The sequence below is a fragment of the Streptomyces sp. NPDC048481 genome, from assembly GCF_043200075.1.
GTDB lineage: Bacteria > Actinomycetota > Actinomycetes > Streptomycetales > Streptomycetaceae > Streptomyces.
This window is the reverse complement of record NZ_JBICXC010000003.1, coordinates 195,122-651,753: the sequence shown is the minus strand read 5'-3', so window position 1 is coordinate 651,753 and position 456,632 is coordinate 195,122. Positions and strand designations below refer to the sequence as shown.

Sequence of the window (456,632 nt, the reverse complement as noted above, 5' to 3'; positions counted from 1 at the left end):
CATGCGGAGGGGCGGTGGCTGTCCGCCACCGCCCCTCCGGGCCGCTCCGTGAGAAATCAGCCGCTCGTCGTCGTCTTCTGCGTCAGGTCGTAGAAGGTGGCCGAACCGACCGTCACCTCGGTGAAGTTGGCCTCGACCCAGGCGGTGATCTGCGAGGACGTCCCGCTGCCGCCGCCGGCCGTGCCGCCGCCGATGAAGTAGTGGATCCTGCCGTCGGCCACGTACCGGCGGAACTGCGCCAGGGTCGGGGACGGGTCGGTCCCGTTGAAGCCGCCGATCGCCATCACGGCCTCACCGGTGGCGAGTTGGTAGCTCGCGGCGTTCTGGGCGCCGATCGCGGCAGCCGCCCAGGTGTACTTCCCCGAACCGGCCTCCAGCAGCTTCCTGGCCCGGTCGGTGACCGACGCGCCGTTCAGCAGACCGCCGGCGCCGCCACCACCTCCCATCCCACCGCCGTCGCCGACCCCCGCACCCGGTATCCCGTTCTGCTGGTTCCGGCTGCCCTGGCCCGGCAGACCCCCGCCGGGGAGGCCGCCCGGGCCGCCACCCTGACCCTGGTTCTGCCCGCCCTGGCCCTGGTTCTGGGCGCCGGGGCCGCCGGTGAAGCCGCCTCGGCCACCGCCGCCCCCGCCACCCGGGCCACCGCCGCCCCTCATGCTCGCGCCCGCCGGACCCGCCGTCACGATGGAACCGGTGTGGCCCTCCTGCACCGTGCTGACGGTGTACGCCGTCGGTCCCGCCAGCGCGGCCGCCAGGCCCACGCAGGCCGCGGCGAGGGCGAGCCGGCGGTCGACGCGGCCCGCGAAGATCAGGCCGAGCGCCGCGGCCAGGCCGCCGGTCAGCACCAGCCACTTCAGCCAGGGCAGGTAGTCGGGCGTGCGGTTGAGCAGTACGTACGACCAGGAGGCCGCCGCCACGAGGGAGGCCGCGAGGGTGACCGAGGCCCAGGTCTCGGCCCGCCTCTCCCACAGGGTCGCGGCGCCCATGCCGATCACCGCGGCCATGTAGGGGGCGAGCGCCACCGTGTAGTACTGGTGGAAGATGCCCGCCATGTAGCTGAAGACGACCGCGGTGATCAGCAGTGAGCCGCCCCAGACCAGGAACAGGCCCCGCGTCGCCGACGTCCGCCGCAGTTTGCGGGTCGCCACCAGTCCGGCGGCCAGCAGGACCAGCGCGGCCGGCAGCAGCCAGGAGATCTGGCCGCCGATCTCGGAGTCGAACATCCGGTCCCAGCCGGTCTCGCCCCACTGGCCGGTGCCGCCGCCACCGCCGCCGCCGACGCTGCCGGTCTCCTCGCCGTTGAGGCGGCCGAGACCGTTGTAGCCGAAGGTCAGCTCCAGGAAGGAGTTGTTCTGCGAACCGCCGATGTACGGGCGGGAGGAGGCGGGCCACAGCTCGACGATCGCGACCCACCAGCCGCCGGACACGATCAGCGCGCCCGTGGCGGCGGCCAGCTGGCCGAGCCGCCTGCGCACCGGCACCGGCGCGCAGAAGGCGTGGACCAGCGCGAGCGGCGGCAGGATCAGGAACGCCTGCAAGGTCTTGGCGAGGAACGCGAAGCCGATCGCGACCCCGGCCCACACCAGCCACCTCGTCCGGCCGTCCTCCACCGCGCGAGCCGTGAAGTAGCAGGCCACGGCCATCAGCAGGGCCAGCATCGCGTCCGGGTTGTCGAACCGGAACATCAGCGCGGCGACGGGCGTCAGCGCGAGCACCGCGCCCGCGATCAGACCGGCGGCGGGGCTGAAGCGGCGGCGCACGGAGGCGTACACCACGGCGACCGTGCCGACGCCCATCAGCACCTCGGGCGCGAGGATCGCCCAGGAGCTGAGGCCGAAGACCCGCACCGACAGCGCCATCGGCCACAGCGCGGCCGGGGGCTTGTCGACGGTGATGGCGTTGCCCGCGTCCAGCGAGCCGAAGAAGAACGCCTTCCAGGACCGGCTGCCGGCCTGGACCGCCGCGGAGTAGAAGGAGTTCGCGTACCCCGAGGCGCTCAGGTCGTAGAGGTAGAGCAGGAGCGTGGCCGTCAGCAGGCCGAGGAAGGCCGGGCGGGCCCAGCGGGGATCCTCGGGCCGGCCGCGCCAGAGCCGGTGCGGCAGGGGCCGCCGGGGCAGGCCCGCGCCGGGGGCGGGGGCGGGGGCCGGAAGGGGGACGGCCGGTTCGTGCGGGGCGGTGGCGGTGGGCGGGCCCCAGGCCGTCGGCTGGTCGAGACGGGAGGTCATCGGGCGTCCCCCCGGTCGATGTTCTCGGGGCGCACCGGCTGACGTCGCGTGGTGGCGTCGAGGGCCGTGGCGTCGGAGGCCGTGGCCCCCACGGGCTCGGCGCCGACGGCGGTTGCGGGCGTCGTCACCGCGTCGTCGTCACCGTCGCGCCGGTCGGAGAAGACCCACACGCGGAAGAGCAGAAAGCGCAGCACCGTGGCGGCGAGGTTGGCGGCGACGAGCACCGCCAGCTCGGTGGTGTGCGCGGGCTCGGCGGCCGCCGCGTTCAGCGCCACGAGCGAGCCGCTGGTCAGCGCGAGGCCGATGCCGAAGACGACGAGGCCCTGCGCCTGGTGCCGGACGGCCCCGCCGCGGCCCCGCACCCCGAAGGTGAGCCGCCGGTTGGCGGCGGTGTTGGCGACCGCGGAGACCAGCAGGGCGAGCGCGTTGGCGATCTGCGAGCCGCCGAACTGGCGGAAGCCGCTGTAGAGCAGGAGGTAGAAGAGGGTGGACAGACCGCCGACGACGCAGAACCCGACCAGCTGACGGGCCAGGCCCTTGGGCACGTCCTGGATGTCGCGGTCGCGCGGGTCGTCGCCGAAGGGGCGGCGGAGCCGGTGGAGGGACAGCGAACCGGTGGCCAGGGCCTTGCCCACGCGCCACACCCCTTTCAGGTCGTCGGTCGCCGTCCTCACGATGTGCACCGTGGAGTCCGGGTCGTCGACCCAGTCGACCGGCACCTCGTGGATACGGAGACCGGCGCGTTCGGCGAGCACCAGCATCTCAGTGTCGAAGAACCAGCCGGTGTCCTCCACCAGGGGGAGCAGAATCCGGGCGACGTCGCGCCTGATCGCCTTGAATCCGCATTGCGCGTCGGAGAAGCGGGCCTGGAGCGAGCCGCGCAGGATCAGGTTGTAGGCGCGGCTGATGAACTCGCGCTTCGGGCCGCGCACCACCCGCGAGTCGCGGGCCAGCCGCGAGCCGATCGCCAGGTCGGAATGACCGGAGATCAGCGGCGCGACCAGCGGCAGCAGCGCGTTGAGGTCGGTGGACAGGTCCACGTCCATGTAGGCGAGGACCGGGGCGTCCGAGGCCGACCAGACGGTCCGCAGCGCACGGCCGCGGCCCTTCTGCTCCAGCCGGACGTTCCTCACCTGGGGGATACGCGCCTCCAGCCGGCGCGCCACCGAGGGCGTGGCGTCGGTCGAGGCGTTGTCCGCGATGGTGATGCGGAAGGAGTAGGGGAACGTGCGCGTCAGATGGTCGTGCAGTCTCCGGACGCAGGGCTGGAGGTCCTTCTCCTCGTTGAAGACGGGGATCACTACGTCCAGGACAGGCGTTCCGGCGGTGGCGGCCGGGAGGTGCTCCCGCGCCGGCAGGGTGCCGGGAGAAGAGTCGGTTCGCATGCCGTCGACTCTCGTCAGGCGCCCTGTCGCACCCATGTGGTGGCACTGTGCCCGGCCTGTGAGTGCCCGGACTGTGAGTGCCCGGACGGCGAATGCCCGGCCTGCGCGTGTCCGGTCCGCGGGTGGGATCGCCGGTCAGTCACGGCGGCGGGCCGCGGCTCGGGCGGGCCGAGCGCGGGCAGGCGCACGGTGAACGCGGTGTGCCCGGGCGCGCTGTCGACGGTCACCGCTCCGCCGTGCGCGGTAGCCACGGCCTGCACGATGGCGAGGCCCAGGCCGGTCGAGCCGGAGGCGCGGGAGCGCGAGGAGTCGCCACGTGCGAACCGTTCGAAGACGTGCGGGAGCAGCTCCGGCGGGATGCCCTGCCCGTCGTCCTGGACGTCCACGCACACCCACGGTCCGCGACGCCGGACGCGGGCGGTGATCGTGGTGCCTGGCGGTGTGTGTGTGCGCGCGTTGGCCAGCAGGTTCACGAGCACCTGCTGAAGCCGGGCCGAGTCGGCCGACACCAGGGCGGGCTCGTCGGGGAGGTCGAGACGCCAGACGTGTTCGCGTCCGGCGGCGCGGGCGTCGCTGACGGTGTCGACGACCAGCGGGACGAGGTCGGTCTGCTCGAACCGCAGCGGGCGGCCCGCGTCGAGGCGGGCCAGCAACAGGAGGTCCTCGACGAGGAGGGTCATACGGCCGGCCTCGGACTCGATGCGGCCGAGGGCGTGCCGGGTGTCGGGGCCCACCTCCTCGCGCCCGCGCCGGGTCAGCTCGGCGTAGCCGCGGATGGAGGCCAGGGGGGTGCGCAGTTCGTGACTGGCGTCCGCGACGAACCGTCTGACCCGCGTCTCGCTCTCCTGACGGGCGTGCAGCGCGCCGTGGACGTGGTTCAGCATCCGGTTCAGCGCCGCGCCGACCTGCCCGACCTCGGTGTGCGGGTCGGTCTCCGCCTCCGGCACCCGCTCGCTGAGGTTGACCTCGCCGCTGTGCAGGGGGAGTTCGGAGACGCGGGTGGCGGTGGCCGCCACCTTGCGCAGGGGGCGGGTGGCGACGCCGACCATCACGGTTCCCGCGAGGGTGGCGGCGACGAGCCCGGCGAACGTGAGGCTGACCTCGACGAGGATCAGGGTGCTGATGGTGCCGTCGACGTCGGACGTGGGGATGCCCACGTAGAAGTCGCCGTTGTTGCCGTGGATGTACTGGACCCGGTAGGCGCCGAGGCCGGGGATCTCCACGGTGTGCCGCCGGCCGTCCCGCGCGACCGTGCCGAGCTTCGTCGTCTGGGCGTCGGTGAGGTCCTCGGGCTGCATCCGCGGGATGTCGTTGTCGTCGGTGCGCTTGTCGCCGACCTTGCCGCTCGTGATCGATCCGCCGACGACCGTGGCGGCGAGGGCCTTCTGCGGTCCCGGCCCCTGGCTGACGAACGCGCCGATGTCGGTCGCCCGCTGCTGCGGCACGCCGCTGCCGTCGCCGTTCTTTGCGGTGCCCTTGCCGCCGGGCCCGCCGACGGGACCGCCGGAGACGCGCATCGCGGCTTCGCGCAGGCTGTCGTCCAGCTGGTCGTAGAGGTGATCGCGCAGCACCAGGGTGGTCACGGTGCCGATCAGCGCGCAGACCACGGCGATCAGGGTCACGGACACGACGACGAGTCGCGTCCGAAGGCTGCGCGGTGTACCCGCTCGACGCTTGCGCGGACGCGGTCGCCGCCGTCCGCTCATGACACGGCGGGCTTGATCAGGTACCCGGCTCCGCGGCGTGTGTGGATCATCGGCTCGCGGCCGGCGTCTATCTTGCGCCGCAGGTAGGAGATGTACAGCTCGACGACGTTGGCCTGGCCGCCGAAGTCGTAGGACCACACCCGGTCCAGGATCTGCGCCTTGGACAGCACGCGCCGCGGGTTGCGCATCAGGAAGCGCAGCAGCTCGAACTCGGTGGCCGTCAGATGGATGTCGTCGCCGGCCCGCGAGACCTCGTGGCTGTCCTCGTCGAGGGTCAGGTCCCCGACGACGAGCACGGAGTCGGAGCGCCGGTCGGCGGCGCCGGAGCGGCGGATGAGCCCGCGCAGCCGGGCCACGACCTCCTCCAGGCTGAACGGCTTGGTGACGTAGTCGTCGCCCCCGGCGGTGAGACCGGCGATGCGGTCCTCGACCGCGTCCTTGGCCGTCAGGAACAGCACCGGGACGTCCGGCAGCTCACGCCGCAGCCGCCCCAGGACCGTCAGCCCGTCCATGTCCGGCAGCATCATGTCGAGGACGACGGCGTCGGGCCGGAACTCGCGGGCCGTCTGGAGGGCGCCCGTGCCGTCCCCGGCGCTGCGGATCTGCCATCCCTCGTAGCGCAGGGCCATGGAGAGCAGTTCGGTGATCGACATCTCGTCGTCCACCACAAGCACTCGGACGGGGCTCCCGTCCGGCCTCAGCAGTTCGGTGCGCCCCTGGGGCGAGGTCGTGGTCATGATGAACACCCTGTCGGGGGCCCCTGAGAGCACCCTTTCACGCGTCTGTGATTTGCCTGAGAAACGCACAGGCGCCTCTCAGGGAACACCTGGGGACCTCCCGCCCCCACCCCGTCCGGGCCGCCCCGGTGATCCCGGTCGTAAGGGCGCCGGGGCGCCGGTCGGCGAGGCTCAGAACAGCCCGTCCTGCCGGTGGTCCGCGGGCACCTCGAAGTGCCGTACGGGGAAGGCGACTTCACCGCCCGCCGCCGGGACCAGCTCCCACCCCCGCATCAGCCGGGTGTCGAGGACGACCACCCCGTCGGAGCCGGCCAGATGCAGATCGGGTCCGGCCGCCGCCACCAGTTCCCCGCCCAGCGACCCCCCGGCCACGAGTTCGCGCACCTCCCCGGACGCGGCGGGCGCGTCCGCCAGCCCGAACGCCCGCACATGGTCCACCGCGAGGAACGGTTCCGGGGCCAACGACTCGGGCCAGCCGCCCAGTCGGACGGCCTTCCCGTACACCTCCCTGATCTCGTCCGCCCGTTCCTCCCGCGTGTCCGGCAACGCGGACCGCACCGCCCGCTTCACGGCGTACGGGATCCGGTCCGGGACCCGCAGTGCGGCACGCAGCAGTTCCTCGGTACGCCGGGCGGCCATCAGCGGGCCGGCGCCGAGCCAGGTGAAACACACCGCGCCCTGCTCCAGCAGCCGCGCCGGCCCGCGTTCGACCGCCGTGATCCCGACCTTGACCAGTCCGGGACCGAACCACGCCAGGTACACGTGGTACGGCCGGGGATCGTCGGCGATCCCGTCCGCCGCGACGGAGTGCGCCCGGTCCAGCCGCGCGCACTCCTCGCACCTGGCCCCGGTGCCCCTCCCGGAGAGCGCCGCCTGCAGCGGGCACGGATGCCCCCGCGCTCCCACGCACCGCCGCACACCCCCGGCCGCCACCCCGAAGGCGACCCGCTTCCCCCAGGACAACGGGCTACGACGCCCCCCGTCCCACGTCAGCACGGGGCCCTGCGCCGACCATCGCAGCCCCGAGCACTTCCACTCCTGTGCCATCACCCGCAACGGTAGGCGCAGCCACTGACAACGCGGCCGGGGCCCGGCGCCCGCGCCCCGCGAGCCGGCATCCGAGGCATCCGGGGTGACCGCCCCGGGCCCCCGCGTCGCGCACCCGCATCCCCCACTCCGCCGCGGGCCGCACGCCCGGCGGCTTCCCCCACCCGGTGAGGTGCAGAGCCCAGGTGACCAGCGCGCTCATCACGACGACGGCCCCTCCGGCGAGCAGCATCGGCACGGAGACGGCGCAGACCCCGACGCCCAGGAGGGACGTCCCGGCCGTCGCGACGGCGACCCCGGTCCAGCCCGCGATCGTGTGCCCCTCGTCGTACTCGTCGATCAGACGCCCGGCCATCGATCCCTCACCACCTAAGAAGTTACGAATAGAAACCTCTTAGAATGTAAGACAAACCCGGCCGGACAGCAAGGCCGACCGCCACCGAGGAAGGAGACGGGGCCGCCAAGGGGGAGGATGGGCCACACGCTCGGGCCGGAGGCCGGGGCGTGCAGGCAGGCAGCGTGCAGGAGAGGAACCGGACCCCCGCGATGACACCCGAGCCACCGCCGTCCCCCCGCCCCGCCGCGACCCCCGAGCAGGCGCTCGCGGCGATGGACGACCTCATCGCGGCGAGCATGGTCGGCCAGCAGGAGATGGCCCAGCGCCTGGGCCTCAACGTCACCGACCTGACCTGTCTCGGCTACGTCATCCAGGCCGGCGACGACCTCCTCAGCGCCGGCGACCTCGCGAACCGCGTCCACGTCACGACCGGCGCGGTGACCGGCATCCTCAACCGCCTGGAACGCGCCGGGTACGTCAGCCGCCGCCCCGACCCCCGGGACCGGCGGCGGGTCCGGGTGGCCGCCGTGCCGTCGGCCGTGGCCAGGGTCTACGCCCTGTACGAGCCGCACTACGCCCGCCTGAACAGCCTCTTCGCCGACTACTCCCCCGAGGAGACCGCCGTCCTGACGGACTGGTTCACCCGCGCGACCGGGCTGGTGAACGCCTACCGCGAGGAACTCCGCGACCGCCAGGACCCCCGCCAGGACCTCTGAGCCACGGCCCACCGAGCCGTCTCCCGGCATCCCCGTCGGGTCGCACACGCCACTCCGTAGAGTTCGCGACGACGCGGAGACGTCCGCCGGGGAGGGAGCTGTCGTGAGCGAATCGGAGCTGGTCGCGGAGGCGCGCAAGGCGTTCTTCGTGATGTTCGGGCTGCTGGCCCTCGTATGGCTGGTGCAGGCCGCCAACTACGCCGACGACTACGCCCTGTCCCGGGAGTTCGGCGTGGTCTCCGGTGACGTCGGCGCCCTGCCGCACGTGCTCACCGCGCCCCTGCTCCACTGGAACTGGGCGCACATCGAGAGCAACTCGGGGCCGCTGTTCGTCTTCGGTTTCCTCGCCGCGTACCGAGGGGTCGCGCGCTTCATGGGGCTGACGCTGCTCGTCGCCCTCTCCAGCGGCCTCACCGTCTGGTTCTTCGAACGGGGCGGGGCGGACACGGTCGGGGCGAGCGGTCTGGTCTTCGGGTACTTCGGCTACGTCGTGGTCCGCGGCCTCTTCGACCGCCACCTGATCGACACGCTGATCGGCCTCGTCATGGCCGCGTCCTTCGCCTATCTGCTCACGGTGGCCGTGCCCGGGACGCCCGGGGTGAGCTGGCTCGGCCACCTCGGCGGCCTGGCCGGCGGTCTGCTCGGAGCCTGGCTGTTCCGCGACCGCGGCCCCCGCCGCCGCCCCCGCGGCAAGGCGCCCGCCCTCGACGACTCCCCCCGCGCGGCCCTGCACAAGGAACTGGACGACCTGGGTCTGCTCTAGCGGATGGGGCCGGTGCCGGCGTGGCGCGTGTGGCGCAGAAAATCGAACACATGATTGAATTTAGTCATGCGACGGTTCCCCGACGACCTCGTCCAAGCGCAGCGGGAGTGGAGCGCCACCTACCGGCAGCTCGCCGCCCGGCCCGGTCGCACCGAGCTGCGGCGGCGCCTGCACCGGCTGTCCACCCAGGTGTTCTTCCACCCCTACTGGCAGCGACGGCGTCCGGACCCCTCGGCGTGGTGGGATCTGCGGCACCCGGCGGGCCCGGTGCCGGACGAGCGCGAACGGCTCACCGGATGACCGGCCGGAATGCGGGACCGCGGACCCCGGACGACGCTGGAGACATGTCCGGACCGAACCGCGTGACCGTGCTTCCGCCCACCCCCGCGGGCGGCCGGCGGGTGCGCGTGGACGGCGAGATGCTGGGGCTCGCCCACAACGCGGCCGACGTGGCGGAATTCCTCCGCCGCGCCGGGCTGGAGATCGACCCGGCGGAGATAGCGAGCGCCCCGTGGATCGACTGGCGCGGCACCGGCCCGGACCACTGGAACCCGGAGTCGGACGCCTGACGCGAGCGGACGCGAGACGGCCCCTCGACCACGTCACCGAACACCGCGGAAAATCCCGGCCGGATGCACGAGACAAGCCTTATCGGCAGCGAATCCTATTTACGCCGCACCGAACCCAGGAGAAACATTTCGGCTCAGGAAGTGCTAAGTGAGTCAGGTATTACTTGATCAAGCACAGTTCACTCGTTCCGGGGTCTCGGTCACTCATCCGCTCGCGCACCCGGCGGATGTGGACTGGCGTTAGCGGGATATGACACACGCATCTTCCCCCGGCCTGCCGCAGCGCAACGCAAGGCCGGTCCATACGGCTGCGGACCATGATCCGTCCATGCGGAGAAGCGCCTGGCCATCTGGCGCGGCCCACTCGCCGATCAGGCCACGGGAGATCATCGACGGGGACGGCACGGGGGTCGAACACCGGACCACCGAGACGCTGCTGCGTGAATTCCTCACCTTGCTGGAGGAAATCCAGCGAGAAATGACCTCCCGGTGGAACGGCCAGGATGCATCCGACCGTCACGCGACCTGTGCGTAACGGAAACAAACGCCATGAACCACAACTACGTGAATCCGTCGTCCGGGCCGCACGAGTGGTACTCCGACGGGTATTCCTACGGGACGCCGACCGGCTGGATCGGGGGGCCTGACGACGGCGCCCACCCGGGGGTCCCCCTGGCCGCGCCCGAAACGGGAGGCTGGGACCCGGTCGAGGAAATGGCCCATCTCCTCCAGGAAGCCGTCCCGGTGGAGCAGCCTGCCAGGGTGCCGCCCTTTCGCAGGGAGTCCCCGCCAGGCGCCGACTTCGGCGACCCGCTGGAGACCCTGGCCGTCCAGTTGCCGCGTCCCCGACGCCCCTCCAGCGGGCATCGCAAGCTGGAAGTGCGCAAAGCCCGGCTCAGGTGGTTGCAGACCGGCAGCTTCGCCCTCGTCGCCCTCGTCTCCGTGATCGTCGCGATGGTCAGCGTCTTCGGCGGCATGGTCGCCTACCGGCCCCTGCAGAACATCACGTCCGGATCGGAGGCCGGCATCGTCCCGTCCTGGCCCCTCCTCGTGTACGGCCCGTGGATGGTGGCCTCACTGTCCATCCTGCGCACCGCCCTGCATCAACGCAGGGCCGTGCATTCCTGGTTCATCGTTCTGCTCTTCTCCTCCGTCGCGATGATGCTGTGCGTGGCACAGGCGGACAAGACCTTCACCGGAATCGCGGGCGCCGTCCTCCCGGCCCTCGCATCCCTCGCCTGCTTCCAGCAACTCGTCCGCCAGATCACCCTGACCCTGCCGCCCAGACAACCGACCCGCCGCCACCGGCAATAGACCGACCCACCCCACGAGCCGCGCCCACCCGCGCCCGCTCCGTGCACCCGCACGACGAAGGCCCCGGAGTGATCCGGGGCCTTCGTTTTGTGTGCACTCGGCAGGATTCGAACCTGCAACCTTCTGATCCGTAGTCAGATGCTCTATCCGTTAAGCTACGAGTGCTTGTTATTCGGTTTTTCTGTCTTCGTTCCTGGCCCTTTCGAGCCGCTCGCGGCGACAGGAAGAACATTACATGACTGCCGCCGTCATGTGAAATCCGTTAGCCATACCCCTTGTGACCTGCGGAAATGCCCTCGGAGCGGCCTCCGGACGGTCGGGGGCCGGGCTGGGCGACGGGCCGGGGAACGACGAAACCCCGGTCGGTGGGACCGGGGCTTCGGTGTTCGAGCGGAGGCGGAGGGATTTGAACCCTCGATGGGGCGTAAACCCCAAACCGCATTAGCAGTGCGGCGCCATAGACCGGACTAGGCGACGCCTCCAGCACAACCGCTCGCGTGTGTGCGAGTGGTGCGTGCAGATGATGACACAGTCGAGCGCGGTGTCACCAATCGGCGTCCACGGTACTAGGGACCCCCGGCGCAGGGCAAAGGCGTTGTCCGGGCGCAACGTCGGCGGCGGCGGGCCGTTAGTACGGTCATGCCCCAGGTCACCCCGCTCCGACGGTTCGCCGTCACCGTCTCCGCCGCCTGCGCCGCCGTGATCGCCGCCTCCGGCGCGGGCCCCGCAACCGCGTACGCCGGGACGGCCGGCGCGCTCACCGCCGTCGCACCGCCGGCCGGCGCCGCCCGCCCCCTCGCGCCTCCGCCCGTACGGGACGAGGACCAGGTGTCCGGCGACCACCTCACCGTCACCGTCCGGCACACGGGTGCGCGGGCGGACGGGCCCGCCGACGGGACCTTCGAGGTGTACTGCCACCCGGCCGGCGGCAGTCATCCGGACCCGGCGGGCGCGTGCGACGTCCTGGACCGGGACGCCCGGTGGGGGCGGGACGTCTTCGCGCCCGTGCCCGAGGGCGAGGTCTGCACGATGCGGTACGGCGGCCCGGCCACCGCGCACGTCACCGGACGCTGGGCCGGGCGGCCGGTCGACGCCGTGTACGACCGCAGCAACGGCTGTGAGATCGAGCGGTGGGACCGGCTCGTGCCGCTGCTGCCCGATCTGCGTCCGGCCGGCCGCTGACCCGGCCCAGCGGCCGGGGTCGGCGGCCGGCCCCGGTCGTCGGAGTGGCCGTCCGGGCCTACGCGGGTTCGGACGGGCGGGGCGGAAGAACCTGTTCCGTAAAGGTCGGGCGAAGGTCCCGCGAAGTCGCGCGGGCGGGCCGGAGCATGCGGGACAGGGGCCGGACGGGCTTCGTGGCAGGCCGACGGGCGGAAGGGCCGGCGGGGAGGGGTACGGACACACGTTCTGTGGCGCTTCGTCGTGCGAGCTGCCTCTCATCCGGCGTCGCCGGAGGGACCCCAGCCCTTAGACTCCCTCGCGTGACACGCTGCGGACCGGTTGGCAAGATGGCCCGAGCGGTCGGCAAAGTGCGGTAACAGGGAGGAAGCGACTCGTGAGCAGCAGGCCATCCCGAGGCGCTGCTCGCCTCGCAGCCATACTCGACGCGCTTCCCGACGCGTTGTTGCTGGTCAACGCCAACGGGACGGTCGTCAACGCGAACACCATCGCGCTGGAGGCGTTCGAGACGCCGGGCACGGCCCTGGTGGGGCGCGGGCTGCTCGATCTGCTTCCGGAGTTCGACTCCAAGCTGATCCCCGGCTCCATGCGGCGCCCCGACCACATGGACCCGCGCGGCCAGACCAAGCCGACCCGGATGACCGCCCGCCGTACCGACGGCACCGAGTTCCCCGTCGAGGTCACCAGCGCCAACCTCGAGAACGGCCAGCAGGCCTACGACGGCTACGGCTACACGTCCGCCTCCGACGAACTGCTGATGCTCGTCGTGCGCGATCTCTCCGGCACCGTCGACACCGAGGCCGAGCTGGCGCGTTCGCAGCGGCAGACCGAGATGATCCTGCGGGCCGCGTCGGAGGGCGTCGTCGGGACCGACACCGACGGGCGGATCGTCCTCGTCAATCCGGCCGCCGCCCAGATACTGGGCTACCGGGCCAGCGATCTCGGCGGCAAGGAACTGCACGACCTCGTGCTGCACTCGCGCGCCGACGGCTCCCCCTTCGCGTACGACGAGTCGCCGCTCGCCGACACCCTGCGCTCCGGGCGCAAGCACCGGGTGCGCGGACAGGTGCTGTGGTCCAAGAGCGGGGACAGGGTCGCGGTCGACCTGACGACCGCCCCCGTGCGGGACGGCGACCAGCTCGTCGGCGCGGTCATGACCTTCACCGACCGGCGGCCCTTCGACGCGCTCGCCGAGGAGAAGGACACCGTCGAGAAGCGGCACGCGGCGGAGCTGGAGAAGCTCTCCGAGGAGCACGCCTCCGACCTCACCGCGCTGCGCCAGCAGCACGTCGCCGAGCTGGAGGAGCTGCGCGAGCGGCACGAGGAGGAGCTCGCGGCGGGCGAGGAGCGCTACGCCGCGCTGGGCGAGCGGGAGAAGGACCGCTACGAGGCGCTCGCCGGTCGGTACGAACAGCTGCTCACCCTGCTCGGGGGTTCCCTGCGCGGACCGCTGGACGAGCTGCGCCGCGAGCTGGCCGCGCTCGCCGCCGACGACGCCGGCCAGCTGTGGCCCGAGGCCAACCAGGTGCTGCACCACCTGTCGGCCGGCTACTCCCGCATCACCACGCTCATCGACAACGTCCTCGGGTACCAGCGGCTCGACACGGGCGCGGAGACCGTCGTCCGCACGAAGGTCATGCTGGACGCCGTCGTCGCGGCCGGCGTCGACGGGGCGGTCGACCTCATCGGGCCCGGAAGGGTCCAGTTCGCCGTGCACGCGCCGCCCATCGAGGCCGAGGTCGACGCGCGGCTGCTCGCGACCGCGCTCGCGCACCTCGTCGCCGACGTCGCGGGCGTGGACGCCACCGGCAACGCGCCCGTCTCGGCGGGCGGTTACATGGACAACACGGTCGTGGTGGCGGCCGCTCAGCGCGGCGAGGTCGTGCGCATCGAGGTGCGCGGGCCGTACGCCGGCGGCGACCCCGTGCACGAGCCGATCGTGCGGGGCATCGTGCGGGCGCACGGCGGGGTGCTCCAGACGCACGAGGTGCCGGGCATGAGCGGCAGCGCCTACGTGCTGGAGGTGCCGCTGGGCGGTGGGGCGGGCGCGGTCGCGGCCACGCCCGCACTGGCGCTGCCCGCCCTCGCCTCCGGTCCCGACGCGTCCGCGGGCGTGGACGGGAGCGCTCCGGGCGCCCCCGCGGAGCATGGCGCCGGAGGACGCCGTCGGGCCCGGCGGTCGTCCGTGGACGCGTTCCTGGAGGGCGAGGCCGCGCCTCCCGGCGCGGGCGGCGGCACGGACGCGGACGCGTCGGCTCCCACGGGACGCCGGCGCAGGCGTGGCCCGGCCGCCCAGGAACTGCCGGGCGAACTTCCGCCCGCGGTGGGGGAGACCGACGGCGCGGACGGCACGGAGGGTTCCGGCGGCACCGGACGGCGGCGCGGACGGTCGGCCGAGGTCGCCGTCGTGGGGGACGCGGGAGCCGACGCCGGTGTCAGCGAGGGCGCCGTCATGACCGCGGCCGAGCACGCGGCGGGAACCGCCGCCTCGGGGACCGGACTCGGCGGCACCGTCCCGCCGCAGGGCGTTCCGTCCCAGGGTGTCGCGCCGCAGAGCGTTCCGCCGCAGGGCGTCCAGGCTCCGGGCGGACGCCGGGCCCGGCACGCTCCCGACGGGCGGCAACAGCAGCAGCCGAACCCGCAGAACGCCCTGCCGTCCGGCCTGCCCGCGCTCGCGCCGGCGCCCTCCCAGGGCGTCTCCGACCCGGCCGCCGGTTCGGAGACGGAGGAGGAGAACGGGCAGCCCACGGGCCGTCGCCGGCGCGCGCTGGCCGCCGCGAACGAGCGTGCCGCCGCCCAGGAGGCGGCCCCCCGCTCGGTCTTCGCCCTGCCGCCCGCGGCGGCGGACCGGACACCGGACGGCCCTGAAGGCCTCGATGGTCTCGTCGGCTCCGACGCCGCCGGCGGGACCGGCGCGGCACACCCGGCGCCGGCCGTGGGGCCGGTGCCCCCCGCCGGCACGGCTCCCCTTCCCGCCCCGGGCGCGGGAGCGATGCCGGGAGCGGGAGGGTTCTCCGGGGCCGGAGCGGTCCACGTACCGGCGCAGTCCCCCATTCCGGCGCAGTCGCCGATTCCGGCCCAGGCTCCCCTTCCGCCGCCGGCCCCGGGCTCCGGACCCGTGCCTGTTCCTGTTCCCGTTCCCCCGCAGGCTCCGATTCCCGCGCAGGCGCAGGGGCCTGGTCAGGCCGCCGTCCAGGCAGCGGTTCAGACGTCGGGCCAGGGTGTCGCGGACGACTCCGGCGCGGACCGTGGTCGCCATGACGCCGTCACCCACGACCAGTCCGGCGACCACACCCCGCCCCAGCCGCATCCGACGAGCGCGCCCACGGGCCGTCGTCGGCGTGCCGTCGGCCAGCCGCCCGCCGAGGCCGCCGCCGCGTCCGGGCAGGCGGGGCAGGCCGGGCCCATGGTGGCTCAGGCGGCCGTTCCGGGACAGGCCCCGGCGCCCGTGCAGGCCCAGATCCAGGCCCAGCCGCAGCCCCGGACGTCGCCCCAGGCGCAGGCGTCCGGGCCGGGGCAGCCGCTCCCGGCCGAGGCGGCGCCGGGCGCCCCGGTCGCGCCGAACGGCACGGCGGCCCCCGCGCAGCCCGCACCGGCCGCCCCCCTCACGCCGACCCCGGGCGGTGGCACCCCGCTGCCTCCCGAGGCCGCCGTCGGACGCCCGCGGGCCGCGCAGCCACTGCCCGCCGAGGCCGCGGTCCCGCCGCCGGCCATGGACCCCAACTCCACTCAGGGGCGCGCGATCAGCGTGCGGACCCTGGGCCAGGGCGTGCCGTTCACCCGGCAGGCCGCGCAGGTGCAGCAGGCGCCCCAGGCGCAGCCGTCCTCGTCGGCCACCCCCGCCCCCCACGCGCCGGGCGGTTCCGGACGTCGCCGCAAGCTGGGGACCCCGCCCGATCCGGCGACCCGCCCGGAGCAGACGGCTCGCCCGCACCCGTCGGCCGAGCAGCCCCTGCCGCCCCAGGCAGGACAGCCGGGACAGCCGGGCCCGGTCGGTCAGGCCGTCAGGGTTCCGACCGCCCCGCCTGCGGCGCAGCCGGCGGTGCCGGGCGCCCCCGTCCCCCCGCCCGCGCCGCAGGCGCACCCCTCGCTCGCGGGGCAGTCGCGGCTCGCTCCCGGCGGCACCGACGGCGCCGGACGCTCGTACGCCATAGGAGCGCCGGACGAGAACGCCGCCGAGGGGCCGGAGCCGCTGGACGGTCCCGGCGGGGCCGTCGAGGTGGCGGATCCGCCGCGGCCGCAGCCGATGGACGACGAGCTGCCGCCGGAGCCGCTGGACAATCCGCGCCGGCTGCTGGTGTGGCCCGCGCCCGACGTCCACACCCAGCAGGCGCTCAGCGACCGCGGCTACCGCCCGGTGATCGTGCACTCGCGCGAGGAGGTCGACGCGCAGATCGCCGCGTTCCCGGCGGCCCTGTTCGTGGATCCGCTGACCGGGCCGATCACCCGCACCGCGCTCCAGTCGCTGCGCGCGGCCGCCGTCGCGGCCGAGGTGCCGGTGCTGGTCACGGCCGGGCTCGGGCAGGCGACGCGCGAGGCGGCCTACGGCGCCGACCCCGCCGTCCTGCTGAAGGCGCTCGCCCCGCGTGACAGCGAGCAGCATCCGCCGCGGGTGCTCCTGATCGAGGAGCACGCCGAGATCGCCCTCGCGCTGACCTCGACGCTGGAGCGGCGCGGGATGCAGGTGGCGCGGGCGGCCAGCGACGCGGACGCGGTGACGCTCGCCGGGCAGCTGCGGCCGAACCTGGTGGTGATGGACCTGATGCAGGTGCACCGGCGGCAGTCCGGGATCCTGGACTGGCTGCGGGCGAACGGACAGCTCAACCGCACCCCGCTGGTCGTCTACACGGCGGCCGTGGGCCAGGCGGACCTGCCGCGGCTCGCGTCGGGGGAGACGGTCCTCTTCCTCGCCGAGCGGTCGACCAGCCCCGAGGTGCAGGGCAGGATCGTGGACCTGCTGGCCCGGATCGGCACCAACTGAACCACGGATGGACGGACGGACCGACCCGGCGACCGGCTGACCGACGGGTCGGCCGGGCGTCAGTTCGCGATGATCCTGCGGGCCGCCTCCTTGATGGAGGAGCGCAGCCGGTCGCGGTCGGTGTCCTCGCCGCCCGCCAGGATGCGGCTCATCTGGGGGACGACGGTGGTCCAGTTGGCGATCGCGATCAGCAGGAAGAGCAGGTCGCGGGCCGGGATCGCGTCGGTGATCACGCCCCGGTCCTGGCCGTCCTGCATCGCGCCGACCTTGAGCGCGTAGTGCTCCCGGCGTTCCGCCTCGTCGGGCAGCTCGGCGGTGCCGTACTCGATGCCCTCCCAGTAGAGGAGACGCAGCAGTTCGGGGTGGGCGGCGTGGTAGTCCATCAGCCGGTCGAGCCAGCCCTCGATGTCGTCCGGGTCGACGGGGACGGCCGCGGCGAGATGGACCATGCTGCGCCCCAGGACCAGGGAGAACAGCTGGGCCTTGTTGCCGAAGTAGGCGTAGATCAGCTGCTTGTTGGCCTTCGCCTCGGCGGCGATCCGGTCGATGCGCGCGCCCGCGATGCCGTGGCGGGCGAACTCCGCGACGGCGGCGTCGAAGATCCGGGCTCGGGTGGCCTCGGGATCCCTGGTGGTTGCCATGGGGACATCGTAGGCGAGGCACGTAACCAACTAGTTGGTTGACAGGGAATCGGCGGCCGCCCCAGACTGTTGCACCTGCCGTTCCAACCAACTGGTTGGTTGTCGAGTCGTCTCGAAGGAGCGCCTCCCCATGTCGTCCGCAGGCACCAGCACCCCGGCCGCCACCGCCACGCACCGGCAAACCCCGGACCCGAAATCGAACCGGGGCCCGGTCACCGGCCGGAGCCGGAACCTCCTCCTGGTCCTCATCGCCCTGTGCACCGCCGTCACGGCCGCCAACATCTACGTCGCGGCTCCGCTGCTCCCCCTCATCGCGCACGACTTCGGCACGACGTCCTCGGCGGTGGCCTGGATCGCCTCGGTCGCCCAGTTCGGCTACGCGGCCGGCCTGCTGTTCTTCGCCCCGCTCGGCGACCGGGTGAACCGGCGGCGGCTGGTCGCCGCGCTCTCCCTGGTCACGGCGCTCGCGCTGATCGCCGGCGCGGCGGCGGGGAGCGCCGCGGCCCTCGCGGCGGCCGTGCTCGTCGCCTCCGCCGCCACGGTCGTCCCGCAGCTCCTCGTCCCGCTGGTCGCCGCCCGGGCCCCGGCCGACCGGCGCGCCCGGCACGTGGCGGCCGTCATCGCCGGACTGTTCACCGGAATCGTCGCGGCCCGCGTGCTCGGCGGGCTCGCCGGACAGGCCTTCGGCTGGCGGACGGTGTTCGTCGGCGCGGCCGTCCTCACCACCGTCCTGGGGCTGCTGACCGCGGCCGCGCTCCCCGCCGAGGAACGGTCCGCCCGGGACGGCCATCTCTTCGCCGGTCTCACCGCGATGCCGGGACTGGTGCGGCGCTCGCCCGACCTGTGGCGGGCCTGCGTGCGGCAGGCCGGCATGTACGGCGCCTGGAGCGCCCTGTGGACGTCGCTGGCGCTGCTGCTGACCGACGGTTCGTACGGCATGTCGACCGCGACCGCCGGCCTGTTCGGCCTCTTCGGGCTCTCCGCGAGCGTCGTCGCGCCGCTGGCCGGCGGTCTGGTCGACCGCTTCGGCGCGGCGCGGACGGTCCGCGGCGCGTACCTGCTCGCCGCCGTCTCGGTCCCGCTGTTCTGGCTGGGCGGGCACGTGCTCGCGGCGCTGTTCGTGGCCGCCGTCGTGATCCACGCCGCGCTCGTCGCGTCCCACGTCGCCAACCAGACCCTCGCCCTGACGACCACCTCCGCGCCCGCGACCGCCAACAGCGCCTATGTCGTCGCGGGCTTCGCGGGCGGCGCCACCGCCTCGGCCCTGGCCGGGCTCGCCTACGCCGGTCTCGGCTGGGGCGGCGTCGTCGCGGTGGCGGGCGCGTGGCTGGTCCTGGGCTGGACCACGACCGGCACACGCCGCCGGGCCACCGCCCGGTAGGGGGCGGGGGCGGGACGCACCAGACGCAGCGGACCGGACGCGGCCGGGCGGTCCCGGCGGCCCGACGGATCAGGTGGCGAGGCGGTTCAGGCGACCAGGCGGCTCAGGTGGCCCGGGGGACGGCCGGGCACCGGCCCGCCGGGCGGGCACGGGCGCTCCCGGCCCACCAGGCGCCGGGACCCCCGGCCGGGGCCGGGCGGGCCGCCGGGGCGATCAGAGCTGGGTGACGTCCAGCTCGCCCTCCGCGTACCGCCTGCGCAGCACCTTCTTGTCGAACTTGCCCACGCTCGTCTTCGGGACTGCCTCGACGATCGTCCAGCGCTCGGGGAGCTGCCACCTCGCGATCGCGCCCTCGGAGGCGAGGAAGGCGCGCAGCGACGCGAAGTCGGCGGTGGAGCCCTCCTTGAGGACGACCGTGGCCAGCGGACGCTCGCCCCACTTCTCGTCCGGGACGGCGACGACGGCGGCCTCCATGACGTCCGGGTGGGCCATCAGCGCGTTCTCCAGCTCGACCGACGAGATCCACTCGCCGCCGGACTTGATGACGTCCTTCGCGCGGTCGGTGAGCGTGAGGTAGCCGTCGGGGGAGATGGTGCCGACGTCACCCGTCCGCAGCCAGCCGTCCTCGCTGAACTTGTCGGCGGGGCGCAGGGGTTCGGCGTCGGGGCCGTTGTAGTAGGCGCCCGCGATCCACATGCCGCGCACCTCCAGCTCGCCGGCTGACTCCCCGTCCCAGGGCAGGCGTTCGCCGTCGCGGCCGGTGAGCCGGGCCTCGACGGCGGCCGGGAAGCGGCCCTGGGTGATGCGGTACGCGAACTCCTGGTCGGTGCCCACCGCGTGGGCCGGCGGGCGGGCGACGGTCCCGAGCGGGGACGTCTCCGTCATGCCCCACGCGTGGCAGACGCGCATGCCCAGCTCGTCGAAGGCGGCCATCAGGGAGGGCGGGCAGGCCGCGCCGCCGATGGTGACCTGGGTGAGGGTGGAGACGTCCCGCGGCTTGGCGGTGAGTTCCGTGAGCAGGCCCTGCCAGATGGTGGGGACGGCCGCCGCGTGGGTCGGACGTTCCCGCTCGATCATCTCGGCGAGCGGCGCGGGCTGGAGGAAGCGGTCCGGCATCAGCATGTTGACGCCGGTCATGAAGGTGGCGTGGGGCAGGCCCCAGGCGTTGACGTGGAACTGCGGGACGACGACGAGCGACGTGTCCTGGTCGGTGAGGCCCATCGACTGGGTCATGTTCACCTGCATCGAGTGCAGGTAGATCGACCGGTGGCTGTAGACCACGCCCTTGGGGTCGCCCGTGGTGCCCGAGGTGTAGCACATGGCGGCCGCCGAGCGTTCGTCCAGCTCGGGCCAGTCGTACGTCGTCGGACGGTCCGCGAGCAGCTCCTCGTACTCGTGCACGCGCGCGTGGGCGCCGTCGAGGACGGAGCGGTCGCCGGGGCCGGACACCACGACGTGCTCGACCGTCGGCAGGTGCGGGAGCAGCGGCGCGAGGAGGGGCAGCAGGGATCCGTCGACCAGGACGACCTTGTCGGCGGCGTGGCCGATGATCCACGCGAGCTGCTCCGGGGGCAGGCGCAGGTTGAGGGTGTGCAGCACGGCGCCCATGGACGGGACCGCGAAGTAGGCCTCGACGTGTTCGGCGTTGTTCCACATGAGCGTGGCGACCCGTTCGTCGCCGGTCACTCCGAGATCGTCGCGCAGGGCGTGCGCCAGCTGGGCGGCACGGTCGCCGATCTCGGCGAAGGAGCGGCGTCGCGGCTCGTCCTCACCGGTCCAGGTGGTCACCTGCGACGTTCCGTGGATCTTCGTCCCGTGGGTCAGGATCCTGGAGATGAGCAGCGGTACGTCCTGCATGGTGCTCAGCACGGCGTCCTCCCAGGGCGGCGACATCGCCTACGCGGTGGTCATTGTTGCGCTGATTCTGCGCACATACCACGCGGTATGTCACTAGCTGACGATGATCGATCACGTCACGACAAAGCCCAGGTCAGCACACCAGGTGGGCGCACAGCGGCGCACTACCGGACAAGTACCAGCTCAGGGTCCTCACGCAGCTTGCCCAGGGCCCGCGACACCGCCGACTTCACCGTGCCCACGGAGACGCCGAGCACGTCGGCCGTCTGGGCTTCGCTGAGATCCTCGTAATACCTGAGGACGACCATCGCCCGCTGCCGCGCGGGCAGCTTCGTGATCGCCCGCCACATGGCGTCGTGCAGCGCCTGCCGCTCGGCGGGGTCGTCGCCGCCGACCGGATCCGGCTCCGGCAGCTCCTCGCACATGAACTCGTCGACCTTGCGCTTGCGCCACTGCGACGTGCGGGTGTTCAGCAGGGCGCGGCGCACATAGCCGTCCAGCGCCCGGTGGTCCTCGATCCGGTCCCACGCGACGTACGTCTTCGCGAGCGCGGACTGCAACAGGTCCTCGGCGTCGCACGGGTTCGCGGTCAGCGACCTGGCGGTGCGCAGCAGCACCGGCTGCCGGGCCCTGACGTACGACGCGAACGACGGGTACGGTGAAGGCCGCGTCATGCCGTTCGAAGCGCTGGTGCACACGGTTGTGGTCATGGCTCCACGCTAGGTTCGCCCCCGGGCCGCGCGGATCGCCCGCAGGTCCCGAAGCCGCGTCCGTCTCAGGTTGTAGAGGTGGTGCGGGCCCCACCTCCCAGAGGTGGACGAGACCTTCCCCACCCCTGCGGGATGTCCCTGGTACCGGGGTATGACGCCCCACCCGCCCCCGAGGGCCGCCGGAAGCCGCCCGCGCATCCGCCGACCTGGGACGAAGCCGTCCACGACGCCGTGAAGCGAAGCCCCACGCGCGCCGGACGCCCACCCCTCCAGGTTGCGCCGGACCTCACCTGTCCGAGGTGAGGACCAGGCCCGACGTCGGTACGCCCGTCCCCGCCGTCACCAGGACGCGGGCCGCCCCGGGCAGCTGGTTCACGGCGGTGCCGCGCACCTGCCGTACGGCCTCCGCGATGCCGTTCATCCCGTGGAGGTACGCCTCCCCGAGCTGGCCGCCGTGGGTGTTGAGCGGCAACCGGTCCTCCGCCACGAAGGCGGCGGCCTCACCGCGGGCGCAGAAGCCGAACTCCTCCAGCTGCATCAGCACGAACGGCGTGAAGTGGTCGTACAGGATGCCGACGTCGATGTCGCCCGGCGTCAGCCCGGAGCCCTCCCACAGCCGCCGGGCGACCACGGACGACTCCGGCAGCCCGGTCAGGCCGTCCCGGTAATAGCTGGTCATCTGCTCCTGGGCCCGGCCCGCGCCCTGCGCCGCCGCCGCGATCACGGCGGGCGGCCGGGGCAGGTCGCGGGCCCGCTCCAGGGAGGTGACGACCAGCGCCTGGCCGCCGTCCGTCTCCTGGCAGCAGTCCAGCAGCCTCAGCGGCTCGGCGATCCAGCGCGAGGACGCGTGGTCGGCGAGCGTGATCGGACGGCCGTGGAAGTACGCCGCCGGGTTGGCCGCCGCGTGCCGTCGCGCGGTGACGGCGACGGGCCCGAAGGCCTCCTCCGCGCTCAGCCCGTAGGCGTACAGGTAGCGCTGCGCCGCCATCGCCACCCAGGAGGCCGGCGTGAGCAGCCCGAACGGCAGCGACCAGCCCAGCGCCGCCCCCTCCGCCGACGGCTCCCGCTGCCGCACGCCCGACCCGAAACGGCGCCCGGAGCGCTCGTTGAACGCGCGATAGCAGACGACGACCTCGGCCGCGCCCGTCGCCACGGCGAGCGCCGCCTGCTGCACGGTCGCGCAGGCCGCGCCGCCGCCGTAGTGGACGCGGGAGAAGAAGGACAGCTCGCCCATGCCGCAGGCCTGCGCCACGGTGATCTCCGGGCTGGTGTCCATCGTGAAGGTCACCATGCCGTCCACGTCGGCGGGCGTGAGGCCCGCGTCGGCCAGGGCCGCGCGCACCGACTCCGCGGCCAGTCGCAGCTCACTGCGCCCCGAGTCCTTGGAGAACTCCGTGGCCCCGATCCCGGCGATCGCGGCCCGGCCGCCCAGCCGGTCCCGCACGCGCGCGTTCACGACCCGGCCTCCTTCGCGAGGAGGAGCGTGACCGTCCCCGTGACGTGCCGGCCCACGCCGTTGTCCCCGGTGACCCGCACCACGGCCGTGTCGCCGTCGACCTCCTCGACGCGGCCCCTCAACACCATGGTGTCGCCCGGGTGGTTGGGCGCGCCCAGCCGGATGGCCACCTTGCGGAGCACCGCCGTGGGGCCGAGGCAGTCGGTGAGGTAGCGGCCGACCAGGCCATTGGTGGTGAGGATGTTCATGAAGATGTCGGGGGACCCCTTGGCCCGGGCCAGCTCGTGGTCGTGGTGGACGTCCTGGTAGTCGCGCGAGGCGATGGCGCCGGCGACGATCAGGGTCCGGGTGACCGCGATCTCCAGCGGCGGCAGCTCGTCACCGGCCTTCACGCGGCACCCTCCCGCGCGCGGAACACGGGCAACGTCAGCTCGTCGTCGAAGACCTGGAACTCCAGCTCCACCGGCATTCCGATGCGCACCTTGTCGTAGGGCACGCCGACGACGCCGCTGATCACGCGGACGCCCTCCGCCAGTTCGACCAGCCCCACCGCGTAGGGCGGGGAGAACGCCGGGAACGGCGGATGGTGCATCACGACGTACGAGAACACCGTGCCCCGGCCGCCCGCCTCGACCGTGTCCCACTCGGCCGAACCGCAGGCGTTGCAGCCGGGCAGCCAGGGAAAGCGAAGGGTGGCACAGGCGACGCACCGCTGGATGAGAAACCGCCGCTCGCCCACGCCCGCCCAGAATCCGGCGTTGTCCCGGTTGACGACAGGCCGCGGCCGAAGCCCGTCCGCCCGCGCGGGCTCGGGCCGATGCGCCTCCGCCGCCGCGGCGACAGGGGCGGCCGTGGCCGCGTCAGGGGCCGGCGCGTACTTGAGGATGCGGAAGCGATGGGTGCCCACAAGCGCCCCGCCCACCCGGACCTCGGTCCGCGTCGTCACGAAGTAGCCGGTGCCCAGCCTGGTCGTCTTGCGCGACGAGACCGACTCGATCACGGTGTCGAAGGCGACCTCGTCCCCGGGCCGCAGCGGACGCAGGTACTCCTGCTCGCAGTCCGTGGCGACGACCGCGGTGCAGCCCGCCCCGTCGAGCAGGGACAGCAGTTCCTCATAGGCCCGCGCCCGCCCCTCGTGCACGCTCCCCGGGCCGCCCAGGCCGCCCATGATCCACGCCTGGAGCATGGTGGGCGGGGCGATCGCGTCGGGGCCGGCGTAGGCGGGGTTGGCGTCGCCCATCGCCTCGCACCAGTGCCTGATCATGGGCGCGTTGACGGGATCCCGGCCCACGCCGGCGACCGCGGCGGGGCGCCCCTCGTAGGCCTTGAGCCGCAGGTGGAGATGGTCGTCGTCCACAACCGCACTCCTTCCGGACGATTTCTGACTGTCCGTCAGACGCGGCCGCCTGTCAAGGTCGTCGCACCACCCGAAACGCCTGTGCGGCGACGCCGAAGCACCGCCGCACAGCCGCACCGCCCCCTCTCTCCCCTCCGAAGCCGCGCCCCGAGCCCCCTCGGCGCTCCCCTCTCTTCCCCCTCTCCCCCTCTCCCCCTCTCCCCTCCTCTCCCTCCTTTCTCCCTCCCCTCCCCAAGCGGGGGCGCAAGTCCGTGTCCCGCCAGGGCGGTCCGCCGACCGCCCCGCCCCTGCGACGACGTCGCGAGATCAGAGTTGCCCACCAAATCCCTGACGAACCACCCCACATGCCCTGATTACCACGCAAGCGTGAGGGACGGCCGATAAACCTCCTTGACGCCCCTTCACCGGACGTCGCGCAGCGACTCGCACCGCACCGCACCCGAACAACGCCCTCTTCCATTTATCGAACATGCGTACGACACTGAATGCATGGCCACCACCGACCGGTACCCACGGCAGGCCGCCACCCTGGCCCTCGCCCACGCCCTGTCGGCCGCAGAACGCGGCCTGGCCGTCATCCCCCTGTCCCGCACGAAGCTCCCGGCCCTTCGCTCCCCCCACCGCGACGCCACCGCACCGGCCGGGCCGCCTTGTCACGGCGAGTGCGGCCGCTTCGGACACGGCGTCCACGACGCCTCCACCGACCCGGCCCGCATCCGCGAACTGTTCGCCGCCGCACCCTGGGCCACCGGCTACGGCATCGCCTGCGGCCTGCCCCCGCACCACCTCGTCGGCGTCGACCTGGACGTCAAGTCGGACACGGACTCCGCAGCGGCCCTGCGCGCCCTCGCCCAGCGCCATCGGTTCACGATCCCGCCGACGATCATCGTCCTCACCCCGTCCGGCGGACGGCACCTGTGGCTCACCGGGCCGCCGGAGGTGGTCGTCCCCAACTCGGCCGGCCGTCTCGCCCCCGGCATCGACATCCGGGGCGCCGGCGGCTACCTGGTCGGCCCCGGCTCCCGCACCGCCCACGGCGCCTACACGACGGCTCCCGGCACCGCACACCTCGCCCCGGCGCCCTGCCCCCGTCCGCTGCTGCGTCTGCTGCTGCCGCGGCCGCGCACGCCCCGGCCCGGCCGCGCCGGCCCCACGGCGGGCGGCGCGCACGGCCGCGGCCTGGTCCAGTTCGTCCTGGCCGCCCACGAGGGGCAGCGCAACACCCGCCTGTTCTGGGCGGCCTGCCGGGCCTACGAGGACGGCATCGGCACGGAACTGACCGCGGACCTGATCGCCGCCGCGGAACGCACGGGGCTGACGCCGCAAGAGGCCCGCAGCACCATCGCCTCAGCGGCCCGCATGACCACCCACCGCACACCTCACCCGCCCCCGAGCCAGCCGGACATCCCGGGCACCCAGGGCTGAAGCGCGCCGCCCGAGAACACGAACCCCGGCACACGGCACACGGCACACGGCGGAATCAGAACCCGTCCTATCCACGGCATCCAGCGAGAAGGCTCCGGGTCGGATACGGCAGGAGGGCGAAACCGGCCGGATTCGAACCGGCGTCCTCACGATTCTGGAGACCGCGCGCGACGACCCCTGCGCTAGCTCCGCCCCGCCGGCCATCGTAGGAACTCCCCCCGCCGCCCGAAAGGCACCCGTGCCCCGGCATGCCCGTGCGAGCGAGGCCGACGCGAAGGCCCGGCCGCCGACGGCCGGCGCACACCAGAACGGCCCCCGACCGAGTCACCCGGTCGGGGGCCGTTCACCTGCGGTGGGTGTGGGATTTGAACCCACGGTGACATCGCTGCCACGACGGTTTTCAAGACCGTTCCCTTAGGCCGCTCGGGCAACCCACCCGCGCCCCTGCCCACCTGGGGCGGAGCGGGTACAGACTACCGGGCGCGGGCTCGAAGCGGGGAGCATGGTCCACGGGGAGTCCACAGGCCCTCGTCTCAGGTGCCGGCCCTCTCCGTGAGCACGAGCGCACCGCGCTCCGGTACTTCAGGTGACGTCGAGTCGGTCGTGTCACGGGACCGTCACGGCGTCGTCCTGGATCGAGGACCGAGGCATCCGCTCGGATCCGGGGCCTCTCATAATGATCAAGCACGTGCCGAGGGACGACGCCCGCACCTCAGCACCAACCAGTAGATCACGCAGGGGAACTGACACATGATCCGCAACCGCCGCAAGGCCTTCCTCGTCTCCGCCGCGCTCCTGGGCGGCACCCTGCTGATGACGGCGTGCGGCCAGAGCGACGACGCCGACAGCTCCTCCGGCAAGCCCGACGCGTCTGCGGCGGCGAGCAAGTCCGGTGCCACCGGCGTCAGCGGCGCCCCCGCGTCCCCCTCCGGTTCCGGCGGCAGCACGTCCGGTTCCGGGAACACGTCCGGCGGCAGCACGACCGGTGCCGGGAACACGTCCGGTACCGGCAGCAAGTCCGGCGGCAGCGCTTCCGGTTCCGGGGGCACGTCCGGCTCCGGCGAGACCGTCGTGGAGGGCCTCGACAAGGGCAAGGGCGTCAGCGGCACCTGGTACGGCATCGTGCGGTACGTGGCGCCCGGCAAGTACCTGGTCGACGGTCCTGCGGCCCAGGGCTCCGGCGGTGAGCAGCAGGCTTTCTTCCTCGCCGAGGACACCGTGATCCTGGGCGGGGGCCGGATCTGCGGCACCGCCGGCTCGAAGGTGGACGCCCCCTGCGAGGAGGCCGACCTGGAGAAGGCCGCCAAGAAGGGCGTGGAGGCCGAGGTCGTGGTCAAGAACGGCACAGCCACTCAGATCACCGACGGTGCGCTCCGCTGATCCGACAGTTCGCGACGAGCAGAGGCGGTCCGCCGGAAGCCACACTTCCGGCGGACCGCCTCACTCATTGCCGCTCCCGTGCGGCACGCGCGCGTCGGGTCAGCTGTCGCCCTTGCGCGAGCCGAGGGTGAGGTCGACGGTGTGGGTCTTGCCGCTGCGTTCGTAGGTGATCGTGACCTTGTCGCCGGGCTGGTGGGTCCAGATCTCGCCGATGAGGGTGGGGCCGCTGTCGATCACCATGTCGTCGAGCTTGGTGATGACGTCGCCGGGCTTGAGCCCGGCCCGGTCGGCGGGACCGCCGGACTCGACCGCCGAGGAGCCGCCCTCGGCGGTGTCGGTGATCTTCGCGCCGCCCGAGCCCTCCTGGAGGGAGACCGACGCGCCGATCTTGGCGTATACGGGCTGGCCGGTCCTGATCAGCTGCTGGGCGACGTTCTTGGCCTGGTTGATCGGGATGGCGAAGCCGAGGCCGATCGAGCCGGACTGGGCGGTGCCGCCGAGCCCGCCGCCGCCGGTCGACTGGATCGCGGAGTTGATGCCGATGACGTTGCCGGAGGCGTCCAGCAGCGGGCCGCCGGAGTTGCCCGGGTTGATCGAGGCGTCCGTCTGGAGGGCGCTCATGTAGGAGGCGGAGCTGCCGGAGCCGTCGCTGGAGGCCACCGGGCGGTTCTTCGCGCTGATGATGCCCGTGGTGACCGTGTTGGACAGGCCGAAGGGGGCGCCGATCGCGATCGTCGAGTCGCCGACCGCCACCTTGTCGGAGTTGCCGAGGGTGAGCGGCTTGAGGTCCGATGGGGCGTTCTTCAGCTTGATGACGGCGACGTCGTAGCCCTTGGCGTGTCCGACGACCTCGGCGTTGTACTTCTTGCCGTCGGGGAAGGTCGCCGTCAGCTTGCCGCCGTCGACCGCGTCCGCCACCACGTGGTTGTTGGTGACGATGTGGCCCTGGGTGTCGAAGACGAACCCGGTGCCGGTGCCGCCCTCGCCGCTGCTGGACTCGGCCTCGATGGTGACCGTGCTGGGCAGGGCCCTGGCTGCCACCCCCGCGACCGTGCCGGGATCGCGCTTCACCGCGCCGCCCTCGGTGGAGGCGGAGACGGTGGTGGAGCCGCTGTCGTCGTCGTTCCTGGCCAGGGTGTAGCCGAGGCCGCCGCCCAGACCGCCGGCGACCAGCGCGGCGATCAGGACCGCGGCGACGAGCCCGCCGCGGCCACGGCCCGACTTCGGCGCGGGCTGCTGGTAGGAGGCTCCCCAGACGGTTCCGCTGCCGCCGCCCGTGCCGCCCGCGCCGGAGCCGTCGGCGCCGTACGCGTGCGTGCCCGCACCGGCGTCGGCGTACAGGGGGGTGGCCGGGGGCGGGTTCTGCCAGTCGTTCCCGGGCGCGGCCGGGGGGCCCTGGGGCGCGGCGGACTCGTGTGCCGGTGAGGCGTGGGGGACGGTCGGCGGCGGCCAGTCGCCGTCGACCGGGGCGGGCGCGGGCGCCGCCGGGGGCGTACTGGGCGGCGGCCAGGCGCCCTCGGGCGCGCCGGTCGCCCCCGCGGGGACGTGCTCGGGCGCCTGCGGGGGCGCCGCCGGGAGCGGGGTGGTGGGCGCGCCGGCGTCCGGCGCGGACGCCTGCGAGGCGGCCGAGGGAGACTCCACCGGCACGGGAGGTGCGGACGGGGCCGGGGGTACCTGAGTGCCCTCGCTCTTGCCCTCGTTCTCGGTGCTCACAGCTCTTCTCCTCGATCCACGGCTGTTTTCGGCGGTCGCACTGGGCGGCACGGGGTCGTGCCCGTCGGCGCTCGACGCGCTTCGTCGCACGCTTCGTCCACTACCCGGCGCGCTGAAGCTGTTGCCTGTCCTTTTGTATGTCTCAGCTTTTCCCACGGGCCGTCAGAGCACCATAAGCGGTGCCTGTGGGTCCACGGTCTTTCTTTATAAGGGTCAATACGCACAATAAGCGCGCATCTTCAAAAGATCTCAGAGGGTTCTCAGACGACGGTCCGACGGTGGCACGATGACGCGGTGACTCACGCACGGCAGCACCACATTCAAGTCGTCGCCCACCGGGGCGCCTCCGAGGAGGCCCCCGAGCACACCCTGGCCGCGTACAAGAAGGCGATCGAGGAAGGTGCGGACGCCCTCGAATGCGATGTACGGCTCACCGCGGACGGTCATCTCGTGTGTGTGCACGACCGCCGCGTCAACCGTACGTCCAACGGACGCGGCGCGGTCTCCGCCCTGGAACTCGCCGACCTGGCGGCGCTGGACTTCGGCTCCTGGAAGACCAAGGAGGCGCACGAGGCCTGGCACGCGCGCGAGGAGGACCCCGACTGGGAGGTCCGGCCCGAGGACCGCGAGGAGACCTCCGTCCTGACCCTGGAACGGCTGCTGGAGCTCGTCTCCGACGCGGGACGGCGGGTCGAGCTGGCCATCGAGACGAAGCATCCGACCCGCTGGGCCGGACAGGTGGAGGAGCGGCTGCTGGCGCTGCTCAAGCGGTTCGGCCTGGACGCGCCCGCCTCCGCGGCCGAGTCACCGGTGCGGATCATGAGCTTCTCGGCGCGCTCGCTGCACCGGGTGCACGCCGCCGCGCCCACGATCCCGGCCGTCTACCTGATGCAGTTCGTCTCGCCCCGGCTGCGCGACGGACGGCTGCCCGCGGGAGTCGGGATCGCCGGCCCCTCGATCCGTATCGTGCGCAGTCATCCGGCGTACGTCGAGCGGCTGAAGCGGGCGGGCCACCAGGTGCACGTGTGGACCGTGAACGAACCGCAGGACGTCGACCTCTGCGTGGGGCTGGGCGTCGACGCCATCATCACCAACCGTCCGCGCGCGACCCTGCGACGCCTGGGCCGCTGAACCGGCCCCCTCCGGACAGGGCGGAATCGAGCCGTCGTACGGCTCCTCCGGAAGCCCTCCGGGAGCCCTCGTTGCCCCCCGGAGGTCACACACGTCCCAGAAGCCCCATCCATACCTCTTGACCCGCAGCGCCACCTACAGCATTCTCCGTTCTCAGCCATACCGCCCAGATTCAGCCACTCACTGACCAGCCCCTCACAGGGAGTGCTCCGGCGCGTTCGTTCCGTGTTCGGCCGTGCCGAATGCGTCCCCGGACCTGCGCCGGCCGGTTTCCGGTACAGGCCAATGGGGCATCCACACCGTGGCGTGGGCGAAGGAGGTCTCGGGGGTGGCGTTGGTGGTGGCACAGGAGGTGCCCGCGTCGTCGAGCATGGCCGTACCTCATGGCCCGGCGGGCGTGGGGAACGCGAGACACCGCATGCGCGATCAGTTGCGCAGGGGCGGGGTGTCGGAATCGGTCATCGACGACGCCGTACTGATCCTTTCCGAACTCTTGAGCAACGCCTGCAAGCACGGCAGACCACTGGGCGACGCCCTGGCCGGGGACGGGGACGTCCGGGCCGCCTGGCGCGTCGATCCGGGCGGCCGGCTGGTGGTCGAGGTGACCGACGGCGGCGGCCCGACCCGCCCCGCCCCGGCGACCCCGTCCGTCACGGCCCACGGCGGCCGCGGGCTCAACATCATCACGGCGCTCGCCGACGACTGGGGCGTCCGCGACGACGCGCGCGGCGAGGTCACGGTGTGGGTGGTCGTCCACGCGGACGTGTACGACCCCGACGCGGGCTGCCGGCGCGACGACTTCGCGTCCCGGGTCGCGGCCCCCTCGGTCGCGTCCATGGCCGGCCTGGACTTCGCGGACGTCTTCGACGACATGGACTAGCCGGGTTCGACGGCATGGACCGGCCAGGGCATGTCGTCCGGATCACCCCGCGGCCGTGTCCGCTCCCGTCACCCTCCTTCCGCCCCCGTGCCGTCCGCCGCCTGCGAGCCGGGCGTCGTCCACAGGTTCCGGTGACGGGGCGTGCGAACGGCTAGGCTCCCGGCGTATCAGACGAGCCGTACCCGGGAGACACCCAGTGGCCAAGAAGCGACCCCAGACGAAGGCCAAGCGGCCGCAGCTCACCGACGGGGACATCCCGGTCGTCGGCGCGCGGGAGCCCTGCCCCTGCGGCAGTGGCCGCCGCTACAAGGCCTGTCACGGCCGGGCCGCCGCGCATGCCGCGACCGAACTGGTGCAGCGCCCCTTCGAGGGGCTGCCGGGCGAGGGCGACTGGGTGGCGCTGCGCGAGCTGGTGCCGGCCGCCACGGTGGAGCTGACGCTCAGGGACGGCCTGCCCGAGGGCGTCCCGTCGGTCACGCTCGCCACGGTGCTGCCGATGGCGTGGCCCGCCCTGCGCCGGGACGACGGTTCGGTGCTGCTCGGCCTGCAGAACGACACGCCGTCCGGGGACATCAGCCGCGACCTGGCCGACACCCTGCGGCGCGCCCTGGAAGCCGATCCGGGTACCCCGGTCCAGGCGCGCCGCGCCCCGGCCGACGGTCCGCGGATGCAGGACCTGCTCGACCCGGAGGGCACGTTCGCGCCAGTTGTGCACAGCGGCTTCGAGTTCTGGGTGCCGGACCCCGAGAACGCCGCGCCGGAGGTGGCCGCCTCCCTGGAGCGGGCGAACGCCGCGGCCGTCCCCACCGTCAAGCTGACCGGCGTGGACGCCGCGTACTGGTGCGAGACGCCGGAGAAGAACCATCTGCGCTGGGTCATGCCGCACCCGGAGGAGCAGCTTCTGGACGCTCTCGCGCGGCTGCACGCCGCGGGCGCGGCCGGTCTCGGGGAGGGCACGCGGCTGGTGGGCTCCTTCCGGGCGCACGGTCTGACGGTGCCGGTGTGGGACCTGCCTAGCGCGGTCACCGCGGACGACGTGGAGAAGCCGGCGGCGGAGTTCGCCGAGCGGCTCACCGTCGCCCTGGCCTCGGACGCGCCGCTCACGGCGGACGAGCGTCGCGCGCGGGGCGGCCTCACCAACCGACAGGTGACGCTCAGCTGACGCACAGGGTTCCAACAGGCCTTCGTGAGAAGGCCGTTCGGTCCCACAGCGCGGGCGGCCGGGGTGAGTCCGCTCACAACTGCCGTCCGCACAAGGCGAGTCGACGCCACAAGCGCCGATTCGCCCGTGTCCGGAAAGCCGATGAAAACAAGAGATCGAATTTGCGCAGGGCCGATCTCTTGTTACCGTTCGAGTAGCCCGGTTGCTGGTGCATCCCCCGTCGCCAGCAACCGGGTTTTTCCGTGCGCGAATCCGCTCACGCGCAGACAGCTCACGTCAACTCCCCGTGTCCGTCGGCGAGTTGCTGCCGGAGCGCAACAGCAGCGGCCCGTCCTCGGATGCTCGTGCGAACTCCGCGACCGCCGTGTAGGCGGCCAGGTTGCCGCGGCTGCGTTCGTGGGGCGTCTCGCAGGACAGCGGTTCGTCCTCGGTGCTCACCGCGCAGTTCGTCTGCACCGTGCGCCCCGCGGGACCCATGAGGCTCAGGAAGGCGCCCAGGGCGCGCCCGGTGGCGTTGCGGTAGTACGTGCGCGCCCAGGTGTCCTCGCCCTGGGACAGCACGCAGGTCTGCGCCTCCATGCCGTCGGGGGAGGTCAGCTCGGGGCCGCAGCGGGCGGCGGTGGCCAGACCCAGGCCGAGCGGCAGCGGAGACCGGGAGGGCGCGGCGGGGGGCGCCTTAGGGTCGCCTCGCTCCCCGGCGCGCGCGTCGCTCAGGTCGAGGGCGCGGGTGACGGTCGCGTCGGCCGTGCGTCCCTCGTCGCCGACCGGCCCCGCGGACGCCATGGCCAGAGGCAGTGTGATCGCGCCGGCCACGGCGCCCCCGAGGGCGAGGAGACGAAGGTTCATGCACCGGAAGATAGAGGGCGAACCCGGGCTTGCCGCCCGGTGCGCGCCCGACACCCCTACAACTCGGGGGCGCTCACACCCGTACGAGTGAGGGCGTCGACGACGGCGTCCACGAGGGCCTCGACGTCGGGCACCCACGGTGAGGCCGAGCCGGGCAGCGGCGCGCGTTCCCAGCGGATGCCGCCGCGGCCGGTCTCCGACGGCGGCAGGGCGATGTATCCGCCGTCGCCGTGGAAGCGCAGCGAGCCGGGGACGAAGTCCTTGGCGTAGAGCAGCTCACCGAGCTGCTCCATCGAGTACGGCCGCACCAGGAAGAACCAGCGGGTGGGGGAGGCCACCACCGGGCCGAGGCGCATGCCCTGCACGTCGAGCGCCACGAGCGCGCGCGAGGCGGCGAGGGCCGGGAGGCTGACCGCGCAGGGGGCGGCGCCCCCGGTGGCCAGGATGATCGGCGACGCCGGCCGGTTGCCCCACCACCAGCGCACCATGCGGGCGTCGGTGGTGGCCGCGAGGAGGCCGGGATCGAAGGGATGGGCGCCGGGGACCGTGCACTCCGGGTCGGGGCAGGTGCAGCGGGACGTGCTCCGCTGGTCCGCCGTCGCCCCTGGGAGGACGGGCCACTGCCATCGCGTCGCGAACGTCAGGGCCGCGTCGAGCAACTCGGGCCCTCCGTCGCCGCGCCGGGACAGCAGCCTGCGTCGCTTTCCGAGGATCTCGCGCATGAGCGCTCGTTCCTTTCCGTTGCACCGCTGGCAACACCGTGGGTCTCATCACACCATGTGTCGATCACTTCACTGTGCGTACCTTGTGGCGCATCACACCCCTGTCCTGGACAAGGGGGACCCCTCGGGGTCGAGGTGGCGGCCGCTTCCGCGACCGCTCCGTCCGACTTGCGTCCATCTCGTGCCTGGGTGTGGCGTGGGGTGGCGAAGTCTGGCGTTTGGCGTCGCGCGTATTTCTCTCCGCCTCCACCACGGGAGGATGGGGCACGGTCGTCGATGACTATGACGCCCGGTCCGGTCACCAGGTTCCGGGAGGCTCCCTACGAGCCCCCGACGACCCCGGCCCTTACCGAGTACGTACCCACCGCGTCCGCTGTGACGCTCCGTCGAGCAAACCCAGTCGACCGCAATCACCCCTTACCCGAGGCAGTTTTAAGCCAACTTCGCATTTTCGCAAGGGAGCCGGAAGAACCATGCGTGATTCTCCCAAAGACCCAGCGGACACCAGTAATCCCAGCAGGACAATGCTGGACATCCCCTCACGAGTGCGTGTACATGTGGAGACACCGCTAGCGGCGCAGAATGACATGGGGGTTTGCGATGCTTTTGAGCAATACGCTCCGGTCCGAGAGCCGGACGCCATGAACGCCCCTCACCCTCCGAAAGTGGCCGGAATCGATTCAGCGGTTCCCTCGCCCGCACACACTGTCCCGCCCGCGCCCGCCGCCCCGGACCACGCGCCCCTCCCCGCGCCTCCCCCGGGCCCCCCGCTCGCCGCCGGTCCCGGAGCCGTGCTGACGGACCGGCTCGCCGGCTGGGTCTCGGACCTCACCACCCTGCACGAACTCACCGAACGCCTGGCGCGCACCGACGTGCTGGCGGACGCCCTGACGGAGCTGCTGCACGCCGGAGCCGCCCTCGTCGGCGCCCGCCGCGGCCTCGTGGTCCTGGAGCCCGCCGACCGGCTCGGCCCCGACACCACGATCGGCCTGGGCCTCGGCCGGGCCGACCTCGGCCACATCGAGACCGTGCCCCGCAGCGCCCTGGCCTACGGCCGCATCCTCGACGGACTGCCCGGCGGCGAGGGGGAGATCGCCGAGCCCGACCTGCTCGCCGGGGACGGCCTGGACCCCCGCCACCGCGAGGTGGCCGCCCGCCTCGGCTACGCCGCGAGCTACGCCCTGCCGCTGCGGGCGGACGGCGCGCCGGGCCGGCTCGGCGCCGCCGTCTGGCTCTACGACGAGCCCGCCGAACCGGGCGAACGCCAGCGCCACCTGGCCGGCCTGTACGTCCGGTACGCCGCCGAGCACCTCGCCCGGCTCGTGGAACTCGAGCGCACACGCGCGTGCATGCGGACGATGGCCGAGGAACTCCTGCCGTCCCGGTTGCCGCGGGTGCCCGGCGTCCAGCTCGCCGCCCGGCACCGCACCGGCCCGCGCGGCGGCGGCGACTGGTACGACGCGCTGCCGCTGCCGGACGCCGCGCTGGGGCTCGCCGTGGGCTCCGTCACCGGGTCCGGGCCGAGCGCCGTCGCCGCGATGGGCCGGCTGCGCGCCTCCCTGCGGGCGTACGCCGTGATGGAGGGCGAGGACCCCGTCGCCGTCCTGTCCGATCTGGAGCTGCTGCTGCGGCTCACCGAGCCCGCACGGTCCGCCACCGCGCTGTTCGCCTACTGCGAGCCCGCCCTGCGCAAGATCACCCTGGCCGGCGCGGGACACTGCCCGCCGCTGCTGGTCGGCGAGCGGCGCACGGAGTTCGTGGAGACCTCCGTCTCCGCGCCGCTGGGCATGCTCGCCTGCTGGGAGGCGCCCGGCGTCGAACTGGAGGCGGAGCCCGGCGAGACGGTCCTGCTCTACACCGACGGCCTGCTGCACCGCACCGGCGAGCCCGTCGACCGCGCCTTCGCCCGCCTGCACGCCGCCGCCGCGGGCGTGCCCAGACCGCTGCGCGGCGACCCTGGCGCGATCGCCGACCACGTGCTGCGCACGCTCCTGCCCGACGCACCGGGCGGACCGGGCGGAGCCGACGGACGGGGCGGGCCGGACGGGCAGGACAGCGACGAGGACGTCGTGCTGCTGGCGGCCCGCTTCGAGTAGGACGGCGACGACAGTCCGTGACCGGCCCGGCGACAGGTCCTTCTCCTCTGGGCCCCCTTACGTACGACCGTACGATGGAGGGGGTCCAGTGCCGTATCTAGGAGGATGACCGTGGCCGACGAGCTCACCCCGGAGACCCCGGAAGAGTCGGAAGAGCCCATCAAGCAGCGGAAGAACGGCCTGTACCCGGGCGTGTCCGACGAGCTGGCCGAGAACATGAAGTCGGGTTGGGCCGACACGGAGCTGCACGGCCTGGAGGCGATCGCGCAGGCCGCACAGACCGCCGCCCGCCGCGCCGCGCTCTCCGCGCGCTTCCCGGGCGAGCGTCTGGTGATCCCCGCGGGCAACCTGAAGACGCGCTCCAACGACACGGAGTACGCCTTCCGCGCGTCCGTCGAGTACGCCTACCTGACCGGCAACCAGACGGAGGACGGCGTCCTCGTCCTGGAGCCCGTCGCCGACGGCCACCAGGCCACGATCTACCTCCTGCCCCGCTCCGACCGGGAGAACGGCGAGTTCTGGCTGTCCGGCCAGGGCGAGCTGTGGGTGGGCCGCCGGCACTCGCTCGGCGAGGCCGAGCAGCTGTACGGCATCCCCGCCTCCGACGTGCGCGAGCTGGCCGGCCGGCTGCGCGAGGCCACCGGGCCCGTGCGGGTCGTGCGCGGCCACGACGCGGGCATCGAGGCGGCCCTGACCGACAAGGTCACCGCCGAGCGCGACGCGGAGCTGCGCGTCTTCCTCTCCGAGGCCCGTCTGGTCAAGGACGATTTCGAGATCGGCGAGCTGCAGAAGGCCGTGGACTCGACGGTGCGCGGCTTCGAGGACGTGGTGAAGGTCCTCGACCGGGCCGAGGCCACGAGCGAGCGCTACATCGAGGGCACGTTCTTCCTCCGCGCGCGTGTGGAGGGCAACGACGTGGGCTACGGCACCATCGCCGCCTCGGGCCCGCACGCCTGCACGCTGCACTGGGTGCGCAACGACGGACCGGTGCGCAAGGGCGACCTGCTCCTGCTCGACGCGGGCGTCGAGACCCACACGTACTACACCGCCGACGTCACGCGCACGCTGCCGGTCGACGGCCGCTACACGGAGATCCAGAAGAAGATCTACGACGCGGTGTACGACGCCCAGGAGGCCGGCATCGCCGCGGTGAGGCCGGGCGCCAAGTACCGCGACTTCCACGACGCGGCACAGCGCGTGCTGACCGAGCGGCTCGTCGAATGGGGCCTGGTCGAGGGGCCCGTCGAGCGGGTCCTGGAACTCGGTCTCCAGCGCCGCTGGACGCTGCACGGCACCGGGCACATGCTCGGCATGGACGTCCACGACTGCGCCGCCGCGCGCGTGGAGTCCTACGTCGACGGCACCCTGGAGCCCGGCATGGTGCTGACCGTCGAGCCCGGCCTGTACTTCCAGGCCGACGACCTCACCGTGCCCGAGGAGTACCGGGGCATCGGCGTCCGCATCGAGGACGACATCCTCGTCACCGAGGACGGCAACCGGAACCTCAGCGCCGCGCTGCCCCGGACGTCGGACGAGGTCGAGCGCTGGATGGCGTCGCTGACCGGCTGACGCGGGTCACCCACGACGAGGCCGGGCGCTCGGCGGGCGGACGTCCGACGGGCGGCCGGCCGTCGTGCGACAGGGGCCCGTGAGCCCTGCTGGGTCGCGGGGACCGACGGGCGGGGGAGACGCGGGGCAGAGGCGGGGCGTGCGGGGCGCTCGCGCGGGCGCACCGCACGCCCCCGAAGGGGTGGTCGTGGACCTGCATGTGGAGGCGGACTCCGCCGAGGGGCGCCGTGCCGGGCTCGAACGCGCCCTGCGGGACGCCGTGCGCGACGGACGGCTCCCGCCCGGCACCCTGCTGCCCGCCACGCGGCGGCTCGCGGCCGAGCTCGGAATGTCGCGCAACACCGTCAAGGCGGCCTACGACCAGCTCGTCGCCGAGGGCTACCTCACCGCCCGGCAGGGATCCGGCACCCAGGTCGCACCCCTGCCCCCCGCCGCCGCCGAACCGCCCGAGGCCGCCGCACGCGCGCGTGCGCCGCGCTTCGACCTGCGGCCCGGCAGCCCCGACGTGGGGGCGTTCCCGGCCGCGGCCTGGCTGCGCGCGATGCGCCGCGCCCTCGCGGCGGCGCCCTCCCCCGCGTACGACTACGGCGACCCGCGCGGCCGCATCGAACTGCGCACCGCCCTGTCCGGGTACCTGGGACGGGCCCGGGGCGTCCTCGCGCCGCCCGAGCGGATCGTCGTCACCGCCGGGTACGTGCAGGGTCTCGCCCTCCTCACGCGCGTCCTGGGCGACGCCCCGATCGCGATGGAGGACCCCGGTCTGCCCTTCCACCGCGAGGTCGTACGGCACAACGGCGGGACCGTGACCGCGGCCCCGGTCGACGACGACGGGGTGCGCGTCGCGGAACTCGGCGACGCGGGCGCGGTCGTCGTGACTGCGGCCCACCAGTACCCGACCGGCGGGACGCTGCACCCCGGGCGGCGGCGGGCGCTGACCGAGTGGGCACGCGCGCGCGTGGGCGTCATCGTCGAGGACGACTACGACGGGGAGTTCCGCTACGACCGCCAGCCCGTCGGCGCGTTGCAGGGCATGGCGCCGGGACAGGTCGTCTACCTGGGCACCGCCTCCAAGACGCTCGGGCCGGCGCTGCGGCTCGGCTGGATGGTGCTGCCGCCGCAGCTGGTGGACGCCGTGGTCGACGCCAAGCTGCACAGCGACCACCACACCGAGTCCCTAGGGCAGCTCGCGCTCACCGAAATGATCACCGCCCACGCCTACGACCGTCACGTGCGCGCGTGCCGTCTGCGCTACCGGCGCCGCCGCGACCTGCTGCTCGACCGGTTGGGCGCGGACCGGCGCGTGCGCGGGATCGCGGCCGGGCTGCACGCGCTGGTGGACGTGGCCGACGAGGAGGAGGCACTGGCGCGGGCGGCCGCGGAGGGCCTCGCGGTGGGCCGCCTCGGCGACCACTGGCACGACACCGCGCGGGGCGGGGCGGGGCGACGGCCGCAGGGGCTGGTCGTCGGCTACGGCACGCCCGGGGAGGGCGCCTACCCCGAGGCGCTGGAAACGCTCGCGCGGGTGCTCGAAGGGATGTGACGGCCGTCTGCTGTCCGGCCGTCTGCTCGTCGGCCGTGTGCTCGCCGGCCGTTCTCTCGTCGGGCGTGATTGGGCCAAGGAACCTGCTCCCCATTGGTTCTGCCCATCGGTCCAACGCGCCTCTAGCGTCGTTCCCATGACGACGAAGACTCCCGCCCGGCGGGCGGCGGCGCGGCGGGCGGGCCCGCAACGGCTGCTCGCGCTCGCGCAGTTGAGCAACTCGGTCGGGGACGGCGCCTTTTACACGACGTCGGCCCTGTACTTCACCCAGGTGATCGGTCTCGCTCCCGCGCGCGTGGGGCTGGGGCTGACCCTCGGGTGGGCGGTGGGCTCGCTGGCGGGGGTGCCGCTGGGGCGGCTGGCCGACCGGCGCGGAGCGCGCGGCACGGCGGTGCTGCTGGCGCTGGCGACCGGGTTCACCGTGGCGTCCTTCGCCCTGGTGCGCGGCTTCGTGCCGTTCGTCCTCGTGGCGTGCGCGTACGCGGCCGCTCAGTCGGGGCTCGCGGCGGCCCGCCAGGCGCTGCTGGCCGGCCTCGCGCCCGCCGGGGAGCGGACGGGGCTGCTGGCGCGGCTCCAGGCGACGCTGAACGCCGGTCTGGCGGTCGGCGCGGGCCTCGGCGGACTCGCGCTGCACGCCGGGACGCGGGAGGCGTACCTCGCCGTGTTCGCGGTCGACGCGGTGAGCTTCCTGGTGTGCGCGCTGCTGCTGGCCGCGCTGCCGCGGGTGGCCCCGCGAGCGGTCCGGCCGGGCGGAAGCGCCCTGGGCGTGCTGAGGGACCGGCCGTACGCGGTCGTGGCGCTCCTGAACACCGTGCTGCTGCTGAGGATGCCGTTGCTCAGCCTCGTCCTGCCGCTGTGGATCACCCGGCGGACGGACGCGCCCGCCTGGCTGGTGTCGGCGCTGTTCGTGCTCAACACCGCCGCGGTGACCGTGTTCCAGGTGCGGATGGCGCGGGGCGTGCGGGGGCCCGCGAGCGCAACGCGCGCGGTGCGTCGTGCGGGCTGGGTGATGTGCGGTGCGTGCGCGGTGTTCGCGCTGTCCGCCGGGGCCTCACCGTGGGTGGTGGCGGGTGTGCTGGTGCTGGGGGCGGCGTTGCAGGCGGCGGCCGAGATGGGGCAGTCGGCGGGTTCCTGGCAGCTGTCCTTCGACCTGGCGCCGGCCGACCGCGTGGGCGAGTACCAGGGTCTGTTCGGGACCGGGGTGACGGTGGCCCGCACGCTCGGCCCCCTGGTCCTGACCTGGCTGCTGGTCGAGTGGGGCACACCCGGCTGGCTGCTGCTGGGCGCGGCGACGGTGGCGGCGTCGTACGCGATGGGCCCGGCGGCGCGCCGGGCCGCCGCCGTCCGGGCGACGACCCCTTCGTCGCCGTCGCCGTCGCCGTCGTCGCCGTCGTCATCGCGGCGGCCGGCCGCAGCGGCGGCGTGACGTCGGCGGCCCTCGCCGTCGAGGTGTCGGCGAGGGCCGAGCGGCGGTCACGCCGGGAGGGACCCGTGAGCGCGCTTGGATCGCGAAGTCCCTTGCGCAGCATGCGGCTTGACGGGCGGTCGCATGGTCCGGGGAGTCGGAAGAGAAGGGTCAGACAGCGATCAGCGGGGCGTCCTTGCGCCACTTGAGGATCTTGTCGAAGCTCACCACGGCCCCGGCGCGCCCCGGCTTGTTGCCGATGTGGACGTGGTCGGCGAGCTCCTGGATGAGGAAGAGGCCCCGGCCGTGTTCGGCGTCGGCGTTCGTGCGCGTCGGCGTGGGAGCGGGGCGTTCGGCGGTGAATCCGGGGCCCGAGTCGGCGACCTCGATCCGGCACGTCTCGCCGTCGAGGTAGGCGGTGACGCGGTACGCCTCCGAACAGCCGCCGTACGCGCTCTCGCCGCCGTGTTCGACGGCGTTGGCGCAGGCCTCGCTCAGGGCCACGGAGAGGTCGTAGCTGACGTCGGGATCGACGCCCGCCGTCTCCATGGTGCCGAGCAGCAGGCGGCGGGCGAGCGGCACGCTCGCGGCTTCGCGCCGCAGATGCAGTGACCACCAGATGCTCATGCTCCAGCCTCCTGGCTGCGGCTCGACATACCGATACGTATTGCCGCACAGGGCCGTATGTAAGCGTGATTTCCTCGTGATGCCGCCCATATGGGGGATGCACGCAGGCCTGAAATCGGTGTATGCGGGCCCCATCGGCACCAGGAGCACCCGCCCTGCCGGAGAGTGATCTTCCGCTTTCGGCCGGTCTCCGGGGATCTTTGCGACCTTGTGGACCTGCCGTACGGCGGTCGTGGGGCCAGTGCGATGATGAGCCCGCCATGACTGCCCCCCACAGCGCGCCCTCCGGTCGCGATCTACGGCTGCTGCGGGCCGCGGTGTTCGCCGCGGTCTGCGTCGTGCTGGCCGCTGCCGGGCACTCCATGGCGTCCTGCGCCGTCGTCCCGCTGTGGACGCTGGGCGCGGGATTCCTGGGCGTCCTCGCGGTCGTGGCGCCGCTCGCCGGGCGCGAGCGCTCGCTGCCGGGCATCGCGGCCCTGCTCGCCGTCGGGCAGAGCGCGCTGCACACCCTCTTCGGCCTCGGCCAGCACACCGTCGCCGCGGCCGCTCCGCTCTCCGCCGACGCGTCCGCCCCGCTGTCCGGGACGGACGCCGCGCTCGTCGCCCGGGCGGCCCGGCTGGTGTGCGGGTCCACGGCGGCCGCGATCAGCCCGGCCGAGGCGCAGAAGATCCTGGTGAACGCCCGGCTCTACCCCGGCGCCACGGGCGGCGGCGGCAGTGCGACGGCCGTGGACGGCATGAGCGGGATGGGGTCGATGCGCCATTCCGCGGACGTCCTGTCCACGTCCGGCTCGCCGATCCCCCTGCTGCCGTCCCTGCCGATGCTGCTGGGCCACGTCCTGGCGGCCGTCGCCGCCGGCTGGTTGCTGCGGCGCGGCGACAAGGCCCTGCTGCGGCTGCTCGCCCTGTCGGCCCACGGAGTCGCCGAGGGGGCGCTCGTACGGTCCCTGCGCGGGGCGCTCGCGCTGGTGCGCGCCCTGATCGCGGGTCTGCCGGCCGCGCCCGGAGCGGGACCGCGCGTCCCGTGCGCCGGACTGCCCGCTCCGGCCGTTCCCCGCATCACCGCGCTCCAGCACTCGGTCATCCGGCGAGGCCCCCCGCACCCGGCCGCCCTCGCCCTCGCTGCCTGACACGACACGACCAGCACTCCACCACGACCGGGGAGAGCGGCCGCCGTCGTGCGGCACGCGCGCGTGCGCACGTCCGTGCCCACGCCTCCTCAGCCACAGACTCACTCAGAGTGGAGTGCTCCCTGCCATGAAGGCCTCTCGTATCGCCACCCGTGTCGCCGCCGCCGCTGCCGTCGCCGGGGCCGGCGTCCTGGCCCTGTCCTCGCCCGCCCTCGCCCACGTGAGCGTCGCCGCCGAGGGCGCCGCGGCCAAGGGCGGCTACGCGGTCGTCGACTTCAAGGTCCCCAACGAGCGCGACGACGCCTCGACCGCCAAGCTCGAGGTCGCCTTCCCGGCCGACCACCCGCTGGCCTCCGCGATGCCGGAGCCGATCCAGGGCTGGAAGATCGTCGTCACCAAGGCGAAGCTCGCCAAGCCCCTCGAGGTCCACGGCAAGCAGATCTCCGAAGCCGTCTCCAAGATCACCTGGACCGCCACCGGCGGCGGCGTCCAGCCCGGCTTCTTCCAGAAGTTCCCGGTGTCGGTCGGCGCGCTGCCCGAGGACGCCGACGAACTGGTCTTCAAGGCGATCCAGACGTACTCCGACAAGGAGGTCGTGCGCTGGATCGAGGTCCATGAGGACGGCGCCGAGGAGCCGGAGAACCCGGCCCCCGTGCTCACCCTGACCGCGCCCGCCAAGGACGGCCACCACGGCGCCGCCGCCGAGGACGCCTCCGACAAGTCCGACGACGCCAAGGCGACCGCCACCACGACCGCCGCCGGCTCCGACGGCAGCGACACCACCGCCCGGGTCCTCGGCGTGGTCGGCATCGTGGTCGGCGCCGCCGGCGTCGCCTACGGCGTGCTCGCCGGACGCCGCCGCACCCCCGCCACCGAGGCCTGATCCCCCGCCGCGTCCGACGGCCGCCGCCGTCCGACGCCGGCTCCCCGCGGTGCGCACCGGGACGCACCGGGGTGCGGAAGCCGCCGTACTCCTTTCCGTACGGCAGGCCGTGCACCCCGCCGAGCACCCGGTGCGCGCCGGATTCCATACATCTGGGACATTTCTCTATGCGCAAGAAGACCTTCGCCGCAGCCGCGCTGATCGCGGCCGCCACCCTCACCCTCTCCGCCTGCGGCAGCGACGACGACAGCGGCAGTTCCGTGGCCGCCGTCTCCCAGGAGACCGCCCAGCGGCCCGTGACCGTGCTCGACCAGCCCTTCACCAAGCCCGCCCTGGTGCTCACCGACACCCAGGGCAAGCCGTACGACCTCCGCAAGGAGACCGCCGGCCACCCCACGCTGATCTACTTCGGCTACACCAACTGCCCCGACGTCTGCCCGCTGACGATGAACAACATCGCCGTCGCCAAGAAGCAGCTGCCCAAGGCCCAGCAGGACGCTCTGCGCGTCGTGTTCGTCACCACCGACCCGGACCGCGACACCCCGGCCGCACTCGGCAAGTGGCTCAAGGGCATCGACCCCCAGGTCGTCGGCCTGAGCGGAAAGTTCGCCACGGTCGAGGCCGCGGCCCGCAGCCTCGGCATCACCGTCGAGCCCCCGCACAAGGACAAGAACGGCAAGATCGTCTCCACCCACGGAACCCAGGTCGTCGCCTTCTCCCCGAAGACGGACGCGGGCTACCTCCTGTACGGCGAGAGCGCCACCGTCGACGACTACACCAAGGACCTCCCCAAGATCGTCAAGGGAGAGAACCCGTGAGGCCGACGCGGTCCGCACGGCTGCTCGCCGTACCCGCCACGGTGGTCACGGGCGCACTCCTGCTGGCGGGCTGCGGATCGGACGGTGACGGCACCGCCGACCTGTCCGTCCAGGCCGCCTACATCCCGCAGCCCGTCTCCGACACCATGGCCGCCGGCTTCCTCACCATCGTCAACAAGGGCGACGCCCAGGACGAGCTGACCTCCGTCACCAGCCCGGCCGCGGGCCAGGTGACCCTCCACAGGACCGCCGGATCGTCGATGGAGCAGGTCGGCTCCTTCGACGTGCCCGCCCACGGTCAACTCGTGTTCAAGAGCGGCGGCAACCACCTGATGTTCGAGATGCTGAAGACGAAGCCGGTGCAGGGCGAGACCGTGACCGTCCGGCTCCACTTCGCCTCCTCCGACCCCCTCACGGTCGAGATGCCGGTGAAGTCCGCCACGTACACCCCCAACACCGGCCACTGAGGGAGGGACCACCTTGACGCAGACCATCGCCCCCCGCGTCCGGATGCTCGTGCTGCTGTTCCTGGCGGTCGCCGGCGCACTCCTGGCCGGCGCCGGACCCGCCTCCGCGCACGCCGCGCTGACCGGCAGCGACCCCGCGCAGGGGGTGGTGGTCGACAAGGCGCCCACGCAGGTGTCGCTCACCTTCTCCGAGACCGTCTCGATGAACGACGACTCCGTGCGCGTCCTGGACCCCAAAGGCACCCGCGTCGACACCGGCAAACCGTCCGAGGTCGGCGGCGCAACCTACGCCGTCCAGCTGCACACCGGGCTGCCCGACGGCACCTACACCGTGACCTACCAGGTCGTCTCCGCCGACAGCCACCCCGTCGCCGGCGCCTACACCTTCTCCATCGGCTCCCCCTCCAAGACCACCGTGTCGGTGTCCGACCAGGTGGCCGGCGGCGGAGTCGTCGGCTGGCTCTACGGCCTCGGACGGTACGCCTCGTACGCCGGATTCATCGTGATGGCCGGCGGGGCCGCCTTCGTGCTCGCCTGCTGGCCGCGCGGCACCGGAGTGCGGGCCATGCAGCGGCTCGTCCTCTCCGGCTGGCTCGCCATGACCGCCGCCACCCTCTTCCTGCTGCTCCTGCGCGGCTCCTACGCCGGATCCGGGAAACTCGGGGACGTCTTCGACCTCGACCTCCTCGGGCAGGTCCTCCAGACCAAGACCGGCGCCGCCCTCGTCTCCCGGCTGCTGCTGCTCGCCGCCGCCGCGCTGTTCATCGCCGTCCTCTTCGGCGCCTACGACAAGCGCGAGGACGAGGAGAAACGGGACCTGACCTTCGGGCTCGCGATCGGCGGAACCGTCGTGTCCGCCGGACTCGCGGCGAGCTGGGCCATGGCCGAACACGCCTCCACCGGGTTGCAGCCGGGCATCGCGATGCCCGTCGACGTGCTGCACCTGCTGGCCGTCGCGACCTGGCTCGGCGGACTCACCGCCCTCCTCGTCGCCCTCTACCGGGCGCCCGCCGACCGGCCCGTCGAGGCAACCGCCGTCCGCCGCTTCTCCCAGGTCGCCTTCGGCAGCGTCGTCACCCTCGTCGCCACCGGCGTCTACCAGTCCTGGCGCCAGCTCGGCTCCTGGTCCGCCTTCACCGACACCCGCTACGGCCAGCTGCTCCTCGTCAAGATCGGCCTCGTCGCACTGCTCGTGGGCATCGCCTGGATCTCCCGCCGGTGGACCTCCCGCCTCACGGACACGACTGCCGCCGCGCACACCACCAAAACGGCGACCGTCGCGGAAACGGCCAAGGCTCACCAGCCCGTGGTCACGGCGGGCCGGCGATCGGCAGACACGGCCGGCGCGACCGCCGGCCCCGCCGCGGGCAAGGCCGGCTCCAAGGGCGGGAAGGGCGCGAAGGGCGCCGAGACCGCTCCGGGAAGCGACGAACGCGCCGCGCAGCTCGCCCGGCAACAGGCCGCCGTCGACGCCACCCGCGAGAAGAGACTGCGGGACTCCGACGCCGACCGCTTCGGCCTGCGACGCTCGGTGTTCGCCGAGGCCGGCGTCGCCGTCGTGCTGCTCGCCGTCACCACCGTCCTCACCTCGACCGAGCCCGGCCGCACGGAGCAGGAGGCCGCCGCGGCCACCGGCGCCGCGTCGTCCGCCCCAGCCTCCTCGGACTCCGCCTCCGGCGCGCTCACGCTGGACATGTCCTTCGACACCGGCGGCACCGACGGCAAGGGCGTGGTCAGCGTCGACCTCGACCCCGCACGCGCCGGCGCCAACGAGATGCACGTCTACGTCACCCGCCCCAACGGCCGCGCCTTCGACGTGCCCGAGGTCAAGGTCGCCTTCACCCTCGAAGCCAAGGACATCGGACCGCTGCCCGTCGCCCCCGACCACATCACCACCGGCCACTGGGCGGCGAGCGCCGTGCAGATCCCCATGGCGGGCGAATGGAAGGTCGCCGTCACCGTGCGCACCTCCGACATCGACCAGGTGACCGTGTCCAAGAACGCTCAGATCGGCTGACCGCACCATGCCCGACTCGTCCCTCCCCGACGCCCGCACCCCCGACTCCCCCGGCCCCGGCAGGAACGGAACGGGCAAACGCGGAACAGACAAGAACGCGACGGCCAGGAGCGCCACGCCCATGGCCACGACGGACGCGACCCGTACGCCCAAAGCCGGCGGAGCGAAGGCCGCCCCGGCGAAGGGCGGCACGGCGAAGGACACGGCGAAGGGCGGCGCAACCCGGGTAGGCGCCGCCTCCCCGGCTCCTCCCCCCGCCGCCTCCTCGGGCCAGGGGCTCACCCGGCGCAAGCTGCTCGGCACCGCCGGAGCGACCGGACTCGTCCTCGGCGCTGCGGGCGCGGCCGCCGGATATGCCGCGGCCCCCGCCGAGGCGACCCCGCTCTCCTCCATCGGGTCCGGGCAGGCGATGTTCCACGTGAAACATCAGCCCGGAATCACCCAGGGCCTCCAGGCACGCGGTCATCTCGTCGCGTTCGACCTCGCCGCGGGAGCCGGCCGCAAGGAGGCCGCCGCCCTGCTGCGCCGCTGGTCGGAGACGGCCCGGCGGCTGATGGCCGGTGAGGCCGCCCCCCACGGCGACACCGATGTGGCCCGCGACGCCGGCCCCTCGTCCCTGACGATCACCTTCGGCTTCGGCAACAGCTTCTTCACCCGCACCGGCCTGGAGAAGCAGCGGCCGGTCGCCCTCGACCCGCTCCCGGACTTCTCCTCCGACCACCTCGACAAGGCCCGCAGCAACGGCGACCTGTGGGTGCAGATCGGCGCGGACGACGCCCTGGTCGCCTTTCACGCCCTGCGCGCCGTCCAGAAGGACGCGGGCAGCGCCGCGAAGGTCCGCTGGCAGATGAACGGCTTCAACCGGACGCCGGGCGCCACCGCCCACCCCATGACGGCCCGCAACCTGATGGGCCAGCTGGACGGGACCCGCAACCCCCGGACGACCGACTCCGACTTCGACGAGCGCATCTTCGTCCCGGCCTCCGGCGCCAAGGACCCGGCGTGGATGGCCAACGGCTCCTACGCCGTCGTCCGCCGCATCCGCATGCTCCTCGACGACTGGGAGAAACTGTCGCTCGCCGCGCAGGAGCAGGTCATCGGCCGACGCAAGGCGGACGGGGCGGCCCTGTCCGGAGGGACCGAGACCACCGAGATGGACCTGGAGAAGACCGACGCCAACGGCGATCTGGTCGTCCCGATCAACGCGCACGCACGCATCACGCGTCCCGACCAGAACGGCGGCGCCGCCATGCTGCGGCGCCCCTTCTCGTACCACGACGGCATCGACCCGGACGGCACCCCCGACGCGGGCCTGCTCTTCGTCTGCTGGCAGGCGGACCCGCTGCGCGGCTTCGTCACCGTGCAGCGCAAGCTGGACCGGGGCGACGCGCTCTCCCGGTACATCCGCCACGAGTCCAGCGGCCTGTTCGCGGTGCCCGGCGGGGCCGCGGAGGGGGAGTACGTGGGCCAGCGCCTCCTGGAGGCCTGACGGGGCGCGCCCAGCGGATCCCGCGAGGTCACGCCCCGCTGCGCGGATTCATTCCTGCGAGGGCACCTCGTGAGACGCCTGCACCCCGCCGCGCGAGGGCCATTAGGGTGAGGTCATGCCAGCGAGCTATGCGTATCTCGGCCCCGAGGGCACCTTCACGGAGGTCGCCCTGCGCACGCTTCCGGAGGCCGCCACCCGGCAGCTCATGCCGTACGTGTCGGTGCAGTCCGCGCTCGACGCGGTCCGCTCCGGCGAGGCCGAGGCGGCGTTCGTCCCCATCGAGAACTCGGTCGAGGGCGGTATCACCACGACGCTGGACGAGCTGGTCGCGGGCGCCCCGCTGATGATCTACCGCGAGGTCCTGCTGTCCATCACGTTCGCCCTGCTGGTGCGGCCCGGCACCGAGCTGGCGGACATCAAGACGGTCTCGGCCCATCCGGCCGCGCAGCCCCAGGTGCGCAACTGGCTGAAGGCGAACCTCCCGGACGCCGCCTGGGAGTCGGCCGCCTCCAACGCGGACGCCGCCCGGCTGGTCCAGGAGGGCCGCTATGACGCCGCCTTCGCCGGCGAGTTCGCCGCCGCCCGCTACGGACTGACCGCCCTGGAAACCGAGATCCATGACGCCGAGAACGCGCAGACCAGGTTCGTCCTGGTGGGGCGGCCCGCGCGGCCGGCGGCGCCGACCGGCGCGGACAAGACGTCCGTCGTGCTGTGGCAGCGCGACGACCATCCCGGCGGCCTGCGCGACCTTCTGGGCGAGTTCGCCACCCGGGGCGTCAACCTCATGCTGCTTCAGTCCCGCCCGACGGGCGCGGGCATCGGCAATTACTGCTTCTGCATCGACGCCGAAGGGCACATCTCCGATCGCCGGATGGCCGAGGCGCTCATGGGGCTGAAAAGGATCTGCCGCGAGGTGCGCTTTCTCGGCTCGTATCCGCGTGCGGAGGTCGACGCGGCGGATGTCGAGACCCCGCTGACCGGAACCTCCGACGGGGAGTTCATGGCAGCCGCGGACTGGGTGGCGCGCTGCCAGGACGGCCGTTTCTGACCCGTCCGCGGGTCACCCGGGGCGGGCCCTGCACCGGCCCGGTGCCGGCCGGACAGGCGTCCGGCAGCCGCTCGGGGTGAGTCCGAGACTGGTCCTACCTGCATATCTTCGTTATCCACAGAAGTTATCCACAGGGCCGCTTCTCGACCTGAGGACAAGTCGACAACGAAGCATCATTCAGTCGACAAATCGGTCTTCATCCCCTCAGGGCGACTGGCAACCCGCATGTCACCCCTCGTCCACCTGTTTCCTTCGATCAACCCTTCAGGGCGACCCATTTCCACCCGAAAGTGGGCTGGGGCCGGGTTTGGGAAGGGAATTCTCCCGGGCGGGAGGAGGTCGCGGAATGATCAATTCCGATGTCCACAGATCTTTCGCACACCCTGTGGATAACTCGCACGGGGTGTGGATTCCTGTGGACAACTCCGCCCTCAAATCCCGTGCGACACAAGGAAGTCGAGTCAATGCGACGCCCGTCACATGCTCCGTCCCAGGGAGTGAGACGCGCTTTATTGACACGTTCGGCAATTAGCCCATAACGCACCGTAAGGAGCAATTCCGAACACTCTGCGGACACTCCGCCAGGGCGCCGGAACACGCGGCGGGCGACGCGGGAATCCGAGTCGTGAGCCGCAACCCCGCACGGGTAGCCTTGGCCGCGTGATTGACCTTCGCCTGCTCCGTGAGGACCCCGACCGTGCGCGCGCCTCCCAGCGTGCCCGTGGAGAGGACGTCGCGCTCGTCGACTCCCTCCTGTCCGCCGACGAGCGACGCAGGTCGTCCGGCGTCCGCTTCGACGAGCTGCGCGCCGAGCAGCGATCGCTCGGCAAGCTCATCCCCAAGGCGTCCGCGGACGAGAAGGCCGAGCTGCTGAAGAAGGCGAGCCAGCTCGCCGCCGACGTCAAGGCCGCCGACGCCGAGCGCGACGCGGCCGTCGCCGAGACCCAGGAGCTGCTCCAGCGGCTCGGCAACCTCGTGCACCCCGACGTGCCCGTGGGCGGCGAGGAGGACTTCGTCACCCTCGAGACGCACGGCACCATCCGCGACTTCGGCGCCGAGGGCTTCGAGCCCAAGGACCACCTGGAGCTCGGCCAGATCCTCGGCGCGATCGACGTGGAGCGCGGCGCGAAGGTCTCCGGCTCGCGCTTCTACTTCCTCACCGGCGTCGGCGCCCTGCTCGAGCTGGCCCTGGTCAACGCGGCGATCGCCCAGGCCACGGCCGCCGGCTTCACGCCGATGCTCACCCCGGCGCTGGTCCGTCCGCAGTCCATGGCGGGCACCGGCTTCCTCGGCCAGGCGGCCCAGGACGTCTACCACCTCGACAAGGACGACCTCTACCTGGTCGGCACGTCCGAGGTGCCGCTCGCCGCGTACCACATGGACGAGATCATCGACGCGGACAAGCTGCCGCTGCGCTACGCGGGCTTCTCGCCCTGCTTCCGCCGTGAGGCCGGTTCGCACGGCAAGGACACCAAGGGCATCTTCCGGGTCCACCAGTTCGACAAGGTCGAGATGTTCTCGTACGTCAAGCCCGAGGACTCGCAGGCCGAGCACCAGCGGCTGCTCGCATGGGAGAAGCAGTGGCTGTCCGCCCTGGAGCTGCCGTTCCGGGTCATCGACGTCGCCTCCGGTGACCTCGGCTCCTCGGCCGCCCGCAAGTTCGACTGCGAGGCCTGGATCCCGACCCAGGGCAAGTACCGCGAGCTGACCTCGACTTCGGACTGCACCGAGTTCCAGTCCCGCCGTCTGTCGATCCGCGTCCGCGAGGGCAAGCAGGTCCGCCCGCTGGCCACGCTGAACGGCACGCTGTGCGCCGTCCCGCGCACCATCGTCGCCATCCTGGAGAACCACCAGCAGGCCGACGGTTCCGTGTACGTCCCCGAGGTGCTGCGCCCCTACCTCGGCGGCCGGGAGGTCCTGGAGCCGGTCGCCAGGTGAGCGCCGTGTCCGCCCCCGGGGAGTGCGGGGAGTCCGAGGAGTCCCGGGGCTTCCCGTACCGCCTGATCGCGACCGACCTGGACGGAACGCTGCTGCGCTCCGACGAGTCGGTCTCGCGGCGCACGCGTGACGCCCTGGCCGCGGCCACCGCGGCGGGCGCCGCGCACCTCGTCGTGACGGGCCGCGGGGTCCCGTGGACCCGGCACATCCTGGACGACCTCGGCTACGACGGTCTCGCGGTCTGCGGCCAGGGCGCCCAGGTCTACGACGCCGGCTCGCACCGCCTGCTGACCTCGGTCACCCTCGACCGCCGGCTCGCGGGCGTGGCCCTGGCCAAGATCGAGGCGGCGGTCGGCCCGCTGCACCTGGCGGCCAGCCGCGACGGGCTGGACGGTGACGTGCTGGTGGGGCCCGGTTACGCGGTCACCGGCAGCCTCCCGGCGACGCCGTTCACCGACGCCTCCGACCTGTGGTCGGCGCCGCTGAACAAGATCTACATACAGCATCCCGATCTGTCGGACGACGAGCTGGCCGAGGCCGCCCGGCAGGCCGCCGGCGGCTTCGTCACGGTCGCGATGGCCGGCGCGGGCATCGTGGAACTGCTCCCGCTGGGCCTGTCCAAGGCCACGGGCCTCTCGCTGGCCGCCCGCCGCCTGGGCATGAAGAAGACCGAGACCATCGCCTTCGGCGACATGCCCAACGACATCCCCATGTTCGCCTGGGCCGCCCACGGCGTGGCCATGGCCAACGCCCACCAGGAACTGCGCGCGGTCGCCGACGAGGTGACGTCCTCCAACGAGGACGACGGCATCGCGGAAGTCCTGGAACGCTTCCTGAAGTAGCCGCACGGTCCCGCCGGTGGTCCGCCCCCGGTCCTGCACGGACCCCGGCGCCCCGGCGGGCCCCTCACGCCCCTCTCTTGCGGGCAGGCCGCCGGGGGGACCGCCCACAGACCCACGCGACGCACGCGGAGGCGATCAGGGGCGCGGGGACCGGTCATCCGGCGCGGGCAGGGGATTGCGGCCGGGACGCGACCGGGACCGCGGGTTGCGGCCGAGGTCGCCCGAAGGCGCCCCGGTCCGCACCCGGTCCGGTCTCCGCGACCCGATGACGCCGTCCCGCTCGGCGAGGTGCGGGGGGCGAGGCGCGGGACGACGCCTGTCGCTCGGTAATTCTCCGGGAGGGCGGCCCACGCGAGAGCGACATCGCGTGCTCGAAGCGGCCGCCCCGGGCAGTTCGCCTGTGAGAGGTGGGTTCGACGGAGCCGTAACTACTCCGGAACCCGCCACAGGCTGCCCTGAAGGGAGTTCGACGGGCCGCCGTGCATGGGCATCCCCGAACTCCTCACCCAGTCCGTGTCGCCGGATGTCATCCGGCCGGCCCGCGCCGTGCGGGCAGGACCACTGTGCCCGTCGGACGAGCGGGACGCCACCGAATAAAACACCCGTGCGAAAGCCGCGGGCCGGGCGGCGACTACCGGCGGCGCCACCTGCGTCGACGCGCCTTGCTGAAGAACCAGCCCGCCGGCGGCTCGTCGGAGCGCCAGGGCTGCGGCTCGGGCGACTCCCCCCGCCACCGCGCGGCGAGCATCCGGGCGCGGGCCGACGGTTCGGACGTCTCGGCGGCCCGTATGAAGTCGTCGTCCAGGACGAGGTCGTCCCACACGGCGTCCTCGGACCGCTTCCGGCCGCCGTCCATCGTGCCGTCGTCCGCCATCCCCGTCCTCCCCTTCCTCCGGTTCCGGGTGCCGCGTGCGGCAAGCCGCAAGCCGCGCTCAGTCTGCCGGGACGCGGGTGAAGCCGCCCTCAAGGCCGGCCGTCCCGCGTCCCGGCAGGGCCGCTCACTCCTCGCCGGCGAGCGTCAGCGACCGCAGCTTCTGTCCGGCGTACCAGGTGGCCAGCACGGTCACGACGACCAGCAGCACCGTCGCCGTGGTCAGTCCGACGTCCGAGGTCACGAGGTCCCCGCCCGCGACCTTGTGGGCGACCGCCAGCGACCACTGCTGGACGCTGAGCGTGCGCGCGCCCGGCACGAGGGAGCCGAACAGGGCCTCCCAGACGAGGGCGTAGACGAGGCCGAACACCACCGCGTGCCGCGAGACCGTGCCGAGGAGCAGGAAGACGGCGGCGTAGGCAATGGAGGAGACGAGCGCGGCCACGGTGTAGGCGACGGCGATCTGCTGGCCGTTGCCGTTGAGGATGAACCCGGCGATCAACGTCGGCAGGGCCGAGAAGACCATCGTCACCGCGATCGCCACGATCAGCTTGGTGAAGATGATCGTCGGCCGCTTCAGCGGCTTGGACAGCAGGTACACCACCGAGCCGTCGTCGATCTCGGGGCCGATGGCGCCGGTGCCCGCGATGACGCCGATGATCGGGACCATCGTGGCCAGTGCGAGGCCGCCGAGCAGGTCGGACGCCGTCTGGTCGTCCGCCCCGGCGAGGCCGCGCACGACCACGGAGATCGCGATCAGCAGCAGGGGCAGCGCGCTCAAGATGAGGGCCCGGCGACGGCCGAGCAGGGCCCGGTAGGTGAGCCGGGCGACTGTGGGGTCGTACATCTTGGGCCTCCTACGCCGCGACGAGATACGAGAAGACGGACTCGAGGGACTCGTCGGACGGCGAGACCGTGAGCAGCCGGATGCCGTGGTCCTTGGCGACCCTCGGCAACAGGGCCGTGAAGCGGCCGAAGTCGACGGCCTGGACGCGCAGCGCGCCCTCGGCGAGGTCGACCTCGATGCCCGCGGTCGACGGGTCGGCGATCAGCGCGGCCGCGAGGGCGCGGTCGTCGCTGGAGCGCACCAGATAGCGGTGCGGACGGTCCGTCATCAGACGGCGGATCTTGCGGAAGTCGCCGCTGGCCGCGTGCCGGCCGGCGACGACGACCTCGATGTGCCAGGCGAGTTGCTCGACCTCTTCGAGGATGTGCGACGAGAACAGCACGGTGCGGCCCTCGTCGCCCATGCGCCGCAGCAGGTCCATGAGCTGCATGCGCTGGCGCGGGTCCATGCCGTTGAAGGGCTCGTCGAGCAGCAGCAGTGAGGGGTCGTGGACGAGCGCGCTGGCCATCTTGACCCGCTGGCGCATGCCCTTGGAGTACGTCTGGATCTTGCGGTCCTGCGCGTACTCCATCTCGACGGTGGCCAGCGCCTTCTGGGCGGCCTTGGCGCTCAGGCCGTGCAGTTCGGCGTTGGCGACGACGAATTCGCGGCCGGTGAGGAAGTCGTACATGGCCTCGCGCTCGGGGACGATGCCGATCTGCCGGTAGATCGTCTCGTTGCGCCAGACCGGCTGTCCGTCGAGGGTGACCGTGCCCGTGGAGGGGGCCAGGAAGCCGCCCATCATGTTGATGAGGGTGGACTTCCCGGCGCCGTTGGGGCCGAGCAGACCGGTGACGCCGGGGCCGATGGTCATGGTGATGTCGTTGACGGCGACCACGTTGCCGAACCAGCGGGAGACGTGGTCGATGCTGAGCTTGGTCACAGGCCCACCTTCCGGTAGCGGCGGATCAGGAGGCCGTAGCCGGCGGCGATCAGGCCGAGGACGACGAGGACGTAGACGACGCCCTGTCCGTCGGAGGGGCCGACCCCGCCGGGGAAGGCGGAGGTGGCGCCCAGGAACGCCGACTGCACGCCGTCGATCAGCGTGACGGGGGAGAACAGGCCGATCCAGGGGATGGAACCGGTGCTGTTCTGCGCCTCGGCGATGGCCTGGAGCGTGGAGACCGCGCCGTAGGAGATCGTCAGCACGGCGATGACGGCGGCGATGCCGAAGCCACGGCGCGGGGTCACCGAGGCGATGACCAGGCCGATGCCGGCGAAGAGCAGCGAGAGCAGTGCCACGGAGACGAGCCCCTGACCGAATCCCTTGGTCTGGTCGGCGAAGTCGAGCTTGGCCAGCAGCGCGCCCACGTACAGCACCAGCAGCGGGGCCGCGGTGAGCACGAAGAGCGCGGAGGCCAGCGCGGCGAACTTGGCGCGTACGTAGTCCGCGGTCTCGATGGGCCGCGAGAAGTACAGCGGCACGGTCTTGAAGCGCAGGTCGCGCGAGACGGACTGGGGCGCCTGGGAAGCGACGTACAGGCTGATGACGGCCTGCATGATGATCGCGTAGCGGGTGTAGTCGACGGGCAGTTCCTTGGCCTTGGTGGCGACCGCGACGGCGACCATGATGGCCGCGGGCACGCACATCACCACGAAGAGCAGCATCGGCAGCACCTTGGACTTCACCGAGCGGCCGAGGCCGTAGGCGCCGCGCAGGGACTGCGAGTAGAGGGAGCGGCGGGCGTAGGCGCGGCCCAGCCGGGGGCCGTCGTAGCTGCGGTAGCCGATGTTGTGGATGCGGGTCTGGTCTCCCGCGGGGGCGGTGACCGGGTGCTCAACTGCCATGGCCGACGGCCTCCTTCCGCTGCTGGTCGTTCTCGGCGTCGCGGTCGGTGAAGACCTCGGAGATGTGGTGTCTGCGCTGTTCCATGCGGACCAGGCCGAGGCCCAGTTCGGCCACCGCGTCGCGGACGACGTCGTACGTCTCCTCGCCCTGCGCGGTCAGCAGCAGGACGTGGCCGGCGCCGGGCAGGGCGCTGTTCGCGTCGAGGACCTCGACGCCGCGCGCGCGGAGCGCCTCGCGCACCGCGCGGGTGCCGTCGGGGTGCTCGTCGGTGTCGGTGACCTCGATCGCGAGGGTGGTCGTGGTCTGGGTGAAGTCGGTGGTGGAGCTGGAGCGCAGGAGTTTGCCGCCGTCGACGACCACGACGTGGTCGCAGGTGCGTTCCAGCTCGCCCAGCAGGTGGGAGGTGACCAGGACCGAGATGCCGAAGTCGGTGTGGATGCGGCGGATCAGGCCGAGCATCTCGTCGCGGCCGACCGGGTCGAGGCCGTTGGTCGGCTCGTCGAGGAAGACCAGCTGGGGGTCGTGGACGAGGGCCTGGGCGAGCTTCACGCGCTGCTTCATGCCGGTCGAGTAGCCGCCGATGGGACGGTAGCGCTCCTCGTACAGGCCGACGTGGCGCAGGGTGTCCGCGGTGCGTTCGCGTGCGGCGGTCGGGGGCAGGCCGGACATCCGGGCCATGTGCACGACGAACTCGGTGGCGGAGACGTCGGGCGGCAGGCAGTCGTGCTCCGGCATGTAGCCGACGCGTTCGCGGATGGCGGCGCCCTTGCTCGCGACGTCGAGGCCGAGCACCTCGGCTCGGCCCTCGGAGGCGGGCGACAGACCCAGCAGGATCTTGATCAGTGTGGACTTGCCGGCTCCGTTGGCTCCGACGAGCCCGGTCACACCGGGTCCGACGTCCACGGAGAGCCGGTCAAGAGCGGTCACCCGGGGGAACCGCTTGCTCAGGCTTTCGGTCGCGATCACAGTCACGTCCTCAAAAGTAGTGACGCACGCCACGGAATTCATCAGACCTCAGAGCCGTCTTGTCCTCAGACCTCAGGTGTACGGGCACGTAGGGGATGCCATGCCTGAGAGCTACGGGGTCCCGAGGGCCGCGGCGGGGGCTCCGCACAGGCCGGATCCCGCCTATTGACGCAGCCTCTAACGACTGTCACATTCGGTGATGTCAGGTTACGGACGGTTCGAGGGCGGGTCTGGGGGCCGAGGCGATGCCGAAGCGCGAGGCCGAGCACGAGGGGGAGGGCGAGTGACGTTGCCGCAGGGCGCTCGTGAGCGCCGGGTGCGAACCGGCGGGATCGATCTGTGCGTGGCCGAGCTGGGCGACCCGAGCCGGCCGACGGTCGTCCTGGTGCACGGCTACCCGGACAGCAAGGAGGTGTGGTCCGAGGTCGCCACGCGGCTGGCGGTCCGCTTCGGGCTGCACGTGGTGCTGTACGACGTCCGGGGCCACGGCCGCTCCGGCACGCCGAAGCCGCTGCGGGGCGGGTTCACCCTGGAGAAGCTCACGGACGACTTCCTGGCGGTGGCGGACGCGGTCAGCCCGGACCGGCCGGTGCACCTGGTGGGGCACGACTGGGGCAGCGTGCAGGCGTGGGAGTTCGTGACCGTGCGCCGCACCGAGGGCAGGATCGCGTCCTTCACGTCCATGTCCGGCCCGTCCCTCGACCACTTCGGCCACTGGATCGGCAAGCGGGTCAAGCGGCCGACCCCGCGCCGGGTAGGACAGCTCCTCGGCCAGGGCGCGAAATCCTGGTACGTGTACCTGCTGCACACGCCCGCGCTGCCCGAACTCGCCTGGCGGGGCCCGCTCGGCAAGGCCTGGCCCGGCATCCTGCGGCGGGTCGAGAAGGTCCCCACGGGCGCGTACCCGACGCCGTCGCTGCCGTCGGACGCCGCCCACGGCGCGTGGCTGTACCGGGACAACGTGCGCGTCCGGCTGCGGCGTCCGCGGTCCGACGCGTACGCGCACGCGCCCGTGCAGCTGATCACGCCCCTGGAGGACAGGTTCCTCTCGGAGCGGCTGTACGACGAGCTGGAGGAGTGGGCGCCGAGGCTGACCCGGCGCACCGTCGCGGCAGGGCACTGGATCCCGCGCACGCGCCCCGACCAGGTCGCCTCCTGGATCGACGACTTCGTCACCGCGGTGGAGCGGGAACGGGACGGGGACGAGGAGGGGGAAGGCGAAGGGGCGAGTGAGGCCGTCGGGCAGGGCCGGGCGCAGGCCCGGCGGGAGCGGAGGAACGCCGGCCGGGCGCGGGCGAAGGGCGCCGGGCCGGTGCGCACGGCCGACGCCGTCCGCTGCGCCGAGCGCTTCGGCGGCCGGCTGGTGCTGGTCACGGGCGCGGGCAGCGGCATCGGGCGGGCCACGGCGGTCGCGTTCGCCGAGGCGGGCGCGCGGGTGATCGCCGTCGACCGGGACGGGGAGGCCGCCGCCCGGACGGCCGAGATGTCCCGCCTGATCGGCGCTGCCGGAGCCTGGGCGGAGACGGTCGACGTCTCCGACGAGCAGGCGATGGAGAAGCTCGCGGCGAGGGTCCACGCCGAACACGGCGTTCTGGACGTGCTGGTGAACAACGCGGGCATCGGCATGTCGGGGTCCTTCTTCGACACCACGTCCGACGACTGGCGCAAGGTCCTCGACGTCAACCTGTGGGGCGTCATCCACGGTTGCCGTCTGTTCGGCCGGCGGATGGCCGAGCGGGGACAGGGCGGCCACATCGTCAACACGGCGTCGGCGGCCGCCTATCAGCCCTCCAAGGCGCTGCCCGCCTACAGCACGTCCAAGGCGGCCGTTCTGATGCTGAGCGAGTGCCTGCGCGCCGAACTGGCAGGCCGGGGCATCGGCGTCTCGGCGGTCTGCCCCGGTCTGGTGAAGACGAACATCACCGGCACGGCGACGTTCGTGGGGGTGGACGCGGAGGAGGAGCGACGCCGTCAGCAGCGCTCCACGCGCGCGTACGGCCTGCGCAACTACCCGCCGGAGAAGGTCGCGGACGCGATCCTGCGGGCGGTGCTGCTGGACGAGGCGGTGGTCCGGGTCACTCCGGAGGCGAAGGTGTCCTACGCCCTGTCCCGGTTCCTGCCGCGGGCGTTGAGGGCGCTGGCCCGGGTCGGACCGTCACTGTGAGCCGCCGGACGCCGCCGGGAGAATGCGCGGGTGGGGCGACGAGGGCCTGGGCGGGGGCGAGTTGACCGCCTCCCCGCCGCCCCGGCCGCCGTACCGCATCGAGACCCTCGCCCATCTCTCGGGCGCGACCGTCCGCACCATCCGCGCCTACCAGGACCGCGGCCTCCTGCCCCGTCCGGAGCGCAAGGGGCGTGCCAACCACTACTCGGACGCCCATCTCGCCCGGCTCCACCAGATCGCCGGCCTCCTCGACCGCGGCTACACACTGGTCTCCATCAGGGAACTTCTCGACGCCCATGACACCGGCCGCGGTCTGGAGGGGGTCCTCGGCCTGGTCGCGGAGGTGGACGGCCCATGGACGGATGAGGAGCCCGCGCGGGTGTCCCGCGCCGAGCTGACGGGCCGCTTCGGCGGCGTTCCGGACGACCGGGCGATCACGGACGCGGTGGCCCTCGGGGTGCTGGAGCCCGTCCCCGGGGACGACGACGCCTTCCTCGTGCCCAGCCCCCAAGAACTGGCAGTCGCAGTGGAGTTGCATGCCGCCGGAGTCCCCCTCGCCGCGATCACCGCGCAGCTGCGGGAGTTGAGGGGCCAGGTTGAGCACATCGCCTCCCGGTTCCTGGAGTTCACCGCCGAGCACGTCTTCGCCCGGTACCTCGACGGCGAGCACCGGCCCACCGACGCCGAGACGGCCGAGGCGGCCTCGCTCGTGCGACGGCTGCGCCCGCTCGCCCGGCAGACCGTGGACGCCGAACTGGCCCGCGCCATGCGTCTGTTCGCCACCGAACACTTGCGCCGGCGCCTCGGCGCGGGTGATCCCGAGGTCGCCCCGTCAGAGACGCGTTCCGTGGTGGTTCCCGAGGACACAATGCGCGCTGTGGAGAAGCTGGTCGGCGCGGAGCAAGCCGCCGAGTTCCTCACGCTGGCCGCCGAACGCGAGCTACGGGCCCGTCGGTTGGACCACATGGCCTCAAGCCATGACGGGCCGAGGGAGGTTGACGAACACGCCTGACAGGCACCGTGGTTGTCCACAGAATCGCCAATTGGGCTGTGGATAAACAGAGTTGCTTGTGGATCAAACATCGGTCGCAAAACAAAATGCGTGATCCGCGTCTCTCCCGCCATGCTGAGCGGATGAACGAGAAGGACAATGCCGGGAGACGCACCGTGAAGGTGTCGAAGTACCTCTCCAAGCACCTGCGCCACCAGCCCGAACGCATCGGCCTCACGCTCGACGAGGCCGGCTGGGTCGAGATCGACGACCTGATCGCGGCGTGCGCCGCTCACGGTTTCCGCTTCACCCGCGACGAGCTGGACCACGTCGTCGCCGCAAACGACAAGAAGCGCTTCGCGATCGAGGGCACGCGGATCCGTGCCAGCCAGGGCCACAGCGTCGAGGTCGACCTCGGACTGCCCCCGGCTACCCCGCCGCCGTACCTCTACCACGGGACCGTCGGCCGCTCGCTGGACGCGATCCGCGTGGAGGGGCTGCGCCCCATGAACCGCCACGACGTGCACCTTTCCGCCGACCGGGAGACCGCGACCCGCGTCGGCGCACGCCGGGGCCGTCCCGTGGTGCTCTCCGTGGACGCGGCAGCCATGCACCGTGACGGCCATGTCTTCCACGTGAGCGCCAACGGGGTGTGGCTGACGAAGTCCGTGCCGCCGCGGTACCTGCGCTTCCCCGAACGGCACTGAGGCAGGGCTCGCCATCGACGGTCGCCCCTCATTCGAGATGATCACGGACATGACTCACCTTCCCTCGACCGAGGCAGCGGTCACCGCCCTTCGCGCCATCGCCGCCGAGTACGGGCGCGAGATCGAGGTGACCCACGACATCGGAGCCGACCAGACCTCCCGGCGCACCACCGCGGGCGTGGGCGTCACCGCCGACCCGGACGGGTCACTGCCGCACGAGGCCCATGTCGAGCTGGGTGGGCGACCGCACGTGAGGGTGCGGCTCTACCCCGACGACGACGCCCTGATCACCGTCGACGGCGTCGAGTGCCCGGACGTCGACCGCGACGACGTGCCCGCCTTCCTGCGCTCCCTCTACGACGGCCACGCCTGGGTGAAGGCGCGCCGCTTTCCTCCCGGTCACTTCCTGATGGTGCCGCTGCCCAGCGACCGCGTGCACAAGGAGTACATCCTGGTCGGGCTCAGCCCGTGGCTCGCCCGACGCACCCGGTGACCGTTTCACGTGAAACCGGGCATCCGCATACGCTCGACGGCATGAGTCTGCGCCTGAGCACCGTGATCCTCCCCCATCGCCGCTGGCACGAGGGCGGCCGTTCCGCCTGGACGCGGGCCGAGCAGCTAGGCTTCCACGCCGCGTACACCTACGACCACCTGTCCTGGCGAAGCTTCCGGGACGGTCCCTGGTTCGGCGCCATCCCCACGCTGACCGCCGCCGCGGGCGCCACCGAGCGACTGCGCCTGGGGACGCTGGTGACCTCGCCGAACTTCCGGCACCCGGTGACCCTCGCCAAGGAACTGATCTCCCTGGACGACATCTCCGGCGGGCGGGTGACCCTGGGCATCGGCGCCGGCGGCACCGGCTTCGACGCGACCGCCCTCGGCCAGGAACCGTGGACCCCGCGGGAGCGGGCCGACCGGCTCGGCGAGTTCGTGCCCCTGCTCGACCGGCTGCTCACCGAGGACTCGGTGTCCTACGAGGGCGACCACTACTCGGCGCACGAGGCACGCAACATCCCCGGCTGCGTTCAGCGGCCCCGGCTCCCCTTTGCGATCGCCGCGACCGGCCCGCGTGGGCTGCGGCTCGCCGCCCGGTACGGCCAGGCGTGGGTGACCACCGGTGACCCCAAGCTGTACGAGAACGGCACGCCCGAGCAGTCGGTGCGAGCCCTGCGTGATCAGACCGAGAAGCTCGCCGACGCCTGCGCCGCCCGCGGCCGCGAGGTGACCGACCTGGACAAGATCCTGCTCACCGGATTCACCCCGGACCGTGCCCGGCCGCTGGCTTCGCTGGACGCCTTCGTCGAGTTCGCGGGCCGGCACCAGGAACTCGGCTTCACGGAGATCGTGGTCCACTGGCCGATCCCGGACTCCGACTTCGCCACCGACGAGAAGGTCTTCGAGCGGATCGCCATGGAGGCCCCGGCGCAGCTGCGCTGACCCGTCGGCGTTCGGCCCGCGCCGGGCCCTGTTCCCGCCGGCACCTGCCGCGGCCGTGCCGCCGCCCCGCTCTGCCGTGAGCGGGCTCTCGCACGGCCGTGCGGGCCGATGCGGGAGAATGGCCCGGTGACCTCAGCGACTCGACAGCCCGTGACCCCGGCCGCAGCCCTCCCGCCGCGGCTGATCGCCACCGATCTCGACGGCACCCTGCTGCGCGACGACAAGTCGGTGTCCGACCGCACGGTCGCCGCGCTCGCCGCCGCCGAGGAGGCGGGCATCGAGGTCTTCTTCGTCACCGGCCGCCCGGCGCGCTGGATGGACGTCGTCAGCGACCATGTCCACGGGCACGGCCTGGCGATCTGCGGCAACGGCGCCGCCGTGGTCGACCTGCACGGCGGCCCGGGCGCGCACCGGTTCGTGAAGGTGCGCGAGCTGGCGCGCGACAACGCGCTCGACGCCGTCCGGCTGCTGCGGGAGGCCGCGCCGGGGACCATGTACGCCATCGAGCAGACCTACGGCTTCTACCAGGAGCCGGAGTACCCGAAGATGCACATGGAGGTCCCCGACCACCTCGCGCCGGCCGAGGACCTGCTGGCGCCGGACGCCCCCGGGGCCGACGAGCCGGTGCTGAAGATCCTCGCGTTCCATCCCACGCTCGACCCGGACGCCTTCCTCACGCTGGCCCGGCTGGCCATCGGCGACCGCGCCAACGTCACCCGCTCCAGCCCCAGCGCCCTGCTGGAGATCAGCGGCCCCGAGGTGTCCAAGGCCAGCACGCTCGCTCTGTGCTGTGCGGAGCGCGGCATCTCCCACGAGGAGGTCGTCGCGTTCGGGGACATGCCGAACGACGTCGAGATGCTCACCTGGGCCGGACGGTCGTACGCGATGGGCAACGCCCACCCGGACGTCCTCGCGGCGGCATCCGGCCGGACGGCCGCCAACAACGAGGACGGGGTCGCCCTCGTCATCGAGCGGCTGCTCACCGAGCGGGCGTGACGCTCGTGTGACGATGTGCGCGCCGTGAGCCGTCGTGAGCGGGTGCCGGGCCGCTGATCAGCTCCGCGGCCTCCTCCCGTTCGGCCATCCGCCGCAACGGGCCGTCCACGGCGGTCAGTTCCGCGTACGACCCTCGCTGCACCACCCGGCCCTCACCGAGCACGACCACCTCGTCGACGGCGTCGAGTCCCGCCAGGCGGTGGGTGATCAGCAGCGTGGTGCGGCCCTCGGTCGCGGCCAGCAGGTCCCGGGTCAGCGCGTCCGCGGTCGGCAGGTCCAGGTGCTCGGCGGGCTCGTCGAGCACCAGGACGGGAAAGTCGGCGAGCAGCGCCCGGGCCAGGGCGAGCCGCTGTCGCTGGCCGCCGGACAGCTTCGCCCCGTGCTCGCCGACGAGGGTGTCGAGGCCCTCGGGCAGACCGTCGGCCCACTCCAGCAGCCGGGCCCGCGCCATAGCGTCCCGCAGGTCGTCCTCACTCGCCCCCTTCCTCGCGAGCAGCAGGTTCTCGCGCACCGAGCTGTCGAAGAGGTGCGCGTCCTGTGCGCACAGCCCGACCAGCGCGCGTACGTCGTCGCCGTCCAGGGCCCGGGCGTCGACCCCGGCCAGCGTGTACGAGCCCGCCTCCGCGTCGAGGAACCGCAGCAGCACCTGCGCGAGCGTGGTCTTGCCCGACCCTGAGGGTCCCACCACCGCGATGCGGCGGCCCCGGGTCAGGGTCAGGGCCACGCCGGTGAGCGCGTCCCGGTCCTGCCCCGGGTAGCGGGCCGACAGCTCCTCGACGACGAGCGGGAAGGGCGACGCGGGCGCCTGGCGGGGCCGCTCCGGCTCCCGTACGGGCTCGGGGGAGTCCAGCACCTCGAAGACCCGGTCCGCGCTCCTGCGCACCCGCTGGCGGTACTGCACGGCGAGCGGCAGGCCCATGACGGCCTCGAAGGCGGCCAGCGGGGTCAGGACGACCACCGCCATGATCACGCCGTACAGCCGCCCGTCGGCCACCGCCCGGGCGCCCACGAGGGCCGCCGCCGTGACCGTCAGGCCGGAGACGAGGGCGGTCAGTCCGTCACCGAGCGCGGTGGCGGTCGCCGCACGCGAGGCGATCCGGGTGAGCACGCCGTCGGCCGCGCGCACCCCGGCGGCACGGGCGGGCAGGGCGCCCGCCACCGTGAGTTCGGCGGTGCCGGTGAGCAGGTCGGCCGTGCGGGTGGCGAGCACGCCCCGGGCGGGGGCGAGCCGGTGCTCCGCCCGCCGCGCGACCGCGCCGGTGACCAGCGGGACCCCTACTCCCGCCACCAGCAGGCCGAGGGCGAGCACGGCTCCGGCCTCGGGCAGCAGCCACGCCGTGAAGGCGACCGACCCGGCCGAGACCAGGACGGCCGAGCCGGCGGGCAGCAGCCAGCGCAGCCAGTAGTCCTGAAGGGCGTCCACGTCGGCGACCAGCCGGGTCAGCAGATCGCCCCGCCGCGTCGCACGCAGGCCGGCCGGCGCCAGCCGCTCCAGCCGCCGGTAGACGGCGACCCTGGTGTCGGCCAGCATCCGCAGCACGGCGTCGTGGGAAACCAGGCGCTCCGCGTACCGGAACACCGCGCGTCCGATGCCGAAGGCACGGGTCGCGGTCACGGCCACCATCAGATACAGGACCGGCGGCTGCTGCGCGGCGCGCGAGATCAGCCACCCGGAGGTGGCCATGAGGCCCACGGCGCTGCCGAGGGCCAGACTGCCCAGCAGCAGGGCGAGGCCGAGCCGGCCCCGCCGGGCCCCCGCCATGGCGCGGACCCGGGCGAGGACACCGCTCTCCGGTGCCGCGTCGAGGATCTCGGCGTCCCGTCCGGCGGGCGTCGCCGCCATCGGCTCCGCCGGGTGGGCGGGGGCGTCCCCGAGGGTGGCCGGCAGCGGCTCGCGGGACTCGGTCCCGGCCAGCCGCACGACGCGGTCGGCCACCGCCAGGAGCGCCGGCCGGTGCACCACGAGCACCACGGTGCGCCCGGCCGCGAGCCGCCGTACGGCCGCCACGACCTCCGCCTCGGTCTGTCCGTCGAGCGCGGCGGTCGGCTCGTCCAGCAGCAGGACGGGACGGTCGGCGAGAAACGCCCGGGCGAGCGCGAGGCGCTGGCGCTGGCCGGCGGACAGTCCCGTTCCGTCCTCGCCGAGCACGGTGTCGGCCCCTTCGGGCAGGGCGTCGACGAACTCCAGCGCGCCCGCGTCCGCCAGCGCCCTGCGCAGCGCAGGGCCGTCGGCGTCGGGGCGTGCCAGGCGTACGTTCTCGGCGACCGTCCCCGCGAACAGGTGCGGCCGCTGTGGCACCCACGCGATCCGCGACCGCCACTGCTCCAGGTCGGCCGCCGCGAGGTCGACTCCCCCGGCCAGCACCCGGCCCTCGACCGGTTCCACGAAGCCCAGCAGGGCGTGCAGCAACGTCGACTTGCCCGCGCCGCTGGGGCCGACCAGGGCGACCGTCTCACCGGGTTCGACGGTGAAGCTCACGTCCGTGACGGCGTCGCCGGAGCGGCCCGGGTAGCGGACGGTCACCCCCTCGAAGGCCACCCCGCCCTCGGTCACCGCGAGTGTCCCCGGCGTCGGCAGCGGGGTCTCCAGCACCTGGAAGATCTCCTCCGCGGCCGCCAGTCCCTCGGCCGCCGCGTGGTACTGCGCGCCGACCTGCCGCAGCGGGAGGTACGCCTCGGGGGCGAGCACGAGGATCACCAGCCCGACGTACAGATCCATCTCCCCGTGGACGAGCCGCATGCCGATCGCGACGGCGACCAGGGCCACCGAGAGCGTCGACAGCAGTTCCAGCGCGAACGACGAGATGAACGCGATGCGCAGCGTTCGCATGGTCGCGCGGCGGTATTCGCCGGTGATGCGGCGGATGGACTCGGCCTGCGCTTTGGCCCGTCCGAACACCTTCAGCGTGGGCAGCCCGGCGACGACGTCCAGGAAGTGGCCGGACAGGCGGGACAGCAGCCGCCACTGGCGGTCCATCCGGGACTGGGTGGCCCAGCCGATCAGCATCATGAAGACGGGGATCAGCGGCAGGGTACCGACGATGATCGCGGCGGACACCCAGTCCTCGGTCACGATCCTCGCGAGCACCGCCACCGGCACGACCACGGCCAGACCGAGCTGGGGCAGGTAGCGCGAGAAGTAGTCGTCGAGGGCGTCCACGCCGCGCGTGGCGAGGGCCACCAGCGAACCGGTGCGCTGCCCGCCGAGCCAGCCGGGTCCCAGGGCCGCGGCCCGCTCCAGCAGCCGCCCCCGCAGCTCGGACTTCACGGCCGCGCTCGCGCGATGTGCGGCGAGTTCGGTGCACCAGGCCACCAGCGCCCGACCGCCCGCGACGGCCGCCAACAGCAGCAGGGGAGTGCGCAGTTCGGCGACCGACATGCCGTGCTGGAACGCACCGACCACCACCTCGGCGATGAGCATGGCCTGGGCGATGACCAGCGCGGCCCCGACAGCGCCCAGACCGACGACCGCCGCCAGGAAGACGCGGGTGGCACCGGCGTACCGCAGCAGACGCGGGTCGATCGGTTTCACGTGAAACACCTCTCAAAGAGCATGTTCCACGTGAAACACGCTCTTTCCTCATGAGGGGTGTTTCACGTGAAACACCCCTCAGCAGGGACTCAGTGAACGGACTCGGCGATGTGCTGCGTACCGATCCGCTTGCGGAAAACCCAGTAGGTCCACCCCTGGTAGAGCATCACCAGCGGTGTGGCGATCCCCGCGCACCAGGTCATGATCTTCAGGGTGTACGGACTGGACGAGGCGTTGGTCACCGTCAGGCTCCAGTCCGCGTTCAGCGTGGACGGCATGACGTTCGGGAAGAGCGTCAGGAAGAGCATCGCCACGGCGGCCACGATGGTGACCCCGGAGAAGGCGAACGACCAGCCTTCCCGCCCGGCCTGGTTCGCCACCAGCGCGGCGACCAGTGCGGCCACCGCCACGACGGCCGCGACCAGGCTCTTGGCGTCACCGCTGTCGATCTGCGTCCAGAGCAGGAAGACCAGCGCGAGCACAGCGGTCACGACGCCCACCTTCAGCGCCAGTTTCCGGGCCCGCTCACGTATGTCGCCGACGGTCTTGAGCGCCGTGAACACCGCGCCGTGGAAGGTGAACAGGGTCAGCGTCACCAGGCCGCCGAGCAGCGCGTACGGGTTGAGGAGATCCCAGACATCGCCCACGTAGTCGAAGTTCCGGTCGATCTTCACGCCCCTCACGATGTTGCCGAAGGCGACACCCCACAGGAACGCGGGCAGCAGAGAGGTCCAGAAGATCGTGGTCTCCCAGTTGCGCTGCCAGTTCTCCTCGGGCCGCTTGGCCCGGTACTCGAAGGCGACGCCGCGCAGGATCAGACAGACCAGGATGAGCAGCAGGGGCAGGTAGAAGCCGGAGAAGAGCGTGGCGTACCACTCGGGGAAGGCGGCGAAGGTCGCGCCGCCCGCGGTGAGCAGCCACACCTCGTTGCCGTCCCAGACCGGTCCGATGGTGTTGATCAGCACCCGCCGCTCGGGCCGGTCACGGGCGAGCAGCCGGGTGAGGATGCCGACCCCGAAGTCGAAGCCTTCCAGGAAGAAGTAGCCGGTCCACAGGACGGCGATGAGGACGAACCAGACGTCGTGAAGTTCCATGACTGTGCAGCTCCCTCGGCCTAGTAGGAGAAGGCCATCGGCTTGTCGGCGTCACGGGAGTCGCCGCCGATCTTCGTGGGCGGGGTGAGGTCGGCCTCGGTGAGTTCGGGCGGGCCGGCCTTCACGTACTTGACCAGCAGCTTGACCTCCACGACGGCGAGAACCGCGTACAGGGCCGTGAACACGATCATCGAGGTGAGCACCTCGCCCTGGGAGACACCGGGGGAGACCGCGTCACGGGTCTGCAGGACGCCGTAGACGACCCAGGGCTGGCGGCCCATCTCGGTGAAGATCCAGCCCCAGGAGTTGGCGATCAGCGGGAATCCCAGGGTCCAGATCGCCGCGAGCCAGTAGAGCCTGGTGAGCTGCGGGCCCAGCGCCTTGTTCCGGAAGAGCACCACATGCGGCACCTCGTCCTCGCCGACCCGCAGGTGCTGCGGGAGCAGGAACTTCTTCCGGGTGAGCCACAGTCCGGCCAGGCCGACGGCGAAGGACGTCATGCCGAAGCCGATCATCCAGCGGAAGCCCCAGTAGGCCACCGGGATGTTGGGCCGGTAGTCGCCGGGACCGAACTTCTCCTGTTCGGCCTTGTTCACGTCGTTGATGCCGGGGACGTACGAGCTGAAGTCGTCGTTGGCGAGGAAGGAGAGCAGACCCGGGATCTCGATGGCGACCTTGTTGTGCCCCTCTTCGACGTCGCCGTAGGCGAAGACCGAGAAGGGCGCGGGCGCCTCGCCGTCCCACAGTGCCTCGGCCGCGGCCATCTTCATCGGCTGCTGCTTGAACATGACCTTGCCGAGCACGTCTCCGCTGACGGCGGTGAGCAGGCCGGCGACGACCACGGTCACCAGGCCCAGCCGCAGCGAGGTCTTCATCACGGGGATGTGCTTACCGCGGTACAGGTGGAAGGCGGCGATGCCGACCATGAAGGCGCCGCCGGTGAGGAAGGCCGCGGACATGGTGTGGAAGACCTGGCTGAGCGCCGTGTTCTGGCTCAGCACGGCCCAGAAGTCGGTGAGCTCGGCCCGGCCCTTCTCCTTGTTGATCCGGTAGCCGACCGGGTGCTGCATCCACGAGTTGGCCGCGAGGATGAAGTAGGCCGACAGGATCGTGCCGATCGAGACCATCCATATGCAGGCCAGGTGGATCTTCTTCGGCAGCTTGTCCCAGCCGAAGATCCACAGGCCGATGAAGGTGGACTCGAAGAAGAAGGCGATCAGGGCCTCGAAGGCCAGCGGCGCGCCGAACACGTCGCCGACGAAGCGCGAGTAGTCGGACCAGTTCATGCCGAACTGGAACTCTTGCACGATGCCGGTGACGACCCCCATCGCGATGTTGATCAGGAAGAGCTTGCCCCAGAACTTCGTCGCCCTCAGGTACTTCTCGTTCTCCGTCCGCACCCAGGCGGTCTGCAACCCGGCGGTGAGCGCCGCGAGGGAGATCGTCAGGGGAACGAAGAGGAAGTGGTAGACGGTGGTGATGCCGAACTGCCAGCGCGCCAGTGTCTCCGGCGCCAGAGCCAGGTCCACGTCGTCACTCCTAACCTCACGCTCGTGGATCACGCTTGTGAAAGCGTTCACATTCACAAGCTAGTATGCCGCACGGATTTTCGACATGCCAAAGGGGGTCCCCTTACCCGCGGGAACCCCCTTGGCCACACAGCCGTGCACCACTCCGACCAGCACAAAGCCGGATGCGCGCGCCCTACAGGTCCTTGCGGAACCCCTCGGCCGCCTTCAGGAAGATGTCGTTCGCCTCGTTCTCGCCGATCGTCACCCGCACGCCCTCGCCCGGGAACGGCCGCACCACGACGCCGGCCTGCTCACACGCCCCCGCGAAGGGAACCGTGTGCTCGCCCAGGCGCAGCCACACGAAGTTGGCCTGCGTGTCGGGCACCGTCCAGCCTTGCGCGCGCAGGGCCTCGACCACCCGCAGCCGCTCGCAGACCAGGGAGCCGACGCGGCCGAGCAGCGCGTCCTCGGCGCGCAGCGACGCGATCGCGGCCTCCTGCGCCAGCTGGCTGACACCGAACGGCACCGCCGTCTTGCGCAGCGCCTCCGCCACCGGCTCGTGGGCGATGGCGAAGCCGACGCGCAGGCCCGCGAGCCCGTACGCCTTGGAGAAGGTCCGCAGGACGCACACATTGGGCCGGCCCCGGTACAGCTCGACGCCGTCGGGCACCTCGGGGTCGCGGATGAACTCCCGGTAGGCCTCGTCGAGCACGACCAGCACATCGCCCGGCACGCGGTCGAGGAACCGTTCCAGCTCGGCCCTCCGCACGACGGTGCCGGTGGGGTTGTTGGGGTTGCAGACGAAGATCAACCGGGTGCGGTCGGTGATCGCGTCGGCCATCGCGTCCAGATCGTGCACGTCACCCGGCGTCAGCGGTACCTGCACGGCCCTCGCGCCACTGATCTGCGTGATGATCGGGTACGCCTCGAAGGACCGCCAGGCGTACATCACCTCGTCGCCGGGGCCCGCGGTCGCCTGCACGAGCTGCTGGGCGACCCCGACGGAGCCGGTGCCCGTGGCCAGGTGGGACGCCGGGACCCCGAAACGCTCGGACAGCTCGCTCACCAGGCCCGTGCAGGCGAGGTCCGGGTAGCGGTTGAAGGAGGCGGCCGCGGCCGTCACCGACTCCATCACGCCCGGCAGCGGCGGGTAGGGGTTCTCGTTGGAGGACAGCTTGTAGGCCACGGGACCACCGACCATCGCCGGCCTGCCCGGCTTGTAGGTGGGGACCCCCTCCAGCTCGGCGCGCAGCTTCGGGCTCGTCTCGCTCACCGCAGTCCTCCTCATGACCACCACCGGCTTCAATACTGCTCACCTTATGAGGATTCGGCCCGCGTGCGTACAGGTCGTCGGCCACAGACCGGCTCCCGGAGCGGAGGGACCTCTACGACTTCTGAGGACGAAGACACACGAAGGCGTACGCGTCGGGGGGCGCGCTGTACATATATCTACGCGCCGGTGGCTCACTCCGTGGCGCGCATCCCTCGTGCAGGTGAGTTGAGACCTCTTCGAAACATCCGCGCCTTGGCAGGCTCACCCGTGCAGACAGGTCACGTCCTGGCATGGAAGCAGCCAATCGGCTTTGTTTCCAAGGCACTTGGCCCCGATGAGCCTTGCAGAAACGTGCCTGTCAACGCGTGCATATGCGTCCGCCCTACCCCACCCAATGAGCCCTACTATCGGCTCGCCATGACAGCAGCAGGGAAGCACCAGGTGAGCCGCGCGGAAACCTCACGCCGAGGCAACCGGCCGGGCCGGGCGGGCATCAGGGACGTGGCCGCCGCCGCCGGAGTCTCCATCACGACCGTAAGCGACGCCCTCAACGGCAAGGGCAGGCTCCCGGACGCCACCCGCCGCCATGTCCGCGAGGTCGCCGACCGACTGGGCTACCGCCCCTCCGCGGCCGCCCGGACCCTTCGTACCGGCAAGTCAGGACTCATCGGCCTGACCGTGACCACGTACGGGGATGAACCTTTCACCTTCACCGAATTCGCGTACTTCGCGGAGATGGCACGCGCCGCCACCTCGGCAGCGCTCGCCCGCGGCTACGCCCTCGTCATCCTCCCGGCGACCTCACGCCACGACGTGTGGTCGAACGTCGCCCTGGACGGCACGGTCGTCATCGACCCCTCCGACCAGGATCCCGTGGTCAGCGAGCTGGTCCGGCAGGGGTTACCGGTCGTCTCCGACGGCCGCCCGGCCGGCGCGCTCCCGGTCACCGCCTGGGTGGACAACGACCACGAGACCGCCGTCCTCGACATCCTCGACCATCTGGCCGACGCCGGCGCACGCCGCATCGGCCTGCTCACCGGCACCACGACCGACACATACACACACCTGTCGACCAGCGCGTATCTGCGGTGGTGCGAGCGGGTGGGCCAGGAACCCGTCTACGAGGCCTACCCCGCGCACGACCCCTGCGCCGGTGCCGTCGCCGCCGACCGGCTGCTGGCCCGGCCCGACCGCCCCGACGCCGTCTACGGCCTGTTCGACCCCAACGGCACGGACCTGCTCGCTGCCGCCCGCCGCTACGGGCTGCGGGTGCCGGAGGAACTGCTGATCGTCTGCTGCAGCGAGTCCACGGTCTACGCCAACACCGAACCGCCCGTGACGACCCTCTCGCTGAAGCCCCGCCGCATCGGCACCGCGGTCGTCCAGCTCCTCATCGACGCGATCGAAGGCGTACAGGCGGAGGAAACAGTCGAGCAGGTCATACCGACCGAACTGATCGTGCGGACCTCCTCCCAGCGACGCCCTCCCCGCACGACGGTCAGCCCACCGAGGGGCCCCGAGGGCAAGTAGCCCGCCGCCCCGACCGAGCCGCACGACCGAGCCCCATACCCGAACCCACTGACCGCCCCGCATGTCCGAACCGCCGCCGCGCCACGCTCGCCCCTTCCGGGGGGGGCGGGAGGGCGACGGCGGCTCGGTTGTGCCGGGTCGCCGGGTTCGCCGGTCCGCCGGGTTCATCGAGCTTCCGTCCGCGGCTCGGCACGTGTGCGTAGGTGCGGAGGCTCGCCCGGCTGGTCGGTCCACGTCGGCCCTGTCGGTCGACGTCAGTCCACGTCGGTCCGTGGCATTCCGTGGCAGTGCTGTCCGCGGTCGTCAACGCGGTTGAGCGAGGGGCACGTACGGGCGATTTCCGCGAGACCCCTGTGGTCGCCGCCGACCGCGTGGCGCGCCTACCAGGAGCGGCGGCGAACGGCTCGCCGCCCCCGCTGCTCCCCGGATGCGACGACCCCGGACGTCCGCCCGCGAAAGCCGCGAAACGTGCTCCGCAACCCGCCGAAGAAGGCTTGCGACCCGCTGGGTAGCGCCTCTGGGACGTCGCCGGAGCCCTCCGTCCCGGACGGAGCGGACCGCCGCGCCGACCGGCGGAGCCGATCTCGGGGACCGTGCGCGCGTGCCCGCACCATGCCCGTCGGATGAGTTCCGGCTGCCGAAGCCCGGCCCAATCGGGGCGAAAGCCGCGATGAACTGGAGCCTTGCTCCGATTCAGCACCCCTGGGACATCACACGGCACGATCCGCATTCCTATGATGGGCGAACGGCACCGCGGGCCGCTGCGACCAAGCAGCCCGCAGGGTGCAGATGCGGCGCGATGGTGGAGGGGTCTGATGACTCAGGGGGCCGGTCAGGGACCCGAGGTGGAGCGGACGGCGACGTTGCGTGACTTCCGGGTGCCCGCGTACGTCAACGAGACCGGTCCGTACGCCCACGGCACACAGCCCGGCGACGCGGCGCCGCCCCTCGAGGAACCCCTTGAGCACCCCGACGGCTACACGCCCACCCAGCGCGACCTGCCCGTCATCAACCGCCGCGGCGACACCCTCCAGGTCGTGGTGGACCCGGCGCCCGCGCAGGCTCCGCTGCCCGCGGCCGGCCCGGGCCCGCTCTTCGTCGTCGGCGACGTGCACGGCTACCTCGACGAACTGGTGGCCGCACTGCAGGAGAAGGGCCTGATCGACGACGCCGGAAACTGGTGCGCGGGCACCGCCCGGCTGTGGTTCCTCGGAGATTTCACCGACCGCGGGCCCGACGGCATCGGCGTCATCGACCTCGTCATGCGGCTGTCCGCGGAAGCCGCCGCGGCCGGCGGATACTGCAAGGCGCTCATGGGCAACCACGAACTCCTGCTCCTCGGCGCCAAGCGCTTCGGCGACACACCGGTCAACTCCGGCGCCGGCACCGCCACCTTCCAGGCGGCCTGGCTGCTCAACGGCGGCCAGAAGCACGACATGGACCGTCTCCAGGATCACCACCTGCAGTGGATGGCCCGGCTCGACGCCGTCGAGGAGGTCGACGGCCACCTGCTCGTCCACTCCGACACCACCGCCTACCTCGACTACGGCGACTCGATCGAGGCCGTCAACGACACCGTCCGCGAGACCATCACGCGCAACGACGCGGACGAGGTGTGGGATCTGTTCCGCAAGTTCACCAAGCGCTTCTCCTTCCGCGACGAGGGCGGCGCGGACGCCGTCCGCTCCCTGCTCGATACGTACGGCGGTACCCGGATCGTTCACGGCCACAGCCCGATTCCCTACCTGCTCGGCGAAGTCGGCTCCGAGGAGGACGAGGACAACGGCGGCCCGCACGTCGCCGGCCCGCACGTCTACGCCGACGGGCTGGCCATCGCGATGGACGGTGGCGTGACGATGGCCGGAAAGCTGCTGGTCCAGCAACTCCCCCTCCAGATCTGAACGTTCGGGGGCCTGCCGGAGTCGTCCCGAAGGGCTTCCGAAGGCCCTCCGAAGCATCCGTGGGGTCGCCCGGAGTGTCACCGGAGCCTCGGGAACTTTTCCTTCCCGGCGCTTCCCGGCGCTTCGCGCGCCTTCCCGTGGCACCCGGACGCCTCCCACCGGGGGCGGGGCGCCCCCGCCCCGTGCGGTGCCCGCGAGACCGCAGGCCGGGGGCCAATTTCGGCAAACCCCCTGTCACCGCATGCCGTCGCCGCTCTACCATCGGCTTATCCGTAGCAGGCTCCCCTCCGTTTCTGCCCGACGGCTCGTTGGCATGCGAGCCCCAAGCCCTACGGAGCATCGGGGGATGCAGATGAACAGCGTTCCGCAGCACCTGCACAGCGAGGACCGCCAGGAGTACGAGCGGATCCTCGACGAGGCGCTGCGCTCCGCCCCACACCACCCGGACCTCGCCGCTGTCGGACAGCGGCTCAACTCCGAGCAACTGCGCACCATGGCCCTCAACGCCTCCGCGCTCATCACGGTGGCAGCGGCGGCCGAGTACCAGCACTACGTGAAGGTCCGCGAGGAGCTGCGCCACCCCGCGCCGTCCACCGCGGCCACCGTGCCCGAATCAGGCTCCGCCGACACCGGCGTCGCCACGATGGACCTGGCCAACACCATGGGCGAGGCGACCCATGCCGCCGGAGCGGGCGCCGTGGCCGCCGTCCTCACCCCCGTACTCGCCGGGACCGCCGCGGTGATCTTCCTGCTCGTCGGTTACCTGCTCAGAGCAGTCGCCCCGGAACAGGCGTTCGCCCGGACCATGGTCGCGGCGGGCTGGGCGTTCGGAGCCGTGGCTGCCGCGGCGATCCTCGTCGCCACCGTCGCTCTGCTGCTCACCGCACTGCGCAACCGGCCGTCTCTGGAGGCCGCTTCGTACGGCGAACAGAACGAGGAGGTCACGCAGGCCAGGGAAGCCTGGCGTGAAGCCCTGCTGGAACGCGGCATTCTGCCGTTTCTCCGCGAGGCGCTCGCCAACCCCGGGGTGGCGACCGCCCCCCACACCGAACCCTCCCCTCCCGCTCCCACCGGCCGCCTCCCGAAGATCGGCTACGGTCGCCCGGGCTTCAGCAGCCCCGACGACGGACGCTCGACCGGGCCCCGGCCGAGTTTCAGCAGCCCTGACTACACCAGCCCCGAATTCGGCGGCCCGGAACACCACCCCGAATAGCCGTCCCTGCGCCACTTCGACGCAGGCAGGACTCAGGCAGGACTGAGGCGGGACTCGGGCTGAACTCAGGCAGGGCGGGGTTCGGGGCATCGGTGCACCGGATCAGGGAGGCATCCGGGGGACCGAGGCTCAGGAAGCGCTCCCTTCAGGAAGGGACCGGGCAGAAAGGTACCGGGCAGGGAGGTACCGGGCAGGGCGAATCAGGAGCCGGGCCCTGGGCTGCGCCCACGCCCTGGCCCCGGGTCGGCGTTCGGGCGGGGCGAGGCGGGCCGCGTCGAGTCCCGCCTGGCCCGGTCTGCCCCGTGGGCAACCGGCCCTGAACGAACGGCCGACGCACGGCTGCGTCGTGGAGGTGCCTCCGCCTCCCGTTCCGGCGAGCTGCCCTGCCCGGTGTCTTCGACCCGGCTCGACACCAGCCGGTTGCCCACCGCCTTACGGCCAGGACGGAAGGCCTGACTCCAAAGCCCGACCGGAGCCCTCAGAGGATGCCCGCCTGGCTCGCCGCCTTGATCCAGTCGGGGAACTCCGACAGCAACCGGTCGTATAGCTCCTGATCAGGGACGGTGCTGATGTCGTCCACCGCGAAGAACCCCACGTTGTCGACGCGCCGCCCGGGAAGCGTGTCGAACCGCTCCAGCACCCCGTAGTTGGACCGCCCGAGCCCCACGAACTGCCAGAAGATGGGTTCCTCGACCGCCGCTCTCAGCTCCCGCTCGATCGCCGCGTCGCGGTACACCCCGCCGTCGGAGAAGAACAGCACCAGGGTCGGAGCATCCGCCGGATTCGCCCGGACGAAGTCTCTGACCTGCGCAATCGCCTTCTGCTCCTCATTCTGGATACCGACCGTACGCATGTCGACCTGCCCCGGTTCCATGCCCTTGCGAGGCTTCTTGGACCGACGGAACAGACTCATCTCACCCACTCGCACATGCAGCCGCAGCCATTCGGGAAGTTCGCCGATCCGCAGGTCGGGGAGTCGGGCCGTCTCACTGGCGAACGTCCAGGCCTGCATCTCCCCGTCGTCGTCGAGTTGCGCCGCCACCGCTGCCATCCGCTCCACGACGTCCGCCACCACGCCCTTGGAATACAGGAACGACATGGACCCCGAGGCGTCGAGAACGAGCAGGATGCGCGCGCTGATGCCGGCCGCTCCGCGTTTGCTCAGACTGACGGCGACCTGCTCCTTGCGCAACGACAGCCGTTTGCGCATGTCGACGGGGAGCCGCTCCTCGCCCTTGGTCAGACGAGGTCCCGAAGCCGAGCCGGGAGCCTGGCCCGGCCGGCCCGGTGGAGGTGCCGCAGGGAGTCCGGCCGGAGACGCATGGCCCGGACCGCCATGTGGCGGTAGGCCCCCAGGAGCGGAACCCGGCTGCCCAGGCCACGCCGACGCAGCGGACGCGGCAGGGGCGACGGGCGGCTTCGGCGGGACGGGTGGGATCGGCGAGGCCGCCGCCACAGTCGTCTCCCCCGGCTCCTCGTCGACGGTGATGCCGAAGTCGGTGGCCAGCCCGGCCAGTCCGGAGGCGTAGCCCTGACCGACCGCCCGGAACTTCCAGCGTCCCTCGCGCAGGTACAACTCGCCGCCGATGAAGGCCGTCTCCGTGTCGGCCTGCATCTCGAAGCGCGCCATCTCGGACTCGGACCGGCCGTCGGCACCGAACACTCGCAGCGTCAGGCCGGTCACCTGCCCGAAGGCGCCACCGTCGGCGGACGCGCACAGCACCACCCGGGTGATCGCGCTCTCCAGCGAGCGGAAGTCGACCTGGACGGCGTCCGTCACGACTCCGGCGTCGCGGCGCTTGCCGAGGTGCCTCACGGCGCCGGACGCGTGGAGCGGCTGGTTGTAGAAGACGAAGTCCCCGTCGTTCCGGACCCGCCCGGCGTCGGTCAGCAGCAGCGCCGAGACGTCGATGTCCGGCCCACCGGCTCCCTCGGCCCAACTGAGTTCGACCCGGACATCCGGTGAGTCGATCGGCAGATTGGCGCCCTTGCTCATGGATCGCGCTGTCATGGGGGCAAGTGTGCCGAGTCGCCGTCCGACTTCAACCGACGGGACGACCCCAATCGAACGGAAGACATCAACCGGCGCGAGGGCTCCAACCGGCTGGACTACTTCAGCCGAACGGACACGACACCCTCCTCCCGGATCGCCGCCTGCCCTGACGGCGCTCGCGGCGGCGCTTCTCCCCCTCCTCTCGCCGACCGTCCCGACGATCTCGGCGAACTCATCGACCTCGGCAGCCTCGGCGAACTCGGCGCATCGGAGTCGCGGATCCGCCGGTACTGACTGCCGGACCCCGCGGCGCCCCTGCGGCCGACCGCCCTTCCACCGGCCCCCACCGGTTCCTCCATCGGTTCCCCCGTCCCCGTCTCCGTCACGTTCCGTCGATACTTGTGAGTTCCGCCAGTCCCCACGGGCGCCGCCCGGACGGTCAACCCGACAGGCAGCGCCGACGGGGGACGGGTTTTCAGTCGGCCAGCGGCAGGTACACCCGATTCCCGCTCGCGGCGAACTCCTTCGACTTCTGCAGCATCCCCTCGGCGATGTCGTCCGCCGAGGCGCCTTCCGTCGCTCCACCGCCGAAGCGCTCGTTGATGCTCTGGCTGATCTTCATCGAGCAGAACTTCGGCCCGCACATCGAGCAGAAATGCGCCGTCTTCGCGGGCTCTGCCGGCAACGTCTCATCGTGGAACTCCCTTGCCGTGTCCGGGTCGAGAGCGAGATTGAACTGGTCTTCCCAGCGGAATTCGAAACGCGCGTCGGACAGCGCGTCGTCCCATTCCTGCGCACCGGGATGACCTTTCGCAAGGTCGGCCGCGTGGGCGGCGATCTTGTAGGTGATGACACCGGTCTTGACGTCGTCCCGGTTGGGCAGCCCCAGGTGTTCCTTGGGGGTCACGTAGCAGAGCATGGCCGTGCCCCACCACGCGATCATCGCGGCGCCGATGCCTGAGGTGATGTGGTCGTACGCGGGCGCGACGTCCGTCGTCAGCGGGCCGAGCGTATAGAACGGAGCTTCATCACAGATCTCCTGCTGAAGGTCGATGTTCTCCTTGATCTTGTGCATCGGGACGTGGCCCGGGCCTTCGATCATCGTCTGTACATGGAAACGCTTGGCGATCGTGTTGAGTTCCCCGAGCGTCCTCAATTCCGCGAACTGGGCTTCGTCGTTGGCATCAGCGATCGAGCCAGGCCGCAGCCCGTCGCCGAGCGAGTAGGTGACGTCATAGGCGGCGAGGATTTCGCAGAGTTCCTCGAAGTTCTCGTACAGGAAAGACTCTTTGTGGTGCGCCAGGCACCAGGCCGCCATGATCGAGCCGCCGCGCGACACGATGCCGGTCTTGCGGTTGGCGGTGAGCGGAACATACGCAAGACGCACGCCTGCGTGGACGGTCATGTAGTCGACGCCCTGTTCGGCCTGCTCCACGACCGTGTCCTTGTAGATCTCCCAGGTCAGCTCCTCGGCGCGCCCGTCGACCTTCTCCAGCGCCTGGTACAGCGGCACGGTGCCGATGGGAACGGGGGAGTTGCGCAGCACCCACTCGCGGGTGGTGTGGATATTGCGTCCCGTGGACAGGTCCATGACCGTGTCGGCACCCCACCGGGTGGCCCAGGTCATCTTCTCGACCTCCTCCTCGATGGAGGACGTCACGGCCGAGTTTCCGATGTTGGCGTTGACCTTGACCAGGAACCTCTTGCCGATGATCATCGGCTCGATCTCCGGGTGATTGACGTTGGCCGGCAGCACGGCACGGCCGGCGGCGATCTCCTCACGGACCGCCTCGGGAGAAACGTTCTCTCGGATGGCAACGAACTCCATCTCGGGGGTGATCTCCCCCCGCCGCGCATACGCGAGCTGGGTGACGGCCTTGCCGTCCCGGCTGCGGCGCGGGAGCCGGGGCCGGCCGGGGAAGACGGCGTCGAGGTTACGCAGACCGCCACGCGGCGAGGTGTGCTTGATGCCGTCGTCCTCGGGGCGGATCGGACGCCCCGCGTACTCCTCGGTGTCTCCACGGGCGATGATCCAGCTCTCACGCAACGGCGAAAGGCCCCTGCGGACGTCGGTCTCGACGAGTGGATCGGTGTACGGGCCTGAGGTGTCGTAGAGCGTGACCGACTTCCCGTTGGTCAGATGCACCTGACGGACCGGTACCCGGAGGTCGGCGCGAGCGCCGTCGACATACCCCTTGTGCCAGCCGATGGACTTCCTGGCCTCCGCGTCGCTCCCGTCGACGGCAGTCGCACCAACCGCATGCGCGTCGAGCGGGCTTTCGGTGGGTGCGTCCGCGTTGAGCGGGCTCTCGTCCGCCGCGTTCTCGCTGGTCGCGTTCTGCACGGAGGCAGGCGTGCGTGCGTCCTTCTTGGTCATGAGACCTACTCCCTACGCCGGCATTACCCGGTAACAGGTTCGGCGGTCGACGCAGCGGCTACCGTCCACCGACGTTTCATGTGAAACATCCCTCGACGTGAGGGACGTTCCACGTGAAACATCGCGAAGACGGAGGTCAGCGCCCTCTCAGCCCGGTGCTCCGAGCTCCCGCGTGTGCAAAAGTGCCTCCACGCTAGCGTCAATCCGGGCGCGGTGAACAGAGGGCCCCCGTCGTTCTTGCGATGATCGGTCGGTGACCACTCCACCCCCTCCCCCGTTCCCGTCCGAGCCGCACGGTCGTCCAGGCGCCGGAAACGGCCCAGCCGACAGCCCTGGCGGTGTCTCCGGGGACGGTCAGAAAAGTCCTCAGGACGTCAACCGCGGTGGCAGTGGCACTGGTGACGGCTTTGGGCAGCCTCACCACCCCGGGCGTGCTCAGGGGCAGGGGCCCGGCCAGGAGCCGGGGTACGCGGGAGGGCTGGGCGGCCTGAGGCGCGCCCGGACGCCGGGCGGTCAGGGGCCTGACGCCGGCCCTGGCAGGAACCCGGGCACGGCGCAGGACCGCAGGGGTGGCTACGAGGGCGGTTACGCGTACGGGTACGGGAGCGATGCGGGCGGCAACGGCCTCCATGAGGGCCGGCCCCGGCACGACGGGGAAGATGAGCAAGGCCATGGTCCCGGACGCGGAACCGGCTCCCACCCCGTTCCAGGTCCTGGCGCCGGCTTCGGCTCGGCCCCGGGCCGGGGCCATGGCCTCGGCCTCGGCCTCGACCCGCAGAGCGGGCACGGGGTGGGGGTCGGCGTCCGTGGACCGGTGTCGGGAGACACGCCGGGGACCGGATCCGCCGACGAACCTGCACCCGCCCGACACGGTGAGCACCAGCTCGGGCAGGGGCACGGGCACGGGCATTCTCATGGTCACAGCCACAGCCACGGTCCGGCCGCTCCCGTCTCCCGGCATCTGCGGAAGGTCATCGCGGCCACCCTCATCCCGTTCGGCGTCGCCGTCCTGGCCGGGCTCGTGGTGCTGTGGCCCGGCGGCGCGCCGGCACACGAACGCACCGGGGTCGGATTCGACCGGCAGACCCAGCAGGCCACGGTCACCGAGGTCGTGAGCGTGAGCTGCGCCTCGGTGAACGCCTCGGGCGCCGCTCCGACGGGTGACACGTCGACGGCCGAGGGCTCTTCGGCGCAGCAGCAGGCGAAGGGCACCTGCAAGAAGGCGACGATCCGGGTGGACACGGGCGACGACAAGGGCCGTACGTTCACGGAGATCGTCCAGCCGGACCAGACCCGGCAGTTGGAGCAGGGCGAGAAGGTCGTGGTCGCCTACGAGCCCTCCGCACCGAAGGACCTGCAGTACTCGGTCACCGACGTGAACCGCCGCATTCCGATGTCCGTGCTGGCCGGCATCTTCGCGATCGCGGTCGTGGTCGTCGGGCGGCTCCGGGGCGTGATGGCTCTGGTCGCGCTGGCCATCAGCTTCCTGGTGCTGAACTTCTTCGTGCTGCCGGCGATCCTGCAGGGCTCGAACCCGTTGGTCGTGGCGGTGGTGGGATCGAGCGCGATCATGTTGATCGCCCTGTACCTGTGTCACGGGCTGTCGGCCCGCACCTCTGTCGCCGTACTCGGCACCCTGGTCTCCCTGCTGCTCATCGGCGTTCTCGGTTCGCTGTTCATCGACTGGGCTGCGCTGACCGGCAACACGGACGACAACACGGGCCTGATCCACGGCCTGTACCCGTCGATCGACATGAGCGGCCTGCTGCTCGCCGGCATCATCATCGGCTCGCTCGGCGTCCTCGACGACGTGACGGTCACCCAGACGTCGGCGGTCTGGGAACTGCACGAGGCCAACCCCTCGATGGGCCGACGAGGGCTCTACCGGGCGGGCATCCGTATCGGCCGCGACCACATCGCTTCGGTCGTCAACACCCTGGTCCTCGCCTACGCCGGCGCCGCCCTGCCGCTGTTGCTGCTGTTCTCGATCGCGCAGAGCAGTGTGGGCGGCGTCGCCAACAGCGAGTTGGTGGCGGAGGAGATCGTCCGGACGCTGGTGGGCTCGATCGGCCTGGTCGCCTCCGTACCGGTCACGACACTGCTGGCCGCCCTCGTGGTCTCCGCCGACCGTCCGGGGACCGACTCGGTGGCCGTGACGGCACCGGCAGCGGCTCGCGCGGGTTCGACGGCTTCTACCGGCCCGGCTGCTCCGTCTGCTCCGTCGGGTCAGGCTGGTGCGACTGCTCAGGCGAGAGCGGCGTCCGGCCTCCTCGCGGGCCGGGGCGGCCGCGGCAGGCGCCGTAAACGCTGACCCGCGCTCCCAACGCCCGACCTCGGCACCCGACCCGTGTGCGTGAGGGTGAGCGGGCGCGCGCCCGTCCGGCCCTCCAGGAAACCGGAGGGCCGGACGGGCCGTCATGCCGGCGGCCGGACGAATGGACGGGCCACTGGGTGGAAGGGCTGCTGAACCGATGGAGAAGCGTTCCTGCGCATGCCCGCCTTGTGACGAAGCGTTACGCCACAGCTGGTCACCGGCCGTCAACCCGCGCTCTGCTCCTCCGCGAGGATGCGGTCCAGCGCCTCGTCCAGATGTGCGTCGAAGTCGGCGAGCGCGCCTTCCTGCCCCAGAGGCACGAGCTTGTCGGTGCGATCGAGGAACGCCACCAAGGGGGCGGCCGAAGAACGGAACACAGCCTGGTCTCCGCAGACCTGAAGCCGGATCAGCACTTCCCCGAGCACATCCGGATCGACGGGCGAGACGCGGACGTCGCCCTCACCGCACGGCCTGCCCACCCCGTCGATGAGCAGCTCCCGACCGAAGGTCCAGGTCACCGGGGCATCACCGGGCAAGTGGAAGGTGAGCCGCACCGCGTAGGGATCGCACGACTCGTAACCCAGCTCGACCGGGATGCGGAACGAGAGCTCCTCGGAGACGAGAAAACTCATCATGACCTCTGCCTGTACTGCCTGCACGGACTCGCGCATCGCCTAACCCCGTCATTTGCCGTCGATTGGCCGGGAATGAACCTTCTGACACTGCAGGCATCTTGCTGAACGTACACAACAGATCACAAGGAGTGAGTTTTCAGATACTGATAGAGATCGCGAGAGACCCCAGCAGCCGTCCGACCTCGTTCTGCAGTTGCCGGGCCGCGGCGTGCAGCCGGTCGGCGTGATGCACGGGGAGTGACATCGCCATCGTCGCGGCCGTGGTGCCCACGGTGATCGGGATGGCGGCGCACACGGTGCCGAGCGCGTACTCCTGTCGTTCGACGACCGGTTCCATACGCGGCATGCGCTCCAGGCGTCGCAGCAGCGTGTGGTTGTCACGCACCGTGTACGGGGTGATCGACTGAGCCGGATAGCGGCCCAGGTGGTCGCGCCGGGCCTCCTCGTCCAGTTGGGAGAGCAGGCACTGGCCGATGGCGTGCGCGTGGCCCGTCTCGCGAAAGTCGGCCCATTCCTCCACCGCCGGGTTGCCCGGGGTGTCGGAGACGCACATGATCTCGATCTCCCCGTCCCGGTACCGCGCGTAGTACACGGGGACACCGATCGAATCGCGCCACTGGGCGAGAGTGTCGGCGACGGTGCTGCGACGTTTCTGCGCGGCCCCGCTGCTGCCGAGCCGTTCAGCGGCCTCGCCGAGGAAGAAGAGCCCCTTGTCCCGGCGCAGATAGCCCTCGTGCACGAGGGTGCGCAGGAGGTGGTAGGCCGTGGGCAGGGCGAGGCCCGTCTCGCGGGCGAGTTGCTTCGCCGGGGCTCCGAACTCGTGCTCGGCGACGGTTTCCAGCAGCCTCATGGCGCGCTGTACGGAACCGATCAGGGTGGCCGCCGGGTGCGGTTGCTCGGGGACCGCCGGGTCGGGCGGCCGCTGGAGCGGAGGTGCGAGGGAACGCGGCGGGGTGGGGGACGCGTACGTGGTGGCGGTTGCGGTGTCGACCGAGGACAAGGGGGGCACTCCCGGAGCGCGAGGGGGCGGTCCGTGCGGGGGAACACGGGAGGGGGCGTACCGCTCGCGGGGCGTCGTCCCCGCGTCGAATTCCGGACTTTAACCGTCTGCCACCGCTTGCAGACGGGCTGTGGGAAAACTTCCCCCGGCCGAGGGAACCGGCGATTCCTGTTACCGTCCCCGGCCTCCGGCGCCGCTCACCGGCCCCCGCGCCTCACCAGTCGCTGCGCGACGAGGAACTCGACATGAACTTCCGCACGACGTAGACCAGTCCGCCGACCAGCGCCACGAAGACCAGCAGCTTGAAGAGCAGGCCGATCACGAAGCCGACGACACTGGCTATCAGTCCGCCGAACACGACCAGCGCGATGACCGGCACCGCGACCCACTTCACCCACCACGGCAGTCCCGAGAAGATCTCTTGCATGGCCCTGGTCCTCATCCTCTTCGATCGACTTCCGGTGCTCTGTCGCACCGGATCATTCGATGTCCTGCGTCGATGCTAGGTCCGACGAAGGGCCGACGGGGGCCTCGGATCCCTTGTCCTCCCCTGATCGAACCCTTAGGGAACCCCGAGGCCGCGGGTCGGCGGCAAGGCGGAGGAGGTCAGCTCTCGGGCGGCGAGAACACCACCAGGACCCGCAGATCCTCGCTGATGTGATGGAACTTGTGGGCGACGCCCGCCGGGACGTACACCACGCTCCCGCGGGCCACCTGTGTGGTCTCCAGGCCGACGGTGATCGAGGCGCGGCCGCTCACCACGAAGTACACCTCGTCCTGGGCGTGCGGATTCTGTGGATCATGAGTGCCGGCCTCGAGCGCGTACAGGCCGACCGACATGTTCCGTTCGCGCAGAAACTGCAGGTAGGCGCCGTCGTTGGCGGCTCGTTCCGCCTCCAGTTCATCCAACCGGAATGCCTTCATCAGCCTTGTCCGCTCTCGTCCGGTGCTCATTGGCGATCTCTCTGCCACGATCAGACACATGAAGAATTTCCTAGTCAAGACGATCGCCAACGCAGGTGCTCTGGCGGTCGCCGTCTGGCTGCTCGACAAGATCACCCTGACCGGTGACAGCACGGGCAAAAAAATCGGCACCCTCCTCGTCGTCGCCCTCCTCTTCGGTCTGGTGAACTTCCTGGTCAAGCCGATCGTCAAGGTACTGACCTTCCCCTTGTTCATCCTTACGCTCGGTCTGATCACCCTGGTGGTCAACGCCCTGATGCTGCTGCTCACTTCGTGGCTTGCCGACAAGCTCGACCTGAGTTTTCACGTGGAAGGCTTCTGGACCGCCGTTCTCGGCGGCCTGATCATCTCCGTCGTCTCCTGGGCGCTCAACGTCGTGCTGCCCGACGAGGACTGACCGGCGATGGCGTACCGCGTCTGTTTCGTCTGCACGGGCAACATCTGTCGCTCGCCGATCGCCGAGTCGGTCTTCCGCGCGCGGGTGGAGGAGGCCGGGCTCGACGGCCTGGTCGAGGTCGACAGCGCCGGCACGGGCGACTGGCACGAGGGCGAGAAGGCCGACCCGCGTGCTCAGTCCGTCCTCGAGGAGCACGGTTACGCACTCGACCACACGGCCCGGCGTTTCGAGGCGTCCTGGTTCGCCCGCCTCGACCTGGTCGTCGCCCTGGACCTCGGGCACCTCAAGGCGCTGCGCAGCCTCGCCCCCTCGGCGCAGGATGCGGCGAAGGTGCGCCTGATGCGTGCGTACGACCCCGCGGCGGGCGACGACCTGGACGTCCCCGACCCCTATTACGGGGGCCGTGAGGGCTTCGAGGAATGCCTTGAGATGGTGGAGGCGGCGAGCACCGGTCTGCTCGCCACCGTGCGTGAGGACGTGGAAGGACAGGTGGCATGAACGGTTCCGCTACGAACGAGGGGGTTCCTCCGGGCTCCGGCGACGGCACGCGCGCGGTGCGCGCCGGGCTGCCCGAGCCCGTGAAGTACGAGCCCACCCTTCCCGGGCCGGTGTTCGCGGCGCACTTCCACCTGCCGGGAGAGCCCACGGGCCCCTACACCTACGGCCGTGACGAGAACCCGACCTGGACCCATCTGGAGCACGCCATCGGCGAGCTGGAGGCGCCGGGCCGGGACGGCGTCGAGACGCTCGTCTTCGCCTCCGGCATGGCCGCGATCTCGTCGGTGCTCTTCTCGCAGCTGCGCGCCGGCGATGCCGTCGTGCTGCCGGGCGACGGCTACCAGGCGCTGCCGCTGGCCCGCGCCCAGCTGGAGGCGTACGGCATCGAGGTGCGCACCGCTCCGACCGGCGCGGATGCCCAGATCGAGGTGCTCGACGGCGCGAAGCTGCTGTTGATCGAGACCCCCTCGAACCCGGGCCTCGACGTGTGCGACATCCGCAGGCTCGCCGACGCGGCGCACGCGCAGGGCGCACTGGTGGCCGTGGACAACACGCTCGCCACCCCACTCGGACAACGCCCGCTGGAACTGGGCGCCGACTTCTCGGTGGCCAGCGGCACCAAGCAGCTCACCGGTCACGGCGACATCCTCCTCGGATACGTCTCCGGGCGCGCCGGCGAGCCGATGACCGCCGTCCGGCGCTGGCGCAAGATCGTCGGAGCGATCCCGGGACCTATGGAGGCCTGGCTCGCCCACCGCTCGATCGCCACCCTGCAGATGCGGGTCGACCGGCAGAACACGACCGCTCTGGCCGTGGCCGAGGCACTGCGGGACAGGCCCGAGGTGAGTGGCCTGCGATACCCGGGACTGCCCGACGATCCCTCCCACAAGGTGGCCTCGCAGCAGATGCGGCGCTACGGGTGCGTGGTCTCCTTCACGCTGGCCACCCGCGCCCATGCCGAGCGGTTCCTGGACGCGCTGCGGCTCGTCGACGAGGCGACGAGCTTCGGGGGAGTGCGCTCCACCGCGGAACGTCGCGGACGCTGGGGCGGGGACGCCGTGCCCGAGGGGTTCATCCGGCTGTCCGTGGGTGCCGAGGATCCCGAGGATCTCGTGGCGGATGTGCTGCGCGCCCTGGAGGCATCGGGTCGATGACCGGCTTACGGACGCCTCACCGGTGCCCCTCCCCGGGCGCAGAGCGGTCCGAGCCTCCCCCCTCGTGGCTCGGACCGCCCTCGGTTCTGCGCGCGAAGAACCGCGTCCACAAGGCTAGTTGACTCTCTGTCAGTGTCCAATCACGGTAGCGGCAGTGGCCTATCGACTTATTTATAGTTGGATCCTGTCCGAGAGCCCGGCGAAAGGCGGGAAGGGGGAGGACGCCCGATGGATCTGGCCCTGCTGCGCACCTTCGTGACCGTGCACCGAGCCGGCTCCTTCACACGCGCCGCCGCGTTGCTGGGCCTGTCCCAGCCCGCCGTCACCTCTCAGATCCGCACGCTGGAGCGGCAGGTGGGACGCCCCCTGTTCCTGCGGCAGCCCCGCGGTGTGACGCCGACGAGCATCGGGAACGAACTCGCCCACAAGGCTGCTCCTCACCTCGACGCTCTGGTGGGCATCGCCGAGACCGGTCTCGACGAGGAGTCCGCCGCGCGGACGCTGCATCTCGCCGGTCCGCCCGAGTTCACCGCCGAACGGGCTCTTCCGGCCCTGGCCGAACTGTCCGGCGACGACGGCCAGAGGTTCGCTCTGCGCGCCTCTTTCGGCACCGCCGAGGAGGTCCTGGAAGGCCTGGCCGCAGGCCACCACGACCTGGCCATCAGCACGGCCAGGCCCCGCGGGGCGTTGCTCACGGCGACCCCGTTGTGCGACGAGGAGCACGTGCTGGTCGCTGGTTCTCGGTGGGCCGGACGGATCGACTCCGACAGGCTGCACCGCAAGGACGCGTCCGCGCTGGCGCAGCTCCCCGTCATCGAGGTACACGAGTCGCTGCCCCTGGTCACCCGCTACTGGGCGTCCGTCTTCGACGCCCGCCCCACCGCTTCGGGCACCGTCATCGTGCCCGATCTACGGGCGGTCCTCACCTGTGCGGTCGCGGGAGCCGGTCTGGCGGTCCTTCCGCGGTATCTGTGTGCGTCCGCGCTCGCCCGCGGGGACGTCGTCGCGGTGTACGAGCCGGTTGTGCCGCCGCTGCGGACCTATGTTCTGGCGGTGCGTACCGGGACGCTCGCGATGCCGCATGTCGCACGAGCGCACGACCTGCTGCTGGGCGCGGCCGCCGCTTGGTGCTGAGCCCTGGGACGGCTACGTGACGAGACGCGCCCGACCAGTGACCTCTCGGGATGTTTCACGTGGAACCAGCGGGGCCACATTTCTCCCATGACCGTACGCCCCGTGGTCAAGCGCACCGCACGAGCTGTTCTTCTCGACGGCGACAACCTGATCCTGATCAAGCGCACCAAGCCCGGTGTCGATCCTTACTGGGTGACGCCCGGTGGCGGGGTCGAGCCGGACGACGCGACGGTCGTGGATGCCCTGCATCGCGAGGTGTACGAGGAACTCGGCGCCAAGATCACGGATGTGGTGCCCTGCTTCGTCGACACTGTCGAGCACATCGGCGCGGACGCCGCCACGACAGGCGTGAAGGTGCAGCACTTCTTCGTCTGCCGTCTGGAGTCCATGGACCCGGCGCTGCGGCACGGGCCCGAGGTGGAGGAACCGGCCGGCGAGTACGAGATCGTCCGGGTGCCGTTCACCCGGGTCGGCATCGCCTCCGTCCACCTCGTCCCGCTGTCCCTGCGGCACTATCTGGACGGCAATATCGAGGGCGTCCGGGCCATGCACGCCCCCGACCTCGGCTGAGGTCCGGCCGACCGCCGTCCGCTCGCGCCGGAACGACCAGGACCGGCCCGGGGCGCTGCTTGGGCCCCTCGTCACCCGCCGGGGACGACGAGTTCCTCGACCGCGTCATGGCGTATGCGCTTCCGGGAGACACCGGCATCTCGCAGGGCCTCCACCGCACTGCGGATCAGGCCCGGCGGGCCGGCGACACAGGCGTCGTGATCGGTCCAGGGACCGAAGGTGCGTAAGGCGTCGGGCAACTGCGTCAGCCCGTTCCTGTCGATCACGGGACGAACCTCCAGCCAGGAGTGCGCCCGCTGCAGACCGCGCATCGTCTCGATGTCATACAGGTCGTGAACACTGCGGGCGCCGTAGAACACCTCGACCGGGCGCCGTCTGCCATGCTCCGCTGCCTCCTCGACCAGCGCTTTGACGGGGGCGATGCCCGTACCGCCGCACAGGCAGAGCAGTCCGCTGCCTCGGTTGTGGTCCACGGTCATCGAACCGGTCGCCGGCCCGAGCCGGAGGACGTCGCCCGGCCGGACGCGATGGACCAGTGCGGTGGAAACCCAGCCTGCCGGCACGGCCTTCACGTGGAACGTCAGCAGACCGTCGGAGCGGGGCGCGGAGGCGAAGGAATAGTGCCGCCAGATTCGCGGCCACCAGGGCGTCTCGAGTCCGGCGTACTGTCCGGCGCGAAAGGCGTAGGGCTGGTCGGGACGGACGGTCAGGATCGCGACGTCCGGTGTCCTCGGCTCGTGCGAGACGACCTCCGCGTGCCACGAGGCCGGTGCACGCAGTTCGTCGGCGGCCGCCGCGTCGATCATGACCTGGGAGAGCCTGGTGTAGGTCCGCACCCAGGCCGCTTCGGCCCGGCCGTCCCACACGGCGCCGGCGTACCTGCTCAGCGCGCCGAGGAGGCACTCGCCGACGGCTGGATAGTGCTCGGCCCGCGTGCCGTACTTGCGGTGACCGCGGCCCAGGTTCTGCAGGTACTCGATCAGGAACGGTGCGTCGTCGATGTGCTCGGCGGCGGTCAGCAGGGCCTTCAGGAACCGGTCCCGCTGGACTTTCATGGCGGGAGGGAAGAGAGAGCGCAGGTCGGGGTGGCGGACGAAGAGTGCCGCGTAGAAGTACGAGGTGAACTCGTCTGCGACCGGAGTCACCTCGGCCATAGTGCGGCGGACGAGCACGGCGTCCGGGGACGCCCCTCCGGGGGGTGCGGACCGCTGGACCGGGCCAAGGTGACCACCGGGCACGACGGCCGGCCGCGGCTCGCCCTCCGTGGCCGCGTTCGGCTGCTCCAGCTGCTTCGGTAAGGCGAACCAACCGCCTTCGCCACCGGGCGGGCCGTCGTCAGCCGACCTGGTGACCGGACCGTCCATGATGTGCCTCGCCTCGAAGGTCTGCTCTGCCGGTCGGCGCACTGCCGGAAAGACGACGTCTCGCGTCTCGCGCGCCTCGCCCCGGAAGCCACCGGATTCGACCCTACCGGCCGCCGTCAGCCGTACGAGTACCCCTCGGGCACACCCGGGTACGAGGAAGGTGTATCGGCGGTTCCGCCCGATCGCCCTATGGGGCAGGGGAATTCGAGACGGATGCGATCGTGCCTCTCCGGGTCGTCGGTGAGCACGCGGCTACGCCACGGCGCTTAGAGCTTCCGCGAACGCCGCACGTTTCACGTGAAACGTGCGCCGCGCTTCGGCAGAGGGCGGCCCGCACGCTCCTCTGTTTCACGTGAAACGCTGCCCGTCTACCGACATGGTGTGCTGTGTGGGCCATGGCATGGCCAAAAGGACGCTCGTCCAGAGGAATCGGGTGGACGGGGACCACCCGATTCGGACAGCCTGACCTGCGTGCCGACTCCTTCTCCCACCGCTTGGCCCATCCGCCGTCTGACCCGCCGCGATCTCACCGCCTGTGCCGACTTGTCCGAGGATCGGGGGTGGCCTCGCGAGGAGCACAAGTGGGGCTTCCTCCTTTCCGCGGGACAGGGCTACGGCATCGACGACCCGGCCGGAGGCCTCGTCGCCGCGTGCGTCGTCACCGAGTACGGTCCGCACGGGCGTCCTCGTCTTGGCGCCATCGGCATGGTGCTGGTCGCCGAACGGCACGCCCGTCAAGGCGTCGGCAGGCGTTTGATGCGCCATGTCGTGTCGTTGATGGACGCCACGCCTCTCACTCTGCATGCCACCCCGAACGGCCGTCCGCTCTATGAGGAGCTGGGCTTCAAGTCCACGAGCCGGGCGGAGATGGTGCGTGGGCGCTTCGCCACGCAGGAGCCGGCCTCAGGGGTGGCCACCCGTTCGGCCACGGCGGAGGACCTGACCTCGATCCTGCGACTCGACGAAGAGGTATTCGGCGCCGACCGCACACAGGTGATCACCCGCCTGCCCGCGTTCGCCGATCAGTTGCGCGTCGCTGAGGACGAGGGCCGGATCATCGGGTACGCGGCCGCATGGCCCAACATGGAGACTCACGTCGTGGGCCCGCTGATCGCCCGGGACACGGAGACCGCGAAGGCCCTTCTGGCCTCGCTCGCTTCAGGCACGGACCGGCCGCTGCGCACCGACATCGACGTACGGCACGAGGAGCTTCTGGACTGGGTCAAGGCGCGGGGCCTGGAAACCGTGGCGTTCAACTCCGTCATGACCTATGGGATCGCGGAACTCCCGGGCGACTGGCGTCGCCGCTTCGCTCCCCTGACGGTGGCGGCCGGCTGACAGCACACGACTGTTCCGTGAAGAGCGCCGTTTGCCTGGTCAGGCAAACGGCGCTCTTCGTGGGACGGGGTCCGTGTCAGACGAGTGCGTTCACCGCGGCCGTGGCGAAGCCGTGATCCTGTTCGGGGGCTCCGCCGCCCACTCCGAGCGCCCCGATCAGACGCCCGTCGCGGTGGATGGGCACTCCGCCCGCGATGAACAGCAGCGGCCGGTCGAGCGCGGTGGGCAGGGTGTGGAAGGGGCCGCCGGGCTGAACGGCGTCCACGAGGTCGGCCGTGGCGGCATTCAGCTGAAGAGCGGTGTACGCCTTGCGGGTGCTCGTCTCTCCGGAGATCAGCACCGCTCGGTCGTCCCTCCGGAAGGCCAGCAGATGACCGCCCGCGTCGAGCACCGTGACGCTGACGGTCACCCCGGCGGCCTCGGCGGCGGTGTGCGCCGCCGCCACGAGGGTCTCGGCGTCGTGGATCGTCAAAGGCACGGCGGTGATGGTGTTCATGCGGAAGTACTCCTCGAAACGGGGGGATGCGGTCGCAGACGTACGGAAGGGTTCGGGCCGGGTGACCGCGCCGCGGGCGCGGCCTCGCCGGGTGAATCGGGCGGACTCAGTGCTGGACGGCCGTCTCACGCTCGGCGGAGGGGCTGCCGGAGACGACGTGCCCGGAGTGGGCGCGTGCGCTGTCACGGCGCTCCAGCGCGGCCGAGGCGACGGCGAGCAGCAGGGCGCCCGCTGCCAGGGCGGCGCCGACCCAGTTGGGCGCGGTGTAGCCCAGTCCGGCCGCGATCACGAGACCGCCGAGCCAGGCGGACAGCGCGTTGCCGAGGTTGAAGGCGCCGATGTTCACGGCGGAGGCCAGCGTGGGGGCGCCGTGCGCCTGGTCCAGGACGCGCTTCTGCAGCGGAGGGACAGTCGCGAACCCCAGGGCGCCGATCAGGGCGATCGTGATGGCCGCCAGGACCTTGTGATGGGCGGTGACGGTGAAGAGCGCCAGGACGACGGCCAGGGCCCCCAGAGAGACGTAGAGCATGGGCATCAGCGCCCGGTCGGCGTACCTGCCGCCGATCAGGTTCCCGCCGACCATGCCGAGACCGAAGAGGACCAGCAGCCAGGTCACGGAACCGTCGGCGAAGCCGGCCACGTGCGTCATCATCGGCGCGATGTAGGTGATGGCCGCGAAAACGCCGCCGAAGCCGAGAACGGTCATCGCCATGGCGAGCAGGACCTGGGCGTTCTTCAGAGCGGCCAGCTCGTGCCGCAGACGCACGCCTTCCACGCGCGGCATCTCTGGCACCAGCCTGGCGATGCCGATGAGGCCGACGACACCGAGCGCGGCGACGACGGCGAAGGTGGCCCGCCATCCGACGTTCTGTCCGACGAGGGTGCCCAGGGGCACGCCGACCACGTTCGCGACAGTGAGGCCGGTGAACATCATCGCGATGGCGCCGGCCTTCTTGTCCGGTGCGACCAGGTCGGCAGCGACGACCGATCCGATGCCGAAGAACGCGCCGTGGGCGAGGGACGCGACCACGCGGCCGATCAGCATCACGGCGAAGACCGGGGCGACCGCGGAGAGCAGGTTGCCGGCGATGAACAGGCCCATCAGCAGCATCAGCATCGTCTTGCGGGAGATCTTGGTGCCGAGGACCGTCATGAGGGGGGCGCCGAACAGGACGCCGAGCGCGTAGCCCGTCACGAGGAATCCGGCCGTGGGGATCGACACGGCGAAGTCGTCCGCGATCTCGGGCAGCAAACCCATGATCACGAATTCGGTCGTCCCGATTCCGAAGGCCCCGATCGCGAGGGCCAGAAGCGCGAGAGGCATAGGGTGACACCTTCCCAGATGATTGCAGGAGCGCTTTGCGTGCTTCGACAATAGTTGCAGACGCGGGCTAATGGCAAACGCTGGCAATTGCAGATGTGCTCTACCCTGGATGGCAGCCGTTCCGGGACGGAGGAGAACCGCCATGACTGCCACGGACCCCGCGCTCACCGCCCTAGCCCAGGGCTGGTGCGCCCTCTCGCTCCTGCACGGGAGGATCGAGGCCCATATCGAACGGGCACTGCAGGCACACCACGACCTGAGCGTGCGCGAGTACTCCCTGCTCGACGTCCTCAGCCGGCAGCACGACGGCGACGGCGGGCATCTGCAGATGAAGCAGGTGGCCGACGCGGTCGTCCTCAGCCAGAGCGCGACCACCCGGCTGGTGACCCGGCTGGAGGACCGCGGTCTGCTCGAGCGCTACCTGTGCCCTACCGACCGCCGCGGCATCTACACCAACGTCACCGCAGCCGGCCTGGCACTGCTCGGCGAAGCCCGTCCGACCAACGACTCCGCCCTGCGCGAGGCTCTCGACGAAGCTGCCAGGAACCCGGAGCTGACCCCTCTCGTCAGGGTCGTGGAATCGCTCAAGGAGCCTGTGACCCTGCCTGCGTAGAGTGGCGGCCATGGGAGATCTTGAGATACGCGCTGCCGTCGCCGAGGACGTTCCCGCGATCGTCGCGATGCTCGCGGACGACGCTCTGGGCGCACAGCGTGAGTCACCGGACGACCTCGGGCCGTACTTTGCTGCGCTGGAACGGCTCACCGCCGACCCGAACCAGCGCCTGGTCGTCGCCGTTCGTGAGGGACGGGTGGTCGGCACCCTCCAGCTGACGATCGTTCCGGGCCTGTCCCGGCGGGGCTCGACCAGATCCATCGTCGAGGGTGTCCGTGTGCACGCCGACGAGCGCGGCAGCGGCCTGGGCACACGGTTCATCGAGTGGGCGATCGAGGAGTCCCGGCGGGCGAACTGCCAACTGGTTCAGCTGACCTCCGACAACACCCGCACGGACGCCCACCGCTTCTACGAACGGCTCGGTTTCGTCGCCTCCCACGTGGGTTTCAAGCTGCAGCTCTGAAAACGGCTCCGAAACCTCTTCCCGGAGAAGCACATCGCTCGTGGTGGGGAGTCCTGTTTCACGTGAAACAGGACTCCCCACCACGAGCAAGAGCGTCTAGCCGATCCCTCGCCACCCGGCCGGGTCGACACCGCCTGGCACCGCAGTGCCCTCCTCATAAGGCCGGCGTGTGAAGACGAACGACCCCAGGTCCAGGTGATCCACGCTCCCGTCCGGACGCCGTACCGCCCGCAGGATCTCTCCGGCGTAGTAGCCGTCCAGCCCGGTCCAGGTGCCGTCACCGTTCGGCCGGAACCGGGAGCGCCGGCCACCACCGGACAGGGGCCCCAGAGAGAGGAATCCGTCAGCGGACACCCGCAGCGCGACCGGACCGGTTCCCCAATACCACTGACCCGCCAGCTCCAGGACCGACTCCTCGATCGCCGGCAACGGACGCCACGGCTCGGGAATCCGTGGCTCGGACTCGGCGACGATCCGCACGAGATCGGCCGCGACCTGGGAGGTCAGCAGCCCCGACGTGCAATTCGCGAGCACGACCGCGGCCACGTCGTCCTCGACGCCGACCACGAGCGTGGCCAGAAAGCCGGGAACCGATCCGGAATGGCCCACGAGCAGCCGTCCGCCCCGGTGCTGGATCTGCAGTCCCAGTCCGTAGGACGCACCGTCCGCCAGGTCCGCCGGTCCGGCCGGAGCAGCGGGGGTTCCCATCTCGCGTAGTGTTTCCACACTCAGCACCCGGTCGTCGCCCCGCGCGAGAAAGACGGCGAACCGCGCCAGATCGCCTGTGGTGGACCAGAGCTGCCCCGCCGGCGCCATCCGCCCGAAGTCCTCGGCGGGCTCCGGCAGCATGACGTCGGCCCAGGGATGCACTGCCCAGCCGCCCGCGGCCGGAGCCTCGGGATGAGTGCTCGTGCGGCGGAGTCGCAGGGGTTCGAGGACTTCGCACCGCAGCACCTCTTCCCAAGGCGCGCCGCGCAGCCGCTCGACCAGGGCTCCGAGAACGGTGTAGCCGGGGTTGGAGTAGTGGAACCACCGACCGGCCTGATGCGGAGCCGGTCGGTCGCCGAGGACGTCACCGAGTTCGGGCCGCAGTGAGCCCGGGGTCCTTTCCCACCACGGACCAGGCGTCTCGGCCGCCAGACCGCCGGTGTGCGCCAGCAGTTCGGCGATCGTGACCTCGCCCACGCCGGTCCCGGGCAGGTGCTTCTCCAACGGGTCACCGAGGTCGAGCGCCCCCTCGTCCCGTAGCCGCAGCACGAGGACGGCGGTGAAGGTCTTGGTGATGGAGCCGATCCGGTACTGCACGTTCTCGTCCGGGCCGTGCCCGTCGACCGAGGTCCGCGCCCCGTGCCACACGGCACGCCCGCCCCTCACGACGGCGGCGACCAGCGACGGAGCACGCCCCTCGTTCTGGGCCACGGCGATCCGGTGGAGCAGCGCACGCCGGGTACCGGGCAGCAGCTCTTCCTGAGGTGTCGTCATGGGGCCAGTCCACCCGGCCCGGCGACCGGCGTCGAGTCCATTTCGCCCTGGTCGCCCAGGATGTGTCCGCTCGCGCGCGACGCGCCGCCTCCACACGCGGGCGCCGTCCGAACGGCACAACCCGGTCCGAACCCTGGCGAAGCGCAGGCGATCCGCTTCCCTGCCGCCTATCGAGGGGTCAACACACAGAACTCGTGACCGTCGGGGTCGGCCATCACCACCCGGTCGACGTCCTCCTGGCCTCTGTCGATGCGCGTTGCTCCGAGGGAGACGAGCCGTTCGACCTCCGACTGCTGGTCACCCCCGGCCGGTGGAGCGAGGTCGAAGTGCAGCCGCTCCTTCCCCGTCTTCGGCATCAAGGGGGGACCACCCCACGTGATCTTCGGGCCACCGTGCGGTGAACGGATCGCGGTCTCCTGGTCCTGGTCCCAGACCAATGGCCAGCCCAGCGCCCGACTCCAGAAGTACCCGGTCTCCTGCGACCCGTCGCCCGCCAGCGCTCCGATGAATCCGCACCCGGCGAGAAAGCTGTTGCCCGGCTCGATGACACAGAACTCATTGCCTTCGGGGTCGGCGAGCACCACATGCCCCTCTTCCGGGCGTTGCCCGATGTCGATGTGCCGGGCGCCGAGTCGGAGGGCCCTCTCCACCACCTGTCTCTGGTCGTCGAGGGACGTGCTGGTCAGATCGAAGTGCATGTGGTTCTGGCCGCTCTTCGGCGTCTGGGACGGAAGGAAACGGAGTCGGAAGCCGGTCTCGTCGCTGGGCAGCAGTGTGGTGCCGTCGGAGCAGTCCTCGGCTCTCTCCCAGGAGAGGAAATCCGCCCAGAAGCGCGCAAGACGAATCGGGTCCTGCGCATCGATACAGAGCGCGTGCAGGCGAGAAGTCATCCATGGGCTCCCGGTCGAGGCAGACGGCTCGCGCTGGAGCCTGCCCACCAGGCGCCACCCGGTCAACTGATTAACGCCGACACATCGAGCGGGGCGGCGCCCGGTCCGGTACGCGGGCGTCACACGACCGCGCGTCAGGTCTGCGCCATGTCGACGAAGCGCGAGTAGTGGCCCTGGAAGGCGACGGTGATCGTGGCCGTGGGGCCGTTACGGTGCTTGCCCACGATGATGTCCGCCTCGCCCGCGCGCGGGGACTCCTTCTCGTAGGCGTCCTCGCGGTGCAGCAGGATGACCATGTCCGCGTCCTGCTCGATGGAGCCGGACTCACGCAGGTCGGACACCATCGGCTTCTTGTCCGTGCGCTGTTCGGGACCACGGTTCAGCTGCGAGAGAGCGATCACCGGCACCTCGAGCTCCTTGGCCAGCAGCTTGAGGTTACGGGACATGTCCGAGACCTCCTGCTGACGGCTCTCGGAGCGCTTGGAGCCGCCGGCCTGCATCAGCTGGAGGTAGTCGATGATCACGAGCTTGATGTCGTTGCGCTGTTTCAGGCGGCGGCACTTCGCGCGGATCTCCATCATCGACAGGTTCGGGGAGTCGTCGATGTAGAGCGGCGCGGAGGACACCTCGGGCATCCGGCGCGCCAGACGCGTCCAGTCCTCGTCCGTCATCGTTCCCGAGCGCATGTGGTGCAGGGCGACCCGGGCCTCCGCGGACAGCAGACGCATCGCGATCTCGTTGCGCCCCATTTCCAGGGAGAAGATGACGCTCGGCAGGTTGTGCTTGATCGACGCCGCGCGCGCGAAGTCCAGCGCCAGGGTGGACTTGCCCATGGCGGGACGGGCCGCGATGACGATCATCTGCCCCGGATGCAGTCCGTTGGTGAGCGAGTCGAGGTCGGTGAAGCCGGTGGGCACGCCCGTCATCTCGCCGCTGCGCGAGCCGATCGCCTCGATCTCGTCGAGGGCGCCCTCCATGATGTCGCCGAGCGGAAGGTAGTCCTCGCTGGTGCGCTGTTCGGTGACCGCGTAGATCTCGGCCTGGGCCCGGTTGACGATCTCGTCGACGTCGTCGTCGCCGGCATATCCCATCTGCGTGATGCGGGTGCCGGCCTCCACCAGGCGACGCAGGACGGCCCGCTCATGGACGATCTCGGCGTAGTACTCGGCGTTGGCGGCGGTGGGCACCGTCTGCACGAGGGTGTGCAGATAGGAGGCGCCACCGACCTTGTTGATCTCGCCGCGCTTGGTGAGCTCTGCGGCGATCGTGATCGGGTCGGCCGGCTCGCCCTTGGCATAGACGTCGAGAATCGCCTGATAGATCGTCTCGTGCGCGGGTTTGTAGAAGTCGTGGCCCTTGAGCACCTCGACCACGTCGGCGATGGCGTCCTTGGACAGGAGCATGCCGCCCAGAACCGACTGTTCGGCGTCGAGGTCCTGCGGTGGCACCCGTTCGAAGGTGGTTCCGCCGCCCTCCCACTCACCGCTGTCGCGACCACGGTCATGCTGATCGTCCCGGCCGCGGCCGACGTCACCACGTCGGCGGGAAGCAGGGAGACGATCACTGGGGCCGCTGTCGGCCCACGGATCGTCCAAGGGCTCGGAAATGCTCAACCGAGCCACCTCCTCCCGTCCGCCGAGCGGACCTCGCCGTGCCTCTTTTCTACGGCACGACACTGACAATTGAGAGGCCCAACTCCGTTTGTGGCGCGTCGTATTTGTGCGGGTTTCTTCGGCCGACGGACGGAGCGGGCGCCGGACCACGGTAGGCCCGCGGGCACCTTCAGCCAATCTGGTTATCCACAGGGCATGTGGACGACGGCCCCGATGCTGTGGACAACTCGGCGAAACCTGTGCACGAGCCGGTGGACAGTGCTGTGAACAAGCCCTCTACTTTTCTTGCCGAACAGCTCTGACCTGCGGTTTCCTCATCCACCGGCTGTGCAGAAGAAAAAGTTGCCCTATCGGGCCAAGATCTCTTCGAACGAAGCGCGAGCGTGTGCGCCGACCACACATCAGTAAGGGTCACAGGGCAATTGCATCTCTTACCTGTGGACGATTAGATTGGTGCTCATGACACAGGCTCCCGCGCCCCCCAGGGCCGCCCGGCGACAGCACGATCGAGAGATCGTCGCACTGGCCGTCCCGGCCTTCGGCGCACTCGTCGCCGAGCCGCTGTTCGTCATGGCCGACAGCGCCATCGTGGGGCACCTCGGAACCGCCCAACTGGCCGGCCTCGGCGTCGCCGCCGCTCTCCTCACGACAGCCGTCAGCGTCTTCGTCTTCCTCGCCTACGCAACCACCGCAGCGGTCGCACGCCGGGTAGGGGCCGGTGACCTCCCTGCGGCGATTCGGCAGGGCATGGACGGCATCTGGCTGGCGCTCCTGCTCGGCGCCGTGGTCATCGCAGCCGTACTGCCCACCGCGTCGGCACTGGTGCACCTTTTCGGCGCGTCCGACACGGCGGCGCCCTACGCGAGCACCTATCTGCGCATCTCGGCACTCGGCATTCCGGCCATGCTCGTCGTGCTGGCCGCGACCGGTGTGCTGCGCGGTCTCCAGGACACGAGGACGCCGCTCTTCGTCGCCGTCGCGGGGTTCATCGCCAACGCCGGCTTGAACGCCGCCCTCGTCTACGGCGCAGGCCTGGGCATCGCCGGTTCCGCCTGGGGCACCGTCATCGCTCAGTGGGGCATGGCCCTGGTCTATCTCGTAGTCGTCGTACGAGGAGCTCGCCGTCATGGCGCGTCGCTGCGCCCCGACGCCGCGGGCATCAAGGGCTCCGCCCAGGCAGGTGCGCCCCTGCTGGTGCGCACGCTCTCTCTGCGGGCAATCCTGCTGATCGCCACCGCGGTGGCCGCCCGCCTGGGGGACGACGACATCGCGGCCCATCAGATCGCTCTGGGCCTGTGGAGTCTGCTCGCATTCGCGCTGGACGCCATCGCCATCGCGGGCCAGGCCATCATCGGCCGTTACCTCGGTGCCGACGACGCCCAGGGCGCCCGCAACGTCTGCCGCCGGATGGTCGAGTGGGGGATCGCCGTAGGGGTTCTCCTCGGCCTCCTGGTGGTGATCGCCCGGCCGCTGTTCCTGCCGTTGTTCACCGGTGACCCCGCCGTGAAGCATGCGGCGCTGCCGGCACTTCTCGTCGTGGCTCTCTCGCAGCCCGTGTGCGGCGTCGTCTTCGTCCTGGACGGTGTCCTGATGGGAGCGGGCGACGGACCGTATCTGGCCTGGGCGATGGTCTTCACCCTGGCTGTCTTCGCTCCGGCGGCGCTGTTGGTACCAGTCCTGGGCGGCGGTCTCACTGCGGTATGGGGGGCGATGACACTGATGATGGTCGTGCGGATGCTGACGCTCTGGCTGCGTGTCCGTTCCGGCCGGTGGATTGTCACCGGCGCGGCACGCTGACCGTTTCACGTGAAACGGACGACACCTCAGGTCCGGCGTTTCACGTGAAACACGGCAAGCGGAAGGGGCCGCACCCGGTGGGTGCGGCCCCTTCTCGGCTCGTCGAGCCGAACGCGGCGATCAGGCCGCGACAACCTCGATGCTGACCTTGGCGGCCACCTCGGGGTGCAGACGCACGGACGTCTCGTGGGCGCCCAGGGTCTTGATCGGCGAGCCGAGCTCGATGCGGCGCTTGTCGACCTCGGGGCCACCGGAAGCCTTGATCGCCGAAGCGACGTCGGCCGGGGTGACGGAACCGAAGAGACGACCGGCGTCGCCGGAGCGAACGGCCAGGCGGACCTTGACGCCCTCGAGCTGGGCCTTCACAGCGTTGGCCTGCTCGATGGTCTGGATCTCGTGGATCTTGCGAGCGCGACGAATCTGCTCGACGTCCTTCTCGCCGCCCTTGGTCCAGCGGATCGCGAAGTTCCGCGGGATCAGGTAGTTGCGAGCGTAGCCGTCCTTGACGTCGACGACGTCGCCCGCGGCACCGAGGCCGGAGACCTCGTGGGTGAGGATGATCTTCATTTGTCGGTCACCCTTCCCTTATCGCGCCTGGGCGGTGTAGGGCAGCAGCGCCATCTCACGGCTGTTCTTCACGGCCGTGGCGACGTCACGCTGGTGCTGCGTGCAGTTGCCGGTCACGCGGCGGGCACGGATCTTGCCGCGGTCGGAAATGAACTTCCGCAGCATGTTCGTGTCCTTGTAGTCCACGTACGTGACCTTGTCCTTGCAGAATGCGCAGACCTTCTTCTTAGGCTTGCGCACAGGCGGCTTCGCCATGGTGTTTCTCCTGTGTGATCAAGAAGTTGGGATACGACCCGCCTTCGACCCGACCAGGCCCGGACAGCCGGACCCCTGGGCCTAGAAGGGGGGTTCGTCCGAGTAGCCGCCGCCGCTGCCGCTGCTGCTGCCGCCGGAGTTTCCACCCCAGCCACCGCCACCGCCGCCGCCCTGGTTGCCACCGGCGGGAGCGCCGGTCGCCCACGGGTCGTCGGCGGGAGCGCCGCCGCCCTGCTGGCCGCCGCCGGAGTTCCCACCCCAGCCGCCGCCGGCCTGGCCGCCGCCACCGCCGCCGAAACCACCCTGGCCGCCCTGGCCACCGCGGCCGGAGGCCTTGGTGACCTTGGCCGTGGCACTGCGAAGGCTGGCGCCGACTTCCTCGACGTCCAGCTCGTAGACCGTGCGCTTGACGCCCTCACGGTCCTCGTAGGACCGCTGCTTCAGCCGGCCCTGCACGATGACGCGCATGCCTCGCTGGAGCGACTCCGCGACGTTCTCCGCCGCCTGACGCCAGACCGAGCAGGTCAGGAACAGGCTCTCGCCGTCCTTCCACTCGTTCGTCTGGCGGTCGAAGGTGCGGGGAGTGGACGCGACACGGAACTTCGCGACCGCCGCACCGGAGGGGGTGAAGCGCAGCTCGGGGTCGTCGACAAGATTGCCGACGACCGTGATGACGGTCTCGCCTGCCATGGGGGAACCTCTCGGCGGGTTTGCTGCTGGCTGCTAGTGCTGCTACTCAGAATCCCGAGATCGGCTGAGCTCGTGAGCTCAGTGAGTCTCGGGACGGAGGACCTTGGTCCGGAGGACCGACTCGTTCAGGTTCATCTGGCGGTCGAGCTCCTTGACGACCGCAGGCTCGGCCTGCAGGTCGATGACCGAGTAGATGCCCTCGGGCTTCTTCTTGATCTCGTACGAGAGACGACGACGGCCCCAGGTGTCGACCTTCTCCACCTTCCCGTTGCCCTCACGGACGACGGAGAGGAAGTTCTCGATCAGCGGAGAGACAGCGCGCTCTTCGAGATCGGGGTCGAGGATGACCATCACTTCGTAGTGACGCATGTGGAACCCACCTCCTTTGGACTCAGCGGCCACGGTCGATCCGTGGCAGGAGGGTTGTGATGCGTACGCAACGGTATCGGCCGCCACTGACAATGGGGGTCGACAGGCGACTTCCCCGGTCTGAGCTGGGTGGACTCCCTGGCTCTGGCTGGGCAGACACCGGTGCAGAGGGTACAGACTACCTGCACACGCGCTTCCGGTTGAAATCCGGCGTGGTTGGCCCTCAATCTGTACACGTCGGGTGTGTATGGCGCTACGATGCGCCGCTTCCGCAGGAGGTGCCCCATGGCACAGACATTGCGACCGAACACCGCCGGTTCCCTCTTCGCCACCGACGGCAAGCCCCATCCCCTCCAGGACACCCTGCTCGCGGTGACGCTGGTACTGGGTGTGACGGCCCTGATCACGTCGTTCTTCCACAGCCTGCATCTGCTCAGCTCCTGGGCCGGGCTCGTGGGGATCCTGACCGGCGCCTACGGGCAGTGGGTCTCCGAGACCACACGCGAGCGTTTCGGCCTCATCCTCGGTCTCGGCGCCGCGGGCGTCGGTTTCTTCCTCGGCATGGCGCACGGCGGTCTCTTCGGCGGAGTCTGGTGACCTCACCGGCGCCGGACCCGGCACGGGCGGACGCGTCCTCGCCGAAGGACGCGTAGGACCCCCGTGGACCCACACGCAACGCCCCGGCCGCACGAGGGCCGGGGCGCAGGTGGCGTACGCCCAGTGAGGCCGCTCGCACGGCGCAGTAGGCTTCGGCGCGAGAGCCGGAGCCCCTACCCATGGGGACACCCCAGCCCGAGGAGCGCCCCGAATGAGCCTGACCCTGAGGACGATCAGCCGCGAGCAGCATCTGGCATACATCCAGAGCCTGCCGTCGGCGAGCCACATGCAGGTTCCGGCCTGGGCCGACGTCAAGGCCGAGTGGCGTTCGGAGAACCTCGGCTGGTTCGACGAACGAACCGGTGAACTGGTCGGCGCGGGTCTGGTCCTCTACCGCCAACTGCCCAAGATCAAGCGCTACCTGGCCTATCTGCCCGAGGGCCCGGTCATCAACTGGTACGCGCCGAACCTGACCGAGTGGCTGGAACCGATGCTGGCGCACCTGAAGCAGCAGGGCGCCTTCTCGGTGAAGATGGGCCCGCCGGTGATCATCCGCCGCTGGGAGGCCACGTCCATCAAGGCGGGCATCCAGAACCCCGATGTGAAGCGACTGCGCGACATCGAGGCCGACTTCATCGAGCCGCGCGCCTTCGAGGTGGCCGACAAGCTGCGCCGCATGGGCTGGCAGCAGGGTGAGGACGGCGGCGCCGGCTTCGGGGACGTCCAGCCGCGCTACGTCTACCAGGTGCCGCTGGCGAACCGCTCGCTGGAAGAGGTCCACAAGAACTTCAACCAGTTGTGGCGACGCAACATCAAGAAGGCCGAGAAGGCCGGCGTCGAGGTGGTCCAGGGCGGCTACCACGACCTCGAGGAATGGCAGCGGTTGTACGAGATCACGGCTGTACGCGACCACTTCCGGCCGCGGCCCCTGTCGTACTTCCAGCGGATGTGGACGGCCCTCAACACCGAGGACCCCAACCGGATGCGGCTGTACTTCGCCCGCCACAACGGCGTGAACCTGTCGGCGGCCACCATGCTGATCGTGGGCGGCCACGTCTGGTACTCGTACGGCGCGTCCGACAACATCGGCCGCGAGTTCCGTCCCTCGAACGCGATGCAGTGGCGCATGCTGCGCGACGCCTACGCCCTGGGCGCCACCGTCTACGACCTGCGCGGCATCTCCGACTCGCTGGACGAGACCGACCACCTCTTCGGCCTGATCCAGTTCAAGGTCGGCACGGGCGGTCAGGCCGCGGAGTACCTCGGCGAGTGGGACTTCCCGCTGAACAAGCTGCTCCACAAGGCGCTCGACATCTACATGTCGCGCCGCTGACGTCACGTGCACTGATTCCACAACCTCCGACGCACCTCCCCCACACGGCAGCCACGAGAAAGGTCCCGGGTCCGGCCATGGCGCTCACGCTCTACGTCGACACCGCGCGCTGGCGGGCGCACCACAAGCACGTGCAGGAGCAGTTCCCGGGGCTGGTCCCGGTCTGCAAGGGCAACGGCTACGGCTTCGGACACGACCGGCTGGCGGAGGAGGCCACCCGGCTGGGCTCGGACGTCCTCGCCGTCGGCACGACGTACGAGGCCGCGCGCATCAAGGACTTCTTCGGCGGCGACCTGCTCGTGCTGACGCCCTACCGGCGCGGCGAGGAGCCCGTCCCGCTGCCCGACCGGGTCGTGCGCTCGGTGTCGTCGGTGGACGGCGTGTACGGCCTCGTGGGCGCGCGGGTGGTCATCGAGGTGATGTCGTCGATGAAGCGGCACGGGATCAGCGAGCAGGATCTGCCGCAGCTGCACTCCGCCATCGAGAACGTGCGGCTGGAGGGATTCGCCATCCACCTGCCGCTGGACCGCACCGACGGCTCCGACGCCGTCGAGGAGGTCATCGGCTGGATGGACCGGCTGCGCGCGGCCCGGCTGCCGCTGCACACGATGTTCGTCAGCCACCTCAAGGCCGACGAACTCGCGCGGCTGCAACAGCAGTTCCCGCAGACGCGCTTCCGCGCCCGCATCGGCACGCGGCTGTGGCTGGGGGACCACGAGGCCACGGAGTACCGCGGCGCGGTCCTGGACGTCACCAAGGTCACCAAGGGCGACCGGTTCGGCTACCGCCAGCAGAAGGCCGCCTCGGACGGCTTCCTGGTGGTCGTGGCGGGCGGTACGTCGCACGGGGTGGGCCTGGAGGCTCCGAAGGCCCTGCACGGGGTCATGCCCCGCGCCAAGGGCGTCGCCCGGGCCGGGCTCGCCACCGTGAACCGGAACCTGTCGCCGTTCGTGTGGGGCGGCAAGCAGCGCTGGTTCGCCGAGCCGCCGCACATGCAGGTGTCGATCCTGTTCGTGCCCTCGGACGCACCCGAGCCGCACGTCGGTGACGAGCTGGTGGCCCATCTGCGGCACACCACCACGCAGTTCGACCGGATCGTGGATCGCTGAGCGTCCCGGGGCGCAGCGAGGACGCAGCGAAGAGGCCGTACGCGGATCACGCGTACGGCCTCCTGCGTGTCCGTCGCCGGACGAGCCGACCGAAGGGACTGTTCGCTCACGGCGAACTGTCGATGGCGTCCTGTTTGCCCCACTCCACCTGGGGCCCGTCGAAGTGGGAGGCGTGGCGGGGCGGGTGCGCCGCGGCGCCGAGCACGAAGACGTCCTCCGCCCCGTCGAGCACACCGCCCGAGGGGTCGTCCTCGCCGGCTCGCCGTACGACGTCCCGTTCCGGCATGAGGATGTCGCGGACGACGACCCCGCACAGGTAGAGCGTCCCCAGCAGGTGCACGCCGATGACCCAGTGGTAGCCGTCGGTCGGCAGTCCCTTGTGGGCGTCTCCGCTCATCGTGTACGCGAGGTACATCCAGATGCCGAGGAAGTAGGCGACCTCGCAGGCCTGCCAGATCAGGAAGTCCCGCCACTTGGGCCGGGCCAGCACCGCCAGCGGCACCAGCCACAGGACGTACTGCGGCGAGTAGACCTTGTTGGTGACGATGAAGGCCGCCACGATCAGGAAGGCCAGCTGGGCGAAGCGGGGGCGGCGGGGGGCGGTGAGCGCCAGGGCCGCGATACCGACGGCGCACAGGGCCACGAGGAGCATGGCGAGCGTGTTGACGCTGTGGGTGGTGAGCGGGTCGCTGGAGTTCTGGGCCAGGATCAGCCAGAAGGAGCCGAAGTCGACGCCTCGCTCCTTGCTGAACCGATAGAACTTCAACCAGCCCTCAGGGGCGAAGTACATGACCGGCACGTTCACCACCAGCCAGGAAACGACCGCGCCGCCCAGCGCCTTGCCGAAGTCCCGCCACTTGCCCGCGCGCCAGCACAGCACGAGCAGGGGGCCGAGGAGGAAGACGGGATAGAGCTTGGCGGCCGTCGCCAGCCCAAGCAGGACTCCGAAGGCCAGGGACCGACCCCGGGACCACATGAGCATCGCGGCGGCCGTGAGGGCGACCGCCAGGAGGTCCCAGTTGATGGTGGCGGTGAGCGCGAAGGCAGGGGCCAGGGCGACCAGCAGACCGTCCCAGGGGCGCCGGGCGTGCGTCCGGGTCACGCAGACGGCGATGACGGCCGCGCAGGCCATCAGCATCCCCGCGTTGACGATCCAGTACCACTGCTCCTGGTCCTGGATGCTCCCCCCGCCCGGCGTCAGCCAGCTGGCCACCTCCATGAACACACCGGTGAGCACCGGGTACTCCAGGTAGTCCATGTCACCGGGGAGCTTGTCGAAGTACGGCACGAGCCCGTCGGCGAAACCACGCCCCTGGTAGAGGTGCGGAATGTCCGAATAGCAGGCGTGGGTGTACTGGGAGGTGGCGCCGAAGAACCAGCCTCCGTTGTAGCAGGGCGCCTTCTGGATCAGCCCGAGGGCGAACATCCCGATCGCCACGAGCGCGACGATCCGTACGGGAGTCCACCAGGACGTCCCCAGCAGGGCCCGCCGGCCGACGGGGCCGCCGATCAGCTCACTGCCGGCGGCGGCCACCGGGTCGTCGCTGGTCGGCCTTACCGGATCCGGCACGTGCACGCGCGCCGACGAGGATTCTGCACTGGGCATGAGCGCCATCCTGCCGTACAGAGCCAGTAAAACGCCGAGGGCCGCCCCACCTGATGCGGTGGAGCGGCCCTCGTTTCACGTGAAACATGCGCATGTTTCACGTGAAACACGCAAGCCGGGCGGCAGCACGGTCAGCCGCCAGGGCCTCCGAAGAAGCCGCCTGTCGCGCCTCTGTCGTCCCCTGGAGACTCCGACGTGCTCGGCGAGGGGCTCGTGTCGCCCGGGCCCCCGTTGCCGTTGCCATTGCTGTTGCCGTTGCTCGTCCCACCGTCGTTCTCACACCCGAAGAACCTGCGGCACGTCTCCGTCGCGGACGGCGAAGGCTCGATCGCCGACCTGGTCGGCGTCGGGGAGGGCGACGTCTCCTCCTCCTCGGTCTCGGTGGCCGAGGGAGTCGGGGTCGGCGACGGTTCCGCGTTGACGACCTCACCGATGGGCTGGGGCTCCGGGAAATCCTTCGCCGGCGTGCCCTTCAGCGCTTCGAGCATGTAGTCGTGCCAGATCTGCGCCGGGAACGAGGCGCCGTGAATCTTCTTCTGGCCACCGGTTCCGAACATCTTCAGGAACGTACGGCCCTTCTTGGACTCGTCGTCGTCGTAGCGGAACATCGAGACCGCCGTCGACAGCTGGGGGGTGTAGCCCACGAACCAGGCCGACTTGTTGCCGTCGGTCGTACCGGTCTTGCCCGCCACCTCACGACCCGGCAGCTGAGCGTTGGTACCGGTGCCCTTGTCGACCACGGTCTTCAGCACGTCGGTCACGTTGTCGGCGACCTTGTCGGTGAACGCCTGCTGCGTCTGCGTCTTGTGCGTGAAGATCTGGCCCTTCTCGCTCGTGACCTTCTCCACGGAGTACGGATCGCGCTGCTTGCCGCTGGCGGCAAAGGTGGCGTAGGCACCGGCCATCCGGATCGCGCTCGGGTCGGAGATGCCGATCGAGAACGACGGGAAGCCGCTGTTGGTCAGGCTGGACTCCTTCAGGCCCGCCTTGACGGCGGAGTCCTTCACCTTGTCCAGACCGACGTCCATGCCGAGCTGCACGAACGCGGAGTTCACGGACTCGCGCATCGCCTCGCGCAGGTCGATCTTGTAATCGGGCGGGTTTCCCAGCGAGACGTTGCCGTCATTGGTCTGGAGCCACTCCTCGCCCTTCTCGTTCTTCCAGACCGTGTCGTCGTAGTTCCTGATCTTGAGCTTGTTCTGTCCGCTGAACAGGCTCTTCGGCGAGACGATGGTGCGCTCGTCCTGCGCCTGCGAGGACCCCAGGTCCGGGTCGCGCACGCCCCAGGTCATCGCCGCCGCCAGCACGAACGGCTTGAACGTCGAACCGACCTGGGCGCCGGTCTGGTCGGCGTTGTCGGTGAAGTGCTTGGTGGCGTCCTCACCGCCGTAGATGGCCCGGATCGCGCCGGTGGCCGGCTCCACGGAGGCTCCGCCGAACTGGACGTGCGTGTCCGTCCCGGGGCGCTGTTCCGGCTTGATGTTGGCGTCCTGGACCTTCTTGACCGACGCCTGCAGCTGGTTGACCTTGTTCTTGTCGAAGGTCGTGTAGATCGAGAAGCCGCCCTGCTGCAGCTTGTCCTGGGTGACCCCGGTCTCCTTGCTGTGGGTCACCAGGTAGCCGTTGGCGAGGTCGACGAGGTAGCCGATCTGGCCCTTCAGGTCGGTGTTCGACCGGGGGTTCTGCCACTTGGGGAGCGTGGTGTACTTCGCCCGCACCGACGCGTCGAGGTGGCCGTACTCGACCATCTTGTCGAGGGTGTCCTGCATCTGGCGCAAGGCCCGCTTGCTGTTGGCGGCGGGCGTGGCGCCGACCGAGTCGACGGACGTCGCGCCCGCCGGGTCGTAGTACGTGGCGCCCTTCAGCATGGCGGCCAGGAACGCGCACTCACCCGGGTTGAGCTTGATCGCGTCCTTGTTGAAGTAGGCGCGCGAGGCGGCCTGGATCCCGTAGGCGTTGCGCCCGTAGTACGCGGAGTTCAGGTAGCCGGCCATGATCTGGTCCTTGTCGACCTCCGCGCCCACCTTTATGGACACGAAGATCTCCTTGAACTTGCGGGAGATCGTCTGCGACTGGTCGTTCAGCATGGCGTTCTTGACGTACTGCTGGGTGATCGTCGACCCACCCTGCGTCTGTCCGCCCCGGGCCATGTTGAACACGGCGCGCGCGATGCCCTTGGGGTCGATGCCGCTGTCGTCGTAGAAGGTCTTGTTCTCCTGCGAGATCACCGCCCAGCGCATCTCCTCCGGGATCTGCGAGAGGTCGATGTTCTGCCTGTTCGTCTCACCACCGGTGGCAACCATCTGGCTGCCGTCCTTCCAGTAGTAGACGTTGTTCTGCGCCGTGGCGGTCTTGGCGATGTCCGGGATGCCGACCATGGCGTATCCGATGCCCGCGACGGCCACCAGACTGCCGACGAAGCCGACGAACAGACCCGCGACGAGCTTCCACGAGGGCATCCAGCGCTGCCAGCCGTACCTGTCGGCACGCGGGTAGTCGATCAGACGCTTGCGGTCGGGCGCCGAGCGCCCTCTGCCGCGTCCGGGGCCGTTCTGCCCGCCGCGGCGGGCCGCCGCGGCCTCGGCTGCTCTGCGCCGGCCGCCACTCGCGTTCCTCTGGGACGCGCGTCGGGCGTCGGCGCGGCTGCCGGTCGGCTGCTCCTCGCTTGCGGACCCGTGGCCCAGCCCGTAGTCGGCAGGAGATCCGGTGGCGCCTCGCGGTGCCGCGCGGCGGCCGGAGGACGCACCGGACTGGCCGCGTCGGGCCGCGGCACGTCCGCCTCCCTGCGGCTGCGGCGGTTTGCGACGGTGCTCGCTCATCGAACGATTACTCCTCGGGCAGGCGCATCCGTGCGCGCCTGGAAAAGGCGGCTGGTTTCCTGTCCCCCCGATGTACGGATGCGGTCGCTCGCGCATTCACCCGTACGGCACCGAGGACCTCGACGCCCCCCGGCGTCTCATGGGTCCCGGTGGTGTGCATGGCGCACAGACTACGCACCGCCAAAACCCGCCTAGCCCCGAAGTTCACCCCAAATCAGGCAACTCGCCTGCAACGAATCAGTGATGTGATCCCGTTCACCATCCCCCCTCTTGTCGCATCCGGAAGGCCGTTCTATCGTCTAGATGTATCGAGTCGATACATCAGCGCGGCATAAAGGCGGGAGGAGGCGACGATGAGCCGGCGTTCCGGGATCCTTGAGTTCGCCGTCCTCGGCCTGCTGCGCGAGTCACCGATGCACGGCTATGAGCTGCGCAAACGACTCAATACGTCATTGGGCGTGTTCCGTGCGTTCAGCTACGGCACGCTCTACCCCTGCCTCAAGACGCTGGTCGCCAACGGCTGGTTGATCGAAGAGTCGGGGAGCACCCCCGAGGACGCCCTCGCAGCTCCACTCGCAGGGCGACGCGCCAAGATCGTCTACAGGTTGACGGCGGAGGGCAAGGAGCACTTCGAGGAGCTCCTCTCCCAGACGGGGCCCGACGCGTACGAGGACGAGACCTTCGCCGCTCGTTTCGCCTTCTTCGGCCAGACGTCGCGCGATGTCCGCATGCGCGTGCTGGAGGGCCGGCGCAGCCGGCTGGAGGAGCGTCTGGAGAAGATGCGTGCCTCCCTGGCGCGCACACGGGAGCGCCTCGACGACTACACGCTTGAGCTCCAGCGCCACGGAATGGAGTCCGTGGAGCGCGAAGTGCGCTGGCTGAACGAGCTCATCGAGAGCGAGCGGGCCGGACGGGACCGGAAGGGTCCACCGTCCGGGGGGTCCGCTCAGCAGCACAACACATCTGGATCGACGGGCGGCCTGCCCCGCCCCGGGGACACCCCCGGGGCGGATTCGCCCGACGAAACCGCCACGTGAGAGCCCATTCAGGGCCTCACTCGTACACACAGGGAGCAACCGGAATGGGTTCGGTTCGCGTAGCCATCGTCGGCGTGGGCAACTGCGCGGCGTCGCTGGTGCAGGGCGTCGAGTACTACAAGGACGCCGACCCGGCGACCAAGGTCCCGGGCCTGATGCACGTGCAGTTCGGGGACTACCACGTCGGTGACGTCGAGTTCGTCGCCGCCTTCGACGTCGACGCGAAGAAGGTCGGCCTCGACCTCTCGGACGCCATCGGTGCCAGCGAGAACAACACCATCAAGATCTGCGACGTCCCGAACAAGGGCGTCACGGTCCAGCGCGGTCACACCCTCGACGGTCTCGGCAAGTACTACCGCGAGACCATCGAGGAGTCCGCGGAGACCCCGGTCGACGTGGTGAAGGTCCTCAAGGACAAGCAGGTCGACGTCCTCGTCTGCTACCTGCCCGTCGGCTCCGAGAACGCGGCGAAGTTCTACGCCCAGGCCGCCATCGACGCCAAGGTCGCGTTCGTCAACGCCCTTCCGGTCTTCATCGCCGGCACCAAGGAGTGGGCGGACAAGTTCACCGAGGCGGGCGTCCCGATCGTCGGCGACGACATCAAGTCCCAGGTCGGCGCCACCATCACGCACCGCGTGATGGCGAAGCTGTTCGAGGACCGCGGTGTCCGTCTCGAGCGCACCATGCAGCTCAACGTCGGCGGCAACATGGACTTCAAGAACATGCTGGAGCGCGACCGCCTCGAGTCCAAGAAGATCTCGAAGACGCAGGCCGTCACCTCGCAGATCCCCGACCGCGACCTGGGCGACAAGAACGTCCACATCGGTCCGTCGGACTACGTGGCCTGGCTGGACGACCGCAAGTGGGCGTACGTCCGCCTCGAGGGCCGCGCCTTCGGTGACGTCCCGCTGAACCTGGAGTACAAGCTCGAGGTCTGGGACTCCCCGAACTCCGCGGGTGTCATCATCGACGCCCTGCGCGCCGCGAAGATCGCCAAGGACCGCGGCATCGGCGGCCCGATCCTGTCGGCGTCGAGCTACTTCATGAAGTCCCCGCCGGTGCAGTACTTCGACGACGAGGCCTACGCCAACGTCGAGAAGTTCATCCGCGGCGAGGTCGAGCGCTAACCCGACCCCGTACGGAAAATTCGCTCCTGCCAGGGCTGAGAAGGGTCCCCGGGTCCATGACCCGGGGACCCTCCCCGTATGTGAGGCTGTGCCCATGGCCGCCCGTGATCTGCGTGTTCTGCTGAGCCTGAGGAACTTCCGGCGACTGCTCGCCGTACGGCTGCTCTCCCAGTGCGCGGACGGCGTCTATCAGGTGGCGCTCGCCACGTACGTCGTGTTCTCGCCGGAGAAGCAGACCTCGGCCACCGCGATCGCCTCGGCCATGGCGGTCCTGCTGCTGCCCTACTCGCTGGTCGGCCCCTTCGCGGGCGTCCTGCTGGACCGTTGGCGTCGTCGGCAGGTGCTCCTGCACGGCAACCTGCTGCGGGCCCTGCTGGCGTCGATGACGGCCGTTCTGATGGTGAGCCAGGTTCCCGACCAGCTCTTCTACGCCTCGGCGCTCTGTGTGACCGCGGTCAACCGTTTCGTCCTCGCCGGACTGTCGGCCGCTCTGCCGCGCGTCGTCGACGGCGAACGCCTGGTGATGGCCAACTCGCTTTCGCCGACGGCCGGAACGCTGGCGGCGGTCGCGGGCGGCGGTCTCGCCTTCGTCGTCCGGCTGGCGGTCGCGGACACCGACGCGGCGGTGGTGCTGCTGGCGTGCGCGCTGTACCTGTGCGCCGCGCTGGTCTCCCTGTCGATGGCCGTGGATCTGCTCGGTCCCGACGACTGTCCCGGCAAACTGCGGCTGGCCGCCGCTCTGCGGGGCACCGTTCGCGGCCTTTCGGCCGGTGTACGTCACCTCGCCGAACCCCGGCGCGCGGAGGCCGCCTGGGCGCTCGCCGCGATCTCGCTGATGCGGTTCTGCTACGGCGCCCTGACCGTCATGCTGCTGATGCTGTGCCGGTACGCCTGGTCGTCCGGCCCGGACGACGGACTGGCCCTTCTGGGACTGGCGGTGGGGATCTCCGGCGCCGGCTTCTTCGTCGCCGCGGTGGTGACCCCGTGGATGACGGACAGGCTCGGTGCCCTCGGCTGGATCGCCGCCTGCGCGGCGGTCACCGCCGTACTGGAACTCGCCCTGATGCTTCCGTTCGCCCAGCTCCCCACGTTCGTCGCCGCGTTCGTGCTGGGGCTGGTCACCCAGGGCGCGAAGATCTCCACCGACACCGTCGTCCAGGCCCGTGTGGCAGACGGCTTCCGCGGCCGGATCTTCTCTCTCTACGACGTCCTGTTCAACGTCGCCTTCGTCAGCGCTGCCGCTGTCGCCGCCCTGATGCTGCCCGCTGACGGACGCTCACCTGCGCTGGTGGTCACGGTCGCCGTTATCTACGGAGCGGTTGCTGGCGCTATGGCCCGCTTTGCGCGCGGGCGAGTGTCACATCAATGACACAGACGCCCTCTCGGCTACAAGGTTGTCAGTGGGGCCCGGTAACTTACGTGCGTCTTACTTCGCGAGTGATTTCGCGCCACGTCCAGTTTTCTAGGGGGACCCCCAAGTGTCGACTCCGCCGCCCCAGGGCCAGAACCCGTTCGCGCAGCCGGGCCAGCAGCCCTACGGCCAGCCCCAGGGTCAGGCTCCGTACCCGCCGCAGGGCGGCTACCCCCAGCAGCCCGGTCAGCCCGGCTACCCGGCCGCCCCTTACGGCGCGGTCCCGCCGGAGCAGCCCCGCCGCAAGGTCAGCTTCAAGCTGGTCAAGAACATCGTCATCGTGCTGGCCGTCGTCGGCGCGGCCATCGGCGCGTACATATCCAGCCAGGACGACGCCAACACGGCGGCTGTCGGCGACTGCATGCACCGTGGCAACAGCGACAACAACAACCCTGACCTCGAGGTCGTCAAGTGCGACTCGTCGCAGGCGCAGTACATCGTGCTGGCCAAAGTCAAGGGCACGTACTCGCGCATCACGGCTGACACCAAGTGCCAGGCAGAGGCCAAGGACTTCCAGTACTCGTACACCGAGAGCGGTGACGGCGAGAACTTCCTGCTCTGCCTGAAGGACTACAAGAAGTAGGGCGCAAGCACGACAGGGGCGGTGTTTCACGTGAAACACCGTCCCTGCGCATGTCTGCCCGCCGCACCCGGAGGGCCATGTTTCACGTGAAACATGGCCCGGGCAGCCTCAGTCCTGGTCGGTCCACCACTCCTTGAGGGCCGACACCGCTGCGTCGTACTCCATCGGGCCGTTCTCCAGCCGGAGTTCCAGTAGATGCTTGTAGGCCTTGCCGATGGCGGGGCCGGGGCCGACGCCCAGGATCTCCATGATCTGGTTGCCGTCAAGGTCGGGACGGATCGCGTCCAGCTCCTCCCGCTCCTTCAGCTGGGAGATGCGCTCCTCCAGGCCGTCGTAAGCGCGGGAGAGGGTGGCCGCCTTGCGCTTGTTGCGCGTCGTGCAGTCCGAGCGCGTCAGCTTGTGGAGCCGTTCGAGCAGCGGCCCCGCGTCCCGTACATAGCGGCGCACAGCGGAGTCCGTCCACTCGCCCGTGCCGTACCCGTGGAAGCGCAGGTGGAGTTCGACCAGACGGGAGACGTCCTTCACCAGCTCGTTGGAGTACTTCAGCGCCGTCATCCGCTTCTTCGTCATCTTCGCGCCCACCACTTCGTGGTGGTGGAAGGAGACGCGGCCGTCCTTCTCGAAGCGGCGGGTGCGGGGCTTGCCGATGTCGTGCAGCAGGGCGGCGAGCCGCAGGACGAGGTCGGGCCCTTCTTCTTCCAGGGCGATGGCCTGCTCGAGAACGATCAGGGTGTGCTCGTAGACGTCCTTGTGCCGGTGGTGCTCGTCGCTCTCCAGCCGCAGCGCGGGCAGCTCGGGCAGCACCCGCTCGGCGATGCCGGTGTCGACCAGCAGCGAGAGTCCCTTGCGCGGGTGCGCGGAGAGGATCAGCTTGTTCAGCTCGTCCCGGACCCGCTCGGCCGACACGATCTCGATGCGGTCGGACATCTCCTTCATGGCCGTGACGACGTCCGCGGCGACCTCGAAGTCGAGCTGGGCGGCGAAGCGGGCGGCACGCATCATGCGCAGCGGGTCGTCCGAGAAGGACTCCTCCGGGGTGCCCGGGGTACGCAGCACACGTGCCGCCAGGTCTTCGAGGCCCCCGTGCGGGTCGATGAACTCCTTCTCCGGCAGGGCCACCGCCATGGCGTTCACCGTGAAGTCCCGCCGCACGAGATCCTGCTCGATGCTGTCGCCGTAGGAGACCTCGGGCTTGCGCGAGGTGCGGTCGTACGCCTCCGAGCGGTAGGTGGTGACCTCGATCTGGAAGGACCGGTCGACGTCCCCGACCCGGGCCTCCTTCTGGACACCGACCGTGCCGAAGGCGATCCCCACCTCCCACACGGAGTCCGCCCACGGCCGGACGATCTTCAGGACGTCCTCGGGCCGGGCGTCCGTCGTGAAGTCCAGGTCATTGCCGAGCCGGCCGAGCAGCGCGTCCCGCACCGAGCCGCCGACCAGGGCAAGGGAGAAGCCGGCCTCCTGGAAGCGGCGGGCGAGGTCGTCGGCGACAGGGGCGACCCGCAGCAGTTCGCTCACCGCGCGGTGCTGCACCTGGCTGAGGGCACTGAGATTGTCTTCGTTGGCGTTCGGCACAACAAAAGAGGGTACGTGGCCGCGCCAACCGGAGCCGCCCCTATGAGCGACGCCGGACGGCCCTGCCGTCAGGGCGGCAGTGCGTGTTTTCGAGCACCTGGAAACCGCTGCTTCTTATACCTGCACATAGCAGACGAGTCGACCGCCGCCGGCGATCTCGTGGAGCGGTCCGCGGCACTTCCTCTCAGCGCGCATCGTTACGATGCGTGGACGCACATTCCGACGACCACTGACGACGACGAGGGACGGGCGAGCGCGTGGCCGAGGCGGCAGACTTTCCGGGGATGACTCCCTCACCTGCCCGCCGGTGGCTGCGGCGCACCGGCGCACTGCTCGCCGGGGCGCCCCTGCTGGCCGGTCTCCTCCAGCTGCCCGCCGTCACCGCGCAGGCCGCTGAACAGGCCGGTGTCAGGGAGGCCGCCGACACGGACACCGTGGCCGTCGCCGTCGACTTGCTCAGCCCCAGCGCCCCGGCCGACGGGGAGACCCTGACCGTCTCGGGTACGGTCACCAACAACGGCAAGCACACCGTCACGGCCGCCCACGTGGACCTCCAGGTGGGCCAGGCGCTCGCCACCCGCTCGGCGATCGACAGGGCCGCCAAGCGGGCGGACTCCCTCTCCTCCGACGACGGCGTCACGGTCGGCGGCAAGTACGTCGCCAAGTTCGCCAAGCTCAAGCCCGGCGTGGCCCAGCCCTTCAGCATCTCCGTCCCGGTCGACAAGCTCGACCTCGGCAAGGACGGGGTCTACCCGCTGGGGGTCTCCCTCTCCGGCGAGACGTCCGCGCAGCCGTGGGACCGGGTCCTGGGCGTCCAGCGCACCTTCCTCCCGTGGCAGGACGGCGAGGCGGACACGCGCACGCCCACAACCGTGCTGTGGCCGCTGATGTCCACCGTCCACATGACGGCGGAGACCGGCTCGAACGCACAGCAGACCCCCGTCTTCCTCAACGAGGACCTGGCCAAGGAGATCGCCCCCGGCGGCCGCCTGGCCCAGATGCTGACCCTGGGCAAGCAGCTCGACGTCACGTGGGTGATCGACCCCGACCTGCTGGCGTCCGTCGACGCCATGACCGGCAGCTATCGCATCCGCGGCGCCGGCGACACCACGACGGCCGGCACCCAGCAGGCGGTCGCCAAGCAGTGGCTCGACGAGCTGCAGAGCGCGGTCACGGGCAAAGAAGTCGTCGCGCTGCCCTTCGCCGACCCCGATCTTGCCTCGCTCGCACACAACGGCACGGGCGTCGCCGGCTCCCTGAGCCAGCTCAAGGAAGCCACGGACGTCGCCGCCACCACGGTGCAGACCGTGCTCCACGTCACCCCGAGCACCGACTTCGCCTGGCCGGTGGAGGGCGCCGTCGACCCGTCGATCGTCAAGGTCGCCACCTCCGCCGGCGCCGACAAGGTCATCGCCCGCAGCGACAGCCTCGCCGAGACCGGCGACCTCTCCTACACCCCGTCCGCGGCCCGCCCCATCGGCGGCGGCACCACCGCCGTGGTCGCCGACTCGTGGCTGTCCACGATCTTCGACGGCGATCTCACGACAGCATCGGCGTCCACGCTCGCCGTGCAGGAGTTCCTCGCACAGAGCCTGGAGCTGAACCTCCAGACGGACAAGCAGCGCAGCATCGTGGTCGCCCCCCAGCGCATGCCGACCGCGGACCAGGCCCGCGCGCTCGCCGAGGCCGTCACCCGCCTCCAGGGCGGCACGTGGTCGCAGCCCCAGCAGCTCACGGCGGCCGCCAAGGCCAAGCCCGACCCGGCCGCCAGCACGAAGGTGCCGTCCAGGGCCGCGTACCCGGCGTCGCTGCGCAAGCGGGAGCTGCCCCGGTCGGCGTTCGAGGAGATGGCGGACACCCAGGACAAGCTGGACAACTTCAAGGTGATCCTCGCCAACGAGGCAAGGGTCGTGACCCCCTTCGGACGGGCGCTGAACCGGGAGATGTCCACCTCCTGGCGGGGCCGCGGCGCCGCGGCGAGCGCGTTCCGGGAGGGCGTGCGGGCCTATCTCGACACGTTGACCGGCCAGGTCAAGCTGATCGACAAGTCGGAGACCAAGCTCTCCGGGCGCAGCGCCACGATCCCGGTGACCGTGCAGAACAACCTGGTGCAGGGAGTGGACCACCTGGTCCTGAGGCTCACCTCCACCAACCAGACGCGCCTGGAGATCTCCGGCGAGCCGTACGCGGAGCAGCGGATCACGGTGTCCGGCGGCCATACGACGACGGTGAAGTTCAGCACGTCCGCCAAGGTCAACGGCCAGACGACGGTGATCGCCCAGCTGTACACCGAGGACGGACAGGAGTACGGGGCGCCGGTCACCTTCGACGTGAAGGTCACCGAGATCACCGCCACGGTGATGCTGGTCATCGGCGGCGGCGTCCTGCTCCTGGTGCTGGCCGGCTTCCGCATGTACACCCAGCGCAAGCGCGCCGCCGCCCGCGAGGCAGCGGAAGCCGACGAGGACGGTCCCCAGGAGGGCGACGGGCCCGCGGACGACCCGCAGGATCCCGCGGCCCCCCAGGACCGTCACACTGAAGAGTCCGGCGGTCAGGCCGGGGCAGACGACGATGAGCAGCCGAGTGACGAGAGCCCGGACACCGAAGCGGAAAGCGCAGACCCGTCCGGCACGGGTGAGAGAGTGGACCGTTGAGGATGTCGTGGCCGGTGGGCCCGGGACGATGAGGTGGGGTAGCCATGAACGCGCCGTACGACGGTGACCGCGGCCGGGCCGCGGGCGGCCCGGGGCGCCCCGAGGGCCCGCCGCCCGAGCAGGGTCAGGTGCCGCCGCAGCACCCCGCGGACATGTACCTCCAGGACGCCTACGACCAGGACCCCTACCGGGCCCAGGACCTCACCGCGCAGGACCCGGTCGCCGAGGCGCTCTACGACCGCGCGGCGCACCCTCCGCCGCCCCCGGGCTCCCAGGAGCCGCCGCAGCCCCTCTACGGCCGCCCCCCGCAGTCCCCGTACGCCCCCGACCCTCATGTGTGGGCCCAGACCCCGGCGCCCGAACCGGAGGGCCCCACGCAGTACCTCCCGTACGGCGACGACCCGCGCACCACCCAGTTCGTGGGCGTGGACGACCTGGTCACGCATTCCGGCGAGCAGCAGCACCAGCCGGACGCCTTCGCCCACCTGTTCCGGGACCAGCAGCAGAGCGGTCACCAGCAGGCCGGCTACCAGCAGGGCGACTCCCGTCCGCCGGCGGACGGCCCGGCCGTGCCCGGTCCGGCCCAGCCGCCGGGCGGGCAGGGCGCACCGCAGCAGTACCAGGCCCCGGTGGCCGCCACGCCCGCCATCGACCAGACCATGAACCTCACCGCGACACCCGACGCGCCCGTACCGGCCGCAGCCGCCGCTCCCGCGCCCAAGAAGGGCGGTCGCGCGTCCGGACTGCTGAAGTCCAGCGCCGTCATGGCGGCGGGCACGATGGTCTCCCGCCTCACCGGCTTCGTCCGCTCCGCGCTGATCGTCTCCGCGCTGGGCGTCGGCCTGCTCGGCGACACCTTCCAGGTGGCCTACCAGCTACCGACGATGATCTACATCCTGACCGTGGGCGGCGGACTCAACTCCGTCTTCGTGCCGCAGCTCGTGCGTGCCATGAAGGAGGACGAGGACGGCGGCGAGGCGTACGCCAACCGGCTGCTCACCCTGGTCATGGTGGCACTGGGCCTGCTCACGGTCGCCGCGATCGCCGCGGCCCCCGTCCTGATCCGCCTCCTGTCCGACTCGGTGGCCAGCAACCCGGCGGCCAACGACGTCGGCGTCACCTTCGTCCGCTACTTCCTGCCCTCGATCTTCTTCATGGGCGTCCACGTGGTGATGGGTCAGATCCTCAACGCCCGCGGCAAGTTCGGCGCCATGATGTGGACGCCCGTCCTGAACAACATCGTCATCATCGTGACGCTGGGCATGTTCATCTGGGTCTACGGCACCTCCGCCGACTCCGGCATGAAGGTCACGACCATCCCGCCGGAGGGCGAGCGCCTCCTCGGGATCGGGATCCTGCTGGGCCTGGTCGTCCAGGCCCTCGCCATGATCCCGTACCTGCGCGAGACCGGGTTCCGGCTGCGGCTTCGCTTCGACTGGAAGGGTCACGGCCTCGGCAAGGCCGCGACGCTCGCCAAGTGGACCGTCCTGTTCGTCCTGGCCAACCAGGCCGGCGCGCTCGTCGTGACCCAGCTGTCCACGTCGGCCGGCAAGGCGTCGCCGGTCGACGGCACAGGCTTCGCCGCCTACGCCAACGCCCAGCTGATCTGGGGCCTGCCGCAGGCCATCATCACCGTCTCCCTGATGGCCGCGCTGCTGCCGCGCATCTCCCGTTCCGCCGCCGAGGGCGACGGCGGCGCGGTCCGCGACGACATCTCCCAGGGCCTGCGCACCACGGCCGTCGCGATCGTGCCGATCGCCTTCGGCTTCCTCGCCCTGGGCATCCCGATGTGCACGCTGATCTTCGGTTCCTCGGGCACCAGCGAGGCCACGAACATGGGCTTCATGCTCATGGCCTTCGGCCTCGGCCTGATCCCCTACTCCGTGCAGTACGTCGTCCTGCGCGCCTTCTACGCCTACGAAGACACCCGCACCCCCTTCTACAACACGGTCATCGTGGCCGCCGTGAACGCGGGCGCCTCGGCGGTCTGCTACTTCGTCCTGCCCGCCCGCTGGGCCGTGGTCGGCATGGCGGCCTCCTACGGCCTGGCCTACGGGATCGGCGTCGGTGTCGCCTGGAACCGGCTGCGCAAGCGGCTCGACGGCGACCTCGACGGCTCCCACGTCCTGCGGACCTACGCCCGCCTGTGCATCGCCTCCCTGCCCGCCGCCCTGATCAGCGGCGCGGCCTGCTACGGCATCGGACACAGCCTGGGCCAGGGCGCCCTCGGCTCCTTCGCCGCACTGCTGGCCGGCGGCGCGCTCCTGCTCGGCGTCTTCTTCCTCGCCGCCCGCAGAATGCGCATCGAGGAACTCAACTCGCTGGTCGGCATGGTCCGCGGCCGCCTGGGGCGCTGACGACCACGGACGGACCGGGTCCGGGGAAAGGAGCGCCGCCTGTTGAACGAAGGTGAGCGAGGGGCAGTCGCACAACCATCGTTCGCCGCCGCGTGTCGTGCATAGCGGCGGACTGTGGGCACAATTGGGTTCGGCGTCGGACGGCGCGCACGAAGTCGCACGGCGCGCTCTGAATGGGGAGGCAGGAACGACGGTGGCGGAACGGAGCACAGCTGCCGTCGACGTGGCAGACAACAGCGGTGACGAACCGCTGACCGCACAAGCGGACCAGTCCACGGCCGACGGGGTGGTCAAGAACCGGGAGCAGGACACGGACACCGACGAGGCACAGGGGAGTGGCGGGACGGAACGTCCCGGGAAGGCCTCACCGCCGGAACTGCACAGCGGCCACAAGCTCGCCAGACGCTACCGGCTCGAAGAGTGCGTCACCCGTCTGGACGGTTTCAGCAGTTGGCGAGCCGTCGACGAGAAACTCCGCCGTGCCGTGGGCGTCCACGTCCTGCCCGCGGACCACGCCAGGGCCCGTTCGGTGCTGGCCGCGGCGCGCTCCTCGGCGCTCCTCGGTGATCCCCGGTTCGTCCAGGTGCTGGACGCCGTCGAGGAGAACGACCTCGTCTACGTCGTCCACGAGTGGCTGCCCGACGCCACCGAGCTGACCACGCTGCTCGCGGCCGGCCCGCTGGAGCCGCACGACGCCTACCAGATGGTCAGTCAGATCGCCTCCGCGATGGCCGCGGCCCACCGGGAGGGCCTGGCGCATCTGCGGCTCAACCCCAACGCCGTCCTGCGGACCTCGTCGGGACAGTGGCGCATCCGCGGCCTCGCCGTGAACGCCGCCCTGCGCGGCATCGCCACCGACACCCCCCAGCGCACCGACACCGAGGCGATCGGCGCGCTGCTGTACGCGGCGCTCACCCAGCGCTGGCCGTACGAGAACGACGCCTACGGCCTGTCGGGGCTGCCCAAGGACGTCGGGCTGATCGCCCCCGACCAGGTACGGGCCGGCGTCCACCGGGGCCTGTCCGAGCTGTCCATGCGCGCGCTCGTCAACGACGGCGCGACCGCCTCCCGCCACGAGGCCGCCTGCACCACGCCGGAGGAACTGGTCAAGGCGATCGGCGAGATGCCCCGCATCCGCCCGCCGGAGCCCGCGTTCACCGCCCCTCCGGAGTACCAGCGCACGACGTACCAGCAGGGCACCTACGGCCGTCCGGCTCCGCACCCGGGTGCCACGCAGGCCGTGCCGACGCCTCCGCCTCCCCTGCAGAGCCCCACCGGCAGGGCCCTGAAATGGGCGGTCTCCGCCCTGCTCATCGCCGCGCTCGGCCTCGGCAGCTGGCAGCTCGCCGACGCCCTCGTGGACCGCACCCACTCCGACAGCAACCAGACCCAGACGACGGACGAGGGCGACAAGAACAGCGCCGCGCCCAAGCCCGTCAGGCAACTGAAGATCCACGACGCCGCCGAGTACGTGGTGAGCGGTGACGCCCAGCACCCGGGTGACGTCGGCGAGACCTACGACAACGACAGTGCGACCTATTGGCGGACGTCGAGCTTCAGGGCCGGTCCGCCCCTCGCGCCCTACAAGCCCGGCGTGGGCATCGTCTACGACCTCGGCTCGGCGCAGGAGATCTCGAAAGCCGCCATAGGGCTCTACTACGGCGGCAACCACACGACCGTGCACCTGTATGCCGCGGACTCCCTGAACCCGTCGCCGAGCGCCCTGAAGTCGATGCAGAAGATCGGCACGCTCACCACGACCGGAACCAGCGCCACCGTGAAGGCGTCCAAGGCGGTCAAGACCCGCTATGTGCTCGTCTGGTTGACGGCCCTGCCGTACGCTGCCGGCGATCAGTACAGCGACGACGGTTACAAGCAGGGCATCACCGACGTGAAATTCACGGGGTGACGTCTCACCGAAGGGGGAGGGGGTCCGATGGCGGAAGACTCCGGGTACGACGGAGTGAGCGACCAGGATCTCCTCACCCGGCACGTCGAGGGCGACCCCGACGCCTTCGGTGAACTCGTGCGGCGTCACCGGGACCGGCTCTGGGCGGTGGCGCTGCGCACGCTGGGGGACCGCGAGGAGGCCGCTGACGCCGTCCAGGACGCCCTCGTCTCCGCCTACCGGGCCGCGCACACCTTCCGCGGCCAGTCCGCCGTCACGACCTGGCTGCACCGCATCACGGTGAACGCGTGCCTGGATCGGGCGCGCAAGTCGGCATCCCGTAAGACCTCTCCGGTGGACGACACCGAGCGCCTGGAGCAGCTCCTCGAACCGCACGAGTCGGCTGCCGCCCCGGCGGAACGCAACGACCTGCACCGCCAGCTCCTGGAAGCGCTCGGCACGCTCCCGCCCGATCAACGTTCCGCCCTGGTCCTCGTGGACATGCAGGGCTACCCGGTCGCCGAAGCCGCCCGCGTACTCGACGTGCCGACCGGAACGGTGAAGAGCCGCTGCGCCCGGGGCAGAGCCAGACTCCTCCCCCTGCTCGCCCATCTGCGCCCCGAAGGCTCCCGAGCGGACAGAGAAGGCGCCGCAGGACGGAACCGGGTACGGGAGACATCCGTCCCACCGGCAGCGGACCCTCGCACCGAGGGCCCGGACAACGCCGGGACAGGCGATTCAGCTGCTGTGAAGGGCGGAGGTGGGCGAGCGTGACATCGACGACGGACACGACCGGGCACCCGGACGTCACCGAGATCTCCGACCTCACCGAAGGCCTGCTCACCCCCGACCGAAGCACCGCCGTACGTCGCCATCTGGAGTCCTGCGACCTCTGCGCCGACGTCCACGCCTCGCTGGAGGAGATCCGCGGCCTGCTGGGCGACCTTCCCGGGCCGTCACGCATGCCGGACGACGTCTCCCATCGCATCGACGCGGCGCTGGCGGCCGAGGCCCTGCTCAATGCCACGGCAGCAGAGGACAGCGACAACGCCCCCGCGCCGGCCGGCGTACACGAACCAGCCGACGTATTCGCCGCTGCCACCGAGGGGACCACTGCCCCCGACGCGGCCGGTGTTTCACGTGAAACACCGCCGACGACAGACCGCCCCTCGGGACGACCCCGCGCCACCACCGGCCCGGGACGCAAGGACCGTCCGGGCCGGAGGCGAGGCAACCGCCGCAGGGCCGCGGTCCTCGGTGCGGTCTTCGCGGCCGCAGCTCTGGGCCTCGGCTCCGTCCTGGTGTCTTCCCTCACAGGCGGCGGAACCCCGGACACGGCGACCCATCAGACCGCAGCGCCCGACACCTTCTCCGCGAGCAAACTGAAGACGCGGGTCACCGATCTCCTGGCCGCATCCGGCGGCTCTCGCTCGCCGTCCAGCATGGGCATCCAGGGCGAGCCCGAGAACCGGACACCGAAGATCCTTCGGCAGCCCACGGTTCCGCCGTGTGTGCAGAAGGGCATCGGACGCAGTGAAGGGGCCCTGGCCACGGAGACGGGTAGGTATCAGGGGAAGGACGTCGTGCTCGTCGTGCTGCCCGACGCCACGGACAGCACGCGGGTCGACGCCTACATCGTGGACACGGCCTGTGTGGATCATCCGTCATCGGGCCCGGCCAGGGTGCTGCTGAAAACGAGCTACGTCCGCCGCTGACGAAGCGACGCATCACCACGATCTTGCGCGGTGGTCACCTCACGCCCCGCACGACGTCCTCCCTTCGTGTGCCCGGACACAGCGGGAATGTACGCCCCTTAGGATCCGTTGGGTCGGGTGAGAGTCTCCAGAGGCTCCCCCGGTCGACCGACGCTGTCCAGAGACGAGGAAACAAGCCGTGAGCGACGTCCGTAACGTGATCATCATCGGCTCCGGGCCCGCCGGCTACACCGCGGCCCTCTACACCGCGCGCGCCTCGCTGAAGCCGCTGGTGTTCGAAGGCGCCGTCACGGCGGGCGGCGCACTGATGAACACCACCGAGGTGGAGAACTTCCCCGGATTCCAGGACGGCATCATGGGCCCCGAGCTCATGGACAACATGCGCGCCCAGGCCGAGCGTTTCGGCGCCGAGCTGATCCCCGACGACATCGTCTCCGTCGACCTCACCGGTGAGATCAAGACCGTCACGGACACCGCCGGCACGGTCCACCGCGCCAAGGCCGTCATCGTCACCACCGGCTCGCAGCACCGCAAGCTGGGGCTGCCGAACGAGGACGCTCTCTCCGGCCGCGGTGTCTCCTGGTGCGCCACGTGTGACGGGTTCTTCTTCAAGGACCAGGACATCGCCGTCATCGGCGGCGGTGACACCGCCATGGAGGAGGCAACCTTCCTCTCCCGGTTCGCCAAGTCCGTGACGATCGTCCACCGCCGTGACACCCTGCGCGCCTCCAAGGCGATGCAGGAGCGCGCCTTCGCCGACCCGAAGATCAAGTTCATCTGGGACAGCGAGGTCGCCGAGATCCAGGGCGACCCCAAGCTGGCCGGGCTGAAGCTGCGCAACCTCAAGACCGGCGAGCTCTCGGACCTGCCGGTGACGGGCCTGTTCATCGCGATCGGCCACGACCCGCGTACCGAGCTCTTCAAGGGGCAGCTGGACCTCGATGAGGAGGGCTACCTGAAGGTCGCCGCGCCCTCCACCCGGACGAACGTGACGGGCGTCTTCGCCGCCGGCGATGTCGTGGACCACACCTACCGTCAGGCGATCACCGCGGCCGGCACCGGCTGCTCCTCCGCTCTCGACGCCGAGCGCTACCTCGCCGCCCTCGCGGACGAGGAGCAGGCCGAGCCCGAGAAGACCTCCGTCTGATCCCCTCCCCCGCACAAGAATGAAGGAGCCCCCTGTGGCCGGCACCCTGAAGAATGTGACCGACGCCGACTTCGAAGAGGTCGTCCTCAAGAGCGACAAGCCCGTCCTGGTGGACTTCTGGGCCGAGTGGTGCGGCCCGTGCCGTCAGATCGCGCCCTCCCTCGAGGCCATCGCGGCTGAGCACGGCGAGAAGATCGAGATCGTCAAGCTCAACATCGACGAAAACCCGAACACGGCCGCCAAGTACGGCGTCATGTCGATCCCGACCCTGAACGTGTACCAGGGCGGCGAGGTCGCCAAGACGATCGTCGGCGCCAAGCCCAAGGCCGCGCTCGTCCGCGACCTGGAGACCTTCATCTCCGAGTGACGCGCCGATCCGTCGTGCCGACGGTCGATGTTTCACGTGAAACAGGCAAGGGCCGGTCCCCACGGACCGGCCCTTGCCTGTGTCGGATGTCGGAGACCGTCAGAGCGGGCGCAACACCGGCTCCTTCTGGACTGCTCCCAGCAAACGGTCGAGCGCCATCTCCACGTCTTCCTTCCAGGAGAGCGTGCTTCTCAGCTCCAGCCTCAGCCGGGGGTGGGCGGGATGAGGGCGCACGGTCTTGAAGCCCACCGCCAGCAGATGGTCGGCCGGGAGCAGACAGGCCGGTTCCTTCCATCGGGTGTCGCCGAACGCCTCGATGGCCTTGAAGCCCCGTCTCAGCAGATCCTTGGCGACCGTCTGCACCATCACCCGGCCCAGCCCCTGTCCCTGATAGCCCGGCATGATGAACGCCGTCATGAGCTGGACGGCATCCGGTGACACCGGGCTGGTGGGAAAAGCCGTCGAGCGGGGGACATAGGCGGGGGGTGCGTAGAGCACGAAGCCCACGGGGACGTCGTCCACGTAGACGACACGGCCGCACGATCCCCAGTCCAACAGGACGGCGGAGATCCAGGCCTCTTTCTCCAGCGCGGTCGTCCCCGCCTTCAGCGCGGCTTCGCCGCTGACGGGATCGAGTTCCCAGAAGACGCACGAGCGACAGCGCTGGGGAAGGTCCTGAAGGTTGTCCAGCGTGAGCGGTACGAGCCGACGCCCCATGAAGGCTGTTCCTCGCTTCCTTCGCCCGCTCCACCGCGAGCTGCCGTCAGAGCGCTCCATTCCCGGAGCAGACTGCCGACGAACCCGCCGACCACACCCAGCCCCAGTCCGGCGCTCACCAGTCCGGTCCGGCTCATCGTTCGCATGGCCCCCGCCTCCCGCTCCGAGGTACTGCCAGGTGGACGCGTCAAAGCCTTCTCGCATCGTATCCACGATGCGATTCCCTCGACAGCGCACGCAAGCAAAGAGCGAGCCGTGTCCGGTACTCACCGGACAACGGCTCGCTCTGAACGGCTCAAGCACGGCACTGTCACTGCCGGGCCCGGGCTCAGCCCTCCGCGTCCTCGCTGTCGCCGTCGCCCAGGCCCTTCGGCAGGACCGGGCCCTCACCGGGAGCAAGGGTGCCGAGGATGCGCTCAAGATCCTCCATCGAGGCGAACTCGACGGTGATCTTGCCCTTCTTCTGGCCGAGGTCGACCTTCACCCGCGTTTCGAAGCGATCCGAGAGCCGGGTCGCCAGGTCGCTCAACGCCGGGGAGACCCGACCGCCGGCCCGCGGCCCCTTGGCCCGCTGGGCCGCCTGCGGACGCGACCCCATGAGGGTCACGATCTCCTCGACGGCCCGCACCGAGAGTCCCTCGGCCACGATGCGATGGGCCAGCCGATCCTGCTCCTCCGAGTCGTCGACGGAGAGCAGCGCCCGCGCGTGACCGGCGGAGAGCACGCCCGCAGCGACCCGGCGCTGGACCGCCGGAGAGAGCTTCAGCAGACGCAGCGTGTTGGAGACCTGCGGGCGGGACCGACCGATGCGGTCCGCCAACTGGTCGTGCGTGCAGTTGAAGTCCTTCAGCAACTGGTCATAGGCGGCAGCCTCTTCCAGCGGATTGAGCTGAGCCCGGTGGAGGTTCTCCAGAAGAGCGTCCAGGAGGAGCTTCTCGTCGTCCGTGGCCCGCACGATCGCCGGGATCGCTTCCAGTCCCGCCATGCGGCAGGCCCGCCAACGCCGCTCACCCATGATCAGCTCATAGCGTGCGGTGTCGACCTGGCGCACGACGACCGGCTGCAGCAGACCAACCTCCTGGATGGAGGTGATCAGCTCGTGCAAGGCGTCGTCGTCGAAGACCTCACGCGGCTGGCGCGGGTTCGGCGTGATCTGGTCGAGGGGAATCTCCGCAAAGTGGGCGCCGATGGGCGGCGCCGGCATCTCCAGGAGATCGCCCGCAGGAACCTCCTCTGTTTCACGTGAAACAGGCGGGAGCGTGGCCACCTTGGCGGCCGCCACCCCTCTCTCGGCCGTCAGGACCGGAACAGCGGCGGGTGACGAGGAGCCCCCGCCTCCGACCGCGGCCTGCGCGGGCGTCTTCTCCGTGGGGGCAGCAGGGATCAATGCCCCCAGGCCACGGCCCAACCCCCTCCGTCGCTCACTCACTGGATCCCCTCCACCATGTTCGGGTTGTTCTGGGCGCCAACATGGGCGTGCGTCGCGTCGTAACTGACGCCGACGCCCTTCAGCGCAAGTTCTCGTGCAGCCTCAAGGTAGGACAGGGCGCCGCTCGATCCCGGATCGTAAGTCAGCACCGTCTGCCCGTAGCTCGGCGCCTCGGAGATACGCACGGAGCGGGGAATACTCGTCCGCAGCACCTCTTCACCGAAGTGGGTGCGCACCTCCTCCGCGACCTGCGACGCGAGCCGTGTCCGGCCGTCGTACATGGTGAGCAGGATGGTCGACACATGCAGTTCGGGGTTGAGGTGTCCCCGTACCAGGTCGACGTTGCGCAGCAGCTGCCCGAGCCCTTCGAGCGCGTAGTACTCGCACTGGATCGGGATCAGGACCTCGGCGCCGGCCACCAGAGCGTTGACCGTCAGCAGGCCCAGCGACGGCGGACAGTCGATGAGGATGTAGTCCAGCGGCTGTTCGTATGCCTGGATCGCTCTCTGCAAGCGGCTCTCACGCGCCACCAGGGAGACCAGTTCGATCTCGGCACCCGCGAGGTCGATGGTGGCGGGAGCGCAGAAGAGACCTTCCACGTCCGGCACAGGCTGGACGACTTCAGCGAGGGGGCGGCTGTCGACGAGCACGTCGTAGATGGACGGCACCTCGGCGTGGTGGTCGATCCCCAGAGCCGTGGACGCGTTGCCCTGGGGGTCGAGGTCGACCACCAGGACACGTCCGCCGTGCAGGGCAAGGGACGCGGCGAGGTTGACCGTCGTCGTCGTCTTGCCGACCCCACCCTTCTGGTTGGCGACCACGATCACACGGGTGTGCTCGGGACGTGGCAGGCCCTCGCCGGCACGGCCCAGAGCCTCCACCGCGAGTTGGGCAGCACGACCGATCGGGGTGTCGTCCATCGGGGGCGGTGTTTCACGTGAAACATCCTCCCCAAACGACGACTCGGTACGGGGACCGGGGACCGGATCGGTCATCGGTCCCGCGATGTTGGCGTCGGACCGCAAGGATTCACTCTCCTCGACTTCAGGCTCGCAATGAACAGAGCCTCCCATGCCTTCGGGGTGGTGAACCAGTGAGGCCTGTCGTTCTGTGGAGAAATCCACCTCTGTGGACAACTCCCGTCCCTCATCGAGTGAACCGAGAGGCTTGCGGTCGCGCGGTTCGGCAGCAGCGCGGCCGCGACTGATGATGCCGTGGAGCAAGGAGCGACGTTTCACGTGAAACACGATGCCCGGCGGCCAGGTCGCCGTCTGCGCGACACCCCGGTATGTGCACGTTTAGCTTCATGAGCCGGATATGCCCGGCCAGACCTGCCACCCGGCCGGCCGGGCAGCACACTGCGCTGCCCGGCCCCGGCCTGGCCCCCGCATCGTCAGCGGCGTCGCCTGGTGCGGCCTGTCCGGGCCGCCTTGGCGCGCTTGGCCGCGAACCGCACACCGCCGGGGCTCTCCCCGACCTCGACCCGCACCACCGTGGAGAGGGGATCGACGACGCCCTCCCCGACCTGGAGGATCGAGGTGCCCACGGCGCCGAGCTTGCTCAGCGCCGTCGCGGCGCTCTTCAGCTCCTCCTCGGCGGTGTCGCCCTTGAGGGCGAGCATCTCGCCGTAGGGACGCAGCAGCGGAATGCCCCACGTGGCCAGACGGTCCAGCGGCGCCACGGCACGGGCGGTCACCACATGGACCGGCGGGATCTTGCCCATGACCTCCTCCGCACGACCGCGCGCCACAGTCACGTGGTCCAGGCCGAGGAGTTCGACGACCTCCGTCAGGAAGTTGGTGCGCCGCAGCAGCGGCTCCAGCAAGGTGATCTTCAGGTCCTCCCGCACGAGCGCCAGGGGAATCCCGGGCAGCCCCGCACCCGAACCGACGTCACACACGGTCACCCCCTCGGGCACGACCTCGGAGAGCACCGCGCAGTTCAGGATGTGCCTCTCCCACAGGCGCGGCACCTCACGCGGGCCGATGAGCCCACGCTGCACGCCTGCCTCGGCCAGCAGCTCGGCGTAGCGGACCGCATCGCCGTAGCGATCGCCGAACACCTCGCGGGCCACTTCGGGAGCGGGGGGGAGCTCCGCTGCCTCCGTCACGGGGACCGTCCTTCCGTACCGCCTCGGCGCCGCTTCGGACGCCGACCACCAGAACTACCGGGCTGACAAAGACCGGCCCCGTCTGCACGACAGACGGGGCCGGAAAACGCGTGGATACCGAATCAGTCGGGCAGCACGACGACGAAGCGCTGCGGCTCCTCGCCCTCGGACTCGCTGCGCAGACCGGCCGCCTTGACCGCGTCGTGGACGACCTTGCGCTCGAAGGGCGTCATCGGCTTCAGCCGCACCGGCTCACCGCTGTTCTTCGCGTCGGCCGCGGCCTTCGCGCCCAGCTCGGACAGCTCGGAGCGCTTGCCCGCGCGGTAACCCGCGATGTCCAGCATCAGCCGGCTGCGGTCACCGGTCTCCCGGTGCACGGCCAGACGCGTCAGCTCCTGCAACGCCTCCAGCACCTCACCGTCCCGGCCGACCAGCTTCTGCAGGTCACGAGTGCCCGCGTCGCTGATGATCGACACAGCGGCGCGATCGGCCTCGACGTCCATGTCGATGTCACCGTCGAGGTCGGCGATGTCCAGCAGACCTTCGAGGTAGTCCGCCGCGATCTCGCCCTCCTGCTCGAGGCGGGTCAGGGTGTCTGCACCCTCGGCGGCGGAGGAGGTGGTGCCTTCCGTCACGGGATGGGCTCCTTCTACTTCTTGGACGGCTACTTCTTGGACGGGGACTTGGGGCGCTGCGGACCGCCCTTGCGCTGCCCGGACTGGGCCTTGCTGCGACCCGCGGAACCAGACTTGGCGCCATTGGCCCCGGTGGCGCCGGCCGTTCCGGAGGGCTTGTCGTCCGCCGGCTCCTCGGACTTGACCAGCGAGGTGGTCTCACCGGCCGCCTTCGGCGTCGCCGACTGGCGCTGGGACTTCGACTGCCGCTTCGGCTGCTGGCGCTTCGCGGCGGCCCCGACCGAAGGCGTGCCGTCCTCGGTCTGACCGACCGGCTGGGCCTCGCCCTTGGTCACGACGCCGTCGGCCTGGGCCACGAAACCGGCCTTCGACAGGGCGTTGATGAACTTGCGCTCGGCCTCGTTGCGGTCCCGGCCCTTGGCGACGATGGCCTTGACGATGGCCTTCTCGCTGCGCCGACGCGTCCCGCCGTGGTGCGTGACGTGCTTGTGCAGACGCTCCAGGTAGGCGGCCTGAGCCTTGGAACCCGGCGTCGGGTTGTTGCGGATCACGTACATCTGCTGACCCATGGTCCACACGTTGGTGGTGAGCCAGTAGACGAGGACACCCACGGGGAAGTTGATGCCGAAGACCGCGAACATGACCGGGAAGACGTACATCAACATCTTCTGCTGCTGCATGAACGGCGTCTTGACGGACGTGTCGACGTTCTTCGTCATCAGCTGGCGCTGCGTGAAGAACTGCGAGGCCGACATCAGGACGATCATGATCGCGGTGACCACGCGGACGTCCGTCAGCGAGGCGCCGAGCGCCTCCACCTTCGCCGAGCCGTCGGTGAACTTCGCCGCCAGCGGAGCGCCGAAGATGTGCGCCTTGCGCGCGCTCTCCAGCAGCTGCTCGTTGATGACGCCGATCTTGTCGCCCGTCGCGATGCCGTTGAGCACGTGGTACAGGGCGAAGAAGAACGGGGACTGCGCCAGGATGGGAAGGCACGAGGAGAGCGGGTTGGTGCCCGTCTCCTTGTACAGCTTCATCATCTCTTCGGACTGACGCTGTTTGTCGTTCTTGTAGCGCTCCTGGATCTTCTTCATCTCGGGCTGCAGCGTCTGCATGGCCCGGGTCGACTTGATCTGCTTCACGAAGAGCGGGATCAGGCAGATACGGATCAGGATCACCAGGGACACGATCGACAGGCCCCAGGCCCACCCGGTGTCAGGGCCGAAGATCGACCCGTACACCTTGTGGAACTGGACGATGACCCAGGAGACAGGTGTCGTGATGAAGCTGAAGAGGCTGGCAATCGTGTCCACTAATCATGCTCCTTGGGCATGGGACGGTGTCTCTGCGGCCGGGCTCGAAGAGAGGTTCTCGTCGGTGGCCGTTTCGGCGGCGGAGGTCCCGCCCTTGCGTGCACGCCAGGCGTCACGCAGCATTTCGTGCCACCGCGGGCGCTTGCGCGGCGGGACATGGTCCACGCCCCCCAGCGACCACGGATTGCACCGCAGGACGCGCCAGGCGGTGAGTGCCGTTCCCTTGATCGCGCCGTGCCGGTCGATGGCGGTGAAGCCGTAGTGGGAGCACGACGGGTAGTACTTGCACACCGGCCCGAGCAGCGGACTGATCGTCCACTGGTAGAGCTTGATGAGAGCCAGCAGCGGGTACTTCATCGCGCGCCCCCTCCCAGTAGCCGTTGAAGGGCGGCGTCCAGGTCTTGGGCCAGCTGTGCGTGGTCGGCGTCGCCCGCCCCGGGCAGCGCCCGTACGACTACCAGGCTACCGGGGGGCAACAGGGTGACCCGCTCGCGCATCAGGTGACGCAGTCTGCGCTTCACCTTGTTGCGCACGACAGCGCCGCCCACGGCCTTGCTGACGACGAAACCCGCACGCGTCGGGGGAGCGCTCTCCCCAGGCGCGTGCGGGTCCGTGGCACCGCTTCGAAGGTGGACGACGAGAGTCGGGCGTCCGGCCCGACGACCCCGTCGTACCGCGGTCGCGAAGTCCTCGCGCCGCCTCAGCCGATGCTCGGTAGGCAGCACGACGTCATGACCTGATCAGGCTCAGGCGGACAGGTTGGCGCGACCCTTGCTGCGGCGGTTCGCGAGAATCGCGCGGCCGGCACGGGTGCGCATCCGCAGGCGGAAGCCGTGGGTCTTGGCGCGACGACGGTTGTTCGGCTGGAAGGTGCGCTTGCTCACTCGGGGGCTCCAGAAATCAATCGGTGGTGGCGGGGTGCCGTCCTGGCTGTCACCGTGCGCCCACGAGGTAGCTCGCGGTCAACGCCCGAGTGCACCGCTTCCCGATCACCTGACGTGATCTGTGCCCATCGGAGGCAGGCGGCAGCAGCCATCGACAACTCGACCTGGTTACGGTACGCGCGGGTGCGCCATCCGGTCAAACCGGCGGTCGCGGGGAGACACTGTCCACAGGCTGGGGACAACAACTTGAACCGTACCCGCCGCCCTGACTACCGTGGCCGGACTCCGATTCGTTCCTTTGTCCCTGCCCCCGCCCGATATGAATCCCCACCGTCCCACCACCACACGAACGTGGGACCCACGAGAGAGCGTGCCCTGTGGCTGACGTGCCTGCCGATCTTGCCGCAGTGTGGCCACGAGTACTGGAACAGTTCCTCGGTGAGGGCCGTGGCCAGGGCGTCGAGGTGAAGGACGGACACTGGATCCGGCGCTGCCAGCCGCTCGCGCTGGTCGCGGACACGGCCCTGCTGGCCGTCCCCAACGAATTCGCGAAGAACGTCCTCGAAGGACGCCTCGCCCCGATCATCAGCGAGACCCTGAGCCGCGAGTGCGGCCGTCCGATCCGCATCGCGATCACCGTCGACGACAGCGCGGGCGAACCCCCCGCACCCGCACCACCGTCCGGCTCCGCCCAGCAGCAGCCGCGCTACGAGGAGCCCGAACTCCCCGCCGGCCCCTACGAGGGACAGGACGGCGGCCGGTACGAGGGACAGGACGGCCGGTACGAGAACCAGTACGAGGGCTACGGCCGGCACCGCGCCGACCAGCTGCCCACCACGCCGGGCGACCAGCTCCCCGGCTCGCGCGCCGACCAGCTGCCCACCGCGCGCCCCACGTACCCCTCCGAGTACCAACGCCCCGAACCCGGCGCCTGGCCGCGCCCCCAGCAGGACGAGTACAGCTGGCAGCAACAGCGGCTCGGCTTCCCCGAGCGCGACCCCTACGCGTCGCCGTCGTCGCAGGACTCCTACGGTGGCCCCGCCGCCCAGGACCCGTACGCCTCCTCGCGCCCGCAGGACTACCGCCCGCAGTCCGCGGAACGGCCGCCCTACGACACGTCGCCCTACGAGCAGAAGCGCCCCGAGTACGACAAGCCCCGCTCCGACTACGACCAGCGCGACGCCGGCCGCCGGGAGCTGTCCGACCCCTCGTCGCACGCACCCGGCCACCAGCACCGCGGCGGACCCGGCGGACCGGGACAGGGCGGCATGGGCGCGCCCGGACCGTCGGCCGCGCAGTCCTCGCCGACGCCCGGACCGGGCGAGCCGACCGCCCGCCTGAACCCCAAGTACCTGTTCGACACCTTCGTCATCGGCGCCTCCAACCGCTTCGCGCACGCGGCCGCAGTGGCCGTCGCCGAAGCACCCGCGAAGGCCTACAACCCCCTCTTCATCTACGGGGAGTCCGGCCTCGGCAAGACGCACCTGCTGCACGCCATCGGCCACTACGCGCGCAGCCTCTACCCGGGAACCCGCGTGCGCTACGTGAGCTCGGAGGAGTTCACCAACGAGTTCATCAACTCCATCCGCGACGGCAAGGGCGACAGCTTCCGCAAGCGGTACCGCGAGATGGACATCCTGCTCGTCGACGACATCCAGTTCCTCGCGGACAAGGAGTCGACGCAGGAGGAGTTCTTCCACACCTTCAACACCCTCCACAACGCCAACAAGCAGATCGTGCTGTCCAGCGACCGGCCGCCGAAGCAGCTGGTCACGCTGGAGGACCGGCTGCGGAACCGTTTCGAGTGGGGCCTGATCACCGACGTCCAGCCGCCGGAGCTGGAGACGCGGATCGCGATCCTGCGCAAGAAGGCGGTGCAGGAACAGCTCAACGCCCCGCCCGAGGTGCTGGAGTTCATCGCCTCACGGATCTCGCGCAACATCCGCGAGCTGGAGGGCGCCCTGATCCGGGTGACGGCGTTCGCCTCGCTCAACCGGCAGCCCGTGGACCTGGGCCTGACGGAGATCGTCCTGAAGGACCTGATCCCCGGCGGCGACGACTCCACCCCGGAGATCACCTCGACGGCCATCATGAGCGCGACGGCCGACTACTTCGGGCTCACCATCGAGGATCTGTGCGGCAGCTCGCGCGGCCGCCAGCTCGTCACGGCCCGGCAGATCGCCATGTACCTGTGCCGCGAGCTGACCGACCTGTCGCTGCCGAAGATCGGCGCGCTGTTCGGCGGCCGCGACCACACCACGGTCATGCACGCGGACCGCAAGATCCGCAATCTGATGGCCGAGCGGCGCTCCATCTACAACCAGGTCACCGAGCTGACCAACCGCATCAAGAACGGCTGACGTCGCACCGCGCCGCGCGACGGCCCGGACGTCCGCGAAGGGCGTCCCCGGAACTCCTCCGGGGACGCCCTTCGCCGTTTCCCCGGCCTCCGGAGCTCCGGAGCTCCGGGCCGCCAAGTCGCGCCCAGGGCCACTCAGCGCCCCTCCAGGCGATCCGAAGCCGGGCCGGGGGCGGGCGCGGGGACGGGCCGAAGCGGCGCCGAGGACGGGTTCGAGGGTGGGCCGCAAACGCCCCGAGGCGGGTCTGAGGCGGGCGCGAGGAGGGCCGGGGAAGCCCGAGGGGGGCCGTGGCGGGCCGGATGCGGGCCTCGTCGCGGTCGTACAGCTGTCGCTCACCGGTCACCCGGTGTTCGATTCAAGGCCCGGGTTACGGCCTCCCTCCACAGATTCGGTGACTTTCTCGCGTCCACACCCTGGGGACCGCGAAGTTGTCCAGAACTGTGTCCACAGGCGTCCCGCGTGCGAGACGATCGAGCGAGGTCAACGGGCTGTGGATTCGTGGACAAAGGTTATCCACAACCTGTGGACGAAGAAATGATCCACACCCTGTGCACGGGGTTGTCCACCGGCCGCCCACAGGCTGGAGCAGGTTGTCCCCAGCGATCACCGGCTTCTCCACATGTCTGTCCACTGTTCGGCAACGTGACGCGCCTCCTCACCGCGCCGAGTGAAAGGCGTCACACGAAGTTGCCGAGGCGGGCTGTGGGAAAGCCAACCAAACCTGGGGACGGAGTTGGGGACAAGTCGGCCCTCCCTGTGCACGGAGTGTGCAGAACTTTCCGTTCTCCACAGAAGGCCCGAGTTATCCACTGGCTCCGCCCACAGGGTCGGTGGATAAAAAACCGGCTCTGAGCTGGGAAAACGGGGTTATCCACGGTATCCACAGGCCCTACTACTACTGACAACTAGAGAGAGCGAGGAATCCGTTTCGAAGTGGGACCTGTGCACAACTCGCTCTTCGGCGTCCGGCTGCCCCTCGTCACGACTTGACCCCGAGGGGCACCGACTGACAGTGCGGTGCGTCAGACTGGTCCCCGATGGTCCTTCCCCTCACCGGGACCGGCCACACCGAAACAGACGACGAAGGCCAGGCAGGGCGAGAAGCGCCGGCAACAGCAGGAGGCGGCAAGAGTGAAGATCCGGGTGGAACGCGACGTACTCGCGGAGGCCGTGGCCTGGGCGGCGCGCAGCCTCCCGGCCCGTCCGCCGGCGCCGGTCCTCGCCGGCCTGCTGCTGAAGGCCGAGGACGGCCAGCTGAGCCTGTCGAGCTTCGACTACGAGGTGTCCGCGCGGGTCTCCGTCGAGACCGAGGTCGAGGAGGAGGGCACCGTCCTCGTCTCGGGCCGTCTGCTCGCGGACATCTGCCGTGCCCTGCCGAACCGCCCGGTGGAGATCTCCACAGACGGTGTACGGGCCACGGTGGTCTGCGGCTCCTCGCGCTTCACCCTCCACACCCTGCCTGTGGAGGAGTACCCGTCGCTGCCGCAGATGCCGAATGCGACGGGCACGGTCCCCGGTGACGTCTTCGCCTCCGCCGCCGCCCAGGTCGCCATCGCCGCGGGCCGTGACGACACGCTGCCCGTGCTCACCGGCGTGCGCATCGAGATCGAGGGCGACACCGTCACGCTGGCCTCCACCGACCGCTACCGCTTCGCGGTCCGCGAGTTCCTGTGGAAGCCGGAGAACCCGGACGCGTCCGCTGTCGCCCTGGTGCCCGCCAAGACGCTCCTGGACACCGCCAAGGCGCTCACGAGCGGCGACAGCGTCACCCTGGCGCTGTCCGGCGGCGGCTCGGGCGAGGGCCTGATCGGCTTCGAGGGCGCCGGTCGGCGGACGACGACCCGTCTCCTGGAGGGCGACCTCCCGAAGTACCGCACGCTGTTCCCGACCGAGTTCAACTCCGTCGCCGTGATCGAGACCGCCCCCTTCGTGGAGGCCGTGAAGCGCGTGGCCCTGGTCGCCGAGCGCAACACCCCGGTGCGGCTCAGCTTCGAGCAGGGCGTGCTCATCCTGGAGGCCGGCTCCAGCGACGACGCACAGGCTGTGGAGAGGGTCGACGCCCAGCTGGAGGGCGACGACATCTCGATCGCCTTCAACCCGACCTTCCTGCTGGACGGCCTGAGCGCCATCGACTCGCCCGTGGCCCAGCTGTCCTTCACGACGTCCACCAAGCCCGCGCTGCTCAGCGGCAAGCCGGCCCTCGACGCCGAGGCGGACGACGCCTACAAGTACCTGATCATGCCGGTGCGGCTGAGCGGCTGAGCGGCTGAGCGCTCCGGCTCGGGCCTCGGCGTCCGGGCGGGCGCCGTGGCCGGGCCGCTCGGTGCCGGACGGTGCCGGAGGTCGTCCACAGGCTGTGGCCGACGGGCCTCGGTCTGTGGACGAACCCGCTGGTGAGCGGCGTGCGGGGTGGTACGTCTGAGCGCGTATGCCCACAGGTGTGCGTGACCGTCCGGGTTTAGGCTCGGAGGGGGCACGAGGTGCCCCCACACGCCACACAGCGACCTAAGGAACAACTGATGGAGCTCGGTCTCGTCGGCCTCGGCAAGATGGGCGGCAACATGCGCGAGCGGATCCGCCGCGCCGGCCACACCGTCGTCGGATACGACCGCAACCCGGACCTCGCGGACGTCCACAGCCTCGAAGAGCTGGTGGGCAAGCTCAAGGGTCCGCGGGTGGTCTGGGTGATGGTCCCGGCGGGCGCCGCCACCCAGTCGACCGTCGACGAGCTCGGCGAGCTGCTGGAGCCGGGCGACGTCGTCGTCGACGGCGGCAACTCCCGCTGGACGGACGACGAGAAGCACGCCGAGGAGCTCGCCGCCAAGGGCATCGGGTTCGTCGACTGCGGCGTCTCCGGGGGCGTCTGGGGCCTGGAGAACGGTTACGCGCTGATGTACGGCGGCGACGCCGGGAACGTCGCCAAGGTGCAGCCGGTCTTCGACGCGCTCAAGCCCGAGGGCGACTTCGGCGCGGTGCACGCCGGCAAGGTCGGCGCCGGGCACTTCGCCAAGATGGTCCACAACGGCATCGAGTACGCCATGATGCAGGCCTACGCCGAGGGCTGGGAGCTGCTGGAGAAGGTCGACTCGGTCACGGACGTGCGCGAGGTCTTCCGGTCCTGGCAGGAGGGCACGGTCATCCGTTCCTGGCTGCTGGACCTGGCCGTCAACGCCCTCGACGAGGACGAGCACCTGGACAGGCTGCGCGGTTTCGCCCAGGACTCCGGCGAGGGCCGGTGGACGGTCGAGGCGGCCATCGACAACGCCGTGCCGCTGCCCGCGATCACGGCCTCGCTGTTCGCCCGGTTCGCCTCCCGGCAGGACGACTCGCCGCAGATGAAGATGATCGCGGCGCTGCGCAACCAGTTCGGCGGCCACGCCGTCGAGAAGAAGTAATCCACAGGGTCGCGTCCGCGATCCACAGCCCGCGATCCACCACCCTGGGGAGGTCGGCGAACGACCATGCACGTCACGCATCTGTCGCTGGCCGACTTCCGCTCGTACGCCCGGGTCGAAGTTCCGCTCGATCCGGGCGTCACCGCTTTCGTGGGGCCCAACGGGCAGGGCAAGACCAACCTGGTCGAGGCCGTCGGCTATCTGGCCACGCTGGGCAGCCACCGGGTCGCCTCGGACGCGCCCCTGGTGCGGATGGGCGCCGAGCGGGCGATCGTGCGGGCGCAGGTCAGGCAGGGTGAGCGGCAGCAGCTGGTCGAGCTGGAGCTGAACCCGGGCCGGGCCAACCGGGCCCGTATCAACCGGTCTTCGCAGGTCAAGCCGCGTGATGTGCTGGGCATCGTCAGGACGGTGCTGTTCGCGCCGGAGGACCTGGCGCTGGTCAAGGGCGACCCCGGTGAGCGGCGCCGCTTCCTCGACGAGCTGATCACCGCGCGCTCGCCGCGGATGGCGGGGGTGCGCTCGGACTACGAGCGGGTGCTCAAGCAGCGCAACACGCTGCTGAAGTCGGCGGCGCTGGCGCGGCGGCACGGCGGTCGTTCCATGGACCTGTCGACGCTGGACGTGTGGGACCAGCATCTCGCGCGTGTGGGTGCGGAGTTGCTGGCTCAGCGGCTCGATCTGGTGGCCGCGATCCAGCCGCTGGCCGACAAGGCGTACGAGCAGCTGGCGCCCGGAGGCGGTCCGGTGGGCCTGGAGTACAGGCCGTCCGCGCCGGGTGAGGCGCACACGCGTGAGGATCTGTACGCGCAGCTGACGGCGGCGCTGGTGGAGGCGCGCAAGCAGGAGATCGAGCGGGGCGTCACGCTGGTGGGGCCGCACCGGGACGATCTGACGCTGAAGCTGGGTCCGCTGCCCGCCAAGGGGTACGCCTCGCACGGGGAGTCCTGGTCGTACGCGCTGGCGCTGCGGCTTGCCTCGTACGACCTGTTGCGGGCGGAGGGCAACGAGCCGGTGCTGGTGCTGGACGACGTGTTCGCGGAGCTGGACGCGCGCCGGCGGGAGCGGCTGGCGGAGCTGGTGGCGCCGGGTGAGCAGGTGCTGGTGACGGCGGCGGTGGACGACGACGTGCCGGGGGTGCTCGCGGGGGCGCGGTACAGCGTGTCCGAGGGGTCGGTGGAGCGCGTATGAGCGGTGACGAGGCCGAGGCGAAGGGGGCGTCGGAGCGGGTGCCGGAGCCTTCGGGGGTCGATCTCGCGCGCGTGGCGCTGAGGGCGGCGCGGGAGCAGGCACGCGCGCGTGGGGACGCGGCGCAGCAGAAGAAGCAGGCCCGGCGTGGGGGAGGGCTGCGCTCCGGGGCGGGGGCGGACGGCCGTGATCCGCTGGCGCTGGGGGCCGCGATCAACCGGCTGCTGACCGAGCGGGGCTGGGAGGCGCCGGCGGCGGTGGGCGGGGTGATGGGGCGGTGGCCGCAGATCGTGGGTGAGGACGTGGCCAAGCACTGTGTGCCGGAGCGGTACGACGAGGAGGAGCGGGCGCTGATCGTGCGCTGTGACTCCACGGCGTGGGCGACGAACCTGCGGCTGCTCGCCCCGACGCTCGTGGCGCGGCTGAACGAGGATCTCGGTCATGGCACGGTCCGGTTGATCAAGGTTCTCGGTCCGGGTGGTCCCCAGCGTCGCTACGGCCCCTTGAGGGCCCCGGGGAGCACCGGTCCCGGTGATACCTACGGGTGACGTGTGTCACGTCTTGGTGCGGCCGGGCGGTCCTGACGGGACCGTCCGGCCTTCTTTTCGCGCGCCCGCGTGCGAGTGCGAATCGGGACCTGACTCCCAAGTAGCCAAGGGTTGACACCTGGAAGCGCTGAGTGCCTCCGTGAGCCTCTTGGAGCCCCCTTCCGCATATCGGGACCCGGAAGAGACCGGTTGAGGGCGGCACATGCGGACTCAGGTACCGGCAAACCCCCATCAGTGTCAGTGCTACCGGTAGACTGGAAGCCAATCCCGCCCCGAACGTGGGGACCGCCCGGGAAAAGCTGAGCAACGCTGATCAAGGCTTACCAACGCAACATGCCGCAGCCGCTCCGGCAACCCGCCGACGAGCCTGGCTGGTGCTGTGCCAGAAAGGGCGCTTCGTGGCCGATTCCGGCAACCCCAACGAGAACATCCCGTCCACCGACGCCGGCGCGAGCAGCGGGGCGTCCGCCTCGTCGAGCCACGAGGTCACCGCCTCGTACGACGCCAGCGCCATTACCGTCCTCGAGGGCCTGGACGCCGTCCGCAAGCGACCCGGTATGTACATCGGTTCCACCGGTGAGCGCGGTCTGCACCACCTCGTGTACGAGGTCGTCGACAACTCGGTCGACGAGGCGCTGGCCGGTCACGCGGACACCATCGACGTGACGATCCTGGCCGACGGCGGCGTACGGGTCACCGACAACGGCCGTGGCATCCCGGTGGGCATCGTCGCCTCCGAGGGCAAGCCGGCCCTCGAGGTCGTGCTGACCGTGCTGCACGCGGGCGGCAAGTTCGGCGGCGGCGGTTACGCGGTCTCCGGCGGTCTGCACGGCGTCGGCGTGTCCGTCGTCAACGCGCTGTCCAGCAAGGTCGCCGTCGAGGTCAGGACGGACGGCCACCGCTGGACGCAGGACTACAAGATGGGCGTCCCGACGGCGCCGCTGGCCAAGCACGAGGCCATCGAGGACACGGGCACGTCGGTCACGTTCTGGGCCGACGCGGACATCTTCGAGACGACCGAGTACTCCTTCGAGACGCTGTCGCGGCGTTTCCAGGAGATGGCGTTCCTCAACAAGGGCCTGACGATCAGGCTCACCGACGAGCGCGAGTCGGCGAAGGCCACCGCCGGGGCGGACGAGGCGGGTGCGGACGAGAAGGACGAGGTCAAGACCGTCACGTACCACTACGAGGGCGGCATCGTCGACTTCGTGAAGTACCTCAACTCCCGCAAGGGCGAGGCGGTTCACCCGACGGTCATCGACCTGGAGGCGGAGGACAAGGACAAGAGCCTGTCCCTCGAGGTCGCCATGCAGTGGAACAGCGGTTACAGCGAGGGCGTGTACTCCTTCGCCAACATCATCCACACGCATGAGGGCGGTACGCACGAGGAGGGCTTCCGTGCGGCGCTGACGAACCTGGTCAACAAGTACGCGCGCGACAAGAAGCTGCTGCGCGAGAAGGACGACAACCTCACGGGCGACGACATCCGCGAGGGTCTGACGGCGATCATCTCGGTGAAGCTGAGCGAGCCTCAGTTCGAGGGCCAGACCAAGACCAAGCTGGGCAACACGGAGGCCAAGACCTTCGTCCAGAAGGCGGTCTACGAGCACCTCAACGACTGGCTGGACCGTAACCCGGTGGAGGCGGCGGACATCGTCCGCAAGGGCATCCAGGCGGCCACCGCGCGCGTGGCGGCCCGCAAGGCCCGCGACCTGACGCGCCGCAAGGGGCTGCTGGAGTCGGCGTCGCTGCCGGGCAAGCTCTCCGACTGCCAGTCCAACGACCCGACCAAGTGTGAGATCTTCATCGTCGAGGGCGACTCGGCCGGCGGTTCGGCCAAGTCCGGCCGCAACCCGCAGTACCAGGCGATCCTCCCGATCCGCGGCAAGATCCTCAACGTCGAGAAGGCGCGGATCGACAAGATCCTTCAGAACCAGGAGATCCAGGCGCTGATCTCCGCCTTCGGCACCGGCGTGCACGAGGACTTCGACATCGAGAAGCTCCGCTACCACAAGATCATCCTGATGGCGGACGCCGACGTCGACGGTCAGCACATCAGCACCCTGCTGCTGACCTTCCTGTTCCGCTTCATGCGGCCGCTGGTCGAGGCCGGGCACGTGTACCTCTCCCGTCCGCCGCTCTACAAGATCAAGTGGGGCCGGGACGACATCGAGTACGCGTACTCGGACCGCGAGCGCGACGCGCTGATCGAGATGGGCCGCCAGCGCGGCAAGCGGGTGCGCGAGGACTCCATCCAGCGCTTCAAGGGCCTTGGCGAGATGAACGCCGAGGAGCTGCGCGTGACGACGATGGACCAGGAGCACCGCGTCCTCGGCCAGGTCACGCTCGACGACGCGGCGCAGGCCGACGACCTGTTCTCGGTCCTCATGGGCGAGGACGTCGAGGCGCGTCGCGCCTTCATCCAGCGCAACGCCAAGGACGTCCGCTTCCTCGACATCTGAGTCGGTCTCAGCTGACCGCACCAGGAAGGATCCCCACCAGCAATGACCGACGAGAACACTCCCGTCACCCCTGAAGAGGGCGGCGACATCGCCATGCGCATCGAGCCCGTCGGGCTCGAGACGGAGATGCAGCGCTCGTACCTCGACTACGCGATGTCCGTCATCGTCTCGCGCGCCCTGCCGGACGTCCGTGACGGCCTCAAGCCCGTCCACCGCCGCGTGCTGTACGCGATGTACGACGGCGGCTACCGGCCCGAGCGCGGCTTCTACAAGTGCGCCCGCGTCGTCGGCGACGTCATGGGCAACTACCACCCGCACGGCGACAGTTCGATCTACGACGCCCTGGTGCGGCTGGCTCAGCCGTGGTCGATGCGCATGCCGCTCGTGGACTCCAACGGCAACTTCGGCTCGCCGGGCAACGACCCGGCGGCGGCCATGCGCTACACCGAGTGCAAGATGGCGCCGCTGTCGATGGAGATGGTCCGCGACATCGACGAGGAGACCGTCGACTTCACGGACAACTACGACGGCCGCTCCCAGGAGCCGACCGTCCTGCCGGCCCGTTTCCCGAACCTGCTGATCAACGGCTCGGCCGGCATCGCGGTCGGCATGGCGACGAACATCCCCTCGCACAACCTGCGCGAGGTCGCCTCCGGCGCCCAGTGGTACCTGGAGAATCCGGAGGCCTCCCACGAGGAGCTCCTGGACGCGCTGATGGAGCGCATCAAGGGCCCCGACTTCCCGACCGGCGCGCTCGTCGTGGGCCGCAAGGGCATCGAGGAGGCGTACCGCACAGGCCGCGGCTCGATCACCATGCGGGCGGTCGTCGAGGTCGAGGAGATCCAGAACCGCCAGTGCCTGGTGGTCACCGAGCTGCCCTACCAGGTCAACCCGGACAACCTCGCGCAGAAGATCGCCGACCTGGTGAAGGACGGCAAGATCGGCGGCATCGCGGACGTCCGCGACGAGACGTCCTCGCGCACCGGTCAGCGGCTGGTCATCGTCCTCAAGAGGGACGCGGTCGCCAAGGTCGTGCTGAACAACCTGTACAAGCACACGGACCTTCAGACGAACTTCGGCGCGAACATGCTGGCGCTCGTCGACGGCGTTCCGCGCACGCTGTCCCTGGACGCGTTCATCCGCCACTGGGTGACGCACCAGATCGAGGTCATCGTCCGCCGTACGCGCTTCCGGCTGCGCAAGGCCGAGGAGCGGGCGCACATCCTGCGCGGTCTGCTGAAGGCCCTGGACGCCATCGACGAGGTCATCGCGCTGATCCGGCGCAGCGACACCGTCGACATCGCGCGCACGGGCCTCATGGAGCTCCTGGAGATCGACGAGATCCAGGCCAACGCCATCCTCGAGATGCAGCTGCGCCGGCTGGCCGCCCTGGAGCGCCAGAAGATCATCCAGGAGCACGACGAGCTCCAGGCGAAGATCACCGAGTACAACGCGATCCTCGCGTCCCCGGAGCGCCAGCGCGCGATCGTGAGCGCGGAACTGGCGGCGATCGTCGAGAAGTACGGCGACGACCGCAAGACGATGCTGGTGCCCTACGACGGCGACATGTCCATCGAGGACCTCATCGCCGAGGAGGACATCGTCGTCACCGTCACGCGCGGGGGCTACGTCAAGCGCACCAAGACGGACGACTACCGCGCCCAGAAGCGCGGCGGCAAGGGCGTGCGCGGCGCGAAGCTGAAGGAAGACGACATCGTCGACCACTTCTTCGTCTCCACGACGCACCACTGGCTGCTGTTCTTCACCAACAAGGGCCGCGTCTACCGCGCCAAGGCGTACGAACTGCCGGACGCCGGGCGGGACGCGCGCGGGCAGCACGTCGCGAACCTGCTGGCGTTCCAGCCGGACGAGGCGATCGCCGAGATCCTCGCGATCCGCACCTACGAGGTGGCGCCCTACCTGGTCCTGGCCACCAAGGGCGGCTTGGTGAAGAAGACGCCTCTGAAGGATTACGATTCGCCGCGGTCCGGCGGTGTCATCGCCATCAACCTCCGTGAGACGGAGGACGGTTCCGACGACGAACTGATCGGCGCCGAACTCGTCTCGGCCGACGACGATCTGCTTCTGATCAGCAAGAAGGCACAGTCGATCAGGTTCACCGCCACGGACGAAAGTCTGCGGCCCATGGGCCGCGCGACCTCGGGTGTCAAGGGCATGAGCTTCCGCGAGGGAGACCAGCTGCTCTCGATGAATGTTGTTCGACCCGGTACGTTCGTGTTCACTGCCACAGACGGCGGGTACGCGAAGCGGACCGCCGTCGACGAGTACCGCGTCCAGGGTCGCGGCGGCCTCGGCATCAAGGCCGCCAAGATCGTCGAGGACCGTGGCTCCCTCGTCGGCGCGCTGGTGGTCGAGGAGACCGACGAGATCCTCGCCATCACGCTGGGCGGCGGTGTGATTCGTACGCGAGTCAACGAGATCAGGGAGACGGGCCGTGACACCATGGGCGTCCAACTGATCAACCTGGGCAAGCGCGATGCCGTCGTCGGCATCGCACGTAACGCCGAGGCGGGGCGCGAGGCGGAGGAGGTCGACGGCGACATCGCCGCCGACGAGACCGCCGACGGCGTCACGACCGCCGGCACGGACGAGGGTGAGGCGCCCTCGGCCGAGTAGCACGAGGAGTGAGTCATCGTGAGCGGAGCCACGGGCGCCGGTACGTCTGCCGGTACGGACAAGAGCGGCGGCGGCCGTGGCTCCGCCTCGCCCCAGGGGGACGCGCGCAAGACCGACGCGCGGGGCACGGGGGGCGCCGAAGGGCGTGCGGCGGACACCCACACGACCCAGCTGAAGGCCATCAAGGCGCCCGTGGCCGATTCGCCCTCCTCCCCCTCGACCCCGACCGACCCACAAGGCCCGAAGGGCTCCCAGGGGGGAACCGTGACGGACACCAGAGGCCCGCAGGCCAAGCAGCCCGACCCGTCGCCGCTCCCCGGCGAGCGTCAGCCGCAGCAGCCCACCGGTCCCTACCACCCGCCGCAGGCCTACCCGCCCCAGGCGGCCCCGGCCTCGACCGGAGCGGTCAGACGACCGCGGACCGGCGCCCGCACCGCGCCGCGCGTGCGCAAGGCACGCCTGCGCGTGGCCAAGGCCGACCCGTGGTCGGTGATGAAGGTCAGCTTCCTGCTCTCCATCGCCCTCGGCATCTGCACGATCGTCGCGGCCGCCGTGCTGTGGATGGTCATGGACGCGATGGGCGTCTTCTCGACGGTCGGCGGCACGATCTCCGAGGCCACCGGCTCCAACGAGTCGAACGGCTTCGACCTCCAGTCGTTCCTCTCGCTCCCCCACGTGCTGATGTTCACGGCGATCATCGCGGTCATCGACGTCGTCCTCGCGACGGCCCTGGCGACCCTCGGCGCGTTCATCTACAACCTCTCCGCGGGCTTCGTCGGCGGCGTCGAACTGACGCTGGCCGAGGACGAGTGACTCGCCCGTCACGGCGTCCGCGCACCCCCGCGCAGAGCCCCGCGAGTATCGATTTTGGGACTGCCCAGGTCGTGCGCTAATCTTCAGGAGTCAGCGCGCGGGACACACCCCGCACAGCGCGGCGGGGCTATAGCTCAGTTGGTTAGAGCGCATCCCTGATAAGGATGAGGCCACAGGTTCAAATCCTGTTAGCCCCACATACGAGAAGACCCTCGGTCCAGTGGACCGGGGGTCTTTTTGACACCCACGGCTGACACCAACGGCGTCGGAAATCAGCCTCCGGCCAGGCGCGGACGACGGGGGAATCGTGGACTACCGACTCAGCTTCTTCTGCCGGTCCGGGGAAGAGGGGGGCGCCGAGGCGCTTGATCGCACGCTGGACCGGCTGCTGGAGAGCGGTGACGGTCTGTGGGGCGAGTCGTCGGGGCCGTTGGAGGACTCGGTGGCCGCGTTCAGGCTCGGCACGGTCCGCGGTGACGGCCTCGGCCCGGTCGCGGACCTGCTGACGCTGGAAGTGCGTGTCGGCGTGGCCGAGATCGCCGAGTCCGTGATCGCCGCGTCACCCCATGACGAGCGGGGCATCTGGGGATGCGACCTGCTGGTCACCGTCACCCTCGGCGGGAACGACCCGGACTGGGCGCTGCTGCACCGGATATGGATCGCTGTGGTGGGCCTGTGGGCAGCGGTCGCGTGGGACGAGTCCTCCGGATTCGGGGTCGCTGCCGGCGCGATACCGAAGCCTTGACCTCTCGTCCCGGCGCGGCGTCCCGGACATGGCGAAGGCCCGGGTGCTCCTGAGGGAGCTGCCGGGCCTGTCCGTGCGGGCTGCAGGTTCGCCGTTACGTCTGCTTCGGGGTCGGGAAGACGCCCGAGGCTCAGCGCAGGAGGGGGACGGCCGGTTCGGCGGGGTCGGCCGGCTCGGCCGGTTCGCAGGAGGTCGCGGTCTGCTCCGTCTGGTCCGCGTCGGGGAGGCCGCGGTGGCGGCAGCTGGGGGACTTGCCGTGGGCCTCGGCCCGGATGCGCTGCTTCATCGTGGGGGGAAGCGAGCGGGCCTGGGACCAGAGCCAGGGTGAGGCCGCCGCGGGCCGCTCGGGCGTCGGGACGGTGGCCGCGCTCTCGCCGGTGCGTGCCGGCCCGGTCTGCGCCGGCGCCGCCGCTGCGGTCGTCGTGATGAGTCCGAGCGCCGTGCACAGCGCCAGGACGGCGGTGACGACGGCGGTCCACAGTTTCATGACCCGGTTCTCGGTCATGGCCCCTCACTTTCGGGTTGGGCGATTTGCGTACTTTCCTCATGATGTGTATGGACGCCGCGAAGTGGTGGACCGACGCTCGCGGCGTGGCGTTGTTCTGATGAACACCACCCGGATGGCCGCAAGAGGGCGAAAAAGCGGAGGAAGAGGGGCTCTCGTGACGATCCCGGGCGAAAATCACCCTCTGTGGAGGTGTGATCACCCTCCGATCGGAGCGGTGTCCTCCGCTCCTACTGAGCTGCCGAGAGCGGGAGTTGAGGGCGGGACGCAGGTCACCGATCGGTATCGACCGGTGTGTATAGTCGGGCGCCAGAGGTCCCCAACGTCAAGGAAAGACGAGGTCGCGCGGTGAAGAAGCTTCTCCTGGTCGCACTGGCCGCTATCGGCGGGCTCCTCGTGTACCGCCAGATCCAGGCGGATCGCGCCGAGCAGGATCTGTGGACGGAGGCGACCGACTCCGTGCCCACGGGTTCGTGAGTATCGATACCGAAGACTGAGCAGACCCCGGCCGCCCTAGCGGTCGGGGTCTTGTGTTGCACCCGCGTCCGCGCGGGGTTACATGCGGGCTTTTCGGACGCTCGTACGCAATGCGCGGGTGCCGTGGGCGCGGGCGGGGCAGGATGGCCCACGTTCGGTCGAAGGCGAGGGGGCGGAGTCGATGGACCGGCGTGCGGGACGACGGAGCGGGCTGGGCGAGGGAGCCGGCCGGCGGGCCGTCGTACGGATCACGGCCGTGTGCGCGACTCTCTGCGCGGCCGCCGTCGCGCTGCCCGCACCGGCCGCCCTGGCCTCACCCGACGTCCCGTCGTACGCCTTCTCCGAGGACGCCCGCACCGTTGCGGCGGCCACCGGCACCACCGACGCCGCCGGACTCGAACCCGGCGCGACCTACCGCAGCTCTCTCGCCCTCCCCTCCCCGCCGGGCGACGGGAGCGGGAGCGAGAGCCCCGACGGCAGCCAGGGCGAACGGCAGGACGGCAGCGAGGACGGCGGCCAGGGGGACGGGCGGGGACAGGCGGGGGGAGCGGTCGCGAAGGCCTACTTCCGGCTCGAACTCGACGACGTCTCCAACGTCTACGTCGGCGTGACGGCCGTCCCGCGCGCGGGATCGGAACTCGCCGTCGGCGACGGGATCAGCGTCTCCGTGCAGGACGCGGACAGCACCTCCTGCTCCCGCGACTCGGCGATCGTCGGAGCGTCCAAGAGCCCGCACCCGGTCACCGCGTGGGCCGCGCGCGAGCTCCAGCCGGGCCGGGGCGCCTGCCAGAAGGCGGGGACGTACTACGTCGTCGTCGAACGCACCCGCACCAGAGCCGCGGCGAGCACCGGGACCGGTACCGGCACCGGCGCGGGTGTCAGCGCCGGTGAGGAGCCGTGGGAGCTGGAGATCGCGCCCGTCTCCGAACCGGCCCTCACGAAGGCCGCCGCCGCCCGCGTGCCCGACAAGCCCGGGACGTGGGACTCCGCCACGCCCGCGCCGCCCACCGGCGCACCCGCCGCCGTCCGGGGCGGGGCCGGCTTCACCCGGGCGACCGCCGTGCGACCAGGCGTCCTGCGCGACGGGATCGTCCCCGGACAGACCCTCTTCTACAAGGTTCCCGTCGACTGGGGCCAGCGGGTCTCCGCCTCCGTCGACCTCGGCAGCGCCGACGAGGACTCCGGGTACGTGGTCGAGGCCCTCGACATGACGCTCTACAGCCCGGTCCGCGCCGAGGTGAAGGACGTGAGCGTCGGCTACGGCGGCCGTCAGAAGTCGGCGGCGCTCGCGCCCGTGCCACCGGTCGGATACGCCAACCGCCGCGCGTCCGCGAGCGCGACCAAGGCCCTGCGGTTCGCGGGCTCCTACTACCTCGTCGTGCACCTCGCCGCCCAGGTAGGCGAACGCTTCGGTGCGGGCCCCTACGGTCTGACCCTGCGCGTGCGCGTCGACGGCGGCGCACAGCCCGCCCCGGGCTACGCCGGACGCTCCGCGCCGCGCGGATTCTTCGACGTCGGCGCCCGTGACCCCGAGCCGACGGCGGGGCCCGCACCGGCGATCGCCGACGCCTCGGCAGGCGGCGGCTCGGACGGCGACCCCGCCATGACGGCGGTCGCCGTGGGCGGCATCGGCGCGGGAAGCGTGCTGCTGGCGGTGCTCGGGGCCTGGACGCTGGCCGCTCGGCGCAAGGCCGCCGCTCAGATGCGCGTCAACGCCCAGAACCCCACGGCGTAGCAGGCCAGCGCCAGCAGCAGCATCGGCACCGCGACCTTGACGGGCGGCCCCGGCCGCACCGCGCGATGCCCCCGACGACGTCCGCCCGGCACCGGACCCGGCACGACCGGCCCGGCCGACGGGACTGGCGAGGACGGTGAGGACGGCGACGACGGGCCCTGCGCGGTGTAGGAGGCGGTGGAGGAGTCCGGGTGGCGGCCGCTTCGGGAGGGCGGCGCGAACGGCTGTCCCGGCGCGGGGGAGGGCCCCCGGGAGCCGAGCGGGGCCCGGTGCGGCGGCGCCGGGACCTGCGCGGGCGGCGGCGCGTAGGCGGGCGGCCGGGGAACGGGCGTCCGCTCCGACGTGAACGCGGACGCCGGCGTGGGCGTCGGCGTGGGGGAGGACGTTCCCGTCGGCTGCGGTGGGGGCAGGTGGAAGCTTCCGGTGTCCGACATCGAGGGGGGCGCGGCCCGCCGCGGGTCGATCGGCACCGAGTCGGTGCCGGGCCACGCCGAACCGGAGCCGGTACCACCGCCGCCCCTCCCCCCACCGGTACCCGTGCTGGTATCAGGGGTGAAGCGGCCGGCTCCGAATCCGTTGCCCGCGCCCGCGCCGGCCGGAGCGCCCGTGCCGGGCCACGCCGTGCCGGAGGAGAGGGCTCCGCTGCCCCCGGGGGCCGATTCGGGGGCGATCGTTTCCGGCCGCGAGGGCAGGGATCCGGCGTCCGGGCGGGCCGTATCGGCGCCGGAACCGCCCACGGCGCCGGGCGGCACGGGCAGCGAGCCCGTGCCGCGCGCGGAACGCAGGGGCCCTTCGGGGCCGAACCCCGCGGGAAGAGGCCCCAGTTGGTCGAAGATCTCGATCGTCTCGTCGTCCGGGCCCGGCTCCGGCAGCAGCTCCACGGCGGCCGCGAGCGCCTTGCGCGCCCCCGTGGCCGAGCGGAAACGTGCCTGCGGATCCGGCTGGAGCAGGGTGGCGACCACCTGCCAGAGCGGCTCGGGGACGGTCTTGGGAGCGCTCGGCGTCCCGTGCTCCGCGAAGTACTGCACGAGCGCCTTGGCGTCGGGCCTCGCGCCCTCCAGCAGATACAGCGCCACCAGGCCGACGGCGAACAGGTCGGCGGGGAAGTCCGGATCCGCGCCGAGCATCTGCTCGGGCGCCAGGTAACCGGGCGTGCCCACCACGAGGTTGGTGTCCGTCAGACGCGGTTCGCCCAGCCGCATCGCGATGCCGAAGTCGGACAGCCGCAGACGCGGCCGGCCCGTTCCGGTGGCCTCCAGCAGGATGTTGGCCGGTTTGATGTCACGGTGCACGACGCCTTCGGCATGCACCGCAGTGAGACCGGCCAGCAACTGGTCGAGCAGTGTGCACACGAACACCGGGGGCAGCGGCCCGTAGTCGTTGACGAGGTGGACCAGCGAACCCCCCGCCACCAGGTCCATCGTGAACAGGACCTTGTCGTCGTCCGCGGCCCAGCTGGCGGGGGCGAGCACATGGGGATGGTCGATCCGCAGCGCCTGCTCGCGCACGAAACGCAGCAGCGCGTGCGCGTCGCTCTGCTGGAGCACCTTGGCGGCCACGTAACGGCGCCGGCGGTGGTCCCAGGCGCGCCAGACCGCGCCGACCCCGCCCCGGCCGATCGGATCGGCCAGTTCGTACCGTGCGGCGAAGACCTCACCCATGGCAGTGCGTCGCTCCTCCCCCTCGGTCCCCCCGGGGCTCAACAGGTCCCAGGTCTCTTCGTCCCGGGTCTCCCGGTCTCCCGGGCCCCCGGTCGCGGAGGTGTCCTCTTCTGCCACTTCCCCCGTGCGGAGCGCTACGACCCTCCGCGGCGAGCCGACTGCACGACCCCCCGTGCGCTCGCTGTCGTTCCGTGCGGTTCCGTGCGGTTCCGCGCCGTGCCGTTCGTTCCGTTCCCTGCGGCCGTGCCGCGTCGCAGCAGTCCCCCGACTGCTCCGACTCCCTCCGGCCGCCTCGGTCTTCCGAGGTCGCCATCGGTCCCCCGACCACTGGCCGGCCACCCGTCCGCCCGACTGCCGAACCCCCTTCGGCGACCGGGCCGAGGGCTCAGTTCTGGTGGGACTGGTAGTGCGCCACCGCGTCGGACGTCCGGCCCGCGCCGTACACCCGGAGGAACTCTGCCAGTTCCGGGTGGGTCGGGGCGAGGGTGTCGGCCGCTTCGATGATGTCGCCCGCGGCGGCCACCGAGCGCAGCAGCGACTGGATCTCGCGGACCACCCGCTTGACCGTGGGCGCCCCCGAACTGTTCGTCGTGTGTGTGGTGTTGCTGAGCACCGAACCCCCCTGGGACCGCTTGATCTCGTCCATGCGCTCGGTCGCCTCGGCCGCGCTGACGCTGCCGTCCGCGACCTGCGCCGCCAACTCCTGCAGCAGTTGCACCCGCTGCACCACGGCCGGATTGCCGATCTTCGCCCGCTGACCGCTCATCAGCTGCGACAGCATCGGCGCCGACAGTCCCAGCACCCCCGCGAGACGAGCCTGGTTGAGACCAAGATCGTCGATGAGCTTACGGAAGAGCGCCCCCAGCGGCTCCCCGTACCAGTTCCGCTGCAGTTCCCGCGCTCTCGCGGTCGCTTCCTGCTGTGCGGCGTCCATTGCGTCTCCCCATCGCTTCCCCAGAAACGCGGTTCGCTGTAGCGAACCGCGTTTCTGCATCCTACGGAGAGTGGTCATCCGCGGGGACCCCCCATCTTTTTGCGAGATACCCCGGGTGACCCGGTACTCTGGTCTGCGGCGCCCGCCGGTACGAGATCCACACCGGCCGGACGTCCGTCGCGGGGCCTTAGCTCAGTTGGTAGAGCGCTGTCTTTGCATGGCAGATGTCAGGGGTTCGACTCCCCTAGGCTCCACACGAAGAAGACCCCTCCTACCTGCGCAAATGCAGGTAGGAGGGGTCTTCGGCGTGACAGGGGCGGGGTGCGGGGACCGCGTCGCCGTCCGTGCCGCGTGGTGCCCGGCGCCGGCCGGTCAGGCGCGGTCGTCGCGATGCGCGGCCTCCTCCTCGGCCTGCTTGGCCTGCACCTCGGGGTCCAGGACGGCGGGTTCGTCGCTGCCGTCCACGGCGGTCAGACCGCCTGAGGCGGGAACCTCCGTGGCCGCGGGCGGCTCGACCAGCCAGTCCGGGTTGGCCTGCTTGTCCCACCACTTCCAGGCCGCGAAGGCACCGCCCGCGACCAGGCCGATCAGGGCCACGGACTTGGCGACCTTGCCCGCCTTGGCGCGACGCCGGTGCTTGCGCACCAGCTTCTCGATCTCCTTCGGCGTCACCTGACCGCGCAGTGCGGCCAGCGCGGCGGCGCCGCGGGCGGCGGCCTCCTCCTTCACGGGTCCGGCCGCGGCGACCGCCTGTTCGATCCGCGGTCGGGAGTACTCGGCGGCCTGCCGCGCGGCCAGGCGGGTCCGTGCGGCCGCCTCGTGTGCGGCCAGATCGACCTTCGGCGGGACATGGGTCTTCGCTTGCTCCAGGCGCGGGGCGACGTGGGCGTCATACTGCACGCGGGCCTGTTCGGCGGCCTGCGACACCTTGGGCGCGAGCCGTACGCGGGCCTCATGCGCGTAAAGCGCGGCCCGCTCCTTGGCCGTGTCGGCGTAGGGCGCCACCACTTCCGCGGCGTGCAGCACGCTGTCCTTCGCCGAGCCGGTCGCGGCGCGCACGCTGTCGATGCGGGTCACGTGTTCCTCCTCCTCGGTGGCGTACGGTATTTCGACTTTCCACCCTTTTACGGATCATGCCTGCCGACGGCCTTCTCGGCATGTGTGGACGGGCATCCGGGTGCCGGAAACGAGCCATCGTGGGCACATCGCGGGCGGATCGTCGGTGGATGCCATCCCATAGTGGATCTGTTCGGGTCAAATTCCTGGGAATGCCGACAGAGCGTCGGTGAAACGACAAAGCCGACGATGCCACGAATCGGCCCCGACCGCTCCCGTCCCGGACGACCCGGACGCAATTGCGTGCCCGATCCGTCGGTTCCGGTCCCGGAACGAGCCGTCAGGCGCCGCCCGTCTCCAGCCGTGCGAGGATCGGGGCGTCACAGGAACAACGGAAGGCAGATCGTGGCCGAGCAGCTGTACGCCACCCTGAAGACCAACCACGGCGACATCGAGATCCGGCTCTTCCCGGACCACACCCCGAAGACGGTCAAGAACTTCGTCGAACTCGCCACCGGCGAGCGGGCCTGGGTCAACCCCGCCACTGGCGCGAAGTCCACGGACAAGCTGTACGACGGCACGGTCTTCCACCGGGTGATCAGCGGATTCATGATCCAGGGCGGTGACCCGCTCGGCAACGGCACCGGCGGCCCCGGCTACCAGTTCGAGGACGAGTTCCACCCCGACCTGCGCTTCGACCGCCCGTACCTGCTGGCCATGGCCAACGCCGGACCGGGCACCAACGGCTCGCAGTTCTTCATCACGGTCTCGCCGACGGCCTGGCTGACCCGCAAGCACACCATCTTCGGCGAGGTCGTCGACGCGGCGAGCCAGAAGATCGTGGACGCCATCGCCGCCGCCCCGACCAACCCCCGCACCGACCGCCCGCTGAAGGACGTAGTCATCGAGTCGGTCGTCGTCGAGACCCGCAAGGCCTGAACGAGCCCGAGGCCTCGCCAGGGCCTACGGACAGCTCAGATCCGGGACGGAAGCCGCCGGACCGGCGGCCCGGGAACCATGCGCCCTGCTCATCCGTAAGGATGGGCAGGGCGGCTTCTTTCCTGTCCGGCCCCATCGGATCCGACGTCGATCGAACCCATCCCGTCCCATCCATTGCGACCATCGCCGCCTCGCACGACTCATCTGGGGGAGCCCATGGACCAGGCGCCAGGCAGCCGGCAGGACGACGCGCACAACGGCCTGCCCGTCTGCTACCGGCACCCCGACCGCGAGACCGGCATCCGCTGCACCCGCTGCGAGCACCCGATCTGCCCCGAGTGCATGGTCAGCGCCTCCGTCGGCTTCCAGTGCCCGGCCTGCGTCCGCGACGGCTCCGGCACGGGACACGCACCCGCCGCCTCACAGCCCCGCACCCTCGCGGGCGGCACGATCGCCGCCGACCCCCATCTGGTCACCAAGATCCTCGTCGGCCTCAACCTCGCGCTGTTCGTGGTCCAGCAGGCCGTCGGCGAGAGTTTCACGCAACGTTTCGAGCTGATCGGCCGCGCGGTGATGCCGGCTCTCGGCTTCGGAGTGCTCCAAGGCGTGGCCGAAGGCCAGTGGTACCGGCTGCTGACCTCGATGTTCCTGCACCTCACCTACATCCACATCCTGTTCAACATGCTCAGTCTGTGGTGGATCGGCGGCCCCCTCGAACAGGCCCTCGGCCGCGCCCGGTACCTGGCGCTCTACCTGGTGTCCGGACTCGCCGGCAGCGCGCTGACCTACCTGATCACCGAACCCAACGAGGCCTCCCTCGGCGCATCCGGAGCGATCTACGGCCTCTTCGGGGCGTTCGTCGTGCTGGTGCGCCGCCAGCGGTACGACATGCGGCCGGTCATCGCCCTGCTGGTGATCAACCTGTTCTTCACGTTCCGCTGGGCCGGCATCGCCTGGCAGGCGCACATCGGCGGCCTGGCCGCTGGTCTCGTCATCGGCGCCGTCATGATCTACGCCCCGCGCGAGCGCCGCACCCTGATCCAGTACGGGACGTGCGCGCTGGTGCTGGTGGCCGTCCTGGTCATGACGCTCCTGAGGACGGCGCAGCTCACCTGAGCGCTTCGTTGTCCACAGTCTGTGGCGAATCTTGTGCACAACGTGCGGGGACGACCGCGCCCCCTGGCGCTGACCGATATTCATGCAGGTCAGGCAGGGGGCGAACAGTCATTCGAGTACGAGCGACGACCGGTACTTCCGTCACACCGGCGTCAACCTCCGGTGAGTTATCCACAGATCGTCTTTCTTTTCCCCAGACTTCTGTGGATAACTCAGTGGATAACCCTGGGCAGAGCTGGTCGCGCTACTTCCACTGGGTGGAGACGCCGAAGCCGGCGGCGATGAACCCGAAGCCCACGACGATGTTCCAGTTGTCCAGCTGGTCGATGGGCAGCGAACCGTCGGTGACGTAGAAGACCACGATCCAGGCCAGTCCGATGAGGAACATGGCCAGCATCACGGGCGCGACCCAGGCGCGGCTGTTCAGCTTGATCGCGGTCGTCTGCTTCGCCGGCGGCGGCGTGTAGTCGGCCTTCTTGCGGATACGTGACTTCGGCACGAGGGTCTCTCCTGTCGATGCGCTGCGTGGCCGCGCAGGTGCTGGGTCGGGCTCGGGGGCTGCGTACTAGGGGACTGAGGGGCTCCCCCGGGCGTCCGTTAGCGTAGTGCTTCTACGGCGCTGAAGGAGATAAGGGTACGTTGAGCAATTCTGCCGACTCCCCCCGGACGGGATCAACGGGTTCCACCCCGGATCCCGCCCCCGTTTCCCCTTCCGCCCCCTCCCCCGCTCCCTTGGGGGGCCGGCGGGGCGGCTTCCGGCCCGTGCGCGTGCTCACCGCGGGCGTCTTCGCCCTCGCCGGACTGCTCTTCTTCACCAGCTTCACCACCGCCAAGGGCACCAACATCCGCACGGACGCCTCGCTGCTGAAGCTGTCCGACCTCATCCAGGAGCGCAGCCAGAAGAACGGCGAGCTGGACGAGGCGAACGGCGCCCTGCGCGACGACGTCGAGTCCCTCGCCGAGGCCGACGACGGCAGCACGAAGGCGCAGGACGACAAGCTCGCCGGGCTGGAGAAGAGCGCGGGCACCCAGAAGGTCAGGGGCAAGGCGATCACCGTCACGCTCAACGACGCACCGCCGAACGCCACCGCCAAGCTCCCCGGCTACCCGGAGCCGCAGCCCGACTACCTGGTGATCCACCAGCAGGACCTTCAGGCGGTGGTGAACGCCCTCTGGCAGGGCGGGGCCCAGGGCATCAAGGTCATGGACCAGCGGCTGATCTCCACCAGCGCGGTGCGCTGCGTCGGCAACACCCTGATCCTCCAGGGCCGGGTCTACTCGCCGCCGTACAAGATCCAGGCGGTCGGGGATCCGCGGAAGATGCAGCAAGCGCTGGCGGAGGCGCCGTCGATCCAGAACTACATGGTGTACGTGAACGTGTACGGCCTCGGCTGGAAAGTCACCGAGGACGGGACGGTGACTCTGCCCGGCTACTCGGGCACAGTGGATCTGCACTACGCGAAGCCTGTGGAGTAGTCGAGCGTCGGCCGCCGGGGGGCGCCTGTGTCGGTGCGGGTGGTCGTCAGGACGCTGAGCGAGCTGTGCATCACCGCCGGAGCGGTCATCGTCCTGTTCGTCGTCTATGTGCTGTTCTGGACCGGGGTGCGGGCCGACCGGGCGATGGACGACCAGATCGACGTCCTGCACGACCAGTGGGCCCGGCAGCACCGGGGGGCGGCCCCGAGTGCGGGTCCGGGCGCGGGTGCCGGTGGCGGTGCGGGGTCGGCCGTCCGGGTGATGCCGTACCGCGACGGCCGGCCCTTCGCGGTGATGTACATCCCGCGGCTCGGTTTCACGTGGAACAAACCGGTGCTGGAGGGAACGGCGGCCGGCACCCTGAAGAAGGGGCTGGGCCACTACCGGGGGACCGCCCGGCTGGGTGGGACCGGGAACTTCTCCGTCGCGGGCCACCGCCGGACCTACGGCGATCCTTTCAAGGACTTCCCCGAGCTCAGGCGGGGTGACGCGGTGGTGCTGACGGACGGGACCACCTGGTTCACGTATCGGATCGACAAAGGCCCCTACAAAACCGTGCCCTCGGACGTCGAGGTGATCGACGCTGTGCCACGTAAGTCGGGGTATACGCGTCCGGGCCGGTACCTGACGTTGACGACGTGCGATCCGGAATGGGGGCACAGTCACCGGCTGATCGTCTGGGCGCACCTGGACTCCACACAGCCTGTGGAGGCAGGCGAACCGAGGGCACTGCGCCGTTAGTCTGGTGGCGTACGGCGTGAGTCAGGTGCCGTGGTGCGACGGAAGGGACGGCATGTACGGCTGGATCTGGCGGCATCTGCCGGGAAACGCGTGGGTGAAGGCGCTGATCTCGATCATGCTGGTCGTGGCCGTGGTGTACGCGCTTTTCCAGTACGTCTTCCCGTGGGCCGAACCGCTGCTTCCCTTCAACGATGTGACGGTGGACAACCAGTGAGCGCGCGCATTCTCGTCGTCGACAACTACGACAGCTTCGTCTTCAACCTGGTCCAGTACCTGTACCAGCTGGGCGCCGAGTGCGAGGTCCTGCGCAACGACGAGGTCTCCACGGCCCATGCCCAGGACGGGTTCGACGGTGTGCTGCTCTCGCCCGGTCCGGGCACGCCCGAGGAGGCCGGGGTGTGCGTGGAGATGGTGCGGCACTGTGCGGCCACCGGGGTGCCCGTCTTCGGCGTCTGTCTGGGCATGCAGTCGATGCAGGTGGCCTACGGCGGGGTGGTGGACCGGGCGCCGGAGCTGCTGCACGGCAAGACGTCGCCGGTGGAGCACGGGGGCAGGGGCGTCTTCGCGGGGCTGCCCAGTCCGTTCACCGCGACCCGGTACCACTCGCTGGCCGCGGAGCCGGGGACGGTGCCGGCCGAGCTGGAGGTGACGGCCCGTACGCAGGACGGGATCATCATGGGGCTGCGCCACCGTGAACTGCCCGTCGAGGGCGTGCAGTTCCATCCCGAGTCGGTGCTGACCGAGCACGGGCACCGGATGCTGGCCAACTGGCTGGCGGAGTGCGGCGACCAGGGCGCGGTGGCGAGGTCGGCGGGGCTCGCCCCGGTGGTGGGCAGGGCCACGGCGTGACCGCGCTGCGTCCCGAGCGTGAGGACTCGTACGGCGCCGCGTCGTACGAGTCCTTCGGTGGTGACCACCGTGCGGGGACGGGGCAGTCGTACCTGCCGCCGGCCGACGACGAGACGGTGGCGTTGCGGCTGCCGCCGGCGTCGGCGTTCGGTGGCGGCTCCATACCGGTCTCTGGCGGCTCGGCGGCCTCCGCGGCCCCCGGAACTCCGGCCGGTGGGCGTGCGGCCCGCAGGAAGGCGGCCAAGGGGCGTCGTGGCCGTCACGGGGGTCATGGTGGCCCCGAGGGGCACGGTGGGCGGGACGCCGGCGCCGGGGCGCCGGACGGGCTGGACGCGTCGTCCTCGTCCCGTGGCGAGCGGCCGCTGTCCCGTGTCGAGGCGCGGCGCCGGCAGCGGGCCCGCAGGCCGAGCGCGGCGGTGGTCGCCAGCCGGGCGGTGGGCGAGGTGTTCATCACCACGGGTGTGCTGATGCTGCTGTTCGTGACCTACCAGTTGTGGTGGACGAACGTGCGGGCCCATGCGCAGGCGGACCGGGAGGCCAGCAGTCTTCAGGACGACTGGGCGAGCGGGAAGGGCGCCCCTGGGGTGTTCTCGCCGGGACAGGGTTTCGCGATCCTGCACATTCCCAGGCTGGACGTGGTGGTGCCGATCGCCGAGGGCGTGAGCAACAAGAAGGTGCTCGACAAGGGGATGGTGGGGCACTACGGCGAGGGTGCGCTGACGACGGCGATGCCGGACGCGAAGACCGGGAACTTCGGGCTCGCGGGTCACCGCAACACGCACGGTGAGCCGTTCCGGTACATCAACCGGTTGCAGGCGGGTGACGACATCGTCGTCGAGACGCAGAACGAGTACTTCGTCTACAAGATGGCGTCCTCGTTGCCGGTGACCTCGCCGGACAACACGAGTGTGCTGGATCCGGTCCCGCCGGGCTCGGGGTTCACCGGGCCGGGCCGGTACATCACGCTCACCACGTGCACGCCGGAGTTCACCAGCAAGTACCGGCTGATCGTCTGGGGCAAGATGGTCGAGGAACGGCCGCGGAGCAAGGGCAAGCCGGACGCGCTCGTCGAGTAGGCGCGCGGTCCGGGTGGCGTGCGGTCCGGGTGGCATGCCCGGGTGGGCATGCAGTCGAGTAGGGGCAGATTGAACGTGGCAGCGACCACCGGCGACACCGATCACGACGAGCACGCGCGCGTGGACGCGCCCGCCCCGGCGCCCGGGCCGCGGCGCCGAGGGGGCGGCCGGATCGCGTTCGCCGTCAGCGTCTTCGGCGAACTCCTCATCACGGCGGGCCTGGTGCTGGCTCTGTTCGTCGTCTACTCCCTGTGGTGGACCAACGTCGTGGCCGACCGGCACGCGCACCGGCAGGGCGACAAGGTGCGCGACGGCTGGGCGCGGCAGGACACCGGGCCGGGTGCGCTGGACACGCGGGACGGCATCGGGTTCCTGCACGTGCCCGCCATGCGGAACGGGGAGGTGCTGGTCGAGAAGGGCACGTCGTCGAAGATCCTCAACGAGGGTGTGGCCGGCTACTACACCGATCCGGTCAAGGCGGTCCTGCCGACGAGCGGCAAGGCGGGCAACTTCGCGCTGGCCGCGCACCGCGACGGCCACGGGGCGAAGTTCCACAACATCGACAAGCTGGAGAAGGGCGACCCGATCGTCTTCGAGACGAAGGACGACTGGTACGTCTACAAGGTGTACGCGATCCTGCCCGAGACCTCGAAGTACAACGTGGAGGTTCTCGGCGGGATCCCGAAGGAGTCCGGCAGGAAGAAGGCCGGTCACTACATCACGCTGACGACCTGCACGCCCGTGTACACGAGCCGCTACCGGTACGTGGTGTGGGGCGAGCTGATGCGGGTGGACAAGGTCGACGCGGACCGCACCCCTCCGAAGGAACTCTCCTGAGCGGACCGTCTCCTTCCGGGGGACGCGTACGACGTGACGATCAGCGGAGAACGGCCAGGGTGCCGGGCGTTCTACTGCTCGTCCTCGCGGGAGGCTTCCAGCTGTTGCAGTCGCGCGTGGTGCCGACGGAGCCGTTTCTCGATGTGCTGGACGCCCGTCCGCAGGGCGATCAGTTCCCGTCGGTGGTCGGCCGACGTCTCGATCAGCGCGTTGAACATGGGGACGACGGTCTTGCCGAGGACGTGGGTGATGCGCTGGTCGATGCGGTCGTCGAGGGACTGAGGGTGCGGGTGGGCGGGGTTGTTCACAGCCTGTGTCCGTGCCCGGTACTCGCTGTCGAGAAGGTAGGCGCGGACCTGGCGGGCGACCTCGCTGTCGCGGAGGAGCATCGCGATGTTGAGGAGCGCGCGACGCGAGTAGAGAGTGAGGCTGGAACGGGGCTGTGGATAAAGTCCCGGATAGCGTGACAGGACGTCACGCTTGAATCGTGCCAGGTCGGGGCCTCGCAGGGTGCGCATTCCGTTCCCCGCCAGTTCCTCGTGGTGGCGTGCTTTGAGCTGGCGGACGGCTTCGCTGGTGACGCCGAAGTACGCCGCCACCATCGCTGTGGTGACGTGGAGGCCGTCGGGTAGCAGGGAGAGGGTTTTCACTCTGTCGAGGACGTCGGTGCGTTCGAGCACGCCGTCTCGCAGGGTCCTGGATTCCAGCAGTGCCGATTCGTTGATCACGTGTGCCCCTCGGTCGGTGGCCGGGCCGTGCGGCCGGGGCGGAGCTGTGCCGTGCGTTCCCACCCCGGGTGATCAACGAGTCGGGAGATATGACGACACGACCGAAGGGCGTGGGCCCTGCCGGATGCTTCCGGCAGGGCCCACGTCGGGTCGTCTTGGCGGGACGGTCAGCCGCCGCCTCCGCCGAAGAAGCCGCCGCCTCCGTTGTTGCCGCCGTTGCCGCCGTTCTTGATGGCGATCAGGTTGACGGCCTGGCCCTTGTTGACGGTGCTGCCGGGGCCCGGGTCCGAGCTGATCACCTGGGCGTCGTCGTCCTGGGAGCCGGCGATGTTGCCGACGTTCAGGCCGGCGTTCTTCAGGGCCTGCTTGGCGTCCTTGAGGCTCATGCCCTGGAGGTTGCCGGGGACCTGGACCTGCTCGGGCTGGGTGCTCTTGCCGATCTGGATCTGGACGGTGGAGCCCTTGTCGGCCTGGGAGCCGATGGACGGGACGGTCTGGACGACCTTGCCGACCTGGTTGGGATCCTGTGTGTCGACGTCGACGCAGTTGCCCTTGAGCTCGTTCTGTTCCATCTGGGCCTTGGCGTCGTCGCAGCTCTTGTTCGAGACGTCGGGGACGGTCGCCTTCTGCTCGGCCTTGGCGATGGTGAGGGTGATGGTGGAGCCCTTCTCCACCTGCGCGCCGAGCCTGGGGTTCTGGTCCGTGACGGTGCCCGCCTTTTCGCTGGACACCTCTTCCTTCGTCTCGACGTTGAACTGGTACTGATCGCTGGTGAGGATTTTCTTCGCCTCGTCCTCGCTCTTGCCGAGGACGGTCGGGACGACCACCTTGGGCGCGCCCGTCGAGACGACGAGGTTGACGGTGTCGCCCTTGTTGACGTCCTTGCCGGCCGCCGGGTCCTGCGAGCAGATGTTGCCCTTGGCGGTGCTCTCGCAGGGCTTCTGGGTGAAGACCGGGTTGAGGTCGCGGTTCTTGGCCATGGTCTCGGCCTCGGCCCGCGTCTTGTTGACGAAGTTGGGGGCGGCGAAGGGCTTGGAGCCGGGTCCGTCGCCGCTGAAGACCCACTTGCCGATCAGGACGGCGCCGACGAGGACCAGGACGGCCGCGAGGATCAGCAGGATCGTCGAGGTGTTGGACTTCTTCTGGCGGCGCCGGTCGGGGCGGTCGTCGTAGCCGTAGCCGCCGTCGTCGGGGTTCATGGGCGGCAGCATCGACGTGGCGCCGGCGTCCGGGCGCATGGCGGTGGTCGCCTGGTCGTCGCCGTATCCGGCGTAGCCGACCGAGCCCATGGCGGCGGTCGCGGCGACCGGCTGGCCGTCGAGGCAGGCCTCGATGTCCAGGCGCATCTCGTCGGCGGACTGGTAGCGGTAGTTCGGGTCCTTGACCAGGGCCCGCAGGACGATGGCGTCCATCTCGGGGGTGATCTCGGGGTCGAAGACGCTGGGGGGCTGAGGTTCCTCGCGTACGTGCTGGTAGGCCACCGCGACCGGGGAGTCCCCGACGAAGGGCGGCCGGACGGTCAGCAGCTCGTAGAGGAGGCAGCCGGTCGAGTAGAGGTCGGAGCGTGCGTCGACCTGCTCGCCCTTGGCCTGCTCGGGGGAGAGGTACTGGGCGGTGCCGATGACCGCGGACGTCTGGGTCATGGTCATGCCGGAGTCGCCCATGGCGCGGGCGATGCCGAAGTCCATGACCTTGACCTGGCCGTTGCGCGTCAGCATGACGTTCGCGGGCTTGATGTCGCGGTGGACGATGCCGGCTCGGTGGGAGTACTCGAGCGCCTGGAGGATGCCGATGGTCATCTCCAGCGTCCGCTCGGGCAGCAGTTTGCGGCCGGAGTGGAGCAGTTCGCGGAGTGTGGAGCCGTCGACGTACTCCATGACGATGTACGGGATCGAGACCCCGTCGATGTAGTCCTCGCCCGTGTCGTAGACCGCGACGATCGCGGGGTGGTTGAGCGAGGCGGCAGACTGGGCCTCCCGGCGGAACCGGGCCTGGAAGGAAGGGTCGCGCGCGAGGTCCGCGCGCAGCGTCTTCACCGCCACGCTGCGGCCGAGACGGGTGTCATGCGCGAAGTAGACCTCCGCCATGCCACCACGACCGAGCACGTGGCCCAGTTCGTACCGGCCGCCGAGGCGACGCGGCTCTTCCATAGCTACCTACCAGCCCTCTCCGTCGGTCCCGACCGGCACACGTGTGCGGTCGGAGCTGCCGTCCGGGCATACCGTACCCGGACGGAGCTGTGTGACCTGGCCAAGCCCGTCACCCGATACAGGACCGGTATCGCAACGTGCACCGATGTGTAGGCGACGTGATGGGGGTCACTTCTTGCTGTCGATGACTGCCTTCATCACGTCGCGGGCGATCGGGCCCGCCAGGCCGCCGCCGGTGATGTCGCCGCGGTCGGCGGCGCCGTCCTCGACGACCACGGCGACCGCGACCGGCGCGCTGTCGTCGGACAGTTTCGCGTACGAGATGAACCAGGCGTACGGCTTCTCCTTGTTGTTGAGGCCGTGCTGCGCGGTACCGGTCTTGCCGCCCACGACGACGCCGTCGATCCTGGCCTTGGCGCCGGTGCCCTGATCGGCGTTGACGACGGTCTCCATCATCTGCTGGAGGGCCTGTGCGGTCTTGGACGAGACGGGCTGGGAGAGCTGCTGCGGCTGGGTGGTCTCCAGGGTGTCCAGGTTGGGGGCCCGCAGCTGGTCGACCATGTACGGCTTCATGAGCTTGCCGTCGTTGGCGACCGCGGAGGCGACCATGGCCATCTGGAGCGGGGTGGCGCGGTTGGAGCCCTGTCCGATGCCGTCCAGGGCGTTCTGCGGCCGGTTGTCCTCGGGGAAGATCGACTCGGCGGCGCGTACCGGGGTGTCCAGCTCGGGTTCGTTGAAGCCGAACTTCTCGGCCTGCTCGATCATCTTCTCGTTGCCGACGTTGTCGGCCATCTTCGCGAAGACGGTGTTGCAGGACACCATGAGGGCGTAGCGCAGGCTGGCGTTCTCGCAGGCGCCGTGTTCGTTGGTGAGCTTGCTGGAGGACTGCGGCAGGGGGAACGGGTCGGGGGTCTTGGTCTTGGCGTCGATGCCGGAGACCTCGCCGTTCTCCAGTGCGGCGGCGGCGGTGACGACCTTGAAGGTGGAGCCCGGGGGGTAGGTCTCGCGCAGTGCGCGGTTGAGCATCGGGTCGTCGGGGTCGTTCTTCTTCTGGACCTTGTTCCAGGCCTGGGCGTCGGCGTCGGAGGACCCGGCGAACTTGGAGGGGTCGTAGGAGGGGGTGGAGACGAGAGCCAGGATCTTGCCGGTGGACGGTTCGATCGCGGCGACGGCGCCCTTCTTGCTGCCGAGGCCCTGGTAGGCGGCCTTCTGTGCGGCGGCGTTGAGGGTGGTGACGACGCTGCCGCCCGCCTTCTCCTTGCCGGTGATCATGTCGAGGGTGTTGCGGAAGAAGAGGCGGTCGTCGTTGCCGCTGAGGATGCCGTCCTCGAGCCGTTCCAGCTGGTTGGCGCCGAAGGCCTGGGAGGAGTAGCCGGTGACCGGGGCCCACATGGCGCCGTTGGTCCAGGTGCGCTTGTACTTGTAGTCGCCGGTGGTCTCGACGGAGCCGGTGATGGCTTTGCCGTCGACGATGATGTCGCCGCGCGGGGTGGAGTAGCGCGTGATGTTGACGCGGCGGTTCTTGGTGTCGCTGGCGAGGCTGTCGGCCTTGACGTACTGCAGGTAGTTGTCGCGCAGCAGCAGGGTGAGGACCAGGAGGCCGCAGAAGATCGCGATCCGGCGCAGGGGCTTGTTCATGACGGGCGGACCACCTGGGTCATCTCGGCGTCGGGGTTGGAGGCGGGTGCGGGCGCCGGGCGGCGGGCGGTGTCGCTGATCCTGATGAGGATGCCGATCAGGGCCCAGTTGGCGATGACGGAGGAGCCGCCGTAGGCGAGGAACGGCATCGTCATACCGGTGAGCGGGATGAGGCCCATCACGCCGCCGGCGACGACGAAGACCTGGAGGGCGAAGGCGCCGGACAGGCCGATGGCGAGGAGCTTGCCGAAGGGGTCGCGGGCGGCGAGGGCGGTGCGCACGCCGCGCTCGGCGATCAGGCCGTAGAGCAGCAGGAGGGCCATGATGCCGGCGAGGCCGAGTTCCTCGCCGAAGGTGGCGAGGATGAAGTCGGAGTTGGCGGCGAAGCGGATCAGCTCGGAGTGGCCCTGGCCCCAGCCGGTGCCGAGGGTGCCGCCGGAGCCGAACGCCCACAGTGCCTGCATGGCCTGTTCGGAGTGGATGCCGGGGGCGCCGGACTGGCTGAGCTTGTACTCGCGCATGGGGTCGAGCCATGCCTGCACGCGCTGCTGGACGTGGCTTTCGAAGCTGGCCACGCCGACCGCGCCGGCCGCGGACATCAGCAGGCCGAAGACGATCCAGCTGGTCCGCTCGGTGGCGACGTACAGCATGATCACGAACATGCCGAAGAACAGCAGCGAGGTGCCGAGGTCGGTCTCGAAGACGAGGATCAGGATCGAGATGAGCCAGACGACGATGATCGGGCCGAGGTCGCGGCCGCGGGGCAGGTAGAGGCCGAGGACGCGGCGGCTGGCGAGGGCGAGCGCGTCGCGCTTCACCATCAGGTAGCCGGCGAAGAAGATGGCCAGCACGATCTTGGCGAACTCGCCGGGCTGGATGGAGAAGCCGGCGACGGAGATCCAGATCTTGGCGCCGTAGATGTTCTGGCCGAGGCCGGGGACCAGGGGGAGGAGCAGCAGGAGGACCGCGCCGACCATGGAGATGTAGGTGTAGCGCTGAAGGACGCGGTGGTCCTTGAGGAAGATCAGCACGACGACGAACAGGGCGATGCCCAGGGCCGTGTAGAGCAGCTGGCGTGGGGCGGCGGTGCCGGCCTGGTGGATCCGCTGGAGCAGCTTGGACTGGTCGAGGCGCCAGATGGCGACCAGTCCGAGTCCGTTGAGCAGGGTGGCCACGGGCAGCAGCAGGGGGTCGGCGTAGGGCGCGAACTTGCGCACGACGAGGTGCGCGACGCCGGCCAGCAGGCCGAGGCCGAGGCCGTAGCTCAGGAGGCCGGACGGCACCTGCTCGTTGATGGCGAGGCCCACGTTGGCGTAGGCGAAGACCGGGATGACGACGGCGAACACGAGCAGCGCGAGCTCGGTGTTGCGCCGGCTCGGGGTGCCGATCGAGCCGATCGTGGACGTGTGGTGCGTCGGCGAGTTGGTTGTACTGCTCATCGTGTGACGGGGCCTCTCACGGCTTGCCTACTGCTCACCGCACCGCGAGACGACCTTCTGCTCTTCCTCCGACAGGCTCGGGCCGGGGGTGGGAGTGGTGGTCGCGGGTGCGGTCGGGGACGCGGTTGCCGAGGGGCTCGGCGATGCCTTGGACGTGAGGGAGGCGGGGGTGGTTCCCGTGGTGGCGGCCGCCTGGCCCTCTGCGGTCTTCGAGCCGGTCTTGGAGCCGGTCTTGGACGAGGTCTTGGAGCCGGTGGTGCCCGCGGCCGCGGTGCCGGCCTGCTTCTTGCAGGCGGAGGCCTGGACGGCCAGCTCGTCGACCTTCTTCCGGGCGGCGGACAGGTCGCCCTCGGCGATCGTGGCCTCCACCAGCTTGCGCTGGTACTCCGGGAGGTACTTGAGTTCGATCTCGGGGTGGTCCTTCTCGACCTTCGACAGCGACATCCATGCCAGGTCCTGGCTGATGCCACGGTACAGCGCGACGTGTTCGCCCTTGGTGCCGACGTAGTACTGCGTCTGCGTCCAGCGGTAGCCGCCGTACAGTCCGCCGCCGATGACGGCGAGCGCCAGGACGCTGTAGAAGGATCTCTTCAGCCACTTGCGGCTCTTGCGCGGTTTGACGAAGTCGTCGTCGGTGTAGTCGCCGAAGCCGTCGGTGGGGATGAAGCCGGTGATGTCGCCGCCGGATCCGGGCGGGCCGAACTGGCCGCCGCCGCCGTGTCCCTGCTGTCGGCGGCCGAGGCCGGAGGCGCGGCCGGCGGGGGTCTGCATGATGCCGTTGTCGTGCTGCTGGAGCTGGTTCTCGGCGACGGCGCCGACGACGACGGGCGTGTCGGACAGCTGGCCGGCGAGGGTGTCCCCGGTGTCGAGGTCGAGGACGTCGGCGACGATCACGGTGATGTTGTCGGGGCCGCCGCCGCGCAGGGCGAGCTGGATCAGCTCCTGCACGGTCTCCTGGGGGCCCTGGTAGCTGGCGAGGGTGTCCTCGAGCGTCTGGTGGGAGACGACGCCGGACAGTCCGTCGGAGCAGATGAGGTAGCGGTCGCCGGCGCGGACCTCACGGATCGACAGGTCCGGCTCGACGTGTTCGCCGCTGCCCAGCGCCCGCATGAGCAGGGACCGCTGGGGGTGCGTGGTGGCCTCTTCCTCGGTGATGCGGCCCTCGTCGACGAGGCGCTGCACCCAGGTGTGGTCCTGTGTGATCTGGGTGAGGACGCCGTCGCGCAGCAGGTAGGCGCGCGAGTCGCCGACGTGGACGAGGCCGAGGCGCTGGCCCGTCCACAGCAGGGCGGTCAGGGTCGTCCCCATGCCTTCGAGCTGGGGGTCTTCCTCGACCAGGGCGCGCAGTTGGTCGTTGGCGCGCTGGACGGCGGTGCCGAGGGAGGTGAGGACGTCGGAGCCGGGGACGTCGTCGTCGAGGGCGACGATGGTGGAGATGGCCTCGGAGGAGGCGACCTCGCCGGCGGCGGCGCCGCCCATGCCGTCGGCGATGGCGAGCAGGCGTGGTCCGGCGTAACCGGAGTCCTCGTTGCCCTCCCGGATCATGCCCTTGTGCGATCCGGCGGCGAAGCGCAGTGACAGACTCATGCGCACCTCGCCCGTCGGCCCCGGGTACAGCCGGTCGTGTCGAGCCACACTGCCCACCCTCCGGTCGGGAGCACACCGGGGCCCTGGGTGCCGGCCGCCGCCGCGTGCTCGCTCCGCTCGCGCTCACTCATGATGTAGCACTACTTCCGAAGCTCGATGACGGTCTTGCCGATACGGATCGGCGCACCCAGCGGGATCGGTGTGGGAGTCGTCAGTCGCGATCGGTCGAGATAGGTGCCGTTGGTGGAGCCCAGGTCCTCGACGATCCACTGGCCGTCGCGGTCCGGGTAGATCCTGGCATGGCGGCTGGAGGCGTAGTCGTCGTCCAGCACGATCGTGCTGTCGTGCGCCCGGCCCAGGGTGATGGTCTGGCCCTGGAGTGCGACGGTCGTGCCGGTGAGGGTGCCCTCGGACACCACCAGTTTCGTCGGTGCGTTGCGGCGCGTGCGGCCGGCGGCGGCCGGCTGCTGGCGCTGCTGCGGGGGCGCCTGCTGGCGCTGGGCCTGTTGCTGGGCCCGTCCCGCCTCTCGGCGCGCGCCGCGCTGGGTGACACGCGTACCGAAGAGGTCGCTGCGGATGACCTGCACGGCCACGATCACGAACAGCCACAGTACGGCCAGGAAACCCAGCCGCATGACCGTGAGGGTCAGCTCTGACATTGCCCCCGCTTCACCCTTCGGCTTGCCGGTAAATGATGGTGGTGCTGCCCACGACGATCCGCGAGCCGTCGCGGAGCGTAGCGCGGGTGGTGTGCTGCCCGTCCACCACGATGCCGTTGGTGGAGCCGAGATCCTGGATCGTCGAGGGCGAACCGGTCCGGATCTCGCAGTGCCGGCGGGAGACGCCGGGGTCGTCGATCCGCACGTCGGCCTCGGTGCTGCGGCCCAGCACGAGTGTCGCGCGGGAGATCTGGTGGCGGGTGCCGTTGATCTCGATCCAGTGGCGGGTGCGGGACCCGGGCTGTGGGGCTCCGGCCAGTCCGGCGCCCGCTCCGGGGCGCTGGGCGCCGGGGGCGGGCGGGTAGCCGTAGCCGCCGGGCCGGGCGCCTGGGGCGCCGGGGGGAGGGGCGGACGGCATGGGCGGGGCGGCCGCCGGGCCGGCGCCGGGGTAGGCGGCGCCGCCGGGGCGCGGCCGGCCGGCGGCGGGTGCGTCGTCCGCCTGGCTGGTGGAGGAGGCGAGCGTGCGGCTGCGCACCCGGTACAGGCCGGTGTCGAGGTCGTCGGCCTTCTCCAGGTGGACCTTGATCGGTCCCATGAAGGTGTAGCGCTGCTGCTTGGCGTAGTCGCGCACCATGCCGGCCAGTTCGTCGCCGAGCTGGCCGGAGTAGGGGCTGAGGCGCTCGTAGTCGGGCGTGCTCAGTTCCACGATGAAGTCGTTGGGGACGACCGTGCGGTCGCGGTTCCAGATGGTGGCGTTGTTGTCGCACTCGCGCTGGAGCGCGCCGGCGATCTCCACGGGCTGGACCTCGGACTTGAAGACCTTGGCGAAGGTGCCGTTGACCAGACCCTCGAGACGCTGCTCGAACTTCTTCAGGACTCCCATGGGGCACCTCCTCCGTAGTGGCTGCCGTCCCGAACCGTGCTGCTTACCTGGTACTGCTTACTGATCGTATCCACGCGCGGGTGAATCGGCTGGTTCCCCCTGTCGGCCCCGTCGACGGGTGTCGACGCCCTCTCGCCCACCTGCTTCTCCCACTCACTGCTGCCCAGGATCGTAGAGGCGGCCGTGGACCAGTGTCCCGCACCTGGCTGTGCTCCTCGTCCGGCTCCCGGGGAGACGGCCGCCATAGGTACGAGGTTGATACGTGAACCAGTCACGGCCGAGACGTACGGGGCCGTGGACGGGTCCCCACCTGCTCCCTGCCCGCCGGAAAGGGATGTGAACGCACCCTGGACCGCGTGCTAATGTTCTGCATGTCGGAAGGCGGCAGGCCGAAAAGCCCACAAGCCCGAGGACACACCCAATGCGCGGGTGGCGGAATAGGCAGACGCGCTGGATTCAGGTTCCAGTGCCCGCAAGGGCGTGGGGGTTCAACTCCCCCCTCGCGCACCAGCTGAAAGCCCCGTAGGTCTCGGACCTACGGGGCTTTCGCATGTCCCGGAACCCTTGGCCTGCGGGGCTTTCGCCCGCCCGGAGCGGGAGAGTGCGGGGAGAGCGGCGCGGTGGGTGAGCGCGGGTCGGTACAGGCCGCGGTCGCTCACCGTGTGTGAGGAACATCTCAGCGTTGTGGCCGGTGGGGGCACGGGTGGGGAACCGGCCGTGTTTCACGTGAAACATCCCGCTTGGGCCGACCTGGAGGGGGTCGATCCCGCGGGGTCTGACGGGTCCGTGCCTGCGGCTGTACGGTCTGCCCACGAGTTGATGTCCGGCTCGCCGGACGGCGGGCGTAGGTGTGCGGGGGAGGCGGTCATGGCGACCGAGGCCGAGGGTCCGGGTGCGGCTGCGGGAACGGGTGAGGCGCGCAGGCTCCCCCGGGTGCGGGGGTTCGCCGAGTGGCCCCCCGGGCGGCGCGGCGGCGCGGGAACGGGCGGGGCTCCCGTGTCGCCCAAGGCGGAGGGCCGAGGGCTGCGGGGCAGGGTGCCGCGGTCGGCGCACGCCGAACTCGTCCTGGACGCCTCCCGGCCGGATGCGGTGGCGGCGGTCGAGGAGTCCGGCCGGGGCCGGATCCCGGAGCTCACGCCGATAAGGGTCGGCCGGATGGCCGCGACGCCGTTCGCCTTCCTGCGCGGCTCGGCCGGTCTCATGGCCCACGACCTCGCCCGCACCCCCATGACCGGCGTGCGTGCCCAGATCTGCGGTGATGCCCACGCCGCCAACTTCGGCCTGTACGGCGACGCCCGGGGCGGTCTGGTCATCGACCTCAACGACTTCGACGAGACGGTCGAGGGCCCCTGGGAGTGGGACCTCAAGCGGCTCGCCGCCTCCCTGGTGCTCGCGGGCCGGGAGGCCGGCGCGGACGAGGACACCTGCCGCCGGGCGGCGCACGACGCCGCCGGCTCCTACCGGCGCACCATGCGGCTGCTGGCCAAGCTCCCGGCGCTCGACGCGTGGAACGCCATCGCCGACGAGGAGCTGGTCTCCCACGCCGACGCCCACGACCTGCTCGGCACCCTGGAACGGGTCTCGGAGAAGGCGCGGGCCAACACCAGCGGACGGTTCGCGGCCAAATCGACCGAGGCCACCCAGGACGGCGGCCGCCGTTTCGTCGACGCGGCGCCGGTGCTGCGCCGGGTCCCGGACGCGGAGGCCCACGCGGTGGCCGCGTCCCTGGAGCACTATTCGACCACCCTGTCCGAGGACCGTCATCCGCTGCTGGCCCGCCACGCGGTGCACGACGTCGCCTTCCGCATCGTCGGCACGGGCAGCGTGGGCACGCGGTCGTACGTGGTCCTGCTGCTGGACCACCTGGGCGAGCCGCTGATCCTCCAGGTCAAGGAGGCCCGCGCGTCGGCGCTGGTCCCGCACCTGGCGACCGCCGGCTTCGAGACGCCCGAGGTGGACCACGAGGGCCGCCGGGTGGTCCTGGGGCAGAAGCGCATGCAGGTCGTCAGCGACATCCTGCTGGGCTGGACGACGGTCGACGGACGTCCCTTCCAGGTACGGCAGTTCCGCAACCGCAAGGGCAGCGTCGACCCGGCCGCGCTCGCCGCCGACCAGGTCGACGACTACGGCCGGATGACCGGCGCCCTGCTGGCCCGCGCCCACTCCCACAGCGCCGACCCGCGGCTGGTCGCCGGCTACTGCGGCAAGAACGAGGAACTCGACGAGGCGATCGCCGCGTTCGCCGTGGCCTACGCCGACCGCAGCGAGGCCGACCACTCGGACCTCGTCGCGGCCGTCCGGGCCGGAAGGATCGCGGCGGAGACGGGCGTCTGACCCCGTCGGCCTCGCGGCGCCACGGCGTCGTGGCGCCCGTAGGGCGGTGGGGGCGGTCCGGTGGGGCCGGCGGTGGTGCGCGCGCCGGTCGCCCGGGGGTGCTCGGGCGGGCGCATCGCTTGCTCGGGCGCCCGGCCGGGCCGTGGTCCTGGGCCTGTCCGGCGTGATCCGTCGCGGAGGCCCTAGGCTGGGCGGGTGACGACCCCCGAAGCTGAGCAGCCCCGGCCCGAGGCGCGGCTGGAACAGGCCGTGCGGGCCGCCGAGCAGGCGTTGATCGAGTTCGAGATCGCGGTGGAGACCTTCCGCGTCGAGGTCGAGAACTTCTCGCGGCTCCACCACCAGAAACTCGGTCCGATGTACGCCCGGCTCGACGAGCTGGAAGCGCAGATCGCCGAAGCCAGGGCAGCCCGCACCGGTGACCCCGAGGACGCGCGCAAGGCCGCCGAGGCGCGGGCCAGGGTGCTGCCGATGCCCGGCGTGGAGGAGCTGTTCCACGGCTGGATGGACGACAAGGGGCTGTTCCCGGAGGCCGTGGCGATGCTCACGGACCAGCCGGTGCAACCCCCCGAGCGGGTCCGGCCCAGCGAGGAGGCCCGCAAGCTCTACCGCGAGCTGGCCCGCAAGGCCCACCCCGACCTGGCCCAGGAGGACGAAGAACGGGCCCGGCGCGAGGAGTTCATCACCCGGGTCAACGCCGCCTACGCGCGCGGCGACGAAGCCCTGCTGCGTGAGCTGGCCGAGGAGTGGGCGGCCGGGCCCGCGCCCGCCGAGCGCCCCCCGAGCCCCAGCGAGGAGCTCTACGCGCGCCTGGAGTGGCTCTCCCAGCGCAAGGAGCTGCTCACGCTGGTCGCCCGCGAGCTGGAGGACAGCGCGATCGGCTCGATGCTCCGGATGGCGCCGGACGACCCCGACCGCCTCCTCGACGAGATCGCCGACAAGCTTCTCGCCGACGTCACCGCACGCGAGGCGGAACTGGCCGAGCTGGCCGGCTAGCGACCTCGTGGCGCCGGACGACGGGCGGCCGGGCGCGCACGGCCGCCCGGATGGCACCGTCCGCGCAGGACGGCACCGGCCCGCTCAGGACGGAACAGGGTGGCTCAGGACGGCCCCGGGCGGCGCTGGACGGCACCGGGCGGCCAGGCGACCGCCGGGCCCGGCCCCTGTGCCGGGTGCCGGGTGCCGGGTGCCGGGTGCCGCGAGGAGAGTGGCGTGCCGGCGCGGACGGAGCGCGGTCGCGGGGGCCGTCGTGCCGCGGTCCGGGTCGGGTAGCGTCGGGGGCATGAGTTTCGGATCCGGTGTGCCCACGGTCGAGGTCGGGGACCTCAAGGACGACGACTTCCTGCTGGACGTCCGCGAGGACGACGAATGGCAGGCGGGGCATGCCGAGGGGGCGCTGCACATCCCCCTCAGCGAGTTCGTCGCCCGCTACGGGGAACTGACCGAGGCGGCTCCGCAGGACGGGCGGATCCATGTGATCTGCCGTTCCGGCGGCCGTTCGGCCCAGGTCACCATGTACCTCGCGCAGCAGGGCGTCGAGGCCGTCAACGTCGACGGCGGCATGCAGACCTGGGCGGCCACGGGCCGCCCGGTCGTCACGGACGCGGGCGAGCCCGGCTTCGTTCTCTAACCGACGGTCCCCCCGGTCCCGGTCCCGGTCCTCCGGGCCTCGGTCCTCCGGGTCCCGGTCCCTTCCGGTCCTCCGTCCCGCGGTCCTGCGGTGCGCAGACGGGGCGGACGCCGTCGTGGGTCAGGCGAGGGGGTGGGCGGCGAGCAGGTCGCCCAGCGCCTCCTCGTGGGCCGCGGCCGGGCCCAGCGAGAGTTCCAGGTGTTTGGCCCAGGCGTGGTAGCGGTGCAGCGGGTAGTCGACGTCGGCTCCGAAGCCGCCGTGCAGATGCTGCGCGGTCTGCACGATGCGCCGGACGCCGTCCGAGGCCCAGATCTTGGCGACGGCGACGTCCCCGGACGCCGGCAGGGCGCCCGGCGCGCCGGAGGCGATCCGCCACGCGGCCTGCCACATGGTGACCTCCATCGCCCGCAGGTCGATGTAGCGGTCGGCGGTCTGCACGGCGACGGCCTGGAAACTGGCGACGGGATGACCGAACTGCTCCCGCTTGCTGGTGTAGTCGCCGGTCATCCGCAGCACGCGCTCGCCCAGCCCGAGAGCCAGGGCGCACGTCCCCGTGGCGAGCAGGGTGCGCAGGTGCTCCCCCGCGCCGTCGGCGGTGATGACGTCCCCGGCGGGGATCCGCGCAGACTCCAGCCGCAGTTCGCCGAGGCGTTCGCCGGTGGTGGAGATCTGCTCGGCGAGCGCGACCCCCGGGTGCTCGCGCGGCACGAGGGCGAGGATGCCGCGGCCCTCCCCGGTGCGCGCCGGTACGAGGGTGAAGTCCGCGTCGTGCGCCCAGGGCACGGCCGTCTGCACCCCGTCCAGCACCCACACGCCACCGCCCCTGCCGTGCGTGCCGCCCGTGCCGCTCTCCAGGCGGGCGGTGACGGCGAGTTCGGCCGGGTCGTGGCCGGTGCGGCCGTGGGCGGCGACCGTCAGGACCACCTCGCCCCGCCCCGCACGGGCGAGCAGGGCCGACCTCAGCTCCGGGCCGGCGTGGGCCTGGAGGGCGGCCAGGGCGGCGCTGTGCTCCAGCAGCGGCACCCGTGCCAGCACCTTCGCCGACTCGCGCAGCGCCAGGCAGAGCGCGACCGCGTCGAGGCCGGCGCCGCCGTACTCCTCGTCCAGCAGCAGACTCAGCAGGTCCGCCGCCGCGAGCCGCTCCCACAGCGCCCGGTCGAAGGAGTCGGCCACGGCGCCCCTGGTGAGCGCCGGGCTCGGGACGCCGTCGGGGGCGACCCCGGCGAACACCCCCCGCGCCGCTTCGGCCGCGGCCTGCTGCTCCTCGGTGAAGGTGAAGTCCACGGCCTGTCCTCCCGACGGTCAGCTGATCTGACGGGTCGTCAAGATAGAACAGGTTCTAGAAGAAGGGAACGGGTGGTCGTCGCTCAGCGGTCGAAGTCGACCTCCACGGCCTCCGTCACCGGGTGCGACTGGCAGGCCAACACGTATCCCGCGTCGGTCTCCTCCGGCTCCAGCGCGAAGTTGCGGTCCATGCGCACCTCGCCGGAGACCAGGAACGCCCGGCAGGTGCCGCACACCCCGCCCTTGCAGGCGTAGGGCGCGTCGGGGCGGTTGCGCAGCACCGTGTCCAGGACCGATTCCCCGGCCCGTACGGGCCAGCTGCCGCCCCGGCCGTCGAGCCGGGCGGTCACGGTGCTGTGGGCGGGGGCGGCCGTCCGCGCCGGCGCGGGTGCGGCGTCCACGTGGAAGATCTCCTCGTGGATCCGCGACCGGGGGACGTCCATCGCGCGCAGTGCCTGCTCGGCGCCCTGGACGAGGCCGAGCGGTCCGCACAGGAACCATCCGGCCACCTGGCGCACGGGCAGCAGCGAGGGCAGCAGTGCGGTCAGCCGTTCCCGGTCGAGCCGTCCGGAGGGAAGTCCGGCCTGCTGTTCCTCGCGGGACAGGACGGTGACCAGCTGGAAGCGCTCGGGGAAGCGGTCCTTCAGATCGGCGACCTCTTCGAGGAACATCGTCGAGGCGGCCGTCCGGTCGCTGCGCAGGAGGCAGAGGCGGGCGGAGGGCTCACGGGCCAGCAGCGTGGCGGCCATCGACAGCACCGGAGTGATGCCGCTGCCGCCGACGATCGCCGCGTAGAGACCGGGCGCGGGGTCCAGGGTGAAGCGGCCCGCGGGAGTCATCACGTCGAGCTGGTCGCCGACGGCGATCTCCTTCATCGCGTACGTCGAGAAGGCTCCCCCCTCGACGAGCCGCACGCCCACCCGCAGCGTGCTGGGCCCCGGGCCGCCCGGATCGGGTGCGGGCGAGCAGATCGAGTACGTCCGCCGCACCTCGAACCCGTCGAGCCCGTCGGTCCCCCCGAGCCCCTGGATCCCGTCGACGCCGGCCGCACTGCTCACGCCGTCCGCCCTGCTCGGCGCGTCCGCGCCGGCCACGCTGACGGTCGGTCCGGAGCCGACGGCGGTGTCCGTTGCGGCGGCGACCCGGCGCACGGCGAGGTGCTGTCCCGCGGCGTGCCGGAACTCCTCGCGCAGTTCCTCGGGGACCGCGAGGGTGAGGGCGACGGAGTCGTCCGTGAGGCGGTCCACCGCGGCCACGCGGAGCGGGTGGAATCGCGCCATCACAGCTCCTTGAAGTGGTCGAAGGGTTCACGGCAGGCCAGGCAGCGGCGCAACGCCTTGCAGGCGGTGGAGGAGAAGCGGCTCAGCAGCTCGGTGTCGGCGGAACCGCACAGCGGGCAGCGGACCGGTTCCGGCACGGCGGCCGCCGTGGCGGGGGCGTCGGCGGCGCTGTGGTCGGACCGGGTCGGGCCGAGGGCCAGTGGCACCGGCCCCGGGTCGCGCACCGTGCGCGGTGGCGCTATGCCGAACTCCCGGAGCTTGCGGCGGCCTTCGGCGGAGATGTCGTCGGTCGACCAGGCGGGCGCCAGCACGGTGCGCACCGTCACCTCACGCACTCCGTGCTCGCGCAGCGCCCGCTCGATGTCCAGGGACATCGCCTCGATCGCGGGGCAGCCGGTGTAGGTGGGGGTCAGCTCCACCTCGACGGCATCCTCGTGGCGCAGGCGCACCGAGCGCACCACGCCGAGTTCCTGGAGGGTGAGCACGGGCAGTTCGGGGTCGGGCACCGAGCCGGCGACCTCGAGGAGTTCCGCCTCCAGGGCGGTGGGCGTCACCATGTCGCCCCCGGGTGGCTGCGGTGCAGGTGCTGCATCTCGGCGAGCATCCGGCCGAACGACTCGGTGTGCAGGCCCTCGCGGCCCGCTCCGGCGGTCCAGGCCCCGGTGCGCGGTCCCTCGGGCCGCGGCAGACCGGCGCGCTCCAGGATGCCGCCCACCGACTCCAGCCAGGCCGGTTCCAGGTCGGCCGGGTCGAGGTCGAGACCGTCGAGGGGGCGGAACAGTTCGCCGGTGTACCGCCACAGGGCCGTGCAGGCGCGCTGCATGCGCTGATGGCTCTCGTCGGTGCCGTCGCCGAGCCGCAGCGCCCACTGCTCGGCGTGGTCGCGGTGGTAGGCGACCTCCTTGACGGCCTTGGCGGCCAGCCCCGCGAAGGGGCTCCCCCCGGCCGCCAGCCGGTCGTACAGCAGGTGCTGGTAGGTGGAGAAGTACAGCTGGCGGGCGATGGTGTGGGCGAAGTCGCCGTTGGGCTGCTCGACCAACTGGACGTTCCTGAAGGCCCGTTCCTCGCGCAGGTAGGCCAACTCGTCCTCGTCGCCCGCCATCGACAGCAGGATCCGGGCCTGGCCGAGCAGGTCGAGTGCGATGTTGCCGAGCGCGACCTCCTCCTCCAGCACGGGCGCGTGACCCATCCACTCCCCCAGACGGTGGGAGAGCACCAGGGCGTCGTCGCCCAGGGCGAGGGCGGCGGTGGCCGTGCGGGCCGCGAGGGGCGCGGGCGCCCCGTGCGTGACAGGTGCCTCCTGCGTCACTGATGCCTCGCGCGTCACTGATGCCTCGTGCGTCACAGGTGCTTCACCCCCTCCGGGATCTCGTAGAACGTCGGGTGACGGTAGGGCTTGTCGGCGGCCGGCTCGAAGAACGGGTCTTTCTCGTCCGGCGAGGAGGCCGTGATCGCCGAGGACGGCACGACCCAGAGGGAGACGCCCTCGCCGCGGCGGGTGTACAGGTCGCGGGCGTTGCGCAGCGCGAACTCGGCGTCCGGCGCGTGCAGGCTGCCGGCGTGGGTGTGGGAGAGGCCGCGCCGGGAGCGCACGAAGACCTCCCACAGGGGCCAGTCGGTGTCGGTCATGCCTGCTCCACTTCCGTCCTGGGGCTGTGCTTGGCCGCGTAGGCCGCGGCTGCCTCGCGTACCCACGCGCCCTCGTCGTGTGCGGTTCTGCGCTGCGTGATGCGCTGCTCGTTGCAGGGCCCGTTGCCCTTGAGGACTTCCTTGAACTCGGTCCAGTCGATCGGGCCGAAGTCGTAGTGGCCGCTCTCCTCGTTCCACCGCAGATCGGGGTCGGGCAGCGTCAGGCCGAGGGACTCCGCCTGCGGGACGCAGATGTCGACGAAGCGCCGGCGCAGTTCGTCGTTGGAGTGGCGCTTGATCTTCCAGGCCATCGACTGCGCGGAGTGCGCGGACTCGTCGTCGGGCGGGCCGAACATCATGAGCGACGGCCACCACCAGCGGTCCACCGCGTCCTGGGCCATCGCGTGCTGCTCGGGGGTGCCGCGGCTGAGGGCCAGCAGGAGTTCGTAGCCCTGGCGCTGGTGGAACGACTCCTCCTTGCAGACGCGGACCATGGCGCGCGCGTACGGGCCGTAGGAGCAGCGGCACAGGGGGACCTGGTTGGTGATCGCGGCGCCGTCCACCAGCCAGCCGATCGCGCCGACGTCCGCCCAGGAGAGGGTCGGGTAGTTGAAGATCGACGAATACTTCTGGCGGCCGGTGTGCAGTTTGTCGAGCAGGTCGTCCCGGCCGGCGCCGAGGGTTTCGGCGGCGCTGTACAGGTAGAGCCCGTGGCCCGCCTCGTCCTGGACCTTGGCCATGAGGATGGCCTTGCGGCGCAGCGAGGGCGCGCGCGTGATCCAGTTGGCCTCCGGCTGCATGCCGATGATCTCGGAGTGGGCGTGCTGGGCGATCTGGCGCACCAGCGTCGCGCGGTAGGCGTCGGGCATCCAGTCGCGTGGCTCGATGCGCTCGTCGGCGGCCACGGTGGCGTCGAAGGCGCGCTGGTACGCCTCGTCGTCCCCGACGCCGTCCACCTCGCCGGTGTGCCCGCGTGTACGGGCCGTCTGGTGCGCGGCTGCTGTCGCCATGCGGTCCCCCTTGACCTAGGGCCTCGGCCGGCGCCGTGGCCTCGGCTCTGCCCGAGCCTTCTCCCGACCGATCGTTCGGTCCGTGCGATTCCATGGTGGGACGGCCGTCGTATGGTGTCAACCGCTGTGGATAACCTGCGGGCGTCCCCTGTGGACAACTGCTTCGCCCCGGCCCGTTCCCGGCGCTGCCGGGGAGAGGGCTGCGCCGAACGGGTGATGCTGAGTACCGTTCGCGATTGCGTGACGCAGCGCGAGGACGACCGGGATCGGGGAACGGGGCGGGATGAACGCGTACGACGGAGGCTCCGGCTCTCCACAGGGGCGCAGCGGACCGGGGGAGGCGCGGCCACCGCGCGCCGAGGGCGCCTCCGCTCTCTCCGACGGCACCCTCCCCGACGGCGCACTGCCCGACGGCGCACTGCCCGGTCCGCGGTCCGAACTGCCGAGCGGCGAAGGCGGTCAGCACGCCGGACGTGGTGCCGCCGAGGCCGGCGGCCCGCAAGCGGGCGGCCCGGAGGCCGGTGGTCCCCGGGCCGTGGGCGCCGGGGCCGACGTCCCCGGGGCGGATGACGCGCAGGCCGCGGGTGCCGAGGACGAGGGCGTCGAGGCCCGTGCTTCGCGGGACGGGGTGCGTGAGCCGCGGGCGGGGGTGGCGGCCCTCTCCCCCCGCTACCAGGTCTGCGCAGCGCTCGCGATCGCCGTCGTCGCGGTCGCCGTCTGCCTGCATGTCGGCATGGTGTTCCTGCACGTCGCGCCGTCGAACACGGTCACCAAGGCGCACGGCAAGGCGATCGACGACTGGATCTACCCGGAGTTCGAGCAGAACTGGAAACTGTTCGCGCCGAACCCGTTGCAGCAGAACATCGCCGTCCAGGTCCGCGCCCAGGTGCGCACCGCGGACGGCGGATCGCGGACCACCGGCTGGTACGACCTGTCCGCGCAGGACGGTCGCGCCATCGACGCCAACCTGGTGCCGAGCCACACCCAGCAGAACGAGCTGCGCCGCGCGTGGGACTTCTTCACCGCGACACACGACAACGACAACCGCTCGGTAGGCGTCCGGGGCGCTCTCGCCGAGACGTATCTGCGCCGCATCGTGGTGCTGCGCCTGGAGCGCGGCGGCCTGACCGCGGGCGGCAGTGCCGTCGAGCGGGTCCAGGTCCGTTCCCGGACCATCAGCGTGACCCCGCCGAAATGGAGCACCGAGAAGGTGTCGACGAACCCGGTGTACCGCGAACTGTCCTGGTGGTCGGTGCCGGACCGCGCGATCGACGGAGGCAAGCGGTGAACCGGTTCTCCTTGTCGGTGTCCGCCGGCATCGCCCGTGTCACGGGGTCGGCGCTCGGGCCGTACCAGAGCGCCGTGGTCCGCATCGGCTTCAGCCTGACGTGGCTGCTGTTCCTGTTGCGCGAGCTCCCCCACCGTGCGGAGCTGTACGGTCCCGACGGTCCGTGGAACTGGGAGCTGGCCCGGCAGCTGATCGACTCCAACGGGGCCTTCACGGTCCTGATGTGGTCCGACGGGCGGGCCTGGTTCGAGCTGGTGTACGCGCTCGCGCTGCTCTCCAGCGCGCTGCTGCTGCTGGGCTGGCGCACCCGCGCGATGTCGGTGCTGTTCATGGTGGGTGTGCTGTCGTTGCAGAACCGCAGCGTCTTCGTCGGCGACGGCGGCGACAACGTCCTGCACCTGATGTCGGTCTACCTGGTGTTCATGCGCTGCGGCCGGGTGTGGTCGCTGGACGCGCGACGGGCCCGGCGCGAACAGGAGGCCCGCGCGCGGGGGGAGGGTTTCTCCGACCGGGTCGGTCCGGCGCTGTGGGCCGTGTCGGGGTGTGTCCTGGTCGTGGCGACGGTGGCGGACCGTTTCCACAGCGAGTGGACGATTCCCGCGCTCCTGTGGGCGGCCTGGTGCGTGCAGGGGCTGTGGTGGGCCGCCGGGCGGCTGAGGAGGTCGGCGGAGCCGCGGATCCTGTTCGACGTGATCGGCAACGTGCTGCACAACGGAGCACTGGTCGTGATCATGGTCGAGGCCTGTCTGATCTACGCGACGGCCGGCTGGTACAAGATCCAGGGTTCGCGCTGGCAGGACGGCACCGCCGTCTACTACCCGCTGCACCTGGACTACTTCTCGCCCTGGCCGATGCTCGCCGACCTGCTGTCCGCCAGCGGCACGATGGTCATGATCGCCACCTACGGGACCGTCATCGTGCAGGTGGCCTTCCCGTTCACCCTCTTCAACCGGCGGGTGAAGAACGTCCTGCTGGCGGTGATGATGACCGAGCACGCGGTGATCGCCGTCGTGCTGGGGCTGCCGTTCTTCTCGCTCGCGATGATCGCGACCGACGCCGTCTTCCTGCCCACTCCGTTCCTGCACCGGCTGGGCGGCTGGGCGGCACGCGCGCGTGAGCTGATGGCGTCCGGGGACGGCCGCGACGGCACGCGCGGCAGCGGCGACGGCCGTGGTGAGGGCGACGAGGGCGTGGGCGACCACGGCGGGGGCGGTGCCGCGCCGGAGCCGGCGGACGGGGATGACGCGGCGCCCGCGCGCGTAGGGTTCACGGCATGACCGACCCCGTGACCGGCCGCGATCCGCTCGGCCGGTGGCACCGTCTCGCCGACGGCGCGGTGCTGCTCGACGGCTTCCACGCGCTCAAGCACGCCCTGCGTTTCGGGGCCGAGGTGCCGGTGGCGGTCGCCGTCGACCGGGATGCCGCCCTCGCCCTCGCCGGGGAACTGGCCCCCGACGTGCGCGCGTCGCTGGACGCTCTGCTGACGGACGTCCCGGAGGCGACGTACGCCTCCCTGGTGCCGCGCCCGCATCCCACCAGGGTCGCCGCGCTGGCCGTGCGGCCCACACGCGCGGCCAACCTGGAGCGGCTGCGGCGCATGCCGCGGACCGCTCCCGTCGTCGTCCTCGACCACCCGCGCAACCTGGGCAACGCGGGAGCGGTGATCCGGCTGGCCGCCGGTTTCGGGGCGGCCGGCGTGGTCACCACGGGCACGCTCGACCCCTGGCACCCGACCGTGCTGCGGGGCGGGGCGGGACTGCACTTCGCGACCGCCGTGGAGCGGACGGACGTCGACGAGCTGCCCGCCGGGCCGGTGTTCGCCCTCGACCCGGAGGGCGACGACATCCGGGGAGTGAAACTCCCCGACGACGCCCTCCTCGCGTTCGGCTCCGAGCGCAGCGGGCTCTCCGCCGAGCTGCGCGCACGGGCCGACCATCTGCTCGCCCTGCCGATGCGCCCCCAGGTCTCCAGCTACAACCTCGCGACCAGCGTGGCCATGACGCTGTACCACTGGAGCGCCCAGGAGGGCGGGCGGCCCGCAGCGCCGCCCGTTCCCTAGGGCCGCCTCACCCTCAGCCTTCTCTGCGGACCTCGACCACCCGGAAGCGGTTGGCGACGAACGCGCCGTCGGTGAGGGCCGCGTTGGCCGCCGGGTTGCCGCCCGAGCCGTGGAAGTCGGAGAACGCGGCCGTCTGGTTGACGTACACGCCTCCCGTGAGGTTGAGGGAGAGCTGGGCCGCCTCCTCCAGGCAGGCCTCCTGGATCGCTTCCTCCACCTCGCCGTCGGTGGTGTACGCGCCGACCGTCATCGCGCCCTTCTCGCGCACCGTCCGCCGCAGCAGGGCGACCGCGTCGGCCGCCGAGTCGACGGCGACGGCGAAGGAGACCGGGCCGAAGCACTCGCTCATGTAGGCGGCCTCGTCGTCCGGCTTCGCCCCGTCCAGCTTGACGATCACCGGGGTCCGCACGACCGCGTCCGGGAAGTCCGGGTTGCTCACCTCGCGGGAGGCCAGGGCGACCTCGCCGAGGCCCGCGGCCGCCTCCAGGCGCGCCTTGACGTCCGGGTTGACGATCGCGCCGAGGAGGGCGTTGGCGCGGGCGTCGTCGCCGAGGAGTCCGTCGACCGAGCGGGCCAGGTCGGCGACGACCTCGTCGAAGCTCTTCGGGCCGTCGTCGGTGCGGATGCCCTCGCGGGGGATCAGCAGGTTCTGCGGAGTGGTGCACATCTGGCCGCTGTACAGGGACAGCGAGAACGCCAGGTTGGCGAGCATGCCCTTGTAGTTCGCGGTGGAGTGCACGATCACCGTGTTGACGCCGGCCTTCTCGGTGTAGACCTGCGCCTGGCGGGCGTTGGCCTCCAGCCAGTCGCCGAAGGCGGTCGACCCGGTGTAGTCGACGATCCTGATCTCGGGCCGGGTGGCGAGCGTCTTGGCGATGCCCTCGCCGGGGCGTTCGGCGGCGAGCGCCACCAGGTTCGGGTCGAAGCCGGCCGCGGCGAGGACCTCGCGGGCGACGCCCACGGTGAGGGCGAGCGGCAGCACCGCTCGCGGGTGGGGCTTGACCAGCACCGCGTTGCCGGTCGCCAGGGAGGCGAACAGGCCCGGGTAGCCGTTCCACGTGGGGAAGGTGTTGCAGCCGATGAGCAGGGCGATGCCACGCGGGACCGGGGTGAAGCTCTTGGTCAGCGCGAGCGGGTCGCGCTTGCCCTGGGGCTTGCTCCACTCCGCGGCGTCGGGGGTGCGGACCTGCTCCGCGTACGCGTAGGCCACCGCTTCCAGGCCGCGGTCCTGTGCGTGCGGGCCACCGGCCTGGAACGCCATCATGAAGGCCTGGCCGGAGGTGTGCATGACCGCGTGCGCGAACTCGTGCGTGCGGTCGCTGATCCGCTTGAGGATCTCCAGGCAGACCACCGCGCGGACCTCCGCGCCGGCGTCGCGCCAGGCGCGCTGTCCGGCCTTCATGGCGGGCAGCAGCTCGTCCACGTCCGCGTGCGGGTACGTCACGCCCAGTTCGACGCCGTACGGCGACACCTCGCCGCCCACCCAGCCGTCGGTGCCGGGCTGGCCGAGGTCGAGGCGGGTGTTCAGGACGGCGTCGAAGGCGGCCTTGCCGGCCGCGGCGTCCAGACTGCCGTTCTCCCCGTAGGCCTTGGGGTGTTCCGGGTGCGGGGACCAGTACGCGCGGGTACGGATCGCTTCCAGGGCCTGGTCGAGGGTGGGCCGGTGCTGGGCGATCAGAGCGTGCGCGGTCAGTTCGGCGGCGGCCATGCGGGACCAACTCCTCGTCTTGAGAACTCTCCGTCGAGCTCATGGCCTGGCGGAAACCTGGGCGGGAACAGCCAGTCACCGCTAGAGTAACCGAACGATCGGTCGGGACAAGGGGGCCTGCCGCATCTGTGGAAAACCCCGTGCGGGAGGATCGCGCACATGACAGCACTCGACCTCAGCAGCCCCGTGGCCGTCGTCGGCACCGGCACCATGGGCCAGGGCATCGCCCAGGTCGCGTTGGTCGCGGGCCACCCGGTGCGGCTGTACGACGCCGTCCCGGGCCGGGCCCGTGAAGCGGCCGCCGCGATCGGCGCCCGCCTCGACCGGCTCGTCGAGAAGGACCGCCTCGCGGCCGGCGACCGCGACGAGGCACGTGCGCGCCTCCACGCCGCCGAGGACCTCGCCGAACTCGCCGACTGCTCCCTGGTCGTCGAGGCCGTCGTCGAACGGCTGGACGTCAAGCAGGAGCTGTTCCGGCGGCTGGAGGACGTGGTCGGCGAGGACTGTCTGCTCGCCACCAACACCTCGTCCCTTTCGGTGACCGCCGTCGGCGGAGCCCTGCGCAACCCCGGCCGCTTCGTCGGCCTGCACTTCTTCAACCCGGCGCCGCTGCTGCCGCTGGTCGAGGTCGTCTCCGGGCACGCCACCGACGTCACCTCGGCCACGCGCGCGTACGAGACCGCCCGCTCCTGGGGCAAGACGCCGGTCGCCTGCGCCGACACCCCCGGCTTCATCGTGAACCGCATCGCCCGGCCCTTCTACGCCGAGGCGTTCGCCGTCTACGAGGCGCAGGGCGCCGACCCGGCCACCCTCGACGCCGTGCTGCGCGAGTCGGGCGGCTTCCGGATGGGCGCGTTCGAGCTGACCGACCTGATCGGGCAGGACGTCAACGAGTCGGTGACGCACTCCGTGTGGCAGTCCTTCTTCCAGGACGCGCGCTTCACGCCCTCCCTCGCCCAGCGCCGCCTCGTCGAGTCGGGCCGGCTCGGCCGCAAGAGCGGCCAGGGCTGGTACGACTACCGCGAGGGGGCCGAGCGGGCCGAACCGCACACCGCGGAGAAGGCGCAGCCGCCCGCCTACGTCGTCGCCGAGGGCGACCTGGGCCCCGCCTCGGAGCTCCTCGCGCTGATCCGGGAGGCGGGCATCCAGGTCCGCGAGGAGGAAGAGGACCACGGCACCCGCCTGGTCCTGCCCAGCGGCGGTCAGCTGGCCCTCGCCGACGGTCAGACCTCCGTGGAGTTCCGCGACGTCGTCTACTTCGATCTCGCGCTGGACTACCGCAAGGCCACCCGCATCGCCCTGTCCGCCTCGCAGGACACCGCCGCGCACACCATGTCCGAGGCGACCGGCCTCTTCCAGGCGCTCGGCAAGGACGTCAGCGTCATCGGCGACGTCCCCGGCATGATCGTCGCCCGCACGGTCGCCCGCATCGTCGACCTCGCGCACGACGCCGTCGCCAAGGGCGTCGCCACCGAGGAGGACGTCGACACCGCTATGCGCCTGGGCGTGAACTACCCCCTCGGCCCCTTCGAGTGGAGCCGCAGGATGGGCCGTATGTGGGCCTACTCGCTCCTGGACGACCTCCACGACCGCGACCCCGGCGGCCGCTACGCGCCGTCCCTCGCGCTCTACCGGCACTCCTACGCCACCGAGAAGCGGGAGGGCGCGTCGTGACCACCGCCAAGCGCGACACCTACACCCCGGAGACCCTGCTCTCCGTCGCCGTCCAGGTCTTCAACGAGCGCGGTTACGACGGCACGTCCATGGAGCATCTCTCCCGGGCGGCCGGCATCTCCAAGTCGTCGATCTACCACCATGTCGCGGGCAAGGAGGAACTGCTGCGGCGGGCCGTCAGCCGCGCCCTGGACGGGCTGTTCGCGATCCTCGGCGAGGAGCACGCGCGCGTGGGGCAGGCGTCGCACCGCCTGGAGTACGTCGTGCGGCGCATGGTGGAGGTGCTGATCGGCGAACTGCCGTACGTGACGCTGCTGCTGCGCGTGCGCGGCAACACCGACACCGAGCGGTGGGCCCTGGAACGGCGCCGGGACTTCGACCACCGGGTCGCCGAGCTGCTGCGCGCGGCCGCCGCCGACGGGGACGTCCGCGGCGACATGGAGGTGCGGCTCGCCACCCGCCTGGTCTTCGGGATGATCAACTCGATCGTGGAGTGGTACCGGCCCGGTGGCCGGGGGATGGTCGAGAGCGAAGTGGCTGACGCGGTGGTGCGACTGGTCTTCGAGGGCCTGCGGACGGCCCCGGCCGGCCCGGACGCCGCCGCGTAGACGCCCTTGATGCCCTGACGCCCTGGACGCCCCCGACCGGCAGGCGCGACCGGTTCGACATGTCCGAGGCACGTCCCCCGCCGGCTCAGCCCTGGGGCTCCAGGTCCTCCTCCTCGAAGACCAGCAGGGTGCGGGTGCTGAGCACCTCCGGGATGGCCTGGAGCCGGGTCAGCACCACCTCGCGCAGCGCCCGGTTGTCGGGCGTGTGCACCAGCAGCAGGACGTCGAAGTCGCCCCCGACGAGGGCGATGTGGGAGGCGCCGGGCAGCTGTCTGAGCTGCTCGCGCACCGTCCGCCAGGAGTTCTGCACGATCTTCAGGGTGATGTAGGCGCTCGTGCCCTGCCCGGCGCGCTCGTGGTTCACCCGGGCGCCGAAGCCGCGGATGACCCCGTCGTCGATGAGCCGGTTGATCCGCGCGTAGGCGTTGGCCCGCGACACGTGGACCCGTTCGGCGACCGACCGTATCGAGGCGCGCCCGTCGGCCTGGAGCATCTGAAGGATGTCCTGGTCGATGGCGTCGAGCGGGCGCGCCGGAGGCAGCGACGCGCCGGTCGACGGCGGCAGAAGCGTCGACGGCGCCGGCCCGCCCGACGGCGCGGGTCCCCCGGACGGCGCAGTGCCGCCCGTCGGCGGGGGCCCGCTCTGCGTGGGGCCGGCCGGCGGAATCGCGGCACCGTTCTCCGGCCCCTCGGCCATTTGTTCAGGTGCCATGTCCCCCCGCCTTCCCAGCATGGACGTACTGCGTCCATCTCAGGTTGTGGAGAACCGTTTGTCCACAGCCTGAGGGGGCCTGTAGCCAAAATGTGCCGACGACCGAACAATCGGTAGGTGAGGCGGGTCACAGCCGACACGCCTCCCGTAGCCGCATCCCCGAGGAGGTGCCGTCATGACGGTCATGGAGCAGCGGGGCACGTACCGGCCGACTCCGCCGCCGGCCTGGCAGCCCCGTACCGACCCCGCGCCACTGCTGCCCGACGCGGAGCCGTATCGCGTCCTCGGCACCGACGCGGCCGCACAGGCCGACCCGGAGCTGCTGCGCCGGCTGTACGCCCAGCTGGTGCGCGGCCGCCGCTACAACACCCAGGCCACCGCGCTCACCAAGCAGGGCAGACTCGCCGTCTACCCCTCCAGCACAGGCCAGGAGGCCTGCGAGGTCGCCGCCGCGCTGGCCCTGGAGGAGCGCGACTGGCTGTTCCCCAGCTACCGGGACACCCTCGCCGTCGTCGCACGCGGCGTGGACCCCGTCGAGGCCCTCACTCTGCTGCGCGGCGACTGGCACACCGGCTACGACCCGTACGAGCACCGGGTGGCGCCGCTGTGCACCCCGCTCGCCACCCAGCTCCCGCACGCCGTGGGCCTCGCGCACGCCGCCCGCCTCAAGGGCGACGACGTGGTAGCGCTCGCCATGGTCGGCGACGGCGGCACCAGCGAGGGCGACTTCCACGAGGCCCTGAACTTCGCCGCCGTCTGGCAGGCGCCGGTCGTCTTCCTCGTGCAGAACAACGGCTTCGCCATCTCCGTGCCGCTGGCCAAGCAGACCGCCGCGCCCTCGCTGGCCCACAAGGCCGTCGGATACGGCATGCCGGGCCGCCTGGTCGACGGCAACGACGCGGCCGCCGTGCACGAGGTGCTCGCGGACGCCGTGCGCCGCGCGCGGGAGGGCGGCGGCCCCACGCTCGTGGAGGCGGTCACCTACCGCATCGACGCCCACACCAACGCCGACGACGCCACCCGCTACCGCGGCGACGCCGAGGTGGAGACCTGGCGCGAGCACGACCCGATCCAGCTGCTGGAGCGCGAGCTGACCGCGCGCGGGCTGCTCGACGACGAGGCCAGGCGGTCCGCGCGGGACGCCGCCGAGGAGATGGCCGCCGACCTGCGCGCCCGGATGAACCAGGACCCGGTCCTCGACCCCATGGACCTGTTCTCGCACGTGTACGCCGAGCCCACTCCGCAGCTGCGCGAGCAGCAGGCGCTGCTGCGGGCCGAGCTCGAGGCCGAGCAGGAAGGCGCGCACTGATGACGACGGTCGCCCTCAAGCCCGCCACCATGGCGCAGGCCCTCACGCGCGCGCTGCGCGACGCCATGGCCGCCGACCCGTCCGTCCACGTCCTGGGCGAGGACGTCGGCGCCCTCGGCGGCGTCTTCCGGGTCACCGACGGGCTGGCGAAGGAGTTCGGCGAGGACCGCTGCACGGACACCCCGCTCGCCGAGGCCGGCATCCTCGGCACCGCCGTCGGCATGGCCATGTACGGTCTGCGGCCGGTCGTGGAGATGCAGTTCGACGCGTTCGCCTACCCGGCGTTCGAGCAGCTCATCAGCCACGTCGCCCGGATGCGCAACCGCACCCGCGGCCGGATGCCCCTGCCGATCACCGTCCGGGTGCCCTACGGCGGCGGCATCGGCGGAGTGGAGCACCACAGCGACTCCTCCGAGGCCTACTACATGGCCACCCCGGGCCTGCACGTCGTCACGCCCGCCACGGTCGCCGACGCCTACGGCCTGCTGCGCGCCTCCATCGCCTCCGACGACCCGGTGGTCTTCCTCGAACCCAAGCGCCTGTACTGGTCCAAGGACGCCTGGAACCCGCAGGAGCCGACGGACGTCGAGCCCATCGGCCGTGCGGTGGTGCGGCGACAGGGCCGCAGCGCCACGCTGATCACGTACGGGCCGTCGGTGCCGGTCTGCCTCGAAGCCGCCGAGGCGGCGCGGGCCGAGGGCTGGGACCTGGAGGTCGTCGACCTGCGCTCGCTGGTGCCGTTCGACGACGAGACGGTCGCCGCGTCGGTGCGGCGTACCGGCCGCGCGGTCGTCGTGCACGAGTCGGGCTCCTTCGGCGGCCCGGGCGGGGAGATCGCGGCCCGCGTCACCGAGCGCTGTTTCCACCACCTGGAGGCGCCGGTGCTGCGCGTGGCCGGGTTCGATCTGCCCTATCCGCCGCCGATGCTGGAGCGCCACCACCTGCCCGGCGTCGACCGCATCCTGGACGCCGTGGCGCGGTTGCAGTGGGAGGCCGGGAACTGATGGCTCAGGTGCTGGAGTTCAAGCTGCCCGACCTCGGTGAGGGACTCACCGAGGCGGAGATCGTGCGCTGGCTGGTCCAGGTCGGCGACGTGGTCGCCGTCGACCAGCCGGTCGTCGAGGTCGAGACGGCCAAGGCGATGGTCGAGGTGCCCTGCCCCTACGGGGGTGTGGTGACCGCCCGCTTCGGCGAGGAGGGCACGGAACTGCCCGTCGGCGCCCCGCTGATCACGGTCGCGGTCGGCGCGCCGGCCTCCGGCGCAGCCGAGGCCGAGGCCGAGGCCGCGACCGGCGGCTCGGGCAACGTTCTCGTCGGGTACGGCACGTCGGAGGCGCCCGCGCGCAGGCGCCGGGTCCGCTCCGCGCGACCCGGACAGGCCGCCACAGCCACCGTCGCGGTCGACGGCACGGCCCCGGCGGTCCCGGCGGCTCCGGCTCCTTCGGCCGCCCCGGCCGCACAGGCCGAGGCGTCCGGCGGGCCCGTCCCCGTGATCTCGCCGCTGGTGCGCCGGCTCGCCCGGGAGAACGGGCTGGACCTGCGCGAACTCAAGGGCTCGGGGCCGGAGGGTCTCATCCTGCGGGCCGACGTCGAGAGCGCGCTGCGGGTGGCCGTGCCGCGCGAGGAGTCCGGCCGGGAGGTACCGCGCGCCGGCGCGACCGCCGCCCTCGCCGGCGGACGCCGCGTGCCGCTCAAGGGCGTCCGGGGCGCCGTCGCCGACAAGCTCTCCCGCAGCCGGCGGGAGATCCCGGACGCGACCTGCTGGGTGGACGCCGACGCGACCGAACTGATGCGGGCGCGGACGGCGATGAACGCGGCGGGCGGGCCGAAGATCTCCCTCCTCGCGCTGCTCGCCCGTATCTGCACCGCGGCGCTGGCCCGGTATCCGGAGCTGAACTCCACCGTCGACCAGGCGGCCCGCGAGATCGTCCAGTTCGACCAGGTCCACCTCGGCTTCGCCGCACAGACCGACAGGGGCCTCGTCGTCCCCGTGGTCCGTGACGCGCACGCGCGGGACGCCGAGGGCCTCACCGCGGAATTCGCCCGGCTCACCGAGGCCGGCCGCGAGGGACGGCTCACGCCCGCGGACCTGACCGGCGGCACCTTCACGCTGAACAACTACGGAGTGTTCGGCGTCGACGGCTCCACACCGATCATCAACCACCCGGAGGCGGCCATGCTCGGCGTCGGCCGCATCGTCCCCAAGCCGTGGGTGCACGAGGGCGAGCTGGCGGTGCGCCAGGTCGTGCAGCTCTCGCTCACCTTCGACCACCGGGTGTGCGACGGCGGCACGGCGGGCGGCTTCCTGCGCCATGTGGCCGACTGCGTGGAGCAGCCGGCGGTGCTGCTGCGCACCCTGTGACCGGGGGCGCCTCGCCGCCCTCCCCGTGTTCGCCGTGGTCCCGGGGGTCCGAATCCCCGGGACCGGCCCGCATACTCGGAGGGTGACCTCGAACGAGCCCGCCGCCCACGACGCCGTCGTGCTGGCCGGCGGCGGCGCCCGCCGGCTCGGCGGGGCCGACAAACCGGGCCTGCGGGTGGGCGGTCGCGCGCTGCTCGACCGGGTCCTCGACGCCTGCGCCGACGCCCGCGCCACCGTCGTCGTCGCGGCCCCCCGCCCCACCGCCCGGTCCGTGCGCTTCGCGCGCGAGGACCCGCCCGGTGCTGGCCCCGTCGCCGCGCTGGACGCAGGCCTCCGCCACGTCACTGCGGACGACGTCCTCGTTCTCTCCGCCGATCTGCCCTTCCTCGCGCCGGACGCCCTGCGGCGGCTGCTGACCGCGCTGCGTTCCGGTGGAACCGAGGGCGCGCTCCTCACCGACGCGGACGGCCGCGACCAGCCGCTCGTCGCCGCGTACCGCGCGGCCGCGCTGCGCCGCGAACTGGCGGCGCTCACCGCCGCCCACGGCGGCCTCACGGGGCTGCCCCTGCGCCGGCTGACCGCCGGGCTCGACCTCGTCCGCGTCCCCGACCCGGTCGGATCCTTCGACTGCGACACCTGGGACGACATCGCCACCGCCAGGGCCCGTATCAGGGAGCATGACCACGTGCTGGATGAATGGATTTCCGCAGTCAAGGCCGAACTGGGCGTCGACCTCGACGTCGACACCGGCGTCCTCCTCGACCTCGCCCGGGACGCGGCCCACGGCGTGGCCCGGCCGGCCGCCCCTCTGACGACCTTCCTGGTCGGCTACGCGGCCGCGCGGGCGGGGGGCGGCTCCGAAGCCGTCGCCGAGGCCTCCCGCAAGGCCGCCGCGCTGGCCCTGCGCTGGGCCCGGGAGGCCGAACAGGAGGCCGCCGGGCAGGAAGCCGGGCGGGCGGCCGGGCAGGACGGGCCCGCCGGGAACGACGGCCCGGGACCGGACGCCGGATGACCCCGCACGGCGCCCGGCAGGGTCTCGACGCCGAGGACCTCGACGTCGAGGAGGCGCTCGCCCTGGTGAAGGACGGCAACGGCTCCGCCCGCCCGCCCGGCGGCTCCCGCCCCGACCGGCGAGGATCCGCCGCCTCACCGTCCGCCGGGGCCGCGGACGCCGGCCACCGGGAGGCCGGGGAGCAGCGCCACCACGCCACGGCCTGGTCCGAAGCCCGCACGATCGCCGCTCGCGCCGCCCGGCCGGGCGCCCGCCCCGCTCCCGTCTCCGTCGGCCTCGGCGACGCGCTGGGGCTGGTGCTGGCCGCCCCGCTGACCGCGCTCACCGACCTGCCCTCGTTCGACACGTCGGCGATGGACGGATGGGCCGTCGCGGGTCCCGGCCCCTGGCACGTACGGGAGGAAGGCGTGCTCGCCGGGAGTTCCGCGCCCGCGCCCCTCGCCGACGGCGAGGCCGTCCGCATCGCCACCGGCGCCCGCATCCCGCTGGACACCACCGCGGTGCTGCGCAGCGAGCACGGTCGCACGGACGACGGCGGCCGACTGCATCCGACCCGCGAGATGCAACACGGCCAGGACATCCGCCCGCGCGGTCAGGAGTGCCGCACCGGCGACCAACTGCTCCTCACCGGCGCGGTGGTGACACCGGCGGTCCTCGGTCTCGCCGCCGCCGCCGGCTACGACACGGTGACCGTCGTGCCCCGGCCCCGGGTGGAAGTACTGGTGCTCGGCGACGAACTGCTCGCCGAGGGCCGGCCGCATGACGGCCTCATCCGGGACGCGCTCGGTCCCATGCTTCCGCCGTGGCTGAGGTCCCAGGGCGCCGAGGTCATCGCCGTGCGCAGGCTCCGGGACGATGCGAAGGCCCTGCTCAAGGCCATCACATCGTCGGACGCCGATCTGATCGTCACCACCGGGGGCACGGCCTCGGGGCCCGTCGACCATGTGCACCCCACACTGCGCCGGATCGACGCCGAACTCCTCGTCGACGGCGTCAAGGTGCGGCCCGGACATCCCATGCTGCTGGCCCGTGTCGCGGAGGGTCAGCACCTCGTCGGTCTGCCCGGCAACCCACTCGCCGCCGTCTCCGGCCTGCTCACCCTCGCCGAGCCGCTGCTGCGCACGCTCGCCTCCCGCGGGGCTCCCGAGCCGTACACGCTGCCGCTGCGGGAGTCCGTGCAGGGGCACCCGCACGACACGCGGCTCATCCCGGTGGTGCTGCGGGGTGACCATGCCGTGCCGCTGCACTACAACGGGCCGGCCATGCTGCGGGGCATCGCGGCGGCCGATGCTCTCGCCGTCGTACCGCCGGGCGGGGCACGGGCGGGTCAGGAGGCGGAAGTGCTCGACCTGCCGTGGACCACGGCGGGGATCGGTGCCTGTTTCACGTGAAACAGGGTGTGTTTCACGTGAAACGCCGTCATGGCTGCTCGGGTGCCGGGACGTTCCGGCTCACCGTGATGACCCGGTCCCCCTGCTGGAGATGGGCGAGCCGGGGGTCGGTGTAGTCGATCAGTTCCTTGCCCCGGACGACGGCCACGACGAGGTCCTTGCAGGCGCGGGGATCCTTGCCGGCTTCCGCGTGGGTGATCGGGCGCTCGATGAGGTCCAGGCCGCTGCCGATGGTCATCAGACTCTCCAGTGTCCGGGCCACGGTCGGGCTCACCATCGACACGCCGAGCAGCCGTCCGGCGGAGCTGGAACTGGTGATCACGGTGTCCGCGCCGCTCTGTTTGAGCAGCGGCACGTTCTCGTCCTCACGGGCGGCGACCACGATGGTGGCGCGCCGGTTCAACTGCCGGGCGGTCAGGGTGACCAGGGCGGCCGTGTCGTCGCGTTGGGGCGAGACGATCACTCGTCGGGCGTGCTGCACCTCGGCCTTGACCAGCGTCTCCGAACGGGTGGCGTCGCCCGTCACCGCCACCAGCCCGTCGTCCCCGGCGAGCAGCGCCGCCTTGCGCTGGGCGTCCACGATGACGATGTGGTCCTTGGGGATGCCCTGTCCGACGAGGGTCTGCACCGCGTGGCGGCCCTTCGTGCCGTATCCGACGACCACGATGTGGCCGCTGGTGCGGGACCGCCAGCGGTGGATGCGGACCTGCTGGCGGGTGCGCTCGGTGAGGACCTCCAGGGTGGTGCCGACCAGGATGATCAGGAACAGCACACGCAGCGGGGTGATGACCAGGATGTTGACCAGGCGGGCCGTGTCGCTGACCGGGGTGATGTCGCCGTAGCCGGTGGTGGAGAGGGTGACGGTCGCGTAGTAGGCCGCGTCCAGCAGTCCGACGGAGCTGTCGGAGTTGTCGTTGTAGCCGTCACGGTCGACGTAGACGATCAGTGTGGTGACCGCCAGCACCAGAAGCCCCAGGGCCAGCCGCCGCAGCACCTGAAGGAGCGGCGGCGCGCCGACGCGCACGGGCATCGTGATGGTGCGTCCCGCTTCGGCGTCGTCACGGGCTTCCGAGCGTGAGCGGTACCAGAGGGACCTGAACAGTGAGAACCTGGGCCTGCCGGGCTGTCGTTCGTGGTCCTTCATCGTGTGCCCCCTGCTGACGGTGATCCGATCGGTGGGCACCATGGTTCCCGGCGGGTCCGCGCCCGTCATGAATCAACACGTGTCCCTGGCCCCCCAGATGTTCATGATCCCCGGAGGTCCCCTTGCGTGACCACATTGTCGTCGTCGGCTTCGGCACGAAGGGACGGTCCGCGATCCGGACGGCCTGTGCGGCAGGTCTGCGCAAGGACCAGGTCGTGGTGATCGACCCGAGCGCGAAGGTGGTCGAAGCCGCGACGGCCGAGGGGTACGAGGGCGTGGTCGGCGACGCGACGCGCAGCGACGTGCTGCGGCGGGCCGAGGTGCAGCGGGCGGGCCGGATCGTCATCGCGACCCAGCGCGACGACACGGCCGTTCTGGTCGTGCTCACCGCCCGCCAGCTCAACCCCGGCGCGAAGATCATGGCGGCCGTCCGCGAGGAGGAGAACGCGCCGCTGCTCAAGCAGTCGGGCGCCGACGAGGTCATCACCAGCGCCGGGGCGGCCGGACGGCTGCTCGGGCTGTCGGTGCTCAGCCCGGCGGCGGGCCGGGTCATGGAGGACCTCATCCAGCAGGGTGACGGGCTCGACCTGGTCGAACGCCCGGTCACCAAGGCCGAGGCGGGCCTCGGACCGCGCGACACGGCCGACCTCGTGGTCAGCGTCGTACGTGGGCATCGCGTCCTCGCCTACGACGACCCGGCGATCGGGGTGCTTCAGCTCACGGACCGGCTGGTCTCGATCGCGCGGGTGGGGCCGGACCGAAGGCAGGTCCAGCTCGGCGCCCCGGGGATGCCCGGGGTGCCGCCCCTGCCGTCGGCCTGAACCTGAGCCGGTCGAGAGCCGCCCGGCCCCGGCCGTCCGTCCCAGCCCTCTTGCACCCCGGCCGTTCGCCCGTGACTTTCCTGCCGGGGCCGGGGAGTAGCGTCGTCCTCATGTATGCGATCACGATTCCCGAACCCGGCGGTCCCGAGGCGCTGGTCTGGGACGAGGTGCCCGATCCCGTCCCCGGCGAGGGCGAGGTCCTGGTCGAGGTGGTGGCCGGCGCCGTCAACCGGGCCGACATCCTGCAACGGCAGGGCTTCTACGACCCGCCGCCCGGCGCGTCGCGCTATCCCGGCCTGGAGTGCTCCGGCCGGATCGCCGCGGTCGGTCCGGGCGTCTCCGGCTGGAACACCGGCGACGAGGTGTGCGCGCTGCTCGCGGGCGGCGGCTACGCCGAGAAGGTGGCCGTGCCGGCCGGTCAGCTGCTTCCGGTGCCCGAAGGCGTCGGCCTCCGGCAGGCCGCCGCGCTCCCCGAGGTGACCAGCACCGTCTGGTCGAACGTCTTCATGATCGCCCACCTCCGTCCCGGTGAGACGCTGCTCGTGCACGGCGGGTCCAGCGGCATCGGCACCATGGCGATCCAGCTGGCCAAGGCCGTCGGCGCACGGGTCGCCGTCACCGCGGGCACCAAGGAGAAGCTGGACCAGTGCGCCGAACTGGGCGCCGACATCCTGGTCAACTACCGGGAGCAGGACTTCGTCGCCGAGGTGAGGCAGGCCACCGCCGGCGCCGGCGCGGACGTCATCCTCGACAACATGGGCGCGAAGTACCTGGACCGCAACGTCCAGGCCCTCGCCGTCAACGGCCGTCTCGCGATCATCGGCATGCAGGGCGGCGCCAAGGCCGAGCTGAACATCGGCGCGCTCCTCGGCAAGCGGGCCGCCGTCACCGCGACCTCGCTGCGGGCCCGTCCGCTGGAGGAGAAGGCCGCGATCGTGGCCGCCGTGCGCGAGCACGTCTGGCCGTTGGTCGCCGCTGGCCGGGTGCGTCCCGTCGTCGACCGCGAGGTCCCGATGAGCGACGCGGCCGCCGCCCACCGGATCGTGGAGGAGAGCGGCCACGTCGGCAAGGTCCTGCTGGTCGCACCCTGACACCCCGGCACCCCGGCCGGGCGGGCGGTGTCAGCTGCGGCGCAGGCGGAGGGCGGCGATCGCCAGGGCGATGCCGAGGCCGATGAGGACGAGTCCGCTGCCGAGCGGGAGGATCTGGAGGACGGGGCCGTCCGCCCGGTCCCCCTGGGTGGCCGCCTGCCGCAGGGAGTCCTCCGGCGCCGAGGTCACGGGCGCGGGGGCGTCGGCGGGCCTGGACGCGTCGTCGTCGGCGTGCTCGCCGTCGCCGGCCTCCAGATCGCCGTCCCCCGCGTCCGTGTCCTCACCGGACTCGTCCTCGCTCTCCGGGTCCTGCGCGGTCGCGTCCTCGTCCTCGCGCCCGGGCCGCGCGCGTCCCTCGCCCGCCCGGCTGCCGGCCCGGTCGGGTTCGTGCGGGGAGGGGGAGGGGGTGGCCGACGCGGGGGCGTCGGCGTATGCCGGGAGGCGTCCGCGCGCCGGACCGGCCGCGTACGACGCGGCGCCTCCGTATGCCAGCACCAGGACTCCCGCCAGGGCCGCCACGGCCGCTCGGGTCCCGCACCATGCCCACTGCCTCGGAGTCACGTCCGTGACCCCCTCCCGGTGACCGTTCGCCAAGAAAACACCCACCAAGCGTGACATCGGCGCATTTCACCCGCATTCCGGACTCCGCCGAACGGAGACGCGCGGAAACGCGGGATGGCCTTTCACGGGGGGCACCACGGTGATGGGGTGGGCACGTGCGAGAGAATGACGGCATGGAGATGCCGAGGAACGAAAGGTCGCCGGAGAACGCCCAGAAGATCCTGGTCGTAGGCCAGGACGGCATGGCGCTCGGCGGCACCGACGCCGACGAGGACTCCCGTGAGATTCCGGTGACGGAGCAGGTCGAGCAGCCGGCGAAGGTCATGCGGATCGGAAGCATGATCAAGCAGCTTCTGGAGGAGGTGCGCGCGGCTCCCCTGGACGAGGCGAGCCGGGCCCGGTTGAAGGAGATCCACTCCAGTTCGGTGAAGGAGCTGGAGGACGGTCTGGCCCCGGAACTGGTGGAGGAACTGGAGCGACTGTCCCTGCCGTTCAACGAGGAGTCGACGCCGAGCGACGCGGAACTGCGCATCGCGCAGGCCCAGTTGGTCGGCTGGCTGGAGGGCCTCTTCCACGGCATCCAGACCACGCTCTTCGCCCAGCAGATGGCGGCGCGGGCCCAGCTGGAGCAGATGCGCCGCGCGCTGCCGCCCGGCATGAGCCATGAGGGCGCGGACGACCCGCGCGCCGCGGGCGGCCGTTCGGGCGGGCCGTACCTGTAGTCGTCGGCAGCCGTCCGCAGTCCACGCAGTACACGTCAAGGGCCCGGCGTCGCACGCCGGGCCCTCTCACATGCAGTCGTCCGCACGCCGTTGTCCGCAGGCAGTCGTCCGCAGGGCGCCGCCGGAGGCCGGCGGCGGACGTGCCGGCCGGTTTCAGGCCGGGTTGCCGGTGGAGACCTTCAGTTCGATCTCGGGCATGTCCTTGGGGTCGACGTCCGTGCCGGCGGAGGGGAACTGGTCCATGACCGCGCCGTCGCCGTACGTGTTCTCGTCGACCTTCGTGATCTTGTACGGCCAGCCGGCGGCCTGGAAGCAGGCCTTGACCGAACCGATGTACTTGAAGCGGAAGTTCGGCACCCGGATCTTGTCGGGGTCGTTGTACGACTCCTGCGGCTCGGAGCACTCCGTCGACTCGATCGTCTTGGAGGTGTCCGGCGCGCGGTAGTCCGCCGCCTTCGTCACCGCCGGCGAGGAACTCGCGGTCCCGCCGCCGCCCTTGGCGTCGTCGTCGTTGCCGCCGCCCACGGTGAGGCTGGCGATCAGACCGCCGACCGCGACCACGGCGACGACGGCCGAGCCGATGAGGACCGGCTTGCTGTTCCTGCGGCCGCCGCCCGAGGGCACCGGGGTCGACGGCTGCGGGCCGAGGTTGTACGGGGTGTGCGGCGCCTGCTGGTTGTACGCCGGAGCGGGCGTCTGGTAGCCGCCCTGCTGCGGGTAGCCGTAGGACGCCGCGGGCGTCGGAGCGCCGTAGGGGTTCGGGTTGGCGCCGGGCTGGTACGGCGTCTGCACGCTGCCCTGCGGCGGGGTGCTCTGGCCGACCGGCGGGAACACCGCCGAGCCGACGCCCGCTCCGCTGGAGGTCTGCGCGCCCGGCACGATGCTCGGCGGGGCGGGCTGGAAGGACGCGGCGACGCGCAGGCACTCGTCGCGCATGGCGACGGCGGTCGGGAAACGCTCGTTCGGGTTCTTCTTCAGCGCGCGGGCGACGAGCGCGTCGACGGCCGGCGGCAGCGCCCGGTTGATCGAGGAGGGAGCCACCGGCTCCTCCTGCACGTGCGCGTACGCGATCGCAAGCGGTGAATCGGCCTCGAACGGCAGCCGCCCGGTGACCAGTTGGAAGAGCATGATGCCGACCGAGTACAGGTCGGACCGGGCGTCCACCCCGCGGCCGAGGGCCTGTTCGGGCGAGAGGTACTGGGGGGTTCCGACGACCATGCCGGTCTGCGTCATCGAGGTGACGCCGGACTGCATGGCGCGGGCGATGCCGAAGTCCATCACCTTGACCACGCCGCGCTTGGTCATCATCACGTTGCCGGGCTTGATGTCGCGGTGGACCAGACCCATCTCGTGGCTGATCTCCAGCGCCGCCAGCACGTCCGCGGTGATCTTCAGCGCCTTGTCGGCCGGCATCGCGCCCTGCCGGCGCACGTCCTCGTCGAGCACCGAGCCGAGCGGGCGGCCCTCGATGTACTCCATGACGATGTAGGGGGTGGTGAGCCCGTCCACCTCGTCCTCGCCCGTGTCGAAGACGGAGACGATGTTGGTGTGCGTGAGCTTGGCCACGGCCTGCGCCTCGCGGCGGAAACGCTCGCGGAAGGCCTGTTCACGGCCCAGTTCGGTGTGCAGGGTCTTGACCGCGACCTGACGGTCGAGAACGGCGTCGTAGGCGAGGTGGACCGAGGCCATGCCGCCCTCGCCGAGCAAGTCGCGCAGCTGATACCGGCCGGCGGCGAGCGCCCGCCCCGCATACCGGCCCTGCGCGCCGTCCTGGCTCATCTTCTGCGTCCCCCGTCGGCCGTCTGGCGCCGTTGACTGTCGTTGATCGGAAGTGCTATTCCCGGCCAAGTCTGCCGCAGGGCACCGACACGTCAAGTTCGGTGCCCGTTCCGTGACCCTACGAGAAAGAAGCGTCGCGGAAGCGTTACAGGCGCCGTACGGCCGGTACACACAATTTGCACGGCTGCACGGAGTACGGGTTTCATGGCCGGTCCGTCCCGGACCGGCGCCGGGGTCCGCCCCGGGGATCGTTTTGGGGATCGTCCCGGACCGGCGGCTTGCGCGGAGGCTGTAGCGTGGCCGACGGAGACCGTGACAACACCGCGCGCACCGCGGGCAGAAACGACGGCGAGGACTGATGGCACAGCAGCGCGCTCAGGGCCCGTCCGACCCCGAGGCGACTGGCGGCGGTATGTCCGATGCGCCGGAGAACTGGGGCAACGGAGGGCTGGTCGGAGACGGCCGTTACCGGCTGACCCGCCGACTCGGCCGGGGCGGCATGGCCGAGGTGTTCGCGGCGGAGGACGTACGTCTCGGCCGCACCGTGGCGGTCAAGCTGCTGCGCGCCGATCTGGCCGAGGACCCCGTGTCCAAGGCCCGCTTCACGCGCGAGGCCCAGTCGGTGGCCGGCCTCAACCACCATGCGATCGTCGCCGTGTACGACTCCGGCGAGGACTTCGTGGGCGGCCAGAGCGTGCCGTACATCGTGATGGAGATCGTCGAGGGACGCACCATCCGCGACCTCCTCCTCAACGCCGAGGCGCCGGGGCCCGAGCAGGCCCTGATCATCACCTCGGGAGTGCTGGAGGCGCTCGCCTACTCGCACCAGCACGGCATCGTGCACCGCGACATCAAGCCGGCGAACGTGATCATCACGCACAACGGCGCCGTCAAGGTGATGGACTTCGGCATCGCGCGCGCCCTGCACGGCGCGTCGACGACGATGACGCAGACCGGCATGGTCATGGGCACCCCGCAGTACCTCTCGCCGGAGCAGGCGCTCGGCAAGGCCGTCGACCACCGCTCCGACCTGTACGCCACCGGCTGTCTGCTGTACGAGCTGCTGGCGCTGCGGCCCCCCTTCACCGGCGAGACACCGCTGTCGGTGGTCTACCAGCACGTGCAGGACATCCCGGTGCCGCCGTCGCAGACCTCGGGCGGCGAGTGCCCGCCGGAGCTGGACGGCCTGGTCATGCGCTCCCTCGCCAAGGACCCCGACGACCGTTTCCAGACGGCGGAGGAGATGCGCGGCCTGGTCCAGTACGGCCTGCAGATGCTGTACGACCAGGGCGGCCACACCGGCACCTGGAACACCGGGCCGGTGGGGGCGGCGGGCGGCGCCGGCACGCCCGCCGGCGGTTTCGCGAGCACGACGGCCGTGCTGCCGCACGGAGCCGACGGCTCCAGCACCTCGCAGATCCCGCAGCCGATCCTGCCCACCGGCTACGGCGGCGGTGACGACGGCGGGTTCGAGGGCCACGGCAACAAGGGCAGCGGCCGCGGCAAGCTGTGGATCCTCGCCGTGTTCGCGGTGATCGCCATCGCCGCGGGCGTCGCGCTCGCGCTGAACAACCGGAGCAACGGAACCGGCGACGGAGGGACCTCCCCTTCGCCGTCCGCCTCGCCGTCCGTGTCGGACAGCGCGCCGAGCGAGCAGCCCAGCGACGAGGAGAGCCAGACGTCCAGCGACGACACCTCGGACGACAACACCGGCTCCAACACGAACCAGAACTACTCGCCCTCGTACAAGCCCTCCTCCTCACCGTCTCCCTCGCCGTCCCAGTCCGCGAGCGGCGAGCCGACGGACGACGAGACGGGCGGCCAGCCCTCGAACGAGCCCACCGACACGGAGACGGAGCCGAGCGCTCCGGCCTCGGGCAACGAGACGGGCGGAACCGATCCAGGCAACACCACCCTCGGCGGCGGTCTCACCGGCGGCTGACCGGACCGGCCGGTCACACCGGCCGCGAAGCAGTTCCTCTCCTCCACGCGCGCGTGTGCCCCTGACGGGGGTCCCGCGCGCGCGTGCGTGTGGGTGGGTGGGGGCCCCGGGCCGGGGGCCGAGGAGAGCGGGAGACCCGCGGGGGCGGCCGTGCCCCTCCGGGTCAGTCGGTGAACGCGGCGCGGACGGCGTCGTACTCGCGCGTCCACCACACCGCGAGCGCCGAGGACGCCGGGAACTGGGAGTCCGCGCGGGTGTCGCCGCGCTCGTAGTGCCAGCGCAGCATCCAGAAGTCGTTGAGCCGCTCCCACCACACGCGGTGCACGGCCGCCGCGAGTTCGCCGGACGAGGCCCCGGCCGTGCGCCGGTACGCGCGTGCGTACTCCCTCGCCTTCGGCAGGTCGAGCGTGCCGTCGGGCCGGACGAAGAAGATGGCGGCCGCGCGGACGGCCTCCTCCGCGCGGGGCTGCACCCCCAGCCGGTCCCAGTCGACGATGGCGGCGGGCGCGTCCCCGCGATAGAGCAGGTTGAAGGGGTGGAAGTCCCCGTGCACCCAGCCGACCGGGCCGCCGCGCGAGGGCCGCCGGTCCGCGTGCCGTTCCAGCAGCCGGCGCCGCTCCAGGAGGCGGTGGCGGGCCAGTTCGTCGAAGCAGTCGGCGGGGCGGTGGCGGCGCACGCGCGCGAGGAGATCGTCGATGAGGCCGAAGGTGTCCGCTGGGTCGGGGCTCGGCGCGGAGCCGTCGGACCGGCCGGCGGCGTCGCCGAGGGGCGCGGGGCAGGCGGGGGCGGCCTGACAGGCGCGGGCGGCGTGCGCGGCGGCGGCGCCGGGTGCGTCACGGGGGCCGGGGACCGCAAGAGCGGCGTGGCCCCTGGAAGGAGAGGGGCCCGCCGTGGGAGGAGCCGTCTCGGTGGGGGGTGTGCGTCCGGGACGAGGGGCCGGTCCGGTGCGGGCGGCGCGCCCGCCTGGGGTGTGTTCCGGTTCGCGCGCCGCAGGCACGTGCTCGCTCCGCCCCGGCGACGGCTGTCCGGCGGCGGGCGCGCGCATGACGTGCTCCAGGCCGGCGTGCACCACCCCCAGCAGCGCCCCCAGACGGCCGCACTGGCCGGGGGTGAGCTGGGAGCCGTGGCGGTGGCGGCCCTCGACCCAGGGGTGCAGGGCGTAGGCGTGGCCGCCGACGAGGGCGACCGTGCGGCCGTCGCGTCCGGGCAGCGGGGGCGCCACGGGGACGCCCAGGTCGGCCAGGCGCTCGGTGGCCCGGTGCTGCCGGGCGATCGACGCGGGGTCGGCGGTGTCGGGGTCGAAGTGGTGTTTGAGGAAGTACCGGCCGCGCGTGGTCCGCAGCCGGTATCCGCGGTTGAGCAGGCCTTCCTCGACGGGCTCGCACGTGAGCGGGGAGCCGGCGGCGTACCGGTGGAGCAGAGCGCCCAGAGGGGGCGCGTGGGGCACTGAGGGGGGTACACAGGAGCGCGGCACGCGCCCGATGCTAGGCCACTGCGCGCGCCTGTGAGCTGCGCGTTGTCACAGATGGTCACCCAACGGCAACGGGAGTCACGGACGGTCGCATCCGGTCGCGTCGAGGGCCGACCGGGGCCCGTCCGGAGGGCGCCCGCGCGAGGTCCGTCGAGGGGGCCGCCCGGCGGGTCCGAGGGCGGGCGGACCGGCGCCCCGCCCGCCCGGACGGCCGCAGGTCGCTTTCCGATGGCTCTTCCCGTGGCGCGGGTGGCCGGGATAACGTGCCGTTGCTCCGGCCTCCTGCAAGGCTGTGACCAGGCTCCTTCCCGACTTTGCCGATTTACTTGGAAATCCAAGCAAAAACGCAGGTCAGGAGGGGTTTCACAGAAATGTGACGCACTGGGTAACGTGTCGATCGCAGGGCGCTCGCCGGGGCACCTGTCACGCCTGGTCCGACCGAGTGGCACCCACCCCGTGCACGGGTGTCGGAAATCAGGTGAGCCGCTCCCTCAGGCTCCTGGAGAGCCGGAGGGACCCCAGCCACCCGGCGACCCCGGGGGCCGGACCGACGGAGGAGCACACGTGACCGTGGAGAGCACTGCCGCGCACAAGCCGCGACGCAGCGCCGGAAGCAAGGCCGGCGCGAGCGGCACCGAGCGCGCCCGCACCACCGCGAGGAAGAGCGCCGAGCCCGAGCTCGTGCAGCTGCTGACCCCGGAGGGCAAGCGGGTCAAGAACGCCAAGAACGCCGAGTACGCCAAGTACGTCTCCGGTGTCACCCCTGAAGACCTCCGCGGCCTCTACCGCGACATGGTGCTCACCCGCCGCTTCGACGCCGAGGCGACCGCCCTGCAGCGCCAGGGCGAACTGGGTCTGTGGGCCTCGCTGCTCGGCCAGGAGGCCGCCCAGATCGGCTCGGGCCGGGCCACCCGCGAGGACGACTACGTCTTCCCGACCTACCGCGAACACGGCGTCGCCTGGTGCCGCGGGGTCGACCCGACGAACCTGCTCGGCATGTTCCGTGGCGTCAACAACGGCGGCTGGGACCCCAACGGCAACAACTTCCACCTGTACACCATCGTCATCGGCTCCCAGACGCTGCACGCGACCGGGTACGCGATGGGCGTCGCCAAGGACGGCGCGGACAGCGCGGTCATCGCCTACTTCGGCGACGGCGCCTCCAGCCAGGGCGACGTGGCGGAGTCGTTCACCTTCTCCGCGGTCTACAACGCGCCGGTGGTGTTCTTCTGCCAGAACAACCAGTGGGCGATCTCCGAGCCCACCGAGAAGCAGACCCGCGTCCCGCTCTACCAGCGCGCCCAGGGCTACGGCTTCCCCGGCGTCCGCGTGGACGGCAACGACGTGCTGGCCTGCCTCGCGGTCACGCGGTGGGCCCTGGAGCGGGCCCGCAACGGCGAGGGCCCCACTCTCGTCGAGGCGTACACGTACCGCATGGGCGCCCACACCACCTCCGACGACCCGACGAAGTACCGGGCCGACGAGGAGCGCGAGGCGTGGGAGGCGAAGGACCCGATCCTGCGCCTGCGCCGCCACCTGGAGGCCTCAAACCACACGGACGAGGGATTCTTCGCGGAACTCGAAGCGGAGAGCGAGGCGTTGGGAAGGCGAGTGCGCGAAGCGGTCCGCGCCATGCCCGACCCGGACCGATTCGCGATCTTCGAGAACGTGTACGCGGACGGACACGCCCTGGTCGACGAGGAGCGCGCGCAGTTCGCCGCGTACCAGGCGTCGTTCGCGACGGAATCCGAGAGCGGCTTCGCCGCGGGTACGGGGGGAAACTGAGATGGCGGACACCGCGAGCACCAAGAACCTGGCCCTGGCCAAGGCGATCAACGAGTCGCTGCGCCACGCCCTGGAGGCGGACCCCAAGGTCCTGATCATGGGTGAGGACGTCGGCAAGCTCGGCGGCGTCTTCCGGGTCACCGACGGACTTCAGAAGGACTTCGGCGAGAGCCGCGTCATCGACACCCCGCTCGCCGAGTCGGGCATCGTCGGCACCGCGATCGGGCTGGCCCTGCGCGGCTACCGCCCGGTGGTGGAGATCCAGTTCGACGGATTCGTCTTCCCGGCCTACGACCAGATCGTCACCCAGCTCGCCAAGATGCACGCGCGTTCGCTGGGCAAGGTCAAGCTCCCGGTCGTCGTGCGCATCCCCTACGGCGGCGGCATCGGCGCGGTCGAGCACCACTCCGAGTCGCCCGAGGCGCTCTTCGCGCACGTGTCCGGCCTGAAGATCGTCTCGCCGTCCAACGCGTCCGACGCGTACTGGATGATGCAGCAGGCCATCCAGAGCGACGACCCGGTGATCTTCTTCGAGCCCAAGCGGCGCTACTGGGACAAGGCCGAGGTCAACACCGAGGCCATCCCGGGCCCGCTGCACAAGGCCAAGGTCGTCCGCGAGGGAACGGACCTGACGCTCGTCGCCTACGGCCCGATGGTGAAGCTCTGCCAGGAGGTCGCCGCCGCGGCCGCCGAGGAGGGCAAGAACCTGGAGGTCGTGGACCTGCGTTCGGTGTCCCCGCTGGACTTCGACTCGATCCAGGCGTCGGTGGAGAAGACCCGCCGCCTGGTGGTCGTCCACGAGGCGCCGGTGTTCTTCGGCTCGGGCGCGGAGATCGCCGCCCGGATCACGGAGCGCTGCTTCTACCACCTGGAGGCCCCGGTTCTGCGGGTCGGCGGCTACCACGCCCCGTACCCGCCGGCGCGCCTGGAGGAGGAGTACCTGCCGGGCCTGGACCGGGTGCTCGACGCCGTCGACCGTGCCCTGGCGTACTGAGGAGAGGGTCGTGACGACGATGACGGAAGCGTCCGTACGCGAGTTCAAGATGCCCGACGTGGGCGAGGGGCTCACCGAGGCCGAGATCCTCAAGTGGTATGTCCAGCCGGGTGACACGGTCACGGACGGCCAGGTGGTCTGCGAGGTCGAGACCGCAAAGGCCGCCGTGGAACTGCCCATCCCCTATGACGGCGTCGTGCGCTCGCTGCACTTCCCCGAGGGCACCACGGTCGACGTGGGCACGTCGATCATCGCGGTGGACGTGTCGGGCGGCGCGACCGCCGCCCCGGTCGCCGAGGTCCCGGCGCAGGCGGCCCAGACACCGGCGGCCCAGGCACCGGCCGCGCAGGCACCGGCGGCCCCGGAGGAGGCCCGGCCTGCGGCCGGCACCGCGCAGTCCGCGCCGGCCAAGTCCGCGGGCTCGGGCCGGCAGCCGGTGCTCGTCGGCTACGGCGTGGCGGTGTCCTCCACCAAACGCCGGCCGCGCAAGGGCCCCCAGATCACCGTCCCGCAGGTCCAGGAGGCCGTCCAGGCCGAGCTGAACGGCCACGGCGGCGCGAGCACCGTGCGGGAACGGCCGCTGGCCAAGCCGCCGGTGCGCAAGCTGGCCAAGGACCTCGGCGTCGACCTCGCCACCGTGGTGCCGTCGGGCCCCGACGGCATCATCACCCGCGAGGACGTCCACGCGGCGGCGGCCCCGGCCCCCGCGGCCGCACCGGCCGCCACGCCGGTGACCGCTGCTCCGGCAGCCCCGGTCGCTCCGGCCCCCATCACGGCCCCCGCGGCCGCGCCCGTGGCGTCGTACGACACGGCACGGGAGACGCGTCTCCCGGTCAAGGGCGTGCGCAAGGCGACGGCGGCGGCGATGGTCGGCTCGGCGTTCACCGCGCCGCACGTCACGGAGTTCGTGACGATCGACGTGACCCGCACGCTGAAGCTCGTCGAGGAGCTGAAGCAGGACAAGGACATGCAGGGGCTGCGGGTCAACCCGCTGCTCCTCATCGCCAAGGCCCTGCTGATCGCCGTCAAGCGCCACCCGGAGATCAACGCGTCCTGGGACGAGGCGGCGCAGGAGATCGTGGTCAAGCACTACGTCAACCTGGGCATCGCGGCGGCCACCCCCCGGGGTCTGCTGGTCCCGAACATCAAGGACGCCCACGCCAAGACGCTGCCGCAGCTGGCGGAGTCCCTCGGTGAACTGGTGTCCACGGCGAGGGAGGGCAAGACGTCCCCCGCCGCGATGCAGGGCGGCACCGTGACCATCACCAACGTCGGCGTCTTCGGCGTCGACACCGGCACCCCGATCCTCAACCCCGGCGAGTCCGCGATCCTCGCGGTCGGCGCGATCAGGCTCCAGCCGTGGGTCCACAAGGGCAAGGTCAAGCCCCGCCAGGTCACCACCCTGGCGCTCAGCTTCGACCACCGCCTCGTGGACGGCGAACTGGGCTCCAAGGTGCTGGCCGACGTGGCGGCGATCCTGGAGCAGCCCAAGAAGCTGATCACCTGGGGCTGAGCGACCCACCCCGTCGCAGGGAGCCGCGCCCACGCGGGCCGCGGCACCCCTCCGGCGTGCCACCGGAACGGCAGCCGGCCCACCGGGCCTACCGGCATCGCCGGGACGGCCCGGCTACCCCCGGTTGCCCGGGGGCGGGCCCGTCGTCCCGTCTGCCATCTGTCATCTGCCAGGGACGGGTGAGTGCTCCGGGGCCGGCGTGTGCGGCCCGGCCGTCCTCGGTCGCCGGGGATGGGCCGGGCGCCGGGGCAGGCCGACTGCCGGGCGCCCCGGGCGGGCCGGTTGCCGACGGTCCCCGAAGAGGGCCCGGCCGGCCGTTCCGCGCCGTCGCCGACCGGGACCGGGCTCAGACCGGGACGTGCACCGTCTGCTCAGGCCAGAACGTGCACCGTTTCGCTCAGGCCGGGACGTGCACCGTTTCCACTCTGCTGGCCACCAGCCGTTCCCGTTCGCGGCGGGCCGCGCGGCGGCGCAGGCGCAGGATCTGGCTGACGCCGAGGGCCTGGAGGACGAAGACGCAGGAGAAGGCGATCGTGTAGTCGTCGCCGGTGGCGTCCAGCAGCACGCCGATCAGGAAGAGCGTGGTCATGGACGCCACGAAGCCGCCCATGTTGGTGATGCCGGAGGCCGTCCCCTGGCGCTCGGGCGGGTTCGCCGGGCGGGCGAAGTCGAACCCGAGCATGCTGGCCGGCCCGCACGCGCCGAGGACGGCACACAGCACGACGAGCAGCCACATGGGCGCGCGGCCGCCGGGACAGGCCAGCGTCGCCGCCCACACCAGGGCCGTCGCTCCGACCGTGCCCAGAGCCAGCGGAAGCCGCGCCCCGTGATGGCGGGCGACGATCTGGCCGTAGACGAGGCCCACGACCATGTTGCTCAGGACCACCAGCGTGAGGAGTTCACCGGCCGTGGCACGGGTCAGGCCCTGTGCCTCGACCAGGAACGGGAGCCCCCACAGCAGCAGGAACACCATCGCCGGGAACTGGGTCGTGAAGTGCACCCACAGGCCCAGCCGGGTGCCCGGCTCACGCCAGGACGCGGCGATCTGGCGGCGGACGTAGGCCCCGCCCCGGTGCGCGAACGGCTCGGGCTCCTGCCCCTCGGGGTGGTCCTTCAGGAACAGCAGCAGCAGGACCAGCACCACCACGCCGGCGACGGCGCTGCCGGCGAAGGCCGCCGTCCAGCCGACGCCGTGCAGCAGCCGGGCCAGGACGAGAGTGGACACGAGGTTGCCCGCCATGCCCGCCAGACCGGCGAGCTGGGCGACCATCGGCCCGCGCCGGGCCGGGAACCAGCGGGACCCGAGCCGCAGCACGCTGATGAACGTCATCGCGTCCCCGCAGCCCAGCAGGGCGCGCGAGGCGAGGGCCGTGCCGTAGGACGGGGAGAAGGCGAAGCCGAGCTGGCCGGCGGTGAACAGCACCACGCCGATGGTCAGCACCCGCTTGGTGCCCAGTCGGTCGACCAGCAGGCCCACCGGTATCTGCATCCCGGCGTAGACGAGGAGCTGAAGGATCGAGAACGTGGACAGCGCCGAGGCGTTCACCTGGAAGCGGTCGGCGGCGTCGAGCCCGGCCACCCCCAGCGACGTGCGGAAGATGACGGCGACGAAGTAGACCGAGACGCCGATCCCCCAGACGGCCATGGCGCGCCGTCCGCCGGGAGGGTCACCCGCAAGGGTGGAATTCAGGCCGCGGGGCGCGGTGCTCACCGGACCTCCCCGCGGGCGAGGTGGGAGAACCAGCCGATGTGGCCGTGGACGAGTTCGACGGCCCGTTCGGCGTCGCCGGAGCGCAGCGCCTCGAGGATCTCCGCGTGCTCGGCGAGGGTCTTGGCGATCCGGTCGGGATGCGAGTGCAGGACGGCGACGCCCATGCGCAGCTGGCGGTCGCGGAGCTGGTCGTAGAGCCGGGACAGGATCTCGTTGCCGCCGCTGCGGACGATCTCGGCGTGGAAGCAGCGGTCCGTCACGGCGGCGGCGGCCAGGTCGCCCGCGGCGGCCTGCTCGCGCTGGCGGGCCAGCAGTTCCTCCAGGCGCGCGACGAGCGCGGGCGGCGCGGGCACGGCCTTGCGCGCCGCGTGCTCCTCGACCAGCAGGCGGGTCTCCACGACGTCGGCGATCTCCTGCGCGGAGACCGGCAGGACCAGCGCGCCCTTCTTCGGGTAGAGCTTGATCAGCCCTTCCGCCTCCAGCCGCAGCAGCGCCTCGCGCACCGGTGTGCGCGAGACTCCCACGGCTTCGGCCAGCTCGCCCTCGGTCAGGAGAGCCCCGCCCTCGTAACGGCGGTCCAGGACACCCTGTTTGACGTGTGCGTACACCCGGTCGGCGGCGGGCGGCTGCTTGACGGGGACGGGGGCCGGCGGAGCGGAGGACTGCATGCCCACAGGATAGATACAACGCGTACGCATGCGGGGACCGGTCCAGGATGTGGACCCGAGGGCGGGGTGCGGCGGGCGGCGGAGGGGCGTCGGCGGGTGGGGTCCGGGTAAGGGATGGATCAAGTAATCGGAAATTCTGCCCGGCAGGCCCACAACTTTGTGTGCTACTTACGTGTCACACATGTGCGGCCCACCTCTTTCCCCCTTGAACTTGGCCGCACCGCAGGGGCATTCGACGTAATCGGGGTATTTCAGTTGATAACCGCCATCAAGGGCATCCGAGTCCGCAGGGCCGCCGCCGTAGCCGTCACCGCCGGCGCCGTGCTCGCGACCGGGGCCCTCACCGCGGCGCCCGCGCAAGCTGTCGCGACACCCACGATCGCCGCCAAGACCGGCTTCGTGATGAACAACGCGACCGGTGCGGCGCTTTACAACAAGGGCATGGACACCAAGCTGTCCACCGGCTCCACCACCAAGATCATGACGGCGAACGTCGTGCTGTCGCAGGCGAACCTGAACCTGGACGCCAAGGTCACCATCCAGAAGGCCTACAGCGACTACATCGTCGCGAACACCGCGTCGTCCGCGCGGCTGATCGTCGGCGACAAGGTCACGGTCCGTCAGCTGCTCTACGGGCTGATGCTGCCGTCGGGTTGTGACGCCGCGTACGCCCTGGCCGACAAGTTCGGCACGGGCACGACGCGGGCCGCGCGCGTGAAGAGCTTCATCGCCAAGATGAACAGCAAGGCGAAGACGCTCGGCATGACGCGGACGCACTTCGACTCGTTCGACGGCATCGGCAACGGGGCGAACTACTCGACCGCCAAGGACCTCACGAAGCTCGCCAGCAACTCGCTGAAGAACGCGAACTTCCGCGCGGTCGTCAAGACCAAGTCCTACACCGCCAAGACCATCACCAAGACCGGCTCGACCCGCACCATGGGCGCGTGGATCAACACCAACACGCTGCTGAGCAGCTACAGCGGCGCCATCGGCGTGAAGACGGGCTCCGGCCCGGAGGCGAAGTACTGCCTCGTCTTCGCCGCCACCCGGGGCGGCAAGACCGTCGTGGGCACGGTGCTGGCCTCCACCAACGCGACGGTGCGCGCCGCCGACGCCACGAAGCTGCTGAACTACGGCTTCGCCCGCCTGGGCTGACCGCCGGTCAGGCAGGGACCTGTCGGCCTCCGGCCGACCGCTGCGCACGAGAACGGGCCCGTCGTGATCCACACGACGGGCCCGCTGTCGTCGGGTGCCGCATCCGGCCGGGGCCGGCTACCGGGTGACCGCGAAGTTCCGCAGGACGGCCGCCGTCAGCTCCGGCTCGCCCTCGGCCTTCACCCGGTCGGCCACCGCCTCCGCCGTCACCCGGCCACAGGCCAGGCGCACGTACGTCTCCCAGTCGAGGGTGAACGAGGCGGCGGGCCCGAGCGCGGGAGCCGTCTCCAGGGTCCCGCGGCCCTGGATGTCGACGCGGATGGTGCGCAGGAACTCGATCGGGCCGTGCACGTCGAAGACGACCGCGGAACTGCGCGGCGCGGCGGCCTTCTCGGCGACGACCGCCGGAAGCTCGGCGAGCAGCGCGTCCCGGGCGATGTGCGCGCCGGGGGAGTCGAGGTTGCCGGGCCGGCCCAGCGCGGCGCGCAGGTCCTGCTCGTGCACCCAGACGTTGAAGGCGTGCAGCCGCATGGACTCCTCGAGCGTCAGCTCGGTGCCGAGCGGCCCGCGCACCGTCGTCGTGGGCTGACGGGACTCGTTGCGCAGCTGCCGGTTGCGGCGGATGACCGTGTACTCCAGCTCGGACGTCATCTCGGGGGCCGTGTGGTGGCGGCGGACGTCGACCTGCATCTCCATGTAGCGCTGGAAGTCGTTGGTGACGTGGAACAGGTCGCGGGGCAGGGTGTGGATGGGGCGCGGGTCGCCGTACATCTCGCAGTCCAGCCCGATGACGTGCGACACGATGTCGCGCACCGACCAGCCCGGGCAGGGCGTCCGGCGGTTCCAGTCCGCCTCCGCCAGCGGCTCCACCAGCTCGGATATCGCTGCGATGGAGTGGGTCCAGGCGTCGGCGTAGGGCTGGAGGGTGGGATGCAGACTCACGGAAACGGGACCCCTCGGCGATCGGTACTCGGGTGGGCTGTGGCGGCGTTGCCAGCGGGAGCCGGCGCTGTCGGCGCTGTCGGCGGCGTCTCGGAACTCCCCCGTTCTCGGCTGCGCTCGAATCGGGAGGACCCCCAAGTTACGCTGCTGTGAGGCACCCCGGCAGTGCTTTCGTGTGACGATCGTAGGCCCTGTGGGCTACTCGAATGCCAGGACGGTGGTAGTGTGCGCGCCTCTCTGATCCAGATCGCCGTAGAAGAGGGCGAATCGGTCGAATCCCGTCGGTCGAGGGCCGCAGCGCTGGTCCGTGAGCAGGCCGGCGCCGACCTCGTGGTGCTCCCGGAGCTGTGGACGACGGGGGCGTTCGCCTACGAGCGGTTCGCAGACGAGGCCGAGACGCTGGACGGGCCGACGGCCGAGGCGATGGCGAAGGCCGCGAGCGAGGCGGGGGTGTGGCTGCACGCGGGCTCGATCCCGGAGCGGGCCCCCTCCGCCGGCTCCCGCGCCGAGGACGGCGACGCGCTCTACAACACGTCCCTCGTCTTCTCCCCCTCCGGCGAGCTGGCCGCCTCCTACCGCAAGATCCACCGCTTCGGCTTCGACAAGGGCGAGGCCGTGCTGATGGCCGCGGGCGAGGACCTGGTGACGGTCCCTCTCCCGGAGACCACGCTCGGCGTCGCCACCTGCTACGACCTCCGTTTTCCCGAGCTGTTCCGCGCTCTCGTCGACGCCGGCGCCGAGACCTTGGTCGTTTCGGCGGGCTGGCCGGAGCGCCGCCGGGGGCACTGGACGCTGCTGGCCCGGGCACGGGCGGTCGAGAACCAGGCGTTCGTGCTCGCGTGTGGAACGGCCGGGACGCACGCCGGAGTTCCGCAGGCGGGTCACTCGATCGTGGTCGATCCGTGGGGCGAGGTCCTCGCGGAGGCGGGAGCGGGCGAGGAGGTCCTCACCGTCGACTTCGACCCGGCGAGGACGGCCGCGACCCGCGAGCAGTTCCCGGCCCTGAAGGACCGGGTGCTCGGTCTGCGGCCCCCGCGCCGCTGACCGCTCAGTCGTCGTCCCTGGCCCGGTCGGCCCGCTCCTTGTCGGCGAGGTGGATCACGCACACCGCCACCGCGATCAGCAGGGCCGTGTCGGCGTCCTCGCGCACGACGTCGACGCCGTAGGTCTCCCGCACGTGCAGCCATCGCCGGGAGACGACGGCCAGGAGTTCGCCGTCGTACTCGACGGCGAACTCCCGGTCGAGGATCTTGCCGCTGACGTCTAGTTCGGTGCGGCCGTCCGCCAGGGCGACCCGGTAGTGGTTGCGCAGCAGCGACAGCCGCTTGCGCCTGATCGTGGCCAGCGGCTCGCCGTCCCGTTCGATCACCATGGTGTCGCGCAGGGCGAACATCTTCTGGTGGATGTCGATCAGGACGCGTCCGCGGGCGTCCTTCAGCTCGAAGGTGTCGCGCAGCCGCATGGCCTTGCCGTCGACGAGGAAGACCTTGTTGCCTCGGTCGTCCTCGATCCAGTAGTCGTCACCGAACCCGAGGAGCCGGTCGCGCACGAGGAATCTCATACCGGTACTGCTTCCCCGCACCCGCGGACGTCTCCCGGCGACGGAGGGTTTTCCCGGCACGGTTGACCCGTCTGCGGGAGCGGGGCACAGCTGTGGGCCCGGCGGGGTCGCCCGCCGGGCCTCAAGGGTCCTCAGTCTTCACGATGTTCACACAAGGGGAGCAGCGCGCAGCAGCACACACCAGCACACCGGAATGCGGAATGTTCGGGACGTCCCTTCTGCCGGTTCGTCAGACGCCGTAGCCGTCGCTGTATCCGTCGTGGTGACGTCGTTCCGTCTCGACCACCGTGGTCGAGGCGGGCGGCACCATGACCCGGCGGCGCCGGGCGATGCTGCTGAAGGTCGTCACACCGATCAGGCCGACGATCATCAGGATGACGCCGACCAGGTCGAGGTTGACCCCCTGCATGTGCCAGTCGGTCGCAAACGTGAGGATGGCTCCCACGGCGATGAGGATGATGCACCCGCCGAGGCCCATGATGTCGCCTCCCTGTCAGGATCGCCGGTCGGTCCGGCTCCGACATCCGGGTACCCCCGCGGGGAACTCCCATGCGGGGGCCGGTCCTTGCACCCGTCCGGCGGGCCGTGCGGGGGGCCGTCCGGACGGGCGGGCGGCTATCCCTCCAGGAACGCCGTCAGGGCGTTGGCCAGCAGGTACGGGTCGGCGTCGCCGCACAGTTCGCGCGCGCTGTGCATCGACAGGATGGCCACGCCGATGTCGACCGTGCGGATGCCGTGCCGGGCGGCGGTGATCGGGCCGATGGTCGTGCCGCACGGCATGGAGTTGTTGGAGACGAACGTCTGGAACGGGACGCCGGCCTTGTCGCAGGCGGCGGCGAAGAGTGCGCGGCCCGTCCCGTCCGTCGCGTACCGGTTGTTGACGTTGACCTTGAGGATCGGCCCGCCGTTGACCCGGGGGTGGTGCGTCGGGTCGTGCCGCTCCGCGTAGTTGGGGTGGACGGCGTGCCCGGTGTCGGAGGACAGGCAGACGCTGCCCGCGAAGGCTCTCGCCCGGTCCTCGTACGATCCGCCGCGCGCGAAGACCGAACGTTCCAGCACGCCGCCGAGGAGCGGGCCGTCGGCGCCGGTGTCGCTCTGCGAGCCGTTCTCCTCGTGGTCGAACGCGGCCAGCACCGGGATGCACGGCAGTTCCCCGGCGCCGGCCGCCACGGCCGCCAGCGCCGCCGCCCCGGCGTGCACGGACAGCAGGTTGTCCATGCGCGGGCCGGCCAGCAGTTCCTCGTCGCGGCCCAGGTAGGCGGGCGGCTCCACGGAGTACGTCATCAGGTCCCAGCCGGTGACCTGGCCCGCGGCCAGTCCGGCCTCCTGCTCGAGGAACGCGATCAGGTCGCCGTCGCGCACCTCGCCGCCCAGGCCCCATACCGGCTGGAGATGACGCTGCTTGTCGAGCTTGAGGCCGTCGGCGGTGACGGAGCGGTCCAGGTGGATGGCGAGCTGGGGGACGCGCAGCAGGGGGCGGCCGACGTCCACCAGGCGCGTCGTGCCGTCGCGCAGGGTCAGCCGTCCCGCGAGGCCCAGGTCGCGGTCGAGCCAGGAGTTGAGCAGCGGGCCGCCGTAGATCTCCACGGCCACCTGGCGCCAGCCGTGCGCGCCGGTGTCGGGCTGCGGCTTGACGCGCAGGTTCGGGGAGTCGGTGTGCGCGCCGACGATGCGGAACGGCGTGTGCGGCGCGGCGCCCTCGGGCACGTACCAGGCCACGATCGCGCCCCCGCGCAGCACGTACTTGCCGCCGGTCGTCCCGTCCCAGGCGTCCGTCTCCGAGACCTGCCGGAATCCGGCCTTCTCCAGCCGCTCGGCGGCCGTCGCCACGGCGTGGTACGGCGACGGGCTCGCCGTCAGGAACGTCATGAGGTCGTCGGTGTGGCCGCGGTCGAAGCGGGAGGGTTCGCTCATGGGGTTCACCTTAACGACGTACGAAAGCCCGCTCCCGGCGTTGGGAGCGGGCCCTCGTGAGGACAGTGTGGAGTGCTGAGCCGCCGTGCTCGGCCGGGGCGCCCCGAGGGGCGCCCCACCGTTGTCCGGGTGGTCCGGGTGGGTCCCGGTGAGTCCTAGAAAGCGGCCTCGTCCAGCTCCATCAGGTCGAGCTCGACGCCCTCGGCGACCTTGCGGGCGAGGGTGACGCCGGGCAGGACGTTGGCCGCGAAGAACTTCGCCGCCGCGATCTTGCCGGTGTAGAACGCCCGGTCCTTGGCGGAGGCGGTCTCCAGCTTCTCGGCGGCGATGGCCGCGCCCTTGAGGAGCAGGTAGCCGACGATCACGTCACCCGAGGCGAGCAGCAGGCGCGTGGTGTTGAGGCCCACCTTGTAGATGTTCTTGACATCCTGCTCGGTGGCGGCGAGGTCGGTCAGCATCAGGCCGACGATGGCCTCCAGCTCGACGGCGGCCTTGGCGAGGTGCTCGCGGGCGCCGGCCAGCTGCTCGCCGCCGGTGCCGAGCGCGAGGAACTTCTTGATGTCCTCGGCGAGGGAGTTCAGCGCGGCGCCCTGGTTGCGGACGATCTTTCGGAAGAAGAAGTCCTGGCCCTGGATCGCGGTGGTGCCCTCGTACAGGGTGTCGATCTTGGCGTCGCGGATGTACTGCTCGATCGGGTACTCCTGGAGGAACCCGGAGCCGCCGAAGGTCTGGAGCGACTGGGCGAGCTGCTCGTAGCCCTTCTCGGAGCCGTAGCCCTTGACGATCGGCAGGAGCAGGTCGTTGAGCGCGTGTTCCGTCTTCGCGTCCTCGCCGTTGGCCTCCTTCACGGCGATCGCGTCCTGGATGGACGCCGTGTAGAGGACGAGGGCGCGCATGCCCTCCGCGTAGGCCTTCTGCGTGATCAGCGCGCGGCGCACGTCGGGGTGGTGGGTGATGGTGACCTTGGGCGCGGCCTTGTCCATGAAGTTGGCCAGGTCGGGGCCCTGGACGCGCTCCTTGGCGTACTCCAGCGCGTTGAGGTAGCCGGTGGAGAGCGTGGAGATCGCCTTCGTGCCGACCATCATGCGGGCGAACTCGATGATGCGGAACATCTGGCGGATGCCGTCGTGCTTGTCGCCGATCAGCCAGCCCTTGGCGGGGTGCCGGTCGCCGAACGTCATCTCGCAGGTGTTGGAGGCCTTGAGGCCCATCTTGTGCTCGACGTTCGTGGCGTAGACGCCGTTGCGCTCGCCCAGTTCGCCGGTCTCGAAGTCGAAGAGGTGCTTCGGCACCATGAACAGGGACAGGCCCTTGGTGCCCGGTCCGGCGCCCTCGGGACGGGCGAGGACGTAGTGGATGATGTTCTCCGACATGTCGTGCTCGCCGGACGTGATGAAGCGCTTGACGCCCTCGATGTGCCAGGAGCCGTCCTCCTGCTGGACGGCCTTCGTGCGGCCCGCGCCCACGTCGGAGCCCGCGTCGGGCTCGGTGAGGACCATCGTCGAGCCCCACTGCTTCTCGACGGCGATCTGCGCGATCTTCTTCTGGACGTCGTTGCCCTCGTCGAAGAGGATGCCGGCGAAGGCCGGGCCGGAGGAGTACATCCACACGGCCGGGTTCGCGCCGAGGATCAGCTCGGCGAAGCCCCAGATCAACGACGGCGGGGCGGTGGTGCCGCCGATCTCCTCGGGCAGGCCGAGACGCCAGTACTCGGAGTCCATGAAGGCCTGGTAGCTCTTCTTGAACGACGCGGGCACCGGCGCGGTGTTGGTCTCCGGGTCGAAGACCGGCGGGTTGCGGTCGGCGTCCGAGAAGGACTCCGCCAGCTCGTTCTCCGAGAGGCGGGTCAGCTCCGCGAGGATGCTCTTCGCGGTCTCGGTGTCCATCTCCTCGAACGGGCCGGAGCCGTACAGCTTGTCGCGCCCGAGTACTTCGAAGAGGTTGAACTCGATGTCGCGGAGGTTCGACTTGTAGTGCCCCATGGTGACGGCTCCCGGCTCCCTAGAGAGATCGGCGAGGCACTGGATCCTCGCGCTAGTTCACGTACCAACAAGTAGCTACGATGATGCTACCCGTCGGTAATAAGACGCAACCCCTACTCGGCCAAGTGTGAGAAGGCTCTAGTCGACGGGACGGCGCCGCCCGCCGGACGGTTTCGTGCTTCCGGCGCCTTCCGGCCGGGCCGGACGGTTTCCGGCTGCCGGGATCTTCCGGGGCGGCCGGATCGTTCCCCTGCCGCTCGCCGACGGGCCCGTCTCGGTACGCTTGCGCCCATGTACGGATACGGCCAGCCCATGGACGGGGCCGCACAGCAGCAGTACGCCCCGCCGCAGCAGCAGATGCCCGGCGGCCACGGCGGTTACGGCCAGCAGCCGCCGCTCTATCCGGAGCCGTCCCCGCCGTCCCTCGCGGACGCGGTCCGTGCCTTCACCACCGGCCAGCTCGCCGCCGAGGACTTCCAGCAGGTCTTCGCGACCTCCAAGGTCTACTGCCCGCGCGGCGACAACCCCGGCTTCCTCGCCCTGCACAACACCCAGCAGCCGGTGATCCCGATGTTCACCAGCCTCAAGGAGCTGCGCCGGTACGCGGGCAAGGAGTCCAAGTACTTCGTGATCACCGGTGCCGAGGTGATCGACCTGCTGCCCACCGGCTACGGCTTCGTCCTCGACATGGAGGGCGAGCACCGGATGGTCTTCGACGCGAAGGCCGTCGAGCAGATGGTGGAGTTCGCGATGCGCCGGATGTACGGCTGAGCGTCGCGGCCGCGAGTTTCCAGGTCACGGCCCGCCCGGTCGGCGGGGAGCGCCCGGAGGGAATGCCCTCCGGGCGTTCGCTGTTACGGGTGGCAGAAAGTTCAATGCTCAACTAAACTGGGCCGTACGTCGCCCAAGGAGGTACGGACATGCCCGCAGTGACCGTCGAGAACCCGCTGACCCTGCCGCGCGTCGCGGCACCGGCCGATGCGGTCGCCCGTCCCGTCCTCACCGTCACGACCGCGCCGAGCGGTTTCGAGGGCGAGGGCTTCCCGGTGCGCCGTGCGTTCGCCGGCATCAACTACCGCCACCTCGACCCGTTCATCATGATGGACCAGATGGGCGAGGTGGAGTACGCGCCGGGCGAGCCGAAGGGCACTCCCTGGCACCCGCACCGCGGCTTCGAGACCGTCACCTACATCATCGACGGGATCTTCGACCACCAGGACAGCCAGGGCGGCGGCGGCACCATCACCAACGGCGACACCCAGTGGATGACGGCGGGCTCGGGCCTGCTCCACATCGAGGCGCCGCCGGAGTCGCTGGTCATGTCCGGCGGTCTCTTCCACGGCCTCCAGCTGTGGGTGAACCTCCCGGCCAAGGACAAGATGATGGCCCCCCGCTACCAGGACATCCGCGGCGGACACGTACAGCTCCTGAGCACCCCGGACGGCGGCGCGCTCCTGCGCGTCATCGCCGGTGAGCTGGACGGGCACGCCGGTCCCGGCATCACGCACACGCCGATCACGATGATCCACGCGACGGTGGCGCCGGGTGCGGAGGTCACGCTGCCCTGGCGTGAGGACTTCAACGGGCTGGCGTACGTGCTGGCGGGCAAGGGCTCCGTCGGCGCCGAGCGCCGTCCGATCCACCTGGGCCAGACCGCGGTCTTCGGCGCCGGCGGTTCGCTGACCGTCCGCGCGGACGGTCAGCAGGACTCCCACACGCCGGACCTGGAGGTCGTCCTCCTCGGCGGCCGGCCGATCCGCGAGCCGATGGCCCACTACGGCCCGTTCGTCATGAACACCAGGGACGAACTCCAGCAGGCGTTCGACGACTTCCAGAAGGGACGCCTGGGCACGATCCCCGCGGTCCACGGAATGACCGAAGGCGGCCCGCGGACCGCCTGACTTGCGGTACCTTGCGACAGGGCCCGAAGCCGCAAACTTTTCTTGCGACTTCGGGCCCTTTCCCGTCCGCGCCGCCCGCTACGGCAGCGCGTAGACGGGCGTCCCGTCGGCGGTGCATCCCGTCTGACGCACACAGCCCCGCTTGAGCAGCATGCGCAGACAGTCCCGGACGCGCTCGTGCGGGAGCCCCGTGCGGGTCGCGATCTCCTCCACGCGGTAACGGGCGTCGCCGCGCGTCAACGCCGGGGCGAGCAGCGCGGCCACGGCGTGCACGTCCTCGGTGACGACGAGGTTCTTCGTCCTCCAGACGGCCAGCAGCTCGGCGGGCGTCGGCTTCGACGCCGCGACGGACCGCGTCCGCAGGGATCCGGCGATGTCCCGCAGCACGTCGGTCATCACCCGCTGGCCGTCGAGGATGTCCCCGAGGACGTCGTTCGTCCGCGCGGCTCGCTCCTCGAGCCGGACGATGGCGTCGACGACCTGCTCCGGCATCACGTACGCGGTGCGCCCGGCGGGGGCGGGCTGCACGGGGGCCTGTTCCAGGGAGTAGGAACCCTCCTGCTGGATGGTCGCGACGACCTGTGAAACCCAGAGCTTGAAAGGCTGCGCTTCTGGCTTGGTGCAGGCGTTGACCAGCTGGACAAGCCCTTGGAGATTCACCATCTTCATGGACTTCTTAAGTCCGTGACCTGCAATGTTGCATGAAGCGTCGACGGTACCGACGCTTCGTGCAAGAGCGTCGAGAGATGTTGTGTGTTGTTGCGCGACCCTGAGACGCAACGCGTCCCGGGTGTTCACGTAGCCGAGTTCGCCGGCCACGTCGACCGCCGGGAACCAGTGGGTTCCGTCCGGTGTGGTCAGCCTCCGTACCCGCGCGCCGGTCGCCGCGAAGACGAAGTCATTGATGTCGATCGCGTCCTGTCGTGCCGCCGGTCGGGGCGGCGTCGTGTTGTTCTGCTCGTACATCGAGCATCACCTCCGTCACGGACGCTAGGCATATGCCCCACCGTCGCGTGGGCGCGTTGCGGAGGTTCATCCTTGTAGGGGAGTTTGAGGCATCGATTCTTCAGGTTCATCCGGGTTCTGGGGCTCGTATATCTCGAACCAGATGCTCTTGCCCTCGCCGCGCGGGGCCACCCCCCAGGTGTGGGCGAGGAGTTCGATGAGGACGAGGCCGCGGCCCGAGGAGGCCAGTTCGCCGGGGCGGCGCTTGTGCGGGAGGTCGTCGCTGGTGTCGGTGACCTCGATGCGCAGCCGGCGTTCTCCGGGCGCGCCGGCGACCTCTGCGACGAGCAGGGCGTCGGCGTCCGTGTGGACGAGGACGTTCGTGAGGGTCTCGGAGACGAGCAGGACCGCGGAGTCCACCTGGTCCTCGCAGGTCCAGTCGTGCAGCAGTTCGCGCACCTGCTGCCGGGCGACGGCGATCCGCTCGGGCTCGGCCTGAGCGACCGTCAGCATCGAGCGGCGCGCGAGTCGCCGTGCGGGCAGCGGGACGGCCCCAGGACCGCAGCCGCCCTCGCCCTGCCGGCACAGCAGCAGCAGGGCCGTGTCGTCCTCCCGGCGGTCGGCGAGGCGGCCCGTCGTGTGGTGCGAGGAGGGGCCGTGCACCGTCTGCACCAGGGCGTCGGCCAGTTCCTCCAGGTCCCCCTCGTGCGCCTCCAGGGTCTTGCGGACGCGCTGCCAGCCGGTGTCGAGGTCGTGGCCGCCGGTCTCCAGCAGGCCGTCGGTGCACAGCATCAGCGTCTCGCCGGGCTCCAGGACGAGCCGGGTCGTGGGGTAGTCGGCGTCCGGGTCGATGCCCAGCGGCAGACCGCCCGCGGTCGCCCTGACCAGCACCGTTCCGTCGGCCATCCGGATCGCCGGATCCAGATGACCGGCCCGGGCGGCTTCCAGCACGCCGGTGGCCGGGTCGACCTCGACATAGAGGCAGGTGGCGAAGCGCAGGTCGGGGTTTCCGTCCGCGAGGCCGTGCAGGAAGCCCGAGGCCCGGGACAGGACGGCGTCGGGACGGTGCCCCTCGGCGGCGTACGCCCTCAGCGCGATGCGCAGTTGGCCCATGAGGCCCGCCGCGCGCACGTCATGGCCCTGGACGTCCCCGATGACCAGGGCGAACCGGCCTCCCCCGCGCCGCGCCCGGGAGGCGCCGCCGGGCAGCGGGATCATGTCGTACCAGTCGCCGCCGACCTGGAGACCGCCGCCGGTCGGTATGTAGCGGGCGGCGAGCGTCAGGCCCGGTATCTCCGGGCCCAGGGTCGGCAGCATGGAGCGTTGCAGGCCGTCGGTCAGCTCCCGCTGGGTCTCCGCCGCCCCGGCGCGGGTGAGGGCCTGGGCGAGCATGCGGGCCACCGTCGTCAGCACGGACCGCTCGTCCGGGGTGAACGCCACCGGGTATGCGAAGGCGGCCATCCACGCGCCCATCGTGCGACCGGCGACCGTCAGCGGCAGGAACGCCCAGGAATACCGGCCGAAGGGCGCGGCCATCGGCCAGGTGAGGGGATAGCGCTCCTTGTACCGCTCGGGCGAGGAGAGGTAGACGGCCCGCCCGGTGCGCACGACCTCGGCGGCCGGGTAGTCCGTCTGCAAGGACATCTGGGTGAAGGGGGCCTCGTCGCCGGGCTGCTGCCCGTGGTGGCCGATGATCGTCAGCCGGTCGCCGGTGACGCCGAAGACCGCCAGACCGGCCGGTGAGAAACCCGGCATCGACAGGCCCGCGGCGACCCGCAGTACCTCCTCCGTGGAGCGCGCCTCGGCCAGTGCGCGGCCGGCGTCCAGCAGGAACGCCTCGCGCGAGCGCCTCCAGTCGCCGGTGACGGCGGTCCGTCCGGCGGCGGTGCCGGGCGTCGGCTCGGTGACCTCCTGGAGGGTGCCGATCAGCTCGTAGGCCTTCTTCACCGGGTCGAAGGAGGGCTTCGAGCGGCTGCGGACGACCCGCACCACCGTTCCGCGCTCGTCCATGATCCGGATCCGGACCTCGGCGAGGGTGCCCTCGGCGACGGCGAGCTGCACCACGCCGGTGATCTCGTTCCAGTCGACGGGGTGCAGACGGGCCCGGGTCTGGGCCTCCGTGAGGACCGTCTCCTCGGCGGGCAGCCCGAGCAGCCGGGCCGCCTCGGCGTCGACCGTGACCAGCCCGGTGGCGGTGTCCCAGTGCCACACGCCGGTCGCGAGGGAGACGAGGACCTCCCCCACGGCGGGCAGCGGCTCGCCAGTACGCATTGCCCCACTTTATGAAGAGGGGAACGAAAGGTGCCACTGCTCACCGCTCCCGCTGCCACCCGGGAATGGTGGGAGGCGATCACGGCGTGCCCGGTACGCTGGGGTTGTTTCACGTGAAACACCACGAAACACAGACCCCGATCCGCGAAGACTGGATGAACGACGATGCATCGGTACAGGTCCCACACCTGCGGCGAGCTCCGCGCCTCTGACGTCGGCAGCGACGTCCGGCTGAGCGGCTGGCTGCACAATCGGCGCGACCTGGGCGGCATCCTCTTCATCGATCTGCGCGACCACTACGGCATCACGCAGCTCGTCGCCCGTCCGGGCACCCCCGCGTACGAGGCTCTCGACAAGCTGACCAAGGAGTCGACGGTCCGCGTCGACGGCAAGGTCGTCTCGCGCGGCGCGGAGAACGTCAACGCCGAGCTGCCGACCGGCGAGGTCGAGGTCGAGGTCGGCGAGGTCGAGCTGCTGGGCGCGGCCGCCCCGCTGCCCTTCACGATCAACGCCGAGGACGGGGTCAACGAGGAGCGGCGTCTTGAGTACCGCTTCCTGGACCTGCGCCGCGAGCGCATGCACCGCAACATCATGCTGCGCACGGCGGTCATCTCGGCCATCCGGCACAAGATGACGGCGCTGGGCTTCAACGAGATGGCGACGCCGATCCTGTCGGCGACCTCCCCCGAGGGCGCCCGCGACTTCGTCGTGCCGTCCCGGCTGCACGCCGGCCGGTTCTACGCGCTGCCGCAGGCCCCGCAGCAGTTCAAGCAGCTGCTGATGATCTCGGGCTTCGACCGCTACTTCCAGATCGCGCCCTGTTTCCGGGACGAGGACGCCCGCGCGGACCGCTCGCCGGGCGAGTTCTACCAGCTCGACGTCGAGATGAGCTTCGTCGAGCAGGAGGACGTCTTCCAGCCGATCGAGAAGCTCATGACCGAGCTGTTCGAGGAGTTCGGCGGCGGCCGTCATGTCACCTCGCCGTTCCCGCGGATCCCGTTCCGCGAGTCGATGCTGAAGTACGGCTCCGACAAGCCGGACCTGCGGGCCAAGCTGGAGCTCGTCGACATCACCGACGTCTTCGAGGGCTCGGAGTTCAAGGCGTTCGCCGGCAAGCACGTGCGTGCGCTGGCGGTGCCGGACGTCTCCGCCCAGCCCCGGAAGTTCTTCGACCAGCTCGGTGACTTCGCCGTCTCGCAGGGCGCGAAGGGCCTGGCGTGGGTCCGTGTGGCCGAGGACGGCTCGCTCACCGGCCCGATCGCGAAGTTCCTCACCGAGGACAACGTGGCCGAGCTGACCAAGCGCCTGTCGCTGGCCGCCGGCCATGCCGTCTTCTTCGGCGCGGGCGAGTTCGACGAGGTCTCGAAGATCATGGGCGCGGTGCGCGTCGAGGCCGCCAAGCGTGCCGGGCACTTCGAGGAGGGCGTCTTCCGGTTCTGCTGGATCGTCGACTTCCCGATGTACGAGAAGGACGAGGAGACCGGCAAGATCGACTTCTCGCACAACCCGTTCTCGATGCCGCAGGGCGGCCTGGAGGCCCTGGAGACCCAGGACCCGCTGGACATCCTCGGCTGGCAGTACGACATCGTCTGCAACGGCGTCGAGCTGTCCTCCGGCGCGATCCGCAACCACGAGCCCGAGATCATGCTCAAGGCGTTCGAGATCGCCGGCTACGACCGGGAGACCGTCGAGGAGAAGTTCGCCGGCATGCTGCGCGCGTTCCGCTTCGGCGCCCCGCCGCACGGCGGCATCGCGCCCGGCGTCGACCGCATCGTCATGCTGCTGGCCGACGAGCCGAACATCCGCGAGACCATCTCCTTCCCGCTCAACGGCAACGCCCAGGACCTGATGATGGGCGCGCCGACGGAGCTGGAGGAGGCTCGGCTCAAGGAGCTGCACCTCTCGGTGCGCAAGCCGCAGCCCAAGTAGCGGGGCGGGCTGGGGCGGGAAGTCCGGCTCGCAGCGCCACGAGAACGCCGGGGTGGCCCGGAACCGACGTCGGTTCCGGGCCACTCTCGTTTTCCCCGGCAACTGACAGCTCGCGCCCATCTTCCTCACAGGTCGCCCTCCTAGCGTCCCCGGCTTATGACGGAACCTCAGAAACCCCCCAGCGAACAGCAGTGGACTCGGCGCAGAATCGTGGCCGTCGGCGCGGGCGGCCTCGCCGCGGCGGGACTGGGCGGCACCGCCTACGCGACGAGCACCGTCGGACGCGGTGGCGCGACGGCGTCCGGGCCCGACGCGGACGTCTGCTACCGCCTCACCTCGGAGACCGTCGAGGGCCCCTACTACATCGACGCGGACAAGCTCCGCCGGGACATCACCGAGGACCGTGAGGGCATCCCGCTTCTCCTGGCCCTCACGGTGATCGACTCCGACACCTGCCGACCGCTGCGGAACGCGGCCGTCGACATCTGGCACTGCGACGCGACGGGCGTCTACTCGGGCTATGAGCAGCAGGGCAGCGGCGGCGGAGGCGGCGGCCCCGCGCCGACCGGCGAGCCCCCGACCGGCCGGCCCCCGACGGGCGCGCCCACCGGCGCCCCGCCGGGCGGCGGCCACCAGGAGCCCACCGACGACACCCGCTACCTGCGCGGCACCTGGCGGACGGACCGGCACGGCCGGGTCTCCTTCCGGACGGTGTTCCCCGGCTGGTACCGCGGCCGGTGCGTCCACATCCACGCCAAGGTGCACGTGGACGGCGAGTGGACCGATGTCGGCTACGAGGGCGGCCGCACCTGCCACACCGGCCAGTTCTTCTTCGACGAGAAGTCCGTGCTGGCCTCGGCGGCGGTGGAGCCGTACGCGAGCAACACCGCCGAGCGCACGACCCTCGCCGAGGACACGATCTACGACCAGAGCGGAGTACGGGGCGGGCTGCTGCGGCTGCGCTACGACCGGCGCCGCATCGGCAGGGGCGTCCACGCGGCGATCACCGTCGGGGTCGACCCCGAAGCCACGGAGGACGGCCAGGACGGCCCGTCGCGGCCCAGCGCCTCGGCTTCGCCGTCGGGTTCGGGTCCGGCGTCCGGGACCTCCAGAACATCCGGGGCGTCGTAGCCTGCGCCGTCGGTGAGCCGATCGGCCGGGACCGGGCCCGCACCCGGTCCCGGTGCGCTCACGCGTCCGGTGACGCCCCCTCCTCCAGCAGCCGTTCCGCGATGTCCGTCGACCAGGCCTGCGCCCACGCCCGCAGGCCGGCGATGTCCGGCTCGACGAGGCCGTACTGGGTGAACTCCGAGTCCGGGTAGTGGTCCGTGCCCTCCAGCCGCGCCTGGAGGGTGGGCAGGTCGAAGTCATCGCGGGCGTGCCGGCGGGCCGCCTCCTCCAGGCTTGGGTAGCCGAACAGGGCGTGCGCGGCGCGCGCGTCGATGAGGTCGACGGCGAGTCCGCGGTCGTACAGCGCCCGGATCTTGGTGCCCACCGCGTCGTGCGGCGAGAGGGCCGGGCCGCAGGGGGTCGTTACGGGCGGGCTCCAGAAGGTCTCCTTGTGCAGGGCCAGCCGCAGGACGACGCCCGTCTCGCGGTCCCGCACGGCCAGCCGCGCCGCCAGGCGCGCGGACAGCGGGTCCAGATCCTGCGGCGTCGCCTCGTGGCGGCCCCGGGCGGTCAGCGCCGAGGCCAGCGCCTCGGCCAGCTCGGGCATGGGCCGCGTGCTCTCCGTCGCCAGGTCCACGTTGTCGTGGGGGCGCCGCAGCAGGCCGTGCGCCTCCAGCGCGTAGCCGCCGGCCAGCACCCAGGCGGTCGCGGGGCCGGGCATGCCGAAGATCTCGGCGAGGAGGCGGTGGTGGGGTCGAAGAAGGTCCACCGGGTAGTCGTAGCAGGTCCGGCCGGCACGCGGGGCCGGCACACGCGGCGCGGACGCACCCGCGGCGACCGGCCCCCCGCCCCCGGCGGGCTACCTCGCGACGAACTGCGTGAGGATGGCCTGCACCTCGTAGATGTCGACGCCCTTGGTGAACGTCTTCTGGATCGGCGCCGGCGTGCCGGAGACCCAGATCTTCAGTTCGGCGTCCAGGTCGAAGGTGCCGGCGGTCTCCACCGCGAAGTGGGTGATGCTCCGGTACGGGACGGAGTGGTACTCGACCTTCTTGCCCGTGATGCCCTGCTTGTCGACGAGCAGCAGCCGGCGGTCGGTGAACAGGATGGTGTCGCGGATCAGCAGGAACGCGGCGTGCACCTGCTCGCCCTGCCCCAGCAGACGCGCGTAGTCCTGCTGGGCCTGCCCGTTGTCGATGGTGTGGGCGTTGCCGAAGAGCGCCATGTGAATCGATCCCCCCAAGTCGGTAGAAGGGCACCTTAGGACGACGGTGCGGGAATCGCGAAGGCGGGTGGAGGCCAGGCGCGGCCGCCGGAGAAAAAAGTTCATCCGGCGCGGCAACTCTTCACACGACGGCGACCACTGACGGGTCATAAGCATGCTCCTCCCGTAAGGATCCCCCGTGGCAGCTCCCTCCCACCGCCGGTCCCTCCGCTCGCGCCGCGCCCTCGTGGTCACGGCCGCCGCCGTGGCGGCCGGCGTCGGCGCCGGCGTCGTCGTGATGAACGCCAGCGCCGGGACCGTCGACCTGTACCACCAGACGCTCGCCGCGAAGGACGGCTGGGCCTCCTCCGGCACGGGCACGAGCGGTGGCGCCAAGGCCGACGCCGCGCACACCTTCACCGTCTCCACGCGCGCCCAGCTCGTGAAGGCCCTCGGGTCGGCCACCGACACCACGCCCCGCATCATCAAGGTCAAGGGCACCATCGACGCCAACACCGACGACGCCGGCAAGAAGCTGACCTGCGCGGACTACGCGGCGGGCACCGGCTACGCGCTGTCGTCGTACCTCAAGGCGTACGACCCCGCCGTCTACGGGCGGTCGAAGCTGCCCTCCGGCGCCCAGGAGAAGGCCCGTGCCGCCGGCCAGAGCAGGCAGGCGAAGAACATCGTGTTCAAGGTGCCGGCCAACACGAGCATCGTCGGCGTCCCCGGCACGGCCGCCGGGATAACCGGCGGCATGCTGCAGATCCAGAACGTGGACAACGTCATCGTCCGCAACCTGAACTTCTCCGCCACCGAGGACTGCTTCCCCCAGTGGGACCCCACCGACGGCGACGACGGCAACTGGAACTCCGACTATGACGCCGTCACCCTGCGCGGCGCGACCCACGTGTGGGCCGACCACAACACGTTCACCGACGCGCCCCACCTCGATGGCGCCAACCCGAAGTACTACGGCCGCGAGTACCAGATCCACGACGGCTCCCTCGACATCACCAAGAGCTCGGACCTGGTGACCGTCTCGCGCAACCGGTTCATCGACCACGACAAGACGATGCTGATCGGCAGCAGCGACAGCGAGCCCGCGGGCAAGCTGCGCGTCTCCCTCCACCACAACGTGTGGAAGGGCATCGTCCAGCGCGCCCCGCTGACCCGGGTCGGCCAGGTGCACATCTACAACAACCACTACGACGTCACGACCCTCGACGGCTACGCGACGCAGTACAGCATCAACTCGCGTGCCAGGGCCCAGGTCGTCGCCGAGGCCAACTACTGGACGGTCCCGGCCGGCGGCAAGGTCGCCAAGCTGCTCAGCGGCGACGGCACCGGCGCGGTCAAGGGCACCGGCAACCTGGTCAACGGCACGGTGACGGACGTCGTCGCGGCCTACAACGCGGCGTCCTCGAAGAAGCTGAAGACGACCGTCAACTGGACGCCGACCCTGACGGCCGGCCTGGAGACCTCGGCGAAGAACCTGCCGGCGGCCCTGGCGGCGACGGCGGGCGCCGGCGTCCTGAAGTAACCCCCAAGACGCGCGAGGGCCGGGTGACCACGAGCCCCCGGCCCTCGCGCCCCCACGCCGTCCGCGAGTCCGGGTGGACTTTTCGCCGTCCGCACGACCGGGCGCGCCCGCGCCCGCCTACCGTGAGCAGTCACAGCACAGATGCGCGCGGTGACTGTCCGGAGTCTGTCGGCCGGTGTCCGGAAGTCCGGAAGCGGGTTCGCGGGTAGGGGCGTTGCGGCACGGCGGTACGACAGAGGGGTGCGCGATGGCGGTGGACGGCGAGGCGGTACGGCTCCGGACCGAGGCGGACGAGCCGGGGTGGGAGGTGGACCCGGACGACGAGTGGGGCGTGGCCGTTCTCGCCACGGTGGGGCGGCAGTTGAGGCTGCGCCGGGAGTCGGTGGGGATGCGGGCCGCCGACTTCGCGGTGGCGGTCGGGTACGGGGAGGACCTCGTCTACAAGATCGAGGGCGGCAAACGGATCCCCCGGCAGGAGTACCTGGACAGGGCGGACGAGGTGCTGGGCGCGGCCGGACTCGTCGCGGCGGCCTGGGAGGACGTGAAGAAGGTCCGGTATCCGAAGCGGGTCCGGGAGCTGGGGCAGCTGGAGAGCAAGGCGGTCGAGATCGGGGTGTACGAGTGCAACATCATTGCCGGGCTGTTGCAGACACCCGAGCACGCGCGCGCCGTGATCCAGGCGGCGCAGCCGCCGTACTCGCCGGACGACGTGGAACGTATGGTGGCGGCGCGTCTGGCTCGGCAGACGGTCTTCGAACGCGACCCGGCCCCGTCGATCCACTTCGTACTGGAAGAGGCACCGTTGCGGCGGCAGGTCGGGGGCGCGACTGTGTGGCGACAGCAGCTCGAACGCCTACTGCACGTCGCTCGGTTGCACAACGTCACGCTTCAGGTGATGCCGACGAACACCGACGCCCACCCCGGACTGGACGGCAGGATCGAGCTGCTGAAGTTCCCGGACGGTACGGCGGTGGGGCGTTCCGACGGCGCGTTCGGCGGGCGGCCGATCACCGATCCGAAGCACCTGCGCATCATCGAGCTTCGGTATGGCACCATCCGAGCGCAGGCTCTCTCACCACGGGAGTCGCTGGCCTTCGTCGAGCAACTGCTGGGAGAAACGTGATGCGCAAGGCATCTGCCGGGGACGCCTCCGGACTGGCGTGGTTCAAGAGCAGCTACAGCGGCGGCACCGACGGCGAGTCGTGCGTGGAGATCGCCACGACCCCCGGCACCGTCCACGTCCGCGACTCCAAGCACGTCGAAGGGGCTCGCCTGGCGCTCACGGCGGCCGCCTGGGCGGACTTCGTGGCGCACGCCGCGCAGGCCTGAGGCGAAACGGCTCGCGCCGGGCCGCCTCAGGTGTCGTACGTGCCGTCCCACGGCTCGGCGAAGGCCAGGCGGTCCGGGTACAGCTCCGCCCAGGTCTCCGGGACGCCGTCCTCGTCCTTGTCCTCACGGATGACGAGGCCGAACAGGACGTCCTCGTGGGTGAGCTGGAAGGGGCGGACGGCGATGTCCGTGTAGGAGCGCCGGGGCAGACTGCGCAGGAGCGTGGCGAGGCGGACGCGGGCGCGGGTGAGGACCGAGTCGTCGCCGTGCGGGTCGCGCTGCTGCTCGGCCCAGGTTCCGGCGCACCAGATGTCCGAGTCGCGGTAGGCGCCGTCGGCGTCGAAGGTGTGCAGCACGGTGTAGAGGCGTTTGTGCTCTTCCCAGCCGTCGTCGAGACGGAAGCCCTGGGGGAAGGCGTACGTGACCGACGCGAGGAACTGCCCGTCCGCGTACCGGCCGATGGACTCGGTGCGGTGTCGCGGCTCGTAGGCGATCGGAATGACCTCGGGGACTGCCATGGCGGAAACCATACGGCTTGGCGAGAACATGCTGGAGCGGGGGGAACCCCTCCGCCTTTTCCTCTACATCTTCTCCCTGCCCGCGACCCGCGAGCCCGCCCGCCGCACCGCGGGCGCAAGCCCACGGCCCGGTCGGGCGGGAGCCCGGGAGGAGGGTACGCATGTCTCCCGGGCTCCCGTCGCACCGACGGGATCGTTACGCGGTCGGCTTCTCCTCGAGGCGCGGGAAGAGCACCGCGCCCTTGGTGACGGTGGAGCCGGCCGGCAGGATGCCCCAGTCGCCGGCCTGCTGGACCCGCTGGTCCGCGAGCGCGCCGAGGGTCGCCTCGGCGCCCAGCGAATCCCACAGCTTCTGGGAGGTGTCCGGCATGACCGGGTTCAGGAGAACGGCGACGGCCCTCAGCGATTCCGCGGCGGTGTAGAGGATGGTCGCGAGCCGGGCCCTGCCCTCGTCGCTTCCGTCCTTGGCGACCTTCCACGGCTCCTGCTCCGTGATGTAGCCGTTGACCTGCTTGACGAACTCGAAGACGGCCAGGATGCCGCCCTGGAAGTCCAGCTCCTCGCCGATCTTCCGGTCGGCCGTCGCGACCGCACGCGCCAGTCCGTCGTGGAGCGCCTTCTCGGCCTCGCCGTCGGCGGTGGCCGCCGGGAGGACGCCGTCGAAGTACTTGCCGACCATGGCGGCCACGCGGGAGGCGAGGTTGCCGTAGTCGTTCGCCAGCTCGCTCGTGTACCGGGCGGAGAAGTCCTCCCACGAGAACGAGCCGTCCTGGCCGAAGGCGATGGCGCGCAGGAAGTACCAGCGGTAGGCGTCCACGCCGAAGTGCGAGGTCAGGTCCTGCGGCTTGATGCCGGTCAGGTTCGACTTCGACATCTTCTCGCCGCCGACCATCAGCCAGCCGTTCGCGGCGATCTTGCCGGGCAGCGGGAGGCCCTGCGCCATCAGCATGGCGGGCCAGATCACCGCGTGGAAGCGCAGGATGTCCTTGCCGACCAGGTGCACGTCGGCCGGGAAGGTCGCCTCGAACTTCTCCTGGTTCTCGTTGTAGCCGACGGCGGTGGCGTAGTTCAGCAGCGCGTCGACCCACACGTAGATCACGTGCTTCTGGTCCCACGGGATCGGGATGCCCCAGTCGAACGTGGAACGCGAGATGGACAGGTCCTGGAGACCCTGCCGGACGAAGTTCACGACCTCGTTGCGCGCGGACTCGGGCTGGATGAAGCCGGGGTTCGCCTCGTAGAGGGCGAGCAGCTTGTCGCCGTAGTCGCTCAGCTTGAAGAAGTAGTTCTCCTCGCTGAGGATCTCCACCGGCTTCTTGTGGATGGGGCACAGCTTCTGACCTGCGAACTCGCCCTCGCCGTCGAGCAGCTCGCCCGGCAGCTTGTACTCCTCGCAGCCCACGCAGTACGGGCCCTCGTAGCCGCCCTTGTAGATCTCGCCCTTGTCGTACAGGTCCTGCACGAACTCCTGGACGCGGTCGGTGTGCCGCCGCTGCGTGGTGCGGATGAAGTCGTCGTTCGCGATCTCCAGGTGCTCCCACAGGGGGCGCCAGGCTTCGTCGACGAGCTTGTCGGCCCACTGCTGCGGGCTGACGCCGTTCGCCTCCGCGGTGCGCATGATCTTCTGACCGTGCTCGTCCGTGCCGGTGAGGTACCACACCTTCTCGCCGCGCTGGCGGTGCCAGCGGGTGAGCACGTCGCCTGCGACGGTCGTGTAGGCGTGGCCCAGGTGAGGAGCGTCGTTGACGTAGTAAATGGGGGTGGAGACGTAGAACGCCTTGCCACCCTGCTTCTCGGTTCCAGTGGCCGCCATGCCCGAAATCCTACTGGGCGCGTGCAGGTCGCCTCACACGCGTTTCGGGGGGTGGACCGGACGGTATGTGCTCCGTCCCGTCCACCCCCCGACAGGGCGGCGCCGGGGTGCTACGGCCGCCAGCCGGCCAGTACGCCCTCGTACAGCTCGGCGTCCGTCAGCTCGCGCGGGGTGGGGCCCGCGTGGAAGAAGGACGTGTTGGGCGTCTTGAGCTTGCGCAGGTAGTCGAAGGCCTTGTTGTCGTGCTCGCCGAAGGCCACGAAGGAGAAGAAGACGTCGGGGTGGTTGTCCGCCGCCTCCGTCAGCGCCTGGGTGGCCGGGGTCTTCGCGTCCGGCGCGCCGTCCGTCTGGAAGACCACCAGGGCGGGGACGCCCGCCGCGGCCTCCTTCACGTGATGTCCGACGACGGCCTCGACCGCGGCGTGGTAGCTGGTACGGCCCATGCGGCCGAGGCCCGCGTGCAGCTCGTCGATCTTGTTCTCGTGGTCGGTGAGGGTCAGCTCGCCGGTGCCGTCCAGCTCGGTGGAGAAGAAGACGACGTGCACCTTGGCCGCGGGGTCGAGGTGGGCCGCGAGGGCGAGGGTCTGCTCGGCGAGGGCCTGGGCGGAGCCGTCCTTGTAGTACGGGCGCATGCTCGCGGAGCGGTCCAGCACCAGGTACACGTCGGCACGGGCGCCGGTGAGGCCGCTGTTCTCGAGGGCGGTGGCCGCCGCCCGGTAGGCGGTGCCGAGACCGGCCAGCGCCTCGTCCGGCAGCCGGGCGGGTGCCTGCGCGCCGGCTTCGCCGTCGGCGGAGTCTTCCGCAGCCCCGGCGGAATCGTCCGTGCCATCGGCGGAACCGTCCGCCTCGGCCTCCACAACAGCCGTCTCTTCCGGCTCCTCGGCGGCGGCGGGCTCGGCGTCGGTCTTGGGCTCGGAGGCCGCGGAGTCCGGTGCCGTCGTGTCGGCGGCCGGCTCCGGTGCCGCCACCGGCTCGGTGGTGGAGTCCGCCTCCGCCTCGGCTGTCGCCGGGGCGTCCGCTGCCCCGGCTTCGGCGTCCGCCGCGCTTTCGGGCTCGGGGTCGGCCTGCGGTCCGGCGTCCGCGTCGGTCTTCGCGTCGGCGGACCCGGTGACGGCGTCGGCGTCGGCCGCGGGCTCGTCGGCCTCGGGCTCGGCCTCGGCCTCGGCCTTGGTCTCGGTCTTGGTCTCGGTCTTGGTCTCAGCCTCGGCCGTGGGCTCAACCTCGGCCGGGGGGGCGGCCTCGGCCTCGGGCTCGGCCGGTGTATCGGGCTTCGCGGCGGTTTCCGGCTGCGACTCGGCGGCGGTCGCGCTCCCGGTCGCAGCCTCAGCCTCGGGCGCTGCCTCAGCGGCCTCGACCTCAGCCTCGGGCTCGGCCTCGGTCTTCGTGTCGCCCTCGGTCTCGGCTTCAGCTTCCGCCTCAGCCTCCGCTGCGGCCTCGGGCTCGGGCTCGGTGGCCGGGCTCGGCTCGGTGTCGGCCTCGGCCACCGGCTGCGCGGTCGCGGGCGTGTCCGTGGTCGCCGGCTCGTCCGTGTCGGCCGGTGCGGGAGAGGGGGTGGCGGAATCCGTCGACTTCGTCTGCTTCGGGACCGTCACGTGGTCGAAGGCCGCTGCCACGAGGTCGTGTTCGTCCTGGGTCGCCGGGCGGGGCTCCGGAACCCTGGCGACCGCCGGGTCCGGCTTCGGCTCGGCCGGGGGCGTGAAGGCGGCCGGGACCGGCTGCTCCTGCTCCCGTCCCTCGGCGGCGGTACGTTCCTGCGAAGGAACCTGTTCCGCACCCTCTGTCTCGGCCGTACGCCCCTTGCGGGACCTGCCGAACGCATTCCGCAGGAGAGTGAGAATGCCCATTTGCGCAACCCTTCGCATGAGTTGATGCCCGTCAATCCCTGGCCAGGACGGACACGTAAGGTTAGCGGCCCCGTGCGGTGATCTTGGGCAGGGGTGAGTGTGCGGAAACGGGGTGTGTCAATACCGCCTCGGCAGCCCCCCGGGCAGCCCCCGGCATTCCCCCGGCGGCCGCGCGGTGGGGGCGGTGGTCAGGCCCGGATGCGGGTCGGTTCCGCGGGGGCGGGGGCCGCGGGCGTGCGGCGGCCTCGCAGGCGGCGGACCACCGGGGAGCGGGGGTGGGTGAGCCAGGTCGTCGCCGCGACCGTCAGGCCGAGCGCGAGGAGCAGCCAGGAGGCCGTGCGCAGGCCGGCGGTGAGCGCGTCGTAGACGGCGCCCGCGGCCGGACGGCGGGCCGCGTCGGGCAGGTCGGCCAGGGTCATGCGGCGGCCGACGGTGACGGCGAGGCCCAGGAACGCGCCGCCCAGGGCGGTGCCGAGGGCGGTCGCCGCGATCGCCCTGCGGCGGCAGGCGGCGACGGCGATGCCGGCGACCCCGAACACGACGGCGGCCAGGGGCAGCCAGAAACCGGCGACGTCGAGCACGCGGTAACCCTTCCGGAGTGCGGCCAGGTCGGCGGACGGGAGCAGCGCCACCCGGGTGTGCTCGACGGGCAGCCGCTCGGCGAACGGCACGTGGTCGGCCGTCAGCTGACGCTTGAGGGGGGCGGTCACCGTCGCGAGGTCCACGGTGACGGGAGCGTCGTCGCCGTCGGCGCGGTCGCCGCGCAGCGCCTTCATCACCGCCGTGTGCGCGGCCGTGTTCCCGGCGTCCCAGGCGGTGCGGTAGGCGCGGGTCGCGGTGAACGAGCGGACGGCGTCGCGCAGGAAGACGGGGTTCATCCCGGCCTCGCGGGCCACGCCGTCGCCCACCGTGTCGGCGACGACGTCCCGTACCGCGGGGTCCGAGGCCAGCGGCGCCATGGCGGTGACGTAGCCGTGGGTGTCGGTGAGGCCGTACGCCGCCCAGGCCGCGAGCGCGCCGAACGGCACGAGCAGGCACGACAGGGTGACGAGGACGGCCGAGAGGGCGGTCCGCAGGCGGGGGGACACCTCTCCAGGCAACGGTCCCGGGGCGCGGGGCGCGAGCCCGTGGCGGCCGTACGGGTGGTGGATCCCGGGCCCGGCCGTCCCGCCGCCCCGCAGGGCTCGCCCCGCCGGTTCGCGGTTCCTCCGGTGGAGGGTTCGTCCGAACGGGTGTTTCCTGGTTCTGGGGAGAAGCCCGGTTCGGAAGTGGCGGGAGGCCGTGCCTGCGCACGGTGTGACGCCCGGGACCTCGTCGGGCGGCCGGGAGCGGACAGTCCCCGGCCGGCCGGTGAGTGGAGGGATGAGGGAAAACGCATGGGCCCCGGCGTGAACTGCCGGGGCCCGTGTGGTGCGTGTGTCCGTGTGGTGCGGGTGGGGGTCAGCGGATGCGGTGGCCCGCGGCGTCCTCGTGCGTGTAGTAGCGGAAGAACAGGACGAGGAAGGTGGCCGCGGCCACCGCCAGGCCCATGGCCGTGGAGCGCAGGACGCTGTCGGCGGACTGGCTGTAGAGGAAGCCCATGGCGCAGCCGGCGAACGCCGCCCACAGCAGGGCATGCAGTTCGCGGCGCATCCGTGGGGCGAGCGCGTGGACGCCGGTCCACAGCGCCGCGAACACGAACGCGCTCACGAAGCCGAGCAAGAGGTTCCAGCCCGTGACGGGGCCGCCGGAACGGTTGTCGGCCGCCACCCAGTAGCCGTAGACGAGCCCGGCGACCACGGCCGTCGCCCAGCTCGCGATCCGGTGGGTGCGTGCGCTGAACACGTCGGGCGTCCGGGTTCGAGCGGAAGGGGTCCGCAGTCCCTGCGCCGGTGCCGTATGTGCCATGAGAGCGCTCCTCTCTCTCCTCGCCCCCGCACTCCAGGTCACACCCCGGTCGCCGCCGGGGCAAGTCGGATGACACGCCTTTGCGCGTGCGGGAGGGATGCGGGTCGCGGATGCGGGTCGGGTGCGGGGCGTACCGGGGGCGGGCGGGGGTGCGCCCGGATGCGGGCGGGGCCGGCCCGTGTTTCGCTGACCTCATGGAGCCCCGCGGTCACGGCCTGCTCGACCGCCGTCCGCGGAACGGGCGCAGGGACGTCCTGCAACGCCACCAACTTCTGCGCGTCCGGGGCCGCAGCGTCACCTGGCTGGTGCCGCTCGGCGTGCTGGCGGCCATCACCTACGCCGACTTCAACACCACCGGCGAGTTCCGCATCGTCTCGTGGTGCGTGTTCGTCTCCGCGATCGCCGCCGCGCTGTGCGGGGTGTGGACGACGGCCCTGTTCGCGGTGCTCGCCGTGATCACGTACGTCCTCAGCGACGCCGCGTGGCCGTCGGAGTACCGGGAGGGCGCGGCGGACTTCGTCCTCGTCCTCGTCGGCGGCGTGCTGTCCGTACTGGCCGCGTCGGTCCGGGTGCGCGGCGAGCGGCGGATGCTGCACATCATGCGCATCGCCGAGACCACCCGCCGTACGGTCCTGCGCCCGCTGCCGCCGCGCTGGGGCGGTCTCGACCACGCGGCCGTCTATCTCGCGGCCGACGCCGACGCCCGCATGGGCGGCGACTTCTACGACATCCAGCCCGGACCGCACGGCACCCGCGTCCTCCTGGGCGACGTGCAGGGCAAGGGGCTGGGCGCGGTGGAGGCGGCGGCCGCGCTGCTGGGCACCTTCCGGGAGGCCGCCTACCACGAGCGGGACCTCGCCGCCGTGGCCGCGCGGCTGGAGACGCGGATGCGGCGGCACCGTGCGCACACCGTGGCCCTCGGGCGGGCGGACGGCGACCGGTTCGCCACGGCCGTGCTGATCGGCTTCCCCCCGACGACGAAGGCCCCGCTCCCGGCCCCGGAGGCGGCGGCCCCGACGGCCGTCCCGGACGCGTCCCCGACGGCGGCGGCCTCGCCCCCGGCTCCTTTCCCGGATCCGGCCCCGGACGTGTCCCCGGGCACGGTCCCGGACGTGGCCCCGGACGGGGGCGCCGGGGCCGTGGAGACGGTCGAGGTGGTCGGGTTCGGGCACGAGCCGCCGCTCGCGGTGGGCGGCGAGCGGGGCGTGCGCTCGCTGCCGCACGGCGGCGGGCTCCCGCTGGGGCTCGGCGAGCTGGCCGGACGGGACGGGCCGCCGCCGGTGCTGCGGGCGCCGTTCGCCGCCGGTGAGACGCTGCTGCTGGTCACCGACGGGGTGACCGAGGCCCGGGACGGCGCCGGGGAGTTCTATCCGCTGGCCGAGGAGGTCGCGGCGGCGCTCGCCCGCGACCCGCGCACGGCCGACCCCGCCCGCCTGGTGGCCCTCGTACGGGACGGCACGCTGCGGCACTGCCGGGGCCGGCTCGCCGACGACACGACCGTGTTCGCCGTGCGCCGGACCGCGGCCGGCGACGAAGGCCCCGTAGGGGGACGTTTGCTGTCCTGAGGCCCCCCTTCGCAGCGGCAGCGGTTACGGTGCTGAGGTACGTGATCGACAGGGGGAGGGGCCATGCGGGAGGGGATCATGCCGGGAACCGTGCTGCTGCTCGCGGCCTCGCCCATGGGCAAGGGGTGTCTGGTCGACGCGGCCTCCGTGCTCCCCGTGCTGGCCGCCGTGCCGCCCCCCGTGCTGGCCGGCGCCGAGACCGCGAACGTCGTCGAACTGGCCGATCCGCTGGAGCCGCAGGCCGTGCTGACCCGGCTGCGGGCCGCGGCGGCCGCGCCGGGGCCGCTGACCGTGTACGTTGCCGGGCAGCTCCAGCTCGACCGCCGCCAGCGGCTGCCGCATCTCGCGCTGGCGCGCACGACGCCGGCCACCGTGCGGTACACGGCGTTCCCCTGGCACTGGTTCCGGGAGGAGCTGCGGCTGCGGCCGGCCGGGGCCACGACCGTCCTGCTGGACCTGCACGCGGACGCCGAGACCTGGGAGTGGCTGCGCGGGAACGCCCTGGACTGCGGGCCCGCGGTGACCGTGTACGGCAGGGTCGCGCCGCCGGCGGGGCGTGGCCGGCGGGCGGTGGCCGCGCCGTCGTACATGAAGGCGATAGCGACGATACTGCGCAGCGGGGGGCGGCCCGGCCTCGACCGGCTGCACCAGATGGCGGCGGCCCGGATCGCCGGCGACGGGGAGACGGGGGACCTCGTCCTTCCCGACCGCGCCGAACCCGCGCCGCCGCTCCGGTCGCCGACGCAGACCCCGGCCCGTTCGCCGATGCAGGCCCGGACGCCGGTCCCGGTTCCGGTTCCGGTGCCATTGTCGACGTCGACGCCGCCGATCACCCCGCCGCCCAAGACGTCGCTGCCACCGTCACTGTCACCGGTGCCGGTGCCGAGGCCCGCCGACTTCGTCCCGGACCGCCTCGCCCCGTGGCCCCAGCCGCCGGGTGGGACCCCGGCCCCAGACGTGGCCGCGGACGCGGACATGGACATGGACGCCGGCGCGGCGGGCGGCGGTGACCCGCACGCCGACATCTCCGCCGCCGTGCGGTCGGGCCGGCACGCGGAGGCCGGCGCGCTCGCGGCGCGCCATGAGCGGGCGGCCGTCGCGGCGCACGGGGCGGGTTCCGAGGAGGCGTTCCACTGGGCCGAGGTGCGGGCGGACCTGGCGATGTTCGCGGGGGACGCCGAGGGCAGCTGCCGCATCTGGATGGCGGTCGCCGGCGCGCGCCTGGACGCCGGTCAGCCGGCGGACGCGCCCGCCGTGGAGGCGGCCGTGGACCGGGCGCACCACCAGTGGGGGCGGATCGGCGACGCGGCCCGCGCCCGTGAGCTGGGGCCCGCGCTGACCCGGCTGCGCGGCCGGGTGCCCGGCCGGCACGAGGGCGCGCTGGACCATGTGCAGGAACACCTGAGGCAGTTGCAGACGCAGGGGTGAGGCCCGGCCCCCGCGAGGGTCAGCGGCGTTCCGCCGCGCCGTGCTGGACGTCGCGGGCGGACGGGGCGCCGCCGGTGGCCGTGGCCGGGCCCGCGTTGGCCGCGGTGACCAGCGCGGCCACGGTCAGCAGAGCCGCGGCGACGGCCCTGACGCAGGGCGCGGAACGGCGTGCGGAGATGTGTCCGGACACGGCTACCTCGCAACGTCGGCGACTGCGATACTCACGTCAGCCAGCTGTTAAGCGTGCTTAACTCGCTGTTTAACCTAGGGGCTGAGCCAGCCCAACGGCAAGAGGCACAGGGTGGGTTGGGGGACCGGCGTGGCAGAGCGGGACGAACCGGAGGTCGTCGGGCGCCGGGTGCAGCGGCTGCGCGTCGAACGGGGGCTCACCCAGCGGCAGCTCGCCGAGCCCACCTACACCCCCGCCTACGTCTCCACGCTGGAGGCCGGCCGGGTGCGGCCCTCCGACGAGGCGCTCCGGCACATCGCCGGCCGGCTCGGCGTCGACGTCGAGGAACTGGCCACCGGGCGGCCCGCCCGGCTCGTCACCGACCTGCGGCTGCGCCTCACCGAGGCCCAGCGGGCGCTGGCCACCGGGGAGGCCGAGGAGGCGAACCGGCAGTACACCGCGCTGCTCGCCGAGGCCGAGGAGCACGGGCTGGCCGCGGAGGAGGCCACCGCGCTGCTCGGCCTCGGGGAGTGCGGCATCGACGCGGGAGACCTCGACGCGGCCCGGCGCTGCTTCGAGCGGGCCGAACGGCGGCTCGCGGACGCCCCGCTGCCGGCCCGCGTCCCCGCCCTGCGCGGCCGGGCCGTCGCCCATTACCTCGCGGGCGAACTCCGGTACGCCGTATACCTGCTGGAGTCCACCCTCGACGAGCTGAACCGGGGCGGGCTGCACGACCCCGACGCGCTGCTGCTGCTGTACGCCTCCGTCATCGGCCCCTACATGGACATGGGGGCGGCGGCCCGCGCCGCGCAGGCGGCCGAGTTCGCCCTGGCCCTGGCGCCCCGGGCGGGCGATCCGGCGCTCGTGGCGCGGATGCACCGGTCCGTGGCCCGCACGCTCCTCGCCGAGGGCCGGCTCGCGGAGGCCGACGCCTCGCTGGCCAAGGCCGCCGAGCTGTACCGCCAGCTCCAGTTGCGCACCGAGCTGGCCAACTGCCACTGGATGCGCGGCTACGTCTACGCCCAGAACGGTGAACTGGAGCGCTCGGAGGAGGAGTTGAGGCAGGCGCAGGCCATGCTTTCCGCGCAGCGCGCCGCCCTCTACAGCAGTCAGGTCGCCGTCGAGCTGGCCGACGTGCTGCACCGGCGGGGCAAGTCGCAGGAGGCGGCCGCGCTGCTGCACGGGGTCCTGGGGGACCTGTCATCCGAGCGGGGGGCCGTGCACGCGGCCGGCGCCCACCGGCTGCTCGGCATCATCGCCGAGGACGCCCGGGACACGGAGGCGGCGGAGGAGCACTATGTGCGGGCGCTCAGTCTGCTGGAGCGGGCGGGTGCGGCGGGCGACCTCGCCGATCTGTGCCGGATGCTCGGCGACCTGCTGCGGCGCACCGGGCGGGTCGAGGCGGCGCTGGACGCGTACCGCACGGGCCTCGGCCACCGCACGGCGCCGGGTTCCACGACCCTCGGCCCGGCCCCGGCCCAGCCTCCCCTGTAGGCGCCGGCCCTCCGGGCCCGCCGTCCGCCGGGGCGCCGCCGGTTCCCGGGGGCGTTGGCTCGGTACCCGGCCGACCGTCTGAGGCGGGCACGCCCCGTCATGGAGGTGAGGGCCATGGGCGGCCAGGAGCGGAGCCGGGTCGCCGGGGCCGTCGCCCGGGAGATGCGGGGCGCCGGACCGCGGGAGGTGCCGCGGCGGCTGTGCGAGGCGGTGGTCAAGCTGCTGCCGGTGGACGACGCGGGCGTGGCCCTGCGCGGCGAGGGGATGCCCGTGCCGTTGGGGGCGAGCGGACAGCGGGCCGCCGACGTCATGGAGCTGGAGGTCACGCTGGGGGACGGGCCCGGTCTGGAGGCGGCGGCGACCGGCGCCCCGGTGTGCGCCCGGGACCTGTCCTCCAGCGAGGACGCGCTCCGCTGGCCGGTCTTCGCCGAGCAGGCGGCGGCCGCCGGGGTGCGCTCGGTGTACGCGCTGCCGCTGGGCGACCGCGCGGTGTGCGTGGGCACGGTCGACCTCTACCGGGACGTCCCCGGCGAGCTGACCGCCGGCGAGCTGCGCACGGCGCGGACGGCCGCCGACGTGGTGACGTCGGCGCTGGTGGCGCTGCCGCGCGGTGAGCGGGACGACGCGGGCCGGTGGCTCAGCCCGCTGGCCGCGGGCCACGGCGAGGTGTACCAGGCGGTCGGCATGGTCATGGTGAGGCTGGGCGTCCCGGCGGAGGAGGCGCTGTCCCTGCTGCGCGGCCACGCCTTCGCCCGGGGCTGTCCGGTCCTGGAACTGGCCCACGAGGTGATCACCCTCCACACCCGCGTCGACCGCCTCGACGGTCCCGGCGGGTTCGGCGGGCTCGACGTCCCGGGCGGCTTCGGCGGCCCGCCGCCCCCGTGAGCGGGCCGCCGGGCGAGCGCGCGGGGACGTTCGCACCCGGGCTCACGCCCTGGCTCACACCTGGACCCTGGGCTGCTTCCTGACGTCCGCCAGCCGGCGCACGCCGAGCTGGACGGCCGCCTGCGTCGCCGCGTTCGGGGCGTCGTCGAGGCCGCCGTCGACGAGGGCGAAGGCGTCCTGCCCGGCCCGCACGGCGGCGACGTCCAGGGTGAGGACGGTCGGGTCGCCGCCGTTGGCCCCCCAGAGCGTGGCCGTCACGCGCAGCCCCTGGCGGGCGTCTCCCACCTCCGGCAGGGGCAGCTCCGACACCTTCACGTCGAGCGCCGTGTCGCCGGTCGCCTTGGCGGCGAACCGGGCGCACTTGCCCGGCATCGTCTTCAGCCAGGCCAGCCTGCGGTCGACGTCCGCCGGGCGGTGGCCGGTGAGCTGGTAGCGGAGCTGGGCGCCGGTGTCCGGGTCGTCCAGGGCGGTGACCGCGCGGGCGGGGCCGCCGAGCAGCTCGTCGGCGTAGAGGTCGTCGAGGAACTGCTGGCAGACGGGGGTCGACGTGGTCGCCTTGAGCATGCCGTCCCGCCAGGTGGCCGCGCCGCGGGTCCGGGTCCACGGCGGGCCGAGGTCGGACTCGGTGATGAGGGCGGCCTGCGCCTGCGCGTCCGTGAGGGCGCCGGAGGCGGCCGGAGCGGTGGGCCGGGCCGAGGTCCGCTCGACCGTCGGCAGCGCCGGGGCGGCCGTGGGCGGATGTTCCAGGCCCAGCGTGGCGCAGCCGGTGGCGGCGGTGAGCGCGAGGACGACGGCGGTGGAGGCCAGGAGGGTGCGACGGGTCATCGGGGGGTGCCTCCAGGAGTGCGCGCGGGCTGCGGGGGTGCGGTCTGCGTGCTGCGTCCTCCCACGGCACCACCGGCGCGCCCCGCCGACCAGCGCGACGGGCCGTACGGGTTAGCCGCGTTGCTGCGGGCGGGTGGACGGCGCGGGCGGGCCGTCCCGGTTCGGGCCGGACGGGCCGCCGACGTGCGGGGCGGACGGCGCGGGAAATGCGATGGCGGGCCGTGCGCCGGCGTTGCTACGGTCGCCCGCATGAAGCGCGCCCAGCCGTCCCTCACGACGACGCCGGACACCGTCCCGGCGCGCTGATCCACGACCGGATCGACCGAAGCCCCGGGGCGAGCGCCCCGGGGCTTCGCCGTGCCCGGTACCTCGCCCCGCCGAGCGAGGAGCCCCCCCGTGAACGACCGCGACAACGACCCCGCCCACAGGCACGACCACGACCACGACCGTGCACAGGACCACGACCGCGACCACCGCCGTCTCGGGCGCGCACTCGGTCTGTTCGACACCGATCCGCTGATGGGCGCCGGCCTGCCGTACTGGCTGCCCGACGGCGCGATCGTGCGCCACGCCCTGGAGGAGTACGTACGGCAGGCGGAGGTAGCCGCCGGGTACCGGCACGTGTACTCGCCGGTCCTCGGCAAACGCGAGCTGTACGAGATCTCGGGCCACTGGGACCACTTCAGCGAGGACATGTTCCCGCCCATGGAGCTGGGCGCCGAACAGGTCGTGCTGCGCCCGAGTCTGTGCCCCCACCACGCCCTGATCTACCGTTCCCGTGCGCACAGTCACCGCGAGCTGCCGCTGCGGATCGCCGAGCTGGGCGGCATGTACCGCTCGGAGCCGTCCGGGGTGCTGGGCGGCCTGACCCGGGTGCGGGCCATCCAGCTGAACGACGCGCATGTCTTCTGCACCCCGGAGCAGGTCGCCGACGAGGCCCGCGCGGCCCTCGCCCTGATCGGCCGCGCCTACGCCGACCTGGGGATCCGCGCCTCCCGGTACCGTCTGTCGCTTTCCGGCGGGGACGGGGAGTACGTGGCCGACCCGGAATTGTGGCGGCGGGCGACCGCTCTGCTCAGGGAGGTGCTGGACGGCTCCGGCGTCGCGTACGAGGAGGCGGAGGGCGAGGCCGCGTTCTACGGGCCGAAGATCGACGTGCAGATCACCGACCGCGCCGGCCGCGAGACCACCCTGTCCACCGTGCAGATCGACTTCCACCAGCCCGAGCGCTTCGGCCTGCGCTACGTCGGCGCCGACGGGGCGAGACACCGGCCGGTGATGGTGCACCGCAGCGTCATCGGCAGTGTGGAGCGGGTGGTGGCCCATCTGATCGAGGAGCACGGCGGGGCGTTCCCGGTGTGGCTGGCCCCCGTCCAGCTGGTGGTGCTGCCGGTGTCGGACGCGCAGGAGGAGCAGGCGGCGCGGCTGGTGCGGCGGGCGGTGGCGGCGGGGCTGCGGGCGCGAGTGGCGGGCCCGGAGCAGGGCAGCCTGGGGGCCAGGGTGCGGGCCGCCCGTCTCGCCCCGTACCAGGCGGTGATCGGCGAGCGGGAGGCGGCGGAGGGTCTGGCGGCCGTCCGGCTGCGGGACGGCCGGCGGCCCGGACCGCTGCCCGTCGGGGAACTGGTCCGCCGGATCGGAGAGCGGGCGGCGGCGCGCGGCGCCCGGCTGTGGGATGCGGACGTGCCCGCATAGGGTCGGGGACGACCGTGGTGCGGAAGGAGTCCTCAGGTGACCGAGCAGCCCATTCCCGTGATCATCGACTGCGACACGGGCGTCGACGACGCCCTGGCCCTGCTGTTCGCCGTGCGCCATCCCGGGCTGGACCTGCGGGCGGTGACCTGCGTGGCGGGCAACACGGACGTGGACGGGGTGGTCCGCAACACGCTGACCGTCCTGGAGCAGGCGGGCGCGGGCGACGTCCCGGTCGCGCGCGGCGCGGAACGCCCGCTGATCGAGCCGCTGCGCGTGGCCCGGCATGTGCACGGCGCCGACGGCATGGGCGACCTGGGCCTGCCCGCTCCGGCCCGCCGCCCGGTCGACGTGGACGCGGTGACGCTGCTGCGCCGCGAGATCCTCGCCTCCCCGCGCCCGGTCACCCTGATCCCCACCGCCCCGCTGACGAACATCGCCCTGCTGCTGCGCACCCACCCGGAGGTGACCGGCAACATCGAGCGGATCGTGTTCATGGGCGGCGCGGTGACGACGGGGAACGCCACGCCGGTCGCGGAGTTCAACGTGTGGCACGACCCGGAGGCCGCGGCGGTCCTGCTCACCGCGGGCGTGCCGATCACGATGTACGGGCTGGACGTGTTCAAGCGGGTGCTGGTCCCGGGGGCGGACGTGGCGCGGCTGCGGGCGAGTGCGCAGCCGCGGCTGCGGCTGGCCGGGGAGCTGCTCGCCCACCGCGATCCGGCGACCTCGGGCGATCCCACGCCGACCGGCGGTCTCGGCGACGCGGGTGCGGTCTGCGCGGTGGCCGACCCGGCGGGCCTGACCACGCGGGCGCTCCCGGTGGAGGTCAGTCTCGCGCCCGGTCCGGCCCGGGGGCAGACGGTCGTCGACCGCCGTCCGCGCCCCGGCGAGTCCGAGATCCACGAGGGCGTGCGCGAACAGCCCCTGGTGGACGTGGCGTTGGACGTGGACGTCGAGCGCTACGTGAAGCTGTGGCTGACGACGGTGGAGGGCGACTGACGGCGGCCGACGGCCCCTGACGACAAGCGGGGGCGACCGGCGACGGTGAAGGGGCGGGCGTGGCCCGCCCCTTCACGTCGTCCGCCGGTGTCAGGCGCGGGCGCCCTTGCGGCGTCGGGTGGCGACGACGATCGCCGCGCCGCCCGCGAGCAGGGCCGCGGCGCCGCCCGCGATCAGGGGCGTCTTGCTGTCGGCGCCCGTCTCCGCGAGGCCGCCACCGCCGCCGTCGGGGGTGGGGGCCGGTGCGGGCGTCGACTCGGAGGCGGACGGAGCCGGGCTCGGGGAACCGCTGTCGGACGTGGACGGCGACGGCGAGGCGCTGTCATCGTCCGACGGGGTGGACGGCGTGCTCGCCGGGGTCGACGGCGTGCCCGAGGGGGTGCCGGACGGGCTGCCCGACGGCGCGGGCGGGCTCGCCGGGGGCTGCTCGACGACGGTGCAGTCCTTCGCGCCGCCGTTCCAGGCCGCGATCAGCTTGTCCTTGATGACCGGGCGGTCCGGGCCCTTGGGCAGGTCGCCGTGGACGAAGCCGTCCTTCGCGTCGGGCTTGCCGTCGAATTTGACCGCGCCCCGGTAGAGGTCGATCTGCGCGAAGCAGCCCGCGTCGGGCACCGCGATGCCGAGGGCGTCGGTCTGGCCGGCCTTGACCGTCACGCTGTCGAAGTCGACGAAGACCTGCTCGCCGGAGGTGGCGAAGCTGGAGCCGTGGGCGAGGTAGGAGGCGAGGGAGGCGGTGCACGTCGAGGCGTCGCCGGCGGCGCGGACCGTGATGTGGACCTTGCCGTCCTCGGTGGGGCGCAGGTTCTGGTCGTCGACCCGGACGGAGGCCTGGAAGTGCTTGCCGTCGAGGGAGAACTCGCAGCGGTCGGTCCCCGTCTCGGTGCCCGCGCCGGTGCCCGGCAGGTACTGGCCGCCGGACTTCCAGCCGTCGCCGCCGGGCGCCCCGGTGCCGGCGAAGGCGACCGGGGCGGCGGCCGCGGAGGCGGCGCAGAGGGTGAGCGAAGCGGCGCCCGCCCCCAGCAGTCGGCGTACGGTGACTCGGCTCGCTATGGACATGCGCATCCCAATTCTTGGCGAGTGCCAGGGGTGAGACTGATGGGTCGGATCAGTCGAAGTCTCAGGAGAAACACTGGGCCCTCAGGTCCCGGGCGTCACAGTGTCAGGCCATCGTCGTGCGGACGGCGGACCCCTGTCAACCTGCGTCAAACCCAAGGGAGTTCAAGACTCCGTCACATCTCCATCACGTGCGGAACGATCGGCTCCGAACGGTGGGATGTTCACTTTCCCGGCAAGCGGGACAGAATTGCGTTCGTGACCGACTTCTCCTCCCACCGCTCCGACTGGTGGCGCCAGGCCGTCGTCTACCAGGTGTATCCCCGCAGCTTCGCCGACGCCGACGGCGACGGGCTCGGCGATCTGCGCGGGGTTGCCGACCGGCTGCACCATCTGGCCGCCCTCGGCGTGGACGCCCTCTGGCTCTCGCCGTTCTACCCCTCCGAACTCGCAGACGGCGGCTACGACGTCATCGACCACCGGGACGTCGATCCCCGGCTCGGCGACCTGGCCGACTTCGACGCGATGACCGCCGAGGCCCACCGGCTGGGCCTGAAGGTGATCGTCGACGTGGTCCCCAACCACACCTCCCACCGGCACGTCCGGTTCCGGGAGGCGCTGGCCGCCGGTCCCGGCTCCCCGGCCCGGGAGCGCTACGTCTTCCGTGACGGGCGCGGTCCGGGCGGTGCGCTGCCGCCCACCGACTGGCAGTCGGTGTTCGGCGGCAGCGCCTGGCAGCGGGTCCCCGACGGGCAGTGGTACCTCCACCTGTTCGCGCGCGAGCAGCCGGACCTGAACTGGGACCATCCGCAGGTCCGCGAGGACTTCCGCACCACGTTGCGCTTCTGGGCCGACCGGGGCGTCGACGGCTTCCGCGTCGACGTGGCGCACGCGCTGGCCAAGGACCTCGCCGAGCCGCTGCGCGACCTGGGCATGCCGGAAGCGGCCGGGGAGCAGGCCCTGCACCGGATGCCGCCGGGCGCCCACCCCTTCTACGACCGCGACGAGGTCCACGAGATCTACCGCGACTGGCGCCGCCTCTTCGACACGTACTCCCCGCCCCGCACGGCGGTCGCGGAGGCCTGGGTGCCGGGCGCGCGACGGGCCCTGTACGCCCGTCCCGACGAACTCGACCAGGCCTTCAACTTCGATTATCTGCAAGCGGGTTGGGATGCGGAGGAGATCAGGGCGGTCATCACGGACTCGCTGGCCGGCGCGCGGGCCGTCGGCGCCTCGGCCACCTGGGTCCTGTCCAACCACGACGTCGTACGGCACGCCTCGCGGCTCATGCTCCCGCCGGGCGCGGATCTCGACGCCTGGCTGCTGTCGGGCGGCCGAGCGCCGCGCGTCGACGAGCGGGCCGGTCTGCGCCGGGCCCGCGCGGCGACGCTGCTGATGCTGGCGCTGCCCGGATCGTCATATCTGTACCAGGGTGAGGAGCTGGGCCTGCCGGAGGTGGCCGACCTGCCCGTGGAGGTGCTCCAGGACCCGGTGTGGGAGCAGACGGGCCGGGTCCGCAAGGGCCGCGACGGCTGCCGGGTGCCGCTGCCGTGGACGACGTCGGGCCCGTCGTACGGGTTCGGCGCGGCCGGCGCGTGGCTGCCGCAGCCGCCGGGCTTCGCGCGGTACGCCGTCGCCGCGCAGGACGGCGTGGCGGGCTCCACCCTGGAGCTGTACCGCGCGGCGCTGCGGCTGCGGCGCAAGCTGCTGGAGGGCGAGGAACTCGTCTGGGAGCCGGCGTCCCCGCCGGGCGTGCTGTCCTTCGCCCGCCACGACGGCTGGCGCTGCGTGGCCAACCTGTCCGGCGCGGCCGTGCCGTCGCCGCCCGGGGAGGTGCTGCTGAGCAGCGTCCCCCTCGGCGACGACGGTGTGCTGCCGCCGGACACGACGGTCTGGCTGGCGTAGCCCGCCACCGCGCCCGCGCCCCGTCGGGTGCCCTACTGGGCCCCGTTGCCGCCCACGGCCGCGCCGAGGTCCAGCGGGGTGGAGGTGGCGGTCGGCGGCGGGGTGAGGACGATCATGGGCTGCCCGGCGGGCGGGACCGGGGGCGTCAGGTCCGACTTGGGCAGCTTGGGCGGCGTGGTCTGGTTGAACAGCGTGGTGTCGAAGTCCACCAGGCCGGTCTTCTCCATGACCGTGATGTGGTCCAGCACGGTGTCGTTGGCCTGGTCGGCGAGCGCACGGACCAGCGTGTTCTTGGTGGTGGACCGGATCTTCGCGATCGTGTTGAAGATCGAGCCGTGCGTCATGCGCAGGATGTTGGCGAAGTCGCTGTCGAACTGCTTGCCGCTCTCCGCCTTCAACTGCGTGACGAAGCCCTCCTGCTGAGGACTTGCCACGTTGGGCAGCGTGATGTTCAGCATCGGCGCGATCTTGCGGCAGCTGGTGTCCAGCGCGCCGTGACCGTCGATCAGGTGGTTGCTGGCGGTGCGCACGGCCGGCGTCTGGCTCTTCTGGAGCCCGAGCTGGCCCAGCGGGTACTCCCACAGTCCGGCGGCCCGCACCTTGACCACGAAGTCGCGGTCGCCCTCGGTCAGCGGGCCCCACTGGGTGTTGGCGATCACCCGGTCGGTCGAGGTGGAGACGGTGTCAAGTCCGAGCATCGACGGATACGCGAGCGCGCTGAGGGTGAGCGTCAGCGCACCCCCGACGAACAGGGTTCCCATCATGTTTCGCGAAAGTGGCACCGTGCCTCCTGCCCGGTCGGGGACTCCGCCGATGTGTCGTTGTGCCGTGCCCGCTGGGGGCGGACACACAGGAGTACGTACGCGAAGCGGATCCGACTCACCGGTATCCGCGAAAATCTGAGGAAGGGTCGCCCGCAGGGGGCAGACCCCGGCCCGGCAGCCCCTGGGCCGCTGCCGGGCCGGCGTTCAGATGCCCTCGATGCGCTTCACGCCGACGGTCCGCGTCAGTTCCTCGAGGGCCTTGACCTGGCGGCGGGCCTTGAGGGCGCGGTTGATGGTGTGCACGCGGATCGCGGTGAACACGGCGACGGCGGCGCCCAGCGCCACCCCGATCCACTCGTGGTCACGGATGCCCGCGTAGAAGAGGAGGCCGCTGAAGGGGACGCCGACGACGACGAGCAGGGGTTCGCGCACCCAGAAGGGGAGAACGCGGATCACGAGACCGATCATCCGGTCACTTCACCAGGCCAGGCTCTCCGTGTGCTGTGACGGAGGCCACAATTCCGGGAGTTGTCGTGTGTATCGCGTGAAGAAAAGGCGGCGACGGCCGCGCCGGTGACCTCCTCGCCGCACCGGACGGACGGCGCCGGGGCCTTCCCGGTTGGCGAACCGTTGACCGGCCGGACGAAGTGTTGACCATTTCGCGCAGGAGTGCGGACGAACGGGAGGGCGAGTCGTGGCGGACCCCGCGCCTAGATTCGCCGCATGTCCATGCCACAGCGGCCCCACCGGCCCGTGAGGGCTGCCGCCACGCTCCCGGTCCTGCCCTACCGCAAGCCCACCAAGGGCCGTGACTACTGGGTCCTCGACGACGTCTTCCCCGAGGTGGACGCCGCGGCGATCCGGGAGCGCTGCCTCGCCAGGGAGGACTGGGTCAAGGGCCACCCCTACACGTCGGAGAGCTGGCCCGGACTGCGCACCATGCCCGGACTGGAGCCCGCCGAACTGGCCCGTGTGGAAGGACTGGTGAGGAAGGTGACCGGGGCGCGCGGGCTGTGGGTGCAGCAGGCGCCCGGCGGCGGCACCCTGAACCACAACTGCGTGCAGGTCGTGGGCGAGGGGGAGAGCTCTCCGCGCCCGCACTCCGACTCGCGGGCGCTGTGCCGGTACGCGGCAGTGCTCTACCTCAACCCCGCCGTTCCCAAGGACTGCGGGACGAGTTTCTACCGGCAGTCCCTGCCGGGGGGCCGGCTCGGCGGCAACGTCGTCCAGGCGCCGCACGACAACCTCGTCGAGGCCCTCGGCACCCGGTTCGTCGCGCCGGACGCCTTCGAGGAGGACGTGCGCGTGCCCCACAGGCCCAACCGGTTGCTCCTCTACCACGCCAACCTCGTGCACAGCGCGACCCGTTACTGCGGCACGACGCTGGAGGAGAAGCGGATGACGGCCGTCTTCTTCTGGATGGCCTGATCCCGGCCGCGAGGTCCGGTCCCGGCCGCGAGGTCCGGCCGCCGTCAGTAGCGCACCGCGCGGACGGCCTCCGTCCGCACCTGGCCGGACAGCTTGCGGTTGCTGCGGGCGGTGGCCTTGCCGGTCTTGCCGGCCGGGACGTCGGAGACGGTCACGAGGACCGTGTCCACCCGGTTGCCGCCGGAGTCCTCGAAGTCGACCTGGACGGCGAACGACTTCGTCGACCCGGCGCTGTTGGCGGCCGTCACCTCGACCGTGGCGTGGTCGCCGTCGATGCCCGGCGTGCCGAGCTTCACGTCGTCCTCGGCGTCGACTCCGCCCTTGATCTCGTCGAACCGGCGGTTCACCTCCGCCGTCGCCGACGCGTACGCCTCCGACGCCCGCGAGGCGAGCGAGGACGCCGCCGACGAGGCCTGCGCGCCGACCGACTGCGCGGCCGACGCCGCCTTGCTGGCCACGGAGGACGCGCTGTCGTCGCCGGAGCAGCCGGTGAGCCCGGCGGCTGCGAGGAGTGCCGCCGCGCAGGCCGCCGTCACCAGCACGCCCTCGCGCCGTCGGGTGCGGTGAGCCGCCATCTCTCCTCCAGGTCGCTGTCCGGGTCCGGGTACGGACCCTCTCCAGTGAAGGCCGCGGCGGCCGCGCCCGCACCCCGGCTCACCCGAACGGCACACCCCCCGTGGTGGCGGCCCCCGGCCGGACGGATGGTCGAGCGAGGACGAGCACGACCGAGAACCGACACGGAGACGGGGTACGCCATGAGCGACCAGCCGCACGCACAGCCGTCGCACGGGTCACCGGTCTGGGACCCCTCGCACCAGGGCACCGGCACGCCCCCCGACCGGCCCGCGGAACGGGGGGCCGGCGCGGGACTGGCGGCCGGCGGGGTCGTCTTCGCGGGCGTGATCATGTTCGTGAGCGGGGTCCTCGCCGCGTTCCAGGGCATCGCGGCGATCGCCCGTGACGACGTGTACGCGCGGATCGGCACCTACGTCTACGAGCTGAACCTCACCGGCTGGGGCTGGGTCCTGCTGGCCGTGGGCGTCGTGGCCGCGGTGACCGGCTGGGGCCTGCTCACGGGCGCCGTGTGGGCCCGCGTCAGCGGCATCGCCCTGGCCTCCCTGAGCCTGGTCCTGCAATTCCTGTTCCTGCCGTACGCGCCGTTCTGGGCGGTCATCCAGATCGCCCTCGACGTCTTCGTCATCTGGGCGCTGGCCTCGCACGACCCCGCCGCCTCACCCACGACCTAGGACGTCAGGTCACCGGAGCGCCCGACACCTGGACCTCCTTGCGGCGCAGCCAGGGCAGGGGCGGCACGGCGGAGCCGGCGTACGGGGTGATGCGGACCTCGAAGTGCAGATGCGGGCCGGTGACGTTGCCGGTCGCGCCGGAAAGGCCGATGCGCTGGCCGGCGGTCACGTGCTGCCCCCTGCGCACGTCGAGGCGGGAGAGATGGGCGTACTGGGTGAAGTAGCCGTCGCCGTGGCGGACGAGGACCTGGTTGCCGAAGCCGTCGCCGCAGGTCGTGATGCGGACGACGCCGGAGCCCACGGCGTACACGGGGGTGCCGGAGTCCACGGCGAAGTCCTGGCCGGTGTGCCGGTGGGCCCAGCGGGAGCCCTTGGCGGCGAAGCCGGCGGACAGCCAGTAGTGGCGGGTCGGGGCGGTCCAGGGGCGGGCGCGCAGCTCGGTCGCGCGGCTGCGGTCGCCGAACGGGCAGCGGCCCCGCCGTCCGGACGGATCGACGGCGACCGGGTCGGCGGCCTCCCTCGCCCCGGCCCGCAGCCGGTCCCACAACGCGGAGCGCAGCGCCTTGCGGTGGCGTTCGGCCTCCTCGATCCGCGCGGGCCGGGCGTCCGCCTCGCGCAGCCGGTCGACGCGCGCGCGGGCCTGTTCGTGCGCGCGCACGGCACGGGCCGCGCCGCCGTGGAACCCCCGGCCGACGCCGTTCCCGCCGCTCACACCGCTCCCCGGCCCCTCGGCGCTCGCGGGTGCGACGGCGAGGGCGAGCAGGAGGAGGGCGAGCAGGGCGGAGCCGGCCGCGGTGCGCAGGCGCGCCGGCGTCCGCTGATGACACGCGTGGTGTTCTCGTCCCATCGTGCGATCATCGGACCGGCAGGGAGCGCGGGGCGCGCGCCGTGCCGCGCGGGCGGACCGGTTCAGCCTGACGGACCAGCGATCAGCGCACGGTAGACGGCCGAGGACCGCGGGTTGCCGGCACAGCGCCACACGCCGTGCGGACAGTAGTCGGTGATGGTCTGGTACAGCGGCCGGTGCTCGGCGAACCAGTCCAGCATCCCGCGCACGTACTCCGGGTCGTCGCCGTTGCGGTACAGCCCCCACTCCGGGTAGGACACCGGCTTGCCGTGGGCCCGCGCGAACCGCACGTGCGCGGCGAGACCGTACGGCTCGGCGACCTGCTCCTCGAAGGACATGCCGTGCGGCTGGTCGTAGGCGTCCATGCCGACGACGTCGACGTAGCGGTCGCCGGGATAGCAGGCGGTCCACGGGACGGCGTCCCGGCCGCGGCTGGGCGTGAACTCGAACCGGAAGGCCTGCGGACCGGCCACGGACCGCATGGCGTCGACGATCCGGACCCAGTACCGCTTCCAGGCCCCCGGATCGGGTCCGCAGCGGTGGGTGTAGGTGACCCCGTTCATCTCCCACCCCAGCACCAGCACGGCGTCCGGCGTCCCGAGCCCGGCCAGCCGCCTGGCCAGCGCCCGGAAGTGCCCGTCGTAGTCGCCGCGCGCCCCTCTGCGCAGCTCCTCGCGCACGACGGAGTCCGGCACGTGGTCCTCGGTCCGCTCCAGCATCGGCACGTTCAGGACGAACATCCGGTCGGCGCGCTCCCGCCGCCACTGCGCCCAGTGCTCCAGGTAGCCGGGCGCGCCCTCGATGTTGCTCCACCGGTCCCCCGGCAGATAGGCGTGGCCCACCCGGGGCGTGGCCGGTCCCAGCCAGGCGTCGAGTCCGGCTGTCCGCCGCACCCCGGCGTCGTCGTACCCGACGTACGCGCCGAACGCCCCCGGCGGCGCACCGGCGCCCCGCCCGAGCGGGACGCAGGCGGGCCCGGCGAGCAGCGCGAGAGCGGCGAGCAGCGCCGTCAGAAGGCGCCGCCGGGCGTGAAGTCGCCGTGGGACGTGAGGGAGGCTTCGGGTGTGAAGGAGGCGGAGCACCGGCTCATGATGGGGCGGCCGTTGCCCCGCCCGCCGCGAAACGGCGCCCAACCACCCGGACCGGGTAGCGGGCCCGGAGCCGCCCCCTTCGCCGCCCCGATCCCCTTCCTCCCCCTCCTCCCCCTCTTCCCTTCCTCTTCTTCCTCTCCTCTGAATCGCCCTCAGGCATCAACCCCTGCGCGTTGTGCGGGCCTTGAGGGGCAGTCGGGAATGTGACAGGACGTCGGTCACATCGGCGGGCGCGGGGCAACCGATCACGGGGTCCGGACGGTCTTGTGAGTCACCAGGGTTTCCCGGACGTATTCCTGCTCACCTGTAGGGTTCCGACGTCCGGCGGCGACCGACGCCGGCGGCCCGAGCGCGGTGTACGGGGCGAAACGGCCGGAGCGGAGGGGGGCGAGCGCCGATGGGCGGATCGAGAAGGCGTGGGAGCGGCGGCAGGACGGGCGGCGGCTCCGGATCCGGCGGGACGCGGCTCACCCGTCGTGGGCGGGTCGTGGCGTGGGGCGCGGGCGTGACGGCCGTGGTCCTCCTCGGCGCCGGCGGGACCGGCGCGTGGATCTACTACGACCTCAACAACAACATCAAGTCCGCAGACGTGGACGACAAGCTGGGCGGCGACCGGCCCGTCAACCTCAGCCCCGGCTCGAAGAACATCATGATCGTCGGGTCCGACACCCGTGAGGGCGCCAACGCCAAGTACGGCAAGGACCTGACCACCATGCAGTCGGACACGCTGATGGTGCTGCACATACCGGCCGACCGTAAGTGGGCCTCGGTGGTGTCCTTCCCGCGTGACTCGTGGGTGGAGATACCCGGCTGCCAGAAGGGCGACGGCAGTTCGTCCTCGCCGCACCACTTCAAGATCAACGAGGCGTTCGCGATCGGCGGCAGCACCGGCAAGGTCGCCGAGGCCGCCGCCTGCACCATCAAGACCGTCGAGTCCAACACGGGCCTGCGTATCGACCACTTCATGACGGTCGACTTCTCCGGGTTCAAGGGCATGGTGGACGCGCTGGACGGCATCGAGGTCTGCCCGAAGCAGGCCATCCACGACGAGAAGGCCCACCTCGACCTGGAGGCGGGCTGCCAGACCGTCAAGGGCGAGAAGGCCCTCGGCTACGTCCGCACCCGCTACAGCGTGGGCGACGGCTCCGACATCGGCCGCATCGGCCGGCAGCAGGAGTTCATGGACGCGCTGGCCAAGAAGGCCAAGTCCAAGCTCCACAGCCCGGACGCGATGTACGGCTTCCTGAAGTCGATCACCAAGTCCCTGACGACCGACCCCGACATCGCGGGCATCCAGCCGCTGTACGGGCTCGCCGACGAACTCAAGGGCATCCCGAGCGACCGTCTCGCGTTCCTCACCGTCCCCAACTACGGGCGGGTAGCCGACCAGCCCACCGACAAGGCCAACGTCGTCTGGCAGTACCCGCAGGCGGCCGACCTGTTCACCTCCCTGGCCAAGGACAAGGAGGTCACCAAGGCGCAGCTGGACGCGTCGAAGAAGAACGTGGTGTACGCCTCGTCCGTCAGGGTGCGGGTCCTCAACGGCACGGGCGTCTCCGGGCGCGCCGCGGCCGTCGCGGAGAAGCTGCGCAAGGCCGGCTACAGCGTCGTCGGGACGGGCAACGCGCCCGGCGGCACGGTCGCCCGGACGACGGTGACCTATCCCGCGGGCCTCGACGCCCAGGCCGCCGTCCTCGCCTCCCGGCTGCCCGGTCTGCGGGCCACGGCGGACGGATCGGCCGCCGCGGGCGCGGTCACCCTGGTCGTCGGGCCGGAGCTGAAGGTCGAGAACGTCGCCTGATCACCTGAACGGTCGTTCCCGGTCAACAAGACCCTGGAAATAGGGTAAGGTTGATCTTGAGCCGGTCACCGGAACGAAAAACGGTGAACGACCTCTGCGTTGGTGGTCCAAGGAAAGACGCCCCGCTTCCTGCGGGGAGATGCAGGTGCAAGGCCTGCCCGGCGCTCCGAAGGAAGAGTCCCATCCTGTTCACGGGGTGGGACTCTTTCGTGCTGCCCGCCCGCCGGAGCGGTGCCGCCGGGCCGGGCGGGTGGGGGAGGGTGCGCGCCCCCCCCCACCCACCCGGCCCCCCGTCAGGACGAGTTCGCGCTGGAGCGGCCGAAGAACTCGATCTCGGCGATGGACACCTGCTTGCTGCCGGAGACCGCGTACGACGACTCGATCGTGAAGCGGACCTTCGTCACCTCGCCGACGCGGAAGGCGCGTCGCTGGCCGCCCGCGCTCTGGTCGAGGGTGAGGTCGCGGGTGGCCGTCGTGCCGTCCTTCAGGGTGATCGTCGCCTTGATGCGGTGCGGGAGCGCCGATTCGCTGAGCTGGTCGGCGCGGGTGGAGGTGCCCGAGGTGATGATCACGTCCAGCAGGCGGGTGGGCTCGGCGAAGCGGGCCTCGATCCACTCGCCCGCGCCCGACTGCGAGACGCCCGGACCCCACCAGCTGTTGTTGATCTTGTCGAAGGCCAGCTCCGGCTTGTGCCCGGGGTAGGAGCGCGACGCCGCGACCGAGTCCGGCGGCACCGGGGCGCGCTTGGAGAAGTGGTCGCGGGTGGCCTGCACGGCGGCGGGCGTGTTCACCCCGGCGACGATCAGAAGGGCGAGGACGACGGCCGCCGTCACCCAGGTGACGATCCGGTCGAACGTACGGCGCAGCCGTGGCCGGTCGCCGGCCCAGGGCGTCCGGCCGTTGCGGTCGAACAGGCGGCGCCACCAGGGGAGGCGGACCGAGGAGCGGTCCTCCAGGGTCATGGGCATCGCGCAGCGCACGCAGAAGTGCCGGTCGGGGTTGTTGGGGGTCGCGCACCACGGGCACGCCACGCCGTACTGGTCGCCCTGGACCGGGCCGGGGGAGCGGACCTGCGGCCGGTCCGCGACGGGCCGTCCCGGCAGCACCGGGGCGACGGACGGGGGCGCGGCCGGGCGCGGCTCGGCGTCCGCGACCGGGACGAGCAGGGAGCGGGCCCGCGCGGCCATCGTGTCCCCCAGGGCGGGCGCGGGGGCGGGGTCCGTCTGCGCGGGACCGGCGGGCGCGGCCGGGACGGGCCGGGTGGGCGCGGTCGTGTCGGGCGCGGGAGACGACACGGCGGGCGCGGTGGCCGCGCCGGACGCCGTACCGGGAGCCGGAGCGGCGGCCGGAGCGGGGGTCTGGCCGCCGTCGGCCGCGACCGACGCGCCGTCCTGCGGCGGGAGGGGCGGGAGAGGGTTCTCCGCGGTGTCCTCGTCGTCCGAGCCGGAGGAGGCGTCGGCGTCGGCGGGGGAGGCGGCGGGGGCGGCCGGCTCCGCGGGACGGGCCGTGTCGGGGGCGCGGGGCGCGTCCGTCGTGGGCCGGGGCGGGGACGGCTCGTGGGCCGGCTCACCGGACGGCCGCCCGGCTCCCGCGCCGCCCGACCCGCCGGCCGCCGGACCCGGCTCGGCGCCGGCCGTCGCGGCCGCGCCCGGGGCCGTGCCGCTCCCGGAGCCGGCTCCGGCGCGGGCCGGGGCCCGGTCGGTCCAGCCGAGCACGGCCCCGCACGCGTCGCAGAACGACTGGCCGGGCTCGGCCCGCGTTCCGCACTCGGCGCAGTTCTGGGTGGTCATCTCTCCGGGGTCCTTTCGGCTGCGGTCACCTTGACCGAGTACGGCATGTGGGCGGGGCGGGCGGCGGCCACGAGGGCGTCCAGGCGGTGCTCGTCCGCCGGGCCGGGGTCGGGCAGGCGCAGCGTGACGTGCAGATGCGGGCGGCGGGCGCCGGGGAACGGGCCGAGCGGGCGGGCGCTCCAGTCGGATCCGCCGCTCTCCTCGATCTCCGGCGTCACACCGAACGCCAGGCGGACGGCCTCCGACAGGCCGAGGCGGGTGCCGCGCACCCGGTGCAGGTACGCCGCCGCCGCGACCGCGGCCCGCAGCCTGTCCTCCGGCTCGGTGCCGTCGGTCTCCGCCCCGACCCAGCCGGTCAGCCAGCGGGTGAAGTCGACCGGGGCGAGGGCCGGGTCGAAGTACGCGGGCAGGCAGTCCAGGGTGTTGAGGATGGGGGCCATGACCTCGTCCAGGCCGTCGACGAAGCGCTGCGCGAGGTCGTCGTCGGCGAAGACGGCCGGCAGCATCGCGCCGATCGGCGTGGAGGAGCGGAGTCCGTCGACCGAGCCCCTCACGCGCCGTCCCCGATCACGCGGACGCGGTGGTCGTAGGAGAAGACCAGGGCCGGGGCGGCCAGGTCGATGCGGTCGGTCGCCTCGCCGCGCTTGCCCGTCAGGGGATCCGCGGGGTGCAGGGTGACCTGGTCGACCAGTTCCACGCCCGGGACGCGCTGGAGCACCGCGAAGACCTCGCCGGACTGCACCGGGCGGCCGAACGGCCAGCCCCTGCCGTCCGCGCCGCCGGTCAGCGGGTCGAGGTGGCGGTAGAGCGCGTCGTGGGCCTGGCGGCGCACCCGGTCGGTGTCGACGCCCCGGAAGGCGTGCACCGTCGCCACCACCGTCACGCCCTGGTAGAACGGCGGGCCGACCGCCAGCCGGGTGCCGATCAGCCGGCGTTCGTCGAGGTGGCGGGTGATGCGGTCCAGCAGGGAGTCGCCGGGGACGAGTTGCTCGAAGCGCAGCCGTCCGCCGGGGTCGGGCACGGCCTGCGGGACGACCAGGACCCGCACCGCGTACGAGCCGTGCTCGTCGGGCTCGCCCTCCAGGCAGGTGATGCGGGCGGTCTCGGGCGCGGCGCGGCGGGCCAGCTCCTCGTAGTCGCGCAGGGTCACCGCCCGCTCCTGGGCGCGCAGCGTGATCGGGGCGCGCTTCTTCGCCTCCTCCACCGTCTCGCCGTCCACGCCGCCGCGCGCGGCCTCGCGGTTGACGACCTCCGACACGTACGGGACGGACGTGCGCAGCACCTGGACCGCGCCGCGCGCCACGTTGCCGGCCCGGCCGCCGCCGGTGCGGTAACGGCGGGCGCGGATGACCGCGCCCTTGGGGGCCACCGCGCCGTACTGGCGCAGCCGGCCGTCGGGTTCGCGCACGGACGGGCCGAAGGCGATCTCGCCGGTGGCGGCGTCGAGGGTGATGTGGCGGTCGTCGGGGCCGGAGGCGGCGAAGTGCGGGACGACCTGCCAGTCCGTCCAGCCCTCGTGCTCGGCGGTCTGGAGGAGCAGCGGCGGGTCGTCGCCGACGACGGGGGCGTGGACGAGGGCGAGGCGCTGTCCGGGCAGGCCGGTGGACTCGCCGAGGGCCTCGTCGTGGACGGTCTCGGCGTGCACGGCCGGGGCGGTGCCGCCGACGGTGAAGACCTCGGCGGAGCGCACGGTCGGGGAGGTGGTGTAGAAGGGCTGGCCGGTGAGGGGTTCGGTGACGCGGCAGCGCAGCCAGCCGGCCTCCTGGCCGCCCGAGCGGGACAGCACGTGCCCGCCGGGGACGTGCAGGACGACCTCGCCGGGGCGGTTGAGGCCGCCGGTGCCGTCGCGGTCGACCTCGCACTCCTGCCAGCCGTCCTCGGTCCAGGCCTCCCAGAGCAGCGGGGGCTGGCGGGGGTCGACGCCGACGCCGTCGACGCGGCTGTCCAGCTCCAGGACCACCGCGCAGTGCGGGACGGCCGCGCTCAGCCCGAACAGCACGCAGTCGCCGGGGCGCGGGGCCTCGGCGAAGCACAGCAGGTCCTTGCCCTCGGAGAGGTCGGTGGTCCGGTCGCTGACCGGCTCGCCCTGGTGCTGCACCACGAGACGGCTCAACCGGCACGGGACGATGGCGAGTTCGCGTTCCGTGGCGAAGACGACGGCCTCCTCGCTCTCCGTGCGGACGGTCGCCGCCTCCGTGCCCACCGGGAGGAGAACGGGCTCCTCCTGGGGGGCGGACAGCCAGAACGTCACCTCCGTGCGGGCAGCGGACGGCGGGAACAGCCGGATGCCGACCAGGTCCAGGAAGGCCAGGTGGTTCTTCTCGGGGACGCGGTTGAGGCGGTAGACGATCTGGTCGGCCATGTGGGCGACCGTCTCGACGAGGGTCACGCCCGGGTCGGAGACGTTGTGGTCGGTCCACTCCGGCGCGCGCTGCTGGATGTAGCGCTTGGCGTCGTCGACGAACTGCTGGAAGCGGCGGTCGTCCAGATTGGGGGAGGGCAGGGCCATCAGCGGTCGCTTTCGGAAGCCGTACCGGAGGAGCCGGGGTCGCCCGGCTCGTCGTGGGACGGAATGACGTAGAACGGGAAGACGAGACTGCGCGGGTTGTTGGTGCCGCGGATCGAATAGCGGACGTCGATGAACAGCACGCCTTGTTCGGCGCCGGCCGTGACCTCGACGTCGTTGACCTCGATGCGCGGCTCCCAGCGGTCCAGGCTGGTGTACACCTCGTGCTGGATGCGGCCGGCCGTCGCCTCGTTGACCGGCGCGAACACCAGGTCGTGGATGGCGCAGCCGTACTCCGGGCGCATGGGGCGCTCGCCCGGCGCGGTCGCGAGGATCAGCCGGATCGCCTCCTCGATCTCGCGTTCCCCGCTGACCAGGGCGATGCCCCCGGTGGGGCCGATGCGGAGCGGGAACGCCCAGCCCGATCCGACGAATTGCTCGGCCATCAGAGGGCCACCTGCCTTCTCCTGGGTCTCACGGCGTGCGGGCCGCCCGTCACGGCAGCGGGTAGGGCTTGGCGTTGACCATGACGACGCCCTGGAGGGTGACGGTCGCGGCCCGGATGCCCACGTTGGCGGTGGAGTTGACCTGCACGGCGGCGCCCGCGCTGAGGGTGGCGGCGGCGCCCGCCTTGAGGTTGAGCAGGCCCGCCGCGTCCACCGACACCACGCCCGTCATCGCCCTGATGTTGACGAGGCCGCCGCGCAGGGTGAGCGAACCGCCGCTCCTGATGGCGATGTTGCGGCCCGCGGTGAGGGTGAGGTCGGTGCCGGCCTTCACGGACACCGAGCGGCCGCCCTTGATGCTGACGGCGCCCCTGCTGTCCACGGTGATCTCGGTCCGCGTCCGGTCCAGGTTGATGACGAGTTTGTCGTCGCCGCTGGTCAGCCGCACGCCCTGCTTGCCGCCGGCGCGCTGGCTGAGCAGGTCCATCCGGTTGCCCTCGCGGTCGGACAGGGTGTGCCGGGAGGCGCGCTGCCGGGCGCCGTCGTGCAGCGGCACGTCCTTGACCGGCGTGGGCTTGTCCCGGCCGTTGTAGAGGCCGCCGATGACGTACGGGTGGTCCAGCGCGCCCCGGTCGAAGGCGACCAGCACCTCGTCGCCGACGTCGAGCGGGAAGACCGAGCCGCCGAACTTGCCGCCCCACTGCACCACCCGGGTCCAGTCGCTGACGTAGGCGTCGTCGAGCCAGGGGAACTGGAGCTTCACGCGTCCCTGCCGCAGCGGGTCCCCCACGTCGGTGACCAGCGCGTTGACGGTGCCGGGCAGGTGCAGCCCCTTCTGGGCGCCCCCGCCGCCGGAGGAGAGCCCGTACAGCGACCGCCACTGCCGTCCGCTGACGGTGACCCACGCCTCGTAGTGCTTGCCGTCGCCGAAGACGTGCCGCACCGACGTGGCGGTGTACTTGCCCTCGAAGGGGTCGCCGACGTCGGCGAGCGTGACGGGCAGCCCGGGCCGCAGCTTGGGCGTGCCGCGCGCCACGACCTCCAGCTCGGCGAACGAGCCGGTGACGTCGTCGGCGAGGGCCTCGGCGGCGAACTTCACCTCCGACTGCCGGTCGTACGGCGTCTGCGCGTCGACCAGCTTCGCCGGACCGAACCGGGCGGCCGCCTCGCCGGGCGTCATGCCGATGCTGATGCCCGGGTTGGTCAGCGCGGGCGCGGTGGCGGTGAGCTTCTTCTTGGTCGTCACGTCCCAGCCGCGCGCCTCGACGGTCCCGACCTGTTCGGCGGAGGTGACGGCGGCCCGCAGCCGCAGGATGTCGGTGCCCGCCTCCATGACGAAGGGGCTCTTGTCGCCCGGCGTCGAGGTCGGGGGCGCGCCGGACGCCGGGTCCGGGCTGACGAACTGGAACTTGCCCTTGGCGTCCACCGACATGACCATCTCGTTCTCGTCGGCCAGCCGGGCGAGGAAGTCCCAGTCGGTGACGTTGGCCTGGCTGATGAACTCGTAGACCGTCTTGGTGGACTGGATCCGCCCGACGGGGACGCCGTCCTGCGCGGCCAGCTTGCGGGCGATGTCCGAGGCGCTCTGGTTGCGGTAGGCGGCCACCCGGCGCCGGCGCATCAGCCGGTGCCCGAGGTCGTAGCCCCGCACGACGGTGAAGGTGCCGGTGCCGTCGTAGTCGGCCTCCAGGCCGCAGACCTCGCCGGTGAGCAGCGGGTCCGAGGCGCCCTTGCCGTCGGCGATGGGGGCGAGGACGACGGGCGTGCCGAACCTGACGTTCAGTTTGCGCAGGACCTGACGGCCCGGATCGCGGAAGGTGAGCCGGAACGCGGCCGGCACGCCCAGGCCCTGGTCCACCCAGCCGTCGACGAGGAGCGGCGCGATGTCGACGGGCAGGGGGCTGCCGCCGAGGGTGACCTGGATGACGCTGGAGAACGCGGACTGGACCACTAGTGGCGCACCTCCTCGGCGGCGGGCATCACGAGCTCGATCCCGCTCGGCAGCCGGGACGGGTCGTCGATCCCGTTGGCCTCCGCGATGGACCGCCACGCGGAGGCGTCGCCGTACTCGCGCCAGGCCAGGGACTGGAGCGAGTCGCCGGCGACGACCCGGTGCACCCGCTGCGCGGTGAGCGCGCCCGAGGTCGGGTTCTGGCCCTTCGTCCTGCTCGGAATCTCGTGCAGGCGCACCTGGCAGGTCGCGCGGATCGGGACGCCGGTCGTGCCGAACAGCGAGTACGTGACGTCGATGCTGCTGACGTAGGCGGTGAAGCGCGCCGTGGAGAACGAGCCCCACTGGAAGACCACCCACGGCGGGGAGGGCTGCTTGGCGGCGATGCTCTTGGCGGTGACCTCGCAGCACTCCAGCAGCGACTCCACCTTCTTCAGCACGGTGTTGCTGCCCGGCTGGTCGGAGGTGTCGAGGAAGACCTCGACGGTCATCTCGCGCGGCTCGGGCCCCATGAACTCCGGCACGGAGCCGTCGCGGACCGCCGCGGTCGGCGTGACCTTCCACTGGGCCCGGCGGCCCAGCTGCAACTGCGCGGGGTTGAAGTCGAACCCGAAGGATTTGATCAGCCCACCGGGGGTGGTGCTGGTGCCGACCGGCGGTTCGTGGATCGCGAGGGTGGCACGGACCAGGCTCTTCCCGGCGCCGCCTCTGCTTCCCTTGGCCATGACGTCCTCGTCCTCCTGGATGCTCTGCTAGTCGGTGAAGCCGTGGTGGGTGATCTCCAGGACCTCCGTGGCCACGCCCGGACTGTCCGGGTTCAGCGACGGTCCCTGCCAGCTGACCGGCAGCACGTCGATCAGGCCCCACCGGGCGACCTCCGAACCGTCCGCGCGCAGCGCCGCGATCTGGGCCGTCGGCCGGGTCACTCCGGTGGTGACCGAGGAGATCCACTTGGCGACCTTGGTGGTGTCCGGGGTGAGGGGGCGGGTCAGCCGGATCGTGGAGAACGTCACCCGCGAGGGCAGCTGCCAGACGAACCCGTTGTTGCCGCCCTCCTGCCGGTGCTCGATCTCCACCTGGGACGACAGCCCCTCGCACCCGTTGAAGAAGCCGAGGCTCTCGCCGTCGATGGTCAGGGTGAAGAAGACGGTGGAGCCCGGGTCGAGATCGGAGGGCATCGGGGCCTGGCCTTTCCGGGAGAGGGGACGGGAGTCGGGGGCGGCGAGGGCGGGCGGAGCGGTCAGTGGCGGGGGTCGCGGAGTCTGCCGATCCGCTCGCGGTCGAGCCGCAGTTCGGTGCGCAGCAGCCGGGTGATGCGGCCGGTCAGGCGGTGCGTCAGCTCGTCGAGCTGGAAGTCGGTGAGGTCCCGAGGATCGAACCCCGGCTGCGACCGCGCCGGTTCCGCCGCCTGCCGCTCCGTCCCGGAGGGCGGCCCGGCCACCGGCGCGGCGGCCCGCCTGCTCGCACCGGGCGACGGCCGCGGCGGCGCGGGCGGGGGCGGCGGCGAGGTGACGGTGCGCTGGACGACCGGTGCGGGCGCGGGCGTGGCCGCCGGGACGGGCAGGGGCGGGAGGAACGGCGGGGGCGTCGCGGGCGCCGGCGAGGGCGAGGGCGCGTGCGGGGTGCGGCGCTGGACGACGGGGGGCGCGGGGGCGGCCGGGGGCGTCGGCGCGGGCACAGCCGGGGAGGGCGGTGCCGGGGACGGCGCGGTCGTGGGGGCCGTGACCGTGCGGGTGGGGTACGGGCGGGCGACGGGGTGGCCCGAGGCGACGCCGGGCGCGGTGCGGCGCAGCGGCACGGCCCCCGGCCGCGCGGCGGGGACCGTGCGACGCTGCACAGGGGTCGCGGACGACACCGACGGCGAGCGGACGGCCGACGGCGCGGGGCGCACGGCGACGGGCAGGGCCGGGGCCGTGAGGGCAGCGCCGGGGGCCGCGGCGGACGGCGTTGCGGCGGGCGACGGCCGCGTGAGGGGCGGGGCGCCGGCGGGGGTCACCGGGGCGGCGGCGGGACCGGGGGCGAACGGCGTGGCGATCTCCGGGGGGCGGGGCGTCCGGGCCGGCGTGGGCGTAGTGGCGGCGCGCTGCACGACCGGGGGCGTCGGCGCCGGAGTCGACGCCGGGCCGGTCGTCGGACGCGGGGCGGCGGCCCGGGGTGTGACGGGGACGCCGGCGGGCGTCGCGACGGGGCGGGCGTCGGCGGGGCGCGCTGAGAGAGGGGCGCCCAGCAGGGGGCGTGCGGACACGGGCGCGGCGGGCCGCACGGCGGACGCCGTCAGGGCACTGCGCTGCACGGGGGCGCCGAGCGGGGTCGGCGTGCGGCCGGGAGGGGCGGGTGTGGCGCTGGGGGGCGTGGACGCGCGCGGCTCGGGCTCGGGCACGGCGCGGGAGGTCGCGGAGGAGGCCGGGGGCGCGGGGGACGGGTGCGGGGCGGTGGGCCCGGTGGCCGGGGGAAGGGGTGCGGAGACGCTCGTCGGGGCGCCGAGGCCTGCCCGGCGACGGGGCGCGGCGGCGGCCGCCGGGGCGCGCTGAACGCTCGGCGCGGGGACGGCGGGTCCGGCAGTGGGGGCGGCGGGCGTGCCGGTGACGTGCCGGGGTGCGTCGGAGGCGGGGCGCGTCGGGGAGGGCGGACGAGCGGAACCGGTGGGCGGCGTGACCGGGTCGCCCGGCATCGCGGGCCGAGGCCGTGCGGGGGTGTTCGAGGACGACGTCGGGACCACGCCGGACGACGGCCCGGGGACCACGCCGGACGACGGCCCGGGGACCACGCCGGACGCCGTCGCCGCACGCTGGATGCCGGGGGGCGTCGTACGGCCGCCGTCGTCCGGGGGCGCGGTGGAGGTGGAGGGCGCGACGGAGGGCGCGGGCGGCGGAGAGGGCGCGGGTGCGGGCGCGGCCGTGCTGGGGACCGGGCCGCCGCTCCGGGGCGAGGACGGGGGCGAGGGCAGGGCGGGGGCCGCGGGCAGGGCGGGGGCCGCGGGCGGTGGGACCGCGGGCCGCGCGACCGCACGCTGGACCCCAGGGGAGCCGGCTGACGGCGTCGGGCCGGCGGGACCGCTGCCCGCCACGGGTGCGGCAGCGCGTGCCGCCGACGGACGCGCGACCCCCTGGCCGCCGCCGCGCGCACCCGGTACGGCCGCACTCCGGGCCGTCACCGCTCGCTGGAGCGCGACCGGCGGCGGGGTGGGCGCGGAGAGGGAACGGCCTTGCTGTGCCGACGAGTCGGTGGGTGTGGGGACTGTGGCCGGTGCGGGGTGCGAGGTCGTCGCTCGCCGGACGTCCACCGGGGGGTGGGCGGGCGAGGGCGCTTCGGCGGACGCGGGTCCGTCTCCGGCCCGGACGCCGAGGGGCGCTGTCGTGGCGGAAGCCGGGGCGACCGGCGGCCCGGCTGCCGAGGTGACGGCCGTGCCGGTCGCCGGTGCGGCGGGGGGCCGGTCGGCGGCCGCCCGCTGCGCGACGACCGGCCGGTCCGGGGCCGTGGGCGTGCGCCGAGGCGTCGCCGCGGGCCTGTCCGCCGGGCCGGTGCCGGCGGGTGCGGCCGCTGCCGCTTCGGGTCCGTCCGTCACCGCCCGCTGGACCGCGACCGGGCGCCGCACGGACGGGGAACCGTCCGGCGTACGGGTAACGGGCACGGCGGGCTCGGCCGGACGCGACGGCATGGGCGAGGCCATGGGGAAGGGCAAGGGCGACGGTACGGATGACGGGCTGGGCGACGGCGGGGGAGTGGGCGGCTGCGGGGACGCGGGCGTCGCCGCCCGCTGCACCGGCGTCGCCGGGGAGTCGGCCGTCGGCGCCGTGGGCGCGGGACCCGTGGCGGAGTCCGCTCGCGGGCCGGGCGCCGGTTCCCCGGCGGTCGTCGGTCCGTCGCCGCCGTCGGCGACCGTGCCCCGCGCCGAGGCCTGTGCCGGGCCCGGGCCGGCGGACGGCGCAGAGGGGGCCGTCCTGGCGGGCAGCGTCCGCCGCTGGACCGGCGCGGAGGTCGACCTCGTCAACGGGGCCGCCCTCCGCGCCGGGGGCGGAGCGGCCGGGGACACGCGGATGCCCCGTGCCGGGGCGGCGGGAGCGGGACGGGACGCCGGCGCCGGGCGCGCGGCGACCACCGGGACGTCCGCGGAGCCGCGCCGGCCCACGGCAGGCGCAGGCGCAGGGGTGGGGGCGGAGGCGGAGGCGGGAGCAGCCGAGGGGGCCGGGGCGGCGGCGGAGAGCGGCGTCGGTGCGGGAGTCGGCGACGAAGCCGGAGTCGCCGCCGGGGCGGAAGCGGGCGGCGGCACCGATGCCGGAGCCGGCGCCCTCGGAATCGGACTCGGCGTCGGCATCGTCGGTGTCGGCAACTGCTGTGCCGGGAGGGCGCGTTGCAGCGGGGTCGCGCGGGGCGGCGCGGCCGGGCGTTCGGGTTCCGCCTCCGCGGCCCGGGGAGCCGCCCGCAGACCGCTCATCAGGCCGCCGGGGGCCGCGTCCAGCACGGCGTGCGGGCGGACGTCCAGGAAGGAGGGGTTCTGCCAGGTGGCCAGCCGGCCGCCGAACCCGGCGTCGGCGACGCCCGAGGGGCCCGCGGCCGCCGTCCGCCGGATGGGCGGGAGCGAGGGCCAGGCGGCCGGGACGGCACGCGCCCCCGCGCCGTCCTGAGCCGGCGTCGGCACAGGCGTTCCGGTACCGCCGCCGTGGGCCGTACCGCCGCCGTGGGCCGTGCCGTCAGCGCGGACCGTGCCGCTCGTGGCTTCGCGACCGGCAGGCTCCCCGCCTTGCCCGCGCCCCCCGCGTCCGCCGCGCAGTCGTTCCAGGAACCCCATGCCTCAGCCCTCCGCCCCGCCCCGGGTCACCAGGGACGCGATCTGGTCGGCGTAACGGCGCCGGTCGTGGTGTTCGAGATCCAGGATCTCGTCCTGGCTCCAGTGGAAGTGGAAGGCGACGTACGCGATCTCCTCGTGCAGCCGGTCGGTCGCGTACGTCACGATTCCCCCAGGCGGCTCCCGCCGAGTTCCACCTCGAAGGGCTCCGAGCAGTGGGGGCAGCGCACCGAGGCGCGGGTGTGGCCCTCGGCGTTGACCTGGCGGTAGAAGTCCTGGAGGAACGCCAGGTCGGAGGCGAACATGTTCTCCACGATGCCGTCGTGGACGAGCGGCAGCGTGCCGAGGCGGGTGATGACCCGGCCGAGCAGGACCACCGACAGGTACGCCGGGTTCTCCTGGACGCGGATGTCGCGCAGCGGGACCAGTTCGTCCCGCGCCGTCGCCAGCCGCATCACGCCGTCGCGGTGGACCGTGCCCGCCTCGTCGACGTAGCCGCGCGGCAGTTCGAAGGGAAACTCCGTCTGGAGCCGGTACGCCGCCGGGGCCGGGGCCGCGGCGGGGACCGCGGCCGGTGCGGACTCGGGCACGGCGACGGCCGGGAGCGCCTCCTGCGGCTGCTCCCCGCCCGCCGCCGCCCGGACAGCCGTGCGCCGCATTACTCGATGACCAGTTCTTCGAACGTGATCGTCACGGTCTCGGTCAGCGCGGACGCCTCGCCCGCCTTGACCGTGCTGGTGTCGATCTTGCTGCACCAGGCGTTGCGCATGTTGTACCGCTTGACCGGGTTGTTCATGTAGTCCATGACCATGATCGTGGCGTTCTTGCGGGCGGTGCCCATCACGCCGTTGATCGACTCGGTGATCCACTGGTTGAACGCGGCGGACTGGGTCATGCCGCGCACGACCGTGCAGGTGCCGGCCTTCTTGACGCCCGGCAGCTTCTTGGTGACCGGCTTGCCCTGCGCCGAGACCTGCTGGTACTCGATGACGTCCTGCTCGATGCTGAGGCCGCTGACCTCGGCGAGGTACTCGACCATGACGCCGTCGATCTGGAGGCCGAAATTGTGCGAAGTGAGGGCGTCACCCGGCTGGAGACTCATCTGGCTTTCCTTCTACGGGAGTTGACTGCGGAGCGGTACGGGGCCGGAAGCGGCGGGGCGGTGGCCCGCGCCGCTACTCCTCCAGCTCCCCGCTGCCGCTCTGGAACTGGGCCAGGCGGAAGATCACGAACTCGGCGGGCTTGACGGGCGCGATGCCGATCTCGCAGACCACCCGGCCGAGGTCGACCGACTCCGGCGGGTTGGACTCCTCGTCGCACTTGACGTAGAACGCCTCCTCGGGGCGGGCGCCGAACAGCGCGCCCGCGCGCCACTCGTTCACCAGGAACGCCGAGACGTTGCGCCGGATCCGGGCCCACAGGGCGTGGTCGTTCGGCTCGAACACCACCCACTGGGTGCCGATCAGGATCGACTCCTCCAGGTAGTTGAAGTACCGGCGGACGTTGAGGTAGCGCCAGGCCGGGTCGGAGGAGAGGGTGCGGGCGCCCCAGATGCGGATGCCGCGGCCGGGGAAGGCGCGGATGCAGTTGACGCCGATCGGGTTGAGCAGGTCCTGCTCGCCGCGCGTGATCTGGATCTCCAGGTCCACCGCGCCGCGCACGACCTCGTTGGCGGGGGCCTTGTGGACGCCGCGCTCGGAGTCGTTGCGGGCCCACACGCCGGCCACGTGGCCGCTCGGCGGGATCAGCCGCGCCTGGCCCGCGGCCGGGTCGAAGGACTTGATCCACGGGTAGTACAGGGCCGCGTACTTGGAGTCGTAGCCGGCCGTCTCCTGACGCCAGACGCGGATCTGGCGGGCGTTGAGGCCGGGCGGCGGGTCGATGATCGCGACGCGGTCGCCCATCAGCTCGCAGTGCGCGATCAGGCCGAGCTGGACGGCCTTGACCGACTCCAGGTCGATCGCGCCGCGCTGGTAGGCGGCCATCAGGTCGGGGACCGCGACCATGGACACCTCGTCGACGGCCTCCAGGCCGCCGAAGCCGGTGCGGTCGGAGCTGTCGCCCAGGTACTGCGCGGGACCGACCGGGGCGCTCTCCTCCACCGGCACGGCGGGGGCGGCGGCCGGCGCGGCCGGCAGGGCGACCGTCTGGTTCTCCGGCCGGGCCAGCTGTGCGGCGGGCGCGGCCTCGGCGACGGCGATCAGCTTGGAGCGTTCCCTGACCTGCGTGACGACGTAGGAGCGGTTGCCCTTCTTCGCGCTCACGTCGAACGTCTCGACGGGCTTGTCACCGTCCTTGACGATCAGCCTGAAGCGCTCGGCGGGGCCCTCGCCCTCGGCGTCGGCGACCTCCACGCTCAGCGGGCCGCCGTTCTCGCCCGGCGCGAGGGCCGTCACCGTGAACGTGCCGAGCTGCTTCGGCTCGCCGGCCGGCAGCGCGGCGGACGCGGAGCCGGCGCCGGAACCGGTGAGCGCGGAGGGGGACTTGGCGTCGCCCGAAGCGCCCGCGGGGGAGCCGCCCACGCGGACGACGTACGCGGCCGAGCCGCCGTTGTTGAAGAACCCGTAGACGGAGTGCGCCAGGTAGTAGCCGTCGGTGAAGTCACCGAAAGCCGCCACGTACTGGGTCCAGTTGGTCACCAGCGTCGGCTCGTTGAGCGGGCCGGTCGGGGCGAGCCCGACGAAGGCCGCCACCGAGGTGCCCACCCCCTCGATCGGGCGGGAGCCGCTGGCCACCTCCTCGACGTATACGCCGGGCGACAGGTAGGACGGCATGCTGTGCTCTCCTCGGGGTACGCGTCAGGACGTCTTTCACCGTCACGCGCGAAGCGCGTATTCCGAAACGTCCCCCGGTGCACACCCGGGGGCACTGCGCCTGCCCCGGCGGTCCCCCGGCCCCGTCCGGCGCCAACGGCTCCCCCGTTCGTCCCCGCCGCTCCCGGCCCGTCTGCGGTCCGGCCTCCGGTCCCCGGCCGTCCCCGCCGGGAGGCAGGGGCGCGGGTCCGGGGGACGGCCGGGACTTCCGGGCAGCCGGCCGGGGACCGAGGGGGCACCGGGCCTGCCCTCCTGCCTCTGACGCCGCTCGCGGGCTCCCCGTAGCGTCGGCGCGTGAGCCTGTGGACTTCTCTGGAACCCTCTTCCGCCACCGTCGATCCCGGCAGCCGGGCGATCGTGCGGCTGCGTGTGCGCAACACCGGTGACGTGGTCGACGAGTACCGTTTCGAGCCCGTCGGGGACGTCGCGCCGTGGACGACGGTGGAGCCGCCGACGCTGCGGCTGTATCCGGGGACGACGGGGACGGTGGAGCTGACGTTCGCGCCGCCGCGTACGTCGGACGCGGCCGCGGGTCCGCATCCGTTCGCGGTGCGGATCACGCCGACGGAGCATCCGGACGCGGTGACGGTGCCGGAGGGGAACCTGACGGTCACGCCGTTCACGGAGGTGCGGGCCGAGCTGGTGCCGCCGACGGTGAAGGGCCGCTTCCGGGGCCGGCCGCGGCTCGCCGTCGACAACCTCGGCAACACCCGCGTCACCGCTTCGCTGAGCGGCAGCGACACCGGGGACCGGCTCTCCTACGACCTCAAGCCGGGCAGCGTCCAGATCGAGCCCGGGCGCGCGGTGTTCGTCGACACGACCCTGCGCCCCCGCCGGATCATCTGGTTCGGTTCGAAGGAGGAGCAGCCCTACACGCTGAGCGTGCAGCGGTCGGGCGCGGCGCCGCTGCCGGTGGACGGCACGTTCGTGCAGCGCGGGTTCCTGCCGCGCTGGCTGGCCACCGCGCTCAGTCTCACCGTCGCGCTGGCCATCGCGTTCGTGATGATCTGGCTGACGTACAAGCCGCAGGTGCGCAGCCTGGCGTCGGAGAAGGTCGCTCAGGCCGCCGTCAGCACCCTGGCGCCCAGCCCCTCGGCCACGCCCAGCGCCCCGGCCCTCGTGCCCGTCCCGACGGCCCCCGCGGCGCCGGAGGCCCCGGTGAGCAGCGCCGCGGCCGACGGCGGCGGAAGCGGCGGCGCGGGCGGCGGGGGCGAGTCGAAGCCGCCCGCGAAGCCCAGGCAGGAGACGGCCGCCGTGGCCGTGAACAAGCTGGCGGCGCGCAGCGACGGGCGGCACATCTGCTACCGCGCCTATGTGGAGGACAAGGGCTGGCAGGACCCGGTCTGCGACGGCGCGATCGCCGGCACGACCGGCAAGGATCTGGCCGTCAAGGCCCTGAACATCGCCACGGCGCGCACGGGCGGTGTCTCGGGCAACGCCGCGCATGTGGACGGGGGCTGGCTGACCGGGGACAAGTGGTCGAAGGCGTCCGACGGCGTCGACATGTACATGGGATCCAGCAAGCCGGCCGTCTCGGTGATGGAGGGGTTCACCATCAAGACGATGGAGGGCTCCGTCTGCCAGAACCCGCACATCAAGGACCGGGGCTGGCTGGGGAACGGCTGCACCAAGGCGGGCGACTGGATCTACGGCGGCAGCCCGATGCAGGACCGGCTCCAGCTGGAGGCCGTCCGCTTCACGGTGTGAGGCGGGCCGCCGCGGTGTGCGGGGGCACGGCAGGCCGTCCCTTTCGGGCAGCGACCGTGCCCGATGGCTTCTGTCCGGCCCGCGTCCGGCGTCGTAGCGTCGGCGGGTGACTCTGTGGACTTCTCTGGAACCGGCCGCGGCGACCGTCGATCCCGGCAGCCGGGCGATCGTGCGGCTGCGTGTGCGCAACACCGGTGACGTGGTCGACGAGTACCGTTTCGAGCCCGTCGGGGACGTCGCGCCGTGGACGACGGTGGAGCCGCCGACGCTGCGGCTGTATCCGGGGACGACGGGGACGGTGGAGCTGACGTTCGCGCCGCCGCGTACGTCGGACGCGGCCGCGGGTCCGCATCCGTTCGCGGTGCGGATCACGCCGACGGAGCATCCGGACGCGGTGACGGTGCCGGAGGGGAACCTGACGGTCACGCCGTTCACGGAGGTGCGGGCCGAGCTGGTGCCGCCGACGGTGAAGGGCCGCTTCCGGGGCCGGCCGCGGCTCGCCGTCGACAACCTCGGCAACACCCGGGTGACGGCGTCCGTCGCGGGCGGCGACACGGGCGACCACCTGGGCTACGAGTTCCGGCCGGGCAGTGTGCAGATCGAGCCGGGACGGGCCGTGTTCGTCGAGGCGACGCTGCGGCCGCGTCAGATCATCTGGTTCGGTTCGAAGGAGCAGCGGCCGTACACGCTGAGCGTGCAGCGGTCGGGCGCGGCGCCGCTGCCGGTGGACGGCACGTTCGTGCAGCGCGGGTTCCTGCCGCGTTGGCTGGCCACCGCGCTCAGTCTCACCGTCGCGCTGGCCATCGCGTTCGTCATGATCTGGCTGACGTACAAACCGCAGGTGAGCAGCGGGGCGCGGGAGAAACTGGTGGAGGCCGGCAGCACCGCGCTGCCCGGCCCGGCGGTGTCGGCTCCGTCCGCGCCGAAGGCGGACGCCTCCGCCGATCCGCTGCCCGAGCCGCCGGCGCCGTCCGTGCCGGCGCAGCAGGGCGACGGCGGCGCGGCCTCCTCCGGCGGTTCGTCGACGTCGGGCGGCGGCGCGAGCGGGGGCGGCGGCGGTGGCGGCGAGGGCGGATCCGGCGGGGCGGGGGCGCCCAAGCCCGCGGCCCCGGTGCCCGGCGCCCTCATCATCGGCAAGGGCTCCGGCCGGTGCGTCGACGTCACCGACGCGCAGAACGGCAAGGGCAAGGACGGCACCCCGCTGCAACTGTGGGACTGCGCCGGGTCGGCGAACCAGAAGTGGGTGTTCAGGAGCGACGGCACGGTGCGCGCGCTCGGCCTGTGCATGGACGTCGCGTGGGGCTCGAAGGACGACGGCGCGGTCATCCAGGTGGCGAACTGCTCCGGCAACCCGGCCCAGCAGTGGGTGCTGAGCGAGTACGGCGACCTGGTGAACCCGCAGGCCGACAAGTGCATCGACGCCAAGGACAGCGGCACCGGCAACGGCACCAAGCTCCAGCTGTGGACCTGCTCGGGCACCCCCAACCAGAAGTGGCGCGCACAGTAGCCACGACGGCGGGCGCCCGCGCCGTTCCGGGGGCCGCCGGGGACTACCAGGTGGCCTCGCCCGGCACCAGACGGCCCGCCTTGCGGTACTCGCGGCGGGCCCCCTCCAGCAGGTCGCCGTCGCCGACCGGCTCGTCGCGCCCGGCGGCGAGGTAGGCGGCGGTGACGACCGCGCTGCGGATCGAGCCGCCGGCCAGCTCGAAGTCCCGTGCCAGCGGCGCCGGGTCGACGCCGGCGGCGCACGGCACATGGGTCAGCCCGTGCCGCCACAGCGCGAGCCGCTGGCCGGCGTCGGGGAACGGGAAGTCGACCACGAGGTCGAGGCGACGGGTGAACGCCTCGTCGATGTTGGCCCGCAGGTTGGTGGTGAGCAGCGCGATGCCGTCGAAGGACTCCAGCCGCTGCAACAGGTAGGCGCTCTCCATGTTGGCGTACTTGTCGTGCGCGTCCTTGACCTCCGAGCGTTTGCCGAAGACGGCGTCGGCCTCGTCGAAGAGCAGCACGGCGTCGGTGCGGTCGGCCTCGGTGAAGATGCGTTCCAGGTTCTTCTCGGTCTCGCCGACGTACTTGTCGACTACCGAGGACAGCTGGACGACGTACAGGTCGAGCCCGAGTTCGGCCGCCACCACCTCGGCCGACAGCGTCTTGCCGGTGCCGGACTCGCCCGCGAACAGACCGAGCACGCCCCGGCCGCGACCACCTCCCGCGCTGAGCCGCCAGTCGCCGAGGACGCGGTCGCGATGCCGGGCGCGCAGGGCCAGTTCGTGCAGCTGGGTCAGCGGCCGCTCGGGCAGGACGAGGTCCGTCCAGCCGACGTCGGGCCGGATCCGGCGCGCGTGCCGTTCCAGTCCCGACGCCGACTGCTGCCGGGCGGCGAGCCGTACATGTCCGGCGTCGAGCGGGCCGCCCTCGAACGCGGCCAGCGCGGCGGCGGCGTGCGCGGCCCGCGCGATGCGCTCGCCGCCGAGCCGGTAGGGGGCGACGGTGGCGGCGAGGTCGAGGCCGGGCGCGAGGGGGGCGTCCGCCGCGTCCAGCGCCGCGGCCCAGGCCGCCGTCCCGGCCGCCCGGCGGCGGGGGGCCTCCAGCACGAGCGGGTCGCGGGTGGTCCAGTGCGGGTCGTAGGGGCGCGGATCGGTGAGCAGGACGGTGACGTCGGGTGCGTCCGCCAGCGCGCCGATCAGCGGTTCCGGCCGCTCCGGCAGACCGGACAGGACGACCGCCAGGCCGCCGAGGCGCGCCTCGCGCAGCAGCTCGGGGACGCGGTCCTCGGCTCCGGTGTAGCGCAGGGCGCGGGCGTCCGCCGCGCTGAGCGCCGAGGCGATCGCGGCGAGGCCGTCGCCCTCGCGGTGTTCGCGCAGATAGGCGGTGAACGGCGGGCCGGTGCGCAGCCGGTGCGCGAGCAGGCCGGCGAGGCGCTCGCCGTCCGGCAGCGGCGGGGGAAGGGGGTGCAGGCGGCCGTGCAGGGCGGCGTCGGGGGTGTCGTCGCCCAGCAGGTGGGCGAGCAGCCGGTCGGGCACGCGCAACGAGCGGGACAGGAAGGGCCGTTCGGGCTCCTCGACGTCCAGCAGTCCGTAGGCGCGCAGGGGCGCCGAGGCGTGGAACCGGGACCGGGCCGCGGCCAGGTGGGCGGGCGCCCCGCACAGGTCGAGGGCGAGTCCCACGGTGGCGCGCCGCCGGCTCACGTCGTCGTTGAGGTAGCCGTAGAGCGGTTCGAAGGAGCGGTCGAGGTCGGGGGCGAGGGCGACGAGGAGGATCGCGGCGTCCAGGCCGGTGAGGCGGAGCCGGGCGGCGAGACCGGTCAGGGCGTCGTGGCCGGCGGGCGGGACGGGCCCGGCCGGGGCGCCGGCGTCGTCGGGCACGGCGGTCGCGCCCGCGAGGTGGTGGCGTACGGCGTCCTCGGAGAGGTACAGGCCGCGCAGCGGGTCGTCGGCGGTGGGATCGGTGGCGGCGCGGCTCTCGACCAGGGCGGCGACCCCGTCGCGCAGCAGCGCGAGCCGGGCGAGCAGCGCGGCGGTTTCGTCCGGCGGGCCCGCGCTCCCGTGCGGGGCGGGGGCGGCCCGCGGCGTGCGCGGTGCGCCGGCCGCGTCGGACCGGGCGCCGGCCTCGCCCCGCTCCGTGTACGTCCCGCTCACCACGGCTCCGGGCGGCCCGGCGCGATCCCGCGGGCTTCGCGGGCGGCGGCCACCTGGTGCGGGCGGTGGGCGCGCTCGCCGGACTCGGGCGGGTCGCCGTCGATGCCGCGCAGCCGGACGGCCGCGCCCTCGGTGACCGGCGGCCCGGCGTCGTACTCGGGGTAGGCCGGGACCGGCGCGGTGACCACGAGGTCCAGGGACGGCTTGAGTTCGCCGCCCAGCGCGGACCAGATCTCGGCGAGGGAGCGCGACTCGGTCTGGATTCCGGCCACTGTCAGCGGCATCGCCAGGCCCAATGCGCGCAGCGAGCCCGGGAGTTCCTCGGCGGCGATCAGCTCGCGCGGCAGCAGCGTGGCCAACGCGGCCGAGAGCAGACGGTGTTCGTCCTGGGGCGTTCGCGTCCACGCGGTGACCAGGTACGACAGCCGGAACCAGCGCGGCGGCTGACGGCGTTTGACGACGACGTCCCGCTCGTCGCGCACCGCCATGTGGCCGCGCTGCCGACGGGAGACGTCCTCGCGGATGTCGTACAAGTAGGTGTTGATCACAGGGGCGTTGCGCCGGGCGGCCCAGTCGCGGGTCGGCGCCTCGAACGAGACGTCGATGCCGGAGCCCGCCAGCGCACCGCCCTCCAGCAGGCCTTTGAGGACCTCGTCCACCTCGTGGATCACCCTCGCGCTCCTCAACTGCCTTGCCCGTGTGCCCTGCCGCGCCCGCCCCCTACCGATCGTGCCCCGGACGGCCCGCGCCGCGAGAGGCGCGCCGGGGCCGGTGGCCGGGCAGGGCCGCTGCCCGCGTGTCCGCCTTCGAGTGCCCGTTCGGTCAGATGTAGCCTTCCCTGAGGGCATATGCCACAGCGTGCGCCCGGTTGCGCAGATGCAGCCGCGTCGTGAGTCCGTGCATGACGTTCTTGACGGTTCGTTCGGAGTAGGACAGCTTGCTGGCGATCTCTCCGGTGTCCAGGCCCTCGGCGACCAGCCGCAGGACGTCCACCTCCCGCGGCGCGAGCCCCAGGGAGGGGGCGCCGGGCCGGCCCGCCGCACCGCGGTGCAGCGTGCCCACCTGGCTGATGAGCCGGCCGAGCAGATCGGCCGGCAGGTCGCCGTCGCCGCGCTGCGCGGCCACCACCGCCTGCACCAGCCGATGCGCGGTCGCCTCCCGCCGCCACACGATGGCCCCGACCCCGCACTCGATGACGTCCAGCAGCTCCGTCTCGCGGATCGTGCCCACGACGAGCACCGCACGGGCCCCCTCGCTGCGCACGACCCGCCGCAGCCGGGCCAGCGCCGCCTCGTCCAGGGTGTCCTCGACGAGCAGCGCCACCGTGCCGGCGGCGGACGACAGTTCGTCGCGCACCTCGACCTCCGGCCGGCCGCGCAACTGCCCGACGGCGCCCTCGCGGGAGATCGGGTCGGACGCCTGGACGGCCACGGGAATCCGCCGCCGGGCGCCGGTGTCTGCTGTCCGGGGTGAGCTGAGCAACCGTTTCCCCCATGTTCACGGATCCGCGGCCCGGCGGGGACCGGCAGCGGGTGGGCATGGTCCAGACTTCTTCGCCCCCCGCGGCGCGCGCAATCGTGGAGCACCACGAGGCCGACCACGAGAGCAAGCCCCCGGGCACCACGGTCCGCCCGTGTCTTCGCAGGTCACAGGCCTGAAGCCAGGCGGTGTGCGGGAGTTCGTGAGCCTTGCCACAACGACCCCGGGGACCTGGGCCGGACCGCACACCCTCTTCCCGTACAAGTCCGACGTATCCGACCGCAGGAGGCAGTCATGACCGCACCGATGCGGGAACGCGACGACGCCCACGCACTGCTGGCCGCGGAGGCCGAGCGGGCCCGCGCCGGAACCGGCCGCCTCGTCCTGCTGCGCGGGGCGACCGGCACCGGCCGGTCCGCCGCACTGGAGGCGGCCACCGCGCACGCGAACCGGGCCGGCCTGCGCGTCCTGCGCACCCGCTGCTCCCCCGAGGACACCGCGCTGCCGTTCTCCTCGGTCCTCCATCTCCTCGGCCCGGTCCCGGAGTTCGCGGACGTCGCGCCAGGCGGCGAGGACCGGGGGAGCGCGGCCCGGCTGTGGCGGCTGCTGCGCTCGTACGCGGAGAGCGCCCCGCTCATGATGGCCGTGGACGACGTCCACCTCGCCGACGAGGCCTCGCGCCGCTGGTTCGTGGAGGCGGCCCGCCGCATCGACCGATTACCGGTCCTGCTGGTGGTCACCGAGCGCAGCCAGTACGACATCGCGCCGCACCCCGCAGGCCTCGCCCACACCCTCTCCCCGTCCCTCGTACGCACCCACGCGCTGGCCCCGCTCACCGACGAGGCCTCCTCCGGCCTGGCCCGGGACGCCTTCCCCGCCGCCCCGGACCGGTGGACCGCGGACTGCGCACGGGCCGGCGCGGGCATTCCCCTGCTCCTGCACGCCCTCCTGGACGACCTCGACGGCGCCCCGCCGCCGGCCGCCGTCCCGACGACGTGCGCCGCGCTGTACCCGGGCTCCTATCCCGCGGCCGTCTCCTGGTGGCTGGACAGCGCGGGACCGGCGACCGCGGAGGTGGCGCGGACCCTCGCCGCACTGGAACAGGCGGCCCAGGCGGAACGGACCGAACGGGAGGAACGGGCCGCGCGCGAGGAACGTGCCGAGCGGGCCGAACGGGCGGCCAGGGCGGACCGTGTGGAACGGGCGGAACGGTTCCGCAGGGCGGCGGGCCCGGCAGACCACCCGGCGGCCCGCCCGGCCCGAACACCACCGTCCCCCCACGCCCCCCACACCGGCCACCCCGCAGCCGGCGCGCACGCCGGCCACCCCGCCCACCCCGCAGCCGGCGCGCACGCCGAACGGTGCGCGGAAGACGGCGGGTCGGCCGGCCACACGGCGCGCGCCGTGTCCGCCGTCCACGCCACGCATCCCGTGCGGTGCACGGAAGCCGCCGCGCACGCGGACCACTGGGGCGGTGCCGCCGCCGCGCACCCCGGGTACGCCGGCGCCGGCGGGAGCACCGCCCGGACCGGGCCCGGCGACGGCCTCGCCGCGCTCGTCGCCGACGCCTGCGGCGCGGACCCCGCCCGCGTCACCGGCTGGTTCACGGCGATGACGCGCCTCGGGGTGCTGCGTCCCGACGCGTCCGGCCGCCCCCGGTACGCGCACCCTCTCCTGCGCGACGCCGTGCTCGGCGGCTGGTCCACCGACCGCCGCCAGGAGGCGCACCGGGCGGTGGCGCGGGCGATGCTGCGCCGCGGCGACCACGTGGACGCGGTGGCACGGCAGTTGCTGGGCAGCGCGCCGGCCGGCCTGCCGTGGGCGCTGCGCGTCCTGCGCGACGCCGCGGCCGTCGCCGCCCGCGAGGCACGCCCCGACGACGCCGTCCGCTATCTGCGCCGGGCGCTGCGGGAGCCGCTGCCCGACGACCTGCGCCAGCGCCTGCTCACGGAGCTGGGTTCGCTGGAGTACGCCGGCGCCGACGCCCCGGCGGGCATCCCGCGGCTGTCGGAGGCGCTGGACCTGCCCGCCGACCCGCGCGACCAGGTCCGCACGGCGATCGCCCTGGGCACCGCCCTCGCCGGCCGCGGGGAGGTCCGCACGGCGGTCGCCGCGCTGCGCCGGCTGGGATCACGGCTCGCGGACGGCCACGCCGACCTCGCCCACACGCTTCAGACCGCGTCCGCGCTCCTGTCCGACCAGGACCAGACGGTCCGCGGCGAGGCCTACCGCTGGGTGACCGAGACCGCGCGTCGCTCCCCGGAGCTGGTCGGCGCCTCAGGACGGGCCCTGCTCGTGCGGTACGCGGCCACCGCGGGGGAGATCACGGCCCGGGAGGCGATGCGCCGCCTGCGCTCCCTGCTGAGCGAGCCCGCCGACCCCCTCGCCGAACCGTTCCTTCTCGGCACGGCCGCGGCGGTCGCCCAGTGGGCCGACGAACTCGACGAGGCGGACCGGCTCGTGGAACGCGGCCTGGCCGGACAGCACCCCTCCCTGCTGCACCCGATGGCCCAGGCCCTGCTGGACACCAGGTGGGACACGGCGGCGGCGCGCGACGCGTACGGCGTCCTGCTCGCGACGCACGGCGGCCCGCGCGCCCGGCGCGTCGGCGGCGGCCCGTCCAACGCGGACGCGCACGCCCTGCTGGCCCTCGTGGAGACGGGCCGCACGCAGGAGGCGCGCCGCCTGGCGGACGCCTTCGACCTCCACGACACCCCCGACTCCTGGGAGCTGAACCGCTTCCTGTACGCGCGGGGCGTGCTGCGCTCCACCGAGGGGGACGTCGCCGGCGCGCTCCACGACTTCCTGGAGTGCGGCCGCCGCCAGTCCGCGCGCGCCGTCCTCAGCCCCGTCGTCACCCCGTGGCGGACGGCGGCCGCGGAGTGCCGGCTGGCGCTGGGCAACGCCCAGGAGGCGCTGACCCTGGCGTCGGAGGAACTGCGCCTCGCGCGCGTGTGGGGCACCCCGCGCACGCTGGGCCGGGCGCTGCGCGTCCTGGGCCGGGCGACCCGCGGCCGGCGGGGTCTGCAACTGGGTGCGGAGGCGGTGGCCGTGCTGCGCGGCTCCCCGGCGGAGGCGGAGCTGGTGGCGTCGCTGCTCGCCCACGGGCACCAGCTGACCGCCGTCGGCGAGCGCGGCAGGGGCCGCGAGCATCTGCGCGAGGGCGCCGAACGCGCCGAACGGCTGGGCAACGTCCGTCTGCTGACGCACGCCGAGCACGCCCTGCGCACCGCGGGCGCCCGCCGCACCTCCCCGGCCCGCACCGGCTCGGCTGCCCTCACCGGCAGTGAGCGCCGGGTCGCCGAACTCGCGGCGGAGGGCCGCACCAACACGGAGATAGCGCAGGCGCTGCACCTGGCCCGCCGCACCGTGGAGACCCATCTGACCAGCACCTACAAGAAGTTGGGGATCCGCCGCCGGGGGCAGCTGCGCGAGGCGCTTCAGACGTGAGCGACCGCCCGCGCCGGCAGGCGCCGTGACCGGCCCCCGACCGGAGGCATCGTCCGCGTCACAGCCGCCTGGGCGCGGGACTGGTGGGTGCCTCGCCCACGGGCACTGCGACCTGGGCGACCTGCACCGCCGCGATCTCGGTCTGTGCACGTACGACCAGATCGAGAACAGCGGCTTCGTCCTGGTCGCCCTCGTGGTGTCCGCGGCGCTCGCCGCCCTGCCGCTCGTCCTCTCCGACGGCCTCGGGCCCCTGCGGAGCGGCCGTCCGGCCGCACCCCGGCTGCTGACCCTCCCGGCGATCCTGCTGCCCTACGCGGCGTACGCCGCGCTCGGCGGCTGACGCCCGCAGCCCGCGGCCGCACCGCATGTGATGGGGACCACACCGCTGGCCCGCTCACTCCCGCGCACCGCGCGGGTCGGACAAGGGACGGACGCACGAAGGACGACGGGCACGGGACGCACCGGGCCCCGGCGGAAGGACATGAGCGAGATGAGCGCACCGGTGAAGGGCCCCGCGAGCTACTTCCCGTCGATCGAGAAGAAGTACGGCCGCCCGATCGACGACTGGAAGGGCCTGATCCGCGCCTCGCCGCTCACCCGGCACATGGAGCTGGTCGCCTGGCTGAAGAGCGAACACGGCCTGGGCCACGGCCACGCCAACGCCCTGGTGGCGCACACCCTGGCGGAGGACGCCGGCCGCTGAACGCACTCGCCGAGCGGTCGGCGACCGGTTCCGGGGAGCCTCCCCGAGCGGTGCCCGGGAGCGGTCTGCGGCGCGGCCGCCGCGTCAGGGCGTTCCGCCTCAGCGGCCGCCGGTGCCGCCGCCCGCGGCCGGGCGCCGACGGCCCTGGGCGGCGGGGCGTCCACGGCGGGGGCGCGGGGCGGAGCCGTTGTGCTCGCCGCCGCCGCGCGTGCCGCCGCCGGCGCCTCGCGCGCCGCCGTCGCGGCCCGAGCCGGAGCCCTTGCGCGCCCCACCGCCGCGCGCGGGGCGGCTCTCGGCGGCAGGGGCCGGCGGAGCGAGGACGACGGGCACGCCCGAGGGCGCCTGCGCGCCGGTGATACGGCTCAGCTCGTCGCCGCCCGAACGGACCCGGGTGGTCTGCGGGGTGATGCCGGCGTCGGCCATCAGCCGGGTCATCTCCCGGCGCTGGTGCGGCAGGACCAGCGTGACGACGGTGCCGGACTCGCCCGCGCGCGCCGTGCGGCCGCCGCGGTGCAGGTAGTCCTTGTGGTCGCCGGGCGGGTCGACGTTGACGACGAGGTCGAGGTTGTCGACGTGGATGCCGCGGGCCGCGACGTTGGTCGCCACCAGCACGCTGACGTGACCGTCCTTGAACTGCGCGAGGGTCCGGTTGCGCTGGGACTGCGACTTGCCGCCGTGCAGGGAGGCCGCGCGCACGCCGACCGCCAGCAGCTTCTTGGCCAGCCGGTCCGCCGCGTGCTTGGTGTCCAGGAACATGATCACGCGCCCGTCGCGGGCGGCGATCTCCGTGGTCGTGGCGTGCTTGTCCTCGTCGTCCACGTGCAGCAGGTGATGCTCCATCGTGGTGACGGCGCCCGCCGACGGGTCGACCGAGTGGACGACCGGGTCGTGCAGGTAGTTGCGCACCAGGCGGTCGACGTTGCGGTCCAGCGTCGCCGAGAACAGCAGCCGCTGGCCGTCGGGACGCACTTGGTCGAGCAGCTGCGTCACCTGCGGCATGAAGCCCATGTCGGCCATCTGGTCGGCCTCGTCGAGGACGGTGACGGCGACCCGGTCGAGCCGGCAGTCGTCCCGGTCGATGAGGTCCTTGAGCCGTCCGGGCGTGGCCACGACGACCTCGGCGCCGCCGCGCAGGGCGCTCGCCTGCCGGCCGATCGACAGACCGCCGACGACGGTGGCGATCCGCAGCCGCAGCGAACGGGCGTAGGGGGTGAGGGCGTCGGTGACCTGCTGGGCCAGTTCCCGGGTGGGGACGAGGACCAGGGCCAGCGGCTGGCGGGGCTCGGCGCGCTGCCCGGCGGTGCGCGCCAGCAGGGCCAGCCCGAAGGCGAGGGTCTTGCCGGAGCCCGTCCGGCCGCGGCCCAGGACGTCCCGGCCGGCCAGCGAGTTCGGCAGCGTGGCGGCCTGGATGGGGAAGGGCGTGGTCACGCCCTCGGCGGCGAGGGCGGTCAGCAGCTGCTCGGGCATGTCGAGTTCGGTGAAGGCCTCGACGGCCGGCAGCCCGGGAGTGAGGGTCACGGGAACGGCGAACTCACCGCCGGACGCGGCGGGACGGCTCCCGCGTCCGTTCCGCCCGGCCTTGGCCGAACGGGACGGGGCGCCCTGGCGCCGGTCCGTACGGGAGCGGACGGAGCTGTTGCGGTTCATCCGTGACCTTCCTCGAAAGGGGCGACACCATGAACCGGGGCCCGCACTCGAGAGTGCGGGCCCCGGCCGTGTCGTCCGCTTGAAACAGACGTCAGACGATTCAGGCGGGGAGGATGTTCTCCGCCTGCGGGCCCTTCTGGCCCTGCGTCACGTCGAAGGTGACCTTCTGGCCTTCCTGAAGCTCACGGAAGCCGGACGTGGCGATGTTCGAGTAGTGGGCGAAAACGTCCGGGCCGCCACCCTCCTGCTCGATGAAGCCGAAGCCCTTTTCCGAGTTGAACCACTTCACGGTGCCAGATGCCATGCTGTATCTCCTTTGGGGCAATGCCCGGAGTCCGCACCTTGCGGACCCGGCGTCGCAGGATCAGGAAAAGCCCCAAAAACAAAAAGAGTGCCCGTCGACGTATGGTCGAAGAGCACTCAAAAGCCTCTGGTAACCGAAACTGCCACTTTTATCACGGTAGCACACGTCGGCCGGAAGGGCCCGTGCAACGTGGCGCACGTCTCTTCGCGGATCCCGGTTGAGTACGCGTACTCAGGAGGAACGGCCCGCGGCTCGGCAGGCTGAGGACAGTAGCAGTCCAGCCGTCCGGCCGAGCAGAGGAGCCGCCATGCGTGTGACCAGGAGCAGAACGGGCGCCCTGCGCGCCCGGGCGGCGGTGGCCCATGCCGGGCTCGCGGCCGTCGTGGCGGTGCTGGCGCTGAGCGGCTGCTCCCTGCGGATCGAGGAGGCCGTCTGCGGCGGCGGGTCCTATCCGGTGCTCGCGGTGAACAGCGGCGGCGGCGACTGCGTGCCCGACGACGAGGAGCCGGCGGCGGGCTGGGCCCGCTACCCGAAGGGCAAGGAGCCCGAGAAGGTCGGCGACGAGTGGGACGTCTACTGGAGCACCCGCACGCTCGACGAGAGCGGCCGGATCGTCGAACTCCCCGACGGCGAATAGGGCGTGAGGCGGCTGCCGCGTCCGCGCTCGGCCCGTATGCGGGTGTGCCGCTGTATAAACGGATCATGATTTATCACGTCGTGCCGCTCGACGACTGGACCGCCGACCCCGGCCGCCCCTACGCGCCGGCCTCCCTCGCGCGGGACGGGTTCGTGCACTGCTCGCCCGACGAGGAGACCACGCTCGCGGTCGTCGACGCCTTCTACCGCACGGCCCCCCGGCCGCTGCTGGCGCTCGTCCTCGACGAGGCGCGGCTCACCGCGCGGTGCGAGTGGGAGGCGGCCGCCCCGGCGCCGCCGCCCGGTGTCGGGCCCGAGACCATGTTCCCGCACGTGTTCGGCCCGCTCGACCGGGACGCCGTCGTCCGTGTCCTGGAGGTCCGCTGGGACGACCACGGCCACGCGGCCGGCCTGACCTCCGCCGGGTGACCCCCGCCGGCTGACCGCGGGCCGGCTGATCGCGGGCCGCCGGGGGCGCGGGCCGTCGGGGGCCGGACGCGTGAGCGGTGCGGACCGTCAGAGGTCGAACTCGTGCGGCGGCAGGTCGAGGGCGAAGCACGCCTCGCGGACCACTGCCTGCTCGGTCTTGTCGAAGTCGCCGTCGGCGCCGCCGATCACGATGCCGATCTGGACGACGGCACGCGCCTCGGCGGGCTTCTTCTTGGCCTTGGCGATCTCCTGGAGCACGCTCACCTTGCCGAAGGCGAAGTCGGCGGCCAGCTTGTTCAGGTTGTCGTCGAAGCGGCGCTGGAGGTCCGCGGCGTCGAAGTTCCGGAGCACCTCGTTGGTGGCGATCAGCTGGGCCGCCCGCTGGCGCTCGGCCGGGTCGACGGTGCCGTCCGCCGCCGCGACGAGGGCGCACATCGCCATGCTCGCGTCGCGGAACGCACCGCTCTTGAGGTCGTTCTTCTTCGCCACGAGCTGGGTCTGCATCGTGGACGCGGACTCCTTGAAGCGGTCCCACAGGGCCATGAGAACTCCATACGGTCGGTTCGGAACGGTGTCCGCACCTCAGGTGCGCAACATCTACAGCAACGTAGAAACTTCCGGCCGACCGGATAAGTTCCGGTGGGGCGAACGGACATGGCCGAGCCCGCGCGGGCGCGGCGGGACGGGCTCGGCGGCGGCCGGTTCAGCTCAGGCAGAGCAGGCCCAGCAGACAGACCTCCGACGGGGAGGTCGCCGCCGGAGCGGTGTTCGTCGAGGAGGTCCCCGAACCGGACGTCGAACCGGACGCGGACGAGGCCGCCGAGCCGGAGCCGGCGGCTGAGTCCGACGACGAGTTCGGCGTCGAGGCCGCGGTCGACCCGCCCGTGCCGCCGTTCGCGGCGGACCCGGTGGAGCCGGACGACCCCGCCGGCGTCGAGGAGTGCCGCCCGGCCGAGCCGCCGGGGGCGGTGACCGCGCCGCCGTAGGAGGAGCCCGTGCCCCGGCCTTCGGCGGACCGGGTCGTCGTGCGGGTCCCGGACCCGGCCGCGGTGTCCGGGCGCGGGTCCGAGGGCGTGTACCGCTCGCCGCCCAGCTCGGTCGACGGCGACTGCGACGCGGTGGAGGGGGTGGGGGTGGGCCGGTGGGCGTCGGACCGGGTCACCGTGGGGCGGGTGTGGTCTGACGTGGGCACCTCGCCGCCCGAGGAGGAGGGCAGCTCCGGCGCGGCGGCCGCCTGCGTCCGGTCGCCGCCCTGGCGGTCCATCGCGGCGACGGTCAGCCCGCCGCCGACGAGGGCCACGGCGGTCGCGACGACGGCCCGGCGCTGGTGCTTCTTCCAGCGGGCCAGCTGCCGCCGCCGGGCGGCCCGTCCCCGCGGCGCGGCCGGCGCCGGCTCCACGGAGGGCACGGAATCGGGCCCGAAGGACGCGCGCGACGCCGAGGACACGGACGGCACGGACGGCACGGGGGATATGGAGGACGCGGGGGCGGGCCGGTCGGACGACGGTCCGGACGTCCCGGCGCGGGGGTGCTCGGCGTGCGGGGCGGCGGGGGCCGGGTCGCGGGAGGGCTCCGTCCACGGCGCGGGTTCCGCGTACGTGGTCGGGTACGTCGCGTACATCGGCTGTGCGATCCGGGCCGGGACGACGCGGTCGTGGTTCGTGACCGGAGCGATGTCCGGGGCGTAGGCCCCGCATCCGGGGCACACCAGGGCGCCGTTGAGATGCCGACGGCACGAGGAGCAGTAGTCCATTGCGGTCTTCCTGAGTTGACGTGCCGACACCCCGTGGGGGCCGCGACCTGGTCACGTTCGCACGTGGGATCGAACGGGCGTCACGCTAACGAGTCCGTCGCGGGACTGTGTGCAGTCTGTGTGAGGCTCCTGCGCGAATCCCTTGAGGGCCTTGGGGACGCCCCGAAGTCTGTCCATGCATATGAACAGAAATCAAGTACACGACTCTTGACGCGTTCACACCAGGCCTCTAACTTCCGGGAGAAAGCGCTTTCCAGTTCGGCCGACCGCACTCGCCCCGTTCCTGGAGATGAACATGCAGCTGAGATCCGTCATGGCGTGCGTCAGTCTGGTGTCCGGCGCGCTCGTCGCGGTGACCGGTCCCACGGCCCAGGCCGCCACCGCCCGCTACGAGGCCGAGTCCTCCCCGGCGGTCTGCACCGGAACCATAGACTCCGACTGGACCGGCTACTCCGGCAGCGGATTCTGCAACGGCGCCAACTCGACCGGCGGCTACGCCCAGTTCACGGTGAACGCGGCCGCGGCCGGCACGGCCACCCTGAGCGTCCGCTTCGCCAACGGGACCGCGGCCGCACGCCCGGCCTCGCTGGTCGTCAACGGCACGGCCGTGCAGACGCCGTCCTTCGAGGCCACCGGCGCCTGGTCGACGTGGGCCACCAAGACGCTCACGGTCACCCTGAACGCCGGGAGCAACACGATCCGGCTCAGCCCGACGACCTCCGCCGGGCTGCCCAACGTCGACCGCCTCGACGCGGTGACGGCCGACGGCGGCACCACCCCGCCCGCCGGCGGCGCGATCTACGTCTCCCCGGCCGGCGTGGACGGCGCCGCCGGCACCCAGTCCGCGCCCACCACCCTGACCTCGGCGATCAGCCGCGTCTCCGGGGGCGGGACGATCTACCTGCGCGGCGGCACCTACTCCTACGCCTCCACGGTCACCGTCCCGCAGACCGCCGACGGCACGGCCGCCGCCCGCACCACGCTGTCCGCCTATCCGGGTGAGAAGCCGGTCCTCGACTTCTCGGCGCAGAGCGAGAGCCCGTCGAACCGGGGACTCCAGCTCTTCGGCTCGTACTGGCACGTGTCGGGCCTCACCGTGCAGCACGCCGGTGACAACGGGATCTACGTCGGCGGCAGCCACAACGTCATCGAGCGCACGGTGACGGCGTACAACCGCGACACCGGGCTGCAACTCGGCCGGATCGCCTCCACCACGCCGAGCAGCCAGTGGCCGTCCGACAACCTGATCCTGAGCGCCGAGTCGCACGACAACGCCGACTCCGACGGAGAGGATGCCGACGGTTTCGCCGCCAAGCTCACCACCGGCGCCGGCAACGTCTTCCGCTACGCCGTCTCCCACCACAACATCGACGACGGCTGGGACCTCTACACCAAGACCGACACCGGCCCGATCGGCCCGGTGACCATCGAGGACTCCCTCTCCTACGACAACGGCACCCTCTCCGACGGCACCGTGAACTCCAACGGCGACCGCAACGGCTTCAAGCTCGGCGGCGACGACATCGCCGTGAACCACGTCGTCCGGCGCAGCATCGCCTTCCACAACGGCAAGCACGGGTTCACCTACAACAGCAACCCCGGTTCCATGGCCGTGTCGAACAACCTCAGCATCGACAACGCCCAGCGCAACTACTCCTGGGACAAGGGGACTTCGGTTTTCCGCGGCAACACCTCGTGCCGGTTCGGCGTGAGCGGTTCGAACGACAAGACCGTCGGCGACGCCGACGCCACCAACCAGTTCTGGACCGGCGCGAACGGCTCCCGGTGCGTCTCCTACTCGGGTGCGCTCGGCTGGTCCTTCGCCTCGGACGGCCGTCTCGTCGTGACCCTGGGAGGCAAGCAGGTGAGCTTGTGACCCGGTGAAGAGCAGACGACGGCGAAGGCCCGGGTTCCGTGACCCGGGCCTTCGCCGTCGTCAGACGGCGGGCGGTGCGGGTGGGGTGGCCGGTGCGGGCGGGGTGGAGAGGACCTCGCGCGCCTGCTCCGCCGCGCGTCTGGTGCTCTCGCTGATGAAGTCGAGGAAGCGGGCGATGTTCTCCAGGCGGGCCGCGGCCGGCGTGCCCGTACCGAGGACGCCGACGCCCTGGCGGGCGATCGCCACGATCTGGAGCAGGGACTCGGCGCTGGCGATCATCGACCGGTACCAGATGTCGTCGTCGACCACGTAGCGCTCGCGACGGCGTTCGTCGCGCTCCCGGCGAACCAGGCCCTGGCCCTCCAGGAAGGTGATCGCCTTGGAGACGGACGCCGGGCTGACCTTGAGCCGCTGGACGAGTTCGGCCGCGGTGAGGCTGCCCGAGTCGGTGAGGGTGAGACAGGCCAGCACCCGGGCCATCATCGCGGGCGTGCCGGATCCCACGAGGACGGTGGTGAACAGTTCCTCGTACTCGCGCATGGCCTCGGGGTCGCGCCCGTGGGCCTGCGGGGGCGCCTCCGTCCCCCGGGCCGCGGCCGGCCGGCGCCGGTGGGCGCGGCGTTCGGTGGCGCGGTGGGCGAGGTCGGCGCGGTAGGAGGCGGGGCCGCCGTTGCGCATGACCTCGCGAGTGATCGTCGAGGTCGGCCGGTCGAGACGTCTGGCGATCTCCGCGTAGGCGAGGCCGTCGGCCAGTCCCAGCGTGATCTGCCGGCGTTCCTGCTGGGTGAGCCTGCCTCCCGGCATCGCGGTCTCCTTCGTGTTCCCGTGCACCGTGCTGCCGCCAGCATAGCGTTCACCTCCAATCGATTGCAACGGAAGCGATTGGACCGTTGCATTGAATCGGTGACCGTTGCAACGAAAGATGGCATGTGGGCTGCTGTGATGCCGAATCAGTGCAACATAGGTGTTGATGAAATTGTGAACGCAACGTAGCTTTTCCTTTGTCGGAAACAAGCAGCAGTCGACATAGGAGTCAACGATGCAGAAGTTCGCCACCCCCTCCCCGGTGTCCGTCGTCCTCGACGTCCCCGCCGGCCGTGTCCGGTTCATCGCCGCGGCCCTGTCCGACAGCACGGTCGAGGTCCTGCCCGCGGACGCCTCGAACGGAAGGGACGTCAAGGCCGCCGAGCGGATCGCGGTCGGCTTCGCGGACGGCGTCCTGCGCATCGAGGCCGCTCCGGCGAAGAGCCGGATCCTCGGCGGCTCCGGGGCCGTCGAGGTGACCGTCCGGCTGCCCGCCGGCTCCCACGTCGACGCCAGGACGGCGAGCGGCGAGCTCCGGGGCGTCGGGCGGCTCGGCGACGTCGCGTTCGAGGGCGCGCAGGGCTCGGTCAAGCTCGACGAGACCGCGAGCGCCCGCCTCGTCCTCATGGCGGGCGACGTCACGGTCGGCCGGCTGGGCGGCCCCGCGGAGATCAGCACCCAGAAGGGCGACATCGACGTCGCCGAGGCCGTGGACGGCACGGTCACGCTGCGCACCGAGGCCGGCCGGATCTCGGTCGGCGCCGCCCGGGGCGTCTCCGCCTCCCTGGACGCCGGCACCGGCTTCGGCCGCGTCCACAACGCGCTGCGGAACGCCGACGGCGACGCGGCCCTGCACATCCACGCGACCACCGCCTACGGCGACATCACCGCCCGCAGCCTCTGAGCGCCTCCCCCTCTCCCCTTCACACCGCAAGCCCGTCCCGCGGTCCCCGCGGGCCGCGGCCCGCAGCCACGACCCGCAGTTCCCGAAGGAGAACCCTCATGACAGACCTGGCCATCGCGGCGCACGGGCTGCGCAAGTCCTACGGCGACAAGACCGTGCTGGACGGCGTCGACCTGGCCGTCCCCGAAGGGACGATCTTCGCCCTGCTGGGCCCGAACGGGGCCGGCAAGACCACCGCCGTCAAGATCCTCTCCACGCTCGTCTCCCCCGGGCCCGGTTCCGGCGAGATCCGCGTCGGCGGCCACGACCTCGCGGCCGACCCGCAGGCCGTGCGGGCCGCGATCGGCGTCACCGGGCAGTTCTCCGCGGTCGACGGGCTGATCACCGGCCTGGAGAACATGCTCCTCATGGCCGACCTGCACCATCTGCCCAGGAGCGAGGGACGGCGGACCGCCGCCGAACTGCTGGAGCGCTTCGACCTGGCGGAGGCCGCGAAGAATCCCGCCTCCACCTACTCCGGCGGCATGAAGCGCCGTCTCGACATCGCCATGACGCTGGTCGGCGGCCCGCGGATCATCTTCCTCGACGAGCCCACCACCGGTCTGGACCCGCGCTCGCGGCACACCATGTGGCAGATCATCCGCGAGCTGGTCACCGGCGGCGTGACCGTCTTCCTCACCACCCAGTACCTGGAGGAGGCCGACCAGCTCGCCGACCGCATCGCCGTCCTCGACGGCGGCCGGATCGCCGCCGAGGGCACCGCCGGGGAACTCAAGCGGCTGGTCCCCGGCGGGCACGTGCGGCTCCGCTTCTCCGACCCGGCCGCCCACCGGAGCGCGCTCGGCGCCCTGGGCGACGTCACCGGGGACGAGGAGGCGCTGACGGTGCTGATCCCCAGCGACGGCAGCCAGCGCGAACTGCGCTCGATCCTCGACCGGCTGGACCGCGCCGGCGTCGAGGCCGACGAACTGACCGTGCACACCCCCGACCTCGACGACGTGTTCTTCGCCCTGACCGGCAGCGCCGGCCTTCCCCGCCAGTCCGAGTCCAAGGAGTCCGTCCGATGAGCACCCCCCTGGCCCCCGCCCGCCCGCCCCGGCTCTCCCTCGCGGTACGGGACTCGTGGACGATGGTGCGCCGCAACCTGCTGCACGCGCGGCGCTATCCGTCCCTCACCCTGAACCTGCTGCTCACGCCGATCGTGCTGCTGCTGCTCTTCGTCTACATCTTCGGCGGCGTGATGAGCGCGGGCATGGGCGGCGACGGGCGCTCCGACTACATCGCCTACATCGTCCCCGGCATCCTGATGATGACCATCGGCGGCACGGTGATCGGGACGGCGGTGTCCGTCGCCACCGACATGAACGAGGGCGTCATCGCCCGCTTCCGGACGATGGCGATCCACCGCGGTTCGGTGCTCGTCGGGCATGTCGTCGGCAGCGTGCTCCAGTGCGTCGCCGGAGTGGTCCTCGTCGGCGCGGTCGCCGTGGCCATCGGCTTCCGCTCCACCGACGCCACGGCCCTGGAGTGGCTGGCCGCGTTCGGACTGCTCGTCATGTTCGCCCTGGCGCTCACCTGGATCGCGGTCGGCACGGGTCTGGCCAGTCCGAACGCCGAGGCGGCGGCCAACGGCGCCCAGCCGCTGGTGCTGCTGCCGCTCGTCTCCAGCGCGTTCATCCCGGCCGACTCGATGCCGGGCTGGTTCCGGCCGATCGCCGAGTACCAGCCCTTCACGCCCGCCATCGAGACCCTGCGCGGGCTGCTGCTCGGCACCGGGATCGGCCACAACGGCTGGCTCGCGGTCGCCTGGTGCGTCGTGCTGACGGCCCTCGGCCACCGCTGGTCGACGGCGCGCTTCGCCCGCGACCCGCAGTAGCCGCATCGCCCGCGACGACGCCGCCGGAACGGCGGTGTGCCCCGGCCCCCTGGGCCGGGGCACACCGCGTTCCGCGGTCCGGGGCCGGTCAGCCGGACCGGCCGTCGTCCTCCCGGTCGGTCAGGGTGGCGAGTTCCGCGGCGAAGAGGTGGGCCGGGTCGAAGCCCATGCCGGTGAAGTGGCCCGCGAGTTCCAGGGACAGGACGCCGTGCAGCCGGGTCCAGAAGGCCAGGGCCCGGCGCAGGGCGGCGGGCGGGGCGGGGTGGCCGTCCGCCCACCGCCGGCCGAGGCCCTCCAGCCGTGCGGTGAACCCGGTCACCGGGTCGTCCTGAGCCGTCGCTTCGACGCTCGCGTCGAGCAGGCTCGTCATGATCTCGGCCGCGAGCGCGGTGACGTCGTCGGGCGCGTGGTAGCCCGGCACCGGTGTCCCGTAGACGAGGAAGTACCGCTGGGGGTCGGCCAGGGCCCAGGCGCGCAGCGTGTGCGCCGCCCCGGTGAGGCCCGTCCCGGCGGCCGAGGCCGTGCGCACGGCGTCGGCGAGGCTGCGGTAGGCGTCCCTGATGAGCGCGGTGATCAGCTCGTCCCGCCCGTCGAAGTACCGGTACAGCGCCGGCCCGCTCAGCCCCATCTGCTTGGCGATGGCGTTGAGGGAGAGCCCGGACGCCCCCGCCGTGGCGATCTGCTCCCACGCCCGCTGCTTGATCTCCGCGCGGACCTGGGCCCGGTAGCGCTCGCGCGGGGTGCTCGTGCCCGTCTCCGCCATGGTGTGCCGCTGCCTTCCTCTCAGGGTAGTTAGAAGCTATCACGAACGTGATTGACACTGACCCGAGCGTGAGTTACAACTTCTAACGAACGCAACCACAGCTAACCGGCTGTGGCCGTGAACCGCTGGAGGCCGTAGTGAACACCGCCGAGGAACTCGTCGAGATCGTCCTGCCGGGCAAGGTCGAGCCCGACGGCCTGGAGATACGGCACGGGCGGGTCCCCGCCCCCGGCCCCGGCCAGGTCCTGGTCGAGATGGAGGCGACCGGCGTCTCCTGCGCCGAGCAGCAGATGCGCCGCGGCCGGTACTACGACCAGCCGCCGTTCCCCTTCGTACCCGGTTACGACCTGGTGGGCACGGTCCGGGCGACCGGCGCGGGCGTCCCCGCCGACCTGACCGGCGCGAGGGTGGCGGCCCTGGTCAAGGTCGGCGCCTGGGCCAGCCATGTGCTCGTCGACGCGGCCGACGCCGTGCCGGTGCCCGACGGGATCGACCCGTCCGACGCCGAGACGCTCGTCCTCAACGGCGTCACCGCCTGGCAGATGCTGCACCGCAGGGCGCGGGTGCGCGCCGGGCAGACCGTCCTGGTGCACGGCGCCAACGGCGGTGTCGGCTCGATCCTCGTCCAGCTCGCCCGCGCGGCCGGCGCCCACGTGATCGGCACCGCGTCGGCCCGCCACCACGACGCCCTGCGCGAGCAGGGGGTCACCCCCGTCGACCACCGCGCCGGGAACGTCGCCGCCCGCGTGCGCGCACTCGCACCCGGGGGCGTGGACGCCGTCTTCGACCACGTCGGCGGTCCCGGCGTCGTCGACTCCTGGAAGCTGCTCGCGCCCGGCGGCACGCTCGTCTCGTACGGGACCGCCTCCACGCGGGACGCGGAGGGCTCCGCGCGGTGGCCCGTGCTCAAGCTGCTCGGCCGGCTGTGGCTGTGGAACGCGCTGCCCAATCGCCGCCGCGCCTGCTTCTTCAACGTCTGGGCGGGCCGCGCGCTGTCCAGGAACCGCTTCCGGGCCCGGCTGCGCGCCGACCTCGCCGCGATCTTCGCGGCGCTGGAGCGGGGCGACGTCACCCCGAGGATCGCGGCCCGCTACCCGCTCGCCGACGTCGCCGAGGCCCTGCGCCTGGCCGAGTCAGGCACGGTCGCCGGCAAGGTCCTGCTCAACCCGTAGACCGGCAGCCCGACGCCCCGACGACGACGGCCCTCACCGCGGGCGCGAAACCAGGCGCCACAGCCGGTGCCGACGGCCGCCCGAGGGGTGTGCGGCGGGACGGACGGCCGCGCGCCCCGCTCCGCGGCCAAACGGGCGGCCGCGCACCTCGCCCCGCGGGGCGGGCCGCCGCTCCCCGGTCAGCTGGGGAACATCCCCGCAGTGGCGTTGACCCAGGTGCCGGTGACGGCGACGCCCGCGTCGGAGGCGAGGAACGTGGCCAGCGCGGCGACGTCCGCGATCCGCGGTGAGCGCTTCGTCATGCGCAGACCGTCCAGGTGGGCGCGGATGCCGTCCACCGCGGCCTCGTCGGCGGCCGGCGCGCCCGCGGCCGTCAGCTTCTCGGGGGTCAGGGTGTCGACGACGCCGGCGGTCCAGATCCCGCAGACCCGCACGCCGGCCGGCCCGGCCTCCTGGGCCAGCTGGCGGATCAGCGCGTCCAGCGCGCCGTCGGCCGCGCCGGTTCCGCCCAGCATCGGGGTGCCGTTGGCCGACCCGCTGTTCAGGGCGAGGATCACGCCGGACCCCTGCGCCGACATGCGGCGGGCCGCCGCGCGGGCGGTGACGAACTGGCACGCGAGGCCCTGCACGACCGGCCGGGTGTAGTCCTCGACCGACATCTCGGTCAGCGGCACGCCCTGGAGGTCGCCGCGCGGCACGAGGTTGAAGGAGACGTCGAGCCGTCCGGCCCGTTCGACGACGGACGTGGCGTGGGCCTCGACGGCGTGCTCGTCGCGCGCGTCCAGCACGTCGTACTCCGCGCCGGTCTCGGCGGCGGCCTTGCGCAGCGTCTCCTCCGTGCGGCCGGCCAGGAACACCCGCGCCCCCGCCGCCGCGAACGCCCTCGCCACCCCCGCGCCCAGCGATCCCGCTCCGCCGTAGACGACCGCGACCTTGTTCTCCAGGCTCTGCGCCATGCCCATCCGCTCCTCGGCCGGGGCGCCGTGCGCGCCCTTCACCCGGTAAGACGTCGCGGCCGCGGAAAAGTCATCGCCCGCGGGGGACTTCACGCGGGAGCACGGCCGCCCGCCGCCGCGGCGGGAACCGCCGGACGGCGGTCGCAAGGACCGGTTCGAGCGTCTCGCCGGCCACGGCCTCCCTCGCCGGGACGGCCTGCCGTCAAGGCGGACCGGCGGCGCGTGTCAGGCGGTCCGGGAGCCGGGGACGTCTCGCAGGCGGACCCGGTCCGTGTACGCGGGGGAGTCCCGGAAGACGGTGAGGCGGGCGCGGCTGACGGCGCCCGTGCACTGGTCGTCCCCGTCGCACAGGACGAGGTACTCGACTCCCGCGCCGGCCATCAGGGAGAGGGCCACCTCGACGGTCATGTCGTCGAGCACCCGGGGCCCGGACGGCTCCACGTCGTGGGCCCTGGTCGCGAGAGCGGAATCCGCCCGGTGCTGTCGCGTGCGAACCGGTGTCAAAGATGCCTCCTGCCGAAGTGGGTGGATGCGGGCCGCCCCCGGCCGGCGCGCATGTGCGCGCCGGCCGGGGGCGGGGTGGAACGTCTCAGGCCGCGGGTCCGGCGACGGGGCGCCGCCGGGTTCCGCGCTGGGCGGCCTCGCGGTCGGGCCGGCCCGCGCCGCGCCGGCCCCGGTAGCCCGGGGACGACGAGGAGGCCGACGACGCCGACGACGAGGCCCCGGCGCGCCGGGGGCGCTTCGCGGCCGGCGGCGCGGCGATGACGACCGGCACGCCGGACGGCGCCTGGGCGCCGGTGATGCGGTTCAGCTCGGACTCGCCCGAACGCACCGGGGTGACCTGGGGGGAGATGCCGGCCGTGGCCATCAGCCGGGTCATGCCGCGCCGCTGGGCGGGGGTCACCAGGGTGACGACGCTGCCGGACTCGCCCGCCCGGGCGGTGCGTCCGCCGCGGTGCAGGTAGTCCTTGTGGTCGCTGGGCGGGTCGACGTTGACGACGAGGTCGAGGTTGTCGACGTGGATGCCTCGCGCGGCGACGTTGGTCGCCACCAGCACCGTGACGTGCCCGGTCTTGAACTGGGCGAGCGTGCGGGTGCGCTGCGGCTGGGACTTGCCGCCGTGCAGGGCCGCCGCGCGCACGCCGCTGTTCAGCAGGTGCGTGGTCAGCCGGTCCACCGCGTGCTTGGTGTCCAGGAACATGATCACCCGGCCGTCGCGGGCCGCGATCTCGGTGGTGGTGCGGTGCTTGTCCGCGTCGTGCACGTGGAGCACGTGGTGCTCCATCGTGGTGACCGCGCCGGCCGACGGGTCGACGGAGTGCACCACCGGGTCGCTGAGGTAGCGGCGGACGAGCAGGTCGACGTTGCGGTCCAGGGTGGCGGAGAACAGCATCCGCTGACCCTCGGGGCGCACCTGGTCGAGCAGCGCGGTGACCTGGGGCATGAAGCCCATGTCGGCCATCTGGTCGGCCTCGTCGAGGACGGTGACGGCGACGTCGTCGAGGACGCAGTCGCCGCGGTCGATGAGGTCCTTGAGCCGTCCGGGCGTCGCGACGACGATCTCGGAGCCGTTGCGCAGCGCGCTCGCCTGGCGGCCGATCGGCATGCCGCCGACGACGGTGGCCAGCCGCAGCCGCACGGAGCGGGCGTACGGGGTCAGCGCGTCGGTGACCTGCTGGGCGAGTTCGCGGGTGGGCACGAGGACGAGCGCGAGCGGCCGACGGGGCTCGGCGCGCAGCCCCTCCGTGCGGGCCAGCACCGCGAGGCCGAAGGCGAGGGTCTTTCCCGAGCCGGTGCGGCCGCGGCCGAGCACGTCGCGGCCGGCCAGCGAGTTGGGCAGGGTCGCCGCCTGGATCGGGAACGGCACGCTCACGCCCTGCTGGCCGAGCGCGGCCAGCAGCGGGGCCGGCAGGCCGAGGTCGGCGAACGCCTCGACGGCGGGCAGCGGCGGGGTGACCGTCTTCGGCAGCGCGAATTCGCCCTGCGGGGCGGACGGCCGACGGCCGGGACCGGAGGAGCGACGGGAGCCGCCGAAACGGCTGCCGGCCGAGCTTCCGAAACGGTCGTAAGTGCGAGTTTTCTGCGCACGGTTCATGAAGAAACCTTCCTTGATACGGGCGCGTGCCAAGGAATTCCGCAGCGAGTTGAACAGCGCAGAAAATCGCGGGAACGAGCCGAAAAACGGGGGCCGGAGTACCGGCGGACGGGGAGGGAAAACACCCGGAAATGCAACAGCCGGGGCCCGCACCCCAAGGTGCGGGCCCCAGCTGCAGAAGTATGCGTCAGCGCCTGTGTCAGGCGGGGACGATGTTCTCGGCCGTCGGGCCCTTCTGGCCCTGCGCGATGTCGAACGACACCTTCTGGCCTTCCTGGAGCTCGCGGAAGCCCTGGGCGGCGATGTTCGAGTAGTGGGCGAAGACGTCGGCGCCGCCGCCGTCCTGCTCGATGAAGCCGAAGCCCTTTTCCGCGTTGAACCACTTCACGGTGCCGGTTGCCATAACTGTCTCCTTCGGGACGGTGCTCGGAGTTCGCACTGCGCGTACTCCGGTCGCCGTGATGATCAACCCGTCGGAAAACCTCAAGGCAACCACAACTGCAACTGGTCTCGACACTAGCACGGCGTCATTACGGCCGGGCCAAAAATAATTCCGACCGAGTTCCGCCTCAGGGAATAACCGTCGCGCGCCACGACTATTTCTCCTGCCGCGGACGTAGATATTCCGCCGCCGTGGGTGCGGTGTCCTCGGCGGCCGCCGCCGTTGCGGAGCCGTGACCTGCCCCGATGCCGTATCGGCCCCCGATGCCGCGGGCCGCGGCCAGGGCGTTCCGGAGCGGCGCCGCGACCGCCGCCGAGACGAAGGACACATCACCTCGTCGGCCCGGTCCGCGCGGACGGATCCGCAGGCCAGGGCGTGGAACCTCGGACATCAGTTCGGCGTCAAGCAAGTCGGACAGACTGGCGTTCGGACGACTCGGGGTGGGCACGCGGTGGACAGGCGGATCAAGACGGCGGCGGCCTGTCTCCTTCTCATGGCGGGACTGGCCACCGGCTGCACGGCCGAATCCTCGGCGGCCTCCGACTCCGGCTCCGCCGCACCGGGCAACTCCGCCTCGCCCACCCGGGCCGCGCGGGGCGAGGCGGGCGCGGCGGCGCGGGACGCCGTCCGGACCGCGTACCGCAAGTGGGGGCTCAAGCCGCTCGCCGCGCCGCCCGCCCCTCCCAAGGTCAAACCGGTGGGGCGCAAGGCCGCCGACGGCGGGGTCCCGGTGGTCAGCGAGATACCCACCAAGCAGAAGATCGTCTTCCTCACGTTCGACGACGGCGCGGAGAAAGACCCCCGGTTCGTCACGATGATGCGCGAGCTGAAGATCCCCTTCACGATGTTCCTGACCGACGCCGCCATCAGCGCCGACTACGGCTACTTCGAACCGCTGCGCAAACTCGGCGCCGGCGTGCAGAACCACACGCTCACGCATCCGAACCTGCGCACGCTGGGCGAGGCCGCCCAGAAGCGGGAGATCTGCGGCCAGCAGGACAAGCTCAAGGAGCACTACGGCTCCACGCCCCGGCTGTTCCGTCCGCCGTACGGCAACTACAACGAGGACACCCGGGCGGCCGCCGCGTCCTGCGGCATCGAGGGCATCGTCCTGTGGCGCGAGTCCATGCAGATCACGAACATGCAGTACCAGCGCGGCGACAAGAAGCTCCACCCGGGCGACGTCATCCTGGCCCACTTCCGCGGACCGTCCGAGCTGAAGGGCACCACGATGACGGAGATGACCGCCAACCTCCTGCGCCACATCCAGGAACAGGGCTACACGGTCGCCCGCCTGGAGGACTACCTGTAGCCGGCCGCGGGCCACCGGGTGATCGACCGCCCGGCCCACCGATCACCGGCTGCCGGCTGCCGGCTATCGGTCACCGGCCACCGGGCTGACGATCGTGGCCTCGCGGGACGCGGTGTCGCCGGCGTGCCGGTAGAGGGGGCGCAGGCGCTCCCAGTGGGCGCTGAGGTGCCGCTCGGCCTCGCGCAGCGCACCGTGCGCGGAACGGCTCTTCGGCGCGTGCGGTTCCCCGGCCGCGTCGCGGTGACGGCCCTGCCGGGAGCGAGGGGTGGCCCCCCAGCGCAACAGCAGCACGAAGGCGACGAGAGCCGCCGCCGCGAGGGCGAGAGGGGGATGAGCGCTCACGGGTTCCCTTCCTGGCGTGCGGGCCGCCGGGTCGGCGACCGGCACCCCGGTACCCCGGAAGCCCCTGACCTACCGTGCGCCCAACGACCGTCACCGGAACGTGTCCCGCCCGCCGCGGGCCGTGGGCCGGGACCGGCGTCACGACCCCAGACGGCGCCGGTCCTCCTCGTCCCACTTGCGGGTGTCGCGCGGCTGGACGTAGGGCTCGTCGTCGGCCGGGTGACCGCCCTCGACCGCCCGCTGGCGCACCATCTCCGCGTCGAACTCCAGGCCCAGCAGGATCGCCAGGTTCGTGATCCACAGCCACACCAGGAACACGATCACCCCGGCCAGGGTTCCGTACGTCTTGTTGTACGAGGCGAAGTTCGCCACGTACAGCGCGAACCCGGCGGAGGCGGCCATCCAGATCAGCAGGGCGAGGAAGCTGCCCGGCGTGATCCAGCGGAAGCCGCGCACCCGGGCGTTCGGGGTCGCCCAGTACAGCAGCGCGATCATGGCGGTGACCAGCACCACCAGCACCGGCCACTTGGCGATCGACCAGGCCGTCACGCCCGCGTCGCCGACCCCCAGCGCCGTGCCCGCCTGACGGGCGAGGCCACCGGTGAAGACGACGATCACCGCGCTGATCACGGCCATCACCATCAGGGCCACGGTCACGCCGACCCGCACCGGCAGCACCTTCCAGACCGGACGGCCCTCGGGGACGTCGTAGACCGCGTTGGCGCTTCGGATGAACGCCGCGACGTATCCGGAGGCCGACCACACCGCCAGCAGCAGGCCGACGATCGCCATGACCGAGCCGATCCCGCCCTTGCCCTGCATCTGCTGCACCGCGCTGCGCAGGACGTCCTGAGCCGGGCCGGGGGCCAGCTTCTGGATGTTGTCCAGGACCGTCTGCGTGGCCGAGTGCCCGACGACGCCCAGCAGTGAGACCAGCGCCAGCAGCGCGGGGAACAGCGCCAGGATCGAGTAGTAGGTCAGGGCGGCGGCCCGGTCGCTCAGCTCGTCCTTCTTGAACTCCTTCAGCGTGCCCTTGAGCACCGCCGACCACGAGCGCCGGGGCAGGTCGGCCGGACTGTCCGGGGCACGCCGCTCCACCTCCTCGTCCGGCCCGGCGGTGACGACGTCCGCGTCTTCGCCCCGGCCCCGGCCGCCCTCGACGCCGCCGTCTCCGCCGTCGTCCGGGCTGCCGTAGTGGTCCTGGTTTCCGTGACCGGGCCCTTCGGCGGCCCGGTCACGCACCGTCTCGTCCTCGCGCGCGGCGGCCTCGCGCTCCTCGTGGCGTCCGTGCCACCCGCGCCGCTTCAGTGTCCGTGTCATGCCGACCGGGTATCCGGCTCGGCCCGGCGCATGCCCACATTTCAGGCATAAAGAAGTTTTCGGTCACGGGAGAAAGCGGATCATGGCGAAAACCGGAACCCGTTCGTCCGCCAGGGTCTTCGGTCCGGCCGGCGCGGGTACCCGGCGTCGTGCGAAACGACCGTGAACACGACGACACGGCAAGCCGGCCACCACGGTGACCGCGACCGGCTGCCGGCGACCGGCGAACCAGGAGGTGCACATGAGCACGGTGAAGGATGCGGTGGACGTCGAGGTGCCCGTCCACACGGCCTACAACCAGTGGACGCAGTTCGAGGAGTTCCCGAACTTCATGGAGGGCGTCGAGGAGGTGCGTCAGCTCGACGAGCGGCACAACCACTGGACCACCAAGATCGGCGGGGTGCGGCGCGAGTTCGACACCGAGATCGTCGACCAGCTGCCCGACGACCGCATCACCTGGCGGGTCGTCGGCGGCGAGACCCGACAGCGCGGCTCGGTCCGGTTCGAGCGGCTGGACGACACCCACACGCGGGTGGAACTCGTGATGGACGTCGAGCCCTCCGGCATGGCCGAGAAGGGCGCGGACATGCTCGGCATGATCGACCGCCGGGTCAAGGGAGACCTGCACCGCTTCAAGGACTACGTCGAGGGCCGCGGCGGCGAGAGCGGCGCCTGGCGCGGACGCATCCGTCCGGAGAACCCCGGCTCCACCCTCTGATCCGACCGAGGCTCTGAAAGGGGCGGCGGCGCATGCAGACCTTCCTGCCCTATCCCGACTTCAGAGCCTCGGCGCTCGTCCTGGACCGGCGCCGGCTGGGCAAGCAGCGGGTCGAGGCGCTCCAGGTCCTGCGCGGCCTGGTCCGGCCCGGCTACGGGTGGCGCAGGCACCCGGCCGTGCGCATGTGGGCGGGGTACGAGGAGGCGCTGGTGCGGTACGGGCTGGAGATCTGCCGGACGTGGTGCGACCTGGGCCACCAGGACACCTGCGCGGCCACGCTGGTCGCGGACTTCACGGCGTCCCGCCCCCTTCCGCCGGCCGCGACCCCGGAAGCCCCGGCCCGCGACCAGGCCCGGCTCGCGGCCGCCGGGGAACTCCCGCCGTGGCTCGGCGAGGACGCCTTCCACCGCAGTCACCGCTCGGCGCTGGTGCGCAAGGACCCGGACGTCTACACCCCGCTCTTCCCGGACGTACCCGACGACCTGCCCTACGTCTGGCCCGCCTCGGACCGCGCCGACGCCCACGACGGCGACGGCTCGCCGCCCAGCGCTCCGCGCTAGCCGGCCCCTCCCCCTTCACGCGTCCCGTCCCGGTCCGCTCCCGGCCGCCGGCCCACCCCCCAAACCCTCGGCCCGCATCGCCCCCTGCCCCGCCGCCGGGCCCGCCCGCCTCGCCGTGCCCCTTTCGCGGTGATCCGCTCCCTCGGTGATCCAGAAGACGGTAAGAACCGCGCGCCACCCGGCCCCCGCCTACAACCTTCCGCCGGGACGGGCCGTCCAAGTCGCGCCCGGCGGCGGACCCCGCGCCGGGACCCGTTCCTCGTCCCGGTCCGTCACGGCGGCCGGTCCGTTCCCCAGGGGGATGCCATGAGTCCTGTCTCCGTCGTGCGTGCGCTGCGCCGCGCGGCCTGTGCCGCAGCCGTGGGGGCGCTCGCCGCCGCCGGTCCGGGCGGCGGGGTCGCCTTCGCCGACGACGAGCCGCAGAGCGACCAGCTGGGGATAGAGGCGCCGTACGAGCAGCCGGTGACCGTCGCCCCGGCCGACGGCGGCACGGCGCAGTACCGCTCCCTGGCGCTCGGTCTGACGCACTACAACGACTTCTACACCGTGACCGGCGGGCGGCTGACCGTCGACGTCTCCGGGCTCGCCGGGATCGCCGAGGTGGCCTGGCCCGACAACTGCGCCCCGGACGACTCCGGCGCCGTCGCCGTCTGCGACACCGGGACGGTGCCGGTCCGCTACGACGCCCAGGTGCACCTGAGGCTGCGGGCCGCGGCGGGCGCAGCCGTGGGAGCGCAGGGCGCGATCGAGTACTCGGCCGAGGCGGCGGGCGGCCCCGACGGGACGCTGTCGGCTCCGCAGGGCTCCGCCGAGACCTTCGTCACCGTCGGCTCCGGTCCCGACCTCGGCGCCACCGCCCCGAAGGACGTCACCGGCGCCGCGCCCGGCACCCGCCTCACCGTGCCGTTCACCGTCACCAACGCCGGCAACGAGACCGCGCACGGCTTCAGCGTGAAGATGTGGGCGACGTACGGCCTCGGCGTCGTCACCCGCTACCCGCAGTGCGCCTACACCGGACCGGACGGGACCGACACCCAGTACCCGGGCATGACCTACGCGACCTGCACCTTCGACACCGACGTCGCGCCCGGCGCCACCGTGTCGCTGCCCGGGCCGCTGCGGCTCGCGGTCACCCGGCACGCGCTGCACGACCGGTTCGACTACGAGGTCGAGCCCGTCGGCGACGTCACCGACCTCGACTCCTCGGACAACGGCCGCGCCCTGCACGTCGACGCCGTCAACACCGCCGACTTCGCCGTGCGCGGCGACCGGGCGAGAGGCGCGGCCGGCGACACCGTCACCGCCGGGTTCCGCTTCGTCAACCACGGTCCGGCCTGGGTCGCCAACATCGCCTCCGGGGACCCCGTCGCCGTGCTCGACTACCACCTCCCACCGGGCACCACCGCCACGTCCGTGCCCGAGACCTGCCACAGCGCCTGGACCTCCGGCGACGACCCGGCCGTCGGCCACTACGCCTGCACCCTGCCGACCTGGGCCAAGCCGCACCTGAAGGCCGACTTCCCGTTCCGGCTGCGCATCGACCGGGTCGTGCCCGGCGCGACGGGTCACGTCACCGTCCACACCCACACCGACGTGCCCGGCGACTTCGATCCGCAGAGCGCGAACGACTCGGCCGACGTCGTCGTCAACCCGACCGCCTGAGCACGTCCGGCCCTCCCTTGCCCCCAGGTCGATGACCTGGGGGTTTCTTCTATGCTGTGCATTTCGGCGAAAGCCGCGCAGTGCTCCGATAGCATGTTCGATCTCGCGACGAACGCCCCTTGCCCGCCCTTCACGGACAAAGCCGCCCTTCGGCGGGAGAACGACCCAGCCCGCCGGAACTCACCACTGGTCAGAGACTTGATACCGATGCCACCGCGGACGTCCGCGCGAATAAAGAGCAGCAGTGCGACCCCCGACGGGCGTCGGCCACGGGTGACGGTGACGGCCGCGGCGGGCGTCGTGGTCCTCGGATTCCTCGTCGCGCTCGAACTCCTCGCACGTCATCTGGGACTGCCGGGCCCGCTCACCGCGCAGGTGCGGGAAGTGGTGTTCCCGCCCAAGTCGGGCGGCCTGCTGTACGCGAGCATGGCGCTGATGCTGGTGGTCCTGCCCTGGCGGCAGCGGTTCGTGGCGCTCGGCGCGGCCCTCGGCATCGACCTCGTCTTCTTCGCCGTCCGGTGGGCGGCCGGCATACAGGTGACCGAGGGCCACCCGTTCGGCAACGGGGCTTTGCTGGTGACGCTCGGCTGCGCGGTGCTCGCCGTCACCCGCCGCACCGGGCGCGAGCGCGTCCTGCTGCTGAAGGGCGTCGGACTGGCCCTGTTGCTGATGGCCGGCCGCAAGACCGGGGACACCTGGCTGCTCATCACCTCGAAGACCCGGCCGATGGTGCTCGACCAGTACGTGGCGACCGCCGACCACGCCCTGGGCAACCCGTCCTGGCTGATGGGCCGGATCGTCACGGCCACCGGTTCGGTCGGCTTCAACTTCCTCGACTTCGTCTACGGCCAGCTGCCGGTCGCCGCGGTCGTCGTCGCGCTCTACCAGCTGCGCAACGTGGCGGCCGAACGCCGCTTCCCGAAGCACTATCTGGTGCGCACCTTCCTGGCGATCGGCGTCGTCGGGCCGGCCTTCTACATGATCTTCCCGGTGGTGGGGCCGCTCTTCGCGTACGGCAACGGCACCGAGCACTGGGTGGACGTCAGCCTGTGGACGCAGTCGCACCCCAGCGTGCAGTGGGCGGTGGCCGACCTGTGGCCGAAGACGCTCTCACCGGTCGGCGCCCCGCATTCCATGCCCTTCGACGGCGTCACCCCCCGCAACTGCATGCCCAGCCTGCACACGGCATGGGCCGTCGCGATCTTCATCCACACCCGCAAGGGACCGAGGGCGCTGCGGTACGCGGGGGCGTTCTGGCTGGTCGCGACCCTCGCGGCGACCCTCGGCTTCGGCTACCACTACGGCGCCGACCTGATCGCCGGCGTCGTCTTCACGCTCACGATCGAGGGCGCCCTGCGCGCGTACGACCGCGGCTGGGACCGCTCGGGCGTGCTGCTGGTCGCCCACGGCGCGGCCGTCTTCACCGCGCTCCTGGTGTCGTACCGCTTCCTGCCCCTTCAGATGGCCCGGCACCCGTGGTTCTACGGCCCCCTGCTGGTCCTGGCCATGGTCTCGGTCGTCTACGCCTACGTACGGACCACGGCGGCCTGGGAGCCGACCTCCACCGTGCCCCGCCAACGGGAGCCGCTGCCCGAACCGGCGTGACCCCCGCCCGCGGGCCGCGGGGACCCCGCCCCCTGCACGGGAGCGGCCCCGGGCCCGCGCCGGTCACGGGGTGCTCGGGCCTGCGCTGCGGGCCTGCCGGAAGTCCACGTACGCCAGCGCGGCGATCAGCACCGGCACGACGGTCCACAGCAGGGCGAGACGCAGCCGTCCCGCCGTCAGCCCGGCGACCAGGACCACGACGACGGCACTGCCGACGCAGCCGAAGAACTGACGGTAGGAACGGAACCCGCCCGTCATCGACGGGACGGGTTCGTCCTCCTCGGCGAACGCGGCCCGCACGGGGTGCCGGTCCCCGTCACGGCGGGCCTGCCGCCAGGCGAGGAACCAGCGCACGGCCGCGTAGAGGGCGAAGGTTCCCAGGAAGATCCACCACCCGGAGGCGTCGGTCGGCAGAGCATGCGCGAGTGTCATGAGCACCGCGTGCCCGCACCTCGAGGGAACAGACGGTTCCGGTACCGCCCGGCGATATCCCGGCGCCGCTACCAGGAGAGGGCGTCGGCCGCGTTGTCCTGCCAGTAGGTGACGGTCGCCGCGCTGTTGAAGAACACGCCGCCGTTCGGCAGGCCGAGCGTCTTCTCCGCGCCGGTCGCGCGGCCGTTCCGGTCGGTGAAGAAGACGCCCAGGGTCTTCTCCTTCGCGCCGCCCTCGCCGTCGGGGGAGTACGTCAGGATGCCCGCGTAGGCGGACTCGCCGGGCTCGAGCGTCACCACGGCCTGCGGCGTGGTCTCGTCGGCCCACGCCATCACTGCCTGCGCGTCGGCGCCGGCCCTCAGGTCGGGGGCGCTGAAGGCGTAGCAGGGCTTCGTGCCCGTGTTGGTGGCCTTGAGCAGCAGGTGGTTGATCGGGCGGGACACCTCGGTGACGGTCAGCTTGGTGTTGGCCGTGGTGCAGGTGACCGCCGAAGCGGCCTTGTTCGTCGCGGCGGCGGCGGTCTGCCCGGCGGCCTGGACGCCGATCAGCGCCAGAGCGGCGGCGGCGACGACCATGGACGAGGCCGACGGGCGGGAGACGGGGCGACGAGTGGCGTTACGCATGGAGGAACTGCTTTCTGAGATCGGCGGCGTGCGGCTGGGCGCGCCGGAACTGCGGTCAGGGGAAAGGCCATTGGACGGGGCCGGGCACCGTGTCCGGTGCGGCGCCGTGCTTGGATGGCTCAAGCCTGCGCCATGCGGCGTCCCGTCCGCCGTTCCGCGGGGAAGTTCGGGACGCCGGGATGCGCGAACGGGCACTCACCTGGGAAGACGTGAACCTCCTGGGATGTCGGACGAAATGGGGGACCGGTGGCGGCGGGCGAAGAGATCGCTGATTTCGCGGCGCTGATGCGCGAGTTGAAACAGCGGTCCGGGCTGAGTTACGAAGCTCTGGCGAAACGCGCGCACATGAGCACCTCGACGCTGCACCGGTACTGCAAGGGGACCGGGGTGCCGGGCGACAACGCGGCCGTGGCCCGCTTCGCCCGCGTGTGCCGGGCGACTCCCGAGGAGGTGGGCGAACTGCACCGGCGCTGGATCCTCGCCGACGCGGCACGCGAACGCGCCCGCCGCGCCGCGACGACCGCCCGCCCGGACACCACGCACCCCGACCCGGCACCGCCCGCAGACCCCCCGACAGCCCCGCCCACCCCGAGCGGCTCCACAACGCCGAGCGGCCCGACGACGCCGAGCGGCCCGACGACGCCGAACGGCTCCACAACGCCGAGCGGCCCGACGACCCCGAGCGGCTCGACGACGCCGAGCGGGCCCACGACGTCGAACGACCCCGGTGACCCGCCCACCCCCACGCCCGAGCCGTCCCCGCAGCCGGCGACCCCCGCGACCCCTCTCCCCGCTCACCTCCCCGCCCGTCCCACGCCCGGGCTGCTCCGGCACATTCGCGGACGATGGGCGCTGATCGCGGCGGGCACGGCCCTCGCCCTGGCCGTGACCACCGCGCTCACCCTCGACCTGCGGGACCGGGAGACGGGAGACCGCGCGGGCGACGCCGGACGCCCCGCAAAGGTGGCCTCCACCGTCCCGGAAGCCTCCTCCCCGCCCACCACCTCGCCCTCGTCCTCCCCCTCGGCGCCGTCGAGCCCCTCCCCGTCCCCCGGAACGGCCGACGCCGCGCCCTCGGGCCGCGCCCCGCACGGCGACATCGCGGCTCCGCTGACGGTGAGCACCCGCACCTACGCCTGGGACGACCCGCAGTGCGAGGCGAGGTACCTGATCGACCGGCCGCCCGGCCAGGTCTCGCCGCCGGTGATGGGCCAGGACGTGCCCGGCTGGGTGAAGTCGCAGGGCGCCGTCGCCGCCGACGGGCAGCGGGTCGCCCTGACCGTCCAGGGCACCGGCGACGAAACCGTCGTCATCGAGTCCCTGCACGTCCGCGTGGTCGACTCGGCCGCGCCCCCGGCGTGGAACGCGTACGAGGGCTCCTCGGGCTGCGGCGGAGGCGTGGAGACGAGGTCGTTCGCCACGGACCTCGACGACGCCCACCCCGCCGTCGTGCCGCGGGCCGGCCAGCGCGGCGTCCCCTACAAGGTCAGCCGGACCGATCCCGAGGTGCTGTACCTCACCGCCCACGTCAGCGCCCACGACGTGCGGTGGTACGTGGAGCTCCAGTGGTCCAGCGGCGGCCGCCAGGGCACCCTCCGCATCGACGACCACGGAAAGCCCTTCCGCACCAGCGGCAGCCGGGGCCGCCCCCTCCACGAGTACCTGCTCGGCGGCACCGAGTGGCTGAGGGTGGAGGGCGACACGGGCTGAGCCCGGCGCACGGCGGCCGCCCGGGTCAATACGCCTGGCCCGCGCGCTCGGCGGTCCAGGTGATGTGCGGCGGCTCGACCCGTGCGCACAGGGGTCCGCCCCGCGCGTCGGTCAGGCCCAGGCGTCCGACCAGCAGCCCCTCGCGCGCGGCGGCGGCGAGCACGTCGTCGGGGACGACGTCGAGCATGAGCTTGGCGCGGCGGAACATCGAGAAGACGCCCGACGCGTCCACCGTGCCCCACGACAGGTAGACGAACCGCCGCCCCAGCCGGTCCTGCACATAGGGCCCCCTGACCTCCGTGCCGTCCGCCGACGTGCTCGCGGTGCACTCCAGGGTCCAGGTCGCGGACGGCGCGTCGCCGGGCTGCGGGTCGAGGAGTTCGGCCGGACGGTCCCGCCGCTGGACGGCGACATGGACGTTGTCGCGGGCGGGCACCTCGCCGTCGGCGGATCCGGGAAGGGTGAGACCGGGCAGATCGACGGCGTCGATGCGAATACGCATACCCACCATCATCCCGCCCCCGCGGCCACCCCCGTCGCCCGGTCCCTCTCGCCGTCGCCGGGTTCCTGTCACTGAGACGGCGACCGACGTCGGCGGACCGGACACGGCCCGGCAGGCGGCCGTAACGCTTCACCGATGAGTTCCGCCGCCCGCCCCGGTCTACCGGGCGTACGTCACCGATACGCCGACTGGAGACCCGCCATGACGAACCCCGAGCACCCCGGCCGCATGCTGTTCCTGAACCTTCCCGTCGCGGACCTCGGCCGCAGCAAGGCGTTCTTCGCGGACCTCGGGTTCGCTTTCAACCCGAAATTCGCGGACGAGTCCTCCGCCTGCATGCTGGTCGGCGAGCACGCCTTCGTGATGCTGCTCAGCCGCGAGAAGTTCGCGGAGTTCGCCAAGCTGCCGCTGGCCGATCCCACCACGCACACGCTGGCGCTGTACTGCTTCAGCGTGGCGTCCCGCGAGGAGGTCGACAAGGTCGCCGCCGCCGCGCTCGCGGCCGGGGGCACCGAGGTGGACGGCGCGGAGGACCACGGCTTCATGTACGCGCGCAGCTTCTACGACCTCGACGGCCACGGCTGGCAGGTCATGTGGATGGACCCGGCGGCGGTGGAGCAGGGCCCCGAGACGTTCGCGGCCTCCGCGCAGGACGCCGGCGCCTCCGCCTGAGCGCGCGCGGCGGCCGACCCCGCTCGGCCCCGTCCCGCCCGGCCGCCGCGCCGTGGCTTCGCCCGCCGCGCGCTCGCCGTCCAGGCTGCCGGCGGCGTCGGAGTTCCTTGCGGGGCGGGTGCGGCGGGCGGGGCGGGTCCAGCGTCACCGGCGGACTGCTCCTGCTCGTCTCTCCTCCCGGCCACGGCGAGACGACCCTCGTGGAGTACGTCGCCGACCGCCTCGGCCCGGTGCTGGTCAGGATCAGCTGCCCGGCGCCGGGCCACCGGACGACCTCGCTCGACCCGTCCGGGGCCCCGGACGCCACGGCCCGCGAGGAGGTCGAGAGGATCGACTTCGCGCCTGACGGGATGTCTTGCGTCGGCGGCCGCCCGGGGGTTGCGGCCGCCGGAGACGGCGCCGGCTGGAGGGGCGGCGGCCGGCGCACCTACGGCCTGCCGTACGCCGCCACCATGATGTTCTGCGCCACCTCGTTCATGTCCTGCCCCTTGGCGTTCGTCGAGTTGACGCTGTACACGAGGGTGCGGGAGCCGTCGCGGGTGGAGGCGATGGCCGCGTTGTAACCCCAGCGGCCGCCCGTCTTGCCCCACACCTCGCGGCCGCCCAGCTTCTTCATCGACAGGCCCACGGAGTACGCGGCCGGGGCGCCGCTCTTGAGGTCCGCCACCTTGGGCAGCGTGAACATCTCCTCCAGCAGGGGACCGCGCACGACCCGCCCCCCGAACAGGGCCCGGGTGAACCGCTCCAGGTCAGCCGTCGTCGAGATGATGTCACCGGCCGCCCAGCCGTCCGTGGTGCCCCACACGGACACGTCCCGCAAACCGGTCGTCCCGTCGTCCAGCGTCATCGTCTGGTAGCCGTGGTTGTGGGGGCCGACGATGCGCGGGTCCGTCCCGGGGACGTACGTGTCGCGCAGGCCGAGCGGCTTCAGGATCCGGCGGGCGACCTGGTGCTCGTACGAGTCACCGGTGACGCGCTCGACGATCAGTCCGGCGACGACGTAGCCGATGTTGAGGTAGTGCTGCCGCTCGCCCGGCGCGAACTCACGCTTCTTCGACACCGCCGAGCGGACCATGTCCTCGGGCTCGTGGCGCTGGAAGCGGTTCGCGTACCACTCCTCGACCGTTGTGCCGGGGAAGTCCGGCGCCGGGATGCCGTGGGTGTGGTTCAGCAGCTGCCGGACCGTCACGCCTCCGTACGACGCGGGGATCAGCTCCGGCAGGTACGAGCGGGCGGTGCGGTCGAGGGCCACCCTGCCCTCGCGGGCCAGTTGCAGGACGACCGCCGCCGTGAAGACCTTGGTCACGGAACCGGCGCGGAAACGGGCGGCCGGATCGGCCGGGCGGCCGCTCTCCAGGTCGTGCACGCCCGAACTGCCCCGCCACACGCCCTCGCGGCCCCCGACCCGCACCAGCGCGGCCGTCGCGTCCGCCGACGGCAGACAGGCGAGGGCCGCCTCCAGCGCCGGCTCGGCGTGCGCGCCCCGCCAGGACGGCGCGGGACACGCGGGGGAGGCCGCCGTCGACCCGCCGGTCGCGGCGGCCGGCAGGACCGCCGGCCCCGCCGCGACACCCGCCGCGGCGCCGAGGACGAGCGCGGTGGACATCAGCGCGCGGGTCGTGTTCCTCATCTTCATGATCAACTCCACAGGATCGGCCGTCGTTCCCGATGGCTTCATCCTGCTGACCGGCGGCTCCTGGCGGATCACCCGCACAGGCGGTCCTGCCCGCTCACTTCCTCACCGGCGCGGGGGAGGAAACGGGCCGGACGATCCCCCGGACGGCCCCCCCGGCGGGGTCCCCCCGGCCGCGACCAGGCCCGTCTCGTACGCGCAGATCACCGCCTGGATCCGGTCCCGCAGCCCCAGCTTGGCGAGCACGTTGCCGACATGCGTCTTGACCGTGTGGTCGCTGACGACCAGCTCCGCGGCGATCTCCGCGTTCGACATGCCCCGCGCGAGCAGCAGCAACGTCTGGCGCTCCCGCCCCGTGAGCTCGTCCAGGCGGGGATCGGGCCGGGGCGGCCGGGCGGCGGGCCGGGTGTACTGCTCGACCAGGCGCCGGGCGACGGAGGGCGCGAGCAGCGAGTCGCCCCGCGCCACCACCCGTACGGCGTGGACGAGATCGTCGCGGCGCACGTCCTTCAGCAGGAATCCGCTCGCGCCCGCGTGGAGCGCCTCGTACACGTACTCGTCGGAGTCGAAGGTCGTCAGCATCACCGTCCGGCAGACGCCCGCCGCAGTGATCGCCCGGCAGGCCTCGATCCCGTCGAGGCGGGGCATCCGGACGTCGAGCAGGGCCACGTCGGCCCCGTGCCGGCGCACCGCCTCGACCGCCTCCGCTCCGTCTCCCGCCTCGGCGACGACCTCGATGTCCGGCTGGACGTCCAGGATCATCGCGAAGCCGCTGCGCACCAGTTCCTGGTCGTCGGCCACCACCACACGGATCGTCAACGCGTCACCCCCGTCACGGACGGTACCGGGATACGGGCCAGCACCCGGAAGCCGCGGCCGTCCGGGCCCCGTCCGGCGGCCGCCGTACCGCCGTGCGCCGCGGCGCGCTCGCGGATCCCGACCAGCCCATGGCCCCCGCCACCGCCCCCGCCCCCGGAGCGCGGGCCGCGCCCGTCGTCCACCACCTCGACGCACAACTCCCGCGCCCCGTAGGCGAGCCGGACGGACACGGTGCGCGCGGCCGCGTGCCTGACCGTGTTCGTCAGCGCCTCCTGGACGATCCGGAAGACGGCGCCCCCGACCGCGTCCGGCAGCGGCCGCGCCGCCCCCGTCGTCGCGTACCCGACGTCGAGCCCGCTGGCCCGTACCCGGTCGAGTAGGTCGGGCAGCCCCGCGAGGCCCGGCTGCGGTGAACGCGGGGAGCCCTCGGGCGTCCCGTCGCCGCCCTCGCGCAGCACCCCCAGCATCCGGCGCAACTGCACCATCGCGTCCCGGCCCGTCTCGGAGATCGCGTCGAAGGCGGCCTCCGCCCGCTCCGGAGCCGTACGCACCGCCACCGGCCCGGCCTCCGCCTGCACGATCATCAGGCTCACCGCGTGGGAGAGGATGTCGTGCATCTCCCGTGCGATCCGGGCCCGTTCCCGTGCGGCGGCCTGCTCGGCCTCCACCCGCTGCGCCCGGCGGCGCGCGTCCGTCAGCCGCCCGAAGACGTAGGCCGCCGCGAACACGAAGAAGGCGAAGGTCAGTTCACGCGCCGAGCGGGTGTTGAGCCCCACCGACGCCGGGATGGCCACCAGCAGCAGGAGCACACTGGCCAGCCGCCGGGCCGGCGGTGCCAGCACGGCGATCGTGTAGACGATGACGAGCCCGGTGTACGGCAGCGGCTGGCCGGGCCCGTCGAGGGTCAGCTTGTACAGCGCGCTGGCCGCGATCACCGCGAGCAGGACGAGCACGGGAGCGCGCCGGCGCCAGACCAGCGGGACCACGGTGAGCGTGGTCAGCCCGTACGCGGGCCACGTCGCCGGCGGAAGATCCGCGGGGCGCGGCACCACGAACGGCATCGTCATCGCCGCCTGCACCAGCAGGGCGATCCCGACGTCGACCACGAACGGCTTCTCCGCCGCGAGCTCTCGCCACCGGCCCCACCACCCCCGCACCCCGCCCACCCCAAGTCCCCTCACATGGAAGCCAGTTCCGGCCGCGGCGGAACCAAGCCGCCCCACGGTAACGCCGAACGGACCTCGGCAGACGACGGGACGCAGAGACGTCCTGGTTCACAGGAGCCCTGGTTCGGAGAAGCCCTGGCTCAGCCGGCGTCCTGGACCGTGGGGGCGTCGGCCCGCGCGCGCCGCCGCACGAAACCGCGCCGGCCGGCCGGCAGCGCCAGGGCCGTCCAGCCGACGACGCCCATGACGAGAGTGGCCAGCCGGCCACCAGGGTCGACGTCGGACGCCGCCTCCAGAGGGACGACGCCCTCCGGGTCGCTGACGACCGTGAGCCGGTCGCCGACCTCCCAGTCCGGGTTGCTCCCGGCGTAGTCGAGGGTCTCCTCGAACGCGCCGCCCGACGCACGGGTCAGCGTGAACCGGTGGTTCGTGCCGCCGGCGGCGGCGCTGTCGGCCGTGATCCGCACGTCCGCCCGCACGCCCCGATGGTCGAGCGCGGCCTCCGGGGCGTACTGGACCGACCCGACGAGGACGAACACCGCGGGCAGCACGGAGAGCGCGGCGAGCCACCACGCGTGGTGCAGGAAACGCATGAGGACCACGAAGACGAGGCACCCGATGAGGCCCGTGACGATCGGGACGACGTCCATCCCGAGGGCGAGGTAAGCGATCCCGGTGTTGAGCGCGGCAACGAGCCACCCCACCCCCACCACGGCCAGGGTGAACAGGAAATACGCCCCCCGGCCCACGGCCCCGCCCTGCGATTTCGTCATGCTCACTGCACTCATCCGCGGCAGCATAACCAGGTGCCCCCGGCGGCGGGCCGGCCGCCGGGGAAGGGGCCCCGGCCTGCGGCGATCGGCGCCGAGCGCCCAGCGGCCGGCAGCCACGCCAAGTCTGCGCGTCCCCGGCATTCGTTCCCTGGCATTGCGATGCTCGTCGGACATTGGCTTCACTGTGGGGCATGGAACTTCAATGGCTGGACCGGTGGAGGGAAGACCACCACCGCGTCGGCACGGCAGCGGCGCGGGGCGAATGCTCCTGGGGCGCACCATGCCCCGCTCCCGCGGAGTGGAGCGTTCGCGTCGTGGACGCCCGCGGCGAGAGCCGGTGGGCTGCCTGCGCGGAGCACGCCGCCTCATCGCCAGTGCTGTCTCCCGGCTTGCCGACGACACGGGACTGAACCCAAGAAGCCAGACGGAAACCGAGACGGGCGGTTGCTGCAGAAGCGCGAGGACGTACTGTGCCGCCGGTGTCGCGGTGAGGCAGAGCGCGCGAGAGGTCCAGGGGGGACCATGAGGCAAGGAGGTCGCAAGCCGACGTCTACAACGAGCCGTACGAAGACGGTGCTCCGTCGAGCGGGAGCACACCTCGCCGCGATGCATCTGAGCGGAGCGCTGCTTCTCCTCACCGTCCTCGTGCCGTCGGCCTGGGTCGTGGACGCGTACGGGGCAGCTCCGACCCATGACCCTTCGGCGGACATGCCGTCTTTCGTGCTCTTCGCGGCGGTCGTGTTCGGCTGCGTGGGTTTCCACGTGGTGGTGCAGATTGCCTCAGGCCCGCTGGGCAGTTGGCTTGGCCGGAACCGCACGGCCCGGGTCAGTTACGTGCTCGTCCTGGCGGTGGCAGGTGTGCTCACGACCGTGTTTCTGTGCGGCTTGCCAGGGGCGTGGAACACCGCCCAAATCCTCCCCCTGTGGGCCGACTTCATGGCGCGCGGCTCGCTGGCCATGGCCGCGTACGTCTGGCTGAGCCGCCGCCGCCTTTGGCGCCGCCCTGCACAACGCCCTGTCGCCGCGTAGCGCCCGTCACCGCGGGGAGCCTGGGCACTCCGCGCTCGACAGACACGCCGACCTGTTGAGACAACCCCCAGGCCATCGACCGAGGCCATGTGTGGTTGCGGATGCGGGCGAGGCCGTCGAGGCCGTCCGCCCATCCCTGACCGAGGGTGTCGTACGCCGCGTACTCGTGCCCCGTCGATTGCCGGCGAGGGAACTCGACGCGTAGAAGGGGCCGAGTCCGATCGACATCCTGGCGCCACCACTGCCCACGCTGAGCCTCGCCGCACGTGGCCCGATCGAGGTGCGCACTCCACGAGTGGAGACCCGCACACTCATCCCGGGCACACCGACACGGAAACCGAACCCCATGACATCCCCCTCTCCCCAGGAACGGTCTGGCACCCGGACGGGGCCTGTGAGCTCGGCTCGGCTGGTCTTCGGCAACGGGACACAGGGAGAAGTGTCGGATACATCAATCCGGTACATGGACTACGGTTGGTACATGTCCATGAAGCGCACCAACGTCTACGCCGATCCCGAGGACCTGGCCATCATCAAGGAGGCCGCCAAGCGCCGGGGTATAAGCGAGGCCGAGATCATCCGCCAGGGCATCCATCTTGCGGCCATGGCGAACCGGGTCTGGGACGAGCCGCTGTTCTCGCGCACCTTCGAGGGGCCGGGTCGCACCCTGTCCAAGTCGGAAGTCCGCGACACGGTCGCCGAGGCCGTCCGGCGCGAGACCGGCCCGGACTCCGGATCAGCCACGTGATCATCGTCATCGCCGATACGTCCGGCCTTCTGGCAGCCCTGGACTCGGCTCATCCGGAGCACGCGGCGGCGAACGAGGCGATCATGGCGGCGGGCTTGCTGGTCATGTCCCCGCTCCTGCTGGCCGAGCTGGATCACGTGGCGACGCGCGAACTCGGCAGGGAGGCTGCCGTCAGCGCGGTCGACGACCTGCGGCGCTGGATGAGCCGCGGACGTGTCGTCCTGCCGGAGATCACGCAGGACCACCTTGCCGCCGCCCAGTCCGTCCGTGTCCGCTACCGCGCGCTGGACCTCGACCTCGCCGACGCGGTGAACGTGGCGCTTGCCGCCGACTATGACACGGACGCCATCCTCACCCTCGACCGACGAGACTTCCGGGCCGTACGCCCGTTGGGCAGCTACAAGGCGTTCCGGGTACTCCCCGACGACCTCCCGCTCTGACGCAGGGCCTTCGGCGGTCAAGCGGCCTCTTCCACAAGGGGCTCGGGCGCCGTCCATGAAGAAGCACGTGCGGGACGGGCGTCCCTCATCGCGCCCAGGAACGCGGGCTGTGGTCTAGCCTCCGACTCATCCACCAAAGTGCAGGTCAGCGCCGCGCTGCGGCGTGATGGGGCGCCCTCTCAGGGTGCGTGCCCTCTGTGCGCCCGAGTTCGCCGTGCGGGAGTACTCGCAAAACGCAGCAACGACTCCCCCAATGAAACAAGCCCCAGGCCGCTGACCTGAGGCTTCAAGAAGAGCGGGTGACGAGAATCGAAGTCGCGCTCTCGGCTTGGGACGCTTGAGTTCTCTGCGCATGGTTGCCACGCTGACCTCCGGTGGTCCGGCTACGGGACCTGACTTGGCCGATGACCTGGGCCCCGCCATTCCCCGCGATTCCCCGCACGATCCGGCACGGCTCTGGCACGACCCCTTCGTCCCGAACTCTCGGCCCAGAGGTCGTTGAGGTCGCGACAGCTGTTCAGCTGGCCATTGAAGGGTGCTGGCGGCCAGTTGCAGTCGTCGTGGTTGCCGTACTCGCTGTACCGCAGAGACAGGGCAGCCGCTCGGCCTGCTCGTACTCGGCTGCCTCGGAGCTGGGCTGTAGCTCACCTGAGGCGTCGGATCGCTCGCCGTCGGTTGCGGCAGCGCCTCTCTAGGCGGGGACGTACGGGTGCCTGAGCGGTGCTCCGGCCTGATGGAGACTGGTGAGGGCCAGCCGGTAGGAGGTGATCAGCCCGGTCTCCACGTAGTCCACGCTCAGCTCCTCGCAGTAGCGCCGGACGATGGTCCGGGCCTTGCGCAGGTTGGGGCTGGGCATGCTGGGGAACAGGTGGTGCTCGATCTGGTGGTTCAGTCCGCCCAATGCGATGTCGGTGAGCCGGCCGCCGCTGACGTTGCGCGAGGTGAGCACTTGGCGGCGCAGGAAGTCCGGGCGGTCTTCGCCGGTCAGGATCGGCATGCCCTTGTGGTTGGGCGTGAAGAGGGAGCCGAGGTAGACGCCGAACAGGCACTGGTGGACGGCGAGGAAGGCGATCGCCATGCCGGGCGGCAGCAGCCAGAACAGGACGCTCAGATAGACGACGAAGTGCCCGAACAGCAGCGCCCCGTCGAGCCCTCGGTGCTTCAGCGAACGATTGGCCAGCGCCTTCATGCTCGACACGTGCAGGTTGAAGCCCTCCAGCGTGAGGAGCGGAAAGAACAGGAACGCCTGCCAGCGGCCGATCAGGCGGGGGAGCCCCTTGGCGGCCCGGGCCTGATCCTGGGACCAGACCAGCAGGTCGGGGGCGAGGTCAGGGTCGAGTTCCTCATGGTTGGGGTTGGCGTGATGGCGGGTGTGTTTGTCCTGCCACCACCCGTAGCCCATCCCGACACCGGCACCGGCGATCCGGCCGGACACCTCGCTGGCCCGGCGCCGCCGGAACACCTGGCGGTGGGCCGCGTCATGGGCGATCAGGGCGACCTGGCCGAAGACGACGGCCAGGAAGCCGGCGACGGTGAGCGTCCACCAACTGTCGCCTATGAGCGCGACGGCGGCCCACCCGCCGACGTAGAGCGCGGCCACCACGGTGATCCGCACTGCGTAATAGCCGGGACGGCGCCCCAGTAGGCCGGCATCAGCGATCTTTCTCGACAACCGGGCAAAGTCACTGCCGGACGTCTCCGAGGGCGGGGGGCGGACCGTGGTGTTTCTGGTCATGTTTCTGAATCTCTCCGAAGAAGGCAGATGGTCAGGCGCCGCCTCGGAAGTTGCTGAGACCGGCCCACAGGCAGGGACGCGCTTCCGCCGTTGCGGATGCACATCGCGCGACCGCGGAGCAAGGACGACGTCTGCTTCGTCTGTCGACGGCAGCGCACACTTCGTCCGCATGCGGGTTCCCTGCCAGGCAGGTTTCACACCGCGGCAGGACAGGGCTGGCGGAGCGGTCCGCGCGCGCACGTTGAGGGAAGAACCGGGGACGGCCGATGAAGGGGGGCCCGGCTGATCACTGAGGGGCACTCATCACGGTGACCGGCGAGGTCCGTCGCCAGGCCGCGGTTTCCGTGATGAGAGCGGCGACGGTGACCGGGCCCGGGGTGTCAGTGGTGGCTGCCTCGGCCACCGCCTCCCGGACGGCGCGGGCGACTTGCAATGGATGGTGTCCGGGGGCGACCGCGAGGTGAACCTCGATGTGTCGGCCGGGTGGATCATCATGGTCCTCCACCCTGACCGGGCGGCTGCCCAGCACGGCGGTGAGGTGGGCGACGCCCGGCACACCCGCTGCGATGTCCGCCAGCTCCCCGACGAGTCCCCGCATGGACCCTGTTTCGGTCACCGGGGGCGAGCCCTGCGCGGCCGCGGCTTCCGGCGTGGGCCTCATGGCCGTCGCCGCGGTCGGAGACGTCATGCCCGCCTCCGGAACCTCAAGGAGATCCGTTACGCGCATGTCAGCCGTCACCGTGGCCAGCCCGAGCCGTTCAGCGGCCGCGCCCAGCAGCGCGCTCCTCAATTCGTCGGCGGTCTCCGGCAGCGGCCGCACGAGGGATGCGGCGAAGGCGGCATCGATGGTGAGCGGGCCAGGCGGTAGCGCGCTGGCCGGCGGACGGACGGCCGGCTCGGACACGGGTTGGAGCGGCGCCGACCCGATGCGCAGGGACTCCAGACGTACACCGGGGACCTCGGCGGCAGTGCGCCCGAGGGCCTGGACGGCCGCTTGCTCGGTGATCCACGTCCCGTCGTGGGGCCCGCCGAGCGGGAGCAGCCGGCCCAGGCCGAGCTGGCTTCGTACTGCCTGCGTCCACGCCTCGGTCACCTGCCTCGCTCCCTTCTTCTCCACGGTCGCGGTTCTCTTCCCGCGGCGCTCTGCCCGGAGTTCCGCGTGAGCTCGGGATAGGCGTCTCAGGCCTCTCGTCGGACCACCCTGTCTCACGCTCTACATTCGGGCAAAAGGTACTAAAAAGACTATAATCCGAGTGATGAGTGCTCTGTGGCCTCGCGAGGGAGGAATATCCCGATGACTGAGAACACCGGCGCCAGGCTCGGCGCTGCGCCCGGTTCTCGCGGCCGGACGACCATCGCCGATGTGGTGGTGGAGAAGATCGCCGGAATGGCGGCACAGGACGTCCGCGGCGTCTATGCCCTGGGCAGCGGATTCGCCCGCTCGATGGGATCCATGCGGGAGCGGATGCCCGGCGCCGGCAGCGGCAAGTCCGCCACGCGCGGGGTGAGCGTCGAGGTCGGAGAGCTGCAGGCGGCCATCGATCTGGAGCTCGTCGTCGACTACGGCGTCTCGATCACGGACGTGGCCGCCGCGGTGCGGGAGAACGTGATCTCCGCCGTGGAGCGGATGGCGGGTCGGGATGTCGTGGAAGTCAACATCACGGTCAGCGACGTGAAACTGCCGGACGACGAAGAGGACCAAGGGGAGGAGCGGCAGCGGATCCAGTAGCCGGGGCGGCAGCCCGCTTGAGTGAAGGAGCGCGAAATGAGCAGGGCCGTGGTGGGCTTGATGGCCGGAATGGCGCTGGGGTTCGCCGCGTATTTCGGTGACTTCTGGGCTTTCCTGCTGGTGCTGGTGCTGGGCCTCGTCGGTCTCGTCATCGGGCGGTTCACGGAGGGGGATCTCGAACCGGGCGACTTCGTCCGCCGCCGGGACCGGCAGGATCGGATCCGTGACGACCGGCGACAGGCTCGGGGAGACTGGCGGCGGTGAGCGGCGAAGCCGATGAGCGCCCGGGCGTCCCCCGCGGGGAGCGCGGAGCGACCGCCGTGACCGACCGGGTCGTCGCGAAGATCGCTGCCCGGGTGGCGCGCGAGACGCTGAGCCGGTTCGCCGACTCGTCCGGCCACGTACCCCCCGGCCGCCGGACGCCGCACGTGAGCACTTCCGTACGGCAGGCGCCGGAACCGACCGGCGCGGCACGGGACGCCGAGTCCGCCGCCGGACTGCGGGCGGTGCTCGGCGAGGCACGACTGCACATCACCGTCGAGCTCGGCTACCCGTCCGACATCGGCGAGCAGTGCGCCGCGGTGCGCCGGGAGGTCACCGAACGGGTCAGGGCATGGGCCGGCATGGAGGTGTCCGACCTCGCGGTGTCGGTCGAGCGCCTGCACTCGGCTCATACGCGGCACACGGACCGGGAGAGGGTGAGATGAGCGCGCACGCCTCGCGGCAGCCGGCCGGCGGCAGCGACCTCTCCTCCGGCCCGGGACAGACGGCGGCTCCGCCCGCCGACGGCACTCCTGGGGCGGCCGAGGGCGCGACGAAGGCGATCGACGGATCAGGCCGGTCGGCGCGCCGTTTCTGGTCGTCGCGGCGGATTCCCGCGGCCCTGACAGCCCTGCTGTCCGCCGCGGCCGTCGGACTTCTCCTGTACGACGTGATCGCGGTGCGGGCGGGCCGCACCGCGATGGAATGGCGGCGGCGGCTCGCCGAGGAACTGGCCACACGGCCCCTGGACGACGTCTGGGTGATCGTCGGGGCCGCGGTGGCGATGGCCCTCGGCCTGTGGATCTTCCTGCTGGCGGTGACGCCGGGACTGCGCCGGCTGCTGCCCATGCGGCGGCCCACCGGCATCCCCGGGACGGAGGACGTCCGAGCCGGGCTCGACCGCCGCGCCGCCGCCCTGGTTCTGCGCGACCGGGCCATGCAGGTGCCCGGCATCCACTCGGCACAGGTCGCCGTCGGCCGCCGGAAGGTGAAGGCCCGGGCCCAGGCGCATTTCCGCGGTCTCGACGAGGTCCGCGCGGACCTGGACGCCGAGCTGGGCGAAGCCGTGGCGTCCCTGGGCCTGGCCCGGCAGCCCGCCCTGGCCGTGCGCGTCCGGCGCCCCAAGAAGGGCTGAGGTGATCCTGATGCTCAATACGGTGAACCGGGTGCTGCTCGGGCTTCTCGGCCTCGGGCTGTTCGCGCTGGGCGGCGGCGTGCTGCTGGGCGCACTGGATCTGCAGCGCCACTGGAATTTCGACGTGCCGGGCTGGTGGCCCTTCCGCGGGCCGGACGACGTGGTGCTGGGCGCCTGGGGACGCACCCGGTGGCGGCAAGAGGACTGGTGGTGGCCGACCGTGATCGCGGTGCTGGCCGTGCTGCTGGCCCTGCTGCTGTGGTGGCTCCTCGCGCAACGCAGACACCGCCTGGACCGTGTCCTCGTCGACAGCGGAGACGGAGCGCCGGCCAGGCTCGACGGCCGCACACTGGAGAACGTCATCGAGGAAGAGGCGCAAGCCCTGGACGGGGTCTCGCGAGCTCGTGTCCGGCTGACGGGCCGACGTACCGCTCCGACCGCACGCGTGCGGCTGCTGCTGGAGCCTCACGCCGATCCAGCGCGGGCTCTTGGGCGGCTGAGCCGCCAAACCCTCGCGCACGCACGCGACTCGGCCGGCCTGGACCGCCTCCCCTCGACGGTCCGGCTCCGGGAAGCCCGCCACCGCGCCGAACACACCGTCTGAGATCCCTAGTGCTGTGACCGGGATGGTTCACCGTGATCGGAAGGCGGCTCGTGGGACGAGCGCACGCGAAACGGCTGGTATTACTGGGGCATGCAGGAAGAGACCGCACGCTCCGCGATCGACACCTTCATCTCCGCGTTCAACGCCTCGGACGACAGCTGTGTGACTGCCCTGCTCTCCCAGGCCCTGACCTCAGACGTGGTCTTCTGGGGACCGTTGGGTCGCAGCGAAGGAATCGCGGCGGTCGAGCGGTTCGTGCTGGACATCCGGCGCCACCCGGCGGGGACCGGCACGATGGTGCGCTGCTCAGCGGTGGACATGCCTGACGAATGGGCCCGGTACCAGTGGGTCTTCACCACGCCTGATGGAGGCCCCCGCCTGGCGGGAACGGACGTCGTCCATCTGCGACGGAGCCTCATCGACCAGGTCATCGTCTTCGCGGGGGAGATCGAGCCGTCCGCCTCCTGAGTCATCCTTCTGTCGCTGTCCTTCTCCTGAACTTGCCCCGTCGGCGTTCGGGAGCTGCTGTTCGCGGTTGGTCAGGCTGCGGTGTTGAGGGGGCGTCCGCCCCAGCGGATGCCCTTTTCGCTGCGGATGCGGGCGCGTTCCTTGCGTTGGGCGGCGAGTACGTCGGGGTGGCGGGCGTTGGTGTTGCGCCAGCGCAGGTAGCGGTGCAGTGCCTGGGTTTGCGCGGAGTGGCTGCGGTGGTGGGAGTTGGCCAGAGTGAACTGCTCAGCGGGCCGAAGTGGGCCTCGATCGGGTTGGCCCAGGAAGCGTAGGTCGGGGTGAAGCACAGCTCGACCTCGTTCTTCTTCCCAGCGGCGGATGTCCGCGCCGTGTGGGCGGAGGGGTTGTCCAGGATGATGTAGATCGGGGTGCCGTCGGGGCGGGCGGCGCGGATCGACTTGAGCGCGGCCAGGGTGTTGGCGGTGCCCTTGCGGCGGCGGTTGACGCCCCACAAACGGTCGTCGCCCACGGAGTAGCAGCCATGGAAGTAGGTGACGCCGTGGGTGCGGCGGTAGGTCGCCGGCAGCCGGTTGGGCTTGCCCTGCTTCGCCCAGCAGGAGCCTGCGGTGGGCCGGATCCCCAGGGACCCGAACTCGTCGAAGGCGAAGACCCGGTCCGGGAAGAGGTCCAGCACCCGCTCGATCCGGTCGAGCTTGGCGTCGCGATCAGGGCCGGGTGACTCCTTCCAGGTCTTGGTGCGCTGGAAGGTGCTGCCGCGGCACCGGAGCAGACACCGTAAGGCTTCACGGCCGATGCGGATGACACGTCCGTGCACTTTCGCAGGTAGGCGGCGAGCTTGCGGATCGACCAGCGGGTGAAGGGCTGTCCGAGCTTGCTGGGGCGAGTGACGGCCGTCCGGATGACGAAGTCCTCGTCGTCACGACTGAGTTGGCAGGGACGGCCTCCCGCCCACTGAGGGTCCAGACAGGCCAGGCCGATCTCGTTGAAGCGGTGGATCACATCGCGCACGGTGTCCTCGTCGGCCTGGACCAACTGGGCGATCACCGGCACCCGGTTCCCACCCGCCGAGGCGAGCAGCATCATCGCGCGCCGGTAGCGCACCGAACTCGTGCTACCCCGGCGCACGATCTGCTGCGGCTTCTGCCCCTCCTGGTCGGTCAGCCTGCGTACACGGACAGGCTCAGCCACCGCGCCTCCAGCGATCGGATCGGACGTCACCGCACATCCAACCGTCGCGACCACCAGCCCGGCGAACCATCCCGGTCGGAGCACTAGTCACGCCCTTATGGTGCGGATGTGGTGCGCGCCCCGTCTGCCGGTCTGGACAACAAAGAACCCCCGGGTCATCGACCTGGGGGTTTCATATGGAGCGGGTGACGAGAATCGAACTCGCGCTCTCAGCTTGGGAAGCTGATGTTCTACCATTAAACTACACCCGCGTAAGACGCCGGTCAGGACCGGTGTCGGAACGCTCCGTCACTCTACCTCATGCCAGGCCTCGGGCGCTGAAGCCCCGGGGCCTGAGGGCGTTTCGAGGGGAGGGATCCGGCTACACGAGGCCGGAGTTGGGGCGTACGGTGGTGCGGTACAAGTGGGCCGGGCGGGGCCGGAGTGCCGCCTGTGAGGTCGTTCTGTTCGTCCCGTAATGTGGCTTTCGGTGTCCGGCGAGCAGCAGCCGGACGCGGCTCTTGGGGAAGGGACTACAGGACTTGATGGAGCGCACCGTCGTCCGTTGTGCCGATGGGCACGTGTTCAGCACCGCTTCGTTCCCGATGCAGCAGGCCTTGCGGCTCGGTCCCGGGCGGCTCGTCCGGTGTCCTCGCTGCGCCCGGTTGCGCAACGCCGTACCGGTGACCCTCGACCCGCGTCACCGTGAGGAAGCGGTGGCCGTCGGGGAGCGGTAGGAAACCGACGGGCTCGTGGTTGGGCGCGTGGAGTCGTCCGATGGTGGTGGCTCCGCGCGCCTTGCGTATCCTCGGGACGTGCTTCTCTCAGACAAGGACATCCGGGCCGAGATCGACTCCGGACGGGTACGGATCGATCCCTACGACGAATCCATGGTGCAGCCGTCGAGCATCGATGTCCGGCTCGACCGGTACTTCCGGGTGTTCGAGAACCACCGGTACCCGCACATCGACCCCTCCGTCGAGCAGGTCGACCTGACCCGGCTCGTGGAGCCCGAGGGCGACGAGCCGTTCATCCTCCACCCCGGGGAGTTCGTGCTGGCGTCGACGTACGAGGTCATCTCGCTTCCCGACGACCTCGCCTCCCGGCTGGAGGGCAAGAGCTCGCTGGGGCGGCTCGGACTGGTCACGCACTCCACCGCCGGCTTCATCGACCCCGGTTTCTCCGGGCACGTCACGCTCGAGCTGTCCAACCTCGCCACGCTGCCGATCAAGCTCTGGCCCGGCATGAAGATCGGCCAGCTGTGCATGTTCCGGCTGACCTCGCCCGCCGAGGCCCCGTACGGCAGTGAGCGGTACGGATCCCGGTACCAGGGCCAGCGCGGTCCGACGGCCTCCCGGTCCTTCATGAACTTCCACCGGACCCAGGTGTGACCGGCCCCGCGGGCGGCGGCAGCGGGCCGGCGCGGGAGAACCTCACGTACGAGCAGTTCGGGACGGCCGTGCGCGAGCTGGCCCAGGCCGTCGCCGACGACGGGTACGTCCCGGACGTCATCCTCAGCATCGCCCGCGGCGGTGTCTTCGTCGCCGGCGGGCTCGCCTACGCCCTCGACTGCAAGAACATCCACCTGGTCAACGTCGAGTTCTACACCGGCGTCGGGACCACGCTGGACATACCGGTCATGCTCGCGCCCGTCCCCGACGTGATCGACTTCTCCGACAAGAGGGTCCTCATCACCGACGACGTCGCCGACACGGGCAAGACGCTGAAGCTGGTGCGCGACTTCTGCCTGGACGCCGTCGCGGAGGTGCGCAGCGCCGTCGTCTACGAGAAGTCGCAGTCGCTCGTGAAGTGCGAGTACGTGTGGAAGCGGACCGACGACTGGATCAACTTCCCGTGGAGCGTGCTGCCCGTCGTGCGCGGGGCGGGTGAGCCGGTCACGCCGTCCAGGGAGGCGCTGTGAGCTTGGGCTCGGCGGGGTCGGCGCACGACGGGCGGGGGAACGCCCCTCACCTCTTGTGCAGCGTTTTGACGCCGTCCGGCTCGAAGTCGTAGACGTAGTCGTTGAGGCGGAGGCCGTCGACCGCGCCGATCCACATGAAGTCGCGGCCCTTGCCCACGGCGACCGTGAGGACGGTCGGCCTGGCGTTGCGGGTCGTGAACGCCGCCTTCAGCGCGGCGAAGGTGCAGCGGGCGGCCTGCGTGCAGCCCGTCGTGGTGCCGGTGGCGCCCGTGAGGTACCAGTAGCCGGTCGTCGTGGCGTCGATGAACGGGCTCCAGGCGTTGGTCACGGGGGACGCGGCCGGCACCCACACCAGCGTGGAGTAGTCGTCGGTGGAGTTCACGTTCGGGTCGATCTCGAACCTGATGTTCGGCATGTTCGTCGGGCCGCCGTACGTGACGTTCTCGCCGCTCTGGAACACGTGGAAGCCGACCCGCCGCAGCCCCAGCAGTGACTTGCCGTAGAAGTCGACCTCGTTGCCGAAATCGACCTTCTCGCTGGGCGGCGACAGGGTGGTGGAGTCGTCGGCGACCTCGATGCCGAGGCTGCCCCGGCCGTACGGCGGTCTCGCGGAGGTGCCCGCCACGCCGAAGGAGCCGTACGGGCCGTTGCGGAGGGCGGCGACCGGGGAGCCGATCGTGTTGCGGGTGATCACGCCCCAGTGGTCCACCGGGGTCCGGCCGTCGTCGGTGCCGGCCACGGCCGACCCCGGAAGGAACGCGGAGACGAGGGCGACCAGCAGGGCGCCGACGAGCACCGACCAGCGACCTGCGCCAAAGCGGCGGGTGGTGGACCGGCCGGTGCCGGACCATTTCGCGGCGGACCTGCCTACGGCATAGCGAGCTTTCACGCGCACTCCCCGGGAGACGAGTAGAGGTGGAAGGGAGTGGTCACGTTATCTGACGCTCCGTAGTCATGGTGATGCGACATGCGGCTTATGTGACCTGATTGGGTGCGGACGGGTGGCCGTTCGTCACCTTGTGTGCAGAGGGGCCGATCGGGCCGATGGGGTCGGGCGGTGACTCGGCATGCGGGAGGCCCCCGGGACCGTCGTCCGCGGGGGCCTCTCGGGGGCTGCGTGCTAGAAGGTGCCCAGCTTCACGATGGACAGCAGGGCGATCAGCTGGATCGACGACGCGCCGAGCGCCTTCGGCCACGGCAGGTCGTGGGAGCGGCTGACCATCAGGGTGAGGAGGGCGCCGGCCGCCACCCAGGTCGCCCAGCCCAGCAGCTGCACGAACGAGGCGTCGCCGCCGAAGAACATCGCGAAGACGAGGCGCGGCGCGTCCGTGAGGGACATGATCAGCATGGAGAGGCCGACCGTGGGCTGCCAGGCGCCGTCTCCGCCGAGCTGGCGGGCCAGGGTGTGGGTGACCACGCCCAGGATGAAGGAGCTGAGCACCATCGCCACGGCCGTCGTCAGGACGATCGGGATGGCGTTGGAGAGGGTCGCGTTGATCGCGTCCTCGCGGGCGCCGTCGAAGCCGAACACGGCGAGCAGTCCGTAGAGGAACGTGACGACGAGGGCGGGGCCCCACATCGTGTAGTCCCGCATCTGAAGGAAGGTCTGCTTGGGGGCGAGGACGATGCCCTTGAGCAGCTCCTTCCAGTGCAGGCGCGGGCCGACGGGTCCGGCCGGGGCCGAGCCGGCGCGGTACGTACCGCCCTGGCCGTACTGGTCGTACTGGTCGTAGCGGTTGTGCTCGTCGATCGAGAAGGCCTGGGTGTGGCCGGGGTTGTTCGCGGCGTACGGGTCGTGCGGGGCGCCGCCCGGGGCGCCTGTGCCGAGGTTCCCGTAGGCGTCGCCGCCGAAGTACTCCGGCTCGTCGCCGTTGCGGCCTCCGTGACCGCGGCCGTCGGCCTGCGGCCACTGGCCGCCGCCCGCGCCGCCGTACTGCGGCCGCTGGGGCGGGTAGGGCTGCTGGGCAGACGGGTAGCCGTAGGACGGCCCCGAGGGACCCGACGGCCCTGAGGGGCCTGCCGGGCCCGAGGGCCGCGACGGTCCCTGGGGCGCCTGCTGCCCGTACGGAGGGTGTTGCGGTCGCGTTTGCGGGGCGCGGTTGTCCCGGCCGCCGCGTCCGATCCTGAATCCAGCCACGCCTTCGAACGTACCTGGTCCCGTCGAGTGACGTGCCGGGGCCGCCGTCGGCGAACGGCTTTGCTGCCGAGCTGTGACATCCCCTAAGGGGAGCAACGGTGCTGGAGGCAGGGGTTGTTCAGGGGTCCGCCCCGGGGGCCGTCGACCCGGTCGCCGAGAGGGGAGTGAGGCGGGCGGGGAGGGGGCGCCGGGAGGGCGCAGAGGGGCGTCGACGGGGACGGGGAGGCCGGGAACGGGGTCGCCCCCGCGTCCGGGTGGGACGCGGGGGCGACGGTACGGCCGTTCGGGTCACTTCGCCGGCTGCGGCTCCGGCTCGTTCTCGGTCTGCGCGTCGCCCGCGGGGGGCTCGTCGTCGACCGGGGTCTTGACCGACTCCAGCAGCAGCTGGGAGACGTCCACGACCTGGACGGACTCCTTGGCCTTGCCCTCGTTCTTCTTGCCGTTGACCGAGTCGGTCAGCATGACCAGGCAGAACGGGCAGGCGGTGGAGACGATGTCGGGGTTGACGGAGAGGGCTTCGTCGACGCGCTCGTTGTTGATGCGCTTGCCGATCCGCTCCTCCATCCACATCCGCGCACCGCCGGCGCCGCAGCAGAAGCCGCGTTCCTTGTGGCGGTGCATCTCCTCGTTCCGCAGGCCCGGCACGCTCGCGATGATGTCGCGCGGCGGCGTGTAGATCTTGTTGTGCCGGCCCAGGTAGCAGGGGTCGTGGTAGGTGATGATGCCCTCGACCGGGGTGACCGGGATGAGCTTGCCCTCGTCCACCAGGTGCTGGAGCAGCTGGGTGTGGTGGATGACCTCGTAGTCGCCGCCGAGCTGGGGGTACTCGTTGCCGATGGTGTTGAGGCAGTGCGGACAGGTGGCGACGATCTTCTTGGCCGACTTCGGCTTGGCGGACTCCGGCACGACCTTGCCGTCGTCGTCCAGCTCCTCGCCGAACGCCATGTTCAGCGCCATGACGTTCTCCATGCCGAGCTCCTGGAACAGGGGCTCGTTGCCGAGGCGGCGGGCGGAGTCGCCGGTGCACTTCTCGTCCCCGCCCATGATCGCGAACTTGACGCCCGCGATGTGCAGCAGTTCGGCGAAGGCCTTGGTGGTCTTCTTGGCGCGGTCCTCGAGGGCGCCGGCGCAGCCGACCCAGTAGAGGTACTCGACCTCGGAGAGGTCCTCGATGTCCTGGCCGACGACCGGCACCTCGAAGTCGACTTCCTTGAGCCACTCCAGGCGCTGCTTCTTGGCCAGGCCCCAGGGGTTGCCCTTCTTCTCCAGGTTCTTGAGCATCGTGCCCGCCTCGGACGGGAACGCGGACTCGATCATCACCTGGTAGCGGCGCATGTCGACGATGTGGTCGACGTGCTCGATGTCCACCGGGCACTGCTCGACGCAGGCGCCGCAGGTGGTGCAGGACCACAGGACGTCGGGGTCGATGACGCCGTTCTCCTCGGCGGTGCCGATCAGCGGGCGCTCGGCCTCGGCGAGGGCGGCCGCGGGGACGTCCTTGAGCTGCTCCTCGCTCGCCTTCTCGTCGCCCTCCATCGTCTTGCCGCCGCCGGCCAGCAGGTACGGGGCCTTGGCGTGGGCGTGGTCGCGCAGCGACATGATGAGGAGCTTGGGGGAGAGCGGCTTGCCGGTGTTCCAGGCGGGGCACTGCGACTGGCAGCGGCCGCACTCGGTGCAGGTGGAGAAGTCCAGCAGGCCCTTCCACGAGAACTGCTCGACCTGGGAGACGCCGAAGACGTCGTCGTCGCCCGGGTCGGTGAAGTCGATCGGCTTGCCGCCGGAGGTCATCGGCAGGAGCGCGCCGAGCGAGGTGGCGCCGTCGGCGTTGCGCTTGAACCAGATGTTGGGGAACGCCAGGAAGCGGTGCCAGGCGACGCCCATGTCGGTCTTGAGCGCGACCGTGATCATCCAGATGAACGAGGTCGCGATCTTGAGGCCGGCGAAGAAGTAGGTGAGGTTCTGGAGCGTGGAGACGTCCAGGTGCCCGAGCGCCGACACCACCGGGTAGGAGATGAAGAAGGACGCCTCGTAGGCGTCGACGTGGTGCTGGGCGCCTTCGAGGGCGTGCAGCATGAAGATGCAGACGCCGACGATGAGGATGACGGCTTCGACGAAGTACGCCTGGCCGAAGTTGGAGCCGGCGAAGCGGGACTTGCGTCCCGGCCGGTCCGGCCGGCTCAGCTGGCGGATCACGATCAGCACCAGGATGCCGAGCACCGTCATCGTGCCGATGAACTCGACGAAGACGTTGTAGGGGGCCCACTCGCCGATGACCGGCAGCAGCCAGTCGGCCTGGAACAGCTGGCCGATGGCGTTGACGATCGTCAGCAGCAGCGAGAAGAAGCCCACCGCGACGAACCAGTGCGCGACACCGACGACGCCCCAGCGGTTCATCCGGGTGTGGCCGAGGAACTCCCGGGCCACGGTGACGGTGCGCCGGCCGGGCTCGTCGGTGCGGGTGCCCGCGGGCACGTTCTGGCCGAGCCGCATGAAGTTGTAGATCTGCAGGACGGCGCGGGCGAAAAGGGCCACGCCGACCACGATCAGAACCAGCGACACGATGATCGCGGCGAGTTGCATTTGGGGGCTCCTCGGGCCTGCGAGGGACTTCGTCAGTGATTACTAAGCGGTAACTTATGCAGTCCGTCTGAGACTACCCCGTCTCCCGCGTCGCACTGTAGCGGGAGGCGGAGTGATCTGAGTCGCTGAGGGTTGCCTCAGACTTGCCTCAGGATCCGGCCACAACCCGGCCGTGTTATTCGTACCAAATTGGTACATTTATGACTAATTTATATCCGTGCTCTACGGGATCGCCGCCGCCGCCATCGCCCTGTTCCTCTCCGCCGCCCTCGCCGCGCTGCTGCGCGTGCCCGCTCTGCGCCTCGGACTGCTCGACCGGCGGCAGCGGCAGCGGCGCGTGCCGCTGTTCGGGGGCGCCGCCGTCGTCCTCGCCACCTGTCTGGTCGCCCTCGCCGGGGACCGGACGGGCATCGCCCCGCTGGGGGACGGGATCGGGGCGCTGCTCGCCGCCGGGGGCGCGGTCGCCGCGCTCGGCCTGATCGCCGACGTGTGGCGGCTCAACGTCCGCTTCCTCGTGGTCGGCACCGCGGTCGCCGCCGCCTTCGTCGTCCCCTACGGGGACACCGGGCTGCTCCCGGGGGTGGTGGCCGTCGGCTGGATCACCTTCGTCGCCCTCGGCTTCCGGGCGCTCGACCACGCCGACGGAGTGGCCGGGACCGTCGGCGTCGTCACCGCCTTCGGGGTCGCCGCGTGCGTGGCCGTCGAGGTCATGGACGGACTGGTCGTGCTGCTCAGCGTGTTGGCCGCCGCGCTGACCGGGTTCCTGATGCACAACTGGCCCCCCGCGCGCGTGGCCCTCGGCGCGTGCGGCTCGCTCTTCTCGGGCTTCCTGCTCGCCGCGGCCGCCGTCTTCGCCCGCGCGGGACAGGACCCGGTCGTCGGCACGGCCGTGCTGTTCGCGCTCACCGCGGTGGCCGGGGCCGACGTCCTGCTGGTGCTGGTCTCGCGGCGGCTGGCCCGGCGGCCCCTGCTGCGCGGAGCGCCCGACCACCTGGCCCACCGGCTGCGCCGGCTCGGGCTCACCGCCCAGGGGGCGTCCGTCCTCCTGGGGGTCGCGGCGGTCGGCGCGGTGCTCGTCGGGGTGCTGGCGCACGGCGGATGGCTGCACGCGCGCGCGGTGCTGTGGGTGGCCGGCGGGGTACTCGTCGTCGTGCTCGGGCTGCTGCGGGTCCCGGTGTACGGGCCTCCACGCGCGCGTGGAGGACGTCAGGGCGGCGGACGGGACGCGCGCGGGGGCCGGCGGGCCGCCCGCACACCGCGTGCCCCTCGCGCGCGGGGCGCGTCGCAGGAGGAGCGGGCGGAGCGGGCCGTGCCGCGTTCGGGGCAGCGGACGATGACGCGTCCGGCACCCGTGTACGCGCCCCGGCGTCAACCCGAGGCCGTCCGGTCGTCCCCCGAATCCGAGGTGCGGCGGGACGGGCGATCCGTATCACCGCAGGTCAACGCCTCCTTGCGTGTAAGGAACGGATAAGAGTTGAGTGCGCCCGACTCAGGTCTGTTGACCGCAGGGTGAGTGTCGTGCACACTTGAGTCCGTTCCACTCAAGTCAGCTGGAGGAAGATCACCATGGCACGTGCGGTCGGCATCGACCTGGGCACAACCAACTCCGTCGTCAGCGTTCTGGAGGGCGGCGAGCCCACCGTCATCACCAACGCCGAGGGTGCCAGGACCACGCCGTCCGTCGTCGCCTTCGCGAAGAACGGCGAAGTCCTCGTGGGCGAGGTCGCCAAGCGGCAGGCGGTCACGAACGTGGACCGCACCATCCGCTCGGTGAAGCGCCACATGGGCACCGACTGGAAGATCGAGCTCGACGGGAAGCCCTTCAACCCGCAGCAGATCTCCGCGTTCATCCTGCAGAAGCTGAAGCGGGACGCCGAGGCCTACCTGGGCGAGAAGGTGACCGACGCGGTCATCACCGTCCCGGCCTACTTCAACGACTCCGAGCGCCAGGCCACGAAGGAGGCCGGTGAGATCGCGGGCCTCAACGTCCTGCGCATCGTCAACGAGCCCACCGCGGCCGCGCTCGCGTACGGCCTCGACAAGGACGACCAGACGATCCTCGTCTTCGACCTCGGCGGCGGCACCTTCGACGTGTCCCTCCTGGAGATCGGTGACGGCGTCGTCGAGGTGAAGGCCACCAACGGCGACAACCACCTCGGCGGCGACGACTGGGACCAGCGCGTCGTCGACTACCTGGTGCAGCAGTTCAAGTCCGGCCACGGCGTGGACCTCGCCAAGGACAAGATGGCGCTCCAGCGTCTGCGCGAGGCCGCCGAGAAGGCGAAGATCGAGCTGTCCTCGTCCACCGAGACCTCGATCAACCTGCCCTACATCACGGCGTCCGCCGAGGGCCCGCTGCACCTGGACGAGAAGCTCACCCGCGCCCAGTTCCAGCAGCTGACGGCCGACCTGCTGGAGCGCTGCAAGACGCCGTTCCACAACGTCATCAAGGACGCCGGCATCAACCTGTCCGAGATCGACCACGTCGTTCTCGTCGGCGGTTCGACCCGTATGCCGGCCGTCGCCGAGCTCGTCAAGGAGCTGACCGGCGGCCAGGACGCCAACAAGGGCGTCAACCCGGACGAGGTCGTCGCCATCGGCGCCGCGCTCCAGGCCGGTGTGCTCAAGGGTGAGGTCAAGGACGTCCTGCTCCTCGACGTGACCCCGCTGTCCCTCGGTATCGAGACCAAGGGCGGCATCATGACGAAGCTCATCGAGCGCAACACCACGATCCCGACGAAGCGTTCGGAGATCTTCACGACGGCCGAGGACAACCAGCCGTCCGTGCAGATCCAGGTCTACCAGGGTGAGCGCGAGATCGCGGCGTACAACAAGAAGCTCGGGATGTTCGAGCTGACGGGCCTTCCGCCGGCCCCGCGCGGCGTGCCGCAGATCGAGGTCGCCTTCGACATCGACGCCAACGGCATCATGCACGTGACCGCGAAGGACCTGGGCACGGGCAAGGAGCAGAAGATGACCGTCACCGGCGGCTCCTCGCTGCCGAAGGACGAGGTCGACCGCATGCGCCAGGAGGCGGAGCAGTACGCGGACGAGGACCACCGCCGCCGCGAGGCCGCCGAGGCCCGCAACCAGGGCGAGCAGCTCGTCTACCAGACGGAGAAGTTCCTCAAGGACAACGAGGACAAGGTCCCCGGCGAGGTCAAGACCGAGGTCGAGGCCGCCGTCGAGGAGCTGAAGGCCGCGCTCAAGGGCGAGGACACCGCCGAGATCCGCACCGCGACCGAGAAGGTCGCCGCGGTCTCGCAGAAGGTCGGCCAGGCCATGTACGCCGACGCCCAGGCGGCCGGCGGCCAGGACGCGGCGGGCGCCGCGGGCGGCGCCGGGGCCCCCAAGGCCGACGACGACGTCGTGGACGCCGAGATCGTGGACGACGAGCGCAAGGACGGTGCCGCGTGACGGAGGAGACCCCGGGCTTCGAGGAGAAGCCCGACGTCCCCTCCGGCGCCACCCCTGAAGACGCCGAGCCGAAGACCGCCCCCTCCGCCTCGGCGGACGGGGCGGCCCCGGCAGGGGACGAGAACCAGACCACCGCCCTGGTGGCCCAGCTGGACCAGGCCCGCAAGGCGCTCGACGAGCGCACCGGGGACCTCCAGCGCCTCCAGGCCGAGTTCCAGAACTACCGCCGCCGGGTCGAGCGCGACCGGATCGCGGTCAAGGAGATCGCCGTGGCGAACCTCCTGACCGAGCTCCTTCCGGTGCTCGACGACATCGGCCGCGCGCGCGAGCACGGCGAACTCGTCGGCGGCTTCAAGTCCGTCGCCGAGTCGCTGGAGACCGTCGCGGCGAAGATGGGCCTCCAGCAGTTCGGCAAGGAGGGCGAGCCCTTCGACCCGACGATCCACGAGGCCCTGATGCACAGCTACGCGCCGGACGTCACCGAGACGACGTGCGTGGCGATTCTGCAGCCGGGGTATCGGATCGGCGAACGCACCATCCGTCCCGCGCGGGTGGCCGTGGCCGAACCGCAGCCCGGCGCGCAGTCCGCGAAGGCCGACTCGGAGACGGGCGCGGCCTCCGCGGAGGCGGCGGACGACAAGGAGAGCGGTGGCCCGGACGAGGGCTGAGCTCGAGACGGCCGGTGCACCGGCCGTCATGACGACGCGAGAGGAGGGACGTCGGGGATGAGCACCAAGGACTTCATCGAGAAGGACTTCTACAAGGTCCTCGGCGTCCCCAAGGACGCCACCGAGGCCGAGATCAAGAAGGCTTACCGGAAGCTCGCTCGCGAGTACCACCCGGACGCCAACAAGGGCAACGCCAAGGCGGAGGAGCGCTTCAAGGAGATCTCCGAGGCGAACGACGTCCTCGGCGACCCCAAGAAGCGCAAGGAGTACGACGAGGCACGCGCCCTCTTCGGCAACGGCGGCTTCCGCCCGGGCCCGGGCGCCGGCGGCTCCTTCAACTTCGACCTGGGCGACCTCTTCGGAGGCGGCGCCCCGGGAGGCGGCGGCGCCTCCGGCGGCTTCGGCGGCGGCATCGGGGACGTCTTCGGCGGCCTGTTCAACCGCGGCGGGACGGGCACCACCCGCACCCAGCCGCGGCGCGGCCAGGACATCGACACCGAGGTCACCCTGACCTTCACGGAGGCCATCGAGGGCGCCACGGTCCCGCTGCGGATGTCCTCGCAGTCCCCGTGCAAGGCCTGTTCGGGCACCGGCGACAAGAACGGCACCCCGCGCGTGTGCCCGACCTGCGTCGGCACCGGCCAGGTCGCGCGCGGCTCGGGCGGCGGCTTCTCGCTGACCGACCCGTGCCCCGACTGCAAGGGCCGCGGCCTGATCGCCGAGCACCCGTGCCTGGACTGCAAGGGCAGCGGGCGCGCCAAGTCGTCCCGGACCATGCAGGTCCGCATCCCGGCAGGGGTCACGGACGGCCAGCGCATCCGGCTGCGCGGCAAGGGCGCGCCGGGCGAGCGCGGCGGCCCCTCGGGCGACCTGTACGTGGTCGTCCACGTGGGCGCCCACCCGGTGTTCGGCCGCAAGGACGACAACCTGACGGTGACCGTGCCGGTGACGTTCACCGAGGCGGCCCTGGGCGGCGAGATCAGGGTTCCGACGCTCGGCGGACCGTCGTTGACGCTGAAGCTGCCGCCCGGCACCCCCAACGGCCGCACCATGCGGGCGCGGGGCAAGGGCGCGGTCCGCAAGGACGGCACGCGCGGCGACCTCCTGGTCACCGTCGAGGTGAGTGTTCCCAAGGACCTGTCGGGGAAGGCTCGTGACGCGCTGGAGGCGTATCGCGAGGCGACCGTGGACGAGGATCCGCGGGCAGAGCTGTTCGAGGCCGCGAAGGGAGCATGACAGTGATGGACGGCCGTCGACGCAGTGACAATTTCCGTGGGCCGTATGAACTGACCGAGGAAACCCCGGTCTACGTCATCTCGGTGGCGGCCCAGCTCTCCGGGCTGCACCCGCAGACGCTGCGCCAGTACGACCGTCTGGGCCTCGTCTCCCCCGACCGCACCCCCGGCCGGGGCCGGCGCTACTCGGCCCGCGACATCGAACTGCTGCGTACTGTCCAGCAGTTGTCGCAGGACGAGGGCATCAACCTGGCCGGCATCAAGCGGATCATCGAGCTGGAGAACCAGGTGGCCGCCCTCCAGGCCCGCGCGGCGGAACTCCAGGCCGCGCTGGACGGCGCGGCGGCGGCCATGCGGCAACGCGAGGCCGCGGTGCACGCCTCCTACCGACGGGACCTGGTGCCGTATCAGGAGGTCCAGCAGACCAGCGCGTTGGTGGTCTGGCGGCCCAAGCGGCAGCAGGCCCCGGACTGAGCGGCGCCGACAGGATCGAGTGGAACGGGAAGGGCCCGCAGACGTCATCGTCTCCGGGCCCTTCTTTCGTGCCTGGCGTCGCCGCGTGTCCGGTCGCGCGGGTCAGTCGCCCATGCCGATGCCCGGTTCCGGACGCTCGGGGCCCGGCGGCCGGGGCTGCTGGGCGGGGGCGGTCGGCCTGTCGGCGTTGTCCCGCGGGACGCCCAACTGCCAGAGGTGCGATCCCGGGACCGCCGGTGTCGGGCTCGGTACCGGTGTTCCGCGGGCCGGGGCCGGTGTCGGCTCCGCCGTTTCCGCCGGCCGGTCGAGGCTCGGGCGTTGCCAGCGCTCCGGAACGGTCGAAAGGCGTCGTACCGCTTCCGGGTCGCCGGCCGCTGCCGCCGCGACGGCACGCGCGCGCAGGGCGCTCTGGCGGGCGACCGGGGAGAAGCCGGGGGCCGCGTTGCCGGTCTCGGACGGCAGCCCGCGCGCGCCCATCGCGTTCAGGTCGGCCTGGAGGCCCGTCTCCGGCGGGAAGATCTCGCGCGGCAACTGCCAGGAGGCCGCGCCGTCCACGTCGACGCGGTGTTCCCTGCCGTCCACGGCGAAGGTGAGGCCGTAGCCGATGTACTGGTCGTCCCTGTCGAACAACAGGTCGCCGGAGATCTCGCCGCCGCGGTCGCGCACCTCGTTCGCCAGGTCCTGGAGGGCCGACGGCAGGGGGTTGGTGCGGCCGAGGCTGGTGACGTAACCGTCGCTCCGGGCCGTCCGCCGCTCCCCCGTCCCCTTCTCGATGTAGGGGACCTGGAACCGGGTCACGCCCTTGTCGTCCTGGTAGGTCTCGATGGCCCCGACACGCGCCTCGACGAAGGTCAGCCGCTTCTCGCCGCGTTCGCCGTGGCCGTATCTCTCCTGCATCGCCGGGAACTGGACCTGGTGCCGGAGCGCCGGCGGCGGCTGCGAACCGATGATCGTGACGGCGGCCTCGGGGTTCTGGACGAGGAGGATCTCCGCGTTGGCGACGGCGGTCCCGCCGGAGCCCACGACGATCCACTCCCGGGCCGCACCGGCGTCGAAACGGTTCTCCGCGACCTCGTCGCCCAGCAGCGCCCGTCCCGGCGCCGCCGCACGGGCCGTCTCCCACTTCAGCGTGGATTCGAGCGCGGTGAAGCAGTTGCCCATGCGGGTCGCGTCCGCGCCGTCCGGACCGGCCGTGAGGGCGTCCTTCAGCGCCGGGGAGGAGCTCAGGGCGTCGAGCACGGTGCGGGTGTCCGCGCCGCCCCGCTCGGCCCGGGTCAGCCAGGCGCGCAGTTCGCCGGCCCCGGCGACGCCCTGGCCCTCCAGCTGTCCCAGCCGGTCGCCGATCAGCCGCATTGCCTCGGCGCGGCTCTCCACCGGGAATTCGCCGCGCGGCATTCCCGGTACGAGCTCCGGCGTGAGGCCCGTGGCGATGCCGGGGACGCCGTCGCAGGCCACCCAGAGAGGAGTCGCGCTCTCCTTGCCGTCCTCGTCCAACGGCCTTACCTCTGCGAGCAGTTCACCGCCGCGGCCGAGCCGCAGCCGGGCGTGGCCGTTGATCACGTCGCCCTGTGTGGCGAGCTGGTCCTCCCAGACCCGGACGGCGTGGACGGAGATGCGGTGCCGGGGATCGTCGACGGCGGAGTACGGGTCCACGCCCATCCACTGCGCGAGGTCGCGGTCCTGATCGGCGGACTGCACGATGCCGGCGCCGGGATCGAGGTGCCATCGCCCGGCGCCGTCGATGAGCAGGGCCTGAGGATCCCGTCCGGTGAGACTGGCGCCGCCGCCGATCACGACCTTGCGCAGCGGCAGCCGCCCTTCGGCGAGCTGCCCCTCCAGCGTCCGCACGGTCCGCTCGCTGATCTGCGCGCGGTGCTCCGCCCACTGCACGGCGGCGGTCTCCAGCTGGTCGCGGGGGAGAGGGAAGCCGTTCTGGTCGTATCCGGGCATGGGCATGGTGAGTTCACGCCGCCCGATGAAGGCCTCGACCTGGCGTTGCGCACGCAGGGCCGCGTCGCGGGACGCCCGCAGGGCGGAGGCGTCGGCGGGGGAGAGGTGTTCCACGGGGCGGGCGAGATCGTCGACGAGGCGCAGTGCCTCGTAGGACAGCAGATCCGCGGACGCGAAGAGCCTGACCTGCGCCGCCCTGAACTCGGCGGCGTAGGCCTCTTCCCGCGCCATAGGGGTCGTGGGCCGCAGGCCGCACCGGTCGAGCAGTGCCGAGAGCTCGGCGCGGGCCTCGGTCCGTCGCTGCTCCGGGAGTGCCGCGTCGAAGGCTCGGGCGGCGAGCCAGTTCAGCTCGCCGACCCGGCCGTGGTCCTGACTCGACAGCTCACGCCGGTCACCCGGCTCGGACCGGTCGAGAAGGCTCTCGCGCACGGGTGGCAGACCTGCGCCGGAGCGGCCGCGTACGGCGGCGAGCTCCCCTAGCTCGTGGGCGAGCACCTGCGTCAGCTGCTCGGTGGACAGCCGGTCCGACAGTTGCACGACGTAGTGTTCCGACGTCGTGTTCGTCACCGTTCTGGCGATCAGGCCCGCCTCCATGGGGACGGCGTCCACCAGGACGTTCGCCGTATCGCCCTGCGCGTCCACCAGGACGAAACGCAGATCCTCGGCTTCCACCCGGTCGACCGAGCTGAGCCGATCCCCGAGGACGGCGGCCGCCACTCGGCCCAGTTCACGCTCGGCCGCGGCGAGCAGTCCCGCCTGCCGAGACCGCGACTCCGTATCGGCGACCGTGCCGTCCATATGACGCCTCCCCCGTGCCTTCCTCTGTGAAATGGTCGAACAGCCTTTAGGATCATGGCATGTTGACAGCGCGCTCATCGGCCGAAGCCCACCTGTACATGGACCTTCACGCGTGTGAGTGCGGTTCCGGGGACTTCGAACGCCGGCACCGGCTGGAGCAGCGGGGCGACGAGATCGTGTCGGTGTACGAAGGCCCCTGTCAGCAGTGCGGAAGGACCCGGCGTTTCGATTTCCGCATGGCCGAGGAGATCCCTCCTCCGCTCCCCGCGTTCGGCGGATCCCAGCCGTCGCAGATCATCGATCCCGGGGAATTCGCCGACGTCGCCTTCCGGATCTCCGAGTCCGTCGGGCTGGAACTCCTCAACACTCCCGAATCCGAACACCACGAGCTGCGCGATGCCGTCGCCTATGCGCTCGCCGCGTTCGAGGAGATCCCCAAATTCATTCCGGCCGGCGAGGACGCCGTCCCGGAATCCGCTTTCACCTCCGAAGCGGGCAGGGCCCGCTACCGACAGGAACCGCGCAAGTTCGAGCGCGGCATTCTGGAGATGAACGTCAGGCGGGCCCGCGCGGTGCTGGCGGGCATCGACGAGGTCAGCGGCCGGCCCGGAGGCGCGCCGTCCGGGCGGTGACGCACGCACGGGCCGGGCGGACGGGACGAGGGAAGGGGCGCCGGGGGGGCGACCTCGACCGGCCGGGTGGGGATCAGCTGGAGCCCCTCGTCGCGGACACCCCCTCGGGGACCGTCACCTATGGGTCCCCGGCTGCTGACCGGGCCAGTTCACGGGCGGGCCCTGGGACCAGCCGCCGCCGGGCTGTTGCGGTTGCCCCTGGGAGGGCCACTGCTGAGGCGCCGACGGCTGGACGCCGGGGTGGTAGGGCTGCTGGGCAGCCGTCGGGAACGGCTGCTGGGGCGCGGGTGCGTACGGTTGGTGAGACGGCGAGGACTGCGGGGCGGGTGCGTGGTGCTGCCGCGGAACAGGGGCGTACCCCTGGTGAGGCGTGAAGGGCTGCGACGGGGGAAGCGGAGCCGCCGGCGCCGGATCGACGTACGGCAGGGGCGCCATGCTGACCCGGTTCAGGAAGACGATGTTGGGGTTGCAGTCGGCCGGGTGCACCAGGACAACGCCGTCGGCGCGGCGTTCGACGACCAGCAGGCTGAACTCGGCGAGCGCCTGGAGCTGCGTCGGCTCGAGCACGTACTCGTAGACGCGCTGGCGTCCGGTCGCGAGGCTCGTGCTGTCGCTGTCGCCGGTGGTGTGGGTGGTGGATTCGTTGGTGGAGTACGTGGTGCTGGTGGAGGTGCCCGTCGTCTCGCTGTAGCTGCCCCCGGAGTTGGTGGAGGACGACGACGAGAAGGGGTTGTCGCCGCCCTGGTAGGTGGTGGAGCTGCTGCTGCCCCAGTTGCGTCCGCGGGTGACGGACTCGCTGTACGTCGTGCCCCTGCTGACGGAGGAGCCGACCGTCTTCGCGACGGAGGTGTTGACGGTCCTGCCCTCGGTGTCCGTCAGCGAGTGCAGCACGAAGGAGTGCTCGCGGCCGATGAAGTCCGCCGCGACATTGGCCTCCTGGTGGTTGCCGAGCTTCATGAAGGCGACCGTTCCGCCGCCGATCATCTGCTCCGCCGCGTCCCGCAAGTGAGGGTGCAGCAGGACGAGTTGGGACCCGCGGCGCTCGCAGACCTGCGCCAGCCGTTCGAGGTGGCGTCGCTGCGGACCCTGCTCGCCGAGGGCCACGAGGACGGTTGGCGCACTCTCCTGGAACGAGGACAGCCGCCGCATCACGCTCTGGACGGCCAGGTCGGCCAGCAGCTCCGTGGTCGCCGAGCCGGCGCCGAAGTCCAGGGCGAAGCAGGTCAGATAGCCGGGGCCGCGACCCTCACGGGCGGCGCCCAGCGCCTCCAGCGGGTGCACGAAGGACACCAGGCGGAAGAGGCTGTCCCGCACCTGGTCCTTGTTCTTGTCATTGAGCAGGTCGTCCGCGATCCGGTTGCGTTCGTCCCGGGTGAGGCGCTTGGTGTCGTCGGCCTCGCCCATAAGGACGCGCAGGCCCGCGCCCAGCCGGGCCACCGAGACGTCCTCGCCGAGGGCGCCGCACAGCTGGGTGAGGATGCGGGTGTCGACGGCACGCTCGGCGCGGCCCGCCTCGGGATTGTCCCCGTGGACCGCCTCGACGAGGGCGTGCACCAGCTCGTGCGGCTCCAGTCCGCCGACGACGCTGCTCTCGGCCATCCGGCTGGGCAGCAGCTGGACGTCGACGGGGACTCCGGCGGCCTCGGCGAGGACGGACAGTTCCCGGCACACCAGGGCCTGCGTCAGGTCGACCACGATGACCGGCCGCTCCTGGAGCGTGGAGGTGCCGAAGACGGTCAGGAAACCCTCGCGGCCGCGCTGGCTGCCGCCGAAGACGTCCAGCCGCCGGGTGTCCGGGCCGAGGGGCAGCGCGCCCCAGGCGTCGAGGCCGCGCACCCAGTGTTCCTGCCGGCTGTCATGCTGCTGCCGACGCTGGTGCCACAGCTGCCAGGAGGACTGGAACCGCTCCTCCAGTGCGCCCTGCTGGGCCGCGAGATCACCGGCGGCGGAGCCGAGCCGCTGTGCGGCGAGGCCCATCCTGGCCAGGGCGACGACGATCGCCACGACGCCGAGGACCGCCATGACGGCACCGACGAAATAGCTCAACAGGAAGCAGACCGCCGCGACCCCGCCGCCGATCTTGACCGCGGAACCACGTCGGTCCTCGTGGTCGAGGCGCGCGGCCGTCGCCCGGTTCTCGTAACCGACCGCCACCTGCTCCCGCTGCGGTTCGGGCTCGACGAACGGCCGGCGCAGCGACTCGGGGTCGCGGTAGACCCAGCCGAGGCGCTGTCCGGCGTCGAAGAGGCGCAGATAGCGGCCGGGCTCTCCGGCCCCGGTGCTTTCGACAGTCATATGTGAGGCTCCCGGCCGGTCAGGCGACGAAGGTCTCGAGCGCGCGGATGCGCTGGTGGAGCGGCGGATGCGAGGACATGAGGCGGGCGACGGGGCTCTCCTTGCGGGCCGCGTCGTCGTGCCCCTCCGACTGCCAGCCGGTGAACACGGTGATCAGCAGGGGCCCGTACCCGAGCTGTCCCGCGAACCGGTCGGCGCGCAGCTCGCTCTGCCGGCCGGCCCAGGCGAGCAGGAACGGGACCGCGTAGAGGGCGGCGGCGGGCGGGAAGGCGAGGAAGGTCGCTATGGCGAGACCGCCGAAGACCAGGACGAAGATGCCGGCCGCCACGCAGGAGAGCTCGGCGGTGAAGAAGAACAGGAATGTCATCACGATCTTCACGACGAACATGAACGCCCGGACCGGCATGGCGTACCAGAAGCCGAGCAGACCGGACCAGGCGTGGCCGCCGACGTGGTGACCCAGCTCATGGGCCATCACGGCCGAGAGCTGCTCGGGCGGCAGCTGTCGCATCGACCCGCGCGTCACGCTGACGATGTGCCCGGCGGCGGCCGAGGCGTTGAGCTCGTCCGAGTCCTCCATCCACAGGTCGTACCGGGCGCCGTCGATACCGGCCCGGCGCGTGATGTCGTCCCAGATGGGCCGGAGGACGGCCAGTTCGGCGCCGGTGGGGGGCCGCATCTTGAACCACAGCCGTGCCAGACCGCGCTCGGTCGGCCGGTGGAAGACCAGGGCGCCGGACGCCAGCCAGGCGACGACGAAGGCGATGTCCAGGCCGCTCGGCAGCACGCGTGAAATGAGCCAGATCACCAGCAGACTGCCCAGGAACAGCGGCACGTTGAGCAGCAGCGTGGTCACGGACGTGGAGTCGGCGCCGCGGTTCACCTGAGGGGTGCCGGGGGCGTGAGGCGCGGCAGGTGCGTACTGCGGCTGGTGCTGTTGCGGGTACGACAACTGCGGCGTCTGCTGGGGCGCCTGCTGCGGATACTGCTGCGGCGCGAACGACTGCTGCTGCGGCGGCTGCTGTTGCGCGTACGGGGCCTGGTACCCGTACGGGGGCTGCTGCGCATAGGGGGCCTGGTACCCGTACGGGGGTGGCTGCGCGTACGGGGGCTGCTGTCCGTACGGGGGCTGCTGGGGCGCGTACTGCGGCTGATGGCCCGGCGCGAACTGTTGCGGGTGGGCGCCGGGCTGGTGTGGCGGCTGCTGGTACGGCGGTTGCTGGTGATGCGGCGGGGGCGGCGGCGCGGCCTGGTACGGCGGCTGGTGAGGGGGCGCGGCCTGGTAGGGCGCCTGCTGCGGTGGGACCGGCGGAGCGGCCTGAACCGGCTGATCCGGCGGGACCGGCTGCACAGGCGGGTAGGCCGAGTCCTGCGGCGGGCCGGGCTGGCCGTCGGGATGGGCCGGGTCGCCGTACCCGTAGGGGGCCTGCGGCCGGTGAGGGTCAACGGGATGGGTCATATGAGTTCGCCCTGAGGGAGATGGGCGCCGTACAGGCGCTCAAATGTGGACAGGTGAGAGATGACCGTCCCGAGGGCGGCAGAAGAGACGCCTCTGATGATTGAACTCGCCCCCGTGTCCGCCGAGGCGGACGTCAGTCATTGATCAGCAGCCGACACATGGTGCCCGAACCGACCTCCCAAGTCCACCTGATATCAGGGGAGGTGACGTTACGGTTGCAAGGCTTGGCCCGGTCCCGGCCCGGCATCTAGGGTGGTCCCCCAAGATCGACAACGGGGGACACGTTGCCAACCACACCGCATGCGCACCGGCCTGTCCGGATGGCGCGTTCCGTTCTCTGGAGCGAATGCGCCACCGAACGGGCCGCGCACATATGACCGCCGGCCCACCCGGCGCGGGCGCCTGGCATCGCTTCGCGAGCCTGGAGGCCGCGCTGCTGCGCGAGGTCCCGCGGCAGCGGCCGTCCGAGGACCGGCCGGCCGGCGGCGACGACGAGCTGCGGGCGCAGCGCCTGGCCGCCCTGGTCTCCGCCCACCACGCTCCGCACCCGCACGACCCGACGGGCGGCGCGGTGCTGGTCGGCTGGGCGCGCAGAGCGGCCGACGGCCCCCTCGACATCCTCGTCGGCGGCGGTGCCCTGCTGGGCGGACGCACGGACGAGGCCGACGGGACGATGTCCCTGCTGCGGCTGCCCGCCGGCGCGCGCGGCCTGCGACAGCCGACGGGTACGGCAGCCGCTTCGATGGACGCCTTCCCCTGCTGGAGCGCGGTCGCCGGAGTGACCGACGGGCTGCTGGTCGACGACGAGCCGAGACCGGCGAGCACGGGAGCGGCCCTGCAGCGGCCCACTCTGGAGGACTGCCTCCTCGGTGTGTGGCAGGAACCCTTCGCCTGGCTGGTGTTCGCCGAGCCGGTGCCGGCCGCGGAGCTCGACGAACTCACCGGCGACGTCGCCGACGAACGGCGCAGGGCACAGGCCAAGGCAGAGGGATCGCCCGAGTACGCCATCGCCGCGGCCCGGCTGGAGCGCCGCCACAAAGAGCTGGCCAAGGCGTCGGCCACCGGGCTGTGGCGGATACGTCTGCTGGCAGGCGGCCGGACGCCCGAGGAGGCGACCCGGGTGGCGGCGCTGCTGTGCGCCTCGGCGGACCTGGAGGGACTGCCGTACGCGCTGCGCCCGACCAGGCGGGTGGGCGACCTCGCCACCGCCCTCGGCGGTGTCCTGCCGGCGCCGGAGGAGTACCCCTTCCACGCGGGTTCGGACCTGCTGGCGGCCCTCGCCCGGCCCCCCGCCCGGGAGGTTCCCGGCGTACGGTTCGCCCTGCGGCCGGAGTTCGACGTCACTCCCGAGACCGCCGCCCGTCCGGCGCTGCCCGGAGCCGCTCCGGTCCGGCTCGGCTCGGTGCTGGACCGCAACCGCAGCCCCGTCGGCGACCTCGAACTGACCCGCTCCACCCTCAACCGGCACACGTTCGTGTGCGGGGCGACCGGCGGCGGCAAGTCGCAGACCGTGCGCGGACTGCTGGAGTCGGCGACGCACGCGGGCATCCCGTGGCTGGTCGTGGAACCGGCCAAGGCCGAGTACCGCTTCATGTCGGCGCGGCTCGGGGACACCGCCGAGGTCGTCGTGATAGCGCCCGGCGATCCGGAGTCCCTCCCGGCCGGACTGAACCCCCTGGAGCCGTCCGCGTACGCGAGCGGCGAGCGCTTTCCGCTCCAGACCCACCTCGACATGGTGCGGGCCCTCTTCCTGGCCTCGTTCGACCCGCAGGAGCCGTTCCCGCAGGTCCTGAGCGCCGCGCTGACGCGCTGCTACGAGGACCTGGGCTGGGACCTGACGCTGGGCGAACCGACGTTCCCGGGCACCGAGCCGCGTTACCCGACGCTCGAGGACCTGGAGCACACGGCGCTCCGGGTCGTCTCGGACATCGGCTACGGCAAGGAGGTCGCCGACAACGTCCAGGGCTTCATCAGGATCCGCCTGGCCGGCCTGCGCCTCGGGACGACGGGCCGCTTCCTGGAGGGCGGCCGTCCGCTGGACTTCGGCGAACTGCTGCGGCGCAACGTCGTCTTCGAGATCGAGGACGTCGGCGACGACAAGGACAAGGCGTTCCTGATGGGCACGATCCTCATCAGGCTCGTCGAGTACCTGCGCATGGAACAGCGGGTGACCCGGCGACTGTCCTTCCCGTTGCGCCACCTGACGGTCTTCGAGGAAGCCCACCGCCTGCTGCGCCGAGCCGAGGAGGGCGGCGCGAGCGCCCACGCGGTGGAGATGTTCGCGGGCCTGCTGGCGGAGATCCGGGCGTACGGGGAAGGGTTGGTCATCGCGGACCAGATCCCGAGCAAGCTGCTGCCCGACGTCATCAAGAACACGGCGGCGAAGGTCGTCCACCGGCTGCCCGCGCAGGACGACCGCGAGGCGGTCGGCGCGACGATGAACATCACGCGGGCCCAGTCCGAGTACCTGGTCACCCTGCGGCCGGGCGAGGCGGCCGTCTTCACGGACGGCATGGACTATCCGCTGCTGGTGCGGATGCGGGACGGGACGGACCGCGAGGACGCGGGGGCGATCAGGCCGGCGTCGGCGGCGGGCATGACCGGTCCGCGCAGCCGGGCGTGCACGGTCGACTGCTCGACGGCCCCATGCACCTTGCGCGAGCTGCGCAGGGCTCAGCGGCTGACGGAACAGGCCGAGCTGCGGATCACTCTGTGGGCGGAGATGGCGGTGGCGGCCCATCTGCTGGGCTGGACGACGCCGCTGCCCGGCGAGGCGATGCGACGCGAACTGGCGCCGTACCGGGGCCGCCTCCTGGACTGCGCGATCGGCCAGGCCGTGGACGGCGCGGTGCACAGCCGCGTGGGCGCCCCCGCGGATCCGGGCGCGCTCGGCGAGCACGTGGCCGCGGTGATGCGCGCCCAGTCGGAGGGCCAGGACCCGTGCACGGTGGGCGAGCCGCGCTTCAGAGCGCGCCAGGGGACGAGGACGCGGGTGTATTACCACGGGCGGCATTCGCCCTCTGTCCTCGAGAACATCGTTGGATGTGCGGATCCGTCGGAGGAGTGGCGTCAGCGATTCGCGCGCACGCTGACCAGCTTTGCGCGCGTCCCTCGCCGGCCGAATCCGTCCGGGAACACGACGGGGGCTCTCGAGTGAGCGAACTGTACGGGACGGATGAGCCGACAGGGCAGGACGTGCCCGAGCAGCAGTTGCAGGAGGCTGCGGGCTGGGAGACGGCTGAGTTCGGGGAGCCCGAGGAGCCGGCCGAGGTGGGCGGGACGGACGAGGTTCCGCTGGGGAGCGACGCCTTCGACGGTGCGGGAGACGGCCCCGGGCAGGGGGAGCCGGATGAGCCCGACCGCTTGGCGGTGGCCGCGGACCGCGACGTCGATCTGTCCGACCTGGGCATGGACGCGGTGTGGCGCGAGAGCAACGAACCGCTCTATCGCAGCGAAAACCGCGAGCCCGAGGACATCTTCGAGAACGGCTTCGTGCCAAAGGATTCGTCGAACACGGATTTGCGTCACTATGTTGCGGAGGATGATCCCTCCGCCTTCGTGAGCACTTCATATCACGAGGATATCGGTGATGAGTTCGGGGGTAAGTACACTTATGAGTTGGACGTGCCAGGTGGAATCGACGTCAACAAAACCCTGTGGGACCATCCGCTTGCCTATGAAGAGGAAGTAGCATTCCCTGGAGGAATCCGCAGCGAATACATCGCCGGCGCGTCCTCCTACGACTACGGTACGGGCGAGCGCGGAGATTTCATCCCCAACCCCAATTACATCCCTGAGGCTGATCGTGTCAAATGAACCTGAAACGCAGACTCTCTACGACAAGCCGATCTCACTTGTCTCACAGGCAGGCGAACGGCCCGGCCGGCTCGTGGCCGTGCTCTCGGGGAGCGACTACACCGTCGAAATCAGCTGCGGCCCGATCTCGTCACGCCATACCGGGTGGAACCTCTTCACGGCTCTGGGCCAGGTACGTGACGAACTGGAGCCCCACGGTCTGAAGCCGGCGATCGAGGGGGCCTGTGTGGACGTCTACCCGAGCAGGATGGCCCTGGACATGGGCGGCGGCCGCCGGGCATACCGCTGGTCGTCGGCCGGACGGCCGGTGACGGTGGACATCTTCGACGACGTGCCGCCCTCGGATCACGCACGGCTCGCCGATGTGCGCGAGCAGCGGACCGCCCATGAGCGACGCAGGGAGACGCGAAATGACTGAGGACCAGGCAGCAGTGCCGCAGGTTACCGACGAGTTGCGCGCGGAGGCGGCCAGGAACCCGGGAGCGTGGGTCTACGCCGTGGATCCCCACTTCGACGCTGCCGGGCAGGTTCCCCCTTATGGAGTCGTCGGCGCATGGAAGGTCGACGAACACGGCGAGATCACAGGCGAATTCAAGAGGAATCCCAACTACCGTCCGTCGCCGCGTGCCCTTGGTCTCGAAGTCGCCGGCGATCCTGTGGACGAGGCGGTGCAGCTTGCCGCCACGGGGTACGCCTCCGACGGCGATGTCCGTCGGGTTCTCCTTCAGGCAACCGTATATCTGGCGGACGGTGCGGAAACATTCACCGAGACCGCGGGTGAGGGCGGGAGCGCTCCGATCATCGCGGTGTTCACGAGCGCTGCCCACTTCCCGAGTTCCGTTCCACGCATGCGGCGAGTGTCCTTCCGGGACCTGCTTGCCGAGGTCCCGGAGAACGCGGTGATCAAGGTGAACCCCGGCAATTCCGCGTCGGTCGCCATCCCCGCGTCGGACCTCAAGGTCTGAGCGCGAGAAGGACGAGCGGCTGGGCAAGAGCCGGGGGCGAGCGCGAGCCGTCGGGCAGAGTCGGAAAGGCGGGGGAGACGTGGCGCAGCGTGACGTAGACGGTCGGAATGAGTGAGTTGTACGCGGCGGAGAAGAGGGCCGAGGCCGCCCCCGTCGAGACGACGGCTCCCGCCCAGACGGACCCCGCGGACGCCTGGGCGGAACCCGAAGAGCCTGCGGACGAGGGGAACGCCGAGCCCGCCGGGATCACCGGGGAGCCGAAGGAGCCCGACGACGCCGACGAGCCCGGTGAGCCCGAGTGGGGGCGGGAGGACGATGCGGCGGTAGACCCCGGAAGTGGCGGCGCCACGGGCCTCGAGGCCCGCGCTCGGGACGGCCGTCCGGCAGCGTCGGGCGAGGACACGTATCCGGCGGAACCGGAAGATCCCGAAAGTCCCGTGGAGCCCGAAGAGCCACAAGGTCCGGAAAGACCGGACGGCCCCGGGGACTCGGATGAGGCGGACGGGCTCGAAGGGACCGAGGGCGCCGAGACCCCCGAAGAGTCGGCGGAGGCGGAGTCACCCGAGGACAGGGCCGGCGTATCCGGCGGTTCCGCCGCGGACGAACCGTCGGTGACCGGGAAGTTCATGGATCGGGTGAAGGGTGCGTTCAGCAGCGGTGACTCGGTGCGGGAGATATCGGAGACCGTCGACAGACCTGACTTCCATCTCCCCGGCAGGGCCTATCCGCCGGACGCTTACGGGACCCCGCTGGACCGGCCCGACGGAACGCGTACCCCGCTGTTCGACGGTATCCCCAATCGGGATCAGACACAGCAAGGCGCCCTTGGCGACTGCGGGGTCATCGCGACGTTGGGGGCCGTCGCCGAGCACCGTCCGCAGGACATCATCGACCGCATAAAGGAGAACGAGGACGGCACGTACGAGGTCTCGCTCAACGAGGCGAAGAGCGTCGGCTTCGGCAGGTACGAGCCGACAGGTACCGTCGTGAAGCTGACGGTGACCGGCGATCTGCCCGTCTACAGCGAGATTCCCTCCGTCGCGGCTTTCGCCGACTCCGCGGAGACAGGGGTGGCATGGGCGCCGATCATGGAGAAGGCCATCGCCGGTGTGGACCGGACGTGGAGCGAGGACAAGCAGGCGTCGTGGCAGTCCACCCATGCGCGAACGGATGCATCTCCCACCGGCTACACGCGGCTCAATTTCGGGACCAAGTCAAGCGATCGGGCCGAGTTGTTGGTGCAGTTGACGGGAACGCCTGCCCAGGTCTGGGATGTGCCGACCGGTTACGACCACCATGGTCGTGACGCGAAGACCCAGTTCAGGCAGGATATCGCTGAGAAACTTGCGGACGGTTGCCCCGTCATCGTCGCGACGCGACACCAGGAAAAGGGAGAGTCGCCACTGCCGGGCAAGCTCGTTGCAGGGCACGCCTACGAACTGACCGCCATAAACGAAATCGGGCGGTTCGAACTGAGGAATCCCTACAACGCAAGGGATCCGCAGCCGTTGACCTTCGACGAGCTGAGGGACAGCATCCTCCCGAACTATGTCACCTTGGAGAAGAAGTGACAGTGCAGGAAATCGCGATCTGGCGCAACATGCAGGCGAACAAGGGGTTCGCCCGCTTTTTCGTCACACATCTTTCCGAACGGGAGGGCCGGCCGCCGTTGGTCGAACTCGTCGTCGTCGTCGACGGCGCCGAGGAAGACCATTCGCTGGAGCCCGGCGACGTCTTCCCGATCAGGGACCAGGAATGGAAGCTGGACCGCATCGAGGACCTCGAATCTCCGAGCGGGGACTGGACGGTCGTTCTCGCCAGGGTCACGTGAGCCGGCTCGGCCGTGCTCGTGCTCGCGGGCCGGTTCCCCGGGGGACCGGCCCGTCGGAACTACGGCCGGACCCGCATCACCCCAGCCGGGCCAGTCTCGTCCTGAGCGGTTCCGCTGAGCGCAGGGTCACCGCTTCCTCGACCAGTTCCCGTTGGTCGAGGTGGTCGCGCCAGGGGTAGCGGATGTGCCAGTGGTCGACGACGTATTGCAGGAGGTCGAACCGCCCCGCCTCCGCGATCGTCGTCGCGGCGGTCAGGCTCTGGGCCAGGGACAGCCGGGAGTACGGTCCGTCCTGGTGGTTGGTCTGGCGTACCGCCATCAGCGCCTGCAGGGCCAGCACCGGCTCCGGGAAGTCCCAGAAGTGCTCGTCGCTGGTCCATTCCGGCAGCTCCCGGCCGCAATCGGGGGTCCAGTCGGCGAAGTCGGCGAGCAGGTCGGACGAGACGGGCACAGGCGCTTCACCCGGCCCGAACGGCGTGCTCGACAGGATCGCCCGCACGCGCAGCGCGTAGCGGCTCCGGGTGAAGTGCTCGCGCACCAGACGGGCGTTGAGCCGGGGATCGTCCTGGGCGAGGAGCGACGGAATGAGGACGTCCGTCTGCATCCTCCGCCGTGTGAGGCCGCTGTCGCCGCCTGCCCCGTCGAACGGCCAGGTCGCCCTGGTTCCGTCGAGGAGCGTGTCCCAGAGCCGCCTGTCGCCCCGCCGTACCAGCGCCCGTACGGTGTCGGCGCTGAAGGTGGTCCGGGCGAGCAGTGTGCACAGGGGGAGGCTGAGACGTGCCACGACGGTCTCGATGACGGCGCCGGGGGCGAGGCCGAGCAGGAGGGCCGGGGCGCAGTGGTCGGCGAAAGCGCGGTTCGGCTCACCGGTCTCGTCCTCTTGCCGCTGCGCGGAATCGAGCAGCTCGGGCAGCGGACCGTCGAAGCCGGCGGCGAGCAGGCGGACCGCCCGCGTCCAGCGGGCGGGGAACACGTCGAGACGCGTGCGGACCCGCTCGGCCCAGTCGCCGAACTCGGGCCGGACGACGAACTCGGCGGCCGGCAGGACGTCGACCGGCTCCCCGCCCGCGGTGAGGGCCGCGGCCAGACGCACAAGCTCGGGGACGGGCCCGGCGCTGTACGGGACGATGCCGTACAGCCGGGTCCACAGTTCCGCCTCGTCCAGGTCCCCGCGCGCCGACCGCGCCTCTTCCAGCGCCTCGGTCACCACACGGCCGACGGCCCCGGGATCGGCGTGGCGGACGACGCCCCGCGCGGGGTGCGCGTGGCGCAGCACGTCCTCGACGGTCACGGCGGGAGCCCAGCCCGGCTGCGGAGAGGCGGCGCGCACCACCGCCTGGGGGAGGGCGCCGCCGTCCCGCGGGGACCACGGGGCGATGCAGCACGTGGACAGGGTGGCTACGGCGGTGTCCCGGTCGGCGTAGATCCGCAGCAGGCTCAGTGGGGTGATGGGCGTCGCCAGGGCCCGGGCGACGTCGGCCGGGCAGTCGGCCCGCGCCAGCAGGATGCCGTACCGCTCACGTGCGACCTTGCGGTGGCCGCTCGCCTCGGATGCTTCGAGACGACCGCGCACCAGGTCCCAGTCGACGTCGTACCAGCGGTCGTCGGTGACGGTCCGGCTCACGGCGGCGATCTCGCTCTGCGTGAGCCCGTACAGGTCGGACGTCCGCGGTGAGGTGGGCAGCCGCAGCCGCCAGGTTCGCAGCGCCTCGTCCAGGTGCTCGTCGCGCCGCTCCCGGCGTGCCCGGGCGGCGGTGCGGAGGGGCTTCACGTCCCGCAGGCGCAGTGCCTGACCGAACGCCTCGCGCACGTCCTCCTCCCGCGGCCCCGCCGCGCCCTCGGGCATGAGGGCCGGCAGGAGGCCGGCCTGGCCGGCGCCCCACAGGCGTATGCCGGCCACCAGCTGCTGGTAGGGGGTCAGCACCTCTTCGTCGCCCTTCCAGGCGGCACTCAGCGCCTGGGCGACGAGGCCGGGTTCCCGGGAGTCGTAGCACAGCCTCAGCAGATCGGTGTCCCACGGCGCGGGTGGCGGGAACGCGATCCGGGCACGCACCGCTTCGGTGCGGGGCAACGGGTAGGCGGCGCCGGAGCCGAAGGGGCGGCCCTCCAGCAGCGCCAGACGGGTGGCCGGGGCCGGTCGGAGCTTCGGGCGGGTGATGCCGGTGAGCAGCCACTCGTTGAGCCGGGGGTCGTCGCGTCGGAGGAAGGCGCGTTCGACGTCCGCGTTCCTGGACTCCTCCGTCATGAAGGAGGTGCCGCGGCCTCCCCAGGCCCTGTCCCACAGGGCGGGGTCGTGCACGCCGGCGAGCAGAGGGGCGAGCCGACCGCGCTCGCTCCCCGAGGCGGCTTGGGAGAGCGGCCACGCGTCGAGGCGGGTGAGGAGGCGCGCGGGCAGGTCGCCGGGGGCGATGCGGGCCAGCCAGGTCACGTGGGCGCCGGGATCGACGTCGCCGTGTGGGGCGGTGACGGTGGAGTCGTACCGCGCGGCGGCGTCGAGCAGCGTCGGGAGGTCTCCGGGGAAGCCGGCCGCCAGGAGATCGAACGCTGTCTCCCAGGCCCGTTCGTCGGAGCCGAGCCGTGCGCGCACCCTCTCCTCCACCTCGGGAAGGGGGGTGTCGGTGAAGGCGCCGGGCAGCCGGAAGCGTCCGGCGGGGGCAGCCCGCCACTGCTGCTCCACCGCCGCCGGCGCCAGCCTCGTCCGACCGTCGCCCAGCGCCTCGACGAGGCCGTTGCCGAGGCCTGCCGAAAGGTCGTCCCGTCCGACGACGGACGCTGCCTGACGGGCGCTCAGGCCCCAGCCGGCGTACAGGGCCTGGACCTCGGCCGCGCCGCCGTGCGCGGCGACCCAGTCGCCCAGTCCCTCGGGCGGCGCGTACCACTCCTGACGCAGCACGCACAGCCGGGCTTCCGCCCCGAGCTTCTCGGCGGTCTTGGCCGCGGCCTCCGGCGTCGCGTGCTGGAACAGGGCTGCAAACGTCTCGTCGAACTCGTCGACCTGCGGTTCACTCACGCGACAGAGTGGATCACGAACCCGGCCGGCGGCGGTCCGCGAGCACGTCGTTGCAGCCACCTCGGGCAACCACGGTGGGACGGACGGGAATTGGGCTTCCGCCGTCGGGAATCCGTCAGCCGAGTTGTTCCGTCGTGCCGTCCGGGTGGATCAGGAGGCGGATCGCGCCGCCGTAGCGGTTGTCGGTGATGGTCGCCGGGGTGGGGGCGCCGAGCTGCTGCGCGCGCTGCTGGAGGATCGACAGGACGACGTCCTGGATGTCGCCGTAGGGCGGGGCGGTGACCGGGACGCCGTCGATCAGGCCGGCGTTGGGGGAGAAGACGTGCACCTGGGCGTCCGCCGTGGCGGGGGGCGGGGGCGGCATCGTCGGTTCGGTCATCGGGGGTCGGGTTCCTTCCGGCTCGGTTCCGGATCAGTTCCGGCTCAGGCGCTCTTGGCCTCGTCCTGCTCGGGAGCGCTCGGGGTGACGTTCACGGTGACGTCCGTGGCGACGTCGGCGGTGCGAGCGTACGTGCCGCGGGCGAGGCGTCGCAGGCCGCCCGACTTGACCATCGCGGACAGGACGTTGCTGATCGTCTTCGAGGGGTCGCCGTAGACGCCGTGGGGCAGAGCGCGCAGCACGTCGCGGGCGGAGAACGGGCCCGGGAAGGCCGACACGGCCGTCTCCACGGCCGCCCGGATGCTGGGCACGTGGGGCGCGGTGGCGTGGCGGGCGCCCGACGCGGTGAGGGCGGCCGCCTGGCCCGGGCCGGCGGTCGTCCTGCGGCTCGGGACCGGATGCGGGAGGCAGGTGCGGACGGCCTGGAGTGCGCTGCGGACCGGCTCGAGATCGATCTCGCCGCCGCCGCCGCCGTCGTCGCCGCCGGCGGGGGCGCCCGCCGCGGCCAGCATGGTCGCCACCTTCTCTATGTTCGCGAGCGAAGAGGCGAGTTCGCGCAGCAACGGCTCCAGGAAGTCGCGGCGCAGGGCCGTCACCGGGTCGGTGGTGGCGAGCTCGACGGAGACCGAGCCGGTCAGGGCGCGCAGGGGCGAGGCGTCGGGGGAGACCGCGGCGTGGTCCTGGGCCTCCCGCGGGGCGAGCGCCTCGACGGCCTTGCGCGCCGTGCGGACGATGTCCGGCGTCTCCGGCGCGATCTCGCCGCCCGGCACGCTCACCAGCATCGTGGCCAGCTGCTCCAGGCTGTCCAGGGTGGGCAGCGCGGCGCGGATCAGAGGGGCCAGCAGAGCCTGTCGTACGGCCTGGGCGGGGTCCTCGTACGAGAAGGCGATCCGCTGCCCGGACTCGGCCGCTGCCATGTCCTCGCTCCTGCTTTCCGGGTGTGCGTGGGGATGGGGGTGGGGGTGGGGGTGGGGGTGTCGGGAAGCGGCGGGGTGGTGACCGTCGTCGTGCGTCCGCTGTGCGGTGGTGTGCTGGTGCAACTGCCTCGGGATGCCCGGCAACTCGCTCCGTTCCCGGACCAGTTGGTCCTGGCGGGCGTCGAACGCGTCGAGGATCCGCTCCAGCGCGGGCAGACCGTGCTCGGCGGCGGCGCGGATGTCCCCCGGGTCGCTGCCGCTGCCGCGCGAGCGCAGGCGCAGCAGGCGGCGTGACGTTTCGGCAGAGTGGTGGCCGGGGGCCGTGCCGGGCCCGTCCGACGGGTGGTGGCTCGGCAGGTCGCCGTTCGCGTCGCCGACGCCGAGGGCCCGGCGGATCCAGCGCCGGTCCTCCAGCGTGGTGGCGGCCGTGTAGCCGTAGGGCTCGGCGTGCGCGACGGCGTCCTCGAGGCATTCCGCCCACAACGGGCAGGAAGCGCACAGGTCGCGGGCGGTGCGCAGCAGGACGAGACGCTGATGGCGCTGCTCGGAAGAGGCGTACGGAATGTCTGCGGGCGCCTCCAGCAGCGGGTGCTGGAAGACGTCCGGTCGGCGTCGGCAGGGCAGGGCGGCGTCGGGGCTGTGTACCCCTGCGCCCGCTCCGGTTCCCCGTGCCGCCCCGCGCGCGGGGCGCGCGGGAAGCGCCGTATGGCTGGCCATAGGCATGCGTGTATTCCCCCGTGGTGATGCGTGATCCGGGGGGACTCTAAGGCGTTCCGTCAATGGGGTGCAACGCATCTGCAAAGCGTGTGCCGACTTGGCACAGTGACGAGACGAAACGTTCACACGGGCCTCAACTGTCCGCCGGGTCAGTGGCTTTGCCCTGCCGTACCCGGCCGAATGCCCGGCGGGCACCGCATGCAATCGCTTTCGCCCTGCTGCCGCGCAGCGCCAGTACGCCGAGCACGCCGAGGAATCCGAGCGGAACGCCGGCCTCCGGCAGGAACATCCCGACGACGGACGCGATGACGAGGATCACATCCGCGAGCACGACGGTGACGCCCCGTCGGCCCGGGTGCTCCTTCACCATCCACGCGCCGAGGAGCGCCATGCCGGCGAGTGCCCAGTAGCCGAAGGCGGCCTGACCGGTGACGGTGGCGCTGGTGGAGGCGCGCACCGAGTCGCCCACCGCGGAGAAGTACCCGGTGAACGCCGCGGCGAGAAGCGTCGAGGCGAGTCCGAGAAGGAGCTGGCCGCGGCGTCGGAGCAGCCAGACGACCGCGCCGACGAGCGCGAGCGCGCAGACCGTGACGAAGCTGGAGCCGCTCTCGGAGGCGATGGCGAAGAGCGTGTAGGCGGCGGCGACGCAGAAGACGACGCGGGGGAGCAGCTTGACGGCCCAGGGGTCGTCCTTGTCCTGGCGTACGAGGCGGCGCAGGCGGGAGAGCGCGGGGGAGGTGGGCGGGTCCGCCCGGCCGGAGCCGGGCCGTCCGGCGGGCGGTCCGGGCGTGCGGGTGGTGGGTTTCGGCCTGGTGGGGTTCATCGGCGCGTCAGGCTCCCATTCCGGCGTCGCGGGATGGCTCGGGGGTGGGAGGGGCCTGCGGGGCGGCGGCCGGAGTGCTGGTCCTGGCGGGGGTGACGACGGACTTCGCCGTCGCGTTGACGCCGGGCAGGAAGGCGTGGGCGGGCACGGCGGCCGTCCCGGGCGCAGGGAAGGCGAGCGGTTCCAGCGGGGCCGGTCCCGTGCGGGCGTCGATCTTGACGCCGGGGAGGTACTGACCGTGGGTGCTCACGGCGACGGGGGCAGGGGCGGGCGTGGTCGGCGCCTTCGGGTTCCCTTCGCGCTGTGCGGCGGCCCATTGCCGGTCCTCGGCTGCGGGGAGCGTGACCTCGTGGTCCGGGCGCAGGACCTTGATCTCCTCGAGGAGCTTCTCCACGTCGGCCGCCCGGGCCGGGCCGTCCAGTGTCGCCACCCTGGCGCACACCTCCAGGACGGCGGCGCGCTGCGCTTCGGGGGTCGGGAGCGCTTTCAGCTGCTCCAGATCGAGGTGGCCGGCCTTGGTCAGCGGCGTGTACTTGGGGTCGCTCTCGTCGTACCCGAAGGTGTGGATCTGCGCGCGGACGGCCTGGGAGGCCAGCAGTTCCTGCGTCTCGGGGGCCAGGTCCGCGTACTTCTCCGCGGGCGCCGGGTACATGAACTCGATGATGCCGAGCTTGCCGTCCTGGCGGAGCTGCCGGGACTCGGTCTGATAGGCGACGGTGCCGGGGTTCAGCTCGGCCATGAAGAAGAGGGCTTCGTTCTCGGTCTTCGCGGCGTACTTCTGAGAGAGGGCGTCCCAGGCGCCCGCGGCCATGGCCTCACCGCTTGCCGCGTCCATGTCCAGGGCGGCGTGGAGGGCTTTGTCCCACAAACGCAGTGCGCCCAATTGCTCACCGCCGGGCGTCCCCTCCAGGTAGCGCACGGAACCCTCGGACGTCGCGTTCTCCACGTCGGCGTAGGCGGCGGCGACGTGCATGCTGCGGACGTTTTCGCCCGGACCCAGACGGGAGTGATTCTCCAGGGCCCAGGACCAGAAGGCGGATTTCGTGTCCGGGGCCGGGAGGTCCACGTCCATCTGTGTGACGAGGTCGATCACGTAGGAGGGCAGCTTCTCCTTCAGGTCCCCCACCTCGATGCCCGAAGCCAGGGCGCCGGCCTTCAGATCGGCGGCTATCCTCCTGGCCTCCGCTTTGGTCAGACCAGGCTCAAGTCCGGCCAGCGTGGCCCGCTCGCGTGCCTGCCTGATGACTTCGTCGGCCAGTTGTCGCTGGGTCACAGGGCCTCCGGCGGATAGCAGTCGACATTGATCAGTACGCCCCGCGGCTCCCCCGGGAGAGGAGTGAGCCCGAGATTCACGGTGAGCACCGTGATACGGCCCTCGGCTCCGGCGGCGGGCCAGACGGCCATGCGGTACGGGTCCATGTCCTCGTGCCGGATCTCACGCGGGGCGAGCCAGTGGTGCTCATGCGGAGGCTCGGGGAAGCCGGGGTCGTCCCAGCTGCCGGAGAACATGGGGTCACCGAGCACGCCGCGGGCTGCCGCCTCGAACGCGGTCCAGGCTTCGGCCGCTTGCGTCAGCACCAGATCGTTCTCGGCGGCGCTGTCGGCGCGCAGATGCCAGGTCGTCCAGTTGAGGTTCTGCACCGGCGCCCAGCCGCCACCGTCGACGGGATACAGAGCGATGCGCTGACCGGTGGCGCTGTGGACGCTCAGGATGCGTTCACCCGCGAGGGGACGCCAGCCGAACAGCGCGCACCAGTCGTCCAGTGCCTGGCCGGGGTTCGGCGGGCCCGCCCAGACGGCCGGCCAGTCCACGTGCTCCAGCCCCCTGAGTTCCTCGGCCAGCTGCTCGGGACTGCGCTCGATCCTGAGGGTCGTCATCGTTCGTCGCCTTCCTCGTGTTCCGCACGGCTCCGGTTCATCCGCGCCGCTCCTGCCGACGGGAGTCCACATGGTCGGGGTCGTGGCAGGCGAGCACGATCCTCGCATCGGCCGGTACCGGACGGTTTCGTGCGGTGTCGCCGCGCGTCATCCGCAGCTCGAAGACCGGCGCCTGCGGCACGCGGAACCGCCATACGCAGACGCGGTGCGGGTCCCGGTGGTCCGCTCGCCACGAGGCGTCCGGCCACGCTCCCGACCACGGCAGTTCCGGAAAGCCCGGTGTGTCCCAGGCGCCGTTCCAGGAGGGGTTGCCCAGCAGGCCGCGCAGGGCGGTCAGGCAGGCGTCCCAGCGGGCCTCGGCCACTGCGGTGACGTGCGCGTTCTCGTCCGTGTCCCGGGCGCGGGCCGACCACACCGTGTGGTCGACGCGGGTCACCGGGCGGCCGGGGGCCGCCGAGACCAGGTGCAGCCGGCCGCCCTGCTCCGTACGGACGCGCAGGCCCGCCTCGAACCACAGCGGCCGCCAGCCGAAGCCGGCGCACCACGCCGCCCGCCGGTCCGCGTCCGCCGGAACCCCCGCCCACACCGTGGGCCAGTCCACGCCGATGAGCCGTTCCAGTTCCGCGACCAGTTGGCCGGGGCTGCGGTCGGCGGTCAGGGCGGGCATGGGGCGGCTCCTCGGGGCTTACGGACGGGGAAGCGGGTCAGACGCGGCCGCTGGGGCCGCGTGGGTCCCGGGGCTGCGGCGGGGGCGCGGGCTGCGGCGCCGGCTGCTCCACGGGTGCGGGGCGGGGCCGGGGCGCCTGCGGCTGCGGCACCTGCGGCTGGGGCACGTGCGGCTGGGGCTGCGATCGCGGCTGCTGCGGGGCCGGGGACGGAGCCGGCGACGGAGCCGGGGCCGGGCCCGGACGGGACTCGGTCGGCGTGGTCGGCTGCGGCGACGACTGGCTGCTGCTGCCGCTCACCCGGCGACCGCGCTTCGGGGCTTCCGGCTCGGGCTGGGAGGCCTTGCGTGCCTCGAACTCCTCACGCGTCTGCTCGTACTTCATGCGTGTGGTCTCCGCCGCCTGGTTCTGCGACTTGCGCTGCTCGCGCTTGGACTGACCGATCCAGCCCCACTGCTGCATCTTGCCGCGGCCCTTGCCGCCGGTGGCCACCCTGTCCGCCGTCCAGGCGACGCCCTTGGCGCCTCCGCTCGCGACGCGGCCCGAGGTCTTGGCCGTGGAAGCGGCCAGACCCGGCGCCATGGCGGTCACCTTGCCCGCTGCGTCCCGGAGGCCGAGCATGTCCTCGCCGCCCGCGACCTGGGGGGTGAAATTACCGCCGAGGAGCTTCTTCAGCATCATCACGATGGCGATGGTGACGAGGAGCAGCATCAGCAGCTGGGTGCCGAGGGCGACCTTCGCCGGCAGGATCATCTGATAGAGCACGAGCAGCACAGTCAGGATCACGCCGAAACCGGCGCGCAGCACGAAGCTGTGGATGAACGTCTCCAGCCAGCTCTTCAGCAGTTTCTGCTGCGAGGGATGGATGCCGATCGTGGCGACCAGCGGCAGCAGGATGACCAGGATCAGGGTGACCGCGTGCCACAGCAGGGTGAGGGCGCTGAGGACGATGACCATGAGACCGACGATGAGCGCGGCGATGATGGAGTAGAAGGCGAGCCCCACCCGGTTCCCGGAATTCCTGCCCGCCCACTCGTCGAAGGCGACCGGGTAGATGCGCATGTCCGCGACGTCGTCGCCCTTGTCCTTGCCGCCTGCGATCTCCTGGCGGATGGGCGTCCAGTCGTCCTTGAACTTGTCGAGCTTCTTGTCGCTGAACGCGTCGATGTTCGTCTTCGACTGGGCGACGAGCTGGATCACCCGCAGGTCCTCGCAGCGGGCTCCCTTGCCCCAGGAGCAGGTCTTGTTCTTCTCGGCCGGGACGCACACGCCGTTGCTGAGCTTGCCGCCGCCGTCCTTCTTGAAGATGCAGTTCTTGCCCGGGTCGCCGAACTGCCCCAGCGCCCAGGGGCGGAAGACGAGCGTGTCGTACATGGCGCAGCTGGATATCCGCAGGCCCCGGTTGTAGGCGCCCTTGTCCAGGTCGCAGGGCGCCTGGGTCTCTCCTGAGACGCCGGCGAGGACGACCTCGGTCAGGGCGGAGTTGGCCCGGGCTATGTAGGAGTCGGCGGTGCCCACGAACTTGTCGTAGTTGCCCCCGGTGAGGAAGGCCGTGACGGCGACGATCGTCAGCGCGGACCAGGAGACGCCCGCCCACACCTCGCGCATGTCGCCCTTGCGCCATTTGGTGAACACCCACAGGCCGACGAGCAGGATCATCACCGGCACGGCCGGACGCAGCACGTTCTCCTTGAGCGTCGTCACGACGCTGTCACGGCCCTCGTAGAGGCCGGCGAGCGGACTGGGGTTGGAGGCGGACTCCTTGATGGAGATGGCGGCCCGGGTGAAGATCTTGGTGCCGTTGAGGATGGAGTCGGCGATCCCGTTGTTGATGTAGGACATCACCGAGCAGTCGTCGGCGCCGCTGCCCAGGTCACCGTTGTCCTCGGAGGCGTCACCGCGGCCCTTGAACGTCTGGGACCAGTTCATTCCGCGCATGCCGTTGAGTTCGTACATCGTGTACGTGTCCGGCGAGTCGGGAAGCTTCACCGCGCCGGTCGTCGTCCCGGAGTCGTCCAGGAGCGTCGTCGACTGCTTGGTGTCCTTGTCCCACTGCATGACCGCGGCGAACATGGACTCGCCGTTGGTGCCGGGCGTGTCCATCTGGTAGCTGTCGTCGCCCGTGAAGTCGCAGGAGAAGCCCGCGTACGCCGGGGTCGGCATGGCCAGGGTGACGGCCGTCAGGGCCAGCGCCACGAAGACGACGGCCCGGACGGCTGTGGCGGCCTTGGTGAGGGCCCGTTGCAACGCTTTGCGCGAGGGCATCTGGAATCCTTCGAGAACGCGGGAGCGGAGAGAGGCGGCGGGAGCGGGCCGGTTCAGCTGGGGAAGTAGTCGCTCAGGACGCAGCCGTCGACGAGTCCGGGACGCTTCTCGAAGCCGCTGGGCACCGAGAAGGCCGGGTCGCACGTGAGGAATTTGAGCCCGGACTTCTGCAGGCCCTGGGCCGCTCGGCTGCCGACGGCGACGACCGCGAAGTCCTCGCCCACCACGAGCCGCTCGTTGTCCGCCTTGGCGGCGGTCTGGAGCTTCTTCATGTCCGCCACGGACAGCAGGGCGATGGGGTCACCGGACTCGTCGCTGCACACGCCCCGCTCCTTGATGCCCCAGGACGGGTCGGCCGCCTCGTCCGCTCCCCAGGCGGCCTTGTCCCCGTCGTGGTCGGCGTCGTACTCGTCGCCGGTCTGAAGATCCAGGCAGGGGGTGTACTTGTTCACGTAGTACGCGATGGACGCGAGGTCGGCCGCCTTGGGCAGACCGCTGTCCGCGCCCCCCTCGGAGCCGGCGGGCGTGCCGGTGGCCGAGCTCTTGCCGTCGGCCTTCTCGGCGTCGTCGTCGCTTCCGCACCCCGCCGCCGCCGTCAACGCGACGAGGGTGGTGCCGATCGCGAGCGCTCGCTTGATTCGCATGGTGTCCGTCCTCAGTGCTGATGGGGTGGGGGCGGCGGTTCGCAGGCCGTCATACGGCCTGTGCGACCGTCTCCTGTTCGGCGTGCTGTGCGGCCGCCGGGTCCTCCTCCGCCTCCTGGAGGAACGTCCAGTCCCACACGCTCAGGGGCGGATTGACGCCCTGGCGGGCCGGGCGGGTGGTGCCGTTGGTGTCCGTGGCGGCGAGGATCTCCTGGAAGACCAGGTCGACGGCGACCGTGCCGACGCGTTTGTCCGCGTCACGCTGGAGGCAGACGCCCGTGCGCAGTTCCTGGAGGGCGGCGATGACCTTCGGGTCGTTCTCCGGTCGGCCGAGCAGCGGGGCCACCAGGGAGGCCTCCTGCGCCGACTTCTGCTTGAACGCGAACACGGTGTGGATCTGGTTGGCGCCGCCGCTGCGGGCCTCGGAGTCCTCGATCTGCACCAGGTCGATGGCCTGCTGGGTGATCAGGACGGTGACCGCGAGGTAGGAGCGGCCCTGCTTCAGTGCCCGGCGCATCAGGTCGCGGCCGGACTCGGTCGCCGTGACGACGTACGCCTCGTCGACGAAGAGGGCCTTGGGGCGCAGGCCGATCTCGCCGGTCACCGGGTTCTTCTCGTAGCCGACGTCGAGCATCTGGCTGCCCAGTTCCACGACCGCCATCAGCGCGGTCGCCGCGAGGCGCTCCGCCGGGTTCCAGTTGCGCGGGTCGGAGGCGGCCGGGGACTGGAAGCCGCGCAGGGTGATGACCGTGCGGCGCTTGCGCATGCTGGACAGCGGCTGTGGGTGCTCGGCGAAGGAGAGGCGGGCGTAGGGGAGGGTGCGCAGCTCGGTGAGGAGCATCTGCGCGAGCTTCAGGTCCTTCTGCGCGTCGCGGTCGCCGCTGGCCACCGCGTGGTCGTACGCCGCCACGACCTCGTCGACGACCTGCCACAACGTGGGGCGCGGGACGGCGAGTTCGGCGTCGCGGGCGGTGTGGCCCTGTTCGACGGCCTGGCGGATCGCCGAGTTGTAGCGGCCGATGACCGTGGCCATGCCCTCGATGACGGGCAGACGGACGCGCTGGTAGTCCTCGTCGCCGAGGAAGCCGCGGAGCATGGACTCGGCGAGCAGGCGGCCCGCGGGGACGTCGCGGGCGATGACCCACGGGTCCAGGACGCCGGCCTGGCCCTTGAGGAGGTCGACCACCTCGGTCTCGGCCCAGAACTCGGGGTTGACGGGCTGGAACTTGCTGGCCGGGGTCCCGAGGAGGCCCGTCTCCGCGTCGTTCGCGAAGTCCGGGTCGTTCACCTGGGCGCCGAAGGCCAGGTAGTAGCACATCTGGGCGAAGTCGGTCTTCGGGTCGATGACCAGGCAGCGCACGCCCGACTCCGACTCCTCGTAGAACTTCTGGAGGGCGAGGGACGACTTGCCGCCGCCGGACGCGCCGACGATGGCGAGGCCGCCGCCGTCGTTGCGGGCCGGACCGACGTGCAGCGAGTAGTGGACCGGCATCTTGCCCGCCCAGCCGACCAGGTTGCCGACCCAGCCGAGCCGCTTGCCCGAGCGCTGCTCCGGGTTGTCGCCCAACTCCGTGCCCGCCGTGGGCAATCCGGCGCCGAGCTGTTCGACTTCCTGGAGGCGGAGGTAGGGCGCGATCGGCAGCTTCGGGGCGTCGCCCGGCAGCTGGGACTGGAGCAGCCGCCACTGCTGACGGGTGGGCCGCAGCAGGGTGACCTTCAGGTCCTGCTTGAACTGCATCTCCAGGACGCGGCGCCGGCGCTCCAGCTCCTTCACGTCGTGGGCCGAGATCGTGAAGCGGATCTGCGCCTCCATGCCCGGCATCTTGTGCTCGTCGATGTCGTCGACGAGCTCCTGGGCGCGGGTGACCTGGGTGGCCAGCTTGGTGTCGGGGCTGCGGCCGGAGTTGGCCATGTCGTTCATCTCGTCGACGAGGTTGCCGCGGATCTTGTCGGCGCGGTCCTTGAACTTCAGGTACGGGATGAGCGTGAACCGCATGTCGATCTCGACGGGGAAGTCCACGTGCTGGGCGGCGTAGCGGGCCCACGCGGTCGACTGACGGAAGCGGGTCTCGGCCGGCCAGTTGGCGGCGACCAGGGTGGTGGTGTAGCTGGTCTGCTGCTCGCCGGTGACCTCGTCGTACTGGTTGAGCACGATGTGCGTCTTGCGGTTCTCGCCGGAGAAGTCGACGACCAGGTCGAACTGGTTCGGGCCCCAGGCGCGCGAGCCGAGCACCGGTTCCGGCGGGACCGGGAGGTCGCCGTGCAGCGGCTTGCGGATGAGCCAGACCAGCTCCTCACGGCTGAGCGGGGCGCCCTTGAGGCCCTCCAGGCTCTCGTGGACCTCGACGGCGACCTGCGTCCACTCGGCGAGGACGTGCGGGGAGAGGTACTCGTCGGCGACGCCGGTGGCGGTGGCGGCGGCCTGGTCGGCGGCGCCGCGGACGCCGCGCAGGAGGCCGGGCTCGTCGTAGGGCTCGTCGTCCTGGGCGACGACCCCGCTGCCGCCGTTGGTGCGCTTGAGCGAGCCCAGCTTCACCAGCAGGATGTTGCGCTCGCGTTTGGCGCCGATGCGCTCCTGGTACTCCGCCTTGCGCAGGTTGTACGCCTTGTAGTTCTCGGTGGGCTCCCAGGCGATCGCGTTCAGCTCCTCCGCCCAGGTCATCGCGGTGATCGGCTGGTACACCTTGCGGTAGTGGCACTCGACGTTGCGGTCGCCGCGGGCCAGGTTGAGCAGGCCGCGGGCCGGCCCCTCGGCCATCGCCTGGAGCTCACCGGCGTTCAGGTACTCGTCGATGGCGTTGGGCAGGACCAGGCCCGTCCACACCGAGTCGCCGTGCACGAAGATCATGTCGTCGGCGTAGCGGTAGGGGAGGCGGAGGTCCTCGCGGCGGGCGGCGCCCGCGGAGCCGGACGGCTTGGAGCGGGCCGAGGACGACCGGTTCGAGCCGCCCCGGCCGCCCTGACCGTTCTTCTTGCTCGACGTGGCGGCCATGATCATGGCGACCACGAAGAAGGCGGCCGCCCCGCCCAGAAGGATCAGCATGAACATGGAGGAGTCACCCTGCGGTAGTTGACGTGTAGGGGGTCAGCGGTAGGTCGAGAAGGCGCTGCCGCGTTCGGCGGCTGTCCGGCGCGCGGCCTCGTAGCGGGCCTGCCAGCGGGGCGAACCAGGCGTGAAGAGGATGACCTGCCAGTGCAGTTCCTCGGGTTCCTGGTCGGCTGCGAGGCCCTGGAGGCGTTTGGGCTGGAACCACCAGTCGGTCATCACCACGATCTGCTGGCTCAGCGTGAGAGCCGAGGGCAGTGGCCGTCCCCAGACGAAGTAGACGGCGAACGGCGGTCCGAAGTACAGGATCGACGTCCACATCGACATGCCGAGGAAGGGCAGGAACGCCGACACCGTGAACAGCACGATGAGCCAGACCAGCCCGAAGCCGAAGGCCGCGCCCAGCGCCGGCAGCAGAAGGCCCGGCAGCGGGATGTTGCCCCAGTTCCAGATCCGCTTGGGGCGGTTGACCAGATCGGTGTGGTCGTAGGCGACCAGCGGCTCCGGCGCCTCCTGGCTCATGTGCGAACTCCTCGGTGAGAACGGCTACGGACGACGGTCCATCCGGACGTCAGCCCTTGCCGCCGCCGATCTGGCCGCCCAGGTCGATGAGCAGTCCGGCGAGACCGGTGGCGCCGCCGATGATCAGGGCGGCGAGCGCGATCATTCCGAAGCCCTGGAAGGCCTCGCGCATGCCGTCGCCGCGCTTCATCGACAGGAGCATGCGGATGCCGAGGATGAGGAGGGCGATGACGGCGACCATCGTTCCGGCGTTGCGGAGGATCGTCTCGATCTCTCCGAACATGTCCTCCATGGTGGTGGCGGCCAGGTACACGGTGTTTCCTCTCGAGTGGTGAAGCAGTAGGCAAGCGGTGTGCGGAAGGGAACGGCGCGGTGGCCGCTCAGGGTTTGCCGGGCTTGGGCTTTCCGCTCCGGGACGGCTGGGCGGGCGCGGAGGCCGAGGCGGACGCCGACGTGGACGGGCCGGCCGAGGGGGAGGCGGCACCGCTGTCGTCGGTGCTGTCGGCCCGTCCGCCCTGTGAGTCGAGGACGCCGCCCCGGATGTCCTTGATGAACCAGCCCTGTGCCGTGTTGACCACCGTCATCCGGTAGGCGCGGCGCACCGTCTCGTCCTTCGGGTCGCCCCAGTCGACGATCACGCGGGTCTCGACGGCCTGCCCGACGGGATACCGGTAGGGGTCGGTGTTCTGCACGCTCTTGGGCACCAGGGCGACGACGTCGTTGACCGTCGGCGTGGACAGCCGGCCGGACAGGCCCGAGGTGGCCGACCGGGAGGCGTCGGGCGTGGTGAACCGGGTCATCGCCGTCGCGTCGGAGGCGCCCCAGGCGGTGAAGTAGCCGGGCAGCACCTGCTGCTGGAGCTGTCGCGCCAGGGCGTCGTCCACGACCTCGTCGTCCTGGTCGAGCTCCGGCACGTCGGCGCGGGCGGGCAGCGGCATCTGGCCCACGTCGCCGGCGACGCGCAAGCCCTCGCCCGTCTTCAGGTTCTGCACGTACACGGGGACGGTGAGCGTGGTGAGCGTGCCGTCGTCCGTGCGGACCTGTACGCCGATGTAGCGGCCGTGGTCGCCGTACTCGGGAAACTTCTCGGCGGTTCCGTCCCAGGCGGCGGAGACGGCGGCGGAGGTGCCCTCCCCGCTCCAGCCGCACTCGGCGTCGACGCCGGCAGAGGCGTAGCGGGCGAGGTTCGCGCGACGCGTGGACGCGGTCTCCGGGGAGAACGTCATGCACAACAGGGCGTACTGCTCGGCGAAGGTCGCCGCCTGCTGGGTGGGGAAGTCGGTGAGGCGGTACTTGTCGACGTCGGCCGAGTCGAGTCCGGCTGTCGAGGGCCCGGACGACTTGCCGACCACCAGCCCCATGACGCCGCAGGAGCCGAGGGCGAACACGCAGGTGGTGATCAGGAGCGTGGCGCGCAGCGCGACGTGCGTGCGGCGTCCGCCGCCGGGGATGCGGCCGCCGGGCCTGGGTACGTCGAAGTCGCGGGCGGGCCTGGACGCCGACGGGGAGGCGGCGGGGCCGGCGGCGGCCGTGACGGCGGTCTGGGCGGCGGCCGGAGCGGCAGTCCCGGCCGTTCCGGGCGAGAGCGTGGCGGAGCCGGCGGGCGCCTGGTGGCCATGCGGCTGTGAGGGTGACTGCGGCGCGGGCTGGGCGGCAGGCGCGGGCGCGGCGTGTGCGGCGGGTGACGCCTGGCCGCCCCGCTTGCGCTGCTCCTTCTCCGCCTTCTTCTGCTCGTAGGCGGCTTTGCGCGCGGCCCGTTCCCGTTCGCGCTTCTCCTTCTTCGACTCGCCCTGGGGGCGGGTCTCGCGCGGCGGCAGCGACGGGACGGCGGCCTGGCCGGCCCGGGGCGTGTTGCGCACCCAGGCGGCGGCGACCTGCGCACGGGCCGCGTCGGAGGGGAGCTGCTGGGGCTGGGGCTGGGGCGCTTGGGGCGCTTGGGGCGCCTGCCCCTGCCACGCCTGCTGCGATGGCTGCTGGGAAGGACCGAAGGACCCGGGCTGCCCGGAAGGCTGGCCTCCGCCGACCGCGCCAGCAGGGCTGTTGTGGTCTGTCATCGAGTCGGTTACTCCAGCGAGTCGGTTCCCCGTCCGCCTGGGCGGGTTCACGACCGCACCGCACGACGGGCCCTGGCCCGGCCAGGTGCGCTGGCAGTGTGACAAAGACCCGTCACCGGATCGGTCTCTCTTTCCTCCCCGGGACTCCCTGAATTCCCGACGGCGGCTCCCCGGGGAAACGCGCCGGGAAAGACGTCGGGGACCGGTCGGGAAGGCGCTGTGCCGTACGGATCCGCTCTGGGCACACAATGCGCTGGGCATGTCTGCCCGACGCGCCGGGTGCCGCCACCCGGTGTGCCCTGGACCCGACGGACCCGGCGAAGGACGAGAGTTGAGCGACGACAACGGGCACCCGCAGCAACCCGAGCAGCCCGGCCCGCGCACCTGGGAGATCCCTCAGCAGGCCCAGCCGGTCCAGCCCGCGCCTGCCCCGGCTCCGGCCCCCGCGCCTGCCCCGGCTCCGGCCCCCGCGCCCGCCCCGGCGCCGGTCCCGCAGGCATCCCAGCAGGTTCTCCAGGCGCCGCAGGTCTTCCAGACCGACCGCGCCTGGGTGGACGGTTACGAGCCGGGCAACCCCTGGCAGGCGCGTCTGTGCGTGGAGACGCCGTACGGGACGTTCGCCTATCCCCTCACCCCGAACACCATCCCCGAACTCCTCGAGCAGATGGTCCTGGTGGCCCAGGAGCAGCAGGGCCTCCCGGTAGGCGTCGACGAGGATCCGCAGACGCTCCCGCCGGGCGACGAGGACGACGCCGAGGAACAGCACGGCGTCGGAGCCCGTCTCCAGGGCGGCCGCGCCGCCCGCATGACCGGCTGGGCGGTCGTCCACGATTTGTGGGAGCGCGAGGACCCCACCGCGCGCATCGTGATGGGCGCGATCGTGGTGGTGCTGTTGCTGCTCGGTATCTTCCTGACCTGATCGCGACCTTCCCGACCTGATCGCGGGCGCACGCGATCGCCGCAGACCGACTGATGGGGGTGCCATGCCCGACGCCCAAGGAGATTCCGGGGAGCCGGAGTTCTTCTTCGCGGACGTCTTCGTCTTCGTCTCCGACTACCTCGCCCAGGTGGTCCGGCGCCGGGTCAACGGATCCTCGGCCACCTGGTGTCCGAAGTGGTGGGAGCACCCCGAGGCGGGGGCCCGCCTGTCCGCGTTGTGGCTGGCCTGGGAGCACCTGCGTCAGGATCCGGCGCTCGGCATGTCGACGTGGTGGCTGCACCACGCGGACCCGCATCTGCGGGTGCTGATGGACGCCGACTCTGGCCCGTTCGCGGCCTGTTCGCCCAAGGACGGCCACACCGCGTACCCGTTCGACCCGCTGCCGGTGGACCCGCGGCCCGAGTGAGCGTGCCGCCGGCCGGACGCCCGTGCCCTGGACGTCGTCGCGGTGGAGGACGGCGGCGGCCCGGTCTCTCCTCCTTTTCCCGTCGCCGCCCGCACCGTTTCCCCGTCGGGAATTCCCCCGACTCCCCGCCTCCCCCGCCACCTACCGTGTCCCGGTCACCCGCCGTACCGGCTCAGCACAAGGGAGGCGCGGGAACGTGGATTTGCCTGAGGAGGGCAAGCGCTCGGGGCTGCTCGCCCTGGCGGTGCTCGGAGTTCTCCTGGTCGCCGTGCTCGCGGTGTTCACCGTCTTCGACGGCGACGACGACAGCGACGGCGGCGCGGCGGCTTCGTCGGCGACGTCCGCGGGCCGCCAGGACGCCGCGAAGGCGGACAGCAGATCCGACGGCACGCAAGAGCCGAGCGTCGGCGCCACGCCCATCGTCGCGCTCACCGAAGTGGCCGAGGCCCACGCGGTGATGACGAAGTACATGGCCGGGCTCAACACCTATGACCACGCCAGCAAGCCGGCGGCGTGGAGCGCCCCGCTGCTCGGCCTGACCACCGGCGACACACAGATGGAGCAGGTCACCACCCTGCCCACCGGCAAGGATTGGGCCCAGTGCGAGGCCGACCGGTGCTCCTCCACGGGCACGGCGACCGTCGTGCGGGACGCGATGATCTCGGACGACCTGGTGCGGGACAGCGGCCGGTCGATCTCCAGCGTGGTGGACGTGACCGCCGCGCGGACCGCAGGCGGAAAGACGGTCAAGGAGTCCAACAGGTGGCTGGTGACGGTCAAGGAGGAGAGCGGTGCGTGGGTCGTCTCCGGCTTCGACCTCTTCGGTCTCGGCGACGTGGGCGCCTCCGACGAATCGGGGGAGTGAGCCGGCATGGTGGCACCCGCCGTACTGGCGGCCGCGCAGAAGGCCGCGAAGGTCGCCAAGGCCGCCAAGAAGGCCCGTCAAACCGCGTCCGGCGGAGGCGACCGGGGTGACGGCAAGGGCAAGGACAAGAGCAACCTCAAACTCTGGCTCGTCCTCGGCGGCAGCGGCGGTCTGCTGACCTTCGGCGGTGTCTCCCTGGTGACCGTCATCCTCATGGGGATGATCGGCGGCACCGGCAACGGCGCCGTCGCGGCCGCGTGCGGCGATTACGCCGACAACGCGAACGCCGGCAACACCGGCGACGCGGCGGCCACCAACCCCATCCTGCCGGCGGGCAAGATGTACATGCCGAGCGAGACCGCGCGCAACGAGATACCCCCGAAGATGATCCTCGCGGCGATGCGCGCCGCCGCCCGGTACGACGGTCTCGACTGGGCGCTCATCGCAGGACAGATGTACCAGGAGACCAAGTACGGGCAGCACCCGTCGGCCGCGCCCGGCGGCAAGAACTCGCTCGGCTACATGGGCATCCTGCAGTTCGGCACCCCCGCCTGGACGGACTACGGCGCCGACGGCAACGGTGACGGCAAGAAGGACCTGTACAACATCGACGACGCGGCGTGGGCCGCGGCCAACTTCCTGCATGCCAAGAAGGCCGAGACCGCGCCGTTCAAGGCGCTGCAGACCTACTCGGGCTCCACGGCCTCCAACACGATCTACCCGCGCGTCGTCATCACCCAGGCCACCCGCTACCACGGGGTGCTCACCGGCGACCAGGCGCTCATCAGGCGCTGGTACGCACACCTGAAGGACGCCGTCGACAAGAACCCCGACTTCCCCACCCTGGGGCAGCAGTCGGACATCCCGGAGCCGGTGGGCAACAACGCCCAGCCCGGCTCCGCCCTCAGCATCGCCGCGACGGCGCCGCGCTCGTGGTCCACCCCGCCCCTGGACGGCGGCGACGGGGAGAAGACCACCACGGCCATGGCGCCGGCCGCGTACACCACGGCCGTCCCCGGCTCGGCCGGCGCCGCCACCGTCGCGTTCCCGGCGGCCAAGCAGCCCACGGGCGGCGCGGGCTGGCAGTGGCCCCTCAAGGAGGGCAGCTACACGTTGGGCACCAAGTACCACGAGAACGGCAACATGTGGAGCCTCGGCTACCACACCGGCCTCGACCTCGTGGCGTCGTCCGGCACGCCGATCTACGCGCCGGCCGACGGCAAGGTCGTCCACGCGGGCCCCGGCGGTTCGTACGGCAACGAGACCGAGATCCAGCACGCGGACGGCGTCGTCACGCTGTACGCCCACCAGACCTCGATCAAGGTGTCCGTCGGCCAGACCGTCAAGCGCGGTCAGCAGATCGGCACGGTCGGCGCGACCGGCAACGTCACCGGACCCCACCTGCACTGGGAGGTCCGCGTCCCCGGGGTCGACAACCCGTTCGTAGGCGGCCAGGACTCGGGACCCGGCATGGTCGACCCGCAGGCGTGGATGAAGGGCCGGATCACCGCCAACCCCGACTACGGCACCGTTCCGGGCTCCGTCGACGAGGACAAGGGCAAGGGCGCCCGGTACGCCTCCTGCGCGCAGGAGAACGGCAGCGCGGCCGTCGCCCCGGACGGTGCGGGCGCCTCCGGGGTCCTGCCCGACGCCGACGACCCCGTGATCCGCGCGGTGCTCGGCTGGGCGCAGCGGGGGATCGGGGTCCCTTACGTGTTCGGCGCTCCGCGGCTGCAGGGCCAGAACCCCACGAGCTTCGACTGCTCGAGTTTCACGCAGTGGGCCTACTACATGGCCAGCGGCGGGAAGATCAACATCGGCACGACGACTTATACGCAGGAGCCCCACCTCAAGAAGTACGAGGTGCCGCTCTCCCAGGCCCAGCCGGGTGACGTCATCTTCTTCCGGCCGGAGGGCAATCACTCCGGACACGTGGGTCTGGTGTGGGACCCCAAGGGCCACAAGATCATCCATGCGCCGCGGCCCGGCAAGACGGTCGAGTTCAGCAACTGGGACTACCAGGACAAGATCACCGGCGTCTACCGGGTCCCGATCCCCCAGGGCACCGACCCCGTCGAGGGTGACGGCACGGGCCGGCGGAAGGGCGCCTGAGGCGGCGGCCCGGCGGGCCCGCCCGCCGCCGACGACAACTCTCCCAGTGCTCCCAGTTCTTCAGAAGTCCAGAAAGGACGGACCCGCGGGTGACCGCAGAACAGCAGAAGAAGCCCCGCGCCGAGGACGACTGGACCTTCGAGATCGTCATCGCCGTCGTGGTCGTGCTCGTCGTCGGCGCCGGCGCCTGGTTCGCGGCGAAGGTCGGCGCCGGGTACGCCGACGCGCCCGCGCCGCCCTCCAATCCGCTGAGCTTCCTGGTCGAGGTGATCAAGGGCGACTACACCTGGCCGGGTTCGGCGGCCAGCGCCGTCGCGGCCGGGGAGGCCGTGCTGGCAGGCGTCCTGGGGCTGGTCGCCCACCGGGTGCGGGAGCGGTTCAGGAACAGGCCCGAGGTGGACGGCGCCGCCCGGCACCTGGCCAAGGGCGAGGAGCTGGGCAGGCTGACCATGAAGGGGGCCGCAGCCACCGCTGAACGCCTCGGCGTGCGGTCGCGCACGCCCGGCGTGTTCATCGGGCGGTCCGTGAAGGGCCGTCAGCCGCTGTTCGGCTCGTACGAGGACATGCACGTCGACATCTGGGGCCCCCGGACCGGCAAGACGACCCGGCGGGCCATCCCCGCCATCCTCGACGGGCCCGGCGCCGTCCTCGTCACCTCCAACAAGCGCGACATCGTGGACGCGACCCGCGGGCCGCGGACCGCGCGCGGACCGGTGTGGGTGTTCGACCCGCAGCAGGTCGCGCAGGAGGAGCCGAGCTGGTGGTGGAACCCCCTGTCGTACGTCACCGACGTGGCCAGGGCCCGCAAGATGGCCGACCACTTCGCCGGCGGCTCGCGCGACGCCGACGCCTCCACGGACGCCTTCTTCGACCCGGCCGGCCAGGACCTGCTCGCGAACCTGCTGCTCGCCGCCGCCTGCGCCAAGGCGCCGATCACGCAGATCTACACCTGGCTGTCCAACCCCAGGGACGACACCCCGGAGCGGATCCTGCGCGGCGCCGGGCACGCCATGTCCGCGGACGGCCTGTCCGGGGTGATCAACGCCCCCGACAAGCAGCGCAGCGGCATCTACGGCGTCGCCCAGCAGATGGCGTCCTGCCTGGTCAACCCCGAGGTCAACCGGTGGGTCACACCTCCCGACGACCCGTACGCGGGGGAGTTCGACCCGCACGCGTTCGTCCGCTCCGGCGGCACCCTGTACTCGATGAGCCGCGAGGGACGCGACTCCGCCGGACCGCTGGTGACCGCGCTGACCGTGGCCGTCGTCGAGGCGGCCGAGGAGTACGCCACCACCCAGCGCGGCGGCCGTCTCCCGCTGCCCCTCGTCGGCGTCCTCGACGAGGCCGCCAACGTGTGCCGCTGGCGGAACCTGCCCGACCTGTACTCGCACTACGGCTCGCGCGGCATCATCCTGATGACGATCCTCCAGTCCTGGGCGCAGGGCATCGAGGTGTGGGGCGAGCGCGGCATGGAGAAGCTGTGGTCCGCCGCGAACGTGCGCGTCTACGGCGGCGGCGTCTCCGACACCCGGTTCCTGGGCGACCTGAGCGAACTGGCCGGCGAGTACGACCTGCGCGAGTACCAGACCAGCCGGGAGTCGGAGTTCGGCGGCTGGTCCGGCAACCGCGCCATCAGCGAGTCCACCCGCCGCGAACGAGTCCTGCACGTCTCCGACCTCGGCGCGATGCCGCCCGGCCGGGCCCTCGTCCTCGCCTCCGGCACCAAGCCGGTGCTGGTGGAGACGGTCCCGTGGTGGGAGGGGGCGTACGCGGCCGAGGTCCGGGCCTCCCTCCAGAAGTACGACCCCGGGGCGCGCTGACAGCCGCACGCCCCCACCGGGGGCCGGAGCGGTCGCCGGGCCGGTCCTCAGGGCCACCGGGTCGGGGGCCGGGTCGCGCTCGACGTCCCCCGGCGCCCGGCGAGTTCTCCGTCGAACAGGCCCGGGAACCGGCCGTCCTGCCGCCGTCCGACGGCGGACTCGGCCGCGGGCGCGGCCGGCGCGGTCACGTCGAGGGCGACGGGGTCCTTCGGCACCGGGCTCGTGCCGTCCGGCGCGCCCGGCGGCCGGGCCGCGAACGGCCGCGCCTCGTCGGAGGAGTTGGCGACGGTGAGGATCACCGCGGCGAGGGCGGCCGCGGCCACGGTGCGGACACGGCGGCCGGCGGCGGAACGAGCGGACGCGAAGCGGTGATCGGGCAGGTCGCGGGGGCAGGACCGGCACGTCACCCTCCGATCCCCCCGGCCGGAGAATGCCCGTCCTGAACCCGACCCGCGGCCAACGCGGTTGGTTGTACCGTTTCCCGGGTGCTTTCCCGGACGGGCCTTCGCAGGCCTTTCGCAAGGTCTCCGCTTCGTCTCCATGCGTCTTCACCCGCTAAGCGGAGCGTGATGTTGCTACTTCGTTAAGTAGTTCCGCTTGACGTCGACGGCCGCCGCCGCGTTGTCTTTTCAGACACCTGGGTCACCATGTCGCACCCATGTCCGTACTGCATCGATTGCACCGATTGCACCGAACGCACCTGAAGTGAGCCCCCGAATGCGTCGTATCGCCATAGCCGTGGTCGCCTCCTCGATGTCCCTTTCGCTGGCCGGATGCGGGATGCTCGGAGCGTCGGAGGCGGGCGCCGGCGCGACACCGACCCGCAGCGACGACATCACGGTGGGCGTGCTGATGCCGGAGGAGACGAACACCCGGTACGCGGAGTTCGACTACCCCATCATCAAGCGCAAGGTCGGCGAACTCACCGACGGCAAGGGCAAGACCGACTACGCGAACGCCGCCGCCTCCACGGAGAAGCAGCTCTCCCAGATGCAGCGGATGATCGACGACAAGGTCGACATCATCCTGCTGGACGCGGTCGACGCGAAGGCCGTCGCGCCCATGGTGCAGAAGGCCAAGGACGCGAACATCCCCGTCATCGCGTACGACCGTCTGGCCCAGGGCCCGATCGACGGGTACGTCTCCTTCGACAACGAGCTGGTCGGCCAGGTGCAGGGCCGCAGCCTCACGGAGCGCATCGGCAACGTCAGCCTCTCCGACAAGATCATCATGATGAACGGGTCGCCCACCGACCCCAACGCCGCGCAGTTCAAGAAGGGCGCGCTCAGCGAGCTGAACGGCCGGGTCACGATCGCGAAGTCGTACGACACGGACAAGTGGAGCCCGGAGGCCGCCCAGGCCAACATGACGAAGGCGATCCAGGACGTCGGCAAGAACAACATCGCGGGCGTCTACTCCGCCAACGACGCCATGGCCGGAGGCATCATCAAGGCCCTGGAAGCGGCGGGCGTCAGCTCCGCCGACCTGCCCCCGATCACCGGCCAGGACGCGGAACTGGCGGCCGTGCAGCGCATCATCGCCGGCGAGCAGTACATGAGCGTCTACAAGCCCTACCCGGCCATGGCCGAGGCCGCCGCGCAGGCCGCCGTCGCCAAGGTCCAGGGCCGCGACATCCAGTTCGACGCCCTCACCCGCGACAAGGTCGACAGCCCGACGAACAAGAACATCCCGGCCAAGCTGGTGACCGTGGTCGCGCTGACGAAGACGAACATCAAGCAGACGGTGATCGCCGACGGCATCTACAAGGCCTCCGACATCTGCACCGCCAAGTACAAGGCCGAGTGCCGGGCCCTGACGCTCATCTGACCCCCGCGGGCCCCTCGGTCCGCCGCGCCTCGGTCCGCCGCCGTACGGTCCGTCGTGCCTCGCGCCTCGCGCCGCCGGACCGGCGGCCCCCGCCCGCGCGGTTCCCCGCCGCCCGCGCGGACCGGTGCTCCCGGCCGGTCCCGAACACACCCCCCGCGTCATGCCCGCGACGCGGAACCCCGGCCGGACTCCCCCGTGGCCCGGCCGGGTCGGTTCCGCTTGCTCCCCGGGTGACGTGCCCCCGGGGGGTAAGCGGAACCCACCATGCACCCCGTGGCGGCCCCGCACCACCGTCAGCTTGTTGCAGTGCCGGGGGAGGAGGCTGGGAGGAACTCCCGCGAAACGGTGGTTTTCGACGGCCCCGGCCGGGGGAGCCGTGTTGCGGAGGCGGTCCGGGCCGCGCATAGTTGCGCTCCGGAAGTGGCGTACGGCGGGGGTGGGATGGGCGATGGCCGGGCACGGGACGGAGGAGCATCCACACGGTGCCGACCGACTGTGCGAAGCGGGGGACCGCGTGTACTCCCGGGCCGTACGACGCGGCCGGGTGGCGCGGACCGACGCCGAGCCGGTCCCGTGCCTGCTTGAGCTGGCCCTGCTGCACCCCGATCCCGACGACATGGACTGGCTGGTGCCGACCTCCCCGCAGGAGGTCATGACCCGGCTGCTGCGCGGACTGCACGACGAGGTCAGCGCGAGCCAGCGGCGGGTGGGCTCGGCGGTCGCCGCCTTCGAGTGGTACGCGGGCCTGGGCGGACCGCAGCGGGCTCCGGCGGCCGGCGAGGGCGCGGCGATCCGCGTTCTGGACGGCCCCTCCCGCATCCAGGCCGCGCTCGACGCGGCGACCGAGGCGTGCACCACCGAGGTGCTCACCGTGCAGCCCGGCGGCATCCGGCGCGAGCACGAGCTGTCGGAGGGCCTGCACCGGGCGCTGGAGCTGCGCGGCCGGGGTGTGCGCATGCGGGACCTCTACAACCACGTCGCCCGGCACGGCCAGGGTCTGCTCAACTACCTGGAGCTGATGGGCGACACGGTGGAGGCGCGCACGCTGGACGAGGTCATCGACCGGCTGATGCTCTTCGACCGCACGGTCGCCTTCGTCCCGGCCAACGCCGACCGCACGATGGCCCTCGAACTGCGGCACCCGGCCCTGGTCTCCTACCTGGTGACGGTCTTCGAGCGGCTGTGGCGGCTGGCGATCCCGCTCACCGCCCCGCTCCCCGACCCGAGGGTCGAGGGCGTCTCCCACCGCGAGCAGTCCATCGCGGCCCTGCTGGCGGAGGGTCACCAGGACGCGGTCATCGCCGAGCGCCTGGGCATCAGCGTGCGCACCTGCCGCGCGCACATCGCGCGTCTGTCGGAGACCCTGGGCGCGGCCAGCCGCACCCAGCTGGGGGTGCGGATCGCCCAGGTCGGCCTCGACCGGCCGCCCGAGGAGGCGGCGCCGGGGCGCACGCCGGCCGTCCCGTCCCAGGGCCCGGTCCCCGTGGCCCCGGCCGACGCCTCCGCCCCTACTCCTGCGCCTGGGGCTGCCCCTGCCCCTGCGCCTGACCGGGCTCCGGCGTCCGGTGGTGCTCCGGGTCGAGAATCCCCGACTGCCCTATGAGGTAGCCGAGTTGGGCGCGGCTCTCGCTGCCGAGGGTGGCGGCCAGCTTGGCGATGTGGACGCGGGCGGTGCGGATGTTCATGCCGAGCCGGTCGGCGATGACGGCGTCCGTGTGGCCCTCGACGAGGAGCGCGGCGATGGCCTGCTGCCGGGGGGTGACGCCGCCTCTGGACGGGCGCTGGACGGCCTGCGGGTACATCGGGGTGGCCAGCCGCCAGAGCCGGTCGAAGGTGGTCGTGAAGTAGGTCAGGAGGGCCGGGTGGCGGACCTCCAGGGCGAGCCGGCCGTCCTCGCCGGCGGGGATGAAGGCGACCGCGCCGTCGATGACGATGAGGCGGTCGGTGACCTCGTCGAGGGTGCGGGCCTGCGCGTCGCCCCGGAGCTGCTCGTAGCGGGCCAGGACGAGGGGCTGGTGGCGCTGGGTGTGCTGGTAGAGGGTGCGGATGCGGCAGCCGCGGTCCAGCAGGGCCTGGTCGCGGGCCATGGCGACGGCGTGGGCGGTCTCGCCGCGCGGCCCGCTGTAGTGGACGTGGGGCTGGACGCAGAGCACCTCGGCGGCCGCCTCGGACGTCGCCTCGGTGATGGCCTCGTTGATGCGCTCGGTGCCGCTGAGGAGGCGCAGGGACACGGGCTCGGCGGTGGCGGTGCGGGCCCCGGTGATCCGCATGAGGGGCTCGAAGAGCGACGCCAGCCGTTCCTCCCGTCGCCGTTCCTCGGCGATGCGCGCGCCCGAGGAGCGCAGCAGGCGGTGCAGGACGACGGCCGGGGCCGCGGGCTCCAGCTGGGCCGGGTCGTCCACGAGCGGGTGCAGCAGGCCGACCGTCAGCAGGCAGGGGGCCGCCGTCTCGGCGTCCTCGGCCTTGACGCGCCCGTCGCGCAGGGCCTGTTCGTACAGGTGCAGGCCCGCGGTGCACAGGTCCTCCACGCCGTGGTGGGGGTGCGGCGGCGCGTTCACTGCGGTTCTCCCTGGTCTTCTTCGGTCTCCGGGCCGGTCAGGGCTCCTGCTTGAGGATCCCCGACTGGGCGATGAGAAAGCCGAGTTGGGCGCGGCTGCCACTGCCCAGGGCGGTGGCGAGCTTGGCGATGTGGGCCCGGCAGGTGCGCACGTTCATGCCCAGCCGGCGGGCTATCGCCTCGTCGACGTGTCCCTCGACGAGCAGTTTGGCGATGGAGTGCTGGATCTCGGTGATGCCGTCGGGCGCGGTCTCGTAGGGTGCGCCGGTGGCGAGCGGGACGGCGCGGCCCCACATGAACTCGAACACCTTGATCAGGTAGCGGACCAGTCCCGGGTGCCGGAGTTCGAGGGCGACCTGGCCGTCGTCCCGGGTGGGGATGAAGGCCACGGTCTCGTCGCAGATGATCAGCCGCTCCACGAGTTCGTCGATGGTGCGGTACTCCACCTTGCCCTCGGTGAACTGGGAGACGTAGGCGAGCGTCTCGGGGCTGTAGCGGGCCGTGTGCTGGTAGAGGGTGCGGATGCGGCAGCCGCGGTCGATGAGCGGTCTGTCGCGCTCCAGGCCCTGGACGAGGGTGTGTTCCAGGCGGCGGCGGCTGGGCTGGACGGTGAGCATCTCGGTCTGGCACTGCGAGGTGGCCAGATCGAGCGCGGCGTTGATCCGCTCGATGCCCTCCAGCACCGTGATCGAGTGTGTGGTCGGCGTCGGCTGGGCGCTGAGGGTCATGAACGGCTCGAAAGCGTCGGCGAGTTCCACCGAGAGCCGCCTGCGTCGGGTGATCTCGCGTTCGATCGGGTTGAGCAGCTGGGACAGGGCGATCGACGGGGGTACCGGGCGCAGCCAGTTCGCGTCGTCGGGATCCGCGTGGAGCAGGGCGAACTCCATCAGACAGGGAGCGGGCTCCACATCCGCGCGGGCTATGCGGCCCGTCCGAAGAGCGTTCCCGTAGAGACGGCGACCTTCCTCGCACAGCTCAGTCGACGCATGAGGATGTGTCTGCTTTGTCTCATTTTTCGTCAAATCTCCACCCCCCAGGGTCCTGAACGTGCAGGAACATGATGCATCGATTGTGTGGCCATGACGTGCCCGAATGGGCCATCGTCGTAGTCGACGGGGGAGAGGTGACCTTCAAATGAGGACGAAGCCGACTATGCATAAGAGAATGCTTCGCTCGGCGCTTGCCGCCGCCTTCTCCGCAGCGCTCGCCTTCGGAGCGCTGAGCGGTCTTGCGGGCACGACGGGCGACGCGGCGCGCGACAGCACGTGGAGCCCGGGCGTCGACACCGTCGCCGTGGCCGGCGACAGCACCTGGGTCGCCCCTCGTGACAGCACCTGGGTCGCGCCCCGTGACAGCACCTGGGCCGTCACCGCGGCGGACGTGCCCGGCGACAGCACCTGGGTGGCCCCCGGCGACAGCACCTGGTCCGTGCCGGGAGACAGCACCTGGACCGTCCCGGCGGACAGTACGTGGGTCGCCGAGTCATGACCACACCACCCGACGACCGCTCCTTCCGCCGTGAAATGGCGACCGCCTACCGCTCCGGCTGGCACTTCATCGACCTGGTCACCGCCATCCCCCACAGTGGTGACTCGTTGATGGTGACCGTCTTCGGCGAGCCGGTGGTCGTGACGCGCGACGAGGACGAGGACGTACGGGCCTACCGGTGCCTGCGCAAGCCCCGCGGGGCGCCGCAGCCCGTGCGCTGTGCCATCCGGTACGGAATGATCTTTGTGAACCTCGACCAGCGGGACCACCGGCTCGTCGAGCCCGAGGCCCCGCCCCTGAAGACCGTCTCAGCCACCCCCCGCAGTGCCTGACGCGATTCCCCCGTCGTAACAGATCGCTCAGGTACTTCCCCCCGCAGCGGCGTCACCGTGACCTGAACACGGTGACGCCGCTGCATTTTGCGGGGACATTTCCGGTTATGAACCTGGTTGAGCGTTGGCCGGAAATCGACGGGTCGGAATCCGGTCAGGCGCCCCGCTTGTGCCCTGCGCCCGTCTCACGAGTCCCTCACGTCTCCCTCACACCGTCCCCGGGGATCCCTCACGCCTCCGCGGCCCCGCGGCATGCGTCCCGGACCCGACGGCGGCGCTCAGCCGCGGCCCATCGCCCGGGTCAGCTCGATCTCGATCACCACGCGCGTGGGATTGGGGCCGGGGGTGCGCCCGTAGCGCACCGCGTAGCGGCGTACGGCGTCCGCGACCCGCTCCGGCTCCGAGCGGACGAACGCCCGCCCCTCCAGCGTCGCCCAGCGGCCGCCGTCCACCTGGCACACCGCGACCCGCGCGCCGTCCGCGCCCGCGGCCGCGACGTTGAGCGCCTTGCGGCTCGCCCCGTCGGTGATGACCCGGGCCAGCCGGCTCTCCGGGTCGTACGTCACGCCGACCGGGACCACGTGCGGACTGCCGTCCGGGCGTGGTGTGGTCAGCGTGCACAGATGACGTTCCTGCCAGAAGGCGAGATACGGCGCGTCCGGGGCGCCCGGGTCCTGCGGGTATGCGGCCATGGTCGGAACTTAGTGCGCCGGGAGTTCCCCTTTCGCACCTTGAGCGGAATAGACTCAACTTTGTGTACGCTGACAGAGTCAGTACGGGAGAGCGCTGACGCAAGGAGGAGACAGCGAACGTGGACGCCGAGCTGACCAACCGGAGCCGGGACGCGATCAACGCGGCCAGCAGCAGGGCCGTGTCCGAGGGACACGCCGACTTCACCCCCGCACACCTGCTCCTGGCTCTGCTCCAGGGCCAGGACAACGAGAACATCATCGACCTGCTCGCGGCCGTCGACGCCGACCAGGCCGCCGTCCGGGCCGGGGCCGAGAAGGCGCTCGGCGCGCTGCCCAGCGTGGCCGGGTCGACCGTCGCGCCCCCGCAGCCCAACCGCGACATGCTGGCCGTCGTCGCCGACGCGCAGAGCCGCGCCCGCGACCTCGGCGACGAGTACCTGTCCACCGAGCACCTGCTGCTCGGCATCGCCGCCAAGGGCGGCCCGGCCGCCGAGGTGCTCACCCGGCAGGGCGCCACCCCGAAGAAGCTCCAGGAGGCCTTCCAGAAGGCCCGCGGCGGGCGCCGGGTCACCAGCGCCGACCCCGAGGGCCAGTACAAGGCCCTGGAGAAGTTCGGCACGGACTTCACCGCCGCCGCCCGCGAGGGCAAGCTCGACCCGGTCATCGGCCGGGACACCGAGATCCGGCGCGTCGTGCAGGTGCTGTCCCGCCGCACCAAGAACAACCCCGTCCTCATCGGCGAGCCCGGCGTCGGCAAGACCGCCGTCGTCGAGGGCCTCGCCCAGCGGATCGTCAAGGGCGACGTGCCCGAGTCCCTCAAGGACAAGCGGCTCGTCGCGCTCGACCTCGGCGCCATGGTCGCCGGCGCCAAGTACCGGGGTGAGTTCGAGGAGCGGCTGAAGACCGTCCTCGCCGAGATCAAGGACTCCGACGGCCAGATCATCACCTTCATCGACGAGCTGCACACGGTCGTCGGCGCGGGCGCCGGCGGCGACTCCGCCATGGACGCCGGCAACATGCTCAAGCCGATGCTCGCGCGCGGCGAGCTGCGCATGGTCGGCGCGACGACGCTCGACGAGTACCGCGAGCGGATCGAGAAGGACCCGGCGCTGGAGCGGCGCTTCCAGCAGGTGCTGGTGGCCGAGCCGACCGTCGAGGACACCATCGCCATCCTGCGCGGCCTCAAGGGCCGTTACGAGGCCCACCACAAGGTGCAGATCGCGGACGCGGCCCTGGTCGCCGCCGCGACGCTCTCCGACCGCTACATCACCTCCCGCTTCCTCCCCGACAAGGCCATCGACCTCGTCGACGAGGCCGCCTCGCGCCTGCGCATGGAGATCGACTCCTCACCGGTCGAGATCGACGAGCTCCAGCGCTCCGTCGACCGGCTGAAGATGGAGGAGCTGGCCCTCAGCAAGGAGACCGACGCCGCCTCCCGCGAGCGCCTGGACAAGCTGCGCCGCGATCTCGCCGACCGCGAGGAGGAGCTGCGCGGCCTGACCGCCCGCTGGGAGAAGGAGAAGCAGTCCCTCAACCGGGTCGGCGAGCTGAAGGAGAAGCTCGACGACCTGCGCGGCCAGGCCGAGCGGGCTCAGCGCGACGGCGACTTCGACACCGCCAGCAAGCTGCTGTACGGCGAGATCCCGACTCTGGAGCGCGACCTGGAGGCCGCGTCCGAGGCCGAGGAGGAGGCCGCGAAGGACACCATGGTCAAGGAGGAGGTCGGCTCGGACGACATCGCCGACGTCGTCGCCTCCTGGACCGGCATCCCGGCCGGCCGCCTGCTGGAGGGCGAGACGCAGAAGCTGCTGCGCATGGAGGATGAGCTGGGCAAGCGGCTCATCGGCCAGGCGCAGGCCGTCCAGGCGGTCTCCGACGCCGTACGGCGCTCCCGCGCGGGCATCGCCGACCCCGACCGCCCCACCGGTTCCTTCCTCTTCCTCGGCCCGACCGGAGTCGGCAAGACCGAGCTGGCCAAGGCCCTCGCCGACTTCCTCTTCGACGACGAGCGGGCCATGATCCGCATCGACATGTCGGAGTACGGCGAGAAGCACAGCGTCGCCCGTCTGGTCGGCGCGCCGCCCGGCTACGTCGGCTACGAGGAGGGCGGCCAGCTCACCGAGGCCGTCCGCCGGCGCCCGTACAGCGTCGTGCTGCTGGACGAGGTGGAGAAGGCGCACCCGGAGGTCTTCGACGTCCTGCTCCAGGTCCTCGACGACGGCCGCCTCACCGACGGCCAGGGCCGCACCGTCGACTTCCGCAACGCCATCCTGGTGCTGACGTCCAACCTGGGCAGCCAGTACCTGGTCGACCCGCTGTCGACCGAGGCGGAGAAGAAGGAGCAGGTCCTGGAGGTGGTGCGGGCCTCCTTCAAGCCCGAGTTCCTCAACCGGCTCGACGACCTGGTGGTCTTCTCGGCGCTGAACAAGAAGGAGCTGGAGCGGATCGCCCGGCTCCAGATCGACCGCCTCGCCCGGCGGCTCGCCGAGCGCCGCCTCACCCTGGAGGTCACCGACGCTGCCCTGGCCTGGCTCGCCGACGAGGGCAACGACCCGGCGTACGGCGCCCGCCCGCTGCGCCGCCTGGTCCAGACGGCCATCGGCGACCGGCTCGCCAAGGAGATCCTGGCGGGCGAGGTCAAGGACGGCGACACGGTCCGCGTGGACGCGTTCGGCGAGGGCCTGATCGTGGGACCCGCGACGGGCAAGGAGCTGTGACCCCCGGCGGGCCGCACCCCCGGCCCGCCACCCGCCGGTCGTCCGGCCGTCCGGTCACGTCGTGAACGCCGAGTACCGCACCCGCGCGGTCTCGGCGTTCTCGTACGTCACGGTCACGTTGACGTAATAGGCCTGCGTGCCGGGCCGCCCGGTGACGTCGAGCCGGAAGCAGTAGTCCGAGCCGTGGCCGCAGGACTCGGTGCCCGGACCGCCCGGCGCGGGCGCTGCGGGATAGGCGTCCTTCAGCCAGGCGCCGACGCCCGCGCGCGGCATGCGGAAGTCCGCCTGGTAGTTCGTGTCCAGCCAGGACTGCACCGTGCACCGAGCGTCCCGGACGTCCGCGGGCACCTCCGCGCCGCCGAAGGCGAGCGCCTCGGCGCAGTCGACGTTCCTGAGCCGGGTCCCGTCCGCCTCCCCGTCCTCCCCGAGCACCCAGACGCCGATCAGCACCAGCAGGCCCGCCACCAGCAGCACGGGCAGCGCCAGGATCGCCGCCACCACGCCCCACCGCGTCCGGCCCCCGGTGGGTACCGCCCGCCCGGCCCCCGCGCCGTCCTTCTCGCCGTGCGCCTCGGGCCGGCCGCCCGTCCCGCCTCGCCCGTTCGCCATGCGATCCCCCTCCGTCCGGCGTCGCCCTTAGGTACGACAGGCCGGATCCTGTCAGCTCAGGGCTGACAGGGCCCGGCTGGGGTTGCCACCCCCCTCCCCGCATGGGGGAGGATGGCGGGATCCGTACGAAGGGAAAAACACGGTGACCATCGACCCGTCCTCGATTCCGAATTTCGGGGGCCAGCCCGAGCCGCAGCCCCAGGGTGGACCGGCGGGCCCCGTCGTCCCGGATCAGGATCTCGTGAAGCAGCTCCTCGACCAGATGGAGCTGAAGTACGTCGTCGACGACGAGGGAGACCTCGCGGCGCCGTGGGAGGAGTTCCGCACCTACTTCATGTTCCGCGGCGAGGGTGACCAGGCGGTCTACTCGGTGCGGACGTTCTACGACCGGGCCCACAAGATCGACGACAAGCTCCAGCTCCTGGAGTCGATCGACGACTGGAACCGCCGCACCCTGTGGCCCAAGGTCTACACCCACACCCACGACGACGGCACCGTCCGCCTCATCGGCGAGGCGCAGCTGCTGATCGGCGCCGGCGTCAACATCGAGCTGTTCGTCTCCTCGACGGTCAGCTGGGTGCGCGCGGCGATCGAGTTCGACAAGTGGCTCGTGGAGCAGCTGGGCCTGGAGTCGGCCGTCAACGGGACGGACGCCGCGGCGACCGAGTCCGAGGAGGACGACGAGTAGGTCCCCCGCGACCCGCCCGCCGCCCCCCACGCCGAGAGGCGCCCGCCCACACCCTGTGGACGGGCGCCTCTCGCGTTGCGGGCTCACATGCGCCGCTGCCGCCGCGATGCCCGATGAGTAATGCCGCCATGCCCGGTCTACAGCACAGTCGAACCCGTCTGGACCGAACCACCGGAGGCCGTAGTGTCCGCATCAGTGCTCGACATGTCGATGTCGCTCGACGGATATATCGCCGATCCCCACGATTTCCTGGGCGGCGACGACGGCGAACGACTGCACAAGTGGGCCGGCCCGCAGGACGGGTCCAGCGCGCCGTCCGGGCCGGTCGCGCAGTTCCAGGACGAATGGAACGCGGCCGGTGCGGTGCTCGCGGGACGGCGCACCGCCGAGCTCATGGACCACTGGGGCGGTGACCACAACGGTCTCCCGATCTTCGTGCCCAGTCACCGCCCGCCCGGCCCCGCCGCCCGTTGGGGCTATCCGCTGGTGACCTATGTGACCGACGGGATCGAGAGCGCGATGGCCCAGGCCAAGGCCGCCGCCGGGGACAAGGACGTGCAGGTGCGCGGCGCGTACACGGCGCAACGGGCACTCGCTGCCGGGGTGCTGGACGAGGTGCAGATCCATCAGATCCCGGTGCTTCTCGGTGACGGCCGTCGTCTCTTCGACGTCCTGCCGTCGCTGATCGAGTTGGAGATCATCCGGGTGATCGACACCCCGCAGGCCACTCACCTCCGCTACCGGGTCCGCCGCTGAACCGGCCGAGCCTTCAGCCGGCCTGGTTTCGTCCGGCTTCCCGGTCGACGGCCCGGTAGGAGGCCGGCTCCGTGTCACCCCGAGGCCAGCTGCTCCGCTATCTCCGCGATCCAACCGGACGTCTTCGCCGGGTCGTTGAGAGTCTCGGCCCACGCGTCCGGCTCCAGCTTGTGCTCGGCGGGGCCGGATTTGAGGGCGACGAGCAGGGACCTGGCGGACTCCCGCATCTCGGCCGTGGTGTTCCCGGAGATGCCGGGGCCCGCCGCCAAGGCGTAGATCTCCCGCGCCATGGCCTGGCGTTCCCCCTTCGACACCTTCTTCCAGAACTTCAGCGCGTGCTTCAACGACTCCGTGCGGGAGGCGGCCTCCGCCGGGGTCTCGCCCTGCGGCGCCCAGCGCTCGGGGCGGTGGGCCTCCTCGTAGCGCTTCGTGGCGGCGCGGAGGGCCTTGTACAGGGTGACGCCGAGGACGAGACCGGCCCCGGCCCCGGCGAGGCCCCACCCGACCGGGTTGCTCGCCAGCCCGGCTGTTCCCGCCGCGACCGCCGTCACGACGCCGGCCGCGGCCTTGACGGACTCGCCCCCGCCGCCGGCCGCCTCCTTGCCGATCTTGGTGAGCTGCTTCTTCTTCGCGTACTGCTGCACCTTGCTCAGCCTTTCCACGTCGTTCTCGGCGTGCTGAAACTTCTCGGCGGCGTCACGGGCTTCACCCATCGCCTCCCAGGCTGCGTCGATGGCCCCGGAAACGAGCTCCAGCCGTCCCGGGCCCTCAGCCTTCCAGTAGGCGTCCAGCGCGACGTAGGCCTGCGCCGCGGCCCAGCCGGCCTGCTCGTACGACTCGTTCAGCCGTGCCAGTGCCCCCGCTTGGACGAGGTGGGGATCCCCCAGCTTTTTGATCTGCTGGTACTTGCCGGCTGCTCCCCCGATGCGGAAGGCGGACCGCATGGCCTTGATCGCGCCGACGGAAGCGCCGGCGATACCGCTGGCCTCGGATGCCACTGCGGCGTCCGCCGCCTTCTGGATCTTGGTGACCTCCTTGGCGATGGCGGCGCTGTAGCTTGCAGAACCGGCGGCGCCGACGACCGTGTCGGCCCCCTTGGTCTTGGCCTTCTTCATCGCCTTGTGGTGGCCGGCCCCGGTCTCCTGGTTCTTGGCGTCCTTCATGTTCTTGTAAGCGTCCATGCCGTTGACCACGGTGCCGGCGGCCTCCGTGAGGAGGTTGCCCGACCCCGCGGAGGTCCCCGAGGCGGCGGCGGAGTGCTTGAGGCTCTCATCGGCCGCGACGGCGGCCTGGTGGGTGAAGGCCGCGTTGGCGGGGGTCTGGAAGCCCTTGACGAAGGTGTCGAGGGGTTCGAGATTCTTCTTGAACCTGTCGAGGAGCGCGGCGATCCGGTCGCGGTAGTTCTTCTTCGCCGCATTCCCTCTCTCGGTGTCCCGTGCGCGCTGCACCATCGCGGTCGTGGCCCGGTTGCCGGCGCGGGACTGCATCTCCAGCAAGGCGCGCTCCGGCGAGCGTGCGGTCGTACTCCCGGGCCGGCTCCCTCCCTCGCGGTGCCGGGCCGACGCCAGGACCGCCGCGGACTGCCGTGCCGAGGTGCGGTGGATCGGCGTGCTCATGGACGTACCTCTCCTCTGCCGGACCGGGCGAGGCGAAGGTAGCCGGACCTGGCCAACAGGAGGGGTACGGCGGAGGAATTCCCCACGGACGCTGTGCCACGGAGCTGCGGGCGGCACCGAACGCTGCGAACCTCCGGCACCGGCGGTGAGCGGGCCGCACACCCAGTCCGGACCGCGTGCCGACCGCACCGCCGGGCTCGGTGACGCGGCACTGCCCGTCTTCTCCTTCCCCCACACGGGAGGGACGTACGGCACGGGCAAGCTCCCCATCCCCTGGCCGACGGCCGCACCTTCACCCTCGACCTCGACGAACTCCCGCGCCCGGAGCCCAAGGCGGACGCCCGCTGACGAGGGACTCCCCGCCGGCCGGGCCCGTGCCGGTCTGTGCCATGAGTCCGTGCGACGAAGTCCGTTTCTCCGCAAGGAGGTTCGAAGCCGCGTGTGCTGCGGGGGACAACCACCACGTACTGCCCTGAGGCAGCGGGCCCGCTCTCGGCCGAGTTGCCGGCCCCGGTTCGGCGCGCCTCCTCAGGCAAGAGCGGCCGCAAGCGGCGCCGCTGAAACTCTTTGCCGCCCCTGTCCTGCACGATTTGGGGGAGCTGTCACCGGGCCCGGCGGTGCCGGTTGATCGCGGATGGAAGCGTGTCCGCCGACAGACGGGCTGCGTGACCTGACTGTGCGATGCCGGAACCGGCAGGGTCTGTGCTCGGTCCTTGCTCGCCCCTTGAGTCCTGTCAGCTTTCGTAGTGGTAGCGGCACTGTGCGATCAGGACGCTGTCCTCGGTGGCCTTGTAGATCAGCCGGTGCTCGTCGTTGATACGGCGCGACCAGTAGCCCTGGAACCCGTGCTTGAGCGGTTCCGGTTTGCCGATCCCCTCGTTGCCGTTCCGGGCGATGTCCGCGATGAGCGTGTTGATGCGCTTCAGGATCTTCCGGTCCTGAAGCTGCCACCACAGATAGTCCTCCCAGGCGCGAGAGGAGAAGGTGATCTTCAACTAGAGGGCCCTATTCTTCGGTCGCCAGCTCGCGAACGGTGCCGCCGCCGCTTTCCAGCTCGTCGATGGACGCGAGCAGGCGCCGGGCGTTCGCCGGGCTCCGCAGCAGGTACGCCGTCTCCTTCAGGGACTCGTAGTCCTCAAGGGAGACGATGACGACCGGCTCGTGTCCGGCCCGGGTGATGACGACCTCTTCGCGGTCGTCGGTGACGGAGTTGAGCACCTCGGCGTACCGCGCGCGCGACTCGGAATAGCTCATGGTCTTCACGATCAACCTCCTCGACGTACAAGAAATTGTACGTCGATGCCTGCGGTGCGGCAAGCGGCAGCAAGACGGCCGTCACCGGCCGTCATCGGGCGGTTCCGGGCGTGAGAGTTCCTTGGCGGGACGGCAGGCAACGAGGAATGCGACGGCCGCCCCACAGGGCGGCGGTCAGCGCGCGTACGCCTTGCGGAGCCGTTCCGCCGCGTCTGTGAGCACCTCGGTGCGTTTGCAGAACGCGAACCGTACGAAGGGCGCGCCCGCGTCGCGGTGGTCGTAGAAGACCGCGTTGGGGATGGCGACGACGCCCGCGCGTTCGGGCAGGGCGCGGCAGAAGGCGACGCCGTCGGTCTGGCCGAGGGGGCGGATGTCGGCGGTGATGAAGTAGGTGCCGGTCGGCACGAACACCCCGAAGCCGGCGTCCGCCAGTCCCGCCGCCAGCAGCTCCCGCTTGGCCCGCATGTCCGCGCGGAACCCGTCGAAGTACGCGTCCGGCAGGCGCAGGGCCTCGGCCACGGCGTACTGGAAGGGTCCGGAGGCGACGTACGTCAGGAACTGTTTGGCCGAGCGGACGGCAGCGACGAGTTCCCGGGGCGCCGTGATCCAGCCGACCTTCCAGCCGGTGAAGGAGAACGTCTTGCCGGCCGAGCCGATCGTGACCGTGCGCTCGCGCATCCCCGGCAGCGTGGCCGGCGGTACGTGCTCGGCATCGTCGAACACCAGGTGCTCGTACACCTCGTCGGTCACCACGAGCAGGTCCCGCTCCACGGCCAGTTCGGCGATCGCCGTCAGCTCCGCTCGGGTGAGGACCGTGCCGGTCGGGTTGTGCGGGGTGTTGATCAGCAGCAGCCGGGTGCGGTCGGTGACCGCGCCGCGCAGCTCGTCCAGGTCGAGGCGGAAGCGCGCGCCCTCCGGATCCGGGCGCAGCGTGACCGGCACGCGCGTGGCGCCGGCCATGGCGATGCAGGCCGCGTAGGAGTCGTAGTACGGCTCCAGGGCGATCACCTCGTCGCCGGGCTCCAGCAGGGCGAGGAGCGAGGCGGCGATGGCCTCCGTGGCCCCGGCGGTGACCAGGACCTCCGTGTCCGGGTCGAAGGACAGGCCGTACCGGCGGCGCTGGTGGGCGGTGATCGCCGTGCGCAGCTCGGGGACGCCCGGACCCGGCGGGTACTGGTTGCCCCGTCCGTCCCGCAGCGCCCGCACGGCCGCCTCGCGGATCTCCTCGGGGCCGTCCGTGTCGGGGAAACCCTGGCCCAGGTTGATCGCGCCGGTCGACGTCGCCAGCGCCGACATCTCGGCGAAGATCGTCGTCCCGAACTGGGCGAGACGACGGTTGAGGAACGGGCGCGCGGTGGAGGTCATGAGCGTCATCCTGCGCCGAAGCCCGGCGGTTCCTCAACCTCGCCGGGCCTGGCACCGGGCCTGTCGTGGCGGGCCGGAGCCCGCCCGGCTCACCTGGCCGGACGGGCCCCGCTTCCGGACGGGTCTCAGCGCTTCAGGGTGAAGGCGAAGTCGCCGGAGAGCCTGCCGGTCAGGCGGACCGCCGAGACGAGCGCGCCCCGCTCGATCAGCCTCTCGACCTCGGCCCGCGGCAGACCGCAGCCCTCGGCGATCAGCCGCACCGGCCGGACGGGTATCCGCGCCTCGAAGCGGACCGAGACGTCGATCGCCTCGTCGTCCGGGCGCACCGGCCCGCCGGTGTCGAGGCGCCAGGCGTCGTCCCAGTCGAGGGCGATGCGGTTACGCCGCAGCACGAGGGGGTCCCTGAGCAACTCGGCCGCCAAAGCGGGGTCGTTGCCGTGCAGCCGGTTCAGCAGCGCGGGCCGTACCGAGCGCACGCCGGTGCGTTCCAGGATCGTGAGCTTCGCGGTGTCCCCGCATCCCGTGCAGAGCACGAGGAGCCAGACGTCGACGAGCTTGTGGTGGGCGTTGACGCGGAACTTGCCGTCCGTCCGGAAACGCGGGGACGCGCACGCGTGGCAACGGCGCAGGACGAGCGGCAGGGAAGTGGGCATGACAACCCAGTTTTCGAGCACAGAGGTACACCGATTTCCAGTGAGAAGTCCGCAGCAAAAAGCAGCGCGGCGCACGGATGCGACGCGCGACCGATCAGCGCTCGGGAGGTCTCACACGGTGTACAACGGCCACGTCCTTGCCTGGGCGACTTCGTCCGGCAGCAAGGTAGCGGCGCCCGGCGACGCCGCTCAACCGGTTTTCGCCCGGCGGCCATCGTCCCCGGACCATCCTTCTGCGCAGGTCAGAGATGTTTCTCCGCGCGGAACCCTCTGAATTTGCTCAACTCTGCTTTGGCCGCTCAGGCGGACGGGCATCCCCCGGTCACGTGGCGCTCAGGCACCGCGCGAGGCGCCCACGGAGGGCTGCTTCGGGGGACTCGGAAGGAGGATGACGCCATGGTCTTCGGCATCGTCCTGGCGATGATCGCGTGCGTGTTCGTGCTGGCCGTGCTCATCAACGCCGCGAAGCGCGGCGGTGGCGGGAAGCCGCGTCGCGGCGGCCGCGGGCACGGCACGTCCGGCGGCGGGGCCGCCGCCGGCAGCTGGTGGGCCGGTGGGGACAGCGGCTCCGGAGGGGGCCACCACGGGGGCCATCACGGTGGCCACGGAGGCCACTCCTGCGGCGGAGGCCACTCCTGCGGAGGCGGGTCCTCCTGCGGGGGCGGTTCCTCCTGCGGAGGAGGCGGCGGATGCGGCGGAGGCAGCTGACACGGGGCAGCTGAGCTCCCCGCGGGGAAGCCGCATCCGGACCGCGGGGCCCGCCGCCGACCACGGGCCCCGCGGTCGGCGGCGGCCCGAGGACGCGCTGCGTTCCCGGGCCGGGGGTGACGAAGACGCGCTGCGTTCTCGGGCCGGGGGTGAGCCCCCATGGGCCTACCAAGGGCCCGTCACGGGCCCCGCCGTCGCTTCCGGCCGGGGGCGGCCGGTGCGTGTACCCGCGTCCCCGGCTTTCATGTGGGGCGCGTGGGCGCACGCCGCATCGCTCGGCGCACGCCATAGTTGAACAATTGAGCTGTGTAGCCCCCCGAGGGATGGAAACCCCACGAAGTTGGGTAAAAACGCTGTGGCGGCTCCGCAGTTCATGATTCCCTCTAAACACCGACGCAGCCCCTCGGACCCTCTTCGGACGTCCCGAGCGAACGACACTCCCAGACCGGGCTGACCGGGGCCGTCTCCCGGTGTCGTCCTGGGTGCGCCGGACCCACTCCTCATCTTCTGCTTCTCCGCGGAGCCGACCCATGCTCACGACCCTGAACACCTCCTACACCGACACGCGCGCGGCCGATCTCGCCTGGGCCCTGGGGCGCGAGCCGTTGCCCGCCCTCGCCACGCTCGACCTCGAACTGTCAGCCGCCAAGCTGCAGTTGAGACTGCTCGGCGCCTCGCACCAGGTGCTGCTGGAGCAGGATGAGGGCTGTTGCTCGGAGACGGTGGCCTGCATCCCCGGCAGCAGCACCCCCCTCCCCCTGGGCGTCGCCAAACGCGTGGGCGAGTGGGAGTACGAGTTCGCGGCCCGCGTCGAGGTGCTCTCGCCGGGCCAGTTCGCGGGCCGCGCCCAGGAACTCCTCGCCCTCGTCTCCGAACACCCGCACGGCCTGGCCGGCGTCTTCCCGGGCAGCCCGCACGCGTTCACCGCGCTCCTCGTCCAACGGCAGGAAGGACAGGTGAACTGGCGCACGTGGCACGCCTATCCGCAGGACGGCCAGCTGGTGGCGACGCGCACCAGAGTGGGCATCCGGGCCCGCTCGGGCGAACCCGTCCCGCTGACGGCGACATGAGCGACCCGAGCGGCCTAAACGCACAGAGCCGCAGACAGCCCGGGAGTTCACACGTGTGGGTGACGTAGGGTGCCCGCACCGTAACGTAACGTCGCAGTCGTGATCGAAGCGCACGCCCCAGCGCCACCCGGCGCCCCGCCGTCCTGGCGGGGCCCCGCGCGGCTCCCCGTCCGGCCGGACACCGGGCGGTTCCTGGTCCTGGCGTGCGTCTTCGTCTGCGCCGCGTGCGGTCTCGTCTACGAACTGGAACTCGTCGCGCTCGCCTCCTACTTGATGGGCGACTCCGTCACCCAGGCGTCCGTCGTGCTGTCCGTCATGGTCTTCGCGATGGGCATCGGCTCCCTCGCCGCCAAGCGGCTGCGCCGGTTCGCCGCGGCCGGCTTCGGCGCGCTGGAGGCGTCCCTCGCGCTGGTCGGCGGGTGCAGCGCCATGGCCCTGTACGCGGTGTTCGCCTGGACGGGCGCGTGGGGCGGCCTGTGGGCCAACGGCCCTCGCGTCCTGCTCGTCGCGTTCTCCCTGGCCATCGGCCTGCTCATCGGCGCCGAGGTGCCGCTGCTCATGGAGCTCATCCAGCGCGTCCGCCGCCAGGACGCGGGCGGCGCGGTGGCCGACCTGTTCGCCGCGGACTACGTGGGCGCGCTCGTGGGCGGTCTCGCCTTTCCCTTCCTGCTGCTGCCGTTCCTCGGCCAGTTGACGAGTTCGCTGCTGACCGGCGCCGTCAACGTCGTGGCGGGGGCCGCCCTGGTCCTCGGCCTGTTCCGCCGCGACCTCACCTGCCGGGCCCGCTGCCTCCTGCTCGTCGCCAACATCACCGCCCTCGGCGTCCTCGGCTCCGCCGCCGTCCTCGTCGACGACTTCGAACGGGCCGCGCGGCAGGCGGTCTACGGCGACGACGTGCGGGTGGCGGTGCAGACCGGCGTCCAGGAGATCGTCCTCACCGGCGGCGACGGCGGCCGCCCCCTGGACCTCTACCTCGACGGCCGGCTGCGCGTCGGCGGCCGCGAGGAACGGCGCTACCACGAGGCGCTGGTCCACCCGGCGATGAACGGCCCCCACGCGCGCGTGCTGGTCCTCGGCGGCGGCGACGGCCTGGCCGCCCGCGAGGCCCTCACCCATCCCGGCGTACGCCGCGTCGACGTCGTCGACCTCGACCCCGGCCTGGTCCGGCTGGCCCGCACCGACCCCGCCCTGTCCGGTCTCAACGGCCACGCCTACAGCGACCCGCGCGTGCATGTCACCGCCGCGGACGCCTTCCAGTGGCTGCGCGAGGCGTCCGCGGCGACGTACGACGTGGTCGTGGCGGATCTGCCCGACCCCGGTATCACCGCCAGCACCAAGCTGTACTCCGAGGAGTTCTACGGCCTCGCCCGGCGCGCCCTGGCCCCCGGCGGCCGCCTGGTGGTGCACGCCGGCCCGGTCGCCACCCGGCCGCGCGTGTTCTGGACGGTCGAGGCGACGCTGCGCGCGGCCGGCCTGCGCACCGCCCCCTACCGGGTCGACGGCCGTGCCACCGGCTTCACCGCGGGCCCCGACCGCACCGCCGACACCGCCCGCGCGCCCCGCGACTGGGGCTTCGTCCTGGCCGCCGCCGACGGCCGCCCGCCCCTGCGCCTCGACCCGCACGGGCGCGCCCCGCGCACGCTGACCCAGGCGGCCCTGACGGCCGACGCGCGGGCCGCGCAGAGCACCCGGGTGGCGGGAGCACGGGCGTCCACGCTGGTGCACCCGCGCTACTGACGTGCCCCGGCCGCGCGTACCGCCGGCCGGAGCGCGGCGCGGCGGAATCCCGGTTTCGCCGGGTGCTTTCCCGCCCATGCTGGGTAGGCTCCGCACTCATGGAGCATGAGGTGTTCGTTCCGGTTCCGGCCGAGCGGCTGACGGCGGCCCTCGCCGATCCCGCGCAGGTGGCCCGGGCGGTCCCCGGCCTCCAGCAGGACGCCGGCACCGACCCCGTGGCGGGGCGGCTCAAGCTGCGGATCGGCGGCCACACCATCACCTACCGGGGCGCCGTACGCGTCTCGCCGCGCGACGGCGGCGGCTTCACCGTGGAGGGCGACGCGGCCGAGGCCCGGGGCAGCGGCTCCGTGAAACTCGCCCTCACACTCCGGCTGCACGACGCCGACGGCGGCGCGACGCTGCGCTTCGAGGGGACGGCGGCGGCGGACGGCCGGGTCACGGAACTGCCGTCGGAGGCGGTCGACTCCGCGGTCGCCCGCCTGCTGAACCGCTTCGCGGGCAACCTGGGCGCGGGAACCGCGCAGCCGGCCGAGGACACCCCCGCTCCCGCCACCGGCGGGTCCGGGAGCGAGAGCGCCGGGGGCGGGAGCGCCGGAAGCGGGGGCGGGACCGACGTCCCGGAGGCTCTGGACGCCGTGAACGGCCTGGCCGACGCGGACGACGCGGACGACGCCCGCGGTCCGGACCAGGCCGGGAGCCCGGACGACGCCGGGGACCTGGACGACGTCGATGAGCCCGCCGGCCACGAGGGCGTCGCCGAGGACGTTCCTGAGGACGTCTTCGAGGTGGAGGCGCCACCGTCGGGGCTGGACGGCCTCGCCGGTCCCGGAGAGCCGCCCGCCGAGGCCGCGCACGCGCGCCGGACGATGATCGGCCGCAGCGCGGAGGAGGTGGACCACGCTCCGCCGCGCGGGCGCTACGCGCCGGTCCCGGCCCCGCAGACCGTCGTCCCCGGCAGCACGCTGCGCTGGGCCGCACCCGCGGCCGCCCTGGTGGTCGCGTCCGCGATCGTGGTCGGCAGAGCGCTGCGCCGACGGGGCTGACAGCGCCGCCGCGACGGGACGCGAACCCTAGCGGGCACCCGCGCCGGGGGACCCCGCGAACCCTCCCCGCGAGTCCCCGCCGTCGCTGCCGGACCCCTGCTCCGCGACGCCCCTGTCCCGCCCCAGTAGGGTCGTCCCGTGAGTGACGAAGACATCACGCTGACCGCGGGTGACGCGGAGGTGACCGTGCAGCCGGGCAACGGCGGCCGGGTCGGTGGGCTGCGCGTCGGCGGCCTCGAACTGCTGCGCCAGGGCGAGCGGTTCGGCTGTTTCCCGATGGTCCCCTGGTGCGGCCGGATCCGCGACGGCCGCTTCCGTGACGGCGCGACCGTACGGCAGATGCCGCTCAACGCTCCCCCGAACGCCATCCACGGCACCGCACGCGACGGTGCCTGGAAGGTGGCGCGGCGCACGGCGGACGAGGTGGTCCTGACGTACGCCCTCGCGGAGCCCTGGCCCTACCCGGGGCTGGTCACCCAGGTGATCACGCTGGCCGGGGACGAGCTGCGGATCGCCATGTCGGTGGAGGCCCACGACTCGTCGTTCCCCGCCCAGATCGGCTGGCACCCGTGGTTCAACCGGACCCTCGGCGGCGGCGGCGACGGGCGGGACGGGCAGGAGGTGCGGATCTCCTTCGAGCCGGCCTGGCAGGAGGAGCGCGGCGACGACCACCTGCCGACCGGCAACCGCGTCGCCCCCGAGCCCGGCCCCTGGGACGACTGCTTCGGCATGCCCGGCGGCGTCGACGTCACCCTCACCTGGCCGGGGCAGCTGGAGCTGAAGGTCGCCAGCCGCGAGGAGTGGGTCGTCGTCTACGACGAGCAGGACGCGGCCGTGTGCGTGGAGCCGCAGACCGGGCCGCCGGACGGACTGAACACGCTTCCGCGCCTGGTCACCCCCCTGGAGCCGCTGGAGGCGTCGACCACCTGGTCGTGGACCCGGCTGTGAGGGCCGCCTCTAAGCTGAGGGCATGACGGACACTCGCGGCGCGCTGCTGCAGCAGATCAAGGACAAGGCCGTGGTGCACGGCAAGGTGACCCTGTCGTCGGGTCTGGAGGCGGACTACTACATCGACCTCCGCCGCGTCACCCTCGACGGGGAGGCCGCCCCGCTGGTCGGTCAGGTGCTGCTCGACCTGACCGCCGACCTGGAGTTCGACGCCGTCGGCGGCCTCACCATGGGCGCCGACCCCGTCGCCGGCGCCATGCTGCACGCGGCCGCCGCGCGCGGGCGCAGCCTGGACGCGTTCGTCGTGCGCAAGGCGGCGAAGGCGCACGGCCTCCAGCGACGCGTGGAGGGCCCGGACATCAAGGGCCGCCGCGTCCTCGTCGTGGAGGACACCTCGACCACCGGCGGCTCGCCGCTCACCGCCGTGGAGGCGGTGCGCGAGGCGGGCGCCGAGGTGGTCGCCGTGGCGACCATCGTGGACCGGGCCACCGGCGCGGACCAGAAGATCCGTGAAGGCGCCGGCGTGCCCTACCTGTTCGCCTTCTCGAAGGACGAGCTGGGCCTGGACTGACCGGCCCCGTCCCCCGCCCGCCGCCCCGCCGTCCCGTCGGGCCGCCTCCCGGCGGCGGACCGGTACGCCGGCCAGGTGACCGACCAGTACGCGGACCAGGCATGGACCATTCGCGCATCTCTGGAAAGATGGCCCCGACGACGACGTCGAATCCAAGGTCTAGGTCAGGGCCGTAGCACGCATATCGTCAACCCGCACAATCAAGGAGCGGACAGATGCCCATCGCAACCCCCGAGGTCTACAGCGAGATGCTCGACCGGGCGAAGGCAGGCAAGTTCGCCTACCCGGCCATCAACGTCACCTCGACGCAGACCCTGCACGCGGCGCTGCGCGGCTTCGCCGAGGCGGAGAGCGACGGCATCATCCAGATCTCCACGGGTGGCGCCGAGTTCCTGGGCGGCCAGTACAGCAAGGACATGGTGACGGGTTCGGTCGCCCTCGCCGAGTTCGCGCACATCGTCGCCGAGAAGTACCCGGTCACCGTGGCCCTGCACACGGACCACTGCCCCAAGGACAAGCTGGACGGGTACGTGCGTCCGCTGCTCGCGGTCTCCGAGGAGCGCGTGAAGGCGGGCCGCAACCCGCTGTTCCAGTCGCACATGTGGGACGGCTCCGCCGAGACCCTCGCCGACAACCTGGAGATCGCGCAGGAGCTGCTCGCCCGCGCCGCCGCCGCGAAGATCATCCTCGAGGTGGAGATCACCCCGACCGGCGGCGAGGAGGACGGCGTCTCCCACGAGATCAACGACTCCCTGTACACGACGGTCGACGACGCGGTGCGCACCGTCGAGGCGCTCGGTCTCGGCGAGAAGGGCCGCTACCTGCTGGCCGCGTCGTTCGGCAACGTCCACGGCGTGTACAAGCCGGGCAACGTGGTGCTCCGCCCCGACCTGCTCAAGGAGCTGAACGAGGGCGTCGCCGCGAAGTACGGCAAGCCGGCCGGCTCGCAGCCGTTCGACTTCGTCTTCCACGGCGGCTCCGGCTCCACCGCCGAGGAGATCGCGACCGCGCTGGACAACGGCGTCGTCAAGATGAACCTCGACACGGACACCCAGTACGCCTTCACGCGTCCCGTCGCGGACCACATGTTCCGTAACTACGACGGCGTCCTGAAGGTCGACGGCGAGGTCGGCTCCAAGAAGACCTACGACCCGCGGACCTGGGGCAAGCTGGCCGAGGCGGGCATGGCCGCGCGCGTCGTCGAGGCCACGCAGCACCTGCGTTCGGCCGGCCAGAAGATCAAGTAATACCCGCGGGGGAGTCCCCCACGGGTATTACGGGTGTGAGCGAGCCCGGCGTCTGTCTACGACGCCGGGCTCGCTGTATACCTGGGACCATGCCCGATGTCCGGCTGGCCTCGTCCCGCGGCAGGTGGATCCTGTTCACCACCGTGCTCGGCTCCAGCATGGCGCTGCTCGACTCGACCGTCGTCAACGTGGCGCTGCCGCGCATCGGCCGCGACCTGGACGCCGACCTCGCCGTCCTCCAGTGGACGGTCAACGCGTACCTGCTGACCCTCGCCGGGCTGATCCTGCTCGGCGGCTCCCTCGGCGACCACTACGGGCGGCGGAAGGTGTTCGCCGTCGGGGTGGTGTGGTTCGCCGCCGCCTCCCTGCTGTGCGGGCTCGCCCCGAACGCCGCCGTGCTGGTCGCCGCCCGCGCCCTCCAGGGAGTGGGCGGCGCGCTCCTCACCCCGGGCTCGCTGGCCCTCATCCAGGCCTCCTTCCACGCCGACGACCGCGGCCGCGCCGTAGGGCTGTGGTCGGGCTTCGGCGGCATCGGGGCGGCCGTGGGGCCGTTCCTGGGCGGCTGGCTGGTGGACGGTCCCGGCTGGCGATGGGTGTTCTGGCTGAACGTGCCGCTGGCGCTGGTGTGCGTGCCGGTGGCGCTGCGCCACGTGCCCGAGTCCTCCCGGACGCGGACCGCAGGCGCGCGAGACACGAGAGATCCGGGAGGCGCGGGCGGGAAGGGCCACGCCGGTGAGGGCTTCGACGCGCTGGGGGCCTTCCTCGGCGCGCTGGCGCTCGCGCTCGTCACGTACGCCCTGATCGAGGCCGGGAGCGGATCCCCCGTGGTGGTGGCGGGCACGGCGGTCGCGGGCGTGGCGGCCGGCGTCGCCTTCGTCATGGTGGAGCGTCGCAGCCCGGACCCGATGCTGCCGCTCGACATCTTCGCGTCCCGCCAGTTCACGGCCGTCAATCTGGTCACCCTGTGCGTGTACGCGGCCTTCGGCGGCTTCTTCTTCCTGTGCGCGGTCCAGCTCCAGGTCGTGGCCGGCTGGTCCGCCCTCGGCGCGGGCACGGCGCTCCTGCCGACCACCGTGCTGATGCTGCTGCTGTCGGCGCGCTCCGGCGCGCTGGCCGAGAAGATCGGGCCGCGGATCCCGCTGACCGCCGGCCCGCTGCTGTGCGCCGCCGGGATGCTGCTGATGCTGCGGGTGGGGCAGGACGCGTCCTACGCCGGGGACGTCCTGCCCGGCGTCCTGGTGCTCGGCGTCGGCATGGTCACGCTGGTCGCGCCGCTCACCGCGACCGTGCTGGCCTCGGTGGACGTGGCCCGGGCCGGCATCGCCAGCGGCGTCAACAACGCGGCGGCGCGGGCTGCGGGGCTGGTCGCCGTGGCCGCGCTGCCTCTGCTCACCGGCATGGGCCCCGAGGCCTACCGCTCCGCCACGGCCTTCGACGACGCGTTCCGCAAGGCCATGGTGCTGTGCGCCGGGGTGCTGGCGCTGGGGGCGCTGATCGCCTTCACCACGGTGCGCCGGCCGCCCCCGGACTGCCGCCGCCCGGAGTGCAGAACCCACGGCAGCGTCCTCGCCCCGCCCCTGGAGGGCCGGCCGACGGGCAGACGCCTGCCGTGACCCGACCGGCCGCCCTCCCGGCCGGGGCGGCACGGGCGGCCGGTGGCGGGAATCGTGGGCGGACGGCGACGGCGGACGCCGGATGGCGCAGACTGGGCGCATGTCCCTTCACGAAAACCTCCTCGGGGGCCCGCCCCCGACCCATCTCCCCGACGACCCCGAGCCGCGCGAGCTGCTCGCGAGCGGCACCGCGCCCGCCGACGTCGCCGCGAAGTACCCGACGTCGTCGCTGGCCTGGGCCCGGCTCGCCGACGACGCGTTCGAGCGGGGCAGCGTCGTGGAGTCGTACGCGTACGCCCGCACCGGCTACCACCGCGGTCTGGACAGCCTGCGCCGGAGCGGCTGGAAGGGGCACGGACCGGTGCCGTGGGAGCACGAGCCCAACCGCGGCTTCCTGCGCGCCCTGCACGCCCTCGCCCGCGCCGCGCAGGCGGTCGGCGAGCAGGAGGAGTACCAGCGCTGCTCGCAGTTCCTGAAGGACTCCTCCCCGACGGCGGCCCAGACCCTGGGCTAGCGAGCCGGGCCCCCGTCGTCCGGCAGGTCGACTCCGTCCCGGGCCCTCCTTCGGCGAGTGCTCCCGCGCGCGGTTGGTGCGGATGGTCCGTCCGGTCCCGGTGTGACCGGACGGACCTTGCGTTTTCGGGCCGGTATTGCGCAGGATGCGGGTGGGGACCGGGGCGTCCTGTCGAAAACGGCAGGGGCGGACCGCTACCCGGAGCAACAACAGGAGACAGCGATGTCCCAGCAGGCTCAGCCCGACGAGGCTTCGGAGCCCGAGACCCCGCATCTCGACTTCGCCGGCACCACGCCGTACGAGGACTACGTCAAGGCGGACGTGCTCACCCACCTCCAGCACACCCTCTCCGACGATCCCGGAGAGATGGTCTTCCTGGTCACGACCCAGGTGATGGAGCTGTGGTTCACGGTCATCGTCCACGAGTGGGAGACCGCCGCGCGGGCGCTGCGCGAGGACCGGGTGCCGGTGGCGATCGACGCGCTGAAGAGGTCCGTCCGCGAACTGGACGCGCTGAACGCGTCCTGGAAGCCGCTCGGGCAGCTCACGCCCGCCCAGTTCAACTCGTACCGCTCCGCGCTCGGCGAGGGCTCCGGCTTCCAGTCGGCGATGTACCGGCGCATGGAGTTCCTGCTCGGTGACAAGTCGGCGTCGATGCTCGTCCCGCACCGCGGCGCGCCCCGCGTGTACGCCGAACTGGAGAAGGCGCTGCACGAGCCGAGCCTGTACGACGAGGTGCTGCGGCTGCTGGCCCGCCGCGGCCACGCCGTCCCCGCCGCCGTCCTCGACCGGGACCTCGCCCGGCGCTACGAGCCCTCGGCCGAGGTCGAGGCCGTGTGGACGGCCGTGTACTCGGGCGACGAGTCCGACGAGGTCGCGCGTCTCGGCGAGGCGCTGACGGACGTCGCCGAACTGGTCTGGCGCTGGCGCAACGACCACCTCGTCGCCACCCGGCGGGCGATGGGAGCGAAGGCGGGCACGGGCGGTTCGGCCGGGGTCGCCTGGCTGGAGAAACGCGCCCGGAAGAACGTCTTCCCGGAGCTGTGGACGGCGAGGTCCCATGTCTGACCTGGCCCTTGTCGCGCAGCGGCACGACGCCGGCGATCCGCTCGCCGGCCGCCGCGCCCTGTTCGTCCTCGACGACGGCGTCTACCTCGACGGCAACTCGCTGGGCGCGCTCGCGCGTTCCGTACCCGGCCGGGTCGAGGACGTCGTGCGCCGCCAGTGGGGCGCGCTGAAGATACGTTCCTGGGACGAGAGCGGCTGGTGGACGGCGCCCGAGCGGATCGGCGACCGGATCGCCCCGCTGGTGGGCGCGGCCGCCGGACAGATCGTGGTCGGCGACTCGACGAGCGTCAACGTCTTCAAGGCCCTGGTGGGCGCGGTCCGCCTGGTGGACGACGCCCGCGACGAGATCCTCGTCGACGCGACGACGTTCCCCACGGACGGCTACATAGCCGCGTCGGCGGCCCGTCTGACCGGCCGCACGCTGCGGCCTGTGCGACCGGACGAGGTGCCGGCGGCGCTGTCCGGGCGCACGGCCGCCGTGCTCCTCAACCACGTCGACTACCGGACCGGCCGGCTGTACGACCTGCCGTCGCTGACCGCGGCCGTGCACGCCGCCGGCGCGATCGCCGTCTGGGACCTCTGCCACAGCGCGGGCGCGCTGCCGGTGGGCCTCGACGAGCACGGCGTGGACCTGGCGGTCGGCTGCACCTACAAGTACCTGAACGGCGGCCCGGGTTCACCGGCCTACCTCTACGTGCGCGGTGACCTTCAGGACCGTTTCGACTCGCCGCTGCCCGGCTGGAACTCGCACGCCGAGCCCTTCGGCATGCGGGAGGCCTACGAGCCGGCGGCAGGCGCCGCGCGCGGCCGCGTCGGCACCCCGGACATCCTGTCGATGCTCGCCCTGGAGGCGGCGCTGGAGGTCTGGGACGGGGTGTCGATCGACGCGGTGCGCACCAAGTCGCTGGCCCTGACGGACTTCTTCCTGGAGTGCGTGCGGGAGTACGTCCCCGAGGGGCGCGTGGAGTCGCTGACCCCGGTGCGTCACGAGGAGCGGGGCAGCCAGGTGGCGCTGCGCTGCTCGCCCGACGCCGGTGACGTCATGAAGCGGCTGATCGGGCGCGGCGTCGTAGGCGACTTCCGGCAGCCGGACGTGCTCCGGTTCGGCTTCACCCCGCTGTACGTCGGGTTCGCCGACGTGGAGCGGGCGGCGCGGGTGCTGGCGGAGGAACTGCGCTGACAGGAACGGCGCCGGAACCGCGTTCGTAGGAACTGCGCTGTTCGGGCAGGCGAGTTGATTGAACGAACCGTCTCTCCTGGGCGTACTCGGTGGTACGTCCAGGAGAGCGCGACCCCGTGGCGGGCCGCCCGGCCGGGGCGCCGCCACAGCAGAACCGTTTACCTCTCACCGTGCGTGACATCCCCGTGTCCGCGCACGTCACGGGCCTGATACCGTCCCGGCCAACGGCCGAATCCCCCCTGGTGCGCCAAAGGTTGGCCGAGTCCTCCCCCAGAGCCCGCAAGCCTGGGAGGTACCCCCATCGCCGCTGAGAGGTTGGAGCATGCCGGACGACGTTGTCGCAGCCCGGGCCGTCGCCGAGGAGGAGTCGGCGTTCGCGCACCCGCCCGTCGACCCCGACGTCACCCTGACGTACGGCGACCACCCCGACCAGGTGATCGACTTCTACGTCCCCCGGATCCAGGCGGGTCCGGGCGGTTCCGTCCCGCTCGTCGCCGTGCTGCACGGCGGGGCCTGGCGGGCGCCCTACGACCGGCGGCACGTCACGCCGTTCGCGGACTTCCTGGCCCGGCGCGGGTTCGCCGTGGCCAGCGTGGAGTACCGGCGCGGCGCCGACGCCACGGCTGTGGCCCCCGCACCGGCCCCGGAGGGGACATCCCCGGTCGCGGGCCGCTGGCCCGACACCTTCGACGACGTCGCCGCCGCCCTCGACGCCCTGCCGGACCTCGTCCGCGAGGCCGTCCCGCAGGCGGACGCCCGCCGCACGGTCCTCACCGGCCATTCGGCGGGCGGCCACCTCGCCCTGTGGGCGGCGGCCCGGCACGTCCTGCCCGCCGACGCTCCCTGGCGCACCGCCCGCCCCGTCCCGCTGCGGGGCGTGGTGGCGCTCGCCCCGATCGCCGACTTCGAGGTCGCCGGGAAACTCGACGTCTGCGGCGGCGCGGCCCGCCAACTCCTCGGCGGGGACGAGCGGTTCATGGAGCGTCGGCCGTACGCCGACCCCGCGCTGCTGCTGCCGACGGGCATCGCCACCACCCTGGTCCAGGGCCGCGACGACCTCGTCGTCCCGGAGGCGGTCGCGGAGGCGTACGCGGACGCGGCGGCCAAGGCGGGCGAGGTCGTGGGCGTGACCCTGCTGGCCGACGTCGGCCACTTCCCGCTGATCGACCCGTCGGCGGACGCGTGCGCGGTGGTGGCGGAGGAGATCGCCCAACTGGCCTGGTGAGTATGGCCTCCTCAACCCGTAGATGTCGTACCCGTAGTACCTGAGAGCTACTTCGCAGGACAGCTCCCGGGCGGGACGCGGACGACAGGCCGTGATCCGTAACTTCCATGCCAGACAGGCCCGATGGCCGGGCGGACTGGCGGGGGAGGGGCGGAATGGCGCAGCTTCGCAGGCGCGGGCGGCGGCCCGGCGGGCACCAACGGGCGGGTCGGCGGGACCGGGGCGGGGGCGGGGGCAGTGGCCACGAGCGGGCGAACGACCGGGAGGCCGGGCCGCAGGCGTCGCAAGGGGCGCAGGGCCCGTACGCGTCGCACACGTTGCACGGACCGCGGGGACCGCGTCGGCTGCGTGCCCTGCTCGCCCTCGTCGTCATCGCCGCCGTGGTCGTCCCCCTCACGGCGGCCGCGGCCCGGCCGCGCATCCCGGCCCCCGCGCCCGCCGTCCTCCCCCCGGTGACGGCGGCGACGCTGGAGCGGGCGTACGCGGCGAACCGGGCCGACGCGGCTCTGGCGTCGCGGATGGCCGCCGCGCACGGGGACCGCCACCGGGCGTCCGCCGACCGGGCCCTCGCCTCCCCCTCCCGCCGCCTGCTCTCCTTCGACGGCCGCGGTCCCGGCCGGGTGACCGAGGTGCTCGGCGACCTGGCGCACGCCGAGCGCGTCGCCGTCCTCGTCCCGGGCTCCGACACCTCACTGGACACCTACGAACGCTTCCACGCGGGAGCGGCCGCGCTGCGGCAGCGACTCGACCGGCGGTCCGGCGCCGGCGCGCGTACGGCGGTGGTGGCCTGGCTCGGCTACTCCACGCCCGGCACGATCAGCGCGACGGCCGTCACCCCGGCCCGCGCCGAGGAAGCGGCCCCCGGCCTGCGGGACTTCCTGCGCGAGCTGCGCACGGTGACGGGGGCGGGCGCCCGTGTCAGCCTCCTGTGCCACTCCTACGGCACGGTCGTGTGCGCCCGGGCCGCCGCCGGTGCGGCCGTGAGCGACATCGTCCTGCTGGGCAGCCCGGGCACCGGGGTGGGCTCGGCGGCGGAACTGCGCACCCGCGCGCGGGTCTGGGCGGCCCGCGGCGCCGACGACTGGGTGGCGGACGTCCCGCACGTCAGCGCCGACCTGTTCGGCACGACGGTCGGCTTCGGCGCCGACCCGATGTCCCCCGCGTTCGGCGCGCGCGTCTTCGCGGCGGGCTCCGGCGGCCACAGCGACTACTTCCGGTCCGGCTCGGTCGCGCTGGCCAACATCGCGCGGATCGTCCTCGGCGAGACCTCGGAGGTCACGGATGCGTGAGACACGCGGGAGCCGACAGGGCCTCCGGAGCCGGGAGGACCTCCGGAGCCGGGAGGACCGCCAGGAGGGGCGGGGCCGCCGGGGCCCGCGGGGCAAGCGGGGTGGGCCGGCCGTCGTGCTCCGGCTGCGGCTCGCGGCGGCCCGGGTCGACGCGGCCACGCCGCCAGGGCGGGACCGGGCCGTGGACGCGCTGCGCGCCCTGGCGATCGCCGGCGTGGTGCTCGGCCACTGGCTGGTGACGGCGCTCGTCGCCGACGGCGGCGCCCTGCGCGCCGCGAGCCCGCTCGGATCCATGCCCTGGCTGGCGCCGGTGTCGTGGATGTTCCAGACGCTGGCGGTGTTCTTCATGGTGGGCGGCCACTCGGCGACCAGGAGCCTCGCCTCGGCGCGGGCGCGGGGCGTGCCCTACGGCGCATGGCTGGCCGCCAGGCTGCACCGCCTGTTCGTCCCGGTGGCGGCGCTGCTGGGCGTGTGGGCGGTGACGGCGGCCGGACTGCTGCTGGGCGGCGCGTCCTTCGTCACCGTGCACACGGTGGTCAAACTGGCGTTGTCCCCCCTCTGGTTCCTGCTGGTGTTCGCGGTGCTGACGGCCGCGACCCCGTGGCTGGTCCGGCTCAACCCGCTGTGGCCGCTGACCGTCGTCCTCCATGTGGACCTCGTGCGCTTCGGGCTGGGCGGCCCGTCCGGGCTGGGCTGGGTGAACCTGGCGGCCGGCTGGCTGGTGCCGTACACCCTGGGCGCCGCCTGGACCCGGGGCGAGCTGGAGCGCGCCCGCGCGGGATGGGCGCTGTTCCTCGGCGGGGCGGCGGTGGCGGCGGTCCTCGTCGGGTGGGCCGGCTACCCGGCGTCGATGGTGGGCGTGCCCGGCGCGGCGGTGTCCAACCTCGACCCGCCCACACTGGCGGCCGTCGCCTTCGGCCTCGCCCAGTGCGGGCTGGCCCTGCTGCTGCGCGGGCGTCTGCGCCGGGCGATGGCGCGTCCGGTGCTCTGGGCGGCGGTGGCCGCCCTCAACCTCTCCGCGATGACGGTCTTCCTGTGGCACCAGACGGCCATGATGGCGACCACCGCGACCGGTCTCTTCGCCGGCCGCCTGCCCGGCCTGCACACCCTTCCCGACGGACTGGAATGGGTGGCCTGGCGGCTGGTGTGGCTGCCGGTCTTCTTCGCCGCGCTGGGGGTGTGCCGGGCGGCCTTCCACTCCTTCGAGCGGGGACCGCGTCAGGAGGCGCGCCGGGGGCGCCGGCAGGGGGCGCGCCGCGGGTCGCGGGTGGTCCGCGTGCACCGCGGGCGTTCCGATCCGGCGGGAGTGAAGGAGGCGCGCAATGCCTAGGGTTGAGCCCGTGGACGCCGAGGAGAGCAGCAGGTCGCCCGAGCGCGCCGCCCCTGCCCCGGCGGGCGTCTCCCGGCTGCGTTGGCTGCGCCGGCTGCGGCTTCCGGTCTACGTGGCGGTGTGCTGGACGGGCCTCGGCGTCGCGCTGGCCACCAAGGAGGAGCTGGGCCGCTACGCCCTCGGCACGGAACTGGCGGCGGTGGTCGGCTTCGCGCAGGGCGCGGCCGTGGTCCTGGCCCTGTGGCGGCCGGTGCCGGCGTGGGCGCTGTCCCTGGCCGGGGGCGTCGTCGCGGCACTGACCGCCCGGCCGGTCCTGGAGGGTCACCCGCTGCCGGGGCCGCCGTGGCCGTGGATCAGCGCGGAGATCCTGGCCCAGGCCCTCGTGCTGCTGCTGCTGGCGCTGCGGGTCCGTCCCCGGGCGTCCTTCTCGGTGCTGGGCGCCACCGCGCTGATGACGTGGCTGGTGGAGGACGTCATCGGCGGAGCGAACTACACCCCCTCCGGCTTCACGGCGGTCGCGGTGTTCGGGGCGGTCGTCCTCCTGGGCACCGCTCTGCGGGGACTCGGCGAGGCCCGTACGCAGCTCGTCGAGCAGGAGACGATCACCGCCGAGGAGAGAGCCCGCCGCACCGTCCTGGAGGAACGCAACCGGATCGCGCGCGAGCTGCACGACGTGGTCGCCCACCACATGTCGGTGATCTCCATCCAGGCCCAGGTGGCGCCCCACCTGGTGGAGAATCCGTCCGAGGAGCTGAAGGAGAACCTCGCCGGCATCCGGCAGAACGCCTTGGAGGCCCTGGGCGAACTGCGCCGCGTGCTCGGGGTGCTGCGCTCGGAGAACCCGGAGGACCCCTACGGTCTGGGCGCGGCCGGCTCGGGAGCCGCCCCGGACACCCCCCAGCCCACGCTCGACCGTCTGGACGCCCTGCTGGAGAACACCCGCGCGGCCGGCCTCGATGTGTCCGTCGTGGTCAGGGGCGAGGCGCCGGCCTACCCACCGGGCGTGCAGTTGTCGGCGTACCGGATCGTCCAGGAGGCGCTGAGCAACGCGCTGCGGCACGCGCCCGGGTCCCAGGTGCGGGTGACGCTCGGTCATCACGGCCGGGGTCTGTACCTGGAGATCGCCAACTCCCGCCCGAGTCACCCCGTACGGCCTTCGCCGGGAGCGGGGCACGGTCTGCTCGGCATGCGCGAGCGGGCGGCCATGCTGGGCGGCCATGTCACCGCGCACCCCACCCTGCACGGCGGTTTCGCGGTGTCGGCGTTCCTGCCGAGGGACGGAGTGGCCCCCGACCCCGACCACGCCGACGACCCCGGCACCACCCCGGAAGGGCTCGAACTGATCTTCCCGGAGGACGACCCGCACGGTCTGCCCGCCCTGCCCCTGGCGACCGGTGACCCGCACGGCCCGCCCGCCCTGCCCGGCGGCCCGTATCCAGCCCATGACGACCCGGGCGGCGGGGAGCACCGGCCGGGGCCCTCGACGCGAGAAGGAGAACGATGACGACCGGCGGCACCATCCGCGTACTGATCGCCGACGACCAGAAGATGGTCCGGCAGGGCTTCACCGTGCTGTTGAACGCGCACCCGGGCATCGAGGTGATCGGGGAGGCTGTGGACGGCTTCGACGCGGTGGCGAAGGTCGCCGAGCTGACCCCCGACGTGGTGTTGATGGACATCCGGATGCCCGACCTCGGGGGCATCGACGCCACGCAGCGCATCACCCTCGACCACCCCCACATCAAGGTGCTCGTGCTGACCACCTTCGACCTCGACGAGTACGTGTACGAGGCGCTGCGGGCCGGCGCGTCCGGCTTCCTGCTCAAGGACGCCTCCGCGGACCAGCTGGCCGAGGCGGTCCGGGTGGTGGCCGCCGGGGACGCCCTGCTCGCGCCGGGCATCACCCGCAAGCTGATCGCCGAGTTCTCCCGTCTCGACGGCAGGCCCAGGGCGCCGCTCAAGGAGCGGATCGGCGCTCTCACCGAGCGCGAGACGGAGGTGCTCGCCCTCATCGCGCAAGGCCTGTCCAACGCGGAGATCGCGCACCACCTCGTCGTCGCCGAGCAGACCGTGAAGACGCACGTGGGTCGCATCCTGGTGAAACTGGGCCTGCGCGACCGCACCCAGGCCGCGGTGTTCGCCTACGAGTCGGGCCTGGTCAGACCGTCCGGGTACTGAGCGGCGGCGAGTCCGGCGGGCCCTGGCGGGACCCGTAGTACTTGAGAGGGATCCGCCAGAACCCCTCTCACTGGTGACGACCGGGCCGCACGGCAGCGCATACCGTTTTGAACGTGACCGAGACTACGCAGACGCACTTCCCGCATCCTGACGGCCCGGGCGGCCCGGACGCCTCGTTCGAGCCCATCCGGCCGCGCAGCCCCGAGTTCCGGGCGGCCGCGGAAGCCCTGCGCGGCCTCCGGCAGGACCTGTTCGACGACGCCTTCGCCTACCGCCCGCTGCCCCGCAAGGAGCCGAAGGGCCGGTTCCTGCGCAGGCTGAAGGGCCCGAGGCGGGAGTACGCGGCCTGGTCCCGGCATGCGACGGTCGGAGCGGGCGGCGCCCTGGCCATGCTGATCGGCTGGGGCGGCGAGGACAGCATCGTGGCGCTGGCGACCGGCCTGCTCGCGCTGATCCCGGTGCTGTTCACACTGGTGCGGCCCGTGGGGGCGTTCTGGCTGTCGCTCGCCGCGACCACGGTCACCGCGGTGATCGGCACGTCGTACAGCTCGTGGCCCTGGCTGCCCAGCAGCTTCACCGCCCACCTGATCGTCCTGACGGTGGTGGCGATACGCACCCGCCCGCGGACGGCGGCGTGGATGTGGCTGCTGACGGCGGCCTACGGCTTCGTCGCCGAGACCGTCTTCAGCTGGGACCACTACTACACGAACATCGCTCCCATGCTGGTGTTCTCCGCGATCCTGCTCCTCGCCGTCACGGTGTGGCACATCCGCCGGCAGGCCCAGGAGGAGGTCACGGCCCAGCAGACGGTGACCGCGCACGAGCGTTCGCGGCGCACCCTGCTGGAGGAGCGGACCACGATCGCGCGCGAGCTGCACGACGTGGTCGCGCATCACATGTCGGTGGTCGCGATCCAGGCGGAGGCCGCTCCCTACCGGGTGGAGAACCCGCCTCCGGAGCTGGAGAAGGCGTTCGTCACGATCCGGGAGAACGCGGTGGCGGCCCTGACGGAGCTGCGCCGGGTCCTGGGCGTGGTGCGCGCCGAGGACTACGAGGTCCCCGACGCCCCGCAGCCCACGCTCGCCGAACTGGACGGACTCCTCGCCAACGTGCGGGAGACGGGCCTGCGGGTGGAGAAGACGGTCACCGGAGCCGTGCGCGAGCTGCCTCAGGGCGTGGAGCTGTCCGCGTACCGGATCGTCCAGGAGGCGCTGAGCAACACCCTGCGCCACGCGCCCGGCGCGAGCGCCCGCGTGGAGATCGGCTATGTGCTGGGCGGCCTGGGGCTGCGGATAGTGAACGGGGCCCCGCCGAACCCGACGCTGATCAAGCCCTCGCCGGGGGCCGGCCACGGCGTCACGGGGATGCGGGAGCGGGTCACGATGCTGAACGGTGAGATGACGGCTGAGCCGACGCCGGCCGGCGGTTACGAGGTGACGGTGTTCCTGCCGGTGCCCGCCCAGAACGAGAGTGGAACATGACGATCCGAGTGCTGGTCGCCGACGACCAGATGATGGTGCGCGAGGGCTTCTCGGTCCTGCTGAACGCGATGCCGGACATCGAGGTGGTGGGCGAGGCGGTCAACGGCCGCGAGGCGGTGGACCGGGTGCGGGAGCTGGCCCCCGACGTGGTCCTGATGGACATCCGCATGCCGGAGCTGAACGGCATCGAGGCGACACGGGAGATCGTCGCGGCAGACGGCTCGGCGAAGGTCCTGGTGCTGACCACCTTCGACCTGGACGAGTACGTCTACCAGGCGCTGCGCGCGGGGGCCTCGGGCTTCCTGCTGAAGGACGCCTCGGCCCGCCAGCTGGCCGACGGGGTGCGGGTGGTGGCGTCGGGGGAAGCGCTGCTGGCCCCGTCCGTCACCAGGCGGCTGATCACGGAGTTCTCGAAGCTCTCCGACACCCCGAGGCTGTCCGCGACGGCCCAGGCGGCCTACGGCGACCTCACCGAACGGGAGACGGAGGTCCTGGTCCTGATCGCCCAGGGGCTGTCCAACGCGGAGATAGCCGGGCGGCTGGTGGTGGCGGAGTCGACCATCAAGACCCACGTGAGCAGGATCCTGGTGAAACTGGGCCTGCGCGACCGCACCCAGGCGGCGGTGTTCGCCTACGAGGCGAGACTGGTCACCCCGGGCTGACAAGATCACCTCTCCAGCGCTCCCACCAGCGCCCCCTCCAGCGCCTCCTCCAGCACTCCGACCAGCGCCCCCTCCAGCGCCCCGTTCTTCCGCGCCCCCCGACAGGGGCCCGGGGCCGTGTCCGGATCGCGTCCGGTGCCGCCCCCGGCACCGCTTCCGTTCCGCTTCTCCAGGAACCCCTGGTCAGCGGGGCGTTCAGGGGTTAGCGTCCGGGGATGGCAGCAGTCGACGACCTCTCCTTCGATCCCTGGGACCCGGCGTTCGTGGCGGACCCTTATCCGGCCTATGCCGAGCTGCGGGAGCGGGGCCGGGTGATCTACTTCGAGCCGACGAACCAGTGGCTGGTGCCCCGGCACGCGGACGTCTCGGCGCTGTTGCGGGACCGTCGGCTGGGGCGGACGTATCAGCACCGGTTCACGCACGAGGACTTCGGGCGCACGGCGCCGCCGGCCGAGCAGGAGCCGTTCCACACGCTGAACGACCACGGCATGCTCGACCTGGAACCGCCGGACCACACCCGGATCCGGCGGCTCGTGTCGAAGGCGTTCACCCCGCGCACCGTGGAGGGGCTGAAGCCGTATGTGCGGCGGCTGGCCGCGGAGCTGGTGGACGGGCTGGTGCGGCAGGGCGGCGGTGATCTGCTGCGCGACGTCGCCGAGCCGCTGCCCGTCGCGGTGATCGCGGAGATGCTCGGGATCCCGGAGTCGGACCGGGCGCCGCTCAGGCCCTGGTCGGCGGACATCTGCGGGATGTACGAGCTGAACCCGTCGCAGGAGACGGCGGAGAACGCCGTGCGGGCCTCCGTCGAGTTCTCCGACTACCTGCGGGACCTGATCGCCGCCCGGCGCAAGGAGCCGGGGGAGGACCTCATGTCGGGTCTGATCGCCGCGCACGACGAGGGCGACCGGCTCACCGAGCAGGAGCTGATCTCGACGGCCGTGCTGCTGCTGAACGCCGGTCACGAGGCGACCGTCAACGCCACGGTGAACGGCTGGTGGACGCTGCTGCGGCACCCGGAGCAGCTGGCGGCGCTGCGGGCGGACCACTCGCTCGTCCCCTCCGCGGTCGAGGAGCTGATGCGGTTCGACACGCCGCTCCAGCTGTTCGAGCGCTGGGTGCTGGACGACATCGAGATCGACGGGACGGTCGTGCCGCGGGGGGCCGAGATCGCGATGCTCTTCGGTTCGGCGAACCATGATCCCGCGGTCTTCGCCGAGCCGGAGCGGCTCGATCTCGCCCGGGCCGACAACCCGCACATCTCCTTCAGCGCGGGCATCCACTACTGCATCGGCGCGCCCCTGGCCCGCATCGAGCTGGCGGCCTCCATGACGGCCTTGCTGGAGCGGGCCCCGACGCTGGCACTGGCGGCGGAGCCGCGTCGCAAGCCGAACTTCGTGATCCGGGGTCTGGAGGGCCTACCCGTCACCGTCTGACCAGCCGGGCGGGAGCGGCCCCCCGGTGCCGGTCCCGCCGTTCCTGCCGGTTGTGGAGCAGGCCGGCGATGGCCGCGTGGGCGAGGAGCGGCAGGGCGGCTCCCGCGAGGAACACCGGCGGAAGCTCGGTGAACAGCACGCCGAGCTCCATGCCCTGCCGTTCGACGCCGTCGCCCAGGTGGATCCGCGCGCGGTCCGGGGAGACCCCCAGGGAGACGGCCGTCAGCGCGCCCGCCGCCGAGACCGCGCACCCGCCGCGCCCCCACCGCTCCTCGCCCCATGCACGGACAGACGCCCCGGCCTCCGCCCCGGTTCGCCGACGGCCGGCGCCACGGCCGCCATGACGCGAAACCACCGCCACACGGCCGCAGCCACCACGAGCGCCGGATCCACCACAAGCCCGAGCACCAGCACCGGCCCCCGGCACCAGCACCGGCCCCCAGCACGAGCGTCAAGCACCGGCACCGGCCCGCAGGACCAGCGTCAAGTGCCAGCACCGTTCACCGCTCGGGCAGCATCAGCCCCAGGGCGCCTTCCCGTACGGTCCATGTCCGGCGCCGTACCGGTCCGGCTGCCGCGGCGTCCGCGCGGTAGTGGAAGTCGGCCCCCGAGACGGTCACCGTGCGGCCGTACGCCTGGAGCGGCGCCGCCTCCGCACCGACCGACGACGGCCGCACCACGACCTCCACGGTCCCTCCGGTCCCCGGGGCGCCCGGCGTCACGGACACCGTCTCCACCGGCTGGTCCAGGTCGACCAGCGTCGCCCCGTCCACCTCGACCCGCAGCCGGGCCGGGCCGGGCGGCGGAGGGGCGGCGACCGTCCGGGAGGGCCAGGACGGCAGGGAGTGGCGCGAGGAGTGCCGCGAGGGGTGCGAGTGGCGCACGGAGCGGTAGGTGCGGGCCGGGACGAGCGTGCGGACCAGCGACCGCAGCCAGGGCGGCCCCGACGAATCCGGTGAATCCGACGGATCGGACGGATCCGACGGCAGGGCGTCGCCCGCCGCCGGGGGCGCGGGGATCCGCAGCGATCCCAGGACCACACCGTCGCTGTCGTCCACCAGCATGTCCAGGCGCCGCTCGGCGCCGTCCAGGACGGCCCGGGCGGCGGCCACGGCCCCCGTGGGCACCCCCAGGGCGTGCGCGACGCTCAGCGAGCCGCCCACCGGCACCACCGAGAGCACGCACGCGGTGAGCGCCCGCTGCCGGTGCAGCAGGGTCACCGCGCGGGTCAGCGCCCGGTCGTCCCCGATGACCACCGGCCGTCGCGAACCCCGCCGGGCCAGCGCGCGGGCGAATTCCTCCGGGCCGTCCGGCAGGCACACCTTGGTGCTCGTCGCACCCGCGCTGAGCACGTCTTTCGCGATCCGTACGGACTCCCCGTCCGTACGCCGGGCGACCGGATCGATGATCACCAGCAGCTGTCCGGACGTCGGAGAAGTCGCCACCTCGGTCCTGCCTCGCTTCCTCGGGTAGCATCTTTGTGCAAGAGCCCCTTGCGCTATTGCGCCAGGGGCTTCGTCTATTCCGGGGCATCCGGGTCCGACGAGCGGCGGCCGACCTCGGTCGCGGTGCGTGCGGTGTGGGCGGTGGAACGATCCATCGCGTTCACCCCTGGCCTTGGACATGCCCCACCCGGAAGGGGTGTACGCGCGTGCCCGCACTTGTGCTGCTCGGTGCTCAGTGGGGTGACGAAGGCAAGGGAAAGGCCACCGACCTTCTCGGTGGCTCGGTGGACTACGTAGTGCGTTACCAGGGCGGCAACAACGCCGGCCACACGGTCGTCGTGGGCGACCAGAAGTACGCACTCCACCTGCTCCCTTCCGGAATCCTGTCCCCCGGCTGCACGCCGGTCATCGGTAACGGTGTCGTCGTCGACCCGTCGGTCCTGCTCTCCGAGCTGAGCGGTCTGAACGAGCGCGGCGTCGACACGTCGAAGCTGCTGATCAGCGGCAACGCGCACATCATCACGCCCTACAACGTGACTGTCGACAAGGTGACCGAACGCTTCCTCGGAAAGCGCAAGATCGGCACCACCGGGCGCGGGATCGGTCCGACTTATGCCGACAAGATCAACCGGGTCGGCATCCGGGTCCAGGACCTCTACGACGAGTCGATCCTGACCCAGAAGGTCGAGGCGGCCCTCGACGGCAAGAACCAGCTCCTGACGAAGCTGTACAACCGCCGCGCGATCGCCGTCGACCAGGTCGTCGAGGAACTGCTCGGTTACGCGGAGAAGCTCGCTCCGTACGTCACCGACACGGTCCTGGTCCTCAACCAGGCGCTGGAGCAGGACAAGGTCGTCCTCTTCGAGGGCGGTCAGGGCACGCTCCTCGACATCGACCACGGCACGTACCCCTTCGTCACCTCGTCCAACCCGACCGCGGGCGGCGCCTGCACGGGCTCGGGCGTCGGTCCGACGAAGATCAGCCGGGTCATCGGCATCCTGAAGGCGTACACGACCCGCGTCGGGTCGGGCCCGTTCCCGACCGAGCTGTTCGACGAGGACGGCGAGGCGCTGCGCCGCATCGGCGGCGAGCGGGGCGTCACCACCGGCCGTGACCGCCGCTGCGGCTGGTTCGACGCGGTCATCGCCCGCTACGCGACCCGCGTCAACGGTCTGACGGACTTCTTCCTGACCAAGCTGGACGTCCTCACCGGCTGGGAGGAGATCCCGGTCTGCGTGGCGTACGAGATCGACGGCAAGCGGGTCGAGGAACTCCCGTACTCGCAGAGCGACTTCCACCACGCGAAGCCGATCTACGAGACCCTGCCCGGCTGGTCCGAGGACATCACCAAGGCGAAGTCGTTCTCCGACCTGCCGAAGAACGCCCAGGCGTACGTGAAGGCGCTGGAGGAGATGTCCGGCGCCCCGATCTCCGCGATCGGCGTGGGTCCGGGCCGGGACGAGACGATCGAGGTCAACTCGTTCCTGTAGTCCCGGCGACGGCGCGTCGGCACGGGCCGGTCATGGACGTCCATGACCGGCCCGTCGCCTGTTCCCGCCGACCGCTCGCGTCGCCTCGAACCTTCGCGTTCCTGCCTGCTTCCCTGACGGACATAAGCGGCGAAACGGGCTTAATCTGAAGGTACGTGACCGCGTGCGTCGATCCGGAGAAGGTGAGTGCGATGCGCGTATTGCTCAAGGCTTCCATGGACACGGACAAGGCCAACGAGGCCATCCACAACGGCACCCTGCCGAAGCTGATCCAGGAGTCGATGGAGCAGATCAAGCCCGAGGCGGCCTACTTCACCACCGACCACGGCCGGCGCACCGCCTACATCGTGTTCGACATGCAGGAGAGCTGGCAGATGCCCGTGCTCAGCGAGCCGTGGTTCCAGGGCGTCGGAGCCGAGATCACCTACACGCCGGTGATGAACATGGAGGACGTGCAGCAGGGCCTCTCGCAGCTCGGCCGCTGACCGTCAGCTGAACACGATCATCGACCCCTGGGCGAGGCTGCGCGTCGCCGCCGCGTGCAGGCCGAGCCAGACGTGCCGCTCCCGGGCGAAGGGGCTGGGATCGTACGGCGCGGGGACGGCGGGCTCCTCCAACTCCGTGGGACCGGCGGGCGGTCGGGGCGCGGCCGGAGGATTGGCCGGATCGATGCCCAGGGACGGCGCCACGTACTCCAGTTCCCGCAGCAGCGACTGCGCGGAGCCCAAGGGTCCGCCGCCCGCGAGGAGTTCGTCGTTGGAGAGCGGTTGCAGGAAGTCGACGGGCACGTACGCGCCCGCGTGGTCGTAGTGCCAGACCAGGTGCGACTGCTTGGCCGTCGCCTCGAACATCTCCAGGAGCTGCTCGTAGTCGCCGCCCAGGTCGTCGACCGGCGTCACCGGCAGCCCGCACACCTGGAGCAGGTAGGCGCGGCGCAGGAAGTGCAGGGCGTCGTAGTCGAAGCCGGCCACCGGGGCGACCTCGCCGGTCAGGCCGGGCATGTACTGGTACACCGGCACCGGCGGGAGACCCGCCTCGGCCAGCACCTTGTTGTACTGGGCGAGTTCGTCGGCGAAGGGGTTGTCGGGGGTGTGGCACAACACGTCGACGAGCGGCACCAGCCACAGGTCACAGGCCAAAGGGGGCTCCTCACTCAGCGCGTTGCACGGACGTGCACGGACGACGCGGCAATGCCGGTCAGGGAAGGGTAGTCGGTAAGGCCCACGTCAGCTCCCGTCCGGCGACCCCTGGTGCAGGTCCCATACCCACACTCCGGCCACCCTCCTCCCCGGGCGGCCCACCAGCTTGTCCACCGTCTCACGCAGCCCGGCCTCGTGCCGCTGCGGTGCGAGCACCAGCACGCCCGCCCGCCAGTACGCGAGGTCCTCGCGGGCCGCGGCGCGGGCACGGGCGTCGATCACCGGCACCACGCCCGTGTAGCGGACGTCCCGCAGCAGGCTCGCGGTGAAGCGCAGCGGGACGCCGTAGACGCCGGTGCGGTCGCCGTCGCCGTAGGGGCCGTTGAAGTAGCCGCCGGGCATCCGGAAGCCGAGGCCGGCCGCCGTCTGCCAGTGCAGGGCCTCGGCGGCCTCGGGCTCGGCGAGCGGCACCGGGACCAGCGTCTCGCCGCCTCGCACGTACGCCTTCCAGGCGCCGCCGGTGAAGAAGGCGGGCGTCGGGGCGCGCGGCGCGGACTTCAGCGGGGCCGGGATCAGGGGCAGCAGGGCGAGCCCGACGGCGAGCAGCCCGGCGTACTGCGTGCCCAGGCGGCGGGCCCGCGCCAGCCGGTCGACGGCCAGGGCGAGCAGCATGCCCAGCGCCGGGGCGCAGACCAGCGCGACCCGGCTCTCGATCACCGACTCGAAGAGGGGCAGGCCGTCGAGCGCGGCCCAGGGGCCGGGGACGGTGACGCCGGTGAGGGGGAGGGTGACGCGCGGGCCGAGGGACAGCACGGCCGCGGCCGCCGCCGTGCAGGCAAGCGCCCGCACGACCGGCCGGCGCCACAGCGCCACCGTGACGGCGAACGCGAGCAGGACCAGTGGCCAGCCGTAGAACGCGTTCTGCTCGGTCGGGTTGAGGGAGAGGGCGGCGGCGCGCCGGGCGTCCCCGGCGACCAGGGAGCGTTCGGCGAACGAGAGCAGCGCGCGCACGGAGTTGCCGACGCCGGTCGCGCTGCCGTGGTCGATGCCGCTGTAGCTCTGGGGGCCGGAGAACTGCCAGGCCAGCGGGTAGACGACCAGCGGCAGGCAGACGGCGGCGGCGATCGCCAGACCGGTCAGCAGGGGGCGTACGGCTGCGCGGGCCCCGGCGGGGCGGGCGAGGCCGTGGGCGACGGCGAACACGAGCAGCCCGAGTGCCGTCAGCAGCAGGGGTTCCTCGCCGAGGAAGAGCTGGTAGGCCGCCATCAGGCCGAGGACGGTCCCGTCGCGTGCGGTCCGCGCGCCGGTGGTGAGCCGCAGGGCCCGCTCGATGATCGGCGGGATCATGAACAGCACGACGAAGTTGGGGTGGGCGTTGGCGTGGCTGACCATCGGCGGGGCGAACGCGGCCAGGGCGGCCCCGGTGAAGGCGGCCGTCCGCCGCTGCACGAGGCGTCGCGCGATGAGCCGGTACCAGGCGAACGCGGTGGCGGCCAGGCCGAGCGTCATCACGAGGCTGAGGGTGACGGCCGGGCCGAGCAGCAGGGTGAGCGGCGTGAGCGGCACGGACAGGCCCGGCATGGTCGTGTTGGCCATCAGGTTCACGCCGCCGGGGAAGCCCTGGAGGTGGGTGATCAGGGGGTTGCGCAGCCGGGCCACGTTGTCGGCGGTCACCGCGAAGAACCACTCCCACTGGTTCTGGTCCTGGAGGGAGTCGGTGAGGTAGCGGTGGGCCGGGTCCAGGACGCGGCCGGAGTAGAGGACGGCCGCCATCGCCAGGAAGAGGACGGCCGCGACGACGTCCGCCGGCCGGGGCGCGGGGATCCGCAGCCGGACCAGGTCGCGCAGGACCCGCGGGTAGTCCGCCGGGCGGATCTTCGAGCCGGGCCGGTGCGACCAGTGCACGGGCACCTCGGCGACCGGCCAGTCCGCGCGCCGGAAGTGGCGCAGCACCTCCACGTCGATGGCGTAGCCGTTGAGGCGGGACGTGGCGAACGCGGCGCGGGCCTTGTCGCCGTCGAACAGCTTGAAGCCGCACTGGGTGTCGCGTATGCCGTGCAGGGTCGTCCGGCGGATGAGGAGGCTGCCCGCGGCGCCGAGGAGTTCGCGGGTGCGGTGCTGCCGTTCGCCGAGGGTGGCGCCGGGCACGGCCCGCGATCCGATCGCCGCCGCGTGTCCGTCGTCGAGGGCCTTCTCCAGGCGTTCCAACTCCTCGACGGGGGTGGCGAGATCTGCGTCCATGACCAGGACGCGGCGCCCCCGGCTGGCGGCGACGCCCTGGCGCAGGGCGTGTCCCTTGCCCCGGTTGCCGGTGCCCGGTCCGGTGACGAGCCGCACGCGGGGATCGCGGCGGACGGTGACGAGTTCGCGGGTGGCGTCGGTGGAGCCGTCGTCGGCGACCACGATCTCCCAGCCCGCCCGGGGGCCGCGGGTTGCGTCGAGGTGGCGGCGGACCGCGTCGAGGGTGGGGCCGAGCCGTCGCTCCTCGTTGTAGGCCGGGATGACGACGGAGAGGTCCACGGCGCCCGCCGAGGGTTTGGCGGGGCGCGGGCCGGGGGGAGTCGCGGTGCGGGGCGCGGGGGGCGGCGCGGGGCGGGCGCCGGGGGCGTCCGCCCGGCTCACCGCGCCGCCAGCCGCTCGATGAGGCCCAGGGACTCGTCGTTGTAGGCGGCGAGCATCGCGCGGGCGGCGCCGGTGTCGCGGGCGTACAGGGCGTCGACCAGTTCGGTGTGGCCGGACCACAGGCAGCCGCGCAGGTCGGACAGCCGGCGCAGATGCTGCACCGTGCACACCCAGGACTGCACCCGCAGCCGGTGCAGGAAGTCGGCGAGGTAGGGGTTGCCGAACAGGGCGCTCAACTCGCGCCAGAACCGCAGGTCGTAGCCGATGAGGACGGTGAGGTCGCCCGCGGCGGCGGCCCGCTGGGCCTCCTCGCCGCGCCGGCGCACCCCGGCTATCGCGGCCGCCGTCCGCGGTTCCTCGAAGTTCTGGTGGTCCTGGCGGCCCTCGTCGACGGCGATGAACATGCCCTCGATGATCAGGCTCCGGGCCTCGATCATGCCCCGGTAGTCCTCGACCGAGTAGCGGGGGACGCGGAAGCCCCGGTGCTGGTCGGCCTCCAGCAGGCCCTGCGCGGACAGGTCGACGAGGGCCTCGCGCACGGGGGTCGCGGAGACGCCGTACTGCTCGGCGATCTCCTTCACGGTGAACGCCTGTCCCGGTTGCAGCCGGCCCCCCAGCACCTCGTCGCGGAGCGCGTCGGCGATCTGCTGGCGCAGGGTGCTGCGCGTCACGGCGCCGTTGCCGGTGCTGCCGGGCATGGTCGAGGCGTCTCCCTCGTCGGGTGCGGAAAGTGGCGTGCTCGTCGTCATGTACGAGCACGCCACCTTACGCGTTCGACGAAATCGGCCCCGATGCGCACGGGCCGCCCGGGAGGGCCTCGGAGGGGCCCCTGCGCGGGCCCCTCGGGGGCCGGGTGCGCGGACCCCGCGGCGGTGCGCGCAACCGGCCGCCGCCCGGTGCGGCCGGTGGCTACTCGGTGAACTCGTCGGCCGCCGAAAGGGCCGTGTCCAGGGCCGCGAGGCCCTCCTTGACCTCGGACTCGGAGACGTTGAGCGGCGGCACGAAGTGGGTGCGGTTCATGTTCACGAACGGCCACACCCCGGCCTTCTTGGCGGCGGCGGCGAAGGCGGCCATGGGCGCGTTGGCCTCGCCGGACGCGTTGTACGGCACCAGCGGCTCGCGCGTCTCGCTGTTCTTCACCAGCTCGACCGCCCAGAACATGCCGACGCCGCGCACCTCGCCGACGCTCGGGTGCCGCGCTGCCAGCTCCGCGAGTCCGGGACCGACCAGGGAGGCGCCCAGGCGCTTCGCGTTCTCGACGACGCCCTCCTGCGCCATGACCTCGATCGTCGCCACGGCGGCCGCGCAGGCCAGCGGGTGCCCGGAGTAGGTCAGACCGCCCGGGTAGGGCCGCCTGGCGAAGGTCTCGGCGATCACACCGGAGATGGCGACGCCGCCCAGCGGCACGTATCCGCTGTTCACGCCCTTGGCGAAGGTCATCAGGTCGGGCGTCACGCCGTACAGGTCGGCCGCGAACCACTCGCCGGTGCGGCCGAATCCGGCCATGACCTCGTCCAGGACGAAGACGATCCCGTGCCGGTCGCAGATCTCGCGCACACCGGCCAGGTAGCCGGGCGGCGGCAGCATGATGCCGGCCGTGCCCGGCACGGTCTCCAGGATGATCGCGGCGATCGTCCCGGGGCCCTCGAAGGCGATGGTCGTCTCCAGGTGCTCCAGCGCCCGCGCGGTCTCCTGCTCCTCCGTCTCGGCGTAGAAGCGGGAGCGGTACAGGAACGGCGCCCAGAAGTGCACGACTCCGGCGGTGGCGGTGTCGGAGGCCCAGCGGCGCGGGTCGCCGGTCAGGTTCACGGCCTGCTGGGTGCCGCCGTGGTAGGAGCGGTAGGCGGACAGCACCTTGTGGCGGCCGGTGTGCAGCCGCGCCATGCGCACGGCGTGCTCGACGGCGTCCGCCCCGCCGTTGGTGAAGAAGATCTTGTCCAGGTCGCCGGGGGTGCGCTCGGCAATCAGCCGGGCCGCCTCCGAGCGGGCCTCGATCGCGAAGGCGGGCGCGAAGGTGGTCAGGCGTGCGGCCTGCTCCTGGATCGCGGCGACGACCTTCGGGTGCTGGTAGCCGATGTTGGTGTAGACGAGCCCGCTGGTGAGGTCGAGGTAGCGCTTGCCGTCGTAGTCCCAGAAGTACGACCCCTCGGCGCCGGCCACGGCGAGCGGGTCGATGAGCTCCTGGGCGGACCAGGAGTGGAAGACGTGCGCGCGGTCCGCGGCCTTCACGGCGGCGCCGGCCCGGGGATCGGTCTGAGGGGTCATGCCCGTGAGCGTAAATGTCCGCGATGCGGAAGCGGTATCGGCGTCCTGTTCCGTGGACGGCCCGATAACGCGACAGGTTGTCGGGCGTGGGGGCGGCCGACCCGGAGCCTCGCGGGAACAGCATTGAAAGCATGCTGTCGAAGCAGCAGCATGCTGTCGTACGCCCCGTCCGTCCGGGACCGCCCGGACCGTCCCGAGGAGGAGCCATGACCCGAGCAGCCATCGACGGCGGACCCGACGACCGCGGCGGACGCGACGACCGCGGCGGACCGGACGGCGGCGGTCGCGGGACCGTGCACCTCGCCGTCTACGACTCGCTGGCCGACTGGGAGACCGGCCACGCGACGGCGTACCTCGCCCGCGCCGGGTTCGAGATCCGGACCGTGGGACCGACCCGCGAGCCCGTCGTCAGCATCGGCGGCCTGCGCGTCCAGCCGGACCTGGCCCTCGCCGACCTCCGCGCGCACGACAGCGCGCTGCTGGTCCTGCCGGGCGCGGACCTCTGGGACACCACCGACGACCTGGCCCCCTTCGCCCGCGCCGCACGCGCGTTCCTCGACGCCGGCGTGCCCGTCGCCGCGATCTGCGGGGCCACCGCCGGACTCGCCCGCGAGGGCCTCCTCGACCGGCGCGACCACACCAGCGCGGCCCCCTTCTACCTGGCCGCCACGGGCTACGCCGGCGGCGGACGGTACGTAGAGGCGGACGCGGTGACGGACGGCGCGCTGGTCACCGCCGGCCCCACCGAACCCGTCGCCTTCGCGCGCGAGGTCCTGCGGCTCCTCGGCGTGTACGAGGGCGAGACGCTGGACGCCTGGTACCGGCTGTTCCACGACTCGGACCCGCTGGCCTACGCCGTGCTGGAGAAGGCGACGGCCGGCCGGTGAGCCGGTCGCGCCAGGAACTGCTCAGCCGCGCCGCCCTCGGGGTGTTCCGGCTGAACGGCCAGTTCCTCGCCGTCGCCTGGGAACTGGCCCGGCCCGGCGGGCTCACCGCCGCCCGCTGGCAGGTGCTCGGCGCGGTGCTGGGCGAGCCGCTGCCCGTGGCCGCGATCGCCCGCGTCATGGGCATCACCCGGCAGAGCGTGCAGCGCGTCGCCGACCTGCTGGTGGAGCGCGGCCTCGCCGAGTACCGGCCCAACCCGGCCCACCGGCGGGCCAAGCTGCTCGCGCCCACCGGGGCGGGCCGGGCCGCGGTCGCCGGGATCGATCCCGGACACGCGGCCTTCGCCGACCGGCTGGCGCGGGAGTTCGGCGAGGCGGAGCTGGCCGAGGCCGTCCACGTCCTGGAACGCCTGTCCACGGTGCTGGACGGGCTGACGCCGCCCGTTACGGAACCGTAGACACCGCGCCGCCCTATCCCCCGAACGGCCGGATTATTCTCGCCTCCACACACATGTCTCGATCACACATGTGGCGGAAAGGCGGCGCTGCGATGGAGAAGCTGGGCCCCGGGGACCCGCAGCGCATCGGCGGCTACCGGCTGCTCGCGCGGCTGGGGGCGGGCGGGATGGGGCGGGTGTACCTCGCCCGCTCGGACCGGGGGCGCACGGTCGCCGTGAAGCTCGTCCGGCGCGAACTGGCCACCCGTGAGGAGTTCCGGGCGCGTTTTCGCCAGGAGGTCCGCAACGCGCAGCGGGTGGGCGGCTTCTGGACGGCGCCCGTCCTCGACGCGGACACCGAGGCCGCCGTGCCCTGGGTGGCCACCGGCTACGTGGCCGGGCCGAGCCTCCAGCAGGTCGTGAGCCACGACCACGGCCCGCTGCCCGAGCGGTCGGTGCGCATCCTCGCCGCCGGCCTCGCCCACGCCCTCACCAACATCCACGCGGCCGGCATCGTCCACCGCGACCTGAAGCCGTCCAACGTGATGGTCACCATCGAGGGGCCCCGGGTCATCGACTTCGGCGTCGCGCGGGCGCTGGAGAGCGTGACCGGCGGCGACGGCGGGCTGACCCAGACCGGCGCGGTCATCGGCTCGCCCGGATTCATGGCCCCCGAGCAGGTGCGCGGCGAAGGGGTCACCCCGGCCAGCGACGTCTTCTGCCTCGGCTCGGTCATCGCCTACGCCGCCACCGGCGCGCTGCCCTTCGGCGCGCGCGACGACGGGCCGCACGCGCTGATGTTCCGCATCGCCGAGGACGAGCCCGACCTCACGGGCGTTCCCGAGGGCATCGCCGACCTCGTCCGCGCCTGTCTGCGCAAGGACCCGGCCGCCCGCCCCTCCCTCGCCCGCGTCCTGGAGCTCACCGGCGTCGACGACACCGTCTCCGACGGCCGCTCGCGCGATCCGTGGCTGCCCGGCGCGCTGGTGGCCCAGCTCGGCCGGCACGCCGTGCGGCTCCTGGAGGCGGAGGACCCCGAGCACCCCGGCGGCGCCGCGAGCCCGGTTACCCCGGCCGGCGCGGTGGGCGCGGCCGGCGGCGACGGCCCGACCGCCGGTCTCCCGGCCGTCCGGCCCGGACGGCCGGCCGCGGGCGCGGCGGCCGTCGAGCACCACTCCGGGCCGCGCGGCGACGGGTACGGTCCGGATCCCCGCCGCACGCTCGTCGCGGGCCCCGACGGCATCCCGACGCAGACGCCCCCGCCCGGTTCGGACGCCTTCGCGCACCCGGCGTACGGCCACGACCGGCGGCACCCGCAGCAGGCCCCCGGCGGGCACGGGCCCGCGTCCGGGCCGGCGGACGGCTGGTCAGCCGCCCCCGGCATCCCGGCGCCGTACAACCCCTACGCCGCGGGCGGTCCGGGCACGACCCCGCCGCCGTACGACCCGTACGACCCGCACGGGCAGGCCGAGGCGCAGGAGCCGCCGCGGCGCAGCGGCCGCACCACCGCGCTGCTCGCTCTGGTCGCCCTGGTGGTCGCCGTCGCGGCGGGCGGCTCGGTGTACGCGCTCATGAACGGCGACGGGGGAGGGCATGCGACGGCCGGCGCCTCCACCTCGGCCCGGCCCTCCACGCCGGCCTCAAGCACGCCGTCGCCGTCCGAGTCCGGGGAGTCCTCCGCCTCCCCGTCCCCGTCCGCCTCGGCCGGCGCGGTGCCGGCGGCGTTCCTCGGCGCCTGGACGACCGCGATCGAGAACGAGACCGGAACGAACACCCGCCGGCTGACCATCACGCAGGGCGAGGTCGGGGACGCGGTGCTCGCTCTCGTCGCCGACGGGCAGTCCTACCACTGCGAGTTCAGCGCCACCCTCACCCGGTCGCCCGGCGCCGGCGGCCCGCTGCGGATCGGCCCGTCCAAGGTCGTCACCGGCCGCCCGCTGTCCTCGTGCAGCCCCGGCGCCGCTTCCGAGGTCACCCTCCTGGCCGACGGCAGACTCGAACGCCTCAACACCGGCACGGGCGAGAAGCTCACCTACAGCAGGGGCTGAGCGGCACCGGGCCCGGACCGCGCCGCGGCCCGACACCGCCGCTCAGCGGGGCTCCGGCGGCCGCTGGCGGGGCATGTTGGGGCGGGCGTTCACCCCGGGCGGGGAAGGGTGGCGGCCGGGGCCGCCGCCGCCCACGTCCGCCCGGCCGGCCGACGCGATCGCCGCCTGGATGCCCATGGGCGTCGGACCGGCCCGGAATTCCACCATCCAGTCGGCCGTCTCCGTGCGCACCAGGTCCGTGACGTCGTCCGAGAACCGCCGCAGCACCCCCAGGCACCGCTCGGCGGCCTCGCTCGCGGTGCCCTCGGCCGGGCCGAGCACCTCCCGGACGCTCTCCGACGCCCAGTCGAACTGAAGCACCTGGAGCCTGCGCTGCACGGCCTGCGCGGTGGCCACGTCCCGCATCCAGCCGGACGTCACCCCGAAGAACCGGTCCACCGCCACGCAGGACACCGCCAGCAGCAACGACAGATAGCCCCACGGGGCGACCTCGCCCAGTACCCGGGTGAGGTCCAGCAGCGGCAGCGCGGCGCCGCACACCGCCCCGGCCGCCGCCCCGGCGCGCAGCACCCGGGCGGTCCGCCGCTTCCACACCCGGTCGCCGAGGTACCAGGCGGCGGTCTCCAGCGCGCCGCGCTCCACCCACCGGTACAGCTCGTCCAGCCGCTCCGCGGGCTCGCCCCAGTCCCCGAGCGGCAGCGCCCGCCCGGTCAGGTCGCCCGGCCGCAGCCCGGCCGCGCCCTCACCCCGCCCGTCCTGGGGCGGACCCTCGGGCTGCATCTCCGGCTGCTGAACCACCCGGCACTCCCTACTGATCCCTAGCGGTGGTGGATCCCGACCGATCCCGACGGCGCCGGCCCCTTTCCGAGGGCGCCCGGCGGCCCCGGCCGGTCACGTCGGGTGACACCCGCGACGCCGATGCCGCCGCGCCGGACCTTTCCTACCTCCCAATGGGTGGCTAAGAGGAAGGTTTCACCGCTTTTACGCCTGGAAGTAGGCGTTGATCAGGTATAGACCGCACACGCAACTCACTCGAAAGAGTGCTGGGGCGACACCCGCACAGACCACGTAGGCTCGTGCCGAGCGGGGTGAAACCCGCCCGGAGGAACGCCCGACCGTCGTAGACACAGGAGCTGATCGTGATTCCCGGTGGTGGCCAGCCCAACATGCAGCAGCTGCTCCAGCAGGCCCAGAAGATGCAGCAGGACCTGGCCCGCGCGCAGGAGGAGCTGGCGAACACGGAGGTCGACGGGCAGGCGGGCGGCGGCCTGGTGAGCGCGACCGTGACCGGCTCCGGCGAGCTGCGCGCCCTGCGGATCGACCCGAAGGCCGTGGACCCGGAGGACACCGAGACCCTCGCCGACCTGGTCGTCGCGGCCGTCCAGGCGGCCAACGAGAACGCCCAGGCGCTTCAGCAGCAGAAACTCGGCCCGCTGACCCAGGGCCTGGGCGGCGGCAGCGGCATCCCGGGCCTGCCCTTCTAGCCCGGGCCACGGCCGGTCCGCCCTTACGCGGACCGGCCCCGGCCGACTACCGTACGTACGGCAAGAAACCCCAGGAAGGACGGCAGTCCGTTGTACGAAGGCGTGGTCCAGGACCTCATCGACGAGCTGGGGCGGCTGCCCGGCGTCGGTCCCAAGAGCGCGCAGCGGATCGCCTTCCACATCCTTCAGACGGAGCCGACGGACGTGCGGCGTCTCGCCCACGCCCTCCTGGAGGTCAAGGCGAAGGTCCGCTTCTGCGCGACCTGCGGCAATGTGGCGCAGGAGGAGCTGTGCGGCATCTGCCGCGACCCGCGCCGCGACCCGAGCTGCATCTGCGTCGTGGAGGAGCCCAAGGACGTCGTCGCGATCGAGCGCACCCGCGAGTTCCGCGGCAAGTACCACGTCCTGGGCGGGGCGATCAGTCCCATCGAGGGGGTCGGTCCCGACGACCTGCGGATCCGGGAACTCCTGGCGCGGCTGGCGGACGGCACGGTCACGGAGCTGATCCTGGCCACCGATCCCAACCTGGAGGGCGAGGCCACGGCCACGTACCTCGCCCGCATGATCAAGCCCATGGGCCTGAAGGTCACCCGCCTGGCCAGCGGCCTCCCTGTGGGCGGCGACCTGGAATACGCGGACGAGGTGACCCTCGGCCGCGCCTTCGAGGGGAGACGACTCCTAGATGTCTGACGCCACGCTGCACGCGAGCGAGCAGAACCCGGACGACTTCGCGGTCCAGATCGCGGACCAGATCGAGAGCTTCCTGGTGGCCGTCACCGAGGTGGCGAAGGGCGACGAGCCGGGCTCGGCGGTGCCCTTCCTGCTGCTGGAGGTCTCCCAGCTGCTCCTGGCCGGCGGCCGTCTCGGCGCCCACGAGGACATCGTCCCCGACGAGCGCTACGAGCCCGACCCCGGTTTCGAGCCGGACGCGGACGAGCTGCGCGAGAACCTGGCCCGCCTCCTGGAGCCGGTCGACGTCTACTCCGAGGTCTTCGACCCCTACGAGCCCCGCAAGGCGCCCGTCCCGGCCCGGATCTCCGACGACCTCGCGGACGTCATCGCCGACCTGCGCCACGGCATGGTCCACTACCGGGCCGGCCGCACCACCGAGGCCCTGTGGTGGTGGCAGTTCTCCTACTTCTCCAACTGGGGCTCCACGGCCTCGGCGACCCTGCGCGCCCTGCACTCGGTGCTCGCCCACATCCGGCTGGACCAGCCCCTGGAGGAGCTGGACGGTCTCGACACCGACCAGTCGGCCCTGGGCGACGAGACGCTGGAGTTCGAGGCGGGCCGGGTGATGGCCGAGGAGATCGGGGTCCCGCTGCGCCCGGGCCAGACCCAGCGGTGATGGGCCTTGCCGGTCACAGCCCCCACAGTCCCTTTCCCACCGCCGTGACCCCGCCCGTCAGCGCCAGGGTGAGGACCAATCGCCGCGCCAGTGGTTCGGGTATGCGGCCCGACAGCGCCCGGCCGGCGAGTGCGCCCACCGCCATCGCGCCGCTCACCCACGCCCACCGCGTCCCGCTCAGCTCCGGCACGCCGTTCGCCGCGACCGAGAAGGCGTTCACGACGACGCTGTAGAACTGCGCGTTCGGGACGAACTCCCGTACCGTCCAGCCCGCGTTGACGGCGTACAGAGAGATCGGTGGGCCGCCGACCCCCGCCGCGGAGTTCATGAAGCCGCCGGCCGCCCCGGCCACGACCGCGCCCCGGCTGCCGCGCAGGGCCGGGACGCGGGCGCCGCGCATGACCAGCAGGACCGCCGCCGTCACCAGCGCGCCCATCACGGAAAGCGTGATGGAAGGCGGGAGCCGGCGGGTCAGCCAGGCGCCCGCCGGGACCGTGCAGGCGGCCGCCACGCACAGGGGGACCATCGCGGCCGGGCGCACCCGGCGCCAGCCGCCGGCCAGTCCCACCACGCTGATCGCACCCGCCGCGCAGTTCGCCAGGACGACTCCCTGGGCCGGCCCGAGCAGCAGCACCAGCGCGGGCACGGCCACCAGGGCGAAGCCCATTCCGGTCAGCCACTGCACGCAGGAACCCAGCAGCACGATCCCCGCCAGCAGCGCCTCACTCGTCCCGCTCGTCATGGGTCCATGCCTACACGATGTTGCCGCCCCCACAGGAGAATTGGGCGGGCGCTGGACGTCCCCTGTACGGAGGCTGCACGGGCCCTGACCGGGCGGACGCGAGGCTTGGGTCATCCCGACAGCACCAAGCCGCACAGGAGTTGCGATGACCCGCACGACCCGTATACGCGCCGCCCTCGTCACCGCCACCGTCGTCGTCACCGCGGCGACGGTGTCGGCCGGAGTCAGCGCGGCCGGTCCCGAGAAGGCGTCGAAGCCGAGCAAGAAGCAGATCGCCGCCCTGTTCGACGGCTGGAACGCCGCGCTCCGGACCCACGACCCGGACGTCGTGGCCGACCGCTACGCCAAGGACGCGGTACTGCTGCCCACCCTGTCCGACACGGTGCGCACGGACCGCGCCGGCGTCGTGGACTACATGGAGCACTTCCTCGAGAAGAAGCCGGTCGGCAAGAAGATCGAGACGCACATCAACGTCCTCGACGGCGACTCCGCCCTGGACAGCGGCGTGTACCAGTTCACGCTCACCGACCCGGTCACCGGCGAAAGAAGCGTCGTCGAGGCCCGCTACACCTACGAGTACGAGAAGCGCGGCGGCAAGTGGCTGATCGTCAACCACCACTCCTCGGCGATGCCCGAGAGCTGACCGCGCCGGCTCAGCCCGCCGGCTGCGCGGTCCGCAGCGTGATGCGCACGCACAGCCCGCCGCCGGGGGCGTCCGCCAGGACCACCGTCCCGCCGTCGTCGGTCACCAGCTGCCTGACGACGGCGAGGCCGAGCCCGGAGCCCGAGCGCCCGGTCAGGCCCTGGCCGCGCCAGAAGCGGTCGAAGGCGCGGGCCTTGTCCGCGTCCGGCATGCCCGGTCCCTCGTCCGCCACGGACAGGACCGCCTCCCCCGCCCCGGACTCCACGCGGACGGTGATCGTCCCGCCGTCCGGCGACACCTCCAGGGCGTTCGAGAGCACGTTGTCCAGCACCTGGTCCAGATGACCGGGGCCGGCCAGCACAGACGGCCGGCCGCCGACACCACTCCCCCCGAGCGCGATGGTGACTCCGCGCTCGTCGGCGGCCGGTCTCCACACCGTGAGCCGTTCGGCCACGATGTCCGTCAGCGGCAGCGGCTCCGCGGCCGTCACCTTCGCCTCGGCCCGCGCCAGCACCAGCAGCCCGTTCACCAGCCGGCTCATGCGGACCACCTCCGCCGTCGCCTGCTCCACGTCCTCGCGCACCGACTCGTCGTCCACGCCGTCCGCGATGTTGTCCAGCGACAGCCGCAACGCCGTGAGCGGGGTGCGCAGTTGGTGCGAGGCGTCGGCCACGAAGACGCGCTGCGAGTCGACCAGGGTGTCCAGGCGCTCCGCGCCCTGGTTAAGGGTGCGCGCCAGGGTCCGCGTCTCCGGCGGGCCCGTGACCGGGGAACGGGCGGTCAGGTCCCCGTCGCCGAACCGGCTCGCCATCGCGTTGAGCGCGCGCAGCGGCGCGGTGATCCGGCGGGCGGCGTACCCGCCGATCGCGCCGGCCGCCGCCAGGACGAGGACGGCGAGCCCGGCCCGGAAGCCCCAGATCTGCCACAGCCGCCGGGTCATGTCCGAGGTCGAGTAGACGATCCGGACGGCCGCGTCCCCGCGCGCGGGCACGGTGACCGTCAGCCTGCTGCCCCAGATGAAGTCCGAACCCCAGTCCGTGCCGGCGGAGCCGTCCCGCACGGCCCGCGTCAGCGCCGCGTCCTCGGCGGGCCGGGGCAGCCCGGGGGCGCAGGTGCGGGTGGGCGTGACCTGCACGTCGCCGGGGGTCTTGTCGCCGTAGGCCCGGGCGACCTCGGTCAGGGCCTCGCAGGAGATGCGGTCGCCGTTGCCCAGCAGCAGCGCCATGGTCTCGGCCTCGCGCAGGATCGACAGTTCGGTGTCGTCCCGCAGCTGCTCGGTGAGGGTGAAGGCCACCGGCACGGTGAACAGCAGGATGGCGACGGCGACGATCAGGATGTAGCTGCGGATGAGCTGCCGGTTCATGAGGGGCCGGCGTCCTCGGGTCCGGGGCCGGCGTCCTTGACGATCTCCAGGCGGAAGCCGACGCCCCGCACCGCCTCGATGACGACGACCCCGGCCAGCTTCCGCCGCAGGGCGGCCACATGGACGTCGAGGGTCTTCGTCGGCCCGAACCAGTTGGCGTCCCAGACCGCTTCCATGATCTGTTCGCGCGACATCAGCGCGCCCGGTTCCTCGGTGAGGAAGGAGAGCAGGTCGTACTCCTTCGGCGCGAGCGCGACCTCGGCGCCGTCCACGTGGACGCGGGCCGCCTTGCGGTCGACGGTCAGCCGGGGCCCGTAGCGGTCCGGGCCGGTGTCGGCGCCCGCCGGGCGCGCCTGCACGCGCCGCAGCACCGCCCGTATGCGGGCGATGACCTCGCGCACCCCGAACGGCTTGGACACGTAGTCGTCGGCGCCCAGCTCCAGGCCGACCACGCGGTCCGTCTCGTCGCTGCGGGCGCTGATCACGATGATCGGCACGCCGCCCCGGTCGCGCAGGGCCCGGCAGACGTCGAGGCCGTCGGTGTCGGGCAGGCCGAGGTCCAGCAGGACGACGTCGCAGGGGCCGGGGTGGGCGAGGGCGGCGGCGCCCGTGGTGACCCAGTCGACCGCGAAGCCGTAACGCTGCAGACCACGCCGGAGCGACTCGGCGACCGGTTCGTCGTCTTCCACCAGGAGTACGTGCACAGCGGCACGATAGTGCGTGAAGTGCTTGAAATTTAATTCACAGCTATCACTTCGGCGTCAGTGGGCAGGGAAGCCCCAACGACGGGCGTCCGCGCGTCCTCCGCGGGCCCGCGAGTCTCACCATGCGGTACCCGGGAGGCGGATTTCGGGCGCTCGTTAGACTGAGCCGACCGCAGTACAAGGGCGTATGTGCGGGAAAGAGACAAACTGAGCGAGGAGCGCACGTGGGCCTTGTCGTGCAGAAGTACGGAGGCTCCTCCGTAGCCGATGCCGAGGGCATCAAGCGCGTCGCCAAGCGGATCGTGGAAGCGAAGAAGAACGGCCACCAGGTGGTCGTCGTCGTTTCCGCGATGGGCGACACGACGGACGAGCTGATCGATCTCGCCGAGCAGGTGTCACCGATGCCCAGCGGCCGGGAATTCGACATGCTGCTGACCGCCGGAGAGCGGATCTCCATGGCCCTGCTGGCCATGGCGATCAAGAACCTGGGCCACAGCGCCCAGTCGTTCACCGGCAGCCAGGCAGGCGTCATCACCGACTCGGTCCACAACAAAGCCCGGATCATCGACGTCACGCCGGGCCGCATCCGGACCGCGCTGGACGAGGGCAACATCGCCATCGTCGCCGGGTTCCAGGGCGTCAGCCAGGACAAGAAGGACATCACCACGCTGGGGCGCGGCGGGTCCGACACCACGGCCGTCGCCCTGGCCGCCGCGCTCGACGCCGAGGTCTGCGAGATCTACACCGACGTGGACGGCGTGTTCACCGCCGACCCGCGCGTGGTGAAGAAGGCGCGCAAGATCGACTGGATCGCCTTCGAGGACATGCTGGAGCTCGCGGCGTCCGGCTCCAAGGTGCTGCTCCACCGCTGTGTGGAGTACGCCCGCCGCTACAACATCCCGATCCACGTCCGCTCGTCCTTCAGCGGACTTCAGGGCACGTGGGTCAGCAGTGCACCGATCGAACAAGGGGACAAGCCGGTGGAGCAGGCCATCATCTCCGGTGTCGCGCACGACACCTCCGAGGCCAAGGTCACGGTCGTCGGCGTGCCCGACAAGCCGGGCGAGGCCGCCGCGATCTTCCGCACGATCTCCGACGCCGAGATCAACATCGACATGATCGTGCAGAACGTGTCCGCGGCCGCGACCGGCCTGACGGACATCTCCTTCACCCTCCCCAAGGCCGAGGGCCGCAAGGCCATCGACGCCCTGGAGAAGAACCGGGCCGGCATCGGCTTCGACTCGCTGCGCTACGACGACCAGATCGGCAAGATCTCCCTGGTCGGCGCCGGGATGAAGACCAACCCGGGCGTCACGGCCGACTTCTTCAAGGCCCTGGCCGACGCGGGCGTCAACATCGAGCTGATCTCGACGTCCGAGATCCGCATCTCGGTGGTGACCCGCGCCGACGACGTGAACGAGGCGGTGCGCGCCGTGCACAGCGCCTTCGGGCTCGACTCCGACAGCGACGAGGCCGTCGTCTACGGGGGCACCGGGCGTTGATCTCGGCAACGCGCCGGCCGACGCTCGCGGTCGTGGGGGCGACCGGGGCCGTCGGCACGGTCATGCTGCGGATCCTGTCCCAGCGGGCCGACGTCTGGGGCGAGATCAGACTCGTCGCCTCGCCGCGCTCGGCCGGCCGCAAGCTGGCCGTGCGCGGCGAGGAGGTCGAGGTGCTGGCCCTGTCGGAGGAGGTCTTCGACGGGGTCGACGTCGCCATGTTCGACGTGCCCGACGACGTCGCCGCGCACTGGGCGCCGCTCGCCGCCGCCCGGGGCGTGGTCGTGGTGGACAACTCCGGCGCCTTCCGGATGGACCCGGACGTGCCGCTGGTGGTCCCGGAGGTCAACGCGCACACGGTGCGCAACCGGCCGCGCGGGATCGTCGCCAACCCGAACTGCACCACCCTGTCGATGATCGTCGCCCTGGGCGCGCTGCACGCCGAGTACGGGCTGCGCGAGCTGGTGGTGTCCTCGTACCAGGCGGTGAGCGGGGCCGGGCGGGCCGGGGTGGAGACGCTGCGGCAGCAGATCGCGCTGGTGGCCGGCACCGAGCTGGGCACGCACCCGGGCGACGTGCGGCGGGCCGTCGGCGACAACACGGGCCCGTTCCCGGAGCCGGTCGCGCTGAACGTCGTCCCGTGGGCGGGCTCGCTGCGCGAGGACGGCTGGTCCTCGGAGGAGATGAAGGTGCGGGACGAGTCCCGCAAGATCCTCGGGCTGCCGAAGCTTCCGGTGGCGGTGACCTGCGTGCGCGTTCCCGTCGTCACCACGCACTCGCTCACCGTCCACGCCCGTTTCCAGGACGAGGTCACCGTCGACGGGGCCCGCGAGATCATCGCGACGGCTCCCGGCGTCGTCCTCTTCGACAACCCGGCGGCGGGGGAGTTCCCCACGCCCGCCGACGTGGTCGGCACCGACCCGACCTGGGTGGGCCGGGTGCGCCGGGCGCTGGACGACCCGACGGCGCTGGAGCTGTTCGTGTGCGGGGACAACCTGCGCAAGGGGGCCGCGCTGAACACCGCCCAGATCGCGGAGCTGCTGGCCGCCGAGCTGTCCTGACGGAAATGACGCTGACCAGCGCAGTGTCGGATTGTAAGATCTTTCAAGCAATGTGAGCCGGTCGACGGTCCGAACCACTTGTATCGGACACCTTTGGCATCCGAAGATTTTCCTCCCCGCCCCCGCAACCGTGCGCAGGGCGGGGCGCGTCTTCGCGGTCACCCTTCGGTGTGCACAGGCGTGTGAACGATCACAGCGCCGGGGACGGCCGTGGTACGGGCGTGGGGACGCCCGTTCCTAGGGTTACAGGGGAAGAGCGGGACACATGAGACGGGTGCGCGGGGCCTTGGCCGACGCGAAAGAGACGCCGGACGCGTACAACCCCCGCGGGGGGAAGTGTGTCCAACTGGCGTGGCAGAGGTACTCGAACTCCCGGTGGCGCCCCTCGGCGCGGCCCTGCGGCCCCGCGGCGCCGTACGAACCCGCAACGCCGGCGCGCCCGGCGGCATGCCGGTGATCGCGCCCATGCCCGCAGCGCGGCGCACCCGCGTCCCCGGCCAGCGTGACGGCGCCACCGCCCCCGGCGCCGCGACCGCGGCGACCACCGAGACCGCCGACGACACCGTGGCGGCCGGCACCACCGTCGACCACCTCACCGAGACCTACCGGGCCCACTACCGCTCCCTCCTCGGGCTCGCCGCCCTCCTCCTCGACGACACCGCCTCCTGCGAGGACGTCGTCCAGGAGGCCTTCATCCGCGTCCACTCCGCGCGCAAGCGCGTCCGCGACCCGGAGAAGACCCTCGCCTACCTGCGCCAGACGGTCGTCAACCTCTCCCGCTCCGCGCTGCGCCGCCGCATCCTCGGCCTGAAGCTGCTCTCCAAGCCGATGCCGGACATGGCCAGCGCGGAGGAGGGAGCCTACGACCAGCTGGAGCGCGACTCGCTCATCAAGGCCATGAAGGGCCTCCAGCGCCGCCAGCGCGAGGTCCTCGTCCTGCGCTACTTCGCGGACATGACCGAGGCCCAGGTCGCCGAGACCCTCGGTGTCTCCCTCGGCTCGGTCAAGGCGTACGGCTCGCGTGGGATCGCGGCCCTGCGCAAGGCCATGGAGGCGACGGCGTGAGCGGAGCAGCCGGAGAACGGGACGCCCGTGGCGGCCCCGACGGTCCCGGGCGCGACGAGCCCCCCGCGGGGCACGAGCCGCCGTCGCCCACACAAGACCCGAAGCCCTCGCACACTGGGAACTCAACCGTGAACCACCGCCTCGACGACCAGGGCCCCGAGGGGCTCGACTCGGACGAGCTCGCACTGCGCCGGATGCTGCACGACGTCGTCCAGGAGATGGAGCCCCGCGACGGCGCCCTGGACCACCTGCGGCGGGCGGTCCCCGTCCGGCGGGCCCGCAAGCGGCAGGCGGCCGTCGGCATGGCGGCCGCGGCCCTCTTCCTCGGCACCGCCGTCCCCGCCGTCCTGCACGTGTCGAACGCGGGCGGCTCCGACGCCGACCCTTCCATCGCCGGCCAGGCATCCCAGGCGCAGGGAGGCGTCGATCAGGGCAAGAACCCCGACGGCGGCTCCTCGGGCAAGGTCGGCGACTCCACCGGCGGCACCGGTGAACCGGAGAAGAGCGGCGCCGCCGACTCCGGCCAGGGCAAGGCGGCCACGGACGGCGCCGCCTCCACCGGCCCCAGCGCCTCCACCGCGGCGGACGCCCCCGCCTGCCTGCCGGCCCAGCTGACGGCCGCCGACCCCACCGTCGCCGTCCCCGACGCGGCCGGCATCGTCTACGGCGTCTTCCGCGTGCAGAACTCGTCCTCCGCCGCCTGCACCGCCGACGGCGCCGTCTCCCTGACGTACGAGGCGCAGGGCGCCGCCGACGCCACGAAGATCACCGTCGTGGCGCACGCCTCCGGGGACGTGGCGGCCGGACTGCCCGACCCCTCCCTCAACGTCACCCGGCTCACCCTCGCCCCCGGCTCCGCCTACGAGGTGAAGTTCGCCTGGGCGCCCGCCGAGACCTGCCCCACCCCCGGCGGCCCCGGTGGCGGCGACGGCGGCGGCACGGCCTCCCCCTCGCCCTCGCCGAGCGAGCCGGCCGGCGCGACCGGCGGCGAGACCGCCTCCGGCGCCACGGCCCAGCTGTACACGGAGGACGGCACGGCCGACGGAAGCGTCGTGGTGTCGTACAAGAGCGAGGACGGCTCGGCGGCCGCCAAAGCGACCGTGCCGAACGCGTGCGCCGGGACGATCTACCGGACGGGCGTGCTGGCCTCGTCCTGAGCGCGCTCCGACGGCCCGGCGGCCGCGTCCGGCCCGGCGGCCGCCGGCTCCTGCGGGACGATCCCGAGCCGGGCGTCCCGCTCGAACTCGACCTCGCGGCGCAGCAGCCGGAACCACATGAAGACCACGAACCCGGCGAAGACGAACCACTCGCCGGTGTAGCCGAGGTTCTGGAACGCCTTCAGGTCGAGGCCCGTGCCGGACGCCGCCTTCGCGGGCACCGCCGTCATCCCCGGCGAGGCCTTGTCCAGCGTGATCCACGCGTCGTACAGGTCGTAGGGCACCAGGTTGACCAGCGACGCGGCGCTGATCGCCGCCGTCTGCCCGGCCGGCAGGCCGCCCCGGCCGCTCACCCCGTCGTCGCCGGGCTGCTCGGAGGCCTGGAGCGCCCCCGTCACCGTCACCTCGCCGGCGGGCGCCGCCGGGGCCTTCGCCGCGTCCGCCCGGCCCGGCAGCCAGCCGCGCACGACCGGCAGCGCCCGGCCGCCGTCGACGCGCAGCAGGGACAGCACGTAGAAGCCGTTCTTCCCGTCCAGCTCCCGGTCGGGCACCAGCAACTGGGCGCCGTAGCGGCCGGTGGCGGTGGCCTGCCTGCCCGAGGTCGCCTTGTCCACGGGCAGCAGCTCGGCCAGCGGGCGCGCGGCCCCCCTACGGGCCGACTCGGCCTGCGTCTTCGCGTCACGGTGGTCGTCCACCCGCGCCTCGAACCGGCTCAGCTGCCAGGACCCCATGAACAGGCAGAAGGGGATGGCCAGCAGCACGAAGACGTTGATCCCCCACCATCGGGGCGTCAGCAGAAACCGGTACACGCCCCCCACGGTACGGGGCCGGAAGCCCTCCGCGCCCCGCGGGGTGAGCCTGTTCGGTGGGAAGCCGGTGGGAAGACGGTGGGAAGTTGTCCACAGGCTGGGGACCTCGGCGTCTCTTTGCGGGCGCGGGCGGGCAGTATGGGGCCATGACTGAGAGCAACGCGTCCGCCGCACCCGAGCGGTACGAGGACATGCCCGACTGGGAGAAGCGCTTCCGCGCGCCCCGGGTGTCGCTGCCCGACTGGGCGCAGGACGCCCCCGACCACTCCCTCTTCGTGTCGAACGCGACCGGGACGTACGAGCTGTACGCCTGGGACCGGGCCACCGGCGACCGGCGCCAGGTCACCGACCGGGCCAACGGCACGACGGACGGCGTGCTCTCCCCGGACGGCGCCTGGATCTGGTGGTTCGACGACAAGGACGGCGACGAGTTCGGCGTCTGGCGCCGCCAGTCCTTCACCGGCGGGGAGGACGAACTGGCCACGCCCGGCCTGGACGCCTCCTACCCGGCGGGCCTCGCCCTCGGTCGCGACGGCCGCACGGCGGTCGTCGGCCGCTCCACCGACGAGGACGGCACGACCATCCACGTCACCCGCACCGGCGAGCCCCCCTTCGAGCTCTACCGCCACCGCGAGTCCGCGGGCGTCGGCGACCTCTCCCACGACGGGCGCCTCGTCGCCGTCGAGCACACCGAGCACGGCGACGCCATGCACTCCGCGCTGCGCGTCCTGCACCTGGACGGCACCAAGGTCGCCGAACTCGACGACACCCGCGGCGGCACCGTCGAGCTGGGCCTGGAGGTGCTGGGCTTCGCCCCCGTCGACGGCGACCCCCGCCTGCTCATCGGCCACCAGCGCCGCGGCCGCTGGGAGCCCCTCGTCTGGGACGTGACGACGGGCGCCCAGACGGACCTGGACCTGGACCTGCCCGGCGACGTCAGCGCCGAGTGGTACCCGGACGGCTCCGGGCTGCTCATCGTGCACAGCTTCGAGGCCCGCAGCGAGATGTTCCGCTACGACCTGGCGAGCGCCGAGCTGGAGCGGATCCCCACCCCGCCGGGCACCGTCTCCGGGGCGACCGCCCGCCCCGACGGCAGCGTGGAGTACCTGTGGTCCTCCGCGGCCCGGCCGCCCGTGGTCCGCTCCACGACCGGCGAGGTGGTCCTCGAACCCCCGGGCGCGAAGTCGCCGGGCTCCGTCCCCGTGCAGGACGTGTGGGTGGAGGGCCCCGGCGGCCGCATCCACGCCCTGGTCCAGAAGCCCGCGGACGCCACCGGCCCGCTGCCCACCGTCTTCGACATCCACGGCGGCCCGACCTGGCACGACAGCGACGCCTTCGCGGCCGCGCCGGCGGCCTGGGTGGACCACGGCTACGCGGTGGTCCGCGTCAACTACCGCGGCTCCACCGGCTACGGCCGCGCCTGGACCGACGCGCTGAAGCACCGCGTGGGCCTCATCGAGCTGGAGGACATCGAAGCCGTCCGCGAATGGGCGGTGGACTCCGGCCTCGCCGACCCCGCCCGGCTGATCCTCACCGGCGGCTCCTGGGGCGGCTACCTCACCCTCCTGGGCCTCGGACTCCAGCCCGACGCCTGGGCCGTGGGCATCGCCGCCGTGCCCGTCGCCGACTACGTCACCGCCTACCACGACGAGATGGAGGCCCTGAAGGCGATGGACCGCACCCTCCTCGGCGGCACCCCCGAGGAGGTCCCCGAACGCTTCGAGGCCTCCTCCCCGCTGACCTATGTCGACAAGGTGCGGGCTCCCGTCCACATCTCGGCCGGCGTGAACGACCCCCGCTGCCCCATCCGCCAGATCGACAACTACGTCCGACGCCTGGAGGCCAGAGGCGCGGTGCACGAGGTGTACCGCTACGACGCGGGCCACGGCTCACTCGTGGTCGACGAACGCATCAAGCAGGTCCGTCTGGAGCTGGAGTTCGCGCAACGGCACCTGCCGTCCTGACCCCTGGGGCCCAGAATCTCCTGATACGGGTTGTACGGGTTGTGCGGGTTGTGCGGGTTGTACGGGACGGGCAGGGGCGGCGGGGGCGAGAACCCTCCGCCGCCCCACCCACCCGTCACGCCCCCTACCGCCTGCGCCGCAGCAACTCGGCCAGCCCTCGGCGGATGGCCGCCAGCACCACCCGGTCCGAGCCCCGCAGGACGTACTCGTCCGGCAGATCCCACACCAGCCCGGGACCGCCCTGCCGCTCCCGCCCCGTGTCCAGCGCCAGCACCCGCCAGTAACCGGCCCGGAACGCCTCCCCGGCCGTCCTGCCCTCCAGCTGCGCGTACCCCGCCACCTCCAGTGCGGCGAACAGCAGCACCCGCCGCTCCACCGGGATCGCCCCCAGGATCTGCCGGCCCATCATCGCCCCGGCGAACGACGGAGCCGACAGATGCGAGACGCTCCGGCTGCGGGTCAGCGCCTGGGGATGCGCCGCCCGCAGGGTCCGGTACACGGCGGTCGCGAAGTCGTCGTCGTACAGCCGCAGCACCACCCGCAGATCCGGCCGCAGCGAGCGGGCGTACAGCGCGGCCTCCAAATTCGTCGTATCGGAACTGGTCACCGCGAGCAGCGCGTGCGCGCGGTGGATCTTCGCGGCCTCCAGCACCCCCTCCTGCGTGACGTCCCCCAGCACCACCGGCGCCCGCAGCCGCCGCGCCACCGCCAGCCCGCGCGCCTCGGGCCCCGCCTCGACGCACACCACCGGGATGTTCAGCTCCCGCAGCCGGATCAGCACCCGCGTGCCGATCTTCCCCAGCCCCAGCAGCACGACATGCCCGCCGAGTCCCCGGGGCGGCCGGCGCAGCGCCCCCGCCCCGCGGAACGTCCCGAGCGCCTCCAGCACCGCCGCCAGCAGCACCGGCAGCAGCAGCAACCCGACCAGCCCGGACAGGAGTTGCAGGACCTGCCGCCCGGTGGTGGCCCCCACCGCCGGGTCGTTGATCGCGAACAGGTCCAGCAGCGTCAGGTACAGCGCGCCCAGCGGATGGACCCCGGTCACCACCCACAGCGCCACCGCCAGCGCGAACACGCACCCGACCAGCCCGGCCAGCGACCACCGCAGCCGCCGCGAGAACAACGAGGCGAACGGCGCCATGACCCCGACGCCCCGCCCGGCGGGCAGCGCGGGCCCGGCCGAGTAGGCGACCTGCTCCAGGACGACCGACCCGCGCCTGCCCGACGCGGCGGCCTCCCGCACCGTCTCCGCGTCCGGCAGCAGCAGCGGGCCGTGCTCGCCGCTGGTCTCGGAACCGTCCGCGAACGCCGGGTCGCCGCCGTTCGCCGACAGCAGCGCGAGCGTGGGGCGACCCGGCGCGCCCGGCTCCCCGGTCCCGGACGGCGGCCGCTCCACGGCGCGCAGCAGCAGCCCGTCCGTCTGGACGACCTTGCTGGTGCCGACGACGGCGGTCGCGGCGAGCGCGGGCGCGGCGGTGTCGGCGTCGGACAGCACCGTCGTCGAGGCGTCCCCGGACGTGCGGGAGACGTCGGGGTCGTCGCCGGTGGCCAACGCGGCGGCCTGGTCCAGCAGTTCCTCGATGTGCTGGCCCAACCGCCGGTTGTAGAGCCGCAGTACCAGCCGCAGCCGGGGATTGAGCCGGCGGGCGGTGAGGGCGGCGCGGATGTTCGTCTCGTCGTCGTCGTACACGAGGGCCAGCGCGGCGGCCCGCTCCACGCCCGCCTCGGCCAGCACGGCCTCGGTGGCCTCCACCGCCTCCAACACGCGCTGACCGCCCGCGGGTTCGCCCGGCGCCGGGGAGGTCGTGCCGTTGCCCGCCGCCCGGTTGACGGCCGCGCTCACCACCCGGTCCAGCAGCGCCGCCGACACCGCGCGGGCCCGCCCGACGACCGGCGGCCGCACCATGCGCTCCGCGGGCGGGACGACGAGGGTGACCTGTTCCTCGTACACGCCCCGCAGTTCGGCGGCGAGCCGGTGCGCCAGCCCGTCGTCGCCGCACACCACCATGTGCGCGCCGGCGGCCCCCGGCGGCTGACCCTGATTCGGAACGCTCCCCACGAGGGAGAAGACTGCCTCACCGGGACGGGAGGTTCCACGACGGACGTGAACGGCCGGGGCGGAACTCCCGTAGGAAAGGGGAGGGAATGCGAGAGACAGGCAACAGGGAGAACCCGGAAGCCGGAGGTACCCGACCCGTGGCCATCGCCGAAGAGGCCCCGCCCGAGGAGACCGGGCGGGACGAGACGGTCGGGCCGTCCGGTCGCGGGGCGGCGCGGCTCAGCTCCCCGCTCGTGCTGACCATGCTGCTGCTCCTCATGGTGCTGTTGCAGAGCCCGGTCCGCCGGGCCCTGTCCGCACCGGTGATGCAGAGCTGGATGACGGTGTTCGTGGCCGTGGTGGTCCAGGCGCTGCCGTTCCTGGTGCTCGGGGTGCTGCTGTCGGCGGCCATCGCCGTCTACGTGCCGCCCAGCTTCTTCGCCCGCGCACTGCCCGCGCGCCCGGCGCTCGCCGTGCCGGTCGCCGGACTCGCGGGCGCGGTGCTCCCCGGCTGCGAGTGCGCGTCGGTGCCGGTGGCCGGCGCCCTGGTCCGCAGGGGCGTCACCCCCGCCGCGGCTCTCGCCTTCCTGCTCTCCGCGCCGGCGATCAACCCGATCGTGCTGACGGCGACGGCCGTGGCCTTCCCCCGCGACCCCGAGATGGTGGTGGCCCGGTTCGCCGCCAGTCTCCTCGCGGCCTGCGCGATGGGCTGGCTGTGGCAGCGGCTCGGCCGCACGGACTGGCTGCGCCTGCCCACCCACGCACCGCACGAGGGGGAGACCAGAGGAGCCGCGTTCTGGGACTCCGTCCGGCACGACGTGATGCACGCGGGCGGATTCCTCGTGGTGGGCGCGATGGCGGCGGCGACGCTGAAGTCCGTCGCGCCCGCGAGCTGGCTGCGCACGGCGGCCGACAACCCGGCGGTGGCCGTCCTGACCCTCGCCCTCCTCGCGGTGATCCTCTCCATCTGCTCGGAGGCGGACGCGTTCGTCGCCGCGTCCCTGACCCAGTTCTCCCTCACGGCACGGCTCGCCTTCCTGGTGGTCGGCCCGATGATCGACCTCAAGCTGTTCGCGATGCAGGCGGGTACGTTCGGCCGGGGCTTCGCGCTGCGCTTCGCCCCGGCGACCTTCGCGCTGGCCATCGCGTCGGCGCTGCTCACGGGGTGGGTGCTGCTGTGAACCGACAGTCCCAGTCGGCCGTCCTCTTCCTCCTCGGCGCGGCCCTGCTGCACGCCGGCGCCACCGACCTGTACCTGCGCTACGTCAAGGCGGGCCTGCGGCCCCTGCTGCTGGCGGCCGGCGCGGTCCTCATCGTGACGGCGCTGGCGACGGCGTGGTACGAACGGCGCCGAGCCAAGCACCACACCAGGCCGGCCGCCGCACCGGCGGCGCACCCGCACCCCGAGCCCCGGGTCGCCTGGCTGCTGATCCTGCCCCTCCTGGCGCTGATCCTCGTCGCCCCGCCCGCCCTCGGCTCCTACAGCGCGACCCGCACCGGAACGGCCCTTCAGGAGCCCCTCGCCTATCCGTCCCTCCCCGCGACGGACCCCCTCCCGCTCGGCGTCGTCGACTACGCGGGCCGGGCCGTCTACGACCACGGCCGCACCCTCGCGGGCCGCCGGGTCCGGCTGACCGGGTTCGTCGCCCTGGACCACGACGGCACCCCCTACCTGGTCCGCATGGCGCTCAACTGCTGTGCCGCGGACGCCCAGCCGGTAAAGATCGGCCTGACCGGCCGCATCCCGCCGGTCCTCCAGCCCGACGCCTGGCTGACCGTCACCGGCGTCTACACCCCGCGCATCGCCCGCGACCCGGTCAACGACGGCCCGATCCCCTTCCTGAAGGTCACCCGCGCCGAGCCGGCACCGACGCCCACGGACCCCTACGACGAGTCCTGGAACAACTGAGGGTCCCGGGTGGATCACGATCGGTACCGGAGGGCGCACGCGGCCCGCGATCAGCTCGGTTAAGCCTTCCTCAACCCCTGGTGGCGGGGCGGTGAGCGCCTCATGATGGGGCCATGACGGCGGCCTCGCGTGCCATGACACGACTGGCGATCTGGCCGGACCTCGCGGAGGACCGGCCCAGTTGCGGCACCGGCCGGGCCTTGCGCTCGGGCCTTGTCGAGATCGTGCACTTCCACTCCGACCGCAGTGTCGACCTGCATCTGACCGCCACGGCGATCCGCCGGTTCGAGAAGGACCTCAGACACTCCACGGCCATCCGGCTGCTGCCCGGCTCGTCGTGGGTCACCGTCCATCTGGAGTGCGAGACGGACATCGACCTGCTCATGACGCTGGTCAGCGCCGCGCTACAGGCCCACCAGAGGCACCCCGGCGCCGACGACGCGCCCTTCCCGCGATGCAACGACCACCGCGAGGCGACGCTCACCCGCCAGACCGCAGGCGGTTTCTGAACCCTGCGGAGCGTCCAACACGCCACAGACGGCCGGTGATCGATGACGGGTGCTGTGCCGGCAGGGGGCTGTCGACGGGTGGCTGCCGGCAGACGGCTGGTGACCTGACGGCTCGTCAGTTATGGTCACCCGCACCGGACCAGAGCACGCGCCGACGCAGAAGGAGTGAGCGCCATGGCGGTCGACCCGGACCGTTCGACGCGGCCCCCGCGCAGCCCGCGGCCGCCGGGAACCCCCCGCTGGGCGGCGATGTTCTACGACCCCCGCTCGTCGTCCTGGCGCTGCGCCGCCGAATCCCCCGTCCGCACGCCCGTGCTGTACGCGATCGGCGAGATGACGCAGGTCGTGCGAGCCAGGGGCGACGAGGCGACCGTCGCCCTGTGGGGACCCGACGGCGGTGCGTGGCAGCGCTTCGACCTCGCCGGCGCGAACACCGCCGGCACCGTCGGCACCGCCGCGCCGGAGCCCGCGGCCGCGGCCGCGCCCGCGGCACAGGGCCCCGCGGCGCCCGGCCACGCCAGGCACGCGGAACGTCTGGAGGACCGTCGGCACCAGGTGCTCATGGCGGGTTTGGGCAAGGCGGGCCTCCACGACCTCGCCGCGGAGGACGAGACGGCCGTACGGACCCTGGTCGACCGCGTCGACGAGACCACGCTGCGCCGGGTCGCGCTCTGGATGGCCCTGGCGGGCAGGCCGGTTGAGTGATGCGCCCGAGGGGCAGGCAGACCGTATGAGAGTCTCCGTTGACCCCGAGGTGTGTTACGGCTCCGGGGAGTGCGCGCTGCGCGTGCCCTCCGTCTTCACCGCGGTGGACGGTCTCGGCGCCGTCATACCGGGACGCGAGGAGACGGCGGCCGGGGAGCCACAGGTGCGGGACATGGCCGAACGCTGCCCGTCACAGGCCATCCGCATCCAGTAGGACGGCGCTGGTGGGTGCGGAGGGAGCCGGGGGCAGCGAAAGACCCGGTCGCTGGCGACGGGGGATGCACCAGCGACCGGGCTATGGCCAAGGCTAACAAGGCTGCTGGTCCGACGGGAGTCGACTTCTCACCTGCCCTGTCGTTGTGATCGGGATCACTCCGCGCGCCGGTCGAGCGGTCACCCGGGTACGTCGACGGGCAGCCGGCGGCACCCAGCAGTAATGAGGCAGCCATGAGGCAGCTTGAGGCAGCCGCGAGGTCGCCCGGGGCGGGCGGGAAGCCGCCCACCGGGCTCGTGGAGGCTCGCGGCGGGCATACGGCTGCCGTCCGGCGGGCGGCAGGCGCGCGACGGGCACCGCCGACGCGGCGCGTTCAGGCCGGACGGCCCGGGAGACCCGGGAGGCGGCGGGGCCGGCCCGCGCGCCGCGGCCCTCGCGTCACACGTGGACAGCCGCGGCCGCAGCCGTACGGACCGGCTCGTCCGGCGGCGGAACGGGCGTCCGTACTAGCTCGCCCTGCGGCGGGCCGTGCTCGCGTTCGAGCCGGACACGTCCGCGTCCTCGGCTGCGAAGGAGGCCGCGTACGTCTCGTCATCCCCGAAGTCCGGTGCTTGGAACGGGTTCGTCACCGGAGGCGGCGAGGCCGCGGCGGAGTGCGAGCGGGCCCCCTCCGGGGCGGAGAACAGCGAGGTCAGGTCTATGAGAGGTCTCCCATTCGGTACAGGCCCGCTGAGGGGCCTGGCGTGCCGTGACCGGGCACAGCGGTACTACAGCTTGCTCATTTTGGCGTACGGACTCAAGATCCGCTCCTGCGCCGACCCGAAATCCACGAGCGCCGCGATGCCGTCCTCGATGCCGATCACGCGGCCGAGGCCGTACATGTCGTGCGTGACCTGGTCGCCCACCTCGAACTGCTTGGGGGGTGGGGCGACCGGAGCCTTGAAGGGGCTGGTAGGCAAGTAGCGCTTCTGTGCAGCTGGCTTTGTCATTGCCTCCAGTATGGCCCGAGGTCGTCGGTTCGAGGCAGCCGTCCGCGTGCGCTCTTCGTCGCAGACCCGGCCGGCGCCGGCCCCCGCACAGCCGACGATCATCGACCGTACGCCACTGACCTGGGGATTCGACACCGGGGGAGCGCCGGACGCCCCGACTGGTTGACGCCTTGTTTACTTCGACTGATTTTCTGCATCCGGCACACTTACGGCGTGCGGCCCGGCCGTCCGGCCCGCGCGGACCGGATTTGTGTGCGCGGACCCCGCCGCTCCCTCGCGCCGGGCGGCCCTCTCCTGACAGGCTCGGACGCGTGACGTACGTAGTGACCGTGGACACCTGCATCCCGGAAGGCCTTCCGGAGATGGATCCGCTTCAGCGTGCCGGCGCCGTGGCGCTGATCGAGGACGGCTTCGCATCCGTCCGCGCCGTCGAGGGGCCCGGCGACGTGAAGGTCGAACTCCTGGACACCATCGTGTCCGTCCACCCCGGCGGGGCGCTGCTGAAGGTCGTCGTGGACGCTCCGTCCCTGGAGGCCGCCGAGGACTCGGTGCAGGTGCTCGTGGACGAGCAGCTGGAGCACACCGAGCTGCTGGCCGACTGGACGATCGAACGGTGCGAGGTCGAGCTGCACCAGGACCGGGCCCGGGCCAGCCTCGACGCGGCCGAGGGCCCCGACGCCCCACCCGACGACCCCGCCGCCCGCAAGGCCCGCCACACGGCCGCCCCGCCTCCTGAGGAGCCCGGTGACGGCCCCGGCGCGGACCGGGGCGAGGGCGGGAACGCGACCGCGGTACGCACCCGGATCCTCGCCCTCGCCGACGAACTCCGCTCCTTCCCCCCGACGACGTTCGCCCCCCGCCCGTCCGCGGAACCGGCACGGACCACCGAACCCGCCGAACCCGCTGGACCCCCTGAACCCCCGGGTGGCGCGGACGACGACGACCGCAGGGGAGCCGGGAGCGCCGGCAGCGCCGGGAGCGCCCGGCTGGCCGCCGGCGCCCTCGTCTACGCGACCGACATCCTGGTGGAGGAGCTGTTCGAGGACGTCCAGGTCCTGGCTCAGGAGGACGCCAGCGTGGCGGAGTGCGAAGGCCCCCTGTGGCAGCTGGAACGCCTCCCCGACCGCTACGCCCTCCAGTACGACGCCCGCTTCGCCCGCCGCTTCCTGGTCACGGTGATCGCCCTGACCACCCGCTTCACCGACGGCAGCTTCCGGCGTCTGAGCTGCGTCGCCGAGGAGATCGCCCTGAGATTCCTCCTGAACCAGGCGACCACGACCCTGGAACTGCACGGGCTCCTGGACGACGAGGTCTCCGCCGCGCTGGACGCGTTCACGGACAACGTCTACGAGTCCTACGGGTCGCACGGGGGCCCGGCCCACGAGTGGCTCTACGACGACTCGGCCGACGGCGCCGCCGAAGCGTCCAGGAGTGCGGCGCCGGAATCCGCGCCGGAAGCCGCCCCGACGGCGTTCCGGGCGTGGTTCACCCCGTTCGAGGACGGCAGATACGTTCCGCCCCGGACACCGGCCGATCCGGAGGAAGCGCGCTGACACGGTGAGGTGGGCCGCAGGGGCCCCGCCCGCCGCCGGGACCCGGCCGTCCGCCCTCAGCGGGGCACGGACGTGGTCCCGCGGACGACGAGACGGGGCGGTACGACGTCCTCGGCCGCGGCCGGAGCGGCGGCGCCCTCCACCCGGGCGACCGCCCGCCGCACGGCGAGGTGGGCGAGGCGCGAGGCGTCCTGCCCGACGGTCGTCAGGCCGATGTGGGCCAGACGTGCCAGCCGGCTGTCGTCGAAACCGACGACCGAGACGTCCCCAGGGACGGTCACGCCGGCGCGCAGGAAGACGTCGAGGACACCGCTCGCACAGCGGTCGTTGAAGGCGAGCACGGCGGTGGGGCGTGGCCCGGCCGTCACCAGGGCGCGGGCGGCGGCGGCGCCCGCCTCCTCGCTCGGTCCGCCGGGGAGCACGCGGACGTGCGCGTCCAGACCGTGCCGGTTCATGGCGGTGCGGTAGCCGCGTCGCCGGTCGGCGGCGCCGGGCGCGCGACCGCCGTCGATGTGGACGACGTCGCGGTGGCCGAGGGCCACGAGATGCTCCACAGCCTGCCGGGCCCCCTCGTCGTCGGCGGTCCGCACGACCTCGGGGCCGCCGTCCGCCCGCCGCAACCGCCGGGCCACGGAGACGACCGGAAGCTGTCCGGCGAGATCCGCCAGGCGGACGACGGGAGCCTGGGGGCCGAGCAGGATCAGCGCCTCGCAGCGGTCGGCGAGGAGCGTCTCCACGGCGCGTTGCTCGCTGCGCGTCGCGGTCACCGCGCTCAGCGCGATCTGGTAGCCGGCCGCGTCGGCGGCCGCGTAGACGCCCTCCACCAGGTCGGCGTGGAAGGGCTGCTGCAGACCGAACTGCACGCCGAGCAGCCGTGACCGCCGGCTGCGCAGCAACCGCGCCCGCGCGTCGGGCCGGTACCCGATCTCCCGCGCGGCCTGGAAGACCCGCTCACGCGTGGCGGCGCCGGCGCCCTTGGCGTCGCGCATCACGATGGACGCCAGAGCCGTGGACACACCGGCCCGCGCGGCGACGTCCGCGAGCGTGGGCCGCTTCCCACCGGACTGCTTCGGATCCGGAACACCAGAAACGAGCGACACCGGCCCCCTCCCTACGCCCCACTGCCCTCTCACCACCACGATCGACCTACCATAGAACGTTCTAGTCGCCGCCGGAAGATGCGGGAGATGAACGGCAGGAACGCTTGACAAGGCGGAATACCGGCTGGCGTACTGCAACTCAAGAGCGGCGGGGTCGCCCGATGACTAGAACGTTCTAGGTTCCAGGCGATCGCTCAGCGGTACCGGCAGGGCCCATGCAGAGGGAACGGAAGAGTGAAAGGGGTTGCCGGGATGTACGGACTGGCGGTCTGCGCCGAGATGGTCTTCCTGAATCTGCCGATGGACGAACGGGCCCGGCGCGTCCATGACGCCGGGTTCCAGGTGGAGATCTGGGACTGGACCCGGCACGACCTGGACGCCCTGGCCCGCACTCCGGCCGAGTTCTCCTCCATGACCGGATACATCAGGGGCAGCCTGACGGACGACGAGGGCGCGGCCGAACTCCTGCGCACAGCCGAGGAATCCGTCCGGGCGGCGGACCGGCTCGGCTGTCCCCGGCTGAACCTGCACGGCACCGGACTGGACGGCCGGGGCCTGCCCGTGTCGCCGGTGACCGGCGAGGTCACCGGCGCGATGTGGCTCGCCGCCCACCGCACGCTCACCCGGATCGCGGAGCTGGGGGAGAGCGCCGGCGTCGTGTTCACGCTGGAGAACCTCAACACGGCCGTCGACCACCCCGGAGTCCCGTTCGCGACCGCCGCCGACACCCTCGCCCTGGTCCGGGCGGTGGACCGGCCCGGCCTGCGGATGAACCTGGACCTCTACCACGCCCAGATCGGCGAAGGGAACCTGATCGAACTGGTCCGCAGGGCACACGAGGCGGACCTGATCGGCGAGATCCAGGTCGCCGACGTCCCGGGCCGCCGCGAACCAGGAACGGGCGAGATCAACTACCCCGCCGTGGCCCGCGTACTGAAGGAGATCGGCTACGAAGGCACGGTCGCGATGGAGGCCTGGGCGTCCGAGGACAACGAGTCCGCCCTGAACCGCTTCCGCACGGCCTTCACCCCCTGACCAACCGACACCGGCCCAGCCGCCGAAGGGACGCCGGACACCGCAGGACCTGCTCGGCGTGCCACGAGACATGGACGGGCGCAACGGGCGCGGGCCCGACGATCGTTACGAACGATTCCACTGGGGGAGCGGGCCGCTGATCCTACGCTGCACGCGTCTACATCACGATCGACGACGAAGTGACCGGCCGCCTGTTCCGGGACTGGGAGCCTGATGAAATGGCCCTTCTCGAAACGGCCCTTGGGCACCACCCGACGTGGGCCGTGCAACTCGACATCTCCGGGCGGATCGACGGAACCGCCGAGGTGCGTCACCTGGCAGCCCTGTTGCTGCGACAAGGCGGCGTCCCCTTCGACGACTGCTCCCAGCACGCCTGGACGTTGCAGGAGATCGAGTCAGGAACCCCGTTCGAAGGCGCCGGCTCGTTGTGTGTGTAGGCCCGTTCGAGTCAGGCCGGACGGGGAAGTGACATCCGCATCAGGAGTCCGGGGTGCTGTGGAAGACCGGTTCTTCGTTCCGGTCCGAGCCGACGGTTGCGCGATTCGGCGAGGCCTCGCTCGGTACGCCCTCCCTGCCGCCGGCGTGGTGCGGCGCTGCCGCCGTCGCCGTCATCCCGCTCCACGGCAATTGCCAAGGTAAGAGTCCGTTTCGGCTGGCATTTTCACGGCGGCATTGCGTGTGAGGGACAACCCATGTGCCATGGCAACCTGCGTGCTGACACATCCATATGGAGCCGGAGGTACAGCGCGCGTGGCGGCGAAGACCAATCCCACCGTCAGGAGACGCCGTCTCGGGGCCGAGTTTCGCCGGCTCCGCTTGGCCAGCGGGCTGAAGAGCACCGAAGTGGCTGAGCGGCTCATGGTCTCTCAGCCCAAGATCAGTCATTTGGAGAACGGCAACCGCGCCATCAGCCCCCGTGATGTGCGCGATCTCTGCGCGATCTACGGAGTGACGGACCAACAGGTCATCGACGCTCTGACGGAGATGGCCAGGGAATCCGGTCAGCGCGGCTGGTGGCACGCCTACGGTGACCTCTCCGACAGCGTCTACATCGGTCTGGAGACAGACGCTGCGTCCCTGCACACTCACGCGCCCATGGTGGTGCCCGATCTGCTGCAGAGCCCCGCTTACGCCCAGGCCGTCATCGGGGAAACGATCCCTCGGTTCACTGCCGAGCAGGCAGCCGCGCGCCTCAAGGTACGGCTGCGCCGTCAGCACCGGATCTACGACCCGGTCTGCCCGTTGCACCTGTGGGCCGTAATCGACGAATCGGCTCTGCGCCGCGTCGTCGGCAGCGCAGACGTCATGCGTGAGCAACTGGAGCACCTGTACGCACTCAGCGCCGAGCCGCACATCACGGTGCAGGTTCTTCCCTACACGGCGGGTGCTCACCCGGGCCTGTCAGGACAGTTCTCCATCCTGCGGTTCGCCGACGGCCCCGAGGCGGGATTGGTGTACCAGGAACGGTTCACCAACGACCTTTACCTGGAGAAGCCGTCCGACGTATGCCACTACGGCGTGATGTACGACCATCTTCAGGCCCGGGCCCTCACCCCGGACAGCAGCCGGGACTTCATCAAGAACACCGCCAGGACGTACATCGATACGGCGATCCGTTCCTGAGCGCCGGCCGCGGGAGCCGGTCACGGCCGGGCGCCTCCTGTCGACGCGACCGCCACGGAGCCGGGGGCATGGGACATCCGACACACGTGCCCGGTGCCGGGCGTCCCGGATCCGTCTCAGGCACCGCGTCTACGGGCTGAGAATCGGTGCATCGGTGGTGGGCTCAATCGAGGGTGGCGAGGTGATCGGCGTCGCCGCCCCGCCACTCGACGAGGAAGATGGTCGCGTCGTCGGTCGTGGTGCCGCCGCGTGCCTGCTTCAGGGTGTGGGAGAGCGCTCGTACCACCGCCCGGATCTGAGTGCGATCGCGGAGGATGCGGTTGGTCCACTCGATGAGCTGCTCCTCGCCGAACTGTGCCCCGTCGGCCTGGTGTTCCTCGATCAGGCCGTCGGTGAAACACAACATCCGGTCCCCGGGTTGCAGCATCCGCTCGCTGATCACCGGCTCCTCACCGCCGAAGCCGGCCGGCAACGTCGTCGGGCTCGCCAGACGGTCCACCACTGCGCGGTCGCGGATCAGGAAGGGAGCCGGGTGGCCGGCGTTGACCCACTGAAGCCGGCCTGAGGTGATGTCCAGGATCATTATCTGAGCGGTGACGAAGTGGTCGTGGCCGAACTGCTCGTTGATGGCCCTGTCCATGAACGCGTATACCTGGGACAGGTCCGTATGGGCCCGCCGCGTGTGGCGGTAGGCGCCGACGGCCACTGTCGCCATGGTCGCCGCGTCCAGCCCGTGCCCCATCGCGTCGAGCATGGCCATATGCAGGATGTCGCCGTTGAGGGCGTAGTCGAAGCTGTCGCCTGCCACGTCGTAGGCGGGTTCCAGAATCCCGGCCACCTCGACCTGCGGAACGGTCATCGTCAGCGGGGGCAGCAACGACCACTGGATCTCCGCGGCCACACTCATCGGGGAACTGCGGCGAGCCTGGAAGAACTGATCGGTGTAGGCGTCCTTGGTGACAATCATGTCCGCGACCAGACCGGCGAGCCTGCGCAGCAACCGCCGGTCGTCGTCGTCGACGCTGTCCAGAGTGACGGCCATCGCCCCGATCTGGTCGCTGCCGTCCAGCAGCGGCAGGTACATTCGCACGCTGCCGCCCTCCGGAACCTCTACCGTTCTGCGGCTCAGGAACGCCTCGCCGGCGGGGGAGCCCTCGACCGGCTCGGGGCCTCCGACCCTCAGTCTCCGGCCCGGCAGCGGCACCAGCAGCACCTGTTCGTAGTCCTGCAGGAGGATGGAGACATCCCGCCCTCCGACCCTGGCCACCTCCTCCGCGACGAGGGGGGCGATCAATTCCGGCGGCATCTCGTGGGCCCGGTCGAGCAGCACCCCCAGCAGTCGTTCGCCAAACCCCTCCGACCGGTCCACCCCGATCCGGTCCGGCTTGCGTCCACCCTCTGTCATCGCTGCCGGCTTCCCTTCGGCCCGGGGCATGGACAACTCATCGGGCGTCGGCGTCCACGTGGTGTTCATCGGGGCGGGCTCGGGGTCGATCACGCCACGGGCGGCCTGTCGCCCCTCCGCCCCTTGAGGTCGGGTCACCACAGGGGCAACGGGCCCCACCGGCCGATGAGCGGGCCAGGTACGGGGCGCCGTTCTCGCGTCCCGACGGGGCCCTGGCGTCGTCAGTCGCGGCACTCCGGACGGACCTTCCTGGCCGGCCGCACGTGAGACTGTGCTGACCTGCTCTCATGCTATGCCTGGTGAACATTTCGGGCATCCGGCACTCCTTCGCGGCGTCTCCTCTCTCGGACCTCGTCTGGTTCGGTCGGCCGCCGGACCAACTGCTTCCCCGGCCGTCGGGCCCGTGGTGCTCCGAGGCCCGGTGCTTCCGCTCGGGATCGGGCCGCTTCCGGCCACCCACTCGGACGGGCTCGCCTACGAGAGCCGCACCCAGCGGCCCGGCTGACGAACACCGCCCGTGCGGCGCCGGTGTGGGGATTTCGGTCTCCCGGGGGCGCGGCCCACTTGAGAACCTGACGATAGCAGGAATATCGAATCTCATTATTTAATCAGCGCTGTGCGCTGTTTGAATGAGCGGCGAATTATCCCCGCCCTGTTTATTTCGACGCACGGATATTGCTGCGTAATATGCGGCGACAGCGACAAGGCTTCCCGGGCGATCGGTAGGGCCCGGCATGCCACGGCCCCCACAGGAAATGGCCTTTTGATGAAGCTGAAGATCCCTCGGGCGGATGACCGCCGCACTTTGTCCGGCGTGCTGGCTTCCGCCCTCGCCGCGACCATTGCCGCCGTGCTGGTCGCCTTGACGCCGACTCAGGCACTGGCCATCGCCACGCCGGTGCCACTGGCCACGGCAGCGAGTTTCTCCGTTCTGGCCGGTCAGGGAGTCACCAACACCGGCCCCTCGCTGATCAGCCACGACCTTGGCACCCACCCGAATCCGTCCATCACCGGATTTCCGCCCGGCCAGGTACTCGGTGCCGTACACGCCGCGGACGCTGTCGCGCTTCAGGCCAAGGCCGACCTGGTCACGGCGTACGACAACGCCGCCGGCCAGGCCACGGACTTCGCCCTTGCGTCGGCGATCGGCAACGGTCAGACGCTGCTTCCGGGTGTCCACACCGCTGTCTCCGGTGTCGGACTCACCGGTGACCTGATCCTGGACGCCGCGGGGAACCCGAACGCGGTATGGGTGTTCCAGATTCCCGAAGCGCTGACGACCGCGTCCTCCAGCCGAGTGCTCCTCACCAACGGGGCTTCGGCGTGCAACGTGTTCTGGCAGGTCGGGAGTTCTGCCACCCTCGGCACCAACTCCACCTTCGTGGGCACCATCATGGCTCTGACCTCGATCAGTGTCACGACGGGGACGAACATCGAGGGGCGGGCGCTGGCCCGTAACGGCTCCGTGACGCTCGACAACAACCGGATCTTCCTCGGCGGGTGCGCGACCTCCACCACCGGCGGAACGACGACGGGGACGACCACCGGAACCACAGCGGGAACGACCACCGGCACCACGACCGGAACCACCGCAGGAACGACCACCAGCGGGGGCCTCCTCGGCGGCGGCCTCGTCAGCGGCGGTCTCGTCAGCGGCGGCCTCCTGGGCGGACCGATCGTCGGGACCGGCGGCACCTCGGGCAACGTCGCCGGCAACACGTCCGGGAATACCGCCGGAAACTCGTCTGGGAACACCGCGGGCAACACCGCCGGGAACAACGGCAACACGGCTGGCAACACCGCCGGGAACACCACTGGCGGGCACGGTGCCGACGGGCACGACCATGCGCCGGGCGGACCGAACCACGGGGGCAAGCCCGGTAAGCCGCACCACGGCGGCAAGCTGGACCTCGAGGATTACCTGCGTCCCGGCAAGTCCGACCACGGTCGGGAAGACCACGGCCAGGACGACCACGGTCGGGAAGACCACGGCCAGGACGACCACGGTCGGGAAGACCACGGCCAGGACGGCCACGGCAAGCAGCCCGACGAAAACTACGGCTACGACGGGGCGCCCCAGGGTTACGAGGGCGACGACCACTCCAAGGCCCACGAGGGCTAGGTAGCGCACCGCGGGTCAGTCGGTCCACCGGATGACGGCGCGCGGCGGAACTCTCATCGAGTCCGCCGCGCGCGGTCGGTGGCACTCAGCAAGAAGGCCAGGCTCCAGCAGTTGACAGAGAAAGACAGGTAGCCGGTGTCGAGCGGAATCGACTCAGCGGACGTGAGGGAAATCCAGCAGTCCGACTCCGGTCCGGCCACACGGGAATGTCCTGACGCCGTGGTCGCGCCCGCCGGGTGCCCGAGAGGTACTCGGGCACTGAAAGCAGGGCTGTACACCACCGTGGCTTTTTGCCTGGCGGTGAGCTTCGTCCACGTGATTCTCGTGTTTCTTCACGTGGCACCGGCCAACACGGTCTCCAAGCGATACAGCCCGTTGGTCAATTCCTGGGTGTACCCCTTCTTCGAACAGAATTGGCGGCTCTTCGCCCCGGACCCCGAATCCGTCAACCGGCAGATTTTGGCGAGAACCGCGCACACCCTCCCCGACGGATCGGCGCAGGTGAGCCCCTGGTTCGATCTGACCGCCGTCGACCGTTCAGCAGTAGAGCACCATCCGTTCCCGAGCCACACCGCACAGAACATGTTGCGCCGCGCCTGGGCCGGCTACGTCGACTCGCACGGAGGAGACGACAAGGCGCACACGGACCGAGCCCTGATGATGCAGAAGTACCTGAGCAACATTGCCACGGAACGTGCTGCCACACGCGAGGGCGGCACCTTCGACTTCATTCAGCTCCGCGTCGTCACGCTGCCCATCCCCGTGCCCGGCGCCGCCGCAGGCAATCGCCAGCCGACGCCGGTCGAGAATCGGCTCCTGCCCTGGTGGAAGGTGACCCGCCATGGAAAATGAGGCGCAGAGGACCATGTGGGCCGGCGTCGGCCGGTGGCTCGCCGACCGGATGACCGCCGTGTGTGATCTCCTGACCGGCCGCCCGCTGTCCCTGTACGCGGCCTCTGTGCTGCGCATCGGTTACGGACTGCTCTATCTGATCTTTTTGCTGCGCGAGTTTCCCCACCGTGACGAGATCTGGGGTCCCGGCTCTCCGTGGACGCCCGCCCTGGCAGACCAACTCTGCGAGCAGACGGGCTGGTTCAGTGTTCTGCTCCTGTCCGACAGCCGCGCCTACTTCGAGCTCTGCTACGCGCTGGCACTGGTTACGGCCGCACTGTTCCTGCTGGGCTGGCGTACCCGTTTCCTGTCGGTCCTCTTCGCCGTCGTGGTGACCTCGTTCCACAGCCGGGCGATCTTCATGACGGACGGGGGCGACAACCTGGTCCTGCTGATGTCCCTCTACCTCGTCCTCACCGCATGCGGCCGGTGCTGGTCCCTGGACGCGCGCAGAGACCGGCTGAGGACGGTTCGTGCAGGCGACGAGCCGACCTCGACGAGGAACTCCTTCGCATGGCAACTCCGCGATGCCCGAACCACGTTGATCACGGTGGTGCACAACTGCGGCATGTTCCTGATCGCGGCACAGGTCTGTCTTCTCTACGGTTCAGCCGGCCTGTACAAGGTCCAGGGCGCTCTGTGGGGCGGCGGAACCGCGCTGCACTACGTCCTGAACCTCGAACTCTTCCGGCCCTGGCCCGTCCTCTCCCACTTCGTGGACGAGCACACGCTCGTGGTCGCCGTCGCCGGTTACCTGACCGTGCTCTTGCAGGTGGCCTTCCCGTTCGTGCTCTTCGGGAGGCTCAAATATCCCGTCCTCGCCATGCTGCTGGGCATGCACATCGGCATCGCTGTGCTGATGGGGCTGCCTCTCTTCTCCGGCGCGATGATCGTCGCGGACGCCGTGTTCCTTCCCGACCGCTTCTACACCTTCCTGCCTCACCTCTGCCGAGGCGTGGTGCGGCGGACGGCCAACGGACGGCCGGTGCCCGGACGAGCGGCAAGCCCCACAGCAGTGCCTGCGCAAGGCGGACCGGGCGGCACACCCCGCTCGAAGCACCGAGTCGTGCTCCCGGCAGGCCGGAGAGACACCACGCCCGCCTCCGAAACCGGGTCTCACCAGGTGCTCCCCGACGGAGGCTGACACAAGTCCTCGGACGATAGAGTCAAGCACCTGCTCGGCAGTCGGCCACTGTCCGACTGCTCGGCGCGCGCTTCGGGACACTCCTCTAGCGGTTGCTTGTTGGGGGCCTGTTCTCGGCCGTTGCAGCGGTGATCCTTCCCGGCGTGACAGGTGGTTAACGGCCCACTTCAACCAACCAAGGACGGCCAACCAGAGTCATAGCGGTTGCAGTACTCCGCTGCTGTACGCACGACAGAGGCCCATTCACGATCACATGAATGGGCCTCTGACCTGTGTCGGGGTGGCGGGATTTGAACCCACGACCTCTTCGTCCCGAAGCAACTTGGGCGAAGGCTCGACCTGCGGCGAGTGCGCCTTTTACCTGCGGCGATGATCCGGGGGCGTCCGTGCTTGTCCGCCGCTGTCCGTCGGCGTTGTCACGCAGTTAGACACTCACCGCCGGATCGCACGGTGCTGCACGGCCGTGGCCGGGTCGGGGCTGGTCCAGTAGAGAATGGCACGGTGGACGTAGCTGCGGAACTGCGCGCTCTTACTGGCTCTCTGTCGCGGGAAGACGGGGTCTTCGGCCGCGTGGTCGATCAGGCCGGCGGATCCGTTCCGGGACTCGTTCGCCAAGTGGCCGCCGAGGCCGAAGAGGCTTGGAAGCAGTATGCAGTGGAAGGCGCAGTCGGCCCGGACACACCAGTAGAGATCGACGACGCGCTCTTGCAGATCGACGCTGAGCGCGCAGCGGAGCTCTTGACCTACCTGGCGACCTACGACCTCGTGTTCCCGGGCTCAGGACGCCGAGACCGCGCACACGCCCAGAGAGCGGCGGAACGTGTTGTCCGTCTGCTGGGCTATGAGGCCGCCTGGTACACGAACATCATCGACCTCTCGCCCGGAGCGCGAGCGTGGAACCCGGTCACCCGGCATACCTTCGATGGGGTCGTTGCGGGGGCCGGCGGGTCCTTCACCGTGGCGTTGCTGCAGCTAGGTGAGGACTGAGCCCCGCCGGCACTCTGCTGCTGCCGTGGCGTTGTGCGAGCACCGCTTTAGGAGTTCGATCAAGGCTCAGTTCGGTCCTAGGACTACCTAGACGCTACGGCTGAGCGAGATCGCGTACGACTGCTGCTGTACGCAGGCGTTGATGTCAGTCTTGGATGTCAACCGACCGAGATTCATCAGCCTCCCAGCCAGTCTGCTGAGCACGCCTGTTGATCTCATCGGCAGCTGCCTGAAGCACGGCGACACGTGTGCCTTGACTGAATCCAACACCGAAGTGTGTTCCTGCTCGGCCGAGGAGGTCCTGAAGGAGCTCAGACACTCGCTCAGTTGCACCCTCCTCCGCGACGACAGAGGCTAGGGCGTCCTTGAAATCCGGAGCTTTCTCCGCTGCGGCAAACCAAGCCAAGAAGGTCTCAAGTTCCCTGCTGGGGCGCTCTTCTCTGGTGGCGATCCAGCGAGCCATCTGGGCTGGGTCCACCCAGTCTGGAGATTCTTGATGGCAAGGCTTACAGAGTAGGAGCAGGTTGCTCGCGTCGTCTGGTCCACCGAGGCTGCTAGGGATGATGTGGGCTCGTTCGAGGTTGGCGCGCTGCCATGAGGCCTGGGCAGTGGCCCGCTTCCATCGCTCTGAGAACCACCCGCAGGCGAAGCAACACGGCTCATCAAGCAGCAGGTAAGGAGCGAAATCCTCCCTTCTCGGACTTTCGTTCCAATGTTGCGCAATTTTCCACTTACTTGGTACGGACATAGGCCCCCCTCTGTCTACTGCTCGTAGCATGCCAGCCGCCTGGGACATCAGCCTGGGCTTGGTCGAGCGGCCGATAGATGTTGAGCCTGCGAAGGCAGGACTCTGTCAGTACCGCTTTAGGAGAGAGGCTGGGTGACCTCGTGCCTGACCTGCGGCTTCGCTGGCTGGGGAAGTAAGCGGCTACTCGACCACGGGGCACCGGTGTTGACCGCAGCTGACCCCTGCATCTGGCACGGTTGTGGCACAGGCTTCGCTCGTCAGCCGGTGGTCGTGCCGGTCGTGCCGTGGCGGGGATCGGCCGACCGGATGCAGTCACCGAGGGCAGCAAAGGGCACTGGCGGGCCCGCCGCCGCGCGAACCGTGCCAAGGCTGGCGCTGTCCGTGTCCAGGGTGGCGACAACTTGGTGGGGGAGTACGTAGAACTCCCACTGGGTCGTGTCGAGCGGGTTGTAGTCAGCGTGTTCACGGGCAGTCTGGACGGCGAAAACGTAGACGTCGGCGTTGTACGACTTCGTCTCTGAGTAACCACTGCCAGGTGACCACGTGCGAGCGCGGAGCCCACTGAAGCGGAGCGGGGACGGTGCTCGTTGATCCCAGGCTTGCAGGTATGCGCCGGCCTTGACTTCGATGCGCAGTCCGTCGTCGGTCTCGACATCGTGGCTTGCCCATTCCACACGAGGCTTGTGGGAGCCGACCGCCTGGTGGACCAGAAACTCCGCGAACAGTCCGCGTGTGTTGTTCACACGGAGGTCCGGCATGGCGAACCGCCAGAAGTCGACCACGGTCGCGTCCGGGACGCCGACGATTGACTCGTCGCCGCGCAGCGGGGACATGGTGCGCGGGGTCAAAGGCAGATGAGCAGACCGCTTCATGCATCGCAGTCTGCCAGGTCGGCGCAGCGTGGGTTCCTGTGCATCAACTGTCGACAGACCTTGCCGAGCGCTGGTTGGGTGGCCGCAAGGGGTGGAGCCGAGCCCATGCTCTCAGCTTGGGAAGCTGGGGGCATTTGAGGCCGGTTCGAGCCCTGACCTGCGCGAATGGCCGAGGTATGGCTTCGTGGGACTCAGGCGCTTTCACCGTGGTTCCCCGCGGGTCCCCGCTCGATCTGGTGCGCTTGTGGTGCGGTCACTGACGGCGTGGGTTTCTGTGGACCGGCGCGTGTACAAGTGCCTCAGAGGTGTTGCTTGGCCGCTCTGACCAGTCGGCTGATGTCGTCACGGGTCCGTACCCTGGCATCGTCGAGTTCAGTTCTACTGTCCGTCTTGGACAGCTCCGTAACGTTTGCGAGCACGTCTTCCGCGGCCCGGCCCAAAGTCTCTTCATCGGTGAGCATCTGGACCCGGAACAGAGCCTCTTGGGCGTTGGAGCGTAGGTCGTAGGCGCGGATCCGCACCGTTTCGGGGGCCTCCGGTGGTGGCTGTTCATGCTCGCAGAACCAGAGGTGAACCAGGCAGCGCCGGTAGTTGACCAACGCGCCGGCGTAGGCAGAGTAGGCATCGAGTCGCTCCTGCCGCAGCTTCTCGCGGCGGGTGAACTGGTGGCTCCTGTCGGCGGTGTGCTGCTGGAACGCCAGGGTGATCCCCGAACCGAGCAGCGTCCCCAGGACGGCTATGCCGCTGGCGATGATGGTCTCCACACCCCAAGCTGATCACGCATAGCCGTCTCGGCGGGCCGTAATCGACTCCGATGCCAACACGCTTTCCAACTGTGGTGGTGCCTCGCTTGGCCGCGTACGGGTTCGTTCACCTGCGTTCATGGCCGGTCGGGCGCGGGAGCGGCTACGGGCTCCGGTCTCGTCTGAACGGCCGTGAACGGCGCTGAATGAGACGGAAACTGAGACGGAGGGTGGGGCAGAGCTCGCTAGCATCGTTGCTGCTGAAGGGGGAGGCATGGCACTGGTCCGCAAGGGATCACGACGGATCGATGTCGACGGCACGCTCTACCGCTGGCGGCTGCGAGGCAGGCCGACGTACTCCCAGGGGCTGGCCTGGTCGCCGTGCACGTTCGCGGTCGAGCATGCGGACACCCCGGGAGCGACGCTCGTGGTCACCACCGATCAGCCGCATCCGAGCAACTGGATCGGTCGCGAGGCTGAGCCTGTACTGCCGTCCGGTGTCGCCGCGGCTGTTCGGCTCGCGCTGCGTGAGGGTTGGACTCCGACGGTTCCGGGCTCCGCGTTCCACCTCGACCAGTCCGCCGGCTTCACAGCCTCGCTTTGACGCGGAGCACCGCTTTAGGAGTTCGGTCTGACCGCCTGTCCATCCGTGCTGCGCGGGGCGGCCATGGCCGTGTCAGACCGCATCGCGCCGCCGTTGTCCGCCGTCGTTGATGTCAGCCATGGATGTCACCTCACACCGGCTGGAATCACTTGCGACGCTTGCGTGCCTTCGCCTTGCGTTCGGCTTCCTTGCGCTTCTCGATGGTGTACGACGACCACTCGCCACGGTGCAGGTTGCATCGCGACGCACCAACCATCGCCAGTCGCCGGCACCGAGTGCCCTTCTCCGTGAGCGCTCCACACCTGGACTGCGTACGAGCCACGTCTCCCACCCCCGGTCTCGACCGTCGTGCGGACCAGTTCAGGATTGCCGGGCACATGTCCCCTGTGGAAGGCGCACTGCTCCGCGCAGCGGTGCACGGCGGCCCAAGGAGATTGATCAGGGGCGCACGCTTTCCAAGTGTTGGCGGTCCCGAGGGCCTCGAACGGGGTCGTTCACCTGCGTTCATGGGCGGTTGGCCATGAGAGTGGCCACCGGCTTCGGTCTCGTCTGAACGGCCATGAACGGCGCTGAATGAGACGGAAACTGAGACGGAGCGGGGACCCGGGCTTTCAAGGCGGACTCAACAGCTCCACATAACAAATCTGCAAAGCCTTACGTTCCACGCGAGGAGAGATCTTTTCGCGCACGGAAAGACCCCAAAATCCGTGACCTGCGGGGACCCTGGAAGAGCTGCGATTAAATCGCAGATTTCTGCGCTCAGGCAGCGCGTTTCTCCAGGTCACGGCAGCGTTGTATCTTCCCTATCACACTCGAAGATGCCCTACGCTCGGAACGTAACCGCGAATTCGTGGAGACGGCAAAGGGAAGCACTCGGCGGCACAGCCACGAGCCTTTTACCGAGAGCTCCCCTGCCGTGCCACGGTCGCACCATTCGAGAGACGAGAGGGCAGCAAAACCGTGACCACTATCGAAGGTGCCCCGCCGCGGGTACCCGCCCCGCCGACAACGCAGCCTGCGCAACCGTCAGAGCCGGAGAGGCCTACCCTGCCTTCCTCGGCTCTGGAGTGGGCCCAGCTCGCTCTGTGCACCGTGAGCGTCGTCTGCGGCGTCATCATCGGCCTCGCCTACTCGATCGAGTTAGGGGTGACCCTGGCGGGCGCCGGCCTCGGTGGCGCTGGCACTCGCATCGTCATCAACGTCCGCCGATAACTGCACAGGGTGACGGCCCGGTATTGCGAAGTCGATCATCCGGCGGCCCTGTCACCCCTGGACCGGACCGCGCGGGGCATCTCTCCCTGCCCGGTGTCGTCGATGCTCCTGGTCGGCTTCGAGCCGCTCTCGCGAGCTACCCGCAGTCCGGGCTGCGGCCACTGGTACGCGAGGATTCGGCCGAGCGCATCGACCTCAACCTGGTAGCGGACCGTGCCGTCGGGCCAGTTCTGCCGTGCCAGGACCTGAGCGCCCCGCCACGTCCCGGGCCCGTACGTCGACCACCAGGCCGAGAACGGACACCTCGTGCAAGCACCGAGTGCGAGACACGAGTCGAGATGACCGGGAACGCCTTCCGGATGCCGCTACACCCTCGGGGGCGCCCACTTCGTCGGCTTCGAGGGGCAGACGAAAAAGTGACCTGGTGGACCGTGTCATGGACGACGGCGCCACCGGGCGGGGCTCCATCCACAGGTAACCGATGCAAATCACTTTCGCCCATTACGGACCGACCTGCTTCGTGGATGGCCGCGCACCATTCGAAGCGATCTTGCACGCACAAGGGGATGTTCCTTATACGCAGCCGGTAGACGGGAAATCTACCGTCCTCGACTGCGAAACCCGCTGGTCAGACCCGTCACCGAGTACCGTGCGGCCAACTGTCCGCAAGCCTGCTGTGCAGGTTGGCCCACAGCGCAAAGTCAAGTATCCCCAGATGCACGGAGGTTGTGCCCAGGCGCCTGTGGATAGCCAGATTGGCTGACAGTTCCACTCGTGCCACCATCAGCAAGCCAAACGGCTGACCTGGCCTCTTGTGCAGCACAGTTGACGATGAGCAGGTTTCACGTGGAACAACGCGGGACGCAACTCACCTGCACCGAGAGCGGAGTTGGGTCTCTCATTTGTCAGGTGTGAGCCGTAGAAAGGACACGCACGACAAGAGGCACTGCTCCAGCTGACCCCGTAACTGTCAGTGCCGTGCCAGAGAATGCTCCTCGGTGGCCTTTGGTGCCCTCCGCCAAAACGGCGGCGGCCCCCTGTTGCGAGCAGGAGGCCACCGACTTCGACAGCAAGAACCGACGACCTGAGGAGGTCACCATTCCCACTGATAACGAGCCTACGGGCTCCCACCGTCAAAGCAACTCTGACCAGCACCTTGATGGCCCGCCTCTCGGTGAGAAGCCGCAGACCAGGCGTCTGAGCCCAGCCCGGATGCGGGCGCGCCGGCTGCTGGACACCGCGAGCGACGAACTCGTGCGCCTGGCCGTACAGGCGTCCGCAACCGGTGTGCTCGGGTGGGCGGTCTACTGGATCGAGCAGCGGTGAGCCGTGGCTGCCTGGGCGTACACGAGTGCGCCCAGGCGGCGCACCATGGGCCAACATCGCGTCCTGGTCGCACCGCGTCCTGTCGGCGATCGACGGCGTCGCCATGGACGTCGAGTCCGTCGTCGAGACCCTCGACGTCAAGGGCGACTATGAGCAGAACGGCTTCGCGAACAGAGGCCGGCGGGCTTGGGCGTCGCCGAGCTCAGCAAGCGAATCAAGGATCCCGTACGTCGACTACCAGGCCGACACCGGACACCTTGCGCAAGCACCCGAATGCGAGACACGAGTCGAGATGATCGAGAACGTCTTCCGGAAGCCGATACATCCTCAGAGTGCAAGGCAGAGGACCTCCTCACCCGGGCGGGTACAACGGCTCGGCCATCCGACGCGCACCACATCAGGGCGAACAGGACCCCGCCGGAGGATTACAAGGACTTCGACGTCGCGTACGCCTTCGTCACCTTCGACTGCGCGCCGCCAACCTCAAGGAGACGGGAGGACCACCGCTGGCTTCGAGGGCCAGACCAAGACGGTGGCGCACCGCCGCCAGGTCAGTCACCACAAGGACGACGGACATCTGGTGTGCCAGGAAATAAGCCGTCATACCCGGAGGAGCCGCCCGAGGAGCACGTCGGTACGTGGCCACGAATCCGCAGGTCACCAGAGCTGTCCGAGATCAGCGGCGAAGCAGCTGCGGTGGTTCATCGGCACGATGTTCTGCGCCGAGCTGTAGCCGACAGGTACGACCAGCCACCAACGTGACTCATGTTTACGCAGGTCATCCCCACTTCCACAGGGTGCGCCGAACCTGGAGCGGCGCCAGATGGCCAGCACCGCGCTAACGCGTGTCGGGGTGTTGAGCTCTGCGCTGTTGTCAGCACGCCCCTACACAATGGTTCCCGGCGGCCTTTCGGGCGCCGCCGCCGATACGGCGGCGGCCCCCTGTTGCGAGCAGGAGGCCACCGACTTCGACAGCAAGAACGGACGACCTGAGGAGGTCACCATTCCCACTGAGAATGAGCCTACGGGCTCCCACCGACAGAGCAAGCCTGACCAGCACCTTGAGGGCCCCCTCTCGGTGAGAAGCCGCAGGGCAGGCGTCTGAGCCCCGCCCGGATGCGGGTGCGTCGGCTGCTGGAGACCGCGAGTGACGAGTTCGTGCGGCTGGCGGTGAAGGCGTCCACGACGGGCCTGGCCGGACTGGCGGTCTACTGGTTCGAACACCGTTGAGCTGGGGGCGGGGGGGGGTGGCGGGGGACACCCCCCCCCCCCCCCCCGCCCCGCGGCCCCGCCCCCCCCCCCCGCCCCGCGGGGCCCCCCGGCGCCCTAAC

The 456,632-nt window shown here is 71.8% G+C and carries 402 protein-coding genes, 8 tRNA genes, 4 pseudogenes and 1 riboswitch; of the genes and pseudogenes, 223 read left to right on the top strand and 191 right to left on the bottom strand.

Annotated elements, in window-relative coordinates; translation table 11 throughout:
- Positions 1–56: 56 nt before the first annotated feature.
- The 6 genes from ACGFSH_RS13595 to ACGFSH_RS13570 form a co-directional block, all read right to left on the bottom strand.
- Entirely contained in the window at positions 57–2,225 is a 2,169-nt protein-coding gene (locus ACGFSH_RS13595; RefSeq protein ID WP_393347943.1) for an ArnT family glycosyltransferase, read from the bottom strand.
- Positions 2,222–3,610: a glycosyltransferase gene (locus ACGFSH_RS13590; protein ID WP_393347941.1), complete on the bottom strand. Its 1,389-nt coding sequence runs from the start codon at positions 3,608–3,610 to the stop codon at positions 2,222–2,224. The genes ACGFSH_RS13595 and ACGFSH_RS13590 overlap by 4 nt, the downstream gene beginning before the upstream one ends.
- 14 nt (positions 3,611–3,624) lie before the next feature.
- Positions 3,625–5,316, bottom strand: a complete 1,692-nt coding sequence (locus ACGFSH_RS13585; protein ID WP_393347939.1) for an ATP-binding protein — start codon at positions 5,314–5,316, stop codon at positions 3,625–3,627.
- Positions 5,313–6,053: a response regulator transcription factor gene (locus ACGFSH_RS13580; RefSeq protein WP_393347937.1), complete on the bottom strand. Its 741-nt coding sequence runs from the start codon at positions 6,051–6,053 to the stop codon at positions 5,313–5,315. The genes ACGFSH_RS13585 and ACGFSH_RS13580 overlap by 4 nt, the downstream gene beginning before the upstream one ends.
- 171 nt (positions 6,054–6,224) lie before the next feature.
- A complete protein-coding gene (locus ACGFSH_RS13575) occupies positions 6,225–7,100 on the bottom strand; it encodes a DUF2797 domain-containing protein (RefSeq protein ID WP_393347935.1) in 876 nt (291 codons plus the stop codon).
- Positions 7,021–7,455 carry an HGxxPAAW family protein gene (locus ACGFSH_RS13570; RefSeq protein ID WP_393347933.1) on the bottom strand — a complete coding sequence of 145 codons (435 nt, stop codon included), beginning with the start codon at positions 7,453–7,455 and terminating at the stop codon, positions 7,021–7,023. The genes ACGFSH_RS13575 and ACGFSH_RS13570 overlap by 80 nt, the downstream gene beginning before the upstream one ends.
- A 191-nt stretch (positions 7,456–7,646) precedes the next feature.
- Between ACGFSH_RS13570 and ACGFSH_RS13565 the strand changes: the two genes are divergently transcribed.
- From ACGFSH_RS13565 to ACGFSH_RS13545, 5 genes are all read left to right on the top strand, one after another.
- On the top strand, positions 7,647–8,153 hold the full coding sequence (locus ACGFSH_RS13565) for a MarR family transcriptional regulator (RefSeq protein WP_393347931.1): 507 nt from the start codon (positions 7,647–7,649) through the stop codon (positions 8,151–8,153).
- A 103-nt stretch (positions 8,154–8,256) separates the two neighbouring features.
- Positions 8,257–8,916, top strand: coding sequence for a rhomboid family intramembrane serine protease (locus ACGFSH_RS13560; RefSeq protein ID WP_393347929.1), 660 nt, complete (start codon positions 8,257–8,259; stop codon positions 8,914–8,916).
- 66 nt (positions 8,917–8,982) lie between these two features.
- The gene (locus tag ACGFSH_RS13555; protein ID WP_393347927.1) at positions 8,983–9,216 is read left to right on the top strand and encodes a hypothetical protein; all 234 of its coding nucleotides are present in this window, start codon (positions 8,983–8,985) and stop codon (positions 9,214–9,216) included.
- Between the two features lie 44 nt (positions 9,217–9,260).
- Positions 9,261–9,485 (top strand): hypothetical protein, encoded by a 225-nt coding sequence (locus ACGFSH_RS13550; protein ID WP_393347925.1) that lies wholly within the window; start codon positions 9,261–9,263, stop codon positions 9,483–9,485.
- A 549-nt stretch (positions 9,486–10,034) separates the two neighbouring features.
- Entirely contained in the window at positions 10,035–10,799 is a 765-nt protein-coding gene (locus ACGFSH_RS13545; RefSeq protein WP_393347923.1) for a DUF2637 domain-containing protein, read from the top strand.
- 92 nt (positions 10,800–10,891) lie between these two features.
- On the opposite strand, the gene ACGFSH_RS13540 is transcribed toward ACGFSH_RS13545, so the two are convergent.
- Together ACGFSH_RS13540 and ACGFSH_RS13535 are read right to left on the bottom strand one after the other, a co-directional pair.
- Positions 10,892–10,964, bottom strand: a tRNA-Arg gene (locus tag ACGFSH_RS13540).
- 226 nt (positions 10,965–11,190) lie between these two features.
- Positions 11,191–11,281 (bottom strand) — tRNA-Ser (locus ACGFSH_RS13535).
- Positions 11,282–11,438: 157 nt separating this feature from the next.
- Here ACGFSH_RS13535 and ACGFSH_RS13530 point away from each other — a divergent pair.
- Positions 11,439–11,981: an SSI family serine proteinase inhibitor gene (locus ACGFSH_RS13530; protein ID WP_393347922.1), complete on the top strand. Its 543-nt coding sequence runs from the start codon at positions 11,439–11,441 to the stop codon at positions 11,979–11,981.
- A gap of 373 nt (positions 11,982–12,354) precedes the next feature.
- A complete protein-coding gene (locus tag ACGFSH_RS13525) occupies positions 12,355–16,959 on the top strand; it encodes a PAS domain-containing protein (RefSeq protein ID WP_393347920.1) in 4,605 nt (1,534 codons plus the stop codon).
- A 59-nt stretch (positions 16,960–17,018) separates the two neighbouring features.
- On the opposite strand, the gene ACGFSH_RS13520 is transcribed toward ACGFSH_RS13525, so the two are convergent.
- Complete coding sequence (locus tag ACGFSH_RS13520) at positions 17,019–17,600, bottom strand: TetR family transcriptional regulator (RefSeq protein WP_393347918.1); 582 nt, start codon at positions 17,598–17,600, stop codon at positions 17,019–17,021.
- 130 nt (positions 17,601–17,730) lie between these two features.
- Here ACGFSH_RS13520 and ACGFSH_RS13515 point away from each other — a divergent pair, with 130 nt between their 5' ends.
- The gene (locus ACGFSH_RS13515; protein WP_393347916.1) at positions 17,731–18,981 is read left to right on the top strand and encodes an MFS transporter; all 1,251 of its coding nucleotides are present in this window, start codon (positions 17,731–17,733) and stop codon (positions 18,979–18,981) included.
- A 213-nt stretch (positions 18,982–19,194) separates the two neighbouring features.
- On the opposite strand, the gene ACGFSH_RS13510 is transcribed toward ACGFSH_RS13515, so the two are convergent.
- The 5 genes from ACGFSH_RS13510 to ACGFSH_RS13490 all read right to left on the bottom strand — a co-directional run bounded on the left by ACGFSH_RS13510 (position 19,195) and on the right by ACGFSH_RS13490 (position 24,361).
- Entirely contained in the window at positions 19,195–20,850 is a 1,656-nt protein-coding gene (locus ACGFSH_RS13510; protein ID WP_393347914.1) for a long-chain fatty acid--CoA ligase, read from the bottom strand.
- 152 nt (positions 20,851–21,002) lie between these two features.
- Positions 21,003–21,548, bottom strand: coding sequence for a SigE family RNA polymerase sigma factor (locus ACGFSH_RS13505; protein ID WP_393347912.1), 546 nt, complete (start codon positions 21,546–21,548; stop codon positions 21,003–21,005).
- A gap of 286 nt (positions 21,549–21,834) precedes the next feature.
- The gene (locus ACGFSH_RS13500) at positions 21,835–23,004 is read right to left on the bottom strand and encodes a lipid-transfer protein (RefSeq protein WP_393347911.1); all 1,170 of its coding nucleotides are present in this window, start codon (positions 23,002–23,004) and stop codon (positions 21,835–21,837) included.
- Positions 23,001–23,396 (bottom strand): MaoC family dehydratase, encoded by a 396-nt coding sequence (locus ACGFSH_RS13495; protein WP_393347909.1) that lies wholly within the window; start codon positions 23,394–23,396, stop codon positions 23,001–23,003. The genes ACGFSH_RS13500 and ACGFSH_RS13495 overlap by 4 nt, the downstream gene beginning before the upstream one ends.
- Positions 23,393–24,361: a bifunctional MaoC family dehydratase N-terminal/OB-fold nucleic acid binding domain-containing protein gene (locus ACGFSH_RS13490; RefSeq protein WP_393347907.1), complete on the bottom strand. Its 969-nt coding sequence runs from the start codon at positions 24,359–24,361 to the stop codon at positions 23,393–23,395. The genes ACGFSH_RS13495 and ACGFSH_RS13490 overlap by 4 nt, the downstream gene beginning before the upstream one ends.
- A gap of 489 nt (positions 24,362–24,850) precedes the next feature.
- Between ACGFSH_RS13490 and ACGFSH_RS13485 the strand changes: the two genes are divergently transcribed.
- Entirely contained in the window at positions 24,851–25,786 is a 936-nt protein-coding gene (locus ACGFSH_RS13485; protein WP_393347905.1) for a bifunctional DNA primase/polymerase, read from the top strand.
- Positions 25,787–25,900: 114 nt separating this feature from the next.
- Here the strand turns inward: ACGFSH_RS13485 and ACGFSH_RS13480 are convergent.
- Positions 25,901–25,979, bottom strand: a tRNA-Trp gene (locus tag ACGFSH_RS13480).
- Positions 25,980–26,136: 157 nt separating this feature from the next.
- A tRNA-Ser gene (locus ACGFSH_RS13475) sits at positions 26,137–26,223 on the bottom strand.
- A gap of 313 nt (positions 26,224–26,536) precedes the next feature.
- Here ACGFSH_RS13475 and ACGFSH_RS13470 point away from each other — a divergent pair.
- Positions 26,537–27,166 carry a hypothetical protein gene (locus ACGFSH_RS13470; protein WP_393347903.1) on the top strand — a complete coding sequence of 210 codons (630 nt, stop codon included), beginning with the start codon at positions 26,537–26,539 and terminating at the stop codon, positions 27,164–27,166.
- A 99-nt stretch (positions 27,167–27,265) separates the two neighbouring features.
- On the opposite strand, the gene ACGFSH_RS13465 is transcribed toward ACGFSH_RS13470, so the two are convergent.
- Positions 27,266–28,879, bottom strand: a complete 1,614-nt coding sequence (locus ACGFSH_RS13465; protein WP_393347901.1) for a S1C family serine protease — start codon at positions 28,877–28,879, stop codon at positions 27,266–27,268.
- A 294-nt stretch (positions 28,880–29,173) separates the two neighbouring features.
- Between ACGFSH_RS13465 and ACGFSH_RS13460 the strand changes: the two genes are divergently transcribed.
- The 3 genes and pseudogenes from ACGFSH_RS13460 to ACGFSH_RS13450 all read left to right on the top strand — a co-directional run bounded on the left by ACGFSH_RS13460 (position 29,174) and on the right by ACGFSH_RS13450 (position 32,052).
- Positions 29,174–30,010: a glycerophosphodiester phosphodiesterase gene (locus ACGFSH_RS13460; protein WP_393347899.1), complete on the top strand. Its 837-nt coding sequence runs from the start codon at positions 29,174–29,176 to the stop codon at positions 30,008–30,010.
- Positions 30,011–30,252: 242 nt separating this feature from the next.
- Positions 30,253–30,890 (top strand): annotated as a pseudogene (locus tag ACGFSH_RS13455) (ATP-binding protein).
- A 196-nt stretch (positions 30,891–31,086) separates the two neighbouring features.
- Positions 31,087–32,052, top strand: coding sequence for a DUF5926 family protein (locus tag ACGFSH_RS13450; RefSeq protein WP_393347897.1), 966 nt, complete (start codon positions 31,087–31,089; stop codon positions 32,050–32,052).
- A gap of 276 nt (positions 32,053–32,328) precedes the next feature.
- Here the strand turns inward: ACGFSH_RS13450 and ACGFSH_RS13445 are convergent, their stop codons facing one another.
- Together ACGFSH_RS13445 and ACGFSH_RS13440 are read right to left on the bottom strand one after the other, a co-directional pair.
- The gene (locus ACGFSH_RS13445) at positions 32,329–32,898 is read right to left on the bottom strand and encodes a hypothetical protein (protein WP_393347895.1); all 570 of its coding nucleotides are present in this window, start codon (positions 32,896–32,898) and stop codon (positions 32,329–32,331) included.
- Positions 32,899–32,954: 56 nt separating this feature from the next.
- Positions 32,955–33,620, bottom strand: coding sequence for a bifunctional DNA primase/polymerase (locus ACGFSH_RS13440; RefSeq protein ID WP_393347893.1), 666 nt, complete (start codon positions 33,618–33,620; stop codon positions 32,955–32,957).
- A 524-nt stretch (positions 33,621–34,144) separates the two neighbouring features.
- Here ACGFSH_RS13440 and ACGFSH_RS13435 point away from each other — a divergent pair.
- The 4 genes from ACGFSH_RS13435 to ACGFSH_RS13420 all read left to right on the top strand — a co-directional run bounded on the left by ACGFSH_RS13435 (position 34,145) and on the right by ACGFSH_RS13420 (position 40,251).
- Positions 34,145–35,716 (top strand): PP2C family protein-serine/threonine phosphatase, encoded by a 1,572-nt coding sequence (locus ACGFSH_RS13435; RefSeq protein WP_393347891.1) that lies wholly within the window; start codon positions 34,145–34,147, stop codon positions 35,714–35,716.
- A 111-nt stretch (positions 35,717–35,827) separates the two neighbouring features.
- The gene (locus tag ACGFSH_RS13430) at positions 35,828–37,285 is read left to right on the top strand and encodes an aminopeptidase P family protein (protein ID WP_393347889.1); all 1,458 of its coding nucleotides are present in this window, start codon (positions 35,828–35,830) and stop codon (positions 37,283–37,285) included.
- Between the two features lie 187 nt (positions 37,286–37,472).
- Positions 37,473–38,825, top strand: a complete 1,353-nt coding sequence (locus ACGFSH_RS13425) for a PLP-dependent aminotransferase family protein (protein WP_393347888.1) — start codon at positions 37,473–37,475, stop codon at positions 38,823–38,825.
- Between the two features lie 136 nt (positions 38,826–38,961).
- Positions 38,962–40,251: an MFS transporter gene (locus ACGFSH_RS13420; RefSeq protein WP_393347886.1), complete on the top strand. Its 1,290-nt coding sequence runs from the start codon at positions 38,962–38,964 to the stop codon at positions 40,249–40,251.
- A gap of 150 nt (positions 40,252–40,401) precedes the next feature.
- Here the strand turns inward: ACGFSH_RS13420 and ACGFSH_RS13415 are convergent, their stop codons facing one another.
- Positions 40,402–40,857, bottom strand: coding sequence for an ATP-binding protein (locus tag ACGFSH_RS13415; RefSeq protein WP_393347884.1), 456 nt, complete (start codon positions 40,855–40,857; stop codon positions 40,402–40,404).
- Positions 40,858–41,117: 260 nt separating this feature from the next.
- Between ACGFSH_RS13415 and ACGFSH_RS13410 the strand changes: the two genes are divergently transcribed.
- The 9 genes from ACGFSH_RS13410 to ACGFSH_RS13370 all read left to right on the top strand — a co-directional run bounded on the left by ACGFSH_RS13410 (position 41,118) and on the right by ACGFSH_RS13370 (position 51,489).
- Positions 41,118–41,987: a hypothetical protein gene (locus ACGFSH_RS13410; protein WP_393347882.1), complete on the top strand. Its 870-nt coding sequence runs from the start codon at positions 41,118–41,120 to the stop codon at positions 41,985–41,987.
- 127 nt (positions 41,988–42,114) lie between these two features.
- On the top strand, positions 42,115–42,870 hold the full coding sequence (locus ACGFSH_RS13405; RefSeq protein ID WP_393347880.1) for a YcnI family protein: 756 nt from the start codon (positions 42,115–42,117) through the stop codon (positions 42,868–42,870).
- Between the two features lie 167 nt (positions 42,871–43,037).
- Positions 43,038–43,688, top strand: coding sequence for an SCO family protein (locus tag ACGFSH_RS13400; RefSeq protein ID WP_393347878.1), 651 nt, complete (start codon positions 43,038–43,040; stop codon positions 43,686–43,688).
- Positions 43,685–44,155, top strand: coding sequence for a copper chaperone PCu(A)C (locus ACGFSH_RS13395; protein WP_393347877.1), 471 nt, complete (start codon positions 43,685–43,687; stop codon positions 44,153–44,155). The genes ACGFSH_RS13400 and ACGFSH_RS13395 overlap by 4 nt, the downstream gene beginning before the upstream one ends.
- Positions 44,156–44,168: 13 nt before the next feature.
- Positions 44,169–46,172, top strand: coding sequence for a copper resistance CopC/CopD family protein (locus ACGFSH_RS13390; RefSeq protein ID WP_393347875.1), 2,004 nt, complete (start codon positions 44,169–44,171; stop codon positions 46,170–46,172).
- A gap of 121 nt (positions 46,173–46,293) precedes the next feature.
- Complete coding sequence (gene efeB / locus ACGFSH_RS13385; protein WP_393347873.1) at positions 46,294–47,661, top strand: iron uptake transporter deferrochelatase/peroxidase subunit; 1,368 nt, start codon at positions 46,294–46,296, stop codon at positions 47,659–47,661.
- Positions 47,662–47,776: 115 nt separating this feature from the next.
- Positions 47,777–48,709, top strand: coding sequence for a prephenate dehydratase (gene pheA, locus ACGFSH_RS13380; RefSeq protein WP_393347871.1), 933 nt, complete (start codon positions 47,777–47,779; stop codon positions 48,707–48,709).
- 660 nt (positions 48,710–49,369) lie between these two features.
- On the top strand, positions 49,370–50,647 hold the full coding sequence (gene serS, locus ACGFSH_RS13375) for a serine--tRNA ligase (RefSeq protein WP_393347869.1): 1,278 nt from the start codon (positions 49,370–49,372) through the stop codon (positions 50,645–50,647).
- A 5-nt stretch (positions 50,648–50,652) separates the two neighbouring features.
- Complete coding sequence (locus tag ACGFSH_RS13370) at positions 50,653–51,489, top strand: HAD family hydrolase (RefSeq protein ID WP_393347867.1); 837 nt, start codon at positions 50,653–50,655, stop codon at positions 51,487–51,489.
- A gap of 631 nt (positions 51,490–52,120) precedes the next feature.
- On the opposite strand, the gene ACGFSH_RS13365 is transcribed toward ACGFSH_RS13370, so the two are convergent.
- The 5 genes from ACGFSH_RS13365 to ACGFSH_RS13345 all read right to left on the bottom strand — a co-directional run bounded on the left by ACGFSH_RS13365 (position 52,121) and on the right by ACGFSH_RS13345 (position 56,001).
- Positions 52,121–52,363 (bottom strand): hypothetical protein, encoded by a 243-nt coding sequence (locus ACGFSH_RS13365; RefSeq protein WP_393347865.1) that lies wholly within the window; start codon positions 52,361–52,363, stop codon positions 52,121–52,123.
- Between the two features lie 124 nt (positions 52,364–52,487).
- Entirely contained in the window at positions 52,488–53,207 is a 720-nt protein-coding gene (locus ACGFSH_RS13360; RefSeq protein ID WP_393347863.1) for an ABC transporter permease subunit, read from the bottom strand.
- Between the two features lie 10 nt (positions 53,208–53,217).
- Complete coding sequence (locus ACGFSH_RS13355) at positions 53,218–54,129, bottom strand: ABC transporter ATP-binding protein (protein ID WP_393347861.1); 912 nt, start codon at positions 54,127–54,129, stop codon at positions 53,218–53,220.
- A complete protein-coding gene (locus tag ACGFSH_RS13350) occupies positions 54,126–55,034 on the bottom strand; it encodes an ABC transporter permease (protein ID WP_393347859.1) in 909 nt (302 codons plus the stop codon). The genes ACGFSH_RS13355 and ACGFSH_RS13350 overlap by 4 nt, the downstream gene beginning before the upstream one ends.
- Positions 55,024–56,001, bottom strand: a complete 978-nt coding sequence (locus ACGFSH_RS13345) for an ABC transporter ATP-binding protein (protein ID WP_393348137.1) — start codon at positions 55,999–56,001, stop codon at positions 55,024–55,026. The genes ACGFSH_RS13350 and ACGFSH_RS13345 overlap by 11 nt, the downstream gene beginning before the upstream one ends.
- A gap of 283 nt (positions 56,002–56,284) precedes the next feature.
- On the opposite strand from ACGFSH_RS13345, the gene ACGFSH_RS13340 reads away from it, so the two are divergent.
- The 6 genes from ACGFSH_RS13340 (at position 56,285) to ACGFSH_RS13315 (ending at position 62,296) form a co-directional block, all read left to right on the top strand.
- A complete protein-coding gene (locus tag ACGFSH_RS13340; RefSeq protein WP_393347857.1) occupies positions 56,285–58,165 on the top strand; it encodes an SDR family oxidoreductase in 1,881 nt (626 codons plus the stop codon).
- A gap of 22 nt (positions 58,166–58,187) precedes the next feature.
- Positions 58,188–59,177, top strand: a complete 990-nt coding sequence (locus tag ACGFSH_RS13335) for a MerR family transcriptional regulator (protein WP_393347855.1) — start codon at positions 58,188–58,190, stop codon at positions 59,175–59,177.
- Positions 59,178–59,299: 122 nt separating this feature from the next.
- Positions 59,300–59,863, top strand: coding sequence for an RNA 2'-phosphotransferase (locus ACGFSH_RS13330; protein ID WP_393347853.1), 564 nt, complete (start codon positions 59,300–59,302; stop codon positions 59,861–59,863).
- A gap of 49 nt (positions 59,864–59,912) precedes the next feature.
- A complete protein-coding gene (locus ACGFSH_RS13325; RefSeq protein ID WP_393347851.1) occupies positions 59,913–60,356 on the top strand; it encodes a hypothetical protein in 444 nt (147 codons plus the stop codon).
- 41 nt (positions 60,357–60,397) lie between these two features.
- Positions 60,398–61,300, top strand: coding sequence for an LLM class flavin-dependent oxidoreductase (locus ACGFSH_RS13320; RefSeq protein WP_393347849.1), 903 nt, complete (start codon positions 60,398–60,400; stop codon positions 61,298–61,300).
- A 108-nt stretch (positions 61,301–61,408) separates the two neighbouring features.
- Complete coding sequence (locus ACGFSH_RS13315) at positions 61,409–62,296, top strand: Cof-type HAD-IIB family hydrolase (protein WP_393347847.1); 888 nt, start codon at positions 61,409–61,411, stop codon at positions 62,294–62,296.
- On the opposite strand, the gene cydD is transcribed toward ACGFSH_RS13315, so the two are convergent.
- The 4 genes from cydD to hisC all read right to left on the bottom strand — a co-directional run bounded on the left by cydD (position 62,280) and on the right by hisC (position 69,706).
- A complete protein-coding gene (gene cydD / locus ACGFSH_RS13310) occupies positions 62,280–65,828 on the bottom strand; it encodes a thiol reductant ABC exporter subunit CydD (protein WP_393347845.1) in 3,549 nt (1,182 codons plus the stop codon). The genes ACGFSH_RS13315 and cydD overlap by 17 nt on opposite strands.
- Before the next feature lie 89 nt (positions 65,829–65,917).
- Positions 65,918–66,922 (bottom strand): cytochrome d ubiquinol oxidase subunit II, encoded by a 1,005-nt coding sequence (cydB, locus tag ACGFSH_RS13305; RefSeq protein WP_393347843.1) that lies wholly within the window; start codon positions 66,920–66,922, stop codon positions 65,918–65,920.
- A gap of 20 nt (positions 66,923–66,942) precedes the next feature.
- Positions 66,943–68,451 (bottom strand): cytochrome ubiquinol oxidase subunit I, encoded by a 1,509-nt coding sequence (locus ACGFSH_RS13300; RefSeq protein WP_393347841.1) that lies wholly within the window; start codon positions 68,449–68,451, stop codon positions 66,943–66,945.
- A gap of 175 nt (positions 68,452–68,626) precedes the next feature.
- The gene (gene hisC, locus ACGFSH_RS13295) at positions 68,627–69,706 is read right to left on the bottom strand and encodes a histidinol-phosphate transaminase (protein ID WP_393347839.1); all 1,080 of its coding nucleotides are present in this window, start codon (positions 69,704–69,706) and stop codon (positions 68,627–68,629) included.
- 417 nt (positions 69,707–70,123) lie between these two features.
- On the opposite strand from hisC, the gene ACGFSH_RS13290 reads away from it, so the two are divergent.
- The 3 genes from ACGFSH_RS13290 (at position 70,124) to ACGFSH_RS13280 (ending at position 74,350) form a co-directional block, all read left to right on the top strand.
- Complete coding sequence (locus ACGFSH_RS13290; protein WP_393347837.1) at positions 70,124–71,236, top strand: LacI family DNA-binding transcriptional regulator; 1,113 nt, start codon at positions 70,124–70,126, stop codon at positions 71,234–71,236.
- Between the two features lie 815 nt (positions 71,237–72,051).
- Positions 72,052–73,137, top strand: coding sequence for a metallophosphoesterase (locus ACGFSH_RS13285; RefSeq protein ID WP_393347835.1), 1,086 nt, complete (start codon positions 72,052–72,054; stop codon positions 73,135–73,137).
- A 346-nt stretch (positions 73,138–73,483) separates the two neighbouring features.
- Complete coding sequence (locus ACGFSH_RS13280; protein ID WP_393347833.1) at positions 73,484–74,350, top strand: hypothetical protein; 867 nt, start codon at positions 73,484–73,486, stop codon at positions 74,348–74,350.
- A 478-nt stretch (positions 74,351–74,828) separates the two neighbouring features.
- Here the strand turns inward: ACGFSH_RS13280 and ACGFSH_RS13275 are convergent, their stop codons facing one another.
- A complete protein-coding gene (locus tag ACGFSH_RS13275; protein ID WP_393347831.1) occupies positions 74,829–76,361 on the bottom strand; it encodes a VWA domain-containing protein in 1,533 nt (510 codons plus the stop codon).
- Positions 76,362–76,818: 457 nt separating this feature from the next.
- Entirely contained in the window at positions 76,819–78,720 is a 1,902-nt protein-coding gene (thiC, locus tag ACGFSH_RS13270) for a phosphomethylpyrimidine synthase ThiC (protein ID WP_393347829.1), read from the bottom strand.
- A riboswitch (TPP riboswitch) is annotated at positions 78,713–78,902 on the bottom strand. Its footprint overlaps the gene before it by 8 nt.
- Positions 78,903–79,534: 632 nt before the next feature.
- Here thiC and ACGFSH_RS13265 point away from each other — a divergent pair.
- Positions 79,535–81,031 carry a YibE/F family protein gene (locus ACGFSH_RS13265; protein WP_393347827.1) on the top strand — a complete coding sequence of 499 codons (1,497 nt, stop codon included), beginning with the start codon at positions 79,535–79,537 and terminating at the stop codon, positions 81,029–81,031.
- Between the two features lie 227 nt (positions 81,032–81,258).
- On the opposite strand, the gene ACGFSH_RS13260 is transcribed toward ACGFSH_RS13265, so the two are convergent.
- The 4 genes from ACGFSH_RS13260 to ACGFSH_RS13245 all read right to left on the bottom strand — a co-directional run bounded on the left by ACGFSH_RS13260 (position 81,259) and on the right by ACGFSH_RS13245 (position 83,593).
- Positions 81,259–81,705: an SsgA family sporulation/cell division regulator gene (locus ACGFSH_RS13260; protein WP_329411654.1), complete on the bottom strand. Its 447-nt coding sequence runs from the start codon at positions 81,703–81,705 to the stop codon at positions 81,259–81,261.
- 100 nt (positions 81,706–81,805) lie between these two features.
- Complete coding sequence (locus tag ACGFSH_RS13255; protein WP_393347824.1) at positions 81,806–82,669, bottom strand: IclR family transcriptional regulator; 864 nt, start codon at positions 82,667–82,669, stop codon at positions 81,806–81,808.
- Positions 82,670–82,883: 214 nt separating this feature from the next.
- The gene (locus ACGFSH_RS13250; protein WP_329411658.1) at positions 82,884–83,096 is read right to left on the bottom strand and encodes a DUF5326 family protein; all 213 of its coding nucleotides are present in this window, start codon (positions 83,094–83,096) and stop codon (positions 82,884–82,886) included.
- 179 nt (positions 83,097–83,275) lie between these two features.
- Positions 83,276–83,593, bottom strand: a complete 318-nt coding sequence (locus ACGFSH_RS13245; RefSeq protein ID WP_329417147.1) for a cupin domain-containing protein — start codon at positions 83,591–83,593, stop codon at positions 83,276–83,278.
- A 58-nt stretch (positions 83,594–83,651) separates the two neighbouring features.
- Here ACGFSH_RS13245 and ACGFSH_RS13240 point away from each other — a divergent pair, with 58 nt between their 5' ends.
- The 5 genes from ACGFSH_RS13240 (at position 83,652) to ACGFSH_RS13220 (ending at position 87,385) form a co-directional block, all read left to right on the top strand.
- Positions 83,652–84,029, top strand: coding sequence for a phage holin family protein (locus ACGFSH_RS13240; protein WP_393347822.1), 378 nt, complete (start codon positions 83,652–83,654; stop codon positions 84,027–84,029).
- A gap of 6 nt (positions 84,030–84,035) precedes the next feature.
- On the top strand, positions 84,036–84,527 hold the full coding sequence (locus ACGFSH_RS13235) for a low molecular weight protein-tyrosine-phosphatase (protein ID WP_393347820.1): 492 nt from the start codon (positions 84,036–84,038) through the stop codon (positions 84,525–84,527).
- Entirely contained in the window at positions 84,524–85,681 is a 1,158-nt protein-coding gene (locus ACGFSH_RS13230) for a cystathionine gamma-lyase (protein ID WP_393347818.1), read from the top strand. Before ACGFSH_RS13235 ends, ACGFSH_RS13230 begins: the two co-directional genes overlap by 4 nt.
- Positions 85,682–85,909: 228 nt before the next feature.
- Positions 85,910–86,815, top strand: a complete 906-nt coding sequence (locus tag ACGFSH_RS13225) for a LysR family transcriptional regulator (RefSeq protein WP_393347816.1) — start codon at positions 85,910–85,912, stop codon at positions 86,813–86,815.
- A gap of 87 nt (positions 86,816–86,902) precedes the next feature.
- The gene (locus ACGFSH_RS13220) at positions 86,903–87,385 is read left to right on the top strand and encodes an NUDIX domain-containing protein (RefSeq protein WP_393347814.1); all 483 of its coding nucleotides are present in this window, start codon (positions 86,903–86,905) and stop codon (positions 87,383–87,385) included.
- A gap of 71 nt (positions 87,386–87,456) precedes the next feature.
- Here the strand turns inward: ACGFSH_RS13220 and ACGFSH_RS13215 are convergent, their stop codons facing one another.
- Positions 87,457–88,749, bottom strand: coding sequence for a globin domain-containing protein (locus ACGFSH_RS13215; protein WP_393348135.1), 1,293 nt, complete (start codon positions 88,747–88,749; stop codon positions 87,457–87,459).
- 471 nt (positions 88,750–89,220) lie between these two features.
- Here ACGFSH_RS13215 and ACGFSH_RS13210 point away from each other — a divergent pair, with 471 nt between their 5' ends.
- Positions 89,221–90,087: a GNAT family N-acetyltransferase gene (locus tag ACGFSH_RS13210; protein ID WP_393348133.1), complete on the top strand. Its 867-nt coding sequence runs from the start codon at positions 89,221–89,223 to the stop codon at positions 90,085–90,087.
- A 76-nt stretch (positions 90,088–90,163) separates the two neighbouring features.
- Here ACGFSH_RS13210 and ACGFSH_RS13205 read toward each other — a convergent pair whose 3' ends face one another.
- Together ACGFSH_RS13205 and ACGFSH_RS13200 are read right to left on the bottom strand one after the other, a co-directional pair.
- The gene (locus ACGFSH_RS13205; protein ID WP_393347812.1) at positions 90,164–90,583 is read right to left on the bottom strand and encodes a heme-binding protein; all 420 of its coding nucleotides are present in this window, start codon (positions 90,581–90,583) and stop codon (positions 90,164–90,166) included.
- Between the two features lie 106 nt (positions 90,584–90,689).
- A complete protein-coding gene (locus tag ACGFSH_RS13200; RefSeq protein WP_393347810.1) occupies positions 90,690–91,907 on the bottom strand; it encodes an MFS transporter in 1,218 nt (405 codons plus the stop codon).
- A gap of 142 nt (positions 91,908–92,049) precedes the next feature.
- Between ACGFSH_RS13200 and ACGFSH_RS13195 the strand changes: the two genes are divergently transcribed.
- Positions 92,050–92,520, top strand: coding sequence for a MarR family winged helix-turn-helix transcriptional regulator (locus ACGFSH_RS13195; protein WP_393347808.1), 471 nt, complete (start codon positions 92,050–92,052; stop codon positions 92,518–92,520).
- Positions 92,521–92,530: 10 nt separating this feature from the next.
- Positions 92,531–92,983 (top strand): GNAT family N-acetyltransferase, encoded by a 453-nt coding sequence (locus ACGFSH_RS13190; protein ID WP_393347806.1) that lies wholly within the window; start codon positions 92,531–92,533, stop codon positions 92,981–92,983.
- A 96-nt stretch (positions 92,984–93,079) separates the two neighbouring features.
- On the opposite strand, the gene ACGFSH_RS13185 is transcribed toward ACGFSH_RS13190, so the two are convergent.
- From ACGFSH_RS13185 to dnaB, 3 genes are all read right to left on the bottom strand, one after another.
- A complete protein-coding gene (locus ACGFSH_RS13185) occupies positions 93,080–94,465 on the bottom strand; it encodes a serine hydrolase domain-containing protein (RefSeq protein WP_393347804.1) in 1,386 nt (461 codons plus the stop codon).
- A 167-nt stretch (positions 94,466–94,632) separates the two neighbouring features.
- The gene (locus ACGFSH_RS13180) at positions 94,633–95,355 is read right to left on the bottom strand and encodes a VOC family protein (RefSeq protein ID WP_393347802.1); all 723 of its coding nucleotides are present in this window, start codon (positions 95,353–95,355) and stop codon (positions 94,633–94,635) included.
- A 134-nt stretch (positions 95,356–95,489) separates the two neighbouring features.
- Complete coding sequence (gene dnaB, locus ACGFSH_RS13175) at positions 95,490–96,968, bottom strand: replicative DNA helicase (RefSeq protein ID WP_393347800.1); 1,479 nt, start codon at positions 96,966–96,968, stop codon at positions 95,490–95,492.
- Between the two features lie 459 nt (positions 96,969–97,427).
- Between dnaB and ACGFSH_RS13170 the strand changes: the two genes are divergently transcribed.
- The gene (locus ACGFSH_RS13170; protein ID WP_393347798.1) at positions 97,428–98,765 is read left to right on the top strand and encodes an MATE family efflux transporter; all 1,338 of its coding nucleotides are present in this window, start codon (positions 97,428–97,430) and stop codon (positions 98,763–98,765) included.
- Between the two features lie 120 nt (positions 98,766–98,885).
- On the opposite strand, the gene rplI is transcribed toward ACGFSH_RS13170, so the two are convergent.
- From rplI to rpsF, 4 genes are all read right to left on the bottom strand, one after another.
- Positions 98,886–99,332: a 50S ribosomal protein L9 gene (gene rplI, locus ACGFSH_RS13165; RefSeq protein WP_057609128.1), complete on the bottom strand. Its 447-nt coding sequence runs from the start codon at positions 99,330–99,332 to the stop codon at positions 98,886–98,888.
- 18 nt (positions 99,333–99,350) lie between these two features.
- Positions 99,351–99,587 carry a 30S ribosomal protein S18 gene (gene rpsR, locus ACGFSH_RS13160; RefSeq protein WP_020130672.1) on the bottom strand — a complete coding sequence of 79 codons (237 nt, stop codon included), beginning with the start codon at positions 99,585–99,587 and terminating at the stop codon, positions 99,351–99,353.
- A gap of 81 nt (positions 99,588–99,668) precedes the next feature.
- A complete protein-coding gene (locus ACGFSH_RS13155) occupies positions 99,669–100,277 on the bottom strand; it encodes a single-stranded DNA-binding protein (RefSeq protein ID WP_393347796.1) in 609 nt (202 codons plus the stop codon).
- A gap of 78 nt (positions 100,278–100,355) precedes the next feature.
- Entirely contained in the window at positions 100,356–100,646 is a 291-nt protein-coding gene (rpsF, locus tag ACGFSH_RS13150) for a 30S ribosomal protein S6 (RefSeq protein WP_006604399.1), read from the bottom strand.
- 285 nt (positions 100,647–100,931) lie between these two features.
- Between rpsF and ACGFSH_RS13145 the strand changes: the two genes are divergently transcribed.
- The 3 genes from ACGFSH_RS13145 to ACGFSH_RS13135 all read left to right on the top strand — a co-directional run bounded on the left by ACGFSH_RS13145 (position 100,932) and on the right by ACGFSH_RS13135 (position 103,685).
- Positions 100,932–101,243, top strand: coding sequence for a hypothetical protein (locus tag ACGFSH_RS13145; protein WP_393347794.1), 312 nt, complete (start codon positions 100,932–100,934; stop codon positions 101,241–101,243).
- 211 nt (positions 101,244–101,454) lie between these two features.
- Positions 101,455–102,576, top strand: coding sequence for a peptidoglycan bridge formation glycyltransferase FemX (femX, locus tag ACGFSH_RS13140; RefSeq protein WP_393347792.1), 1,122 nt, complete (start codon positions 101,455–101,457; stop codon positions 102,574–102,576).
- Between the two features lie 77 nt (positions 102,577–102,653).
- Positions 102,654–103,685 carry an alanine racemase gene (locus tag ACGFSH_RS13135; protein ID WP_190148210.1) on the top strand — a complete coding sequence of 344 codons (1,032 nt, stop codon included), beginning with the start codon at positions 102,654–102,656 and terminating at the stop codon, positions 103,683–103,685.
- Positions 103,686–103,791: 106 nt separating this feature from the next.
- Here the strand turns inward: ACGFSH_RS13135 and ACGFSH_RS13130 are convergent, their stop codons facing one another.
- A complete protein-coding gene (locus ACGFSH_RS13130) occupies positions 103,792–105,291 on the bottom strand; it encodes a glycosyltransferase family 87 protein (RefSeq protein WP_393347789.1) in 1,500 nt (499 codons plus the stop codon).
- 131 nt (positions 105,292–105,422) lie between these two features.
- Positions 105,423–108,110, bottom strand: a complete 2,688-nt coding sequence (locus tag ACGFSH_RS13125; RefSeq protein WP_393347788.1) for a transglycosylase domain-containing protein — start codon at positions 108,108–108,110, stop codon at positions 105,423–105,425.
- A 353-nt stretch (positions 108,111–108,463) separates the two neighbouring features.
- Between ACGFSH_RS13125 and ACGFSH_RS13120 the strand changes: the two genes are divergently transcribed.
- From ACGFSH_RS13120 to ACGFSH_RS13105, 4 genes are all read left to right on the top strand, one after another.
- The gene (locus ACGFSH_RS13120; protein WP_393347786.1) at positions 108,464–109,147 is read left to right on the top strand and encodes a helix-turn-helix transcriptional regulator; all 684 of its coding nucleotides are present in this window, start codon (positions 108,464–108,466) and stop codon (positions 109,145–109,147) included.
- A 44-nt stretch (positions 109,148–109,191) separates the two neighbouring features.
- Entirely contained in the window at positions 109,192–110,274 is a 1,083-nt protein-coding gene (locus ACGFSH_RS13115) for an inositol-3-phosphate synthase (protein ID WP_393347784.1), read from the top strand.
- Positions 110,275–110,368: 94 nt separating this feature from the next.
- Positions 110,369–111,643: an MFS transporter gene (locus tag ACGFSH_RS13110; protein ID WP_393347782.1), complete on the top strand. Its 1,275-nt coding sequence runs from the start codon at positions 110,369–110,371 to the stop codon at positions 111,641–111,643.
- Positions 111,644–111,752: 109 nt separating this feature from the next.
- The gene (locus tag ACGFSH_RS13105; protein ID WP_393347780.1) at positions 111,753–112,268 is read left to right on the top strand and encodes a hypothetical protein; all 516 of its coding nucleotides are present in this window, start codon (positions 111,753–111,755) and stop codon (positions 112,266–112,268) included.
- A gap of 108 nt (positions 112,269–112,376) precedes the next feature.
- On the opposite strand, the gene ACGFSH_RS13100 is transcribed toward ACGFSH_RS13105, so the two are convergent.
- Positions 112,377–113,843: a CCA tRNA nucleotidyltransferase gene (locus ACGFSH_RS13100; RefSeq protein WP_393347778.1), complete on the bottom strand. Its 1,467-nt coding sequence runs from the start codon at positions 113,841–113,843 to the stop codon at positions 112,377–112,379.
- Positions 113,844–114,100: 257 nt separating this feature from the next.
- Here ACGFSH_RS13100 and ACGFSH_RS13095 point away from each other — a divergent pair, with 257 nt between their 5' ends.
- The 7 genes from ACGFSH_RS13095 to trxA all read left to right on the top strand — a co-directional run bounded on the left by ACGFSH_RS13095 (position 114,101) and on the right by trxA (position 123,971).
- Positions 114,101–116,497 carry a DUF6049 family protein gene (locus ACGFSH_RS13095; protein ID WP_393347776.1) on the top strand — a complete coding sequence of 799 codons (2,397 nt, stop codon included), beginning with the start codon at positions 114,101–114,103 and terminating at the stop codon, positions 116,495–116,497.
- A 44-nt stretch (positions 116,498–116,541) separates the two neighbouring features.
- Entirely contained in the window at positions 116,542–118,854 is a 2,313-nt protein-coding gene (gene murJ, locus ACGFSH_RS13090) for a murein biosynthesis integral membrane protein MurJ (RefSeq protein ID WP_393347774.1), read from the top strand.
- A 193-nt stretch (positions 118,855–119,047) separates the two neighbouring features.
- The gene (locus ACGFSH_RS13085; protein WP_393347772.1) at positions 119,048–120,763 is read left to right on the top strand and encodes a protein kinase family protein; all 1,716 of its coding nucleotides are present in this window, start codon (positions 119,048–119,050) and stop codon (positions 120,761–120,763) included.
- 27 nt (positions 120,764–120,790) lie between these two features.
- Positions 120,791–121,516, top strand: coding sequence for an RNA polymerase sigma factor SigM (gene sigM / locus ACGFSH_RS13080; protein WP_393347770.1), 726 nt, complete (start codon positions 120,791–120,793; stop codon positions 121,514–121,516).
- Positions 121,513–122,457, top strand: coding sequence for an anti-sigma factor family protein (locus ACGFSH_RS13075; RefSeq protein ID WP_393347768.1), 945 nt, complete (start codon positions 121,513–121,515; stop codon positions 122,455–122,457). The genes sigM and ACGFSH_RS13075 overlap by 4 nt, the downstream gene beginning before the upstream one ends.
- 178 nt (positions 122,458–122,635) lie before the next feature.
- Positions 122,636–123,604 (top strand): thioredoxin-disulfide reductase, encoded by a 969-nt coding sequence (gene trxB, locus ACGFSH_RS13070; RefSeq protein WP_329411724.1) that lies wholly within the window; start codon positions 122,636–122,638, stop codon positions 123,602–123,604.
- 34 nt (positions 123,605–123,638) lie between these two features.
- Positions 123,639–123,971 (top strand): thioredoxin, encoded by a 333-nt coding sequence (gene trxA, locus ACGFSH_RS13065; protein ID WP_109004575.1) that lies wholly within the window; start codon positions 123,639–123,641, stop codon positions 123,969–123,971.
- Between the two features lie 99 nt (positions 123,972–124,070).
- Here trxA and ACGFSH_RS13060 read toward each other — a convergent pair whose 3' ends face one another.
- From ACGFSH_RS13060 to rpmH, 9 genes are all read right to left on the bottom strand, one after another.
- Positions 124,071–124,688 carry a GNAT family N-acetyltransferase gene (locus tag ACGFSH_RS13060; protein WP_393347766.1) on the bottom strand — a complete coding sequence of 206 codons (618 nt, stop codon included), beginning with the start codon at positions 124,686–124,688 and terminating at the stop codon, positions 124,071–124,073.
- Positions 124,689–125,016: 328 nt separating this feature from the next.
- The gene (locus ACGFSH_RS13055) at positions 125,017–126,117 is read right to left on the bottom strand and encodes a ParB/RepB/Spo0J family partition protein (protein ID WP_393347764.1); all 1,101 of its coding nucleotides are present in this window, start codon (positions 126,115–126,117) and stop codon (positions 125,017–125,019) included.
- Complete coding sequence (locus ACGFSH_RS13050; protein ID WP_393348131.1) at positions 126,114–127,190, bottom strand: ParA family protein; 1,077 nt, start codon at positions 127,188–127,190, stop codon at positions 126,114–126,116. The genes ACGFSH_RS13055 and ACGFSH_RS13050 overlap by 4 nt, the downstream gene beginning before the upstream one ends.
- A 320-nt stretch (positions 127,191–127,510) precedes the next feature.
- Positions 127,511–128,227 (bottom strand): 16S rRNA (guanine(527)-N(7))-methyltransferase RsmG, encoded by a 717-nt coding sequence (gene rsmG / locus ACGFSH_RS13045; RefSeq protein WP_329411732.1) that lies wholly within the window; start codon positions 128,225–128,227, stop codon positions 127,511–127,513.
- A 122-nt stretch (positions 128,228–128,349) separates the two neighbouring features.
- On the bottom strand, positions 128,350–128,862 hold the full coding sequence (locus ACGFSH_RS13040) for a R3H domain-containing nucleic acid-binding protein (RefSeq protein WP_329411734.1): 513 nt from the start codon (positions 128,860–128,862) through the stop codon (positions 128,350–128,352).
- Between the two features lie 29 nt (positions 128,863–128,891).
- A complete protein-coding gene (gene yidC, locus ACGFSH_RS13035) occupies positions 128,892–130,172 on the bottom strand; it encodes a membrane protein insertase YidC (protein ID WP_393347761.1) in 1,281 nt (426 codons plus the stop codon).
- Between the two features lie 3 nt (positions 130,173–130,175).
- Positions 130,176–130,529: a membrane protein insertion efficiency factor YidD gene (yidD, locus tag ACGFSH_RS13030; RefSeq protein WP_393347759.1), complete on the bottom strand. Its 354-nt coding sequence runs from the start codon at positions 130,527–130,529 to the stop codon at positions 130,176–130,178.
- Positions 130,526–130,897, bottom strand: coding sequence for a ribonuclease P protein component (gene rnpA, locus ACGFSH_RS13025; protein ID WP_393347757.1), 372 nt, complete (start codon positions 130,895–130,897; stop codon positions 130,526–130,528). Before rnpA ends, yidD begins: the two co-directional genes overlap by 4 nt.
- 21 nt (positions 130,898–130,918) lie before the next feature.
- Positions 130,919–131,056: a 50S ribosomal protein L34 gene (rpmH, locus tag ACGFSH_RS13020; protein WP_018846094.1), complete on the bottom strand. Its 138-nt coding sequence runs from the start codon at positions 131,054–131,056 to the stop codon at positions 130,919–130,921.
- A gap of 377 nt (positions 131,057–131,433) precedes the next feature.
- On the opposite strand from rpmH, the gene dnaA reads away from it, so the two are divergent.
- The 10 genes from dnaA (at position 131,434) to ACGFSH_RS12970 (ending at position 145,201) form a co-directional block, all read left to right on the top strand.
- Complete coding sequence (gene dnaA, locus ACGFSH_RS13015; protein WP_393347755.1) at positions 131,434–133,416, top strand: chromosomal replication initiator protein DnaA; 1,983 nt, start codon at positions 131,434–131,436, stop codon at positions 133,414–133,416.
- 1,131 nt (positions 133,417–134,547) lie between these two features.
- On the top strand, positions 134,548–135,678 hold the full coding sequence (gene dnaN, locus ACGFSH_RS13010; RefSeq protein WP_256915761.1) for a DNA polymerase III subunit beta: 1,131 nt from the start codon (positions 134,548–134,550) through the stop codon (positions 135,676–135,678).
- A gap of 257 nt (positions 135,679–135,935) precedes the next feature.
- Positions 135,936–136,811, top strand: coding sequence for a phosphogluconate dehydrogenase (NAD(+)-dependent, decarboxylating) (gnd, locus tag ACGFSH_RS13005; protein ID WP_393347753.1), 876 nt, complete (start codon positions 135,936–135,938; stop codon positions 136,809–136,811).
- 66 nt (positions 136,812–136,877) lie between these two features.
- On the top strand, positions 136,878–137,999 hold the full coding sequence (gene recF, locus ACGFSH_RS13000; protein ID WP_393347750.1) for a DNA replication/repair protein RecF: 1,122 nt from the start codon (positions 136,878–136,880) through the stop codon (positions 137,997–137,999).
- Complete coding sequence (locus ACGFSH_RS12995) at positions 137,996–138,544, top strand: DUF721 domain-containing protein (protein WP_393347749.1); 549 nt, start codon at positions 137,996–137,998, stop codon at positions 138,542–138,544. The genes recF and ACGFSH_RS12995 overlap by 4 nt, the downstream gene beginning before the upstream one ends.
- A gap of 374 nt (positions 138,545–138,918) precedes the next feature.
- Positions 138,919–141,006, top strand: a complete 2,088-nt coding sequence (gyrB, locus tag ACGFSH_RS12990) for a DNA topoisomerase (ATP-hydrolyzing) subunit B (protein ID WP_393347747.1) — start codon at positions 138,919–138,921, stop codon at positions 141,004–141,006.
- Between the two features lie 42 nt (positions 141,007–141,048).
- Positions 141,049–143,643, top strand: a complete 2,595-nt coding sequence (gene gyrA, locus ACGFSH_RS12985; RefSeq protein WP_393347745.1) for a DNA gyrase subunit A — start codon at positions 141,049–141,051, stop codon at positions 143,641–143,643.
- A gap of 18 nt (positions 143,644–143,661) precedes the next feature.
- Positions 143,662–144,456 (top strand): DUF3566 domain-containing protein, encoded by a 795-nt coding sequence (locus tag ACGFSH_RS12980; RefSeq protein WP_393347743.1) that lies wholly within the window; start codon positions 143,662–143,664, stop codon positions 144,454–144,456.
- A 123-nt stretch (positions 144,457–144,579) separates the two neighbouring features.
- Positions 144,580–144,653: transfer RNA gene (locus ACGFSH_RS12975), tRNA-Ile, on the top strand.
- A 110-nt stretch (positions 144,654–144,763) separates the two neighbouring features.
- Positions 144,764–145,201 carry a hypothetical protein gene (locus ACGFSH_RS12970; RefSeq protein WP_393347742.1) on the top strand — a complete coding sequence of 146 codons (438 nt, stop codon included), beginning with the start codon at positions 144,764–144,766 and terminating at the stop codon, positions 145,199–145,201.
- Between the two features lie 130 nt (positions 145,202–145,331).
- Here the strand turns inward: ACGFSH_RS12970 and ACGFSH_RS12965 are convergent, their stop codons facing one another.
- A complete protein-coding gene (locus tag ACGFSH_RS12965; RefSeq protein ID WP_393347740.1) occupies positions 145,332–145,706 on the bottom strand; it encodes a DUF6344 domain-containing protein in 375 nt (124 codons plus the stop codon).
- Between the two features lie 348 nt (positions 145,707–146,054).
- Here ACGFSH_RS12965 and ACGFSH_RS12960 point away from each other — a divergent pair, with 348 nt between their 5' ends.
- Positions 146,055–146,183, top strand: coding sequence for a DLW-39 family protein (locus ACGFSH_RS12960; protein ID WP_003999697.1), 129 nt, complete (start codon positions 146,055–146,057; stop codon positions 146,181–146,183).
- A 256-nt stretch (positions 146,184–146,439) separates the two neighbouring features.
- On the top strand, positions 146,440–147,918 hold the full coding sequence (locus tag ACGFSH_RS12955; RefSeq protein ID WP_393347738.1) for a hypothetical protein: 1,479 nt from the start codon (positions 146,440–146,442) through the stop codon (positions 147,916–147,918).
- Here the strand turns inward: ACGFSH_RS12955 and ACGFSH_RS12950 are convergent.
- Both ACGFSH_RS12950 and ACGFSH_RS12945 read right to left on the bottom strand, forming a co-directional pair.
- On the bottom strand, positions 147,882–149,579 hold the full coding sequence (locus ACGFSH_RS12950) for a serine/threonine-protein kinase (protein ID WP_393347736.1): 1,698 nt from the start codon (positions 149,577–149,579) through the stop codon (positions 147,882–147,884). The genes ACGFSH_RS12955 and ACGFSH_RS12950 overlap by 37 nt on opposite strands.
- Before the next feature lie 385 nt (positions 149,580–149,964).
- A complete protein-coding gene (locus tag ACGFSH_RS12945) occupies positions 149,965–150,513 on the bottom strand; it encodes a DNA-binding protein (protein WP_190148176.1) in 549 nt (182 codons plus the stop codon).
- 181 nt (positions 150,514–150,694) lie between these two features.
- Between ACGFSH_RS12945 and ACGFSH_RS12940 the strand changes: the two genes are divergently transcribed.
- Positions 150,695–150,767, top strand: a tRNA-Ala gene (locus ACGFSH_RS12940).
- 118 nt (positions 150,768–150,885) lie between these two features.
- On the opposite strand, the gene ACGFSH_RS12935 is transcribed toward ACGFSH_RS12940, so the two are convergent.
- Positions 150,886–151,590: a DUF5324 family protein gene (locus tag ACGFSH_RS12935; RefSeq protein WP_393347734.1), complete on the bottom strand. Its 705-nt coding sequence runs from the start codon at positions 151,588–151,590 to the stop codon at positions 150,886–150,888.
- A 384-nt stretch (positions 151,591–151,974) separates the two neighbouring features.
- Between ACGFSH_RS12935 and ACGFSH_RS12930 the strand changes: the two genes are divergently transcribed.
- Positions 151,975–152,508, top strand: a complete 534-nt coding sequence (locus ACGFSH_RS12930; protein ID WP_393347732.1) for a peptidylprolyl isomerase — start codon at positions 151,975–151,977, stop codon at positions 152,506–152,508.
- 216 nt (positions 152,509–152,724) lie between these two features.
- Positions 152,725–153,624: a rhomboid family intramembrane serine protease gene (locus ACGFSH_RS12925; protein ID WP_393347731.1), complete on the top strand. Its 900-nt coding sequence runs from the start codon at positions 152,725–152,727 to the stop codon at positions 153,622–153,624.
- Between the two features lie 244 nt (positions 153,625–153,868).
- On the opposite strand, the gene crgA is transcribed toward ACGFSH_RS12925, so the two are convergent.
- Entirely contained in the window at positions 153,869–154,123 is a 255-nt protein-coding gene (gene crgA / locus ACGFSH_RS12920) for a cell division protein CrgA (RefSeq protein ID WP_329411766.1), read from the bottom strand.
- Positions 154,124–154,263: 140 nt separating this feature from the next.
- Between crgA and ACGFSH_RS12915 the strand changes: the two genes are divergently transcribed.
- The 6 genes from ACGFSH_RS12915 to ACGFSH_RS12890 all read left to right on the top strand — a co-directional run bounded on the left by ACGFSH_RS12915 (position 154,264) and on the right by ACGFSH_RS12890 (position 158,603).
- Positions 154,264–155,100 (top strand): DUF881 domain-containing protein, encoded by an 837-nt coding sequence (locus tag ACGFSH_RS12915; protein ID WP_393347729.1) that lies wholly within the window; start codon positions 154,264–154,266, stop codon positions 155,098–155,100.
- Between the two features lie 33 nt (positions 155,101–155,133).
- The gene (locus ACGFSH_RS12910; protein ID WP_393348129.1) at positions 155,134–155,841 is read left to right on the top strand and encodes a class E sortase; all 708 of its coding nucleotides are present in this window, start codon (positions 155,134–155,136) and stop codon (positions 155,839–155,841) included.
- Between the two features lie 16 nt (positions 155,842–155,857).
- Positions 155,858–156,055: a hypothetical protein gene (locus ACGFSH_RS12905; RefSeq protein WP_256912138.1), complete on the top strand. Its 198-nt coding sequence runs from the start codon at positions 155,858–155,860 to the stop codon at positions 156,053–156,055.
- Positions 156,052–156,690, top strand: coding sequence for an aminodeoxychorismate/anthranilate synthase component II (locus ACGFSH_RS12900; protein WP_393347727.1), 639 nt, complete (start codon positions 156,052–156,054; stop codon positions 156,688–156,690). The genes ACGFSH_RS12905 and ACGFSH_RS12900 overlap by 4 nt, the downstream gene beginning before the upstream one ends.
- Complete coding sequence (locus tag ACGFSH_RS12895) at positions 156,687–157,766, top strand: class E sortase (RefSeq protein ID WP_393347725.1); 1,080 nt, start codon at positions 156,687–156,689, stop codon at positions 157,764–157,766. The genes ACGFSH_RS12900 and ACGFSH_RS12895 overlap by 4 nt, the downstream gene beginning before the upstream one ends.
- A 69-nt stretch (positions 157,767–157,835) precedes the next feature.
- Positions 157,836–158,603, top strand: a complete 768-nt coding sequence (locus ACGFSH_RS12890; protein ID WP_393347723.1) for a class E sortase — start codon at positions 157,836–157,838, stop codon at positions 158,601–158,603.
- 71 nt (positions 158,604–158,674) lie between these two features.
- Here ACGFSH_RS12890 and ACGFSH_RS12885 read toward each other — a convergent pair whose 3' ends face one another.
- The 7 genes from ACGFSH_RS12885 to ACGFSH_RS12855 all read right to left on the bottom strand — a co-directional run bounded on the left by ACGFSH_RS12885 (position 158,675) and on the right by ACGFSH_RS12855 (position 167,687).
- Positions 158,675–159,331: a restriction endonuclease gene (locus ACGFSH_RS12885; protein ID WP_393347721.1), complete on the bottom strand. Its 657-nt coding sequence runs from the start codon at positions 159,329–159,331 to the stop codon at positions 158,675–158,677.
- A gap of 167 nt (positions 159,332–159,498) precedes the next feature.
- Entirely contained in the window at positions 159,499–161,481 is a 1,983-nt protein-coding gene (gene pknB / locus ACGFSH_RS12880) for a Stk1 family PASTA domain-containing Ser/Thr kinase (protein WP_393347719.1), read from the bottom strand.
- Between the two features lie 168 nt (positions 161,482–161,649).
- Positions 161,650–163,119, bottom strand: a complete 1,470-nt coding sequence (locus ACGFSH_RS12875; RefSeq protein ID WP_393347717.1) for a peptidoglycan D,D-transpeptidase FtsI family protein — start codon at positions 163,117–163,119, stop codon at positions 161,650–161,652.
- Positions 163,116–164,558: an FtsW/RodA/SpoVE family cell cycle protein gene (locus ACGFSH_RS12870; RefSeq protein WP_393347715.1), complete on the bottom strand. Its 1,443-nt coding sequence runs from the start codon at positions 164,556–164,558 to the stop codon at positions 163,116–163,118. The genes ACGFSH_RS12875 and ACGFSH_RS12870 overlap by 4 nt, the downstream gene beginning before the upstream one ends.
- 27 nt (positions 164,559–164,585) lie before the next feature.
- On the bottom strand, positions 164,586–166,145 hold the full coding sequence (locus ACGFSH_RS12865; RefSeq protein ID WP_393347713.1) for a Stp1/IreP family PP2C-type Ser/Thr phosphatase: 1,560 nt from the start codon (positions 166,143–166,145) through the stop codon (positions 164,586–164,588).
- Between the two features lie 140 nt (positions 166,146–166,285).
- Positions 166,286–166,804, bottom strand: a complete 519-nt coding sequence (locus ACGFSH_RS12860) for an FHA domain-containing protein (protein WP_256919310.1) — start codon at positions 166,802–166,804, stop codon at positions 166,286–166,288.
- Between the two features lie 10 nt (positions 166,805–166,814).
- Positions 166,815–167,687: an FhaA domain-containing protein gene (locus tag ACGFSH_RS12855; RefSeq protein ID WP_393347710.1), complete on the bottom strand. Its 873-nt coding sequence runs from the start codon at positions 167,685–167,687 to the stop codon at positions 166,815–166,817.
- A gap of 423 nt (positions 167,688–168,110) precedes the next feature.
- Here ACGFSH_RS12855 and ACGFSH_RS12850 point away from each other — a divergent pair.
- From ACGFSH_RS12850 to ACGFSH_RS12835, 4 genes are all read left to right on the top strand, one after another.
- Positions 168,111–168,197, top strand: a tRNA-Leu gene (locus ACGFSH_RS12850).
- Positions 168,198–168,554: 357 nt separating this feature from the next.
- Positions 168,555–170,021 (top strand): DUF2252 domain-containing protein, encoded by a 1,467-nt coding sequence (locus tag ACGFSH_RS12845; protein ID WP_393347709.1) that lies wholly within the window; start codon positions 168,555–168,557, stop codon positions 170,019–170,021.
- A 195-nt stretch (positions 170,022–170,216) separates the two neighbouring features.
- A complete protein-coding gene (locus ACGFSH_RS12840; RefSeq protein WP_393347707.1) occupies positions 170,217–171,014 on the top strand; it encodes a hypothetical protein in 798 nt (265 codons plus the stop codon).
- 304 nt (positions 171,015–171,318) lie between these two features.
- Positions 171,319–171,648, top strand: a complete 330-nt coding sequence (locus tag ACGFSH_RS12835) for a rhodanese-like domain-containing protein (protein WP_393348127.1) — start codon at positions 171,319–171,321, stop codon at positions 171,646–171,648.
- A 120-nt stretch (positions 171,649–171,768) separates the two neighbouring features.
- On the opposite strand, the gene ACGFSH_RS12830 is transcribed toward ACGFSH_RS12835, so the two are convergent.
- The 6 genes from ACGFSH_RS12830 to paaA all read right to left on the bottom strand — a co-directional run bounded on the left by ACGFSH_RS12830 (position 171,769) and on the right by paaA (position 176,851).
- A complete protein-coding gene (locus ACGFSH_RS12830; RefSeq protein WP_393347705.1) occupies positions 171,769–172,932 on the bottom strand; it encodes an acyl-CoA dehydrogenase family protein in 1,164 nt (387 codons plus the stop codon).
- A gap of 83 nt (positions 172,933–173,015) precedes the next feature.
- Complete coding sequence (locus tag ACGFSH_RS12825; RefSeq protein ID WP_393347703.1) at positions 173,016–174,212, bottom strand: 2Fe-2S iron-sulfur cluster-binding protein; 1,197 nt, start codon at positions 174,210–174,212, stop codon at positions 173,016–173,018.
- Complete coding sequence (gene paaD, locus ACGFSH_RS12820) at positions 174,212–174,769, bottom strand: 1,2-phenylacetyl-CoA epoxidase subunit PaaD (protein WP_393347701.1); 558 nt, start codon at positions 174,767–174,769, stop codon at positions 174,212–174,214. The genes ACGFSH_RS12825 and paaD overlap by 1 nt, the downstream gene beginning before the upstream one ends.
- Positions 174,763–175,521, bottom strand: a complete 759-nt coding sequence (gene paaC, locus ACGFSH_RS12815; RefSeq protein WP_393347699.1) for a 1,2-phenylacetyl-CoA epoxidase subunit PaaC — start codon at positions 175,519–175,521, stop codon at positions 174,763–174,765. The genes paaD and paaC overlap by 7 nt, the downstream gene beginning before the upstream one ends.
- A gap of 32 nt (positions 175,522–175,553) precedes the next feature.
- On the bottom strand, positions 175,554–175,841 hold the full coding sequence (gene paaB, locus ACGFSH_RS12810) for a 1,2-phenylacetyl-CoA epoxidase subunit PaaB (protein ID WP_256907089.1): 288 nt from the start codon (positions 175,839–175,841) through the stop codon (positions 175,554–175,556).
- A complete protein-coding gene (gene paaA / locus ACGFSH_RS12805) occupies positions 175,838–176,851 on the bottom strand; it encodes a 1,2-phenylacetyl-CoA epoxidase subunit PaaA (RefSeq protein ID WP_393347697.1) in 1,014 nt (337 codons plus the stop codon). Before paaA ends, paaB begins: the two co-directional genes overlap by 4 nt.
- Before the next feature lie 283 nt (positions 176,852–177,134).
- Between paaA and ACGFSH_RS12800 the strand changes: the two genes are divergently transcribed.
- Genes ACGFSH_RS12800 through ACGFSH_RS12790 form a run of 3 tightly spaced genes read left to right on the top strand, consistent with a single transcriptional unit; the run spans position 177,135 to position 180,198 of the window.
- On the top strand, positions 177,135–178,139 hold the full coding sequence (locus ACGFSH_RS12800; protein WP_393347695.1) for a DUF5819 family protein: 1,005 nt from the start codon (positions 177,135–177,137) through the stop codon (positions 178,137–178,139).
- A complete protein-coding gene (locus tag ACGFSH_RS12795; protein WP_393347693.1) occupies positions 178,136–179,416 on the top strand; it encodes an HTTM domain-containing protein in 1,281 nt (426 codons plus the stop codon). Before ACGFSH_RS12800 ends, ACGFSH_RS12795 begins: the two co-directional genes overlap by 4 nt.
- On the top strand, positions 179,413–180,198 hold the full coding sequence (locus ACGFSH_RS12790; protein WP_393347692.1) for a TrmH family RNA methyltransferase: 786 nt from the start codon (positions 179,413–179,415) through the stop codon (positions 180,196–180,198). The genes ACGFSH_RS12795 and ACGFSH_RS12790 overlap by 4 nt, the downstream gene beginning before the upstream one ends.
- Before the next feature lie 13 nt (positions 180,199–180,211).
- Here ACGFSH_RS12790 and paaN read toward each other — a convergent pair whose 3' ends face one another.
- The gene (gene paaN / locus ACGFSH_RS12785) at positions 180,212–181,906 is read right to left on the bottom strand and encodes a phenylacetic acid degradation protein PaaN (RefSeq protein ID WP_393347690.1); all 1,695 of its coding nucleotides are present in this window, start codon (positions 181,904–181,906) and stop codon (positions 180,212–180,214) included.
- A gap of 159 nt (positions 181,907–182,065) precedes the next feature.
- On the opposite strand from paaN, the gene ACGFSH_RS12780 reads away from it, so the two are divergent.
- Positions 182,066–183,580, top strand: a complete 1,515-nt coding sequence (locus ACGFSH_RS12780; protein ID WP_393347688.1) for a 3-hydroxyacyl-CoA dehydrogenase — start codon at positions 182,066–182,068, stop codon at positions 183,578–183,580.
- Complete coding sequence (locus tag ACGFSH_RS12775; protein WP_393347686.1) at positions 183,577–184,188, top strand: TetR/AcrR family transcriptional regulator; 612 nt, start codon at positions 183,577–183,579, stop codon at positions 184,186–184,188. The genes ACGFSH_RS12780 and ACGFSH_RS12775 overlap by 4 nt, the downstream gene beginning before the upstream one ends.
- Positions 184,189–184,273: 85 nt before the next feature.
- On the opposite strand, the gene ACGFSH_RS12770 is transcribed toward ACGFSH_RS12775, so the two are convergent.
- Entirely contained in the window at positions 184,274–184,885 is a 612-nt protein-coding gene (locus ACGFSH_RS12770; RefSeq protein WP_393348125.1) for a winged helix-turn-helix transcriptional regulator, read from the bottom strand.
- A 190-nt stretch (positions 184,886–185,075) separates the two neighbouring features.
- Here ACGFSH_RS12770 and pdhA (ACGFSH_RS12765) point away from each other — a divergent pair, with 190 nt between their 5' ends.
- The 5 genes from pdhA (ACGFSH_RS12765) (at position 185,076) to ACGFSH_RS12745 (ending at position 190,974) form a co-directional block, all read left to right on the top strand.
- Entirely contained in the window at positions 185,076–186,209 is a 1,134-nt protein-coding gene (gene pdhA / locus ACGFSH_RS12765; RefSeq protein ID WP_393347684.1) for a pyruvate dehydrogenase (acetyl-transferring) E1 component subunit alpha, read from the top strand.
- On the top strand, positions 186,209–187,213 hold the full coding sequence (locus tag ACGFSH_RS12760; protein ID WP_393347682.1) for an alpha-ketoacid dehydrogenase subunit beta: 1,005 nt from the start codon (positions 186,209–186,211) through the stop codon (positions 187,211–187,213). The genes pdhA (ACGFSH_RS12765) and ACGFSH_RS12760 overlap by 1 nt, the downstream gene beginning before the upstream one ends.
- Positions 187,213–188,571: a dihydrolipoamide acetyltransferase family protein gene (locus tag ACGFSH_RS12755; protein WP_393347680.1), complete on the top strand. Its 1,359-nt coding sequence runs from the start codon at positions 187,213–187,215 to the stop codon at positions 188,569–188,571. The genes ACGFSH_RS12760 and ACGFSH_RS12755 overlap by 1 nt, the downstream gene beginning before the upstream one ends.
- Before the next feature lie 82 nt (positions 188,572–188,653).
- Positions 188,654–189,583, top strand: a complete 930-nt coding sequence (locus ACGFSH_RS12750) for an NTP transferase domain-containing protein (RefSeq protein ID WP_393347678.1) — start codon at positions 188,654–188,656, stop codon at positions 189,581–189,583.
- On the top strand, positions 189,580–190,974 hold the full coding sequence (locus tag ACGFSH_RS12745; protein ID WP_393347676.1) for a molybdopterin molybdotransferase MoeA: 1,395 nt from the start codon (positions 189,580–189,582) through the stop codon (positions 190,972–190,974). Before ACGFSH_RS12750 ends, ACGFSH_RS12745 begins: the two co-directional genes overlap by 4 nt.
- Before the next feature lie 28 nt (positions 190,975–191,002).
- Here the strand turns inward: ACGFSH_RS12745 and ACGFSH_RS12740 are convergent, their stop codons facing one another.
- The gene (locus tag ACGFSH_RS12740) at positions 191,003–192,118 is read right to left on the bottom strand and encodes a potassium channel family protein (RefSeq protein ID WP_393348123.1); all 1,116 of its coding nucleotides are present in this window, start codon (positions 192,116–192,118) and stop codon (positions 191,003–191,005) included.
- A gap of 122 nt (positions 192,119–192,240) precedes the next feature.
- Here ACGFSH_RS12740 and ACGFSH_RS12735 point away from each other — a divergent pair.
- A pseudogene (locus ACGFSH_RS12735) lies at positions 192,241–192,939 on the top strand (potassium channel family protein); the annotation flags it as partial.
- 110 nt (positions 192,940–193,049) lie between these two features.
- Positions 193,050–194,030 carry an NAD(P)H-quinone oxidoreductase gene (locus ACGFSH_RS12730; RefSeq protein WP_393347674.1) on the top strand — a complete coding sequence of 327 codons (981 nt, stop codon included), beginning with the start codon at positions 193,050–193,052 and terminating at the stop codon, positions 194,028–194,030.
- 30 nt (positions 194,031–194,060) lie between these two features.
- On the opposite strand, the gene ACGFSH_RS12725 is transcribed toward ACGFSH_RS12730, so the two are convergent.
- Positions 194,061–194,525: a hypothetical protein gene (locus ACGFSH_RS12725; protein ID WP_393347672.1), complete on the bottom strand. Its 465-nt coding sequence runs from the start codon at positions 194,523–194,525 to the stop codon at positions 194,061–194,063.
- A gap of 239 nt (positions 194,526–194,764) precedes the next feature.
- Between ACGFSH_RS12725 and ACGFSH_RS12720 the strand changes: the two genes are divergently transcribed.
- Positions 194,765–195,313 (top strand): bacterial proteasome activator family protein, encoded by a 549-nt coding sequence (locus tag ACGFSH_RS12720; protein ID WP_393347670.1) that lies wholly within the window; start codon positions 194,765–194,767, stop codon positions 195,311–195,313.
- A gap of 153 nt (positions 195,314–195,466) precedes the next feature.
- Here ACGFSH_RS12720 and ACGFSH_RS12715 read toward each other — a convergent pair whose 3' ends face one another.
- Positions 195,467–197,092, bottom strand: a complete 1,626-nt coding sequence (locus tag ACGFSH_RS12715) for a protein kinase (RefSeq protein ID WP_393347668.1) — start codon at positions 197,090–197,092, stop codon at positions 195,467–195,469.
- 355 nt (positions 197,093–197,447) lie between these two features.
- Here ACGFSH_RS12715 and ACGFSH_RS12710 point away from each other — a divergent pair, with 355 nt between their 5' ends.
- A complete protein-coding gene (locus ACGFSH_RS12710; protein ID WP_393348121.1) occupies positions 197,448–199,034 on the top strand; it encodes a protein kinase in 1,587 nt (528 codons plus the stop codon).
- 163 nt (positions 199,035–199,197) lie between these two features.
- Here the strand turns inward: ACGFSH_RS12710 and ACGFSH_RS12705 are convergent, their stop codons facing one another.
- The gene (locus tag ACGFSH_RS12705) at positions 199,198–200,481 is read right to left on the bottom strand and encodes a phosphotransferase (RefSeq protein WP_393347666.1); all 1,284 of its coding nucleotides are present in this window, start codon (positions 200,479–200,481) and stop codon (positions 199,198–199,200) included.
- Between the two features lie 588 nt (positions 200,482–201,069).
- On the opposite strand from ACGFSH_RS12705, the gene pdhA (ACGFSH_RS12700) reads away from it, so the two are divergent.
- Genes pdhA (ACGFSH_RS12700) through ACGFSH_RS12690 form a run of 3 tightly spaced genes read left to right on the top strand, consistent with a single transcriptional unit; the run spans position 201,070 to position 204,797 of the window.
- Positions 201,070–202,290 carry a pyruvate dehydrogenase (acetyl-transferring) E1 component subunit alpha gene (gene pdhA / locus ACGFSH_RS12700; protein ID WP_329411820.1) on the top strand — a complete coding sequence of 407 codons (1,221 nt, stop codon included), beginning with the start codon at positions 201,070–201,072 and terminating at the stop codon, positions 202,288–202,290.
- A 1-nt stretch (position 202,291) separates the two neighbouring features.
- Positions 202,292–203,284 (top strand): alpha-ketoacid dehydrogenase subunit beta, encoded by a 993-nt coding sequence (locus ACGFSH_RS12695; protein WP_329411822.1) that lies wholly within the window; start codon positions 202,292–202,294, stop codon positions 203,282–203,284.
- Between the two features lie 10 nt (positions 203,285–203,294).
- On the top strand, positions 203,295–204,797 hold the full coding sequence (locus ACGFSH_RS12690; protein ID WP_393347663.1) for a dihydrolipoamide acetyltransferase family protein: 1,503 nt from the start codon (positions 203,295–203,297) through the stop codon (positions 204,795–204,797).
- A gap of 397 nt (positions 204,798–205,194) precedes the next feature.
- Here ACGFSH_RS12690 and ACGFSH_RS12685 read toward each other — a convergent pair whose 3' ends face one another.
- Both ACGFSH_RS12685 and ACGFSH_RS12680 read right to left on the bottom strand, forming a co-directional pair.
- Positions 205,195–206,442 carry a nitrate/nitrite transporter gene (locus ACGFSH_RS12685; RefSeq protein ID WP_393348119.1) on the bottom strand — a complete coding sequence of 416 codons (1,248 nt, stop codon included), beginning with the start codon at positions 206,440–206,442 and terminating at the stop codon, positions 205,195–205,197.
- A gap of 62 nt (positions 206,443–206,504) precedes the next feature.
- Positions 206,505–207,176 carry a GntR family transcriptional regulator gene (locus tag ACGFSH_RS12680; protein ID WP_393347661.1) on the bottom strand — a complete coding sequence of 224 codons (672 nt, stop codon included), beginning with the start codon at positions 207,174–207,176 and terminating at the stop codon, positions 206,505–206,507.
- 255 nt (positions 207,177–207,431) lie between these two features.
- Here ACGFSH_RS12680 and ACGFSH_RS12675 point away from each other — a divergent pair, with 255 nt between their 5' ends.
- Entirely contained in the window at positions 207,432–208,334 is a 903-nt protein-coding gene (locus ACGFSH_RS12675) for a D-alanyl-D-alanine carboxypeptidase family protein (RefSeq protein ID WP_393347659.1), read from the top strand.
- Between the two features lie 117 nt (positions 208,335–208,451).
- Here ACGFSH_RS12675 and ACGFSH_RS12670 read toward each other — a convergent pair whose 3' ends face one another.
- Entirely contained in the window at positions 208,452–209,276 is an 825-nt protein-coding gene (locus tag ACGFSH_RS12670; RefSeq protein WP_393347657.1) for a maleylpyruvate isomerase family mycothiol-dependent enzyme, read from the bottom strand.
- Positions 209,277–209,501: 225 nt separating this feature from the next.
- On the opposite strand from ACGFSH_RS12670, the gene ACGFSH_RS12665 reads away from it, so the two are divergent.
- A complete protein-coding gene (locus ACGFSH_RS12665) occupies positions 209,502–210,320 on the top strand; it encodes a carbon-nitrogen family hydrolase (RefSeq protein WP_393347656.1) in 819 nt (272 codons plus the stop codon).
- 4 nt (positions 210,321–210,324) lie between these two features.
- Here ACGFSH_RS12665 and ACGFSH_RS12660 read toward each other — a convergent pair whose 3' ends face one another.
- From ACGFSH_RS12660 to ACGFSH_RS12645, 4 genes are all read right to left on the bottom strand, one after another.
- On the bottom strand, positions 210,325–210,837 hold the full coding sequence (locus ACGFSH_RS12660) for an LURP-one-related/scramblase family protein (RefSeq protein WP_393347654.1): 513 nt from the start codon (positions 210,835–210,837) through the stop codon (positions 210,325–210,327).
- A 229-nt stretch (positions 210,838–211,066) separates the two neighbouring features.
- Complete coding sequence (locus ACGFSH_RS12655) at positions 211,067–211,315, bottom strand: DUF6458 family protein (RefSeq protein WP_329411836.1); 249 nt, start codon at positions 211,313–211,315, stop codon at positions 211,067–211,069.
- A gap of 137 nt (positions 211,316–211,452) precedes the next feature.
- Positions 211,453–212,751, bottom strand: a complete 1,299-nt coding sequence (locus ACGFSH_RS12650) for a M18 family aminopeptidase (RefSeq protein ID WP_393347651.1) — start codon at positions 212,749–212,751, stop codon at positions 211,453–211,455.
- A gap of 155 nt (positions 212,752–212,906) precedes the next feature.
- Positions 212,907–214,733 (bottom strand): acyl-CoA dehydrogenase, encoded by a 1,827-nt coding sequence (locus ACGFSH_RS12645; protein WP_393347650.1) that lies wholly within the window; start codon positions 214,731–214,733, stop codon positions 212,907–212,909.
- A gap of 291 nt (positions 214,734–215,024) precedes the next feature.
- Between ACGFSH_RS12645 and ACGFSH_RS12640 the strand changes: the two genes are divergently transcribed.
- Both ACGFSH_RS12640 and ACGFSH_RS12635 read left to right on the top strand, forming a co-directional pair.
- Positions 215,025–215,504: an SseB family protein gene (locus ACGFSH_RS12640; RefSeq protein ID WP_109004643.1), complete on the top strand. Its 480-nt coding sequence runs from the start codon at positions 215,025–215,027 to the stop codon at positions 215,502–215,504.
- Between the two features lie 149 nt (positions 215,505–215,653).
- Positions 215,654–216,634 carry a pirin family protein gene (locus ACGFSH_RS12635; protein WP_393347648.1) on the top strand — a complete coding sequence of 327 codons (981 nt, stop codon included), beginning with the start codon at positions 215,654–215,656 and terminating at the stop codon, positions 216,632–216,634.
- A 78-nt stretch (positions 216,635–216,712) separates the two neighbouring features.
- On the opposite strand, the gene ACGFSH_RS12630 is transcribed toward ACGFSH_RS12635, so the two are convergent.
- Positions 216,713–217,600 (bottom strand): Bro-N domain-containing protein, encoded by an 888-nt coding sequence (locus ACGFSH_RS12630; RefSeq protein ID WP_393347646.1) that lies wholly within the window; start codon positions 217,598–217,600, stop codon positions 216,713–216,715.
- A 66-nt stretch (positions 217,601–217,666) separates the two neighbouring features.
- Positions 217,667–219,850 (bottom strand): SpoIIE family protein phosphatase, encoded by a 2,184-nt coding sequence (locus tag ACGFSH_RS12625; protein WP_393347644.1) that lies wholly within the window; start codon positions 219,848–219,850, stop codon positions 217,667–217,669.
- Between the two features lie 165 nt (positions 219,851–220,015).
- Between ACGFSH_RS12625 and aspS the strand changes: the two genes are divergently transcribed.
- Both aspS and ACGFSH_RS12615 read left to right on the top strand, forming a co-directional pair.
- Positions 220,016–221,779: an aspartate--tRNA ligase gene (gene aspS, locus ACGFSH_RS12620; RefSeq protein WP_393347642.1), complete on the top strand. Its 1,764-nt coding sequence runs from the start codon at positions 220,016–220,018 to the stop codon at positions 221,777–221,779.
- A 156-nt stretch (positions 221,780–221,935) separates the two neighbouring features.
- On the top strand, positions 221,936–222,910 hold the full coding sequence (locus tag ACGFSH_RS12615; RefSeq protein ID WP_393347640.1) for an intradiol ring-cleavage dioxygenase: 975 nt from the start codon (positions 221,936–221,938) through the stop codon (positions 222,908–222,910).
- Between the two features lie 58 nt (positions 222,911–222,968).
- On the opposite strand, the gene ACGFSH_RS12610 is transcribed toward ACGFSH_RS12615, so the two are convergent.
- Positions 222,969–223,658: a nucleotidyl transferase AbiEii/AbiGii toxin family protein gene (locus ACGFSH_RS12610; protein ID WP_393347638.1), complete on the bottom strand. Its 690-nt coding sequence runs from the start codon at positions 223,656–223,658 to the stop codon at positions 222,969–222,971.
- Between the two features lie 90 nt (positions 223,659–223,748).
- Positions 223,749–224,114 carry a PH domain-containing protein gene (locus tag ACGFSH_RS12605; RefSeq protein ID WP_329411852.1) on the bottom strand — a complete coding sequence of 122 codons (366 nt, stop codon included), beginning with the start codon at positions 224,112–224,114 and terminating at the stop codon, positions 223,749–223,751.
- Between the two features lie 178 nt (positions 224,115–224,292).
- On the opposite strand from ACGFSH_RS12605, the gene ACGFSH_RS12600 reads away from it, so the two are divergent.
- The 3 genes from ACGFSH_RS12600 to ACGFSH_RS12590 all read left to right on the top strand — a co-directional run bounded on the left by ACGFSH_RS12600 (position 224,293) and on the right by ACGFSH_RS12590 (position 226,965).
- Complete coding sequence (locus tag ACGFSH_RS12600; RefSeq protein WP_393347636.1) at positions 224,293–225,636, top strand: polysaccharide lyase family 1 protein; 1,344 nt, start codon at positions 224,293–224,295, stop codon at positions 225,634–225,636.
- Between the two features lie 247 nt (positions 225,637–225,883).
- Positions 225,884–226,759: a helix-turn-helix domain-containing protein gene (locus tag ACGFSH_RS12595; protein ID WP_393347634.1), complete on the top strand. Its 876-nt coding sequence runs from the start codon at positions 225,884–225,886 to the stop codon at positions 226,757–226,759.
- On the top strand, positions 226,756–226,965 hold the full coding sequence (locus ACGFSH_RS12590) for a DUF397 domain-containing protein (protein WP_393347632.1): 210 nt from the start codon (positions 226,756–226,758) through the stop codon (positions 226,963–226,965). The genes ACGFSH_RS12595 and ACGFSH_RS12590 overlap by 4 nt, the downstream gene beginning before the upstream one ends.
- A gap of 26 nt (positions 226,966–226,991) precedes the next feature.
- On the opposite strand, the gene ACGFSH_RS12585 is transcribed toward ACGFSH_RS12590, so the two are convergent.
- From ACGFSH_RS12585 to ACGFSH_RS12565, 5 genes are all read right to left on the bottom strand, one after another.
- Positions 226,992–227,483: a hypothetical protein gene (locus tag ACGFSH_RS12585; RefSeq protein ID WP_393347630.1), complete on the bottom strand. Its 492-nt coding sequence runs from the start codon at positions 227,481–227,483 to the stop codon at positions 226,992–226,994.
- A 196-nt stretch (positions 227,484–227,679) separates the two neighbouring features.
- Positions 227,680–229,296: a methionine--tRNA ligase gene (gene metG, locus ACGFSH_RS12580; protein ID WP_393347628.1), complete on the bottom strand. Its 1,617-nt coding sequence runs from the start codon at positions 229,294–229,296 to the stop codon at positions 227,680–227,682.
- A 110-nt stretch (positions 229,297–229,406) separates the two neighbouring features.
- Positions 229,407–231,140 carry a VWA domain-containing protein gene (locus tag ACGFSH_RS12575; protein ID WP_393347626.1) on the bottom strand — a complete coding sequence of 578 codons (1,734 nt, stop codon included), beginning with the start codon at positions 231,138–231,140 and terminating at the stop codon, positions 229,407–229,409.
- 188 nt (positions 231,141–231,328) lie between these two features.
- A complete protein-coding gene (locus ACGFSH_RS12570; protein WP_393347624.1) occupies positions 231,329–232,228 on the bottom strand; it encodes a hypothetical protein in 900 nt (299 codons plus the stop codon).
- A gap of 352 nt (positions 232,229–232,580) precedes the next feature.
- Positions 232,581–233,027 (bottom strand): hypothetical protein, encoded by a 447-nt coding sequence (locus ACGFSH_RS12565; RefSeq protein ID WP_393347622.1) that lies wholly within the window; start codon positions 233,025–233,027, stop codon positions 232,581–232,583.
- 194 nt (positions 233,028–233,221) lie between these two features.
- On the opposite strand from ACGFSH_RS12565, the gene ACGFSH_RS12560 reads away from it, so the two are divergent.
- Positions 233,222–234,592, top strand: a complete 1,371-nt coding sequence (locus tag ACGFSH_RS12560; RefSeq protein ID WP_393347620.1) for a PP2C family protein-serine/threonine phosphatase — start codon at positions 233,222–233,224, stop codon at positions 234,590–234,592.
- Between the two features lie 78 nt (positions 234,593–234,670).
- Positions 234,671–236,020 (top strand): hypothetical protein, encoded by a 1,350-nt coding sequence (locus ACGFSH_RS12555; RefSeq protein ID WP_393347618.1) that lies wholly within the window; start codon positions 234,671–234,673, stop codon positions 236,018–236,020.
- Positions 236,021–236,039: 19 nt separating this feature from the next.
- On the opposite strand, the gene ACGFSH_RS12550 is transcribed toward ACGFSH_RS12555, so the two are convergent.
- A complete protein-coding gene (locus ACGFSH_RS12550) occupies positions 236,040–236,210 on the bottom strand; it encodes a hypothetical protein (RefSeq protein ID WP_393347617.1) in 171 nt (56 codons plus the stop codon).
- A 129-nt stretch (positions 236,211–236,339) separates the two neighbouring features.
- Between ACGFSH_RS12550 and ACGFSH_RS12545 the strand changes: the two genes are divergently transcribed.
- Both ACGFSH_RS12545 and ACGFSH_RS12540 read left to right on the top strand, forming a co-directional pair.
- Positions 236,340–237,683: a helix-turn-helix domain-containing protein gene (locus ACGFSH_RS12545; RefSeq protein WP_393347615.1), complete on the top strand. Its 1,344-nt coding sequence runs from the start codon at positions 236,340–236,342 to the stop codon at positions 237,681–237,683.
- Between the two features lie 114 nt (positions 237,684–237,797).
- A complete protein-coding gene (locus ACGFSH_RS12540) occupies positions 237,798–238,568 on the top strand; it encodes a GAF and ANTAR domain-containing protein (RefSeq protein WP_393347613.1) in 771 nt (256 codons plus the stop codon).
- A gap of 54 nt (positions 238,569–238,622) precedes the next feature.
- Here ACGFSH_RS12540 and ACGFSH_RS12535 read toward each other — a convergent pair whose 3' ends face one another.
- Positions 238,623–239,393: a hypothetical protein gene (locus ACGFSH_RS12535; RefSeq protein ID WP_393347611.1), complete on the bottom strand. Its 771-nt coding sequence runs from the start codon at positions 239,391–239,393 to the stop codon at positions 238,623–238,625.
- A gap of 396 nt (positions 239,394–239,789) precedes the next feature.
- Between ACGFSH_RS12535 and thrS the strand changes: the two genes are divergently transcribed.
- Positions 239,790–241,085 (top strand): threonine--tRNA ligase, encoded by a 1,296-nt coding sequence (gene thrS / locus ACGFSH_RS12530; protein ID WP_393347609.1) that lies wholly within the window; start codon positions 239,790–239,792, stop codon positions 241,083–241,085.
- A gap of 36 nt (positions 241,086–241,121) precedes the next feature.
- Positions 241,122–242,084: a nucleoside hydrolase gene (locus ACGFSH_RS12525; RefSeq protein WP_393347607.1), complete on the top strand. Its 963-nt coding sequence runs from the start codon at positions 241,122–241,124 to the stop codon at positions 242,082–242,084.
- 90 nt (positions 242,085–242,174) lie between these two features.
- Here the strand turns inward: ACGFSH_RS12525 and ACGFSH_RS12520 are convergent, their stop codons facing one another.
- Positions 242,175–243,140, bottom strand: coding sequence for an LAETG motif-containing sortase-dependent surface protein (locus ACGFSH_RS12520; protein WP_393347605.1), 966 nt, complete (start codon positions 243,138–243,140; stop codon positions 242,175–242,177).
- 255 nt (positions 243,141–243,395) lie between these two features.
- Between ACGFSH_RS12520 and ACGFSH_RS12515 the strand changes: the two genes are divergently transcribed.
- Positions 243,396–245,042: a glycoside hydrolase family 13 protein gene (locus ACGFSH_RS12515; protein WP_393347603.1), complete on the top strand. Its 1,647-nt coding sequence runs from the start codon at positions 243,396–243,398 to the stop codon at positions 245,040–245,042.
- Positions 245,043–245,074: 32 nt separating this feature from the next.
- Here the strand turns inward: ACGFSH_RS12515 and ACGFSH_RS12510 are convergent, their stop codons facing one another.
- Both ACGFSH_RS12510 and ACGFSH_RS12505 read right to left on the bottom strand, forming a co-directional pair.
- Entirely contained in the window at positions 245,075–245,803 is a 729-nt protein-coding gene (locus tag ACGFSH_RS12510; RefSeq protein ID WP_393348116.1) for a DUF4142 domain-containing protein, read from the bottom strand.
- A 207-nt stretch (positions 245,804–246,010) separates the two neighbouring features.
- Positions 246,011–246,262 (bottom strand): hypothetical protein, encoded by a 252-nt coding sequence (locus ACGFSH_RS12505; protein WP_393347601.1) that lies wholly within the window; start codon positions 246,260–246,262, stop codon positions 246,011–246,013.
- A gap of 267 nt (positions 246,263–246,529) precedes the next feature.
- Here ACGFSH_RS12505 and ACGFSH_RS12500 point away from each other — a divergent pair, with 267 nt between their 5' ends.
- The gene (locus tag ACGFSH_RS12500; RefSeq protein ID WP_393347598.1) at positions 246,530–247,234 is read left to right on the top strand and encodes a DUF6445 family protein; all 705 of its coding nucleotides are present in this window, start codon (positions 246,530–246,532) and stop codon (positions 247,232–247,234) included.
- Between the two features lie 44 nt (positions 247,235–247,278).
- On the opposite strand, the gene ACGFSH_RS12495 is transcribed toward ACGFSH_RS12500, so the two are convergent.
- Entirely contained in the window at positions 247,279–247,809 is a 531-nt protein-coding gene (locus ACGFSH_RS12495) for a hypothetical protein (protein WP_393347596.1), read from the bottom strand.
- A 180-nt stretch (positions 247,810–247,989) separates the two neighbouring features.
- On the opposite strand from ACGFSH_RS12495, the gene ACGFSH_RS12490 reads away from it, so the two are divergent.
- On the top strand, positions 247,990–248,481 hold the full coding sequence (locus ACGFSH_RS12490) for a hypothetical protein (RefSeq protein ID WP_393347595.1): 492 nt from the start codon (positions 247,990–247,992) through the stop codon (positions 248,479–248,481).
- Positions 248,482–248,485: 4 nt separating this feature from the next.
- On the opposite strand, the gene ACGFSH_RS12485 is transcribed toward ACGFSH_RS12490, so the two are convergent.
- Together ACGFSH_RS12485 and ACGFSH_RS12480 are read right to left on the bottom strand one after the other, a co-directional pair.
- A complete protein-coding gene (locus ACGFSH_RS12485) occupies positions 248,486–249,328 on the bottom strand; it encodes a M23 family metallopeptidase (protein ID WP_393347593.1) in 843 nt (280 codons plus the stop codon).
- A gap of 62 nt (positions 249,329–249,390) precedes the next feature.
- Positions 249,391–250,410: a glycoside hydrolase family 26 protein gene (locus ACGFSH_RS12480; protein ID WP_393347591.1), complete on the bottom strand. Its 1,020-nt coding sequence runs from the start codon at positions 250,408–250,410 to the stop codon at positions 249,391–249,393.
- 514 nt (positions 250,411–250,924) lie between these two features.
- Here ACGFSH_RS12480 and ACGFSH_RS12475 point away from each other — a divergent pair.
- Complete coding sequence (locus ACGFSH_RS12475) at positions 250,925–252,220, top strand: LCP family protein (protein WP_393347589.1); 1,296 nt, start codon at positions 250,925–250,927, stop codon at positions 252,218–252,220.
- Positions 252,221–252,513: 293 nt separating this feature from the next.
- On the opposite strand, the gene ACGFSH_RS12470 is transcribed toward ACGFSH_RS12475, so the two are convergent.
- The 8 genes from ACGFSH_RS12470 to ACGFSH_RS12435 form a co-directional block, all read right to left on the bottom strand.
- Positions 252,514–254,010, bottom strand: a complete 1,497-nt coding sequence (locus ACGFSH_RS12470; protein WP_393347587.1) for an NADase-type glycan-binding domain-containing protein — start codon at positions 254,008–254,010, stop codon at positions 252,514–252,516.
- A complete protein-coding gene (locus ACGFSH_RS12465; RefSeq protein WP_393347585.1) occupies positions 254,007–254,564 on the bottom strand; it encodes a phage tail protein in 558 nt (185 codons plus the stop codon). Before ACGFSH_RS12465 ends, ACGFSH_RS12470 begins: the two co-directional genes overlap by 4 nt.
- On the bottom strand, positions 254,561–256,519 hold the full coding sequence (locus ACGFSH_RS12460; protein ID WP_393347583.1) for a putative baseplate assembly protein: 1,959 nt from the start codon (positions 256,517–256,519) through the stop codon (positions 254,561–254,563). Before ACGFSH_RS12460 ends, ACGFSH_RS12465 begins: the two co-directional genes overlap by 4 nt.
- Complete coding sequence (locus ACGFSH_RS12455) at positions 256,519–256,962, bottom strand: GPW/gp25 family protein (protein ID WP_190148081.1); 444 nt, start codon at positions 256,960–256,962, stop codon at positions 256,519–256,521. Before ACGFSH_RS12455 ends, ACGFSH_RS12460 begins: the two co-directional genes overlap by 1 nt.
- 49 nt (positions 256,963–257,011) lie before the next feature.
- Entirely contained in the window at positions 257,012–258,913 is a 1,902-nt protein-coding gene (locus ACGFSH_RS12450; protein WP_393347581.1) for a VgrG-related protein, read from the bottom strand.
- Complete coding sequence (locus ACGFSH_RS12445; RefSeq protein WP_393347579.1) at positions 258,913–259,638, bottom strand: peptidase M23; 726 nt, start codon at positions 259,636–259,638, stop codon at positions 258,913–258,915. Before ACGFSH_RS12445 ends, ACGFSH_RS12450 begins: the two co-directional genes overlap by 1 nt.
- Positions 259,639–259,665: 27 nt before the next feature.
- A complete protein-coding gene (locus tag ACGFSH_RS12440) occupies positions 259,666–260,091 on the bottom strand; it encodes a phage tail protein (protein WP_069774064.1) in 426 nt (141 codons plus the stop codon).
- A 62-nt stretch (positions 260,092–260,153) separates the two neighbouring features.
- A complete protein-coding gene (locus tag ACGFSH_RS12435) occupies positions 260,154–261,206 on the bottom strand; it encodes a hypothetical protein (RefSeq protein WP_393347576.1) in 1,053 nt (350 codons plus the stop codon).
- 1,063 nt (positions 261,207–262,269) lie between these two features.
- On the opposite strand from ACGFSH_RS12435, the gene ACGFSH_RS12430 reads away from it, so the two are divergent.
- Complete coding sequence (locus ACGFSH_RS12430) at positions 262,270–263,538, top strand: hypothetical protein (protein WP_393347575.1); 1,269 nt, start codon at positions 262,270–262,272, stop codon at positions 263,536–263,538.
- A gap of 167 nt (positions 263,539–263,705) precedes the next feature.
- On the opposite strand, the gene ACGFSH_RS12425 is transcribed toward ACGFSH_RS12430, so the two are convergent.
- From ACGFSH_RS12425 to ACGFSH_RS12410, 4 genes are all read right to left on the bottom strand, one after another.
- Entirely contained in the window at positions 263,706–263,864 is a 159-nt protein-coding gene (locus ACGFSH_RS12425) for a DUF6760 family protein (protein WP_393347573.1), read from the bottom strand.
- Complete coding sequence (locus ACGFSH_RS12420) at positions 263,861–264,358, bottom strand: hypothetical protein (protein WP_393347571.1); 498 nt, start codon at positions 264,356–264,358, stop codon at positions 263,861–263,863. Before ACGFSH_RS12420 ends, ACGFSH_RS12425 begins: the two co-directional genes overlap by 4 nt.
- Positions 264,358–264,801 (bottom strand): phage tail protein, encoded by a 444-nt coding sequence (locus ACGFSH_RS12415; protein ID WP_069774061.1) that lies wholly within the window; start codon positions 264,799–264,801, stop codon positions 264,358–264,360. The genes ACGFSH_RS12420 and ACGFSH_RS12415 overlap by 1 nt, the downstream gene beginning before the upstream one ends.
- Positions 264,802–264,874: 73 nt before the next feature.
- The gene (locus ACGFSH_RS12410; protein WP_393347569.1) at positions 264,875–266,473 is read right to left on the bottom strand and encodes a phage tail sheath family protein; all 1,599 of its coding nucleotides are present in this window, start codon (positions 266,471–266,473) and stop codon (positions 264,875–264,877) included.
- A gap of 333 nt (positions 266,474–266,806) precedes the next feature.
- On the opposite strand from ACGFSH_RS12410, the gene ACGFSH_RS12405 reads away from it, so the two are divergent.
- Both ACGFSH_RS12405 and ACGFSH_RS12400 read left to right on the top strand, forming a co-directional pair.
- Entirely contained in the window at positions 266,807–268,219 is a 1,413-nt protein-coding gene (locus tag ACGFSH_RS12405) for a hydrolase (protein ID WP_393347567.1), read from the top strand.
- A 106-nt stretch (positions 268,220–268,325) separates the two neighbouring features.
- The gene (locus tag ACGFSH_RS12400; protein ID WP_393347565.1) at positions 268,326–269,726 is read left to right on the top strand and encodes a ricin-type beta-trefoil lectin domain protein; all 1,401 of its coding nucleotides are present in this window, start codon (positions 268,326–268,328) and stop codon (positions 269,724–269,726) included.
- A 43-nt stretch (positions 269,727–269,769) separates the two neighbouring features.
- Here the strand turns inward: ACGFSH_RS12400 and ACGFSH_RS12395 are convergent, their stop codons facing one another.
- The 3 genes from ACGFSH_RS12395 to ACGFSH_RS12385 all read right to left on the bottom strand — a co-directional run bounded on the left by ACGFSH_RS12395 (position 269,770) and on the right by ACGFSH_RS12385 (position 273,339).
- A complete protein-coding gene (locus tag ACGFSH_RS12395) occupies positions 269,770–271,731 on the bottom strand; it encodes an ATP-binding protein (RefSeq protein ID WP_393348114.1) in 1,962 nt (653 codons plus the stop codon).
- Positions 271,732–271,853: 122 nt separating this feature from the next.
- A complete protein-coding gene (locus ACGFSH_RS12390) occupies positions 271,854–272,528 on the bottom strand; it encodes a DUF4255 domain-containing protein (protein ID WP_393347563.1) in 675 nt (224 codons plus the stop codon).
- 151 nt (positions 272,529–272,679) lie between these two features.
- A complete protein-coding gene (locus tag ACGFSH_RS12385; protein ID WP_393347561.1) occupies positions 272,680–273,339 on the bottom strand; it encodes a LuxR C-terminal-related transcriptional regulator in 660 nt (219 codons plus the stop codon).
- A gap of 291 nt (positions 273,340–273,630) precedes the next feature.
- Here ACGFSH_RS12385 and ACGFSH_RS12380 point away from each other — a divergent pair, with 291 nt between their 5' ends.
- From ACGFSH_RS12380 to ACGFSH_RS12370, 3 genes are all read left to right on the top strand, one after another.
- Positions 273,631–276,786 (top strand): AAA family ATPase, encoded by a 3,156-nt coding sequence (locus ACGFSH_RS12380; protein WP_393347559.1) that lies wholly within the window; start codon positions 273,631–273,633, stop codon positions 276,784–276,786.
- A 25-nt stretch (positions 276,787–276,811) separates the two neighbouring features.
- Positions 276,812–277,126 (top strand): hypothetical protein, encoded by a 315-nt coding sequence (locus ACGFSH_RS12375; protein WP_393347557.1) that lies wholly within the window; start codon positions 276,812–276,814, stop codon positions 277,124–277,126.
- Between the two features lie 150 nt (positions 277,127–277,276).
- Positions 277,277–277,489 carry a DUF4287 domain-containing protein gene (locus ACGFSH_RS12370; RefSeq protein WP_393347555.1) on the top strand — a complete coding sequence of 71 codons (213 nt, stop codon included), beginning with the start codon at positions 277,277–277,279 and terminating at the stop codon, positions 277,487–277,489.
- A gap of 99 nt (positions 277,490–277,588) precedes the next feature.
- On the opposite strand, the gene ACGFSH_RS12365 is transcribed toward ACGFSH_RS12370, so the two are convergent.
- Both ACGFSH_RS12365 and ACGFSH_RS12360 read right to left on the bottom strand, forming a co-directional pair.
- The gene (locus ACGFSH_RS12365; protein WP_393347553.1) at positions 277,589–279,136 is read right to left on the bottom strand and encodes a DEAD/DEAH box helicase; all 1,548 of its coding nucleotides are present in this window, start codon (positions 279,134–279,136) and stop codon (positions 277,589–277,591) included.
- 100 nt (positions 279,137–279,236) lie between these two features.
- The gene (locus ACGFSH_RS12360; RefSeq protein WP_057577999.1) at positions 279,237–279,440 is read right to left on the bottom strand and encodes a cold-shock protein; all 204 of its coding nucleotides are present in this window, start codon (positions 279,438–279,440) and stop codon (positions 279,237–279,239) included.
- A gap of 307 nt (positions 279,441–279,747) precedes the next feature.
- On the opposite strand from ACGFSH_RS12360, the gene ACGFSH_RS12355 reads away from it, so the two are divergent.
- A complete protein-coding gene (locus ACGFSH_RS12355; RefSeq protein WP_393347551.1) occupies positions 279,748–280,077 on the top strand; it encodes an SCO0607 family lipoprotein in 330 nt (109 codons plus the stop codon).
- Positions 280,078–280,142: 65 nt separating this feature from the next.
- Positions 280,143–280,505, top strand: coding sequence for a DUF952 domain-containing protein (locus tag ACGFSH_RS12350; protein ID WP_393347549.1), 363 nt, complete (start codon positions 280,143–280,145; stop codon positions 280,503–280,505).
- A gap of 87 nt (positions 280,506–280,592) precedes the next feature.
- On the opposite strand, the gene ACGFSH_RS12345 is transcribed toward ACGFSH_RS12350, so the two are convergent.
- Positions 280,593–281,048, bottom strand: coding sequence for a tellurite resistance TerB family protein (locus ACGFSH_RS12345; protein ID WP_393347547.1), 456 nt, complete (start codon positions 281,046–281,048; stop codon positions 280,593–280,595).
- Between the two features lie 160 nt (positions 281,049–281,208).
- A complete protein-coding gene (locus ACGFSH_RS12340) occupies positions 281,209–282,258 on the bottom strand; it encodes a hypothetical protein (RefSeq protein WP_393347545.1) in 1,050 nt (349 codons plus the stop codon).
- A gap of 295 nt (positions 282,259–282,553) precedes the next feature.
- Here ACGFSH_RS12340 and ACGFSH_RS12335 point away from each other — a divergent pair, with 295 nt between their 5' ends.
- The gene (locus tag ACGFSH_RS12335; protein WP_393347543.1) at positions 282,554–284,134 is read left to right on the top strand and encodes a carbohydrate-binding protein; all 1,581 of its coding nucleotides are present in this window, start codon (positions 282,554–282,556) and stop codon (positions 284,132–284,134) included.
- 60 nt (positions 284,135–284,194) lie between these two features.
- On the opposite strand, the gene ACGFSH_RS12330 is transcribed toward ACGFSH_RS12335, so the two are convergent.
- Positions 284,195–284,938: a helix-turn-helix domain-containing protein gene (locus ACGFSH_RS12330; RefSeq protein ID WP_393347541.1), complete on the bottom strand. Its 744-nt coding sequence runs from the start codon at positions 284,936–284,938 to the stop codon at positions 284,195–284,197.
- 235 nt (positions 284,939–285,173) lie between these two features.
- Between ACGFSH_RS12330 and ACGFSH_RS12325 the strand changes: the two genes are divergently transcribed.
- The 3 genes from ACGFSH_RS12325 (at position 285,174) to ACGFSH_RS12315 (ending at position 287,718) form a co-directional block, all read left to right on the top strand.
- Positions 285,174–285,842 (top strand): DUF4097 family beta strand repeat-containing protein, encoded by a 669-nt coding sequence (locus tag ACGFSH_RS12325; protein ID WP_393347539.1) that lies wholly within the window; start codon positions 285,174–285,176, stop codon positions 285,840–285,842.
- Positions 285,843–285,940: 98 nt separating this feature from the next.
- On the top strand, positions 285,941–286,909 hold the full coding sequence (locus ACGFSH_RS12320; protein WP_393347537.1) for an ATP-binding cassette domain-containing protein: 969 nt from the start codon (positions 285,941–285,943) through the stop codon (positions 286,907–286,909).
- Positions 286,906–287,718, top strand: a complete 813-nt coding sequence (locus tag ACGFSH_RS12315) for an ABC transporter permease (protein ID WP_393347535.1) — start codon at positions 286,906–286,908, stop codon at positions 287,716–287,718. The genes ACGFSH_RS12320 and ACGFSH_RS12315 overlap by 4 nt, the downstream gene beginning before the upstream one ends.
- An 88-nt stretch (positions 287,719–287,806) precedes the next feature.
- Here ACGFSH_RS12315 and ACGFSH_RS12310 read toward each other — a convergent pair whose 3' ends face one another.
- Positions 287,807–288,481 carry a TetR/AcrR family transcriptional regulator gene (locus ACGFSH_RS12310; protein ID WP_393347533.1) on the bottom strand — a complete coding sequence of 225 codons (675 nt, stop codon included), beginning with the start codon at positions 288,479–288,481 and terminating at the stop codon, positions 287,807–287,809.
- A gap of 125 nt (positions 288,482–288,606) precedes the next feature.
- Here ACGFSH_RS12310 and ACGFSH_RS12305 point away from each other — a divergent pair, with 125 nt between their 5' ends.
- Positions 288,607–289,653, top strand: a complete 1,047-nt coding sequence (locus ACGFSH_RS12305) for a medium chain dehydrogenase/reductase family protein (RefSeq protein ID WP_393348112.1) — start codon at positions 288,607–288,609, stop codon at positions 289,651–289,653.
- Positions 289,654–289,832: 179 nt separating this feature from the next.
- Here the strand turns inward: ACGFSH_RS12305 and ACGFSH_RS12300 are convergent, their stop codons facing one another.
- From ACGFSH_RS12300 to ACGFSH_RS12285, 4 genes are all read right to left on the bottom strand, one after another.
- Entirely contained in the window at positions 289,833–290,609 is a 777-nt protein-coding gene (locus tag ACGFSH_RS12300) for an SDR family NAD(P)-dependent oxidoreductase (RefSeq protein ID WP_393347531.1), read from the bottom strand.
- A gap of 225 nt (positions 290,610–290,834) precedes the next feature.
- Positions 290,835–291,113: a CBS domain-containing protein gene (locus tag ACGFSH_RS12295; protein ID WP_393347529.1), complete on the bottom strand. Its 279-nt coding sequence runs from the start codon at positions 291,111–291,113 to the stop codon at positions 290,835–290,837.
- A gap of 85 nt (positions 291,114–291,198) precedes the next feature.
- Entirely contained in the window at positions 291,199–292,704 is a 1,506-nt protein-coding gene (locus ACGFSH_RS12290; RefSeq protein WP_393347527.1) for a DEAD/DEAH box helicase, read from the bottom strand.
- Between the two features lie 199 nt (positions 292,705–292,903).
- Positions 292,904–293,107: a cold-shock protein gene (locus ACGFSH_RS12285; RefSeq protein WP_030224351.1), complete on the bottom strand. Its 204-nt coding sequence runs from the start codon at positions 293,105–293,107 to the stop codon at positions 292,904–292,906.
- 532 nt (positions 293,108–293,639) lie between these two features.
- On the opposite strand from ACGFSH_RS12285, the gene ACGFSH_RS12280 reads away from it, so the two are divergent.
- Positions 293,640–294,458: a polysaccharide deacetylase family protein gene (locus tag ACGFSH_RS12280; protein ID WP_393348110.1), complete on the top strand. Its 819-nt coding sequence runs from the start codon at positions 293,640–293,642 to the stop codon at positions 294,456–294,458.
- 63 nt (positions 294,459–294,521) lie between these two features.
- Here ACGFSH_RS12280 and ACGFSH_RS12275 read toward each other — a convergent pair whose 3' ends face one another.
- Together ACGFSH_RS12275 and ACGFSH_RS12270 are read right to left on the bottom strand one after the other, a co-directional pair.
- Positions 294,522–294,800, bottom strand: a complete 279-nt coding sequence (locus ACGFSH_RS12275; RefSeq protein WP_393347526.1) for a hypothetical protein — start codon at positions 294,798–294,800, stop codon at positions 294,522–294,524.
- A 138-nt stretch (positions 294,801–294,938) separates the two neighbouring features.
- Positions 294,939–296,120 carry a YihY/virulence factor BrkB family protein gene (locus ACGFSH_RS12270; RefSeq protein WP_393347524.1) on the bottom strand — a complete coding sequence of 394 codons (1,182 nt, stop codon included), beginning with the start codon at positions 296,118–296,120 and terminating at the stop codon, positions 294,939–294,941.
- A 241-nt stretch (positions 296,121–296,361) separates the two neighbouring features.
- Here ACGFSH_RS12270 and ACGFSH_RS12265 point away from each other — a divergent pair, with 241 nt between their 5' ends.
- From ACGFSH_RS12265 to ACGFSH_RS12250, 4 genes are all read left to right on the top strand, one after another.
- On the top strand, positions 296,362–296,838 hold the full coding sequence (locus ACGFSH_RS12265) for an SRPBCC family protein (protein WP_393347522.1): 477 nt from the start codon (positions 296,362–296,364) through the stop codon (positions 296,836–296,838).
- A 32-nt stretch (positions 296,839–296,870) separates the two neighbouring features.
- Entirely contained in the window at positions 296,871–297,398 is a 528-nt protein-coding gene (locus ACGFSH_RS12260; protein ID WP_393347520.1) for an MSMEG_6728 family protein, read from the top strand.
- A gap of 306 nt (positions 297,399–297,704) precedes the next feature.
- Positions 297,705–299,060 carry a hypothetical protein gene (locus ACGFSH_RS12255; protein ID WP_393347519.1) on the top strand — a complete coding sequence of 452 codons (1,356 nt, stop codon included), beginning with the start codon at positions 297,705–297,707 and terminating at the stop codon, positions 299,058–299,060.
- Positions 299,061–299,267: 207 nt separating this feature from the next.
- Positions 299,268–300,665, top strand: a complete 1,398-nt coding sequence (locus tag ACGFSH_RS12250; RefSeq protein ID WP_393347517.1) for a phosphatase PAP2 family protein — start codon at positions 299,268–299,270, stop codon at positions 300,663–300,665.
- A gap of 63 nt (positions 300,666–300,728) precedes the next feature.
- On the opposite strand, the gene ACGFSH_RS12245 is transcribed toward ACGFSH_RS12250, so the two are convergent.
- Together ACGFSH_RS12245 and ACGFSH_RS12240 are read right to left on the bottom strand one after the other, a co-directional pair.
- Positions 300,729–301,097 carry a hypothetical protein gene (locus ACGFSH_RS12245; RefSeq protein ID WP_393347515.1) on the bottom strand — a complete coding sequence of 123 codons (369 nt, stop codon included), beginning with the start codon at positions 301,095–301,097 and terminating at the stop codon, positions 300,729–300,731.
- 68 nt (positions 301,098–301,165) lie between these two features.
- Complete coding sequence (locus tag ACGFSH_RS12240; RefSeq protein WP_393347513.1) at positions 301,166–301,720, bottom strand: DUF4232 domain-containing protein; 555 nt, start codon at positions 301,718–301,720, stop codon at positions 301,166–301,168.
- Between the two features lie 246 nt (positions 301,721–301,966).
- Here ACGFSH_RS12240 and ACGFSH_RS12235 point away from each other — a divergent pair, with 246 nt between their 5' ends.
- Positions 301,967–303,430 (top strand): helix-turn-helix domain-containing protein, encoded by a 1,464-nt coding sequence (locus tag ACGFSH_RS12235; RefSeq protein WP_393347511.1) that lies wholly within the window; start codon positions 301,967–301,969, stop codon positions 303,428–303,430.
- A 25-nt stretch (positions 303,431–303,455) separates the two neighbouring features.
- On the opposite strand, the gene ACGFSH_RS12230 is transcribed toward ACGFSH_RS12235, so the two are convergent.
- Positions 303,456–303,932 carry a DUF5990 family protein gene (locus tag ACGFSH_RS12230; RefSeq protein WP_393347509.1) on the bottom strand — a complete coding sequence of 159 codons (477 nt, stop codon included), beginning with the start codon at positions 303,930–303,932 and terminating at the stop codon, positions 303,456–303,458.
- Between the two features lie 201 nt (positions 303,933–304,133).
- Here ACGFSH_RS12230 and ACGFSH_RS12225 point away from each other — a divergent pair, with 201 nt between their 5' ends.
- Positions 304,134–304,604 (top strand): VOC family protein, encoded by a 471-nt coding sequence (locus ACGFSH_RS12225; protein WP_393347506.1) that lies wholly within the window; start codon positions 304,134–304,136, stop codon positions 304,602–304,604.
- A gap of 427 nt (positions 304,605–305,031) precedes the next feature.
- Here ACGFSH_RS12225 and ACGFSH_RS12220 read toward each other — a convergent pair whose 3' ends face one another.
- From ACGFSH_RS12220 to ACGFSH_RS12205, 4 genes are all read right to left on the bottom strand, one after another.
- Complete coding sequence (locus tag ACGFSH_RS12220; protein WP_393348108.1) at positions 305,032–306,234, bottom strand: serine hydrolase domain-containing protein; 1,203 nt, start codon at positions 306,232–306,234, stop codon at positions 305,032–305,034.
- Positions 306,235–306,342: 108 nt separating this feature from the next.
- Positions 306,343–307,056 carry a response regulator gene (locus ACGFSH_RS12215; protein ID WP_393347504.1) on the bottom strand — a complete coding sequence of 238 codons (714 nt, stop codon included), beginning with the start codon at positions 307,054–307,056 and terminating at the stop codon, positions 306,343–306,345.
- Positions 307,053–308,123 (bottom strand): histidine kinase, encoded by a 1,071-nt coding sequence (locus ACGFSH_RS12210; RefSeq protein ID WP_393348106.1) that lies wholly within the window; start codon positions 308,121–308,123, stop codon positions 307,053–307,055. Before ACGFSH_RS12210 ends, ACGFSH_RS12215 begins: the two co-directional genes overlap by 4 nt.
- Positions 308,124–308,362: 239 nt before the next feature.
- On the bottom strand, positions 308,363–309,010 hold the full coding sequence (locus ACGFSH_RS12205; protein WP_393347502.1) for a hypothetical protein: 648 nt from the start codon (positions 309,008–309,010) through the stop codon (positions 308,363–308,365).
- Between the two features lie 591 nt (positions 309,011–309,601).
- On the opposite strand from ACGFSH_RS12205, the gene ACGFSH_RS12200 reads away from it, so the two are divergent.
- The 3 genes from ACGFSH_RS12200 (at position 309,602) to ACGFSH_RS12190 (ending at position 311,212) form a co-directional block, all read left to right on the top strand.
- Positions 309,602–310,024 carry a hypothetical protein gene (locus ACGFSH_RS12200; RefSeq protein ID WP_393347500.1) on the top strand — a complete coding sequence of 141 codons (423 nt, stop codon included), beginning with the start codon at positions 309,602–309,604 and terminating at the stop codon, positions 310,022–310,024.
- 481 nt (positions 310,025–310,505) lie between these two features.
- On the top strand, positions 310,506–310,772 hold the full coding sequence (locus ACGFSH_RS12195) for a CopG family transcriptional regulator (RefSeq protein ID WP_393347499.1): 267 nt from the start codon (positions 310,506–310,508) through the stop codon (positions 310,770–310,772).
- On the top strand, positions 310,769–311,212 hold the full coding sequence (locus ACGFSH_RS12190) for a PIN domain-containing protein (RefSeq protein ID WP_393347497.1): 444 nt from the start codon (positions 310,769–310,771) through the stop codon (positions 311,210–311,212). The genes ACGFSH_RS12195 and ACGFSH_RS12190 overlap by 4 nt, the downstream gene beginning before the upstream one ends.
- A gap of 691 nt (positions 311,213–311,903) precedes the next feature.
- On the opposite strand, the gene ACGFSH_RS12185 is transcribed toward ACGFSH_RS12190, so the two are convergent.
- Complete coding sequence (locus ACGFSH_RS12185) at positions 311,904–312,947, bottom strand: fatty acid desaturase family protein (RefSeq protein WP_393347495.1); 1,044 nt, start codon at positions 312,945–312,947, stop codon at positions 311,904–311,906.
- 286 nt (positions 312,948–313,233) lie between these two features.
- Positions 313,234–314,040 (bottom strand): hypothetical protein, encoded by an 807-nt coding sequence (locus ACGFSH_RS12180; RefSeq protein ID WP_393347493.1) that lies wholly within the window; start codon positions 314,038–314,040, stop codon positions 313,234–313,236.
- 201 nt (positions 314,041–314,241) lie between these two features.
- Between ACGFSH_RS12180 and ACGFSH_RS12175 the strand changes: the two genes are divergently transcribed.
- The 6 genes from ACGFSH_RS12175 to ACGFSH_RS12150 all read left to right on the top strand — a co-directional run bounded on the left by ACGFSH_RS12175 (position 314,242) and on the right by ACGFSH_RS12150 (position 317,144).
- Positions 314,242–314,676 carry an Asp23/Gls24 family envelope stress response protein gene (locus ACGFSH_RS12175; protein WP_393347491.1) on the top strand — a complete coding sequence of 145 codons (435 nt, stop codon included), beginning with the start codon at positions 314,242–314,244 and terminating at the stop codon, positions 314,674–314,676.
- A gap of 36 nt (positions 314,677–314,712) precedes the next feature.
- Complete coding sequence (locus ACGFSH_RS12170) at positions 314,713–314,940, top strand: hypothetical protein (RefSeq protein WP_351472778.1); 228 nt, start codon at positions 314,713–314,715, stop codon at positions 314,938–314,940.
- The gene (locus ACGFSH_RS12165) at positions 314,937–315,383 is read left to right on the top strand and encodes an Asp23/Gls24 family envelope stress response protein (protein ID WP_393347489.1); all 447 of its coding nucleotides are present in this window, start codon (positions 314,937–314,939) and stop codon (positions 315,381–315,383) included. The genes ACGFSH_RS12170 and ACGFSH_RS12165 overlap by 4 nt, the downstream gene beginning before the upstream one ends.
- Positions 315,380–316,072, top strand: coding sequence for a DUF6286 domain-containing protein (locus ACGFSH_RS12160; RefSeq protein ID WP_393347487.1), 693 nt, complete (start codon positions 315,380–315,382; stop codon positions 316,070–316,072). The genes ACGFSH_RS12165 and ACGFSH_RS12160 overlap by 4 nt, the downstream gene beginning before the upstream one ends.
- A gap of 10 nt (positions 316,073–316,082) precedes the next feature.
- The gene (gene amaP / locus ACGFSH_RS12155) at positions 316,083–316,676 is read left to right on the top strand and encodes an alkaline shock response membrane anchor protein AmaP (RefSeq protein ID WP_393347485.1); all 594 of its coding nucleotides are present in this window, start codon (positions 316,083–316,085) and stop codon (positions 316,674–316,676) included.
- A 90-nt stretch (positions 316,677–316,766) separates the two neighbouring features.
- Entirely contained in the window at positions 316,767–317,144 is a 378-nt protein-coding gene (locus ACGFSH_RS12150; protein WP_393347483.1) for a nuclear transport factor 2 family protein, read from the top strand.
- Between the two features lie 71 nt (positions 317,145–317,215).
- Here ACGFSH_RS12150 and ACGFSH_RS12145 read toward each other — a convergent pair.
- A pseudogene (locus tag ACGFSH_RS12145) lies at positions 317,216–318,332 on the bottom strand (IS630 family transposase).
- 177 nt (positions 318,333–318,509) lie between these two features.
- Positions 318,510–318,583 (bottom strand) — tRNA-Gly (locus ACGFSH_RS12140).
- Between the two features lie 273 nt (positions 318,584–318,856).
- Between ACGFSH_RS12140 and ACGFSH_RS12135 the strand changes: the two genes are divergently transcribed.
- The 3 genes from ACGFSH_RS12135 to ACGFSH_RS12125 all read left to right on the top strand — a co-directional run bounded on the left by ACGFSH_RS12135 (position 318,857) and on the right by ACGFSH_RS12125 (position 320,232).
- Entirely contained in the window at positions 318,857–319,048 is a 192-nt protein-coding gene (locus tag ACGFSH_RS12135; RefSeq protein WP_393347481.1) for a hypothetical protein, read from the top strand.
- 78 nt (positions 319,049–319,126) lie between these two features.
- A complete protein-coding gene (gene dcd, locus ACGFSH_RS12130; RefSeq protein WP_393347479.1) occupies positions 319,127–319,702 on the top strand; it encodes a dCTP deaminase in 576 nt (191 codons plus the stop codon).
- Positions 319,699–320,232, top strand: coding sequence for a phosphoribosyltransferase (locus ACGFSH_RS12125; protein ID WP_393347478.1), 534 nt, complete (start codon positions 319,699–319,701; stop codon positions 320,230–320,232). Before dcd ends, ACGFSH_RS12125 begins: the two co-directional genes overlap by 4 nt.
- Before the next feature lie 46 nt (positions 320,233–320,278).
- Here the strand turns inward: ACGFSH_RS12125 and ACGFSH_RS12120 are convergent, their stop codons facing one another.
- The 3 genes from ACGFSH_RS12120 to ACGFSH_RS12110 form a co-directional block, all read right to left on the bottom strand.
- Positions 320,279–321,121 (bottom strand): hypothetical protein, encoded by an 843-nt coding sequence (locus ACGFSH_RS12120; protein WP_393347476.1) that lies wholly within the window; start codon positions 321,119–321,121, stop codon positions 320,279–320,281.
- Positions 321,122–321,352: 231 nt separating this feature from the next.
- Positions 321,353–322,369 carry a Yip1 family protein gene (locus ACGFSH_RS12115; RefSeq protein WP_393347474.1) on the bottom strand — a complete coding sequence of 339 codons (1,017 nt, stop codon included), beginning with the start codon at positions 322,367–322,369 and terminating at the stop codon, positions 321,353–321,355.
- Positions 322,370–322,657: 288 nt separating this feature from the next.
- Positions 322,658–324,949 carry a (Fe-S)-binding protein gene (locus tag ACGFSH_RS12110; RefSeq protein ID WP_393347472.1) on the bottom strand — a complete coding sequence of 764 codons (2,292 nt, stop codon included), beginning with the start codon at positions 324,947–324,949 and terminating at the stop codon, positions 322,658–322,660.
- A gap of 217 nt (positions 324,950–325,166) precedes the next feature.
- Here ACGFSH_RS12110 and ACGFSH_RS12105 point away from each other — a divergent pair, with 217 nt between their 5' ends.
- The 5 genes from ACGFSH_RS12105 to ACGFSH_RS12085 all read left to right on the top strand — a co-directional run bounded on the left by ACGFSH_RS12105 (position 325,167) and on the right by ACGFSH_RS12085 (position 330,743).
- Positions 325,167–326,420 carry an MraY family glycosyltransferase gene (locus ACGFSH_RS12105; RefSeq protein WP_393347470.1) on the top strand — a complete coding sequence of 418 codons (1,254 nt, stop codon included), beginning with the start codon at positions 325,167–325,169 and terminating at the stop codon, positions 326,418–326,420.
- Between the two features lie 95 nt (positions 326,421–326,515).
- Positions 326,516–328,366, top strand: a complete 1,851-nt coding sequence (gene dnaK, locus ACGFSH_RS12100) for a molecular chaperone DnaK (RefSeq protein ID WP_393347468.1) — start codon at positions 326,516–326,518, stop codon at positions 328,364–328,366.
- Positions 328,363–329,034 (top strand): nucleotide exchange factor GrpE, encoded by a 672-nt coding sequence (gene grpE, locus ACGFSH_RS12095; protein WP_393347466.1) that lies wholly within the window; start codon positions 328,363–328,365, stop codon positions 329,032–329,034. Before dnaK ends, grpE begins: the two co-directional genes overlap by 4 nt.
- A gap of 57 nt (positions 329,035–329,091) precedes the next feature.
- A complete protein-coding gene (dnaJ, locus tag ACGFSH_RS12090; RefSeq protein ID WP_329412047.1) occupies positions 329,092–330,270 on the top strand; it encodes a molecular chaperone DnaJ in 1,179 nt (392 codons plus the stop codon).
- Between the two features lie 5 nt (positions 330,271–330,275).
- Positions 330,276–330,743, top strand: a complete 468-nt coding sequence (locus tag ACGFSH_RS12085; RefSeq protein WP_393347464.1) for a heat shock protein transcriptional repressor HspR — start codon at positions 330,276–330,278, stop codon at positions 330,741–330,743.
- 102 nt (positions 330,744–330,845) lie between these two features.
- Here the strand turns inward: ACGFSH_RS12085 and ACGFSH_RS12080 are convergent, their stop codons facing one another.
- On the bottom strand, positions 330,846–333,491 hold the full coding sequence (locus tag ACGFSH_RS12080; RefSeq protein ID WP_393347462.1) for a hypothetical protein: 2,646 nt from the start codon (positions 333,489–333,491) through the stop codon (positions 330,846–330,848).
- 236 nt (positions 333,492–333,727) lie between these two features.
- Between ACGFSH_RS12080 and ACGFSH_RS12075 the strand changes: the two genes are divergently transcribed.
- Complete coding sequence (locus tag ACGFSH_RS12075) at positions 333,728–334,123, top strand: hypothetical protein (protein WP_393347460.1); 396 nt, start codon at positions 333,728–333,730, stop codon at positions 334,121–334,123.
- Positions 334,124–334,237: 114 nt separating this feature from the next.
- On the opposite strand, the gene ACGFSH_RS12070 is transcribed toward ACGFSH_RS12075, so the two are convergent.
- Both ACGFSH_RS12070 and ACGFSH_RS12065 read right to left on the bottom strand, forming a co-directional pair.
- Positions 334,238–336,418 (bottom strand): hypothetical protein, encoded by a 2,181-nt coding sequence (locus ACGFSH_RS12070; protein ID WP_393347458.1) that lies wholly within the window; start codon positions 336,416–336,418, stop codon positions 334,238–334,240.
- Between the two features lie 19 nt (positions 336,419–336,437).
- Positions 336,438–337,274 (bottom strand): M48 family metalloprotease, encoded by an 837-nt coding sequence (locus ACGFSH_RS12065; RefSeq protein WP_393347456.1) that lies wholly within the window; start codon positions 337,272–337,274, stop codon positions 336,438–336,440.
- A 45-nt stretch (positions 337,275–337,319) separates the two neighbouring features.
- Between ACGFSH_RS12065 and ACGFSH_RS12060 the strand changes: the two genes are divergently transcribed.
- The 7 genes from ACGFSH_RS12060 (at position 337,320) to ACGFSH_RS12030 (ending at position 344,489) form a co-directional block, all read left to right on the top strand.
- Positions 337,320–337,892 carry a hypothetical protein gene (locus tag ACGFSH_RS12060; protein ID WP_393347454.1) on the top strand — a complete coding sequence of 191 codons (573 nt, stop codon included), beginning with the start codon at positions 337,320–337,322 and terminating at the stop codon, positions 337,890–337,892.
- A gap of 331 nt (positions 337,893–338,223) precedes the next feature.
- Positions 338,224–341,034, top strand: a complete 2,811-nt coding sequence (locus tag ACGFSH_RS12055; protein WP_393347452.1) for an ATP-binding protein — start codon at positions 338,224–338,226, stop codon at positions 341,032–341,034.
- Entirely contained in the window at positions 341,031–341,693 is a 663-nt protein-coding gene (locus ACGFSH_RS12050) for a hypothetical protein (protein WP_393347450.1), read from the top strand. The genes ACGFSH_RS12055 and ACGFSH_RS12050 overlap by 4 nt, the downstream gene beginning before the upstream one ends.
- Before the next feature lie 73 nt (positions 341,694–341,766).
- Positions 341,767–342,111, top strand: coding sequence for a hypothetical protein (locus ACGFSH_RS12045; protein ID WP_393347448.1), 345 nt, complete (start codon positions 341,767–341,769; stop codon positions 342,109–342,111).
- Positions 342,104–342,658: a type VII secretion system-associated protein gene (locus ACGFSH_RS12040; RefSeq protein ID WP_393347447.1), complete on the top strand. Its 555-nt coding sequence runs from the start codon at positions 342,104–342,106 to the stop codon at positions 342,656–342,658. The genes ACGFSH_RS12045 and ACGFSH_RS12040 overlap by 8 nt, the downstream gene beginning before the upstream one ends.
- 107 nt (positions 342,659–342,765) lie before the next feature.
- Positions 342,766–344,229: a hypothetical protein gene (locus tag ACGFSH_RS12035; RefSeq protein ID WP_393347445.1), complete on the top strand. Its 1,464-nt coding sequence runs from the start codon at positions 342,766–342,768 to the stop codon at positions 344,227–344,229.
- A gap of 2 nt (positions 344,230–344,231) precedes the next feature.
- A complete protein-coding gene (locus ACGFSH_RS12030) occupies positions 344,232–344,489 on the top strand; it encodes a DUF6406 domain-containing protein (RefSeq protein ID WP_329412062.1) in 258 nt (85 codons plus the stop codon).
- A gap of 76 nt (positions 344,490–344,565) precedes the next feature.
- On the opposite strand, the gene ACGFSH_RS12025 is transcribed toward ACGFSH_RS12030, so the two are convergent.
- From ACGFSH_RS12025 to ACGFSH_RS11965, 13 genes are all read right to left on the bottom strand, one after another.
- Positions 344,566–347,499, bottom strand: coding sequence for a hypothetical protein (locus tag ACGFSH_RS12025; RefSeq protein ID WP_393347443.1), 2,934 nt, complete (start codon positions 347,497–347,499; stop codon positions 344,566–344,568).
- 115 nt (positions 347,500–347,614) lie between these two features.
- Positions 347,615–347,878 carry a hypothetical protein gene (locus tag ACGFSH_RS12020; protein WP_393347441.1) on the bottom strand — a complete coding sequence of 88 codons (264 nt, stop codon included), beginning with the start codon at positions 347,876–347,878 and terminating at the stop codon, positions 347,615–347,617.
- Between the two features lie 44 nt (positions 347,879–347,922).
- Positions 347,923–349,518 carry a WhiB family transcriptional regulator gene (locus ACGFSH_RS12015; protein ID WP_393347439.1) on the bottom strand — a complete coding sequence of 532 codons (1,596 nt, stop codon included), beginning with the start codon at positions 349,516–349,518 and terminating at the stop codon, positions 347,923–347,925.
- Positions 349,519–349,645: 127 nt separating this feature from the next.
- Positions 349,646–350,335 (bottom strand): hypothetical protein, encoded by a 690-nt coding sequence (locus ACGFSH_RS12010; protein ID WP_393347437.1) that lies wholly within the window; start codon positions 350,333–350,335, stop codon positions 349,646–349,648.
- A 7-nt stretch (positions 350,336–350,342) separates the two neighbouring features.
- Positions 350,343–351,608, bottom strand: a complete 1,266-nt coding sequence (locus ACGFSH_RS12005) for a hypothetical protein (RefSeq protein WP_393347435.1) — start codon at positions 351,606–351,608, stop codon at positions 350,343–350,345.
- The gene (locus ACGFSH_RS12000) at positions 351,605–352,213 is read right to left on the bottom strand and encodes a hypothetical protein (protein ID WP_329412074.1); all 609 of its coding nucleotides are present in this window, start codon (positions 352,211–352,213) and stop codon (positions 351,605–351,607) included. The genes ACGFSH_RS12005 and ACGFSH_RS12000 overlap by 4 nt, the downstream gene beginning before the upstream one ends.
- 37 nt (positions 352,214–352,250) lie before the next feature.
- Complete coding sequence (locus ACGFSH_RS11995) at positions 352,251–352,880, bottom strand: hypothetical protein (protein WP_393347433.1); 630 nt, start codon at positions 352,878–352,880, stop codon at positions 352,251–352,253.
- A 37-nt stretch (positions 352,881–352,917) separates the two neighbouring features.
- A complete protein-coding gene (locus tag ACGFSH_RS11990; protein ID WP_393347431.1) occupies positions 352,918–355,143 on the bottom strand; it encodes a hypothetical protein in 2,226 nt (741 codons plus the stop codon).
- A 53-nt stretch (positions 355,144–355,196) separates the two neighbouring features.
- Positions 355,197–355,787 carry a hypothetical protein gene (locus tag ACGFSH_RS11985; RefSeq protein ID WP_393347429.1) on the bottom strand — a complete coding sequence of 197 codons (591 nt, stop codon included), beginning with the start codon at positions 355,785–355,787 and terminating at the stop codon, positions 355,197–355,199.
- Between the two features lie 49 nt (positions 355,788–355,836).
- The gene (locus tag ACGFSH_RS11980) at positions 355,837–358,836 is read right to left on the bottom strand and encodes an ATP-binding protein (protein ID WP_393347427.1); all 3,000 of its coding nucleotides are present in this window, start codon (positions 358,834–358,836) and stop codon (positions 355,837–355,839) included.
- A gap of 36 nt (positions 358,837–358,872) precedes the next feature.
- Positions 358,873–359,355 (bottom strand): hypothetical protein, encoded by a 483-nt coding sequence (locus ACGFSH_RS11975; protein WP_329412084.1) that lies wholly within the window; start codon positions 359,353–359,355, stop codon positions 358,873–358,875.
- A 49-nt stretch (positions 359,356–359,404) separates the two neighbouring features.
- A complete protein-coding gene (locus tag ACGFSH_RS11970; RefSeq protein ID WP_093773962.1) occupies positions 359,405–359,668 on the bottom strand; it encodes a hypothetical protein in 264 nt (87 codons plus the stop codon).
- Between the two features lie 67 nt (positions 359,669–359,735).
- The gene (locus ACGFSH_RS11965; protein ID WP_393347425.1) at positions 359,736–361,409 is read right to left on the bottom strand and encodes a conjugal transfer protein; all 1,674 of its coding nucleotides are present in this window, start codon (positions 361,407–361,409) and stop codon (positions 359,736–359,738) included.
- A 331-nt stretch (positions 361,410–361,740) separates the two neighbouring features.
- Here ACGFSH_RS11965 and ACGFSH_RS11960 point away from each other — a divergent pair, with 331 nt between their 5' ends.
- The 5 genes from ACGFSH_RS11960 (at position 361,741) to ACGFSH_RS11940 (ending at position 367,552) form a co-directional block, all read left to right on the top strand.
- Positions 361,741–362,328, top strand: coding sequence for a hypothetical protein (locus ACGFSH_RS11960; RefSeq protein WP_393347423.1), 588 nt, complete (start codon positions 361,741–361,743; stop codon positions 362,326–362,328).
- Positions 362,329–362,392: 64 nt separating this feature from the next.
- Positions 362,393–362,755 (top strand): DUF4913 domain-containing protein, encoded by a 363-nt coding sequence (locus ACGFSH_RS11955; protein WP_393347422.1) that lies wholly within the window; start codon positions 362,393–362,395, stop codon positions 362,753–362,755.
- A gap of 196 nt (positions 362,756–362,951) precedes the next feature.
- A complete protein-coding gene (locus ACGFSH_RS11950) occupies positions 362,952–363,620 on the top strand; it encodes a hypothetical protein (protein ID WP_393347420.1) in 669 nt (222 codons plus the stop codon).
- A 6-nt stretch (positions 363,621–363,626) separates the two neighbouring features.
- Positions 363,627–365,732, top strand: a complete 2,106-nt coding sequence (locus ACGFSH_RS11945; protein ID WP_393347418.1) for a peptidoglycan DD-metalloendopeptidase family protein — start codon at positions 363,627–363,629, stop codon at positions 365,730–365,732.
- Positions 365,733–365,821: 89 nt separating this feature from the next.
- Positions 365,822–367,552 carry a type IV secretory system conjugative DNA transfer family protein gene (locus tag ACGFSH_RS11940; RefSeq protein ID WP_393347416.1) on the top strand — a complete coding sequence of 577 codons (1,731 nt, stop codon included), beginning with the start codon at positions 365,822–365,824 and terminating at the stop codon, positions 367,550–367,552.
- 47 nt (positions 367,553–367,599) lie between these two features.
- Here ACGFSH_RS11940 and ACGFSH_RS11935 read toward each other — a convergent pair whose 3' ends face one another.
- Positions 367,600–367,959, bottom strand: coding sequence for a hypothetical protein (locus tag ACGFSH_RS11935; RefSeq protein WP_393347414.1), 360 nt, complete (start codon positions 367,957–367,959; stop codon positions 367,600–367,602).
- Between the two features lie 310 nt (positions 367,960–368,269).
- Here ACGFSH_RS11935 and ACGFSH_RS11930 point away from each other — a divergent pair, with 310 nt between their 5' ends.
- Both ACGFSH_RS11930 and ACGFSH_RS11925 read left to right on the top strand, forming a co-directional pair.
- Positions 368,270–369,379, top strand: a complete 1,110-nt coding sequence (locus tag ACGFSH_RS11930; RefSeq protein WP_393347413.1) for a sugar ABC transporter substrate-binding protein — start codon at positions 368,270–368,272, stop codon at positions 369,377–369,379.
- A 448-nt stretch (positions 369,380–369,827) separates the two neighbouring features.
- A complete protein-coding gene (locus ACGFSH_RS11925) occupies positions 369,828–370,982 on the top strand; it encodes a LuxR C-terminal-related transcriptional regulator (RefSeq protein WP_393347411.1) in 1,155 nt (384 codons plus the stop codon).
- Here ACGFSH_RS11925 and ACGFSH_RS11920 read toward each other — a convergent pair.
- Together ACGFSH_RS11920 and ACGFSH_RS11915 are read right to left on the bottom strand one after the other, a co-directional pair.
- Entirely contained in the window at positions 370,888–371,937 is a 1,050-nt protein-coding gene (locus ACGFSH_RS11920) for a helix-turn-helix transcriptional regulator (RefSeq protein WP_393347409.1), read from the bottom strand. The genes ACGFSH_RS11925 and ACGFSH_RS11920 overlap by 95 nt on opposite strands.
- A gap of 37 nt (positions 371,938–371,974) precedes the next feature.
- Entirely contained in the window at positions 371,975–372,958 is a 984-nt protein-coding gene (locus tag ACGFSH_RS11915; RefSeq protein ID WP_393347407.1) for a helix-turn-helix transcriptional regulator, read from the bottom strand.
- 142 nt (positions 372,959–373,100) lie between these two features.
- On the opposite strand from ACGFSH_RS11915, the gene ACGFSH_RS11910 reads away from it, so the two are divergent.
- Complete coding sequence (locus ACGFSH_RS11910) at positions 373,101–373,424, top strand: hypothetical protein (protein ID WP_393347405.1); 324 nt, start codon at positions 373,101–373,103, stop codon at positions 373,422–373,424.
- Positions 373,421–373,756: a hypothetical protein gene (locus tag ACGFSH_RS11905; RefSeq protein WP_393347403.1), complete on the top strand. Its 336-nt coding sequence runs from the start codon at positions 373,421–373,423 to the stop codon at positions 373,754–373,756. The genes ACGFSH_RS11910 and ACGFSH_RS11905 overlap by 4 nt, the downstream gene beginning before the upstream one ends.
- A gap of 278 nt (positions 373,757–374,034) precedes the next feature.
- On the opposite strand, the gene ACGFSH_RS11900 is transcribed toward ACGFSH_RS11905, so the two are convergent.
- Positions 374,035–374,448, bottom strand: coding sequence for a pyridoxamine 5'-phosphate oxidase family protein (locus tag ACGFSH_RS11900; protein ID WP_393347401.1), 414 nt, complete (start codon positions 374,446–374,448; stop codon positions 374,035–374,037).
- A 119-nt stretch (positions 374,449–374,567) separates the two neighbouring features.
- On the opposite strand from ACGFSH_RS11900, the gene clpB reads away from it, so the two are divergent.
- On the top strand, positions 374,568–377,165 hold the full coding sequence (gene clpB / locus ACGFSH_RS11895) for an ATP-dependent chaperone ClpB (protein WP_393347400.1): 2,598 nt from the start codon (positions 374,568–374,570) through the stop codon (positions 377,163–377,165).
- Between the two features lie 54 nt (positions 377,166–377,219).
- On the opposite strand, the gene ACGFSH_RS11890 is transcribed toward clpB, so the two are convergent.
- Complete coding sequence (locus ACGFSH_RS11890; RefSeq protein ID WP_393347398.1) at positions 377,220–377,774, bottom strand: hypothetical protein; 555 nt, start codon at positions 377,772–377,774, stop codon at positions 377,220–377,222.
- Between the two features lie 142 nt (positions 377,775–377,916).
- Between ACGFSH_RS11890 and ACGFSH_RS11885 the strand changes: the two genes are divergently transcribed.
- Both ACGFSH_RS11885 and ACGFSH_RS11880 read left to right on the top strand, forming a co-directional pair.
- Positions 377,917–378,462, top strand: coding sequence for a YbjN domain-containing protein (locus ACGFSH_RS11885; protein ID WP_393347396.1), 546 nt, complete (start codon positions 377,917–377,919; stop codon positions 378,460–378,462).
- Between the two features lie 183 nt (positions 378,463–378,645).
- Positions 378,646–379,218, top strand: coding sequence for a dihydrofolate reductase family protein (locus ACGFSH_RS11880; protein ID WP_393347394.1), 573 nt, complete (start codon positions 378,646–378,648; stop codon positions 379,216–379,218).
- 74 nt (positions 379,219–379,292) lie between these two features.
- Here ACGFSH_RS11880 and ACGFSH_RS11875 read toward each other — a convergent pair whose 3' ends face one another.
- The 5 genes from ACGFSH_RS11875 to ACGFSH_RS11855 form a co-directional block, all read right to left on the bottom strand.
- Positions 379,293–380,834, bottom strand: coding sequence for a hypothetical protein (locus tag ACGFSH_RS11875; RefSeq protein ID WP_393347392.1), 1,542 nt, complete (start codon positions 380,832–380,834; stop codon positions 379,293–379,295).
- Positions 380,835–381,568: 734 nt separating this feature from the next.
- Positions 381,569–381,829, bottom strand: coding sequence for a Txe/YoeB family addiction module toxin (locus ACGFSH_RS11870; RefSeq protein WP_105973016.1), 261 nt, complete (start codon positions 381,827–381,829; stop codon positions 381,569–381,571).
- A gap of 10 nt (positions 381,830–381,839) precedes the next feature.
- Complete coding sequence (locus ACGFSH_RS11865) at positions 381,840–382,097, bottom strand: type II toxin-antitoxin system Phd/YefM family antitoxin (protein WP_393347390.1); 258 nt, start codon at positions 382,095–382,097, stop codon at positions 381,840–381,842.
- Between the two features lie 165 nt (positions 382,098–382,262).
- Positions 382,263–383,462 (bottom strand): pyridoxal phosphate-dependent aminotransferase, encoded by a 1,200-nt coding sequence (locus ACGFSH_RS11860; protein ID WP_393347388.1) that lies wholly within the window; start codon positions 383,460–383,462, stop codon positions 382,263–382,265.
- Positions 383,463–383,578: 116 nt separating this feature from the next.
- Positions 383,579–384,106 (bottom strand): DUF1062 domain-containing protein, encoded by a 528-nt coding sequence (locus ACGFSH_RS11855; protein ID WP_393347386.1) that lies wholly within the window; start codon positions 384,104–384,106, stop codon positions 383,579–383,581.
- A 1,238-nt stretch (positions 384,107–385,344) separates the two neighbouring features.
- On the opposite strand from ACGFSH_RS11855, the gene ACGFSH_RS11850 reads away from it, so the two are divergent.
- The 18 genes from ACGFSH_RS11850 to ACGFSH_RS11765 all read left to right on the top strand — a co-directional run bounded on the left by ACGFSH_RS11850 (position 385,345) and on the right by ACGFSH_RS11765 (position 405,403).
- Complete coding sequence (locus tag ACGFSH_RS11850; protein ID WP_393347384.1) at positions 385,345–385,884, top strand: DUF2617 family protein; 540 nt, start codon at positions 385,345–385,347, stop codon at positions 385,882–385,884.
- 99 nt (positions 385,885–385,983) lie between these two features.
- Positions 385,984–387,621, top strand: a complete 1,638-nt coding sequence (locus ACGFSH_RS11845) for a polyamine aminopropyltransferase (RefSeq protein ID WP_393347382.1) — start codon at positions 385,984–385,986, stop codon at positions 387,619–387,621.
- 98 nt (positions 387,622–387,719) lie between these two features.
- Positions 387,720–388,664 carry an SRPBCC domain-containing protein gene (locus tag ACGFSH_RS11840; RefSeq protein WP_393347380.1) on the top strand — a complete coding sequence of 315 codons (945 nt, stop codon included), beginning with the start codon at positions 387,720–387,722 and terminating at the stop codon, positions 388,662–388,664.
- Positions 388,665–388,802: 138 nt separating this feature from the next.
- Positions 388,803–389,612: an aldose 1-epimerase gene (locus tag ACGFSH_RS11835; RefSeq protein WP_393347379.1), complete on the top strand. Its 810-nt coding sequence runs from the start codon at positions 388,803–388,805 to the stop codon at positions 389,610–389,612.
- Positions 389,613–389,634: 22 nt separating this feature from the next.
- Entirely contained in the window at positions 389,635–390,183 is a 549-nt protein-coding gene (gene pyrE, locus ACGFSH_RS11830) for an orotate phosphoribosyltransferase (protein ID WP_393347377.1), read from the top strand.
- Between the two features lie 215 nt (positions 390,184–390,398).
- Entirely contained in the window at positions 390,399–391,430 is a 1,032-nt protein-coding gene (gene fbaA, locus ACGFSH_RS11825; RefSeq protein WP_393347375.1) for a class II fructose-bisphosphate aldolase, read from the top strand.
- 89 nt (positions 391,431–391,519) lie between these two features.
- The gene (locus ACGFSH_RS11820; protein ID WP_393347373.1) at positions 391,520–393,043 is read left to right on the top strand and encodes an MFS transporter; all 1,524 of its coding nucleotides are present in this window, start codon (positions 391,520–391,522) and stop codon (positions 393,041–393,043) included.
- A gap of 100 nt (positions 393,044–393,143) precedes the next feature.
- Positions 393,144–393,557 carry a DUF3151 domain-containing protein gene (locus ACGFSH_RS11815; RefSeq protein WP_393347371.1) on the top strand — a complete coding sequence of 138 codons (414 nt, stop codon included), beginning with the start codon at positions 393,144–393,146 and terminating at the stop codon, positions 393,555–393,557.
- Between the two features lie 222 nt (positions 393,558–393,779).
- Complete coding sequence (locus tag ACGFSH_RS11810; protein WP_393347369.1) at positions 393,780–394,625, top strand: tryptophan 2,3-dioxygenase family protein; 846 nt, start codon at positions 393,780–393,782, stop codon at positions 394,623–394,625.
- Positions 394,618–395,805 carry a kynureninase gene (gene kynU / locus ACGFSH_RS11805; RefSeq protein WP_393347367.1) on the top strand — a complete coding sequence of 396 codons (1,188 nt, stop codon included), beginning with the start codon at positions 394,618–394,620 and terminating at the stop codon, positions 395,803–395,805. Before ACGFSH_RS11810 ends, kynU begins: the two co-directional genes overlap by 8 nt.
- A 322-nt stretch (positions 395,806–396,127) precedes the next feature.
- Positions 396,128–397,030 carry an alpha/beta hydrolase gene (locus ACGFSH_RS11800; RefSeq protein ID WP_393347365.1) on the top strand — a complete coding sequence of 301 codons (903 nt, stop codon included), beginning with the start codon at positions 396,128–396,130 and terminating at the stop codon, positions 397,028–397,030.
- Positions 397,031–397,347: 317 nt separating this feature from the next.
- On the top strand, positions 397,348–398,319 hold the full coding sequence (locus ACGFSH_RS11795; RefSeq protein WP_393347363.1) for an alpha/beta hydrolase: 972 nt from the start codon (positions 397,348–397,350) through the stop codon (positions 398,317–398,319).
- Between the two features lie 124 nt (positions 398,320–398,443).
- Positions 398,444–399,649 carry an acyltransferase gene (locus ACGFSH_RS11790; RefSeq protein ID WP_393348104.1) on the top strand — a complete coding sequence of 402 codons (1,206 nt, stop codon included), beginning with the start codon at positions 398,444–398,446 and terminating at the stop codon, positions 399,647–399,649.
- A complete protein-coding gene (locus tag ACGFSH_RS11785) occupies positions 399,642–401,153 on the top strand; it encodes a sensor histidine kinase (protein WP_393347361.1) in 1,512 nt (503 codons plus the stop codon). The genes ACGFSH_RS11790 and ACGFSH_RS11785 overlap by 8 nt, the downstream gene beginning before the upstream one ends.
- Positions 401,150–401,827 (top strand): response regulator, encoded by a 678-nt coding sequence (locus tag ACGFSH_RS11780; RefSeq protein WP_393347359.1) that lies wholly within the window; start codon positions 401,150–401,152, stop codon positions 401,825–401,827. The genes ACGFSH_RS11785 and ACGFSH_RS11780 overlap by 4 nt, the downstream gene beginning before the upstream one ends.
- A 113-nt stretch (positions 401,828–401,940) precedes the next feature.
- Positions 401,941–403,308 (top strand): histidine kinase, encoded by a 1,368-nt coding sequence (locus ACGFSH_RS11775; protein WP_393347357.1) that lies wholly within the window; start codon positions 401,941–401,943, stop codon positions 403,306–403,308.
- Positions 403,305–403,970 carry a response regulator gene (locus ACGFSH_RS11770; protein WP_393347355.1) on the top strand — a complete coding sequence of 222 codons (666 nt, stop codon included), beginning with the start codon at positions 403,305–403,307 and terminating at the stop codon, positions 403,968–403,970. The genes ACGFSH_RS11775 and ACGFSH_RS11770 overlap by 4 nt, the downstream gene beginning before the upstream one ends.
- Positions 403,971–404,185: 215 nt before the next feature.
- Entirely contained in the window at positions 404,186–405,403 is a 1,218-nt protein-coding gene (locus tag ACGFSH_RS11765) for a cytochrome P450 (RefSeq protein ID WP_393347353.1), read from the top strand.
- Here the strand turns inward: ACGFSH_RS11765 and ACGFSH_RS11760 are convergent.
- Together ACGFSH_RS11760 and ACGFSH_RS11755 are read right to left on the bottom strand one after the other, a co-directional pair.
- Positions 405,393–405,758, bottom strand: a complete 366-nt coding sequence (locus ACGFSH_RS11760) for a hypothetical protein (RefSeq protein WP_393347351.1) — start codon at positions 405,756–405,758, stop codon at positions 405,393–405,395. The genes ACGFSH_RS11765 and ACGFSH_RS11760 overlap by 11 nt on opposite strands.
- 145 nt (positions 405,759–405,903) lie before the next feature.
- Positions 405,904–406,848: a diacylglycerol kinase gene (locus ACGFSH_RS11755; RefSeq protein WP_393347349.1), complete on the bottom strand. Its 945-nt coding sequence runs from the start codon at positions 406,846–406,848 to the stop codon at positions 405,904–405,906.
- Positions 406,849–407,054: 206 nt separating this feature from the next.
- On the opposite strand from ACGFSH_RS11755, the gene ACGFSH_RS11750 reads away from it, so the two are divergent.
- Complete coding sequence (locus ACGFSH_RS11750) at positions 407,055–408,338, top strand: adenylosuccinate synthase (RefSeq protein ID WP_393347347.1); 1,284 nt, start codon at positions 407,055–407,057, stop codon at positions 408,336–408,338.
- Positions 408,339–408,529: 191 nt separating this feature from the next.
- The gene (locus ACGFSH_RS11745; RefSeq protein ID WP_393347345.1) at positions 408,530–408,823 is read left to right on the top strand and encodes a hypothetical protein; all 294 of its coding nucleotides are present in this window, start codon (positions 408,530–408,532) and stop codon (positions 408,821–408,823) included.
- Between the two features lie 3 nt (positions 408,824–408,826).
- On the opposite strand, the gene ACGFSH_RS11740 is transcribed toward ACGFSH_RS11745, so the two are convergent.
- The 4 genes from ACGFSH_RS11740 to ACGFSH_RS11725 form a co-directional block, all read right to left on the bottom strand.
- Positions 408,827–409,477 (bottom strand): hypothetical protein, encoded by a 651-nt coding sequence (locus ACGFSH_RS11740; RefSeq protein WP_393347343.1) that lies wholly within the window; start codon positions 409,475–409,477, stop codon positions 408,827–408,829.
- 87 nt (positions 409,478–409,564) lie between these two features.
- Positions 409,565–411,997 carry a glycosyltransferase gene (locus ACGFSH_RS11735; RefSeq protein ID WP_393347341.1) on the bottom strand — a complete coding sequence of 811 codons (2,433 nt, stop codon included), beginning with the start codon at positions 411,995–411,997 and terminating at the stop codon, positions 409,565–409,567.
- Positions 411,998–412,095: 98 nt separating this feature from the next.
- Entirely contained in the window at positions 412,096–412,797 is a 702-nt protein-coding gene (locus ACGFSH_RS11730) for a GntR family transcriptional regulator (protein ID WP_393347339.1), read from the bottom strand.
- 211 nt (positions 412,798–413,008) lie between these two features.
- A complete protein-coding gene (locus ACGFSH_RS11725; protein ID WP_393347337.1) occupies positions 413,009–414,364 on the bottom strand; it encodes an aspartate aminotransferase family protein in 1,356 nt (451 codons plus the stop codon).
- Positions 414,365–414,570: 206 nt separating this feature from the next.
- Here ACGFSH_RS11725 and ACGFSH_RS11720 point away from each other — a divergent pair, with 206 nt between their 5' ends.
- The 3 genes from ACGFSH_RS11720 (at position 414,571) to ACGFSH_RS11710 (ending at position 417,733) form a co-directional block, all read left to right on the top strand.
- On the top strand, positions 414,571–415,251 hold the full coding sequence (locus ACGFSH_RS11720; protein WP_393347335.1) for a DJ-1/PfpI family protein: 681 nt from the start codon (positions 414,571–414,573) through the stop codon (positions 415,249–415,251).
- Positions 415,248–415,706, top strand: coding sequence for a MarR family winged helix-turn-helix transcriptional regulator (locus tag ACGFSH_RS11715; protein WP_393347333.1), 459 nt, complete (start codon positions 415,248–415,250; stop codon positions 415,704–415,706). The genes ACGFSH_RS11720 and ACGFSH_RS11715 overlap by 4 nt, the downstream gene beginning before the upstream one ends.
- Before the next feature lie 92 nt (positions 415,707–415,798).
- Positions 415,799–417,733 carry a protein kinase gene (locus ACGFSH_RS11710; protein WP_393347331.1) on the top strand — a complete coding sequence of 645 codons (1,935 nt, stop codon included), beginning with the start codon at positions 415,799–415,801 and terminating at the stop codon, positions 417,731–417,733.
- A gap of 42 nt (positions 417,734–417,775) precedes the next feature.
- Here ACGFSH_RS11710 and ACGFSH_RS11705 read toward each other — a convergent pair whose 3' ends face one another.
- Positions 417,776–418,513, bottom strand: a complete 738-nt coding sequence (locus tag ACGFSH_RS11705; RefSeq protein ID WP_393348102.1) for an SLATT domain-containing protein — start codon at positions 418,511–418,513, stop codon at positions 417,776–417,778.
- A 359-nt stretch (positions 418,514–418,872) separates the two neighbouring features.
- Here ACGFSH_RS11705 and ACGFSH_RS11700 point away from each other — a divergent pair, with 359 nt between their 5' ends.
- From ACGFSH_RS11700 to ACGFSH_RS11690, 3 genes are all read left to right on the top strand, one after another.
- Positions 418,873–419,217 carry a YbaB/EbfC family nucleoid-associated protein gene (locus tag ACGFSH_RS11700; RefSeq protein ID WP_393347329.1) on the top strand — a complete coding sequence of 115 codons (345 nt, stop codon included), beginning with the start codon at positions 418,873–418,875 and terminating at the stop codon, positions 419,215–419,217.
- A gap of 90 nt (positions 419,218–419,307) precedes the next feature.
- Positions 419,308–419,907: a recombination mediator RecR gene (gene recR / locus ACGFSH_RS11695; protein ID WP_329412165.1), complete on the top strand. Its 600-nt coding sequence runs from the start codon at positions 419,308–419,310 to the stop codon at positions 419,905–419,907.
- Complete coding sequence (locus tag ACGFSH_RS11690) at positions 419,900–420,565, top strand: DUF5063 domain-containing protein (protein ID WP_393347327.1); 666 nt, start codon at positions 419,900–419,902, stop codon at positions 420,563–420,565. Before recR ends, ACGFSH_RS11690 begins: the two co-directional genes overlap by 8 nt.
- A 13-nt stretch (positions 420,566–420,578) precedes the next feature.
- Here ACGFSH_RS11690 and ACGFSH_RS11685 read toward each other — a convergent pair whose 3' ends face one another.
- Positions 420,579–421,307 (bottom strand): TSUP family transporter, encoded by a 729-nt coding sequence (locus ACGFSH_RS11685; RefSeq protein WP_393347325.1) that lies wholly within the window; start codon positions 421,305–421,307, stop codon positions 420,579–420,581.
- Between the two features lie 145 nt (positions 421,308–421,452).
- Here ACGFSH_RS11685 and ACGFSH_RS11680 point away from each other — a divergent pair, with 145 nt between their 5' ends.
- Entirely contained in the window at positions 421,453–421,950 is a 498-nt protein-coding gene (locus ACGFSH_RS11680; protein ID WP_393347323.1) for an SgcJ/EcaC family oxidoreductase, read from the top strand.
- Positions 421,951–421,960: 10 nt separating this feature from the next.
- Here ACGFSH_RS11680 and ACGFSH_RS11675 read toward each other — a convergent pair whose 3' ends face one another.
- Entirely contained in the window at positions 421,961–423,313 is a 1,353-nt protein-coding gene (locus ACGFSH_RS11675) for a sensor histidine kinase (protein ID WP_393347321.1), read from the bottom strand.
- Positions 423,310–424,017, bottom strand: coding sequence for a response regulator transcription factor (locus ACGFSH_RS11670; RefSeq protein WP_393347319.1), 708 nt, complete (start codon positions 424,015–424,017; stop codon positions 423,310–423,312). The genes ACGFSH_RS11675 and ACGFSH_RS11670 overlap by 4 nt, the downstream gene beginning before the upstream one ends.
- Positions 424,018–424,241: 224 nt before the next feature.
- Between ACGFSH_RS11670 and ACGFSH_RS11665 the strand changes: the two genes are divergently transcribed.
- From ACGFSH_RS11665 to ACGFSH_RS11650, 4 genes are all read left to right on the top strand, one after another.
- Positions 424,242–425,519, top strand: a complete 1,278-nt coding sequence (locus ACGFSH_RS11665) for an aspartate kinase (protein WP_393347317.1) — start codon at positions 424,242–424,244, stop codon at positions 425,517–425,519.
- Positions 425,519–426,577, top strand: a complete 1,059-nt coding sequence (locus ACGFSH_RS11660) for an aspartate-semialdehyde dehydrogenase (protein WP_393348100.1) — start codon at positions 425,519–425,521, stop codon at positions 426,575–426,577. The genes ACGFSH_RS11665 and ACGFSH_RS11660 overlap by 1 nt, the downstream gene beginning before the upstream one ends.
- 447 nt (positions 426,578–427,024) lie before the next feature.
- Positions 427,025–427,642: a SigE family RNA polymerase sigma factor gene (locus tag ACGFSH_RS11655; RefSeq protein WP_393348098.1), complete on the top strand. Its 618-nt coding sequence runs from the start codon at positions 427,025–427,027 to the stop codon at positions 427,640–427,642.
- A gap of 128 nt (positions 427,643–427,770) precedes the next feature.
- On the top strand, positions 427,771–428,799 hold the full coding sequence (locus ACGFSH_RS11650; protein ID WP_393347315.1) for a hypothetical protein: 1,029 nt from the start codon (positions 427,771–427,773) through the stop codon (positions 428,797–428,799).
- Here ACGFSH_RS11650 and ACGFSH_RS11645 read toward each other — a convergent pair.
- Positions 428,769–429,608: an SURF1 family protein gene (locus ACGFSH_RS11645; RefSeq protein WP_393347313.1), complete on the bottom strand. Its 840-nt coding sequence runs from the start codon at positions 429,606–429,608 to the stop codon at positions 428,769–428,771. The genes ACGFSH_RS11650 and ACGFSH_RS11645 overlap by 31 nt on opposite strands.
- A 146-nt stretch (positions 429,609–429,754) precedes the next feature.
- Between ACGFSH_RS11645 and ACGFSH_RS11640 the strand changes: the two genes are divergently transcribed.
- Entirely contained in the window at positions 429,755–431,572 is a 1,818-nt protein-coding gene (locus ACGFSH_RS11640) for a prolyl oligopeptidase family serine peptidase (RefSeq protein WP_393347311.1), read from the top strand.
- Between the two features lie 124 nt (positions 431,573–431,696).
- Here the strand turns inward: ACGFSH_RS11640 and ACGFSH_RS11635 are convergent, their stop codons facing one another.
- Complete coding sequence (locus tag ACGFSH_RS11635) at positions 431,697–433,580, bottom strand: NAD-binding protein (protein WP_393348096.1); 1,884 nt, start codon at positions 433,578–433,580, stop codon at positions 431,697–431,699.
- 188 nt (positions 433,581–433,768) lie between these two features.
- Here ACGFSH_RS11635 and ACGFSH_RS11630 point away from each other — a divergent pair, with 188 nt between their 5' ends.
- The 5 genes from ACGFSH_RS11630 to ACGFSH_RS11610 all read left to right on the top strand — a co-directional run bounded on the left by ACGFSH_RS11630 (position 433,769) and on the right by ACGFSH_RS11610 (position 436,947).
- Positions 433,769–434,791: a permease gene (locus tag ACGFSH_RS11630; RefSeq protein ID WP_393347309.1), complete on the top strand. Its 1,023-nt coding sequence runs from the start codon at positions 433,769–433,771 to the stop codon at positions 434,789–434,791.
- Complete coding sequence (locus ACGFSH_RS11625; RefSeq protein WP_393347307.1) at positions 434,788–435,519, top strand: TIGR03943 family putative permease subunit; 732 nt, start codon at positions 434,788–434,790, stop codon at positions 435,517–435,519. Before ACGFSH_RS11630 ends, ACGFSH_RS11625 begins: the two co-directional genes overlap by 4 nt.
- 113 nt (positions 435,520–435,632) lie before the next feature.
- Entirely contained in the window at positions 435,633–436,028 is a 396-nt protein-coding gene (locus ACGFSH_RS11620; protein ID WP_393347305.1) for a luciferase family protein, read from the top strand.
- A gap of 174 nt (positions 436,029–436,202) precedes the next feature.
- Positions 436,203–436,733 carry a hypothetical protein gene (locus ACGFSH_RS11615; protein WP_393347303.1) on the top strand — a complete coding sequence of 177 codons (531 nt, stop codon included), beginning with the start codon at positions 436,203–436,205 and terminating at the stop codon, positions 436,731–436,733.
- A gap of 25 nt (positions 436,734–436,758) precedes the next feature.
- Positions 436,759–436,947: a ferredoxin gene (locus tag ACGFSH_RS11610; RefSeq protein ID WP_393347301.1), complete on the top strand. Its 189-nt coding sequence runs from the start codon at positions 436,759–436,761 to the stop codon at positions 436,945–436,947.
- Positions 436,948–437,714: 767 nt separating this feature from the next.
- On the opposite strand, the gene ACGFSH_RS11605 is transcribed toward ACGFSH_RS11610, so the two are convergent.
- On the bottom strand, positions 437,715–437,936 hold the full coding sequence (locus ACGFSH_RS11605) for a hypothetical protein (RefSeq protein ID WP_393347299.1): 222 nt from the start codon (positions 437,934–437,936) through the stop codon (positions 437,715–437,717).
- Between the two features lie 311 nt (positions 437,937–438,247).
- Here ACGFSH_RS11605 and ACGFSH_RS11600 point away from each other — a divergent pair, with 311 nt between their 5' ends.
- Positions 438,248–439,489, top strand: a complete 1,242-nt coding sequence (locus ACGFSH_RS11600) for a hypothetical protein (protein ID WP_393347297.1) — start codon at positions 438,248–438,250, stop codon at positions 439,487–439,489.
- A 56-nt stretch (positions 439,490–439,545) separates the two neighbouring features.
- On the opposite strand, the gene ACGFSH_RS11595 is transcribed toward ACGFSH_RS11600, so the two are convergent.
- Positions 439,546–440,589, bottom strand: a complete 1,044-nt coding sequence (locus tag ACGFSH_RS11595; protein ID WP_393347295.1) for a LacI family DNA-binding transcriptional regulator — start codon at positions 440,587–440,589, stop codon at positions 439,546–439,548.
- Positions 440,590–440,841: 252 nt separating this feature from the next.
- On the opposite strand from ACGFSH_RS11595, the gene ACGFSH_RS11590 reads away from it, so the two are divergent.
- The 3 genes from ACGFSH_RS11590 (at position 440,842) to ACGFSH_RS11580 (ending at position 443,247) form a co-directional block, all read left to right on the top strand.
- Positions 440,842–441,624: a TIM barrel protein gene (locus tag ACGFSH_RS11590; protein WP_393347293.1), complete on the top strand. Its 783-nt coding sequence runs from the start codon at positions 440,842–440,844 to the stop codon at positions 441,622–441,624.
- Between the two features lie 218 nt (positions 441,625–441,842).
- Complete coding sequence (locus ACGFSH_RS11585) at positions 441,843–442,061, top strand: hypothetical protein (protein ID WP_393347291.1); 219 nt, start codon at positions 441,843–441,845, stop codon at positions 442,059–442,061.
- A 313-nt stretch (positions 442,062–442,374) separates the two neighbouring features.
- Positions 442,375–443,247 (top strand): helix-turn-helix domain-containing protein, encoded by an 873-nt coding sequence (locus ACGFSH_RS11580; protein ID WP_393347289.1) that lies wholly within the window; start codon positions 442,375–442,377, stop codon positions 443,245–443,247.
- 163 nt (positions 443,248–443,410) lie between these two features.
- On the opposite strand, the gene ACGFSH_RS11575 is transcribed toward ACGFSH_RS11580, so the two are convergent.
- Positions 443,411–444,652 carry a PP2C family protein-serine/threonine phosphatase gene (locus ACGFSH_RS11575; protein WP_393348094.1) on the bottom strand — a complete coding sequence of 414 codons (1,242 nt, stop codon included), beginning with the start codon at positions 444,650–444,652 and terminating at the stop codon, positions 443,411–443,413.
- Between the two features lie 766 nt (positions 444,653–445,418).
- Between ACGFSH_RS11575 and ACGFSH_RS11570 the strand changes: the two genes are divergently transcribed.
- The 4 genes from ACGFSH_RS11570 (at position 445,419) to ACGFSH_RS11555 (ending at position 449,796) form a co-directional block, all read left to right on the top strand.
- The gene (locus tag ACGFSH_RS11570) at positions 445,419–446,774 is read left to right on the top strand and encodes an ice-binding family protein (RefSeq protein ID WP_393347287.1); all 1,356 of its coding nucleotides are present in this window, start codon (positions 445,419–445,421) and stop codon (positions 446,772–446,774) included.
- 219 nt (positions 446,775–446,993) lie between these two features.
- On the top strand, positions 446,994–447,626 hold the full coding sequence (locus ACGFSH_RS11565) for a DUF5819 family protein (RefSeq protein WP_393347286.1): 633 nt from the start codon (positions 446,994–446,996) through the stop codon (positions 447,624–447,626).
- A gap of 13 nt (positions 447,627–447,639) precedes the next feature.
- Positions 447,640–448,809, top strand: coding sequence for an HTTM domain-containing protein (locus ACGFSH_RS11560; protein WP_393348092.1), 1,170 nt, complete (start codon positions 447,640–447,642; stop codon positions 448,807–448,809).
- Positions 448,810–449,310: 501 nt separating this feature from the next.
- The gene (locus tag ACGFSH_RS11555) at positions 449,311–449,796 is read left to right on the top strand and encodes a hypothetical protein (RefSeq protein ID WP_393347284.1); all 486 of its coding nucleotides are present in this window, start codon (positions 449,311–449,313) and stop codon (positions 449,794–449,796) included.
- Between the two features lie 145 nt (positions 449,797–449,941).
- Here ACGFSH_RS11555 and ACGFSH_RS11550 read toward each other — a convergent pair whose 3' ends face one another.
- The 4 genes and pseudogenes from ACGFSH_RS11550 to ACGFSH_RS11535 all read right to left on the bottom strand — a co-directional run bounded on the left by ACGFSH_RS11550 (position 449,942) and on the right by ACGFSH_RS11535 (position 452,180).
- On the bottom strand, positions 449,942–450,259 hold the full coding sequence (locus ACGFSH_RS11550) for a hypothetical protein (protein ID WP_393348151.1): 318 nt from the start codon (positions 450,257–450,259) through the stop codon (positions 449,942–449,944).
- A gap of 15 nt (positions 450,260–450,274) precedes the next feature.
- Positions 450,275–450,544 (bottom strand): annotated as a pseudogene (locus ACGFSH_RS11545) (HNH endonuclease); the annotation flags it as partial.
- Positions 450,545–450,801: 257 nt separating this feature from the next.
- Positions 450,802–451,416 carry a hypothetical protein gene (locus ACGFSH_RS11540; RefSeq protein ID WP_393347282.1) on the bottom strand — a complete coding sequence of 205 codons (615 nt, stop codon included), beginning with the start codon at positions 451,414–451,416 and terminating at the stop codon, positions 450,802–450,804.
- 299 nt (positions 451,417–451,715) lie between these two features.
- Positions 451,716–452,180 (bottom strand): hypothetical protein, encoded by a 465-nt coding sequence (locus ACGFSH_RS11535; RefSeq protein ID WP_384119996.1) that lies wholly within the window; start codon positions 452,178–452,180, stop codon positions 451,716–451,718.
- 253 nt (positions 452,181–452,433) lie between these two features.
- On the opposite strand from ACGFSH_RS11535, the gene ACGFSH_RS11530 reads away from it, so the two are divergent.
- Positions 452,434–452,763, top strand: coding sequence for a hypothetical protein (locus tag ACGFSH_RS11530; protein WP_393347280.1), 330 nt, complete (start codon positions 452,434–452,436; stop codon positions 452,761–452,763).
- Positions 452,764–456,632 lie beyond the last annotated feature (3,869 nt).

What these genes read in the sequence shown, in the direction of transcription:
- ACGFSH_RS13415 (WP_393347884.1), bottom strand. Translation starts at nt 40,857, where the DNA reads ATGAGCATCTGGTGGTCACTGCATCTGCGGCGCGAAGCCGCGAGCGTG.
- ACGFSH_RS13135 (WP_190148210.1), top strand. Translation starts at nt 102,654, where the DNA reads ATGGCGCTCACGCTCTACGTCGACACCGCGCGCTGGCGGGCGCACCAC.
- ACGFSH_RS11615 (WP_393347303.1), top strand. Translation starts at nt 436,203, where the DNA reads ATGGCGGTCGACCCGGACCGTTCGACGCGGCCCCCGCGCAGCCCGCGG.
- ACGFSH_RS12240 (WP_393347513.1), bottom strand. Translation starts at nt 301,720, where the DNA reads ATGCGTAACGCCACTCGTCGCCCCGTCTCCCGCCCGTCGGCCTCGTCC.
- ACGFSH_RS12715 (WP_393347668.1), bottom strand. Translation starts at nt 197,092, where the DNA reads ATGAGCCAGGACGGCGCGCAGGGCCGGTATGCGGGGCGGGCGCTCGCC.
- ACGFSH_RS11890 (WP_393347398.1), bottom strand. Translation starts at nt 377,774, where the DNA reads ATGGCGAACGGGCGAGGCGGGACGGGCGGCCGGCCCGAGGCGCACGGC.
- ACGFSH_RS11575 (WP_393348094.1), bottom strand. Translation starts at nt 444,652, where the DNA reads ATGACAGAGGGTGGACGCAAGCCGGACCGGATCGGGGTGGACCGGTCG.
- ACGFSH_RS12490 (WP_393347595.1), top strand. Translation starts at nt 247,990, where the DNA reads ATGAGCGACCAGCCGCACGCACAGCCGTCGCACGGGTCACCGGTCTGG.
- ACGFSH_RS13350 (WP_393347859.1), bottom strand. Translation starts at nt 55,034, where the DNA reads ATGGCAGTTGAGCACCCGGTCACCGCCCCCGCGGGAGACCAGACCCGC.
- ACGFSH_RS12645 (WP_393347650.1), bottom strand. Translation starts at nt 214,733, where the DNA reads ATGGGGCACTACAAGTCGAACCTCCGCGACATCGAGTTCAACCTCTTC.
- ACGFSH_RS12995 (WP_393347749.1), top strand. Translation starts at nt 137,996, where the DNA reads ATGAGCGGTGACGAGGCCGAGGCGAAGGGGGCGTCGGAGCGGGTGCCG.
- ACGFSH_RS13060 (WP_393347766.1), bottom strand. Translation starts at nt 124,688, where the DNA reads ATGGGGCGTCGGCTCGTACCGCTCACGCTGGACAACCTTCAGGACCTT.
- ACGFSH_RS12250 (WP_393347517.1), top strand. Translation starts at nt 299,268, where the DNA reads ATGCCACCGCGGACGTCCGCGCGAATAAAGAGCAGCAGTGCGACCCCC.
- ACGFSH_RS12630 (WP_393347646.1), bottom strand. Translation starts at nt 217,600, where the DNA reads ATGTACGAGCAGAACAACACGACGCCGCCCCGACCGGCGGCACGACAG.
- ACGFSH_RS12365 (WP_393347553.1), bottom strand. Translation starts at nt 279,136, where the DNA reads ATGAACCGCAACAGCTCCGTCCGCTCCCGTACGGACCGGCGCCAGGGC.
- ACGFSH_RS12325 (WP_393347539.1), top strand. Translation starts at nt 285,174, where the DNA reads ATGCAGAAGTTCGCCACCCCCTCCCCGGTGTCCGTCGTCCTCGACGTC.
- ACGFSH_RS12575 (WP_393347626.1), bottom strand. Translation starts at nt 231,140, where the DNA reads ATGGGCATTCTCACTCTCCTGCGGAATGCGTTCGGCAGGTCCCGCAAG.
- rpsR (WP_020130672.1), bottom strand. Translation starts at nt 99,587, where the DNA reads ATGGCGAAGCCGCCTGTGCGCAAGCCTAAGAAGAAGGTCTGCGCATTC.
- ACGFSH_RS12635 (WP_393347648.1), top strand. Translation starts at nt 215,654, where the DNA reads ATGCCCGCAGTGACCGTCGAGAACCCGCTGACCCTGCCGCGCGTCGCG.
- ACGFSH_RS12740 (WP_393348123.1), bottom strand. Translation starts at nt 192,118, where the DNA reads ATGAAGGACCACGAACGACAGCCCGGCAGGCCCAGGTTCTCACTGTTC.
- ACGFSH_RS12535 (WP_393347611.1), bottom strand. Translation starts at nt 239,393, where the DNA reads ATGACCCGTCGCACCCTCCTGGCCTCCACCGCCGTCGTCCTCGCGCTC.
- rplI (WP_057609128.1), bottom strand. Translation starts at nt 99,332, where the DNA reads ATGAAGATCATCCTCACCCACGAGGTCTCCGGCCTCGGTGCCGCGGGC.
- ACGFSH_RS12470 (WP_393347587.1), bottom strand. Translation starts at nt 254,010, where the DNA reads ATGACCACCCAGAACTGCGCCGAGTGCGGAACGCGGGCCGAGCCCGGC.
- ACGFSH_RS12695 (WP_329411822.1), top strand. Translation starts at nt 202,292, where the DNA reads ATGGCGGACACCGCGAGCACCAAGAACCTGGCCCTGGCCAAGGCGATC.
- ACGFSH_RS13185 (WP_393347804.1), bottom strand. Translation starts at nt 94,465, where the DNA reads ATGACGACACCTCAGGAAGAGCTGCTGCCCGGTACCCGGCGTGCGCTG.
- ACGFSH_RS13420 (WP_393347886.1), top strand. Translation starts at nt 38,962, where the DNA reads ATGACGACGAAGACTCCCGCCCGGCGGGCGGCGGCGCGGCGGGCGGGC.
- ACGFSH_RS13330 (WP_393347853.1), top strand. Translation starts at nt 59,300, where the DNA reads ATGAACGAGAAGGACAATGCCGGGAGACGCACCGTGAAGGTGTCGAAG.
- ACGFSH_RS11930 (WP_393347413.1), top strand. Translation starts at nt 368,270, where the DNA reads ATGCGTCGTATCGCCATAGCCGTGGTCGCCTCCTCGATGTCCCTTTCG.
- ACGFSH_RS13235 (WP_393347820.1), top strand. Translation starts at nt 84,036, where the DNA reads ATGGCGTACCGCGTCTGTTTCGTCTGCACGGGCAACATCTGTCGCTCG.
- ACGFSH_RS12845 (WP_393347709.1), top strand. Translation starts at nt 168,555, where the DNA reads ATGGCGACCGAGGCCGAGGGTCCGGGTGCGGCTGCGGGAACGGGTGAG.
- ACGFSH_RS12245 (WP_393347515.1), bottom strand. Translation starts at nt 301,097, where the DNA reads ATGACACTCGCGCATGCTCTGCCGACCGACGCCTCCGGGTGGTGGATC.
- ACGFSH_RS12625 (WP_393347644.1), bottom strand. Translation starts at nt 219,850, where the DNA reads ATGCGTACTGGCGAGCCGCTGCCCGCCGTGGGGGAGGTCCTCGTCTCC.
- ACGFSH_RS11690 (WP_393347327.1), top strand. Translation starts at nt 419,900, where the DNA reads ATGTCTGACGCCACGCTGCACGCGAGCGAGCAGAACCCGGACGACTTC.
- ACGFSH_RS13335 (WP_393347855.1), top strand. Translation starts at nt 58,188, where the DNA reads ATGCGCGGGTGGGGCGACGAGGGCCTGGGCGGGGGCGAGTTGACCGCC.
- ACGFSH_RS12080 (WP_393347462.1), bottom strand. Translation starts at nt 333,491, where the DNA reads ATGGACGGCACGGTCGCCGATACGGAGTCGCGGTCTCGGCAGGCGGGA.
- pdhA (WP_393347684.1), top strand. Translation starts at nt 185,076, where the DNA reads ATGACGGTCATGGAGCAGCGGGGCACGTACCGGCCGACTCCGCCGCCG.
- ACGFSH_RS12055 (WP_393347452.1), top strand. Translation starts at nt 338,224, where the DNA reads ATGCGCCACCGAACGGGCCGCGCACATATGACCGCCGGCCCACCCGGC.
- ACGFSH_RS13435 (WP_393347891.1), top strand. Translation starts at nt 34,145, where the DNA reads ATGCTGGACATCCCCTCACGAGTGCGTGTACATGTGGAGACACCGCTA.
- ACGFSH_RS13565 (WP_393347931.1), top strand. Translation starts at nt 7,647, where the DNA reads ATGACACCCGAGCCACCGCCGTCCCCCCGCCCCGCCGCGACCCCCGAG.
- ACGFSH_RS12335 (WP_393347543.1), top strand. Translation starts at nt 282,554, where the DNA reads ATGCAGCTGAGATCCGTCATGGCGTGCGTCAGTCTGGTGTCCGGCGCG.
- ACGFSH_RS13125 (WP_393347788.1), bottom strand. Translation starts at nt 108,110, where the DNA reads ATGAGCGAGCACCGTCGCAAACCGCCGCAGCCGCAGGGAGGCGGACGT.
- ACGFSH_RS11925 (WP_393347411.1), top strand. Translation starts at nt 369,828, where the DNA reads ATGGCCGGGCACGGGACGGAGGAGCATCCACACGGTGCCGACCGACTG.
- ACGFSH_RS12195 (WP_393347499.1), top strand. Translation starts at nt 310,506, where the DNA reads ATGTCCATGAAGCGCACCAACGTCTACGCCGATCCCGAGGACCTGGCC.
- ACGFSH_RS12555 (WP_393347618.1), top strand. Translation starts at nt 234,671, where the DNA reads ATGCCGGGAACCGTGCTGCTGCTCGCGGCCTCGCCCATGGGCAAGGGG.
- ACGFSH_RS13225 (WP_393347816.1), top strand. Translation starts at nt 85,910, where the DNA reads ATGGATCTGGCCCTGCTGCGCACCTTCGTGACCGTGCACCGAGCCGGC.
- ACGFSH_RS11955 (WP_393347422.1), top strand. Translation starts at nt 362,393, where the DNA reads ATGCCCGACGCCCAAGGAGATTCCGGGGAGCCGGAGTTCTTCTTCGCG.
- ACGFSH_RS12770 (WP_393348125.1), bottom strand. Translation starts at nt 184,885, where the DNA reads ATGGCCGAGGGGCCGGAGAACGGTGCCGCGATTCCGCCGGCCGGCCCC.
- ACGFSH_RS12485 (WP_393347593.1), bottom strand. Translation starts at nt 249,328, where the DNA reads ATGGGACGAGAACACCACGCGTGTCATCAGCGGACGCCGGCGCGCCTG.
- ACGFSH_RS12510 (WP_393348116.1), bottom strand. Translation starts at nt 245,803, where the DNA reads ATGGGAACCCTGTTCGTCGGGGGTGCGCTGACGCTCACCCTCAGCGCG.
- ACGFSH_RS11640 (WP_393347311.1), top strand. Translation starts at nt 429,755, where the DNA reads ATGACTGAGAGCAACGCGTCCGCCGCACCCGAGCGGTACGAGGACATG.
- ACGFSH_RS12210 (WP_393348106.1), bottom strand. Translation starts at nt 308,123, where the DNA reads ATGACGATGCCGTTCGTGGTGCCGCGCCCCGCGGATCTTCCGCCGGCG.
- ACGFSH_RS12015 (WP_393347439.1), bottom strand. Translation starts at nt 349,518, where the DNA reads ATGCCTATGGCCAGCCATACGGCGCTTCCCGCGCGCCCCGCGCGCGGG.
- efeB (WP_393347873.1), top strand. Translation starts at nt 46,294, where the DNA reads ATGGCCACGACGGACGCGACCCGTACGCCCAAAGCCGGCGGAGCGAAG.
- gnd (WP_393347753.1), top strand. Translation starts at nt 135,936, where the DNA reads ATGGAGCTCGGTCTCGTCGGCCTCGGCAAGATGGGCGGCAACATGCGC.
- ACGFSH_RS13180 (WP_393347802.1), bottom strand. Translation starts at nt 95,355, where the DNA reads ATGACTTCTCGCCTGCACGCGCTCTGTATCGATGCGCAGGACCCGATT.
- gyrA (WP_393347745.1), top strand. Translation starts at nt 141,049, where the DNA reads ATGACCGACGAGAACACTCCCGTCACCCCTGAAGAGGGCGGCGACATC.
- ACGFSH_RS12175 (WP_393347491.1), top strand. Translation starts at nt 314,242, where the DNA reads ATGACTGAGAACACCGGCGCCAGGCTCGGCGCTGCGCCCGGTTCTCGC.
- ACGFSH_RS12360 (WP_057577999.1), bottom strand. Translation starts at nt 279,440, where the DNA reads ATGGCATCTGGCACCGTGAAGTGGTTCAACTCGGAAAAGGGCTTCGGC.
- ACGFSH_RS12355 (WP_393347551.1), top strand. Translation starts at nt 279,748, where the DNA reads ATGCGTGTGACCAGGAGCAGAACGGGCGCCCTGCGCGCCCGGGCGGCG.
- femX (WP_393347792.1), top strand. Translation starts at nt 101,455, where the DNA reads ATGAGCCTGACCCTGAGGACGATCAGCCGCGAGCAGCATCTGGCATAC.
- ACGFSH_RS12410 (WP_393347569.1), bottom strand. Translation starts at nt 266,473, where the DNA reads ATGCCGTCCTACCTGTCGCCCGGCGTATACGTCGAGGAGGTGGCCAGC.
- ACGFSH_RS11820 (WP_393347373.1), top strand. Translation starts at nt 391,520, where the DNA reads ATGCCCGATGTCCGGCTGGCCTCGTCCCGCGGCAGGTGGATCCTGTTC.
- ACGFSH_RS11855 (WP_393347386.1), bottom strand. Translation starts at nt 384,106, where the DNA reads ATGCCCACTTCCCTGCCGCTCGTCCTGCGCCGTTGCCACGCGTGCGCG.
- ACGFSH_RS11730 (WP_393347339.1), bottom strand. Translation starts at nt 412,797, where the DNA reads ATGCCCGGCAGCACCGGCAACGGCGCCGTGACGCGCAGCACCCTGCGC.
- ACGFSH_RS12170 (WP_351472778.1), top strand. Translation starts at nt 314,713, where the DNA reads ATGAGCAGGGCCGTGGTGGGCTTGATGGCCGGAATGGCGCTGGGGTTC.
- ACGFSH_RS12790 (WP_393347692.1), top strand. Translation starts at nt 179,413, where the DNA reads ATGACCGACCCCGTGACCGGCCGCGATCCGCTCGGCCGGTGGCACCGT.
- paaN (WP_393347690.1), bottom strand. Translation starts at nt 181,906, where the DNA reads ATGGCCGCCGCCGAACTGACCGCGCACGCTCTGATCGCCCAGCACCGG.
- ACGFSH_RS12345 (WP_393347547.1), bottom strand. Translation starts at nt 281,048, where the DNA reads ATGGCCCTGTGGGACCGCTTCAAGGAGTCCGCGTCCACGATGCAGACC.
- ACGFSH_RS11680 (WP_393347323.1), top strand. Translation starts at nt 421,453, where the DNA reads ATGACCCGCACGACCCGTATACGCGCCGCCCTCGTCACCGCCACCGTC.
- ACGFSH_RS11945 (WP_393347418.1), top strand. Translation starts at nt 363,627, where the DNA reads ATGGTGGCACCCGCCGTACTGGCGGCCGCGCAGAAGGCCGCGAAGGTC.
- ACGFSH_RS12150 (WP_393347483.1), top strand. Translation starts at nt 316,767, where the DNA reads ATGCAGGAAGAGACCGCACGCTCCGCGATCGACACCTTCATCTCCGCG.
- ACGFSH_RS12040 (WP_393347447.1), top strand. Translation starts at nt 342,104, where the DNA reads ATGACTGAGGACCAGGCAGCAGTGCCGCAGGTTACCGACGAGTTGCGC.
- ACGFSH_RS11785 (WP_393347361.1), top strand. Translation starts at nt 399,642, where the DNA reads ATGCCTAGGGTTGAGCCCGTGGACGCCGAGGAGAGCAGCAGGTCGCCC.
- ACGFSH_RS12085 (WP_393347464.1), top strand. Translation starts at nt 330,276, where the DNA reads ATGGACGGCCGTCGACGCAGTGACAATTTCCGTGGGCCGTATGAACTG.
- ACGFSH_RS12330 (WP_393347541.1), bottom strand. Translation starts at nt 284,938, where the DNA reads ATGCCGGGAGGCAGGCTCACCCAGCAGGAACGCCGGCAGATCACGCTG.
- ACGFSH_RS12440 (WP_069774064.1), bottom strand. Translation starts at nt 260,091, where the DNA reads ATGCCCTCCGATCTCGACCCGGGCTCCACCGTCTTCTTCACCCTGACC.
- ACGFSH_RS12780 (WP_393347688.1), top strand. Translation starts at nt 182,066, where the DNA reads ATGACAGCACTCGACCTCAGCAGCCCCGTGGCCGTCGTCGGCACCGGC.
- ACGFSH_RS13230 (WP_393347818.1), top strand. Translation starts at nt 84,524, where the DNA reads ATGAACGGTTCCGCTACGAACGAGGGGGTTCCTCCGGGCTCCGGCGAC.
- ACGFSH_RS13360 (WP_393347863.1), bottom strand. Translation starts at nt 53,207, where the DNA reads ATGTACGACCCCACAGTCGCCCGGCTCACCTACCGGGCCCTGCTCGGC.
- ACGFSH_RS13120 (WP_393347786.1), top strand. Translation starts at nt 108,464, where the DNA reads ATGAGCCGGCGTTCCGGGATCCTTGAGTTCGCCGTCCTCGGCCTGCTG.
- ACGFSH_RS13485 (WP_393347905.1), top strand. Translation starts at nt 24,851, where the DNA reads ATGGCCACCACCGACCGGTACCCACGGCAGGCCGCCACCCTGGCCCTC.
- ACGFSH_RS11810 (WP_393347369.1), top strand. Translation starts at nt 393,780, where the DNA reads ATGTCCCAGCAGGCTCAGCCCGACGAGGCTTCGGAGCCCGAGACCCCG.
- ACGFSH_RS11965 (WP_393347425.1), bottom strand. Translation starts at nt 361,409, where the DNA reads ATGACAGACCACAACAGCCCTGCTGGCGCGGTCGGCGGAGGCCAGCCT.
- ACGFSH_RS11590 (WP_393347293.1), top strand. Translation starts at nt 440,842, where the DNA reads ATGTACGGACTGGCGGTCTGCGCCGAGATGGTCTTCCTGAATCTGCCG.
- ACGFSH_RS11655 (WP_393348098.1), top strand. Translation starts at nt 427,025, where the DNA reads ATGCCGGTGATCGCGCCCATGCCCGCAGCGCGGCGCACCCGCGTCCCC.
- ACGFSH_RS13285 (WP_393347835.1), top strand. Translation starts at nt 72,052, where the DNA reads ATGACTCAGGGGGCCGGTCAGGGACCCGAGGTGGAGCGGACGGCGACG.
- ACGFSH_RS11725 (WP_393347337.1), bottom strand. Translation starts at nt 414,364, where the DNA reads ATGACCCCTCAGACCGATCCCCGGGCCGGCGCCGCCGTGAAGGCCGCG.
- ACGFSH_RS12870 (WP_393347715.1), bottom strand. Translation starts at nt 164,558, where the DNA reads ATGAGCAGTACAACCAACTCGCCGACGCACCACACGTCCACGATCGGC.
- ACGFSH_RS12000 (WP_329412074.1), bottom strand. Translation starts at nt 352,213, where the DNA reads ATGACGACCCTCAGGATCGAGCGCAGTCCCGAGCAGCTGGCCGAGGAA.
- ACGFSH_RS12455 (WP_190148081.1), bottom strand. Translation starts at nt 256,962, where the DNA reads ATGGCCGAGCAATTCGTCGGATCGGGCTGGGCGTTCCCGCTCCGCATC.
- ACGFSH_RS13470 (WP_393347903.1), top strand. Translation starts at nt 26,537, where the DNA reads ATGATCCGCAACCGCCGCAAGGCCTTCCTCGTCTCCGCCGCGCTCCTG.
- ACGFSH_RS12020 (WP_393347441.1), bottom strand. Translation starts at nt 347,878, where the DNA reads ATGACCGAACCGACGATGCCGCCCCCGCCCCCCGCCACGGCGGACGCC.
- ACGFSH_RS12070 (WP_393347458.1), bottom strand. Translation starts at nt 336,418, where the DNA reads ATGACTGTCGAAAGCACCGGGGCCGGAGAGCCCGGCCGCTATCTGCGC.
- ACGFSH_RS12855 (WP_393347710.1), bottom strand. Translation starts at nt 167,687, where the DNA reads ATGGGAGTCCTGAAGAAGTTCGAGCAGCGTCTCGAGGGTCTGGTCAAC.
- ACGFSH_RS11860 (WP_393347388.1), bottom strand. Translation starts at nt 383,462, where the DNA reads ATGACGCTCATGACCTCCACCGCGCGCCCGTTCCTCAACCGTCGTCTC.
- ACGFSH_RS12755 (WP_393347680.1), top strand. Translation starts at nt 187,213, where the DNA reads ATGGCTCAGGTGCTGGAGTTCAAGCTGCCCGACCTCGGTGAGGGACTC.
- ACGFSH_RS13505 (WP_393347912.1), bottom strand. Translation starts at nt 21,548, where the DNA reads ATGACCACAACCGTGTGCACCAGCGCTTCGAACGGCATGACGCGGCCT.
- ACGFSH_RS12110 (WP_393347472.1), bottom strand. Translation starts at nt 324,949, where the DNA reads ATGCAACTCGCCGCGATCATCGTGTCGCTGGTTCTGATCGTGGTCGGC.
- ACGFSH_RS12640 (WP_109004643.1), top strand. Translation starts at nt 215,025, where the DNA reads ATGTACGGATACGGCCAGCCCATGGACGGGGCCGCACAGCAGCAGTAC.
- ACGFSH_RS12260 (WP_393347520.1), top strand. Translation starts at nt 296,871, where the DNA reads ATGCAGACCTTCCTGCCCTATCCCGACTTCAGAGCCTCGGCGCTCGTC.
- ACGFSH_RS13220 (WP_393347814.1), top strand. Translation starts at nt 86,903, where the DNA reads ATGACCGTACGCCCCGTGGTCAAGCGCACCGCACGAGCTGTTCTTCTC.
- ACGFSH_RS13155 (WP_393347796.1), bottom strand. Translation starts at nt 100,277, where the DNA reads ATGGCAGGCGAGACCGTCATCACGGTCGTCGGCAATCTTGTCGACGAC.
- ACGFSH_RS13440 (WP_393347893.1), bottom strand. Translation starts at nt 33,620, where the DNA reads ATGCGCGAGATCCTCGGAAAGCGACGCAGGCTGCTGTCCCGGCGCGGC.
- ACGFSH_RS12310 (WP_393347533.1), bottom strand. Translation starts at nt 288,481, where the DNA reads ATGGCGGAGACGGGCACGAGCACCCCGCGCGAGCGCTACCGGGCCCAG.
- kynU (WP_393347367.1), top strand. Translation starts at nt 394,618, where the DNA reads ATGTCTGACCTGGCCCTTGTCGCGCAGCGGCACGACGCCGGCGATCCG.
- ACGFSH_RS13250 (WP_329411658.1), bottom strand. Translation starts at nt 83,096, where the DNA reads ATGCAAGAGATCTTCTCGGGACTGCCGTGGTGGGTGAAGTGGGTCGCG.
- ACGFSH_RS11675 (WP_393347321.1), bottom strand. Translation starts at nt 423,313, where the DNA reads ATGAACCGGCAGCTCATCCGCAGCTACATCCTGATCGTCGCCGTCGCC.
- ACGFSH_RS11765 (WP_393347353.1), top strand. Translation starts at nt 404,186, where the DNA reads ATGGCAGCAGTCGACGACCTCTCCTTCGATCCCTGGGACCCGGCGTTC.
- ACGFSH_RS12595 (WP_393347634.1), top strand. Translation starts at nt 225,884, where the DNA reads ATGGCGGTGGACGGCGAGGCGGTACGGCTCCGGACCGAGGCGGACGAG.
- ACGFSH_RS13580 (WP_393347937.1), bottom strand. Translation starts at nt 6,053, where the DNA reads ATGACCACGACCTCGCCCCAGGGGCGCACCGAACTGCTGAGGCCGGAC.
- ACGFSH_RS13115 (WP_393347784.1), top strand. Translation starts at nt 109,192, where the DNA reads ATGGGTTCGGTTCGCGTAGCCATCGTCGGCGTGGGCAACTGCGCGGCG.
- ACGFSH_RS12420 (WP_393347571.1), bottom strand. Translation starts at nt 264,358, where the DNA reads ATGCGGCGCACGGCTGTCCGGGCGGCGGCGGGCGGGGAGCAGCCGCAG.
- ACGFSH_RS13530 (WP_393347922.1), top strand. Translation starts at nt 11,439, where the DNA reads ATGCCCCAGGTCACCCCGCTCCGACGGTTCGCCGTCACCGTCTCCGCC.
- yidD (WP_393347759.1), bottom strand. Translation starts at nt 130,529, where the DNA reads ATGAAGTACCCGCTGCTGGCTCTCATCAAGCTCTACCAGTGGACGATC.
- ACGFSH_RS11850 (WP_393347384.1), top strand. Translation starts at nt 385,345, where the DNA reads ATGCTCACGACCCTGAACACCTCCTACACCGACACGCGCGCGGCCGAT.
- ACGFSH_RS13595 (WP_393347943.1), bottom strand. Translation starts at nt 2,225, where the DNA reads ATGACCTCCCGTCTCGACCAGCCGACGGCCTGGGGCCCGCCCACCGCC.
- ACGFSH_RS11875 (WP_393347392.1), bottom strand. Translation starts at nt 380,834, where the DNA reads ATGAGCACGCCGATCCACCGCACCTCGGCACGGCAGTCCGCGGCGGTC.
- ACGFSH_RS12225 (WP_393347506.1), top strand. Translation starts at nt 304,134, where the DNA reads ATGACGAACCCCGAGCACCCCGGCCGCATGCTGTTCCTGAACCTTCCC.
- ACGFSH_RS12745 (WP_393347676.1), top strand. Translation starts at nt 189,580, where the DNA reads ATGACCCCGCACGGCGCCCGGCAGGGTCTCGACGCCGAGGACCTCGAC.
- ACGFSH_RS13590 (WP_393347941.1), bottom strand. Translation starts at nt 3,610, where the DNA reads ATGCGAACCGACTCTTCTCCCGGCACCCTGCCGGCGCGGGAGCACCTC.
- ACGFSH_RS12660 (WP_393347654.1), bottom strand. Translation starts at nt 210,837, where the DNA reads ATGAGATTCCTCGTGCGCGACCGGCTCCTCGGGTTCGGTGACGACTAC.
- ACGFSH_RS12680 (WP_393347661.1), bottom strand. Translation starts at nt 207,176, where the DNA reads ATGCAGTCCTCCGCTCCGCCGGCCCCCGTCCCCGTCAAGCAGCCGCCC.
- ACGFSH_RS12585 (WP_393347630.1), bottom strand. Translation starts at nt 227,483, where the DNA reads ATGGCAGTCCCCGAGGTCATTCCGATCGCCTACGAGCCGCGACACCGC.
- aspS (WP_393347642.1), top strand. Translation starts at nt 220,016, where the DNA reads ATGCATCGGTACAGGTCCCACACCTGCGGCGAGCTCCGCGCCTCTGAC.
- ACGFSH_RS11985 (WP_393347429.1), bottom strand. Translation starts at nt 355,787, where the DNA reads ATGCGAATCAAGCGAGCGCTCGCGATCGGCACCACCCTCGTCGCGTTG.
- ACGFSH_RS13110 (WP_393347782.1), top strand. Translation starts at nt 110,369, where the DNA reads ATGGCCGCCCGTGATCTGCGTGTTCTGCTGAGCCTGAGGAACTTCCGG.
- ACGFSH_RS12160 (WP_393347487.1), top strand. Translation starts at nt 315,380, where the DNA reads ATGAGCGCGCACGCCTCGCGGCAGCCGGCCGGCGGCAGCGACCTCTCC.
- ACGFSH_RS12350 (WP_393347549.1), top strand. Translation starts at nt 280,143, where the DNA reads ATGATTTATCACGTCGTGCCGCTCGACGACTGGACCGCCGACCCCGGC.
- ACGFSH_RS13205 (WP_393347812.1), bottom strand. Translation starts at nt 90,583, where the DNA reads ATGAACACCATCACCGCCGTGCCTTTGACGATCCACGACGCCGAGACC.
- ACGFSH_RS11990 (WP_393347431.1), bottom strand. Translation starts at nt 355,143, where the DNA reads ATGCCCTCGCGCAAAGCGTTGCAACGGGCCCTCACCAAGGCCGCCACA.
- rpsF (WP_006604399.1), bottom strand. Translation starts at nt 100,646, where the DNA reads ATGCGTCACTACGAAGTGATGGTCATCCTCGACCCCGATCTCGAAGAG.
- ACGFSH_RS13275 (WP_393347831.1), bottom strand. Translation starts at nt 76,361, where the DNA reads ATGACAGCGCGATCCATGAGCAAGGGCGCCAATCTGCCGATCGACTCA.
- pheA (WP_393347871.1), top strand. Translation starts at nt 47,777, where the DNA reads ATGCCAGCGAGCTATGCGTATCTCGGCCCCGAGGGCACCTTCACGGAG.
- ACGFSH_RS13405 (WP_393347880.1), top strand. Translation starts at nt 42,115, where the DNA reads ATGAAGGCCTCTCGTATCGCCACCCGTGTCGCCGCCGCCGCTGCCGTC.
- ACGFSH_RS13215 (WP_393348135.1), bottom strand. Translation starts at nt 88,749, where the DNA reads ATGGACGGTCCGGTCACCAGGTCGGCTGACGACGGCCCGCCCGGTGGC.
- paaA (WP_393347697.1), bottom strand. Translation starts at nt 176,851, where the DNA reads ATGGCGACAGCAGCCGCGCACCAGACGGCCCGTACACGCGGGCACACC.
- dnaJ (WP_329412047.1), top strand. Translation starts at nt 329,092, where the DNA reads ATGAGCACCAAGGACTTCATCGAGAAGGACTTCTACAAGGTCCTCGGC.
- ACGFSH_RS12720 (WP_393347670.1), top strand. Translation starts at nt 194,765, where the DNA reads ATGGAGATGCCGAGGAACGAAAGGTCGCCGGAGAACGCCCAGAAGATC.
- ACGFSH_RS12010 (WP_393347437.1), bottom strand. Translation starts at nt 350,335, where the DNA reads ATGAACCCCACCAGGCCGAAACCCACCACCCGCACGCCCGGACCGCCC.
- ACGFSH_RS13260 (WP_329411654.1), bottom strand. Translation starts at nt 81,705, where the DNA reads ATGCGCGAGTCCGTGCAGGCAGTACAGGCAGAGGTCATGATGAGTTTT.
- ACGFSH_RS12860 (WP_256919310.1), bottom strand. Translation starts at nt 166,804, where the DNA reads ATGTCAGAGCTGACCCTCACGGTCATGCGGCTGGGTTTCCTGGCCGTA.
- ACGFSH_RS13190 (WP_393347806.1), top strand. Translation starts at nt 92,531, where the DNA reads ATGGGAGATCTTGAGATACGCGCTGCCGTCGCCGAGGACGTTCCCGCG.
- ACGFSH_RS12270 (WP_393347524.1), bottom strand. Translation starts at nt 296,120, where the DNA reads ATGACACGGACACTGAAGCGGCGCGGGTGGCACGGACGCCACGAGGAG.
- metG (WP_393347628.1), bottom strand. Translation starts at nt 229,296, where the DNA reads ATGGCGGCCACTGGAACCGAGAAGCAGGGTGGCAAGGCGTTCTACGTC.
- ACGFSH_RS11910 (WP_393347405.1), top strand. Translation starts at nt 373,101, where the DNA reads ATGCTTCGCTCGGCGCTTGCCGCCGCCTTCTCCGCAGCGCTCGCCTTC.
- ACGFSH_RS11685 (WP_393347325.1), bottom strand. Translation starts at nt 421,307, where the DNA reads ATGACGAGCGGGACGAGTGAGGCGCTGCTGGCGGGGATCGTGCTGCTG.
- ACGFSH_RS13550 (WP_393347925.1), top strand. Translation starts at nt 9,261, where the DNA reads ATGTCCGGACCGAACCGCGTGACCGTGCTTCCGCCCACCCCCGCGGGC.
- ACGFSH_RS13290 (WP_393347837.1), top strand. Translation starts at nt 70,124, where the DNA reads ATGACAGCAGCAGGGAAGCACCAGGTGAGCCGCGCGGAAACCTCACGC.
- ACGFSH_RS12185 (WP_393347495.1), bottom strand. Translation starts at nt 312,947, where the DNA reads ATGACCAGAAACACCACGGTCCGCCCCCCGCCCTCGGAGACGTCCGGC.
- ACGFSH_RS11635 (WP_393348096.1), bottom strand. Translation starts at nt 433,580, where the DNA reads ATGGTGGTGTGCGGCGACGACGGGCTGGCGCACCGGCTCGCCGCCGAA.
- ACGFSH_RS13445 (WP_393347895.1), bottom strand. Translation starts at nt 32,898, where the DNA reads ATGAACCTTCGTCTCCTCGCCCTCGGGGGCGCCGTGGCCGGCGCGATC.
- ACGFSH_RS11585 (WP_393347291.1), top strand. Translation starts at nt 441,843, where the DNA reads ATGGCCCTTCTCGAAACGGCCCTTGGGCACCACCCGACGTGGGCCGTG.
- ACGFSH_RS13130 (WP_393347789.1), bottom strand. Translation starts at nt 105,291, where the DNA reads ATGCCCAGTGCAGAATCCTCGTCGGCGCGCGTGCACGTGCCGGATCCG.
- ACGFSH_RS12800 (WP_393347695.1), top strand. Translation starts at nt 177,135, where the DNA reads ATGAACGCGTACGACGGAGGCTCCGGCTCTCCACAGGGGCGCAGCGGA.
- ACGFSH_RS12035 (WP_393347445.1), top strand. Translation starts at nt 342,766, where the DNA reads ATGAGTGAGTTGTACGCGGCGGAGAAGAGGGCCGAGGCCGCCCCCGTC.
- ACGFSH_RS12380 (WP_393347559.1), top strand. Translation starts at nt 273,631, where the DNA reads ATGACCGCACCGATGCGGGAACGCGACGACGCCCACGCACTGCTGGCC.
- ACGFSH_RS11610 (WP_393347301.1), top strand. Translation starts at nt 436,759, where the DNA reads ATGAGAGTCTCCGTTGACCCCGAGGTGTGTTACGGCTCCGGGGAGTGC.
- ACGFSH_RS12945 (WP_190148176.1), bottom strand. Translation starts at nt 150,513, where the DNA reads ATGGACGCCGCACAGCAGGAAGCGACCGCGAGAGCGCGGGAACTGCAG.
- ACGFSH_RS11995 (WP_393347433.1), bottom strand. Translation starts at nt 352,880, where the DNA reads ATGCCCGCCCTGACCGCCGACCGCAGCCCCGGCCAACTGGTCGCGGAA.
- ACGFSH_RS11975 (WP_329412084.1), bottom strand. Translation starts at nt 359,355, where the DNA reads ATGAGCCAGGAGGCGCCGGAGCCGCTGGTCGCCTACGACCACACCGAT.
- ACGFSH_RS12520 (WP_393347605.1), bottom strand. Translation starts at nt 243,140, where the DNA reads ATGTCCATAGCGAGCCGAGTCACCGTACGCCGACTGCTGGGGGCGGGC.
- ACGFSH_RS12865 (WP_393347713.1), bottom strand. Translation starts at nt 166,145, where the DNA reads ATGAGTCTGTCACTGCGCTTCGCCGCCGGATCGCACAAGGGCATGATC.
- ACGFSH_RS12135 (WP_393347481.1), top strand. Translation starts at nt 318,857, where the DNA reads ATGGAGCGCACCGTCGTCCGTTGTGCCGATGGGCACGTGTTCAGCACC.
- ACGFSH_RS12495 (WP_393347596.1), bottom strand. Translation starts at nt 247,809, where the DNA reads ATGGCGGCTCACCGCACCCGACGGCGCGAGGGCGTGCTGGTGACGGCG.
- ACGFSH_RS12265 (WP_393347522.1), top strand. Translation starts at nt 296,362, where the DNA reads ATGAGCACGGTGAAGGATGCGGTGGACGTCGAGGTGCCCGTCCACACG.
- ACGFSH_RS13315 (WP_393347847.1), top strand. Translation starts at nt 61,409, where the DNA reads ATGCGGGAGAATGGCCCGGTGACCTCAGCGACTCGACAGCCCGTGACC.
- ACGFSH_RS12075 (WP_393347460.1), top strand. Translation starts at nt 333,728, where the DNA reads ATGGCCGAGGAGATCCCTCCTCCGCTCCCCGCGTTCGGCGGATCCCAG.
- thiC (WP_393347829.1), bottom strand. Translation starts at nt 78,720, where the DNA reads ATGACCAAGAAGGACGCACGCACGCCTGCCTCCGTGCAGAACGCGACC.
- ACGFSH_RS12280 (WP_393348110.1), top strand. Translation starts at nt 293,640, where the DNA reads ATGGCGGGACTGGCCACCGGCTGCACGGCCGAATCCTCGGCGGCCTCC.
- ACGFSH_RS11840 (WP_393347380.1), top strand. Translation starts at nt 387,720, where the DNA reads ATGGAGCATGAGGTGTTCGTTCCGGTTCCGGCCGAGCGGCTGACGGCG.
- ACGFSH_RS12445 (WP_393347579.1), bottom strand. Translation starts at nt 259,638, where the DNA reads ATGGCCAAGGGAAGCAGAGGCGGCGCCGGGAAGAGCCTGGTCCGTGCC.
- ACGFSH_RS12760 (WP_393347682.1), top strand. Translation starts at nt 186,209, where the DNA reads ATGACGACGGTCGCCCTCAAGCCCGCCACCATGGCGCAGGCCCTCACG.
- ACGFSH_RS11905 (WP_393347403.1), top strand. Translation starts at nt 373,421, where the DNA reads ATGACCACACCACCCGACGACCGCTCCTTCCGCCGTGAAATGGCGACC.
- ACGFSH_RS11900 (WP_393347401.1), bottom strand. Translation starts at nt 374,448, where the DNA reads ATGGCCGCATACCCGCAGGACCCGGGCGCCCCGGACGCGCCGTATCTC.
- ACGFSH_RS12370 (WP_393347555.1), top strand. Translation starts at nt 277,277, where the DNA reads ATGAGCGCACCGGTGAAGGGCCCCGCGAGCTACTTCCCGTCGATCGAG.
- ACGFSH_RS12200 (WP_393347500.1), top strand. Translation starts at nt 309,602, where the DNA reads ATGCATCTGAGCGGAGCGCTGCTTCTCCTCACCGTCCTCGTGCCGTCG.
- fbaA (WP_393347375.1), top strand. Translation starts at nt 390,399, where the DNA reads ATGCCCATCGCAACCCCCGAGGTCTACAGCGAGATGCTCGACCGGGCG.
- ACGFSH_RS11815 (WP_393347371.1), top strand. Translation starts at nt 393,144, where the DNA reads ATGTCCCTTCACGAAAACCTCCTCGGGGGCCCGCCCCCGACCCATCTC.
- ACGFSH_RS11550 (WP_393348151.1), bottom strand. Translation starts at nt 450,259, where the DNA reads ATGGCTCGCTGGATCGCCACCAGAGAAGAGCGCCCCAGCAGGGAACTT.
- pknB (WP_393347719.1), bottom strand. Translation starts at nt 161,481, where the DNA reads ATGGAAGAGCCGCGTCGCCTCGGCGGCCGGTACGAACTGGGCCACGTG.
- pyrE (WP_393347377.1), top strand. Translation starts at nt 389,635, where the DNA reads ATGACGGACACTCGCGGCGCGCTGCTGCAGCAGATCAAGGACAAGGCC.
- sigM (WP_393347770.1), top strand. Translation starts at nt 120,791, where the DNA reads ATGGCGGAAGACTCCGGGTACGACGGAGTGAGCGACCAGGATCTCCTC.
- ACGFSH_RS11980 (WP_393347427.1), bottom strand. Translation starts at nt 358,836, where the DNA reads ATGTTCATGCTGATCCTTCTGGGCGGGGCGGCCGCCTTCTTCGTGGTC.
- ACGFSH_RS12605 (WP_329411852.1), bottom strand. Translation starts at nt 224,114, where the DNA reads ATGGCGCTCTTCGGCAACGCCCACACCATCGACAACGGGCAGGCCCAG.
- ACGFSH_RS12540 (WP_393347613.1), top strand. Translation starts at nt 237,798, where the DNA reads ATGGGCGGCCAGGAGCGGAGCCGGGTCGCCGGGGCCGTCGCCCGGGAG.
- ACGFSH_RS13365 (WP_393347865.1), bottom strand. Translation starts at nt 52,363, where the DNA reads ATGGCGGACGACGGCACGATGGACGGCGGCCGGAAGCGGTCCGAGGAC.
- ACGFSH_RS13050 (WP_393348131.1), bottom strand. Translation starts at nt 127,190, where the DNA reads ATGGGAGGCTCTGTTCATTGCGAGCCTGAAGTCGAGGAGAGTGAATCC.
- ACGFSH_RS13520 (WP_393347918.1), bottom strand. Translation starts at nt 17,600, where the DNA reads ATGGCAACCACCAGGGATCCCGAGGCCACCCGAGCCCGGATCTTCGAC.
- ACGFSH_RS12340 (WP_393347545.1), bottom strand. Translation starts at nt 282,258, where the DNA reads ATGGACTACTGCTCCTCGTGCCGTCGGCATCTCAACGGCGCCCTGGTG.
- ACGFSH_RS12650 (WP_393347651.1), bottom strand. Translation starts at nt 212,751, where the DNA reads ATGAGCGAACCCTCCCGCTTCGACCGCGGCCACACCGACGACCTCATG.
- ACGFSH_RS11605 (WP_393347299.1), bottom strand. Translation starts at nt 437,936, where the DNA reads ATGACAAAGCCAGCTGCACAGAAGCGCTACTTGCCTACCAGCCCCTTC.
- ACGFSH_RS12500 (WP_393347598.1), top strand. Translation starts at nt 246,530, where the DNA reads ATGTCCATGCCACAGCGGCCCCACCGGCCCGTGAGGGCTGCCGCCACG.
- ACGFSH_RS13400 (WP_393347878.1), top strand. Translation starts at nt 43,038, where the DNA reads ATGCGCAAGAAGACCTTCGCCGCAGCCGCGCTGATCGCGGCCGCCACC.
- ACGFSH_RS12950 (WP_393347736.1), bottom strand. Translation starts at nt 149,579, where the DNA reads ATGGGTGAGGTCTTCGCCGCACGGTACGAACTGGCCGATCCGATCGGC.
- ACGFSH_RS11530 (WP_393347280.1), top strand. Translation starts at nt 452,434, where the DNA reads ATGGCACTGGTCCGCAAGGGATCACGACGGATCGATGTCGACGGCACG.
- ACGFSH_RS13200 (WP_393347810.1), bottom strand. Translation starts at nt 91,907, where the DNA reads ATGCCTCTCGCGCTTCTGGCCCTCGCGATCGGGGCCTTCGGAATCGGG.
- dnaK (WP_393347468.1), top strand. Translation starts at nt 326,516, where the DNA reads ATGGCACGTGCGGTCGGCATCGACCTGGGCACAACCAACTCCGTCGTC.
- ACGFSH_RS12560 (WP_393347620.1), top strand. Translation starts at nt 233,222, where the DNA reads ATGGAGCCCCGCGGTCACGGCCTGCTCGACCGCCGTCCGCGGAACGGG.
- ACGFSH_RS13245 (WP_329417147.1), bottom strand. Translation starts at nt 83,593, where the DNA reads ATGAAGGCATTCCGGTTGGATGAACTGGAGGCGGAACGAGCCGCCAAC.
- ACGFSH_RS11770 (WP_393347355.1), top strand. Translation starts at nt 403,305, where the DNA reads ATGACGATCCGAGTGCTGGTCGCCGACGACCAGATGATGGTGCGCGAG.
- ACGFSH_RS13410 (WP_393347882.1), top strand. Translation starts at nt 41,118, where the DNA reads ATGACTGCCCCCCACAGCGCGCCCTCCGGTCGCGATCTACGGCTGCTG.
- ACGFSH_RS11780 (WP_393347359.1), top strand. Translation starts at nt 401,150, where the DNA reads ATGACGACCGGCGGCACCATCCGCGTACTGATCGCCGACGACCAGAAG.
- ACGFSH_RS13170 (WP_393347798.1), top strand. Translation starts at nt 97,428, where the DNA reads ATGACACAGGCTCCCGCGCCCCCCAGGGCCGCCCGGCGACAGCACGAT.
- ACGFSH_RS12320 (WP_393347537.1), top strand. Translation starts at nt 285,941, where the DNA reads ATGACAGACCTGGCCATCGCGGCGCACGGGCTGCGCAAGTCCTACGGC.
- ACGFSH_RS11745 (WP_393347345.1), top strand. Translation starts at nt 408,530, where the DNA reads ATGCGCGTATTGCTCAAGGCTTCCATGGACACGGACAAGGCCAACGAG.
- ACGFSH_RS12230 (WP_393347509.1), bottom strand. Translation starts at nt 303,932, where the DNA reads ATGCGTATTCGCATCGACGCCGTCGATCTGCCCGGTCTCACCCTTCCC.
- ACGFSH_RS12685 (WP_393348119.1), bottom strand. Translation starts at nt 206,442, where the DNA reads ATGGCCGTCTGGGGGATCGGCGTCTCGGTCTACTTCGTCGCCGTCATC.
- ACGFSH_RS11540 (WP_393347282.1), bottom strand. Translation starts at nt 451,416, where the DNA reads ATGAAGCGGTCTGCTCATCTGCCTTTGACCCCGCGCACCATGTCCCCG.
- ACGFSH_RS12315 (WP_393347535.1), top strand. Translation starts at nt 286,906, where the DNA reads ATGAGCACCCCCCTGGCCCCCGCCCGCCCGCCCCGGCTCTCCCTCGCG.
- ACGFSH_RS11560 (WP_393348092.1), top strand. Translation starts at nt 447,640, where the DNA reads ATGTGGGCCGGCGTCGGCCGGTGGCTCGCCGACCGGATGACCGCCGTG.
- ACGFSH_RS12300 (WP_393347531.1), bottom strand. Translation starts at nt 290,609, where the DNA reads ATGGCGCAGAGCCTGGAGAACAAGGTCGCGGTCGTCTACGGCGGAGCG.
- ACGFSH_RS12255 (WP_393347519.1), top strand. Translation starts at nt 297,705, where the DNA reads ATGAGTCCTGTCTCCGTCGTGCGTGCGCTGCGCCGCGCGGCCTGTGCC.
- ACGFSH_RS13320 (WP_393347849.1), top strand. Translation starts at nt 60,398, where the DNA reads ATGAGTCTGCGCCTGAGCACCGTGATCCTCCCCCATCGCCGCTGGCAC.
- ACGFSH_RS11620 (WP_393347305.1), top strand. Translation starts at nt 435,633, where the DNA reads ATGACGGCGGCCTCGCGTGCCATGACACGACTGGCGATCTGGCCGGAC.
- ACGFSH_RS12925 (WP_393347731.1), top strand. Translation starts at nt 152,725, where the DNA reads ATGGACCAGGCGCCAGGCAGCCGGCAGGACGACGCGCACAACGGCCTG.
- ACGFSH_RS13575 (WP_393347935.1), bottom strand. Translation starts at nt 7,100, where the DNA reads ATGGCACAGGAGTGGAAGTGCTCGGGGCTGCGATGGTCGGCGCAGGGC.
- ACGFSH_RS12205 (WP_393347502.1), bottom strand. Translation starts at nt 309,010, where the DNA reads ATGAGTGCAGTGAGCATGACGAAATCGCAGGGCGGGGCCGTGGGCCGG.
- ACGFSH_RS13195 (WP_393347808.1), top strand. Translation starts at nt 92,050, where the DNA reads ATGACTGCCACGGACCCCGCGCTCACCGCCCTAGCCCAGGGCTGGTGC.
- cydB (WP_393347843.1), bottom strand. Translation starts at nt 66,922, where the DNA reads ATGGAACTTCACGACGTCTGGTTCGTCCTCATCGCCGTCCTGTGGACC.
- ACGFSH_RS12875 (WP_393347717.1), bottom strand. Translation starts at nt 163,119, where the DNA reads ATGAACAAGCCCCTGCGCCGGATCGCGATCTTCTGCGGCCTCCTGGTC.
- ACGFSH_RS12655 (WP_329411836.1), bottom strand. Translation starts at nt 211,315, where the DNA reads ATGGGCCTCGGCGGGTGCATCATCCTCATCGCCGTGGGAGCCATCCTC.
- ACGFSH_RS13570 (WP_393347933.1), bottom strand. Translation starts at nt 7,455, where the DNA reads ATGGCCGGGCGTCTGATCGACGAGTACGACGAGGGGCACACGATCGCG.
- amaP (WP_393347485.1), top strand. Translation starts at nt 316,083, where the DNA reads ATGCTCAATACGGTGAACCGGGTGCTGCTCGGGCTTCTCGGCCTCGGG.
- ACGFSH_RS12825 (WP_393347703.1), bottom strand. Translation starts at nt 174,212, where the DNA reads ATGGCGCGATTCCACCCGCTCCGCGTGGCCGCGGTGGACCGCCTCACG.
- ACGFSH_RS13515 (WP_393347916.1), top strand. Translation starts at nt 17,731, where the DNA reads ATGTCGTCCGCAGGCACCAGCACCCCGGCCGCCACCGCCACGCACCGG.
- murJ (WP_393347774.1), top strand. Translation starts at nt 116,542, where the DNA reads ATGAACGCGCCGTACGACGGTGACCGCGGCCGGGCCGCGGGCGGCCCG.
- ACGFSH_RS11720 (WP_393347335.1), top strand. Translation starts at nt 414,571, where the DNA reads ATGACCCGAGCAGCCATCGACGGCGGACCCGACGACCGCGGCGGACGC.
- ACGFSH_RS11570 (WP_393347287.1), top strand. Translation starts at nt 445,419, where the DNA reads ATGAAGCTGAAGATCCCTCGGGCGGATGACCGCCGCACTTTGTCCGGC.
- ACGFSH_RS12615 (WP_393347640.1), top strand. Translation starts at nt 221,936, where the DNA reads ATGACGGAACCTCAGAAACCCCCCAGCGAACAGCAGTGGACTCGGCGC.
- ACGFSH_RS13545 (WP_393347923.1), top strand. Translation starts at nt 10,035, where the DNA reads ATGAACCACAACTACGTGAATCCGTCGTCCGGGCCGCACGAGTGGTAC.
- ACGFSH_RS11710 (WP_393347331.1), top strand. Translation starts at nt 415,799, where the DNA reads ATGGAGAAGCTGGGCCCCGGGGACCCGCAGCGCATCGGCGGCTACCGG.
- ACGFSH_RS12965 (WP_393347740.1), bottom strand. Translation starts at nt 145,706, where the DNA reads ATGACCGAGAACCGGGTCATGAAACTGTGGACCGCCGTCGTCACCGCC.
- ACGFSH_RS12415 (WP_069774061.1), bottom strand. Translation starts at nt 264,801, where the DNA reads ATGAGTCTCCAGCCGGGTGACGCCCTCACTTCGCACAATTTCGGCCTC.
- ACGFSH_RS12730 (WP_393347674.1), top strand. Translation starts at nt 193,050, where the DNA reads ATGTATGCGATCACGATTCCCGAACCCGGCGGTCCCGAGGCGCTGGTC.
- ACGFSH_RS12285 (WP_030224351.1), bottom strand. Translation starts at nt 293,107, where the DNA reads ATGGCAACCGGCACCGTGAAGTGGTTCAACGCGGAAAAGGGCTTCGGC.
- ACGFSH_RS12290 (WP_393347527.1), bottom strand. Translation starts at nt 292,704, where the DNA reads ATGAACCGTGCGCAGAAAACTCGCACTTACGACCGTTTCGGAAGCTCG.
- recF (WP_393347750.1), top strand. Translation starts at nt 136,878, where the DNA reads ATGCACGTCACGCATCTGTCGCTGGCCGACTTCCGCTCGTACGCCCGG.
- ACGFSH_RS12220 (WP_393348108.1), bottom strand. Translation starts at nt 306,234, where the DNA reads ATGAGGAACACGACCCGCGCGCTGATGTCCACCGCGCTCGTCCTCGGC.
- ACGFSH_RS12460 (WP_393347583.1), bottom strand. Translation starts at nt 256,519, where the DNA reads ATGGCCCTGCCCTCCCCCAATCTGGACGACCGCCGCTTCCAGCAGTTC.
- paaD (WP_393347701.1), bottom strand. Translation starts at nt 174,769, where the DNA reads ATGGTGACGCCCACCGCCCTGGAGGCGGAACTCCTCGAGGTCGCCGGC.
- paaB (WP_256907089.1), bottom strand. Translation starts at nt 175,841, where the DNA reads ATGACCGACACCGACTGGCCCCTGTGGGAGGTCTTCGTGCGCTCCCGG.
- ACGFSH_RS11800 (WP_393347365.1), top strand. Translation starts at nt 396,128, where the DNA reads ATGCCGGACGACGTTGTCGCAGCCCGGGCCGTCGCCGAGGAGGAGTCG.
- ACGFSH_RS11705 (WP_393348102.1), bottom strand. Translation starts at nt 418,513, where the DNA reads ATGCAGCCCGAGGGTCCGCCCCAGGACGGGCGGGGTGAGGGCGCGGCC.
- ACGFSH_RS13325 (WP_393347851.1), top strand. Translation starts at nt 59,913, where the DNA reads ATGACTCACCTTCCCTCGACCGAGGCAGCGGTCACCGCCCTTCGCGCC.
- ACGFSH_RS13280 (WP_393347833.1), top strand. Translation starts at nt 73,484, where the DNA reads ATGCAGATGAACAGCGTTCCGCAGCACCTGCACAGCGAGGACCGCCAG.
- ACGFSH_RS12565 (WP_393347622.1), bottom strand. Translation starts at nt 233,027, where the DNA reads ATGGCACATACGGCACCGGCGCAGGGACTGCGGACCCCTTCCGCTCGA.
- ACGFSH_RS13145 (WP_393347794.1), top strand. Translation starts at nt 100,932, where the DNA reads ATGGCACAGACATTGCGACCGAACACCGCCGGTTCCCTCTTCGCCACC.
- ACGFSH_RS13240 (WP_393347822.1), top strand. Translation starts at nt 83,652, where the DNA reads ATGAAGAATTTCCTAGTCAAGACGATCGCCAACGCAGGTGCTCTGGCG.
- ACGFSH_RS13585 (WP_393347939.1), bottom strand. Translation starts at nt 5,316, where the DNA reads ATGAGCGGACGGCGGCGACCGCGTCCGCGCAAGCGTCGAGCGGGTACA.
- ACGFSH_RS13555 (WP_393347927.1), top strand. Translation starts at nt 8,983, where the DNA reads ATGCGACGGTTCCCCGACGACCTCGTCCAAGCGCAGCGGGAGTGGAGC.